General features: G+C 37.5%; 444 protein-coding genes, 10 pseudogenes and 4 riboswitches. Of the genes and pseudogenes, 341 read left to right on the top strand and 113 right to left on the bottom strand.

Annotated features, from left to right (window positions below; all coding sequences use genetic code 11):
- Positions 1–147 precede the first annotated feature (147 nt).
- The 4 genes from NV349_RS13990 (at position 148) to NV349_RS13975 (ending at position 5,486) form a co-directional block, all read left to right on the top strand.
- Positions 148–1,449 carry a hypothetical protein gene (locus NV349_RS13990; RefSeq protein ID WP_036122937.1) on the top strand — a complete coding sequence of 434 codons (1,302 nt, stop codon included), beginning with the start codon at positions 148–150 and terminating at the stop codon, positions 1,447–1,449.
- A 333-nt stretch (positions 1,450–1,782) separates the two neighbouring features.
- A complete protein-coding gene (locus NV349_RS13985) occupies positions 1,783–3,003 on the top strand; it encodes an MFS transporter (protein WP_271910275.1) in 1,221 nt (406 codons plus the stop codon).
- A 17-nt stretch (positions 3,004–3,020) separates the two neighbouring features.
- On the top strand, positions 3,021–4,436 hold the full coding sequence (locus NV349_RS13980) for a M20 family metallopeptidase (RefSeq protein WP_089934562.1): 1,416 nt from the start codon (positions 3,021–3,023) through the stop codon (positions 4,434–4,436).
- 84 nt (positions 4,437–4,520) lie between these two features.
- The gene (locus tag NV349_RS13975; RefSeq protein WP_271910273.1) at positions 4,521–5,486 is read left to right on the top strand and encodes a glutaminase; all 966 of its coding nucleotides are present in this window, start codon (positions 4,521–4,523) and stop codon (positions 5,484–5,486) included.
- Positions 5,487–5,519: 33 nt separating this feature from the next.
- Here the strand turns inward: NV349_RS13975 and NV349_RS13970 are convergent, their stop codons facing one another.
- Both NV349_RS13970 and NV349_RS13965 read right to left on the bottom strand, forming a co-directional pair.
- Complete coding sequence (locus NV349_RS13970) at positions 5,520–6,857, bottom strand: amino acid permease (protein ID WP_271910271.1); 1,338 nt, start codon at positions 6,855–6,857, stop codon at positions 5,520–5,522.
- Between the two features lie 164 nt (positions 6,858–7,021).
- A riboswitch (glycine riboswitch) is annotated at positions 7,022–7,098 on the bottom strand.
- A gap of 573 nt (positions 7,099–7,671) precedes the next feature.
- On the bottom strand, positions 7,672–8,058 hold the full coding sequence (locus NV349_RS13965) for a rhodanese-like domain-containing protein (RefSeq protein ID WP_036122960.1): 387 nt from the start codon (positions 8,056–8,058) through the stop codon (positions 7,672–7,674).
- Between the two features lie 212 nt (positions 8,059–8,270).
- Here NV349_RS13965 and NV349_RS13960 point away from each other — a divergent pair, with 212 nt between their 5' ends.
- The 12 genes and pseudogenes from NV349_RS13960 to NV349_RS13905 all read left to right on the top strand — a co-directional run bounded on the left by NV349_RS13960 (position 8,271) and on the right by NV349_RS13905 (position 20,615).
- Positions 8,271–9,101: a lipoate--protein ligase family protein gene (locus NV349_RS13960; RefSeq protein WP_271910270.1), complete on the top strand. Its 831-nt coding sequence runs from the start codon at positions 8,271–8,273 to the stop codon at positions 9,099–9,101.
- A 198-nt stretch (positions 9,102–9,299) separates the two neighbouring features.
- Positions 9,300–10,097 (top strand): annotated as a pseudogene (locus NV349_RS13955) (ribonucleotide reductase N-terminal alpha domain-containing protein); the annotation flags it as partial.
- 93 nt (positions 10,098–10,190) lie between these two features.
- Positions 10,191–11,072, top strand: coding sequence for an endonuclease domain-containing protein (locus tag NV349_RS13950; protein WP_101967013.1), 882 nt, complete (start codon positions 10,191–10,193; stop codon positions 11,070–11,072).
- Positions 11,073–11,279: 207 nt separating this feature from the next.
- Positions 11,280–11,954: pseudogene (locus NV349_RS13945) on the top strand (ribonucleoside-diphosphate reductase); the annotation flags it as partial.
- A gap of 597 nt (positions 11,955–12,551) precedes the next feature.
- Positions 12,552–12,986, top strand: a complete 435-nt coding sequence (locus NV349_RS13940) for a hypothetical protein (protein WP_271910268.1) — start codon at positions 12,552–12,554, stop codon at positions 12,984–12,986.
- Between the two features lie 61 nt (positions 12,987–13,047).
- Positions 13,048–14,175 (top strand): annotated as a pseudogene (locus tag NV349_RS13935) (vitamin B12-dependent ribonucleotide reductase); the annotation flags it as partial.
- A gap of 371 nt (positions 14,176–14,546) precedes the next feature.
- Positions 14,547–14,819 carry a hypothetical protein gene (locus NV349_RS13930; protein WP_271910266.1) on the top strand — a complete coding sequence of 91 codons (273 nt, stop codon included), beginning with the start codon at positions 14,547–14,549 and terminating at the stop codon, positions 14,817–14,819.
- A gap of 302 nt (positions 14,820–15,121) precedes the next feature.
- On the top strand, positions 15,122–16,069 hold the full coding sequence (gene trhO / locus NV349_RS13925) for an oxygen-dependent tRNA uridine(34) hydroxylase TrhO (RefSeq protein WP_271910265.1): 948 nt from the start codon (positions 15,122–15,124) through the stop codon (positions 16,067–16,069).
- Positions 16,070–16,733: 664 nt separating this feature from the next.
- Positions 16,734–18,290, top strand: coding sequence for an esterase/lipase family protein (locus NV349_RS13920; RefSeq protein ID WP_271910264.1), 1,557 nt, complete (start codon positions 16,734–16,736; stop codon positions 18,288–18,290).
- 329 nt (positions 18,291–18,619) lie between these two features.
- A complete protein-coding gene (locus NV349_RS13915; RefSeq protein WP_271910262.1) occupies positions 18,620–19,558 on the top strand; it encodes an alpha/beta hydrolase fold domain-containing protein in 939 nt (312 codons plus the stop codon).
- 380 nt (positions 19,559–19,938) lie between these two features.
- Entirely contained in the window at positions 19,939–20,145 is a 207-nt protein-coding gene (locus NV349_RS13910) for a helix-turn-helix transcriptional regulator (protein WP_271910260.1), read from the top strand.
- On the top strand, positions 20,145–20,615 hold the full coding sequence (locus NV349_RS13905) for a hypothetical protein (protein WP_036116802.1): 471 nt from the start codon (positions 20,145–20,147) through the stop codon (positions 20,613–20,615). Before NV349_RS13910 ends, NV349_RS13905 begins: the two co-directional genes overlap by 1 nt.
- Before the next feature lie 52 nt (positions 20,616–20,667).
- Here the strand turns inward: NV349_RS13905 and NV349_RS13900 are convergent, their stop codons facing one another.
- Positions 20,668–21,639, bottom strand: coding sequence for a DUF1385 domain-containing protein (locus tag NV349_RS13900; protein ID WP_051891552.1), 972 nt, complete (start codon positions 21,637–21,639; stop codon positions 20,668–20,670).
- Between the two features lie 108 nt (positions 21,640–21,747).
- Here NV349_RS13900 and NV349_RS13895 point away from each other — a divergent pair, with 108 nt between their 5' ends.
- The 17 genes from NV349_RS13895 (at position 21,748) to NV349_RS13820 (ending at position 34,429) form a co-directional block, all read left to right on the top strand.
- A complete protein-coding gene (locus tag NV349_RS13895; RefSeq protein WP_230593729.1) occupies positions 21,748–22,176 on the top strand; it encodes a hypothetical protein in 429 nt (142 codons plus the stop codon).
- 122 nt (positions 22,177–22,298) lie between these two features.
- Entirely contained in the window at positions 22,299–22,733 is a 435-nt protein-coding gene (aroQ, locus tag NV349_RS13890) for a type II 3-dehydroquinate dehydratase (RefSeq protein WP_036116808.1), read from the top strand.
- 2 nt (positions 22,734–22,735) lie between these two features.
- Positions 22,736–23,797, top strand: a complete 1,062-nt coding sequence (locus tag NV349_RS13885) for a M24 family metallopeptidase (protein ID WP_271910258.1) — start codon at positions 22,736–22,738, stop codon at positions 23,795–23,797.
- A gap of 17 nt (positions 23,798–23,814) precedes the next feature.
- Positions 23,815–24,372 carry an elongation factor P gene (efp, locus tag NV349_RS13880; protein ID WP_036116812.1) on the top strand — a complete coding sequence of 186 codons (558 nt, stop codon included), beginning with the start codon at positions 23,815–23,817 and terminating at the stop codon, positions 24,370–24,372.
- A 203-nt stretch (positions 24,373–24,575) separates the two neighbouring features.
- Positions 24,576–25,580, top strand: a complete 1,005-nt coding sequence (locus NV349_RS13875) for an NAD(P)H-dependent flavin oxidoreductase (protein WP_036116814.1) — start codon at positions 24,576–24,578, stop codon at positions 25,578–25,580.
- An 89-nt stretch (positions 25,581–25,669) separates the two neighbouring features.
- Entirely contained in the window at positions 25,670–25,879 is a 210-nt protein-coding gene (locus tag NV349_RS13870; RefSeq protein WP_012295089.1) for a hypothetical protein, read from the top strand.
- A 5-nt stretch (positions 25,880–25,884) separates the two neighbouring features.
- Positions 25,885–26,262: a hypothetical protein gene (locus NV349_RS13865; protein ID WP_036116820.1), complete on the top strand. Its 378-nt coding sequence runs from the start codon at positions 25,885–25,887 to the stop codon at positions 26,260–26,262.
- Between the two features lie 12 nt (positions 26,263–26,274).
- Positions 26,275–27,186, top strand: a complete 912-nt coding sequence (locus NV349_RS13860) for a stage III sporulation protein AE (RefSeq protein WP_036116822.1) — start codon at positions 26,275–26,277, stop codon at positions 27,184–27,186.
- A 267-nt stretch (positions 27,187–27,453) separates the two neighbouring features.
- Positions 27,454–27,813, top strand: a complete 360-nt coding sequence (locus tag NV349_RS13855; RefSeq protein WP_244504886.1) for a hypothetical protein — start codon at positions 27,454–27,456, stop codon at positions 27,811–27,813.
- Positions 27,814–28,368, top strand: a complete 555-nt coding sequence (locus NV349_RS13850) for a SpoIIIAH-like family protein (protein WP_036116826.1) — start codon at positions 27,814–27,816, stop codon at positions 28,366–28,368.
- Positions 28,369–28,568: 200 nt separating this feature from the next.
- The gene (gene accB, locus NV349_RS13845) at positions 28,569–29,072 is read left to right on the top strand and encodes an acetyl-CoA carboxylase biotin carboxyl carrier protein (protein WP_036116828.1); all 504 of its coding nucleotides are present in this window, start codon (positions 28,569–28,571) and stop codon (positions 29,070–29,072) included.
- Positions 29,073–29,086: 14 nt separating this feature from the next.
- A complete protein-coding gene (accC, locus tag NV349_RS13840) occupies positions 29,087–30,454 on the top strand; it encodes an acetyl-CoA carboxylase biotin carboxylase subunit (protein WP_089934541.1) in 1,368 nt (455 codons plus the stop codon).
- A 52-nt stretch (positions 30,455–30,506) separates the two neighbouring features.
- Positions 30,507–30,899 (top strand): hypothetical protein, encoded by a 393-nt coding sequence (locus NV349_RS13835; protein ID WP_271910254.1) that lies wholly within the window; start codon positions 30,507–30,509, stop codon positions 30,897–30,899.
- A 426-nt stretch (positions 30,900–31,325) separates the two neighbouring features.
- The gene (locus tag NV349_RS23240) at positions 31,326–31,544 is read left to right on the top strand and encodes a tyrosine-type recombinase/integrase (RefSeq protein ID WP_082673714.1); all 219 of its coding nucleotides are present in this window, start codon (positions 31,326–31,328) and stop codon (positions 31,542–31,544) included.
- Positions 31,545–32,120: 576 nt separating this feature from the next.
- A complete protein-coding gene (locus tag NV349_RS13830) occupies positions 32,121–32,621 on the top strand; it encodes a hypothetical protein (protein WP_058844025.1) in 501 nt (166 codons plus the stop codon).
- Between the two features lie 504 nt (positions 32,622–33,125).
- On the top strand, positions 33,126–33,395 hold the full coding sequence (locus NV349_RS13825; RefSeq protein WP_101967010.1) for a hypothetical protein: 270 nt from the start codon (positions 33,126–33,128) through the stop codon (positions 33,393–33,395).
- A 269-nt stretch (positions 33,396–33,664) separates the two neighbouring features.
- Complete coding sequence (locus NV349_RS13820) at positions 33,665–34,429, top strand: hypothetical protein (RefSeq protein ID WP_036122747.1); 765 nt, start codon at positions 33,665–33,667, stop codon at positions 34,427–34,429.
- Between the two features lie 833 nt (positions 34,430–35,262).
- Here NV349_RS13820 and NV349_RS13815 read toward each other — a convergent pair.
- Positions 35,263–35,571, bottom strand: coding sequence for a hypothetical protein (locus NV349_RS13815; protein WP_271910251.1), 309 nt, complete (start codon positions 35,569–35,571; stop codon positions 35,263–35,265).
- Positions 35,572–35,676: 105 nt separating this feature from the next.
- Between NV349_RS13815 and NV349_RS13810 the strand changes: the two genes are divergently transcribed.
- Entirely contained in the window at positions 35,677–36,003 is a 327-nt protein-coding gene (locus NV349_RS13810; protein ID WP_036122750.1) for a nucleoside triphosphate pyrophosphohydrolase, read from the top strand.
- 125 nt (positions 36,004–36,128) lie between these two features.
- Positions 36,129–36,539, top strand: coding sequence for an Asp23/Gls24 family envelope stress response protein (locus NV349_RS13805; RefSeq protein WP_036122753.1), 411 nt, complete (start codon positions 36,129–36,131; stop codon positions 36,537–36,539).
- A 99-nt stretch (positions 36,540–36,638) separates the two neighbouring features.
- Here the strand turns inward: NV349_RS13805 and NV349_RS13800 are convergent, their stop codons facing one another.
- Positions 36,639–37,808 carry an MFS transporter gene (locus NV349_RS13800; RefSeq protein ID WP_058844027.1) on the bottom strand — a complete coding sequence of 390 codons (1,170 nt, stop codon included), beginning with the start codon at positions 37,806–37,808 and terminating at the stop codon, positions 36,639–36,641.
- A 167-nt stretch (positions 37,809–37,975) separates the two neighbouring features.
- Positions 37,976–38,836, bottom strand: a complete 861-nt coding sequence (locus tag NV349_RS13795) for a MerR family transcriptional regulator (RefSeq protein WP_058844028.1) — start codon at positions 38,834–38,836, stop codon at positions 37,976–37,978.
- 422 nt (positions 38,837–39,258) lie between these two features.
- Here NV349_RS13795 and nusB point away from each other — a divergent pair, with 422 nt between their 5' ends.
- From nusB to NV349_RS13715, 15 genes are all read left to right on the top strand, one after another.
- Positions 39,259–39,642, top strand: coding sequence for a transcription antitermination factor NusB (gene nusB / locus NV349_RS13785; protein ID WP_036122758.1), 384 nt, complete (start codon positions 39,259–39,261; stop codon positions 39,640–39,642).
- A 31-nt stretch (positions 39,643–39,673) separates the two neighbouring features.
- The gene (gene folD / locus NV349_RS13780; RefSeq protein WP_058844029.1) at positions 39,674–40,528 is read left to right on the top strand and encodes a bifunctional methylenetetrahydrofolate dehydrogenase/methenyltetrahydrofolate cyclohydrolase FolD; all 855 of its coding nucleotides are present in this window, start codon (positions 39,674–39,676) and stop codon (positions 40,526–40,528) included.
- 133 nt (positions 40,529–40,661) lie between these two features.
- The gene (locus tag NV349_RS13775) at positions 40,662–41,477 is read left to right on the top strand and encodes an undecaprenyl-diphosphate phosphatase (protein ID WP_058844030.1); all 816 of its coding nucleotides are present in this window, start codon (positions 40,662–40,664) and stop codon (positions 41,475–41,477) included.
- A 232-nt stretch (positions 41,478–41,709) separates the two neighbouring features.
- On the top strand, positions 41,710–43,068 hold the full coding sequence (xseA, locus tag NV349_RS13770; protein WP_058844031.1) for an exodeoxyribonuclease VII large subunit: 1,359 nt from the start codon (positions 41,710–41,712) through the stop codon (positions 43,066–43,068).
- Positions 43,065–43,298: an exodeoxyribonuclease VII small subunit gene (xseB, locus tag NV349_RS13765; protein ID WP_008179899.1), complete on the top strand. Its 234-nt coding sequence runs from the start codon at positions 43,065–43,067 to the stop codon at positions 43,296–43,298. Before xseA ends, xseB begins: the two co-directional genes overlap by 4 nt.
- A 3-nt stretch (positions 43,299–43,301) precedes the next feature.
- Complete coding sequence (locus NV349_RS13760) at positions 43,302–44,183, top strand: polyprenyl synthetase family protein (protein WP_036122780.1); 882 nt, start codon at positions 43,302–43,304, stop codon at positions 44,181–44,183.
- Positions 44,184–44,346: 163 nt separating this feature from the next.
- Entirely contained in the window at positions 44,347–46,248 is a 1,902-nt protein-coding gene (gene dxs / locus NV349_RS13755; protein WP_036122781.1) for a 1-deoxy-D-xylulose-5-phosphate synthase, read from the top strand.
- Positions 46,248–47,066, top strand: coding sequence for a TlyA family RNA methyltransferase (locus tag NV349_RS13750; protein WP_271910248.1), 819 nt, complete (start codon positions 46,248–46,250; stop codon positions 47,064–47,066). The genes dxs and NV349_RS13750 overlap by 1 nt, the downstream gene beginning before the upstream one ends.
- 100 nt (positions 47,067–47,166) lie before the next feature.
- Positions 47,167–47,616 (top strand): transcriptional regulator AhrC/ArgR, encoded by a 450-nt coding sequence (ahrC, locus tag NV349_RS13745; protein WP_004231170.1) that lies wholly within the window; start codon positions 47,167–47,169, stop codon positions 47,614–47,616.
- 33 nt (positions 47,617–47,649) lie between these two features.
- A complete protein-coding gene (recN, locus tag NV349_RS13740; RefSeq protein WP_058844032.1) occupies positions 47,650–49,341 on the top strand; it encodes a DNA repair protein RecN in 1,692 nt (563 codons plus the stop codon).
- Positions 49,342–49,464: 123 nt separating this feature from the next.
- The gene (locus NV349_RS13735; protein WP_036122795.1) at positions 49,465–50,412 is read left to right on the top strand and encodes a SpoIVB peptidase S55 domain-containing protein; all 948 of its coding nucleotides are present in this window, start codon (positions 49,465–49,467) and stop codon (positions 50,410–50,412) included.
- A gap of 370 nt (positions 50,413–50,782) precedes the next feature.
- On the top strand, positions 50,783–51,574 hold the full coding sequence (gene spo0A, locus NV349_RS13730; RefSeq protein ID WP_036122798.1) for a sporulation transcription factor Spo0A: 792 nt from the start codon (positions 50,783–50,785) through the stop codon (positions 51,572–51,574).
- 430 nt (positions 51,575–52,004) lie between these two features.
- Positions 52,005–52,205: a hypothetical protein gene (locus NV349_RS13725; protein ID WP_058844033.1), complete on the top strand. Its 201-nt coding sequence runs from the start codon at positions 52,005–52,007 to the stop codon at positions 52,203–52,205.
- A 314-nt stretch (positions 52,206–52,519) separates the two neighbouring features.
- Positions 52,520–54,091 carry a flagellar assembly protein A gene (locus NV349_RS13720; RefSeq protein ID WP_058844034.1) on the top strand — a complete coding sequence of 524 codons (1,572 nt, stop codon included), beginning with the start codon at positions 52,520–52,522 and terminating at the stop codon, positions 54,089–54,091.
- A complete protein-coding gene (locus tag NV349_RS13715; protein ID WP_058844035.1) occupies positions 54,084–54,812 on the top strand; it encodes a glycerophosphodiester phosphodiesterase in 729 nt (242 codons plus the stop codon). Before NV349_RS13720 ends, NV349_RS13715 begins: the two co-directional genes overlap by 8 nt.
- 46 nt (positions 54,813–54,858) lie before the next feature.
- Here the strand turns inward: NV349_RS13715 and NV349_RS13710 are convergent, their stop codons facing one another.
- Positions 54,859–55,095, bottom strand: coding sequence for a DUF2627 domain-containing protein (locus NV349_RS13710; protein ID WP_004231186.1), 237 nt, complete (start codon positions 55,093–55,095; stop codon positions 54,859–54,861).
- A 386-nt stretch (positions 55,096–55,481) separates the two neighbouring features.
- Between NV349_RS13710 and NV349_RS13705 the strand changes: the two genes are divergently transcribed.
- The 10 genes from NV349_RS13705 (at position 55,482) to NV349_RS13660 (ending at position 68,606) form a co-directional block, all read left to right on the top strand.
- Complete coding sequence (locus tag NV349_RS13705; RefSeq protein WP_048392303.1) at positions 55,482–56,576, top strand: Leu/Phe/Val dehydrogenase; 1,095 nt, start codon at positions 55,482–55,484, stop codon at positions 56,574–56,576.
- Positions 56,577–56,761: 185 nt separating this feature from the next.
- A complete protein-coding gene (lpdA, locus tag NV349_RS13700; protein WP_036122819.1) occupies positions 56,762–58,189 on the top strand; it encodes a dihydrolipoyl dehydrogenase in 1,428 nt (475 codons plus the stop codon).
- Positions 58,190–58,275: 86 nt separating this feature from the next.
- Positions 58,276–59,292 carry a thiamine pyrophosphate-dependent dehydrogenase E1 component subunit alpha gene (locus NV349_RS13695; protein ID WP_036122822.1) on the top strand — a complete coding sequence of 339 codons (1,017 nt, stop codon included), beginning with the start codon at positions 58,276–58,278 and terminating at the stop codon, positions 59,290–59,292.
- Positions 59,292–60,275: an alpha-ketoacid dehydrogenase subunit beta gene (locus NV349_RS13690; protein ID WP_008179931.1), complete on the top strand. Its 984-nt coding sequence runs from the start codon at positions 59,292–59,294 to the stop codon at positions 60,273–60,275. The genes NV349_RS13695 and NV349_RS13690 overlap by 1 nt, the downstream gene beginning before the upstream one ends.
- 170 nt (positions 60,276–60,445) lie before the next feature.
- Positions 60,446–61,783 (top strand): dihydrolipoamide acetyltransferase family protein, encoded by a 1,338-nt coding sequence (locus NV349_RS13685; protein ID WP_058844037.1) that lies wholly within the window; start codon positions 60,446–60,448, stop codon positions 61,781–61,783.
- 121 nt (positions 61,784–61,904) lie between these two features.
- Entirely contained in the window at positions 61,905–63,608 is a 1,704-nt protein-coding gene (locus NV349_RS13680) for a methylmalonyl-CoA mutase family protein (RefSeq protein WP_271910236.1), read from the top strand.
- Entirely contained in the window at positions 63,605–65,758 is a 2,154-nt protein-coding gene (gene scpA / locus NV349_RS13675) for a methylmalonyl-CoA mutase (RefSeq protein ID WP_036122829.1), read from the top strand. Before NV349_RS13680 ends, scpA begins: the two co-directional genes overlap by 4 nt.
- Positions 65,758–66,855 carry a methylmalonyl Co-A mutase-associated GTPase MeaB gene (gene meaB / locus NV349_RS13670; RefSeq protein ID WP_036122834.1) on the top strand — a complete coding sequence of 366 codons (1,098 nt, stop codon included), beginning with the start codon at positions 65,758–65,760 and terminating at the stop codon, positions 66,853–66,855. The genes scpA and meaB overlap by 1 nt, the downstream gene beginning before the upstream one ends.
- 148 nt (positions 66,856–67,003) lie before the next feature.
- Positions 67,004–67,444, top strand: coding sequence for a BrxA/BrxB family bacilliredoxin (locus NV349_RS13665; RefSeq protein WP_036122837.1), 441 nt, complete (start codon positions 67,004–67,006; stop codon positions 67,442–67,444).
- Between the two features lie 184 nt (positions 67,445–67,628).
- Entirely contained in the window at positions 67,629–68,606 is a 978-nt protein-coding gene (locus NV349_RS13660) for an aromatic acid exporter family protein (RefSeq protein ID WP_036122840.1), read from the top strand.
- A gap of 22 nt (positions 68,607–68,628) precedes the next feature.
- On the opposite strand, the gene prli42 is transcribed toward NV349_RS13660, so the two are convergent.
- Positions 68,629–68,724: a stressosome-associated protein Prli42 gene (gene prli42 / locus NV349_RS13655; RefSeq protein WP_155273190.1), complete on the bottom strand. Its 96-nt coding sequence runs from the start codon at positions 68,722–68,724 to the stop codon at positions 68,629–68,631.
- Positions 68,725–68,849: 125 nt separating this feature from the next.
- On the opposite strand from prli42, the gene mce reads away from it, so the two are divergent.
- From mce to NV349_RS13630, 5 genes are all read left to right on the top strand, one after another.
- Positions 68,850–69,263 carry a methylmalonyl-CoA epimerase gene (gene mce, locus NV349_RS13650; protein ID WP_036122844.1) on the top strand — a complete coding sequence of 138 codons (414 nt, stop codon included), beginning with the start codon at positions 68,850–68,852 and terminating at the stop codon, positions 69,261–69,263.
- Between the two features lie 5 nt (positions 69,264–69,268).
- Positions 69,269–70,816 carry an acyl-CoA carboxylase subunit beta gene (locus NV349_RS13645; protein ID WP_036122848.1) on the top strand — a complete coding sequence of 516 codons (1,548 nt, stop codon included), beginning with the start codon at positions 69,269–69,271 and terminating at the stop codon, positions 70,814–70,816.
- Positions 70,817–70,923: 107 nt separating this feature from the next.
- Positions 70,924–71,877, top strand: a complete 954-nt coding sequence (locus tag NV349_RS13640) for a coiled-coil domain-containing protein (protein WP_141903615.1) — start codon at positions 70,924–70,926, stop codon at positions 71,875–71,877.
- 691 nt (positions 71,878–72,568) lie between these two features.
- Positions 72,569–73,684 carry a M20/M25/M40 family metallo-hydrolase gene (locus NV349_RS13635; protein WP_271910229.1) on the top strand — a complete coding sequence of 372 codons (1,116 nt, stop codon included), beginning with the start codon at positions 72,569–72,571 and terminating at the stop codon, positions 73,682–73,684.
- Positions 73,685–73,709: 25 nt separating this feature from the next.
- A complete protein-coding gene (locus tag NV349_RS13630) occupies positions 73,710–74,198 on the top strand; it encodes a chemotaxis protein CheW (RefSeq protein ID WP_036119903.1) in 489 nt (162 codons plus the stop codon).
- A 331-nt stretch (positions 74,199–74,529) separates the two neighbouring features.
- On the opposite strand, the gene nspC is transcribed toward NV349_RS13630, so the two are convergent.
- The 3 genes from nspC to NV349_RS13615 all read right to left on the bottom strand — a co-directional run bounded on the left by nspC (position 74,530) and on the right by NV349_RS13615 (position 77,495).
- On the bottom strand, positions 74,530–75,669 hold the full coding sequence (gene nspC, locus NV349_RS13625) for a carboxynorspermidine decarboxylase (RefSeq protein ID WP_036119906.1): 1,140 nt from the start codon (positions 75,667–75,669) through the stop codon (positions 74,530–74,532).
- Positions 75,666–76,895, bottom strand: a complete 1,230-nt coding sequence (locus NV349_RS13620) for a saccharopine dehydrogenase family protein (protein WP_036119909.1) — start codon at positions 76,893–76,895, stop codon at positions 75,666–75,668. Before NV349_RS13620 ends, nspC begins: the two co-directional genes overlap by 4 nt.
- Positions 76,896–77,288: 393 nt before the next feature.
- Positions 77,289–77,495, bottom strand: coding sequence for a hypothetical protein (locus tag NV349_RS13615; protein WP_036119912.1), 207 nt, complete (start codon positions 77,493–77,495; stop codon positions 77,289–77,291).
- A gap of 202 nt (positions 77,496–77,697) precedes the next feature.
- Between NV349_RS13615 and NV349_RS13610 the strand changes: the two genes are divergently transcribed.
- The 3 genes from NV349_RS13610 (at position 77,698) to NV349_RS13600 (ending at position 80,997) form a co-directional block, all read left to right on the top strand.
- A complete protein-coding gene (locus tag NV349_RS13610; RefSeq protein ID WP_230593774.1) occupies positions 77,698–79,416 on the top strand; it encodes a methyl-accepting chemotaxis protein in 1,719 nt (572 codons plus the stop codon).
- 87 nt (positions 79,417–79,503) lie between these two features.
- The gene (locus tag NV349_RS13605) at positions 79,504–80,247 is read left to right on the top strand and encodes a tetratricopeptide repeat protein (protein WP_036119916.1); all 744 of its coding nucleotides are present in this window, start codon (positions 79,504–79,506) and stop codon (positions 80,245–80,247) included.
- A gap of 117 nt (positions 80,248–80,364) precedes the next feature.
- Entirely contained in the window at positions 80,365–80,997 is a 633-nt protein-coding gene (locus NV349_RS13600) for a LysE family translocator (protein ID WP_036119920.1), read from the top strand.
- A 29-nt stretch (positions 80,998–81,026) separates the two neighbouring features.
- On the opposite strand, the gene NV349_RS13595 is transcribed toward NV349_RS13600, so the two are convergent.
- Positions 81,027–82,079 (bottom strand): Cj0069 family protein, encoded by a 1,053-nt coding sequence (locus NV349_RS13595; RefSeq protein WP_271910223.1) that lies wholly within the window; start codon positions 82,077–82,079, stop codon positions 81,027–81,029.
- Between the two features lie 154 nt (positions 82,080–82,233).
- Entirely contained in the window at positions 82,234–83,157 is a 924-nt protein-coding gene (locus NV349_RS13590) for a DMT family transporter (RefSeq protein ID WP_271910221.1), read from the bottom strand.
- 107 nt (positions 83,158–83,264) lie between these two features.
- On the opposite strand from NV349_RS13590, the gene NV349_RS13585 reads away from it, so the two are divergent.
- The 3 genes from NV349_RS13585 to NV349_RS13575 all read left to right on the top strand — a co-directional run bounded on the left by NV349_RS13585 (position 83,265) and on the right by NV349_RS13575 (position 90,903).
- Positions 83,265–84,158 carry an AraC family transcriptional regulator gene (locus NV349_RS13585; RefSeq protein ID WP_271910220.1) on the top strand — a complete coding sequence of 298 codons (894 nt, stop codon included), beginning with the start codon at positions 83,265–83,267 and terminating at the stop codon, positions 84,156–84,158.
- A 99-nt stretch (positions 84,159–84,257) separates the two neighbouring features.
- The gene (locus tag NV349_RS13580; protein WP_089934716.1) at positions 84,258–85,286 is read left to right on the top strand and encodes a beta-carotene 15,15'-monooxygenase; all 1,029 of its coding nucleotides are present in this window, start codon (positions 84,258–84,260) and stop codon (positions 85,284–85,286) included.
- Positions 85,287–85,767: 481 nt separating this feature from the next.
- Entirely contained in the window at positions 85,768–90,903 is a 5,136-nt protein-coding gene (locus tag NV349_RS13575) for an ATP-binding protein (protein ID WP_271910218.1), read from the top strand.
- Positions 90,904–90,933: 30 nt separating this feature from the next.
- Here NV349_RS13575 and NV349_RS13570 read toward each other — a convergent pair whose 3' ends face one another.
- Both NV349_RS13570 and NV349_RS13565 read right to left on the bottom strand, forming a co-directional pair.
- Entirely contained in the window at positions 90,934–91,623 is a 690-nt protein-coding gene (locus NV349_RS13570) for a response regulator transcription factor (RefSeq protein WP_271910216.1), read from the bottom strand.
- 305 nt (positions 91,624–91,928) lie between these two features.
- Positions 91,929–92,396 carry a hypothetical protein gene (locus tag NV349_RS13565; protein ID WP_271910215.1) on the bottom strand — a complete coding sequence of 156 codons (468 nt, stop codon included), beginning with the start codon at positions 92,394–92,396 and terminating at the stop codon, positions 91,929–91,931.
- A 264-nt stretch (positions 92,397–92,660) separates the two neighbouring features.
- Between NV349_RS13565 and bioD the strand changes: the two genes are divergently transcribed.
- The 5 genes from bioD to NV349_RS13540 all read left to right on the top strand — a co-directional run bounded on the left by bioD (position 92,661) and on the right by NV349_RS13540 (position 96,794).
- Complete coding sequence (gene bioD, locus NV349_RS13560; RefSeq protein WP_271910213.1) at positions 92,661–93,365, top strand: dethiobiotin synthase; 705 nt, start codon at positions 92,661–92,663, stop codon at positions 93,363–93,365.
- Positions 93,346–94,722 (top strand): adenosylmethionine--8-amino-7-oxononanoate transaminase, encoded by a 1,377-nt coding sequence (gene bioA, locus NV349_RS13555; RefSeq protein WP_271910211.1) that lies wholly within the window; start codon positions 93,346–93,348, stop codon positions 94,720–94,722. Before bioD ends, bioA begins: the two co-directional genes overlap by 20 nt.
- Before the next feature lie 25 nt (positions 94,723–94,747).
- Entirely contained in the window at positions 94,748–95,308 is a 561-nt protein-coding gene (locus tag NV349_RS13550; protein WP_369802783.1) for a biotin transporter BioY, read from the top strand.
- Positions 95,305–96,300 carry a biotin synthase BioB gene (bioB, locus tag NV349_RS13545; protein WP_036119950.1) on the top strand — a complete coding sequence of 332 codons (996 nt, stop codon included), beginning with the start codon at positions 95,305–95,307 and terminating at the stop codon, positions 96,298–96,300. Before NV349_RS13550 ends, bioB begins: the two co-directional genes overlap by 4 nt.
- 371 nt (positions 96,301–96,671) lie before the next feature.
- Complete coding sequence (locus tag NV349_RS13540; protein ID WP_255358819.1) at positions 96,672–96,794, top strand: hypothetical protein; 123 nt, start codon at positions 96,672–96,674, stop codon at positions 96,792–96,794.
- A 100-nt stretch (positions 96,795–96,894) separates the two neighbouring features.
- Here the strand turns inward: NV349_RS13540 and NV349_RS13535 are convergent, their stop codons facing one another.
- Positions 96,895–98,058 carry an aminotransferase-like domain-containing protein gene (locus NV349_RS13535; RefSeq protein WP_036119952.1) on the bottom strand — a complete coding sequence of 388 codons (1,164 nt, stop codon included), beginning with the start codon at positions 98,056–98,058 and terminating at the stop codon, positions 96,895–96,897.
- Between the two features lie 128 nt (positions 98,059–98,186).
- Between NV349_RS13535 and NV349_RS13530 the strand changes: the two genes are divergently transcribed.
- The 3 genes from NV349_RS13530 to NV349_RS13520 are packed head-to-tail and all read left to right on the top strand — an operon-like array spanning position 98,187 to position 101,644.
- Positions 98,187–99,584, top strand: a complete 1,398-nt coding sequence (locus NV349_RS13530; protein ID WP_271910208.1) for an aminotransferase-like domain-containing protein — start codon at positions 98,187–98,189, stop codon at positions 99,582–99,584.
- A 48-nt stretch (positions 99,585–99,632) separates the two neighbouring features.
- On the top strand, positions 99,633–100,871 hold the full coding sequence (locus NV349_RS13525; protein WP_036119957.1) for a DNA polymerase IV: 1,239 nt from the start codon (positions 99,633–99,635) through the stop codon (positions 100,869–100,871).
- A 20-nt stretch (positions 100,872–100,891) separates the two neighbouring features.
- Complete coding sequence (locus tag NV349_RS13520; protein WP_058844587.1) at positions 100,892–101,644, top strand: alpha/beta fold hydrolase; 753 nt, start codon at positions 100,892–100,894, stop codon at positions 101,642–101,644.
- A gap of 55 nt (positions 101,645–101,699) precedes the next feature.
- Here NV349_RS13520 and NV349_RS13515 read toward each other — a convergent pair whose 3' ends face one another.
- The 3 genes from NV349_RS13515 to NV349_RS13505 are packed head-to-tail and all read right to left on the bottom strand — an operon-like array spanning position 101,700 to position 104,212.
- On the bottom strand, positions 101,700–102,557 hold the full coding sequence (locus tag NV349_RS13515; protein ID WP_058844507.1) for an SDR family oxidoreductase: 858 nt from the start codon (positions 102,555–102,557) through the stop codon (positions 101,700–101,702).
- A complete protein-coding gene (locus NV349_RS13510; protein WP_058844588.1) occupies positions 102,554–103,582 on the bottom strand; it encodes a polysaccharide biosynthesis protein in 1,029 nt (342 codons plus the stop codon). Before NV349_RS13510 ends, NV349_RS13515 begins: the two co-directional genes overlap by 4 nt.
- A 30-nt stretch (positions 103,583–103,612) precedes the next feature.
- The gene (locus tag NV349_RS13505) at positions 103,613–104,212 is read right to left on the bottom strand and encodes a glycosyltransferase family 2 protein (RefSeq protein WP_036119976.1); all 600 of its coding nucleotides are present in this window, start codon (positions 104,210–104,212) and stop codon (positions 103,613–103,615) included.
- Positions 104,213–104,468: 256 nt separating this feature from the next.
- Between NV349_RS13505 and NV349_RS13500 the strand changes: the two genes are divergently transcribed.
- Both NV349_RS13500 and NV349_RS13495 read left to right on the top strand, forming a co-directional pair.
- Positions 104,469–105,557: a glycosyltransferase family 4 protein gene (locus tag NV349_RS13500; RefSeq protein WP_058844508.1), complete on the top strand. Its 1,089-nt coding sequence runs from the start codon at positions 104,469–104,471 to the stop codon at positions 105,555–105,557.
- Between the two features lie 115 nt (positions 105,558–105,672).
- A complete protein-coding gene (locus NV349_RS13495; protein WP_036119982.1) occupies positions 105,673–106,113 on the top strand; it encodes a GNAT family N-acetyltransferase in 441 nt (146 codons plus the stop codon).
- Between the two features lie 101 nt (positions 106,114–106,214).
- Here NV349_RS13495 and NV349_RS13490 read toward each other — a convergent pair whose 3' ends face one another.
- From NV349_RS13490 to NV349_RS13470, 5 genes are all read right to left on the bottom strand, one after another.
- Positions 106,215–109,715, bottom strand: a complete 3,501-nt coding sequence (locus tag NV349_RS13490) for a S8 family peptidase (protein WP_058844509.1) — start codon at positions 109,713–109,715, stop codon at positions 106,215–106,217.
- A gap of 372 nt (positions 109,716–110,087) precedes the next feature.
- A complete protein-coding gene (locus NV349_RS13485) occupies positions 110,088–110,924 on the bottom strand; it encodes an energy-coupling factor ABC transporter ATP-binding protein (RefSeq protein WP_036119998.1) in 837 nt (278 codons plus the stop codon).
- The gene (cbiQ, locus tag NV349_RS13480; RefSeq protein WP_036120002.1) at positions 110,921–111,694 is read right to left on the bottom strand and encodes a cobalt ECF transporter T component CbiQ; all 774 of its coding nucleotides are present in this window, start codon (positions 111,692–111,694) and stop codon (positions 110,921–110,923) included. Before cbiQ ends, NV349_RS13485 begins: the two co-directional genes overlap by 4 nt.
- A 6-nt stretch (positions 111,695–111,700) precedes the next feature.
- Complete coding sequence (locus NV349_RS13475) at positions 111,701–111,973, bottom strand: energy-coupling factor ABC transporter substrate-binding protein (RefSeq protein ID WP_058844510.1); 273 nt, start codon at positions 111,971–111,973, stop codon at positions 111,701–111,703.
- Positions 111,974–111,976: 3 nt separating this feature from the next.
- On the bottom strand, positions 111,977–112,723 hold the full coding sequence (locus NV349_RS13470; RefSeq protein WP_058844511.1) for an energy-coupling factor ABC transporter permease: 747 nt from the start codon (positions 112,721–112,723) through the stop codon (positions 111,977–111,979).
- A gap of 143 nt (positions 112,724–112,866) precedes the next feature.
- Positions 112,867–113,051: riboswitch (cobalamin riboswitch) on the bottom strand.
- A gap of 257 nt (positions 113,052–113,308) precedes the next feature.
- Positions 113,309–113,490: riboswitch (cobalamin riboswitch) on the top strand.
- 147 nt (positions 113,491–113,637) lie between these two features.
- On the opposite strand from NV349_RS13470, the gene NV349_RS13465 reads away from it, so the two are divergent.
- The 26 genes from NV349_RS13465 (at position 113,638) to NV349_RS13340 (ending at position 137,154) form a co-directional block, all read left to right on the top strand.
- Positions 113,638–114,009: a (2Fe-2S) ferredoxin domain-containing protein gene (locus tag NV349_RS13465; protein ID WP_036120017.1), complete on the top strand. Its 372-nt coding sequence runs from the start codon at positions 113,638–113,640 to the stop codon at positions 114,007–114,009.
- 4 nt (positions 114,010–114,013) lie between these two features.
- Entirely contained in the window at positions 114,014–115,681 is a 1,668-nt protein-coding gene (gene cobJ / locus NV349_RS13460; RefSeq protein ID WP_058844512.1) for a precorrin-3B C(17)-methyltransferase, read from the top strand.
- Positions 115,682–115,695: 14 nt separating this feature from the next.
- Complete coding sequence (locus NV349_RS13455; RefSeq protein ID WP_089934734.1) at positions 115,696–116,589, top strand: sirohydrochlorin chelatase; 894 nt, start codon at positions 115,696–115,698, stop codon at positions 116,587–116,589.
- Complete coding sequence (gene cobK / locus NV349_RS13450; protein WP_089934737.1) at positions 116,586–117,347, top strand: precorrin-6A reductase; 762 nt, start codon at positions 116,586–116,588, stop codon at positions 117,345–117,347. The genes NV349_RS13455 and cobK overlap by 4 nt, the downstream gene beginning before the upstream one ends.
- Before the next feature lie 12 nt (positions 117,348–117,359).
- Positions 117,360–118,019, top strand: coding sequence for a precorrin-8X methylmutase (locus NV349_RS13445; RefSeq protein ID WP_058844515.1), 660 nt, complete (start codon positions 117,360–117,362; stop codon positions 118,017–118,019).
- Complete coding sequence (locus NV349_RS13440) at positions 118,019–119,152, top strand: cobalt-precorrin-5B (C(1))-methyltransferase (protein ID WP_036120040.1); 1,134 nt, start codon at positions 118,019–118,021, stop codon at positions 119,150–119,152. Before NV349_RS13445 ends, NV349_RS13440 begins: the two co-directional genes overlap by 1 nt.
- Positions 119,109–120,329, top strand: a complete 1,221-nt coding sequence (gene cbiE, locus NV349_RS13435; RefSeq protein WP_089934739.1) for a precorrin-6y C5,15-methyltransferase (decarboxylating) subunit CbiE — start codon at positions 119,109–119,111, stop codon at positions 120,327–120,329. The genes NV349_RS13440 and cbiE overlap by 44 nt, the downstream gene beginning before the upstream one ends.
- Positions 120,322–121,029, top strand: a complete 708-nt coding sequence (gene cobI / locus NV349_RS13430) for a precorrin-2 C(20)-methyltransferase (protein ID WP_058844517.1) — start codon at positions 120,322–120,324, stop codon at positions 121,027–121,029. Before cbiE ends, cobI begins: the two co-directional genes overlap by 8 nt.
- Positions 121,029–121,814 (top strand): precorrin-4 C(11)-methyltransferase, encoded by a 786-nt coding sequence (cobM, locus tag NV349_RS13425; RefSeq protein WP_036120052.1) that lies wholly within the window; start codon positions 121,029–121,031, stop codon positions 121,812–121,814. The genes cobI and cobM overlap by 1 nt, the downstream gene beginning before the upstream one ends.
- Positions 121,807–122,928 (top strand): cobalt-precorrin 5A hydrolase, encoded by a 1,122-nt coding sequence (locus NV349_RS13420; protein WP_089934741.1) that lies wholly within the window; start codon positions 121,807–121,809, stop codon positions 122,926–122,928. The genes cobM and NV349_RS13420 overlap by 8 nt, the downstream gene beginning before the upstream one ends.
- 11 nt (positions 122,929–122,939) lie before the next feature.
- Complete coding sequence (locus NV349_RS13415) at positions 122,940–124,307, top strand: cobyrinic acid a,c-diamide synthase CobB (protein WP_089934743.1); 1,368 nt, start codon at positions 122,940–122,942, stop codon at positions 124,305–124,307.
- On the top strand, positions 124,300–124,938 hold the full coding sequence (locus tag NV349_RS13410) for a precorrin-2 dehydrogenase/sirohydrochlorin ferrochelatase family protein (RefSeq protein WP_058844589.1): 639 nt from the start codon (positions 124,300–124,302) through the stop codon (positions 124,936–124,938). Before NV349_RS13415 ends, NV349_RS13410 begins: the two co-directional genes overlap by 8 nt.
- Positions 124,935–125,702, top strand: coding sequence for a uroporphyrinogen-III C-methyltransferase (gene cobA / locus NV349_RS13405; protein WP_036120058.1), 768 nt, complete (start codon positions 124,935–124,937; stop codon positions 125,700–125,702). The genes NV349_RS13410 and cobA overlap by 4 nt, the downstream gene beginning before the upstream one ends.
- Before the next feature lie 34 nt (positions 125,703–125,736).
- Entirely contained in the window at positions 125,737–126,297 is a 561-nt protein-coding gene (locus NV349_RS13400; protein ID WP_036120059.1) for a nitroreductase family protein, read from the top strand.
- A 13-nt stretch (positions 126,298–126,310) separates the two neighbouring features.
- Positions 126,311–126,847, top strand: coding sequence for a cob(I)yrinic acid a,c-diamide adenosyltransferase (locus NV349_RS13395; RefSeq protein WP_058844520.1), 537 nt, complete (start codon positions 126,311–126,313; stop codon positions 126,845–126,847).
- Between the two features lie 352 nt (positions 126,848–127,199).
- A complete protein-coding gene (locus tag NV349_RS13390; RefSeq protein ID WP_271910198.1) occupies positions 127,200–128,699 on the top strand; it encodes a cobyric acid synthase in 1,500 nt (499 codons plus the stop codon).
- Entirely contained in the window at positions 128,696–129,532 is an 837-nt protein-coding gene (locus NV349_RS13385; RefSeq protein WP_089934751.1) for a class I SAM-dependent methyltransferase, read from the top strand. Before NV349_RS13390 ends, NV349_RS13385 begins: the two co-directional genes overlap by 4 nt.
- 98 nt (positions 129,533–129,630) lie before the next feature.
- Positions 129,631–130,563, top strand: a complete 933-nt coding sequence (gene rnz, locus NV349_RS13380; protein WP_036120075.1) for a ribonuclease Z — start codon at positions 129,631–129,633, stop codon at positions 130,561–130,563.
- A 305-nt stretch (positions 130,564–130,868) separates the two neighbouring features.
- A complete protein-coding gene (locus NV349_RS13375; protein ID WP_036120078.1) occupies positions 130,869–131,099 on the top strand; it encodes a hypothetical protein in 231 nt (76 codons plus the stop codon).
- Positions 131,100–131,213: 114 nt separating this feature from the next.
- Entirely contained in the window at positions 131,214–131,795 is a 582-nt protein-coding gene (locus NV349_RS13370; protein ID WP_036120081.1) for a TetR/AcrR family transcriptional regulator, read from the top strand.
- 83 nt (positions 131,796–131,878) lie between these two features.
- Positions 131,879–133,255 (top strand): MDR family MFS transporter, encoded by a 1,377-nt coding sequence (locus tag NV349_RS13365; RefSeq protein ID WP_271910197.1) that lies wholly within the window; start codon positions 131,879–131,881, stop codon positions 133,253–133,255.
- Positions 133,256–133,345: 90 nt separating this feature from the next.
- A complete protein-coding gene (gene cdaS, locus NV349_RS13360) occupies positions 133,346–133,966 on the top strand; it encodes a sporulation-specific diadenylate cyclase CdaS (protein WP_036120087.1) in 621 nt (206 codons plus the stop codon).
- A 98-nt stretch (positions 133,967–134,064) separates the two neighbouring features.
- A complete protein-coding gene (locus tag NV349_RS13355) occupies positions 134,065–134,508 on the top strand; it encodes a MarR family winged helix-turn-helix transcriptional regulator (RefSeq protein ID WP_036120090.1) in 444 nt (147 codons plus the stop codon).
- Positions 134,509–134,560: 52 nt separating this feature from the next.
- Positions 134,561–135,502, top strand: coding sequence for a ring-cleaving dioxygenase (locus tag NV349_RS13350; RefSeq protein WP_036120093.1), 942 nt, complete (start codon positions 134,561–134,563; stop codon positions 135,500–135,502).
- Positions 135,503–135,518: 16 nt separating this feature from the next.
- Positions 135,519–136,574: an LLM class flavin-dependent oxidoreductase gene (locus NV349_RS13345; RefSeq protein WP_271913587.1), complete on the top strand. Its 1,056-nt coding sequence runs from the start codon at positions 135,519–135,521 to the stop codon at positions 136,572–136,574.
- Between the two features lie 13 nt (positions 136,575–136,587).
- Positions 136,588–137,154: an NADPH-dependent FMN reductase gene (locus NV349_RS13340; RefSeq protein WP_058844525.1), complete on the top strand. Its 567-nt coding sequence runs from the start codon at positions 136,588–136,590 to the stop codon at positions 137,152–137,154.
- Positions 137,155–137,214: 60 nt separating this feature from the next.
- Here NV349_RS13340 and NV349_RS13335 read toward each other — a convergent pair.
- A pseudogene (locus NV349_RS13335) lies at positions 137,215–138,206 on the bottom strand (DUF2332 domain-containing protein).
- A 155-nt stretch (positions 138,207–138,361) separates the two neighbouring features.
- Here NV349_RS13335 and NV349_RS13330 point away from each other — a divergent pair.
- Positions 138,362–139,243 (top strand): annotated as a pseudogene (locus NV349_RS13330) (LysR family transcriptional regulator).
- A 112-nt stretch (positions 139,244–139,355) separates the two neighbouring features.
- The gene (locus tag NV349_RS13325; RefSeq protein WP_080717045.1) at positions 139,356–139,634 is read left to right on the top strand and encodes a YuzB family protein; all 279 of its coding nucleotides are present in this window, start codon (positions 139,356–139,358) and stop codon (positions 139,632–139,634) included.
- A gap of 50 nt (positions 139,635–139,684) precedes the next feature.
- Here NV349_RS13325 and namA read toward each other — a convergent pair whose 3' ends face one another.
- Positions 139,685–140,695, bottom strand: coding sequence for an NADPH dehydrogenase NamA (gene namA, locus NV349_RS13320; protein WP_058844528.1), 1,011 nt, complete (start codon positions 140,693–140,695; stop codon positions 139,685–139,687).
- A 48-nt stretch (positions 140,696–140,743) separates the two neighbouring features.
- Positions 140,744–141,547: a pyrroline-5-carboxylate reductase gene (gene proC, locus NV349_RS13315; protein ID WP_058844529.1), complete on the bottom strand. Its 804-nt coding sequence runs from the start codon at positions 141,545–141,547 to the stop codon at positions 140,744–140,746.
- A 347-nt stretch (positions 141,548–141,894) separates the two neighbouring features.
- On the opposite strand from proC, the gene NV349_RS13310 reads away from it, so the two are divergent.
- The 16 genes from NV349_RS13310 (at position 141,895) to NV349_RS13235 (ending at position 156,947) form a co-directional block, all read left to right on the top strand.
- Positions 141,895–142,884, top strand: coding sequence for an MBL fold metallo-hydrolase (locus NV349_RS13310; RefSeq protein ID WP_170829910.1), 990 nt, complete (start codon positions 141,895–141,897; stop codon positions 142,882–142,884).
- Positions 142,885–142,892: 8 nt separating this feature from the next.
- Positions 142,893–143,648, top strand: coding sequence for an SDR family NAD(P)-dependent oxidoreductase (locus NV349_RS13305; protein WP_058844530.1), 756 nt, complete (start codon positions 142,893–142,895; stop codon positions 143,646–143,648).
- Between the two features lie 108 nt (positions 143,649–143,756).
- Entirely contained in the window at positions 143,757–144,551 is a 795-nt protein-coding gene (locus NV349_RS13300) for a MerR family transcriptional regulator (RefSeq protein WP_058844531.1), read from the top strand.
- A 78-nt stretch (positions 144,552–144,629) separates the two neighbouring features.
- Positions 144,630–145,439, top strand: a complete 810-nt coding sequence (locus tag NV349_RS13295) for a CPBP family intramembrane glutamic endopeptidase (RefSeq protein ID WP_036120119.1) — start codon at positions 144,630–144,632, stop codon at positions 145,437–145,439.
- 278 nt (positions 145,440–145,717) lie between these two features.
- Positions 145,718–146,911 carry an argininosuccinate synthase gene (locus NV349_RS13290; RefSeq protein WP_058844532.1) on the top strand — a complete coding sequence of 398 codons (1,194 nt, stop codon included), beginning with the start codon at positions 145,718–145,720 and terminating at the stop codon, positions 146,909–146,911.
- 80 nt (positions 146,912–146,991) lie between these two features.
- Positions 146,992–148,371 (top strand): argininosuccinate lyase, encoded by a 1,380-nt coding sequence (gene argH, locus NV349_RS13285; RefSeq protein WP_058844533.1) that lies wholly within the window; start codon positions 146,992–146,994, stop codon positions 148,369–148,371.
- A gap of 204 nt (positions 148,372–148,575) precedes the next feature.
- The gene (locus NV349_RS13280; protein WP_036120128.1) at positions 148,576–148,953 is read left to right on the top strand and encodes a carboxymuconolactone decarboxylase family protein; all 378 of its coding nucleotides are present in this window, start codon (positions 148,576–148,578) and stop codon (positions 148,951–148,953) included.
- A 555-nt stretch (positions 148,954–149,508) separates the two neighbouring features.
- Complete coding sequence (locus tag NV349_RS13275) at positions 149,509–149,886, top strand: GntR family transcriptional regulator (RefSeq protein WP_036120131.1); 378 nt, start codon at positions 149,509–149,511, stop codon at positions 149,884–149,886.
- A 7-nt stretch (positions 149,887–149,893) separates the two neighbouring features.
- Positions 149,894–150,973: a DUF1648 domain-containing protein gene (locus NV349_RS13270; protein ID WP_036120134.1), complete on the top strand. Its 1,080-nt coding sequence runs from the start codon at positions 149,894–149,896 to the stop codon at positions 150,971–150,973.
- A gap of 13 nt (positions 150,974–150,986) precedes the next feature.
- Positions 150,987–152,267: an alpha/beta hydrolase gene (locus tag NV349_RS13265; protein ID WP_082673748.1), complete on the top strand. Its 1,281-nt coding sequence runs from the start codon at positions 150,987–150,989 to the stop codon at positions 152,265–152,267.
- Positions 152,268–152,278: 11 nt separating this feature from the next.
- Positions 152,279–152,596 carry a DUF3784 domain-containing protein gene (locus tag NV349_RS13260; RefSeq protein WP_036120141.1) on the top strand — a complete coding sequence of 106 codons (318 nt, stop codon included), beginning with the start codon at positions 152,279–152,281 and terminating at the stop codon, positions 152,594–152,596.
- Positions 152,597–152,758: 162 nt separating this feature from the next.
- The gene (locus tag NV349_RS13255) at positions 152,759–154,741 is read left to right on the top strand and encodes an AraC family transcriptional regulator (RefSeq protein ID WP_271910190.1); all 1,983 of its coding nucleotides are present in this window, start codon (positions 152,759–152,761) and stop codon (positions 154,739–154,741) included.
- A gap of 129 nt (positions 154,742–154,870) precedes the next feature.
- Entirely contained in the window at positions 154,871–155,023 is a 153-nt protein-coding gene (locus tag NV349_RS13250; protein WP_004231380.1) for a YpzG family protein, read from the top strand.
- Positions 155,024–155,141: 118 nt separating this feature from the next.
- Positions 155,142–155,678 (top strand): hypothetical protein, encoded by a 537-nt coding sequence (locus tag NV349_RS13245; RefSeq protein ID WP_058844535.1) that lies wholly within the window; start codon positions 155,142–155,144, stop codon positions 155,676–155,678.
- A 20-nt stretch (positions 155,679–155,698) separates the two neighbouring features.
- Positions 155,699–156,037 (top strand): cupin domain-containing protein, encoded by a 339-nt coding sequence (locus NV349_RS13240; protein ID WP_036123245.1) that lies wholly within the window; start codon positions 155,699–155,701, stop codon positions 156,035–156,037.
- A 31-nt stretch (positions 156,038–156,068) separates the two neighbouring features.
- Positions 156,069–156,947 (top strand): YwqG family protein, encoded by an 879-nt coding sequence (locus tag NV349_RS13235; protein WP_036123248.1) that lies wholly within the window; start codon positions 156,069–156,071, stop codon positions 156,945–156,947.
- A 34-nt stretch (positions 156,948–156,981) separates the two neighbouring features.
- Here NV349_RS13235 and NV349_RS13230 read toward each other — a convergent pair whose 3' ends face one another.
- Positions 156,982–157,476: a GNAT family N-acetyltransferase gene (locus NV349_RS13230; protein WP_082673749.1), complete on the bottom strand. Its 495-nt coding sequence runs from the start codon at positions 157,474–157,476 to the stop codon at positions 156,982–156,984.
- 67 nt (positions 157,477–157,543) lie between these two features.
- Here NV349_RS13230 and NV349_RS13225 point away from each other — a divergent pair, with 67 nt between their 5' ends.
- Positions 157,544–157,972 (top strand): NUDIX hydrolase, encoded by a 429-nt coding sequence (locus NV349_RS13225; RefSeq protein ID WP_036123251.1) that lies wholly within the window; start codon positions 157,544–157,546, stop codon positions 157,970–157,972.
- A gap of 137 nt (positions 157,973–158,109) precedes the next feature.
- Here the strand turns inward: NV349_RS13225 and NV349_RS13220 are convergent, their stop codons facing one another.
- The 3 genes from NV349_RS13220 to mscL all read right to left on the bottom strand — a co-directional run bounded on the left by NV349_RS13220 (position 158,110) and on the right by mscL (position 161,434).
- A complete protein-coding gene (locus tag NV349_RS13220; RefSeq protein ID WP_271910180.1) occupies positions 158,110–159,270 on the bottom strand; it encodes an aminotransferase class I/II-fold pyridoxal phosphate-dependent enzyme in 1,161 nt (386 codons plus the stop codon).
- A 3-nt stretch (positions 159,271–159,273) separates the two neighbouring features.
- Positions 159,274–160,389, bottom strand: a complete 1,116-nt coding sequence (locus NV349_RS13215; RefSeq protein WP_058844536.1) for a methionine biosynthesis PLP-dependent protein — start codon at positions 160,387–160,389, stop codon at positions 159,274–159,276.
- Between the two features lie 655 nt (positions 160,390–161,044).
- The gene (gene mscL, locus NV349_RS13210; RefSeq protein ID WP_036123266.1) at positions 161,045–161,434 is read right to left on the bottom strand and encodes a large conductance mechanosensitive channel protein MscL; all 390 of its coding nucleotides are present in this window, start codon (positions 161,432–161,434) and stop codon (positions 161,045–161,047) included.
- A 204-nt stretch (positions 161,435–161,638) separates the two neighbouring features.
- Here mscL and NV349_RS13205 point away from each other — a divergent pair, with 204 nt between their 5' ends.
- Complete coding sequence (locus tag NV349_RS13205; RefSeq protein ID WP_058844538.1) at positions 161,639–162,337, top strand: lytic transglycosylase domain-containing protein; 699 nt, start codon at positions 161,639–161,641, stop codon at positions 162,335–162,337.
- Positions 162,338–162,372: 35 nt separating this feature from the next.
- Here the strand turns inward: NV349_RS13205 and NV349_RS13200 are convergent, their stop codons facing one another.
- On the bottom strand, positions 162,373–162,630 hold the full coding sequence (locus tag NV349_RS13200) for a GlsB/YeaQ/YmgE family stress response membrane protein (RefSeq protein ID WP_036123271.1): 258 nt from the start codon (positions 162,628–162,630) through the stop codon (positions 162,373–162,375).
- A gap of 766 nt (positions 162,631–163,396) precedes the next feature.
- On the opposite strand from NV349_RS13200, the gene NV349_RS13195 reads away from it, so the two are divergent.
- The 10 genes from NV349_RS13195 to NV349_RS13150 all read left to right on the top strand — a co-directional run bounded on the left by NV349_RS13195 (position 163,397) and on the right by NV349_RS13150 (position 179,059).
- Positions 163,397–164,572 carry an amino acid deaminase/aldolase gene (locus NV349_RS13195; protein ID WP_271910176.1) on the top strand — a complete coding sequence of 392 codons (1,176 nt, stop codon included), beginning with the start codon at positions 163,397–163,399 and terminating at the stop codon, positions 164,570–164,572.
- Entirely contained in the window at positions 164,560–165,882 is a 1,323-nt protein-coding gene (locus tag NV349_RS13190; RefSeq protein WP_058844540.1) for a D-arabinono-1,4-lactone oxidase, read from the top strand. Before NV349_RS13195 ends, NV349_RS13190 begins: the two co-directional genes overlap by 13 nt.
- 372 nt (positions 165,883–166,254) lie before the next feature.
- Entirely contained in the window at positions 166,255–167,925 is a 1,671-nt protein-coding gene (gene ilvD, locus NV349_RS13185) for a dihydroxy-acid dehydratase (RefSeq protein ID WP_036123280.1), read from the top strand.
- Positions 167,926–168,408: 483 nt separating this feature from the next.
- Entirely contained in the window at positions 168,409–170,175 is a 1,767-nt protein-coding gene (ilvB, locus tag NV349_RS13180; protein ID WP_058844541.1) for a biosynthetic-type acetolactate synthase large subunit, read from the top strand.
- Positions 170,172–170,687 carry an acetolactate synthase small subunit gene (ilvN, locus tag NV349_RS13175; protein WP_036123293.1) on the top strand — a complete coding sequence of 172 codons (516 nt, stop codon included), beginning with the start codon at positions 170,172–170,174 and terminating at the stop codon, positions 170,685–170,687. Before ilvB ends, ilvN begins: the two co-directional genes overlap by 4 nt.
- A gap of 85 nt (positions 170,688–170,772) precedes the next feature.
- A complete protein-coding gene (gene ilvC, locus NV349_RS13170) occupies positions 170,773–171,807 on the top strand; it encodes a ketol-acid reductoisomerase (protein WP_036123296.1) in 1,035 nt (344 codons plus the stop codon).
- Positions 171,808–172,175: 368 nt separating this feature from the next.
- Entirely contained in the window at positions 172,176–173,276 is a 1,101-nt protein-coding gene (gene leuB, locus NV349_RS13165) for a 3-isopropylmalate dehydrogenase (protein ID WP_036123302.1), read from the top strand.
- A gap of 17 nt (positions 173,277–173,293) precedes the next feature.
- Positions 173,294–174,703 (top strand): 3-isopropylmalate dehydratase large subunit, encoded by a 1,410-nt coding sequence (leuC, locus tag NV349_RS13160; protein WP_271910172.1) that lies wholly within the window; start codon positions 173,294–173,296, stop codon positions 174,701–174,703.
- Between the two features lie 31 nt (positions 174,704–174,734).
- Positions 174,735–175,325, top strand: a complete 591-nt coding sequence (gene leuD / locus NV349_RS13155; RefSeq protein ID WP_058844543.1) for a 3-isopropylmalate dehydratase small subunit — start codon at positions 174,735–174,737, stop codon at positions 175,323–175,325.
- Between the two features lie 506 nt (positions 175,326–175,831).
- Positions 175,832–179,059 carry a collagenase gene (locus tag NV349_RS13150; RefSeq protein WP_271910170.1) on the top strand — a complete coding sequence of 1,076 codons (3,228 nt, stop codon included), beginning with the start codon at positions 175,832–175,834 and terminating at the stop codon, positions 179,057–179,059.
- Positions 179,060–179,197: 138 nt separating this feature from the next.
- Here the strand turns inward: NV349_RS13150 and NV349_RS13145 are convergent, their stop codons facing one another.
- Positions 179,198–180,910 (bottom strand): methyl-accepting chemotaxis protein, encoded by a 1,713-nt coding sequence (locus tag NV349_RS13145; RefSeq protein WP_058844545.1) that lies wholly within the window; start codon positions 180,908–180,910, stop codon positions 179,198–179,200.
- A 588-nt stretch (positions 180,911–181,498) separates the two neighbouring features.
- Between NV349_RS13145 and tnpA the strand changes: the two are divergent.
- Positions 181,499–181,974, top strand: a pseudogene (tnpA, locus tag NV349_RS13140) (IS200/IS605 family transposase).
- A 376-nt stretch (positions 181,975–182,350) separates the two neighbouring features.
- Here the strand turns inward: tnpA and NV349_RS13135 are convergent.
- The gene (locus NV349_RS13135; RefSeq protein WP_271910168.1) at positions 182,351–183,559 is read right to left on the bottom strand and encodes an MFS transporter; all 1,209 of its coding nucleotides are present in this window, start codon (positions 183,557–183,559) and stop codon (positions 182,351–182,353) included.
- Between the two features lie 226 nt (positions 183,560–183,785).
- Here NV349_RS13135 and NV349_RS13130 point away from each other — a divergent pair, with 226 nt between their 5' ends.
- The 8 genes from NV349_RS13130 (at position 183,786) to NV349_RS13095 (ending at position 193,865) form a co-directional block, all read left to right on the top strand.
- Complete coding sequence (locus tag NV349_RS13130; RefSeq protein ID WP_271910166.1) at positions 183,786–184,226, top strand: Lrp/AsnC family transcriptional regulator; 441 nt, start codon at positions 183,786–183,788, stop codon at positions 184,224–184,226.
- 244 nt (positions 184,227–184,470) lie between these two features.
- Complete coding sequence (gene rbsK, locus NV349_RS13125) at positions 184,471–185,355, top strand: ribokinase (protein WP_271910164.1); 885 nt, start codon at positions 184,471–184,473, stop codon at positions 185,353–185,355.
- 287 nt (positions 185,356–185,642) lie between these two features.
- Complete coding sequence (locus tag NV349_RS13120; RefSeq protein ID WP_271910163.1) at positions 185,643–187,493, top strand: dynamin family protein; 1,851 nt, start codon at positions 185,643–185,645, stop codon at positions 187,491–187,493.
- A 490-nt stretch (positions 187,494–187,983) separates the two neighbouring features.
- Positions 187,984–189,204, top strand: a complete 1,221-nt coding sequence (locus NV349_RS13115) for an RtcB family protein (protein WP_036128319.1) — start codon at positions 187,984–187,986, stop codon at positions 189,202–189,204.
- 71 nt (positions 189,205–189,275) lie between these two features.
- Positions 189,276–190,283, top strand: coding sequence for a LacI family DNA-binding transcriptional regulator (locus tag NV349_RS13110; protein ID WP_271910162.1), 1,008 nt, complete (start codon positions 189,276–189,278; stop codon positions 190,281–190,283).
- A gap of 94 nt (positions 190,284–190,377) precedes the next feature.
- Positions 190,378–191,799 carry an aldehyde dehydrogenase family protein gene (locus NV349_RS13105; protein ID WP_271910160.1) on the top strand — a complete coding sequence of 474 codons (1,422 nt, stop codon included), beginning with the start codon at positions 190,378–190,380 and terminating at the stop codon, positions 191,797–191,799.
- Positions 191,800–191,820: 21 nt separating this feature from the next.
- Complete coding sequence (gene ahlS / locus NV349_RS13100) at positions 191,821–192,666, top strand: AhlS family quorum-quenching N-acyl homoserine lactonase (protein ID WP_369802782.1); 846 nt, start codon at positions 191,821–191,823, stop codon at positions 192,664–192,666.
- A 17-nt stretch (positions 192,667–192,683) separates the two neighbouring features.
- Complete coding sequence (locus tag NV349_RS13095; RefSeq protein ID WP_058844550.1) at positions 192,684–193,865, top strand: iron-containing alcohol dehydrogenase; 1,182 nt, start codon at positions 192,684–192,686, stop codon at positions 193,863–193,865.
- A 180-nt stretch (positions 193,866–194,045) separates the two neighbouring features.
- Here NV349_RS13095 and NV349_RS13090 read toward each other — a convergent pair whose 3' ends face one another.
- Positions 194,046–194,555, bottom strand: coding sequence for a ferritin (locus tag NV349_RS13090; protein ID WP_036123519.1), 510 nt, complete (start codon positions 194,553–194,555; stop codon positions 194,046–194,048).
- Between the two features lie 201 nt (positions 194,556–194,756).
- On the bottom strand, positions 194,757–195,518 hold the full coding sequence (locus NV349_RS13085; protein ID WP_036123522.1) for a TerC family protein: 762 nt from the start codon (positions 195,516–195,518) through the stop codon (positions 194,757–194,759).
- 416 nt (positions 195,519–195,934) lie between these two features.
- Between NV349_RS13085 and NV349_RS13080 the strand changes: the two genes are divergently transcribed.
- The 3 genes from NV349_RS13080 to NV349_RS13070 all read left to right on the top strand — a co-directional run bounded on the left by NV349_RS13080 (position 195,935) and on the right by NV349_RS13070 (position 198,699).
- The gene (locus NV349_RS13080) at positions 195,935–197,695 is read left to right on the top strand and encodes an ABC transporter ATP-binding protein (RefSeq protein WP_271910157.1); all 1,761 of its coding nucleotides are present in this window, start codon (positions 195,935–195,937) and stop codon (positions 197,693–197,695) included.
- Between the two features lie 121 nt (positions 197,696–197,816).
- Positions 197,817–198,041 carry a PepSY domain-containing protein gene (locus tag NV349_RS13075; RefSeq protein WP_036123527.1) on the top strand — a complete coding sequence of 75 codons (225 nt, stop codon included), beginning with the start codon at positions 197,817–197,819 and terminating at the stop codon, positions 198,039–198,041.
- Positions 198,042–198,279: 238 nt separating this feature from the next.
- The gene (locus NV349_RS13070) at positions 198,280–198,699 is read left to right on the top strand and encodes an SRPBCC family protein (protein ID WP_036123529.1); all 420 of its coding nucleotides are present in this window, start codon (positions 198,280–198,282) and stop codon (positions 198,697–198,699) included.
- A 55-nt stretch (positions 198,700–198,754) separates the two neighbouring features.
- On the opposite strand, the gene NV349_RS13065 is transcribed toward NV349_RS13070, so the two are convergent.
- The 5 genes from NV349_RS13065 to NV349_RS13045 form a co-directional block, all read right to left on the bottom strand.
- A complete protein-coding gene (locus NV349_RS13065; protein WP_036123533.1) occupies positions 198,755–200,221 on the bottom strand; it encodes a spore germination protein in 1,467 nt (488 codons plus the stop codon).
- Positions 200,221–201,345 (bottom strand): endospore germination permease, encoded by a 1,125-nt coding sequence (locus tag NV349_RS13060; protein WP_036123536.1) that lies wholly within the window; start codon positions 201,343–201,345, stop codon positions 200,221–200,223. The genes NV349_RS13065 and NV349_RS13060 overlap by 1 nt, the downstream gene beginning before the upstream one ends.
- Positions 201,346–201,493: 148 nt before the next feature.
- Entirely contained in the window at positions 201,494–202,384 is an 891-nt protein-coding gene (locus NV349_RS13055) for an anti-sigma-V factor RsiV (RefSeq protein WP_271910155.1), read from the bottom strand.
- A complete protein-coding gene (locus tag NV349_RS13050; RefSeq protein WP_036123541.1) occupies positions 202,377–202,895 on the bottom strand; it encodes an RNA polymerase sigma factor SigV in 519 nt (172 codons plus the stop codon). The genes NV349_RS13055 and NV349_RS13050 overlap by 8 nt, the downstream gene beginning before the upstream one ends.
- A 153-nt stretch (positions 202,896–203,048) precedes the next feature.
- Complete coding sequence (locus NV349_RS13045; RefSeq protein WP_141903695.1) at positions 203,049–203,816, bottom strand: sulfite exporter TauE/SafE family protein; 768 nt, start codon at positions 203,814–203,816, stop codon at positions 203,049–203,051.
- A 215-nt stretch (positions 203,817–204,031) separates the two neighbouring features.
- On the opposite strand from NV349_RS13045, the gene NV349_RS13040 reads away from it, so the two are divergent.
- Complete coding sequence (locus NV349_RS13040; protein WP_271910152.1) at positions 204,032–204,457, top strand: hypothetical protein; 426 nt, start codon at positions 204,032–204,034, stop codon at positions 204,455–204,457.
- A gap of 75 nt (positions 204,458–204,532) precedes the next feature.
- On the top strand, positions 204,533–205,525 hold the full coding sequence (locus tag NV349_RS13035) for an LLM class flavin-dependent oxidoreductase (RefSeq protein ID WP_036123551.1): 993 nt from the start codon (positions 204,533–204,535) through the stop codon (positions 205,523–205,525).
- A 452-nt stretch (positions 205,526–205,977) separates the two neighbouring features.
- On the opposite strand, the gene yfkAB is transcribed toward NV349_RS13035, so the two are convergent.
- Complete coding sequence (gene yfkAB / locus NV349_RS13030; protein ID WP_036123554.1) at positions 205,978–207,090, bottom strand: radical SAM/CxCxxxxC motif protein YfkAB; 1,113 nt, start codon at positions 207,088–207,090, stop codon at positions 205,978–205,980.
- A gap of 276 nt (positions 207,091–207,366) precedes the next feature.
- Between yfkAB and NV349_RS13025 the strand changes: the two genes are divergently transcribed.
- Both NV349_RS13025 and NV349_RS13020 read left to right on the top strand, forming a co-directional pair.
- Positions 207,367–208,071: a YjjG family noncanonical pyrimidine nucleotidase gene (locus tag NV349_RS13025; RefSeq protein WP_271910151.1), complete on the top strand. Its 705-nt coding sequence runs from the start codon at positions 207,367–207,369 to the stop codon at positions 208,069–208,071.
- A gap of 147 nt (positions 208,072–208,218) precedes the next feature.
- A complete protein-coding gene (locus NV349_RS13020; RefSeq protein WP_036123560.1) occupies positions 208,219–208,854 on the top strand; it encodes a 50S ribosomal protein L25/general stress protein Ctc in 636 nt (211 codons plus the stop codon).
- Positions 208,855–208,902: 48 nt separating this feature from the next.
- Here the strand turns inward: NV349_RS13020 and NV349_RS13015 are convergent, their stop codons facing one another.
- The 3 genes from NV349_RS13015 to NV349_RS13005 all read right to left on the bottom strand — a co-directional run bounded on the left by NV349_RS13015 (position 208,903) and on the right by NV349_RS13005 (position 210,555).
- The gene (locus tag NV349_RS13015; RefSeq protein ID WP_271910150.1) at positions 208,903–209,508 is read right to left on the bottom strand and encodes a DUF2812 domain-containing protein; all 606 of its coding nucleotides are present in this window, start codon (positions 209,506–209,508) and stop codon (positions 208,903–208,905) included.
- Positions 209,495–209,818 (bottom strand): PadR family transcriptional regulator, encoded by a 324-nt coding sequence (locus tag NV349_RS13010; protein ID WP_089932593.1) that lies wholly within the window; start codon positions 209,816–209,818, stop codon positions 209,495–209,497. The genes NV349_RS13015 and NV349_RS13010 overlap by 14 nt, the downstream gene beginning before the upstream one ends.
- A 110-nt stretch (positions 209,819–209,928) precedes the next feature.
- The gene (locus NV349_RS13005) at positions 209,929–210,555 is read right to left on the bottom strand and encodes a YczE/YyaS/YitT family protein (RefSeq protein WP_036123571.1); all 627 of its coding nucleotides are present in this window, start codon (positions 210,553–210,555) and stop codon (positions 209,929–209,931) included.
- A 165-nt stretch (positions 210,556–210,720) separates the two neighbouring features.
- On the opposite strand from NV349_RS13005, the gene NV349_RS13000 reads away from it, so the two are divergent.
- Both NV349_RS13000 and ade read left to right on the top strand, forming a co-directional pair.
- The gene (locus NV349_RS13000; RefSeq protein WP_036123581.1) at positions 210,721–211,143 is read left to right on the top strand and encodes a pyridoxamine 5'-phosphate oxidase family protein; all 423 of its coding nucleotides are present in this window, start codon (positions 210,721–210,723) and stop codon (positions 211,141–211,143) included.
- A gap of 94 nt (positions 211,144–211,237) precedes the next feature.
- Positions 211,238–212,983 carry an adenine deaminase gene (ade, locus tag NV349_RS12995; RefSeq protein WP_271910147.1) on the top strand — a complete coding sequence of 582 codons (1,746 nt, stop codon included), beginning with the start codon at positions 211,238–211,240 and terminating at the stop codon, positions 212,981–212,983.
- Positions 212,984–213,147: 164 nt separating this feature from the next.
- On the opposite strand, the gene NV349_RS12990 is transcribed toward ade, so the two are convergent.
- Together NV349_RS12990 and NV349_RS12985 are read right to left on the bottom strand one after the other, a co-directional pair.
- A complete protein-coding gene (locus tag NV349_RS12990; RefSeq protein ID WP_271910146.1) occupies positions 213,148–213,591 on the bottom strand; it encodes a hypothetical protein in 444 nt (147 codons plus the stop codon).
- Positions 213,592–214,171: 580 nt separating this feature from the next.
- Positions 214,172–214,609: a MarR family winged helix-turn-helix transcriptional regulator gene (locus NV349_RS12985; protein WP_058844559.1), complete on the bottom strand. Its 438-nt coding sequence runs from the start codon at positions 214,607–214,609 to the stop codon at positions 214,172–214,174.
- 150 nt (positions 214,610–214,759) lie between these two features.
- On the opposite strand from NV349_RS12985, the gene NV349_RS12980 reads away from it, so the two are divergent.
- From NV349_RS12980 to NV349_RS12965, 4 genes are all read left to right on the top strand, one after another.
- Positions 214,760–215,164: an Ohr family peroxiredoxin gene (locus NV349_RS12980; RefSeq protein WP_036126965.1), complete on the top strand. Its 405-nt coding sequence runs from the start codon at positions 214,760–214,762 to the stop codon at positions 215,162–215,164.
- A gap of 26 nt (positions 215,165–215,190) precedes the next feature.
- Positions 215,191–215,817, top strand: a complete 627-nt coding sequence (locus NV349_RS12975) for a nitroreductase family protein (RefSeq protein WP_101966752.1) — start codon at positions 215,191–215,193, stop codon at positions 215,815–215,817.
- Positions 215,818–216,080: 263 nt separating this feature from the next.
- Positions 216,081–216,620: a flavodoxin family protein gene (locus NV349_RS12970; RefSeq protein ID WP_036126962.1), complete on the top strand. Its 540-nt coding sequence runs from the start codon at positions 216,081–216,083 to the stop codon at positions 216,618–216,620.
- Between the two features lie 483 nt (positions 216,621–217,103).
- Positions 217,104–218,003 (top strand): LysR family transcriptional regulator, encoded by a 900-nt coding sequence (locus NV349_RS12965; RefSeq protein WP_036126960.1) that lies wholly within the window; start codon positions 217,104–217,106, stop codon positions 218,001–218,003.
- Between the two features lie 22 nt (positions 218,004–218,025).
- Here the strand turns inward: NV349_RS12965 and NV349_RS12960 are convergent, their stop codons facing one another.
- Entirely contained in the window at positions 218,026–219,054 is a 1,029-nt protein-coding gene (locus NV349_RS12960; protein ID WP_036126958.1) for an S-layer homology domain-containing protein, read from the bottom strand.
- Between the two features lie 126 nt (positions 219,055–219,180).
- Positions 219,181–219,918: an SDR family NAD(P)-dependent oxidoreductase gene (locus NV349_RS12955; protein ID WP_089932596.1), complete on the bottom strand. Its 738-nt coding sequence runs from the start codon at positions 219,916–219,918 to the stop codon at positions 219,181–219,183.
- Between the two features lie 162 nt (positions 219,919–220,080).
- Here NV349_RS12955 and NV349_RS12950 point away from each other — a divergent pair, with 162 nt between their 5' ends.
- The 16 genes and pseudogenes from NV349_RS12950 (at position 220,081) to NV349_RS12875 (ending at position 239,027) form a co-directional block, all read left to right on the top strand.
- The gene (locus tag NV349_RS12950) at positions 220,081–220,689 is read left to right on the top strand and encodes a TetR/AcrR family transcriptional regulator (protein ID WP_089932598.1); all 609 of its coding nucleotides are present in this window, start codon (positions 220,081–220,083) and stop codon (positions 220,687–220,689) included.
- A 520-nt stretch (positions 220,690–221,209) separates the two neighbouring features.
- Complete coding sequence (locus tag NV349_RS12945) at positions 221,210–222,124, top strand: metal ABC transporter solute-binding protein, Zn/Mn family (RefSeq protein WP_036126954.1); 915 nt, start codon at positions 221,210–221,212, stop codon at positions 222,122–222,124.
- A gap of 9 nt (positions 222,125–222,133) precedes the next feature.
- Positions 222,134–222,862 (top strand): metal ABC transporter ATP-binding protein, encoded by a 729-nt coding sequence (locus NV349_RS12940; RefSeq protein WP_036126951.1) that lies wholly within the window; start codon positions 222,134–222,136, stop codon positions 222,860–222,862.
- Between the two features lie 11 nt (positions 222,863–222,873).
- Complete coding sequence (locus NV349_RS12935; protein WP_036126949.1) at positions 222,874–223,746, top strand: metal ABC transporter permease; 873 nt, start codon at positions 222,874–222,876, stop codon at positions 223,744–223,746.
- Complete coding sequence (locus NV349_RS12930) at positions 223,743–224,612, top strand: metal ABC transporter permease (RefSeq protein WP_036126947.1); 870 nt, start codon at positions 223,743–223,745, stop codon at positions 224,610–224,612. Before NV349_RS12935 ends, NV349_RS12930 begins: the two co-directional genes overlap by 4 nt.
- Positions 224,613–224,832: 220 nt before the next feature.
- Positions 224,833–226,020 (top strand): MFS transporter, encoded by a 1,188-nt coding sequence (locus NV349_RS12925; protein WP_036126945.1) that lies wholly within the window; start codon positions 224,833–224,835, stop codon positions 226,018–226,020.
- A 214-nt stretch (positions 226,021–226,234) separates the two neighbouring features.
- Positions 226,235–227,500, top strand: a complete 1,266-nt coding sequence (locus tag NV349_RS12920) for an MFS transporter (protein WP_271910145.1) — start codon at positions 226,235–226,237, stop codon at positions 227,498–227,500.
- A 704-nt stretch (positions 227,501–228,204) separates the two neighbouring features.
- Entirely contained in the window at positions 228,205–229,518 is a 1,314-nt protein-coding gene (gene hblC, locus NV349_RS12915; protein ID WP_271910144.1) for a hemolysin BL lytic component L2, read from the top strand.
- Between the two features lie 46 nt (positions 229,519–229,564).
- Complete coding sequence (hblD, locus tag NV349_RS12910) at positions 229,565–230,794, top strand: hemolysin BL lytic component L1 (RefSeq protein ID WP_271910143.1); 1,230 nt, start codon at positions 229,565–229,567, stop codon at positions 230,792–230,794.
- Between the two features lie 39 nt (positions 230,795–230,833).
- On the top strand, positions 230,834–231,958 hold the full coding sequence (locus NV349_RS12905; RefSeq protein WP_271910141.1) for a ClyA family alpha-helical pore-forming toxin: 1,125 nt from the start codon (positions 230,834–230,836) through the stop codon (positions 231,956–231,958).
- A 296-nt stretch (positions 231,959–232,254) separates the two neighbouring features.
- Positions 232,255–233,235: pseudogene (locus tag NV349_RS12900) on the top strand (phosphatidylinositol-specific phospholipase C domain-containing protein); the annotation flags it as partial.
- Positions 233,236–233,865: 630 nt separating this feature from the next.
- A complete protein-coding gene (locus tag NV349_RS12895) occupies positions 233,866–234,654 on the top strand; it encodes a lipid II flippase Amj family protein (protein WP_036126929.1) in 789 nt (262 codons plus the stop codon).
- Between the two features lie 157 nt (positions 234,655–234,811).
- Positions 234,812–235,486, top strand: coding sequence for a response regulator transcription factor (locus NV349_RS12890; RefSeq protein ID WP_058844595.1), 675 nt, complete (start codon positions 234,812–234,814; stop codon positions 235,484–235,486).
- Entirely contained in the window at positions 235,483–236,844 is a 1,362-nt protein-coding gene (locus tag NV349_RS12885) for a sensor histidine kinase (RefSeq protein ID WP_058844567.1), read from the top strand. Before NV349_RS12890 ends, NV349_RS12885 begins: the two co-directional genes overlap by 4 nt.
- A 166-nt stretch (positions 236,845–237,010) precedes the next feature.
- Entirely contained in the window at positions 237,011–237,946 is a 936-nt protein-coding gene (locus tag NV349_RS12880; protein ID WP_058844568.1) for an alpha/beta hydrolase, read from the top strand.
- Positions 237,947–238,160: 214 nt separating this feature from the next.
- Positions 238,161–239,027: a DMT family transporter gene (locus NV349_RS12875; protein WP_101966748.1), complete on the top strand. Its 867-nt coding sequence runs from the start codon at positions 238,161–238,163 to the stop codon at positions 239,025–239,027.
- A gap of 28 nt (positions 239,028–239,055) precedes the next feature.
- Here the strand turns inward: NV349_RS12875 and NV349_RS12870 are convergent, their stop codons facing one another.
- Positions 239,056–239,742 (bottom strand): ArsR/SmtB family transcription factor, encoded by a 687-nt coding sequence (locus NV349_RS12870; protein ID WP_089932610.1) that lies wholly within the window; start codon positions 239,740–239,742, stop codon positions 239,056–239,058.
- Between the two features lie 87 nt (positions 239,743–239,829).
- On the opposite strand from NV349_RS12870, the gene NV349_RS12865 reads away from it, so the two are divergent.
- From NV349_RS12865 to NV349_RS12850, 4 genes are all read left to right on the top strand, one after another.
- Complete coding sequence (locus NV349_RS12865) at positions 239,830–240,138, top strand: antibiotic biosynthesis monooxygenase family protein (RefSeq protein ID WP_089932612.1); 309 nt, start codon at positions 239,830–239,832, stop codon at positions 240,136–240,138.
- A gap of 30 nt (positions 240,139–240,168) precedes the next feature.
- On the top strand, positions 240,169–240,999 hold the full coding sequence (locus NV349_RS12860) for a CbrC family protein (RefSeq protein WP_089932615.1): 831 nt from the start codon (positions 240,169–240,171) through the stop codon (positions 240,997–240,999).
- Positions 241,000–241,022: 23 nt separating this feature from the next.
- Positions 241,023–242,129 (top strand): PA2928 family protein, encoded by a 1,107-nt coding sequence (locus NV349_RS12855; RefSeq protein WP_101966747.1) that lies wholly within the window; start codon positions 241,023–241,025, stop codon positions 242,127–242,129.
- 136 nt (positions 242,130–242,265) lie between these two features.
- Positions 242,266–242,556, top strand: coding sequence for a hypothetical protein (locus NV349_RS12850; RefSeq protein ID WP_036126901.1), 291 nt, complete (start codon positions 242,266–242,268; stop codon positions 242,554–242,556).
- A gap of 48 nt (positions 242,557–242,604) precedes the next feature.
- Here the strand turns inward: NV349_RS12850 and NV349_RS12845 are convergent, their stop codons facing one another.
- From NV349_RS12845 to fdhF, 3 genes are read right to left on the bottom strand one after another with little or no spacing between them, the layout of a single operon-like run.
- Positions 242,605–243,651 (bottom strand): Mrp/NBP35 family ATP-binding protein, encoded by a 1,047-nt coding sequence (locus NV349_RS12845; RefSeq protein WP_058844572.1) that lies wholly within the window; start codon positions 243,649–243,651, stop codon positions 242,605–242,607.
- Between the two features lie 12 nt (positions 243,652–243,663).
- On the bottom strand, positions 243,664–244,143 hold the full coding sequence (locus NV349_RS12840) for a helical membrane plugin domain-containing protein (RefSeq protein ID WP_036120656.1): 480 nt from the start codon (positions 244,141–244,143) through the stop codon (positions 243,664–243,666).
- Positions 244,144–244,147: 4 nt separating this feature from the next.
- Positions 244,148–247,084 carry a formate dehydrogenase subunit alpha gene (gene fdhF / locus NV349_RS12835; RefSeq protein ID WP_036120653.1) on the bottom strand — a complete coding sequence of 979 codons (2,937 nt, stop codon included), beginning with the start codon at positions 247,082–247,084 and terminating at the stop codon, positions 244,148–244,150.
- 575 nt (positions 247,085–247,659) lie between these two features.
- On the opposite strand from fdhF, the gene NV349_RS12830 reads away from it, so the two are divergent.
- The 3 genes from NV349_RS12830 to moaA are packed head-to-tail and all read left to right on the top strand — an operon-like array spanning position 247,660 to position 249,855.
- Positions 247,660–248,007, top strand: coding sequence for a Na-translocating system protein MpsC family protein (locus tag NV349_RS12830; RefSeq protein ID WP_036120650.1), 348 nt, complete (start codon positions 247,660–247,662; stop codon positions 248,005–248,007).
- Positions 248,008–248,019: 12 nt separating this feature from the next.
- On the top strand, positions 248,020–248,838 hold the full coding sequence (gene fdhD / locus NV349_RS12825; protein WP_036120647.1) for a formate dehydrogenase accessory sulfurtransferase FdhD: 819 nt from the start codon (positions 248,020–248,022) through the stop codon (positions 248,836–248,838).
- Entirely contained in the window at positions 248,839–249,855 is a 1,017-nt protein-coding gene (moaA, locus tag NV349_RS12820; protein WP_036120644.1) for a GTP 3',8-cyclase MoaA, read from the top strand.
- 49 nt (positions 249,856–249,904) lie between these two features.
- Here moaA and moaC read toward each other — a convergent pair whose 3' ends face one another.
- Genes moaC through NV349_RS12805 form a run of 3 tightly spaced genes read right to left on the bottom strand, consistent with a single transcriptional unit; the run spans position 249,905 to position 251,461 of the window.
- A complete protein-coding gene (moaC, locus tag NV349_RS12815; protein WP_036120641.1) occupies positions 249,905–250,387 on the bottom strand; it encodes a cyclic pyranopterin monophosphate synthase MoaC in 483 nt (160 codons plus the stop codon).
- Positions 250,380–250,970, bottom strand: coding sequence for a molybdenum cofactor guanylyltransferase (gene mobA / locus NV349_RS12810; protein WP_271910130.1), 591 nt, complete (start codon positions 250,968–250,970; stop codon positions 250,380–250,382). Before mobA ends, moaC begins: the two co-directional genes overlap by 8 nt.
- Complete coding sequence (locus NV349_RS12805; protein WP_036120634.1) at positions 250,967–251,461, bottom strand: MogA/MoaB family molybdenum cofactor biosynthesis protein; 495 nt, start codon at positions 251,459–251,461, stop codon at positions 250,967–250,969. Before NV349_RS12805 ends, mobA begins: the two co-directional genes overlap by 4 nt.
- Positions 251,462–251,569: 108 nt before the next feature.
- Between NV349_RS12805 and NV349_RS12800 the strand changes: the two genes are divergently transcribed.
- The 5 genes from NV349_RS12800 to moaD are packed head-to-tail and all read left to right on the top strand — an operon-like array spanning position 251,570 to position 255,079.
- A complete protein-coding gene (locus tag NV349_RS12800; protein WP_036120630.1) occupies positions 251,570–252,586 on the top strand; it encodes a thiazole biosynthesis adenylyltransferase ThiF in 1,017 nt (338 codons plus the stop codon).
- Between the two features lie 16 nt (positions 252,587–252,602).
- Positions 252,603–253,889, top strand: a complete 1,287-nt coding sequence (locus tag NV349_RS12795) for a molybdopterin molybdotransferase MoeA (RefSeq protein ID WP_271913585.1) — start codon at positions 252,603–252,605, stop codon at positions 253,887–253,889.
- Positions 253,859–254,377 carry a molybdopterin-guanine dinucleotide biosynthesis protein B gene (gene mobB, locus NV349_RS12790; RefSeq protein ID WP_036120624.1) on the top strand — a complete coding sequence of 173 codons (519 nt, stop codon included), beginning with the start codon at positions 253,859–253,861 and terminating at the stop codon, positions 254,375–254,377. The genes NV349_RS12795 and mobB overlap by 31 nt, the downstream gene beginning before the upstream one ends.
- On the top strand, positions 254,374–254,853 hold the full coding sequence (locus tag NV349_RS12785) for a molybdenum cofactor biosynthesis protein MoaE (protein ID WP_058844577.1): 480 nt from the start codon (positions 254,374–254,376) through the stop codon (positions 254,851–254,853). Before mobB ends, NV349_RS12785 begins: the two co-directional genes overlap by 4 nt.
- Entirely contained in the window at positions 254,846–255,079 is a 234-nt protein-coding gene (moaD, locus tag NV349_RS12780) for a molybdopterin converting factor subunit 1 (RefSeq protein ID WP_141903735.1), read from the top strand. The genes NV349_RS12785 and moaD overlap by 8 nt, the downstream gene beginning before the upstream one ends.
- 36 nt (positions 255,080–255,115) lie before the next feature.
- Here the strand turns inward: moaD and modB are convergent, their stop codons facing one another.
- Entirely contained in the window at positions 255,116–255,772 is a 657-nt protein-coding gene (gene modB, locus NV349_RS12775; RefSeq protein WP_036120602.1) for a molybdate ABC transporter permease subunit, read from the bottom strand.
- A gap of 3 nt (positions 255,773–255,775) precedes the next feature.
- A complete protein-coding gene (gene modA, locus NV349_RS12770; RefSeq protein WP_271910125.1) occupies positions 255,776–256,561 on the bottom strand; it encodes a molybdate ABC transporter substrate-binding protein in 786 nt (261 codons plus the stop codon).
- A gap of 162 nt (positions 256,562–256,723) precedes the next feature.
- Between modA and NV349_RS12765 the strand changes: the two genes are divergently transcribed.
- The 12 genes from NV349_RS12765 (at position 256,724) to NV349_RS12710 (ending at position 284,549) form a co-directional block, all read left to right on the top strand.
- Positions 256,724–257,644, top strand: a complete 921-nt coding sequence (locus tag NV349_RS12765; RefSeq protein ID WP_036120596.1) for a substrate-binding domain-containing protein — start codon at positions 256,724–256,726, stop codon at positions 257,642–257,644.
- A gap of 251 nt (positions 257,645–257,895) precedes the next feature.
- The gene (locus tag NV349_RS12760; protein ID WP_036120593.1) at positions 257,896–258,474 is read left to right on the top strand and encodes a trimeric intracellular cation channel family protein; all 579 of its coding nucleotides are present in this window, start codon (positions 257,896–257,898) and stop codon (positions 258,472–258,474) included.
- A 490-nt stretch (positions 258,475–258,964) separates the two neighbouring features.
- Positions 258,965–259,687: a 4'-phosphopantetheinyl transferase family protein gene (locus NV349_RS12755; protein ID WP_271910124.1), complete on the top strand. Its 723-nt coding sequence runs from the start codon at positions 258,965–258,967 to the stop codon at positions 259,685–259,687.
- On the top strand, positions 259,680–267,080 hold the full coding sequence (locus NV349_RS12750; protein ID WP_271910123.1) for a condensation domain-containing protein: 7,401 nt from the start codon (positions 259,680–259,682) through the stop codon (positions 267,078–267,080). Before NV349_RS12755 ends, NV349_RS12750 begins: the two co-directional genes overlap by 8 nt.
- Positions 267,077–268,390: an MFS transporter gene (locus NV349_RS12745; RefSeq protein ID WP_058844580.1), complete on the top strand. Its 1,314-nt coding sequence runs from the start codon at positions 267,077–267,079 to the stop codon at positions 268,388–268,390. Before NV349_RS12750 ends, NV349_RS12745 begins: the two co-directional genes overlap by 4 nt.
- Positions 268,368–272,216 carry a beta-ketoacyl synthase N-terminal-like domain-containing protein gene (locus tag NV349_RS12740; RefSeq protein WP_271910121.1) on the top strand — a complete coding sequence of 1,283 codons (3,849 nt, stop codon included), beginning with the start codon at positions 268,368–268,370 and terminating at the stop codon, positions 272,214–272,216. The genes NV349_RS12745 and NV349_RS12740 overlap by 23 nt, the downstream gene beginning before the upstream one ends.
- A gap of 41 nt (positions 272,217–272,257) precedes the next feature.
- Positions 272,258–273,511, top strand: coding sequence for an ACP S-malonyltransferase (gene fabD, locus NV349_RS12735; RefSeq protein WP_271910120.1), 1,254 nt, complete (start codon positions 272,258–272,260; stop codon positions 273,509–273,511).
- A gap of 22 nt (positions 273,512–273,533) precedes the next feature.
- Positions 273,534–278,390 (top strand): non-ribosomal peptide synthetase, encoded by a 4,857-nt coding sequence (locus tag NV349_RS12730; protein WP_249645919.1) that lies wholly within the window; start codon positions 273,534–273,536, stop codon positions 278,388–278,390.
- 22 nt (positions 278,391–278,412) lie between these two features.
- Positions 278,413–281,610 (top strand): condensation domain-containing protein, encoded by a 3,198-nt coding sequence (locus tag NV349_RS12725; protein ID WP_271910119.1) that lies wholly within the window; start codon positions 278,413–278,415, stop codon positions 281,608–281,610.
- A gap of 2 nt (positions 281,611–281,612) precedes the next feature.
- Complete coding sequence (locus NV349_RS12720; RefSeq protein ID WP_058844597.1) at positions 281,613–282,401, top strand: thioesterase II family protein; 789 nt, start codon at positions 281,613–281,615, stop codon at positions 282,399–282,401.
- Positions 282,391–283,779 carry a lysine 2,3-aminomutase gene (ablA, locus tag NV349_RS12715; protein WP_036120568.1) on the top strand — a complete coding sequence of 463 codons (1,389 nt, stop codon included), beginning with the start codon at positions 282,391–282,393 and terminating at the stop codon, positions 283,777–283,779. The genes NV349_RS12720 and ablA overlap by 11 nt, the downstream gene beginning before the upstream one ends.
- Before the next feature lie 14 nt (positions 283,780–283,793).
- The gene (locus NV349_RS12710) at positions 283,794–284,549 is read left to right on the top strand and encodes a class I SAM-dependent methyltransferase (protein ID WP_036120565.1); all 756 of its coding nucleotides are present in this window, start codon (positions 283,794–283,796) and stop codon (positions 284,547–284,549) included.
- Between the two features lie 327 nt (positions 284,550–284,876).
- On the opposite strand, the gene NV349_RS12705 is transcribed toward NV349_RS12710, so the two are convergent.
- From NV349_RS12705 to crcB (NV349_RS12695), 3 genes are read right to left on the bottom strand one after another with little or no spacing between them, the layout of a single operon-like run.
- Entirely contained in the window at positions 284,877–285,224 is a 348-nt protein-coding gene (locus NV349_RS12705; protein WP_036120563.1) for a hypothetical protein, read from the bottom strand.
- A gap of 14 nt (positions 285,225–285,238) precedes the next feature.
- Positions 285,239–285,568, bottom strand: coding sequence for a fluoride efflux transporter CrcB (crcB, locus tag NV349_RS12700; RefSeq protein ID WP_036120561.1), 330 nt, complete (start codon positions 285,566–285,568; stop codon positions 285,239–285,241).
- Positions 285,565–285,927: a fluoride efflux transporter CrcB gene (crcB, locus tag NV349_RS12695; protein ID WP_271910117.1), complete on the bottom strand. Its 363-nt coding sequence runs from the start codon at positions 285,925–285,927 to the stop codon at positions 285,565–285,567. Before crcB (NV349_RS12695) ends, crcB (NV349_RS12700) begins: the two co-directional genes overlap by 4 nt.
- Positions 285,928–286,646: 719 nt before the next feature.
- On the opposite strand from crcB (NV349_RS12695), the gene NV349_RS12690 reads away from it, so the two are divergent.
- The 5 genes from NV349_RS12690 to NV349_RS12670 all read left to right on the top strand — a co-directional run bounded on the left by NV349_RS12690 (position 286,647) and on the right by NV349_RS12670 (position 293,229).
- Positions 286,647–288,389 carry an ABC transporter ATP-binding protein gene (locus tag NV349_RS12690; RefSeq protein ID WP_036120555.1) on the top strand — a complete coding sequence of 581 codons (1,743 nt, stop codon included), beginning with the start codon at positions 286,647–286,649 and terminating at the stop codon, positions 288,387–288,389.
- The gene (locus NV349_RS12685) at positions 288,386–290,119 is read left to right on the top strand and encodes an ABC transporter ATP-binding protein (protein WP_271910116.1); all 1,734 of its coding nucleotides are present in this window, start codon (positions 288,386–288,388) and stop codon (positions 290,117–290,119) included. Before NV349_RS12690 ends, NV349_RS12685 begins: the two co-directional genes overlap by 4 nt.
- 373 nt (positions 290,120–290,492) lie before the next feature.
- A complete protein-coding gene (locus NV349_RS12680; RefSeq protein ID WP_036120550.1) occupies positions 290,493–291,248 on the top strand; it encodes an SDR family NAD(P)-dependent oxidoreductase in 756 nt (251 codons plus the stop codon).
- A 25-nt stretch (positions 291,249–291,273) separates the two neighbouring features.
- Positions 291,274–291,708 carry a MarR family winged helix-turn-helix transcriptional regulator gene (locus tag NV349_RS12675; RefSeq protein WP_036120548.1) on the top strand — a complete coding sequence of 145 codons (435 nt, stop codon included), beginning with the start codon at positions 291,274–291,276 and terminating at the stop codon, positions 291,706–291,708.
- Between the two features lie 747 nt (positions 291,709–292,455).
- On the top strand, positions 292,456–293,229 hold the full coding sequence (locus NV349_RS12670) for an IclR family transcriptional regulator (RefSeq protein WP_271910113.1): 774 nt from the start codon (positions 292,456–292,458) through the stop codon (positions 293,227–293,229).
- 23 nt (positions 293,230–293,252) lie between these two features.
- Here NV349_RS12670 and NV349_RS12665 read toward each other — a convergent pair whose 3' ends face one another.
- Positions 293,253–294,455: an aminotransferase class V-fold PLP-dependent enzyme gene (locus NV349_RS12665; RefSeq protein ID WP_271910112.1), complete on the bottom strand. Its 1,203-nt coding sequence runs from the start codon at positions 294,453–294,455 to the stop codon at positions 293,253–293,255.
- 14 nt (positions 294,456–294,469) lie between these two features.
- The gene (locus NV349_RS12660; RefSeq protein ID WP_271910111.1) at positions 294,470–295,558 is read right to left on the bottom strand and encodes a M24 family metallopeptidase; all 1,089 of its coding nucleotides are present in this window, start codon (positions 295,556–295,558) and stop codon (positions 294,470–294,472) included.
- Between the two features lie 296 nt (positions 295,559–295,854).
- Between NV349_RS12660 and NV349_RS12655 the strand changes: the two genes are divergently transcribed.
- From NV349_RS12655 to lepB, 3 genes are all read left to right on the top strand, one after another.
- Entirely contained in the window at positions 295,855–296,796 is a 942-nt protein-coding gene (locus NV349_RS12655) for an LCP family glycopolymer transferase (protein WP_271910110.1), read from the top strand.
- Positions 296,797–297,119: 323 nt separating this feature from the next.
- On the top strand, positions 297,120–297,230 hold the full coding sequence (locus NV349_RS12650; protein ID WP_036129103.1) for a hypothetical protein: 111 nt from the start codon (positions 297,120–297,122) through the stop codon (positions 297,228–297,230).
- A gap of 233 nt (positions 297,231–297,463) precedes the next feature.
- Positions 297,464–298,024: a signal peptidase I gene (gene lepB / locus NV349_RS12645; protein ID WP_036129105.1), complete on the top strand. Its 561-nt coding sequence runs from the start codon at positions 297,464–297,466 to the stop codon at positions 298,022–298,024.
- Positions 298,025–298,058: 34 nt separating this feature from the next.
- Here lepB and NV349_RS12640 read toward each other — a convergent pair whose 3' ends face one another.
- On the bottom strand, positions 298,059–298,262 hold the full coding sequence (locus NV349_RS12640) for a hypothetical protein (RefSeq protein WP_036129108.1): 204 nt from the start codon (positions 298,260–298,262) through the stop codon (positions 298,059–298,061).
- Between the two features lie 160 nt (positions 298,263–298,422).
- Positions 298,423–298,522, top strand: a riboswitch (purine riboswitch).
- 74 nt (positions 298,523–298,596) lie between these two features.
- On the opposite strand from NV349_RS12640, the gene NV349_RS12635 reads away from it, so the two are divergent.
- Both NV349_RS12635 and NV349_RS12630 read left to right on the top strand, forming a co-directional pair.
- Positions 298,597–299,787, top strand: a complete 1,191-nt coding sequence (locus NV349_RS12635; RefSeq protein ID WP_271910109.1) for an MFS transporter — start codon at positions 298,597–298,599, stop codon at positions 299,785–299,787.
- 231 nt (positions 299,788–300,018) lie between these two features.
- Positions 300,019–302,625 (top strand): cation-translocating P-type ATPase, encoded by a 2,607-nt coding sequence (locus NV349_RS12630; RefSeq protein WP_058844180.1) that lies wholly within the window; start codon positions 300,019–300,021, stop codon positions 302,623–302,625.
- A gap of 45 nt (positions 302,626–302,670) precedes the next feature.
- Here NV349_RS12630 and NV349_RS12625 read toward each other — a convergent pair whose 3' ends face one another.
- Both NV349_RS12625 and NV349_RS12620 read right to left on the bottom strand, forming a co-directional pair.
- The gene (locus tag NV349_RS12625) at positions 302,671–303,147 is read right to left on the bottom strand and encodes a DUF3231 family protein (RefSeq protein WP_058844181.1); all 477 of its coding nucleotides are present in this window, start codon (positions 303,145–303,147) and stop codon (positions 302,671–302,673) included.
- 95 nt (positions 303,148–303,242) lie between these two features.
- Positions 303,243–303,905 (bottom strand): cupin domain-containing protein, encoded by a 663-nt coding sequence (locus NV349_RS12620; RefSeq protein ID WP_271913582.1) that lies wholly within the window; start codon positions 303,903–303,905, stop codon positions 303,243–303,245.
- 1,038 nt (positions 303,906–304,943) lie between these two features.
- Here NV349_RS12620 and NV349_RS12615 point away from each other — a divergent pair.
- From NV349_RS12615 to NV349_RS12595, 5 genes are all read left to right on the top strand, one after another.
- Positions 304,944–308,837, top strand: a complete 3,894-nt coding sequence (locus tag NV349_RS12615; protein ID WP_271910108.1) for a S8 family serine peptidase — start codon at positions 304,944–304,946, stop codon at positions 308,835–308,837.
- 488 nt (positions 308,838–309,325) lie between these two features.
- Positions 309,326–309,547 carry a transcriptional regulator gene (locus NV349_RS12610; protein ID WP_036129126.1) on the top strand — a complete coding sequence of 74 codons (222 nt, stop codon included), beginning with the start codon at positions 309,326–309,328 and terminating at the stop codon, positions 309,545–309,547.
- Entirely contained in the window at positions 309,544–310,803 is a 1,260-nt protein-coding gene (locus tag NV349_RS12605; RefSeq protein ID WP_036129128.1) for a Y-family DNA polymerase, read from the top strand. Before NV349_RS12610 ends, NV349_RS12605 begins: the two co-directional genes overlap by 4 nt.
- A 13-nt stretch (positions 310,804–310,816) precedes the next feature.
- Positions 310,817–311,149: a YolD-like family protein gene (locus NV349_RS12600; RefSeq protein ID WP_058843639.1), complete on the top strand. Its 333-nt coding sequence runs from the start codon at positions 310,817–310,819 to the stop codon at positions 311,147–311,149.
- Complete coding sequence (locus tag NV349_RS12595) at positions 311,142–311,492, top strand: YhjD family protein (protein WP_036116956.1); 351 nt, start codon at positions 311,142–311,144, stop codon at positions 311,490–311,492. The genes NV349_RS12600 and NV349_RS12595 overlap by 8 nt, the downstream gene beginning before the upstream one ends.
- Positions 311,493–311,655: 163 nt before the next feature.
- Here the strand turns inward: NV349_RS12595 and NV349_RS12590 are convergent, their stop codons facing one another.
- Positions 311,656–312,594 carry a phosphotransferase enzyme family protein gene (locus NV349_RS12590; RefSeq protein ID WP_036116955.1) on the bottom strand — a complete coding sequence of 313 codons (939 nt, stop codon included), beginning with the start codon at positions 312,592–312,594 and terminating at the stop codon, positions 311,656–311,658.
- A gap of 387 nt (positions 312,595–312,981) precedes the next feature.
- On the opposite strand from NV349_RS12590, the gene NV349_RS12585 reads away from it, so the two are divergent.
- Positions 312,982–313,329, top strand: a complete 348-nt coding sequence (locus tag NV349_RS12585; protein WP_271910104.1) for an ATP-binding cassette domain-containing protein — start codon at positions 312,982–312,984, stop codon at positions 313,327–313,329.
- Positions 313,330–313,547: 218 nt separating this feature from the next.
- Here the strand turns inward: NV349_RS12585 and NV349_RS12580 are convergent, their stop codons facing one another.
- Both NV349_RS12580 and NV349_RS12575 read right to left on the bottom strand, forming a co-directional pair.
- Positions 313,548–314,024, bottom strand: a complete 477-nt coding sequence (locus NV349_RS12580) for a GNAT family N-acetyltransferase (RefSeq protein WP_271910103.1) — start codon at positions 314,022–314,024, stop codon at positions 313,548–313,550.
- A gap of 719 nt (positions 314,025–314,743) precedes the next feature.
- Entirely contained in the window at positions 314,744–314,962 is a 219-nt protein-coding gene (locus NV349_RS12575; RefSeq protein WP_271910102.1) for a hypothetical protein, read from the bottom strand.
- 760 nt (positions 314,963–315,722) lie between these two features.
- Here NV349_RS12575 and NV349_RS12570 point away from each other — a divergent pair.
- Both NV349_RS12570 and NV349_RS12565 read left to right on the top strand, forming a co-directional pair.
- Positions 315,723–316,196 carry a peptide-methionine (S)-S-oxide reductase gene (locus NV349_RS12570; protein ID WP_036116946.1) on the top strand — a complete coding sequence of 158 codons (474 nt, stop codon included), beginning with the start codon at positions 315,723–315,725 and terminating at the stop codon, positions 316,194–316,196.
- A gap of 1,138 nt (positions 316,197–317,334) precedes the next feature.
- A complete protein-coding gene (locus NV349_RS12565; protein ID WP_036116942.1) occupies positions 317,335–319,107 on the top strand; it encodes an oleate hydratase in 1,773 nt (590 codons plus the stop codon).
- Positions 319,108–319,444: 337 nt separating this feature from the next.
- Here the strand turns inward: NV349_RS12565 and NV349_RS12560 are convergent, their stop codons facing one another.
- Positions 319,445–320,626 (bottom strand): MFS transporter, encoded by a 1,182-nt coding sequence (locus NV349_RS12560; RefSeq protein WP_058843642.1) that lies wholly within the window; start codon positions 320,624–320,626, stop codon positions 319,445–319,447.
- Between the two features lie 21 nt (positions 320,627–320,647).
- A complete protein-coding gene (locus NV349_RS12555) occupies positions 320,648–321,109 on the bottom strand; it encodes a MarR family transcriptional regulator (RefSeq protein WP_058843643.1) in 462 nt (153 codons plus the stop codon).
- Positions 321,110–321,357: 248 nt separating this feature from the next.
- Between NV349_RS12555 and NV349_RS12550 the strand changes: the two genes are divergently transcribed.
- The 8 genes from NV349_RS12550 to NV349_RS12515 all read left to right on the top strand — a co-directional run bounded on the left by NV349_RS12550 (position 321,358) and on the right by NV349_RS12515 (position 328,926).
- Positions 321,358–321,807 (top strand): hypothetical protein, encoded by a 450-nt coding sequence (locus NV349_RS12550; protein WP_089932674.1) that lies wholly within the window; start codon positions 321,358–321,360, stop codon positions 321,805–321,807.
- Positions 321,808–322,596: 789 nt separating this feature from the next.
- Positions 322,597–323,145, top strand: a complete 549-nt coding sequence (locus NV349_RS12545; protein ID WP_036116978.1) for a hypothetical protein — start codon at positions 322,597–322,599, stop codon at positions 323,143–323,145.
- A gap of 277 nt (positions 323,146–323,422) precedes the next feature.
- Positions 323,423–324,484: a suppressor of fused domain protein gene (locus tag NV349_RS12540; protein WP_036116930.1), complete on the top strand. Its 1,062-nt coding sequence runs from the start codon at positions 323,423–323,425 to the stop codon at positions 324,482–324,484.
- Positions 324,485–324,552: 68 nt separating this feature from the next.
- Entirely contained in the window at positions 324,553–326,214 is a 1,662-nt protein-coding gene (locus NV349_RS12535; protein ID WP_036116928.1) for a DUF6138 family protein, read from the top strand.
- A 15-nt stretch (positions 326,215–326,229) separates the two neighbouring features.
- Positions 326,230–326,934, top strand: coding sequence for a DUF4274 domain-containing protein (locus NV349_RS12530; protein WP_036116926.1), 705 nt, complete (start codon positions 326,230–326,232; stop codon positions 326,932–326,934).
- Positions 326,935–326,947: 13 nt separating this feature from the next.
- A complete protein-coding gene (locus NV349_RS12525) occupies positions 326,948–327,748 on the top strand; it encodes a hypothetical protein (RefSeq protein ID WP_036116923.1) in 801 nt (266 codons plus the stop codon).
- Between the two features lie 223 nt (positions 327,749–327,971).
- The gene (locus tag NV349_RS12520; protein WP_036116920.1) at positions 327,972–328,439 is read left to right on the top strand and encodes a DUF4259 domain-containing protein; all 468 of its coding nucleotides are present in this window, start codon (positions 327,972–327,974) and stop codon (positions 328,437–328,439) included.
- Between the two features lie 19 nt (positions 328,440–328,458).
- Positions 328,459–328,926, top strand: a complete 468-nt coding sequence (locus NV349_RS12515) for a hypothetical protein (protein WP_036116918.1) — start codon at positions 328,459–328,461, stop codon at positions 328,924–328,926.
- Positions 328,927–328,987: 61 nt separating this feature from the next.
- On the opposite strand, the gene NV349_RS12510 is transcribed toward NV349_RS12515, so the two are convergent.
- Together NV349_RS12510 and NV349_RS12505 are read right to left on the bottom strand one after the other, a co-directional pair.
- Entirely contained in the window at positions 328,988–330,022 is a 1,035-nt protein-coding gene (locus NV349_RS12510) for a YdcF family protein (protein WP_058843645.1), read from the bottom strand.
- Positions 330,023–330,135: 113 nt separating this feature from the next.
- The gene (locus NV349_RS12505) at positions 330,136–331,302 is read right to left on the bottom strand and encodes an immunity 26/phosphotriesterase HocA family protein (RefSeq protein WP_058843646.1); all 1,167 of its coding nucleotides are present in this window, start codon (positions 331,300–331,302) and stop codon (positions 330,136–330,138) included.
- A 192-nt stretch (positions 331,303–331,494) separates the two neighbouring features.
- Here NV349_RS12505 and NV349_RS12500 point away from each other — a divergent pair, with 192 nt between their 5' ends.
- The 4 genes from NV349_RS12500 (at position 331,495) to NV349_RS12485 (ending at position 334,381) form a co-directional block, all read left to right on the top strand.
- Complete coding sequence (locus NV349_RS12500) at positions 331,495–331,929, top strand: GNAT family N-acetyltransferase (protein ID WP_058843647.1); 435 nt, start codon at positions 331,495–331,497, stop codon at positions 331,927–331,929.
- Between the two features lie 12 nt (positions 331,930–331,941).
- Positions 331,942–332,430 (top strand): nucleoside 2-deoxyribosyltransferase, encoded by a 489-nt coding sequence (locus NV349_RS12495; protein ID WP_058843648.1) that lies wholly within the window; start codon positions 331,942–331,944, stop codon positions 332,428–332,430.
- Positions 332,431–332,432: 2 nt separating this feature from the next.
- Positions 332,433–332,747, top strand: a complete 315-nt coding sequence (locus NV349_RS12490; RefSeq protein WP_036117142.1) for a YbjQ family protein — start codon at positions 332,433–332,435, stop codon at positions 332,745–332,747.
- A 707-nt stretch (positions 332,748–333,454) separates the two neighbouring features.
- On the top strand, positions 333,455–334,381 hold the full coding sequence (locus NV349_RS12485) for a helix-turn-helix transcriptional regulator (RefSeq protein ID WP_271910094.1): 927 nt from the start codon (positions 333,455–333,457) through the stop codon (positions 334,379–334,381).
- A gap of 33 nt (positions 334,382–334,414) precedes the next feature.
- Here the strand turns inward: NV349_RS12485 and NV349_RS12480 are convergent, their stop codons facing one another.
- Complete coding sequence (locus tag NV349_RS12480) at positions 334,415–334,846, bottom strand: hypothetical protein (protein ID WP_271910093.1); 432 nt, start codon at positions 334,844–334,846, stop codon at positions 334,415–334,417.
- Positions 334,847–334,939: 93 nt separating this feature from the next.
- On the opposite strand from NV349_RS12480, the gene NV349_RS12475 reads away from it, so the two are divergent.
- From NV349_RS12475 to NV349_RS12460, 4 genes and pseudogenes are all read left to right on the top strand, one after another.
- Complete coding sequence (locus NV349_RS12475; RefSeq protein ID WP_271910092.1) at positions 334,940–336,628, top strand: AAA family ATPase; 1,689 nt, start codon at positions 334,940–334,942, stop codon at positions 336,626–336,628.
- Positions 336,629–336,864: 236 nt separating this feature from the next.
- Positions 336,865–337,023 (top strand): annotated as a pseudogene (locus NV349_RS12470) (histidine phosphatase family protein); the annotation flags it as partial.
- 128 nt (positions 337,024–337,151) lie between these two features.
- The gene (locus NV349_RS12465; protein WP_271910091.1) at positions 337,152–337,988 is read left to right on the top strand and encodes a D-alanyl-D-alanine carboxypeptidase family protein; all 837 of its coding nucleotides are present in this window, start codon (positions 337,152–337,154) and stop codon (positions 337,986–337,988) included.
- A 474-nt stretch (positions 337,989–338,462) separates the two neighbouring features.
- Entirely contained in the window at positions 338,463–339,725 is a 1,263-nt protein-coding gene (locus tag NV349_RS12460; RefSeq protein WP_271910089.1) for a polysaccharide deacetylase family protein, read from the top strand.
- 51 nt (positions 339,726–339,776) lie between these two features.
- Here NV349_RS12460 and gltS read toward each other — a convergent pair whose 3' ends face one another.
- Complete coding sequence (gene gltS / locus NV349_RS12455; RefSeq protein ID WP_058843652.1) at positions 339,777–340,961, bottom strand: sodium/glutamate symporter; 1,185 nt, start codon at positions 340,959–340,961, stop codon at positions 339,777–339,779.
- Positions 340,958–341,923: a formimidoylglutamase gene (hutG, locus tag NV349_RS12450; protein ID WP_271910087.1), complete on the bottom strand. Its 966-nt coding sequence runs from the start codon at positions 341,921–341,923 to the stop codon at positions 340,958–340,960. Before hutG ends, gltS begins: the two co-directional genes overlap by 4 nt.
- A gap of 140 nt (positions 341,924–342,063) precedes the next feature.
- Between hutG and NV349_RS12445 the strand changes: the two genes are divergently transcribed.
- From NV349_RS12445 to NV349_RS12425, 5 genes are all read left to right on the top strand, one after another.
- Positions 342,064–342,957: a LysR family transcriptional regulator gene (locus tag NV349_RS12445; protein ID WP_101966727.1), complete on the top strand. Its 894-nt coding sequence runs from the start codon at positions 342,064–342,066 to the stop codon at positions 342,955–342,957.
- Positions 342,958–343,630: 673 nt separating this feature from the next.
- Positions 343,631–344,866: an acyl-CoA dehydrogenase family protein gene (locus NV349_RS12440; RefSeq protein WP_271910085.1), complete on the top strand. Its 1,236-nt coding sequence runs from the start codon at positions 343,631–343,633 to the stop codon at positions 344,864–344,866.
- Complete coding sequence (locus NV349_RS12435) at positions 344,863–345,639, top strand: SDR family oxidoreductase (protein ID WP_036117118.1); 777 nt, start codon at positions 344,863–344,865, stop codon at positions 345,637–345,639. Before NV349_RS12440 ends, NV349_RS12435 begins: the two co-directional genes overlap by 4 nt.
- A 12-nt stretch (positions 345,640–345,651) precedes the next feature.
- Positions 345,652–346,695, top strand: coding sequence for a phosphotransferase family protein (locus NV349_RS12430; RefSeq protein ID WP_271910083.1), 1,044 nt, complete (start codon positions 345,652–345,654; stop codon positions 346,693–346,695).
- A 350-nt stretch (positions 346,696–347,045) separates the two neighbouring features.
- Positions 347,046–347,264: a DUF3955 domain-containing protein gene (locus tag NV349_RS12425; protein ID WP_036117114.1), complete on the top strand. Its 219-nt coding sequence runs from the start codon at positions 347,046–347,048 to the stop codon at positions 347,262–347,264.
- A gap of 34 nt (positions 347,265–347,298) precedes the next feature.
- On the opposite strand, the gene NV349_RS12420 is transcribed toward NV349_RS12425, so the two are convergent.
- Positions 347,299–347,784: a tetratricopeptide repeat protein gene (locus NV349_RS12420; RefSeq protein ID WP_058843653.1), complete on the bottom strand. Its 486-nt coding sequence runs from the start codon at positions 347,782–347,784 to the stop codon at positions 347,299–347,301.
- Positions 347,785–348,375: 591 nt separating this feature from the next.
- Between NV349_RS12420 and NV349_RS12415 the strand changes: the two genes are divergently transcribed.
- Entirely contained in the window at positions 348,376–349,221 is an 846-nt protein-coding gene (locus NV349_RS12415; RefSeq protein ID WP_036117103.1) for an alpha/beta fold hydrolase, read from the top strand.
- 97 nt (positions 349,222–349,318) lie between these two features.
- Here the strand turns inward: NV349_RS12415 and NV349_RS12410 are convergent, their stop codons facing one another.
- From NV349_RS12410 to NV349_RS12395, 4 genes are all read right to left on the bottom strand, one after another.
- Positions 349,319–349,750 (bottom strand): hypothetical protein, encoded by a 432-nt coding sequence (locus NV349_RS12410; RefSeq protein ID WP_271910082.1) that lies wholly within the window; start codon positions 349,748–349,750, stop codon positions 349,319–349,321.
- 141 nt (positions 349,751–349,891) lie between these two features.
- The gene (locus tag NV349_RS12405; RefSeq protein ID WP_036117099.1) at positions 349,892–350,473 is read right to left on the bottom strand and encodes a GNAT family N-acetyltransferase; all 582 of its coding nucleotides are present in this window, start codon (positions 350,471–350,473) and stop codon (positions 349,892–349,894) included.
- 15 nt (positions 350,474–350,488) lie between these two features.
- Positions 350,489–351,355: an AraC family transcriptional regulator gene (locus NV349_RS12400; protein ID WP_089932693.1), complete on the bottom strand. Its 867-nt coding sequence runs from the start codon at positions 351,353–351,355 to the stop codon at positions 350,489–350,491.
- Positions 351,356–351,661: 306 nt separating this feature from the next.
- On the bottom strand, positions 351,662–352,855 hold the full coding sequence (locus NV349_RS12395; protein WP_089932925.1) for a Ger(x)C family spore germination protein: 1,194 nt from the start codon (positions 352,853–352,855) through the stop codon (positions 351,662–351,664).
- 282 nt (positions 352,856–353,137) lie between these two features.
- On the opposite strand from NV349_RS12395, the gene NV349_RS23165 reads away from it, so the two are divergent.
- Both NV349_RS23165 and NV349_RS12385 read left to right on the top strand, forming a co-directional pair.
- Positions 353,138–353,353, top strand: coding sequence for a hypothetical protein (locus NV349_RS23165; RefSeq protein ID WP_334312302.1), 216 nt, complete (start codon positions 353,138–353,140; stop codon positions 353,351–353,353).
- 287 nt (positions 353,354–353,640) lie between these two features.
- Positions 353,641–353,853, top strand: a complete 213-nt coding sequence (locus tag NV349_RS12385; protein ID WP_089932695.1) for a hypothetical protein — start codon at positions 353,641–353,643, stop codon at positions 353,851–353,853.
- A gap of 805 nt (positions 353,854–354,658) precedes the next feature.
- On the opposite strand, the gene NV349_RS12380 is transcribed toward NV349_RS12385, so the two are convergent.
- The 3 genes from NV349_RS12380 to NV349_RS12370 all read right to left on the bottom strand — a co-directional run bounded on the left by NV349_RS12380 (position 354,659) and on the right by NV349_RS12370 (position 358,748).
- Complete coding sequence (locus NV349_RS12380) at positions 354,659–355,825, bottom strand: Ger(x)C family spore germination protein (protein WP_080717011.1); 1,167 nt, start codon at positions 355,823–355,825, stop codon at positions 354,659–354,661.
- An 859-nt stretch (positions 355,826–356,684) separates the two neighbouring features.
- Positions 356,685–357,197: a hypothetical protein gene (locus tag NV349_RS12375; RefSeq protein WP_101966725.1), complete on the bottom strand. Its 513-nt coding sequence runs from the start codon at positions 357,195–357,197 to the stop codon at positions 356,685–356,687.
- A 129-nt stretch (positions 357,198–357,326) separates the two neighbouring features.
- On the bottom strand, positions 357,327–358,748 hold the full coding sequence (locus NV349_RS12370) for a VanZ family protein (RefSeq protein WP_101966724.1): 1,422 nt from the start codon (positions 358,746–358,748) through the stop codon (positions 357,327–357,329).
- Positions 358,749–359,044: 296 nt separating this feature from the next.
- Here NV349_RS12370 and NV349_RS12365 point away from each other — a divergent pair, with 296 nt between their 5' ends.
- The 6 genes and pseudogenes from NV349_RS12365 (at position 359,045) to NV349_RS12340 (ending at position 362,994) form a co-directional block, all read left to right on the top strand.
- Positions 359,045–359,767: an SDR family NAD(P)-dependent oxidoreductase gene (locus NV349_RS12365; protein WP_101966723.1), complete on the top strand. Its 723-nt coding sequence runs from the start codon at positions 359,045–359,047 to the stop codon at positions 359,765–359,767.
- A 40-nt stretch (positions 359,768–359,807) separates the two neighbouring features.
- Positions 359,808–359,921 (top strand): annotated as a pseudogene (locus NV349_RS12360) (short-chain dehydrogenase); the annotation flags it as partial.
- Between the two features lie 274 nt (positions 359,922–360,195).
- On the top strand, positions 360,196–360,396 hold the full coding sequence (locus tag NV349_RS12355; RefSeq protein ID WP_004225195.1) for a cold-shock protein: 201 nt from the start codon (positions 360,196–360,198) through the stop codon (positions 360,394–360,396).
- A gap of 579 nt (positions 360,397–360,975) precedes the next feature.
- On the top strand, positions 360,976–361,455 hold the full coding sequence (locus NV349_RS12350) for a GNAT family N-acetyltransferase (protein WP_036117084.1): 480 nt from the start codon (positions 360,976–360,978) through the stop codon (positions 361,453–361,455).
- Positions 361,456–361,712: 257 nt separating this feature from the next.
- Positions 361,713–362,081, top strand: coding sequence for a hypothetical protein (locus NV349_RS12345; RefSeq protein WP_036117082.1), 369 nt, complete (start codon positions 361,713–361,715; stop codon positions 362,079–362,081).
- A 292-nt stretch (positions 362,082–362,373) separates the two neighbouring features.
- Complete coding sequence (locus tag NV349_RS12340) at positions 362,374–362,994, top strand: DUF998 domain-containing protein (RefSeq protein WP_058843657.1); 621 nt, start codon at positions 362,374–362,376, stop codon at positions 362,992–362,994.
- Between the two features lie 194 nt (positions 362,995–363,188).
- Here the strand turns inward: NV349_RS12340 and NV349_RS12335 are convergent, their stop codons facing one another.
- Entirely contained in the window at positions 363,189–363,524 is a 336-nt protein-coding gene (locus NV349_RS12335; RefSeq protein ID WP_036117079.1) for a helix-turn-helix domain-containing protein, read from the bottom strand.
- 630 nt (positions 363,525–364,154) lie between these two features.
- On the opposite strand from NV349_RS12335, the gene NV349_RS12330 reads away from it, so the two are divergent.
- Positions 364,155–365,030, top strand: a complete 876-nt coding sequence (locus NV349_RS12330) for a phosphotransferase family protein (RefSeq protein WP_271910079.1) — start codon at positions 364,155–364,157, stop codon at positions 365,028–365,030.
- A gap of 548 nt (positions 365,031–365,578) precedes the next feature.
- On the opposite strand, the gene NV349_RS12325 is transcribed toward NV349_RS12330, so the two are convergent.
- The gene (locus NV349_RS12325) at positions 365,579–366,223 is read right to left on the bottom strand and encodes a methyltransferase family protein (RefSeq protein WP_271910078.1); all 645 of its coding nucleotides are present in this window, start codon (positions 366,221–366,223) and stop codon (positions 365,579–365,581) included.
- 17 nt (positions 366,224–366,240) lie between these two features.
- Positions 366,241–367,044, bottom strand: coding sequence for a MerR family transcriptional regulator (locus NV349_RS12320; RefSeq protein ID WP_271910077.1), 804 nt, complete (start codon positions 367,042–367,044; stop codon positions 366,241–366,243).
- A gap of 398 nt (positions 367,045–367,442) precedes the next feature.
- Between NV349_RS12320 and NV349_RS12315 the strand changes: the two genes are divergently transcribed.
- From NV349_RS12315 to NV349_RS12305, 4 genes are all read left to right on the top strand, one after another.
- Complete coding sequence (locus NV349_RS12315; RefSeq protein WP_271910075.1) at positions 367,443–368,162, top strand: hypothetical protein; 720 nt, start codon at positions 367,443–367,445, stop codon at positions 368,160–368,162.
- A gap of 207 nt (positions 368,163–368,369) precedes the next feature.
- Complete coding sequence (locus NV349_RS12310; protein ID WP_271910073.1) at positions 368,370–368,879, top strand: ClbS/DfsB family four-helix bundle protein; 510 nt, start codon at positions 368,370–368,372, stop codon at positions 368,877–368,879.
- Between the two features lie 365 nt (positions 368,880–369,244).
- Positions 369,245–369,448 carry a phage holin family protein gene (locus NV349_RS23235; RefSeq protein WP_442916452.1) on the top strand — a complete coding sequence of 68 codons (204 nt, stop codon included), beginning with the start codon at positions 369,245–369,247 and terminating at the stop codon, positions 369,446–369,448.
- 36 nt (positions 369,449–369,484) lie between these two features.
- Positions 369,485–369,829 (top strand): N-acetylmuramoyl-L-alanine amidase, encoded by a 345-nt coding sequence (locus NV349_RS12305; RefSeq protein ID WP_334312332.1) that lies wholly within the window; start codon positions 369,485–369,487, stop codon positions 369,827–369,829.
- Between the two features lie 312 nt (positions 369,830–370,141).
- Here the strand turns inward: NV349_RS12305 and NV349_RS12300 are convergent, their stop codons facing one another.
- Entirely contained in the window at positions 370,142–370,657 is a 516-nt protein-coding gene (locus NV349_RS12300; protein WP_036117068.1) for a hypothetical protein, read from the bottom strand.
- 452 nt (positions 370,658–371,109) lie between these two features.
- On the opposite strand from NV349_RS12300, the gene NV349_RS12295 reads away from it, so the two are divergent.
- A complete protein-coding gene (locus tag NV349_RS12295) occupies positions 371,110–371,343 on the top strand; it encodes a DUF3953 domain-containing protein (RefSeq protein WP_036117066.1) in 234 nt (77 codons plus the stop codon).
- A gap of 795 nt (positions 371,344–372,138) precedes the next feature.
- Here the strand turns inward: NV349_RS12295 and NV349_RS12290 are convergent.
- A complete protein-coding gene (locus NV349_RS12290) occupies positions 372,139–372,765 on the bottom strand; it encodes a DUF4352 domain-containing protein (protein WP_036117064.1) in 627 nt (208 codons plus the stop codon).
- A 1,557-nt stretch (positions 372,766–374,322) separates the two neighbouring features.
- Here NV349_RS12290 and NV349_RS12285 point away from each other — a divergent pair.
- The 8 genes from NV349_RS12285 (at position 374,323) to NV349_RS12250 (ending at position 381,461) form a co-directional block, all read left to right on the top strand.
- Positions 374,323–374,748 (top strand): acyl-CoA thioesterase, encoded by a 426-nt coding sequence (locus NV349_RS12285; protein WP_089932714.1) that lies wholly within the window; start codon positions 374,323–374,325, stop codon positions 374,746–374,748.
- Between the two features lie 11 nt (positions 374,749–374,759).
- Complete coding sequence (locus tag NV349_RS12280; RefSeq protein WP_089932718.1) at positions 374,760–375,134, top strand: DUF423 domain-containing protein; 375 nt, start codon at positions 374,760–374,762, stop codon at positions 375,132–375,134.
- A gap of 162 nt (positions 375,135–375,296) precedes the next feature.
- Entirely contained in the window at positions 375,297–376,613 is a 1,317-nt protein-coding gene (locus NV349_RS12275) for an SPFH domain-containing protein (RefSeq protein ID WP_271910065.1), read from the top strand.
- 14 nt (positions 376,614–376,627) lie between these two features.
- Complete coding sequence (locus tag NV349_RS12270; protein ID WP_058843669.1) at positions 376,628–377,731, top strand: TFIIB-type zinc ribbon-containing protein; 1,104 nt, start codon at positions 376,628–376,630, stop codon at positions 377,729–377,731.
- Between the two features lie 536 nt (positions 377,732–378,267).
- Complete coding sequence (locus NV349_RS12265) at positions 378,268–379,473, top strand: EAL-associated domain-containing protein (protein ID WP_334312331.1); 1,206 nt, start codon at positions 378,268–378,270, stop codon at positions 379,471–379,473.
- Between the two features lie 558 nt (positions 379,474–380,031).
- Entirely contained in the window at positions 380,032–380,217 is a 186-nt protein-coding gene (locus NV349_RS12260; RefSeq protein ID WP_271910062.1) for a hypothetical protein, read from the top strand.
- 237 nt (positions 380,218–380,454) lie between these two features.
- Positions 380,455–380,736 carry a hypothetical protein gene (locus NV349_RS12255; protein ID WP_271910060.1) on the top strand — a complete coding sequence of 94 codons (282 nt, stop codon included), beginning with the start codon at positions 380,455–380,457 and terminating at the stop codon, positions 380,734–380,736.
- Between the two features lie 155 nt (positions 380,737–380,891).
- Positions 380,892–381,461, top strand: coding sequence for a GNAT family N-acetyltransferase (locus NV349_RS12250; RefSeq protein WP_374703118.1), 570 nt, complete (start codon positions 380,892–380,894; stop codon positions 381,459–381,461).
- 192 nt (positions 381,462–381,653) lie between these two features.
- Here the strand turns inward: NV349_RS12250 and NV349_RS12245 are convergent, their stop codons facing one another.
- Entirely contained in the window at positions 381,654–382,538 is an 885-nt protein-coding gene (locus tag NV349_RS12245) for a LysR family transcriptional regulator (RefSeq protein WP_089932724.1), read from the bottom strand.
- 129 nt (positions 382,539–382,667) lie between these two features.
- On the opposite strand from NV349_RS12245, the gene NV349_RS12240 reads away from it, so the two are divergent.
- Together NV349_RS12240 and NV349_RS12235 are read left to right on the top strand one after the other, a co-directional pair.
- Entirely contained in the window at positions 382,668–383,681 is a 1,014-nt protein-coding gene (locus NV349_RS12240; RefSeq protein ID WP_089932729.1) for an alpha/beta fold hydrolase, read from the top strand.
- Positions 383,682–384,361: 680 nt separating this feature from the next.
- On the top strand, positions 384,362–384,754 hold the full coding sequence (locus NV349_RS12235; RefSeq protein ID WP_036117034.1) for a RidA family protein: 393 nt from the start codon (positions 384,362–384,364) through the stop codon (positions 384,752–384,754).
- 53 nt (positions 384,755–384,807) lie between these two features.
- On the opposite strand, the gene NV349_RS12230 is transcribed toward NV349_RS12235, so the two are convergent.
- The gene (locus NV349_RS12230) at positions 384,808–385,053 is read right to left on the bottom strand and encodes a hypothetical protein (protein WP_036117032.1); all 246 of its coding nucleotides are present in this window, start codon (positions 385,051–385,053) and stop codon (positions 384,808–384,810) included.
- A gap of 839 nt (positions 385,054–385,892) precedes the next feature.
- Here NV349_RS12230 and NV349_RS12220 point away from each other — a divergent pair.
- On the top strand, positions 385,893–386,747 hold the full coding sequence (locus NV349_RS12220; RefSeq protein WP_141905667.1) for a malate synthase: 855 nt from the start codon (positions 385,893–385,895) through the stop codon (positions 386,745–386,747).
- Positions 386,748–386,895: 148 nt separating this feature from the next.
- Here the strand turns inward: NV349_RS12220 and NV349_RS12215 are convergent, their stop codons facing one another.
- The 3 genes from NV349_RS12215 to NV349_RS12205 all read right to left on the bottom strand — a co-directional run bounded on the left by NV349_RS12215 (position 386,896) and on the right by NV349_RS12205 (position 390,289).
- The gene (locus NV349_RS12215; RefSeq protein ID WP_036117027.1) at positions 386,896–387,759 is read right to left on the bottom strand and encodes a PhzF family phenazine biosynthesis protein; all 864 of its coding nucleotides are present in this window, start codon (positions 387,757–387,759) and stop codon (positions 386,896–386,898) included.
- A gap of 441 nt (positions 387,760–388,200) precedes the next feature.
- Positions 388,201–389,241 (bottom strand): DUF418 domain-containing protein, encoded by a 1,041-nt coding sequence (locus NV349_RS12210; RefSeq protein ID WP_271910056.1) that lies wholly within the window; start codon positions 389,239–389,241, stop codon positions 388,201–388,203.
- A 97-nt stretch (positions 389,242–389,338) separates the two neighbouring features.
- Positions 389,339–390,289, bottom strand: a complete 951-nt coding sequence (locus NV349_RS12205; RefSeq protein WP_271910055.1) for a helix-turn-helix transcriptional regulator — start codon at positions 390,287–390,289, stop codon at positions 389,339–389,341.
- Positions 390,290–390,389: 100 nt separating this feature from the next.
- Here NV349_RS12205 and NV349_RS12200 point away from each other — a divergent pair, with 100 nt between their 5' ends.
- Together NV349_RS12200 and NV349_RS12195 are read left to right on the top strand one after the other, a co-directional pair.
- A complete protein-coding gene (locus NV349_RS12200) occupies positions 390,390–390,920 on the top strand; it encodes a dihydrofolate reductase family protein (RefSeq protein WP_036117023.1) in 531 nt (176 codons plus the stop codon).
- Between the two features lie 175 nt (positions 390,921–391,095).
- A complete protein-coding gene (locus tag NV349_RS12195; RefSeq protein WP_036117021.1) occupies positions 391,096–391,617 on the top strand; it encodes an AAA family ATPase in 522 nt (173 codons plus the stop codon).
- Positions 391,618–391,647: 30 nt separating this feature from the next.
- Here NV349_RS12195 and ku read toward each other — a convergent pair whose 3' ends face one another.
- Positions 391,648–392,469 (bottom strand): non-homologous end joining protein Ku, encoded by an 822-nt coding sequence (gene ku / locus NV349_RS12190; protein WP_058843681.1) that lies wholly within the window; start codon positions 392,467–392,469, stop codon positions 391,648–391,650.
- 107 nt (positions 392,470–392,576) lie between these two features.
- On the opposite strand from ku, the gene NV349_RS12185 reads away from it, so the two are divergent.
- A complete protein-coding gene (locus NV349_RS12185) occupies positions 392,577–394,394 on the top strand; it encodes a DNA ligase D (protein WP_271910052.1) in 1,818 nt (605 codons plus the stop codon).
- A 245-nt stretch (positions 394,395–394,639) separates the two neighbouring features.
- Here the strand turns inward: NV349_RS12185 and NV349_RS12180 are convergent, their stop codons facing one another.
- Positions 394,640–395,602: an MBL fold metallo-hydrolase gene (locus tag NV349_RS12180; RefSeq protein ID WP_271910051.1), complete on the bottom strand. Its 963-nt coding sequence runs from the start codon at positions 395,600–395,602 to the stop codon at positions 394,640–394,642.
- Between the two features lie 137 nt (positions 395,603–395,739).
- Between NV349_RS12180 and NV349_RS12175 the strand changes: the two genes are divergently transcribed.
- The 5 genes from NV349_RS12175 (at position 395,740) to NV349_RS12155 (ending at position 400,934) form a co-directional block, all read left to right on the top strand.
- Positions 395,740–397,215, top strand: coding sequence for a methyl-accepting chemotaxis protein (locus NV349_RS12175; protein WP_036117013.1), 1,476 nt, complete (start codon positions 395,740–395,742; stop codon positions 397,213–397,215).
- Between the two features lie 330 nt (positions 397,216–397,545).
- Positions 397,546–398,019: a GNAT family N-acetyltransferase gene (locus tag NV349_RS12170; protein WP_036117011.1), complete on the top strand. Its 474-nt coding sequence runs from the start codon at positions 397,546–397,548 to the stop codon at positions 398,017–398,019.
- A gap of 46 nt (positions 398,020–398,065) precedes the next feature.
- Entirely contained in the window at positions 398,066–398,722 is a 657-nt protein-coding gene (locus NV349_RS12165; protein ID WP_058843683.1) for a hypothetical protein, read from the top strand.
- A 235-nt stretch (positions 398,723–398,957) separates the two neighbouring features.
- The gene (locus NV349_RS12160; protein WP_442916350.1) at positions 398,958–399,704 is read left to right on the top strand and encodes an SDR family oxidoreductase; all 747 of its coding nucleotides are present in this window, start codon (positions 398,958–398,960) and stop codon (positions 399,702–399,704) included.
- Positions 399,705–400,058: 354 nt separating this feature from the next.
- A complete protein-coding gene (locus tag NV349_RS12155) occupies positions 400,059–400,934 on the top strand; it encodes a cation diffusion facilitator family transporter (RefSeq protein WP_101966709.1) in 876 nt (291 codons plus the stop codon).
- 1,015 nt (positions 400,935–401,949) lie between these two features.
- On the opposite strand, the gene NV349_RS12150 is transcribed toward NV349_RS12155, so the two are convergent.
- The 4 genes from NV349_RS12150 to NV349_RS12135 form a co-directional block, all read right to left on the bottom strand.
- Positions 401,950–402,066: a YjcZ family sporulation protein gene (locus NV349_RS12150; RefSeq protein WP_080717009.1), complete on the bottom strand. Its 117-nt coding sequence runs from the start codon at positions 402,064–402,066 to the stop codon at positions 401,950–401,952.
- Positions 402,067–402,204: 138 nt separating this feature from the next.
- Entirely contained in the window at positions 402,205–402,327 is a 123-nt protein-coding gene (locus NV349_RS12145) for a hypothetical protein (protein WP_256375530.1), read from the bottom strand.
- Positions 402,328–402,556: 229 nt separating this feature from the next.
- A complete protein-coding gene (locus tag NV349_RS12140; protein ID WP_080717008.1) occupies positions 402,557–402,691 on the bottom strand; it encodes a YrzO family protein in 135 nt (44 codons plus the stop codon).
- Positions 402,692–402,714: 23 nt separating this feature from the next.
- On the bottom strand, positions 402,715–403,632 hold the full coding sequence (locus NV349_RS12135) for a DMT family transporter (RefSeq protein WP_442916451.1): 918 nt from the start codon (positions 403,630–403,632) through the stop codon (positions 402,715–402,717).
- A 185-nt stretch (positions 403,633–403,817) separates the two neighbouring features.
- On the opposite strand from NV349_RS12135, the gene NV349_RS12130 reads away from it, so the two are divergent.
- From NV349_RS12130 to NV349_RS12100, 7 genes are all read left to right on the top strand, one after another.
- On the top strand, positions 403,818–404,669 hold the full coding sequence (locus NV349_RS12130; protein WP_271910046.1) for a LysR family transcriptional regulator: 852 nt from the start codon (positions 403,818–403,820) through the stop codon (positions 404,667–404,669).
- 1,160 nt (positions 404,670–405,829) lie between these two features.
- Positions 405,830–406,066, top strand: a complete 237-nt coding sequence (locus NV349_RS12125; RefSeq protein WP_036116996.1) for a hypothetical protein — start codon at positions 405,830–405,832, stop codon at positions 406,064–406,066.
- Between the two features lie 66 nt (positions 406,067–406,132).
- Positions 406,133–406,900: a hypothetical protein gene (locus NV349_RS12120; protein ID WP_271910045.1), complete on the top strand. Its 768-nt coding sequence runs from the start codon at positions 406,133–406,135 to the stop codon at positions 406,898–406,900.
- Positions 406,901–407,153: 253 nt separating this feature from the next.
- The gene (locus NV349_RS12115; RefSeq protein WP_170829827.1) at positions 407,154–407,519 is read left to right on the top strand and encodes a phage tail tube protein; all 366 of its coding nucleotides are present in this window, start codon (positions 407,154–407,156) and stop codon (positions 407,517–407,519) included.
- A gap of 2 nt (positions 407,520–407,521) precedes the next feature.
- Positions 407,522–408,076 carry a M15 family metallopeptidase gene (locus NV349_RS12110; protein ID WP_036116908.1) on the top strand — a complete coding sequence of 185 codons (555 nt, stop codon included), beginning with the start codon at positions 407,522–407,524 and terminating at the stop codon, positions 408,074–408,076.
- A gap of 399 nt (positions 408,077–408,475) precedes the next feature.
- Positions 408,476–409,129, top strand: coding sequence for a hypothetical protein (locus NV349_RS12105; RefSeq protein WP_271910043.1), 654 nt, complete (start codon positions 408,476–408,478; stop codon positions 409,127–409,129).
- A 9-nt stretch (positions 409,130–409,138) separates the two neighbouring features.
- Complete coding sequence (locus tag NV349_RS12100) at positions 409,139–409,561, top strand: hypothetical protein (protein ID WP_036116903.1); 423 nt, start codon at positions 409,139–409,141, stop codon at positions 409,559–409,561.
- 106 nt (positions 409,562–409,667) lie between these two features.
- Here the strand turns inward: NV349_RS12100 and NV349_RS12095 are convergent, their stop codons facing one another.
- The 5 genes from NV349_RS12095 to NV349_RS12075 form a co-directional block, all read right to left on the bottom strand.
- On the bottom strand, positions 409,668–409,871 hold the full coding sequence (locus NV349_RS12095; protein ID WP_058843690.1) for a hypothetical protein: 204 nt from the start codon (positions 409,869–409,871) through the stop codon (positions 409,668–409,670).
- A 633-nt stretch (positions 409,872–410,504) separates the two neighbouring features.
- Positions 410,505–411,674 carry a tyrosine-type recombinase/integrase gene (locus NV349_RS12090; RefSeq protein ID WP_271910042.1) on the bottom strand — a complete coding sequence of 390 codons (1,170 nt, stop codon included), beginning with the start codon at positions 411,672–411,674 and terminating at the stop codon, positions 410,505–410,507.
- Between the two features lie 136 nt (positions 411,675–411,810).
- The gene (locus NV349_RS12085) at positions 411,811–412,311 is read right to left on the bottom strand and encodes an ImmA/IrrE family metallo-endopeptidase (protein ID WP_271910041.1); all 501 of its coding nucleotides are present in this window, start codon (positions 412,309–412,311) and stop codon (positions 411,811–411,813) included.
- A gap of 91 nt (positions 412,312–412,402) precedes the next feature.
- The gene (locus tag NV349_RS12080) at positions 412,403–413,467 is read right to left on the bottom strand and encodes an ImmA/IrrE family metallo-endopeptidase (RefSeq protein ID WP_271910040.1); all 1,065 of its coding nucleotides are present in this window, start codon (positions 413,465–413,467) and stop codon (positions 412,403–412,405) included.
- Between the two features lie 16 nt (positions 413,468–413,483).
- Complete coding sequence (locus NV349_RS12075; protein WP_271910039.1) at positions 413,484–413,798, bottom strand: type II toxin-antitoxin system RelE/ParE family toxin; 315 nt, start codon at positions 413,796–413,798, stop codon at positions 413,484–413,486.
- 115 nt (positions 413,799–413,913) lie between these two features.
- On the opposite strand from NV349_RS12075, the gene NV349_RS12070 reads away from it, so the two are divergent.
- On the top strand, positions 413,914–414,717 hold the full coding sequence (locus NV349_RS12070; protein ID WP_271910038.1) for a sce7726 family protein: 804 nt from the start codon (positions 413,914–413,916) through the stop codon (positions 414,715–414,717).
- Positions 414,718–414,725: 8 nt separating this feature from the next.
- Here the strand turns inward: NV349_RS12070 and NV349_RS12065 are convergent, their stop codons facing one another.
- The 3 genes from NV349_RS12065 to NV349_RS12055 form a co-directional block, all read right to left on the bottom strand.
- Entirely contained in the window at positions 414,726–415,826 is a 1,101-nt protein-coding gene (locus NV349_RS12065) for a beta family protein (protein WP_271910037.1), read from the bottom strand.
- Between the two features lie 341 nt (positions 415,827–416,167).
- Entirely contained in the window at positions 416,168–416,290 is a 123-nt protein-coding gene (locus tag NV349_RS12060; protein ID WP_271910036.1) for a hypothetical protein, read from the bottom strand.
- A gap of 168 nt (positions 416,291–416,458) precedes the next feature.
- The gene (locus NV349_RS12055; RefSeq protein ID WP_271910035.1) at positions 416,459–416,821 is read right to left on the bottom strand and encodes a helix-turn-helix domain-containing protein; all 363 of its coding nucleotides are present in this window, start codon (positions 416,819–416,821) and stop codon (positions 416,459–416,461) included.
- Between the two features lie 158 nt (positions 416,822–416,979).
- On the opposite strand from NV349_RS12055, the gene NV349_RS12050 reads away from it, so the two are divergent.
- From NV349_RS12050 to NV349_RS11955, 20 genes and pseudogenes are all read left to right on the top strand, one after another.
- Positions 416,980–417,213 carry a helix-turn-helix transcriptional regulator gene (locus tag NV349_RS12050; RefSeq protein ID WP_271910034.1) on the top strand — a complete coding sequence of 78 codons (234 nt, stop codon included), beginning with the start codon at positions 416,980–416,982 and terminating at the stop codon, positions 417,211–417,213.
- A 71-nt stretch (positions 417,214–417,284) separates the two neighbouring features.
- Positions 417,285–417,551 (top strand): helix-turn-helix transcriptional regulator, encoded by a 267-nt coding sequence (locus tag NV349_RS12045; protein WP_271910033.1) that lies wholly within the window; start codon positions 417,285–417,287, stop codon positions 417,549–417,551.
- 187 nt (positions 417,552–417,738) lie between these two features.
- Complete coding sequence (locus NV349_RS12040; RefSeq protein ID WP_271910032.1) at positions 417,739–418,461, top strand: Rha family transcriptional regulator; 723 nt, start codon at positions 417,739–417,741, stop codon at positions 418,459–418,461.
- A 2-nt stretch (positions 418,462–418,463) separates the two neighbouring features.
- Positions 418,464–418,763, top strand: coding sequence for a hypothetical protein (locus tag NV349_RS12035; protein WP_271910031.1), 300 nt, complete (start codon positions 418,464–418,466; stop codon positions 418,761–418,763).
- A 135-nt stretch (positions 418,764–418,898) separates the two neighbouring features.
- Positions 418,899–419,174, top strand: a complete 276-nt coding sequence (locus NV349_RS12030; RefSeq protein ID WP_271910030.1) for a helix-turn-helix domain-containing protein — start codon at positions 418,899–418,901, stop codon at positions 419,172–419,174.
- Positions 419,162–419,431, top strand: coding sequence for a hypothetical protein (locus tag NV349_RS12025; protein ID WP_271910029.1), 270 nt, complete (start codon positions 419,162–419,164; stop codon positions 419,429–419,431). The genes NV349_RS12030 and NV349_RS12025 overlap by 13 nt, the downstream gene beginning before the upstream one ends.
- Before the next feature lie 66 nt (positions 419,432–419,497).
- Complete coding sequence (locus NV349_RS12020) at positions 419,498–419,632, top strand: hypothetical protein (RefSeq protein ID WP_271910028.1); 135 nt, start codon at positions 419,498–419,500, stop codon at positions 419,630–419,632.
- A gap of 193 nt (positions 419,633–419,825) precedes the next feature.
- Positions 419,826–419,984 (top strand): hypothetical protein, encoded by a 159-nt coding sequence (locus tag NV349_RS12015; protein ID WP_271910027.1) that lies wholly within the window; start codon positions 419,826–419,828, stop codon positions 419,982–419,984.
- Between the two features lie 105 nt (positions 419,985–420,089).
- Complete coding sequence (locus NV349_RS12010; protein ID WP_271910026.1) at positions 420,090–420,809, top strand: ERF family protein; 720 nt, start codon at positions 420,090–420,092, stop codon at positions 420,807–420,809.
- Positions 420,806–420,985, top strand: coding sequence for a hypothetical protein (locus tag NV349_RS12005; RefSeq protein WP_271910025.1), 180 nt, complete (start codon positions 420,806–420,808; stop codon positions 420,983–420,985). The genes NV349_RS12010 and NV349_RS12005 overlap by 4 nt, the downstream gene beginning before the upstream one ends.
- 12 nt (positions 420,986–420,997) lie before the next feature.
- Positions 420,998–422,008 (top strand): DnaD domain-containing protein, encoded by a 1,011-nt coding sequence (locus NV349_RS12000; protein WP_271910023.1) that lies wholly within the window; start codon positions 420,998–421,000, stop codon positions 422,006–422,008.
- 4 nt (positions 422,009–422,012) lie between these two features.
- Positions 422,013–422,321, top strand: a complete 309-nt coding sequence (locus NV349_RS11995) for a DUF6877 family protein (protein WP_271910022.1) — start codon at positions 422,013–422,015, stop codon at positions 422,319–422,321.
- Positions 422,318–422,932: a single-stranded DNA-binding protein gene (gene ssb, locus NV349_RS11990; RefSeq protein WP_271910020.1), complete on the top strand. Its 615-nt coding sequence runs from the start codon at positions 422,318–422,320 to the stop codon at positions 422,930–422,932. Before NV349_RS11995 ends, ssb begins: the two co-directional genes overlap by 4 nt.
- A gap of 18 nt (positions 422,933–422,950) precedes the next feature.
- The gene (locus tag NV349_RS11985) at positions 422,951–423,355 is read left to right on the top strand and encodes a hypothetical protein (RefSeq protein ID WP_271910019.1); all 405 of its coding nucleotides are present in this window, start codon (positions 422,951–422,953) and stop codon (positions 423,353–423,355) included.
- A 174-nt stretch (positions 423,356–423,529) separates the two neighbouring features.
- Positions 423,530–424,075 (top strand): Holliday junction resolvase RecU, encoded by a 546-nt coding sequence (locus NV349_RS11980; protein ID WP_271910018.1) that lies wholly within the window; start codon positions 423,530–423,532, stop codon positions 424,073–424,075.
- Positions 424,076–424,077: 2 nt separating this feature from the next.
- Positions 424,078–424,587 (top strand): hypothetical protein, encoded by a 510-nt coding sequence (locus NV349_RS11975; RefSeq protein ID WP_271910017.1) that lies wholly within the window; start codon positions 424,078–424,080, stop codon positions 424,585–424,587.
- Between the two features lie 11 nt (positions 424,588–424,598).
- The gene (locus tag NV349_RS11970; RefSeq protein ID WP_271910016.1) at positions 424,599–425,117 is read left to right on the top strand and encodes a hypothetical protein; all 519 of its coding nucleotides are present in this window, start codon (positions 424,599–424,601) and stop codon (positions 425,115–425,117) included.
- The gene (locus NV349_RS11965; protein WP_271910014.1) at positions 425,098–425,529 is read left to right on the top strand and encodes an ASCH domain-containing protein; all 432 of its coding nucleotides are present in this window, start codon (positions 425,098–425,100) and stop codon (positions 425,527–425,529) included. Before NV349_RS11970 ends, NV349_RS11965 begins: the two co-directional genes overlap by 20 nt.
- A complete protein-coding gene (locus NV349_RS11960; protein ID WP_271910012.1) occupies positions 425,513–425,830 on the top strand; it encodes a hypothetical protein in 318 nt (105 codons plus the stop codon). The genes NV349_RS11965 and NV349_RS11960 overlap by 17 nt, the downstream gene beginning before the upstream one ends.
- 51 nt (positions 425,831–425,881) lie before the next feature.
- Positions 425,882–426,016, top strand: a pseudogene (locus NV349_RS11955) (DNA adenine methylase); the annotation flags it as partial.
- Between the two features lie 312 nt (positions 426,017–426,328).
- On the opposite strand, the gene NV349_RS11950 reads toward NV349_RS11955, so the two are convergent.
- The gene (locus tag NV349_RS11950; protein ID WP_271910010.1) at positions 426,329–426,676 is read right to left on the bottom strand and encodes a hypothetical protein; all 348 of its coding nucleotides are present in this window, start codon (positions 426,674–426,676) and stop codon (positions 426,329–426,331) included.
- A gap of 171 nt (positions 426,677–426,847) precedes the next feature.
- Here NV349_RS11950 and NV349_RS11945 point away from each other — a divergent pair, with 171 nt between their 5' ends.
- The 34 genes from NV349_RS11945 (at position 426,848) to NV349_RS11780 (ending at position 449,926) form a co-directional block, all read left to right on the top strand.
- Positions 426,848–427,030, top strand: coding sequence for a DUF3954 domain-containing protein (locus NV349_RS11945; protein WP_271910009.1), 183 nt, complete (start codon positions 426,848–426,850; stop codon positions 427,028–427,030).
- 103 nt (positions 427,031–427,133) lie between these two features.
- Complete coding sequence (locus tag NV349_RS11940) at positions 427,134–427,643, top strand: sigma factor-like helix-turn-helix DNA-binding protein (RefSeq protein WP_271910008.1); 510 nt, start codon at positions 427,134–427,136, stop codon at positions 427,641–427,643.
- Positions 427,644–428,025: 382 nt separating this feature from the next.
- Positions 428,026–428,988, top strand: a complete 963-nt coding sequence (locus tag NV349_RS11935; RefSeq protein WP_271910007.1) for a terminase small subunit — start codon at positions 428,026–428,028, stop codon at positions 428,986–428,988.
- Positions 428,975–430,435 carry a phage terminase large subunit gene (gene terL, locus NV349_RS11930; RefSeq protein WP_442916450.1) on the top strand — a complete coding sequence of 487 codons (1,461 nt, stop codon included), beginning with the start codon at positions 428,975–428,977 and terminating at the stop codon, positions 430,433–430,435. Before NV349_RS11935 ends, terL begins: the two co-directional genes overlap by 14 nt.
- 6 nt (positions 430,436–430,441) lie before the next feature.
- Positions 430,442–431,782: a DUF1073 domain-containing protein gene (locus NV349_RS11925; RefSeq protein WP_271910006.1), complete on the top strand. Its 1,341-nt coding sequence runs from the start codon at positions 430,442–430,444 to the stop codon at positions 431,780–431,782.
- Positions 431,775–432,533 carry a minor capsid protein gene (locus NV349_RS11920; protein ID WP_271910005.1) on the top strand — a complete coding sequence of 253 codons (759 nt, stop codon included), beginning with the start codon at positions 431,775–431,777 and terminating at the stop codon, positions 432,531–432,533. Before NV349_RS11925 ends, NV349_RS11920 begins: the two co-directional genes overlap by 8 nt.
- A gap of 98 nt (positions 432,534–432,631) precedes the next feature.
- Complete coding sequence (locus NV349_RS11915) at positions 432,632–432,808, top strand: hypothetical protein (RefSeq protein WP_271910004.1); 177 nt, start codon at positions 432,632–432,634, stop codon at positions 432,806–432,808.
- Between the two features lie 18 nt (positions 432,809–432,826).
- The gene (locus NV349_RS11910; RefSeq protein WP_271910003.1) at positions 432,827–433,198 is read left to right on the top strand and encodes a hypothetical protein; all 372 of its coding nucleotides are present in this window, start codon (positions 432,827–432,829) and stop codon (positions 433,196–433,198) included.
- Between the two features lie 101 nt (positions 433,199–433,299).
- Positions 433,300–434,412: a DUF2213 domain-containing protein gene (locus NV349_RS11905; RefSeq protein WP_271910001.1), complete on the top strand. Its 1,113-nt coding sequence runs from the start codon at positions 433,300–433,302 to the stop codon at positions 434,410–434,412.
- Positions 434,413–434,438: 26 nt separating this feature from the next.
- Positions 434,439–434,885 carry a structural cement protein Gp24 gene (locus tag NV349_RS11900; protein ID WP_271910000.1) on the top strand — a complete coding sequence of 149 codons (447 nt, stop codon included), beginning with the start codon at positions 434,439–434,441 and terminating at the stop codon, positions 434,883–434,885.
- A gap of 16 nt (positions 434,886–434,901) precedes the next feature.
- Positions 434,902–435,801, top strand: a complete 900-nt coding sequence (locus NV349_RS11895; RefSeq protein WP_271909998.1) for a DUF2184 domain-containing protein — start codon at positions 434,902–434,904, stop codon at positions 435,799–435,801.
- The gene (locus NV349_RS11890) at positions 435,801–436,121 is read left to right on the top strand and encodes a hypothetical protein (RefSeq protein WP_271909997.1); all 321 of its coding nucleotides are present in this window, start codon (positions 435,801–435,803) and stop codon (positions 436,119–436,121) included. The genes NV349_RS11895 and NV349_RS11890 overlap by 1 nt, the downstream gene beginning before the upstream one ends.
- Before the next feature lie 21 nt (positions 436,122–436,142).
- Complete coding sequence (locus tag NV349_RS11885) at positions 436,143–436,505, top strand: DUF4054 domain-containing protein (protein WP_271909996.1); 363 nt, start codon at positions 436,143–436,145, stop codon at positions 436,503–436,505.
- A gap of 1 nt (position 436,506) precedes the next feature.
- The gene (locus tag NV349_RS11880; protein WP_271909995.1) at positions 436,507–436,971 is read left to right on the top strand and encodes a phage virion morphogenesis protein; all 465 of its coding nucleotides are present in this window, start codon (positions 436,507–436,509) and stop codon (positions 436,969–436,971) included.
- Positions 436,971–437,333: a hypothetical protein gene (locus tag NV349_RS11875; RefSeq protein WP_271909993.1), complete on the top strand. Its 363-nt coding sequence runs from the start codon at positions 436,971–436,973 to the stop codon at positions 437,331–437,333. Before NV349_RS11880 ends, NV349_RS11875 begins: the two co-directional genes overlap by 1 nt.
- Complete coding sequence (locus NV349_RS11870; RefSeq protein ID WP_271909992.1) at positions 437,326–437,802, top strand: phage neck terminator protein; 477 nt, start codon at positions 437,326–437,328, stop codon at positions 437,800–437,802. The genes NV349_RS11875 and NV349_RS11870 overlap by 8 nt, the downstream gene beginning before the upstream one ends.
- A complete protein-coding gene (locus NV349_RS11865; protein ID WP_271909990.1) occupies positions 437,802–438,812 on the top strand; it encodes a DUF3383 family protein in 1,011 nt (336 codons plus the stop codon). The genes NV349_RS11870 and NV349_RS11865 overlap by 1 nt, the downstream gene beginning before the upstream one ends.
- 12 nt (positions 438,813–438,824) lie before the next feature.
- On the top strand, positions 438,825–439,229 hold the full coding sequence (locus NV349_RS11860; protein WP_271909989.1) for a phage structural protein: 405 nt from the start codon (positions 438,825–438,827) through the stop codon (positions 439,227–439,229).
- Positions 439,230–439,329: 100 nt separating this feature from the next.
- Complete coding sequence (locus NV349_RS11855) at positions 439,330–439,599, top strand: hypothetical protein (protein ID WP_271909988.1); 270 nt, start codon at positions 439,330–439,332, stop codon at positions 439,597–439,599.
- Between the two features lie 178 nt (positions 439,600–439,777).
- Positions 439,778–441,982 carry a phage tail protein gene (locus NV349_RS11850; protein WP_271909987.1) on the top strand — a complete coding sequence of 735 codons (2,205 nt, stop codon included), beginning with the start codon at positions 439,778–439,780 and terminating at the stop codon, positions 441,980–441,982.
- Positions 441,983–441,984: 2 nt separating this feature from the next.
- Entirely contained in the window at positions 441,985–442,581 is a 597-nt protein-coding gene (locus tag NV349_RS11845) for a LysM peptidoglycan-binding domain-containing protein (protein ID WP_271909986.1), read from the top strand.
- Between the two features lie 3 nt (positions 442,582–442,584).
- Complete coding sequence (locus NV349_RS11840) at positions 442,585–442,908, top strand: phage baseplate plug family protein (RefSeq protein ID WP_271909985.1); 324 nt, start codon at positions 442,585–442,587, stop codon at positions 442,906–442,908.
- Entirely contained in the window at positions 442,901–443,701 is an 801-nt protein-coding gene (locus NV349_RS11835; protein WP_271909984.1) for a phage protein, read from the top strand. The genes NV349_RS11840 and NV349_RS11835 overlap by 8 nt, the downstream gene beginning before the upstream one ends.
- Positions 443,698–444,075 (top strand): Gp138 family membrane-puncturing spike protein, encoded by a 378-nt coding sequence (locus NV349_RS11830; protein ID WP_271909983.1) that lies wholly within the window; start codon positions 443,698–443,700, stop codon positions 444,073–444,075. The genes NV349_RS11835 and NV349_RS11830 overlap by 4 nt, the downstream gene beginning before the upstream one ends.
- On the top strand, positions 444,075–444,428 hold the full coding sequence (locus tag NV349_RS11825) for a contractile injection system sheath initiator (RefSeq protein ID WP_271909982.1): 354 nt from the start codon (positions 444,075–444,077) through the stop codon (positions 444,426–444,428). Before NV349_RS11830 ends, NV349_RS11825 begins: the two co-directional genes overlap by 1 nt.
- Positions 444,415–445,596, top strand: coding sequence for a baseplate J/gp47 family protein (locus tag NV349_RS11820; protein ID WP_271909981.1), 1,182 nt, complete (start codon positions 444,415–444,417; stop codon positions 445,594–445,596). The genes NV349_RS11825 and NV349_RS11820 overlap by 14 nt, the downstream gene beginning before the upstream one ends.
- Entirely contained in the window at positions 445,589–446,230 is a 642-nt protein-coding gene (locus tag NV349_RS11815) for a baseplate wedge 1 family protein (RefSeq protein ID WP_271909980.1), read from the top strand. Before NV349_RS11820 ends, NV349_RS11815 begins: the two co-directional genes overlap by 8 nt.
- Positions 446,231–446,241: 11 nt before the next feature.
- On the top strand, positions 446,242–447,615 hold the full coding sequence (locus NV349_RS11810; RefSeq protein WP_271909979.1) for a glycine-rich domain-containing protein: 1,374 nt from the start codon (positions 446,242–446,244) through the stop codon (positions 447,613–447,615).
- Positions 447,616–447,668: 53 nt separating this feature from the next.
- Positions 447,669–447,956 (top strand): hypothetical protein, encoded by a 288-nt coding sequence (locus tag NV349_RS11805; RefSeq protein WP_271909978.1) that lies wholly within the window; start codon positions 447,669–447,671, stop codon positions 447,954–447,956.
- Position 447,957: 1 nt separating this feature from the next.
- On the top strand, positions 447,958–448,107 hold the full coding sequence (locus tag NV349_RS11800; RefSeq protein WP_271909977.1) for a hypothetical protein: 150 nt from the start codon (positions 447,958–447,960) through the stop codon (positions 448,105–448,107).
- Between the two features lie 94 nt (positions 448,108–448,201).
- Positions 448,202–448,459 (top strand): hypothetical protein, encoded by a 258-nt coding sequence (locus NV349_RS11795; protein WP_271909976.1) that lies wholly within the window; start codon positions 448,202–448,204, stop codon positions 448,457–448,459.
- 150 nt (positions 448,460–448,609) lie between these two features.
- Entirely contained in the window at positions 448,610–448,909 is a 300-nt protein-coding gene (locus tag NV349_RS11790) for a hypothetical protein (RefSeq protein ID WP_237497350.1), read from the top strand.
- The gene (locus NV349_RS11785; protein WP_271909975.1) at positions 448,899–449,162 is read left to right on the top strand and encodes a phage holin; all 264 of its coding nucleotides are present in this window, start codon (positions 448,899–448,901) and stop codon (positions 449,160–449,162) included. The genes NV349_RS11790 and NV349_RS11785 overlap by 11 nt, the downstream gene beginning before the upstream one ends.
- Positions 449,159–449,926 (top strand): N-acetylmuramoyl-L-alanine amidase, encoded by a 768-nt coding sequence (locus NV349_RS11780; RefSeq protein WP_271909974.1) that lies wholly within the window; start codon positions 449,159–449,161, stop codon positions 449,924–449,926. The genes NV349_RS11785 and NV349_RS11780 overlap by 4 nt, the downstream gene beginning before the upstream one ends.
- Before the next feature lie 99 nt (positions 449,927–450,025).
- On the opposite strand, the gene NV349_RS11775 is transcribed toward NV349_RS11780, so the two are convergent.
- Positions 450,026–450,562, bottom strand: coding sequence for a hypothetical protein (locus NV349_RS11775; protein WP_271909973.1), 537 nt, complete (start codon positions 450,560–450,562; stop codon positions 450,026–450,028).
- Positions 450,559–451,293, bottom strand: coding sequence for a YpjP family protein (locus NV349_RS11770; protein ID WP_271909972.1), 735 nt, complete (start codon positions 451,291–451,293; stop codon positions 450,559–450,561). The genes NV349_RS11775 and NV349_RS11770 overlap by 4 nt, the downstream gene beginning before the upstream one ends.
- A gap of 174 nt (positions 451,294–451,467) precedes the next feature.
- On the opposite strand from NV349_RS11770, the gene NV349_RS11765 reads away from it, so the two are divergent.
- Positions 451,468–452,064, top strand: coding sequence for a DinB/UmuC family translesion DNA polymerase (locus tag NV349_RS11765; RefSeq protein ID WP_271909971.1), 597 nt, complete (start codon positions 451,468–451,470; stop codon positions 452,062–452,064).
- A 90-nt stretch (positions 452,065–452,154) separates the two neighbouring features.
- Here NV349_RS11765 and NV349_RS11760 read toward each other — a convergent pair whose 3' ends face one another.
- Complete coding sequence (locus tag NV349_RS11760) at positions 452,155–452,895, bottom strand: hypothetical protein (RefSeq protein WP_271909970.1); 741 nt, start codon at positions 452,893–452,895, stop codon at positions 452,155–452,157.
- A gap of 502 nt (positions 452,896–453,397) precedes the next feature.
- On the opposite strand from NV349_RS11760, the gene acnA reads away from it, so the two are divergent.
- Positions 453,398–456,103, top strand: coding sequence for an aconitate hydratase AcnA (gene acnA / locus NV349_RS11755; RefSeq protein WP_036120887.1), 2,706 nt, complete (start codon positions 453,398–453,400; stop codon positions 456,101–456,103).
- 191 nt (positions 456,104–456,294) lie between these two features.
- Entirely contained in the window at positions 456,295–457,785 is a 1,491-nt protein-coding gene (locus tag NV349_RS11750) for an S-layer homology domain-containing protein (RefSeq protein WP_271909969.1), read from the top strand.
- A gap of 280 nt (positions 457,786–458,065) precedes the next feature.
- Here NV349_RS11750 and NV349_RS11745 read toward each other — a convergent pair whose 3' ends face one another.
- Entirely contained in the window at positions 458,066–458,650 is a 585-nt protein-coding gene (locus NV349_RS11745; protein ID WP_036120893.1) for a DJ-1/PfpI family protein, read from the bottom strand.
- Between the two features lie 141 nt (positions 458,651–458,791).
- Here NV349_RS11745 and NV349_RS11740 point away from each other — a divergent pair, with 141 nt between their 5' ends.
- The 4 genes from NV349_RS11740 (at position 458,792) to NV349_RS11720 (ending at position 461,203) form a co-directional block, all read left to right on the top strand.
- Positions 458,792–459,235 carry an Lrp/AsnC family transcriptional regulator gene (locus NV349_RS11740; RefSeq protein WP_036120896.1) on the top strand — a complete coding sequence of 148 codons (444 nt, stop codon included), beginning with the start codon at positions 458,792–458,794 and terminating at the stop codon, positions 459,233–459,235.
- A 699-nt stretch (positions 459,236–459,934) separates the two neighbouring features.
- A complete protein-coding gene (locus NV349_RS11730; RefSeq protein ID WP_036120899.1) occupies positions 459,935–460,582 on the top strand; it encodes a hypothetical protein in 648 nt (215 codons plus the stop codon).
- 54 nt (positions 460,583–460,636) lie between these two features.
- Positions 460,637–460,768, top strand: a complete 132-nt coding sequence (locus tag NV349_RS11725) for a hypothetical protein (RefSeq protein ID WP_271909966.1) — start codon at positions 460,637–460,639, stop codon at positions 460,766–460,768.
- 258 nt (positions 460,769–461,026) lie between these two features.
- Positions 461,027–461,203: a DUF2785 domain-containing protein gene (locus NV349_RS11720; protein WP_231744999.1), complete on the top strand. Its 177-nt coding sequence runs from the start codon at positions 461,027–461,029 to the stop codon at positions 461,201–461,203.
- Positions 461,204–461,373 lie beyond the last annotated feature (170 nt).

The raw sequence follows: 461,373 nt of genomic DNA, 5'->3' as shown, positions 1-461,373 counted from the left end.
GGCCCCGACCTATTTTCGGGGCTTTTCTTTATACAGGAAGCCATTTTTATTTGTCTTGTCATTTAATTGTCCGCTATACTATGTACAACAGAGAAAGAAAATTTTTACATAACGATTGCAGTTGCACAAAGAAGGTAGGAACGAAAGATGTATAAAATAGGTGTTGTTGGTCCCGTTAAATCCGTTGAAAGAATTATTGCATTAGCACGGGAAATTGAACAGGATATGGAATTTATTCCGTATGTTTATGAAGTAGCAACTGAAACAAAGCATCTAGTAGAGAAACATAATCAGGACGTGGATTTCTGGCTATTTTCTGGCTATATCCCTTATAAGCTTGCTCGTCAAACGAATGTTTCTCAGGAGAAATTGGCTCATATTATTTTTTCAGAGGCTGCCATTTATCGTGGATTTTTAGAGCAGTCCTATCAACAAAAAAAGTTTATTGAAAATGTTAGTATCGATATCATCCCATCCCCTTCTCAAATGGCGTCAGAGAGTCTCGCGGAGATTCAGCACAATGTAAATCACATGTATTTAAAGGAATTCGATGTGGCCATTGATCCGCAGGAGTTATTTAATTTCCACTATAGTCTCTGGCAGGAAGGAAAGATTGATTTTGCCATTACTTGCTATCCTTCTGTTGATGAAGAGCTGAGGAAACAGGGTGTTCCATCTTATTGGGTTTCACCGACGAAAACGGAAATTTATCATACCGTTCAGCTTTTTACTGAAAAAATCAAAACATCCTACTATAAAGAAACACAAATTGGTGCAGTTATGCTTGAAATAAAGGACTTCGATTCATTGAAAGAGCGCATGAAGCAAGGTTATCGCATTCAATATTTAGAATTGCGCACGAAGGAATATTTGCTCCAGCTTTGTGAACAGATAGATGGCTCTCTTATTGAAGAGGGAAATGGAAAGTATACTATTTTTAGTACAAGGGGAGCCATCGAAGGACAAATAAAATTTTTACAAGAAAAAATGTACCAGCTGTCGATCGAAATGGAAGCAAAGGTGACAGCAGGCATTGGCTTTGCTCAAACGGTATTTAATGCCGAGTTACATGCACATCGAGGACTAAGACAGACAAAGGAAAATGAAGCGATTGATATTGTCATGATTCAGGATGATGGCACGATTATTGAATCGGTTGGGAATGTAGAAGAGCTTGCTTATTCCTATCGAGCAGAAGATCCTTATATTTTAGAAAAACTAAAAAAGGGTAATATTAGTATTAAAACGTATATGAAAATAAATGCACTCGTGCAGAAAATGCACTGGAAGCATTTCACAACAAAGGATTTAGCGACACAGCTTCAAATGAGCGAAAGAAATGCCCAACGGATCGTAGCTGATTTATGTAATGTAGATTTAGCGAGAATCTGTGGAGAAGAGTTACAGCATACACGTGGTAGACCAATAAAAATGTATCAGCTTGTTTAGAATCTTGCAAAAATGTCCCAAACCATTAAATGGTTTGGGGCTTTTTTTTGCTATTTTTAGAATTAGGCATTTTTTGAGCAACCCAGCTACATCAACGAATTGTACACCTTTTTAGTAAATCAAAGACGATTATCTATTAGAAATTTTCAAAAAAATATTGTCATTTCATAGAACTTTGATTATTATACGAATATATAACGAAAATGTCGGTATATAAAAGGGGTGTTGATTTTACTAGTTATGGCAAGGGGGCAAAGATCATCAAGAACAATAAGAGCAATGAAGCAAACATTGCAATCAAGAAAATGTTTCTGATCAATGGGAGGGATATGAATGACAGCAAATGAAGTAACGAAAAAATCTAGAAATGTCATCCTTGCACTATTATTTTTAGGTTGGTCTTTAGGTAATTTAGATCGCTACATTATGAACTATGCAGTTGTATCGATTACGGGTGATTTGCAACTGGATGCATCTTCTACGGGTATCATTTTAAGCGCTTTCTTTTTAGGCTATGCCATTATGCAAATACCAGGTGGCTGGCTGGCAGATAAATTTGGCGCTAAAAGAATTTTATTGATGGCTGTTATTATGTGGTCTATTTTTACGGGTCTAACAGCGATTGCTTGGTCATTAACAGCGATGATTGTGATTCGATTTTTATTTGGGATTGGCGAGGGTGGATTTCAGCCAGCAAGCTCTAAAATTATTGCCACAATCTTCCCAAAAGAGGAAAGAGGCAGAGCGATGTCCATCATGCTTACTTCTGGTGGCATTGTTTCACTCATCGTGCCGCTGCTAGCAGCTTATTTATTAGGGACGATTGGCTGGCGCATGATGTTTATCATTATTGGAGCTATTGGCGCTATTATTGCCTTTTTATATTGGAAATATATTAAACTTCCACAAAACGAAGCAGAAGATGCTAGTACAGAAAATTCTGCACACAAAGTGAGCTTTAAAGAACTATTGAAAACACCGTTGATGTGGAATTTAATTATTGCTTATTTCTGTATTTATGCCGTGAACTGGGGCTTGGTTTCCTGGATCCCGACTTATCTGCAAAAAAATCGCGGATTGGATCTAATGTCCATTGGCTGGGCACAAACAATTCCTGCCATTACAACGATTATTGGTGTGTACGGTAGTGGATATATCATTGATAAGCTACCAAAAGGAATGGAGAAAGTGTTAGGCTCCATCTCCTGTGCAGTTATTGGTCTTTTATTGTATTTAATGTTTACTGCAAAAACAGTGACGTTATTTATTGGTTATCAAACAGTTGTTTCTATCTTTATTGCGTTTGTCATTACATTACTACCTGTTATTGTACTGAAGAAATTACCCTCTTCTATTACAGGCTCGGCAATGGGGATTGCGAATACAGGGGGGCAATTAGCGGGCTTTGTCACGCCAATGGCGATTGGATTTATGGTCGATGCCTTTAATGGCTCCTTTGATGCAGCCTTTTGGATGTTAATTGGCTTTGCGCTTATCTGTATTGTGTCGCTTGTCACCCTAAATGACCAAAAAGGAATATTGTTGAAAGCATAAAAATTGGAGGGATAAAAATGAGTTTTCATGAAAAAATTTCTGCGTTAATTGAAGCCAAACAAGAGGCAAGTGTAGCATTAAGTGATGCTATTTGGGCTGTGCCTGAGCTTCATTTTCAAGAGAAAAAATCCATGCAATATATGAAAGAGGCGTTAGAGAAAGAGGGCTTTCAAACAGAGGTTGGCGTTGCTGGACTTGAAACGGCGCTTGTTGGGACTTTTGGTTGTGGAAAGCCTGTAATTGCCTTTTTAGGTGAATATGATGCACTTCCCGGTTTGAGTCAAAAAGGTGGGGCGACACAACATGAACCTCTTGAGAATGGTGGAAGCGGACATGGCTGTGGTCATAATTTATTAGGAACAGGTGCATTTGCAGCTGCTGTTGCAGTGAAGGATTACTTAGAGCAAAATCATCAATCAGCAACAATCCGTTTTTATGGCTGTCCTGCAGAGGAAAATGGATCTGGTAAAGCTTATATGGCGAAAGCTGGTCTTTTTGACGATGTGGATATTGCAATCTCTTGGCATCCAGGTACATTTTCAACGGTTATGACTTGTAGCTCTCTAGCAAACTATGCCGCAACTTTTAAGTTTACAGGCAAAAGTGCACATGCAGCAGCCGCACCGCACCTTGGAAGAAGCGCTTTAGATGCTGTTGAGCTTATGAATGTTGGGGTAAATTATTTACGAGAGCATATCATTCCAGAAGCTCGTGTCCATTACGCTATTACGAATTCAGGTGGAACTTCACCAAATGTAGTCCAACCATATGCAGAGGTAACGTACCTGATTAGAGCACCTAAAAAGCAGCAAGTGCAGGAAATTTATCAGCGCGTTGAAAATATTGCTAAGGGTGCTACATTGATGACAGGTACTTCAGTTGAAGTTGATTTTGAAGGTGCTGCTTCAAATCTGATTACAAATAAAACGCTTTATGATGTGATGTATCAACAAATACTTGAAATTGGCATGCCACACTATACAATAGAGGATGAGCAGTATGCACAGGCTATTTTCAATACGTTTACTCCTGAAGTACAAGCCGCCTCATTAATAGGCTTGCGTAAAGAAGACGTCAAACAATTACAGGGAAAAGTGATTGCTGATCACGTTCCAGGCATGCTACCCGAATTTATTATGGGTGGCTCAACAGATGTAGGAGATGTCAGCTGGAATGTACCAACTGTACAATGTACAACGGTATGTATGGCATTAGGAACACCACTACATACATGGCAGGTTGTCTCTCAAGGAGTTATGCCAATCGCGCATAAAGGGATGCTACAGGCGGCTAAAATCATGGCTTGTACGGCTATTGCGGTGCTTAATAATCCAGCCTATATCGAGGAAGCGAAAAAGGAATGGCAGGAACGTCTTGATGGAGAAACATATGTATCATTAATTCCAGAGGGAACACAGCCTCCTAAGCTATAAAAGGCTAGCGACATTGGATGGAGTCTTCATAGGAGAACTATGAAGGCTCTGTTTTTGCCTCATTTTTGAAAGGAGAACACAAACATGTCAATACAACCACATCAGCAGGATCACCTTATGGCACAATGGGTATCGCAGTTTCGCACTGCTGCTAAAGAAGGTCAATGTGCTAGCTATATCCCTGCTTTAGCCAAAAAAGATCCGAACCAATTAGCGATTGCGATAATCGGTTCAAATGGCAGCGAAATCAAAGCAGGAGATACTACAGAACTATTTACACTTCAAAGTGTTTCTAAAGTGATCACATTTATATTAGCCTGTATGGATCGAGGTTTACCTTATGTACTAGAAAGAGTAGATGTGGAACCAACAGGGGATACGTTCAACTCTATTATTCGCTTAGAAAGCCATCAACCAGGGAAACCGTTTAATCCAATGATAAACGCAGGGGCCATTACGGTGTCCTCGATGCTGGCTGGTCATTCACCGCAAGAAAAGGTCATAAAAATTCTACAATTTTTAGAACAAATCATTGGCAAGCAATTAAGTATTAATGAAGAGGTATTTCAATCAGAATGGCAAACCGCCAATCGTAATCGAGCATTGGCCTACTATTTAATGGATTCAGGCTTCCTAGATTGTCCAGTAGAGGCGGCACTTGAGGTGTATTTGAAGCAATGTGCAATTGAAGTCAATGTATCAGATTTAGCGATGATTGGCTTAGTCATTGCCAATGATGGCTACCATCCATTGTTAAAGAAACAGCTATTTCCTAAACAAGTGGCGAAATTAGCGAAGGCCTTGATGGTGACATGCGGTATGTACAATGCTTCAGGGAAGTTTGCAGCCTTTATTGGCCTGCCTGCTAAAAGTGGTGTTTCCGGTGCGATTCTTACAGCTGTTCCAGGTCATGCAGGCTTGAATTCCCCATTTCCTACTGGCTGTGGTATCGGTATTTATGGTCCAGCAATCGATCCAATAGGAAACAGTGTGGCTGGTGTGCAGTTACTAAAGCATTTAGCGACAGAATGGGATATGACTATTTTTTAATGCGTGAAGATGACTTCAGCACTTAGGCTGAGGTCATCTTTTTTTCATATTATAAAGAATGAATAAGGCGATAAACCAAATTGGTGTTAATAGTAGAGCTGTACGTGTAGCCTCAGAAATAAACATTATAAGTAAGAGAAAGGCAAAGAATGCTAGAATTACATAGTTGATAAAAGGTGTCAGTGGTGCTTTAAATTTCGATGCTTCATGTAAGGCACGGTTTTTTCGTTGATAAATAATGTGAGAAATAACGATAATGCTCCACACCCAAATAAAACAAATCGCACTAATCGTCGTCACAATACTAAAGGCATTTTCTGGCATCAGCTTACTTAGCAATGCACCTACTGATACAACAATAGCAGAAATAACGAGTGCATTACTTGGCACGCTGTTTTTGTTGAGCTTGGCAAATGTAGGTGATGCTTGTTTATTTTTTCCAAGATTAAAGAGCATCCGACTTGTTGAAAATAAACCACTGTTACCTGCTGAAGCGGCTGAAGTGAGTACAACAAAGTTTATAATACCCGCAGCAATCGGAATACCAGCCAGTGTAAATACTTGTACAAAAGGACTGCTTGAGGCAGACATTTCATACCATGGATTGATGCATAAAATCACAAACAATGCACCTACATAAAAGAGTAAAATACGAAATGGAATTTTATTAATGGCAGAGGGAATATTTTTTTGAGGATCTGCTGTCTCAGCTGCTGAAACCCCCACTAATTCCACGCCAACAAAAGCAAACACAACCATTTGGAAAGCCATTAAAAAGCCGTACATTCCATTTGGAAATAGACCACCGTGTGCCCAAAGATTTTCCACTGCTACCGTTCCTGAGCTAGTTTGAAAGCCTGTTACAATCATAATCAGTCCGATGAGGATAAGAACCACAATCGTAATCACTTTAATGATGGCAAACCAAAATTCCAATTCACCAAAAAGTTTAACGGTTAATAAATTGAGTAGTAATAACAAGATTAAGCAACCAATGGCTGGCATCCATTGGGGGATATCAAACCAATATTGTGTATAAACCCCCACCGCGATAATGTCCGCCATGGCTGTCATAATCCAACAGAACCAATATGTCCAACCTGTCACATAACCTGCCCAAGGACCTATGTATTCGGATGCAAAATCCGTAAATGATGTATAGCCTGCATTGGATAATAGCAGCTCACCTAATGCACGCATCACAAAAAATAAGGCGGTACCGACAATTAAGTAGGCAAGGATGATAGAAGGGCCTGCAAGGGCAATGGCTTTGCCAGAGCCTAAAAATAAACCCGTCCCAATTGTTCCACCAATGGCAATAAGCTGCACATGGCGATTTTTTAAATCTCGTTTTAATTGTTGCTGTTCCACGTTAATCCCCCTCAAAGATACATAAAAAACTATGACTGGAAAAACAAAAAGAGACTAGTTGTGACACTAGTCTCGGAAAAACGTCAGAATAACAAATACCATTTAGTCACGAATGTTACACGAAATAGATGTACTATTCGTGTGACATCGCTAATAAAAGCTGATATTACTCCTCTGTCCTTTTGCCTGAGATAGTGAACCCTTCGGCGACGCACATGGCGCTCTCTCCAGAACTGCTCCTGCTATAGTTTAATCCATAGCATTCATAGCTTATTAACTTCATAATCAATTATTATTGTAAGATATTATACATCCTATCAGTGCTCGTCCCATTATTCAATAATAAATTCTGACTATTTTCAGAAAAATAGCAGAATAGGACGCAATATGCTAAATCTCTAACGAAAAATAGTATTTTTGAACATACAAAATATTTGATGGGGTGCCATTTAAAATGAGGTGAAAATGAATCAGTGTCGTGGAGGATTTGCATAAAGATAGTGTTGGCGTGATTGATTTTGTAAGGGAGCTCACTACTAACGTGTAAAGGGGGGCTATGGGAGAACCGATTCCTAAGTGACATTAATTCGCTCAAAGAACGGATCATTTACAGTCAGGAATTGTTAGTAAGAATGAGCTATATATTTTGACTCTCGTCGCTATCCTTTTTTCTGTCCAATGCATGATTAGAGACTTGGTGAACAAAAAGCTAGTACTTAATCATTTGCAATAGATATAATATAGTAGAAACTCTGAATTTTTTAAAAAAGAAGCCGTCTCATAGTTCTTTGAGACGGCTTTTGTCATGTAGACATTAATATTTTTTTGCTTTTATTTTACCTGTCCAAGTTTTGAATCCACCTTGAAGTTGGTAAATTTGGTTGTACCCACGTTTTTTAAGAAATAGTGCAGCACGTGAGCTACGGCCTGTATTTTGACAGTATAGATATACTGGTAAATCTGGGCGGATTTCTTTATAACGTTGACGTAGTGTTGTGGAAGGAACATTTCGTGCACCAAGAATATGACCAGCATCAAATTCTTTTTGTTCACGTACATCGATTAGCTGGGCTTTACGATAGCCTTCTATGAATTGCTCTTGTGTTAAGTTGGTTACGGCTTTTTTGAGTCGTAGTGCATTAATACCGATATATGCAATTATGACTACTAAAACGACACCGATTGTGATAAGTATGTCCAAGATTTTCTTACCCCTTTCTATCTTCTCTATTATTATAAAAGATGCGCTAGCGATAGTCCAATGAGTTTGATAAAATTAACTAGGTTGTGGCGAATTCGGCTATATCATTACGAAAGTACATCGTTAGCAACTTACACTGTAGCTAATTTTTGAGAGGTTTGAACCACAGGTGGGGCCTGAGGGATCATTTTATATTTGTAGGAGATGAACATATGACAACTTGGTATTTTCTAAATTCAGGGAAATGTAGTCCTTCTTTTAATATGGCACTAGATGAAGCATTACTTGACTGGCATAGTGAGGGGTTAATTCCACCAGTGATTCGTTTTTACGAGTGGGAGCCTGCGACACTATCGATTGGTTATTTTCAACAGGCTAAAAGAGATATTAATTTAGACGCTGTACGTGAGCAAGGCTTAGGCTTTGTGCGTCGTCCAACGGGTGGACGAGCTGTCTTGCATGAGCATGAACTCACATATAGTGTCATCGTTACGGAAAGCTATCCGGATATGCCAGAGTCTGTGACAGAGGCATACCGTGTATTAAGTGAGGGAATCTTGCAAGGTTTCCATAATCTTGGGATGGATGCTTATTTTAGTGTACCTGATACAGAGGAGAAAAGAGCTGACCTCAAGAGTCCGAAAAGTGCTGTTTGCTTTGATGCGCCAAGTTGGTATGAGCTGGTCGTTGAAGGAAAAAAAATAGCGGGAAGTGCTCAAACACGTCAAAAGGGTGTTATTTTACAGCACGGCGCCATTTTATTAGATTTAGACCAGGAGAAACTATTATCCGTATTTAATTTCTCAAGCGAAGAAGCGAAGAATCGTATGCGCAGAAAGTTACCGGAAAAGGCGGTTGCCATCAACGGTCTTGTTAAAGAACCAGTAACAGTTGAACAATGTGTAACAGCTTTTCGTGATGGGTTTGCAAAATCGTTGCAAATTGAATTAAAACCATTTACACTTTCTGAGGAGCAGTTAGAATATGTTCGTGCATTAGAAGAAAAAAAATATGCAAATGATGAATGGAACTTTAAAAAGTAAAAAATGGTATGAAAAAAATTTTTTAACGTTCGACCCTAGTAATAACAAGTAGTTCGGATTCTATTTAAAAAAGCAAGAGTTGAATTAAAAAACTATATATAGTATCTTTTTTAAAGACATGTACACAATATGTAGTGTTTAACGGCACATGATATTGTGTATTTATTTTGTAATGAAGATAACAAGGGAGGCAAAACGATGGTAATCACAAATCATCAACCCGAAGTAAACAATCAATTTGAACAGTTAAACAAAGATATCGAACAATTCCCACAAGTACACCCAGTAACGCCTGATATGCATATTACGCATAAAGGCGTATCTAGACTTGTTATGATCGATCGCTACTCGTTTAAAGACACAGAAAAGAAAACACTGAAAGCCGGTGACTTTGTTGTTTTAACAGTAAAAGCTGATCCAAAATTCCCTGCACGTGGTTTAGGGACAATTCAAAAGCTGGACATGTCTACAAAAACAGCAGATATTCTGATTGAGGAAGATTACCGCAGTGCATTAGACGATCCGCAAGAGCAAGAAACGGGTGTAATTACGCGTTCAATTGACGTGCTAGAAAAGCCTCTTGAAATTTTTTATGAACAAATCGCAAAACGAAATGCAACAGGCCTTGCCGCTGTTGAAAAAACTCCAGAGAAACGCCAAGAGTGGTTTGAGAAGTTTTATAAGCAATTAGTTTCATTGAAATTTATTCCAGCAGGACGTGTCATTTATGGAGCTGGATCTGAAACAGATGTAACCTTCTTTAACTGTTACGTAATGCCGTTTGTCGCAGATTCACGTGAAGGCATCAGTGATCACCGTAAGCAAGTAATGGAAATTATGAGTCGTGGTGGTGGTGTAGGAACAAATGGTTCAACATTACGTCCACGCAACACGTTAGCACGTGGTGTAAATGGTAAATCATCTGGTTCTGTCTCATGGTTAGATGATATTGCGAAGCTGACTCATCTTGTCGAACAAGGTGGTAGCCGCAGAGGTAAGCATAATCTAGGTGCTTCTGCGTAAACAAACCTCGTGAATTGCTGGGAACTCTTTAACGGAAATATTGTCACTTTAATCGAGGTGGGAAATATGGATGTTTATGATGCGATACAACCACAAACTTGTTTAATATGTGGCTTTACAATAAATCATAATAAACAAGGATGGTTTACGTCTCATTTGAAAAATGAGCATAACTTAACATTAGATAATTATTTAATATCTTATTTTTATCCAATAGAAATGGTGATCTGCCAATATATTTTATGTAATAAAAAGGTTAAACTGAGGCGAGGTATTCCAAATCAATTTTGTAGTAGAAGCTGTCGAGGAAAAGGTGGGCCTTTAACTTGTGTAATTTGTGGAAAACTATTCGATGAAAAACATCGGCAGACTAAAACTTGTAGTAAAGAGTATGCGAGTAGACTTCGATCACAAAATACAGGTAAGTGGCATAATGACATGCCAAATGAACAAAAAAAGTTTCATTTTAAAAATATCATTTCAAAAACAGCTGAAACTAGAAAAATAAATGGAACGCCTTCATGGAATAGCGGTAAGACAGGGGTTTATAGTAAAGAAACCATTGAAAAGATTCGACAAGCTGCATTAAAGCAAATAGAGAGGGAAACGTTTAGAAAAACTAGTATTGAAACAGCTTTAGAGAATTTCTTAGTTGAACAATCAATCACCTACAAATATTCCTTTATATTTGAAGGTGCACAATTTGATTTCTTACTAGTTGGGACAAATATTCTAATTGAATGTGATGGTGATTTTTGGCATGGGAATCCAAAATTTTATTCCTCTTTTTATGAGGTACAAAAGAGAATAAAAGCTAGGGATATCGAAAAAAATCAAATTGCAGCAGCTAATGGATACACTTTACTCCGTTTTTGGGAAGATGAGATAAAAAATGATTTTGAAAATGTTAAAAAACGCATTATAAATGCACTGCTAGCTACAACGTAATCGGAAACGGTAAACGTGAATGCTTGAAAATAGCAGTGGGATAAAGACAATCAGCAGCCAAGCTCCTTTTAAAGGGGAAGGTTCAACGACCATCGAAAGCACGCTAAGTTAGCGGAAGTGAGTAGAGTAGGAGTGAAGCCACTCCGAAGTGCGAGGGCATCTAATTGGATGTAAGATATGGTCTCAACTTCTATGGTGACATAGAGAGTGGGTGTAGCGAACCCGCGTAAGAAATCGGCACAAATGATTATGCTAGCAGATTGGCATCCAGATATTGTGGAATTTATTATTTCTAAAATGCAAAATCCACGTATTCTGCGTTACCTGATCGAAAATACAACGGATGAAACAATCATTCGTCTAGCAAAAGAAAAATTAAACTTCAAGCCACTTTCTATGCAAGAAGAAGCGATGTATCAAGGCATCGTGAACTACAAAAACATTGAAGGCTTAGGTGGATTCGATACAGCGATCATTCGTGAGGCTGAAAATAAATTACGTGATGGTGGCACATACACAGTTCATAACCCAGAGTTTTTAACAGGTGCCAACATTTCCGTGACATTAACGAAGGAATTTATGGAAGCAGTAGAAAAGGACGCTGACTTTGAGCTTCGTTTCCCAGCTGTGGAAGAATATACAAAAGAAGAAATGAACGTGTACAATACGAAATGGCATGAAGTGGGCGATGTTCGCGAATGGGAAAAAATGGGCTATAAAGTCCGCACATACCGTACAATGAAAGCAAAAGAATTATGGAATTTAATAAACGTATGTGCAACATACTCAGCAGAGCCAGGTATTTTCTTCATCGACAACGCGAATGATATGACAAATGCAAAGGCATATGGTCAAAGTGTTGTAGCGACAAATCCGTGTGGTGGACTTCGCCTCACGTTAAAAATTGCGGGATAAAGCGGGAAGGCTGAGATGCTAATCCGAACCGAAGGCTAATGGTAAAGCTTTAGTCAGGGGCAACGCATACCCGGTGATCCTACTTAGTAGACTATAACCCGGGCACGAGACCGCAACATTACACATTCATAAAAATTCAAAATTGCCTAATGTAATTCTTGGGGCTATGAGGATAGAGTATTTAATATAGGATACAAATTTTATAAACCTGATTTTTTCCTTTATAACGATGCCGGCAATCTTATAAAGATTGTAGAGATTTAAGTCTCGCGATAATGAGGCAAAAGAGAAAGCTCTAAAGGCTCTAAATGTTATTAAAACAACTTATGGTATTGATTGCGAATTGATTTCTTATGAAGAATTGCTCGATATGTATAAACTTGTTCCATTTTCACTCACATCAACAATTACAGAATGGATAGAGTCGAATAACACAACAATAACAAAGCTGTATATGGTAAATATAATGGACATTTCAATCAAAAACATACTGACCAAACAAAAAGAAGAATTGGTCAGCATATTAACAAGTTGTGGGAATCCAGTAGTCCAGCAAAAGCCAGAATGATTGAAGGTTTAAGAAAATCTGGCTTGGTACAAAAAGGTAAGCATAAGAAGCCCAGAGAGCAAAGAATTTGCAAAAGTTGTGGGCGCGAATTTGAAGGTATTGTTACTTCATCCAAATTGTTTTGTACTCAAGTGTGCGCTGGAAATTCAAATATAAAAATCGACACACAAGTTTATGTTGAAAATCGAGCAAGTATACATCCAGAAATCAAACAAACTGTCATACAATGGGCAATCGACCATACTGAATTAATAACTACAACACCCTTGAATAAGATAAAATCAACGCTCAATCCTTTAATTGAGCAAATTTATCAAGAATTTGGTGTTAAAGATTTTAGAGTAATTTCAAAAGCAGTCTTTGGTGAAGATAGAGGAAGAAAAGAATTACTAAGGTTTATGAAAAAAATGTGTAATGAAAATGTATGCTGAACTTGCAGGAATTGAACTGTAAGAACTAAAGGATAAAAAGCCTTTAGGATAACAATTATTGGAACAACCACTTGCACCATACTCTGTGTGTAACTTAGCAGCTGTGAACCTTGCACAGTTTGCGAATAAAGAAAATCAATCAGTTGATTACGAAGCACTACGTGAAACAGTTCGTGTGGGTGTTCGCATGCAGGATAACGTTATTGATGCGACTCCTTACTTCCTAGAAGAGAACCGTGTACAAGCCCTTGGTGAGCGTCGTGTTGGTTTAGGGGTTATGGGCTTAGCAGACTTACTTATTTACTGTGAAAAGGAATACGGTTCAGAAGCAGGTAATGCTTTAGTCGATGAAATCTTTAAAACAATTGCGGAAACAGCCTATGAGGCGTCTACAGAGCTTGCAAAGGAACGTGGTAGCTTCCCATTCTTAGTAGGTGCTACTGACGAAGAAACAGCTCGTTTACGTAAAGCCTTTACAGAGACAGGCTTTATGCAAAAAATGCCTGCTCACATCAAAGAACAAATTCTAGCGACTGGTATTCGTAACTCGCACTTACTAACTGTTGCGCCAACGGGTTCGACAGGAACGATGGTAGGCGTAGCGACAGGTCTTGAACCATACTTCTCTTTTACGTACTACCGTTCTGGTCGTTTAGGTAAATTTATTGAGGTCAAGGCTGAAATTGTAAAAGAGTATTTAGATCGTCATCCTGAAGTAAATGAGCAAGAGCTTCCTGAATGGTTTGTCACAGCAATGGAGCTAAAACCAGAAGCACATGCCGATGTTCAATGTATTATTCAAAAATGGATTGATTCATCCATTTCTAAAACAGTGAATGCACCAAAAGGCTATACAGTACAGCAAGTAGAAAAAGTATACGAGCGACTATATAAAGGTGGCGCTAAAGGTGGCACGGTCTATGTGGATGGTAGCCGTGATTCACAAGTTCTTACACTAAAAGCGGAAGAAAATGATATGGATCAATTATCATTTGAAGAAGAATTAGTAGAAGAGCATACAAAACGTCCAGTCGTATTAGTAGACACAATTCAAGCATTAGAGTCTACAACGGTTATCGGCTCAGATGTAGGGAATACATGCCCTGTTTGTCGTAAAGGAACAGTCGAAGAAATGGGTGGCTGTAATACATGTACAAACTGTGGTGCACAGTTAAAATGTGGTCTGTAGATTTGAATTACAGTCACGATGTTTATCAAACAGATACAAAGTTTAAAATAAAGTCGCGACATTTATAAAAATGTTACGAAGCTACGCCCCTTTGGATATTCATATATCTAAAGGGGTGTTTTCATCGTGAAAAGGTTCTTCCGTTAAAGGGCCTTTTATTAGTATCGAGAAATGCTTGTGCATATTTTCTCTTTAGCATTTTCATCCCCAAAATTGAAAAGTAATTATCAAATTATAGCTGCCGAATTTTACTTGCTATAGAAAGAGTGGTTTAGTTTAAGTAGAAAAAGGCTCTACTACATTGCTTGAAGCAAAGCATCTAGATTCTGAAGGGGCAATTAAAAAATTCCTATAAGAAAGGACAAACTTTGATGAAAAAATATTTAAAAGGCTATGCTTTAGGGGCTTTATTAGGTTTATTATTCTTTTTGCCTGTATTTAACCCTGCGTTAAGAGTTAATTTTCAGCAACATTGGGTTGCAATAGTCATCTTTACACCAGCCATTCTCTATATGATATTAAGCTATGCCGAATACAGTGAAATTTCCTTCAAAAAGGAAAATATCATAAAATCGGGATTCTTTTTACTTGGTATAATTTTGAGTATATACGCGATGTATTTTATTTGGAGATTCCCTGAATAAAAGCACGAATTACTCAATTTCTCAGTTATTTAGTACTGAAGTTGGCTAACAATCCTCCGTTAACAGGTGCATTTCTTTCATAAGGAGTGTGTCTTTTTCCATTTAAGGACCAGATTGTGGAATAACACTTTTTTATAAAAAAAAGTCCACTGACCAATTCACAAATTCTTTAAAAATAATATTTATGCCCATTTCAGTCTAATTACCGATAGCATATTAAATGATTATCCTTTATGGTTAATAGGTCGTAAAAGACACTATCAGGAATATCCTGCAAATATTGAAATGATAGGTGGAAAACAATGAATTATCAAGTTTTATTATATTACCATTACACGAAGATTGAAGATCCAGCTGCGTTTTCAGCAACGCACTTAGCAATGTGTAAAGAAATCGGTTTAAAAGGTCGTATTTTAGTAGCCAACGAGGGCATTAACGGTACTGTTTCAGGTACGATTGAGCAGACAGAGCAATACATGGCAAACATGCAAGCTGACTCATTATTTGAAGGTATAGTCTTCAAAATTGATGCAGTAGAAGAGCATACATTCAAAAAAATGCACGTACGCCCACGACCTGAGTTAGTAAACTTAGGCTTAGAAGAAGACGTTAACCCACATGAATTAACAGGTCGCTACCTGTCACCAGAACAATTCCTTGCTGAAATGCAAGATGACAATACAGTAGTATTAGATGTGCGTAACACGTATGAGTACGATGTCGGCCATTTTCGTGGCGCGATTCGACCAGATGTACAAAACTTCCGTGATACACCGGAATGGGTACGTGCAAACCGCGAGCTGTTCGAAGGGAAAAATGTTTTAACCTATTGTACGGGCGGGATTCGCTGTGAGAAGTTTTCGGGCTGGATGAAACGTGAAGGCTTTGGGGATGTTGGTCAATTACATGGCGGTGTTGCAACATACGGAAAAGACCCTGTTGCGAAAGGCCAATTATGGGACGGTCAAATGTACGTATTTGATGAGCGTTTAACGGTGCCAATCAATCAAGTAGAGCATGTGATTATCGGTCGTGATCACTATGACGGTGAACCTTGTGAACGTTACATTAACTGTGCAAACCCTGAATGTAACAAACAAATCATTGCATCTGAAGAAAATGAAGCAAAGCATTTAGGTGGCTGTACAATCGAATGTACAAAGCATGCGCGCAACCGCTACATCGTGCGTCACAATTTAACAGAAGAGCAAGTAGCTCAAGCAATTGAGGCGTTACAAGAATTAGTATGAAAAGCTTTCTAAATTAAATAGCTTCCATAACCTCAACCAACTATTTAGAGGGACCTAAAGCACTCTATGTAAGTGTTCAAACTAGCCATTTCAAAATTGGACTAGTTTGCTTGCTTACATAGGGTGTTTATTCTTTGATGGAGGTTTATTATTAACTGGTACATATATGTTGAAATAATACAATCTAGTACCTTCTGACCCGTAAAAGCTAGACACAAAATCTAGCTTTTATGGGGTGTTTTTATGATCAATAAGAAAATAAAAACCGTACTACGTTATATAAATGGACAAGAAAGCATCCATCATATTGCGCGAGAAGAGGGTGTTAATAAATGAGAATTAAGGACTTAGGTTCGTTTATATGAACATATGGTGTTGAATATTGGCCATTTCGCTCTATGCTATTTTATTTGCTAACACAATCTATCTCGCTGCTTCTCTAAGTGAGGCTTAACCGAAGTAAGATAATGATATTTTTTTGTCTAAATTAGAAGGAAGTCTTTTCCTTTTTATAGAATATTAGTATAAAGGGAAGGTGGGGTTAGTTGGTTGCTGCTTGAAAATTAGCATTAATAGCTGTTATTCAACACCAGTTTTTTAGAATTATAAATTGCTTTTCTACAGCTTTACGCACTTGATCTATAATGATTAGGAGGAAAACAATTTGAAAAAAATACTTTCTTTATTAGTAATGGTTACAATTATGCTTTTTTCTACTCCAGATGTTTTTGCCTCAAACACGATTGAACCTTATGGATTGAAGCCACCAGGTGAAAGCTTTACACCTGGAGAGTGGTTTCTAGGAAATACTCCACCTAATGTTGATTTGAATAAGCCACCTCTTGTTTTCGTTCAAGGGAAAAACGGTAACTCTACAAGTTGGTATGGCAATACAGAATATCACGGTCTTAATGATATGTATACAAAAGCTTATGAAGCAGGGTATCAAACGGTATTTGTTCAATTATACGATTCGGCAGGTAAAGGTTCTTATAGTCAATACGATAATGGAAAATTATTAGCCTCTATGTTAAAAGAAATCAATCAACATTTTCACGGAAAAAAATTAAATATAATTGCCCATAGCAAGGGTGGGCCTGATACCCAAGCAGCATTAGTTCTTCATAATGCTCATCCGTACGTTGGGAGGGTGTTTACTTTAGGATCCCCTCATTATGGATCAGAGTTAGCTGATCTTGCATATAGCTGGTGGGCAGGTTGGCTAGCTACATTACTCGGTGAAAAAGATGATGGAACTTATTCACTTCAAGTTGGGGAAATGGAATATTTTCGCTCACTAATAGACAATCACCCCAATGTTAGCAAGAACAACTATTATACAATGGCTGGTACTAATACAGGACCATTTCTATCGGCACTCTGGATGGGTGGTCTATATCTTTCCGATCCAAATGATGGATTAGTCAAAGAGGCAAGCACTAAATTATCTTACGGAACACATTTATTTACCGATCCCTCACTTGACCATGACAATATTCGAATGGGATCTGCGGTATTTTCAAGATTGGAACAGTATCTACAGTCTGCTTCTACAGATCGTATCATGATGAACCAAGAATACTTTTCTCAATCTGATATGTTTCAAGAGTTGGATGTTTCTCATTATTTTTACGGAGGGAAGTTACAATCGTCAAATGATGTGACACATTCTTTTTATGTGGATACTGCGCTCGATAATGTTAAATTATGGACAGGGTTAACTAGCGATAAGATAGAGTTAGTATCTCCTTCAGAAAAAAAATATACCAACCAAACAATCCAATCATTGGATGAAGCCTCCTTCTTTAATGGCGTAGTACCTCATACATTTACTGGGGTTATTTCTGAGATTGGGGAATGGAAGATAAATATAAGCACGCAGGCAGAAGATAATGCGTTTTTACTGGCAGTTCAACATGGGGGCCCATCTTTGATTAAGGTAAGTATTCCAACAGTATCATTAGAAACGAATAATATCGTGACAATGCAAGCTAATGACCAATTACAAAAACTTACCTTCGATGTACGAGTACTGGATCCAACAGGGAAAGATATTGCTTCTTCTCTACAGACGCAAAAGGTTAATCAGCAAAACTTTATGGTGAATTTTCCAGAAAATAAAAAGTCAGGTGTATATAATATAACTTTAAATATTTCAGGTGAAACGTTACAAGGTGAGCCATACAAAAGGACTGTTGTTCGTTCTAAGTATATAAAATAAAAAACTTGAAAACATATCTTTAGCAACGGCTGGATGCCAAATTGATAATCAGACAGTTAAAAAGTTATTAATGAGTTACTTGTTTAAATAAAGATGAAAATACCATGTTGGCAATCAGCATGGTATTTTTTATTTTCATTTAAATACGATGGATGTTGAAGGAGTATACGACATACTGTGGAATTAACATAGAGTACGAAAAAAATATTTTATTTAACGGATGCAGGTTTGTCTCTATGATACGGTATAGATTATAGTACGTGTGAAAGCTTCTGATACATGGCTCTTATCAATCTATGTGCGTGATGAAACTTAAAGGGGAGAAAAAAATGACTGTAGAAATTTTTAGCGGAGATCGTTCTGAAGAAAGTGTTCAATTTGAAAAATGGCTATTTGCGCAAAGTAATAAAAAGAGTTTTTCTAGTATTGAAAATGCTAAACAGTTTATTGAGCAGAGGGGAACTGAAAATAGTCAGCTTTATGTTATAGGGGAAGATGTTCAATTTATAAGTGATATGGAGGAGCAAACCTTTGAGGCTATGCAGGTCTTCACTTTAAATGACCAAAAGTCCTTGAAGCAAAAAGTTATTCTCTATATACATGGTGGTGCTTGGACGAATCAGCCTTTAAGTTTACATTGGTTATTCATGGATAAGATGGCACAATCGTTAAATGCAAAAGTTATTGCGCCCATTTATCCGAAAGTACCTCATTTTAACCATCATGACACCTTCCAAAAAATGCTCAATTTCTATAAAGAAATTTTAAAAACGGTTGAAAGTTCTAATCAATTGACCATTATCGGAGATTCGGCAGGTGGAAATATAGCACTTGGTCTGGTCCAACTTTTGAAGCAGAACCATCTACCTCAACCCCAAGATATTATTTTACTATCAGCATGTGTTGATATGAGTTTAGAAAATCCTCAGATACTTGAATATGAAGAAAAGGACCCAATGTTAGCTAGTGAAGGAATGGAAGTCATTACAAAGATATGGGCTGCTGATAAAGATCTAAAGGACCCATTGATTAGTCCTATTTACGGTGATTTTCAAGGACTTGGGAAGATTACTCATTTTATTGGAACACATGAAAGTTTATATCCAGATGCCATAAAATTTGATGAACAACTAACCGAACAAGGCATTGACATCACTACCTTTGTTTATCCTCAAATGAATCATGTGTTTGTTGTGATGCCTATCCCTGAAGCTCTAGATGCTCAACAGAAAATTATAAATATAATTCATAGTAGAGTGTTGAAATAGGCGAGTTAACACTAAAGGAATAGGTGCGGAAGAATCCTATAAAAAAGCGTGTTTTGATTATCATTCAAAACACGCTTTTTATATTCCTTATTTTGGAATTTAACTTTATTTCACAGTGCAGATAGATACGATAGAGGTGGAACTATTAAATGGAGGTGGATGCTTTTCTTCACAAACTGACTACATTTTTCAAAATTAGCGTGTGGTGTCTTTTCTAATTATAGCCCTCACTATGTCTCCTGATCGTTCTTCATAAGAATTCCTGTATTGTTTAAACGAAAACTAAATTGTAAAGTCAACTTGACATATGAAATGGTGTAAAGTAAACTTTACTTATTAAAAAAATGTACAGTTTACTTTACATTTAACGAGGAGGCTTTATGAAAAATAGAATTCGTGAATTTCGGAAATCGAAAAAGATTACGCAGGAGGAGTTGTCTAAAGTAGTTGGCGTCTCGCGACAATCAATCATTGCAATTGAATCGGAGAAATTCAATCCATCTTTAGAACTCGCCTACAATATTTCAAAAGCTTTCAATTGCACAATTGAAGAAGTGTTTATATTCGAAGAGGAGGGGATGGAGTGATGGAGATTTCTATCGGGGGAATCATCGGGTTGTATGGAGGAATGACTTGTGGAATTTTAGGCTGGTGGTTAGGACGGAGTAAGGCGAAGAAAAACAGAGGTTTAGATGAGCTACACGACTATATTTGGCAAAAAGCGAAATCCTATTCGTGGTATGTGACATTAGCGGCGATTTATATTTTCTTTACACTCATTGTATTTGGCATTGAATTGAATGCAGCAATGGTTTTAGGTAGTATTCTTTTAGTGCACTTAGGGAGTTGGGGGATAATTGGGGGAGTTTTGACCATCAACATGTTTAGTCCCATCCCGTTTCAGCTTTCTCGAGTGAAGCTGGGCATAGGTATTATTGCTGCGTCCATTCTTATTTTTACAAGCATCTCCATCATGACGAATAATTGGCTGTTTTTAGTTTTCAGTATCTTACCAAATTTAATAGGGCTGTTTACTGCACTTATTTATACTAAATAGAGCAATAATATAAAACAGGCAGCCTCAACACTTGTTGGGACTGCCTGTTCTATTATTCATGGTTCAATGTTGCAGCAATTTCAGGTTGCTGCTCTACTTGACGTAGCATATTAAAGGAAGCAATTGCTACTTCTACTTGATCGTCCTTTGGTTCACGAGTTGTCAGTAATTGAAGCCATAAGCCAGGGTAGCCAAGGAAACGCAACACTGGGATATTGCGGCAAGCATTTGTCGCTTGTAATACTTCAAATGAAATACCGAGTACAACAGGAATTAATAGAATCCGATCTAAAATACGAAGCCACAGTGGGTCAGTTGGTACAAAGAAATATAAAAACATGCCGACAAACACTGTGAACAGAATGAAGCTACTGCCACAACGATAGTGCAGACGTGATTGAGCTTGAACGTTTTTTACTGTGATGTCTAAGCCAGCCTCATAACAGTTAATGACTTTATGCTCGGCACCATGATACTGAAATACTCGCTTAATCAGAGGGGTTAATGAGATAAAGTATAAGTAGGCTAGCAGTAAAAGGAGTTTAATACCACTCTCTAGTAGAATTTGTCCCGTTTTCCCTTCAATCCATTTTGAGAAAAAATCTGCTATAAAAACAGGAATTAATGTAAAGGCAAATTTTCCGAATAAAAAGGAAAGAATACCTACTACAGCAACTCCAAGTATCATCTGAAGTTTGGAACCTTCTTCTTTATGATCTTCTTCTTCGCCAGGTGTCACATCATAACGATCCCCTGCAAATTGCATGTGACGAGAGCCTAAGCCAGCCGACTCAATGAGCGCTACAACGCCTCGTACAAATGGAATTTTTTTGAGCTTTTGTAAAATAGGCTTTTGAACTTTTTTAAAATGATAATAATCAATGGAATCATCGTTACGACGAATGGCTGTAACAGTATGTTCCTTTCCTCCGAACATCACACCTTCTAATTGTGCTTGTCCCCCGTATACAGGTGAATTGCTCAAGGCTAACACCACTCTCTTTATATATTTCAACTGTACCATTGTACTAAATTTAGTGAAAAACCTCTACAGTTACGCATAGTAAATTTTCTATATGGCTACACTAATCGTACATTTCAGGAAAACATTAGTGTGCAAAAAGGAGGTTAGATGATGAAAGTAGCGACGATTACCGCACTTGTAAATGCGCTTGTTTTAGCGCTGTGCTTAAAGGGTTTACATTATTTCCATCTTATTAAATGGCATCCGATTGGGTTTTATAAAAAGTGGAATTGGTTTGAAGATAGCTCTAAATTATTTCAATGGACCTTCTTTATCTTTCTGCTGTTTATCATCGGCTTATTTTTATATATGACCATGCGCTATGTCTATATCATTCCAGCTTTCTTTTCATCACTGCTGCTAGGTCTTCTTGTGACTATTACATTGGAGTGGATTGCTTTAGATCTACCATTACAACTGACGTCCTTTAAAAAACTGTCCATTCCATTTATAGTGATTGTTGTCTGTCTATTACGTTTCTTGTTGGAAACGGCCAATTTTCATCAGAAGGAGCATACAGCACAAAAAGGCAGTTAATGGTACAAAATATCCCCTTTGTTTGAGGGGATATTTATGAAACCATCAATTGAAATTAGTTGCTGAATGCACGGTGTATGATAAAATAAATGGCAAGTACATAGAAAGAGGCGAATAGAAGCGTGAAGTTATTATGTTTGAATGGACCGAACTTAAATCGACTTGGCAAACGAGAGCCACATATTTATGGATATGAAACATTGGATGATGTTAGAGAAAATGTTCGAAATCTTGCGGCTTCTTTAGGTGCTACGGTTGAATTTCGTCAATCCAATCACGAAGGGGTACTAGTAGATTGGGTGCATGAAGCAGAGGACGAAAAATATGATGGTATTATCTTTAATCCCGGTGCGTATACCCATACGAGCATCGCGTTACATGATGCGATTGCAGGAATTTCTGTGCCGGTTATCGAAGTACATATTTCCAATATCCACAAACGTGAGGCTTTCCGTCATCATTCTTATCTTGCTCCGGCCTGCCTTGGTCAAATTTGTGGACTAGGTACGAAAGGCTATGAACTGGCACTACGTACATTTATCGAGAGGGAGAATTGATTATGTTGAAATTACAAAAGCTACGTAAAGCACTTCAAGAACAAAGCATCGATGGCATTTTAATCACAAATGGGTATAACCGACGTTATATGACTGGTTTTACAGGGACAGCAGGCGTAGCAATTGTGTCTCAAAATGATGCTGTGTTTATTACAGATTTCCGTTATACAGAGCAGGCTGCTGCACAAATTCAGGACTTCCGCATTGTCAAACATGAAGCAACAATCATTGAAGAAATTGCTACACAAGTAAGCAATATGGGCATCAAATTATTGGGCTTTGAGAGAGATACTGTAAGTTATGGCACATATGAACTGTATAAATCAAACATTCAAGCAGATTTAGTGCCGATTTCTGGGCTAATTGAAAAAATTCGCTTGATTAAGACGGAACAAGAGATTAATATTATTAAGGCTGCGTGTGAAATTGCAGATCACGCATTTACACATATTTTAGGCTTCATCAAGCCTGGTAAAACAGAGCTTGAGGTTTCGAATGAATTAGAATTTTTCATGCGTAAACAAGGAGCAACTCAGTCTTCATTTGACATAATTGTTGCGTCTGGTCTTCGTTCAGCATTACCACATGGCGTTGCAACGAATAAAGTGATTGAAAAAGGCGACTTTGTTACTTTAGACTTTGGTGCGCTATATAATGGCTATATTTCGGATATCACACGTACTGTGGCTGTTGGAGAACCATCTGAAAAATTAGTAGATATGTACAATGCAGTCCTTGCTTCTCAACTGTTAGCACTTGAAAAAGTGGGTCCTGGATTAACAGGTATTCAAGCGGATGCGATTGCACGTGACTACTTAAAAGAAAAAGGATATGGCGACGCATTTGGTCATTCTTTAGGACATGGTATTGGTCTTGAAGTACATGAAGGCCCTGGCTTATCGATGCGTTCAGAGACAGTGCTAGAGCCAGGTATGGCCGTGACGATTGAACCTGGTGTTTACTTACCAGGAATCGGTGGTGTCCGTATCGAGGATGATATTTTAATCACTGAAACGGGTAATGAACTACTAACACATTCGTCAAAAGAACTCATTATTTTATAAACTTTGGAGGAACACAAATGATTTCAGTAAACGATTTCCGTACAGGTCTAACAATTATTGTTGATGGCCAATTATACCGCGTGTTAGATTTCCAACACGTTAAACCAGGTAAAGGTGCTGCGTTCGTGCGTTCTAAATTACGTAACCTACGTAACGGCTCAGTGAATGAAAAAACATTCCGTGCTGGTGAAAAAGTAGAGAAAGCACAAATTGATAACCGTAAAATGCAATACCTATATGCACAAGGCGACGAGCATGTATTCATGGACTTAGAATCTTACGAGCAAACTGAACTTGCTTCAGCTGCTATTGAATATGAATTAAAATTCCTAAAAGAAAATATGGAAGTGCATATTCAATCTTACCAAGGTGAAATGTTAGGTATTGAATTACCAAATACTGTTCAATTAGAAGTTACAGAAACAGAACCAGGGATCAAAGGAGATACAGCTTCAGGCGGTACAAAACCTGCTACACTTGAAACAGGTCTAATCGTACAAGTACCTTTCTTCGTTAACCAAGGTGATGTTTTAATCGTTAACACAGAAGAAGGCTCTTACGTTTCTCGTGCTTAATAATTAATAATAGCCAACCTACTCTTTAAAAAAAGGGTAGGTTTTTATTTTTTTCTTATACATATCCTACCAAACATTTCATTTAATGTGATAATAGATAGAAGCACGTACTCTTTTTTACTAAGAGTCCATCAAGATTCTATCATCAGATAGATGGTCATTGCTGGGAGAATTGTTTACAATAATCGTAAGGAGTGAAAGGTATGCTACAAACATTTGATATGACATATCCCATTATTCAAGCACCAATGGCAGGCGTGACATCCCCAAAATTTGTGGCGGCTTGCGCTGAGGCTGGGCTATTAGGCTCAATAGGAGCGGGCTACTTAGATGGTGCACAAACAAAGCAATTTATTCAGGAAGTAAAGAAGTTAACAGCAAAGCCCTTTGCGGTCAATCTGTTTGTTCAAGAAGAACCAAAAATTGATATCGAGGTTTTACAACAAGCCCGTATGGCACTACAACCTTTTTACGATGAACTAGGATTATCACCTGTACAAAGTGTTGTTTCGAAGGAAGTGTTTGCAGGTCAAATTCAGGCGGTGATCGAGGAACAGGTAGCAATTTGTTCATTTACATTTGGGTTGCCCTCTCCAGAGGTTCTGCAGCAATTAAAAGACAATGGTATTTATACGGTTGGTACCGCTACGACAGTAGAGGAAGCTATACTAGTAGAACAAGCAGGAATGGATGCAGTTGTACTACAAGGAGGAGAGGCTGGCGGTCATCGAGGCTCCTTTTCGGCCCCACTGCAATTAATACCGTTATATGATTTACTACAACAAGTAGCTGGACAAATTGCGATTCCTATTATCGCAGCAGGTGGACTTGTGACGAAAGAGGATATTCAAAGGGCGTTAAAGGGCGGGGCACAGGCTGTTCAAATTGGTACAGCGTTACTAGTGGCAGATGAATGCGAAATTTCGCCACTTTATAAAAATGCTGTGTTAGCTTCGAAAGAACAGCAAACAACGATTACGCTCGCCTTTACGGGTAAACCAGCAAGAGGCTTAATGAATGATTTTACAAAACGTATGAAAGATGCGATAGTAGCTCCTTATCCATTACAAAACTATTTAACGACTACCATTCGTAAAGAAAGTGCCGAGCAAGGTAATGCGGAATATTTATCGATGTGGATGGGCGAAAAGAGTTATCTCGTACAGCAAACTGGCACTGTCAGAAGCATTGTAGAAAAGCTTCTATAAATTTTATCAATAAAGATCTCTATACATATGTATAGAGGTCTTTTTTTTGGTAGAGCGACATATATTGCTGTACACGAGGGGGCGTAGGAATGGAATTACAAGACGTATTAAGAGTTGCTGGAGTGGGACTAGTCGTTGCGCTTCTTCATGTTTTCTTTGATCAAACAGGGAAGAAGGAGTTTTCATTTTTCCTCTTTTTCATTGCCTACTTATATATGACAGCAGAATTACTTCGATTTTTACGTCTATTTTTTAATGAGATTTTAACATTCTTCCAATGGCTTACATCTTCCGGGTAATGTAAATGGAAATTGTGATTGTTGCTGTTGTCATGCTGCTTTTATTATTGCTGATAAAAGAAGTTATACAGCCACTCCATGCGCTAATAAGTGTGATGTTTTCGTTCTTGCTTTTTGGCATGTTGTTCTCGACACTTTTAATGCCTTTCGTCAAACAGCTGTTAGAAACACTTGCCTTTTTACCTTATGCGAAAGCTATTTTAATCAGTGCAAGTATGTTCTATGTCGGGCAGTGGATGTCTTTACTGCTGGCAGAACATAATTATAAGGTGCTCGGGAACATCGTTTTTGCTGCAGTAAAAATCGTGATTTTGTTGTATTGGTTCAAAGAATTTTTGGCTGTTTTACAGGAGGTGTCGGCCATTTTAAAAAGGCTAAACTAAGGAGCGAAGCCATTGCAGGAGCAAATACTATCGTTTTTAATCGACCCATTCTTTCTCTTGCTAAAGATGACGCTCATGCTTTGCAGCTACGTCATCATTGTTTTGATTGTGAACATGGTATTACCAGAATTTGAAAAAGGGACAAGGATACTCTTTTTTCTGATTGTTTTAGCAACGATTGGTCCAGTTGTAGTTAAGTCTTTTACATTAATTGATGAGATTGCACAAGGACTAGCCCATCTATTTACAGCATTTTATCCCATTTTAACTTCAAGCTTTCTTCTATCAAGTAGTATTACAGCGATTGCTTCCTGGCAGCCTTTTTTACTGTTTTTTGTACAAGTCCTGACCATTATTAGTAGTAAGTGGCTTATTCCAGGTGTGCTTTTAGCCATTGTCTTTGATGTGTGCAGTGTCATAGTCAAGGAAATTTCTTTTACACGAATCGCTGAGTTGATTCGTTTTACGATTATGAGTATCGTTTCTGCCTCCGTTATTTGCTATATTCTGTTGATGACTGCAGGCGGTGTGGCAGCATTTAGTGTCAATGCTGCTGTAGCGGAACCCGTCAAAAAATTAATTGAGGAAAATATTCCAGTTGTTGGGTCTTTTATTGTAGACAGCTTTTCAATGTTTCAGCATATGACACAATTTACATCTTCACTTACTAGTATTAGTGCCTTTATCGCCGTCATTACAGTGTCCTTTATCCCAACTGTACAGCTCGTTGTCAGTGCTTATTCATTAAAATTGTTGGCGGCTATTTTAGAACCAATCGCCTTTGATGATATTTGTAGACTACTAGAACAAATTAGTAAATCGCTATTTACATTATGTGCTGTATCATTTCTCATTGCTTTTTCATTTATGTTTTCTTGTTTTTTCCTCATTGTATTCGTACAAGTGATGGCAGGGGGGAGATAGATTGATTCTTTTATTGGCATTGCTCTTTGTATGTCAGATATTTGTGTTTCTAACGGATGATAAGGAAATAATTTCACTAACAAAATTGGTCATCACGTTAGTATTTTTGCAATTGCTATTAAAGATTCCATTTATCAATTCATAGGAAGAAACAAGCGTACATACACTTGAAAAAGAGAAGATGAAGGGAGGCAATGTACAAGTGATGTGGAAAAGACACGAAAAAAAACAACGTCATTGATGGTTTTAATTTTGATAGCTGCCTCCATGGGAATATTCATCATTTTACCTATGTATCAGACGAATTCAACAAGCGACAAAGGTTCACCACTCACCAATGAAGAAAAACTTGAACAAACTTTGAAGTCAATGCAAGGTGTTGGGGAGGTTAAAGTCTATTTTTATTATGGAGAGATGACAAATGACCAAGAGGCCAATAAACTATTCAGCCAATATTTTCGAGGGACAGAGCAAAGCGCGAAAAACGTAACAGGAATGCTAGTTGTTTCAGAAGGTGCATCCGATATCTTTGTGAAAAATGAAATTCGTGCAGTCGTCAGTCAAGTGATGCAGTTACCGATTCATCGAATCATAATCGTTCCGATGGAAAATAAGGAGGAAAAGTAAATGCGCGTACGTAGAAGAACAGTTTGGTTTATGACATTATTAAGTTTAGTAGCAGTCATTTCAGTGTATTATTTGGTTGATCCAGCAAAACAGTTCAATGGTCTAACTATTTTTACAGATGATACACTACAACAGACAGCTGTCACAGGCGTTACTGATAAAGAAGCGACAAATGATATCACACAAGAAGTATCTTCACCGAGTCACTTATTTGAAGAAATGCGTATGCAGGTAAGTGATGAGAGAAGTCAGCTACGTGAACAGTTAACGCAAAAAATTGCTGCAGAGGAATCCTCTGCTGAAGAAAAAAATGAGGCATTTAATGAAATGGATGGTCTGATTAAACGTGAATCAGCCGAAGCAATGCTTGAAATGCTTGTTAAATCATTAGGTTATTCAGATGCGTTTGTTCGCGCTGAAGGGGAAAAAGTTTCTGTTACAGTGATGGCTGAAGAATTGTCAAAAGCACAAGCAAACGAAATTATTTACTTGGTGAAAACAGAGATGGAAGGCGCAAATGATGTGCAAGTAAAGTTTAGTGCAAATAATTATTAAAAAATATAGAAAAAAATAAATATTTAGTTAATTTGAAAATAGTTGTTATATATCAGCGTTATGAAAAGGCTTTCGTTTAGTAAAGGAAAGCCTTTTATTTTGTTCATATTTACTTAATTTTCATTTAACTATTTCAAATTGATACGAAAAAATATAGAATAGTTATTGTAGTAGATTTTATTTCATAAGGAGAGTTAGAAATGTTCAAAATTCAAGAAATTCGTGAAATTATTAAATTAGTAGATTCTTCTTCAATTGACGAGTTTGTGTACGAAGTAGATGGCGCAAAAGTAAAACTAAAAAAGAATAATGTTATTGTTACAGAAACTGTAGCACCTAAAAAAGAAGTAGTAGCCCCTGTTGTACAACAATCTGCACCAGCAGAAGCTCCAGCAGTAACACCTGCACCAGCTAAAGTGGAAGAAGCTCCAGCTGCAGCTACATCAGCAACTAACGACCCTTCGTTACATAAAATTGTATCTCCGATGGTCGGTACTTTCTATCAAGCACCAAACCCAGATTCACCAGTTTACGTAAAACCAGGTGATAAAGTAGGAAATGAAACAATCGTATGTATCGTAGAAGCAATGAAATTATTCAACGAAATCGAAGCAGAAGTGCAAGGGGAAATCGTTGAAGTTCTTGTGAAAGATGGCGACTTAGTAGAATATGGCCAACCACTATTCCTTGTAAAAGCTGAGTAAGGAGTGCAAAACAAATGAAAAAAGTTTTAATTGCAAACCGCGGCGAAATCGCTGTGCGTATTATTCGTGCTTGTAAAGAGTTAGGCATTCAATCAGTTGCTGTCTACTCTGAAGCAGATGCGGACGCATTACATGTGAAATTAGCAGATGAAGCTTATTGCATCGGACCAAAGCTATCAAAAGATTCTTATCTTAGCTTCCCAGCGCTGCTTAGTGTTGCCGAAAAAACAGGTGCAGACGGTATCCACCCAGGATATGGCTTCGTATCGGAAAACGCTGATTTTGCTGAAGCTTGTGAAAACGCTGGCATTAAATTTATCGGTCCATCCTCTGATTCAATTAAAATTATGGGTATCAAGGACGTTGCACGTACAACAATGGAAGCTGCAGGCGTTCCACTTGTTCCTGGCACTGGTATTGTGCCAGATATCGAAACAGGTAAAGAATGGGCTGCTCAAATTGGTTATCCTGTCATCATCAAAGCAACTGCTGGTGGTGGTGGTAAAGGAATCCGTGTAGCTCGTACAGAAGAAGACCTTGTGAAAGGTATTGATATTACGCAAAAAGAGGCAGCTGCTGCATTCGGCAACCCTGGCGTATATTTAGAGAAATTCATCGAGTATTTCCGTCACTGTGAAATCCAAGTTTTAGCGGATGGCTATGGCAATGTAGTGCATTTAGGCGAACGTGACTGTACCGTTCAACGTCGTATGCAGAAACTAGTCGAGGAAGCTCCATCTCCAGCACTATCTTCTGAGCGTCGTGCTGAAATGGGTGCTGCGGCAGTAAAAGCGGCACAAGCATGTAACTACGAAGGTGCCGGTACAATCGAATTCATTTATGATTATCAAGAAGACAAGTTCTACTTCATGGAAATGAATACTCGTATTCAAGTGGAGCACCCAGTTACAGAAATGATTTCTGGTGTAGATCTTGTACAACAACAATTAAAAATCGCATCTGGTGAGAAGCTTCCATTCACACAAGATGATATTCAATTAAATGGTTGGGCTATTGAATGCCGTATTAACGCAGAAAATGCCTATAAAAACTTCATGCCATCAGCAGGAACGGTAGATACGTATGTAACGCCAGGCGGCTATGGTGTACGTATTGATTCTGCTGTCTATGCAGGCTATACAATCCCACCATATTATGATTCAATGGTAGCAAAACTCATTGTTCATGCGGATACACGTGAAGAAGCGATTGCGAAAATGAACCGCGCGCTAAGTGAATTCGAAGTATCTGGTCCTGGGATCAATACAACCATCCCATTCCACCAAGCACTAATGAACAATGACGTTTTCAAATCAGCACAATTCAATACGAAGTTCCTTGAAGAGAATGATGTATTGGGTGTAGCAGAAAAAGCAAAGTAAGCGTTCGCAATTTTAAAACCTTCTAACTTTTATTAGTTAGGAGGTTTTTTATTTGGCTAAAAAAGGTCAGCGTACAGGGATTTTTGATTTAGAAGATGTAACAGAAGCTATACAGCTACCAAGTTTTGAGGGTACGTTTAAAGAGAAAGATACGATACTGATTACTCCACCAAAGCTAATGATTGATGTAGCCGAATTACACGAGGGTAAGAAAGGTGTGGAAATTAATAGTGCTTTGTTAATTGTGAAAGAGCAGATGCGTCTGTGCGTTCGTAAAGCGACGATCAGTGAATATATTTATACTTTTAAACGTTTAGTAGATGCAATGAAAATTGAATATGTAGATGACATTAAATTGGAGTCTATATTTGGTTGGCTTGCGAGCTTAGGGATATTTCAGATGTATCGAAACAAAGCCGTCTACGTGTCATTAAAGCTGTTTTAAATCGGCTTTACGATAACGGATGTATAGAGAGAAACTTTTGGAAAGACGTTCGTATACGTGTTGATACCAAGATTAAACTTCCTGCTGACGAGAAGCAATTGTCAATTTTATTGTCATTACTTGATATGACGAATTTCATTCAGTTTCGTGATGCGGTAGCTATACTGACTATATACAAGACGGGCATTCGAATGAATACGTTAATACAGCTAGAAGAGAAACATATTAACTTTAAGACTAACTCATCGCTACTGACAGGTGACATTATGAAGAACCAGGATGTGATGTATTGAAATTGCCTTTCGATGAGGAATTAGCACTGTATTTGAAACGTTTGATAACTCAAAATAATATTATTCGTAAACATTATAAGAAACGAAATGAAGTTGTGTTTTTAAGTAAGTTTGGTGATTCTCTAGATGTTGAATAATTACTAAGAGGCTTTCTTACTATGCTAAGAAATACAAGTTAAACAATATCAGTGCTCATGCTATTAGAAGGTTGTATGCAATTAACTTAAGGAAGAAGGGGGCGGATGTTGTTTTAATTAGTAAGGCGCTTTCTCATAAATCATTATCAACCACAACGAGATACTTAGGGATAAGCTCTGATGATGTATTGAAGGGACTGAGGGATTACTTGTAGACTTACTACGGGTTATCCATGTAATCGAATCAAATTTAGGGGAGTACCTTTTCGCAATTCATTTAATAGTTAGTAATTATTTGTATGAGTTTAAAGGACTATTAATAGTATAAAAATAGACGGTTATAAGTTCTAAAGAACTATAAAAATGTTTGAGTGTTGTAATTTGTGTGATATAATTACTTTAATAACATTCTTATTTGATAAATGAATAAAAATAAAAATATCAACTAAGAGGAGAATGACAAATAAACCCTAATATAAGTGCAGGTTTTAACTTGCACTTATATTTTATTAATGGATAGTTTTGTCACATTTCTAAAACACAATATATTAATAAATTAATTGTATTTTTGAAATGTGACAAAGTGATTTAGTGAAGATATTTTCGCTTTCGAAGAGCAAGAGTGGAGTAACGAACTTGTTCGCTGCTTCATGATGCTTCTGGAAACCGATTGATGAATTACAATAGTGTTGCATTTGCAGTGACGAAGTGAAGCGTAGGCACTAAGTCAAGGCAATACTGTTTAATTCGTCAATCGGAATAAACAATGAAAGGATAGTGGCAACAGGAGTTTGCAAAAGAATTATTATGATATTAAAGAAGAAGCAATTAAGCTGTCAATAGAACTAGGGGAAAGTGGTTCTGAGTTTGATAGTGCTTCTTGGAAAAATCGTGGGTGTCTAAAGCCTGATAACACGCTGAAGTCATTAATAAGTACGTTAGAGCGTTACTTTGAAGAAGTGAAATCTAACGGGCATAGGGGGAAAAAACGCAGATATACATTAATTGGGCTTAGGGATACACCATTACCAAAAATAGATAATCGTAATGGACGCAAAATGGAAGAGGAAGCTATTTTATTGCCTTACGTGATTAAGCAATTGAATGAATTAGCTTCATGTGGAAAGTATGAGACTACCTATAAAGAGTTAGCAAAACAAAAATTCTTTTTAACAGAAAATAGTCAACAGAAACTTGTTTTCGTAAATGAGCTTTTTTCCACACTAAAAGATACAATTATTCCAAAGGAGAAGGTAAGGGGAATTGCTAACAAACTTTGGGAATCGTATTAATTAAATCTTGTCAGCACTCTTAAAAATCTTTTGGATTCTTTGAAAAAACAAAAGTATATCTCAATAACTTCAATATACAAAGCTAGATATGTTTCCGTAGGTAAAGAGAAAGATTATCCTTACTATACTTTAAGTCCCTTGGAAATAAAGGAGTTAAAAAGTCTAGAGGAGCAGGTAGTACAATCCTATGGAATGGAGTATAAAGCTTATCAAAAGTATTTTGTCTTATATCATGTACCTGATTAAATCTTAGCAGTTAGAGAAGAAGTTTCTGAAGCTGTTAAGGAAAAGTTAGGAATTGAGCGGTATTATAAAGCAATTGAGATTGAAATTCTTGGTGATTTCATTTCATGTGAGTCTCAAAGCGATAGTGAGATAGCAAGAGCATGTTTAGAGCGTTTCTCAAGGCTGTTAATCGATAAAGTGAAGAAACCGACTTATGAAAATGGACTTTCTTATGATAAAAAATTTCATTATCTAGCTCATTTGGTCTTTATGAAGGTAATGAATCCAACTATTGAGTATGATGAACTTTTAAACGATGAATGGAGTAAAGTTAATTCAAAGGTATCAGAGCTTAAGGAATATTATAAGGATTATCCTGATGAATACACACTTTTAGTAGCCGAGCATGAGGCTACTAAAAGTGCTAACCTAACAGATGAAGAATACGAAGCAATGGTTCGAAGAGCTTTTATTAGTGAGCTAATTCCTTCAGGTTTTGGTAACCATGGACAGGTAGAGTTTAATCAAGAACAGTTGGCACATCATTAATTGGTGTACTTTTTCTGTTGCCAACTTCTCAGAACTGCTCTTAGACGATTCGAGAAACAGCTAGATGGATACTTGGTTACATAGATTGCTTTAAGGTCGTTCGTCTTCTAGTAGCTAAATGATTTCGCATAGTTTTATACCGAAATATTCTGATGAACTTAGGTTATCGATATTAAAGATGGAACTATTTTGATATTTTAATACTTATATGGCAATAAGTGTAGTAAAATAGTCTTGTAGTCCATAGTATTAGTTTTGGGGGAATTAAATTGCGGAAAAACAAAGTAAATGTTGTGAAAGTAAGTAATCAATACAAAAAGCTTATAATGTTAACATTATGCCTATTAACTCTTGTTGGTTGTACTAATGAAGAAACTAAAAAAAAGTTAGAAGAAAATGAAGAATTAATTGAAACTAAGCAAACAGAAGAAATTTCAGTCGAAGACCAAAAGCGTCAAGAAAAAGCTGAAACAGTAGAAAAAAGCATTGTTAAGCTTATCGAAGAAGAAAATTACTTAGATGCAATTACTCATTATAAAAATACGTTTATTCAAACTGCTGATAGTGAAATCAAACCAACAGAAAAAACAATTGAACTATATAATCTTGCTGTTCAAAAATATTTTGAAAAAGCCGAAACGTTCGATTATTACGATTACATCCTTTTATCTTTAGATATGGAAAAGTTAAATGAAAATGTTACATCACTTATATATCAAAAGTTCTCAACAGATATAGAAGAAATTGAAGCATTTATACAAAAAGGGAAAGATGAAACTCGTGAAAGAATTGCAAACTATAAAGCTGAACGTGCTGAGCGAGAAGCAAAAGAACAAGCTAAGAGAATTGAAGAAAGCAAAAATCGAGTATACATAGGAATGACAAAAGAGCAGGTACTTGCTACAAATTGGGGTGAACCCGATGATATTAACAGAACAATTACTTCATATGGAACATCGGAACAATGGGTGTATTCAGCTTACGGGAAATATTTATATTTTGAAGATGGAATATTGGTGACAATACAAGATTGAGGTTTGGGAATTAGCATAGTATTAAAATGATTTGAAGGTAGAGCAAACAGCTCTATCTTTTTTATTTTTCCTGTTAGAAGTCCATAGTCACGCTACAAGATACTTTGATGAAGCAATGACATATTGGGGTTGACAGTTTCAATGGGACTTCATGAGAGCCATACTAGAGGTGGATAGGAGCAAAGGAAAACATTCCGCACGCACTTCGAAGCATGTCATGACGACATAGAATGAGCGTACATTGATTGAACAGATTTGATATATGATTTCTTATCAGCAAACCTAATTAATGGTTTGTTTGTTGATTGCGAGTGGTAAAAATAGTAACTTTGTATTATATGAGAAAAATATATTTTGAATTAATTTGATGTTAAAGGGGATTTGAAATGTCAAAGAAATGCAATAAATGCGGAGAAACAAAAGCCCTTGTAAGAATGGTCAAGTAAACAAAAGCAACTTATTCTACTATATGTAAGGATTGTTTAAACACTTCAAGACGAAAAAACCCTTACCATTGAAACCTAGAGATGGTTACAAGTATTGCGCTAAATGTAATAAAGAAAAAGTTTTAGAAGAATTTAATGTACGTTTCATTAACCATCATCGTACATTAATAAAGAAAGAGATTTTAGAGGAAAAAAAATCCTATGTATGGCAGGCGAAGATTTGGAGAAGAAAACCCGAACTACAAGCCATATAAAACGGAGGAAGAAAGAGAGAAAGGAAGATTAATAGAGGGATACGGAATTTGGAGAAAGTATGTTTATAGTCGTGACAATTACACATGCCAATGTTGTTTTGATAATAAGGGTGGAAATCCAGTTGCGCATCATTTAGACGGTTATCATTGGTATAATGAGGGAAGAACAAATGTAGCAAATGCGGTAACGTTGTGTAATGGTTGTCACACTAAATTTCATTCTCTTTATGGGAACTTTAAAATAAGGTCCATAAACTTGTGCTTTTTCCCAATCAAAAGTAGTCAATTGATTTAGTGAAACGATTTTTGAGCCACCATTAGCTTGCTCCATTATATTTTTTGCGAGCAAGGTATCTTCAGTAGCTCTATTTCCTAATAATAAAATAAGCATTGTAAAAATAATGACAGCCGCCCCAATACCCAACAACCATTTTCGTAACATCCTACACCTCTATTCTGAAACTATTTCTATATTATAGAAATGATACTATATAATAGAAGTTGGTGATAGTACAAAACTTTTGGATGAATGGGAGTTAATCAATAGATGCCTGTATACAATAAGCTTGTAAGAGATAAGATTTTAGACATTATTCAAGCGAAGGGTTTATCTTATCATGCGCGAGCCCTAGAATCTAATGAGCTATTGAATGCAATAAAAGCTAAGATGATAGAAGAAGCATCAGAATTTCATGACGCAAAAGATAGACAAGCAAATATGGAGGAGCTAGCGGATATACTTGAGCTTATTCATGCAGCCATAAGAGTGTTAGGTGTAAGCTATGAAGAGCTAGATGCAACTCGTGAGTATAAGAAAATAATACGTGGTGGATTTGAAAATGGGGTTTACCTAATAGATGTCGAGGATCAATAATTTCAATTCAACGATTCTATCGATAAATTAAAACGGCTTTCGACAGCCAAACCTTCCTTTTTATAGTATAATGAACGTAAGTACAGCACTTGTTTGTGATGTGTAAGGGAAAGGATGATATTTGTATGGCAGAGAAAGTAGGACAATCTTTCGTACAACCAACACCTTCTGGAAAAGAAGAGCTTGGAAAAATTGAGGTAGCAGCAGAGGTGATCGAAGTTGTAGCTGGGATTGCTGTCAATGAAGTTGAAGGCATTGCTGCAACTCGTGGAAATATTGCGACGGGTGTCGCTGAACGTTTCGGTAAAAAAGTACACAATAAAGGCATTAAATCAGGTGTAACGGAAACTGGTGAAATTGCTATTGATGTATTTTGCTCTGTGAAATATGGATATGCCATTCCTAAGGTAGCGAAGGAAGTTCAAACCCAAATACGACAAGCTATTTTGAATATGACAGCACTAGAAACAGCAGAAGTGAATGTGCATATTACAGGAATTCATTTCGAAAAAGAAGAAACTGTAGTACATGAATAAAAAGAAGGATTGCCCAACGATGATTTGTTCATCGCAAGGGCAATCCTTTTTTAGGAGGATTCTCTAGGATTCATTTGTATAGATGTGTATCGTTCATTTTTATAATTCAATATGCTTTGGCTTTCTCCAGAATAATGCAAGAATGACGCCAAGCACTAAGACGATTGTGGCAAAATAGTATGGATAGTTCAGATTCACATCGAACAATATACCACCTAAGATAGGGCCGAAAATATTACCAAGACTTGTAAACATAGAGTTCATTCCACCAACAAATCCTTGTTCATTTCCGGCGATTTTTGATAAATAGGAAGTAACTGCAGGACGAATTAAATCGAAGCCTACGAAAATAAAGAATGTAACAAATAAGATGGCAAAATAATGATTCACTATCGTCATGGCGAATGTTAAAACTGCTGAAAGGATTAGTGAGTAACGAATAACATTAATTTCGCCCATTTTCTTTGTCAGCCAATCAAATAGTATTAATTGAGCCAAGGCACCTACAATACCACTTCCTGTAATGATAATGGCGATATCAGATGGTGTGAACGCAAATTTGTGATCGACGAATAAGCTAAATAGCGATTCGAATGCAGCGAGGCCAAATGACAGAACGAAAATAAGAATGAATGGAATGAAGTAGAGCGGGCTAAAAACTCGCTTGACACTACCAACAATAGATGGTGCCGATTCTTCATTGTCTGTAGCACGTGTCGGTTCTTTTAAAAACATAAATGACAGGATAGCCGCGAACAGACCAAGTACTCCAGCTGCATAAAATGGTACACGTGTACCATATTCAGCTAAAAAACCACCGATGCCAGGACCGATTATAAACCCTGTGCTGATGGCTGCACTCATATAACCAAGTGCTTTTGGACGCTGTGCCAATGTTGTAATATCGGCAATATAGGCAGTTACGGCTGGCATAATGAAAGCTGCACTCACGCCACCTAGCATACGGGAGACAAAGAGTATTTCAACTGAACGACCAAAGCCGAATAAAAACTCTGAAAGTCCAAAAATAAAAAGACCTGCAACAATCATAATTTTGCGGCCAATATTATCGACAAGCTTACCAGCAATTGGTGATGCGATTAATTGTGTGATAGCAAAGGCTGCCACCATATAACCAACGACAGAGCCCGAAATATGAAGCTCATTCATAATCGTTGGTAAAACAGGGATGACTAAGCCAATCCCTAAAAAGGCAATGAAAAGATTAGACAGTAAAATGGCTAAAGTTATATTTTGTTTCTTGCTCATAAAGTACTCCTTCTATTTGTTCACGATACATTTGTATTAAATCTACTAGATTATTTCCATGTAATACGATAAACCCTATAGTAACTATAGGGTCAAAAGATTTGTTTTCATTTTTAAAAGTTTTTATTAGTTTGGAAGTTTTCATGAGGAGTTATACGAATCCGTAGCTACTTTTTCGCAGAAATCATTGTTTCTTGTTTTTGCCTAATCTTTAATTCTACAATAAATTTCTTTTCTTTCTCCATCGTTAGAGTTGCTGGCATATATAGCTCATACACTTGTGATTCAAAAATTTCTTGCTGTGCCAACACATAATTTCTCAATTTTTCATAGAACGAAAAATAAGTATCGGGGTCATAAATAAAGGCAATGCATACATACTTACCAGCAGGGATGATGGTTTGCTGTACATTGGGTGAAAGCTTCGAAAATGTGCGCTCCGTTAAAAGAGGAGTGAAGACAGCATCATAAATAATATCATTGACATCTTTATAGGGCACAAGAGGATATGTACAACCATATCGACTATTTAAGACACTGCCTTCCTTTTCGATGATTTTAGTTAATGTTGCATAATATGTACTCGTGCTCGATGTTGGTGTTAATTCAGTTGTTGTCACTTGCAGAACGGGCATAGCTTCTTCTATCTGCATATAGACCTCACCAAAAATCGGGATATCAATTTGCTCCTGTAATTGTTTTTTCGTTTTCAGTAACGTATTTTTGGCTTCGTTTAAACGTGAAATCTTTTCGTTTATACGTAGCTCTTGCTGTGCTAAAAAAGCAAGCAATTCTTCTGAAGTTAATGTCAGTGCTTTTTTTATATCTTCGAGCGTAACGCCGATATATTTAAGCGATTTGATAATGTCTAAATAGAAAAGCTGATTGCCTTTATAATAACGGTAATGGGTGTAGGGATCAGTATAAGCAGGCTTAAATAAATCAATTTGATCATAGTAACGTAACGTCTGAATCGATAAATTTGAAAGTTTGGCAACCTCACCAATGGTATAATAATGTTCCTTCATAAAATGGCCTCCACTAGTAATAGCTAAAGAAGTTCCGAATGGCATCAAATCGAATTTTATGCTTGCAATCCTCGCAGTAAAATAGGCGAGATTTTCGTTCCTTCATTTGTTTATATTGCTCCTCACCTTCCATCAATTTAAATGGTTTTTTACAGCTCGTGCATACAGCCTCATATTGCATTGTCAACACCTCTGAAGATTCTTTTTATTTTCTTCTTTAGTATACCATTATGGAAATGAAACCTTCATTTTTGAATAACCATATTTGATTAGAGGAGAGCTCCAATTGAATGAAAGGCTAAATGAAGCAAAAAGTTCCTTGGAAAAGGTTTCAGATTATTGAAAACTTGCTTGAAATCGTGTTTCTCGGGCGATTTTATGCTATTATAAACCTTAATGCCACTTAAGAAGGAGAGCTTTACATGAAACGACATGAAGCACGCGAAAAAGCGTTGCAAGTTTTGTTTCAGCTAGACAACACGGATCTAACAGTTGAAGAAGCAATGGGCCATATTAAAGGTCAACCTACCAATGCCTTCTATGAAAAGATTGTGAATGGAACAGCTGAACATTTGGAGGAAATCGATGCTACATTAGAACAGCATCTTGAAAAGTGGTCACTTGCCCGTCTACCCAAAATTGAAAGAACGGTATTACGCCTAGCTGTATACGAACTGTTATACATGCCTGAAACACCAAAAAGAGTAGTACTAAACGAAGCAATCGAGTTATGTAAAACATTTGGCGAAGATAGTTCATCTAAATTCGTCAATGGTGTACTTTCTAAATTTACAGAACAAGAATAATGTGTTGAATTGGAAGGAGTAACGAAGGTTTATGTCAAGTGCAATTATTAATGGTAAAGAGATTGGTCAAGAAATTCGTAATGCTGTGGCGGAGCGTGTCATTCGTTTAAAAGAACGAGGGTTAACACCTGGTTTAGCGGTTGTATTAGTTGGAGACAACCAAGCTTCAGCTACATATGTGAGAAATAAACAAAAATCTTGTGAAGCAATTGGTATGTTCTCAGAACTCATTAAATTACCAGAAGAAACAACGCAAGAGGAATTATTAGCGCAAATTCAACGTTTAAATCAACGTGAGGATATTCACGGTATTTTAGTACAATTACCACTCCCAAAACATATTGATGAGGATACAGTCATTGCAACGATAGCTGTCGAGAAAGATGTCGACGGTTTCTCACCTGTCAGTGTTGGGAAAATGATGCTTGGCCAAGAAACATTTTTACCTTGTACACCGTTTGGCGTGATGAAGCTTCTTGAGTATTCAGGAATTGAAATCGCTGGAAAACATGCAGTCATCGTAGGACGTAGTCATATCGTTGGTAAACCAATGGGACAACTATTATTGCAAAAGGATGCAACGGTGACCTATACGCATTCTAAAACGCCAGATTTGCCTTCATTTACAAAACAAGCAGATATTTTAATTGCCGCTGTTGGACGTGCGAACTTTATTACGAAAGAGCATGTAAAAGAAGGGGCTGTTGTCATTGATGTAGGGATTAATCGCGATGACAACAATAAATTATGCGGTGACGTAAACTTTGTAGAAGTGGATGGAATTGCGTCTCATATTACGCCTGTACCAGGCGGCGTAGGCCCAATGACCATCACTATGTTACTATTCAACACTGTGCAAGCAGCTGAAAATAAGCTTGCACAATAAATAACCTTACGAAAAAAGGCATCTCAACATTGTTTTGAGATGCCTTTTTTATGTGACGTAAATTCAGAACTTTTATGCTGTTTTTGACGTCTAATGTAACGTTTGGGACATACATACTTAGAAGGAGGTTTTTATGGAAAATATCGATATTGTGTTAATTGTCAAACATATCATCATTGGTCTTGTCCAAGGTTTCACAGAACCCATTCCTGTATCGTCGAGTGGACATGTGATGATCGCCAGTGAAATACTTGGACTTGGGGAGCAAGGATTTACGTTTGCCATTTTAACAAATACAGCTTCGCTACTTGCTATTATGTATATTTATCGTGAGGATATTGTTCGGCTTATTACCCATTTTTTTCTTTATCTGAAGACACGTGAAAAACGGTATCATGCAGATTTTCGCTTTGCTTTGTATATCGTGATTGGTTCGATCCCTGCTGGCGTTTTAGGGGTGTTATTAAGTGATGTCATAGCTGATAACGTCAGTATGACAACGATTGCGCTCATGTTATTTGTCACAGGGGCCGCATTATGGTTAATACGTAATATGCGTGGCAAGAAAAAAGATGCAGATTTACGTGCAAAAGATGCCATTATTGTAGGATTGGGGCAAGCGGTTGCTTTAACGCCAGGTATTAGCCGTTCAGGAGCAACAATTATTTCAGCAATAGCCGTAGGGATGAAGCAGGATACTGCCTTACGTTTCTCCTTTATGCTTTATATTCCTGTAAGTTTGGGTGGGGTTGTCCTAGGGATTACAGATTTTTTAGACGAACCGAATAAAGGTACATTAGCGTTGCCCTATGCAGCTACTTTCCTAGCAACACTCATTATGACTTATTTTGCGATGCGTTGGTTTATGGGCATTATGAAAAGTGGTAAACTTAGCTATTTTACGTACTATTGCTTTATTGTAGGGACCCTTTTATTACTATTCTATTAAAATATAAAGTCTCATAACGACTCATGTTATGGGACTTTGTTTTGTAATGTATTACAATATACGGTTTCTAATAGTGAGAACGTGTAGGAATGTGTTATAGTTATTTTTCGATAGAGGAAACATCGTCGTTTTTTCTAGCGAAACTGCATTTTAGTCACGTCAACGACCGTAAAAAATGTTATGATAGGTGTAGTTTTGTGAAAAACTTGATTTTAGTAAAGGAGCCGAAAACATGTCCTCTGCTTCTTATTTAACTGTAAAAGCGTTAACAAAATATATTAAACGAAAATTTGATGCCGATCCACATTTACGCGAAGTATATGTAAAGGGTGAATTATCGAATGTTAAAATTCATCAATCAGGTCATATTTACTTTACATTAAAGGACGATGGTGCCCGAATAGCGGCTACCATGTTTAAAACAGCGGCCGCGAAGTTAGCATTTGAGCCAAAGGAAGGTATGCAAGTATTTATTCGCGGTGATGTAAACGTTTACGAAGGCTATGGAACCTATCAGCTCTATGTGCAGGAAATGCAACCTGATGGCATTGGAAGCTTATTTGTAGCCTTTAATCAATTAAAAGAGCAATTGCAAAAAGAAGGGCTTTTTAAACCGGAGTGGAAGCAGCCTATTCCAAAGTTTCCTGAAAAAATTGGTGTGTTAACATCGACAACCGGTGCTGCCATTCGAGATATTTGTACGACGTTAAAGAGACGATACCCACTGGCTGAGATTTTAATTTATCCAACACTTGTTCAAGGAGCACAAGCAGCCCCGAATATTGTGCAAAATATTCAACGTGCTAATCAGGAGGCAAGCTGTGACGTGTTGATAGTCGGACGAGGGGGAGGCTCAATCGAGGATCTTTGGGCATTTAACGAAGAAATAGTCGCACGGGCTATTTTCGACAGTCGAATCCCTATTATTAGCGCAGTTGGTCACGAAACAGATACGACAATTGCTGATTATGTTGCTGATTTACGTGCACCTACACCAACAGCAGCCGCCGAAATGGCTGTACCAGATCAGGCGGAATTATTTCAACGTGTGCTTTCGCAAAAATCACAACTTCATCAGATGGTTAGGTCGCAACTTATGGCTGAACGTCAACGTCTAAATAAACTCCAACAGTCTTATCCATTGTCCATGCCCGAAAGACTTTATCGACCTTTTACGGAAAGATTAGCACAGCTTGAGTCCGGATTGCAGACAGCGATGCAAGTGGATTTGATGAAGAAAGGCGCCCAGCTTCAACAATTACATAGTACGGTGGAGCAACATTCACCAAAAAAAGCACTAGCCTTCCATCAACGGGAGCTTGAAGCACGCATCCAACAATTATCTCGTGCTACGACGTATTATGTGGCGAAGCAGCAACAACAATTCGAGGCAACTGTTAGAACATTAGAAGCTTTAAATCCACTATCCATTCTAACTAGAGGCTTTACAGTAGCATATAAAGATCAGCAAATGATTAAATCATCCACTGAGGTGCAAAAGCAGGATCAGCTTACGCTCACTTTCCATGATGGAAAGGTAGTGGCTGAAGTGACGAATATCTTGCCAAAGAATGAGGGGGAATCGTTGTGACAGAAAAACAACAAACATTTGCAGAAGCCATGACGGCATTAGAAGAAATCGTTCGCCAGCTAGAGCAAGGCGATGTGCCATTGGAAAATGCGATTGATTTATACAAGCAAGGAATGGAGCTATCAAAGTTTTGCCATAGTAAGCTGCAACATGCAGAAGAGCAGCTTGTATCGATTGTCCAAGAAACTGGTGAAACAACAGCATTTGATCCACTAAAGGGAGAGAATTAGGAAATGAATGAGCCATTAAAGTACTTTATCGAAAGCAATATACCACAAATTGAAGAAACCATGTATGCACTTGTTGAAAAAATTGATGCACCAGCGGATTTAAAGGAATCCATGCTTTATTCATTAAAGGCAGGCGGTAAACGTATTCGTCCACTTTTTGTCTTAGCTGTGCTTGAGCTTTACCGTAAAAATCTACAGGACGGTTTGATTATCGGTTCTGTAATTGAAATCATTCACACATATTCATTAATCCATGATGATTTACCGAGCATGGATAATGATGATTTCAGAAGAGGCAAGCCAACAAATCATAAGGTGTTTGGAGAAGCACTGGCTACATTAGCTGGAGATGCTCTAAATACATTGGCATTTGGCATTTTAGCACGTATGGAAGTGTCTGCTGAAAAACGCATTGAACTTGTCCAATTGCTTAGCGTAGCAGCAGGCGCAGAAGGCATGGTTGGTGGTCAAGTACTTGATATGGAAGGGGAGCAACGTCAGTTGAATTTAGCTGAACTGGAACAGGTCCATGTCAATAAAACAGGTGCTTTATTGCGCTTTAGTATTGAAGCGGGAGCTGTATTAGCAGATGTATCAGCGCAGGACCGTGCTACTTTGAAGGAATATGCGCATCATATCGGTCTTGCTTTCCAAATTCAAGACGATATTTTAGATATTGAAGGAACGACAGAAGAACTAGGAAAAACAGCTGGGAAAGATGTAGCTAGTGATAAAAGCACCTACCCAGCACTATTAACGTTAGAGGGAGCAAAAGAAAAGCTTGCTGAGCATTATCAACATGCCATTAATGCACTTGATCAATTACCAATAGATGTCAGCTTGTTACGTGACTTTGCTGCGTATATTGTTCATCGTAAAAACTAAGAGAAAATTAAGGCGTTGAAGGAAAAGAATATGCTAGAATAGGTGGGAACGTTTGCAATATGCAAACAATGGAGTGTTCGTACTTTTAGCATATTGATAACACTGTTATAATGGTGGAAACACAATTGCGGTGAATATTTTATTGAAAAGGTGTGTGAGAAAGGTGGATTTAAATAAAATAACTAGTCCATCCTTTTTAAAAAACTTAAATAGGAAGGAGCTTGAGCAACTTGCTCAAGAAATTCGTACCTTCTTAATCGAAAAATGTTCTGTCACAGGCGGGCATATCGGGCCGAATTTAGGCGTAGTTGAACTAACGATAATGCTGCATAAAATGTTTGACAGTCCAAAAGATAAGTTTTTGTGGGATGTTGGCCACCAAGCTTACGTGCATAAAATTTTAACAGGTCGTGCGAGTCAATTTGACACCCTGCGTCAGTTCAAAGGGCTTTGTGGATTTCCAAAGCGCGTGGAGAGTGAACATGATGAATGGGAAACAGGTCATAGCTCGACTTCCTTATCAGCAGCCATGGGTATGGCAGCAGCACGTGATATTAAAAAAGAACAAAGCTATGTTATCCCGATCATTGGTGATGGCGCTTTAACTGGTGGTATGGCACTGGAGGCTTTAAATCATATTGGGCATGCGAAAACGAATATGATTGTCATACTAAATGATAATGAAATGTCGATTGCACCAAATGTTGGTGCTTTACACAGTGTTTTAGGTCGTTTGCGTACAGCCAAGGAGTACTCCAAAGCGAAAGAAGAGCTAGAATCACTCATTAATAAAATTCCTGTATTAGGTGGTAAGCTTGCTTCTACAGCTGAACGTTTGAAGGACAGCTTAAAATATTTAGTGGTATCTGGAGTGTTTTTTGAGGAGCTAGGTTTTAAATATCTTGGTCCGATTGATGGACATGATTTCGAGGCTCTTGAAACGACTTTATCTTATGCGAAAAAAGTGAAAGGCCCAGTCCTTCTTCATGTGATTACGAAAAAAGGGAAAGGCTATAAACCTGCTGAGGACGATACTATTGGCAATTGGCATGGGACAGGTCCTTATAAAATTGAAAACGGTGCCTTTGTCAAGTCTGAGGCCAAGGGGCCAGCTTGGAGTAGTTTAGTTGCTGAGACGGTACGTAAAATTGCTCATGAGGATAAGCGTGTGGTGACTATTACACCCGCTATGCCTGTTGGCTCCAAGCTACAAGGCATACAAAAAGACTTCCCAAATCGTTTCTTTGATGTAGGAATTGCTGAACAACATGCAGCAACAATGGCAGCAGGTCTAGCCACACAGAAGATGAAGCCATTTCTAGCAATTTATTCTACATTCCTGCAACGTGCCTATGACCAAGTATTGCATGATATTGCTCGCCCAAATTTAAATGTCTTTATCGGTATTGATCGTGCTGGCTTAGTGGGAGCAGATGGAGAAACACATCAAGGTGTATTTGATATTGCGTTCCTTCGTCATATTCCAAACATGACGATTATGATGCCAAAGGATGAAAATGAAGGGCAGCATATGGTGAAAACAGCGATTGATTATGATGGTGGTCCTATTGCTCTTCGTTACCCACGAGGAAACGGTATAGGTGTGCCACTAGATGATGAGCTTGTCGCATTACCGATTGGTAGTTGGGAAGTATTGCGTGAGGGGAAAGATGCATCGATTTTGACATTTGGAACAACGATTCCAATGGCAATGGCAGCGGCTGACATGTTAGCACAGCAAGGGATCGACATTGAAGTAGTCAATGCTCGCTTTATCAAACCGATGGATGAAAATATGCTGCACCGTATATTAGCCGATCATAAACCGATTTTAACGATTGAAGAAGCAGTTCTACAAGGTGGGTTCGGTAGTGGTGTATTAGAATTTGCTCACGACCATGGTTATTTAAATGCGCTCATTGATCGTATGGGAATTCCAGATCAATATATCGAGCATGGTAACGTCGATCAGCTTCTTGCAGAAATTCATATGACTGCAGAGGATACGGTTGCACGTATGCATGTATTACTTCAACAAAAACAGCAAGTAGGTTTGAATAAATAATGACAAAACAACTAAAAGAACGAGTAGATATTTTACTTGTAGAGCGTGGATTATGTGAAACACGAGAAAAAGCAAAACGTTCCATTATGGCAGGACTTGTTTTTTCGAATGAAATACGTATTGATAAGGCAGGCGAGAAAATTGCCGTCGATGCACCGCTACAAGTAAAGGGCTCTGATTTAAAATATGTAAGTCGTGGTGGTCTGAAGCTAGAAAAGGCCCTGCAAATTTTTGATATGTCTGTAGAAGGGAAGCTAATGCTTGACATTGGCTCCTCTACAGGCGGCTTTACAGATTGTGCCTTACAACATGGCGCAAGACATTGCTATGCACTGGATGTTGGCTCGAACCAATTGGCTTGGAAAATTCGCTCGGATGAACGTGTCACGGTCATGGAAAAAACGAATTTTCGCTATACCACGGCAGCTGATTTATCAGAAGGCTTACCTGCTTTTGCCACAATTGATGTTAGCTTTATCTCGTTGTCACTGATTTTACCAGTCTTAAAAACATTATTGCTGCCAGGTGGTGATGTTATGGCATTGGTGAAACCTCAGTTTGAAGCGGGGAAAGATAAGGTTGGTAAAAAAGGGATTGTTCGTGATAAAAAAGTACATTTAGAAGTATTAGAAAAGACGGCCACTATGGCGACAACGCTTGGCTTTGTCGTGAAGGATGCCTCTTTCTCTCCAATCACAGGTGGAGAAGGAAATATTGAATTTTTATTCCATTTAGTGAATCCTATTGGAGAAGAAGTCATCCCTGCATATACAGCTTTTAATGCACTCGTTGAAGAAGCGCATAATTCTTTAAAATAACACGTGCTCGCTTATTGAGCCGTGTTTTTTCTTGTGCTTTTTTGTTGAAAATGGTAGGGTGATTATACACATATACTATTATTTATAAGAGGTGATTTCGTTGAATAAAGGACAACGACATATACGGATTCGGGATATTATCGCCAATCATGAAATTGAAACACAAGATGATTTAGTCGATTTTTTAAAAGAAGCAGGCTATAATGTGACACAAGCTACGGTATCACGCGATATAAAAGAGCTACATTTAGTAAAAGTACCATTACAGGATGGTCGCTATAAATATAGTCTGCCCGCAGATCAGCGTTTCAACCCAGTCCAAAAATTACATCGTGCATTAGCAGATGCATTTGTAAGTATTGATGGCGCATCTCACTTTTTAGTGATGAAAGCTCTCCCAGGGAATGCGAATGCGATTGCATCCTTACTTGATCATTTAGATTGGCCAGAAATTTTAGGTACAATTTCTGGAGATGATACCATTTTAATTATTTGTCGAAATGAAAATGAGCGTGAAAATACAAAAAATCGCTTATTAGACATGCTTTAAAAAATGGGGAATTTGATTCAGAGGTGACAATTTGTGTTAAGAGAGCTTAGTATTCGAAACTTTGCTATCATTGAGGATTTGACAGTGAGTTTTTCAGAAGGCTTAACTGTACTCACAGGGGAAACGGGTGCTGGAAAATCCATTATCATTGATGCTGTGCATTTACTTGCGGGGGGACGAGGCAATACTGAATTTATTCGTCATGGCGCAAGAAAGGCAGAATTGGGTGGCTTATTTCAAATTTCGAGTTCCATTCATCCCGTTCTGAAAAAATTAGAAGAAGCAGGCATTGAAATAGAAGAAGATACCGTTATTTTACGCCGTGATTTAAATGATTCTGGTAAAAGTATTTGCCGTGTAAATGGAAAGCTTGTGCCCTTATCCGTTTTAAGAGATATTGGGGCAAGTCTCATTGATATTCATGGTCAACATGAAAATCAAGAGTTGATGGATGAAAAACAGCATATTAATTTGCTTGACCAGTTTGCAGAGGAAGAGCTGTCACCTATTCAAAAAACGTATAGTACTCACTATGAGGAATACCGTTTACTCAAAAAAGACTTAGCCTCCATATCCATCGATGAACAATTGATGGCACAACGGATTGATTTGTATCAATTCCAAATAAAAGAGCTAGAGGAAGCTAATTTAAAGCTAGGTGAGGAAGACGAGCTCCTAGATGAACGTCGCCGTCTTATGAACTTCAATAAAATTTTTGAACGCTCTAGTGCAGCTTATGAGGCCATTCAAGGCGAATCGAAAGGACTCGATTGGATTGGTGCAGCTATGGGCGCGCTAGAAGATGCTGCAACAGTTGACGAACAATTTAAAGAAGCTTCTGAAGCGGTGACAACTGCGTTTTATGCCTTGCAGGATGCAGCCTATCAGGTCAAAAATGTATTAGATGAATTAGAATTTGATCCAGCTCGTTTAAATGAGGTTGAGCAACGTTTAGCGTTATTGCAAAATTTAAAGCGCAAATATGGTTCAACAGTGGAAGAAATTTTAGCGTATTACGAAAAAATTAAAACAGAGTTAAATGAGCTGTTGAATCGTGATGAAATATTGCAAGTGAAAGAACGACGTGTGTTAGAAATGGAAGCTGTGCTCAGTGATCTGGCGAGTGAACTTTCAACTGTACGTAAAGCTGCCGCCCAGCAATTAAGTGAAGCAATTATGGCAGAGTTACGTGAATTACATATGGAAAAAGCAAAATTTATTGTCAATTTCGATGAATTACCATATTTTGATGCTAACGGGAAAGATCAGATCATTTTCTATATCTCTACAAACGTTGGAGAACCGCCGAAGTCTTTACCAAAAATTGCATCAGGCGGAGAATTATCGCGCATGATGCTTGCATTAAAAACCATTTTTTCCTCTTCTAATGGCATTACATCCATTATTTTTGATGAGGTTGATACGGGTGTCAGTGGCCGTGTGGCGCAAGCCATTGCAGAAAAAATAGCCGCGATTTCCGTTAATTCTCAAGTTTTATGTATTTCACATTTACCGCAAGTTGCTGCTATGGCTGATCATCATTACTTTATAAAAAAAGAAGTGGAGCATGATCGAACATTTACATCTTTATCAGAGATTGATCAAGATGCTCGAATTGAAGAAGTAAGTCGCATGATGTCCGGAACAGAAATTACCGCCTTAACATTACAGCATGCAACGGAACTTTTAAAAATGGCGGATGAACGAAAAAAACAGATGCGTTAAATTTTTATGCCAGGAACAGTGTCTGCTGTTTCTGGCTTTTTTCATTTTGCACAAATATTTACCGCTTATAAGAATGGCACAACAACACATAGTAAAAAGACAAAAATGAAAAGGAGGTGTCGTATGAATCGTCATTGGCGTCAATTAGTCATTTTGCCTATGCTCATCTTTTTGTTAGTGTTGCCTATACAAGCTTTTGCCGCCAAAAAGCTTATACCAATGGGCGAAGCGATTGGAATTCAACTTCAATTATCACATGTATTTGTAGCACATGATGTACTGTTAGCTTCCAATCAGTGGATGAAGGGAGGTGCTGTGATTGAAAAAATAAATGATGTCCCAGTAAAATCTCTTGCTGATGCCAAACAAGCTGTGGCAAAGGATGGCCAACAGAAATGGACGATCAATAGTGGTGGCCAACAAATTACACTGGAGTTACAAGACCAAGAAGCAGAGCATGTCATTTCCTTTTTAAAAGATGAAACAGATGGAGTAGGAACACTGACTTATATTGATCCAGAGACAAAAAATTACGGTGCACTAGGTCATCAAATTGTCGATTCAACCCTACAAGAAGCCCCTGTTTTTAAAGCAGGCTCCATATTTTTAGCTTCCATCCAACAAATTCGCAAAAGCACACCGGGTCAACCAGGCTATAAAATTTCCTCCATTGAAAAGCACCAAGAACGACTAGGCAGTATAGATAAAAATACTATTTATGGTATTTTTGGCCGTTGGGAAGAGGGTTATCAACAAAGATTGCCCAAAGCCATAGAAATTATGCACGAAAAAGATATAAAAGCTGGGAAAGCTGAAATCTATACAGCCATTGAAGGCAGTAAGGTGGAATCCTTTACGATTGAAATTACAAAAGTTGAAAATGAACGCCTTGAATTTTTAGTATCTGACAAAAAGCTCATCGAAAAAACTGGTGGTATTTTGCAGGGAATGAGTGGCAGTCCTATCATTCAAGACGGACGTTTTGTCGGTGCTGTGACACATATGTTTGTGGAGGAGCCGAAAAAAGGAGCAGCACTAACTGTAGCAGAAATGTTAAGAAGATCTTCCTAAAAAAATGATGAATGGTAAAAATCCGCTTTTTTCCGTGAGCATAGCAAGAGCCGCAGGAAGCTACGCGGATTTTTACCTTTTCAACAAGTATTTCTGATAACTTCCTGAAGGAGTCATGATATTTAAAAAAACTGTAGTTTTATCTACATTTTTTATCTAAAATAAGTAATAAGAGCATTCGACAGGTTGCAGCTATTTAGCGTAACTTGTCGATATAAAAAGAAAGTATCGGACTACATACTCATTTTTGGAAATAGAAAAGGTTTTTAAAACAAAAATGTCGAAAATTCCACAGTGTGCCAAAAACGGCATTTAGGGGTTAGGTTAACGCTTTGAGGTGTTCAAAGCAAGTCCAGAAGGAGGAATTGAAATGACAAAGGTAAAAGTAGCGATTGCAGATGATAATCGTGAGTTATTAAAAACAATGGAGCAGTATTTTCAAGGACATGCCGAAATAGAAATTATTGCAACTGCTTCAAATGGGAAAGTTTGTCTACAAATGCTTGAGGAATTCACACCAGATATTTTACTTCTAGATATAATAATGCCTCATCTTGACGGTTTAGCTGTATTAGAGTCCATGTATCAAAATGAGAAAATGGCATCCATCCAAGTCATTATGCTAACAGCTTTTGGCCAGGAAGATGTCATGAAACAAGCGGTCGATTTAGGGGCTTCCTATTTCATGCTAAAACCATTTGAATTCGATCAATTGGTACAAAAAATTCTACATTGTGCTGGACAGAAGGCGACACTTCCGAAAAAGACAAGCGTGTTACAACCGACAGTACCTCAAAAATTAAATCAGCATCAATTAGACAGCACGATTACGGCCATCATTAAAGAAATCGGTGTACCTGCACATATTAAAGGGTATTCTTATTTACGTGAAGCCATTCAAATGGTCTTTGAGGATATTGAGCTACTAGGATCTGTGACAAAAATTTTATATCCGGAAATCGCGAAAAAATTCAATACGACACCATCTCGCGTGGAACGTGCCATCCGACATGCCATTGAGGTTGCGTGGAATCGTGGCAATTATGAATCCATTTCGTCGATGTTTGGCTACACTGTGCATCACTTAAAATCCAAACCAACAAATAGTGAATTCATTGCCATGATCGCAGACAAAATCCGCATTGATATGATGGCTAGCTAAACGCCTAGTCTTAGCGGACATTGACAGAAAAACTGATTATAGCAATTATACTGCATATTTTTATAACGCCTTTTTTAGACAGTTTAACCACTGTTTAGAAAGGCGTATTTTTATGTTTCTTATAATCGAAATGGACCGTTATATGTTGGATTGTTCCGCAAAAAAGCCTTGGTTTATTTTCTATAAAATGTACCCTCATGTACTTAAACTTTGTTACCTTAAGCCTTAATTTCAGCAAAAAAGCAAAAGATAATGCTACGCCTTTTCATAAACATCAAATAAAAATATAGGCAAATAAGGCAACAGTAGATTTTACTTATGACTTTGGTTATACTGCTTGGTAATAGTTTATTTTTTCTACCCCGTCTGTTTGGGGTATTTTTTTATTGCATTCATTGATTGAGAAGTAATTATAAAGTAGGTGTTCAAAATGAAAACTGTAAATTTCCAACTGGATGGAATGAATTCGCTAGAAATCACACAAATAGAGGAAAATTTATTTGAGGTGCGTGTCGCATTAGATGGTAAAATAAGTATGAATTATATGAATCGTGAGCAATTGAAACAAATTGGTTCCACTTACTATATTGAAAATAGCCAAATATGTATTGATGACCTATTGAAAAATTAAAAAAATGTAGTATAAAAGAACTAAAAAGAACTATGATTAAGTGCGATGCAACCCCTTACTACCTGTTCTAGGAATACGATTGTTCAATCTAATCTAATGGAATAACTTAGAAAATATCATCAATTATAATAAAAAAACACAAAAACAAGCAGAAAAATAGTGTTAAATAACTAATTTATTTTTTTAAAAATAAAATATTGTCGGATATATTAATGGTTTAGTAGTACTATTTTCTTTCTAGGTAGTGACAATGGTCTCTAAACAAATGGAAGGTGATTGTATATACTTACATGTAGAGGGAAGGAGGAGGTAGCTTGATTCTAGTTCGAAATGAAAACTTCGAAATTTCTGAAGAAAATGGCAAGGTATTTATGCTTACTTTTAATGCCGGTTTCCCATTAAAAGAATTTGATAGCATTCTACGTAGTCATCCACGACTTAAATTATCTAATTTTTCAATTTTAAAAACCGTGTTGTCAACCCAAAATACAAGCCTGGTTGAAATTGGTCGCTGGCTTCCGAATGTGGAAGCTGAAATAGCACGTGATAAAATGTCAGCCTCTATTTTTATATATGAAACGCTCGAATATATTCAAAATAATCACGAAAAATTGACACAACAAGTACATGAAACACTTGAAGAAAAAGGCATTGTACATGGAATATTAGATTTTGATATTTCGAAGGCTGAGCCAGGAAAAGCATTTTTAATTGCTCAAGGAGAACCACCTGTAGCAGGAATGGATGCACAAATTACATACTTACCTAAGCCAGAGAGAAAGCCGGTCATTCGTGACGACGGTAAAGCAGATTACTATGATATGAATTTCATTTCAGAAATTTCAGAAGGCTCATGGCTAGGTGAAAAGATTCCTGCTACATTAGGTAAAGCAGGGAAAAATGTGCTAGGTGAAGTAGTTGCTGCTGTACCGGGGCGAGATTTTCCTATAAAATACGATACAAAATCTGCCTATGAAGTGGAAGAGGACGGAAAAGTTGTAATCCGCTCGAAAATTGCCGGTGTTTTAGATGATGTTAAGGGGATGATTGGTGTAAACCGACACCTTCCTATAAACGGCGATGTTGGAGTGGAAACAGGCAATCTCGAATTTAATGGTTCACTTAGTATTAAAGGAACGGTGACAAGTGGCTATACAGTGATTGCGACTGGTGATATTTCCATCGATGGTGCAGAGGGTGTAAGCGGTGCCAAGCTTATTAAATCCATTGAGGGTGACGTTTATATTCGTGGGGGCATTTTTGGACTCGGTTCAACAATAGTGGAAGCAGGGGGCAATATATTTGTAAAGCATGTGAATGAAGCGAATTTATTTGCAGGTGATAGTATTCATATTGGTTTTTATGCGCTAGGCTCACAGCTTTCTGCCCATTCCATTTATGTGGACGAACGAAAAGGTAAAATTATTGGGGGACGTGCGGTAGCTAAAAATACTATTGTCACGGCCATTTCAGGCAATCGCTTAGAGCGCCGAACTGATTTGATAATTGAAAGCATCAATAAGCAAGAAAATAATTCTGTCATGCAAGAAAAAGCAGCACAGCTAAAAGAAATTCAAGCGGAAATTTCTGCCCATGAGATGAAAATGAAAAGCTTATTGCCATTTCTCAATCAAATGTCCAAAGAACAAACGGCTTCATTTGAAGAGACAAAGCAAGCTTTAACAAAATTAAAGGCTGAAGCCTTAACATTAGATCGTGAAGTTAAAATATTAATGGATGAAATGCGTCATGTCGGAAAAGAAGAAATTATTGTAACAAAAGAGGCACATCCTGGTACGTATATTCAAATTGGTAGAAAATCATCGTTATTAAGCAAAATGACGAATGGTAAATTCCTGCTCGAATTTGGTGAGTTAAATGTCTAATTCATCATGTATCCCTGTCTTTGCACATCGAGGTGCATCTGCTTATGCATTGGAGAATACCTTTCAGGCTTTTGAAAAAGCATTAGAGCTAGGGGCGGACGGGATTGAATTAGATATTCAATTTTCAAAAGAGGGATTACCTGTAATCTATCATGATCCACAGTTATCAAGACTCGTCGGCACCAATAAACTGGTGAGTGATTGTACGATAGAGGAGCTTCTGCGCTTTAAACTAGGAAAGCCTTGGAGACGTCTATTTTCATCGTATAAAATACCAGCATTTGATGCGGTTTTAGCATGGGCAAATCAACAGCAGCTACCATTGAATATTGAATTAAAATCAACGATCCTGGACAATAGAAGTGGTCTGATTAACTTCCTTCGAGGCTTAGTTCTGCCAACGGGAAGTCATTTTTCGTCCTTTCACTACGAGCTTCTAGAGATTGTGAAAGCGCATAGACCTGAATATGAAACAGCTCTTATTGCCACGAAAAAAATAAAATGGGATTTGCTAGCTGATTATCAAGGGGCTGACTGTGTCCATATGCATAAAAGATATTATAAACCAAGATACTTAGAGGCTTGTGTCACAAGTGAGAAAGCATGCCGTTTTTATGCAATAGATGGCTCAGAGCCTTTCTTAACAAATCCACATCATGCTGTGATTGGTTGGATTACAGATTATCCTGATAGAGTCATCGCAGCACAGCAGCGTCTATAAAAATAGCTATCCAGTAAGTCAGTGAGACTTATGTGGATAGCTATTTTTATTTTTTCTGAAAGCGTGGTGCTACTTTTCCATTTTTTCGGTCGCGATGTAGTAAAAATCCTGCGAAAAATCCAAAGCCTATTACAAAGAAAATAACACCTACTACAAATTGTAGCCATAAAAATGGGAATGGTGAAATGAGTTTACCAAATAATGTATCACGCATAAATTTAATGCCACCTGCAGCCATAAGACCTGGAATAAGCATTACAATAAATGCAGCTAAACGGGCCATGCATACCCCTCCTTATTCCTATGATTAATTGTACCTGTGGATGATGGAATGTCAAGGAAGGGAGAAATCAATATAATATTTTTAAATAAAAACGAGGAAGGACATAAAGTAGCGGCTGTAACAGAATGTTTAGAAAATTCTTACTTAAATAAGAATATGTAATAATAGTTGCGAAATTGTGAATTTGTCAGTATTGTAAAAATAAGTGGAGCAATATTATCCATTACTAAACAATTTTTTCTTCATACATTGGGGTCTAAACACCTACTGAATAAGAGGGGCTCAGTTTTACTGAGATGGCAACGCGATGGAGACAGGATTGTTAGATAAAACTTGATTGGATGGGCATTTGGGGATGCACTTTCCAAAGCAAAGGGGCGAGTTTCATGGAAATCTTCAAGTATATGGAAAAGTATGATTATGAACAATTGGTATTTTGCCAAGATGAAGCATCAGGGTTAAAAGCGGTTATCGCTATCCATGATACGACACTTGGACCAGCACTAGGTGGAGCACGTATGTGGACATATGCATCAGAAGAAAATGCAATTGAAGATGCGTTACGTTTAGCAAGGGGTATGACTTACAAAAATGCTGCAGCTGGTTTAAACCTTGGCGGTGGAAAAACGGTCATTATAGGTGACCCATTTAAAGATAAAAATGAAGAAATGTTTCGTGCATTAGGTCGTTTCATCCAAGGATTGAATGGCCGTTATATTACAGCCGAAGATGTAGGTACAACGGTATCGGATATGGATTTAATCCATGAAGAAACAAACTATGTAACAGGAATTTCTCCTGCATTTGGTTCTTCAGGTAACCCATCTCCAGTAACAGCGTATGGCGTTTACCGTGGTATGAAAGCGGCGGCAAAAGAAGCATTTGGTTCCGATTCATTAGAAGGATTAAAAGTTTCTGTACAGGGTCTAGGAAATGTAGCCTACAAGCTTTGCGAGTATTTACATAATGAAGGGGCAAAACTTGTTGTAACAGATATCAATCAGGCAGCCATTGATCGAGTTGTTAATGACTTCGACGCTATTGCAGTGGCACCCGATGAAATTTATGCGCAGGAAGTCGATATTTTCTCACCATGTGCATTAGGCGCTATTTTAAACGATGAAACAATTCCACAACTAAAAGCGAAAGTGATTGCTGGATCTGCTAATAACCAATTAAAAGATTCTCGCCATGGTGACTATTTGCATGAATTAGGTATCGTCTATGCACCAGACTATGTGATTAATGCTGGTGGCGTGATAAACGTTGCAGATGAATTATATGGTTATAATCGTGAACGTGCAATGAAACGCGTTGATGGTATTTATGATAGTATTGAAAAAATCTTTGCTATTTCTAAACGAGATGGCATTCCAACATATGTGGCAGCGAATCGCTTAGCTGAGGAACGTATCGCTCGTGTAGCGAAATCTCGCAGCCAATTCTTAAAAAATGAAAAAAATATTTTACACGGTCGCTAATCGACATGGTTGATACATTATGAGAAGTCGCATTGTCGACTTCTTCTATTTTCAACCAGAAATAAGGATCTCGATGAAGTGAAGCTAAGGCTCTTCTAAAGCAAGAACTAACCGTTGGAAAATTGGTAAGTTGGTTGTTTAATAGATAGATTACTTTAGCATTTTTCTCAAAAGGGGGAATAAACATGGCTCAAAATTATGATGTTGTCATCTTAGGTGGAGGTACAGGCGGATATGTTGCTGCCATTCGAGCTGCGCAGTTGGGCTTGAAAACAGCTATTGTAGAACGTGAACGCTTAGGCGGAACTTGCTTACATAAAGGTTGTATCCCAAGTAAAGCCTTACTTCGAAGTGCGGAAGTATATCGCATGGCTAATAAAACAGCTAGTGACTATGGTGTCGATATTGAAGGTGTGACATTGCAATTTGACAAAGTTCAGGCTAGAAAACAAGCCATCGTTGAGCAATTAAGTCAAGGTGTGAATACACTGATGAAAAAAGGCAAAATAGATGTTTATCAGGGTACAGGGCGAATTTTAGGGCCATCTATTTTCTCTCCTATGCCGGGCACGATTTCTGTAGAGATGTCCAATGGTGATGAAAATGAAATGCTTGTTCCTACAAACGTTGTCATTGCAACGGGTTCAAAGCCTCGTGGAATGGCAGGCTTAACGGTTGATGGGCAATATGTGCTGAATTCAGATCATGCCTTAGCGTTAGAAAAATTACCAAAATCATTATTAATCGTTGGTGGCGGTGTCATCGGAATTGAGTGGGCATCTATGCTATGCGATTTTGGTGTGTATGTAACGATCGTCGAATACGGTCCATCGATTTTACCAGCAGAAGATGCAGATATCGTCAAAGAAGTGACGAAACAGCTTGAAAAACGAGGTGTTCGCATTGTGACGAATGCTCGACTAGATGCGAGTACATTCAAAATTGAAAATGATAACGTTTTCATTTCAGCGACGGTGGATGATAAAGAAGAAATTTTTGAAGCAGATAAACTATTACTTTGTGTAGGACGTGAGGCGAATACGCAAGGTATTGGCTTAGAAAATACAGAAATCGAAGTTGAAAATGGCTTTATTAAGGTGAATGATTCCTATCAAACGAAGGAATCCCATATGTATGCTATAGGTGATGTGATTGGTGGCTTACAATTAGCACACGTTGCTTCTCATGAAGGAATGGCAGCTATTGAACATATTGCAACAGGTAAAACAGAGAAATTGGATGATTTGAAAGTACCAAAATGTGTTTACTCATATCCAGAGGTTGCCAGCATTGGCTTGACAGAGCGTGCTGCAAAAGAACGTGGATTTTCATTAAAGATTGGTAAATTCCCATTCAAGGCTATTGGGAAAGCATTAGTTAATGGTGAGGCAGAGGGCTTTGTCAAAATTATTGCGGATGAAGAAACAGATGATATTTTGGGTATTCATATGGTAGGGCCTCATGTGACCGATTTAATTGGGGAAGCATCATTAGCGAAAGTATTAGATGCAACGCCATGGGAAATTAGTCAGGCTATTCATCCACATCCATCGTTAAATGAGGTTTTAGTGGAATCTGCTTTAGCGGTTGATGATCGTGCTATCCATTTTTAATTTTCTGAATTTCATAACTAACGTATCCAAATGTGGGGATATAGGATAAGATAGTTATTTCTCTATAATACGAAAGGGGTGTTCGTATGCAAGATGTACAAATCAAACATGAAGATTTAGGTTTGTCAAATGAAGATGTACTTGCTATGTTCGAAACAATGTTAATGGCCAGAAGATTAGATGAGCGTATGTGGTTATTAAATCGCTCTGGTAAAATTCCGTTTGTTATTTCTTGTCAAGGCCAGGAGGCAGCACAAGTTGGAGCAGCCTTTGCACTTGATAATAATAAGGATTATATTGCACCGTATTATCGTGATATGGGTGTGGTTTTACATTTTGGTATGACACCAAGAGAACTGATGTTGTCTGCATTTGCAAAAGCAGAAGATCCAAACTCCGGTGGTCGTCAAATGCCAGGTCACTTTGGTCAAAAGAAAAATCGTATTCTAACAGGATCATCTCCTGTCACAACGCAAGTTCCGCACGCAGTTGGTGTTGCGCTTGCTGGACGTCTACAAAAAGAAGATTTTGTTTCTTTCGTTACGCTTGGGGAAGGTTCATCTAACCAAGGAGATTTCCATGAAGGAGCAAACTTTGCGGGTGTTCATAAGCTACCCGTTATTATTATGGTAGAAAACAATCAATATGCTATCTCTGTGCCAGTTGAACGTCAATTAGGCTGTGCCAAAGTATCTGATCGTGGTATTGGTTACGGTATGCCGGGTGTGACGGTAGATGGTAAATGTCCATTACAAGTGTATAAAGTGGTAAAAGAAGCAGCAGACCGTGCACGTAATGGAGAAGGTCCAAGCTTAATTGAAACGGTGACATATCGTTTAACAGCCCATTCTTCAGATGATGACGATCGTCAATATCGTACGGCTGAAGATATTGCAGAAGGTAAAGCAAAAGATCCGATTCTATTATTTGAAAAGTATCTGATGGATGCTGGCGTTATGACAGAAACAATTCGCACTGAAATGGAACAACGTGTGATGGCTGAAGTAAATGAAGCAACAGATTATGCAGAAGCGGCTCCATATGCACAACCAGAGCATGCACTTAAATATGTTTATGCACCAGTGGACGGAGGTGACATGTAATGGCAGTTATGTCTTATATTGATGCGATTACATTAGCAATGAAAGAAGAGATGGAACGTGATGAGCGTGTTTTCATTTTAGGAGAGGACGTTGGTCGTAAAGGTGGGGTATTTAAAGCCACAAATGGACTATACGATCAATTCGGCGAATATCGCGTGCTAGATACACCACTTGCAGAAAGTGCCATCGCAGGCGTTGGAATTGGTGCTGCAATGTATGGTATGCGTCCAATTGCAGAAATGCAATTTGCTGATTTCATTATGCCAGCTGTCAATCAAATCGTTTCGGAGGCAGCGAAAATTCGTTACCGTTCCAATAACGATTGGACTTGTCCAATGGTCATCCGTGCTCCTTTTGGTGGAGGCATCCACGGTGCGCTTTATCATTCACAATCCGTTGAAGCACTTTTTGCTGGGACACCAGGTTTGAAAATTGTCATACCATCAACACCATATGATGCAAAAGGTTTACTGAAAGCGGCGATTCGTGATGAAGATCCGGTATTATTTTTCGAACATAAACGCGCGTATCGCTTAATAAAAGGTGAAGTACCGCTAGATGATTACACATTACCAATTGGTAAAGCAGATGTGAAACGTGAAGGGGACGATGTAACAGTAATTACGTATGGTTTAGCAGTGCACTTTGCCCTCCAAGCGGCTGAACGTCTAGCTGCAGATGGTATTTCCGCTCATATCCTTGATTTGCGTACGGTGTATCCTCTTGATAAAGAAGCGATTATTGAGGCTGCAAGTAAAACAGGCAAAGTATTACTTGTCACAGAGGATAATAAAGAAGGCAGTATCATGAGTGAAGTTGCCGCGATTATTGCAGAACATTGTTTATTTGAGCTTGATGCTCCAATTCAACGTCTAGCAGGACCTGATGTGCCAGCCATGCCATATGCACCAACAATGGAGAAATATTTTATGATTAATCCTGATAAAGTTGAACGTGCAATGCGAGAACTTGCTGCGTTCTAACAGATCACAATAAGGCTGAATGAAAAAACGAAAAGCCTCAGACGGATGAACAGATTTTGACTTACGTGTAGGTAAGTCAAAATTTGTCTAATTGCCTATCTACGTTTAATGATTTTAGCGCTGCATCAGGTACAAGGACGCCTAGGCTTAATTGATGGGAGGAATAAAGGATGTCAGTTCAAAATATTACAATGCCACAGCTCGGCGAAAGTGTAACAGAAGGTACAATTGAAAAATGGCTTGTTAAGCCTGGAGATACAGTTAAAAAATATGATTCATTAGCAGAGGTTGTTACAGATAAAGTAAATGCTGAAATCCCATCATCATTTGAAGGGGTTATTACGGAGCTTCTTGCGCAAGAAGGTCAAACCTTGCCAGTTGGGGCAGTCGTATGCTCGATTGAAATAGCTGGAGAGGGCGAATTACCACCTCCACCAGCTGAAAAAAAATCAGCAGTAAGCACAGCTATTTTAAATGCTGGTGTTCAAAAGAAACAGGAGGCACCACAGCAGGTGGCAGCTCCAGCAGCTGCACCAAAAGAGGCGCGTAAAGATAAAGTACGCTACTCACCAGCCGTTCTTCGACTTGCACAGGAGCACGATATTGCACTCGATCAAGTGACGGGCACAGGTGAAGGTGGTCGTATCACAAGAAAAGACCTGATAAAGCTAATTGAAACTGGCAATATCCCTACAGCAAATGATGTCGCACCAACTTCATCAACGGTGCAACCTACAGTTGAGCCAGCACCGACAGCACCACAGCAACAAGTGGAAAAAGCAGTTGCACCTGTACCTGTTCATCCTGGAGATATTGAAATTCCAGTGACAAAAGTGCGTCGTGCGATTGCAAATAATATGGTAAAAAGTGTCCATGAAGCACCACATGCTTGGATGATGATGGAAGTGGATGTAACAGATTTAGTGTCTTATCGTGATAGCTTAAAGAATGAATTTAAGCAAAAAGAGGGCTTTAATCTTACATATTTCGCCTTCTTTGTAAAAGCAGTTGCTCAAGCATTAAAGGAATTCCCAATGCTGAATTCAATGTGGGCGGAAGATAAAATTATCCAAAAGCATGACATCAATATTTCGATTGCAGTAGCAACAGATGATGCCCTATTTGTGCCTGTTATAAAACACGCAGATGAAAAATCCATTAAAGGAATTGCTAAAGAAATCCATGAACTTGCCAATAAAGTTCGTACAGGTAAATTGGCAATGGGTGACATTACTGGTGGTACATTTACTGTTAATAATACGGGAGCATTTGGCTCTGTTCAATCGATGGGGATCATTAATTACCCACAAGCAGCGATTCTTCAAGTGGAAAGCATTGTAAAAAAACCGGTCGTTTTACCAGGTGGAATGTTTGCTGCACGTGATATTGTGAATTTATGTTTATCATTAGATCATCGTGTGTTGGATGGACTTGTATGTGGTAAATTCCTAAATAGAGTGAAAGAAATACTCGAAAATACAAATAAATCTTCAACGTCAGTCTACTGATGACTCGTCGGAAACCTGCTGTATAAGGGTTTCCGATTTTTTTTATGCTTTTCGAGTCGCAATTTGTCATGTAGAATAACAAATAGAAACTACTAAGGGGGGAAGCTGATTAAGCGTCCGCATGTCAAACAACATGAAAAATATTGAATTTGAAAAACCAGCCTATTCAGACTGGCAAGATGCAGCAATCAAAGCTTTAAAAGGGAAACCATTTGAGTCACTATTTTCCAAAACAAATGAAGGTGTTACATTACAGCCGCTTTACACGCAAGAAAGTTTAGTAGCTAAGCTTGGAGAAGAGCTTGATTTACAAGTTGCCACAATCCGTTCCCTACAAAATAGTCAAGCGTTTCAGGTGGCACAGCAAATTCACGCTGATACAAGTGAAGCATTTTTTGCACAGCTTGAAGATAGTTTAGCGCGAGGCAATGAAGTGATTACAGTGGATAGTCGTGTGAAGTTTGATTGGACAGAAGAAGTATTGGTCAAATTAGCATCATATTTCTCAGAATATTCATTTAAAATTACTATTAAAAATACAAAAGACCCATTATTAGCATTATTTGACAATATTGCAGAGGATCAACGTGAAGCAGTTAAAGGTTTCATTGTTTCTAAGGACCCGATCTCTTTCAACGCATTTCCGAACGTGCGCTCAGTCAGTGCTGACACGACCGTTTATCACAATGAAGGTGCCAACGCAGTACAAGAGCTAGCCTATGCACTTGCATTAGCAGCCAAGTTTGCAGAACAGGAAGAAAGCTTTGAAGCATTCTCGAAGAAGTTTTTTGTAATCTTTGCCATTGATACACAATTCTTTACGGAAATTGCCAAACTTCGTGCTTTTAAAGTACTTTGGAAAGCGTTCTCATCCGCTTATGGTGTGACAGACAGTGTAAAAATCCCAACGGTTGCTGAAACATCACTAAGAAGCTTTTCTAAATTAGATGTGTATGTCAATTTATTACGTTCTTCCAATGAAGCGCTTTCTGGTTTAATTGGTGGAGCTGATCTCTTTACTGTTCATCCGCATGATGTGTTAACGAAGCCTACGGAACAATCGATTCGTATCGCTCGGAATGTATCATTAATATTAAAAGAAGAAACAAATGTCTTGAAAGTGACAGATCCAGCAGGAGGCTCTTATTTTATTGAGTCGTTAACAGCAGACTTTGTAAAAGAAGCATGGGCATTATTTTTAGATATCGAGGCTGCTGGCGGGATGGATGAATATATAGCGTCTGGCAAGCTTGCGGAAGAAGTGGCAACCACTTATCATACTCGAATCAAAGCTGCATCAACACGTAAGCAATCATTAATTGGAACGAATATTTATGCAAATCCAGCAGATGTACTTGAGCAGGATACAAACCCATTATTTGCTGATATCAAACGTATTGCTGTTCCATTTGAGAAGTTGCGTGCAGAAATGACAGCAGCTAATGTGAGAACAGGTATTTTAGCATTAGGGTCATTAAAAAGCTCTAAGCCACGTGCAGATTTTGTAGCTGGTTTCTTAAATACAGTTGGTCTTGTTCCAGAAAAAAGTGAGCCAGTGGCAACTGCTGAAGAGGCGATTGCTTGGTTGCAGGCTACAGAGGCTAAGTATGTTGTAATTGCAGGCAGTGACGATGATACAAAGGCACTTGTACCGGCTATTTTAGCTGCACAACCAGCAAATGTGCTTATAGATGTTGCAGGTAAATTTAAAGATGAAGAAGAAGCATGGTTAGCAAATGGTTTAAACGGCTTTATTTTCGCAGGACAGAACATCATTGAAAAATTACAGTCCGTGTTTGCGAGCATGAAGGAGGTCCAACGATGAGCAAGCCTAATTTTAATGTAGTAGAAATAGAAAAAGTGTTAACAGCTGAAGCCCCACAAGCGTCTGACGACAAGTTTATGACAAATGAAGGGATTGAAATTAAAGATATTTACACGAAGGAAGATATTAAAGATGCGAAACATTTAAACGATGTAGCAGGTATTGCACCTAATACACGTGGACCATACCCTACTATGTATGTAGCACGTCCTTGGACCGTTCGCCAATACGCAGGTTTCTCAACGGCTGAGGAATCCAATGCCTTCTATAAACGAAATTTGGCAATGGGGCAAAAAGGTCTTTCTGTAGCGTTTGACTTAGCGACGCACCGAGGCTATGACTCAGATCATCCACGTGTAACAGGGGATGTAGGGAAAGCTGGTGTTGCTATTGACTCTGTTGAGGATATGAAAATCCTTTTCGATCAAATACCGTTAGATCAAATGTCCGTTTCTATGACAATGAATGGAGCAGTTTTACCAGTTCTTGCCTTCTATATTGTGGCAGCTGAAGAGCAAGGGGTAACACCAGACAAATTAGCAGGTACAATTCAAAATGATATTTTAAAAGAATATATGGTGCGTAATACATATATTTACCCACCAGCTATGTCAATGCAAATCATCGCAGATATTTTTGAATATACAGCGAAATATATGCCAAAATTTAACTCTATTTCAATTTCTGGTTACCATATTCAAGAAGCTGGCGCAACAAATGACATTGAGCTTGCCTATACGTTAGCAGATGGCTTGGAATATGTACGTACAGGATTGAAAGCAGGAATTGATATCGATGCCTTTGCACCTCGTCTATCGTTCTTCTGGGCAATCGGTATGAATTATTACATGGAAGTAGCTAAAATGCGTGCAGCACGTCGTATTTGGGCACAAATGATGTCAACATTTAATCCGAAAAATCCGAAAACATTAGCATTACGTACCCATTCTCAAACATCGGGCTGGTCTTTAACGGAGCAAGATCCATTTAACAATGTGGCTCGTACATTATTCGAAGCGAATGCATCTTCAATGGGACACACACAATCCCTCCATACCAACGCACTGGATGAAGCGATTGCACTTCCAACAGATTTCTCGGCACGTATCGCGCGTAATACACAGTTATTTTTACAAGAGGAAACAGCGATGACGAAAGTGATTGATCCATGGGGCGGTTCGTACTATGTGGAGAAACTAACAGAAGAAATTACGCAATCCGCTTGGGCATTGATCGAAGAAATTGAAGCACTTGGAGGGATGGCCAAAGCGATTGAAACAGGACTTCCGAAAATGAAGGTTGAAGAAGCCGCAGCCAAACGCCAAGCAAAAATTGACTCTAAAACAGAAACCATTGTAGGAGTGAATAAATATCGCTTAGCAAAAGAAGAGCCAATTGACATTTTGGATATTGATAATACAATTGTTCGTCAAAAACAAATTGAACGTTTAGAAGCGATGAAGGCAGCACGTGATGAAGCAGAAGTTCAAAAACATTTAGCTCGCTTAACAAAAGCTGCTCAAGATGGTGAGGAGAACTTACTAGCTGTGGCGGTGGATGCAGCACGTGCGCGTGCCTCTTTAGGTGAAATTTCTGATGCTATCGAGGCGATTTCTGGTCGTCATAAGGCCGTGATTCGTTCTATTTCAGGTGTTTACTCTGCCAATTTCTCAGATGAGGAGCAAATTGCGGAAGTGAAGCAAATGACAGAAGAATTCCTTGAAAATGAAGGACGTCGTCCACGTATTTTAGTAGCAAAAATGGGACAGGATGGACATGACCGCGGTGCCAAGGTGGTCGCAACGGGCTATGCTGATTTAGGCTTTGACGTAGATATTTCACCATTATTTATGACACCTGCTGAGGCTGCTCAAATGGCTGTTGAAAATGATGTCCATGTCATTGGTGTATCTTCACTAGCAGCAGGTCATAAAACATTAGTGCCTGAATTAATTGCGGAGCTTGAAAAGCTAGGTCGTGAAGATATTATCATTATTGTTGGTGGTGTTATTCCAGCGCAAGATTATGACTTCCTTTACGATGCTGGTGCAGTAGCCATTTTTGGACCAGGTACAGTGATTCCTGTATCTGCACAAAAAATTATTGAAGAAATCTACAAACGTTTAGGCTATGAGGAAGTGTCTGAATAATGGACAAAAACAAAGGAATGGAAGACAGTGCGCTATTTGTCATGGACGGAGTCGAGGCAACTCACGACGGTATGCAGTATGGCACACCTAAAAAATTCCGAAAGAAAAAGGCAGACAATATGAATGTAGGAGAGCTTGCTCAACAAGTACGTGTGGGCTCTCGCACACATTTATCAAAAGCCATTACCCTCATTGAAAGTGCCAACGCTACTCATAAAGTGCAAGCACAAGAATTATTACAGGAGCTTCTTCCGCATACAGGAAATAGTATTCGAATTGGCATTACCGGAGTTCCAGGAGCGGGGAAAAGTTCATTCATTGAGGCTTTCGGAACAATGCTTTGTGACATGGGGAAACGAGTAGCTGTTCTTGCGATTGATCCAAGTTCTTCCTTATCAGGTGGGAGTATTCTTGGCGATAAAACACGCATGGAAGAGCTCGTTAAGAAGCCTACTGCATTTGTTCGCCCATCTCCATCGGCAGGTACCCTTGGGGGTGTTCACAAAAAGACCCGTGAAACAATGTTAGTTTGTGAGGCGGCAGGCTATGATGTGATTTTAATTGAAACGGTTGGTGTAGGGCAAAGCGAAACCTACGTCCGTGGGATGGTTGATTTCTTTCTACTCCTTGTGTTAACAGGGGCAGGAGATGAATTGCAGGGCATGAAAAAAGGCATCATGGAATTAGCGGATGCCATTGTCGTGCATAAAGCAGATGGCGATAATGTTCGTTTAGCCAAAAAAACGGTTGCAGAGTATAAGCAAATTTTGCATTTTTTACAGCCCGCTACACTCGGTTGGATGTCTACAGCAATGCCTGTTAGTTCATTAGAAAAACGGGGACTTGATAAGGTTTGGGAGACAATTGGAGATTTCAAGCAAATTGTTGAAGCCAATCACTATTGGGCTACTCGTCGACAACAACAAACAAAAGAGTGGTTTCAATCGATGATTACCGACCATTTAATTGATCAATTTTATGGGAATCCACAGCGTAAAGCACAGGTACTGCTACTTGAACGTCAAATTTTAAGTGGACAACTGACTGTCACACAAGGTGTCGATCGTTTATTTAACGAAGAGCAGGAAGACAAGTAAACGAATCTTAGTATTCAACTGAATTGTGATGAGCAAGTAGGTGCACAAATTCGTTGCAAACTGCTATGATAAGAGATGGATGAGCGTCAAAAAATTTTTATAGGCAATCATGCTGAATGGACGCGAACTTGAAAGGAGCTATCGCTATATGAATATGGATTACGATTTATTTATGCAGGAAATTTTAAAAACAGCACGTGCTGAAATTGAGGCAGCGGGTTACGAACAACTACAAACACCAGAAGCTGTTGAAGAGGCGTTTACTCGCCCAGGTACAACATTAGTAATGGTGAACTCAGTATGTGGTTGTGCGGGCGGTATCGCTCGTCCAGCAGCGGCACAATGTGTTCATTATGATAAACGTCCCGATCATTTAGTTACAGTGTTTGCAGGGCAAGATAAAGAAGCGACTGCAGCGGCACGTTATCATTTTGGAGAAGATCACCTACCTTCTTCACCATCTTTCGTTCTATTAAAAGATGGACAAGTAGTTGCAGAAGTTGGTCGCTATGAAATTGAAGGGCATGATCCAATGTCCGTTGTGACAAACTTACAAGCAAACTTTGAAGAATATTGTGATGAGCTTTAATTCTATTCTTGCATAACAAAAATGAATTCAAATGAAGTAGAAAAGCCTCATAGATCACAGAATCTATGTAGGCTTCCTACTATCATCATGTATAGATAGTTTCATTATTACTAAAATTTTTGTAATATTGGCTAAATAATTAGCTAAAAGAGTGAAGAGTACTAAACGATAGGAGGCAGTCGGCCTGAAGAAATTTTCAATCGGCTATCGAACTTTAAAGACAGCAATTGGTGCGGCCATCGCTATTGCCATTGCTCAGTATTTTGATTTAGCCTCGTATGCATCTGCTGGTATTCTAACCATATTATGTGTGCAGCCAACGAAAAAAAAATCTATTCATGCAGCTTATACACGATTGGTCGCGAGTATTGTGGCAATGCTTTTTGCCTTTGTAAGCTTTGAATTTTTTACTTATCATCCGCTTACATTAGCAGGCATGCTCCTGTTATTCATTCCAACCATTGTATCATTAAAGGTAGCAGATGGATTTATTTCTAGTGTTGTAATTATAATGCATATTTATGCTGCTGAAGGTTTTTCATTAGCACTTGTTTATAATGAATTAGCGTTGATGGCAATCGGTTATGGCACAGGGATTGCCATTAATATGTATATGCCAGACATACAAAAGGAATTAAATTACTACAGAGTTAAAATTGAGGAGCTATACAGCAAGATTTTTTTAGAAATTGCCACCTATTTACGTCAAGGAGACACGCTATGGAATGGACATGAAATCATTGAAGCAATCCGAACGCTAGAAGAGGCAAAATCATTGGCGTTTAAAGATGTTGAAAACCATTTTATGAGACTTAAAAATGATTACTATGTGTATTTTGATATGCGTGAGCAGCAGCTAGAAATTATCGAACGAGTATTGCCAAAAGTGACGACACTACCTGTTATAGTACAAGAGGCTGAAATTGTGGCAGATTTTTTACAAGACCTCGGTGAGCATGTTCATTCGGGGAATACGGCAAGTCATTATCGAGAAAAATTAGAACATGTAAAACGTGATTTTTCTCAGCTGCCTTTACCGCAAAACCATGAACAATTTATCGCTCAAGCCGCTCTCTATCAGTTTATCGAGGAGATGGACAGGTATTTAGAAATAAAGCAGTCATTTAAGGGCTTAAAGGCTAAAAAAGAGCGCCCACAGTAACGTGGACGCCTCGGGCTTTGCCTTAAACTAACATGGATAATCCGAATGCTAGAGATGAGATTAGCATAATCGCGATCATGCTATAAACAACGATTTTTTGAAATTTTTTATTACTCATATGCTCGTTCGCTCCTTCTTTTCTTATAAATAGTTTAGCAAATCTGAAAAATTTCTCAAGTAGTAGAGTTTTGACAAAAAAATCTGTAAAATAGAGTATGTACCATAACAGAAGGAGATGTCACCATGGAGAAAGTAGACCATATTGGGATTGCAGTGCGCGATCTTGATGAACGCATTACATATTATACAGAAACTTTAGGCTTAAAGTTGATGAAAGTAGAAGAAGTAGAATCTCAACAGGTTCGTGTGGCATTTATCGACGCAGGTAACGTGAAATTAGAGCTATTAGAACCAATGAGTGATAAAAGTGCCATTTATGGATTTATTGAAAAACGTGGAGAGGGAATTCACCATGTTGCCTTCGGTGTAACAGGAATTCGTGAGCGTATGACAGAGCTTCGTGAAAAGGGTGTACGTCTATTATCGGAAGAGCCAGGACCTGGTGCTGGAGGTGCAGAGGTTGCATTTATGCATCCTAAATCCTCATTCGGGGTGTTATATGAATTATGTGATAAAAGTGGAAAAGGGGATAAGTGATCATTATGGATATGTTCGACAAAATCAATGACTTGTATGACCGTAAGACTGTAATTGAACTTGGTGGTGGCTATGAGCGCATCGAAAAACAGCATGAAAAAGGGAAATTAACAGCTCGTGAGCGTATTGATTTGCTACTAGATGAAGGGACATTTTTCGAAATCAACCCATTTATTACTCACCGTACAGTAGACTTTGGGATGGATAAAATGGAAGGCCCTGGTGATGGTGTAGTTACTGGTTTCGGTAAAATTAACGGACGTCCAGTATACTTATTCTCCCAAGATTTCACAGTGTTTGGTGGGGCGCTTGGTGAAATGCATGCCAAAAAAATGGCGACAGTGATGGATCTAGCTGCTAAAAACGGTACACCATTTATCGGTATTAATGATTCAGGTGGTGCACGTATCCAAGAAGGTGTTCTGTCTCTAGATGGCTACGGTCATATTTTCTACCGCAATGCGATTTATTCAGGCGTGATTCCGCAAATTTCTGTTATTATGGGACCTTGTGCTGGTGGAGCGGTTTATTCGCCAGCTATCACAGACTTTATCTTAATGGTGGATAAAACATCTCAAATGTTCATAACAGGACCTAAAGTCATCGAAACTGTAACAGGTGAGAAAATCTCTGCTGAAGATTTAGGTGGTTCAAAAGTAAATAATGCGGTAAGTGGGAATGCTCATTTCCGTGCGCCATCTGAAGAAGAGGCAATTGAAGAAATTAAAAAACTATTAAGCTATTTACCACAAAACAATAAAGAAAAGGCACCTCGACAAGCTCGACCTGAAGGGGATGACTACCGTCCAGAAATCGTGGATACAGTGCCAATCGAAACAACACGTCCATATGATGTTCGCAAAGTAGTTGAGCAGGTAGTGGATGAAGGTTCATTCATGGAAGTACATGCAGAGTTTGCGAAGAACGTAGTAGTTGGTTTTGCACGTATTGCTGGTGAATCAGTAGGGCTTGTTTGTAACCAACCAAAAGTACTTGCTGGTGGATTAGATATTGATTCTTCTGATAAAGCAGCTCGTTTCATCCGTACTTGTGATGCGTACAATATCCCAATTATCACATTTGAAGACGTATCTGGCTTCTTCCCAGGCGTTAAACAAGAGCATGGCGGTATTATTCGACATGGTGCAAAGATTCTTTATGCGTATTCAGAAGCTACAGTACCAAAAATTACAGTGATTTTACGTAAAGCTTATGGAGGCGCTTACGTTGCTTTAAACTCTAAATCAATCGGTGCTGACCTTGTATTTGCATGGCCAAATGCTGAAATTGCTGTTATGGGTGCTGCTGGCGCAGCGAACATCATCTTTGCCCGTGAAATTGCGAAATCAGATGACCCAGAAGCAACACGTGCAGCAAAAATTGAAGAATATAAAGAAAAATTCGCCAACCCGTATGTGGCAGCATCTCGCGGCATGGTAGACGATGTAATTGATCCACGAGATACACGTATGAAGCTGATTCAAGGACTGGATATGCTTTCAAATAAACACGAAACACGTCCTGAGAAAAAGCACGGGAATATTCCTCTATAAAATGAGTACAAGCCTAGTAGCTAATGAGTTGCTAGGTTTTTCATTGTTAAAAAGTGAAACATTTTTTCTTGCCATCCGTACTGATATAGTAAGAGGAGTTGAGATGAATGGAATGGAAGCAATTGCAAACAGAGCAAGAAAAGATTCATGCACAACTAAGAAAGGCATCAAGATTAAACGAGCAAAGCGAATTATTGCATAAGCAGATTCACTATACACAACAGGAAATAGACAAACATACGACAGCCCTCAACCAAATTCGATCAAAACTTGATAAATTGGATGGCTTCTCATTTATGAATATGATTCGTACGTGGACTGGACAACAAGATGAACTACGCGCTGAAAAAATTGATAAAGCAGCAGTTCTTGAATTAAAGATTAGTGAAGCGAAGAAAATGCAAGCGGATTTAACAGAAGATAGTGTTCAAGTAACCAATAAGCTAGCTCAATTTGATGAAATGGCGTTACAACAAGAACTTCAACAAATCTATGCGAAAAAGAAAAAGTACTTACAGCTTCATGATGTTGCTCAGGCAAAGAAGCTAGAGCATTTAGCACATGAGGAAATGGTAACAAAGCAACTCATAACAGAAATTCAAGAGGCTGAGGAAGCGGGGGAAGTAGCTCTAACAAAGCTAGGGCAAGCAGCAGCCTCTCTTCATTCGGCTAGTGGCTATTCCTCCTGGGATACTTTCTTTGGTGGCGGGCTGATTGCCACTCACTTAAAGCATGATGCACTCGATCAGTCAGAAAACTATTTACATCGGGCTCAAATCGCGTTGCAACGTTTTCATAATGAATTATTGGATGTTCATGAGATGTCAACGAAATCGCTGCATGTAGAAACAGATGGGTTTGTGAAGTTTGCTGACTACTTCTTTGATGATATTTTTTCTGCATGGTCTGTCCATTCTAAAATTTCAACAGCAAGAGAACAAGTTTCACGGGTTCAGGACGATGTACATAATACCATTTGGCGCTTACAGGATAAACAAAATAAAGCAAATAACTACCTACAAGCTATAGAAAAAGAAAAAGAGGCTATTGTCAATGCTTAAGGAAAGTCTGAGAATTTTTCATAGTTTTGGAAAATAAAACTACCACAGAACTTTTGTGAAAGATGAAAGTGGATTTCCGTTGCAGGCTGCTTGCTTTCCTGTGAGCGAGTACCAGGCCGCTTTCTTCGCTACCGCTCCGTTTAGAGGCTCGCCTGTCTCGCTATCCCACGGGAGTCAAGTAGCCCTCCACTCCAATCCATAAAAATATTTCTTTTTAGTAAAGGTTTTCAACTAAAGAGAAGGTATTCACTACTCTTTATGGAGGGGGGTTGTCACACATCACTTCTCCACATTGAAAATAGGAGCCTATCCTTGCTCTAATAAGACAAATAATGAGCTAAGGAAAAGACAATTTTGCACATGGTTGATTGGAGTGGAGCCAGCGTCACTCCTAGGGTATTTAGCGTCATAGAGGAGACCCTGGAGCGAACGCAGTGAGTGAAGCGGGGGCTCATCAGACGCCCCCTGGAAAGGACGCTGGCGGAACGGACATCAACCTCTCACCTTGCTAAAGGTTCTTTTTCTGCTATTGGCATCACCTTTTTTCAACAATATGGGAAAGTCTGAGAATTTTTCTCAGACTTTTTAGTTTGGTAGGATTGTTCAATGATTTCAACTCTTCTGACCTTGTGCTAAAATAGTACATATACTATAACGTGGCAAAACACGTAAACTAAGGGAGTTTTACAACATGACAAGTCGTTTAGTAGAAGAGTTTTTTGAGCTCGTTCAAATTGATTCGGAAACAAAACATGAACAAGTAATTGCACCAATTCTTGTAGAAAAATTAACTGCACTTGGTTTTACAGTTATCCAAGACGATGCTCATACGCGTAATGGACATGGAGCAGGTAATATTATTGCTACATTAAAAGGCACATTAGATGTGGAGCCAATTTACTTTACGTCTCATATGGATACAGTTGTTCCAGGGAAAGGTATTAAACCTTCTCTACGTGAAGATGGTTATATCGTATCAGATGGCACGACGATTTTAGGTGCTGACGATAAGGCTGGTCTAGCAGCACTTTTAGAGATGGTAAAATGTTTAAAAGAGCAAAATATTGCACATGGAGATATTGAATTTATTATTACGGCTGGTGAAGAAAGTGGGCTTGTTGGAGCAAAAGAGCTAGATCCAACCATGATTAAGGCGAAATATGGCTTTGCAGTAGACAGTGATGGGAAAGTGGGAGGCATCGTGACTGCAGCACCATTCCAAGCTAAAATTTTTGCGAAGATTATTGGCAAAACGGCACATGCAGGGGTGGCTCCTGAAAAGGGTATTTCCGCTATTACAGTGGCATCAAAATGTATCGCTCAAATGAAGCTAGGTCGTTTAGATGAAGAAACGACTGCAAATATTGGACGTTTTGAGGGTGGACAAGCGACGAATATTGTTTGTGATGAAGTGACAATTTTAGCAGAAGCGCGCTCTATTGACCAAGCTAAATTAGATGCACAAACAAAGCATATGAAGGAAACTTTTGAGCAAGTTTCGGCTTCACTAGGCGCACGTGCTGAAGTAGAAGTGAAGCTGATGTATCCAGGATTCCGTGTAACAGAAACAGATAAAGTAGTTCAAGTAGCCATCGCAGCTGCACGCAATATTGATCGTACACCAACATTAGGTATTTCAGGTGGCGGCTCGGATGCGAATGTGATTGCTGGCTTTGGCATTCCTACCGTTAATCTATCAGTTGGCTATGAAGACATTCATACAATAAATGAAAAAATACCAGTAGAAGAATTAGAAAAATTAGCAGATTTACTTGTAGAAATCGTCAAAGAATCGGCGAAAAACTAACAGTCAAATAGAAGGATGTGACCGCATGGAAAGTGTGAAAGCAGTCGTTTTTGCTTGTGGGACAGAGGAATACGCAGTGCCTGTGGAGCAAGCAATTTCAATTGAAAAATTAGAGCATGTAACACCTATCCCTCATTTACCTAATTATCTTTTAGGCTTTACAAGAATTCGTGGTGAGCTTGTACCTGTTCTTGATTTTGAACGAATATTGTACAACCGCTCATCTAATACAGCAACTGCTCGTATTATTGTTTTAAATACAGACGTGGTTAATTATGGATTACTGGTGACAGAAGCTCGAGAAATTCTTGATTTTGATGATTCAGTACTTCAACAATTGGGCCTTGTTAATTACAGTAAAACACGCTACTTTACGGCTGTAGCTAATCTTGAGAACCGTATGATTACTTATGTCGATCCAAAAATATTGGTCAATTCATTAGATGGCATTCGTGAGATTATCGATTATTTACACAAAATGCTTGAAAATGAAAAAGAAAACGTGGAGGCATAGGCACTCTAAGTTTTCTTAGTGTTGAAAAAACAACACAATCACTAGGATTTTGTGTACGGCGAAAAGGCTTGTCGCTGACGCATTGCTTTCGCGCAGAGCAAAACCTAGGGGCTAGCTATTCCACGGGACTCAAGTAGCCTTGTTGTGACTAATCCCTTCACATTTAAATAAAGGCATAAGATAAAGAAAAGACATCTTTGCAACATGGCGGAACGGCTATCAACCTCTCGTCTCACCAAATGTTTATGGACATCGTCTTTTTTCATAGGTTGACAATATGGTCATAATAAAAAGCCCTTCCAGCAAACTGGGAAGGGCTTTTCGTTTGTTATTAAGACAGTCGACCACTGTAGTCTTCAAATTTAAATTCACGAATGACTTTACTGCCTTCTTCATCGTTATAAGAAACGATAGAAGGTAAGTTGACACCATTAAACATATGGTTTTTAACCATAGAATAATGAGCCATATCTGTAAAGACAAGACGATCGCCTGGTTTTAATGGTTGATCAAATGAATAATCACCAATTACATCACCAGCAAGACATGTAAGTCCGCCTAAGCGATACGTATGCGCGAATTCATTTGCTTGACCAGAACCGATAATCATTGGACGGTACGGCATTTCAAGTACATCAGGCATATGACATGTTGCTGACGTATCTAAAATAGCAAGGTCCATGCCATTTTTTTGAATATCAAGTACTGTAGCGACTAAATAGCCTGTATTAAGTGCTACCGCTTCGCCTGGTTCTAAGTAAACAAGCAGGTTGTATTTTTCTTGAATATAGTTAATGATGTTAACAAGTTTTTCGACATCATAATCTGCACGCGTAATATGGTGGCCACCACCGAAGTTTAACCATTTCATTTGATGTAACACATCACCAAATTTTTCTTCTACTACTTCAATAATACGTTCTAACGTGTCGGAATTTTGTTCACACATCGCATGGAAATGTAAGCCATCAATGCCGTCAAGCTGTGATTTATCGAAGTTAGCCAAAGTTGTACCAAGGCGAGAGTTCGTGTAGCAAGGATCGTAAAGTGCTGTTTCAATTTCAGAGTACTCAGGATTCACACGAATACCACATTCAATTGTTTTTCCAGCAGATTTTACTTTCTCTTTGAACTGAGCCCATTGGTTAAATGAGTTAAACACGATGTGATCCACATAGCCTAGAAGCTCGTCCATTTCATGCTCAATATAAGCAGGAGCATAGACGTGTACTTCCTTGCCCATTTTTTCATAGCCTAGACGTGCTTCATGCAAGGAGCTAGCAGTAATACCTGCTAAATATTCCCCAACTAATGGGAATGTTGAATGCATGGAAAAGCCTTTTAGGGCTAGTAAAATGCGGCAGCCTGTACGATCTTGAATTGATTTTAAAAGCTCAAGATTTTTTGTTAATAATCGCTCATCCACTACATAAGAAGGGGATGGAACTTTTGAAAAATCAATTGGTTTCATCGGCTTAATTCCTTTGCATCTAAATCAAGGTCAAGTAATTCTGGGTTATGACTTTCTTGCCATGGTAGACCCCATTTATTTAGTGCATCCATGAATGGATCTGGATTGAAGTCTTCTACATTCCAAACACCTGGTTTACGCCATTCGCCATTCATCACAAGCATAGCACCGATCATAGCTGGTACACCTGTTGTGTAAGAAATCGCTTGAGAACCCACCTCGTTATAGCACTCTTCATGGTCACATACGTTGTAGACATAATACGTTTTTTCTTGCCCATCTTTTAGACCGCGGATGATACAACCGATATTTGTTTTACCTTTTGTACGTGGTCCAAGAGAAGCTGGATCTGGCAATACCGCTTTAAGGAAGTGGATTGGTTGAATCATTTGACCTTCAAATTCGATTGGTTCAATAGATGTCATACCAACGTTTTCTAATACTTTTAAGTGTGTTAAGTATTTTTCAGAGAACGTCATCCAGAAGCGGATTTGTTTTAAACCTTTGATATTTTTTGCAAGTGATTCAAGCTCTTCATGGTATAGAAGATAAATATCTTTTGGTCCGATTTCTGGAAGGTTATACACTTCTTTTTTCTCAAGTGGTGCTGTTTCAACCCACTTGCCTTCTTTCCAGTAACGACCATTCGCTGTAATTTCACGAATGTTAATTTCTGGGTTGAAGTTTGTTGCGAAATGGTAGCCATGATCTCCCGCATTCGCATCCACGATATCAATATAGTGAATTTCATCAAATTCATGTTTTTGAGCATGAGCTGTGAAAACGCCTGTTACACCTGGATCAAAACCGCTACCAAGTAATGCAGTTAAGCCAGCTTTTTCAAACTTCTCTTTATAAGCCCATTGCCATTTATATTCAAATTTTGCCGTTTCAGGTGGCTCGTAGTTTGCAGTATCCACATAGTGCACACCTGTCGCTAAGCAAGCATCCATAATCGTTAAGTCCTGATAAGGTAATGCCACGTTAATCACAACATCCGGTCCGAAAGCTTTAATAAGCTCAATAACCTCTTCTGTATTATCCGCGTCTACCTGTGCAGTATGAATTTTTGTTTTTCCGCCGTCTAGTTTTTCTTTTAGAGCGTCACATTTTGAAACAGTTCTACTTGCGATACAAATTTCCTCAAATACGTCCGAATTTTGAACACACTTGTGTACCACAACACTGGCAACTCCGCCAGCTCCGATAATCAATGCTTTACCCAATTGTCTACCCCCAAGTTCATATAAAGTATTGTCAAACAAGCTGATTATACAGAAAATTGATATACTACTCAATCATTGTTTTAAAAATTTCTACAAAAATTTTTATTTTACTACAATAATTAGACGTAATCAGAGGGGAATACCTCGAGAAAGTAGCTAATTGTGTATGAAAAAAACTAATTTATTGAGCTCATTTGTAGATTTTGTTAGATGAAGTTGTTCAAACTAATCTAGCCTCTCATCATAGAATTTCATGTGCTTTATTTTTCTCACCTTTTGAGCTGTACATAAAAAATCCCTTTCACCCTATAAGGTAAAAAGGGATGTACAGCATAATAAAATCAACTGCTTTCAATCGTTTTAGTGTGTCAAAACAGGCTAATTTTATGCTAATTATTTCAAAAAGCGATTGGGTATCTGTTGTTTTTCTTCTCCCCATATATAAAAGAAAACCACAAGTAATGTACTTAAAAACCCCATCACAAGAGCATACGTACTGAGGGCTACATGCACTTGACTTTGCATAGCATAAATAAAAATAGCTCCTATCGTTAACAAATTTCCTGTAACAAGCGATATAAAATGAAAGCGTTTATTCATAGCAAGCCCTCCTATTAGATGATAAGGTAATGCTCCATGATGAAGAGAGTTCGCTTCAATTATCGCATAATTCAGAACTTTTATCCATCGCTTTTATTATATTAGTAATATTAAAGATGCTTTTTAAATACATCTTTTTGTAGTATGATTGAGGAATAATAGGGAATATTCATAGATGATTATTAGAAAGGGGAGAGGATGAATGGTGAAATTACGCAATTCATTAACTTTTCAACTTGGGACGATTATTGCTGGTATTTTAGTGGTGATGCTAGGGATTACGTCGTTCGCTACATACATAACTGCTTACAATAAACTATATGATGCTGCTGGCGTGGAGGCCTATGGTTGTGCCAATATCACAACAGGTTTAATTGATCCAGCATTAATGGACAAGGCCATTCAGGGCGATCAAGATGCACAGGCGCGTATTGGACATGATTTAAACTGGACAACGGGCCATAAGGACATTTTTCAAACGCAATATATTTTAGCACTCGATGGCACATTATTAGCGCTGGATGAACATTTAGCTGAGGAAGGTCTCGCACCTGGCGATTCATTTTATTTAGATAAAGAAGCCATTGATATGTTGCTGACACATAAGCATCCAACATACTCACAGCCCTATAATTTTGCTGGTATGGATCGCTTATCAGGCTATGCACCTATTTTTAAAGACCATGATTCTAGTAAAGAAATCATTGCAATTAGTGTCATCGATTTTGATGCCAATATCGTAAAAGAACGAACGTGGGATGTCGTGCGAAATGGTATCTTAATAAGTATTTTCCCTATGCTTATTGCTTCGATCATTACAGGCTTTTTAATTCGTCGAAAAGTGAAACCGATTAGTGTGCTAATTCAGCAGGCTAAAGAAATTGCGAATGGGAATTTAGCTGTACCTGAAACAAAAATTCATAGTAAGGATGAAGTAGAGGATTTAGCAAATACCTTAAATCGAATGACCGCTAATTTGCAAAATATGATTATGACGATGCGCTCCACTTCTAATACTTTAGCTAATAACTCAGATGAAACCGCTTCCACGTTGCACGATATGAGTAATACGATTCAAGGTGTTGCGAACAATATCGAAGAGGTCACAAGTGCTGTGACGGAAGGGATGCATCATGCTGAAAATGCGACAGATGTTCTGACATCTTTAGCAGAGGACCTTCAAATGATACAGCACAATGCCAATGACAGTGCTGAGAATGCTCGACAAACGATGAAATTAGCAACAGAGGGTGAGCGACTAGCGAAGGATATAAGTAATGATATGGCATTGATTCATAACGGTTCAGGTGAAGTTCGACAAACAGTCGAAAACTTGGTCACATCAGCAACCAAAATACAAACGATTACTACCTCTATTGCTACTATAGCCTCCCAAACGAATTTACTAGCTTTGAATGCTTCCATCGAGGCGGCTAGAGCAGGGGAGCATGGGAAGGGTTTTGCCATTGTTGCTGAGGAAGTACGCAAGCTTGCCGAGCAGTCCAATCAAGAGGTTTTACAAGTCGAACAGCTAATTCAAGACATTATGAAACATGTTCAGCAAGTGATGACATCTACGAATGATAATACGCAATATATCGAAAAAGGCACAGAGACAGTGCGTTTAACCGCGCAATCTTTAGGCAATATTTCCACAGCAGTAGCCACAACGGTAGAAGAAATGATTATGCTTTCTCATGCTATGACCGCTGAAAATGAAAAATCAGCTCGTATTGTTCAAATGATTCAACAATTAACAGAATCCATTAGAGATATAGAAGAAACGATGAATATGATTACGGTAGCAGCACAGCAAACAACAGCAAGTATTGATGAGGTAGCACAAGGTTCTAATGAAACAAATCATATGGCTCATACACTTGAACAGCATGTAAAAGCGTTTAAATTAAAAGAATTGTAGAAAGATTAGGACAAGTTGTCTTTTGCTTCTATTGCGAAGATGGTACACTAGCTATAAGATTTGTCTTTTGTGAAGTGGAGGATTTAAATGGTGGTAAAACAACTGGATGAGCAAGTTCAACAAGTTAATGACTTATTTTTGAGTGGACAGGTAAAGGAAAGCTATCAACTGGCTAAAAGAATAATAATGAATCATGCAGTGGTTGAAGAGGAGGCCTATCAATTCATCCAACAGCATGTGGCCATGCTAGAGGCGAACGGGTATGCGAGTATGCCTCACCCCACTGATGAAAAGGTGAAACAAAGTGTAGAACGCACAGATGGTTCTTATCCAGAACGAGATGTTCTCACGGCTTATATTGGGAGTCAGGATGATGAGCAATTTGGAAAAGTAATCGATGAATTATTAGCAGGGTCTATTGAAGCACAGGCGAATGCTTATTATACAATGGCGGAATACTTTGTTCTTGCTGAAGAACGAGACAAGGCAACAGCACAGTATGCAGAGGCAATCAAATTGCAGCCCAATAAGGCGCTCTATTGGGGAGCTTTTGCCCAGTTTTTGAATCGTCAGGAGGGCAGCCCCTATCTGGCATTACGATTAATTGAAGAAGCTATTCTACTAGATGGGATGAATCCACGTTGGCACTATATTCAAGGCAATATTTTTTTACAGCTAGTAGCAGCGACGAAAAATTTAAGCTATTTACCTGCCTTAGAAGAGGCGTGGAACAAAGCTGAAAAACGGTGTAGCGCTAAGCAAGTTGCATTGAAAATGGATCTTGTAAAGTCACGTGATCTGTTAACACAATGGAAAAAGCAAATGCTATAACGATTAAAAACTGTCTAGCAAAGCATTAATAATTATTTGATTTTAAGTATATTTATGCTATCATAAAAAGATAAACGGACGTATGAAGCTTATCGATTACATGAAAGAAGTGTTTTTTTGAGTTTATATGTAGCGTATGTATTGGTAGGACTTGCCATTGCCATGCCTGTAGGAGCTATTACTGTAGAAATGACAAAGCAAGGACTCAAAAATGGTTTTATGCATGGCTGGGCTGTAGGGCTTGGTGGCATGACCATTGACATTGTATTAGTTTTTGCTTTATACATGGGACTAGCCTCTATTTTGGCTATGCCGATGGTCCAACTTCCTATGTGGATTATTGGAGCAGGCTTTTTATTCTTGTTAGGCTATGATTCTATCAAGAATGCAGACCATGATATTACATTAGCAGGAGAAAAAGTAACCAAATCGTTTTTTGCCTCTTATTTTAATGGCTTATTGGTCGCAATTTCGCCTGGTAATCTTGTATTTTGGGTCAATGTATTTGGTGTAGTGCTAGCTAAATCTTATGGACAAGGACAGCCGACAAACTTTTTAATTATTGCTGCTGGCGTTCTTAGCGGTATTTTACTCCACGACATCGGTTTGCTGACCATTGTGTCAGTCACTCGAAAAGCTATGAACCGTAAGATGATTAAGACATTTACAATTGTTGCAGGATTCTTATTGATTGGTTTTGCTGGTTATTTTATATATGAATTTATTCAAGCAATTAAGATTTATATATGAAAAGTGCGATCTTCTAGATCGCACTTTTTTTATGGTACCATCAGTGCTGCTTGATGCTCATGGATACAGGCGATAATTTCTTCCGCTACTTCATGCGCTAGCGATAGTTCTGAAGTAAAGCCCACACAGGAGCAATTCATTTCACCTAAAATATAACCATCTTCTCCAGCCTCATTCGTATCTAACATAAAGTCAGCCGTCCAAATCAATGGTAAATCATAATTGCCTAATAGGTTCGTCACTTGTGGGAGTTGTGCTAAAAAATTTTGTACGAGCTCTTGCCAATCTGCAGGCTGGTCATAGCGATATTGGGCACCTGAGAAAAGTGTGGCGCTAAAGGCATCCTCAGTATCTGCCGGTTTTTTATGTACTACATAAATAGGACGGTTTCTTAACATGAATAAGCGAATTTCACCTTCTGTAATTCGCGGAAGAAATCGCATATCGATTAACATACCATTCATCCCTGTAATATACTGCTTACAAAATGTCATGAACTCGCCAAGCTGCCAATATTCAACATGATTATCTTTCGCTTCTGTACATTTGATTTGTGCATTAAGTGGCACTTCAGTGATGCCCTTGGCAAGCGGATTCACCAATTGTACACGCCAAATACCTTCACCAGTTGAACCACGATTTTGCTTCAGAACACGTTCTGTCGAAGCTAAGGAGATAGGGAATTGCGTTTTGAATGCTTCTATAGTGTAGTAGGCATATGTATCATCAGGTACTAAATTCGTTGATGTAAGCTTTGATAGAGCATCTTTCGAGCCGTAGCTAATCATCGCATCAGGATGTGGCATTCCGATAATTCCAGCCTGGCACAGCTCTCGTAGCATGGTAAAATACGCTTCCTCATGCTGTAAGTTACCAGGGTTTATACGCGATACATAGGCAACACCATGTTCCTTCACATAGTCAAAGATTTGCTGTTTTTTTGTGACATCAAAAAATAGCACCTCTGCATCTTGCCCACGTTCCTTTAGGGCATCCACCATCGGTAGGGTGTCTGGGCGATAGCCGTCGGGTCCTTTATCTGTGCCACCCTCAACCTCGAAAAAAATAACTTTTTTATCCATAAAAATACCTCCTTTTGTCTGCTATTAAATTCAGTATAGTAGACAAATCAGGAAAAAAGATAGATGAAATATGTAAATTTTATGTATAAATTTATATATTACTAGTCCTGTTTTAGGAGGTATTTACTATTGTTTTCGGGACATTTTGAATAAGTTACGCTTCAACCTGTTTTTTCTGAAAGACTGTGAGGTATAAAATCATAAGAAGAATGAGTAATGTGCCTATAAACTGATAGCCCCCAAAGGTAATTTTTAACCACCAGACACTCGTAATAACAGCCATTAATGGTTCAAGGCTTCCTAGTAAGCTTGACTCCTTAGGGGAGAGATAGTGCAAACTAGCAATATAAAACCAAAAAGCGAGCATTGTGCCAAAAATAATGATAAAGAGAAAATAAGCAACAGTGGAAAAGGTCCAATTTGATACATCAATCGCCCAAGGTGGATGGAAAATACTCATTACTGCCCCACCGATAATCATTGACCAGCCAACAACTAGTAATGAATGAAATTGCTGCAAAAGTGGAATCGCATAGAGAGTATAAAAGGCAACTGAAAGCCCTGATAACACGCCCCACAGCACAGCCATAAAAGGAACTGATAAGGTTGAAACGGAGCCATTTGTTAATAATAAAAATGTTCCTACAAGTGTAAGTGTGACGGCAATCCCATCTTGTTTTGTCAATGGATTTTGCCTCGTTAGTAAAAAATAAGCCATGATAAACAGCGGTGCTAAATATTGTAATAAGGTGGCTACTGCAGAATTACCAATCGCGATAGACATCATATAGGTATATTGGACAGCGAGCATGCCGAGTAAACTAAATAAAATTTGTTTAAAAGCATTCTGTTTCGTGCGCCATATGACAAAAATTGAGTCATGACGGTAGGTTATTTTATAAATAGCTAGTAGCAGTAGGCCAGCCAAAAGTAGCCGACTAGATACAAGCCAGCCCACTTCTATATCGTCTTGTTGGAATAACTTTTGGGCAACGGTCCCACCTATTCCCCAAAAACTTGCCCCTAATATAACAAGTAGGAAGCCCATGGTACGATTTCTTTGGATGATTTGATTCATTTGTTCACATCTCCTAAACTATCAATATAAGGTGATTATAAAGGAGAGAATTGCAAATAAATATCGATTTAATCGTATAAAAATATCAATATATTGAGGTGTTAAGGATGCCGTTGACGCATATTAAAATAGCAAAGGATTTACAAGAATTAACGCTGCACGGGACAAAAGAATTTCCCGTTGCCTTGTATGAAACGGTCATGCAATTAGAGAGGTTGGATTTCCTACCACTCCATTGGCATAAGGAAATTCAATTTGTTTATTTAAAAAGTGGACGAGCTCAGTATCGAGTAGGGGGAGATGCATTTATTTTAGAACAAGGGGAGGGGCTCTTTATCAATGCCTCGGTATTGCATGAAGCGAAGCCTTATGAAATTGAACAAGCTTTGATTTATTGTGTCAATGTGGACCCAATGCTGATAGCTGGTCATGAGGGCAGTATCTTTGCCCCAAAATATGTTGAGCCTTATATCACAAAAAATCGAGTGCCTTATGTCAAGCTGACGGGGGAGTTAGCACAGAAAATAGCATCGATTGCAGCATTGATGCGGGAACAAGACGTATTTTTTGAATTAAAGTTTTGGAGAGAGCTCCTATTCATTTGGGAATCGATGCTAACTCAATCCTTGCTGACAGAAGAAATGATGGATCAATCCTCCATCGTACAGCATGAACGAGCAAAAGTAATGTTGGATTTTTTACATGCACATTATCAACAAAAAGTAACGTTAGAAGATTTAGCAAGTCATGTCTATATAAGTCGCGCCGAATGCAGTCGCTTTTTTAAGAAAATAGTGGGTATGACGCCGTTTAGCTATTTATTACAATACCGACTGCGCAAAAGCAAAGAATTATTGCGGAATGGTGAGCTATCTATAACCGAAATAGCTGGTGATACAGGTTTTAGTACGGTCAGTTACTATATCGAAAAATTTAAAGAATACACTGGCTACTCGCCACATGTTTACCGTAAAAAGTTTCTAAGTGTGAAAAATAATTGAACATGTTTGGAAAAAGATCATCTTTTATACTCAAAATATATACAAAATTAACCATTTGAAATAAAGTAAAATTAGCAATAAGGAGGGGGATAGGGAAGGATGGTTTTAAAAAGTAAGCAAAATATATGGCTAGGCTTGTTATTAATCGTGTTAGCCAGCAATTATACACTCTATAACACTGGATTGGGTGTATCCATTTTACCAATCGAAACGAATGGGGTTGTCATGGGGTCATTGATCGACTTTATTGTGGTGATGCCCGTATTATGGATGCTTTATAAAGGAAGGTTTTCGTTCAAGCACGCCATTTTATTAGCCGCATCAGGCTGTATTGCCGCACGCTTTATGATTCCCATGGAGCATCTTCAGCCATTTGTGGCTGTGACATGGGCAGGTTTTGTGATGGAATCAGTTATTATTTTATTAGAAATTGTCGTACTAGCAACACTCGTGCGATATTTGCCCCAAATCCTGATGGAAGTGCGTAGGAGTTCATTGCCAGATCTCTTTTCATTTTCAAAAGCTGTAGAAAATCATGTACCCAAGCATGCTATCATTCAGATGATTTGTGCGGATATGCTAGTGCTATATTATGGTTTTGCAAGTTGGAAAAGACAAGAACGTCAGGGCTTAACTTTACATAAAAATTCGAGCTACATCGCTTTTCAGCTCATGATTATTCATGGCATTGCCATTGAAACGATTGGTATTCACTGGTGGCTACACGAAAAATCAATAGTACTTTCCATTGTTTTGCTCCTTTTTAATATGTATTCAGTGATTTTCTTTTTAGCAGATATGCAGGCCATTCGTTTAAATCCTGTTTACGTAACAAATGATACATTGTATTTATCTCTTGGACTAATGAAACGAACTGCCATTCCATTTGCTCAAATTGCAGCAATCGTGGAAGATAAGGAGCAGCTAGAAGGAAAATTATCAAAAGATACGATTGATTTTATAGCCCGTGATTTTGCTGAAGCCTACCCACAATTCATTTTGAAAATGAAAGAGCCTGTAGAAGTGACATTTATGCTAGGAATAAAAAAGCGCTATAATCAAGTAGCCATCAAGGTTGATCAAGTACAAGAGTTTAGACAAATGCTTGAACAAGGAATAACAAAATAACTATCCTAAAACGGGTGCTCCTAATATGCGTGCACCCGTTTTATGAATCGCTCAAAGTAAGTCTGTAAAAGTAAGATGTTCCATTCTATAAAGATGGCTTATGTATAGCCTGTAAAAATAATAATATTATTTAACCAAATTTTAACCTTCGTTTTTTATAGTATTTCATATACAAAAGTAGGAGGAAAGGGAATGTAAAGGTCGTGTCCAAACTAGATAGAGCTTTGTGAAATTTTCTGAGTATTGAATAAAAGGTGAAGAACCTTCAATAGAAAAATAGTATAATAAGCTTATACACTAATATACAATTTCTGGATGTATCTTAAAGATTTACATTCTTGTATACCTCATTTTAATGTGCTTGAAAAACAACCTCGATTTTTGGCATAAATGTATATAAATATAAATAGTGATTTAGTTTCGTTGGATTTCTAATTAACAAATGAAGGTAGTATAACTAGATAGAAGAGGGGGTTCGTTTGTGAATGATTGTATCCTTTTGCAGTCTAATCAAGATTGGCACTTACAAAGAATGTATATGAAGAAATTTAACAATCTGGTACTCGTAAAAAGTATTCATCAAAATTCTGCTGAGACAAGAGCCAAACTGCAATATGAATTTACCTTGTTTTCCAATGAGCAAAATCCTTGGCTATTGAAGCCGATTGCTATGGATTATATAGATAAACAATATGCGATTATCTATGAAAATTTTAATGGTGTGCCCCTAAAGCAACTCGGAAATAACCTTATTTCTTTACATCAATTTCTACTAATAGCGATTGAGCTTGTGAATATTTGTATTAAAATGCAACAAAGTAATTTACTTTATTTGCACCTTCATCCTGATCAAATATTAATCAATCCAAATTCGTTCAAAATAAAATTATTAAGCTCCGAGTTTAGTTCGAAATATGATGCAGAATCGCCAGTTGTAATTGAAAATCCCTATGAAAGACGGGATCAGTTACCTTATTATGCACCTGAACAGACGGGCAGACTTCATTTAGATGTGGATTATCGTACGGATTTATATGCACTTGGTATGATTTTTTACGAAATATTGGGCGGTCAATTACCTTTTCAAGCAAAGGATGCTGTAGATTTAATTTACGAAATCTTAACCAAAAAGCCAGAATCCTTGATGAACCTTCAAAATAGTTGTCATCCTCTCCTTTGGAAGATTATTGACAAGCTTTTAGCTAAAAATCCGGTTGATCGTTATCAAAGTGCAATGGGTTTGAAAGAGGATTTGCTCTTTATCCAACATAGACTTACGGCAAATAAATCACTTGACGACTTCCCACTAGGTCAACAGGATTTACAGTTGAATTCGGGATTGTCTACTAAGCTTTACGGCAGAGAAGAGCAATTTGCAGAGCTTTCCTCTCACTTTTATCAGGTCACAAAAGGTGATAAAAAAATGGTCACTATTTCAGGGCAAGCAGGATATGGAAAATCCAAGCTAGTACAAGAGCTGAAGGGTGAAATTGCGGCGGCAAAGGGCTATTTTATTGCAACGAAGTATGAGCAATTACAATTAGAAAATGACTATACCATTGTGGTTCATCCGTTAAGAAATTTATTGAAATTGGTTTATATGGAAGGTGAAAAATCTGTACAATTATGGAAAAAATTATTCCAGGAAGTCAAATTAGTTGTGACAGATGAGCTTATTCATTTATTACCTGAACTCAAATGGTTTGTGAAGGAAGAAGTAGGCTTTCAAAAGGAGGTTCGTCAAAATACAAAACAGCTCCATTCCTATACGTTTATATCTATTCAAAAAATTTTATTAACATTTGCAATACAAAAGAAACCGGTTGTATGGTTTGTTGATGATTTGCACTGGGCCAATCAGAGTACGCTTGAAATTATGGCACAAATTTATGAGCAGCAACGAGCGGGGTACTTTATGATGATTGGGACATTCCGAGTGAATGAGGACAGCACAGAGGAAAAAAGTGAGCAAAGAACCACTGTTTTTTCCAATTGTCACCATATTCCTTTACCCCTTCTTCAGGAACAACATGTGCAGCAATGGCTTGAGGCATCTTTCAATGCTCAGCCGCAAACGATACAGGTCATTGCTAAACAATTATTTAATTTGACCAAAGGGAATCCACTCTTTGTAAAAGAAGTGTACCGTTCACTCCAGCAAGATAACACGATTTATTTTAATACGACAACAAAAGAGTGGCAGTTTAATCGTCAGAAATTCAATTTATCTCGTTTAAATAACGAGCTATTTGCTTTCATTGAGAATAGAATGGCTAATTTAACGACCGATGTCCATGCTATTTTACGACTTGTCGCATGTTTTGGTCAGCGTTTTGAATTTAGTGATGTCTTAAAGCTTGTCTCCCTACCTGCTCAAACATTATTGAAATATTTAGAAACACTTGTGGAAAATGGTTTTATTATTCCGTTAGATGCACATTATAAATGGGCGAGTACATTTGAACATGAAGGAATTTTGCATACATTTTCGACAAAATTCCAATTTGTCCATGATCGTATTCAGCAAGTAGCCTATCAAGAAATTCCGTTACAAAAGCGCATCAAGCTGCATTATCAAATTGGCCAATTACTAACTGAGAATTCTCCAACGATTGCAGACCATGATCGTTTAAACGAAATGGTTATGCATTTTAATTACAGCCGGCAATTATTGACGAGGGAAGAAAAACAGAAGTTGGCTCTCTGGAATTATCAACTAGGAATAGAGGCTAAAAGAATAGGGTTGTTTGATAATGCGCTTAAATTTTTTACAACTAGTAAAGAACTATTAACACCGGATCATTGGATAACTAGGAGAGAACTGTCTGTTAAATTATATGCGAACTTAGGAGAATGTGAATATATTGCAGGGCACTATGAACGCTCTGAAATACATTTAACAGAAGCTTTGCAGCATTCAGAGACAGTGTTAGAAAAGCTGATGATTAATAATTTAAAAACGATATTATATATTGAATCTGATAATCCTAGTATTGGTCTAGAAGCAGGCTTGGCGGGGTTACAAGTTGCAAATTTGAAAATTACGGCAGCTCCTAAAAAATCACAGCTTCTCAAAGAATATCTATTATTAAAATTAGCATTGCGACATATGTCTGACCAGGATTTATTGCAACAATCTGCAACAAATAGTAAGGAAATTGATCTATTAATTCATTTAATTATTAATATGACGGCAAGTGCTTTCCTGTTAAATCCTAACTTAACGGGCATTCTTTTAATGAAAGGCATGCGCCTACAGTTGAAGTATGGTACGACACCGAAAAGTGCCATGGTATTGATTAATTATGCCATGCTTTTAAATGCGGGATTTGGTAATATAAAAGAAGCTGCTCGCTTTGGAAAACTGGCCATCACCGTTGCCGATACGCAAGAGAGTATTTATATCAAAGGACATACTTATTATGTGTATGGGGTGTTTATCAGCCATTGGACAGAGCCGTATGAAGCCAGCATTCAATATATTAACGAGGCTCAACAAAAAAGCCAAGAGCTCGGCTTATATCATTTAGTATCCTCAGCCTCTTGTTTTATTGTCGTTATTCGACTTATTCAGGGGGCTTCCATTCAAGATTTACAGCAGGAAATTAGGCGACAACAAGATGAATTTTCCATACATGCAAGTACTTTATCGATTGATTTTTTAGCTGAAATGGGAGGATGGATGAATGCTCTGCACGATCCACATCATCCTGTACATTGGGGGTACTCCTTTACGATACAGGATCAACCTGCTATTAAAATCATGCATTATTCAGTACGTTTACAAATGTCCTTTTTATTAGGCGATGAAAAGCAAGGAAAAGCGATTTTGATAGACTTAAAGGAATTAAGTAAAGAAACCTATACATTACCGATTTCTACCGTTTATTATTTTTATCGGGCTATGTGGCAATTTCATTTTCTGCAGCGCCTCAATGGTGAAGCACAAGAGCGACACTTATATCTATCTGACATACAGCAAAGCATAAAAAAATTTAAAAAATGGGCCAGTTATTCTCCTGCCAATTACGAGCATCTCTATATCTTATTAATGGCAGAAAATTACCGTTCCAACAACAAAGAAAAAGATGCTGAGCTCTATTATGACCGAGCTATACAATTAGCAAAAATGAATGGCTTTATCCAAGATGTGGCACTTGCTTATGAACGAGCAGCAGACTATTATCGCGCCAAACAGCAAATGAAAACAGCAAGACACTATATATTAAATGGTATTCAAAGCATGCAAGCATGGGGAGCCGAAACGATTGCTAGAAGATGGGAAAGTGATTATCAAGTAAATCGCCAACCAGAAAGTCAGCGTAGACAATCACTCACGTTTGATATGATGACTGTATTTGAGACGACCCAATCTTTTGCAACAGCCATTCGCATGGAGGATCTCCTGCATAACATATTGTTTTCCCTGTTAAAGCATGTAGGGGCAGATAGTGGTTACTTTATTCATAAACAGCAGCAGCAACTACTGGTGTTGGCAAAGGCAGAAGCTGCGGAAAATGCCTTTACGCTGTATGAGCAACAAAAAATAGAGGACTTTAGTGCGAATATGCAGTCTATTATACGCTATGTTCTTAAAAGCAAAGAACATGTGATTATTCAAAATGCTCAAAAGACACAGCATCCTCTTTTATCTTATTCAACGGCGAAATCTATTCTTTGCTTACCGATTGTTCATCAAAATGAAATTATTTCGATTTTATATTTTGAGAATACGTTGCTGACAAATGCCTTCCATCCATCTCATGTCCAGCTTCTGAAAGTCATAGCTGCTCAAATTGCCGTATCTTTTGAAAATGCCAAAATATATGGGGATTTAGAAAAGCGAGTACAGCTACGTACAAAGGAATTGGATGAAACCAATCGGCACTTGAAAAAAATGAATGAACGTTTAGAAAAAAATGAACTGGAACGCAAAAAACTTTTGCATAGTATTTCTCATGAGCTACGTTCCCCACTAACCTCTACTTTAGGATATATAGAATTGATGCTTGAGGGCGTTATCGTGGAGGAAGCGGCTAAAGAGAAATACTTACTAAGAAGTAAGGAAAGGCTACTATCATTAAACAGCTTAATTCAAGACTTGTTTGATTTAGCGAATCTAGAAGCGGGTAGAGCAGAATTTTCTTATACAGAGGTAAAGGCAAAGGAATTATATCAACAAATGGCAAATCGATATAAGGATGACATCACACGGTCAGGATTAACCTATAGTGCTCACTTTTATGGTCATCAGGAAGCACAGCTACTGATTGATGAGACAAGAATCAACCAGGTGATTGAAAATATGATGACTAATGCGATGAAATATACATCAAGTGGTGGTATTCAATTGTCCATGCATGTGGAGGACAAGCATTTGATTTGTTCGATAGCCGATAGTGGTGTTGGTATTGCTGAGAGGGATTTACCTTTTATCTTTGATAGCTATTATCGAGCTACCCATATCCATGAACCCGATTCACATGGGATCGGATTAGCCATTTGTAAGCAAATTGTGCACCAGCATAATGGCGAAATTTTTGTTGAAAGCATTGAAAATGAAGGAAGCATATTTAGCTTTACATTACCATTAGCGAAAGTATTGGTAAATAGTTAACAAGAGTGATGAGCCTTATCTTAATGCTCATCACTCTCTTTTATAGACGAATTGATAGCCAAATCCTCTCACCGTTTGAATCCATTTTGGTTTAGAGGGGACATCTTCAATTTTGCGCCGAAGGGTACTAATATGGACAGAGACAGTTTTCAAATCGGTGACACCGTCATAGCCCCAAACATGGTCAATGAGCTGGTCAACACTAATCACTTGATTCGCATGCTCCATTAGAAAAAAGAGGAGCAGTTTTTCCTTTGTGAACAAGTTTAGAAGCTGACCATCTTTATAGACGTTTTTCTCGTCAAAATGAATAGATAAATTATCAATATGTACAATATGATTTTGCTTAGATGGGATTCTTCTTTTTAAATTGGCTTGAACACGTGCCAATAATTCTTTCGGAATAAATGGCTTTGTTATATAATCGTCTGCCCCAACCTCAAAGCCTTCAAGCTTTTGTTCAATTAAATGATTGACGGTCACAAAGATGATAATGGCATCCGATACTTCTCGGATTTTTTTGGCTAGCTCAAAGCCTGTACCATCCGGTAAATTAACATCTAACAAGATTAAATCGGGTTGTTGCGTGCCAACGAGATGCCAACCAGTGGATAGGGAGGGTGCCTTTAATACTGTATAGTTAGCATTCACTAGCGTTAGCGATAAAACTTCCATAATATCTATGTCATCTTCTACTATTAAAATCTTCTCGTTCACCATATCACTAAATCTCCTTCCTATTATAAAATATACCAACTTTTATCTCGGATGGGAAAGAGAAGGTTTAGCGCTTGTGTCATTTTAACACTGCCATATCCTATAGAGCAAAGCAATCAAGGAGGACTGTTTATGGCTAATAAACAGTAAGAGGCTGGGGCAGAACTCGATTATTTTGAAAAATAGTGAAAATAGATAATAATTTTTTTGCCTCATTGAGTTAAATATTTCTTCCTAAATCAAAAAAATGTCAGACCGATTGTATCTTGGTCTAACATTTTTTCTTTTTGCCCCAGCCTCCTCCAACATCATGAATCGAGGTGTGCGATTGCATTTAGCATGTCATCACGGACGGCCTCCCAAAATTGCTGTTGAACATCGTCACAATACGTGTAAAGCTCCTTATGTTGTATATGCTTATACAGAGCAGCAATAGCTTCTTGATGAAAATAAAGGCGATGATTTAATCCTGCTCGTTCTTCTTCGATACAAAATAGCTTATAGATATCAGCTAATCGCTCAAACTTTGCTAATTTTTGTGTGATGGTCTCATATTGTGTTTGATGAAAGCGTCCAACAGATGAGGTCATCGAAATCTTAGTTCGATGCTCCATCTGTAATGTGCGAAACTCCTCAAGACGTATCGCCACACGATACCAAAATTCATAACGGGTCGGTAATTCTTTTAGTTCATAGGTCAGTAAAGATTTTAAAATTGAATGCACTTGTTCATATGTATCGATGATCTTCTCGGATTCTTTAAAAATGCCAAACATACAACCACCCCCATACAGTGTAATACTACAAGATGAGATGAAACTCCTTTCAATATCAGCGTTATTTTCAATCCTTTTTATTTTATGAATAAGTAGCCTCGAGTAGGATTTAGGAGGTAATGATTTAGTTTTACATAAATTATCGCAAAATTCCCTTTTTAAAAACGAGTTTCTTAGAAAATGCAAATAGGCATTTACAAAATGAAATTAAATGTGTTAACTTTTATATTGTTATTAGTTAACACAAAGAGGGGGAGGTTAACAATGCGACATTTTTGGGTTGTAGGCACAGATACGGATGTTGGTAAAACGATGGTCACTACTATGTTGATGTGTCATTTGCAAAGGCAGGGTTTGCAAGTCATACCCTATAAGCCCGTGCAAACAGGTGAGGTATACGAAAATGGGCATGGCTATTATCATGATACAGCTATGTATGAAAAGCATTCTTTACAAAAGCTGCAAAAAGAGCATATTAATAGCTATTCATTGAAGGAAGCGGCATCACCGCATTATGCTGCCAAGCTAGAGGGACAGTCAATTGATGTCAAAGAGCTATTACAGCAAATTCAATTTTTACAAGATGCTTACGATATCGTGATATGCGAGGGGGCTGGTGGGCTCTTTGTTCCTTTCACTGCTCCAAATGGTACGACTCTGCTTGATGTTATTGTCAGTAGCAAGCTGCCAGTCGTGTTGGTCACAAGGACATCACTTGGGACGATCAATCACACATTGTTAACGATGGAGGCATTGCGCGCTCGTCAAATTGATATTCTTGGCATTGTCTTTAATGGAGACACGGGTAGCAGTATAGAACAAGACAATATACAAACAATTTTACAGTACTATCCTATACCTTATGCCATTATTCCACAGCTGAAGGACAAGTCACAGCTAATGGATTATGCCATGACACACACTACTTTGTTTGAAAGGCTCTTTCACTATGAATCAAGCATTAACTGACTTGCAGGCAAGAGATTTACGACATGTTTGGCATCCGTGCTCACAGATGAAGGATTACGAAGCATTTCCGCCAATCGTCATAAAAAAAGGGCAAGGTGTGTGGCTTTATGACGAACATAATCATCGTTATTTGGATGCTGTATCCTCTTGGTGGGTTAATTTATTTGGACATGCCAATCCGCGAATTAGCCAAGCTTTAAGTGAGCAAGCATTTACATTAGAGCATACAATTTTCGCTAATTTCACACATGAACCAGCCATAAATTTAGCTGAAAAATTAGCAGCTTTAGCACCTCAAGAATTACATAAAGTCTTTTTTGCAGATAATGGCTCATCTGCCATTGAGGTGGCATTGAAAATGAGCTTTCAATACCATATGCAGACAGGAAAACCAGCGAAACAGCGCTTCCTCGCTTTGACGGATGCCTATCATGGGGAAACCATTGGTGCTTTATCGGTAGGAGGGGTAGAGCTATACAATGAAGTATATCAACCTCTTTTATTAGATACTGTTCGTGCCAAAGGGCCAGATTGCTTCCGTTGCCCATTTCAGGAAGAGCCAACAAGCTGCCAAGCGCCATGTAGTCAATTTGTAGAGGAACAGCTTCAAGCACATCATGAGGAAATTACGGCCGTTATTATTGAACCGCTTATTCAGGCCGCAGCAGGTATGAAAATGTATCCACCTATCTATTTGCAGCGCTTGCGAGCATTATGTTCACACTATGAGGTCCATTTCATCGCGGATGAGATTGCTGTCGGTTTTGGTCGGACAGGTACGTTATTTGCCTGTGAGCAAGCGGACATCACCCCAGATTTTATGTGTTTATCAAAGGGATTAACAGGCGGTTATTTACCGTTATCTGTTGTCTTAACAACCGATCAAATCTATAACGCTTTTTATGACGACTATGGAACGATGAAGGCATTTTTACATTCACATAGTTATTCAGGCAATACCTTGGCCTGTCGTGTCGCACTTGAAGTGTTAACAATGTTTGAAGAGGAGCAAGTGATGGAGATGATTCAACACAAAGGACAACAAATGCGAGAATTAGCCATGGCAGCCTTTCATGATATTCCGTATGTGGGGGAGTATCGACAAGTTGGTTTAGTGGGAGCTATTGAACTTGTCGCCAATCGACAGACAAAGGAACCATTCGCTAGTGAGGAACGGATCGGCTATCACATTTATCAGCGAGCTTTAGCAAAAGGTCTACTCATCAGACCTCTTGGCAATGTTTTATATTTTATGCCACCCTATATTATTTCTGAAGAAGAAATGTCCTTCATGATTCAAACAACGAAAGAAACGATCGAACAGTTTTTCCAAGATAGGGGGGCTAAGGTTGGTTAAGCGACATCAGACATTAGCACTTGTCATGATCGCCATGTTTGCAGCACTAACAGCGATTGGGGCGTTTATTAAAATTCCATTGCCTGTTGTACCGTTTACATTACAAATTGTTGTTGTATTTTTAGCAGGGTGTTTGTTGGGTAGTCGGAATGGTTTTTATAGTCAGCTTGTCTATATCGGTGTGGGCTTAGTAGGCTTACCTGTTTTTACACAGGGCGGTGGCTTTACGTATGTCCTACAGCCAACATTTGGTTATCTAATTGGCTTTGCCCTAGCTGCCTATGTCATTGGGTTCATCATTGAAAGAATAGAGAACCCAACGAAAAAGCATTTTATTGGAGCAACGATTATAGGACTTATCATTATTTATATGGTGGCTATTCCTTATTTATATATAGCATTAAATTTCTGGTTAGATATGAAATCAAGCTGGTCACATGTTTTTGTCATCGGCTTTTTCAGTAGTATTATCGCTGATGTTTGCTTAGCAATAACATCAGCCCTATTGGCAGAAAGAATGTATAAAGTATTTCATTCGGCAAGAACTGTGAACATTTCACACGTGGAGGGGGAGAAGATAGGATGAATTATTACCAATTAGCACAAGAAGTAATTGCTGGCAAGATCATTAGCAATGAGGAGGCACTTGCTCTCTTAAATAGTGAGGATGATGAGCTATTACAGCTAATGGACGGTGCTTTTGTCATTCGGAAGCATTATTACGGTAAAAAAGTAAAACTGAATATGATTATGAATGCCAAAAGTGGCTATTGTCCTGAGGATTGTGGTTATTGCTCTCAATCTTCTAAATCAACTGCTCCTATTGAAAAATATCCTTTTATTACAAAAGAGGAAATTTTGGCTGGCGCTAAACGAGCGTTTGACAATAAAATTGGGACGTATTGTATTGTTGCAAGTGGTCGAGGGCCAACACGTAAGGATGTCAATGTAGTGAGCGAGGCAGTTGCGGAAATTAAAGAAAAGTATGGCTTGAAGGTTTGTGCTTGTCTAGGCTTATTAAAAGAAGAGCAGGCACAGCAATTAAAGGCAGCTGGAGTGGATCGCTACAATCATAATTTAAATACATCAGAGCGCCATCATGCCTTCATCACAACCTCCCACACGTATGAGGATCGTGTTAATACGGTGGAGATAGTGAAAAAGCATGGAATTTCACCTTGCTCTGGTGCCATTATTGGGATGAAGGAAACGAAGGAGGATGTTGTCCAGATTGCACGTGCCCTTCATCAATTAGATGCTGATTCTATTCCTGTAAACTTTTTGAACGCGATAGATGGTACAAAGCTGGAAGGAACAAAGGAATTAAATCCTCGCTACTGTTTAAAGGTTTTAGCATTATTCCGTTACATCAATCCGACAAAGGAAATTCGCATTTCTGGAGGGCGAGAAATCAATCTAGGCTCACTTCAGCCACTTGGTCTCTATGCAGCCAATAGTATTTTTGTAGGGGATTATTTAACAACAGCTGGTCAAGAAGCAAATAGTGATTATCGTATGTTGGAGGATCTAGGCTTCGAGATTGAATTAACGCAACAGCAAGAAAAAGCATTTTGTTAAGCTTATGAAAGAAAAATCTACTACTACAGCAAAACCGTGCTTCTGTGCGGTTTTTTTGCTTTAGGTGGATAGAAATCAAAAAGTGGTGGATAAACATCAAAAAACAGTGGATAGAAATAAAAAAATGATGGATAAATCTGATATCACTGGCTGTTTTTATACCTATAAAATGAAGGTTTTCACAAATTGTTCAATGAAAGCGTTTTGAAATTGAACAGTTTGTGAAGAACTTCACATAAAGCTTTCTTTTTGAAAAAAACAGCGTAAAATAAGAATCAAGTAAGGAATTGTTATAAAACAGTTGATAAGTAGTCTCACAAATTTTGGTGGTTGTTATATTACAAAAATAATGGGAGAAGGGAGCTTTTTATATGTGGGTTATTACAGTATTTGATAAAAAGGATGTCCGAATTTTTGAGTATACAAACAAAAATGAGGCAACAGAAGCTTTAGCAAAATTTAAGAAAAATGCAGTGTTAACATATACAAAATAAATTGCTTTTGAGACAGCCCTCTCCTGATAGAGGGCTGTTTTTTATGAACAACAAAAAACCGTATAAGCGCTTATGAAAAGCGTTTATACGGTTGCTATTTTTATAAAATACTTGCTAAACGTTTAATCCCCTCACGGATGACTTCAGGTGTTGCATTTGTATAGTTGAGACGCATTGTATTGACATTCGTTTTAGATGTATAGAATGGATCTCCAGGCACAAAGGCAACCTTTTGTTCCATCGCTTTCTGGAATACATCAAGGGCTGATGTACCATCCTTCATTGTTGCCCAGATGAACATGCCTCCCTCAGGTTTTGTATATTCTACATGGGCAGGGAAAAACTCTTGCATCGCATCAAGCATCGCTTCGGATTGATTTTTATATAATGTAATAATTTTTTTGACATGTTCCGAATAGTCATTACTTGCTAAATAATCGTAGATGATATATTGCGAGAAAATATTTGTATGCAGATCAGACGCTTGCTTAGCTGTTTCAATATGCTGTAAAAGCTCTTTATTTTTTGTAATGATAAAACCAAGTCGCATACCAGGTGTGACCGTTTTAGAGAAAGAACCTAGTAAAATACTATTATCTAATTTTCCAGCACCGATATATGGAAGCGGCTCTCCTTGGAAACGTAACTCTCCATATGGATCATCCTCAATTAAAGCAACATCGTATTTTGCCACTATTTCGCAAATTTGCTCACGCTTTTCTTTCGAGTATGTGAGCCCTGTTGGGTTTTGGAAGTTAGGCACCGTATAAATGAATTTTACATTTGGTTGTTGTAGCGCACGTTCTAACTCTTCTAAGTTAAGACCATCGTTTTCAAGTGTTACCCCATAGAAAGTAGGCTCACTTAATGTAAAGGCTTGAATGGCTCCTAAGTATCCAGGCTCTTCGATGATAATGCCATCGCCTTTATTGATGAGTACTTTACTAATCAGTTCAAGAGCTTGCTGTGAGCCTGTTGTAATAAAGACATCTTCAGCTTGTACATCAAGTCCATGCACGCGTTGGTACTTTGCGGCAATGTACTCACGTAATGGTGCATAACCTTGTGTGGAAGAATATTGAAATAGTCGGCTACCATTTTCCGTAATAGCATGATCTACGGATGCTCTTAACGCATCAATAGGGAAAGAAATGGGATTTGGAAGTCCGCCTGCAAAGGAAATAACATCCTCTGCATCTGTTACTTTCAAAATATTTCGAATAAATGAGGATGGTGTTTTTAAGATTCTTTCAGAATATTGCATAATGATCGGTCCTTTTTTTCTGATTTTTTAAAAATTATATCATTGTCATGGTGTGCATACAATATTATCATTGTATGCAAGACAATTAAACTATTGTATGCAAATTAAGAGAAAGAAGGGCTTAGTGAATGCCTATTAATTCATTTGACGAGTATCCAATGAGTTGGAAGCCAGATATTCGCAATATTTCTGCCCCATTATATATAGCTATTGCGCACCAACTGGAACAAGACATAAAAGATGGAAAGCTAATGCCAGGAACGAAACTTCCTCCACAACGCGAATTAGCTGATTTTTTAGATGTGAATTTAAGCACCATTACACGAGCTTTTAAGCTGTGTGGACAAAAAGGATTCATTTATGCCTCGATTGGCAGCGGGACATTTGTTTCCACAGATGCGGCTAGCAATAAAATGTTACTGCCAGCCAATCATGCAACATCTATGATTGAAATGGGTTCTGTTTTACCAGACAACCTGGTCAATGATGATATTGCACGCTTTATGAAAAAGATGTTGAACGAGCCTAGTTTTAGCAAGCTATTTCAGTATGGTCGGCCTGAGGGCAATGCTTGGCAAAATGAAGCCGTGATGAAGCTATTCGAATTGGTGAATTTTCAAACAGATCAGCCTATTTTGCTCGGTGCAGGGGGACAAAATGCCATTGTGGGCACACTGGCAGCTTTATTTCAGCCAGGCGACCGTATTGGGACAGATCCCATTACTTATGCTGGTATTAAAACAGCAGCCAATATGTTAGGTATACAGCTTGTAGCTATTCAACAATGTCAAGGAGAAATGACCAGAGAAGGATTGCTATATGCCTGTAAAAATGAGCATATTAAAGGAATCTATGTGATCCCTGATTTTCATAATCCAACGACACATACGATGTCGGTGGAGACACGAAAAATGATTGCTGAAGTGGCTAGGCAGAAGGATTTGCTTGTGATTGAGGATGCGATTTATAGCTTTCTTAAAGAACAGCCACTTGCACCCATTGCTTCTTTTGCACCCGATAAGGTTATTTATATCGCTAGCCTGTCCAAGACGCTCTCGCCAGGTTTACGCTTATCTTTCCTTGTGACACCTTCAGCATTAAGGAAAAAAATAATGGAAACGCTCTATAATATCAATATTTCAGTGTCACCGCTCATGCTGGAACTAGCAGCAAGATTGATTCATGAAGGCGTGGCACAAACGATTTTAGAAAAGCATCGAGCATATGCGAAGCAGCAAAATGCGCTTGTTAATAAATATTTAGGCGATTACGACATTTTAGGGGAGGAGGAATGTATTTTTAGGTGGTTATACTTGCCTGATAAATTTACGGGAGTTCAATTTGAATTGCTAGCCTCCAAAGCCGGCGTACAAGTCTATGCAGCGGAACGTTTTGCTGTAGGCAATACAAAGCCAGTGAATGCCGTACGTTTAGCGATTGCAGCGCCAGAAGCTCAACTGGAGCAAGCTTTAATTATTTTAAAGGATCTGCTAGAAAGTAATGGTGATTATGCATTTGTTGACTAAAGGTCATCAAGCGTATAATAAAGCTAAGAGAGAGAAGAGGTGATGGACATGACGCATAAAGGGCGTGTTATTTTTCATGTGGATATGAATAGTTTCTATGCTTCGGTAGAGCAAGCACATGATCCAAGCTTAAAAGGGAAGCCAATCGCCATTGCGGGCAACCCAAAAGAGCGACGTGGCATTTTAGTAACCTGTTCCTATGAAGCAAGAGCGCTTGGCATTTATACAACAATGACTGTCCATGAAGCGAAGCGTAAATGTCCTGAACTATTGTTATTGCCTCCAGATTTTAAAAAATATCGTCAAGCATCCAAAGAAATGTTTACCATTCTTCGTAGCTACACTCCTTTAGTGGAGCCTGTTTCGATTGATGAGGGCTATATGGATGTGACAGCGTTAAGTAAGGAGCAACATGCATTAAGTATTGCCCAGGAAATACAAGAGCGCATTTTAGCTGAGCTTGATTTACCTTGCTCTATCGGTATTGCACCAAATAAATTTTTAGCAAAAACAGCTTCTGATATGAAGAAACCGTTGGGAATTACTGTACTACGAATACGGGATATTGAACAGCAGCTTTGGCATCGAGAGGTTGTTGATATGCATGGAATTGGAGCTAGTACGGCCAAAAAATTAAATGTACATGGCATATTTACGATTGGTGATTTGGCGAAAACGGAAGAGTTTAGGATGAAGCAAATTTTAGGAAAGAATGGTGTGCGACTGCGGGCAAGAGCTAATGGGGTGGATCAACGTATGGTCGATCCTGAAGCGGTTTTTGATACGAAAAGCGTAGGAAATTCAACAACTTTACCTGAAGATGTAACAGATGTCCGTGCACTACATAAAACAATAGAAGGTCTGTGTAAAAAGGTGGTTGAACGACTTGAGGCAAAACGGTTAGCGGGCTCCACTGTAAGTATTCAAATACGGGATGCAAGTTGGCATAATCACACACGATCAAAAACAATGTCTAATGTTCTTTATCGTTTTGAAGATATCTATGACATTGCTTGTGCCTTGTTTGATAAGCATTGGGATGAGTCTCCAGTAAGGCTTTTAGGCGTGACGGTTTCTAATGTAGTGGATCGTAAGGATTACTCGCAACAATTATCGATATTTGATTTTCAAGAACATGTAAAAGATGAACCTATTCTCAAAATCGTGGATGAAATTGAGGGACGTTTTGGGAAGGGGGTTATAAAACGTGGTGTAGATTTAGGGAAACGTTCATCCTATCAATCACAAACAAGCTTTAGTAAGGATTTTTTAGATGACCATGATTGAAAATGAAGGCAGGTGTATACATGCGATACAAAACATATGGAGATGTCCATAATCCTCTAATGCTGTTTATTCATGGAGGTGGAGTCGGTGGCTGGATGTGGGAACAACAAGTTCAGCATTTTTCTAATTATCACTGTGTTGTTCCAGAGCTGTTGTCACAAGATGCATTCTCCATTGAGCAGAGTGCCAGAGAGCTTCTCCAACTTCTAGAAGAAAAGGCGACTGGAAAGCCCGTCATACTGATTGGATTCTCTTTAGGAGCACAAATCGCTATTCAAATGCTAAGTATAAAGCCTAGTTTAATCGATTTTACCATTATCAATAGTGCACTTGTAATACCTTCTCCAGCTATGGAATGGATGCTTCAACCGTTCATTCGGCTGACATTTCCACTTATAAAAAATAAAACATTTGCGAAACTTCAAGCTAAAGCCCTATACATCAATGATCTTGATTTTGAACGCTATTATCAAGAGAGTGCTACGATGAAAGTAGAGACATTGATTCAAATTTTGAGAGAAAATATGTTGTTTTCCATCCCGCATGATTTTCATAAAGCCCAAGGGAAAATTTTAATAACGGTAGGAGCTAAAGAGAAAAGCATTATGAAAAAATCAGCTAAAGCTCTTGTTCAAAGTCATCCAAATAGTCATGGTGTCATATTGCACAACATTGGTCATGGAGTATCATTAGCCCAACCTGCATTTTTCAACCATTTTGTAGAAAATTGGATTAAGAATGGTCAACTACCTGAGGGGACAGTGATTCAATAGGGAGGCTCCATTATGAATATTCAAACTCATAATGGAGTTGACAGGAAAAGTGTATTTAAGCTTGAAAATAATGAGGATATAAATCTTTATGCTGTAACATCCAGTCCTTCATCTCTACAATCATTTCCTCATAGCCAGGGACAACAAAGGAGAAGTCATTTCTAGTATTCATTAATGTTTTATTGACATTAACGAGCCGATGAGGAAGAATTTTTATGTTGCTGTCCATAAAGTGTTTATTCAATAGTTGAAGTAAGTCGTATTTTGAAATATTCGTAGTATTGACGAGATGATAGAGTCCTGTTAAATCTTCTTGGACAGCCCGTTCAATGGCTTTTGCTAATGTAAGTGTAGTTACTCCAGTCCAAATAGCCCCCGTATAACCGTGAATGGGACCTTTTTGTTGCATAAACCAATTGAATAGTCCGATGCCATCGTTTTTTAAATCAGGGCCAATAATCGAGTTACGAAATGTTAAATGCTTGTTGTGCTCAATCTCCCCCAAGCCTTTTGTGCGATCATAAAAAGTTTCACCGTCTCCTATGCTAGTTTCATAGTAGGGGGCATTTTTCCCTGAAAATACGCAATCAGTACTTAGATGAATCAGCTTAGTTTGTCGGTTTTCTAGGAGAGAGACAATGGCATGCGGTAAATAACTATTCAGCCAAATGCTTTGTGCAGGATATACCGTACAAGCTTCGTTTAAGACACCAATACAATTAATGACGACATCAAAATCATGATCTACTAACAACGACCGTAAAAATATAGCGTCCATCACATCGCCCATTATATGGTTCCCAGATGGGAAAGGGGTTCTAGCGTAAGTTGTCACATCATGCCCTTGTTCACATAAATAGATGGCAATGGTATGGCCAGCCATGCCAGTAGCGCCGAGCACTAAGAATTTCATGGCGTTCCTCCAGTCCAATAAAGAAGCTCTTCTTGAATAAGCGGTAATGTTAATAATTTTTCTTTGATGTCAGCCACACTTAATTGTTGTGTATTGTTGGAGTTATATTCATCGGTTAATGTAATTTTAGGAGAGCCCTCATCGAGGTATTTTCCATAATTTAAATCCCGATTATCTGCAGGGATTCGATAAAAATTGCCCATATCAACGGCTTTTGCCGATTCTTCTTTTGTACATAATACCTCATACATTTTTTCCCCATGCCGTGTCCCAATAATTTGGATGGCATTGTTTGCCTGAAAAATCTCAAGTAATGCTTGAGCTAAATTGGCTATTGTTGCTGCGGGAGATTTTTGTACCATAATATCTCCATTTTGTGCATGTGAGAAAGCGTACAATACTAATTCAACGGCCTCATCAAGAGTCATCATAAAACGTGTCATGTTTGGATCTGTAATCGTTAACGGCTTTCCAGCTTTTATTTGTTCAATAAATAAGGGAATGACAGAGCCCCGTGAAGCCATAACATTGCCATATCTAGTGCCACAAATGAGCGTATGATGAGGATCAACCATTCGGGATTTAGCGATAAACGTTTTTTCCATCATCGCTTTGGATATTCCCATGGCATTGACAGGGTAGGCTGCTTTATCTGTAGAGAGGCAGATCATTTTCTTGACACCAGCCTGAATGGCAGCTGTTAGGACATGATCGGTTCCTAAAATATTAGTTTTCACAGCTTCTAAAGGGAAAAATTCGCAGGAGGGAACTTGCTTAAGAGCAGCGGCATGGAACACATAGTCCACATTATACATAGCAGTATGGATGCTTTGAATATCACGGACATCTCCGATATAAAATTTGATTTTACTATGCTGATAGAGCTTGCGCATATCATCTTGCTTTTTTTCATCCCTTGAAAAAATACGAATTTCCTTAATATCCGTATTGAGGAAGCGCTTTAGTACAGCGTTACCAAAAGAGCCAGTGCCTCCCGTAATCAGTAATATTTTATTTGTAAACATTGTATGGTTCATTACACCTCCTGCATGCTTTTATTTCAATCCTCTTTGGTGTAGATCACATTCTGAGTTTTCTCTAGGATAGTTGTACCAGTAAGCAAATTCGTTTGTATATTTACTTGTCGGATTTTTATCCATGAGGGCACAATTAAAATCCCAATCTCCTGCTATATCTTTGCGTATTGTAAATTTTGCATCCCCAATTAAACTTCTTCGAATGATTTTAAATTGTCCGGGTAAGGAATAGCGATTCGATTCATCTTTAATAAAGGCGAAGCCATTTTTAATGATCATGTTGTAATAGTAAACATCAAATGTGCCATCCACTTGTGCTAATACATTGCGAATAGCTGGCAAGTAGTGGTCATCGCTATCGATGATGGCTATATAGTCTCCTGTCGCCTCTGCAATGCAGCGATTATAAGCAACACTAGCCCCAAGGTTCGTTGGATGCACGATGATTTTTAAAGCTGCACAGTTTTTTTGGTAGTCCTGTAAAATGGCTAATGTATTGTCAGTAGAACCATCATCCACAATGATAATTTCATAGGCATATTCTTTAGGAATACTGTCAAGCATTGTTAAGATCCATTCTTCGCTATTAAACGCAGGTGATAAAAAACTTATCTTCATTTTATCCCTCCATTCTTTATCTAGTAGTAGAGTTCTTCTATGTGACTGAGCAGATTCTTTAATACAATATGCGTGGACATAGAGCTATTGTAGGCAATTGCTTGTTTTAGGAAGTTTTTAAGAGAGACGCTTTTCTGTATACGATTTCTGTTTACTAGAGAACAAGCAGGATAGGGGCAAAAATTTACTAAGGTATGCACGTTTAGCAGGAAGGGTCATAAACTAGCTAGAGCGCTTTTTTAGAAAGAGGGATACAATGTCAAAAAGGATCGCATTTATTTGTAGCGTGGAATCTTATAAACTGTCTGATGCACATATTTTCAAAGATTTGTGTCTCGTGCCTATTTTGCTAGGGGAGGAATTAGGCTATGAAGTAAGTATTGTGACAACAGAGATGAATGAAGCCCTTCTTCAACAGGCCTTTCCAACTGTAAAATTTGAGTCCATACCATTTGAGAAGGATTATGTGGCGAATATGAATGCTTATTTAGCCAAGCATGCCAAGGACATTGACATTGCCTTTGCCATAGGGCCGTATCCATCTTATTTAGCCATTCTGAAAACCTATAAGCATTATAATCCGCAAGGAAAAATTTATATGAAGTTAGATGTAAATCGATTTTGGTTACATCGATTAAAATCCTATCCATACTTTTTAGAGCTACTGCAATTATGTGATCTGCTATCCTCCGAATGTGTGTCCATTCAAACCGCTATTCAAGTGTATTCGCAATTAGCGATTAAACATATCCCCAATGGCTTTTATGAGCATTTTCCCACAGCACCTGTGTCCTTTCATGACAAGGAAAATAGAATTTTAGCAGTGGGGCGCTTAGATGCACCAGAGAAGCAAACGATTTTGACAGTCAAAGCCTTTCTAGCTGCCCAGCTTCCAGACTGGGAGCTTCGTTTAGTAGGACCGATGTCTGCCTCCTATCAAGAGGAGCTAAGGCAGTTGCTAGATGGCCATCCAACTGCCGCTCAAGTAACGATGGTAGGGCCTATTTATGATAAGGTGCAATTAGAAGAAGAGTACCGTAAGGCTAAAATTTTTTGTTTAACATCTGTAGTAGAATGCTATGCCCATGTTTTTGCAGAGGCTGCTAAAAATGGCTGCTATATCGTGACTACTGATGTTGATGGGGCTGCTGATATTACAATGCAACAACGCTTCGGTACAATTCATCCGACACATGATTGGGAGGGGATTGGTCGGACATTGCAGCAAGTTGCCACACAGGAATCATTGCTGGCCGATACTTGTGTACAGCTTCAAGCATTTGCTAGAAAGGAATTAAATTGGTGCCATATTGTGAAAAGGGTTGCTGAATATTTAAATGAATAAACAATCCTCTCTCGATTTTGAAGACTATTCTTTTCTTTATACCATTATTTCCTATATAATAAAAACTAGATTCATCATGTTAGACAATCATGGGAAGACACAAGGGGAGACAGGAATGGAAATACAACAAGCGACAATGCATGAACTAGAGGATTTATCGAAACTGTTTGATGAATATCGTCAATTTTATGGGATCGAGCCAGATATAAGCAGCGCCAAGGCATTTTTACAATTACGATTGGCTTTAAAAGAGTCTGTCATTTTTGTAGCATTGGTAGATGGCAAGATGATTGGATTTACACAATTGTATCCAACATTTTCATCCATCGCTTTACAATGTGCCTATATTTTAAATGATATTTATGTAACAGAAGATGCTAGAGGCCTAGGGGTGGGCAAGGCATTGATGGAAAAGGTTTTTCGATATTGTGAGCAGCAAGGTGCTCGCTATGTCACACTGCAAACGGCGGCTGATAATGTAAATGCACGTAAACTCTATGAAAAGCTTCATATGAAGCAAGATGAATATTGTAATTATGTGAAATATTTTATGTAGGTGGAACTTGCCAGCATCTCGTCTTCGGATGAAGATGCTTTTTTTTATCAAAACATCCCCTAGATAGCAAATAGTATCTAGGGGATGTTGCTTGATGTTACTTATTTAATTTCAAGTGTATATGGTTGTGTGCTTGCTTTGCCATAATACTCACTGACTTCAATATAGTATTTACCAGCTTGTAGTTCAACTGTACCAACTTCAGTATCGCCAGCTCCGTAAAGATCGAAGGTTTTAACGGTTTTTCCGTTCGCATCAATCACTCGGATCACACCATCTAATGCTTTTTCCGTTTGAAGTGAAAAAACGACATCGCGTTTTTGGACATTATTAAACTCAAAATAGTCCTTATCACCGAAAGGAATACCTGCATTTAAATATTGAGTTGCAACCCATTTATCATCTTTTTTTGTCAGGGCAGATGGTTTTGTTGGTACACCATTCACTAATTCAGAATCTGCATCTTCATCTGCTTGCTGATGGTTGAACATCGTTAAAGTATACGGTTGTACAGACACTTGACCAAGACCCATGCTGTTGACAAGGATAAAATAACCGCGGTCTTTTTTGGCTTTGAAGGATGTATTTACATCTGTTGTTCCACCCATTCCAAGTAATAATTCAAGAATATTATCGCTTAGTCCAAATGGAATTTCTGTTTCCATTTCTTTCGGATCAATTTTCTTATTGCCGTTCGTATCTTCTATAATAGAGCCAGCAAATTTTAACTCTTTTTGAAGCTCTTTTGGTAGTTGAGCTAATTGTTCATTTGTAAATGGGGTAGAAGAAAGAAGCAGACTCATCACTTCATCATTGCCTTCTTGCTTATAGTAGTAATAATCTACATCATCTTGATAAATAAGATGGTCTTTATAAGTCGTACCTGGCTGAACTTTCAGCGCTTTTGCTTCCTCATGATTGTCTGGATTGTAATCTGCTGGAATATCACCGATTTTTTTTGTTTTCAACGTATAAGGTTCAGCAGATCGTTCTCCAGCATTGACAACAGCGACCACATAGGTTTTATCCTTTTTCAATGGGATGACCTTTGCATCATTTTCATTTCCAGTCGAACCAAGCAGTAGTGCTAGTAATCCAAGGTCATTTGTTAAGGAAGAAACAGGGATTAATTCCTTTGCTTCCTCATCATATTCAAATACGGTACCAGCAGGCTTTTGGTTCATCCCTTTGATAAAGCTGAAACTATAAAGGGCATCTTCCTTCGTTTTAAATAAGAAATAATCCTCATCATAGTCTGTTTGGAAATAAGCTTTCTTATTTTCACCAATTTCAAAACGTATAGCCTGTTTTATAATCGGCTCAACATTTTCTATATTCCCTGACGCCGTTGGATTCATTAGCATACCCATTAGGCTGTCAATTTCATTGCGTTTTTTAGTTTTACTTGGTGTAATCGGTAATTGTCCCTCTGGCATTCCTTCTTCTAACATGGCTTCATTTAGCGGTAGCCCATCTTCGTCTGGTGGAAGGGTAACCACTTCACCTTTTAATGTGTAAGGAATCATCGATTCACTAACCGTTTCTTCTTTTTCAATACCACCACTAAAGAACATTTCCATAGAAAACTCACTATTACTGTCATTAGAGACACTTAAAACATATTCCTGATCCGGTACAGCATCGATAATCATGCTAACTGCTTCACCTTTCGCTGTACCATTTGCTGTTTGCATAGGATAGGCTTGTTCTTCCTCGCTGTCATCAATTTTAGCTTGCTCAGCTTCTTCTGGTGGTATCGGCTGAAAGTCATCCTTAAGATAAAGCTCCATAGAGGCTGTGACACCTGGAATACCCGACAGGTCGAATTGTAATGTCGTTGGTTCTTTTACAGAGAATGTGAAATAATCTTGATCTCGTTGTTGATCTTTTGACAGAAGGGTATAGTTTTTGCCTGCCGTACTATAAGGGAACTTATTTATCGGCGCCATAGTAGATTTATCTAATGTATCAATTGGCAAGCTCTTCGTCGTTTGTGCTGTAAACGTGTAAGTAGATTTGCCTTTTAAGCTATAGCTACCATTATGATCTTTGACAGCAATTAAAAGCGTCCCTTTTTGATCTGCTTTAAATAAATAACCTTCTTTTTTTCCTACGCGAACATCATTGACATGAATCGGCTCTACTTCACCCTTATGATTATTTGGGTAGAAATATAAATCAAAGGCATAATCATATTTGTTTGCACCTTTTAATGTTAGCTGAGCATATTCATTTTCGTCTAAATCGACTTTATACCATTTCTTTTCATCTTGCTGCTCGAAAGCGCCGTGTTCGATATTTAACGTATTTTTAGCAAGAACTTTAGCGTTTTGTATGCGTTCTTCTTTCGACTCTGAATAGTGTTTAGGTAGTTTATTTAAATCGAATTGCAATGCTTTGACTGGATCGATTAGTCCATGACCGTAGGTAAGATCATAGCCTTTCGCTCCTAAATCTTGTGCCGTCATTTCCAAAATTGCCTCTATTTCATGCGGCTTTAAATGTGGATATTTTGATTTAAGAAGAGAGGCGACGCCTGCCACTACAGGTGATGCCATGGATGTACCACTGAATTTGACGAAGGATGATCCTTTTTTGTCATCATGAACGGTACTATAAATTTCTTCACCTGGTGCAACAACATCAACGGACGGTCCGTAATTTGAATAGCTTGATAGTTTGTTGCGCTCATTCGTTGAACCTACACTAATAACACCCTCATAAGAAGCAGGGAAGGAGTATTCATCTGTTGATTCATTGCCCGCGGCTGCCACAATTGTAATACCACTGTCAACGGCTTTCTGAACGGCTTCTTTCATCAGTGGAGATTCCCCGTAGCCTCCTAGACTCATATTAATGACGTCAACACCCTGTTCAATAGCATACAAAATGCCTTGTGCAATAATGAAATCATTTGCACCTTCTTTGCCATTAAATACGTCAATGGGTAGTAGCTTCGCTTTCGGATTCACACCGTGTCCGCCTATGCCATTATCTTTAGCTGCGGCGATAATACCAGCTACATGTGTTCCGTGATCACCTGGATAAGTAGTATTCGCTGGTGCTGCTGCATTATAGGGTGGGAGTACTTGAGATTTTAGATCGGGGTGTTTAAAATCTACACCAGAATCAATGACAGCGACTGTCACATCATGCTCACCCGCTAATTCTAGTGCCTTATCCATTTGCAGTAGGTTTAAATGATACATCTCTTGTTTCTTTGGATCGACTTCTGTTTGAAAAGAGCGATACACATAGCTAGGAGATACACTTGTAATGCCATCTTGCTTTAGATAGTAAGCAACTGCTTTTTCTATTGATACGCCTTTATTCAGTTGTACCACATCATAGCCTAATGAAGGAATGGAGCGGATGACTTTGGAGCCAATGTTTTTATGTACATTTTTATCAAGTCCTGAATGCTTGATAACAATTTTATCCTTACTCATCCATTTTTCTTCATTCTGCTCTGTTTGTTTCATACTACTTGCCAGTACATTCTTGGCTTTATGCTGAGGTACTTCAGCAAAGGCAGAAGCAGCTGGAACCATTAGTGTAGCGGATGCTACAATAGCGACTGATTTTTTAAACAAACTTTTCAATTGTTATCTCTCCTTGGTGTTATAAATTAAGTCTCGACTCTATTAATACGGATAAAGATTAGAAAAGTTTCGTAAAGGAGGAAAATTTTTCACTATTTTTTCCTTCGAATTGTCTAAAGTTTTTTGTTTTACAACTAATTAGTAGAAAGCCTCTATTCAGCTGATGGACTTCCAAGTATTGCACGCTTCGTTCTTTTACGTTTATCCAATATGTTTTTGGCATGCCAAACCATCAAAGACATCGCAACGAATTTGACGTATCGCTAACATAAATCGAATCTTTTGATTTCGTAGTAGTTTACTAATTTTTGAATATGAAAGAAAATAAAAAATGATAAAGCCATCGAGAGAGAATTTCTCGATGACTTTTGTCTACAATTGTTCTATTAATTGTTGTAATTCATACTTGGAGCGGGGGGGTGTAATGTTTTCCTGCAATAGCTTCTTTTTTTGTAATGTCATGAACATATCAAAAACCCATGGACGTTCGAGATGTGCACGTTGCAGCAATTCTTCTTCATAAAACAACTCGATCGGGTCTCCGTTATAAATGATATTCCCTGCCTCCATGACAATGATTTGATCCGCCCATTCATAAGCAAGGGGAATGTCATGGGTAGCAAGTAAAATGGTTCTTTCGCCGTCTTCTAATTTACCTAGGTACTGTAGAACTTGGGTAGCATAATAATTGTCAAGGCCTGCTGTTGGCTCATCTAATAAGAGGACAGAGGGCTCCATCGCTAAAACACCTGCCATCGCCACACGCTTTTTCTGACCTACGCTTAGAAAGTGAATAGGTTTTTCGAGTAAATCGCCTATTTCCGTTTGCGCAACAGCCCATGCTATTTTTTCTTCGATTTTTTCGGTAGACCAGCCAAGATTTAGTGGTCCAAATGCGATATCTTGCTTGACAGTACCTGAAAAAAGTTGATGATCCGCATCTTGAAAAACAATGCCAACTTGCTGGCGAAGTGCCTTTAAAGCTTTTCGACTATATTGAAGCTCGTTGCCATCAAAAACAATCGTCCCAGCTGACGGTTGTAAAATACCATTAAGATGCTGAAACAATGTTGATTTTCCAGCGCCATTATGACCAAGGATGGCAATTTTTTTTCCTTTTGGAATGTGTAAAGTAATGTCTGACAATGCCTTCGTACCATCTGCATAGGCATAGGACAAGCGGTTTAGTTCAAAATAGAATGCTGTCATGAGAAGTACCCTCCATATACAATGAGGAATAGGAATAGTGTCGCTATGCCTAGCCAATTTTTCTTGCTATAGGAGCCCATCTCTTGCCAGTAGACGGCTTCGCCACCCCGTGACTGCATGGCATTATTAAGCTCACGACTACGCTGAAACATTTCAGCAAATAGCGCCACAATAAGCATGGATACGGAGCGTAGCCATTGCATTGGAGAATGGTAGCCAAGACGCGCTTGCTGGGCAAGATGTATTCTGTACATGCTTTCTAAAAATATAAAAATAAAACGATAGGTTAGTTCAATAAGCTCAACCAATAAAGAGGGCAGTCGCCATTGTCGGAGCACATAGCAAATCCCTTGTACGGATGTGGTCAAAATTAAAAAGTATAAACAACTACTACTGCCAAGGACAATAAAGAACAATTGTTGGGCGGACAGGGCACTTGCTTTTCCGATGAAAATTGTCCAATTCATCCACGTAAAAGACCACAGATGGGCAGGTAATACATGAGTTGCTGGTGTGATTGACAGCAAGATGGATACAAGACTTGTTAGTAAGAAAAATCCAGGTAGCAATAATAACTTAACATAGTAGGTAAGCGGAATTTTTGCACCTAAAATGATAAAAGCACTCATTACAAAAAATGTAATGAGTGAAAGTCGTTCATCTCTCATGATGAGCGTTACGAGAAGTAGACCAATTGAAAATATCATTTTTTCTAGCGGATGAACGGACGCTAGCTTATTAAGATACGCATACTTATCAATGAGTAACATAACGGGTTAACCTTCTTTATGCTTGCCGCGCATATAGCCGATGAAGTAGCCAATAAAACCAGCTCCAATAGCTGCCTGTAGCACGAATAATAAGCTTTCAATTTCACCACTTGGTGGCTCCCATAAGCTTTCAAACCACGGTTCATATTCTGCATTGATTTCGCCAATGGCTGCTTCTGCCTCTCCATCAGCACCACCAAATTCTGCACCTTTTTGTATAAACAATGGGATGATAGCTAACAGCACAACAATCGCTAATAGTAATAAATTTCGTTTCATCTACTAATGTGCCTCCTTTGTTGAGAAAACACGCAACATTTTTAATTCGCTGACATTGTACTTTTTCAAGAAATTCATCACAATGACCGTTAAAATTCCTTCACTCACCGCTAACGGAATTTGAGTTAAGGCAAAAATACCTGCGAACTTTGTAAACGATGCCATAAAGCCGCCAACCTCTGAAGGGAAGGCTAATGCTAACTGTACAGAAGTCACAACATATGTACTTAAGTCACCAAGCATCGCAGCAAAAAAAACAGCTAGTGAAAATGACAACCCTATTTTTTGAGCCCCTTTAAAGACAAAGTAAGCAATAAATGGGCCTACAATCGCCATAGAGAAGGCGTTCGCTCCTAAAGTGGTAATCCCACCATGTGCTAATAATAAAGATTGGAATAATAAAACAATCGTTCCGATGACACTCATAGCGAGAGGTCCGAATAAAACCGTTCCAAGTCCAACACCAGTTGGGTGGGAGCAACTACCTGTAACCGAAGGGATTTTTAACGCCGACAGCACAAAAGCAAAGGCTCCTGAAAGACCTAAAAGCATTTTGGTTTCAGGGTTTTCTTCAATTGTTTTGCGAATGGAGCGCAATCCTAGAATAATAAATGGGATAGAGATGACCCACCAAAAAATAGCCCATTCGATTGGTAAAAAACCTTCCATGATATGCATAGCAAAGGCACGTTTTGGCACGAGTAAAAAGGCCAATAAAAAATAACTAAGTTTCCACCATGAAAATTTCAAAAGCTTTCCTCCTTACTAATAGATTTTTAGAATGTAGCGTGCGTAAATAAAAAAGCACTTCTCCGTTGTTGGAAAAGTGCATAGCTAAAAAAGCAAATAACATTCTCATCTGCTAAGCCGCACACCTATCCTCGTAGGCTGAAACGATCACATATTTTTCGGCAGGTCTCCTGGCTCTAGTTCAACACTTTATAGGTCTTCCCATCCGTTGGACAGTGACATGTTCTATAAAGCTCCCTAATACAGTGGCGGGACCGCGCCGGACTCAAACCGGCTTCCCTTTTAAGCAAAATGATAAGTATTTTACACCGAAAAAACATTAAGTTGTGAGATTTCACGACAAAGTGTAACATGATTTTCCATAAATATGCTATACTTTTTTTAAAAATATTTTCAATTGAAGGTCAATAGAGAAGATTCTGATAACTACTGAATTGTCATAAATAGGGAGATATTATAATTTTTATACCCGGTCTACACACAAAATTGATAAAATTGTCATAAATTTTTATAGAAATATTGAAATTTTAAAATAATGAGATATGATAGAGACAGTTTTCTATTCTATTAAGAAGATAATAAATTTCATATAAAACGTCGATAAGTGCTCGAATAACTCGAGATAATAGGGAAATTGGTGAAAATCCAATACAGCCCCCGCTACTGTAATAGCTGATGAAATCGCAAAGCCACTGGTGCAAACTTGGGAAGGTGCGATAGTAAAATGAAGCTTAAGTCAGGAAACCTGCTTATTTGATTGTGCATGCAAACTTTTCGGAGGGAGAAGTTGAAGCAAGAGCGAGTACCTGTATTTTATTTTATTCGTTTTTATTTGGCTTCTACAAAACCTTTACTCTTCGTAATTAGAGTAAAGGTTTTTCTTTTTCCAGAAAGCAAATGAGGGGAGACAGAAGATGACAACATGGAATTTAGAGGGGATGAAAACACATCTCTTTATTTGTAATGGTAGTAGTTGCATGAACAAAGGTGGGGAGGAAATTACCCTAGCTATTCGAGAAGAAATACAACAGCAAGCACTTGATCAAGAGATACATACAACAAGAACGCGCTGTAATGGACGATGCAAGGATGCTTGTGTGGTCATCGCCTATCCGCAAGGGAATTGGTATCGTGTACCATCAACAGAGCATGCTAGAACACTTGTACAAGATTTACATCATGAATCCTTATACAACGAACATGTCTTTACACTTCGTGAAGGTACATTACAGCGTACAGCACAAACGACAGCCATTAAAGGGATCGAAAAGGTGAAAGAGGGGTAACAACATGGCGCAAAAAGGAAAAATTTTCGTAGTGGGCTTTGGACCTGGAGACTTTAAGCATATTACGACACGGGCGGTAGAGGCATTACAACAAAGTGATATGATCATAGGCTACAAAACCTACGTGGAGTTGATTCAAGATTTAGTCAGTGCGAAGTCGATTGTCAGTACTGGAATGACCGAAGAGGTGTCCCGTGCGCAGGAAGCGGTGCGCCAAGCAGAGGCTGGAAGCATTGTCTCAGTCATTTCAAGTGGTGATGCGGGTGTCTATGGTATGGCGGGATTAGTGTATGAGGTATTGATTGAGCTAGGCTGGACAGAAGCAACGGGGATTGAGGTAGAAATTGTCCCTGGTATTTCTGCCATCAATTCATGTGCTAGCTTACTTGGTGCCCCGATTATGCATGATGCCTGTACGATTAGTTTAAGTGACCATCTAACACCATGGAATTTAATTGCCAAGCGCGTCGAGGCAGCCGCTATGGCGGATTTTGTAATCGCTTTATACAACCCAAAAAGCGGTCGCCGAACAAGACAAATTGTCGAAGCACAGCGCATTCTCTTAGAATATCGTTCGCCTGACACACCAGTAGGACTTGTGAAAAGTGCTTACCGCGATCGTCAAGAAGTGACGATGACAACATTAGCCGAAATGCTGGAGCATGACATTGGAATGCTGACGACAGTCATTATTGGTAATTCGTCGACATTTTTCTATGACAATAAAATGATTACACCACGTGGCTATCAACGTAAATATACATTGGGTGAAGAAAAACAACCCTTACGTCCACATCAACGTTTACGTGAAGAAAATGAACCTTGGGCAATGAACCAAGAGACAGGGACTGCACGACAAGACTTTACAGCAGATCCTAATGCAGGGCGTTTTAATAAACCCAGTGTAGCCGCTACGCCAAAGCCAAAAAAAACAGCACTTGAAATGGCTACAGCGGCACTCGCAATGGTGAAAGGAACAAGTGCAGTCAAAGTAACGCCGAAACTTGTACAGCAAAAAATAGAATCCATTTTTGAATTAGCTGTAAGCCCAGGAGTGGTGAATAAGTTTTTCACACCTCAGCAAATGATGACGTTAGCAGAGGTCGTTGGGGAAGAGGGGACGATGGAATATACACCAGACCATCAAATCCATTTGAAAATCCCAACGACTGCCCCTGAACGTATCACGGAGAAATTACAGGAAGTAGGCTTTTTATTAGCGCCGATTGGTGATGTGCTATCCTTGAAGGCTTGTGATTTTTGCTATGGTGAAAAGGCCGATTCGATTCCCTATGCAGAAGAAATACAACAAAAATTAGGTGGAATGTCTTTGCCGAAAACATTAAATATCGGTTTTAACGGCTGTGGTATGGCCTGTTACCGGGCTGTATTTGATGATATTGGTATTGTCTATCGCAAAAGTAAATTTGATGTCTTTATTGGGGCGAAGCCAGTTGGTCGTACGGCCCATGCAGCACAGCCTGTTGTAGAAGGGTTGGAGCCTGAACAACTGATTCCACTAATTACAGATATTATTGAAGAATATAAAGCAAATGCTCACCCAAATGAACGTTTATTTAAATATTTTAAACGTGTGAAAAAGATATTGCATTTTACGTATCAAGATATGTCTTCCAAAATAAAAGTAGAGCCAGCTCCGTGCGGCGACTAGTGAGGAGAAAAGAGATGAAAGCTATTTTATTTGTCGGCCATGGGAGCCGTTTAGCAGCAGGAAATGATGAGGTACGTACATTTATTGAACAAATGACACCGCGTATTGATGCACAATTTTTAGTGGAAACATGTTTCCTAGAATTTGCTTCACCGAACATCGAAGAAGGCATTACGAATTGTGTGAAGAAAGGGGCTACAGAGGTTCATGTAATTCCGATTATTTTACTTCATGCAGGCCATTCAAAGCTGCATATTCCAGCAGAGATCGAGCATGCGCGTGAGCATTATCCGAACATTACATTTACCTATGGTCAAACCATTGGCATTCATGATGAAATATTTGCGATTTTACAAGATCGTCTAGCGGAAATTGGTTTTCATTCAGAACAAGAGCAACAAGATACAGCCATTTTATTGATTGCACGAGGTGGCAGTGATCCATCTGCAAATGGTGATTTTTATAAAATTACACGACTTTTATGGGAAAAATTACCTGTTAAATATGTGGAAAGTGCATTTATGGGCGTAACAGATCCACGTGTTGAAGAAGGTATTGAACGCTGTGTTAAATTAGGTGCGAAAAAAATCATCATGCTCCCATACTTTTTATTCACAGGTATTTTAATGGAACGTATGAATGATATGTGTGTGAAGTTTAATGAACAATATCCAGATTGTACTGTTCAAATTGCCAATTATTTTGGCTACCATGAACGTTTACAAAATGTTTTATTAGAGCGTATTGAACAAACGATAAATGGTACATCTACAGGCATGCAAGATTTAGAAAATTATCGTGCCTATGCGGCAGTTCATGGACATGCCCATCATCACCATCATCATGATCACGGACACGACCACCATCATGACCATGACCACCACCATGAAGAGGAGCCAGTAAAATGATTTTCATGTTAGCAGGGACGAGTGATGCAAGGGATCTAGCCCTTGCCCTGCAAAGCGCAGGACATGCGGTAACAGCTACCGTCGTGACTGATTCGGCAGCCTCTAGTCTTGCTGACGTTGGCCTACCACATTTAATAGGTCGACTGACAGCTGAGGAAATGGCAGCCATCATAACAGAGCAAGGCTATCAAATGGTGGTTGATGCCTCTCATCCATTTGCTGAGGAAGCTTCTAAAAATGCAATGGCAGCGGCCGAACAGGCACAAGTTCCTTATATTCGCTATGAGCGTGCCCATGAACACTATGCGCATCCTCTCATTACGATAGTGAAGGATTATGAGGAGGCTGCCCAATTAGCGGCAAAAAAGCGAGGTGTCATCATGCTGACAACAGGCAGCAAAACACTTGCTACTTTTACAAAGGTTTTACAAGGCTTAGAAAATACGAGAGTAATTGCTCGCATGCTTCCACGACTGGACAATATGGAAAAATGTGAGGCACTTGGTGTGGCACAACGAGATATTGTAGCTATTCAAGGTCCGTTTTCAAAGGAATTAAATGAAGCATTGTTTCGTCAATATGGAGTAACTTTGATGATCACCAAAGAAAGCGGTAAAGTTGGCTCAGTTGATGAGAAGCTTGAGGCAGCTCTTGCCTGTCATATTGAAACGATTCTTATTGCAAGACCAACCATTCAATATGGCCAACAATATTCAACATTTGAAGAAATATTACAGGCTGTACAACATACACTTTAGGAGGCATTATCCATGGATTTTAAAACAGATTTCAAACCATTAACGGTAGACCCAGATAAAATTTACGATTATAGTTTCTCGATTATTGCAGAGGAAATGGGCGATCATGATTTTTCAGAGGACGAGTGGAAGATTGTGCGCCGTATTATCCATGCTTCGGCGGATTTTGAGCTAGGTCGCAGTGTCATCATTACACCTGGTGCAATTGAAGCAGGGATTGAGTCCATCCTTGCCGGACGACATGTCATTGCAGATGTTCAAATGATTGAAAGTGGCTCTGGTAAAAAACGCTTCCAAAAGCATGGTGGCGATTTACATTGTTATATAGCGGATGAAGATGTCGCAGTAGAAGCGAAAAAACAAAATACAACTCGTGCCATCATTTCCATGCAAAAGGCTACAAAATTACATGAAGGTGGGATTTATGCAATTGGTAATGCGCCAACTGCCTTACTAGAATTGATTCGTTTAATTAAAGAAGGCTTAGCAAAACCAGATTTAATTATCGGTATGCCTGTCGGTTTCGTGTCAGCAGCCGAGTCAAAAGAAGAATTGCTGAAACTCGAAGGGATTCCGTACATTACCAATGTTGGTCGTAAAGGCGGTAGTACAGTGACGGTTGCCGCGTTAAATGCCATTTCACTATTAGCGGATGAACAGGCGAAAAAATAATGGAGCGGAAGCCAAAAAAGGATCCCAAGGACATGCGTCACGGTTATACAACGGGAGCCTGTGCAACTGCGGTAACAAAGGCTGCATTGCTCGCTCTGATTACAAAGGAAGAGCAGGAGACGAGTACCATTCATTTACCGATTGGTCGGGATGCAACCTTTACAATTGAAAAATGCATATTTGAAGAAAATGCTGTCAGCTGTGAAACGATTAAGGATGCTGGTGATGATCCTGATGCGACCCATCAGGCGCTTATTGTTGGCACAGTGAGCTGGGCTGATACACCTGGAATTCATTTAGATGGAGGGATTGGGGTCGGGCGTGTTACAAAGCCTGGCTTACCAGTGCCTGTTGGCGAGGCAGCCATTAATCCTGTACCACGTAAAATGATTCATAGCACGGTTCAAGGGGTATTAGACGAATTTCACATTACACGAGGCGTGAACGTAGTGATTTCCGTACCTAAAGGAGAAGAAATCGCTAAAAAAACGTTAAATGGACGACTTGGTATACTTGGAGGCATCTCAATTTTAGGCACAAGGGGAACCGTCGTGCCTTTTTCGAGTTCTGCGTATATGGCAAGTATTGTACAAGCCATTAGTGTAGCTAAAGAAGCTGGTTGTGAGCATTTAGTGGTAACGACAGGCGGTCGCAGCGAAAAATTTGCGATGAAACAATACCCCGATTTACCAGAAGAGTCTTTTATTGAAATGGGCGACTTTGTCGGCTTTACTTTAAAACATTGTAAGCGACTCGGTATCAAACAAGTTTCTCTTGTCGGTATGATGGGGAAATTTTCTAAGGTGGCACAAGGTGTCATGATGGTTCATTCCAAAAGTGCACCAATCGATTTTAACTTTTTAGCACAACTTGCAGAGGATACAGGAGCAGATGGAGAAACAATAGCGCAAGTACGTGAGGCAAATACAGCGTCACAAGTAGGTGAAATCATGATGGAGAAGGGCTATGATGCATTCTTTCATCATTTATGTGAGGCGTGCTGTTATTCCTCTATCCATCATATAAAAGGTGGTTTAACACTTTCCACATCGATTTATTCGATGCAGGGACAATTATTAGGAAGGGCTGATGACATTGCATCGATCGATGAAATTGATTGGGATCGGGGATAACGGATTAGCAAGCTTATTTCCCCAATACCTCGAGTGGATTGAAGACTGTGAGGTACTTGTTGGTGGTGAGCGAGTACTGGATTTTTTCCCGAACTTTACAGGTGAAAAAATCAGCATTAAAGGGGGACTTTCAGCACTTGTTGAAAGATTATCTAAGGAAACAAGAAATACGGTAATCCTTGCCACTGGCGACCCATTATTTTATGGCATTGGGGGCTATCTAGCTAAAAAGCTAGATATTGAGGTTTATCCATATATGAGTTCTGTTCAGCTGGCCTTTGCGAAGATGGGAGAAAGCTGGCAGGATGCCTATGTCACAAGTATTCATGGACGACCAATGAAAGGCTTGGCACAGCGTATCGATGGGAAGAAGAAAGTAGCGCTTTTAACGGATGCTGATAATAGCCCCAATGCGCTCGCTCGTTATTTAAAGCATTTTGGTATGACAGAATACCGAGCGTTTGTTGCAGAAAATTTACAGGGCGAAAACGAAAAATGTGGCTGGTATTCGTTAGATGAAATGGAAAGCGCTCATTATTCGCCATTAAATGTCGTGATTTTACAACAAATAATGGAACCGAAACGTTACACGCTTGGGATTGATGATGAAGAGTTTTCACAACGCAAGCCAGATAAAGGACTGATCACGAAAAAGGAAATACGTGTTTTAAGCTTACAGGCCATGCAGCTTCAACAGAATAGCATTATTTGGGATATTGGTACTTGTACGGGTTCTATGGCGATTGAGGCAGGAAAACTTGCGTCAGAGGGTCAAGTATTTGCTGTAGAGAAAAATGCACCTGATTTAGACAACTGTCTTCAAAATCAGCAAAAGTTCCGTGTTGATATCACAGCGATTCATAGTAAAGCACCAGAGGGATTAGACAGCTTCCCAGATCCTAATGCCATTTTCATTGGTGGTACGGGTGGCGAAATGGTGGAGTTACTACAGTTATGTTGTAGTCGTTTGAAGCCAAACGGTCGTATTGTCTTAAATGCAGCGACCATTGAAAATTTATATAAAGCGGTGGAAGCGTTTAAGGCTTGTGGCTTTGCGGTTGATATTTTACAGGCACAGCTTGCGCGCAGCAAACCTATTTTAGATATGACACGCTTTGTACCATTAAATCCAATTTATATTATTTCGGCTTATCGAAAGGAAGAAAATAATGAGTAATCTAGGTGTACTATACGGCTTGGGCGTTGGTCCTGGCGATCCAGAATTAATTACAGTCAAGGCGTTTCGTGTGATTCAGGAATCACCTGTTATTGCCTATCCAAAAAAGCTAAGAGGTAGTAAAAGCTATGCCCATCGCATTGTCGATGTTTATATTAATCCAGACGAAAAAGATATGCTTGGCCTTGTATTCCCTATGACCAAAGATGAGGCTGTCCTTGAACGTGAATGGACAAAATCAGTAGAACTTGTCTACGAAAAACTACAAGCTGGTAAGGATGTAGCCTTTGTAACAGAGGGAGATCCGTTACTATATAGTACGTTTATTCATATGATGAAGTTGATGCAGGACATGCATCCAGATGTAGAAATCCGTACGGTGCCAGGGATTTCTTCGTTCAATGGCTCCGCGTCTCGATTAGGGATTGCTTTAGCTGATGGCGATGACCGAGTGGCCATTATTCCTGCCCATGATGATTATGAAGCAATGCGTGAAGCCATTGAAAGTCATGATGCCGTTGTCTTTATTAAAGTGGCAAAGGTGATCGATTTAATGCTTGAGGTGCTACGTGATCTAGATTTATTAGATAAAGCATCTGTCGTGACGAAGGTCACTTCTGATGAAGAAGTTATTTGGGATGTTCGTGAATTGGATGGTGTGGAATTAGAATATCTAACATTAATGGTGGTGCGTAAATAATGAAGAAAATCTATATAGTTGGCGCTGGTCCAGGTGATCCAGACTTAATTACAGTTAAAGGTTTACATATGCTGCAAACAGCAGACGTTGTCATGTACACAGATTCATTAGTGAGTGAAGAGCTTATTGCGAAAGCCAAACCTGATGCAGAGGTCATTCGAACTGCTGGCATGCATTTAGAGGAAATGGTGGCCGTTATGGTGGAGCGTGTTAATGCTGGGAAAACAGTAGCTCGTATGCATACAGGTGATCCAGCGATGTATGGTGCCATCATGGAGCAAGTGGCTCTATTGAAAAAGGAAGGCATTGGGTATGAAGTGATTCCAGGGGTTAGCTCTGTTTTTGCATCAGCAGCGGCAATTGGTGCAGAGCTCACAATTCCTGATTTAACACAAACCCTCATTTTAACACGTGCAGAAGGACGTACACCTGTCCCAGAATTTGAAAAGCTGCGTGACTTGGCGAGCCATCATTGTACAATTGCTTTATTCCTTAGTGCAACACTTACAAAAAAAATTGTTAAAGAATTACAAAGTGCTGGTTGGGCTGATGATACGCCAGTAGCAGTTATTCAACGTGCTTCATGGCCAGATCAAAAGATCGTGCGTACGACTTTAATCGAATTAGATGAAGCAATGCGTGTAAATGGTATTCGTAAGCATGCAATGATTCTAGCTGGTTGGGCATTAGACCCGAACATTCATGATAAGGATCAATATCGTTCGAAGTTATATGATGCAACCTTTACACATGGCTTTAGAAAAGGTGTGAAGACAAGTGATTGAGTTACAGGAAGGTGTATTACCAGAGGTTGATCAACGCAATCCTTATGCGGTTGTCGCCATTACGAAGCATGGTGTTCAAATTGGACGTCGCCTGCAACAAACCTTTGCAGCGAGTGATTTATATTATATGAGTAAATTTGAGCAAGGCGATGAAGCAGAAAAGCATATTCAATTATTTACAGGTACCGTGCGCTTGTTATTGCCAACGCTATTTAAACAATATAAAGGGTTGATTTTAATCATTTCGCTCGGTGCGGTCGTACGCATGATTGCGCCCATTTTAAAGGATAAAAAGACAGACCCTGGCGTTGTCGTAATTGATGATCGAGGCGACAATGTCATTAGCGTATTATCAGGGCATCTTGGCGGTGCCAATGAGCTAACGCATGAGGTGGCAGCGGCACTTGGTGCAAATCCAATTATTACAACAGCTTCTGATGTGCAAAAGACGATTCCTGTTGACTTATTTGGCGCCCGTTTTGGGTGGGTATGGGATAGTGCCGACAAATTGACACCAGTGAGTGCTTCCGTTGTAAATGAGGAGCGTGTGGCCATTGTGCAGGAAACGGGTGAGCGCGATTGGTGGATGCGTGATACTGCCATGCCAGAGCAAATCAAAATCTATCCATCCACACAGGCAGCCATCGAGGCTAAACCTCATGCCACGCTATTAATAACGGATCGAATCATAGAACAAGAGGAAGAGATTCTTCTAGAAAACGGTGTTATTTATCGACCAAAATCTATTGTGCTCGGTATGGGCTGTAATCGTGGGACATCTGTGGAAGAAATTGAACAAGTGATTGATGAAACCTTGGCAGAGCTAAAGCTTTCGAAAAAAAGTGTGAAGGCATTATGCACGATTGATTTAAAAAAAGATGAACAATGTTTTTTAGATATTACCAAGAAATATGATTGGGAGTTCGTCACTTATACCCCGGCGGAATTAAATCAAATCGAATTTCCTTCCCCTTCTGAAACAGTCTTTAAATATACAGGTGCCTATGGTGTGAGTGAACCAGCGGCTATGCGTTATGCACAGGTCAAGTCACTCCTATTAGAAAAGAAGAAATCGGGTAATGCTACGATCTCAGTTGCGAGATACCTATTTTAAGGAGGAAGTCCATGCAAACAAATCGTTTTGTACTAGCTGGTACGGGTAGTGGGGTAGGCAAAACTACTTTCACCATTGGACTGATGAAAGCACTACAAAATAAAGGAAAAGTAGTGCAGGGCTTTAAATGTGGCCCTGATTATATCGATCCAACGTATCATACGGCTGTAACAGGTAGAGTATCACGCAATATTGATAGCTGGATGTTCTCCCATGAAGCAGTACGTGATATTGTGGCACGCGCAAGTATGGATGCGGATGTGTCCATTATTGAAGGTGTGATGGGCTTCTATGATGGCAAAAGTCCTTTATCAGATGCTGGCTCTGCCGCAGATATTAGTGTAGTGACAGAGAGCCCTGTTATTTTAATTGTTAATTGTGCAAGTATGGCGCGTAGTGTAGCAGCTGTTGTAAGAGGCTTTCAAGTTTTGTCAGATAAACCGAGGATCGTTGGCGTTATTGCGAACCAAGTGGGCAGTGTCGGTCATTATGAAATCGCCAAGGCGGCTATTGAACAAGAATGTGGCATTCCTGTCATCGGCTATTTAAAACGTGAACAAGGCATCGATATTCCGAGTCGTCATTTAGGGTTAGTACCCGCCATTGAAAGGGGAGAACTAGATTCATTTTTTGATAAACTAGGTGACCTTATGGCAGAAACGATTGACTTGGATCAATTACTTGACTTAACAAAAGCCCCTATCCTACATGAATCAGGTCATTTATTTGCTGAGGAGCCTTCACAAAATATTTGTATAGCGGTTGCAAGGGATGCAGCATTTAATTTTTATTATGAAGAAAACTTAGCTTTGCTACGTGCGAAAGGCGCGACATTACAATTTTTCTCTCCACTTGCCAATGAGCCTGTACCATCAGAAGCAGATGGCCTCTATATTGGTGGTGGCTTTCCTGAAGAATTCGCAGAGACATTGGCTTCACATACAGTCGTGAAAGACTCTATTCAAGACGCTATTGCCAAAGGACTGCCAACATTAGCGGAATGTGGTGGCTTTATGTATTTAACAGAGGCTATTACAAATAGTCAGGGTGAACGCTATGAAATGGTAGGTGTGATTCCAGGGGAAGTGGCCATGCAGACAAAGCTTGCAGCACTAGGCTATCGTGAAATTTTTGGCACAGCAGATAATTTCTTAATTGGTGTGGAGCAAGAAGCGAAGGGCCATGAATTCCATTATTCTAAATATAGTGGTACCCACAACACACCAGCCTACGAGACGATTGGTCGTTTTGGCAAAAAGCAAGAAGGCTATAAAAAAGGGAATTTGGTGGCTGGTTATACACATTTCCATTTTGTATCAAACCCAAAGCTAGTTGACAATTGGTTAACAGCTTGTAAGAAGGTGAAAAATGATGACTAATTATTTTCCTATTCATATCAATCTAGAATATAAAACCGTAGTGATTGTAGGTGGCGGACACGTGGCAACGCAGAAGGTAGCCTCTCTATTACCCGCAAAGGCCCATATTGTCATAGTCAGTCCAACCCTACATGATACATTACAGCCACTTGCCGATTCGGGGCAAATTACTTGGAAGCAGAAGGAATTTGAACCACGTGATTTGGATGATGCGATTCTCATTATTGCTGCAACGAATGTGACGGCTGTAAACGAAGCTGTTCAAGAGGCGGCACAGCATTGGCAATTAATCAATCGAACGGATAGACAAAGTGAAAGTGATTTCATTACACCTGCTACTGTTCGTCGTGGCCCATTGGTGTTAACTGTTTCGACATCGGGAGCAAGCCCAAGTCTAGCGCGCAAGATCAAAGCAGATTTAGAAGATCAATTCGATGATGCTTATGATGACTATGTATGCTTTTTACAGCAAGCACGATTAATGATTGCTGCTAAGTATGATAAAGGTCCGCAAAGACGGGCGGCATTACAAGCATTGCTAGAGCCAAGCATTCTGGAATGGACACGTCATGGAGAGATTGATAGACGTGAAGCCTATTTACAACAACTTTTGATGGGAGCGAAGCAATGAAGGAAGGAATAGTATATATCGTTGGTGCAGGTCCTGGGGATCCGAAGCTCATCACTGTGTATGGTCTGGAATGTATTCAAAAAGCTGATGTGATTGCCTATGACCGTCTTGTGAATCCCACATTGCTCGACTTTGCAAAAAAGGATGCAGAGCTCGTTTATTGCGGTAAACTTCCAGGTAAGCACCACCTTATTCAAGATGAAATTAATGCCTTACTTGTTGAAAAAGCACAAGAAGGTAAAGTTGTGACACGTCTGAAGGGTGGCGATCCATTTGTATTTGGACGTGGTGCTGAGGAAGCAGAAATATTAAAAAATCATGGCATAACCTATGAAATCGTTCCTGGTATTACAGCCGGCATTGCTGCAGCTGCTTATGCAGGGATTCCAGTGACACATAGAGACTTCGCGACAAGCTTTGCCCTAGTGACGGGGCATGGTCGTGAAGAAAAAGGACAGGATTTTTTGAATTGGCCAGCATTGGCTACAGGTATTGATACCGTCGCATTTTACATGAGTGTTGGAAATATTGCCTACATTGCTCGCAAATTAATTGAAAACGGACGTCAGGCCACAACGCCAGTAGCGGTCATTGAGTGGGGAACAACTGCTCAACAACGCACGATTACAGGACAGCTAGATGAGATAGCGGCCATTATTGAACGTGAAGGGTATCATAATCCTTCGATGATTGTCGTGGGAGAGGTAGTCAATGTACGTGAGAAAATTCAATGGTTTGAAGAGCAGGGATTAACATTTTCATAATCATTTCTTAGAAGAGGCACAAGGAGGAAGCAACATGACCGTTATCGAAGCATTAAAAAAGCGTAGAGCCATTCGAAATTACACAACACAACCAGTAGAGAAAGAAAAAATTGAGCAAATTTTACAAGCAGCCACCTATGCTCCGAATGACCGTATGCGTGAGCCTTGGCATTTTTATGTTATTCAAGATGAGGCAATGAAGCGTTATGAAGAAATGGCGAGTGCCTATTTACAAGAGCGTTTCCCCACAAAGCCGAACTTAGTGGAAAGCTCTTTAAAGGTTGTGCAAACAACGCCTGTGGCCATTGTTGTTACTGCAGACATTGTTGAAGGTGATACTGATGCGACAGAGGATAATGTTTTTGCCGTATGTAGTGCCATTATGTCCATGTGGCTCACTGCAGATGAGCTAGGTCTTGGTTTTGTTTGGCGTACACGTGGTGTTGGGCTCGTGCATGATTCACGTATGCATGCATTTATTGGTGCAAGTGCCTCTCAAAAAGTAGTCGGTACGATATTTATTGGCTATCCACAAGAGCAGGAGCAAAGCGACAAAAAGCGTACACCATTTGCAGAAAAGACAACATGGCTGTAAGGGGGCTACTCACATGGCAAGAAAAGGCTTGTTTTTAGTATATACAGGTGAAGGAAAGGGCAAAACAACGGCGTCTCTAGGTGTCACATTACGTGCAGTTGGCCGTGGCTTAAATGTGCGCTATATGCAGTTTATTAAATCACCTGAGCGTACGTACGGTGAGCAAATTGCCCTTCGCAAGTTAGGTGTGGAAATGGAGCAAATGGGTATCGGCTTTACATGGACAAAGACACCTGAAGAGCATCGTGCTGCCTTAGCTAAAGCATGGAAAAAAACGAAGGCCGCCCTGCAAGACGACAGTATTGATTTATTGGTGCTAGATGAACTAAACAATGCATTGGCTATCACCAAGTTTCCTATCGATGATGTCCTTCCACTAACAGAAGTCATAGAGGCGATCCAGCAACGTCCATCGACGATGCATTTGGTGGTCACAGGTCGAAGCGCGAACCCTGCCTTAACGGCAATGGCTGATTTAGTGTCAACCATCGATGCAACAAAGCATTACTATGATGAAGGCATCCCAGCGGTGAAAGGGCTAGAATTTTAAAGCCCTTCACCATTGCTGGGTGAAAAATATACGCGCGGCGCGAAAGTCTCGATCAATCGGAGAATACTCGGAGCGAAGGGAAATACTCGCGCTTGCCCCGAGAATACTCGCGGAGCGAAGGGAAATACTCGCGCTTGCCCAAAGAATACTCGCGGAGCGAAGGGAAATACTCGCGCTTGCTCAAAGAATACTCGCGGAGCGAAGGGAAATACTCGCGCTTGCCCAAAGAATACTCGCGGAGCGGAGAGAAATACTCGTGCTTGCTCCGAGAATACTCCCGAAATGAAGGCAAACCCGCACAGCTCTAATACAATATACTGCGTTACACCAATAATGACGGAGGAAAGTGACTATGCCAGCTAAATCGATTATGATTCAAGGAACGGCTTCCGATGTTGGAAAAAGTATGATTTGTACGGCACTTTGTCGTATATTTTCGGATGATGGACTAAGTGTTGTCCCGTTTAAATCGCAAAATATGGCTCTTAATTCGTTTGTTACGAAGGATGGTGGCGAAATCGGCCGTGCACAAGGGGTGCAGGCAGAGGCAGCCCGTGTTATTGCGACGACTGATATGAATCCTATTCTGCTGAAACCGAAGCAAGATATGATGTCTGAGGTCATCGTCCATGGTAAGCATTTTTTAAATATGGATGCCAAAAGCTATCGCAATAATTTTGTGCAAGAGGCAATGCCAATCGTTGAAAAATCTGTCCGTACGCTACAAAATACATATGATGTCATTGTCCTAGAGGGGGCAGGTAGCCCAGCTGAAATTAACTTAAAGGATCGTGATATTGCTAATATGCGAATGGCACATTTAGCAGATGCAGCGGTAGTGCTTGTTGCTGATATAGATCGTGGTGGGGTCTTTGCCTCGATTGTTGGTACACTGGCGTTGCTAGATGATGATGAGCGCGCCCGTGTTAAGGGATTAATCATCAATAAATTTAGAGGCATGCGTGAATTATTAGATGATGGTCTTGAATGGGTGGAGAGAGAAACAGGTATCCCGGTGCTTGGTGTGATTCCTTATGTCAATATCAATATTGAAGCAGAGGATTCCCTTGCATTATCGTCATTACGCTTTAAAAAGCCAAAACCAGGCGAATTTACTGTCGATGTAGCGATGATTCGTTTACCCCGTATTTCAAACTTCACTGATATTGATCCCTTTTTCGATGAGCCAGAAGTAGGTGTACGTTTAATTAGCAATGTCCATGAGCTAGGCACACCGGATTTGCTTATACTGCCAGGAACAAAAAGTACAATGGATGACTTAGCTTGGTTAAAAGCACAGGGCTTCGATCAAGCTATTACCCATTTACGTGAGCGCTGCACAAAAATTATTGGCATTTGCGGTGGTTTCCAAATGCTTGGTGAAACATTACTAGACCCTGAAGCAGTGGAGGGAAATGGTGAAGCTGCAAATGGTCTTGGGCTATTGCCAATGGAAACGATTTTTGTAGGCACTAAAAAAACGGTACAAATGACAGGAACAAGAGGGCAGGATACATTGACGGGCTATGAAATACATCTAGGACGTACGAAAATTTTACGTGATGAAGTATCACCTTTTCTACTGCTAGAGGATGGTCGAGAAGATGGCGCAGTGAGTCATGATGAGCAAGTGATTGGTACGTATTTTCATGGCGTGTTCCATAATCGCACCTTTACTCGTCAGCTTGTCAATGAAATACGAGTGAAAAAAGGGTTAATGGCTTTACCGAATGATGTAAAAAGTGATGCAGAACGAAGAGAGGACGCCTATAATATGTTAGCCGACCATGTTCGAGCAAATCTGGATATGAAAAAAATATATGAAATTTTATCTTTAGAGGTATCTATATGACAAGAAAAGGACCATTAGCCATTAATTATGAGGCATTATGGCAGGAGGGCATGAAAGACTGGCATGGAATGATGCCGGAGCGCATGGTCAATGATCAGTTAGAGGAGCAATTTTGGGCTCAATCCGTTGCACGTAAAAAAATAGGACAAACTGATCCTTATGCCCAACGCATTTTTCAGGAGCTTCAAAAAAGTATTGAGCCACAGTATTCTGTATTAGAAATTGGGCCAGGATGGGGTAATTATACGTTTCCATTGGCTGAGCGAGTGGACAAGCTAACCTGTGTGGATAGCTCTGAAAGCATGCTGCATTACTTACAACAGTGTATGCCTCATCAGGAGCATGTTTCATATGTTCATGCGAAATGGGAAAGTCTAGAAAGTGATGAAATTGAGCCACATGATATCGTTTTGGGCGTGAATTGTTTTTATCGGATGTATGAAATTAAAGCCGCCTTATCCCATATGAATCGGCTTGCGAAAAAGCGTGCCATCATTGGCATGACGACAGGTCCTATTCAGCCTCACTATGAGCGATTATATGAAAAGTATGGCTATGAAATTAAGTTTCCTCGTAGAGATTATATAGAATTTTTAAATCTACTGTATGAGATGAATATTTATGCGGATTGTCAAATTATCCCTTTGGAACGTGTCTATGAATATGAAAGCTATGAACAGCTTGTTACAACGCAAAGTAAAAAAATTTTAACGGCAAATGTCCAGCAAGCACATGTGGAAGAAGCTCTCTCACCTTTTATTGAAGAAAAAGAGGGACGCTATTATTATCGTCATGACTTTCATGCAGCCCTTGTCTCATGGCAACCAAAATAAAAGAGAAACCTTTGGAGAAATCTGTTCACCAAGGGTTTTTCTTATTGGGTATGTTAAGGTACAATAAAACGATAGAAACAAGAAGTGAGGTGGCATATGTGCAACTACATTTTTTAGGGACAGGCGCAGGCATGCCTTCAAAAGAGCGAAATACGAGTGCATTGATGATCAAGTTATTAGATGAAGTGAGCGAAATGTGGCTATTTGACTGTGGGGAGGCTACACAACATCAAATCCTACACACATCGTTAAAGCCACGTAAAGTAACAAAAATTTTTATTACACATTTACATGGCGACCATATTTTTGGATTGCCAGGGTTTTTAAGCTCTCGTTCCTTTCAAGGAGGGGATGAGCCTTTAACGATCTTTGGTCCCCCAGGTTTACAGCAATGGATTGAACAAACATTAGCCTTATCTAAAACCCATTTAACGTATCCACTGTATTTTATAGAAGTGCAAGAAGGGATTATTTTTGAGGATACTCATTTTACAATTTATGCACAGGAATTGCGCCATGTTGTACCATGCTATGGGTATCGTATTGAACAAAAGGATTTACCTGGTGAATTATTAATCGACAAGGCACAGGCACTTGGTGTTCCTAAAGGCCCTTTGCTTGGTCAATTAAAAAATGGTTACGATGTCGTGCTTGAAAATGGGCATGTGATTCAAGCAAAAGACGTTGTTGCCCCCTCAAAAAAGGGCTTCACACTGACGATTTTGGGCGATACGAAATATTGCGAAGAGGCCATTCAATTATCAAGGGATGCTGACATCATTGTACATGAAGCGACCTTTGATGGGACACTGACTGCTTTAGCAGCCAGCTATGGTCATGCTACCAATGTGGAAGCAGCAAAAGTCGCACAGCAAGCTGGCGCAGACTACTTGCTTTTAAATCATTTAAGTGCCCGTTTTCTTCCACAGGATTTACCACAATTTTTGGCAGAAGCACAGGCAATTTTCCCCCAAACATTACTGACATCCGATCAAGCCATTTTTACTTGGCAAAATAATAAATTAATCTAAACTAATTTAAAAAACATCTATTGATTGACATGCAACTAATAGATGTTTTTTATATATAGTTCTTACTATCACTATTTTCAGTTCGACTCATGGAATGTTTGTTACTAGCCAAGGAGAAAGATATTTGCTCAGAAGGCTATACATCAAGCGGAAAATATGAAAAGCATAACTGCATTGATCAACCAATTAAATACAACAGTAGAAAAACGCCAACGATTTGCAGGTAAATATAGCGTTTAAAAGGAAAAATATAGTACAATCGATCCTTCACTTCCCGTATAATTGAAAAAAGGGGTGTGGTTTAATTGAATCAACAAAAGATGCCGCCAGCACTATTGCGATTAATTGTTATTTTTCCAAATGTGCTGAGCTATTTATTACTATTCGGATTAATTATTTTTGTCATCTCGAATTATGAAACGCTAAAAGCAACAAATAATTTAACCGTTTGGATTATTTTTATTATCGTATTAGCACCTGCTGCTGCCTACACGACTTTTAGTATTGTGAAGAAAATTCGGGCAGGTCATATGTAGCTCATCCGTGTTGTTATTAGAATGTATTCTAGTAACAACACATTTTTTTTGACAAACTGAGCTCTATCCTCTATATTTTTGTTAGTCATAACTAACATTTTGGAGGCGTGTACAATGAAAAAAGGCACAAAAGATAAAATTCTTGATGCAGCAACAAGTCTAATGACAGAAAGGGGCTATTCGAATGTTTCGGTAAAAGATATTGCTGCCACTGCTGGTGTTAGTGAAATGACTGTCTTCCGTCATTTTGAAACAAAACTAGGAATTCTTCATGCTGTCCTGCAAAGCCACTCATATATCCCATACTTTGAACATTTATTTGCACAAGATTTATCCGGAAACTTAGAGAATGATTTAAAGCAAATTGCTAACACATATCTAGCCTTTATGGAAAAAAATAAACCAATTTTTCTCATTACTACACAAGATAGAAGTATGCTACCAGGGTTAATGGATACAATTTCGGATAACCAAACTAAACAATTACTAAGCTTACTGGCCGTTTATTTTCAATCTCAAATTGAACAAGGAAAGATGAAGGAAATAGATACAAACGGACAAGCCATTGTTTTTTTAACGAGCCTGTTTGGTTTTTTTGTTTCCAATGCGCTATGGGACCAACATTTTCTAAAAGATCAACAAGAAATTTTTATTCAACATTTAGTTGCTACTTTTGTGAGTGGAGTCTGTGTTTAATGGTTCACTCACATAGTTTGCATATATTTTTTAAGTAAAATGTTAGTTATCACTAACTAACATACTATTTAGGGGGAAGTTTCATGAACGAAAAAAGAAATGTCATAGTAGCAATTCTACTATCTGCAGCATTTGTGTCTATTCTCAATCAAACATTATTACTCATAGCTATGCCACCAATTATGAACGATTTCAAGATTGATGCTAATTTAGCACAATGGCTCACGACAGTATATTTATTAACGAATGGTATTCTCATACCTATTACAGCTTTTCTGATTGGTCGTTTTTCCAATCGATTACTGTTAATAGTGGCTCTCACTTTATTTAGTATGGGTACATTTTTAGGCGCCTTTGCCCCAACCTTTACGGTTTTACTTATGGCTCGAGTTATTCAAGCGGCTGGAGCAGGGGTGATCATGCCCTTAATGCAAACGATTTTATTAACGATGTATCCAAAAGAAAAGCGAGGTTCCATTATGGGGCTAGCTGGCCTTGTAACAGGTTTTGCACCAGCAATAGGCCCAACATTATCAGGCTGGATTTTAGAACATTTTACATGGCGACATCTGTTTTTTACTGTCTTACCCGTTTCAGTTATTGTTTTGACTGTGGCCACGATTTTTATGAAAAATGTCACGACAAAAAAAGAGGGGCAGCTAGATGCTCTTTCTATCGTCTATTCTTCTTTAGGTTGGGGTGGCCTGTTATATGGTTTCAGCATCGCAGGAGCTGTTGGATTTCAATCAATGCCAGTACTTGCATCATTAATGGTAGGAGGAATTACGCTGTTTCTATTTATTAGACGTCAGCTTCAATTGCCTAAACCAATGCTTGAATTTCGTGTATTTCAATCCGCCATGTTCTCTATTACAACTTTTTTATCGAGTTTAGTTTATGCCCTCATGATTGGTACACAAATACTTATCACATTTTATATTCAAAATGTACGGCAGCTGTCGGCACTCGAAACAGGGCTGGTTTTATTGATAGGTGCGCTTGTAATGGGTATATTGTCGCCAGTGACAGGGAAGATTTTCGATAAAGTGGGTGGAAAAGGCTTAGCACTGGTAGGGTTCACCAGTATCTTAATTGGTTCAGGTGCTTTCCTAGCATTATCAATGCATACAAAACTTTGGCTACTGGCATGTCTCTTTACGATGATTTCCTTTGGGATTTCAATGATTATGATGCCGCTGACAACCGCTGGCATGAATGCCTTACCTACCCATTTGATGGCACATGCGACAGCGATGAATAGTACATTGCGTATGGTCGGTGGTGCATTAGTAACGGCATTACTTGTAACCATCATGAGTACGGTAACTACTTTACAGCAAGAAATGGGTGTTGCTGATGCTATGCTAAATGGCATTCGCACAGCGTTTATTGTCACAACGATTTTAAGTGCTGTGGGACTACTACTGTCTTTATATATGAAGAAGCCAAATGCCAAATAGCCACCATCTCCTTGACGCATAAAAATAGTTTATCGAGAGAAACTAATGGAAGAAGAAGCTTCACAATTTTAGAAAAGAGAGGTGCTTTTTATGAATCCAATAAATTGTGATTTTTCACCAATGAAAGAAACATTAAAAGATGAGCTTCTCCAAGTGATTATGTCCTTACAGCAAAGTGTGCAAGAAATGGATACAGATGCAAATTGTCTCCTTGGCAATTTTGAGAAAATTAAAGAGAGATTTATGACAATTGAAATGAAAGCCGCGACGTTTTATTTAAATTGTTATCTTTCCCCGTTTACAGAAAAGTATCCGGAATTATCACATAGTGTGCAAAATATGTCGTTGAGAAGACATGGTGGTTTAATTGTCATCCAACGACAGGATTCGTTAGTGAATTTGATGCAGCCTGGTATTCATATTGGGGCAGATTTAACGCATTCCTTATTAGAATCCATTTTCTTTCCAGGTAATCCATTACATGATGGAGCGGTACTCGTCAATCAAAATCAAATTGAATCGGCAGCGAATGTACTGCCATTATCAGACCGTCAAACTGGTGAAAAAAAATTAGGAACAAGACATCGTGCAGCGTTAGGATTAAGTGAAGTAAGTGATGCACTTGTGATGGTCGTCTCAGAAGAAACAGGTAGGATTTCTTTTGCTTTTCAGGGAAATTTATACCCGATTACATCACCTGGCATCATATAGGGACTCTCCTCTGTAAAACAATATCTCAAATTCGAGATATTATTCTTGCAATGTTATCACTTGCGTGGTAAAGTGATAACTGAAGGGAGGATGAAGTCATGAGAAATCATACATTAGGCACATTAACATGGATTCGTATGATGCGCTTTACAACGCAAAGTAACCAGTTATCGAATGAATTTTTAAAGCGTTTCGATTTAACAACGGCACAATTCGATGTGTTAATCCAAATCCAAACGTATGCACCGATCACTCAATCTCAATTAGCAGAGAAAGTAACAGTTACACAAGGTGGCATGTCTCGCATGCTTGCCCGACTTGAAAAAGAGGGACTAATCGAGCGTAAACAAAATTGGAAGACCAAAGCTATCTCATTGACGGCAAAAGGGGAGCAAATGATTGATGCAGCAACACCAAGTCAACTTCACTTCCAATCCTCATTTTTTGAAGAAGTATTATCAGATGAAGAAATAAAATCTTTATATAAAGTGATGACAAAGCTTGAAAAGCATAGCCGAGAAAAAAAATTGCCGCCCGTGTAATTTTTTTTACAACATCACTTGCTTAGTCAAGTGAAAAAGGAGGAACAGTAGGATGAATAAATTAAATGGACACCATCATATATCCATGCTAACGAAAAATGGCAAACAGAATAATCATTTTTATACAACTATTTTAGGGTTACGACGTGTGAAAAAAACAGTGAATCAAGACTCACCATCTATGTATCACTTATTTTATGGTGACTTAACTGGAGCAGCTGGTACAGAATTAACATTTTTTGAAATGCCCGTTGCAGGACGTACAGTGCGGGGCACGAATGCTATTACTCGTATTGGCTTACTTGTACCTAGCTCCGAAAGCTTACTATATTGGAAAGAACGCTTTCAACAGCTAGAGGTAGAACATAGCGATATCACTACTTATGCAGGCAAAGAGGCTTTGTTTTTTGAAGATCATGAGGGATTACGAATGGTGCTGTTAAATCATCAGGGGCATGATACGCCTGCACAATGGCAAGCATGGGATGGCAATGATATACCGGAGGAACATCGTATTTTAGGTATGGGGACTGTTGAAATCACTGTACGCTATTTACAAAGAACCGTGAATTTACTACAAGATTTATTTCACTATACAGTTGTTGCAGAAACGGACAAAGAAACGATTCTGCAATCGATAGAAGGAGAAGTGCTTGGAGAAATTGTCGTCAAAGAATTAGAAGGGCCAAGCGAGAAACCTGGTAAAGGCAGTATTCACCATCTTGCATTACGTGTAGCAACGGTCGAGGAATTACAGGAATGGGATACGAAAATTAAGGCACAGGGTTTGGATAGTACAGGTGTCGTCGATCGTTATTATTTCCAAAGTCTTTATTTCAGAGATCGCAACGGTATTTTATTTGAAATGGCGACAGAGGGTCCAGGGTTTACTGTGGATTCAGCAGTCGAAGATCTTGGAAAAGAGCTAGACCTTCCACCCTTTTTAGAAAAGAAACGTGCAGAAATTGAAGCCATTTTAGAACCACTAGAATAAGGAGAGATGAAACATGATGGAAAAATATCGTATCGATCAATCAAAAGGATTGGAATTTGGGCTGTACTCTTTAGGGGATCATATTCCAAACCCATTAACAGGCGAACGTATTTCTGCCCAGCAACGACTAAAAGAGCTAGTAGAGGCTAGTCAATTGGCTGAGCAAGCAGGCATTGATGTATTTGGTATTGGTGAGAGTCATCAATCGTACTTTACAACACAGGCACATACAGTCGTGTTAGGGGCTATTGCACAGGCAACGTCCACTCTTAAATTATCTAGCTCAGCAACTGTATTAAGTGTTTCAGATCCAGTACGTATCTATGAGGATTTTGCCACAATTGATTTAATATCAGATGGTCGAGCAGAAATTGTAGCGGGACGTGGGTCACGTGTAGGAGCTTACCAATTGCTGGGTATTGATTTACAGGACTATGAAGAAATTTTTGAGGAAAAATTAGAGCTACTTATGAAAATCAATGACGAGGAGCTGGTGACATGGGAAGGGCAATTTCGAGCACCACTTCACCATGCACAAATTTTACCACAGCCCAAAAACGGCTCCTTACCGATTTGGCGAGCAGTTGGTGGTCCACCTGCCAGCGCTATTAAAGCAGGATATATGGGAATTCCGATGATGCTTACAACATTAGGTGGACCTGCTATCAATTTTAAACCATCTGTTGATGCCTATCGAGAAGCGGCAGAACGCAAAGGTTTTGACCCAAATGAATTACCTATTGCCACAACAAGCTTGTTTTATGTAGCAGATACAACAAAAGAGGCATTGCAAGGCATGTATCCACATTTAAATGGTGGTTTCCAAGCCATTCGTGGCGGAGGTTATCCAAAGCAACAATTTGCTCAAGCACCCGATACACGTGATGCTTTAATGGTCGGCAGTAAAGAGCAAATTATTGAAAAACTACTTTATCAGTACGAGCTATATGGCATGCAACGCTTTATGGCACAAATCGATTTTGGTGGCGTACCATTTGATAAAATTATGAAAAATATTGAAATCATCGGTCAGGATATTATTCCAGCGATGAAAAAATATACAGCAAAATAAGGAGTGGCTCATCATGAAAATTGTCGCGCTTGCAGGTTCTATTGTCGGCTCTAAAACAAGAACAGCAACACAGAAAATAGTTGAGATGTTACAAGAAAAATATCCACAGCATGAAGTTACATTACTGGATCTTGCTGACTATCAACTAGTTTTTAGTGATGGACGTAATTACTTCGACTACGAAGGCGATACAAAATATGTGACAGAAACCATTATGGCTGCAGATGCAATTGTTATTGGGACGCCAACATTCCAAGCATCGATTCCAGCGACATTAAAAAATATCTTTGACCTTTTACCTGTCAATGCCTTCCGCGATAAAGTCATCAGTGTCATTGTGACAGCGGGTACATCCAAGCATTATTTAATGGTGGAACAGCAACTAAAGCCGATACTAGCTTATATGAAAGCGCACATCGTTCCGACCTATGTATTTATAGAAGAAAAGGATTTTTTACGCAAAGAAATTGTTAACGATGATGTCCTTTTCCGACTAGCACGGTTAGCAGAGGATACAGTCATGGTAGCAGATGCCTTTGCAGAAATTCGGGCAAAAAAAGATGCAGAATATGATTTTTAAAGATTAATAGATGAAACGCTGTGTAAGTAGTCTGACGCAGCGTTTCTTTTTGCGTCTAAGCTAACTATTTGACCATTCAAACCATCGTGCATGCCCATCTGGACGCGGCATTGTACGTATGGATATGATAGTACCTTGATCTATAAAATCTTGATGAAGTTTTGTATCAAATAAATTGTTATAGCAATGATAAAGAGGCCTCCCCATGCTAATTTCTTTTAATTGCTCTATTAATTTATGACGTAATTCAATGGGGATTTGATTTGCGACATGTGTATGATAAATCACTAACATCGCCTCTTGCTCAATTATTCGACTAAGCTTTTTAATCAGTTGAATCGCATCCCCTTTTATTAACTGAATATCTAATTGATTGATGATGGGGAGGGCCTGTTGGAATAATATTCTACGTTCATGATGTTCAGGCCAAATTAACGCTTGAAGCCATTGACTTTCTACTTTATTTCCAAGATTAATTGGGTTTAAATCGATCCTATTCTTTGACAAACAATAGGAGATTGGGAAAGGGAGGTAGGCAGTGTTTCACCACGATTTTCCGAGAATAACATATAATCATTTTCCGTATTGATAATGGATAATTGTTGATTGTAGCAATAATTGTAGTGATCCATACCAAGCTGAAGTCCTGCACTTGCGCCTATTTCAATGAAAGCCAATGGTTGTTGATGTTTGGCATAGATTTCAGTCATCATTGGGTAGAGATAGGCACAACGTCGAATTTCATTTGTTTGTACAAGCTTTTCTTGAAACAATGTCGTTAATTCATTTGTATGTGATAGTACGAATGCTTTAAAAATAGGGAACACCTCCTGTATTGGATGAGGGGAGGGTGTTAAAGATGCATAATAATTGGTCAAAGGATCATTGGATGTAGCTAATAAATAATGAACTGCTGCCAACAATAAATTGGGCGCAGGCTGATCCTGTGGGATTGAGGAGGCAATGTCTAACAAATCTTCATCATTGGCAATTTTAGTAGCTAAATGTTCATAAAGGGGGCTTGAGCCTTGACATTCCTGTTGAGCAAACATCTGAAATTGACGACTTAATATAGTGTGCGGCATATGATTCTCTCCTTTTTACATACATAATCAAGTTCATCATCAGTCTAATCTTATTGTATAATTTAGTAAATTAAATATATTTAATAAATTTAATTAATATTTTTAATCACTGAGGTGAGATTTTGGAATATAAATGGTTACAATCTTTTATCGTCGCAGCCCAGACTTGTAATTTTCGTACAGCAGCGGAACAACTTCATTTATCTCAACCAAGTATTACGGTTCATATTCAGCAGTTAGAAGAATTTCTGCATGTACAATTATTTAAGCGCGAAAAAAATCGTGTGCAATTAACAGACGCTGGAAAGCTTTTTCAAGTAGAGGCACAGCAAATGGTCAATCAGTGGGAACAAAGCATTGAACGTATTCGATTAGCAAGTAAAGGTATTCAAGAAAAAATCATTATGGCTATGACCCCGTTAATGGTTGAAACGATTCTGCCGCATGTGATCTATCAATTTATCAATGACAATCCTTCACTTGAGATATCAATTTTAGTAGAGGATTCAGCTAAAATAGAGGATTTAGTCAATCAAGATCAAGCTCATATTGGTATTTCATTATTACCAACACGTTATCGACATTGGCATCAAGAGCTGCTGATTGATAGTCCATTAGAGTTAGTAATCCCCCTAGATGCCTATGATGATGAAACAGGCACTTAAATTGATTATGAGGAGTTATTTCAAACGTATACTTTATTTACGCATCATCATCCAACAATTTGGGGAGAGCTATTACGTAAATTAAGAGAAACATATATTTTAACGAAGCAAGTATCCATTTCTCAATCTTATGTGGTAAAAAGGCTAATAAAGGATGGGTTGGGGATGTCGTTTTTACCTCGTATGATTGTGAGAAAAGAACGGATGGAGGGACGGTTTAATATAGTTCCTTTTGAAGATTTCCCATTACCGAGTGTACCCGTATACCTCTTTTATAAGGAATCTACACAAGTACCAGATGGATTATTAGATTTATTGCAAACAAGAAATTATTTATAATTCACAAGATGGTCAAAAATGATTTTGAAATGATGCTGTTCAGTGTAAGGGTTTTCATAGACTTTGTCGAATTGTGGTATGATCGTTTTTAAAGAGTAGGAGGTCAATAAACATGGTATTTTCTCTATTTAAAAAAAAGAAAGAACAACAGCAGCTAAAAAATAGAGTGGAGTTTTGTATCACTAATTTATCACTTGGTGCGGCAGATGCGTATGATGAATTAGTAGAACGGGATGATATTGAGATAGAGGAATCTGGTTGTACATCTCACTGTGAAATCTGTGAGCAAAGTATTTTTGCGCTAGTTAATGGAGAAGTCGTGACAGCAGAGGACGCAGAGACATTGGTGCAGGCTATTGATGAAGAATTAAAACAAAACCCACTTTTCTAATGAAAAAACAGCTTGCGGGATAACAAGCTGTTTTTTTACTGCAAATCAATTTACCAACCGCGCACGTATTGTACGGGAGGTTGTACTTCTTCGCCTAATTCTTTAGCCGCATGAAGTGGCCAATAAGGGTCTCGTAATAAAACGCGTGCTAAGAAAATTAAATCTGCGCGATTATTTTGGAGAATTTCTTCCGCTTGAACAGCTGTTGTAATAAGTCCAACTGCACCAGTAGGGATGTTTGCCCCATGCTTAATGGCCTCTGCATGCGATACTTGATAGCCTGGAAAGACATGAATAGCTGCTGGTACAACACCGCCTGTTGATACATCAACCAAATCAACACCTTGAGATTTCATCCAGCGACTAAAAACAATAAAATCTTCCATTGTTGTGCCATCCTCAGCGTAATCTTCTGCAGATACACGTACCAATAATGGCCCATCCCACACACTGCGAATCGCATCGATAACTTGACGAAGGATACGATAACGGTTTTCCTGTGAACCACCGTATTGATCTTGACGTTTATTTGTCGCAGGTGATAAAAACTCGCTAATTAAATAGCCGTGTGCCCCATGAATCTCGAGCACATCAAAGCCAGCCTTTGTGGCACGAACAGCTGCTTGTTTAAACGCTTCTATTACATAAAGAATGTCCTCTTCTGTCATTTCTATTGGTGTTTTATAGTCTGAGCTAAAGGCAATAGCTGATGGAGCAAAAATTTCGCCATCCACCGTTGCTTTGCGACCAGCATGTGCAAGCTGGATGCCTGTTTTAGCGCCGTAAGCCTTCATCCCTTCAACTAGTTGACTTAATCCCTCAATATGTGCATCATCCCAAATGCCTAAATCCTTATTGGAGATGCGGCCTTCTGGCACAACACCAGTAGCTTCCAAGATGATTAACCCAACTTGACCAGCTGCTCGTGTCGCATAATGGACTAAATGAAAAGGTGTCACCATGCCATCGTCTTGCGCTGAATACATGCACATAGGTGCCATAACAACGCGATTTTTTAAGGAAATGGATTGTAATGCATATGGTTCGAATAATTTACTCAAAATAAAGCCCCCTAATTCCTAGTGATACACTCTATTTTGCACATAATATTAACCATTTGCAAGTGAACGAGATCGAGCTTCCGCTTCTTTAATACATGCTTCGATGGCTTCATTAAATTGATATTGCTCTAGTGCCTGAATACCAGCCTCCGTCGTACCGCCAGGGCTCGTTACTTTTTTCCGCAAAACATCCGGCTCATCTACCGATTGCTTGAGCATTTCAGCAGTACCTGCCAGTGTTTGAGTCATTAGTAATCGTACAGTATCTTTAGAAAGACCAACTTTTGTTCCTACTCTTTCAAAGGCTTCCATTAAATAATAAATATACGCAGGACCACTACCAGAAAGGGCTGTAACTGCATGTAATTGATCCTCATCGACTTCAATAACGGAGCCGACAGCCTCTAATAACTGGAGGAAAAGAATACGCTGTGCCGCCGACACCTCATTATTGAATGCTATCCCACTTGCTGACATACCGATTGTGGCAGATGTGTTAGGCATCACCCGTGCAATTGGACGACTTCCTAAAAATTTAGTAATCGTCTCAATAGCAATACCGGCTAGAATCGACAGAACGGCAGAGTGCGTTGTAATTTTAGGTTTTAGATCGCGCATGGCTGCAACAGCATCCTTTGGCTTCATTGCTAAAATGATAAGATCTGCCTGTTGATAAATGGCTTGATCAAACAGGCACTGGACTCCATATGTTTCGTGTAAGAACTGTAAACGTTCTTTGTCAGAGCGATTGGTGACATAGATTTCCTGTGGTGTAAACACCTTTTGTTTTATCCAGCCCTGCATCAATGCTTCTGCCATTGAGCCTGCACCGATAAATACTATTTTTTTCATAAACAAAACCTCCAGTTCAAAATAAAAAAGCGCTCTCGTCCTTATCTTGAAGGACGAAAACGCTCTCGTTTCCGCGGTACCACCTTTGTTTGCCAATTGTTGGCACAACTCTTAGCCCTCTTATCGCAAGGGAAACGGTTATGTTTGCATAACTGCTCAGAAGTAGGTTCGGTAATGGGAGCGGGTGATGTTACTCTCAGCAAATGTAACACTCTCTAACACCTTCACCAGTTACGTACTCGGCTTCTTCAACGCACAAAAATAATTAGATTATTCAAAATTATAGTGAGGAATTAGCAAACTGTCAACAGGAGGATGACGAAAACAGAAAAAACTTGTAAAATAGAATGAATCAGTATTCACTAGCTCGTAAAAAGGGGGAGACAACTTTGTCTATAGTCAAAATAGAAATTCCAACACCCTATGAAGTAGGAGATGTCAATGCATTTATTGTAAAGGGCGATGCACTCAGCATTTTTGATGTTGGACCAAAAACGATGGAAGCCTATGATGCTTTGAAATGGGGAATTCGAGCAGCTGGCTTTGACATGCGAGATATTGAACAGGTTGTGTTAACCCACCATCATCCTGACCATGCAGGATGGGTCGATGCCTTTCCACATGCAGAAATTTTGGGGCATGCCTATAATGATAAATGGCTTCGTCATGATGAAGCGTTTTTAAGCTATCACGAGCAATTTTACAGTGAGCGTTTATTAGAGCATGGGGTACCACAAGAATATATTACAAAAAGTGTACATGTTCGTCGTGAATTAGAGCTTGTGGGTGAGCGCCCATTGACACAAATTTTGGTGGATGGAGACGAAGTGCCCGGTCATCCAGGATTAAAGGCAATAGAAACATTAGGTCATGCACAAAGCCATTTTATTTTCTGGGATGAAAAAACGCATCATGTTATTGGGGGCGATTTATTACTCGAAAAAATAACGCCCAATCCATTAATCGAGCCACCATTAGATCGTACATTAGGACGTCCAAAATCCTTACTGCAATACAATGAATCACTCGAAATTCTACGCCAATTACCCATCAAAATGATGCATACAGGGCATGGGGCCGATTTAGAGGATATTCCTTCTTTAATTGATAAACGATTAGAGCGCCAGCATCAGCAATCATTGAAAGTTAATGAGTTGCTAGGTGACGATCAATTAACGGTTGTACAAGTAACAAAACGCTTGTATCCAGCCATATTCCAGCATCAGCTAGGATTAACCTTGTCCAAAACACTAGGGCATTTAGATTATTTAGAAGCCAATGATTATATTAAATCAACGAAGACCGAAGCAGGTATCTATTTATTTCAAAGGAAGTAGGTTTACACATGAATAAATATAAAAAGACGATCTTCGTGACAGGTGCAACAAGTGGTGTAGGTTTAAAAACGACAGAATTACTTGTAGCTCAAGGGCATACAGTTTATGCCACGGGTCGTAATGCTGTTGCACTAAAGGTGCTAGAACGTTTAGGAGCTCACGTTATCCAAGCTGATTTAACCAATTTACATACACTCGATGATGTTTGTTCACAGCTCCCACCCATTGATGTGGCGATTCTTTCAGCAGGTGTAGGGAAATTTGCTGTAGCCCCCGCTTTAAAGGATGTGGATATTGCTCAAATGATTGAATTGAATGTAAGTGTACCGATTTACCTTGCCAAACGATTAGCTTCTGCAATGATGGCACAACAGCATGGTCATCTAATTTTTATTGGGTCACAGGCAGGAAAGGTAGCAACACCGAAAGCGAGTGTTTATGCTGCTACCAAGCATGCCATTGTCGGTTTCACGAATGGACTTCGTATGGAGTTAGCTCCATACAATGTGAAAGTAACCGCCATCCACCCAGGTCCCATTGATACACCATTTTTAGATAAGGCAAATGATGCAGGTGGCTACAGAGAGTCCTTAGGAAGATTTTTATTATCCGCAGAAGAAGTGGCACAAGCTACAGTTCAAACAATTGACCGTCCAGTTCGTGAGGTAAATTTACCAAGGATCATGGGATTATCGAGTAAATTATATGCACTCGCACCTGCAACCATTGAATTTCTAGGCAAATCATTTTTCAATAAAAAATAGCAATAATCAGACTGTCGCCATGCTCCCTATGTATGGCGACAGTTTTTTTCATACTTACCTGAAATTGTTGATATAGTAGGGAAGATGAAGCTAAAAAAGGAGAATACAATGTACACTATTGGACAAGTTGCTAAATTTTTAGGCATTTCTAGAGATACGATAAAATTTTACGAAGAAAAGGGATTGGTAAAGCCTCAGCAAAATAAAGGAAATGGCTACAGAAGCTATACCCATTTTGATATCTATGACCTAACAACGGTCAATTTTTATCGAGAAATTGATTTGGAAATCAAAATAATACAGGAATTAAGAAGAGGCAAGAGTATCGAGGGCATTCGCTCATTATTAGAAGAAAAAGAGCAGGGAATGTTGGAGGAGATTGCCTATAAAAAACGACAATTAAAAAAGTTACAAAGGGTCAAGGAAGATTGCGAAAAAATTAAGCAATGTTTAGGAACATACAGTATAAAAGAAATGAAACCACTAGAGATAATGGGAGAAATAGATCATTATACCGCTTATGATGAATATGACATTCTAAAAGAAAACACCGATAATTTTAAAAAAGCAGTGGTCCTTACATCATTAAGAAGAGTAATACGGTTTAATGATGAAGGGATACTAGAAGAACAATTTATAATTACCAGAAAAGTTGAAGATGATGACAAGGCAATAGCTGGGGAAATTCGAGCCTATCCAAAATGTCTTTATACAATCATTGAAGATGGTAGATGGTCTACAGGTGGTAAAAATACGGACGATCAAGTGGAAGCCAGTATGAGAAAAGTAGCCGAGGAAATGGGCTATGAGCTGTTAGGGCTTGTGTATATCAATCTACTGCTAGTTACGTATGAAGAAGGGCTGGAACGTATTTTTTTAGAAATGTATGTGCCAATAAAGTAAAAATAGAGATAGATGATTGACCTGTGAGCAACCCCCAGGTTTATGCTGAAGTTCAGTGCAATGAAATGGGGGATCAACATGAATAGAAATAAGAAGCTAAAAAGACCTGTAGCGAGTTTTATTGTCTTAACCAATGTCATTTTTTGGCCGCTTTTTTGTCTTGTAGGAGCTGTCAAGCTGTTAGGGTTTCCAACGTGGGTTTTCGATGTAATACGCTGTCTATCAGCATGGTCATCAACCTTTGCCTTCGCTATATTATTTCCGAAAATATATCCTGGACAGAGCTTTCTACACTTTGTGAAACAAAAATTTAAGAATAGGTTGAACGGATCGGTGATTTTTTCAGTGCTGACGATTCAAGTCGTCATTTTTATTATTATTTTGAGTCTAGTTATGAATAATCATCAAACAGATTCTATTTTTACAATCTCTTCTTGGGTTATACTGAGCTATTACTTTTTTAGAAATCTTTTATCAGGACCATTAGGTGAAGAATTGGGATGGAGGGGTTTTGCCCTGCTGGAGCTTCAAAAGAAGTATTCCGCATTAGTCGCCTCTATCATCATCGGGTTTTGGTGGGGGCTATGGCATTTACCGATATGGCTTACGACTGGCTTTATGGGCATGGATTTACTCCAATATAGTGGCTTCTTTATGATAGCCATCATAGCGACGAGTATTATTATGGCAGGATTTTATAACATCAATCAGAATTTAATCATCCCCATCATCATTCACCAATTCTTTAATTTTTTTATTGGTTTAGTGAACGGGCATCTCGTTGATTTAATGATGTATAATGCCATTTTATATTCAGTAGCCGCCCTGTTATTGATCATCATTAATCCAAAGAATGCATTGTACAAGACAAAATCAATTAAATCGTGAAAAAAAAATCCCGTTTTCTACGGGGTTCTTTTTTATTGATACATTTATATAGTATACATTTATGCCTTTAGTGAAAAAACGCTTATTCGAGTAAATATTCATACTTTCTCCAATGATTTGATGGATTGGTTGACGTTCGCTTAACTAGTAAAATAAATGTCTATGAATTTATAAAAATACACTTGTATTTATTTTTATAACATGATACTATTCGTGTATAAACTTTTAAATGAATGTATAAAAATACATATAGATAGAGCAATGGAGGCGCATTTTTAATGGCAAATAAAAAAGTTGTATTAGCTTACTCAGGCGGACTTGATACTTCGGTAGCAATTCCATGGTTAAAAGAACAGGGTTGGGATGTAATTGCGGTATGCCTTGACGTTGGTGAAGGGAAAGACCTTGAATTCGTAAAAAATAAAGCTCTTCAAGTAGGAGCTATTGAATCTTATATGGTAGATGCAAAGGATGAATTTGCTGAAAATTATGCATTAATTTCATTACAAGCCCATACTTGGTATGAACAAAAATATCCATTAGTATCAGCACTTTCTCGCCCACTAATCTCAAAAAAATTAGTAGAGATTGCGAACCAGGTCGGTGCGGATGCCGTTGCACATGGTTGCACAGGAAAAGGTAATGACCAAGTTCGTTTTGAAGTGTCTATTAAAGCATTAAATCCTGATCTAGAAGTATTAGCACCAGTACGTGAATGGGGCTGGAGTCGTGACGAGGAAATTGAATATGCGATGAAACATAATGTACCAATTCCAGCAACATTGGATTCACCATTTTCAATTGACCAAAATTTATGGGGACGTGCCAATGAAGCAGGAATTATGGAAGATCCATGGGTATCTCCACCAGAGGAAGCTTACGGCTTAACTGTTTCTGTTGAAAATGCACCAAATGAAGCAGAATATGTGGAGATCGAGTTTATAGCTGGTAAACCAGTAGCATTAAACGGAAAAGAAATGAAGCTAGCAGATTTAATTCAAGAATTAAACGCAGTAGCAGGTGCGCATGGTGTAGGACGTATCGACCATGTAGAAAATCGTCTCGTTGGTATTAAATCACGTGAGGTTTATGAAATCCCAGGAGCAAAAGTGCTGTTAACAGCGCATAAAGAGCTTGAAGATTTAACACTTGTAAAAGAATTAGCACACTTCAAGCCAGTGATTGAGAAAAAATTATCTGAATTAATTTACGATGGGTTATGGTTCTCGCCATTACGTGATGCACTTGAAGCATTCCTTGCGCAATCACAACAATATGTAAATGGTACAGTACGTGTGAAACTGTTCAAGGGGCATGCGATTGTAGAAGGACGTAAATCACCAAATTCACTATACAATGAAAAGCTAGCAACATACTCGAAGGAAGATCAATTCAATCACGCTTCCGCTGTAGGCTTTATCGAGTTATGGGGTCTACCAACCGTAGTGAACTCATCTGTTAATAAAAAATAATATTTAACAAGCGAGGTGTGGGAAGGCATTATGCTTTCACTACACCTTTCAATAAGAAATAAAGGAAAAGGTGAGCTGACATGACAAAACTTTGGGGTGGACGTTTCCAAAAATCAGCAGAAGCATGGGTAGACGAATTTGGGGCATCCATTGGCTTTGATCAGCAACTTGTGCTAGAGGACCTTGAAGGTAGTGTTGCACATGTCACAATGCTTGGTGCAACAGGAATTTTACCTGTAGCTGACGTAGAGGCCATACTAGGTGGTCTTGCCCAATTAAAAGAAAAGGCAATCGCAGGTGGGCTTGAATTTAGCGTTGCCAATGAAGATATACACTTAAATTTAGAAAAGATGCTGATTGATTTAATTGGTCCTGTTGGTGGCAAGCTACATACAGGTCGTAGCCGTAATGACCAGGTCGCGACGGATATGCATCTTTTCTTGAAAAAGCGTGTGCAGGAAGCAATTGATTTAATCGTGACGTTTCAACAAACATTAGTAGAGAAGGCTCAAGAACATATTGAAACGATTGCGCCTGGTTATACACATTTACAACGTGCCCAGCCAATATCCTTTGCGCATCATTTAATGGCGTACTTTTGGATGCTAGAGCGTGATAAACAACGCTTTACAGAATCCATCAAGCGCATTGATATTTTGCCATTAGGGGCAGGGGCTATGGCGGGAACGACTTTCCCAATCGACCGCTTAAAATCCGCAGAATTACTTGGCTTTAGTGAGGTATATGCCAACTCTATGGACGCTGTGAGTGATCGTGATTTTATTGTGGAATTTTTAAGTAATGCATCCTTGTTAATGGCGCATTTATCACGCTTTGCTGAGGAAATTATTATTTGGTCTACAGATGAATTTAAATTTATTGAATTGGATGATGCCTTCTCTACAGGTTCTTCCATTATGCCACAAAAGAAAAACCCTGATATGGCAGAGCTCATTCGTGGGAAAACAGGGCGCGTTTACGGGAATCTAATGGGCTTATTAACCGTGTTAAAGGGCACACCTTTAACGTATAACAAAGATATGCAGGAGGATAAAGAAGGCATGTTCGATACTGTGCATACCATTCTTGGTTCACTGAAAATCTTTGAAGGCATGATTCGTACAATGACCGTCAATACAGAACGTTTGCATCAAGCTGTCCATGCTGATTTTTCAAATGCAACAGAGCTAGCAGATTATCTTGCGACAAAAGGTATGCCATTCCGTGAGGCACATGAGGTGACAGGGAAGCTTGTCTTCACGTGTATTCAAAAGGGGATTTACTTATTAAATTTACCACTGGAAGAAATGCAGCAGGAAAGTGCACTAATTGAAGCAGATATTTATGATGTGTTAGCGCCAGAAGCGGCTGTTCGACGCCGTCATTCCTTAGGTGGAACCGGCTTCGAACAAGTGAAGATCCAAATTGACAAAGCAAAAGCCTGTCTTGTAAAACATTAATTGTTGCGTGCATGTCCTTGTGACTTTTGCATAGATATTCATTAAAGCTGTCCAGTGAGGCACTATGAAAACCTATATCCTTTTTCAACTAAGCCAGAGGGTGACGTGAAAAAGAGACCCTTACATACGTGAAGGACAATCCCCAATTCTGGAGACGCGGAATTGGGGTTTTTGTATAAGAAAATGGTGGGAGGAATCCAGTAAATGAATGAACGTTTTACAAAGGGGCTTGACACAATCAAACAATATATGACTGAGGAAGAAGTAACACAGATGATTACATCCGATCCATTAGCCGATGTGGCACCTGATTTACGCAAAATGATTATTGAATTTGCTTATGGTGATGTCTATGCACGACCAGGATTGGAGGCCAAAAATCGAGCACTTGTCGTGATAACAGCAGTTGTCACACAAGGTGCTGCGCCGCAAACAAAAACCCATATCCAACGAGGATACCATGCAGGCTTAACACAAACAGAAATTGTCGAGGCTCTGTTACAATTAGTGCCCTACATCGGTTTTCCAAAAGTGCAAAATGCCTTAACCATTGCACAGCAAGTCTTTGCAGAAAAAATTTGAAGCATGAATAAAAAATCAGGCAAAGGTTCATAATAAGTTCGGAAACACTTATTAATCTAATATGATGGGGAGGATGCAGAATGAGTAATAGTCAAACACCCAAAGACCAAGAATCTCAGGAAAGTCCGCCACAACTGGTTAAGGTTGAAGCTTCTTAAAACTTAAGCCTAAAGGTGAAACAGAATTGATCTGCTTCGCTGTAGATTAAGTTGAAGCGTAAACCTACTAGTAAAAAATCAAATAGAAGCAATAAGTGTCCATGGATCCAGAATTATTCTGGGTCCTTTTTGTGGTTCACTGTTAACAATCTAATTGAGGGTGAGAAGCAGAGAGAAAGGCGCTCCTACTAGGGTAATAAAATTCATAAGGAAGGCAAAATGCACTCACCCAAGCCAAGACTCCACCCCTTTCAAAGGTAAAACATCATATAAGACATTCACATAGGTGAGTTAGTCACCTTCATCATTACCTTCATTTGACATTTTGAGAAATCTGTATTACTCTATACATAACAGATTCTGTTTGGGTATTAACAATACAGATTGGAGGAGCGATATGCAAATACGGTTAGATCCAAATAGTGAATTGCAGCTTTATAAGCAATTAGCCAATCAATTAATTGAATTCATCGCAAAAGGTGAACTGAAAAATGGTGATACATTACCAGCGGTGCGTGCGATGGCTACGGATTTAGGTATCAATGTAAGCACAGTGAGTAAGAGCTACCATGAACTCGAGGAAAAAGGGTTAATCGAATTAAAACCGAAAGCGAAGGCAGTCATTATTGGTGGGCAAAAGCGAGAGCTGGAAGAAACAGAGGTTGAAAAAGTGGAAAATGCTTTAAAGCCAATTATGGCGGAAGCTTTTGCACGTGGGTTTGAAAAAGAACAAATAACAAGTTTGTTCCAGCGAATTTTAAAACAATGGAAGTAGGGGTAGTATGCTTATAATAGTAGGCATCTTTATCATTGTTGGTATTTTGGAAACCATGACACCACATTTAACAAGAAAAACGAATGTTTTTGGTGTTTCCATACCAGAACCTTATGTCAAGCATCCTCAATTACAGCTTTGGAAGAAGCGTTATAGTCAAATTATCGGAGGAATTGCAGGCTTATTTTTACTAGGTCAAATCGGATTCTCTTTGTCGCCTATGCAAGAGGAGAAAACGTCTTTAATCTCCTTTATCCTTTTGTATGTCATGCTCCTGCTATCATCTGGTCTTTACATGAGTTACCATGTTAAAACGAAAAATTTAAAGGGACAGGAACAATGGGAAACAAACATTAAAACGGTGCATGTAACAGACTTAACAATCCGCCAAAAAGATGAAACACTATCGCCCTTATTTTTTAGTTTACCTATCATCATGACACTGGCATTGATTGTTTTTACGTACATGAATTATGACACCATTCCAGCAATTTTTGCCACGCATTGGAATGGTGCAGGGGAGGCGGATGGTTGGACTGAAAAAACTAGGCTCTCCGTCATCAGTATGCCACTGATATTATTAGCGATACAAATTAGCTTTTTCATCATGGGCCAAGGGATGAAAAGTGCCAAAATTCAATTGAGTGCACAGGCTAGAGAAGCCTCAGTTCATCGGGAACTGACTCAACGCAAATATGGTAGCTGGTATTTAGCAGCGATTAATTTTAGTATGACGATTCTATTTATTGCTTTACATTATACAACCGTTATTTTACATGACCAAACAGCCCCATACTTTTTCCCTCTTTTTCTTGTCTTTAATATCGTTACATTAGGTGGCTTACTAGTATTAATTTGGAAGCTCAGTAAAAGCAATGAACGTTTTGATGAGGTACATACAAATGAAACAGCTGCGGCAGATGATCAATACTGGAAATGGGGGATTTTTTATTGTAACAAAAACGATCCATCCTTATTAGTGCCGAAAAAATTTGGAATCGGATGGACTGTCAATTTTGCGAATAAATGGAGCTACATCATAATCGGTATTACCTTATTGCCAATTTTATTGGTGATCTTCATATAGAGAGGAAGATTGGATGAAAAAATGGTTATTGTTATGTTGCACATTGTTACTTTTAAGTGCCTGTGGGCAAAAAGAGGTCACTGCGGACAATCAAGAGACAAAGGGGCAAAGTGCAATGAATGAACAGTTTATCGGAAAATGGGAGGGAAATATTGAAACGCCTAATGGAGCACTGCCAATTATCGTCGATTTACAGAAGGATAGTGGTACATTATCTGTTCCAGCACAAGGTTTATCTAATTTTCCATTTCAAAGTGTCAAGTATACAGATGACAATGTAAAAATATCTATTCATTTGAACGGCTCTGTTATTGCGATAAACGGCATATTAAAAAATGAACAAATAGAGGCTACATTTCAACAAAATGGTGGGAATTTCCCCCTAATTTTAACGGCTTATAAAGAGCAGCCCGTTACCTATGAAAAACTAAAAATTCCTGTTCAACAGGGAGACTTAACAGTTGCTTTACAAAAAGCGAGCACGTCGCCATCGCCTGTGGCTCTCATTATAGCAGGCTCTGGGCCAACTGATAAAGATGGTAATTCTGCTCTAGCTGGTAAAAATAATAGCTTAAAAATGCTGGCGGAAGGTTTAGCACAAGAGGGCATTACGACGGTTCGCTATGATAAGCGAGGACTTGGTGATAATCAAGCGCTCTTAACAAAGGAAGAAGATGGGACGTTTGATCAATACGTGGATGATGCAGTACAAATCCTACAAACATTGATGGCGGATAAAGCTTATACAAGTGTACACGTGATTGGTCATAGTGAAGGCTCACTCATTGGTTTGCTAGCAGCTCAAAAAACAGGGGTAGCGTCCTTCGTCTCTATCGCAGGTGCTGGAAGACCATTGGACGTAGTACTCTTAGAGCAATTAAAAGGTCAGTTAGCACCGAAGCTTTACAATGAATCAACGGATATTTTGACAGCTTTAAAGCAAGGCAAGCAGGTGACAACTGCTTCGCCAGAGCTGCAAGCCCTCTTCCGTCCATCTGTTCAGCCTTTCCTGATTTCCTTGCTAAAGTACCATCCTGCTGACGAGTTGGAGAAAGTAAAAAGCCGTGTATTAATCGTACAAGGAACAACGGATTTACAAGTAAAGGAAGTCGATGCCGAGGCATTAAAGAAAGGCAAACCAGAGGCGAAGCTACTTTATATGGAGGGTATGAACCATGTATTGAAAAAGGCTCCAGCAGATCGTGCAGGAAACTTAGCAACCTATTCAGACCCTTCATTGCCATTACATGAAAAATTACTACCAGCGATTCAGCAATTTATTAATGAAGAGTAGGATGATGAACGATGAGTATCTTTGTATATGGAATTATCATGCTGCTATTTCTGACCTTTGCCATTGTGCTGTCCCAAGGGAAAGGAGCGTTTTTAATCGCAGGATTTAATACGATGCCAGAAGAAGAAAAAAAGCAGTATGATGAGCAAGCATTGGCGAGATTTATGGGGAAAATGATGTATGGCTACTGCTTTTGTGTGCTTTTATGGATTCTTAATGAACTTTTTCATACACAGTGGTTATTTTTTAGTATCGGACTTGTTCTTTTCGTAGCATTGACGATCTTTTTAATGATCTATGTGAACACAGGCAATCGTTTCAAAAAATAAGAAGGATATAAAATGGACTTGGTCAATGCAATGACAAGTCCATTTTGTTTGGCTACATTTGAAGGAAATGCATTTTATCTATGAGAATTATTATCAATTAGTGGGATTTCTGTTAAACTAGAGACATGCTATTGGTTAAACTAGAAGGAGTGCTTGAGCTCGATGAAATTAAGTGATCATATACTTTTATGGAATCACGCATACATCAAAATTATGGATGTACGATTGACAATGATGGAGCAGGGAGAGGATTTTGGTCCCTATCGATTGCCGACCAGTGCCTTTCTCTATACAAAAAGAGGGAATGCTCAAATCTGGCTGGATAAAAACAGACATCTGGTACACCCGTTTCACGTCCTGCATGCAGGAAAAGGGGTGGATGTAGAGATTGTAGCGGAGAAAGAGTTTGAATACTTTATGATTTTCTATAAGGCAATACTTCCGTTACCTCATCGCCAAGAAATGGTAGCCTTGATGGAAAATCATAATCCTTTCCACTATCAATATGCTTTTGTGCCAGCTCATCCTCTTGCATTACTTGACAGAGCAGAGCAGATGAAGATAGTTTGGCAACAGGCCCATGACAAAGAGCTGAAAAATTTACATATAAAATCATTATTCTATCAATTTATCTATGAATTATTGCGGCAAATGCATGGACAGGGAATTCATCCCGTAAAGCCAGATATGGTGGCGCAGGCAGTTCGCTATATAGAGGAACATGCGCATATGCCTCTAACACTAGACATCATAGCGCAAGAGTTAGGCTGTAGCATTGGTTATTTATCAAAACTGTTTAAAGAAAAAATGCATACAAGCCCGATTCATTATTTAGGTGAAATGCGTGTCAATAAAGCAGCGGCATTACTCGTGCAAACAGATGCTACGTTGCAGGAAATTGCGGAGCATGTCGGTTATCCTGACGGTCATTCCTTGAGCCGAAGCTTTAAACGATACAAGGGTGTATCTCCAGCACAATTTAAAGTGGCATGGAGGCAAAAGCGGCAACTGGAAGATGAAGAATTGCCACTTTGGAAAAGAAGATATGCTATTCTCCCAAAACAATTCGAGTGTTATATTGATGATGAAATTGAAAATCATTATCAACGAAAGGGAGTAAATGAAATGTCGAAGTACAAAAATATGAAAGTAAAGGCTATGACGTTGTTTATGTGCCTATCATTGCTGCTAGCAGCATGCTCAAATACAAATGGAGCCTCATCATCGACAAATCAAGTGGAATCACAAGCGAATAGTGGACAAGAGGCTGTACAAGAAGGAAAGACAAGAATTGTTTCGACGCCTAGAGGTGATGTAGAAATTCCAGCTCAGCCACAGCGTGTAGCGGCTGATCAATATATGGGGCAGCTTTTAAAGTTAGGAATTATTCCAGTTGGTGTCCGCGAAGGCATGTTAACGGAAGGTTGGATTGAGAAAGCGGGGATTCCTCAAGAAACGCTCGCTAAAATCGAGAATTTAGGTGGCTTCCCAATGAATCCTGAAAAACTCATTATGCTAGAGCCCGATTTAATCATTGGGTCGATTGAGAAAAATATTGAACAATATGAAAAAATCGGCTCTACTGTTTTTATTCCTTACTGGGAAGAGCTTTCGACGGCAGGGCCGTTAGAAAAATTTAGAAGAATTGCTGAGGTATTTGGAAAAGAGCAAGAAGCTGAGTTATGGATAGAAGAATATGAACAGAGGGTAGAAGATGCTCGAAAACAAATCGATGGCATCATTAAAGAAGGTGAAACGGTATCAGTCGTGCAATTAAGCCCTACAGGTTTATTTGTGTTAGCTGCTGAGGGAGGGAATTATGGTAGTAACACCATTTATCAGATGTTGAAATTACCTCCAACAGAGCAAGCTTTAAACATGAAAGAGGGCTTTGAAAATATCTCATTAGAGGTATTGCCACAGTATTTAGGCGATCATGTATTTGTCTATGTCAATTCGCAAGAAGATGCAGAAGAAATTTTGAATAGTCCGATTTGGCAGGGAGCACCTGCTGTTAAAAATGGCAATGTTTATATGTATGGTGAGTTCGATGATGAGTTTGTCATGGAAGATCCTTACTCTTTAGACCTACAACTTGAGAAAATTGTCAAAGTTTTATTGGAGAAAAAAATAAAAAGCAAGTAAAACCTGCATTCATTTTGCAATAAAGTAGAGCTATTTTCTGATGAATGGCCGTTTGTATAAATTCATCCTAGCTGGTCATAATAAAGAAGATTTCACTTATGAAATCTATAATGATGAGGAGGATGAAAAATGAGTAGGTTCGAACAATTAGATCCAAAATCTCAAAAAATCCACCGCAACTGGTCAAGGATTAAGCGATCCAAATCGCAAGTAAATGGTGAAACGGAGATAACTCTCCATAATCGCCTCTTGCGAAGTGAAGCAAAGGCCCGTCAGTTTTAATCATGTTAGAAAAGTAAGTGTCATCAAGCCCAGAAAAAATTCTGGGTTTTTTTATGGATAAAAATAGAAGGCGGAATGTATTATAATACGTTATAAGGAAGAAAAGGGGAGGAAGGCTATGAATATTACTATTCCAACTTATTTACAGTCATATGCAGAAAATGTTGAACAGCTAGAGGCAGTTGAATCACAGTTACAGCTTTGTTCCAGCACAGGGAATAAACAGTTTGAAATTTGGTACTATGGAGATTTACTAACAATCGAAGGTGAGGCATTGCCTTTCATTACTGGAGCAACCGCTAGAATCGTTGCAAAAGACCCTTTAACGGCGGAGGAAATTTTGCTATTTGATGCAACCCTACATGGCTATAATGCGCTATTTTGTGATGAATTTACGGAGGAGCAGCGTATCCATCGTCCACTACGGAAATATCTTTTGCCCACAACAGAAGTTGTCCTATCATTTTTCTATAATATTGACTATGACGAAGAAGCAGAAGACTATGAGGTAGATGAACATGGCAATGTACAGCTACTCAACGGAGAAACAGCAGATTGGGAGACGATAAAAAGTATTGGCTATGATGCCTTTGCTTTTTATGGCAAATCAGAAGATGGTACACTGCTAGCATTTGCACAGGAAGAATTAGCCTAGCATGAAAGGAACATAGAAAAATGCAATTCATCTCATATACACAAGATTTAGCGAAGCAAATTCATCAATATCAATCAAACAATGCATTTTATCGGAACATTATGAAAACAGAAGAGCCAGTGAATATCGGTTTCATCTATATTGAGCCAAATGGGGTAGTTGGTATGCATGAAGCCCCTGTTCCTCAGCTTTTTATCGTGATGCATGGCGAAGGCTGGGTTCGTGGTGAAGATGATGAAAAAATCACCATAAAATCTGGACAGGGTGTACTTTGGCATCAAGGGCAGGCGCATGAATCTGGTAGTACGACAGGCTTGACAGCACTTGTGATCCAAGCTGAGCATATACATCTTACATAAAAAACGTGTGTAACGGTAGGAGGGGAAGGCATTGAGCAACACAGAAAAATGGAACAAATGGTTGAAAGACTATGGGTTAGCACATAAGGCTGAGCAAATAGCAGCTTATACTAGAAGCTCTATACGTATGGTAGCTAAGCAAAATGCTGATGAAGAAATTCCGATTGGCCATTCAAAAATAGGTGGCTGTCCGGATGTTCCCACAGATTTTGTGTGGCCATATACGAACGATAAGAGACCGTTGTATTTCCTTTGCCAACTACATGTAAAGGATATCAAACCTTACGATACCAACAATTTATTACCTACAGATGGATTATTGTCCTTTTTCTATGATGCAGCCGAGCAACCATGGGGATACGATCCGAAAGACTATGATGGCTTCAATGTTTTCTATTTCACAGAACCAGTTAGTAGCCTTACAAGAATAAAAATACCTGCTATCTTACTCAAACATGGCGACATTGCCAGTGCAAGTCTGCAGTTTAAAAATGAATGGACACTCCCGCCCTGGGAATCTCCATTTTGGGATGATTTAGAAGAAACTCTAACGGAAGAGGAAGCAGATAATTTGAGAGACCTTGCATATGAATCGATGGAAGAAGCTGATGCAAATGGAGCCGTTCATCGCATAGACGGTTTTCCAGATGCTATTCAAGGGGATATGTACTTACAATGTCAGCTTGTCTCCAATGGCTTATATTGTGGCGATTCAACTGGCTATAATGATCCCCTTCGAAGGGAATTAGAGGCTGGGGCAACAGACTGGCGATTATTGCTTCAACTTGATTCAGAAGAAGAGCTTGGATATATGTGGGGAGATAGCGGTAGATTGTATTTTTGGATTCGTGAGGATGATTGCCAAAAGACCCGCTTTGATCAGACATGGGTTGTCTTACAATGCTTTTAAAAACAAAGGGGGATAACGGTTGTCAAAGCAACCGTTATCCTTTTTCATGTTGTTTCACCATTTTCACTGTTTTAAGCGGATAACCATCGAAACACTCATCGAATTCTACTAGCTTTTCGAACCCCTTTGCCTGATAAAAATGCATACCAATTGTATTTTCTTTTGCTACACAAACAAATAATGACGATAGGCTGGGAAGCATGTTTAGCCCTCTTTGTAAAAGAGCTGAACCGATACCACTCCCCTGGCTATCAGGATGCAAGTAAATGGCAAGCAGCTCTGCCTCACCATGTGTAACATTTGAGAAATTAGCAAAGCCTACTAGCGATTCATCGACGATTGCGACTAAAAATAGGCTAGTAGTGAAGCGCTGTGTTAAACGGTTACTGCTATACGCCATTTGTAAAAAGCGATCTTGAATATCACGAGGGATGATTCCTTCATATGTATGGTGCCAGCTTGTTCTAGCAATTTCTTGTACAAAAGTAATGTCATTTTCTAGCATCTGTCGTATAATAAATGTCAACACTTTTCACCTGAAATTCCAATTTTTATCTTTATTGTAACATTCAATCAGTCAAAAGGGGGTCACTTTCATGCAAGTAGTGGAAAAAGCATTTGGCTATATTACGAGAGAGCATGAAGAACAATTACAAGTGCTCGTATTTGAACAGAATTCAGTTGGTGCAGGTATTCAAGTGCCCAAAGGTACAGTAGAAGAGGGCGAAACACCTTTAGAAGCTGTGAAGCGTGAAATGTTGGAGGAGACTGGTCTAACAACACTTGTCGTTCAGAGGTTAATTGCACAGGACTATTTTAATCATCCGTCAGGTATTTTACAGAAACGTTATTTTTATCATTTAACATCCGATGAAACACAAGATTCATGGCAACATCATCCAACGGGCTTAAATGAAGCGGATTTAATTTTTTCATTTTATTGGATTTCTGCTGAGCAAGAAGCGCTACTAGCAAAGGGGCATGGTGATTATTTATACCGTGTGTTAGGAAAGGTGAAAAATTGAACGTAGGATTATAAAGATGCGGTGGCATGACTACTTTAGCTATTAACAAATAGAAAACCCTAACTATGATAAAACACGCAATGAGTGTTTCGTAAAATAGTTAGGGTTTTTCAACGGTCTCTTTCAGGTTGGTTCAATCAAGCCTTGGCCACAATCTCTAAGGCTTGTGCAAAATCAGCGATTAAATCATCTACATGCTCAAGTCCCACTGAAAATCGTAAAAGTCCATCTGTGATGCCGCGTTTTGCACGCTCCTCAGGCTCCATAGCAGCATGACTCATCTTTGCTGGGTAGGAAAGAATTGATTCCACACCCCCAAGAGAGACCGCGAAAACAGGAATTGTCATTGCTTCGACTAATGCTTTTGCGGCTGCATAATTCGGTAAACGGAAAGACAAAACAGCCCCACCACTTGTACTTTGGCGCTGATGAATGTCATACCCTGGATGTGAGGCAAGTCCAGGATAGTAGACTTGCTCAACCAGTGGATTTGTAGTTAAAAATGTTGCAATTTTTTGTGCAGATTCAGCAGAGCGACTAAAGCGCACATCTGTTGTTTTGATATTTTGTAGCAGTGTGAAAGAATCTTGTACACCTAAAATATTGCCAAAAGAATTTTGGATAAAGTATAGCTCTTGTCCTAGCTTGTCATCTGCTGTAACTGTTAAGCCAGCAATAATATCAGAATGACCAGATAAGAACTTAGTTGCACTATGAATGACGACATCAACTCCAAGTTCTAGTGGACGTTGGTGTAACGGTGTCATAAAGGTATTATCTAAAAATGTCAGACATTGGTGTTGTTTCGCTAGTGCCACCACGCCACGAATATCTGTGATGCCTAATGTCGGATTTGATGGTGTTTCCATATAAAGCAGCTTCGTAGCTGGCGTTATTGCTGCTTCTACTGCTGCTAGATCCGTGAAATCTACAAATGTATGGGAAATCCCAAAGCGTGGTAACACCTTTGTCACAAAACGATAGGTTCCACCATAAACATCCTCGGTCATGACGATATGGTCCCCTTGGGATAACAGCATTAACGCTGCTGATACCGCTGCAATGCCCGAAGAAAAGGCATGAGCGCGAACACCACCTTCAAGTTCTGTCACAGCTTTTTCTAATGCGTCTCTCGTAGGGTTGCCTGAGCGAGCATAATCATATTCTCCAAACTCATCCATACTTTCTTGATGGAAGGTAGAGGACAGATACATGGGAACATTGACAGCCCCTTTTTTATTACCATAGCCATCACGAACACCTGCATGAATGAGGCTCGTTTCAATACGTTGCTTCATAAATTATGCCTCCTTTCTTAGGATATCGAATACTTGTTGTAAGTCTGCAATTAAATCTTCTGCTTCCTCAATACCGACAGAGAATCGAAGTAAACGATCACAAACGCCACGTTCAACACGCTCTTCATATGGCATATCTGCATGTGTTTGTGTGGCAGGATATGTAATAAAGCTTTCCACACCGCCAAGACTTTCAGCAAAAGTAATTAACTTTAAGTGACGAAGGAATGGGTCAATCCACTCAGGTTTTTGCAAGCGGAATGACAGCATGCCACCTTTTCCTGTATAAAGTACATCAGTCACTAATGCTTCTTCCTCTAAATAAGCAGCAATGGCTTTTGCATTTGCATCATGCTGTTTTAATCGGAGATGTAAAGTTTTTAAACCGCGAATAAGTAACCACGAATCCATAGCGCCTAGCACCATACCACTGCCATTATGAATAAAGCCAATGCGTTCAGATAATTCCTTACCTTTAGCCACAACTAAACCAGCTAAAACATCATTATGACCACCGATATATTTTGTAGCAGAGTGAAGGACAATGTCTGCCCCTAATTCGATAGGGCGTTGGAAGTATGGTGTATAGAAGGTATTATCTACAATTAACCAGGCTCCATGTTTATGGGCTAACTCTGCATACACTTGTAAATCGAATTCCTGCATAAGTGGATTTGTTGGGGTTTCAATGAATAACGCACGAGTATTTTCAGTTATTAATGCTTCCACCTGTTCAACCGATTCAAACTTTGAATAAACAGGCTTGATATTATAGGTTTCTTGGAAGAAGTTAAATAGTCTATAGGTACCGCCATATAAATCATCAGGCACGACTAACTCATCGCCTGGTTTAAATAAGGATAACACCAATTGAATAGCAGCCATCCCTGAACTACAGGCAAAGCCCATATCGCCCCCCTCTAAATCAGCAATCCCTTCTTCTAAAAGAGCACGTGTAGGATTTTTTGTACGTGTATAGTCAAAGCCAGTAGATTCCCCAATTCCAGCATGTTTATAAGCAGTCGATAAATGGATCGGCGGGCTCACAGCACCTGTTATGGGGTCACTTAAATTTCCTAGTTGTACAAGTTTTGTTTCAATACTTCTGTTTAATGTCATGACGTCACTCTTTTCTCCAATATTATTAAAAGCGACAATTTTCGCTTTCAATTTATTAGTATTCTCAATAATTGTTACCAATTTAACATGGATACTAAAGAAGAACAAGGGTGTTTTCTGAAAATTAGCTAGATTATTTATAGTTAATCACGTAGGAATAGTAGGAGATTGATTATTAAATTATGAGCAACAATGTGTGGGAGCTTCTAGTTAAGTTAACAGGATAGAGCAGAGAAAGTGGAGGATACGCATAAAGTTGGTGGATAGAATAAGAAAAGCAGCGGATAGAACGCGGAAAGAGATGGATAGAACAGAGAAAGAGAAGGATACGCATAAAGTTGGTGGATAGAGTAAGGAAAGTAGCGGATAGAACGCGGAAAGAGATGGATAGAGCAGAGAAAGAGAAGGATACGCATAAAACTGGTAGATAGAGTAAGGAAAGTAGCGGTTAAAACGCGGAAAGAGAGAAAGTGGAGGATACGCATAAAGTTGGTGGATAGAATAAGGAAAGCAGCGGATAGAACGCGGAAAGAGATGGATAGAGCAGAGAAAGTGGAGGATACGCATAAAGTAGCGGATAGAACATCCAAAGAGAAGGATACAAAACCAAAGGATCTGCCTCTTTCGAATAAGGCAGATCCTTTGGTGTCATATGTTAGGCTTGTTCTTTTTTGAGTAAATCACGAATTTCTTTGAGGAGCTCTTCTTTTGCATCTAATTCAGGAGCTGGCTCTTCAACGACTGCTTCTTCTTTTTTACGTGTAAGCTTCGTCATAATTCGGAGCGCCATAAAAATGGCAAATGCAATAATTAAAAAATCAATAATTGATTGTAGAAATACACCTAAATTGACTTGGGCTTCACCAGAGCCAAAAACAAAGCTCTTTGTTAAATCAACACCACCTGTTAAAATACCAACTAATGGCATAATGATATTTTCAACTAAGGAGGTAACAATTTTACCGAAAGCACCACCGATGACTACTGCTACTGCTAGATCGACAATATTGCCTTTCATTGCAAATTCTTTAAAGTCTTTCCACAAAATAAATGCCTCCCTATTATTATCCAATATAATGAATCAATCTGTATTTTACTATATTTTTAGCAAACCTTTCAACTGCTTTTATAGTGAAAATGAATAGCAACCTACAACTGGAAGTTTCTATCTTACAAAAATTAAAAGATTTACTACATATAACGAAAAATTTGGTAATATAGAAAAAGAATACTAGATTAGGTGTGACGTATGACAAAGAAAAAGAACAACAAAGCCATGTTATCACCCGCTACAAAATTGGGTATGATAGCATTATTGATTCCCGTTGCGATAACGGTGTATGTCCTGACATTTTTTGCGTGGAAGGAACTTCAAACATTACCGATTTTCGAAAAGCTTGCACAGCAAAAGGCAATCGAGGAGATTCAACAACATTTCGATATGGACATTCCAGAGAAATACATTCCGGTATATGTAGCAGCGGAGGAGAAATATGGTGTGCCATGGACATTGCTTGCTGCACATCATCGAATTGAAACGAGATTTTCTACAGTGAAATCAATGGTTTCATCTGCCGGGGCAGAAGGGCATATGCAATTTATGCCGTGCACGTTCGTTGGCTGGCAGCATCCTACTTGTTCAGGACTAGGAAAAGGAAACATCACGAAGGCTGAATTAATGAATCCAGAGACAATTGCTAAATATGGAGGATATGGCGTAGACGCGAATGGGGATGGTATAGCCGATCCCTATGATATTGAGGATGCGGTATTTAGTGCAGCTAATTATTTAGCTAAATACGGAGCTGCCAAAGGTAATATTAAGAAAGCTGTGTATCAATACAATCATAGTGAAGAATATGTAGAAAATGTATTGTATTACTACCAATTGTATAATAATTATCACGATGAACTCCGAGCAACCGTTTTACTAAATGAAGCAAAATAAAGAGCCATCACCATGGATGGCTCTTTATTACATATTTAAGTTGCTTTACGCATACCTTTTAAAATAAGGCTGACGATAAAGATCAACACAACGGCACCGATCAGTGCTGGGAACACGTAGAAATCACTTACTCTCCAACCCCAGTTCCCTAAAACCATACTACCGATCCAAGAACCAACAATCCCTGCAATAATATTCCCGATGATGCCACCAGGTACATCTTTACCTAAAATTACGCCAGCTAACCATCCAAGAATTCCTCCGATGATTAAATACCAAATGAAACTAATCATTATTTTCATCTCCTTAAAATTAAGATATAATGGCGATTACTTAGTTATACCCTGAATGGAGTAGATTAAACACTGCGATTTTGTTTAGTAATTATTACATGCTGTCATAATGGCTGTAGACAAATGAATGCAGCTCTTTCATCATGCCCACACTAACGTAACTCCAACTGCATAAATGATTGTGAAAATGTCCACATTAACTACAATTACTTCTATATTGTACATACACCGATTTTCGCTTACTTCTATAGTATGTTCACGCATTCAATTCGTACCAAAAATAGATGGAACGCTCCAAAATCAGCCGTTTGACTAAATATTTGCAAAAACCACCTTTTTATCCATGAAAAAATGCATTTTTTGTTGAAGCAGAATTTCAATCAATTATACGGTTGTTCATTTTTTATTTATATGAATGGAAAATGGTTAAATTTTCACCTTTTAATAGTTTGAAAATTCTGTTTAAAAGGATTATAATGAGAAAAAAGGAGCGTGTTGCATATGAATATGGCTGTTATGAAACGTTTAAATCGTCAAGGTTTTCTGATTGCTGGTCTGCATTTGTTAGTGCTGCTAAATCTTGCAGCCGATTTCTTATACGCATCGTAACCAATTGAATGGAAAGGTGAATGAAATGTTTGTCCCATTCTAAAACAACTGTGTCGACTTATTGAATAAAAAGCGCACGGTTGTTTTTATTTTGACTCATGAATAACAAAATTATTCTGTAAATTGTCAAATACATAGTATATACAGGAGGGATTAAATGACGACAAGATTGGATCGAGCGTTTAATGATTTGGAAAGACCATTTGCTTGGTTGGACTTAGATGCGCTGGATAAAAATATACGAACTGTGCAAGAGGCTTGTGGTGGCAAGCAAATTCGTATTGCGACAAAATCGATTCGTTCTGTTGAAGTGCTTCGTTATGTTCAGAAAAACCTTGCTAATGTTGTAGGCTTTATGACATTCACAGCGGCAGAGACCATTTTTTTACTACAGCAGCAATTTGATGATTTATTACTGGGCTATCCAGTAATGGAGGAAGCAGCTATTCGTCGCTTGCTACATTTCGTCAAAGACGGGAAGAGCGTTACTTTTATGGTGGATCGGCCAGAACATATCCAACTATTAGCGAAGCTGGGACTAGAAATAGGTGTACGTGTACAGGTTTGCATTGATATTAATGTTTCGAATGATTTTAAAGTACTGTATTTCGGGACTAAACGTTCATCGTTGTATTCTCTTGAGACGCTGACACCTTTTTTGCAAGAGATTCAAAAAACATCAGCGATTGAGGTTGTAGGTGCAATGGGCTATGAGGCTCAAATAGCAGGCGTTGGCAATCGTCCTGCGAATGCAATAAAAGGCAAAGTGATTGAGGCAATGCAAGTACAAGCTAAAAAACAAGTAACCCAATTTCGTCGCTTAGCGATAGCCCATATCAAGGCGTATTTTCCAAACTTACGCTTCGTCAATGGTGGAGGCTCAGGGAGCATGTTATATACCAATCAGCAGAAAGAAGTGACTGAAATTACAGTAGGCTCCGCTTTTTATGCACCTGCATTGTTCGATCAATTTACACATTTACAGCTAGAAAAGGCAGCTGGATTTGCTTTGAGTGTAACGAGAAAGCCTGAAAAAAATATTGTTGTTTGTCATGGTGGTGGTTATACGGCTTCTGGAGCAATTGGATTGGATCGCTTACCTGTATTCTATGAACCTAGCAATTTTGCATACCTTAGCTTAGAAGGAGCAGGAGAAGTACAAACGCCTATAAAGGTCAAAGGAAAACATATTAATATTGGTGATACGATCTATTTTAGACATGCAAAAGCGGGGGAGCTTTGTGAGCGTTTTCAAGTACTCCATGGGATTCGAGAGGACAAGTATATGGGGCCTTACACAACATATAGGGGGGATGGACAATGTTTTCTATAGAAAAATGGCGTAATGGTGAAAAGTGGACAAATTGGGCGGGGAATGTTATTTCTTATCCGAGTGAAATGTACTTACCACAATCGGTTGAAGAAGTTTCAACCATTGTCAAGCATGCACGTGAAACGGGAAAAACGATTCGGGTCACAGGGGCAGCTCACTCTTTTAGCGCTGTGGCTATGCCAGAGCATATCGCTATTTCCTTACATAATATGCGTGGATTAATCGCTGTGAATGAGGAAAAGCAGGAGGCAACATTATGGGCTGGTACCTACCTATATGAAATTGGACCAATGCTGGAGAAGCACGGCTTTGCTTTAATCAATATGGGGGATATTCAGGAGCAAACGATTGCAGGAGCAGTATCAACGGGTACACATGGTACAGGGATTACACTTGGTTCTCTGTCGTCTGCTGTCATGACATGGGGGTTTGTAGATGGCACTGGCACATATCAGGAGCACAGGAGGGGAATGGACGATTTATCTGAAGCACTACATGTATCGCTCGGTATGCTTGGTGTCCTTGTCAAAGTAACGATCAAAGTCATGCCACTTTATAGCTTGCATTATGTTGGGGCAAGAGAAACTTTGAGCAATGGTCTCACACTATTCGCAGAGGATATTCGCCAACATCGCCATGTGGAATGGTTTTATTTCCCTGGCAGTGAGACGATTCAAGTAAAACGGATGAATGCTGTAGCACCCATCTATCAAAGTGAATGGAATAAAAAAATAGAAACGTTAAAGCTTCAAATTGTAGAAAATGGTGCTTTCTTTGCCATGTCAGAACTTTGTAAGTGGAAACCAGCGTTAAGTGGTGCTATGAGTAAAATAGCAGCCGCAAATGTGGTGAAAAGTGAAAAAGTGGGCATAAGCTATGAAATTTATCCTTCTCCTCGTAGTGTGAAGTTCCAAGAAAGTGAATATGCCATTCCACTCGCTCAATTTGAAGCATGCTTGGAGGAAATTCATACAACCTTTAAAAAAGGGATTTTTAATGTTCATTTCCCATTAGAGTGTCGAACAACTGCAGGGGAAGCAGGCTTTTTAAGTCCAACACAGGGGCGCGAGTCTGCTTTTATAGCCTTTCATATGTATAAAGGGATGTCAGAAGAGCCTTATTTTAAATGGGTTCATACTTTGATGCAAAAATATGATGGCCGACCTCACTGGGGCAAACAACACCATTTAACAGCACAAACCGTCTACGAACTGTATCCAGAGATCGAAAAGTTTTTAAAAATACGACACCAATATGATCCCGATCAAGTATTTTTTACAGGCTACTTAAAAAAATTGTTTCTATTGTAAGCGTTATCTCTATAGATAAGATGATTCAACTTGTCCGAAAATATGGGAATCAATGGTCTCTTACATTGTTGGTTATTATTGAAAAATTAAAATTTGAACGAAATGTCAAAATTTTTATCAAAGCGAGATAAAACTGATGCTTAATCAGCATGTAAACGATTTCAATTTTGACAGATTTTTTTAATTGTTTGAACAATTCAAAAAATACTGTTGACGAGACCTTTTTTTCGTACTATGATAACAACAATTTAACACGTTCGTTACAGCAGTAGCCATCTAGTAGGCTGCTACTCTATAAACAAAAATTAAAAAGACAGAACATTTTGTCTATAGCAACGAACATAGTATGGATAGCAATGAGGGGCGTTTAAAATGAGAAGTGACATGATTAAAGTAGGCGTAGATCGAGCGCCACATCGAAGTCTTTTATATGCAACAGGCAAAGTAAAAGCAAAAGATTTAGGCAAACCATTTATTGGGGTTTGTAACTCATATATCGACATAATACCAGGTCACGTTCATTTACGTACGTTCGCTGATGTAGTGAAAGAAGCCATTATTGAAGCGGGTGGTATTCCATTCGAATTTAATACAATTGGTGTCGATGATGGTATTGCAATGGGGCATATTGGTATGCGTTATTCATTACCAAGTCGTGAAATTATAGCAGACTCAGCAGAGACAGTTATTAATGCACATTGGTTTGATGGTGTATTTTATATTCCTAACTGTGACAAAATTACACCAGGGATGCTGATGGCAGCAGTTCGCACAAACGTACCATCTATCTTTGTTTCTGGTGGTCCAATGGAGGCTGGTACTTCTGCTTCAGGCAAGCAGCTTTCTTTAACCTCTGTTTTTGAAGGCGTAGGAGCCCATAAATCAGGAAAGATGTCATCTGAAGAGCTGTTAGATATTGAAAATAATGCATGTCCAACATGTGGCTCATGCTCAGGGATGTTTACAGCCAACTCGATGAACTGTTTAATGGAAATGCTCGGTGTTGCTCTACCAGGGAATGGTACAATCGTTGCCACTTCTGAAGAGCGTCACAAGCTGATTAAAGAAGCAGCCAAACAATTAATTCGTATGGTCAAGGAAGACATTAAGCCACGCGACATTATTACAAAAGAGTCAATTGATGATGCTTTTGCTCTTGATATGGCAATGGGAGGCTCCACAAACACTGTTCTTCATACATTAGCCATTGCCAATGAAGCAGAAATAGATTACAACATTGAAGATATTAATAAAGTAGCAGAGCGAGTACCCTATTTAGCGAAAATTATGCCTGCATCCGATATTTCAATGGATGATATCAATAAAGCGGGTGGTGTTAGTGCCATTATTAATGAATTAACATCCATTCCGGGAGCTATTCATCCAGATCGCCCAACCGTTGCAGGTGTAACGATGGGTGAGCTTGTCAAAGATTATCACATCACGAATGATCAAGTCATTCGAACAAAAGACAATCCCTATAGTGCTGTAGGTGGGTTATCGGTGTTATTTGGTAACATTGCACCTGATGGCTCCGTTATTAAAGTAGGTGCAGTTGATCCTTCCATCAAAGTATTCAAGGGAGAGGCAATCGTCTTTGATTCCCAGGAAGCAGCGCAGGAAAATATTGATAATGGAATAGTGAAAGAGGGCCATGTAGTCGTCATTCGCTATGAAGGACCTAAGGGTGGCCCAGGGATGCCTGAAATGCTTGCACCAACATCTGCGATTCAAGGTCGTGGTCTTGGTACAAAGGTTGCATTAATTACAGATGGTCGTTTCTCAGGTGCATCTCGAGGTATTTCAATTGGTCATATTTCACCAGAAGCTGCTGAAGGCGGTCCAATCGCCTTAGTAGAAAACGGAGATATTATTGAAATTGATCTACCAAATCGTACGATTAATGTACAAGTTTCAGATGAAGTTTTAGCTGAACGTCGTGCAAAATTACCAGTCTTTGAGCCAAAAATCAAACGTGGTTGGTTAGCAAGATATTCAAAATTAGTGACGAACGCTTCCACTGGTGGCGTAATGAAAATTTAACAACTAGATAAATGAAAACGTTGATGAGGTTAAAGGTTCTAGAGCCTTGTATCTACCAGAGAGCCGGTCGTGCTGGAAGCCGGCGATACAACTAGATCCGACATCCCCTCGGAGTGGGCTATTAAACGTGTTTACACCATTAGATAGCTCCGGGCATAGTCGAAAGTGCTCGTTATTAATGAATAAATGTTTTATGACACCCTATTGGATGTGAAATTTTTTGCATAGGTGTATAAATGCAGTCATTTATTCGCGAGGTAGCAATTATTTGCTATAAAAAAGGGTGGTACCATGGAAAGTCTTTTTCATCCCTACGTAAGGTAGTTCTTTGCGTGTGGAGAAAAGGGCTTTTTTATTATTTTCACGACGTAATGAGCAAACTCTCAATGAAAAGGAAGAGAGGTAGACTTACCAGCTAGTGGCACTTTACTAATCTAGAACACTGATGTATGACTTTGAAAGAAATGAAGGAGGCATAAATTGATGAGTGCGAATGTTTCAATCAATGAACAAGAACAATTAGCAACAACAGCAACGGCTGAACAAACCTATCAAGCGAAGGACGGTGCAGATGTTTTAGTGCAGGCTTTGCATGATCAAGGTGTTGAAATCATCTTTGGCTATCCAGGTGGAGCCGTATTACAAATCTATGATGCGATGTATAAAAATCCGATTCGCCATATTTTAACAAGACATGAACAGGGGGCTATTCACGCGGCTGAAGGCTATGCACGTGTCTCAGGTAAAACAGGCGTTGTCATTGCCACAAGTGGACCTGGTGCAACAAACCTCGTAACAGGTATTGCGGATGCCATGATTGATTCCATCCCATTAGTTGTCTTCACAGGTCAGGTTGCTACATCTGTCATTGGAACAGATGCTTTCCAAGAAGCTGATATCATGGGGATTACGACACCAATCACAAAGCACAATTACCAAGTGCAGGATGTCAATGACATTCCACGTATTGTGAAGGAAGCATTCCATATTGCAAGCACTGGACGTAAGGGACCAGTGGTTGTGGACTTTCCAAAAAACGTTTCACAAATGTTGTTTGATGTAGAGAATCCACCACAAGCACCAGATGAAATTTATTTACCAGGCTATCAACCAACCTATAAACCAAACTATTTACAAATTCAAAAGGCGATCCAAGCAATTTCTTTGGCAAAAAATCCAGTTATTTTAGCTGGTGCAGGTGTTCTTTTTGCTGACGCACGTGAGGAATTAACGGCCTTTGCTGAAAAATACCGTATCCCCGTAACGAATACATTGCTAGGGCTAGGCTCCATTCATGGGGAACATGATTTATTCCTTGGAATGGCAGGAATGCACGGTACGGTTACAGCGAATACAGCCATCACAAAAACAGATTTACTACTCAATATCGGTGCACGTTTTGATGATCGCTTAACAGGAAATTTAGCCACATTTGCACCAAATGCAACGATTATCCATATCGATATTGACCCTGCTGAAATTGGTAAAAACGTACCGACAGATATTCCGATTGTTGCGGATGCAAAAGAGGCGTTAAAGGCATTGTTGAAAAAGGATTTCGAAGGTCCTGATACAGCAGACTGGCTAGCCTTTTTAAATAATCATGCGAATGAATACCCATTGTGGTATTGCAAAGATGCCAATACGCAAGAAATCTTACCACAAGAGGCATTGCAATTAGTGCACAAGATTACAGAGGGTGATGCCATTGTAACGACAGATGTAGGGCAGCATCAAATGTGGGCAGCACAATACTACCATTTAAATAATGATCATGCATGGGTAACGTCTGGTGGACTTGGTACGATGGGCTTCGGCTTCCCGGCCGCAATTGGGGCTCAGTTTGCGAAGCCAGACAAAAAAGTTATTTCGATTGTAGGAGATGCTGGATTCCAAATGACGGCACAGGAGCTATCTATTCTACAGGAATTTAACTTACCAGTAAAAATAGTGATTTTGAATAATAGTTGTCTTGGAATGGTGCGCCAATGGCAACAAACATTCTATGAAGAACGTTATTCATCGTCGCTGATGCCAATCCAACCAGATTTTGTTAAATTAGCGGATGCCTATAATATTAAAGGCTATCGTATTAACACAATCGATGAGGCGGAGAATATTTTCCGTGAGGCACTACTTTCTGATGAGCCAGTATTAATTGATTGTCGAGTGAAACAGCTTGAATGTGTTTACCCAATGGTAGCACCAGGCAAAGGCTTACATGAAATGATTGGGGTGAAAAAGAATTGAAACGAGTAATTACTGTAACTGTGATTAACCAAAGTGGTGTATTAAACCGATTGACAGGTTTGTTGATGAAGCGACAGTTCAATATTGAATCGATTACAGTAGGGCATACTGAACAACCAAATTTTTCTAAGATGACCTTTGTTGTCAATGTTGAGGATGAACGCAAAATCGAGCAGCTAGTAAAACAATTATCCAAGCAAATTGATGTGTTAAAAGTCAATGATATTACCGACAAATCAATTGTTCTGCGAGAGCTGGCGCTAGTAAAGGTTATTTCACCACCAAATCTACGCTTGGAAATGAATTCGATTGTTGAACCATTTCGTGCACAAATTATTGACACAGCCAAAAATGTTGTGACGTATCAAGTAGTAGGGCACCCAGAAAAGATTGATGCCTTTATCGAACTCATTCGACCATATGGCATTAAAGAACTGACACGTACAGGAGCCACTGCCTCTGTGCGTGAAACGCAAAAAATCTCAAACCCACAGCTCTCTATTTTAAAATAGTTTGCATATAAAATTGATAGCTTTATTGAAACAGCAAGTTGCTAAAGCTATGAAAACCAAACCAAATTCTAGGAGGAAATAAACTATGGCTACAATGTACTATGAACAAAACATCAACGAGGACGTATTAAAAGGAAAAAAAATCGCTATTATCGGTTACGGCTCACAAGGTCATGCACATGCACTAAACCTTAAAGAATCAGGCTTTGACGTAGTAGTTGGGGTTCGCCCAGGTGGATCATTCGATGCTGCGAAAGCTGATGGTATTGACGTGAAAACTGTGGCTGAGGCTGCACAAGAAGCAGATGTGATTCAAATTTTATTACCAGATGAGCGTCAAAAAGCCGTTTATGAAGCAGAAATTGCACCATATTTACAAGCTGGTAAAGCACTGATGTTTGCGCACGGCTTCAATATCCATTTTGGTCAAATTACACCACCAGCAGATGTTGACGTATTTTTAGTAGCACCAAAAGGACCAGGACATTTAGTTCGTCGTCAATTCCAAGAAGGTGCTGGTGTACCAGGTCTATTCGCTATCCATCAAGATGCTACTGGGCAAGCAAAAGATTTAGCACTTGCTTATGGGAAAGGAATTGGTGCTGCGCGAGGTGGTTTACTTGAAACAACATTCAAAGAAGAAACAGAGACAGATTTATTCGGTGAACAAGCAGTACTTTGTGGTGGTGCAACACAGCTAGTAAGAGCAGGTTTCGAAACGTTAGTAGAAGCTGGCTACCAACCAGAACTAGCTTACTTTGAAACGCTACATGAACTTAAATTAATTGTAGACCTAATGTTTGAAGGTGGTATGGCTACAATGCGCTACTCGGTATCTGATACAGCAGAGTGGGGAGATTATGTGGCAGGACCACGCATTATTGATGAAACTGTAAAGGCTCGTATGAAAGACGTGTTAACAGATATCCAAGATGGCACATTTGCACGTCGTTGGATTCAAGAAAATGAAAATGGTCGTCCAGAATATACAAAATTCAAGGAAGCTGGTGCGAACCACCAAATCGAAGAAGTTGGCGCGAAATTACGTGCTATGATGCCATTCATCAACGAAGGGAAAGAAAAAGTTGTGCGAGAAGTAGCGGCAAGTGCGAAAAATTAATATTTTCGATACTGCGCTTCACAATGGTGAACAATTGGCTGAGATCTACTTAACCGCAGCTGAAAATTTACTATGAGGATATATCGACTACCGGCCGTAACTCCTCTCAAGATGTTTAGAAGCTGCTATTAAATGCCATTAACCGTCATTTAATAGCATGCCTTCGGGAGCACATCCTGTATAGGTTTTAAAGGTAGTGAATCGTATGACATACCATTCACAAGTCGGATGCAATGATGATATGGCGTATTGTATCCATTCACAAAAAATTACGCGTAGACGTAATGAATGCGCCCACCTAATTCAATGGTAGGTGGGCGTCTTTACTAAATTAGCGAATGCGCTATACAAAGAAAGGTGTTTTGATGATGGAGAGAAAAATTACAGTACTTCCTGGTGATGGGATTGGCCCTGAGGTTGTTGCTTCTGCTGTACGTGTATTACAAGTGATTGGTAAACGATTTAATCATACTTTTCATTTAGGGTATGCAACAATTGGAGGTGCTGCTATCGACCAGCATAATAATCCACTACCAGAAGAAACAATCGAGATGTGTGAAAATAGTGATGCGATTTTATTAGGTGCTGTAGGTGGTCCAAAGTGGGATCAGAATCCACCTGAATTACGCCCGGAAAAAGGGTTATTGCGAATTCGCAAACACTTCGATCTTTTTGCAAATCTACGTCCAGTAAAGGCGTTCCCGAGTTTACTAGATGCTTCACCACTGAAACGTGAAGTAGCTGAAAACGTTGATTTAATGATTGTCCGTGAACTAACAGGCGGCGTATACTTCGGGGAACCACGTATGCGTACTGAAAATGGCGCAATTGATACAACGGTCTACTCAAAAGCAGAAGTGGAACGTATTGTTGAAAATGCCTTTGAGCTAGCACGTTTACGTGGCGGCAAATTATGCTCTGTTGATAAGGCGAATGTGCTTGAAACAAGTCGCTTATGGCGAGAAGTCGTAGAAGCTAAGAAAAAAGATTATCCAGATGTGATCGTAGAACATAATCTAGTAGACTCTGTGGCGATGAAACTTATTACAAACCCAGGACACTATGATGTTGTAGTCACTGAAAATATGTTCGGTGATATTTTAAGCGATGAAGCTTCTGTCATTACTGGCTCTTTAGGTGTATTACCATCAGCATCTATCCGTGGCGATAATTTTGGCTTATATGAACCAGTACATGGGTCAGCACCAGAAATTGCAGGGCAAGGAGTCGCAAACCCTGCAGCAACCATTCTTTCTGTCGCTATGATGCTGCAATATTCATTTGGTTTAACAGAAGAGGCAGCAGAAATTGAGCGTGCTGTTAGTGCGGTATTTGATGATGGTTACTTTACAGCAGATCTAGCCCGTGATGGCAATCGTATTCTTTCGACAAATGAATGGACAGATAAAGTAATTAATGAAATTGATACTAGCTTTGTTTCACAAAGCATTATGACAACATATATTTAAAGAAATAGGTGAAGACAATGGGTAAAAATATAATTGAAAAGATTTGGGATAAACATGTAGTTTATCAGGAAGAGGGCAAACCGGACCTGTTATATATTGATCTTCATTTAATTCATGAAGTAACATCTCCGCAAGCTTTTGAAGGGCTACGTTTGAATGGACGGAAAGTGCGTCGTCCTGATTTAAGCTTTGCGACAATGGATCATAATGTACCAACGAAAAATTTACCGACTATCCATGATCCCATTGCACGCAATCAAATCGAAACATTGGCTAAAAATGCTGAAGAATTTGGCGTTGAGCTAGCAGGGATGGGTCACCCTGACCAAGGCATTGTACATGTTATCGGGCCTGAGCTAGGGCTAACACAGCCAGGTAAAACAATTGTCTGCGGTGACTCACATACATCCACTCACGGTGCCTTTGGGGCAATTGCTTTTGGGATTGGTACATCAGAGGTAGAGCATGTATTATCGACGCAAACATTATGGCAAAATAAGCCGAAGACGATGGAAATTCGTGTTGAAGGGGAGCTACAAGTTGGCGTAGCAGCTAAAGATATTATTTTAGCCATTATTGCGAAGTTCGGCATTGGCGTTGGTACAGGACATATTGTGGAGTTCACTGGAGAGGCAATCCACAAATTATCAATGGAAGAACGTATGACGATTTGTAATATGTCGATTGAGGCAGGAGCAAAAGCAGGGCTCATCTCACCTGACCAAACAACCGTCGATTATATTCGTGGTCGCAAATATGCACCCCAAGGTGAAAAATTAGAGGAAGCAGCTGCTTATTGGCTAAGCCTTGCCTCAGACGAGGATGCTACGTACGATACAGTTCGTATCATACAAGCAGAAGAAATTGAACCTATCATTACATGGGGTACCAATCCCTCGATGGGTACGGGTGTTTCAGGATATGTGCCTACACAGGCAGATTACGAGGATGACTCTGATAAGGCGGCACTTCAAAAAGCGCTTGCTTATATGGGCTTAGAGGAAGGGCAATCCTTAACATCCATTGACATCCAGCATGTCTTTATTGGCTCCTGTACAAATTCACGAATTAGTGATTTACGTGCGGCAGCTAATATCATCAAAGGACGCAAGGTGCACGATAAGGTCACAGCGATCGTTGTGCCAGGGTCACATACTACGAAAAAGCAAGCGGAGGCAGAAGGTTTGGATAAAATCTTTATGGAAGCTGGCTTTGAATGGCGGGAGTCAGGTTGCTCCATGTGTTTAGCCATGAATGATGATGTCGTACCAGCTGGTGAACGCTGTGCTTCTACATCTAACCGCAACTTTGAAGGACGTCAGGGCGCGGGTTCTCGTACACATTTAGTATCACCACCAATGGCAGCAGCCGCTGCGATTGCAGGTCATTTTGTTGATGTGCGTGAATTTGTCAAGGAAACTGTGTAAATCTTGCTTTACACGGAAGGGATGAGTAAAAATGGAACCAATTAATATCGTCAATAGTGTCATCACACCACTTGATCGTAAAAATGTCGATACAGATCAAATTATTTCAAAGGAATTTCTAAAACGCATTGAGCGCACAGGTTTTGGGCAGTATTTATTTTATCACTGGCGCTATGATGCGCAAGGCAATGAAGTAACAGACTTCGTATTAAATAAACCTGAATTTAAAGCATCAAAAATTCTAGTAGCACAAGATAATTTCGGCTGTGGCTCATCTCGTGAGCATGCACCATGGGCCATTTTAGATTATGGTTTTAATGTAGTAATAGCACCTTCCTTTGCAGATATCTTCCATAATAATTGCTTTAAAAATGGAATTTTACCTATTAAGCTAACAGAAGCCGAATGCGATAATATTCTGGCTAAAGGTTTGGCAAAGCCGTACACAATGGAAGTAAATCTGGCAGAGCAAACTGTAACGGGTGAAGATGGTACAGTGTATCAATTCTCGATTGATCCGTATTATAAGGAAACGTTACTCAATGGCTGGGATGAAATCGCCTTAACCTTTAAATACGAAGACCATATTGCTGCCTATGAAGCAAAGCGGATAGCCTATTAACTTGATAGACTGAAGACAACTTTATGTTGTCTTCAGTTTTTTCTTTTACAGTGAAATAAAGTAAAGCTGTTGATTTCCACTACTGATGGATCAATTAGCACCCAAAGATCATTTAGTATGAAAACTAGAGACTGCTATTGATTTCGTTTATTTATCTAGTAGAAAACCTCTCTTCAGCCTAACATCCAAGTATTAATCCCTTCATTCTCATGTCGTAAATGTTCGGCTTCCTCCACAGACGATTCCCAAATATGATGTTGAATGAGTTTCTGGTGATTTGTCTATTAAAGAAATGTTTAGCTTCCCCATACTCATATATAAATGGAAGGTACTAAGTTCTATGGTCTAATTGTGTCTTAGTGTTCAAATTATAAAAGAAAAAATTCCTAAATATAACATTATCTATTGATATTTTTACATAATATGTTATTTTAAAATAGGTAATATAGTACCAAATAATAAATATATTACCAAATAAGTAATGTAGTACTATAGGAGGACTTATTATGAAGAAAAAATTTAAATTCAATCAAGTGTTAATTGGGATTAGCACAATGGCACTGTCGTTAGGAGGGTTACAAGCAGAAGCATCAGCAGCAGAAAAAACGCCCTATAATGTATTACAAATGAAACCAATTGGCATAGAAACGTCGAAAGATGAAATTGTACACTCTACAAAGGCTGATGAAACATTATCATTTGATGAACGTTTGGAAATTGGAGATTTTTCGCAACATCCAGCTCCAATTATAGAACAGGCTGATACGAAGCAATTGCAGGAAAAGTACTCGATGGCAGAGCTTAATAAAATGAACGATCGTGAGCTAATTGATACGCTAGGAAATATTCGGTGGTATCAAATAACAGACTTGTTCCAATTCAGTGAGGAAACAAAAGCTTTCTATCAAAATGAAGAACGCATGCAAGTGATTATTAATGAATTGGGGAAAAGAGGAAGTTCTTTTACGAAAGATGATTCAAAGGGGATTGAAACATTTGTTGAGCTATTGCGTTCGGCTTTTTATGTAGCATTTTATAATAATGAACTAGGTTATTTAAACGAGAGAAGTTTCCAAGATAAGTGTTTACCAGCATTAAAAGAAATAGCTAAGAATCCGAACTTTAAACTAGGTACAGCTGAACAAGATAAAGTAGTATCTGCCTATGGGAAATTAATAGGTAATGCTTCTAGTGATGCGGAAACAGTTCAACTTGCTACGAAGATTTTAAAGCAGTATAACGAAAATCTCTCTACATTTGAAGACGAGTCGTCAAAAGGACAAGCTATATACGATGTAATACATGGCATTGATTATGACTTACAGTCGTATTTATATGATACTCGTAAAGAAGCTAATACGACGATGTGGTATGGCAAAATTGATAGCTTCATAAATGAAGTTAATAAAATTGCTCTTATACATAATGTGACAGATAACAATAGTTGGTTAATCAATAATGGCATTTATTATGCAGGGAGTTTAGGAGGCTTCCATAGTAATCCGAATAAAGGTTTAGAAGTTGTTACACAAGCGATGCAAATGTATCCATATTTAAGTGAAGCTTATTTTGTAGCAGTAGAGCAAATTACTACAAATTATGGTGGAAAAGACTATAGTGGAAAGACAGTAGATTTACAGCAAGTACGTGAAGAAGGAAAGGAGCAGTATCTACCGAAAACATATACATTTGATGATGGATCCATTGTATTTAAAACGGGAGATCAAGTAACAGAAGACAAAATTCAAAGATTATACTGGGCTGCAAAAGAAGTAAAAGCACAATATCATCGTGTAATTGGGAATGATAAAGCATTAGAACCAGGTAATGCTGACGATGTCTTAACAGTAGTCATTTATAACTCTCCAGATCAATATCGATTAAACCGTCAATTGTATGGATATGAAACAAATAATGGTGGTATTTATATTGAAGAGAATGGAACGTTCTTTACATATGAACGGACGCCAGAGCAAAGTATTTATAGTTTAGAAGAGTTGTTCCGTCATGAATATACACACTATTTACAGGGTAGGTATGAGGTTCCAGGTTTATTCGGAACAGGTGATATGTACCAAAACGAGCGACTAACATGGTTCCAGGAAGGAAATGCAGAATTTTTCGCTGGATCAACGCGTACAAATGACATTGTTCCACGTAAGAGTATTATTAGTGGATTATCGGAGGATCCATCACAACGCTATACAGCTGAACAAACAATGTTTGCAAAATATGGATCATGGGATTTTTATAACTATTCATTTGCATTGCAGTCTTATATGTATAATCACCAATTTGATACATTTGATAGGATTCAAGATTTAATTCGAGCGAATGATGTGAAAAATTATGATGCGTATCGTGACACTTTAAGTAAAGATCCACAACTAAATGCGGAATACCAAGCCTATATGCAGCAATTGATTGATAATCAAGAAAAATACGAGGTACCACAAGTATCAGAAGATTATTTAGTGCAACATCAACCAAAAGCGTTAGACGAAGTGGAGCAAGAAATTGTCGATATTGCTAACATGAAAAATGGAAATATGACAAAACATAAATCTCAATTTTTTAATACATTTATACTCGAAGGCACGTATATAGGTAGTGAAACACAAGGTGAATCTCAAGATTGGAAAACGATGAGTAAGCAAGTGAACCAAGTATTGGAGCAACTGTCGCAAAAAGAATGGAGCGGCTATAAAACAGCGACAGCGTATTTTGTAAACTACCGTGTGAATGCGGCAAACCAGTTTGAATATGATGTTGTTTTCCATGGCATTGCGACGGATGAGGGAGAAAATCAAGTGCCTTTTGTAACTATAAATGGTCCATATACTGGAATCAAAAATGAAAAAATCCAGTTCAAAAGCGATGGTTCAAAAGATCACAATGGAGATATCGTTTCTTATCTTTGGGATTTTGGTGATGGAAAAACAAGTGAAGAGGCAAACCCTATTCATGTATACGAAGATGAAGGAACATACAATGTGATATTAACAGTGCAAAATGATAAGGGAATAGCAAGTAAAGCTAAAACAATTGTAACTGTACGGAGAGGGGAGCAGACAGAGAATAATCATCCCGAAGAAGCGACTATAATGCCATTTAATATGCCTCTAAAAGGTAGTTTGATTGATAAGGATACGAATGTATATCAATTCGATATTACGTCTCCAGAAGAAATAGATATTTCTGTTGTAAATGAAAATCAAATTGGCATGACATGGGTGCTTTATCATGAGTCTGATATGCAAAATTACACTTCCTATGGGCAGGAAGATGGAAATATTATAAAAGGAAAATTGAATGCAAAACCAGGAAAATATTATTTATATATTTATAAATTTGATAATGAAAACGGGACATATACAGTAAATGTACGGAATGGAGCGCAAACAGAGATAGAACCAAATAATCATCCCGAAGAAGCGACTATAATGCCATTTAATATGCCAATAAAAGGTAGCTTGCTTGATGATGATAATACGGATATATATCAATTCGATGTTACGTCTCCAAAAGAAATAGATATTTCTGTCGTAAATGAAAATCAAATTGGCATGACATGGGTACTTTATCATGAGTCTGATATGCAAAATTATACTTCCTATGGACAGGAAGATGGAAGTATTATAAAAGGAAAATTAAATGCAAAACCAGGAAAGTATTATTTATATATTTATAAATTTGATAATGAAAATGGAACATATACTGTTAATGTACACTAATACTATTTTTTAAGATAAACGAAAATTCTTGTTTTTAGTGTGACGAGTAGCATTGAAAACTAAATAGTGTACGTAAGACATTCCTAGTTTAAAAAGCCCAATTTCTCTGTAATTAAATAGAGAAATTGGGCTTTGTTCTTACAATCGAGTTGAGTTTGTTTGAATCGTAAATTTTGAGACATTTTCCTGCATTTTATTAGCTAACTTTGCTAATTCTTCACTGGAATTGGCAATTTCATAAATGGAGTTTGTTTGATTTTGTAAATATGCGGCTGCTTCTTCCGTACCAGCTGCATTTTCTTCCGATATGGCAGATAAGTTTTGTAGAATATCTATTACTTCGTCCTTCTTTTCACCCATATTATTGCCTAAGTTATATAATTCCTCAATGACCGTTTTTATTTTTTCAATAGAGTTTGCAACATCTTCAAACTTGCCATTCGTAGTTTTAACACTTGTAGCTTGAGAATTGACAATATGATTCACTTCTTGGATAGTCTGAACAGCTTGTCCAGTTTTTGCTGTTAAGTCTCCTATAACAGTGGCAATTTCCTTAGTGAATTGATTTGATTGCTCCGCCAATTTTCGTATTTCGTCCGCAACAACTGCAAACCCTTTTCCAGCTTCGCCAGCTCTAGATGCTTCAATAGCCGCATTTAAAGCTAATAAATTCGTTTGTTCCGAAATGGTTCTTATCATCTGGCTTGCATTTTGAATTTTCCCAGAGCTTTCGTTTGTCGTGAGAATGATGTCATAAATTTCTTTTGCTGCCTTATTATTTTCTTCTGTTTTAGCAACAAGCTCTTTTAATATGAGTAAGCTTTCATCTTTAATATGGCTTACTTCATCGACAAATAGATTCAGATTTTCTAAATGATCCTGATTACTTTCAATTAATTCTCCTAGCTCTCCAATACTTGCAGTCCCGTATTCGGTATCTTTTGCTTGTTCCACAGCTCCCTTAGCAATGTCTTCAACAGCAGATGATAAATCCTTTGAAGACTCTAAAGAAGTACTGGTTGCATCTCGCAGTTCTTCAGATGATGCAGTAACCTTATTCGAAGTTAGACTGATTTCATTAAGTAAATCAACAAAGTGATTTTGCATCTCATTTAAAGCATATGTAAGCTTACCTACTTCATCGTTTCTAGTTGTATATTTTGGGGGGATTAACTCAGTGAATTCTCCTTTTCCCATGTCATTGCATTTATCAACTGCTAACAGTAAAGGTTTGAACATTTTATTTAAAATAAAAATCATTAAAATAATGAATAAAATACAGCCAACAGCAACTGTAATAATTTCCTTTAGTAAAATGGCATTCGTAACTTTTGTGATGTCACCCTCGAAAATACCTACATCCATAGATCCGTAAAGCGTATTATTTATATAAATCGGTACCATTATATCGAACGTCCAACTTTTCTGAACATCCGCATAAAATCTACTAGTCATCGTTTTCCCATTTTTCGCTCCATCTACAGAGTAGGAATCATCTTCATAGTTTTTACCTATTTTCTCCTTATCACTATGGGCAATTGCCGTAACATTTTTATCAATGACAACTGCATAAGCAATTCCATTTTGTTGTACTTTGTTTTCAACGAAATTTTGCAGTTCCACTGTAGGATTAGAGTTAGAAACTAGAATATTCTCCACTTGACGTGCAATTTCATCGACCTGCTGTATACTCTTTTCTAATAAAGCATCTGAAACATTTTCTTTAACTGTCTTAATATTTAAATAGGAACTGATGCTGATAATCGAAATAAACAGTAAAAGTGATATTCCAATAATACGATTTTTTAAGCTTCCTTTTCTGACTCTACCATTTTTCTGCTGTTGACCCATAGACACTTACCACCTTCTTTTTATTATCTCTATTTTAAAATTAATTATAGTACTTTAGTTGTAGTTAATCAATATGATTTAGAACAAGGGTATTACTATAGCTTTTTCATTTTCATTGTTTTAAAAATATTACCTTAGTTGGTGAACTTCCTTATTTTCTAGGTTTTGTTAGCTGTTCATTTTCGTATTTGAAAAAGGCTTACCGCAAACCCTCTTATATCAACTATCTCTTGAAAATTTGACATATGGACAAATGAAGGAACGCTACTACAGGTGAGATGGTTTATGTTATACATGGCAGGCAGCTTAAAAGAATTTTTATGCTTAAAGAGTATGTTTAATATGTAGTGAATGACCATTTTTAAACATAATGAAAAATGACAAAAGGAAGCGAGTATGAACTTCTCGCTTCCTTTTGTCGACAGTCTGAACAGTCTCCGAGAAATCGAAGCTGTTTTATTGTATCTTTTGAAAACCCCTTGCTATGCGAGGGGTTCTAAAGAGCTTCTAGCTAGGGACAAGAAAAAAACCCCAATCGTACAATGAATTCAGGTCTGGTCAACCGACTTCGTACGAAAGGAGATCCAAATGGATAATAAAAGTTTAGCACACGCAACATGGAATTGTAAGTATCACATTGTCTTTGCGCCAAAATATAGAAGGCAGATTATTTATGGACAAATCAAAGCAGACATAGGTAAAATTTTACGCCAGTTATGTGAAAAAAAGGAGTAGAAATTATAGAAGCAACAGCCTGCCCTGATCATATTCATATGTTGGTGAGTATTTCACCCAAACTAAGTGTTTCATCGTTTGTGGGATATTTGAAAGGGAAAAGTAGTTTAATGATATTCGATCGACATGCGAACCTGAAATACAAATATGGAAATAGAAAGTTTTGGTGTTGAGGATATTATGTAGATATAGTGGGAAGAAACAGAAAAATCATTCAGGAATATATAAAAAATCAATTACAAGAGGATATTCTTGAGGATCAAATGACCATGAAAGAATTCATCGATCCTTTTACAGGAGAAGAAATAAAAGCAAACAAACGAAAATAATAAGACCACTTTAGTGGTAGCTTGAAAATGGAGTGCGGTTGGCAGACCATTCAGAATGTCTTTAGACATGGGCCAGTACCCCAGCGTTTCACGCGCAGAGCAAGAGGCTGGGACATAACTCATTTTATTGAGAAAAAGCAAAAAATGAATGTTATTTTTGTAATTTATTAAAGTTTATGTGTTCTAATAACGCAAAAAAATGTTAGACCAAACTTGTAAATGGTCTAACATTTTTTCTTTTGTCCCAGCCGCTCTGATTAAATAGCAATACAATATAGCTTTGAAATAAAGTTGCAGTGTTTACAAAAAAAGATAAGATGTTTGAAATAAAGCCGCAACGAAATGGCTATGTGTTTCAAGGAATATCCTGATTTAATCATTGTTTTGTTTGAGGAAACCCAGAAACATTTGCGCGAAACGCTACTAGAAATCCAAGAAGAATGAGGATAAACATTACCCATGGAAAAGATACTACATCAAATGATTCCATCAGGATTGCTCCAATTGCACTCCCTCCACCGATAGCGAGGTTCCAAACAGTAACTAGCATTGATTGGGCAATATCTGCACCTTTTTTAGCATTATCTGCTATTGCTGTTTGCGTAAGTGTTGCTGCTCCTCCAAAAGTTAAACCCCATAAAGCTACAGCAATGTAAATGATAGTAGGGTGACTAATTCCGATACCTAATAATAATGATGCCAATCCAAATCCGGCTAGACTCATTAACACTAAAGTACGTAGTATACGCTCAATGAATATACCAATAGCCCAAATTCCAACTAAAGATGCAATACCGAAAACGAGTAAAACCAAATCAACTCGTTGCGCAAGACCTGCTTCGGAGAGGTATGGTCCGATATAAGTATAAAGTATGTTATGAGAAAGTATCCAAACTAATACAACAAATAAAATCGGACGAACCCCAGGGGTAACGAAAACCTTGAGCAGGGTCATTCGCTTTTCAGATGTTTGCCCAGGAAAGTCAGGGATTTTCCAGATAATCCATAAAATCAATAATACTGCTAAGAGTGACATTATTCCGAAAACAGATCTCCAGCCAACAAGGGAACCGAGAAATGCCCCAGCAGGAACACCAAAAGCTAATGCAAGAGGAGTACCAATCATGGCCACTGCCATTGCCCTTCCCTTAAGTAACTCTGGCGCCATAAGTCGTGCATATCCCGCGCTCATTCCCCACAGGACGCCTGCCGTTACACCCGCAAAGAATCGAGCTATTATAGTTAAGGTAAAACTAGAAGAAAGGGCTGTAATAGTATTAAATACAAGGAACCCAATAATACATAAAAGCAGCAAGGGTTTCCTATGCCACCCTTGTGTTGCAGTGGTTATAGGAATAGCTGCAATTAGTGAGCCAAGAGCATAAGCTGTAATAAGTTGACCTGCAAGAGATTCGGACACAGCGAGTCCTTCACTTATCTGTATTAATAAACCAGCTGGTATAGTTTCGGTAAGGATACATATGAACCCTGCCATAGCTAGTGCAATTAAACCGGCCCAAGGGAGACGTTCTGAAGGTATTGCAACAGATTTTTCATTTTGTTTAGTTAAATCATTATTATTCATTTATAAAAGACCTCCTGATTAGTTGATAGAATTAATTATACTAATGTCATTTTTGATTTTACATTTGATAATAAAGGTATTATTATGTATTTAGCTATAAAATTAATGTATTTTGATGATATTGCATTTGAAGTATAATATAATAATGTAGGAGGCATAGACACCTTACAATAGGATAGCTATTAATTGTGAAATGTCAGTCTCGTATAAATGAAGGGGTGCTTAAATGGATAGTATTGATGCAGATATACTAATGCGTTTACAATCAGATGCTCGGTTGTCAATGACTTCCCTTGGAAAACTAATAGGATTATCTCAACCAGCAATAACAGAGAGGGTAAAAAGACTAGAAGAACAAGAAGTGATTAAGAGCTACAGAGCTATAGTTTCGAATGAAAAAGTTGGGAAAACCACTGTTGCGTTTGTCCTTTTCCGGACTACAAAGTGCAATAATTTCGTTGATTATTGTAAGCAGGCCTCACAAGTAGTAGAGTGTCACCGAATTAGCGGAGAATACAATTATTTGATTAAAGTAGTAGTTGAATCAACAAAGGAACTTGAATTATTTGAAAATGATAGTATGAAGTATGGCGATTCCACTACATTGATTTCCTTATCATCACCTATTGAAAACAAGTCATTGATACCAAATTTAAGTGTTGAGTAACAAGTAGAGAGGCTTTTCAATTTTTCCAGGGTGCTCCAATAGAAAACTTAATGAACATGCAGGATTTCAAATTACTGCTGTTTCTGCTTATCAAGTGATTTCATTGGATATATTAGAAAAGTATCTAGATGATTTTTCGGTTTTTGCAAATATATTACTATAAAATTAGCTACTGAAATGAATACAATATTGTGTTCATTTCAGCTTTTTTTGCTAATCAAAAAGAAGAAAGGTAGTGAAATTGATGATTACAGTGATCGGAAGTTTAAATATGGATTTAGTTGTACACATGGATACTTTTCCAAAACAAGGGGAAACCATTCTGGGCAATGCATTTCAAACGGTCCCTGGAGGAAAAGGGGCTAATCAAGCAGTTGCGGCAGCTCGTCTTGGCAGTGAAGTGGCAATGATTGGCTGTGTAGGTGAGGATTATTTTGGTAAGGCATTACAAGCCACTTTACAGCAGGAGCAGATTCAGACAGATGCGATTGTAACTAGTACTTCTTCTCCTACAGGCATTGCCAATATTCTTCTTTACAATGACGATAATCGAATCGTTGTTGTACCTGGAGCAAACTATGCGTTATCCCCATCTCACCTTGAAGCTTCTAAGGAATTGATACAAAAAAGTCAAATGGTAATCATACAGCTTGAAATCCCAAAAGAGACGACAGCCTACGCCATTCAATTATGTAAAGAAGCAGGTGTTTCTGTCCTATTAAATCCTGCACCAGCAGCCAATTTTGATGTGCAGTGGATGGAGGATATTAGCTATTTAACGCCAAATGAAACAGAATGTGCTGAAATTTTTAATGAGCCGTTCGAGCAACTTTTAGAAAAGTATCCTAATAAAATAATTTTGACACGAGGTAGTGATGGTGCATGTTATTTCGATGGCTCCTATCCAATCCATGTACCAGGCTATATGACGACAGCTGTGGATACAACTGGAGCAGGAGATACGTTTAATGGGGCATTAGCCTATGCTTTAGTAGAGGGACAATCGTTGGATGAGGCCGTATACTTCGCCAATATTGCTGCTTCCTTGTCTGTAGAAAAATTTGGTGCACAAGGCGGCATGCCAACACTTGGCGCTGTTTACGCTCGGATGGCTGGAGTAGAGGAATAGACTTCATTTAGGAGAAAGGTCATTGCAATAGAAAAACAGAGGTAAATAAAAATGATAATACCTCATACTTCTATTAAAATTAGTAGAATTCAGAGGGGTACGCTGTTCCCTTTAGTCCGAGTAACCGCTCATATATGGAGCAGACATCGAATAAGTATAAGGATGAATTCCTATTTACTATATAATCACATAAGTACATTGTCCTCTTTTCATCAATCCATGTATTAGAAAAGCCATGGTTTCCTTTATAATAGTTTTATAGATACATACGAAAAGAGGTTTTGAGGATGACGAACATTGACAACACGCCAATCGAATATACAACCTCAGCGAATAATATTTTGCCACAATTTGTTGATCACCTGCGACATTTGTATGGCATCATTGTGCAAAATACATATGTGAAAGATACAGCGAAACATTTAAATCGGATTATTCAAGATGCCAATAACCAAACGATGATCTTAGTAGTCGGAAAAGAGCGAGTGGGCAAAACGACACTTGTCAATGGGCTTCTTGGACGTGAAATATTATCAGTTGATGATCAGCATCCAACAGGTGTAAATACATTTATACGCTACGGTGAACAAGAAGAGATTAAAGCCTATTTTTTAGATGGCGTTGTAGCTATATTTGATATGAGTAAACTAGAGCTACTGACAACTGGTGATACGTTTGCCTCTCAGATTTTACGGGAACATTTAGATTATCTTGAAGTCTATTTGAAAAATGATTTATTAAAATCGGTAACTATTATCGATTCTGTCTCATTAGAAGCAGGTGGAGGCGAAATGGCTTATTTCTCAGAAGCGCTTATGAACCGTGTCGATGAAATTTTCTGGGTGCTGCGTGCGGGTTCTATGGCGATTGATGCCGAACTATTATTGATCGATGCATTAAAAAATAAAGGGGTAGAACCTTTATGTGTCATCAATGGCATTGATATCGATGAGCATGCTACAGCATTTATGAGCTCAGAACAACAACGTATTGGTCATTTAATGAGTGATTTTGTAGCGGTTTCAGCAACCGATGCACTAGAAGCCAAACAAACGGACAACCAGGAGCTTTGGCAAAAAAGCCAGTACGATCATTTAATTGCCCACATCCATCGTGTGGCTGAAAATAGTGATAAAAAAACCTACGCCATCTTAATCCGCTTCTTGCAATGGCTTGAACGATTCCGCTTCGAATTAACTGTAATTCCACAACGTGATCCTTTTCAATCTGCTGTAGAGAATATTGAGAAATATGCAGGCGATACCCAATATGAATTTTCTCGCTATCAACGGGATTTAGCAATTGTTAAAGAATATGAGCAAGAATACGAGCAGGTAGCGAATACATTTAAACAAGTTCAAACATTATATCAGCTGTTACAAACGATCTCGCAACATGATTATTTACAGGATGATAAGGTGGAAGAGTTTACTGAAATGGCTGTGTATTACCAACAAATGTTACGGGAATACCGCAACATGCATAGTGAATATTCCCGTGAATATGAGCGTTTGGATGCGCAGCATAAAAAAATTCATGGCAAAGGGCTTATGAAAGCTATTTTTGGTCAGCATACACAAAATGAATTTTTCAAAGAGCGAGTTCAAAAATTAAATGAGCAGCAATTGGATTGTGTCGCTCAATATGACAAAGTACAGCAAGCGGAAGCCACTGTATTACAAATGATGCAAGGTATACAATCCTATTTAGTGGATTTAGTGAAAGAGCGCTTGCATCGTATTGAACAAAAAGTACAAGAATTAAATCAACAACGTGCAAAAGAGAAGCGCCAATTAAAGCGTTATGCTGAAAAGTTAAACGAATTTTCTTGCTTAATTGAAGCGCAGGGTTATATTAAAGAGCAGCTTCTACCATTTTTAATGAACGAGCAAATGCCGCTGAAAACGAAGGATCTTGAAATGCTAGAGGAAACTGTTCAGGCTATTCTAGCTATTGATTTATCCAACAAAGGCTTACTTGCACGAAGTCAAATGCATAATAAAATGGAAAGTATTGCAATACCTTTTGATGTGCAAGAAAAGTACGCACTACAAAGGCTTACGTTAAAAGAAGAAGATGTAAAATCAAACGATATACCAGAAATACCAAAGAAATTAGCTGTTCAGTATGAAGAATAAGCCTTCGCAAAACGTTCTAAAAGTATAATCTTTTAGAACGTTTCATGTTGTTGAGAACAGGTGATGTCAATGGCAGCAGCAGCCATTTTGAAAGGCGAGGGATTGATGTCCGTTCTGCTTGCGTCCTTTTCAGGAAGCGTTCGATGAGCCGCTTCACTCACCATGTGTAAAAGTATCTGTTTCTTATCTTTTATCCAAGCCCTAGTAAACAAAATAGCCCATTATTTGTATGATTAGAGAAAGGATAGTCTCTTATTTTCAATATGGAAAAATGATGAATGACAACACCCCTCCATAAAGAGTAGTGAATACCCTTCACTTTATTTGAAAACCTTTGCTAAAAAGAAACATTTTTATGGAGTGGAAAGCAAGTAGCCTGTAACGGAAACCCATTTTCACCCTTCACAAAAATGCTATGGATGGTTTTGTTTTTCAACACTACGAAACATTTCATTCCATTTTTACGTATAAATAGGAAGGAGGGATAGACATGATTGACATTAAAGGTCGTTACACAGAGGCCAAAATTTATGCACAAACAGCATTGCAAACTGCCATCGAGCAAATTCAAGAGCTGACAGATCAGGCTTTCATGGCAGGTACTAAGGTACGGATTATGCCAGATTATCATGCGGGGAAAGGTTGTGTTATTGGCACAACCATTCAATTACAGGGTCGTGTTGTACCAAATCTTGTCGGTGTAGATGTAGGCTGTGGTGTATTAGTCGCTCAATTAAATGTATCGACAGTGGATTATGAAAAGCTCGATACCATTATTCGAACACATATACCAAGTGGGCAGGACATTCATCAAGAAGTATCACCCAATCGACATTTTTTAGAGTTTGAAGGTAAACAATTTCGAGCAAGCGGCTTGAAAGATGACTATACCAATCTATCATTAGGGACACTTGGTGGAGGCAATCATTTCATTGAATTGGCAAAGGATGAAGACAATCACTACTATTTATTGATCCATACAGGTTCACGCTATGTAGGGGCAAAGGTTGCCAATTGGCATCAAAAGAGAGCTTATGAAAATTTACGTAGACAAGATTTGACTGAAAAGATAGTAGAGCTTAAGCAGCAAGGACGGGAACAGGAGATTCAAACGATGATTCAAGCCTATAAGGAACAACACCCGCCAGTTCCGAAAGATTTAGCCTATTTAGAAGGTGAAGCTTTCCATGACTATATTCACGATATGAAGATTGCACAGCAGTTTGCACGTATGAATCGTTGGACGATTGCAGAAACGATTGCTAAACAGATGGATTGGCATTTTGTAGATACCTTTGATACGATCCATAACTATATTGAGACAGAAACAATGACCCTTCGTAAGGGGGCTGTTCGTGCTAATAAAGGAGAAAAGCTTGTCATCCCTATGAATATGCGAGACGGTTCTCTTATTTGTATTGGGAAGGGCAATGCAGAATGGAATTATTCAGCACCGCATGGAGCAGGGCGCATGTTCTCACGTCGAGCGGCTAAAAAAGCGTTGAATATGGAAGATTTTAAAGACACGATGAAAGGGGTTTGGACAACATCTGTTAACGAAGAAACATTGGATGAGGCACCAATGGCCTATAAGCCAATGGCAGAAATTACAGCTGCTATTGGGGAAACAGTGGATATTGTAAAAGTTATTCAACCCGTCTACAATTTTAAAGCGAGTGAAGCAGCTAAGCCCTATGAACGAAAGGGCTAAACCAATAATTGGTCTTCCCTATTACCATTATGCTATAAATGGTATAATATAGCTTTACAATGATGAAATGGGTGGTTTTTTTGGTATCTTCAAAAGATGTGGCAAAGCATGCTGGTGTCTCACAAACAACCGTGTCTAGGGTGTTGAATACGCCAGAGCTGGTAAAGCCAAAAACAATTGAAAAAGTAATGAAGGCGATTGAGGAACTAAACTATGTGCCAAATGATATAGCAAGATCGCTTGTTCAGAAAAAAACAGGCATTATAACATTGATTTCGGGGCCGTTACACAACCCTTTTTTTGTTGATACAACAACAGCAATCGTGAATTATGTTAATGCACGTGGCTATAAAGTCAATGTCTATTTTGGAACAGAGGATAATTTACATTCAATTTATAATGCGGTTTTGGAAACAAAAGCAGACGCGATCATTTTATCTTCTATGCTGTACCAAGATGATTTGTTTTTTAAACTAGAAAAACTAGGCATCCCGTTTATTATGTTTAATCGTAAGCATCAAGAAAATAGACATTTTGTAGAGATTGATAATGTGCATGCTGGTTATCTTGCAGCCAATCATGTTTTATCGTTAGGGCATCAATCCTTATGCTGGATAGGTGGGCCCCATCAAATGAGTACTTTTTATGGGCGCTATCAGGGATTTGAACGGGCCTTAAAGGAACATGGGATAGAGGCCAAAGCCGTGCCTACTTTTTTAACGAACACTAATAAAAAGGATATTGAACGTGCCTTTGAGGAACTTTTACAACTCGATAGTAGACCAACAGCTATTTGCGCAGCTACAGATGCTATCGCTATTGAAATATTAAATCTTTGTTTGGAAAGAGGCTTTCAGGTTCCGAAGGATTTTAATGTCATAGGTATTGATAATGTCGAGCTGAGTAAACATCATTCTATTGCTTTAACAACAGTTGGTTTAACCACAGAGGAAAACCTTGGTTTTATGGCCATCGAAAAATTATTTGAGATCATGGAAAAAAAAAGTACTTGCATCCAGCAAACAGAGTCTGTTAAACTTTTCCCAAGAAATACAACGTGTAAAAATGAACTGATGTAATGTCAGTTTGTTTTTTACACTAAAATGGTTACGTATTCATTTCTTTATTTTCTGAAATGAATACGTAACCATAAAGAAAGGAGTGACACAAGTTTTGAAAAAGGGCTTATGGATCAACGGGGAATGGAAGATGACCGCTGACTGGATGGAGGTGCAAGCTCCTTACTCACAGGAAGTGATTGCACAATTTGCGATGGCTACTGAACAGGATGTACAGGAGGCCATTGAAAGTGCGCAGGCTGCAGCTCCTCAAATGGCTGCTTTAACCGCTTTTCAACGCGCGGAGATATTGGAACATTTAGCCACGCTGTTTGCGGAACATCGGGAAGAAGCAGCAAGCATTATTTCATTGGAATCAGCGAAGCCGTTAAAGTATGCCTATGCAGAAATTGATCGCACCATTGAAACCTATAAATTTGCGGCTGAAGAAGCGAAGCGACTTACGGGTGAGATGATTCCGATGGATGCCTCGAAAAATGGAGAGGGGCGTTTTGCCTATACATTACGGGAACCAATAGGTGTAGTGGCAGCGATTACGCCATTTAACTTTCCGCAAAATCTAGTAGCCCATAAAGTAGGGCCAGCGTTAGCGGCAGGCAATACCATTGTGTTGAAGCCTGCCACACAAACAGCATTATCTGCTCATTTTTTAGCCAAGTTATTAGCCCAAACCAATTTACCAGCAGGAGCATTTAATCTTGTAACTGGACAAGGCAAATTAGTAGGGGATATGTTTTTAGCACATCCACACGTTAAAATGATAACGTTTACGGGAAGCCCTGCAGTAGGCATTTCCTTACGTAATCGAGCTGGTTTGAAAAAAGTAACATTAGAATTAGGCTCGAATGCAGGCGTTATTATTGATGAAGGAGTCCAACTCGACCGTATAATGGATCGCATTGTGATGGGAGCTTTTTCAAATCAAGGTCAAGTGTGTATTTCATTGCAGCGTATTTATGTTATGGAGAGTATGATTCACGAATTTTTATCGCTGCTGAAAGTAAAAATAGAACAGCTAATAATTGGTGATCCACTGGACAGCAAGACGGATTTAGCGACGATGATTTCACGAGCTGAACAACAGCGTGCCTATCAATGGATTAAAGAGGCGGTTGCGGAAGGGGCACAGATTATAACGGGTGGTCACATTGAGAATCATATTTTATTACCTACTGTTTTATATAATGCTCAACCACAGAGCCGTGTATCCTGTGAGGAAATCTTTGCACCTGTCGTTACGGTGAATACAGTCTCATCGATAGAGGATGCGATAGCAGCTATCAATGATTCCCATTATGGCTTACAGGCAGGGATTTTTACACCTTCTATTGAGATTGCTTTCCAAGCCACGAAATTATTACAAGTTGGCGGTGTCATTATTAATGATGTTCCGACGTATCGTGTAGATCATATGCCATACGGTGGTGTGAAGGAAAGTGGCACAGGTCGTGAGGGCATTAAATATGCAATAGAGGAAATGACGGAAATGAAGCTAGTAATTTGGAATAACCAATAATCACGAATGGAGATGGGAAACATGAAAATGATCAAACAACACCCAAAATTGTATGTAATGGACAATGGTACGATGCGAATGGATAAAAACTATATGATTGCCATGCATAATCCAGCAACGATCGATCATCCAAACCAACCAAATGAATTTGTGGAATTCCCTGTTTATACAGTGCTGATTGACCATCCAGAGGGTAAAATTCTCTTTGATACAGCGTGTAATCCAAATTCTATGGGGCCAGAAGGCCGTTGGGGTGAATTTACGCAAAAGGCATTTCCTATTAATATGCCAGAAGAATGCTATTTGCATCATCGCTTAGAAGAATTAAACGTTCGTCCAGAGGACATCAAATATGTTGTCGCATCCCATTTGCATCTCGACCATGCAGGCTGCTTAGAATTGTTCACAAATGCAACAATTATTGTGCAAGAAGACGAATTTAACGGTACATTACAAACCTATGCACGAAACGTCAAAGACGGTGCGTATGTTTGGGGTGACATTGATATGTGGATTAAAAACAATCTACAATGGCGCCTAATTAAGCGTGGCGAGGATCAAGTGAAGCTAGCAGAAGGAATCCAAGTATTGAATTTTGGTAGTGGCCATGCTTGGGGTATGCTCGGTTTGCATATACAGATGCCCGATACAGGAGGCATCATTTTAGCCTCGGATGCTATTTATACGGCTGAAAGCTTTGGTCCTCCCGTTAAGCCACCAGGCATTATCTATGACTCTGTAGGCTATAATGCGACGGTTGAACGGATTCGAAGATTAGCAAATGAAACGAATTCACAAGTATGGTTTGGCCATGATCCTGTCCAATTTAAATCATTTAGAAAATCAACAGAAGGTTATTATGAATAGATAGGAGTAGAGAAGCCATGCATAAATTAACCTTTACACCTACAAGCTATACCGGCTGGGGAAGCTTAAGTCAGCTCCTGATAGAGGTAGAGAAATTGAACGCGCGCAATATTTTGATTGTGACAGATCCATTATTAAAAGAAATAGGGTTAACAGATCATGTTGAAAAACCTTTAATTGAAAAGGGGTATACAACCACTATTTATACGGAGATTGCACCAGAGCCACCGCTTGCCATTGGCGAAAAGCTTGTAGATTTTACTCGAAATCATCAGTTCGATTTAGTCATTGGTGTAGGTGGGGGAAGTGCATTAGACTTAGCAAAGCTCGCTGCTGTATTAGCAACACATGAGGGACAAGTCGCAGATTATTTAAACCTAACAGGGACAAAAACATTGGACAATAAAGGGCTGCCCAAAATCTTAATTCCAACTACTTCTGGGACAGGCTCAGAGGTAACGAATATCTCTGTGCTATCACTCGACACAACGAAGGATGTCGTAACACATGATTATTTATTAGCAGATGTAGCAATTGTAGATCCAGCTTTAACGATTTCTTTACCACCAAAGGTAACGGCTGCTACAGGTGTGGATGCCCTCACACATGCCATTGAAGCCTATGTATCAGTGAATGCGAACGAGGTAACAGATGCCCTTGCCCTGCAAGCTATTCGATTAATTAGTCATTCGATTCGAACGGCTGTCCATGAGGGGCAAGATAAGCAGGCTCGAACAGATATGAGCTATGGCAGCTATTTAGCAGGCTTGGCATTCTTCAATGCTGGTGTAGCTGGTGTCCATGCGTTAGCTTATCCACTTGGCGGCCAATTCCATATTGCACATGGTGATTCCAATGCAGTGCTATTGCCATATGTTATGGGCTATATTCGTCAAAGCTGTGAAAAACGTCTGAAAGATATTTTAGATGCAATGGGTATAGCATCTGCCTATTTATCGCAAGAAGAGGCTTCCTATAAATGCGTCGACGCATTACAAAAACTCGTTCAAGATGTTAATATTCCTTCCACATTAAAAGGATTTAATATACCAGAACAAGCCTTAGAACAATTAACGGATGATGCAACGAAACAAACAAGAATTTTAGCACGAAGCCCGATGCTACTAGAACGAGAAGATATCTATGCTATTTATCGAGCTGCATTTGATGGAGAAGTTCGAGAGCCTAAACAATCATAATTAAGAAAAGAGAAACGTTGATTTTTGACGTTTCTTTTTTATGCAGATTATAATTTTTATTACGATCACCTACAGAATTAGCTGTAGTACAAAAATTAAGCTACGAAGCTTCTATGATGAAACTTCGTAGCTTTTGTCATTTCTTAGCTAATGATTCATGATTTTAAAAAAAACTATGTTTTATGCTTCAGCATCAGGTGTAAATGTACGCGAAGCTAATTCTGCATCTAGCATAAAGATAGCATTGGAGTCATTTTCAATACGCTCAATTTTGCGGATTAATGTATCGAATGTTGATTCTTCCTCTACCTGCTCATCGATAAACCACTTTAAGAATGCCATAGTCGCATGCTCACGTTCATCTAAAGCAATGTCTGATAAATTGTAAATGCGTCGTGTTACTTCTTTTTCGTGCGATAGAGCTGTTTTAAAGGCGTCTAAAATCGAATCAAAATGATTACCTGGGCTTTCAAAGCCTTGTATTGTTGCACGATAGCCCATATCACTTAAGAAATTATAAAATTTCATGGCATGGAAGCGTTCTTCTTCGGCTTGGACTAAAAAGAAGTTAGCGAAGCCATCATAATCTTGGTCTGTGCAATAGGCTGCCATTGCCATATAAGCATGGGCAGAGTAAAATTCAAAATTCATTTGTTCGTTAAGAGCTGTGTGTAATTTTTCAGATAACATAAAAGTTTTCCTCCTTTTGCAGTAAATGACTTCTTTACTAGTATACAGTGTAAAGGGGGTTACATACAAAAAATTTAATTTTCGAGGCAAATTGTGCAAAAGTTAATTGATATTAGTTCTCAATTAGAAAATTTGTACGTTTTCCTTTGAAGGAAATACGAAAACATCGCCTCGACATGAATCGAAGCGATGTTTTTTGTCTTATTGTTCTTGTTTCTTTTGGTTTTTGACACCGATTAAGTAGCCACCAAGTGCGATAGCAACTAAAACAATCCAGAAAATTGCTTTCCAAATAGTCGAGTGCGGGAATTCATGTGGAATCACGCCTAATTTCTCATGTGCCAGTGTTAACACAGCTAGTTTCACACCAACCCAACCAACAATTAGAAAGGCAGCTGTTTCAAGTGATGGGAATTTATCAAGAACTTTCACAAACCAACGAGCTGCGAAACGCATCATGATCACACCAATAATACCACCTAAGAACATAACAGCAAACTGACCTGCATTAATGCCACCGATATCAAAATCACCGATATGTGGTAGTGTGACAGCAATCGCTACCGCTGCTAAAATAGAGTCTACTGCGAATGCAATATCAGCAAGCTCTACTTTCACAACTGTCATCCAGAAGCCAGATTTCTTTTTAGGCTCTTGTACTTCCTCGGAGTTTTGCGAGGCTTTCCGGGAATCATAAATATGCTTTATTGACATAAACAATAAATAAGCAGCACCAATTGCCTGAATTTGCCAGAAATTAACGAGTGTTGTAATAAGGAATAGTGCGGCAAAGCGGAAAATAAATGCCCCAACTAATCCATATAATAAAGCTTTTTGTTGTTGAGCTTTTGGTAAATGCTTAACCATAACAGCCATTACGACAGCATTGTCAGCAGCTAACAAACCTTCTAGTACGATTAATACGACAAGTACCCATGCGTATTCTAAAATAATTGCCTCCAAATGTATTTCCTCCTTTAATTGTTGAACAGAAATGAATGGCTTGCTAACTTATTCTTTCCCTATTTTAAGCAAAAGAAAAAGACCTCTGCCTAAAAAACAGGCAAAGGTCTTGCTAAGCAATTAACTGTTCATTCCACAGAATAAATTCTGTGTGACAAAAAATGCCAACACACCCGATGGTAAGATACCATGTAATGACGAATGTGAAATCAGATGCATCGATCGCATCTGCTAGCTACTCCCCTTTGACAATAAAGTCAAAAGCTATTCAATTCTTACTTTTATAATAGCATGTGACAAAATGAAAGTAAATAAAAATATACTGCTATGGGGAAAAAATACTTTTCCGTTACCATTGCACAAATGGTACTATTAAAAGATAGGCGAAATTTTTACAACTTAGAAAGGAGACAAACATGTATAGAAAATTTTTTTCCTATTACAAGCCACATAAACGATTGTTTGTCATCGATTTTTCGAGTGCTATTATTGTAGCCATTTTAGAGCTTGCCTTTCCGTTAGCTGTACAGTGGTTTATTGATGAACTGTTGCCATCAGGCGATTGGGGCATGATTGTAAAAGTGAGTGTGTTATTGTTGCTTGTATATGCCATTAGTACTTTTTTGAACTTTATCGTCAACTATTTAGGCCATAAACTTGGCATTAATATTGAAACAGATATGCGACAGGAATTATTTACACATGTACAAAGACAATCATTCCGTTTCTTTGATAATACAAAAACAGGTCATATTATGAGTCGTATTACTAACGATTTATTTGATATAGGGGAGTTTGCTCATCACGGGCCAGAGGATTTATTTATAGCGATTATGACCTTTATTGGGGCCTTTGCTATTATGTTTAATGTGAACCCAACGCTCGCTTTGATTGCAGTGATTATGGTGCCGTTTTTAACATGGCTAGTGACCTTTAGTAATGTCAAAATGAATAATGCATGGAAAACGATGTACGGAAAAATTGCTGATGTCAATGGACGTGTGGAGGACAGTGTATCCGGTGTGCGCGTCGTAAAATCCTTTACTAATGAAGCTTTTGAAATTAGCCGATTTAAAGAACAGAATGGATTTTTCCGTGCGGCAAAATTATATGCCTATAAAATAATGGCAGGAACACACTCCAGTATCTACATGATGACACGCCTTTTAACATTAGTGGTACTTGTTGTCGGTGCTTGGTTAAGCTTTAATGGAAAGCTTTCTTACGGTGAACTAGTAAGCTTTGTCTTATATACGAATGTTTTGATTAAACCAATTGATAAAATTAGTGCATTATTAGAGCTTTATCCTAAAGGGATGGCTGGCTTTAAGCGCTTCCGTGAATTAATTGAGCAGGAGCCAGAAATTCAAGATCGTGAGGATGCCAAGGTTATCAAGCACTTAGCAGGTGATATCGCATTCAACAATGTTCATTTTAATTATGATGCATCGAAACAGGTTTTACGTGATCTATCATTTGATGTAAAAGCTGGACAAACCATTGCCTTTGTTGGACAATCAGGTGCGGGTAAAACAACGATTTGTTCGTTAATTCCTCGATTTTACGAGGTGACAGAAGGTGCTATTACGATAGATGGTATTGATATTCGCAATATGACGCAGGCTTCATTACGTGCTCAAATTGGTATCGTACAGCAGGATGTCTTTTTATTTACAGGGACGATTCGTGAAAACATTGCCTACGGAAAATTAGACGCAAGTGAAGCAGAAATTCGAGAGGCAGCGAAAAAGGCCCATTTACAATCATTTATCGCAGAGCTGCCAGATGGCTACGACACGCAAATTGGTGAACGTGGCTTGAAATTATCAGGGGGTCAAAAGCAACGATTAGCAATTGCTCGTATGTTCCTGAAAAACCCACCGATCTTAATTTTAGACGAGGCAACTTCTGCATTAGATACAGAAACAGAAATGATTATCCAGCAATCGTTAACAGAGCTAGCTGAAAATCGCACAACATTAGTTATTGCTCACCGATTGGCAACTATTCGGAATGCAGACCGCGTGCTAGTTGTGACATCGAACGGTATTGAAGAAGATGGTACATATGATGAGCTAGTGGCTCAAAATGGACTTTTTGCGAAGCTTCATCATATTCAATTTCGTAAGGGACAATCGGAACAAAACAAACAACAAGATTTTGTTGAACTAACGTAGAGAAATGGGGAGATTGTTTTAAAACAATCTCCCTTTTCTATTTGACACATATTCTCAAGCATTGTCATAAAAACACATACATGCATAGTATAGGTTTATGTAGCAAGGGGAGGATGATTGAATGGTTATGCCATCAAATAATCAAAGGATATCTCTTCAACAAGCCATGCAAATTGCTGTACAAAGAGTACCAGGTCAAATCATACATTATGGCATGGATATGGAAAACGGGACTTTGGTCTATGAAATATTTATTTTGACTGCTCAAAATAAGATTTATGAAGTTGAAGTAAATGCAAAGACAGGTGTCATTCGAAAAATAGAAGAAGAGAATGATTACGACTAATTCTTGTTTTAATAAGCATAGCTCAAGTACTCAAATGATTTTGAGCTTGGGTTTTTTTATTGATCATGAAAAGGCCTCAGCTCGTTGATTAAAAGCACACTTAGTATAGAAATAATTAGTAATGTTGAAGCGGGATTAGATAGGTTAGCAAAATTTTTGAATGGTGAAAGGAATAATACGCAAAAAAATCGAATAGAACAATCACTAGTAAAAATGATGAAATAGATGAGGTGAAGTAATGGATAACCAACAAATCATTGGTCAAACAAAAAGTGTAGGCTTTCAAGTAGGGGTTAGAAGGACATTTCCAATTTCACAGGAGCAAGCATGGGCGCTTATTACGACGGCAGAAGGAGTACATTCCTGGTTAGGAGAAGGTACTACGATTATTTTTGAAGCTGGGCATAAATACCATTCAAGGACAGGAACAGGAGAAATCAGGATTGTTAAACCATTAGAGCAGCTTCGACTCACGTGGCAAAAAGAAGCGTGGTCAAGACCATCCACTGTACAAATCCGTATTCTACCTAAAGAACGACATAAAACGACGATTAGCTTTCATCAAGAGCATCTTTCTGATCAGACTGTACGAGAAGAAATGAAACGTCATTGGGAAAGCGTGCTAGACAGTATCAAAGAAAGGGCACAAACTATTTGAGTGTACAAAGAATAGCATCCCTACCATTTTTGAAGGGATGCTATTTGCTTTGTTTTTAGGACTCTTTGTTTTCGTGACCTTTTGATGTTCGTGTATAATCCTGAGGAGCAAGTGCTTTGTTACGCTCTGTATAACCCTTAGGTGATAAACGAAAGATGGATTTTTTAATGGTAGCCCAATTTAAATCTGTTGCCAGATTCATGTAGGAGTAGCCATAAATGCGAATATTACATAGGTAAAGGAGTGTTAAATATAATGAAACAAAGAAGCCAAACAGTCCAAAAAAGGCACTGGCAAAAATAAAGGCAATCCTTAAAATACTAACGGATGTAACAAGCGATTGATTGACCAATGTAAAAGAGGCAATAGTAGAAATAGCAATCACAACAATCATTTCAGGACTTGTTACCCCTGCTCGAATGGCAGCATCTCCGATAATTAATCCGCCTACCACACTGATGGTCCCACCAATAACAGAGGGTAGACGTAAGCCTGCCTCACGAAACAATTCAAACATTAGCAACATCAAGAGCATTTCAAGCGAAGAGGGGAGCGGTAAGCCCGATTTAGCCTGCACAACGGTTGCGAGTAGCTGTAACGGTAATTGATTTTGATGATAGGTCGTTAAAGCTAGCCAAAATGCAGGCAGTAGTAAGCCGATTAAAATACCTGATATCCTTAATAATCGTTCGAGGGAACTGAAGATAATAGGATATTCATTATCCTCAGCCGATTTAAGTAATAAAAACAGATTGACTGGTGTAACGACAGCATAGGCAACACCATCAACAAAAATTATAAATCGACCTCTTGCTAAGGCTTGAACGGCATAATCAGGTCGCCCTGTGTAATCAAACTTTGGAAAAAGCTTAGAATTTTTATTGACCCGTTCCATCAATAAATCACCACTAAATACAATATCTGTATCTACGGCTGCTAGCTGCTTTTTAATCCCATGTAAAATATCCATATCCACAATATCATCAAAATAAAGTATAGCAACCGTTGTTTTTGAACGTTTCCCAAGCTCCATTTTTTCTACACAAAAGGAATTGGTTGGCAATCGTTTTCGTAACAGTGCGATATTGACGCGAATATCTTCAATGAAATTATCCCTCGGTCCTTTAACAAGAACCTCCATGCGCGTTTCTTCAGGTTGACGATTAGGTTTATGCGCAATATTACTAGCATATAAAAGATTATCTTCATCAAAATACAGCAACAGGAAACCACTATAAACAAATGTAATTAGCTGTTCCTTGTCTTCTATTTTTTGAATACTCGGAATATGAAGATGCCTAGCAATATTCTCTTCAAGGGGGACCTCATCCAAATGGTCAAATAAATATTGAATACGTTCAATAATCACTTCATTGAGCATTTGTTGATCAATCATCGCATCACATGTAATGAAGTGTACTTTTTGCTGATTAAAGGTGTATTCTTGAAATTGAATATCTGCCGATTTTTGAAATAATTTTCTGAGCGTACTAAGATCTAGCGCCTGCTCGTGCTGAGGCATTACGATTCACCACTTTTCATGTCTTGTTTTTCAGTTTTCCCCTTTTTAGAAGATTTATCCGACAAGAAAGCTACGATTACGAAAAAAATTGACAGGGCAAAGAAAAAGATAAACGTAGAAGTTAGGATATAATTTCCTTTTACCTTTAAAAATAAATTTTCATTTAACATAATGAGTGGCAAGCAAAGTATAAAGAAGGGAGGAGCAAGCATTTGCCATATTCGCTTCGGATTGCCGGTCATTTTTAATAAATCTGCCACGATATACAAAAGGAAGCTAACGCGAATAAAGGTCCCTGTTAGCCATTGGTAAATAGAGAAAAAGTCTAGATGTTCAATATAGCGCCCGATTGTCACTAAACCCCATTCTTCATAGGCAGGATAGCGTTGTTTAGCCGCTTCACTTGGTCCAAATTCGGTAATGGCTCCAATTAATGGCCCTAATGTGAGTCCCACTAAGATCGATAGCATAATGACAAAGTGATACCACCGAATTCGTTCTTTAAATTGATGTTGTAAAAATAGTAGCATTAAAAGCTCTATGAACCCTGATGCTGGGAAAATCATGCCTCGAAAAACGGGCTGGAAACCATGTTCAAAAAACGGTCGTAATAAATCATAGTCTTTTACTTGTAGGTTGGTAAAGGCAACAAAAAAGCCAAACACCACAACTCCGAATAACACAAAGACATTTAAAATCACAATTGTCTGCAAGCTCGTCGTCACCAGAAGAATACACAAAATGGTATAGATAAATAATAGGATGATAACGGGTGTTTGCGGTAAAAATGTTGTGTTAACCCATTGCAAGGTTTCAACCATCGTAAAAGCTGTAATAATCATTATAAAAATGACAATTGTATAAATGACAATAGAAGAGCCAATGTTTCCGATTTTTTCGTTTAACCAGTCTCGAATGGGTTCCTGTTTAGACTTCGATTGAATATATACTAATAGAAATAGCCAAAAGAAAATGACTCCTCCAGCAAGTAAAACCGATAGCCAACCATCTCTTTTGGCTACATCTAACAGCGGGGGAATAATCGTTACATGATTTTTTAAGCCAATAACAGTCATAGATAGGAAGATGACATGTAAAATACTGATTGATCCTACACCTTTCATGATGAAAACCCTCTAACATTGATTGATACATACTAGCTTAGACAAAAAAAGTCATTTTTATAAGCAAAAAATGGCATGACCTCATGAAAAAAAGAGGTATTTGATGATTCAATCGTCAAATACCTCGTCCTATGAATAGTAAGCTCAATTAGTGAATATATTTCGTGCTAACTAGATCTCCTTTTAGCACATCTGTTGGGATTTCAAATTCTACAACTCCCATATAACCTGGTGCTACTTCGTATTTATCGAAGGAAATCACTAGTTTCCCTTGATCTGAAATATAGAATGGTTGATCTGGTTTAATGGTTGTAAATGCTTCCATTAATTCTTCATCGGGAAGGCCTGCGCCTTTCACCCAGTAAATTTTTTCTTGATTAGATTCTGCAATTTGTGTACGCATTTGTTCCTTAATATTTTCACTAATTGTCTCAACATATTGTTGATCTTTAAAGAGCATTGGTAGTGTAATTAAAATTTCATTTTGCTTGTCGATTGTATCGTATTGCATGACCGTTGAAGAGGAAGCAACCGTATTCACCACATAACGGCCAATCGATAAAATTTGGTCATTATCTGTTTTGATTTCAAAGCCGCTATCAACACCTAAATGTCCACCACCACTAGCTTTTAAATCTCCAACCTCAGCAATAAAATTTTCATAAAGGGCTTTCCCCTCTGCACGATATTTTTCATTTAAAGCATTGGCAAGCTCTTGATTCTCTAAATTTTCAATGGAAGGAACTTGAATGTTGGCATCATAATTATCTTCTGCCACCTCATATTCAGTCCAAGTTAATACTTTCACCACACTACCAACAACAGGTATTTCAGAAAGTGTTCGTGCCATTGCAGGGCTAACATTTAAACTAGCTGTAAACAGCATAGCCGCAGCCGCTGATCCAAGTAGCCATTGTGGTGTGCGATTTTTTTTCTTTTTTCGACCTTGTTTTAGTGCACTTTCAACCACAAAGTCTAGCTCCTTTGGAATAGGAACCTCCATATATTGTTTTTCTAATTTTTGTAATTTTTTATCCATGTGCAGTTTCTCCCTTCACATCTTCCAATTGTATTTTCAATAGTTTTAACGCTTTATAAAGACGCGATTTGGCTGTACTCAACTTAATATCAAGGATGTTCGCTACGTCAGCGAGCTTTAAATCCTCAAAATAATGGAGAATGACAACCTCACGATACATTTGTGGGAGCTCATCCAACGCATGCTCCAAGTCTACATTCTCATAAACATCCTCTTGAGCTGGCGTTAAATATTGTAATGTATCATCATCTGTTACTTGTAAGCGTTTATGCTTACGCAAAAAATCAATGGCCGTACGGACAACTATTTTGTAAAACCAGCTTTTCATATAGGTCACATTTTCAAGTCGATCTAATGAGAGCATGGCTTTTTGGATACTGTCCTGTACAACATCTAGTGCGTCCTGTTCATTTTTTGTATAGCTATACGCGAGCATATAAAAACGCTCTTTTTGTTCACGAATGAATTGGACAAACACCTCTTCATGTTGAAATGCATTTCTTGTTTTCATGTCCAAAGAAGCTCCTTTTTTAACATTGTCAAATTGTATACACTATCTAGACGTGCGAGTAGAGGGAAAAAGTTTAATCCATGAAAAAAACTTACCTCGATTGAGATAAGTTTTATCCTTCAATAGTATCGGCATACATAAGCATAATGCTGATTATGAAAAATAGTCATATGTATTTTTCAAGAGTAATAGAATGGTCACAACGATAAATAATTTACGTACATAGCCACTGCCGCGTTTAATCGCAAATTTGGAGCCAACAATAGCACCTGCAATTTGTGCAAGTCCCATCGGTAGACCATAAGCATAATTTATTTGTCCTAAGTATATAAACATAAGAAGGGCAGCTATATTACTGCCAAAATTTAAAAATTTTGCATTTCCTGCTGATTGTAAAAAGTCAAAACCAACCATAAGAAAAGCAAAAAGTAAAAATGAGCCTGTTCCAGGACCTAAAAAGCCATCATAAAATCCAACTAGTGTGATCACCATAACAAAAATGAGATAACGTTTTGGTGTTAATGTTTTATAGCTCGATATACTTCCCCAGTCTTTTTTGAAAATGGTGTAGATAGCCACTGCTGCAAGCATTATCAGCATTAGTGGCTTGAGAACACTGGGGTCCATTAAGTGGACAATCCAAGCACCTAACATAGAGCCGAAAAAGACAAAGGGGAATAACTTATAGACGGCTTTAATATCTAGCTTACCAGAGCGATAAAATGTCACTGTGCTAGTCAGCGATCCCATCGTACCTGCTAATTTATTTGTTGCTACTGCAGCAGAGGGTGGAAGACCAACAAACATAAGAGCTGGTAAAGAAATAAGGCCACCGCCTCCCACCACTGAATCAATAAATGCTGCTAAAAAACCAAAAAGAAGTAAGATCATTAAAATATTTACATCTAAATCAAAAGGCACAACAGGTCATCTCTTTTCTATCATAATAATCTGATAGTAGCGAACTGAAGATAAGCTGTAAATATACTATCGATTATTTTTGGGCTTAAGTACATGGAGAGGTTTTATAGAAAATGAATGTAATTGCTACATTATTCAAATAATTTCTACTTGAAGTCATTATTTTGATGTATTATGTAAATGATGGTGTTTTTACGTAAAGGGGACGTGATGACATGAGTTTAGGAAATCATCTACGCGTATTTCTCTGTGTGGTTTTTATGGGAGTGCTTGTAGGATATGTCTTTAATGCAAAAAAAGATATAACAGACCATGATTATATTGATATCGTAAAAGAAGGCTATTTGGAGAATTTTTCAGATGTCACAGTTCGAAATGCGTTTAATTATGCTTTTTTTGAACCGTACTGGCGTTATTATCAAGCAAAAACAGGAGAGCAGGTTGTTGAATTATCGGGTGATATTACGTTTCAAGGTGTAAAAGGACATGCTATCTTACAATTTGTTGTCAACGAACAAACGCAGCAATTCTCACTTCAGGCGATGAAATTTAAAGATGTAGTATTGAACCAGCAGCAACAACAAAAGCTAGTCGGCATGGTCTATCAAATATGGGAAAAGAAACAACTAGCTTATGAGTAAGGTTTTTTATTTTGTAAATCATCCAAACTGTATTACAGTAAAAGGGGGAGCTTAGAGACAGAGAGGATGTTTTAAATGAGATTAAGTATGTTAGATCAAATGCCCATTCCAAAAGGTCATTCTGCAGAGGAAGCCTTCCAACGTACAGAACAACTGGCACTACTAGGTGAAGAACTTGGCTATCATCGTATGTGGCTAGCTGAACATCACAATAGTCAGTCACTAGCAAGTTCAGCTCCTGAAGTGACCGCCGCTTTTTTAGCTGCGAAAACAAAACGTCTTCGCATTGGCACAGGTGGCGTTATGATGATGCATTATTCGCCTTATAAGCTAGCAGAGGTATTTAAGACATTATCTGGTTTAGCACCGAATCGGATTGATTTTGGTGTGGGTAGAGCGCCAGGTGGCGACCATGCCGCTATTTATGCATTAGCAGAGGGAAGACGTCAACGCTTCACGGAACAGTATGATAAGCTCGAAATCGTTTTAAAGCTGATGAATAATCAAAAAACAGGTGAGCATGTCTATGATCAAGTCATCGCAGCCCCTGCTCATATTTCATTACCAGAGGCTTGGTTACTAGGATCGAGTGGACAAAGTGCTATGCAGGCTGGACAGCTTGGAGTAGGCTATTCATATGCACAATTCTTCACTGGCAATATGTCGAAGGATATTTTTGATGCCTATAAATCCTATTTTACGCCTTCTTATTATATGGAAAAGCCACAAATTATTGTGACATATGCAGCAACGGTTGCACCAACTTTAGAAGAAGCGGAATATTTGGCAAAACCAATTGATATCTCTCGTCTTCAACTGATGAAGGGGCAAATCATTCAAACGATGTCACCAGAAGAAGCAAAGGATTATCCGTTGTCGGAAATGGATAAAATGACAATTGATAATAACCGTAAGGCGAATCTTGTTGGGACACCAAAAGACATTGCTGCATTTTTAATTGCTGAGCAAGAGAAGTATGGTTTCGATGAAGTCATGCTGAATTGTAATCAATATGAACTAGAAAGTCGTTTGAATACCTACAAATTCCTAGCAAAGGAATTAATATAGAACAAATAAAGCTTGATAAAATCACCTCGTGTATGTAGTCGTCGAGGTGATTTTTTATTGGCCATGGGCTTGCACACAACATAGAAAAACCCGGAAATAAATTTCCGGGTCTGATTACCACTACATTTTTTTCTCCATGACACACTGCCTCGCTTCCGTATAGGATCTTAAGATATTCCTAAGAAAACTGTACTTTACTCAGCTTTGATGGTCCTTCTGAGTTATCGATCAATCGCACTCATCGGGTTAACCCTCCCAGTCATTGGATTTGAAGTGAAATCTTTAATAGTATAGACCATTCATTATTTTTTATACCTTGTTGAACAAATTATAAAAAATATAAATTAAGTAAAGCTTAAAAAATAAGCAATTTAGTGAAACTCTTCTTGGATCAAACTTTGGTCAATATGGAGGTTATCTATTTAAAGTTATTTGTACTTACTGGAAAACATTTATACGCGAGCAGAGCCACTCACAAATGCGGCATCTTGATAATACATATTTTTCACAAGAACATTGGGCCCTAAGCATTTGACTGCTGGACAGTGGCAGTTGAGTGATTTTGCTAAGTCAGTTGTCATCCATTTATCAAAAATGGCTGGTAGCTCGTCATGCACAATATTGCCAAGTGCTGGTGTATCACCAAAATCTGTAACGATCACATCGCCTGTGAAAATATTGATGTTTAATCGAGAACGACCGTCTGGGTCATTTCGCATTGTGACATTCTTCGCTGTGCGCAGACGGTGCAGCAACTTTTGATCCTCTTCATTCCTACTGCAAGGGTAGAATGGGAGTGTGCCAAATAGCATCCATGTATTTTCATCACGAATATCAAGTAGATGGTGAATGGCTTCACGCGTTTCTTCTAATGATAAAGAACTAAGTGCACTTGCGAAGTCTGATGGGTACATTGGGTGTACCTCATGTCTCGCACACTTCATTTCCTCAATGATTTGATGATGGATATGCTCTAAATAAGGCAATGTTTTTTTATTTAACATCGTTTCTGCAGATACCATAACACCATGCTCAGCTAGCATTTTAGCATTATCAATCATGCGTTGGAATAAAGCTGCACGTTGGTCATAAGTTGGTTTGCGCTCCATCATGGCAAAGCCGGTTTCTACAAATTCATCAATCGTTCCCCAGTTATGAGAAATATGAAGGACATCTAGATAAGGGGCAATCAATACATAACGAGCTGGCTCTAATGTTAAGTTGGAGTTAATTTGTGTCCGTACGCCTCGTTCGTGTGCATATTTTAAAAGCGGCAATACATAGTTTTGGACAGACTTTTTACTCATCATCGGTTCTCCACCTGTAATGCTGAGTGTTTTTAAATGAGGTATCTCGTCTAAGCGCTGTAAAATTAAGTTTATAGGTAGTGCCTCAGGGTCTTTATTTTGTAATGTATAGCCTACTGCACAGTGAGCGCAGCGCATGTTGCAAAGATTAGTAGTTGTAAATTCAATATTTGATAGTGTCATTTGTCCATGCTGTTCCACATCTAAATACGCTTCCCATGGATCAAAGACAGGTGTTATTTTTTGTAAGGTCGTCATCTTTCGTACATCTTCCTTTCTAGCATTCTATTGTCTCATATTCATCGAAAATTTCAAATATGAAATTACCGAATGGACTATTTTAGGACTAGACGAACATTTTTTTACCCAATATAGGAAAATGTTCACCGTTCCATTTGGCTAGCAATTGAAGAGTTAAAGCGCATTGATGTCCTAATATTCTGTTATAGGACATTTTACTGTTATTTCTTATAAAAAACGTTATCATGGTAGAGAGTAAATAGTCACAATGCATCGAAGAAAGTGGGAACAGATATGACGAAATATGAGACACTATTGTTTGACGTGGATGATACGTTACTAGATTTTGATTTAGCTGAAAATGCGGCGCTGGACCGCATGTTTAAAGAGGAAAACATAGCTACTACGCCAGAGATGATTGCCCGTTACAAGGAGATAAATGAGACGATGTGGCGAGCTTTTGAGCGTGGGGAAGTAACAAAAAATACACTACATAATACACGATTTGCAATTGCTTTAAAAGAATTTGGGATAGAGGTTGATGGCGTCTACTTTGAATCGCTGTTCCAAAAATATTTACAGGAGGCACATCATTATGTGGATGGGGCTTATGAAGTCATTGCTCAATTAGCCGAAAGTCATCATTTATATGTTGTGTCAAATGGCATCACGATGACACAAAATAAACGATTAGTGGATGCCAATTTAGCACAATATTTTAAGGGTATCTTTATTTCGGAGCAAACGGGCTATCAAAAGCCGATGCCAGCCTTTTTTGATTATGTATTTGAACGGATTGATCATTTTGATAAAGCTAAAACGCTTATTATCGGTGATTCTTTGACGTCAGACATAAAAGGTGGTTTACTATCAGGGATCGATACATGCTGGTTTAACATCCATAATGTTGAAAACACGAGCGACATTGAACCGCATTATGAAATTAAAAAATTGCATGAATTACATGGGTTATTAAATAAAAAAATAGCTCTGTATTAAGAAATACGGCACTTCCTTTGCTATCTGGACAAAGGAGGTGTTTTTTAGTTTATCATCCGTTTTTTCATCAAACAATGTAGGTATAAAATACAACAGAAAAGGCAAAACCTTTTATGAGACTAGTTTCCATGAAAGGGGAAATATTCGATGAATATGGTTTTAACTGCCAGTAAACGTCAAAAAGGACGACAATCTTCATTAACACAGCTTCGACAAAATGGGGACATTCCTGGTGTTGTCTACGGCTTTCAAATGGAATCAACAGCTATTACGTTAGATGCTAGAACCTTTGCAAAAATGTTAGCAGCACATGGTACGAAAAGTGTTTTTCAACTAGATGTAGAAGGAAAACGAATTAATGCTGTATTAACAGAAGTACAACGTTGTGCATTAAAGGGCAATGTTAAACACGTTGATTTTAAGTCCATCAATATGTCAGAGGAGCTAGAAGTGGACATTCCAGTAACAGTGACTGGTCATGCTGTCGGTGTTGCGGATGGCGGTTTCCTGCTACAGCCAAATCGTGAGGTACGCATCAAAGTGAAGCCAACTGAAATTCCAGAAACTATAGAAATTGATGTTACGAATGTAGCAATCGGCACGTCTCTTTATGTAGGAGATATACGTCGGCAGTTTTCATTTGAAATTTTACAAGAGGATGACTTTACATTAGCAACGATTACACCACCACCTGCTGAAAATGTACAAGAAGATGATACTGTGGATGGTACACCAGAAGTGATAGAAGCAACAGGACAAAACGGTGCTGAACCAGAAGCATAGAGGAAAGAGGAGCCATTTTACGCTATGTAAGTGGCTCCTTGGTATTTTCTATAACAGCTGCTGTATAGATTTCCGATAACGATAATAAACGACTACATACATCCCACATATTGCTAAAAATAGCCAAGGTGGAATAAAGCGCATAAGGGCAAAGGGTGTTTCAAATAAAAAAGCCAAAAGGAATGCTAAACCTTCTTTCTCCCATAAGCCAGGTGTATAATAGGCAGCTTTTATACTGAAAAAGGAATCGAAGCCATCATTGGCATACAAAATCATTAACAAAAGAAAAGAGAGTAACGCCCAATGGCTCGCATGCTGCATTAAACGTTTATATTTAGCAATATACGAATCATTATCCGAAAATAATTCATCGTTGCCATCTTTTCTTTTTAACCAATAGTAGGTTCCATCATACGACTTTTCTTTTAAAGGGCGCCACCCAAAATCCTCATGTAATTGCTTATAGTTGGGTTGCTCTTTTTTTCGAAGATCTTGCTGATAATCAATTCGGATAACTTGTTCAAGATCTGTAGTATGTTTAAATGTATAAAAGCCTGCTGAATTTATGTTTGTGCAAACTAAGCCTTGGGATAACATTTGATTTAACCATTGTTCTTCCTTTTCAATATCAAAAAAGATTTTAAACTTGATCATGTTCATCAGCTCCCTCATATAAAGATAAAATTCGTTGCAATCGCTGTTGCTCGGCAGCTAATATATTTAGCCCTTCAGCGGTTGTTTGATACACCTTGCGTCTAGAATCCTCAGTTGCAACAGGAGTAATCCAATGATATTTCAACAAATTTTCTATTGCCCCATACATGGTGCCAGCAGCAATTCTCACACTGCCAGCGCTCATTTCCTCGATTTTTTGCATCATGGCATAGCCATGTAACGGTTCACGTAGAGCAAGTAAAATATAATGCATGGTTTCTGATAAAGGCAGTAATTTATGTTTTTTCATTAGGTCACCTCAACTATACAGTTTAACTATATAGTTTGATTATATATAGTTGGACTGTATATTGCAACTGTATAAAAAAAGACAATGCATTTTTGCATTGTCTTGTAAGCTTATACGACAGCGCTTTTCACGCCAGTCCATCTCATAAATAATTTTTCATTATAGGTTAAGGCAAATTGTACAATGGGTCCAAGCCCAAATGCCATAATGACTGTACCAATTCCAATAGGGCCACCTAGTAAAAAGCCAATAACAGCGACAGTCACTTCCATTGTTGTACGAGAACGTGTAACACTCCAGCCAAGCTTATGGACCATCATTAACATTAACGTATCACGTGGACCGATTCCCAAATTGGCTACCATGTACATACCGCAACCCCAGCCTAATAAAACTAACCCTGTAAGATAGGAGACAAGTTGCATCCAAAATCCATCGATATCTGGCAACCAATAATTAAATATATCAATAAAAATGCCTGCTAAAAACATATCAATAAAGGTCCCTGGTAATGGAAATTTTTTTGTGATCAGCATATCAAATGCTAAAATGGCAAGTCCCAATATAATGGACCAAGTGCCGATTGTTAAACCCACTGTTTTTGTTAAGCCAATATGTAGTACATCCCAAGAGCCAACGCCAAAAAGCTGCCCTTTAATTGTTAATGTGATGCCAAAAGATAGCACGATAATGCCTGTTATGAAAAACAAACAGCGCGTAAAGAAAGCTTGTTTCATTTTTTAACCCTCATTTATCCGAAAATTCCTATTATCCATCCAATTAGTATAACAAATAAATTTTCAATATGGCCGAAAATTGTCATTTCACATTTTTCAAAAAAAGGCGGTTTAGCTTTTTGAGGAGAGGGCAAAATAGATATGTAGATGAAAGGATGGGATGAAATGACTTCTGTACGTGATGAAATTTTAGAAGTTTTAAATCGAGAAAAGATTGGAACAATGGCGACTGTAGAAAATGGAAAACCGTACTCTCGTTACATGACGTTTCAACATGAGGACTTTGTATTATATACGGTAACGAATAAACATTCAGAGAAAATGGAAGAACTTCGTAAAAATCCCTATACCCATATTTTATATGGCTATGAAAATGAAGGCTTTGGGGATACGTATGTTGAAATAGAGGGCCGGCTTACGGAAGTCCATGAAGAGGGGTTAAAAAATAAACTAGCTGAATTTTTTACGAGTATCTTCGTTGGTAATCAGGACGAAATGGTGACCTTGAAAATTGAACCTATTCGCATGCGCTTGATGAATAAAAAGGGGCAACCACCAAAAGAGCTAGAATTTTCGAACGACCATTGATGGATGGTCGTTTTTTACTGTACTACTATAAATACTTGCAATGATCGGTATTTTTCAGGCATGATAGTTCTTAAAAGAAAAAGGAGTATAGGCTATGACAACAAAATTACAGAAGTTAACGCAAAATATCTTATCATCTCAAGGGAAATTAGAGGCAGATTTCATACTGAGAAATGCTCAAGTGGCCGATGTTTATACGTTAACGTGGAAAAAGGCAGACATTGTTGTGAACAATGGTACGATTGTGGCACTGGATCACAACCACAAATTTCAGGCAAAAGAGGAACAGGATGCAGCAGGAAGCTACGTCATTCCTGGATTAATTGATGGTCATATACATATAGAATCTTCCATGCTAACGCCGGGGGAATTTAGTCGAGTTTTACTACCTCATGGTATTACCACAGTCATCACAGATCCACATGAAATCGCCAATGTCGCAGGAGCGGAAGGCATCCAATTTATGCTCGATGATGCACAAAAAGCGGATATGGATATTTTTGTGATGCTGCCATCAAGCGTACCTGGTACACAGTTTGAAAATGCAGGTGCAACACTAACAGCTCAGGATTTGGCGTCATTTCTAAAACATGAACAAGTTCGTGGCTTGGCAGAAGTCATGGATTTTCCAGCCGTATTAAATGGGGAAGAGGGCATGCTTCAGAAAATTTTATTATCACAGCAAGCAAACCTAGTAATTGATGGGCATTGTGCTGGCTTACAGAGCGAACAAATTACAGGCTATCGCGCTGCAGGCATACTGACAGATCATGAATGTGTGACAGCCGAAGAAGCCATTGATCGTGTGGAGCAAGGGATGTATGTACTGATTCGAGAAGGCTCAGCAGCTAAAAATTTACGTGATTTATTACCGGCTGTTCAGCCACATAATGCTCGTCGCTTTGGTTTTTGTACAGACGATAAATATGTGGATGAGTTAATCGATGAAGGCAGCATCAATTATGATATAGCTATGGCAATAGCCGAAGGGATGACACCATTACAGGCAATCCAGTTAGCAACTGTGAACACAGCAGAATGCTATCGTTTATTTGATCGAGGGGTACTTGCCCCAGGCTATAAGGCAGATTTTGTGTTAGTCGAGAATTTGTCGACGATGCAGGCAAAGGCTGTATGGAAAAATGGTCGAAAGGTTGCTGAAAATGGGGAAATGCTGACAAGTCGTCAAGAGCTAATTGTTCCTGCTCATATCCACCAATCAGTGCATTTACCAGCCATTACAAAGGATAGGCTACAACTAGCTTTCACAAAGGGTACGAAGGCTAATGTTATGGAGATTGTTCCAAATCAGCTCATTACCAATCATGTAGTAATGGATGTACCTGTGAAAGAAGGCGTTTTTGAACCATCTGTAGAACAAGATTTACTGAAATTGGCCGTAATTGAACGACACCATCATTTACACACGACAGGCCTAGGCATTGTCAAAGGCTTTGGTTTACAAAAAGGGGCAGTAGCCACAACCGTAGCACATGATTCACATAATGCCCTTGTCGTAGGGACAAACGATGAGGATATGATACTTGCGCTTGCACGCATTCAAGAAATCCAAGGGGGCTTTGTGATTGTAGCAGATGGCAAAATTCTAGCGGAGATGCCATTAACCATTGGCGGCTTGATGACAGATGCCCCTGCTCAGCAAGCAAAGGAACAGCTAGCAGGCTTGCATAGTGCATTAAAGACGCTCAACCCAACATTAGATTTCCATTTTCTACTGACGTTTTCTTTTGTGGCATTACCAGTCATTCCTGCACTAAAACTAACAGATACAGGATTATTTGATGTGACAACCTTCCAGCACATCTCTGTAGAAGCATAGACGAAAACGACCTAATAGCTTAAAGCTTTAGGTCGTTTTTGTATTTCGTGTTGATCTAAGTAGCTCTGAGACATCTTTTATACTTCCGATAATTATATATTTAGTAATCTTTTTGATAAAAATAAAAAACAGACAACATATTTCATTGACTGTTTTAGGATCTATTATTCTTTTAAAACACTAGGTTTATCGAAAGAAACAATATCTATTATATGGTCAAGACAAACAATTTGGTAATGAATTAGGTCTTTGTAGGAGTATATTTCCTGAGCAATTGTTCCATTACTTACAAAATCTAAATAGGTAGACTTTGAGAATAAACGTACTGAATGACCAATAAATTTATCTTCTGAATTTACAAAATGAAATGACTCATCGAAAACAGAATAGGCTACATACGAATCAAATTCTATATGTATCACTGGTAATGTTTTATCAATTTCAATTGGGTTGACATCATATAATGTATATTCACCAACATTTACATCCTCGCTTTTAGAACTGATAGAAGCTCTTTTAATAGAAATTCTCAATGAATTCGTACCAGGCTCTACTATATTATCTAAAAAAACAAAACCTTTTTGCTGCATCAAATCCTCATAGTTCATCAAATCACCCTTCCATATTTATATATAAGGTTTTGGTCATTTTATAATTTGAAATTTAAAATGTCAATAATAAAATAGTTGTTAAAGGATAAAAAAATATTGTTTTTCGATAAAAAATAATTGTCTTAGAATATATTTTAAGCTTCTGATTGTAGGTGGCAGGATCTGAATTTTGCACATTAAAAATAGTTAAATGAAGGAATAAGGTAATGACGAAATATATGATTGCTTCAACACCAATTAGATTAGGTGTACTTAGTTTTTGATTTTATGGTGATAGGGAGTAATGTAGCTCTGGAAGGTATTCTAATAGGATTTTTATTGTTATTTATTGGATTTGTTTGTGTAATTGGCGTAGGGATAAATTCTTAAAAAAGGGGGATTGCGGGAAATGGTAGTTAAGCGGTGATTTTATAAATTGTTAATGGCATCTGATAAAATGCCTAGGTTTGAAGAGCCGTATTTGGAAGATAAGCAAATTCCAAATACGGTTCTTTATGTTGATTATATAAAATTATTGTTACGTGATACCGCCGCTATAGCATGAATCAAAAGTTTTAGGTTTACAATATTCATTACTTTATTTTTTATCTTTCATTGTCCAGTCGTTGTGCATAATATCTTGAAGAACATTTTTCAGTTGTATAAATTGCTGCTCTGAGATATTTGATTGTTGCATTACTTGTCGTGACACTTCTGGTAGCATACAACGGACATTACTGCCTTCTTTTGATAAATAAATTTGCATTTGTCGTTCGTCATCCTTGGAACGCTCACGACAAATATAGCCCTTCGCCTCTAACTTTTTGAGCAACGGTGTTAATGTACCTGAATCTAAAAATAAACGTTGTCCCAATTCTTTCACTGTTATTTGTTCGTTTTCCTCCAAGGCTAATAAAGTGATATAGCCTGTATAAGTTAGATCATATGGCTTCAATAATAATGTGTATTGTCGAATGATTTCCTTTGATGTGGCATACAAAAGAAAGCACAGTTGATTATCTAAATGATTAGGCATAAAAATCCCCTCTTAAAGTTCTTCTCATTACATTTATATTAAAAATAAAGTTCCTACTTGTCAAACGCAATTAAATTGTATACAATTCGATTTGTGAAAATTAAATTGTGCGCAATTTAAAATACTAATATAGATATGGGGTTTTCGGTTATGAAAGAATTATACTCAACTACAATGATTAATGATGGTGGGCGTAGTGGCACATCATATGCAGAGGATCAATCACTCTCTTTAAAAATTGCACCACCAGGCTCAAAATTAGCTAATGTGACAAACCCAGAGCAATTATTTGCGGCAGGTTATAGTGCCTGCTTTAATAGTGCACTAGATTTAATTAAACGCCAAAAAAAACTAAACAACGCATCAACAATTAAAGTAACAGTCAAATTAATGGAACAAGCTACTTTTGACTATGTGCTTGCTGTTGACATCGAAGGACATATTGAAGGATTAGCATTGGAAGAAGCACAGGAATTATTAGAGTTAACACATACAGTGTGCCCATATTCAAAGGCAACGATGGGAAATATCAATGTAATAATTAAAGCAGTTTAAATTTTTTTGAAAAAGAGGGAAATGACATGTTATCAACTACACCATTAAAACAAATTATGCAGGAGCGAAAATCAGTTCGTAAATACAATGCTAATATTAAAATTTCTCGTGAAACAATAGTGCAGCTGTTGCAAGATGCTACTTCAGCGCCTTCTTCAAGTAACATGCAACCATGGCGATTTATTGTCATTGATGATAGGGAAATTCAAAAGAATATTAATTTCTTTTCGTTTAATCAAGAGCAAATCGAAACAGCCTCTGCCATTATTGCTGTCATTGGTGATACTGAAATGTATTTAAATGCAAAGGAAATCTATGCAAAAAATGTGGAATTAGGCTATATGCCAGAAGAAATTGCCAATAAGCTTGCTCAAGACGCATTAACAATGTATGGCTCAGCTTCGACAAAAACATTAGAAAATATCGTACACTTTGATGCTGGCTTAGTTTCTATGCAAATAATGCTATTAGCGAAAGAAATGGGTTATGATACAGTTCCAATGGGTGGGTTTGATAAAGCTAAATTTGCTGAGTACATGGAATTACCTGCGAATGAAGTACCTATACTATTATTAGCAATTGGTGAAGCAGCTGCACCAGCTTATGGCTCTTCACGTCTTTCAATTGATCACATTGTAAGGTTCAATAAATAATGTTAGAGAACGACTCACATTAAAAAATAGCCAAAACAAAGGCTTCATAATATGATTTGACTTTAAAAGGGGAGGGTGAAAGCTCTCCTTTTAGCGTGCTTGAAAGTAATACTTGTTTCTTTTCCATTTAGCAACCTCTTTATAATCAATTTTTTCGATCTATTTTATCGAAATAATCATCTTTATCGATTTGTAAAATCATAATAAGATATAAGCATTCGGAAACAATAGTAGGGAATTTTAAGGAAGAGGGGATAATCAATATGTCAATAGCAGTTATTTACGGTGGAAATCGTCCGAATGGGAATGTAGAGACACTGACAAAATTAATCACGCAAGGCTTAAATGTTGAAGAAGTTTATCTAAAGGATTATGTCATTCAACCAATAATAGATAAGCGGCATGCAGAGGGGGGATTTTCCGAAGTAAACGATGATTATAACACCATCATAGATCGTATACTCCCGCATGATATTCTTGTTTTTTCGACCCCTATTTATTGGTATAGCATGACAGGGGCGATGAAAAACTTTATTGATCGGTGGTCCCAAACTTTAAGGGACCCAAATTATCCCAATTTCAAAGCGATGATGTCTTCTAAAAAAGCCTATGTAATTGCAGTTGGTGGAGATCAACCTTATATGAAAGGTTTACCAATGATTCAGCAGTTTCAACATATCTTTGACTTTATTGGCACAACCTTTGAAGGGTATATTTTAGGAGAAGGAAACAAACCAGGAGATATCCTTCAAGATTTAACAGCGTTGTCTGCAGCTGAATGTCTTCGAAAAGAATTACAATAGCATTTTGTTTCTGATGTATGTTAGCTACTAAAAAAGATCATTTATGCTCTTATGTTAAAGACATATAAAGAATAGAACAAAATTTTCTCCCGCGATTTAAAAACGGATTTGGACGATATGTAGCTTCCAAATCCGTTTCTTTTTATTTGATTAAAGGTTCTTTTGTTGTCGCTCGGTTTGGCAAAATCGATTACCATGTTTTTTAAAATTCTCTCGAGCATCAGAAAGTCATAACGTCGTGACGTAAATCATAGATAGGTTCAATGTTAAATCCTTGGCTATATAAATTGTCGTGTGGTACACCTGCTAACATGATATCTGTTCATTATTCGACATTGCTTTGTTGTCCAGAATTTGCGATGAATCATGAGACGCAACTTCTTTCTTTCAACTACTAACTAGTGTAAACTGAATTTTACTATCGATTTTTATGAATGTTTCGGTAAAATCTATCGGAAAATCCGAATGAAGGGGATTAAGTGAATGGATATGAAGCAGCTCCAAACGTTTTTAACGGCATCTGAAACATTAAGCTTTACCCAGACAGCACAGCGTCTCGACTATGCCCAGTCCAGTATTACAGCCCAAATTAAAACATTAGAACAAGAATTGGGTGTTATTCTTTTTGAGCGGCTAGGAAAACGCATTGTCCTGACAGAGGAGGGGAAACATCTCCAACAGTATGCAAAAAAAATGCTAGAGCTAGATCATGATATGAAAAAAGCGATGTCCAATGAACAGGCGCAAGTTGTCTTAAAAGTGGGGGCACAGGAGAGCCAATGTGTCTATCGACTGCCAACTATTTTACAACAATTTCAACAGGCGCACCCGCATGTGAAAATCATTTTTAAGCCAGTGCATACGACAGACATTGCGAAGGAATTATTACAAGAAGGCAAACTCGACGTTGCATTTATAACAGATACATATCAGGAAACCGCCATGCTACAGCGAGAACGATTGATTCAAGAACAGCTTGTTTTTGTCAGTGCCTCTAAAGAAATCAGGCAGCCTTTATCTGCTCAACAACTATCAATTGAAACTATGCTGTTAACAGAAACGGGTTGCTCTTATCGGAACCATTTAGAAGCACAGCTACAGCAAGAAGGTGTCTTGCCTTCACAAATGATTGAGTTTGCCAGTATTGAGGCGATAAAGCAATGTGTGATGGCAGGCTTAGGTATCACGTTTTTGCCTAAAATGGTTGTAGAAAAAGAGTTGGAAAGTGGAAATTTAGTGGAGCTACCGTCCTCAATCGACCTAGCGCCCATTTATACAGATATTGCATGGCATAAAGATAAGCATATGCATGCCTATTTACAGGATTTTATTGCTATAGCCAAGCTTAGCTATGAAGCATTTGGCAATGAAAAAAGAGCCTGAATGAATCAGACTCTGTTGCAAGCTATTGCTTCTTTAATGTACCAGAGAAATTAGTGCTTTCATTACGCTCTGCACGGCAATCAATCTCGGACACTTTCAGGGCGTTATTAGATAAACGCTCTACCTCGACGACACAACGATTGCCATTAGAGGATTTATTCATGATGGCTTTTGTACTGCTTGTGATTGTGGCGGTACCATTGACACTACCTGAAGCGGTGCCATCATTCGCCGTTAAAGCAAGAGAAAAGCTGTTGTTTGTGGCATTGGAAATGATGGCATCGCGGCGATTAAAATCATTTGTTCCTTTTCCCCATTTATAATAATACGTATAAACGCCTTCCCAGGCACTCTTACTAGGGGTATTTTGCTGTAATGATTTATCGAGCTGGTTTTGAGCATTTTTCGCTCTTGTACTTAAAGATACATTGTTGGCATTATCATGAATGGACTGTGCGTCCGCTGAAATTTCATAAAAATTTCGTTCATCCATGCGATAGAGCATCGTGACAACTTGTGCACGTGTCATATTGTTCATTACGCCATAAAACTTCTGTAAATTTCGATCTTCATACTGTGGATTTTGCCCTGAAGAAATATAGGTATCAAGTAAAAATTGAATAGATTGATCTAACCCTTTCTTCCCGCTAGCTAAATGAGCAATTGCTTGTGCCACGACACCGCGCTTCACAGTAGCCGCTCGAATTCGGTTATCAAAATAACCATTTAAAGGTACACCATAGCTAGCGAGTTGGTTATAAAATTCATCCGACCAGTTTGCCGTAGGGGTCTGTTTCTTTAACTCATCGATGGGTGATTCAAGCTCATAAAAATTAGCTAGCAATTTGGCCAACTGCTGTTCAGTAATCGTGGCATTTGGTTTAAATGTACCATCTGTAAAGCCGTTGACAATATCATACTCTTCTGCCCATACAATCGCTTCATAGGCATAATGATCCTCTGATACATCTCGAAAGCCAGAAGCTTGTACATTGCCTGCACTGGCTACAATCAGAATGGAAAATAATAAGGTACATACTAATTTTTTCATTCGTCGTTTTCATCCTTTCTTGCTCGCTTTAGTAATAGTTTGCAGGAAATGGATAAAAACTGCAAATTTTTCTAGCACAAAAAATAATCGCTGTCCCTTGTGGGGAAGCGATTATTTACGATGTAATTATTGGGCTGTGTAGCCACCATCTACAGTTAATGTGTTACCTGTCATAAAGGTTGAATCATCACAAGCCATGAATAAAACAGCTTTTGCCATTTCTTCTGGTTGTCCTAAGCGTTGCATAGGTGTTACTTGACGTAGTGGCTCCTTGCTTTCTTCTGGAATAATCGGTGTATCAATAAAACCCGGGCATAGGGCATTGACACGAATACCACGAGTAGCAAACTCCAATGCTAATGAACGCGTTAAATTAATAACGCCCCCTTTTGCTGCATTATAGGCGGCTGATCCTGGTGAGCCAACCCAACCATACATCGAAGCCGTATTAACGATTGTACCGCTATTCACTTTCAGCATTTCTTTAATGGCAGCCTGCGCCATTAAAAATACACCATCTAAATCTACATTGACAGTTTGACGCCATTCCGCATAAGGAAGCTCCTCAGTTGGTGTGACACGACCAATTCCAGCATTATTAAAAAGGACATCGATTTTGCCAAATGTCTCAATTGTTGTTTGATAAATAGCTGCTACTTCATTTTCATCTGTTACATTTGCTTTGATAAATATAGCCTTTGCACCAGCTGCCTGTAATTCGGCAGCAAAGGCTTGGCCTTTTTCCTCGTTTAAGTCCACAAGTACTACTTTTGCGCCTTCTGCTACAAATAATTGAGCGGTTGCGGCACCAATACCAGAAGCACCACCTGTAATGATTGCGACTTTATCTTGTAATTTCCCCATATATGACACTCCCTTAAATTATAATTTTTTCTTGCACACTGCGTAAATGACGGTGTACTTTTATTGTAAAACGCTTGAAATTGGAAACAATCATTAATGTCGTAGCAAGTGTCTAACTAGTAGACATATTTGCCCGAAATGTCTAAAAGGGAGGAAGTAAAATTGCCAAAATGGACACAAAGACAGGAAAGAACCCGTCGTCATTTTTATGAGGCGTTTGTCGAATTAATTAAAAAGCATGGGTTTCAAGCCTTGACAGTGAAGGATATTGTGGAACGAGCTGGCTATAACCGTAGTACTTTTTATGTGCATTTTCAAGATAAATTTGAGTTAGCGGAAAATTTGCTCGAACAGATGTTGAATGGTCTGGAAGTCGCAGTAGGTGAACCTTATTTATATGGGGAAAAGGTGTATACGACGAAATTGAAAGCACCGTCCTTTAATATTATTCATTATATTTACAAGCATCGACTATTTTTCGAGCTGCTGAATGTTGAAGATACAATTCCTGGATTGCATACACGTATGCCCCTAACCATTACAAAAATATATCAAGAGCAATTTAAATTTGAAACGATCAATCAGCAGCCAGTCAATATGGACATGTTCAAGCATTATACTTCATACGGTTTTTATGGATTGATGATGCAATGGATTGCAAGTGGTTATGAAAAATCGGAAGACGCTTTAATTAAGGATATTATCGAACTAACTAAAACTCATATTTATGCATTTGAATTTATAGGGAAGCCACTGGAAAAAGAAGAGTGAAAGGTTTGTATAATATATTTTGCATTTTTATAAAAAATCTCTAATGAAATAATTAGGGATTTTTTTGTTTGGGCGAAATTATATTTTCTTAATGAAAAAAAATTTTCAAAAGAAATTTTCATAAAAAGGTTGAATTATTTTTGTTTTAAGCATATATTTTTCCTAAGGGAAACAAAATATCTGCAGAGAAAGAAGAGTGCGTGTATGAAAGATTTAGGTGATATCAAACTGACAATTTTTCCAATGGTCATTTTAATCCTTCTGGCAATACTATGGAAACTCACAGATTCTGTAGGGGCAGGCATAGTGTTAATACTTTTCTGGATGAGCTGGCGCCAGCTTATTAGGAAAATGAATATAAATTAAGCGATTGTATGAGAAAAATCGGTGATGTGAACGACAGCAGTTGCTAAAAGGCGGGCATGACAGGAAAGGTATGGCTTGTCCGCTAACTCACTACTTCGTACATATTAGCTATTTTTCAAGCAATCACTAAAAAAGAGAAAGATGAGGTAAAAAAATGAAACAATGGTTAGGTGTAATGGTACTATCACTCTCCCTTCTATTATTCGGTTGTTCAACTGAAACAGAGGGAAAGAAAGAAGGCATTGTTGTCGCAACAACTGGACAAATAGCCGATGCAATCAAAGAAATTAGTGGCGATCATTTACAAGTATCAGCATTGATGGGCCCAGGGGTAGATCCCCATTTATACAAGGCGACACAAAGTGATTTATCGAAATTGGATAAAGCAGAAGTCATTTTTTACAATGGCTTACATTTAGAAGGCCAAATGCTCGATATTTTTGAACAAATGGCGAAGGACAAAACGGTTTTAGCAGTAGGCGAGACATTAGATGAAAAGCAGCTCCTTGCAAGTGACGATGATTCGATGCTACATGATCCGCATATATGGTTTGATATTGAGCTATGGAAAGGCGTTGTCAAAGCAATCAGTACACAACTTCAGGAAGAATACCCTGAATTTAAAGATGATTTTCAAACGAATGAAGCATCTTATCTAAAGAAGCTGGATGATTTACAAAGCTATGCTCAAAACCGTGTGAACGAAATACCACAACAGCAACGAATCTTAGTAACTGCTCATGATGCGTTCAATTATTTTGGTAGAAGCCAAGGGTTTGAAGTACGTGGTTTACAAGGGCTTAGTACAGATTCAGAGTATGGTGTTAAGGATGTTCAGGAAATGGTTGATTTTTTAGTAGAAAATAAGATTAAAGCTCTCTTTATAGAATCGAGTGTATCCGATAAAGCGATGAAGGCTGTTATTGAAGGGGCTAAAGAAAAAGGTCACGACATTGTCATCGGTGGGGAATTATTCTCAGATGCCATGGGTGCTGAAGGAACAACGGAAGGTACATATATTGGTATGTATCAACATAACATCGACACAATCGTCGATGCATTAAAGTAGGTGAATGGTATGGATGCATTAACAGTAGAAAATCTATCAGTAGCATATGATAAAAAAACAGTATTAGAGAATGCCTGTGTGACGGTACCTAAAGGTCATCTAGCGGCCATTATTGGTCCGAATGGTGCAGGGAAATCAACCTTTTTAAAGGCCATTTTAAATCAACTTCCTAATAAAGTAGGAAAGGTTGAAATTTTAGGGAAGGTGTTTGAGCCGAAAAGTTTAGTTGTTGGCTATGTCCCTCAGCGTAATGCTGTGGATTGGGATTTTCCTACAAATGCGCTGGATGTAGTGCTCATGGGACGTTATGGCCATACGGGTTTATTTAAAAGACCATCCAAGCAAGATAAAATTGTTGCGCGACAAGCGTTAGCAAGCGTTGGGATGCTGGACTTTGCAGAGCGCTCCATCGGACAATTGTCAGGAGGTCAGCAGCAGCGTGTATTCCTAGCTAGAGCACTTGCTCAAAATGCAGATATTTATTTTTTAGATGAACCATTTGCAGGTGTAGATGCTGCGACTGAAAAAACCATTATTGATATTTTAAAAGATTTAAAGGCACAGGGAAAAAGTATTTTTGTCGTCCATCATGATCTTCAAACCGTCAAAGAATACTTTGATTATACGATTCTATTAAACAAAACGATTTTAGCATCAGGTGCAACAGAAGATGTTTTTACACCAGAACAATTACAAAAAACGTATGGTGGTAAACTATTCATGATGCAGCATGCGTAAGGAGGGACACAATGTTAAGTGGTAATTTATTGTGGGTACTTAGTGGAACAATGCTATTGGGCATTGCAGCTGGTATAACAGGCACCTTCTCCTTCTTGCAAAAACAAAGCTTAGTTGGTGACGCTGCGGCACATGCAGCATTACCAGGTATTGCGCTCGCATTCCTGCTAACAGGTCAAAAGGAATTGCCGGTTTTAATGCTAGGAGCGGGCATCACATCTGCATTATCTGTGTATTGTATACAATGGATTGTATCGTTTTCAAAAATGAAGGCTGACGCTGCCATTGGTTTAGTCCTCACTGTATTTTTTGGTGTTGGTGTAGTATTTTTAACAGTTGTCAACCGTAGTCCACTTGGTAATCAAAGCGGTCTGAATAATTTTATTTTTGGCAAGGCAGCGACGATGACCAAAGCGGATTTAATGTGGCTGTTTATTAGTGCAACCATTATTATAATGGTTAGCCTCTTACTCTATAAGGAATGGAAGCTACTCATCTTTGATCCTGTATATGCAAAAGGGATTGGCTTACCGATTGAGGCTTTAAAGGCAACCTTAACAGTTTTAATTGTGATGACAATTGTCACAGGTATACAAGCTGTCGGCGTCATATTAATGTCTGCTTTATTAATTATTCCTGCTGCAAGTGCCAAGCTATGGACACAAAAATTAAGCACGATGCTTATTTTGAGTGCCGCGATTGGAGGAATTGCGGGCATAACAGGAACTTTTATTAGTGCGATTCGAACAGGGTTATCGACTGGTCCGATTATCGTCTTAGTAGCAGCAGGAATATTCTTTATATCGTATTTTATTAGTCCTGCAGGTCAAATTAGTAAATATCGTAGAAAAATGCAATTTCGAAAGCAGGGTGATGTAGGATGATCGAATTTTGGGTTGTATTCACAGGATTATTAGTTGGTGTGACATGTGGGATTGCAGGTGTCTTCCTCATCTTGCGTAGAATGTCCATGATCGCAGATGCCATCAGTCATACGGTGCTCTTTGGTATTGTGATGGCCTATCTTGTTACCCAGACATTAAATGGCTTTTGGATGCTTGTAGGTGCTGCGTTTGCAGGAATTTTAACAGCCTACCTTGTGCAACTATTGCATTCTTCTGGCATTCAAGAAGATGCCGCAATAGGGGTGGTCTTTACCTCCTTGTTTGCGGCAGGTGTCCTTCTGATCACCTTATATGCCGGCAATGTCCATTTAGACGTTGAACATGTTCTAATGGGGGAAATTGCTTTTGTACCTTGGGATAAATGGTCACTGCTTGGGCTAGCGATGCCTAAGGCCGTGTGGATGTTGTTACTCGTCCTAGTAATTAATATTGCCTTCTTGCTGTTATTCTTTAAAGAAATGAAGCTTGCCACTTTTGATCCTGTGTATGCGGCTACTATTGGGATTCCCGTTGTATTTCTTCATTATGGCTTTATGACATCCATTTCGTTCACGACTGTTGCGGCATTTGATAGTGTAGGGGCCATTTTAGTAGTGGCCATGTTGATTGGGCCAGCCGCCACTTCCTATTTAATTAGTAAGACGATTAAGCAAATGTTTGTCTATAGTATGCTCTTTGGTGCTGCTGCTTCTGTTATCGGCTATTATTTAGCGAAGTTTTGGGATACTTCTATAGCTGGTATGATGGCGACAACGGTAGGGTTAATATTTATTGTGACGTTCATCAGCCAAAAAATAATCGAACGCAGAAAAAAAGCACTTGTTCATAAGCTAGAAATGTCTTAACGAAAAACACTGTTTGATGCGCTCATCAAACGGTGTTTTTTCTTTTAGATGGAAGTTCAACCTTTTGGATGAGTATTTCAGTTAGGAAAAATAGTATACTCATTAAGAAATGCTAGAAAGAGAAGGCTTAGATTCTAACAAATTTTTCTATATTTTTATGTACGAATATTTAATAGTTTGTTACGATAAATTTTATTGAAGAAACAACAAGGAGAACAGCATGTGGAGAAATCGAAACGTATGGATTATTTTATTAGGTGAATTTGTCGTCGGACTTGGCCTATGGGCTGGCATTATTGGAAATCTAGCCTTTATGCAAGAGGTAGTACCTTCAGACTTTCACAAATCATTAATTATTTCCTGTGGTATTTTAGCAGGCTTGGTCGTCGGTCCAATGGCAGGGCGCATCATTGACCAATCGAAGAAAAAAACGGTTGTCCAAATGGCAAGTATCGGACGAATCATTAGTGTTTTATTTATGTTTATCGCACTTTATACCAATTCGGTTATTTGGATGATTCTTTTTTTAATTACGTTGCAAATAGCAGCCGCATTTTATATGCCTGCCTTGCAATCGATTATTCCAATGATTGCGAAGGAACAAGATTTAATTACGCTTAATGCTTGGCAAATGAATGCCAGAACCATTTCAAGAATTGTTGGCACAGCCGCAGCAGGGTTTATGTTAAGCTTCTTTGACTTAAAATGGCTATATATTATTTCATTTATTGTCTATGTGATCATGTTTGTTATTACAAGCTTACTGCAATTAGATGAAACGACAAATGCAACACTGACACACAAAGATAAAGGAAACTTTAAAGAAGTATGGCCTATGGTGAAGGAGCATCCGGTCGTCCTGATGACACTCGTCTTAATGTTAATTCCCACATTATTTTTAGGCTCTTTCAATTTAGTCATTATGAAAATTTCTGAAATCCATCAATCAACAACCATCTCAGGATTGCTATATACAGTCGAAGGCATTGGCTTTATGTTAGGTGCTGCAGGCTTAAAAATAATTGCTGAACGTGTACACATGGGTACACTGCTCTTTTCATTAGCCTTTATTATCGGCTCAATGGAGCTATTATTATTACTGGCGGAAATTCCTTTTTTTGCTTTAGTGGCATTTGGGGTCTTTGGCTTTTCAGTCGGCTGTTTTTTCCCGACAACGATGGTTATTTTCCAGAAACAAGTACCGAAACAGTTCCACGGACGTTTTTTCTCATTCCGTAATATGATTGATTCGGTCGTCTTCCAAGTCGTGCTCTTATCTACAGGGATGATGCTAGATTTAATCGGTTTAAGTGGCATGGGGCTTATTTTCGGGATTATTAGCTTAGGTTTAACAACTACTTTCTTACTCTATTCTAAAAAGAAGAAAGTGGTTATGCATGCGTATTAATTCAATGTAACCCATGCTCTACACCAATACCTATAGCGATATAAGGGTGGTGGCAGATGAAAGGAACTGTCTATGAAATGAGGACGGTTCCTTCTTTATTTTATAGATTCAATTAATCTTGATTGGTATGCATAGAATACCTTGAAGATGATGGCACTTTAAAAGGGATATTTACATAGAGAATACATTATATTTAGAGAAGGAAGGTTGAAAAATGGTTGTAAAAGATCAAGATTCAATAGAATCCTATATAGCGTCCCCAGAGAAACTAAAAACCTTATATAGGCGTGTGTTGGTCGTTGTCAGTCTATCTCAAATTTTTGGTGGGGCTGGGCTTGCAGCAGGTATTACAGTAGGTGCTCTGTTAGCCCAACAAATGCTAGGAACAGATGCTTATGCAGGTGTACCGTCTGCATTATTTACGTTAGGCTCTGCAGGAGCAGCTTTCATTGTAGGGAAACTGTCGCAGCGATATGGTCGTCGCACAGGCTTAGCAACAGGTTTTATAGTCGGTGGAATAGGGGCTGTAGGTGTCGTTTTGGCCGCTATAATGAATAGTGTGATCGTTTTGTTCGCTTCTCTATTAATCTATGGTGCTGGCACTGCGGCGAATTTACAGGCTCGCTATGCTGGGACGGATTTAGCCAATGATAAGCAACGTGCCACGGCGATTAGTACGACTATGCTGATGACAACGTTCGGTGCTGTTTTAGGTCCGAATTTAGTAGAAATGATGGGGAGAGTGGCGCTATCCATTGGTGTTCCAGCTCTTGCAGGTCCTTTTCTATTATCTGCGGTTGCCTTTATTGTCGCAGGGCTTGTGTTATTTATTATGTTGCGTCCTGATCCTTTAGAAATAGCTAAGGCCATTGAGGCACATCAGCAAAAAATGAACAAAGATTATAAAGCACCATCCTTGCATACAGCTGGCAATAAAAGAGGGCTAGCAGTAGGGGCAACGGTGATGGTTCTGACACAGATTGTCATGGTCGCAATCATGACGATGACACCAGTACATATGAAACATCATGGACATGGATTATCGGAAGTAGGCATTGTTATTGGATTTCATGTAGGGGCTATGTATCTGCCATCGCTTGTAACAGGTATTCTTGTTGATAAAGTTGGACGAACAGCCATGAGTATCGCCGCCGGTGTTACCTTGCTACTAGCGGGTTTATTAGCGGCATTCGCTCCAAGCGATTCGATGGTTTTATTAATAGTAGCACTTTCTTTACTGGGGTTAGGCTGGAACTTCGGTTTAATTAGTGGTACCGCACAAATTGTTGATGCGACCGAGCCGTCTACACGTGCAAAAACACAAGGGAAAATGGATGTTTTAGTTGCACTAGCGGGGGCATCTGGTGGTGCACTATCAGGAATGGTCGTAGCGAATGCTAGTTATGCGGCATTGTCCTTAGCAGGAGGGCTATTGTCTTTACTGCTCATTCCCGTAGTGATTTGGTCTAAAAGAGCTTGAGCATAGTATAAACTACATTGGTTACGAAACAATCTTGTTTGGGGATAGTTTCAAAGTTTAAAGAGTTGCTTCAAAGAAAAGTGAACCATTTCCTATAGTTATTTTCTTTCTCGATAAATAGTATTTTAATAAGAAAAAATGGCTGTTAATGGTGAAAAAGCAGACGAAAGCTGTACCTCTCATTTTTCAAAGTAAAAATCTAACAAGACAGATAAAAACACCTTTCGTTGATAAACTTATCAACGAAAGGTGTTTTTCTATGGGCTATGGGGACAAAAGTTTTTATCCAGTGTGAAAATGGAAGAAGTTGAAATGTGAATAGCGTGAACTCTATAAAATAAGCGGGAAAATTAGAATTTCTAAGTTTATCTATTCATACAAAATATAGTTTTTTAGTAAAAAATATGTCAATATTGATCCCTAAATACACTCATTATTAGGAAAATGTAACAAATATAGACTTATTTAGTTTGTTTTAGTGGTTTTTCAAAAAAATAAACGACATAAAAATCTATTTTCATCATTAAATAGCCTATTTATGTTGTTTTTTGCCAAAATATGTGTCTTTCTCTAAAATTTATGTTATTAGGGATGTCTATTCTTATTAAGAACTTTCCTAATATCAATAGTAGATTAGAGGTGTACAAATGTAGAACAAATTGTAATAAAAATATTGTGGCAATCTATGTAGGGAGGTACAAACAATGAAAAAGAAAATAATTACAGGGTTGATAATAACATCGATTGTTGCTACTGGAGTGAGTCCTATCCATTCTTTTGCAACGCCTATAGTGCAAGTAGAAATGCAAGAGGAGAACGTAGCTCTGTCCTCATCATTAAGAAAATTAGGTGCACAATCAAAGTTGATTCAAATGTATATAGACAAAGCTTTAATGAACCCTAATGTACAGTTAGAGGAAGTACCAGCTTTAAATACAGAGCAATTTCTAATAAAACAAGATATGAAAGAGTGGGCAGTGGAACTTTATCCAAAGTTAATTTTACTCAATTCAAAAAGTAAAGGCTTTGTAACAAAATTTCAGGCCTATTATCCTACATTAAAAGAATTTGTAGACACTAAGGAAAATAAGGAAGGCTTTTTGGATAGATTGGAAGTTCTTCAAGAAATGGTTCTGACAAACGAAGAAAGTGTTCAATACCAAATGAATGAGCTAACAGATCTTAAATTACAGCTTGATAAAAAACTAAAAAATCTCGATACTGATGTGATAAAAGCGCAGGAGGTACTAAGCGCAGAGGGAACAGGGAAAATAGACAAGCTAAAGGCTGAATTACTAAATACAAAAAAATCAATTCACAATGATTTACAGCAAATCGCATTGATACCAGGAGCTTTAAATGAACAGGGACTCAATATTTTCCAAGAGATTTATAGTCTTTCGAAAGATATCATTGAACCAGCAGCTCAAATAGCGGTGGCAGCCTATAACAAAGGTAAGGAAATTAACAACGCTATTCTAGAAGCAGAGAAAAAAGCAGAGCAAGAAGCAAAAGAACAGGGGAAATCTATTCTAGAGATTGAAGCAGCTAAAAAAGAGGCTCGTGAAAAAATTGAGAAAGATAAACAAGCTGAAATTGCTGCAGCCGCTGCTACAAAATCAAAAGAGTATGACCTTATGAAAACAATTGACCCAGAAAAAATCAAAAAAACATATAATACCTTCGCTGAAGTTAACAAACTAATGGCTGAACAAAGAGCATATTTAGATGATTTAGAGATCCAAAATCAAAAACTATATGATTTAACAAAGAAACTAACAATAGCAGATTTACAACAATCCATGCTTCTTCTTATGCAGCATGATTTGCATACATTTGCTAGTCAAGTAGATGTAGAAATTGACCTATTGAAACGCTATAAAGCAGATTTGAAGCTAATAAAAAATAATATAACAAAATTATCAACTGATGCGGCAAATCAACTGTCTCAACAAGATACATTAAGAAGATTAAAAAATATAATCAATCAACTTGAGGAACAGGTTAATAAATTTTGATGCTTAAAATTTGTAAAAACCTATCGAAAAGTAGGGAGGAAAAAATATGAAGAAATTTTCGTATAAGGTGTTAACCTTGGCTGCATTGACAACGCTTTTAACTGCTAATAATAGTACATCTATTCATGCGTTTGCACAAGAATGGAGCGCTCAAAAAGAGGTCGTTCAAAAACAGGATAATTATGAATTAGGACCTGAGGGACTGAAGAAGGCGTTAGCGGAAACGGGATCTCATATTCTTGTAATGGATTTGTACGCAAAAACAATGATTAAGCAACCGAATGTAAATCTCTCCAATATTGATCTAGGGTCAGAAGGGGGAGAATTAATCAAAAATATTCACCTTAATCAGGATCTGTCTCGAATCAATGCAAATTATTGGTTAGATACAGCGAAGCCAAAAATTCAAAAGACAGCACGTAATATCGTGAATTACGATGAACAATTTAATAATTATTACGACACATTAATAGACATTGTCCAAAAAAAAGATAGGGAGGGGCTAAAAGAAGGCATTGGTGATCTAATCAGTTCAATTCATACAAATTCAAAAGAAGTGACAGAAGTAATTAACATATTAGAAAATTTCAAAACGAAACTCTATACAAATTCAATTGATTTTAAAAATAATGTCGGTGGTCCAGATGGGAAGGGTGGATTAACAGCCTTATTAGCTGGAAAAGAAGCATTGATTCCACAACTTCATGCTGAAATTCAGCAGCTATCTTCCACTCAGAAAGACCATTTTAACAATGTATTGGCATGGTCAATTGGAGGAGGATTGGGAGCAGCTATTTTAGTTATTGGGACGATTGCAGGAGGGGTAGTAATTGTTGTGACTGGTGGAACAGCAACGCCGGTTGTTGTTGGTGGCCTTACAGCACTCGGTGCAGCTGGTATTGGTTTAGGGACAGCATCCGGTATTATGGCATCTAATCATATGAATGCCTATAACGAAATTTCCCATAAAATAGGGGAATTAAGCACGAAAGCTGATCTTGCTAACCAAGCCGTTATTGCACTTAATAACACAAAAGACACGTTGACATATTTGTATCAAACAGTGGATCAAGCAATCATGTCTCTAACAAACATCCAAAAGCAATGGAATACAATGGGGGCAAATTATAAAGACTTATATGATAATATCGATCAAATGCAAGATCATAAGCTCTCTTTAATACCTGATGATTTAAAAGCAGCTAAACAAAGTTGGAATGATATTCATAAAGATGCGGAATTTATTGCAAAAGACATTGCTTTTACACAAGACTAATGCACAAAAACTTAAAAAGTATATAGGGAGGAATATAAAATGAATAATAAGTTTCTTTACAATCTACTTGCTGTATCAGCCGCTTTAACCCTGACATCCACTTCTATAGTATCACCAGTAACCGCTTATGCAACTACAAGCAAAATGGAGCAAACGAACTATGATGATACGTCTCTTTCAGCAAATGAAGTCAAAATGAGAGAAACCTTGCAAAAGGCTGGGCTTTTCGCAAAATCTATGAATGCTTATTCGTATATGTTGATCAAAAATCCAGATGTGAACTTTGAAGGAATAAATATTAATGGATACGAGGATTTACCAGGTAAAATTGTACAAGACCAAAAGGATGCAAGAGCACACGCCCTTACATGGGATACGAAAGTAAAAAAACAGCTGATTGATACATTGACGGGGATTATTGAATACGATACTAAATTTGAAAATTATTATGACGTTATTGTATATGCAATAAATGCAAATGATGGAGAAACATTAATAGAAGGAATTACAGATTTACGAGAAGAAATTCAAGAAAATCAAAAATGTGCACAACAATTAATAGAAGCGTTAACGGAATTAAGAGACAATATTGGAAAAGATGTCAGAGCATTTGGAAGTAACAAAGAGCTCTTACAGTCAATTTTAAAAAACCAAGGGGCAGCAGTTGAGGATGATCAAAAACGCTTAAATGAAGTTTTAGAATCAGTAAACTATTATAAAAAATTAGAATCTGATGGAATAATAACAATAGCGGTGCCTACTATTCCTACACTAATTGCCGGCGGTATTATGTTGGGGATTGCAAAAGAGAATTTAAGTCAATTAGAACCGTTATTAAAACAATTACAACAGACAGTTGATTATAAATTAACATTAAATCGCGTAGTTGGAGTTGCGCATAATAGTATTAGTGAGATGTATAATGCACTTGATGATGCGGTTAATGCTCTCACTTTTATGTCTGCACAATGGAATGACTTAGATTCTCAATATACAGGAGTACTCAGACATATTGAGAATGCAGCTGATAAGGCCGAACAAAATAAATTTAAATTTTTACTTCCTAACTTGAATGCAGCTAAAGACAGCTGGAAAACATTAAAAATAGATGCAGTCACATTAAAAGAGGGAATAAAAGAATTAAATCTAGAATCTTCAAAGTAGATTACTTTACTTTTTGCTATGGATAATTGGTATGAATTTCTATTGCATCGTTTTTTATGATATAAAAAACGATGCAATGCACCTGTTAATTTCATCTAATAAGACTTGTATTTTAAAAGAAGTAGATTGGGAAAAACGTTTTTTGAAGCTACTCTTTATAGCTTGTTTATCCATTTTTTAAAAACATTGGATATTGGAGTATAATAGAATGCTTTTGTTAGATCTGACATACTCACCTCAACTAAAATTGGATAAATGGTAGTTTTTAGTGAGTGAAAGAGAAGGAGATAGTATTTATGGTGATATTAAAAAGTAAGAAAGTAATCGCAAGTATATGTTTTTTCTTTACAATGCTTTTTTCTTTAGGTGGTGTCCACTTAACTTCTCTGGCAGCTTCCGAACAAAATAATCTAAATTTATCAGAGTGGATGAGAGAAATACCTAACTCTCGCGCATTAGCAGAAATTTCTATTCCAGGAACCCATGATAGTGGTACATTCAGACTGGAGGATCCTATAAAATCCGTATGGGCAAAAACGCAAGAAAATGACTTTCGCTCTCAAATGGATCAAGGTGTCAGATTTTTTGACATCAGAGGACGTGTAACGGATGATAATACAATTGTTCTACATCATGGACCTGTTTATCTTTATGTAACACTCCAGCAATTTATTAATGAAGCCAAAGAATTTTTAAAAAGTCATCCAAGTGAAACCATTATAATGTCTCTAAAAGAAGAGTATGAATCCATGCCAGGAGCAAAAGAGTCATTTGCTAGAACCTTTGAAAATAAGTATTTTGGAGATTCTATTTTCTTGAAGACAGAAGGGAATATAACTTTAGGGGATTCTCGTGGAAAAATCGTACTCTTAAGAAGATATTCTGGTAGTACGATGACTGGTGGATATAAAAATTTTGCGTGGAAAGATAACGCAACATTTACTTCTATGACAAATGGTAATGTGAAAATAACGGTACAAGATAAATATAATGTGAACTATGAGGAAAAGAAAGCAGCAATTGATAGTATGCTAAAAGAGACAGCATTAAATAAAGATAACCCAAATCACATTCATATCAATTTCACAAGTTTGTCTTCGGGTGGTACGGCTTGGAGTAGTCCGTATTACTATGCTTCCTACTTGAATAGCATTACTGCGGCTAAAGTGAGATTAGAGCATCTAAAGAATCTTGAAACAAAAGCTGGATGGATCATTATGGACTATATAGGTGATAGATGGAATCCGAAATTACATGAAGAGATAATACGTTCTAATTTTCGCAATCTACCAACTGATGAGCCACACTTATTTGAGCATATAGATGGAGAGGGAATAGATTTGACTTATCTTCCACATTCTCAATGGAATGATCAAGTGTCATCCATTTTATTAAAACCTTATACAGAAATAACTATCTATGAGCATAGTAATTTTACAGGGAATAGTGTAACGATAGCAAACACAACTGGTTCAGCACAATTATTCAATTTAACGTCTTATAACTTCAATGACAAAATGTCAGCCTATACGTGGAAACTAATTCGTTAAGATTATCATACGAACAGTATTTATAAGCGTATAATCTTAGACCTGCACTCTTACTAGCGTTGATGTCACGCTGTGCATGACAAAAAGGACAAGTTCATTATCCCTTATAAGGTGATTTCTCCACCTAGAAAATTAAGTGGCGTCATCTTTGAACAAAGATAAATGTTCCAGCTGTGATTTGGTTTAGAAGTGCAGCGTAGCACAATTGTATAGAAGCGCTTTTTAGATCTTACCCATATCTTTTTAGGGTAAGATCTTTTCAATCGGAACTATTTTGCGGGAGAAGCGTCACAATGTTAAATTGTAGGAAAGCGAAGAGTAGGTATAGAAGTGGAGTTAATCACAGATAAATTAATCATGATTGCTTTATTCATTTTAATCATTCATGCTATTGAAACACTTGCTTATGCCGTACGTTTATCAGGGGCACGTGTTAAATTACTAGCATCGGCTTTATCTCTTTTTAATGTGATGGTCATGGTGTCGAGGCTGGCGAATATGATGCAGCAACCATTTACAGGAAGTCTTGTTGATACAGCACCAGCCGATCAGGCTTTGATACATGTAGAAAACCAATTTCGACTGATTATTGGAGCGGCATCACTTGGAACATTACTAGGGATCTTACTAATCCCAACCTTCATAGCTATTTTTTCAAGGGCTATCGTCCATTTGGCAGAGGAAAGAGGCTCAATCCCCGCTTTATTGAAAAAGGGCTTTACGTTTGAATATGTAAGACGAGGTATGAAGCACATTCATAAACCTCATTTTACTTATTTAAAAGGTATTAGCTTACGGGATATACCAATGAAATTATTTGTTATCAATATTGTCATAACAGCGATTTATACCATTGGCGTTTTATCTGCTTTGTATGCCACTTTGTTAGTACCAGAACTAAAGACTACTGCGGTTATGGCATCTGGATTAATCAATGGCATAGCGACGATACTTTTGATTCTATTTATTGATCCTAAAATATCCATACTGGCCGATGATGTTATCAATAAGAGAGGAAGTTATCTTGAATTAAAAAAAGCTTCCGTTATGATGATGTTCTCTAGATTTTTAGGAACGATTGTGGCACAGCTATTATTGATTCCTGGCGCCCATTATGTAGCGTGGTTTGCACAGCTGATTGCTTGAATAGAATCCTCTTCCTTTATCGTTTTTTCGTATAGAGGAAGGGGGTTTTTTATTTTTGGGACGTCAGCTATTGATAACAGTGTGTGGTAAAAGGGAAGTGAAGCAGATATATAGTATAATGTATGTGAATAATACATTGGAAAAGGGGAACGAACGTATGCCGACTATACTTGTTGCGGATGATGATGCGAATATTCGTGAACTTGTTTGCCTTTTTCTGCGCAAAGACGGGTTCACAACAGTGGAGGCCGAGGATGGCAAAGAAGCTCTAGCCATCTATCACTCAATGCCTGTCGATCTTGTTGTGCTGGATATTATGATGCCGACGATGGATGGCTGGACATTATGTAAGGAGCTGCGCAAAGTAAATGCTGAGCTTCCCTTACTGATGCTAACAGCAAGGGGGGAAACATGGGAAAAAGTGAAGGGCTTTGAGCTCGGAACAGATGATTATTTGACAAAGCCTTTTGACCCACTAGAGTTGACGGTACGAGTAAGGGCTCTTCTAAAGCGCTACAGGATTGGCTACTCACAGATCATTCAACTTGGTCAAATCATGCTGGATCGTCAGACCTATAAAATTAAAAATGGAACAGAGTCTATTTCGCTGCCGCTAAAGGAGTTTGAATTATTATATAAGCTTGCGGAAACACCTGGGCAGGTCTACACACGAGAGCAGCTGATCGATCAAATTTGGGGAATGGATTATGCTGGCGATAATCGAACGATCGATGTACATATTAAGCGTCTGCGCGAGCGCTTCACTGCAACAACTGAATTTCAGATTGAGACAGTACGAGGTCTTGGCTACCGACTTGAGGTTAACGAATGATTCAATCATTATATACGCGTGTCGTTTTAACATTTCTAGTTGCCGTAATTGGTGGCACAACTATATCCTTTTTTATGGCAACATGGGTATTTGAAGATAAATTGAATGAAAACTTACAAATCCCCCTAGTGAATTTTGGTCAGGACATTGTCCATATATTTGAGACATTGCCATTTAATGAAGCAGAACAATTTATTCGTGAAATGCATCAGCTTGAATCCTACTATATCCGCATTTATGAAGAAAAGGGGCAGTTCAAATCCTACGGAGAGCAAAAGGGTGTTCCACTGGCCAATGTAACAATGACACAAGTTCAAAGTGTACTGGATGGGGAAGTCATTCAAGTTAATCCGGGTGGTGTTTCGTCTATTTTTGTAGGAATGCCACTACAAACTGCAATGGGGACTAAGGCGATGTTTATCGAACCCATCTCCCTCCCTTCTACTTCCTTTGCTATAAAATTGATATTGAATTTTGCTACTTATGCTCTTGTTATTGGCAGTGTCGTGTTTATAGTGGCTGCTAGGTTTCTCGTCAAGCCAATAAAAAAATTGACAACAGCAACAAAGCATATTGCAGGTGGAGATTTCAATGTCGAGTTAAATATTAAACAATCAGGGGAGCTAGGTACCTTGGCCAAAAGTTTTGAGGACATGGCGGAGGGGTTACAGCAATTGGAGCAAATGCGGAGAGAGTTTGTATCGAACGTCTCACACGAGGTTCAGTCACCACTTACTTCCATATCAGGCTATGCAGCAGCATTGAAGCAAGTAGATATTACAGACGAGGAGAAAAGTCGCTATCTTGATATTATCATGTCGGAAGCAAAGCGAATGTCTAAGATGAGTGATAGCCTGTTAAAGCTAAGTTTGCTCGAGTCGAAGACACAGCAAATGCAATGTGCGACGTTTAGTCTGGATGAGCAAATTAGGCGAGTAATTATTGCCATTCAGCCGCAATGGTCTGCTCGCAACATCCAGTTTAATCTTCATTTACAGGCTGTTCATATAATGGCTGATTATGACCAATTAAATCAGGTATGGACCAATCTTCTTACTAATAGTATTAAATTTTCCAATGAAGGTAGTATGATTGAGGTCAGTATGAAGCAGGACGCTCATCATGTGATAGTACGAGTAAGTGATTCGGGCATTGGGATTTCTTTAGAGGATCAGAAGCGTATTTTTGAGCGGTTTTTTAAGGCGGATCGTTCACATAGTCGTAAATATGATGGGAGTGGAATGGGTCTCGCAATCGTTAAGCAAATCGTATCATTGCATCAAGGAGACATTCAAGTAGAGAGTAAGCTTGGACAAGGAACGACCATTATTATCCAATTACCTCTTATCACACAATAAATGCGTGAGATAGCGAAATTTTTTTGTTGTTCATATTGCGTTCATATTACCGTCATATAGTAGACATCTTCGTCCTTTACACTGATCAATAACAGCTAAGTAAGCTAGCTGGAATAACGGTTGTAAGGGAGGAAAGCACGAGCAAAGATGAACCTCGTGCATAAAAATGAAAAAATTTTTTCGAATCTTACTTAAAACAATAGCTGTTATCGGTTTAACGATAGTGCTGCTACTTGCTATTGTGTTTATTGTAAACATTATTTGCAACAAAATAGAGCAAGGGAAAATAGAACACTATGGTCAGCTCATTACTGTGAATGAGGGAAAAATGAATGTTACCATCCAAGGGAAGGGGGCAGAAACAATCGTCCTACTACCAGGCTTCGGAACAGCAGCACCAACACTTGATTTTAAGCCACTTATCGAAGAACTGACTCCTCATTACAGAGTCGTTTCAATAGAGCCTTTTGGCTATGGTTTAAGTGATGATACCGATAAAGAACGAAGCACCGACAACATAGTGAGTGAGATTCATGAAGCTTTACAGGCGTTGAAAATTGACCGCTATATGCTCATGGGACACTCTATAGCAGGTATTTATGGACTCGATTATGTCAATCAATATCCGAATGAGGTGACTGCATTTGTCGGGATTGATAGCAGTGTGCCTACTCAAGACGGTATGGATACGAAATTCCCAATTAAGTCGTTACAACTTCTCAAAAAAACCGGGATCGCTAGAGTTCTTATAAAATTTTCAGATGATCCATATGCTGGCCTATCGTATGATGATGACACAAAAGAACAAATACGGATGATTACAAACAAAAACTTTTATAATACGAGCACTTCCAATGAATTAACAAATATAGAAATGAATTTTACAGCAGCCAAAAACGTAACTTTCCCTAAAGATTTACCTCTTTTGTTATTTGTTCAGGCGAAAAGTGAAGGCATTGAAAAAAATTGGATACCATTGCATGAAGAGCAAGTCAAAAATTCAGTTCATGGAAAAGTAATCACATTGGACGGTGACCATTACTTACACCATACAAGATCACAAGAAATTGTTGAAAACCTAAAAGAATTTATGGATAACTGATAGTTATAGCATCTTACCTCTTTGTTGTTAGAGGTAAGATTTTTTATTGAAATTCATGAAAATAAAATACCTCCCCCAATGAAGTCGCTTTAAGTAGCAATCTAATTGTCCCATTCTTTTACATGGATGTAATCCATACTTCGATAAGCGTTGAATAGCTTCCTGTTTATAATCAGATAGTAGTGATTAATGAAACAGGTTAGGAGTATCTTGTATGAAAAACTATCAATTTATTGCTTTACTAGTAGTAACAACCTTTTTAATGGGTTCATCGTTTGCTATCGTAAAATTAGGATTACCGTATTCATCACCATTATTATTGGCTGCCCTTCGATTTATGCTGGCAGGGATTCTAATGGTCATTGTTGTCATGATTTTCAAAAGACCTCATCCGACCTCAAAGAGAGAATGGCTCAAGCTATGCATCATCGGAGCATTTCAAACGGCTGGTGTAATGGGGTGTATTTTTTTAAGTCTACGCACCATTACAGCAAGTGAATCATCTATTTTAACATTTACAAACCCTTTACTCGTTGTCATATTTGCCACCATTTTTACCAAAGTACGCTATCGTTTCTATCAGTGGATCGGGGTTGTGCTTGGCTTAATCGGAGTGATCATTACAATGGGGGCACAAGTTGAATTGAAAATAGGTCTTCTATTTGGACTTTTATCCGCTGTATTTTGGGCGATTGCAACACTTTTAGTGAAAACATGGGGAATGTTCTTTGATACATGGGTTTTATCAGCCTATCAAATGCTGTTTGGGGGCTTACTCCTTTTGCTAGGAAGTGTCGTGTTAGAGCAACCATACTTTATTGTCAATCCACAGTCATTATTGATTTTGTTATGGCTTAGTATTTTTTCTTCCATCATTCAATTTGCAGGCTGGTACTATCTTCTTCAAAATAGTGATCCAGGAAAAACAAGTGCCTATTTATTTTTAGCACCTTTTTTTGGGGTGCTAACAGGATGGGTAGTATTAGACGAAACGTTACATGAATCGTTAGTGGTTGGTGGGTTATTTATCATTAGTGGGATTTATTTAGTAAATCGTACTTTTAGTAGAATAAAGGGCTAGTGGGGCAATCCAAAAGCCCTCTATTCTTCTAGCTGTCTAAATGAAATACCTCTTTAAAACCTCTTTTACCTTTCTCAGTCACTTTAATGGCGCGAATAGATGGTACACGTGTAAGCCAGCCGAGGTTTAATAATTGGTTTAATAGACCATTGCCTAGTGCACCTGCTAAATGGTAACGTCGTTCACTCCAATCTAAACAAGCAGGTGAAAAGGAGCGTCGTTTTCTTTTTAAAGCAGCTAGATCCATCCCGAATGTAGTAAAAAATAAAGTGCCTTCATCTGTCAGGATAAATTGTTTGTCCTCTAATTTTAGATAGCCTGCATCCACCATTGACTCTGTTAATTGGACACCTAATTTACCAGCTAGATGGTCATAGCAAGTTCTAGCATCCTGCAATAATTTCATTTGGCTAGATTGTTTTAAAGAACGTACTTCAGGTGGCGGTGAGATGACGAGAAAAGACTCAAGAAATTGAGCAATGTCCTCACCAGCTAATTGAAAATAACGGTGCCGCCCTTGTTTTTCAACTTTAATCAGCTTTCCTTCTACTAATTTAGCAAGATGAAAGCTAGCAGTTTGTGGTTTAATGGCAGCCATATACGCCAGTTCACTAGCTGTATGAAAACGCCCGTCCATCATGCTAGCAAGAATGGTTGCTCTTGACCTTTCGCCAAGAAGTGCCGCTACCTCCGCCATGTTTGGATTAATTCCCATATGTCACAATCCTTTCAGTTTTCTATATTTTGATTTTAGTTAATTTCATTATCGTTTACAATAAAAGTAATAGAGGAGGAGAAATAAATGGAAACCTATTATGCAGTGATTTTTACATCTCAAAGAACTAAACAGGATGGGGAGGGCTATGGCAAAATGGCTGACCTCATCGATGCCCTAGCACAGCAACAGCCTGGTTTTCTGCGTGTTGAAAGTGTCAGGAACGAGGAAGGAAAAGGCATTACGGTGTCCTATTGGGAATCGCTAGAGGCTATTCAAGCATGGAAAGATAATGCCAAACATTTAACCGCACAGCAATTGGGACAAGATAAATGGTACGCGAACTATAAGGTGGAAATTTGCCAAATGATAAAAGATTACTCTTTTGTGAAATAAAATGACGAGTGAGAAGGAGGTCTATTTTTTATGACAATTGCTGAGGAATGGCATGAGCTAAGACAAAAATTTCATCCTTCAGATCCGATAACGATTAATCAGATGCATGTTTTCAAAGAGCGATTAAAGCAGGAGCAGCAAACGGAAGAAACGTTAAGGCTACTAGTAGAAGTCTATTGCTTGCTTAGGATGTACCTAGAGGCTTATCGGCTTTTTACGACCATTATGAATAAAGCTGATAAAAAAGATCGAAAAAAATATGGTGTTCTGCAAACCTACATAAATCAACCAAATTTGGTGAATCCTCTGCTACCACGAAAAATAAGGGACCAACAGCCAACTCAAACAATCATTCCAACCTTTAAATATGTTCCTAAACCGCTAGAGGCGAAAATTTTTGAAACAGGTGAAATCGTTGTCTGTGACTGCTGTCAACAGCAAGTGGATGTCTATTACACAGGAGGTATTTACGCTATTGAGGATGTAGATTATCTTTGTCCTTCTTGCATCCACAGTGGAGAGGCTGCCCAAAAATATGATGGCTCTTTCCAGCAAGATTTAATGGATGATGAACAGGTTACTAACCCTGCCTTTGTACAAGAAATTCTCTATCGAACGCCCGGCTACGTAAGCTGGCAGGGCAATAATTGGGTAGCTCATTGTTCGGACTATTGTGCGTTTATCGGCTATGTTGGCTGGAGTGATATAGTGGAGCTAGGTATCGAGGATCAATTTGATAATTATACAGGCTTTCCGAAAGATGAACTTTCAGCATCGTTAATGAACAATGGTCATCATCAAGGCTATTTATTTCAGTGCTTGGAATGTGACCGTTATGTGCTCTATTCAGATTTTAGTTAATCGCTGTTAGAGGAGGTAGAGAGGTGGAACAATTTCTTCAACGATATACGTATTCATGGCGTTTGAATGGCTGGCTGATGCATGATATTTTTTTATGTATCGTGTTAGGATTAGGATTTTTACTGTTATTGTTTATCGTCATTAAACGTAAAAGCCTTGTTATTTCTAGCATTTTACTAGTTGTATTTATAGTGGTTAGCAATCTAGTCATGATTGTTTTTGGCTTAGCGGGGAGAAGCTTTCCTATAAAATCTGATTCGCCCATTTATACAGATGATTCACAACACATTGCTGTCCAAATGGTGCAAGGCTCTGAAAATAATGGAACATCGAACGGCATTACGCATTTGATTGCTCATTATCTCATTGTGGCTGTGAATTTAGAGACAGGTGAAAAGCAATGGACAAAATCAGCTTCCCATAAAGATACATTGATTGGGAATTTTATGGGTGGTCTTCTTGTTCATCATCGTGATGATGAGTTTGGTCAATTGTCACTGTTAGATATAGCAACAGGAAAGGAAATACTTTCTGAGCAAGAATTTCGTCAGCAATATCAGCCATTAATAGATAAATTAAGTAATGGTGCACATCAGATGGTTATTTTACAAAATAATTTATATTTGGAGGGTGTCGATGGCAAATTCTATCACTTTGATGGTGAAACTTTAAGTGAGAACCCAAAAGCTCAAGATTTCCTAACAGCTCGTTTCTTCATTGAGACAGGGTTGCCTGGATATTTTGCCACACACCCACAGTCTGTAGAGGACTATCAGGTAATTCAAGATTTTAGTCAGGCTGTTCTAACAGAGCCTGCCATTCAAGCCTACCAAAATTTAGAACCTAAAGTGATTGATGTGGATATCGCAAAAAAAACAGCTCTCGTGTCTTATCGTCAAACACAGCGGGAAAGTGCTGACCATATGGTTTTGTTTTATGATATGAATAATCATCAAGTATTGTGGGAAGAAAATATAGGTGTTATCAATCCTGACCAACAACAACCTGGTATACGTACATTAGAGGAGACCTATGTTATTCAAGCAGGTGACAGATTATTAGTATTGGATAAAGAAACGAAAAATAGGAATGTTCAATATCATCTGCGGTGGAATCGACCTATTGATTAGTGGCGAATGCCAATGTTTATCCTTTTGACAACAAGTTAAAACCATCTATTTGAAAAAACTGTTCATTTTTCGATTCTGTAAAAAAGGAGTATAATTTAATAGGAAGAAACTCTATGTAAAAGGATGACGTACAAACATGAATGAGCAATTAGTGGATTGGATTATACGCTTTCAAAGGGATAAAGATATTGAAGCACTCGCCCATTTAAAAGACTATTGTTATGAGATGATTGAGCCTTTGATTGAGGAATTTACTATGAAATATGGTGAAGAGGCAGGGGAGCTCCTGCATTTAAAATGGGATAAACGGTTTTATTTTATTTTTACGAAATATCAGGTCAATGTTGGACTACCTTTAGATACCTTTGTTCAAAATACGTACCGTTTTTATTTCATGCAAGTGTTAAAAAAGGCAGGCTATTTGTGACAGAAAAATCCCTTGATTTGTGTAAAAGCAAATCAAGGGATTTTTGTTTTATTGGTAAAGCAAATCTTCTGCTAGGTTAGTAAATATCTCACCGATAATCGTTTCTTCCTCATATACTGATGAGCCTGTATTTTCTTCAGGTTGAGCAAAAGGAACATGGGCGATTACTTGTGTTTGCAGTAAATCTGCTAACTGATCGGCTCCACCTTGTCCAAACAGATAGTTTTTTTGACCATCTGCTCCTTCAAAATAAGCCATGTTTTCAACAACACCAAGAATAGTATGTTTCGTATGTTGAGCCATCAAGCCTGCACGGGATGCGACGTGAGAAGCAGCAAGATGTGGTGTTGTTACAATGATTTCCTGTGCCTGAGGAATCATGGCTGCCATATCAATGGCCACATCGCCTGTCCCTGGTGGTAAATCTATCAGAAGATAGTCCAAGTCTCCCCATAATGTGTTGACAAGGAAATTGCGAATCCATTTGTTGAGCATGGGGCCACGCCACATAACAGGCTGGTTGTCATTGGTAAAAAAGCCCATCGACATTAATTTAACCCCATGACTTTCTACTGGAATAGCTGTTTGGTCAAGCATAGTAGGTTTTTGGTCAATATTCATCATAGCAGGAATACTAAAGCCATAGATATCCGCATCAAGTATTCCTACCCGTTTGCCGAGACGGGCAAGGGCGACTGCTAAATTAATGGTCACAGTCGATTTCCCAACACCGCCCTTACCACTTGTGATGGCAATGAATTGCACACCAGAATTAAGCAGTAGCATATTCGGCATTCCTTGCTCTGTCACATTTTTCGCTTGTAGAGACGCAGTTAATGTGCGACGTTCCTGATCTGTCATAGCCCCAAAGGTAATGGCAACACTGGAGGCACCAATCGCTTGTAATGCTTTTTCCACATCATGCTGGATCTTCGCTTTTAAAGGACAACCTGGAATGGTTAAAATAATATCCAGCGATAGATGGGTGCCGTTTATTTGAATATTACGCACCATATTCAATTTGACGATACTCTGATGAAGCTCTGGATCTTCTACTTGTTGTAATGCGTTGATAACATCTTCTTTTACTAACATGTCGGAACCACCTTATTCTTTTAAGCCTTTGCCAAGTCCCTTTAAGAAATGGACTCCAAAATTGAGCGCACGATTGACATCTGGATCATTTAACATTTTCATAAGCTTAAAGGCACTTACTTTTTCATTGGATTCAAGTGCTTTGCTCGCTTCATCTACACCTGAATTTAAGCCGTCAATTAGCTTAGTCGTTGTTTCTGGATTGAGCTCCGTCAATGCTCCTGCAACGCCCATTAAATTATTAATAATATTGGTTACAGGCTTACGAGTTAATTGTCCAAGTGCAATATGGGCCACATTCTCTTTCGCTTCTAGTAGCTTCATTGCTGCTTCTAGTGCACCTATATCATTCAATTCAGCCATAATACTAAACACTTGATTAACGGCTTCTTCATTATCAGAAAGCAGTTCTTTTAGATTGTCTAATTTTTGTTCCTTTAGTTGTTCTTCCGTCAATTGTTGTTTTTTAATGCTTGTAATAGGTACAGCCATGCTCTCACTCTCTTTCGTTAATAGTTGTTAAGTGAACGTAGCCAGGACGATTCCATTTCCGATGAACCTCAACACCATTTTGAGGATGACGTTTTTTATAGCGTGGGTTCGTACGAGGAAGTGGTGATTTTCCTTTTGCTTTTAGCACTTCAACTCGTACTTTTGTTTGTTTATAAGCTGGTGTTGATGTATTCACATCTGCTGCAGGGCCCGTTAAGAAGTTGATAGCTGAATCTTTATTAACGGAGTTCATCGGTAAAAATAATTCGTTTCCTTGCACGCGATCTGTGACAAGAGCATTTAGCTTTAATGCACCATAAGGAGATACTAAACGAAGTAAGGCTCCATCTGCAATACCTCGTTCCTTCGCCAGTTCCGGTGATACTTCAACGAAAATATCAGGTACTTTCGATTGAATACCTTTTGATTTATTTGTTAGATTTCCTTCATGGAAGTGTTCAAGCATACGACCATTATTAATAAGACAATCGTACTGTGCCTCATATTCCACAGGTTGCACCCAATCATTTAAAGCAAAACGAGCTTTTTTATCAGGGAAATTGAAACCATCTTCATATAGTAAAGGTGTATCTTTACCATCATGGCTACCCCAGCAGAAGCTACCCCAGCCTTCTAAGACATCATAGTTAGCTTGTGAGAAGAGGGGGGACAGGCTGGTCATTTCATCAAAGATGTCACTTGGATGATCATAATGCCAATCTGCTCCTAAACGACGAGCAACCGCTTGCAAGATTTCCCAATCTGCTTTCGATTCACCAAGTGTTGGTAATACTTGATAGAGGCGTTGAACACGACGTTCTGTATTCGTGAATGTACCTTCTTTTTCAAGGGAAGGCGCAGCAGGTAAAATCACATCTGCATATTGTGCTGTACGTGATAGGAAACAATCTTGGACAACAAAAAAGTCTAGTTGTGAAAGCACCTCATCTACATGGTTGGCATTACAATCAACAAGCGCCATATCTTCGCCCACTAAATACATGGCTTTCATTTTACCTTCCATAATCGCATCTAACATTTGCATATTAGTTCGACCTGGTTGCGACTGAATTGGGACACCGTAAGCTTTTTCGAATTTTGCACGCGCTGCCTCATCTGTTACCTTTTGATAACCTGGCAAGAGAGTTGGTAGTGTACCCATATCACAGGCACCTTGCACATTGTTATGACCACGAAGAGGGTAGGCACCCGCACCTGGACGACGATAGTTCCCAGTTGCTAAAAGTAAATTTGAAATCGCTGCGGATGTATAAGAGCCACCAGTATTTTGTGTTACACCCATGCCCCAAAGCACACATGTACCATCTGCATCACGAATCATTTCAGCCACTTCGATCAATGTTTCTTTACTAATACCCGTCATTTCTTGCGCATAATCAAGTGTATATGTTTCAAGTACTTGTTTAAAATCATCATAATGAAGGACGTTTTCTTGAATAAAGGCTTCATCGTGCCAACCTTGGTCAATGATATATTTGGTAACGGCCATTAACCAAACTTGGTCAGTACCTTGCTTCGGACGCATAAAGATGTCAGAACGCTCAGCCATTTCATGTTTACGAATATCCGCAACAATTAATTTCTGACCATGTAATTTATGTGCACGTTTCACACGTGTTGCTAAAACAGGGTGTCCTTCAGCTGGGTTAGCCCCAACAATGATGACAAGACCAGCCTTGGCAATATCTTTGATCGTACCCGCGTCACCACCTAAACCTACTGTACGTAATAAACCATCAGTAGCAGGGGATTGACAATAACGGGAACAATTATCGACATCATTTGTTCCAAATAACTGACGTGCCATTTTTTGAATTAAGTAATTCTCTTCATTTGTAATTTTAGAAGATGAGATAAAGCCGACAGAACCAGGACCAAATTGCTGCTGAATACCACCAAGCTTTGTGGCAATTAAATCGAGTGCCTCATCCCATGATGATTCAACAAATTCATTATTTTTACGAATAAGAGGTTTAGTAATTCGTTCCTCAGAATTAACGAAGTCCCAACCAAATTTCCCTTTGACACAAGTAGAAATTGCGTTAACGGGACCTTCGGAAGGTTGTACTTTTAAAATTTTACGGTCTTTTGTCCAAACTTCGAATGAACAACCTACACCACAGAAAGTACATACTGTTTTTGTTTTTCTAGTACGTTTACTACGCATAGCTGCTTCCACTTCAGAAACGGCAAAAATACCGCTATAGCCCGGTTCAACTTCCTTAATTAAACTGATCATTGGATCTAACATATCCTGTTTCAGACCAGTCATAAATCCAGCCTCTCCAAGCATGGATTTTTCCATTAAGGCATTACATGGACAAACGGTTACACATTGACCGCAACTTACACAGGAAGAATCATTAATTGCTACGCCAGTATCCCATATGACGCGTGGTCTTTCGGCTTCCCAATCGAGGGATAATGTTTCATTCACCTGTAAATTTTGACAAACCTCTACACATTGACCACAAGCGATACATTGGTTAGGGTCATATCGATAAAACGGGTGTGACATGTCCACTTCATGAGGTTCCACTTTCGGTTGGTAAGGATATTTTTGATGCTCGATTTCCATCATTTCAGCCGTGTTGTGTAATGCACAATTTCCATTGTTATTATCACAAACTGTACAGTACAGTAAATGATTTTCGAGTAGACGATCCATCGCTTCTGTTTGTGCTGCTTTTGCTTTGTCAGAAGTTAATAAAACATTCATGCCGTCTACTGCCTTTGTGGAGCAGGAACGAACTAATTGACCGTTCACCTCCACGATACATGTATCACATGTTTCGATTGGATCAACAGCAGGCACATGACAGATCTGTGGATGCGGAATGTCATGCTGATTAATGGTATCAAGGATTGTAGCTCCTTCTTTTACATCATACGATACGCCATTAATATTAATTTGAGTCAAGATAACTTCCTCCTTTTGCACTTTGAGACTAATCGGACAACATGTTGCAGCTTAAGACAAAAAGGGAATAACAAATCGAGTTGGTTATTTTTGAAAAGATTGTCTTGTTATCATTGTAATTCCCAATTGTTCTTGAAGCTACCTCAAAATAGGCAAATTGCTAGATCATAACAAGTTATCCATGTCTCGGTTTTTAAAAAAATAAAAAATCCACCATGAAATAACATGTCCAAGACATGCTAATGATTCATGGTGGATAAAATTCTTAGCAGGCCTTGCTAAAAACTCAATCTACTTTTATTTTTTAATAACAATAGAATTTAAATATTAAAAACACTATGCAACATCGTGACATAGGGATCAAAATAAATCAATTCCATTTGTGATATGAATATTATAGCTCTTTCCTTCAAAATGAACAATATTTATCATAAAATTTATTAAATGAGAATTATTATCAAAAAGTATTTTCTCTTTTATTTTTTTAAAAGTTGCTATATCATTAACAAACTGTAAGGGTGACCCTCATAACCATTTACCTAAAAAAGTTTAATTACGATGGGAGAATCGTTGCTATGTCTAAAAAAATACACGAATTTAATGACATGATTCGAAAGTTACGCAAGGAAGTATTTGGTAAAGGACCTGAACGTATTCATACCGTTTTTGTCGAGAATATGGCTGTATCTACTTTATACGGTAATATCACACCGACAGAAAAATTTATTGCCAGTACACCAGAAGGGTTAAAAATGGTGCATGCTGCAAGGACGAGTATGATTCAGGATTTATATACGCAATCACCACCAGAGGGTATGGAAGAATTGATGGGTAGCAAACTACTCCACCTATTTTCAGATATTAAAATTGAAGAGGATTTTGCGATTTCCGTCTTTGTTTTTGAAAAGAATATCAGTGAATAAAGGGGATGCCTTATGGAGCGAGCAATAACAAGGAAAATTGTGCGAGTTGAAGGACAGCAAGTGAAAGAAATGGATGATTTAATCGTCTCAGAATACGCGGTGACCGTAAAAATTAATCAGCAAGAATTTGTCACGATGGTATGTACACCAGAGTATGTAGAAGATATGGTCATCGGCTATTTAGCTTCTGAACGAGTGATTCGTAGCTTTGAGGATATTGAGGAAATTTGGCACCAAGAAAAAGAAGGCTTTGTGCATATTAAAACAAAGCATGTCAATCCTTATTATCAGCAGACGCAAAACAAACGCTATATTACCTCTTGCTGTGGGATGAGTCGACAAGGATTTGTTTTTACGAATGATGCATTAGCAGCAAAAAAAATGGAAGACGTTCAGGTGCAAATGTCGACTGAGGATTGCTTCCGTTTAATGCATGCGATGCAGGATGGTGCCGACATTTTTAAGAAAACGGGTGGTGTGCATAATGCTGCACTATGTGATGTCAATGGCATTGTGTTAAGTCGTATGGATATTGGACGCCACAATGCTTTAGATAAAATTTACGGCTATTGCTTACGCAATAACATCCGTATGCAAGATAAAATAATTGTTTTTAGCGGACGAATATCGTCGGAGATTTTACTCAAAGTCTCCAAAATAGGCTGTGCCATTGTGCTGTCTAAATCAGCTCCAACTGAATTAGCCTTGCAATTGGCTGAGCAGCTTGGCATTACGACGGTAGGCTTTATCCGACAGCATTCATTGAATATTTATACACATCCACACCGCATCCTATTACCAGCTCAGAATGTACTGAAAGAAGGAGATTAAATGACGAATCTACAAGACCAATTACACAGACCGTTAAGAGATTTAAGAATATCCGTAACAGATCGCTGTAATTTTCGTTGCCGCTATTGTATGCCAGCTGAGGTATTTGGTCCAGATTATGCATTTTTACCGTCTGATAAAATATTAAATTTTGATGAGATAGAACGATTAGTAAAAATCTTTGTTTCATTAGGCGTGAAAAAGGTGCGAATTACGGGCGGCGAGCCATTGCTACGTCGTGATTTGCCCGAATTAATTGCCCGTATTCACCATATAGAGGGTGTAGAAGATATTGCTTTAACAACCAATGGCTCTTTATTAAAAAAATATGCACAGCCATTGGCACAAGCAGGCTTATCTCGAGTCTCAGTTAGTCTAGATTCACTTGATGAAGAACGTTTTTTCGAGATGAATGGTCATCGGGGCAAGGTATTGCCGGTGTTAGAGGGAATTGAAAAGGCAGCAGAAGCGGGTTTACAAGTAAAAATTAATATGGTTGTTCAAAAAGGCAAGAATGACCAAGACATTGTTACAATGGCTCAATTTTTTAAAGAAAAACAGCATATTTTACGCTTTATTGAATATATGGATGTAGGGAATTCGAACGGTTGGCGTTTAGATGATGTGGTGTCCAAAAAAGATATCATTGAGCATATCCATCAGTTTTCTCCATTACAGCCAGTGGCTCCAAATTACAGGGGGGAAGTGGCAACGCGCTTTCAATATCAAGATGCACAAGGTGAGGTTGGTGTGATTTCGTCTGTGACAGATTCTTTCTGCTCCAATTGCTCCCGTGCTCGTCTCTCAGCAGAAGGATCATTATACACTTGTTTATTTGCAACTGAAGGCACTGATTTAAGAGAACTGTTACGATCAGGGCAAGATGATGCAGCCATCATCAAATGTATTACGAACGTTTGGGAAACAAGAAATGATCGTTATTCAGATGAACGCAATGAACAAACAATGGCAAAAAGGAAAAATTCAAAAATTGAAATGTCTCACATTGGGGGGTAGTGTGTAAAAAAACAGAAAAAATCGGCAAAACGATGCCGAATTTTTCTGTTTATTTATGCACAAAGGTGCCACTTTTTCCACCTGTTTTTTCAACAAGATAGGTTTCTTTAATGACCATTGTTTTATCAACGGCTTTGCACATATCATAAAAAGTTAAGGCAGCAATCGACACAGCAGTAAGGGCTTCCATTTCAACACCAGTTTTCCCACTACATTTGACAGTGGCTTGAATATGGAGCTCATAGCCATTCTCCGCCTTTTCATAGTCAAACTGGAAATCTGTGCCCTGTAGCATGATAGGGTGGCACATAGGAATGATATCGGCCGTTTTTTTAGCACCCATAATCCCTGCAATTTGAGCAACTTGCGTCGGATCACCTTTTTTAATGCCACCTTGTTGGATGGCTTCATAGACTGCATCCGATAAAATAATCGTACTGCGAGCAATAGCTGTACGTGTCGTGATTTCTTTTGCAGATATATCGACCATTTTAGGACGACCTTCTTCGTTCCAATGTGTAAAATTATTCATCGTTAAACTCCTTTTTAGTCGTTTGTGACCAATCTTGTTGTGCGTTGATATTGACAAATGTTGGGCTATTGTCATCAAAAGGAACGTAGCAAACACGAATTTGCTCTAACAGCACTTTCATACTTCGCTTGTTTTGTTCCGTTAATTGCTTTGCCCTTGGTAAAGCTGTACGTCGATATAATGCCGCCAATGGTTGATCCCGTAGCGCTTGCGTAGGAACAATAGCATCATAGGCGTCATCAATCAGCCCTACTATTTTTTTGATAAAATTGGCATTCATATAAGGCATATCGCTCGCTACGACAAAAAACCATTCCACATCAGGGTAGGCTGTCATGATAGAATGCAAAGCAAAAAGTGGGCCTTGATGTGGCTGCTTTTCGATGATCCATTGGACGTTTTCCTGCCCAAATTGATGTTGTAAGTGCGCGTTCGTAGCAATAATGATAGGATCTAGCCGATTTTTTTGCAAGGCTGTGAGACTATGTTTATATAAAGCCTGCCCAGCAAACAGCTCAAACATTTTAGGCTGACCATAGCGAGAGGATTGACCACCAGCTAATACAACTCCAGCAATTTTCATAGGCGATTCAACTCACCGACAAAATGTTGGACAGTAGGAAGAATGAGCTTCATCATAGCCAATGTCACCGCATTTGTAGAACCTGGTAAAACATAAATAGCGGTTTGCTGACGGCTTCCAGCAGTGGCTCGACTAAACATTGCTTTTGGGCCAATTTCTTCATAGCTGAGAGTTCGAAATAATTCACCAAACCCCATCATTTCTTTTTCAAAAAGAGGCAGAATGGTGTCGTAGGTTTGGTCTCTTGGTGTAAATCCTGTTCCACCCGTGACGATAATGGTATTGATTGTGTGATCACTGCACCATTTCTTGATATGATTGGCAATATCCAGTGGTTCATCCTTTGTTAGCTGGTAGTCGACTACTTCAAATGTAGCTTCTTGAAGTAAGGATTGAATGCGCTGACCAGCATGATCATCTGCTTTAGTGCGTGTATCACTGACCGTTAAAACAGCTACTTGGATTAGTTGCTGTTGATGTGTGGGATGCACAGTAAAAGACCTCCTTCAAACGTATTTTGCTGAAAAACATTGCTTTTATTATAATGCTATAAATGAAAAGGTCAAACGAAAATTCAAAGAAAGAAAGGCCTCATACTTATGCAAAATAGATATTCTAGACAACAATTATTTCATCCCATCGGACAAACAGGGCAGCAGTCCATTCAACAAAAACACGTCCTAATCATTGGTGTAGGTGCATTAGGGAGTGCTAGCGCAGAAGCACTTGTGCGCGCTGGTATTGGCAAGCTGACCCTCATTGATCGTGATTACGTAGAGTGGAGTAATTTACAAAGACAGCAATTATATACAGAGCTAGATGCACAAGAAAAAATGCCAAAAGTCATCGCAGCTAAAACAAGACTTCACAGCATCAACTCAGAGATAGAAATCAATACTGCTATTATGGACGCTTGTACAGAGTCCTTGCTGCCATTATTAGAAGATGTCGATGTGATGGTCGATGCAACCGATAATTTTGATGTCCGTTTTCTCATGAATGACCTTGCACAAAAGTCTCGTATTCCCTGGGTATATGGTTCTTGCGTTGGTAGTTATGGTGCGACCTATACGATTGTACCAGGCAAAACACCATGTTTGCATTGCTTGTTACATGTCATGCCACATACAGGAATGACTTGTGATACGGTAGGTATTATTAGCCCAACAGTTCAAATCGTTGCAGCTTATCAAGTGGCAGAGGTTTTAAAATTGCTCGTTGGTGATGAGAAAGCCTTGCGAAAAAGCTATTTAACGTTTGATGTTTGGCAAAATCAACACTATGAAATCAATGTGGAAAAAATACGGCAAGCTGATTGTCCATCTTGTGGCAATCAACCAACATACCCTTATTTATCCTATGAAAATCAAACTAAATTACAGATACTTTGTGGACGAGACGCAGTACAAATACGCCCTCCGAAGCCAATTCACTATTCGTTCGAGCAGTTGGCAAATCAGCTTCGTCCCTATGGTGAAATTCAGGTAAATCCTTATTTGCTTTCCTGCCAAGCTGATGATTACCGAATTGTGATTTTCCAGGATGGGCGCGTAGTGATACATGGTATACAAAATATAGAAAAAGCGAAAAGCATTTATTATCGTTTATTAGGATAAAGGAGTGTGCCAAATGATAGAAAAAAGACAACCAATCCCTGTGGCAGAAGCGGTTCATCGTGTAATGGACTATGCCTTCCCAGCAAAAAAAGAGCTTGTACCATTAACACAGGCCCATGGACGTTTTATAGCAGAAGCTGTTCGAGCTGATCATGATGTGCCCGCATTTGATCGTTCTCCTTATGATGGTTACGCTATTCGCTCCATTGATAGTAAAGAAGCCTCCTCAGAACATCCAGTCCGCTTTCAGGTTGTGGGGGAAATTGGCGCAGGCTATGTCTATGACGAAGTAGTTGGTCATAGACAAGCTGTCCGCATTATGACAGGTGCGCCAATCCCACAAGGGTGTGATGCAGTAGTCATGCTAGAATTAACCCATACTTTCGAAGAAAATCAACAAATGTGTATGTCGATTAAACGGAATTTTGAAGCGGGGACCAATATTTCGTATAAAGGGGAAGATGTGCAGCAAGGCGCTGTTCTCATTGAAAAAGGTCAATATATTAATCCAGGGGTGATGGCCTTACTCGCTACTTTTGGTTATGAACAAGTACCTGTTTTTCGTAAAACAGTCATTGGTGTGATGGCCACTGGTAGCGAATTACTAGATCCCGGTGAACCTTTACAGCCAGGCAAAATTCGCAATAGTAATGCGTATATGATGATGGCTCAAATTGAGCGCGCTGGAGCAGAAGTTAAATATTTTGGCAAGTTTAGCGATGATCTTGAATTATGTATTGAGAATGTTGAAAAAGCTTTACAGGAAGTTGATATGTTAATTACAACGGGTGGCGTTTCCGTAGGGGATTACGATTACTTACCAGCCATTTACGAAGCGATAAATGCAAAGGTATTGTTTAACAAAGTGGCAATGCGCCCAGGTAGTGTGACTACAGTAGCTGCTCGAGAGGGACAATTATTATTTGGACTTTCTGGAAATCCTTCAGCTTGCTATGTTGGCTTTGAGCTTTTTGTACGTCCGATTATTCGCACTGCCTACAGTAATTCACAGCCCCATTTACGTAGAGAGCAAGCTATTTTAGGTAAGGATTTCACAAAGGCTAATCCATTTACACGCTTTGTAAGAGCACATGCTTATTATGAAAAAGGTCAGTTAGTGGCTGTGCCATCTGGTTTTGATAAGTCGAGTGCAGTTTCCTCTTTAGCATCAGCTAATGCGTTCATCGTCTTACCAGGTGGCTCGCGTGGCTATGAAAAAGGCATGTCAGTAACGGTCTTATTGTTAGAAGATTTGCAAGGAAGTGAGTGGCCTTGGGACAACATCGAAAAATCTTACAGATAGTTGGCTATCAAAATAGTGGTAAGACGACATTGATGGAGCAATTGATTAAGAGAGCGACAACGGAAGGGTTAAGAGTAGGAACCATCAAACATCATGGTCACGGTGGTGTGCCGATGATAGAAGCTTCGAAGGATAGTAGTCGACATGAGCTGGCAGGTGCGAGTGTCACAGCAGTGGAGGGGGAGGGTACTTTACGTATGAGTATTCAGCAAAATAGCTGGCAACTGTCTCAAATACTTGCGCTTTATGCGTCCCTTCCAATGGATATCATTCTGGTTGAAGGGTATAAAAATGAACATTATCCGAAGGTTGTGCTTGTACGAACTGCACAGGATCAAGCTTTATTACAGCAAGTATCTCAGATCATTTGTGTGCTCTATTGGCCAAGTTATCCACTGGATTCCTCACCCACTGTCCCAGCCTTTTCGATACATGAAGAAGCGCAATATATGGAGTTTTTATGGAAGGAAATGAGGAGAGAATCATGACGACAGCGTTATTTGAAATTATCAATAAACCCATTGATGTAGAGGAAGTTAGACAAAAGGTTCTGAGTCGAAATGCTGGAGCCATTACACTGTTCATTGGCACCGTGCGTGAAATCACAAATGGTAAAAAAACATTGCACTTGGAATATCAAGCTTATCCTGCGATGGCCATTAAAATGTTTGAACAAATTGCGCAGGAAATACAAGAGCAGTGGCCAGAAGCGAAAGTAGCCATTACCCATCGTGTAGGTCATTTAGATATTGCTGATATTGCTGTAGTCATTGCCGTATCATCACCACATCGTAAAGTCGCTTACATGGCGAATGAGTATGCGATTGACCGTATTAAGCAAATTGTGCCAATATGGAAAAAAGAGCATTGGGAGGACGGTACGGAATGGATTGGCGATCAATTAGAAAATGTCCCCTATCCGCAAGGGGAACCAGGCATTCAGAAGGAGGAAAATCGTGATTAATATCTTATTATTTGCTCACTTGCAGGAAGCAGTTGGTGCGCCTAAGCTAACTGTAGAGCTGTCAGATGTGACAGTGGCTGAATTGAAAGAGTGGATGGAACAGCACTATCCACAGCTATCATTACAGCAAATGATGACAGCGATTAATGAGGAATTTGCAACGGATACAACGATCATTAAGTCTGGTGACACAATCGCTTTTATTCCACCTATCAGTGGGGGATGAGAAAAAGAGGTAGTTGGATTGAACCAACTACCTCTTTTATACTTTTAGAAGATGAATGCTAAGTAGCAAAAGGAAGGAAATAGCCATCATGCACAAAACCCATGTCCAGGCAAGGGTCATGTTACCCGCATCAATCGCCATATAAATAGCGAGCGGTGTTGTTTGTGTTTTCCCTGGAATATTCCCCGCAAACATTAAGGTAGCCCCAAATTCACCTAAAGCTCGAGTGAAGCTTAAAATCCCGCCAGACACGAGTGCCTTTAATGCAAGAGGAATTGATACAAAAAGAAAGACCTGCCGTTCATTAGCCCCATCCACACGTGCCGCATGTTCAATATCGCGATCAACAGAGGCAAAGCCTGTTTTAGCCGATTGATACATTAATGGAAAGGCAACAATGGTAGAAGCGATAACCGCCGCCCACCATGTGAACATGACGGGCTGATCGAATAGCCAAATAATAAAATTTCCTAATAGACTATTTTTCCCGAAAATGACGATGAGCAGGAAGCCTACTACAGTAGGAGGTAATACTAAGGGTAACAATAATACGGTTTCTAGTACTAGCTTGCCTTTAAAATGGTGGGTTGCCATCCATTTGCCCATGAAAATACCTGCTATGATCGCGATAATGCCTGCGACGAAGGCAATCTCAATGGAAAGTCTAAGTGGAGACCAGAAATCGGTACTCATTTTTTATTGAGCTCCTTTAAACCCATACTTTTTAAAGACATTCATAGCCTCATCACTTTGTAAAAAGTGATAAAAATCTTCTGCTTCTTGCGCATGCTTACTCGCTTTTAGCACACCTACAGGATAAATAATTGGTGCGTGTGTAGCATCATCTGCAGTTGCAATGACATCGACTTTATCAGATACTAGGGCATCCGTTTTATAGACGATTCCTGCATCCACATTTTCTGTTTCTGTGTACGTAAGTACTTGACGTACGTCTTTTGTATACACCACTTTAGATTCAAGTGAATCCCAAAGTTGCATATGCTTTAATGTGTCCACACCATACTGTCCAGCAGGAACCGTTTCAGGTGTACCGAGCGCGATTTTCCCTGCTTGTTGTAAATCTTCGAAGGATTGGATTTGTTTTTCATTGTCTTTTGGAACGATTAAGACTAATTCATTCGCTAAAAGATCCATTCCTTGCTTTTGATCAATCATTTCTTTCTCTACAAGTGCATCGAATTTATCTTCCGCTGCAGAAAAGAAAAGATCTGCAGGAGCACCCTGTAAAATTTGCTGTTGCAATGCACCTGAACCACCAAAGTTATAGAGGATTTTAATCGTATCATGCTCTTTTTCATAAGTTGTTTTAAGCTCTTCTAAGGCATCCTGTAAACTTGCTGCCGCAGAAATTGTTAATTCAACGGGTTTGTTTGCTGCCACCTCTTTTTCTTGGTTACCACAGCCTACTAATAGACCAACTAGTAATAATAGTGTCGCAAATAAACTATAAAATTTTTTCACTATGATTGTACTCCTTTTATAACTCGTTATAACAAGACATAAATAATTATAATCAGTTATAAGTAAAAAAGAAAGATAGTATTGGAAGAAAATTTCAAGATGTTCATCAAGCTATAAATGCGTTACCATGTAAAGAGAGGTTTATAGGAGGAGAATGTTTATATGTCACAAGATCAATCCTATACGATTGAAGAGGTTGCACAATTATTAAAGGTTTCGAAATTAACCATTTATGATTTGGTGAAAAAGGGAGATTTGCCAGTTTTCCGTGTGGGGCGGCAAATGCGAGTAGATCGTGCGGACTTGCAAGCCTATATACAAAAACGTAAAACAGGTACCACTCCAGCTATGTCCCCTGTAGCTACTTCACCTAAAAATCAGTCGAAAATTATTATTAGTGGGCAAGATTTAGTGTTGGATATAGTAGCAAAATATCTTGAGAAAAGACAAACAATGAAAGTATTACGTTCACATGAAGGTAGTTTTAATGGTGTCATGGCGATGTATCATGGCGACTGTAATATTGCGAGTTTACATATGTTTGATGGAGATACAGGAGATTATAATACGCCTTATGTAAAAAAAATCTTTGTGAGTCATGCCTTTGTCCTCATCAATGTTGTATCACGTAGAGCAGGTTTTTATGTTCAAAAAGGGAATCCATTGCAAATCCACACATTTGAAGATTTTAAAACAAAGTCATTTACATTTATTAATCGTGAGAAAGGCTCAGGTGCTCGCACTTTACTAGACGAGCAATTGCGTATTCATGAAATCGCACCATCCATGATTAAAGGGTATACCCATGAAGAAATGAGCCACCTCGACGTTGCCTCTGCTGTAGCAAATGGATATGCAGACGTTGGAATTGGGATTGAAAAAATCGCCAAGCTCATCCCTGTCGATTTTATACCCGCTGTCAGAGAGCGTTACGACATTGTGTTATTAAAAACGCCTGAAAATCAACAACTAATTGAGGCGGTGAAGGAAATTTTAAACGCACCAGATTTCCAAGCTGAGGTGGCTGCATTAGGTGATTATGACATTTCCCAAATGGGCCAAATTATGTATGAAACACTGTAATCAAAATTTTATATTGAGTTTAACAACGAAATCGATTATAATTTTACTGGGAAATTTTATGGTCGTTATGTCATAGTAATATTGCATAGCTTCTATGGAATTTTGAACGTATATATGGTGAGATGGATAAATTAGTAGGTAAAACTGCTAGAATATTAGCCCATCATAAAATAGCTTGCGTAGTAACCACGCAACTATTTTATGATGGGCTTTTTTATGTATATAGGTATAAAAAAGAGGAGTTGAATCATGTGACCTGGTCAGTATTACATGTCATTGGTATTATTGCTTATGCGATAAGTGGCGCATTTGTTGCGTTACAGGCCAAATATTCTTTTATTGGTATATTTGTGCTTGGACTTACTACATCTTATGGAGGTTCCATTATTCGCAACGTCGTACTGGATATACCAGTATCAGATATATGGGAGCGGCAATCCTTATTAGTTGTTTTAGTCACGCTGACGACTATTTTATTTGTCAAAAGGAATTGGATTCATCACTGGAACCGCTGGGGCTATTTCTTTGATTCGATTGGCCTTGCTTCCTTTGCAATACAAGGAGGATTGTTAGCGCAAAGCCTCCATCATGATCTAGGTATTATTATTCTAGCTTCTATGTTTACTGGTGTTGGCGGTGGCATGATCCGAGATTTGTTAGCGGGGAGAACGCCGCTCGCACTAAGAGAAGAAATCCATGCTGTCTTAACATTTTTGTGTGGGCTTTGCATCTGGGCAGGGTGGAGCAGCCCACTTCAATTGTCAGTCATTGTTATTTTGATTGTGATCATCCGTATGTTATCTGTGAATAATAAATTGAAGCTTCCTTAAAAATTGTTGGACTTGTCCAAGTTTTTTAGCAGGACACTGAAAGTAGGTGATTGAAGGAATGTTTTAAGCTGTTCAATTTAATATGTTGTGTTTCTTTATGAAGAATATTCTTCTGCTGATTTGTATTTGGAAATTAATCTGAGTGATTGAATGTGTTGGGTATAGAAAACTTCCTAATAAACATACATATCAACATAGTATAATTTTGTTTTAAAAGGACTTCTATAGGGAAGAATCCTTTTTTTTTGTGATTTTTAGTAGTTCTAACAAAACTCTATGTAAATACTCATAGACTAAGAACAACGAATGGTAAATATAACATAATTGGTATTTTTTATAAAATAAGGCAGGTTATTTATTGACTATTTATTCCAGGGTGTTTAATATTGTAATTGGAAAATAGATTTGTTTTTATAAGTAAATATCCTTTAATGTAATTTTAAGGAATTTTTACTCTGGGGTTGTGGAGAACATTTTGGGGGCGTGATATGTGATAGAAATTTGTTTAATTAAAGTACCTGTACATATTTCAAATTATTCTGAACTAATGAATTTTGTATGTACAAAAAAAGCAAGAAGAATAGAAGCTTACTTAAATAAAATAGATGCATATAGATCCTTAATAGCTGAATTGTTGATGAAATACTTATTGATGAAGCATTTAAAATGTCATCCTTCTGAAATAAATATCCAAACGAATACATATGGGAAGCCATACTGTATCAATGGAGATTATGAATTTAACATTTCTCATTCAGGTGAATGGGTCATATGTGTCATTGGCAATTGTGATGTAGGAATTGATATTGAAGAGATGAAAGCTAATTATGATGATGAAATAATTAAAAATTATTTTTCACGTATAGAATACGCTTCGTACAATCAAACGCCAACTGAAAGGAAAAAAGAACATTTTTATGATTTATGGACTTTGAAGGAAGCTTTTGTGAAAAATATTGGATTAGGTTTAAGCATTCCTTTAGATTCTTTCTCCATAGAGACTAGTAATAATGAAATTTCAATTGAACAAAATATTAGTCCTTATCCTTATTATTTCAAGCAATATAACTTGATTAATGGTTATAAAATTTCCGTATGCAGTAAAATGAATGAATTTCCTTCAGAGCAACAACTAAAGATAAAAGAGTTTTCGGCTTTAGAAAAATATTTTTTGAATAATCTGATAATAGAGGAGGATAAATATTATGAGTAAATTAATACCTCAAGTTTTAAATCTTCTTAAAAATAAAGAACTAACAAAAAATGCAGCGAAACAAATCATTGAATCGGTGAATGAAATTAAAAGTGAGTCTAAACCGAAAGTAGATAAAAAGATCGCAATTATCGGAATTTCTGCGGAATTACCTGGTGCTAAAAATTTTGATGAATTTTGGAATGTTTTAAGCAATGAACAGGACAAAATAACAGAATTAAGTGATAGTAGGAAAGCGTTGTGTGAGGGATTCCTTGTTAATAATATGGAAAAACTTAAAATTTCAAAGGAGAAGCCGTTTTGGGATGCAGCATGGCTAGATGAAATTGATAAATTTGATGCTGGATTTTTTAATATTTCAGCTGCTGAAGCAAAAGTGATGGATCCACAACAGCGTAGATTCCTTCAAATTGCATACCAATGTTTTGAAGATGCTGGTTATGCAGGGAGTCGTATAAAAAATTCAAATACAGGTGTTTACATTTCAGCAGCTATGACCAATTACTCTGAAGGATTGGCTGAATTCACACCATTAAGTGTTCCAGGTAATATTCCTGCTTTTACGGCCTCAAGAATTTCTTATATTTTTAATTTAAAAGGACCGTCTTATGTTGTGAATGCTACCTGTGCCTCTTCAATGTTGGCAATTCACGAAGCCTGTGTGGGTTTAATGAATAATGATTGTGAAACGGCATTAGTCGGTGGTGTTAATATTTTTCCTTATCCAATAAATAGTGAAAAACTTTTTATGAATGCTGCGGGTATTATGTCTGAGCAACAAAAGTGTAAGCCATTTGACGACTCAGCAAGTGGGATAGGAAGAGGAGAAGGGGCAGTAGCGCTGTTATTAAAACCTTTAGATCAAGCAATAGAAGATAATGATAATATCCACGCTGTTATAATTGCCTCTAAAGTAAATAATGATGGTACTTCAGCAGGTATTACTGCACCAAATCCTAAAGCACATGCAGATTTATTAGCCGAAACTTGGGATTTAGCTGGCATTAAGCCTGAGCAAATTGACTATATTGAAGCGCATGGGACAGGTACTCATTTAGGTGACCCTATTGAAATACGAGGCCTTCAAGAAGCAGTTGAACGAAGTAATAATGATAAACAATTTTTGCCAATTGGTTCTGTGAAGGGAAATATTGGCCACTTACTTGATGGAGCTGCAGGTTTATCGGGTGTAATCAAAGCGCTACATGTAATAAAAAAAGGAATAGTTCCACCTACAATAAATTTAGTTGAACCAAATACACATATTGATTTTGTCAATTCTCCAGTTTTTATTCCGACATTACCATTTAATATTAAAAAAAATAAAAAAGAAAATGAACCTATTGTAGCTGGTGTAAGTTGTTTTGGCTTTAATGGTACAAATGTACATTTACTATTAGAGGAAGCTCCAACGAAGACTGAAATCCATAAGAAAGATCATAATAAAAAAGTATATGTTATTCCTTTTTCTGCTAAATCTGAATTATCTTTGCGAGGCACTATTGAACATTTCTCCAATTTAACTGGGGATATGATTAATATAAGTGATTTAGCATATACGATGTGTACAGGTAGGGAGCATCATGAAATAAGAGTAGCCATTATTGCTGAGACAATAGACGATCTAATAGCCGCATGTAAAAATTTAATCAATCTTGATATGGCTAATTGGGAAAAAATTATTGATATGACAACCCATGACGATCACAATATCAAAAAATTGGCAGAAGATTTTATTACAGGTGAAAAATGTAGTTGGCATAAACAATTCCAAGATGAGAAGAATTATAAAATTTCTTTACCTACATACTACTTTGATGAGAAATCTTATTGGTTACAGAGTGAGGCTGGCGTAAAGGCTATAGAGGTAAAAGGAAAAACAAATCTTGAAGAAATCATTCGTTTAGCAGAAATAATCCTAGAAACAGAGAATATTAAGCAGACGGATAGTTTTATATCAGTAGGTGGAAATTCTCTTTCAGGGCTACAATTTATTACTCGTTTGAAAAAACAATTTAAGAGAGACTTTGTATTAGATGATGTATTCCTTACATTTGAACAACTAAGTAAACAATTAAACAATGATCATTCAAAATCAACAGAGGAAATACCTCAAATTAGTGTTGAAAATCATGAATATCCATTATCATACGGTCAAAACAGATTAAGCATTATAGAACAATTAACAGATCAAAAAATGGTTTACAATACTCCGTTTATTTTTAAAGTTAACGGGTTAGTTGACATTGAGAGATTACGCCAAACATTCGATTTACTTTCACAGAGACATGAATCGTTAAGAACAGTTTTTGTAAAGCATGAGAATGGAAATAAACAGAAAATACTGCAAAAACCAAACTATTTATTTGAATACAAAGATTTTCATTTAGAAGATAATGCTGAAGCAAAAGCTATGGATCAAATAAATCGTTGGAAAGAAACTCCGTATGATTTGGAAACGGGACCCCTTTTAAGAGTATTTGTATATAAAACAGGAAAAGATAAAAGTCTGTTTGCTTTAATGATGCACCATATTATAGTAGATGGCTGGTCATTATCGCTATTATCGGATGAACTTTTCACTTTGTACAATAGTAATAATATACATGAAACATTGCCACAAATAGAAAATACGTATGTAGATTTTGCTGCATGGCAACGTGAAAATATAGAAAGTGGTAGATTTAAACAACATGAAGATTACTGGCTTCATACATTAAGCGGAAGTCTTCCGATTACCGAAATCACAGGCGATAAATTAAGACCAAGTACTTTCCGCTATACAGGAAAGCTAAAAAGGTTTGATATTAGTGCTACATTAGCAGATCAATTAAGAACTTTTGCTAATACACATGAAAGTACATTATACATGGTTTTAGTTTCAAGTGTATTTAAACTTATTAATCAGATGACTGGAGATACGGATATGGTGATCGGAACACCAGTATCTGGAAGATTGAATGAAGAATTAGAGAAAATTATTGGTTTATTCACAAATACTATCCCATTAAGGATTAATTATGAAGAACAGGATGATTTCCTTACATTATTAAGAAATGTCAAGACCATGTTATTGGATAGCTTTAAGCATCAAGAATATCCTTTCGATTTATTAGTGGAGAAATTAGATTTACCTCGAGATACTAGTCGTTCACCTTTATTTAATATAAACGTGGCACTTCAAAATTTTAAATTTAAAAATACGACATCAGCTTTTGACGATGCAGAATTAACACCTATTGTTTCTGAACACAAAACTAGTAAATGGGATCTTGAATTCGAATTCGTTGAATTACCAAGTGGAGAGTTATTCTGCAACCTTGAGTATTATGACGGTGTATATTCATCTAAGTTTATTGATTCATTAATTGAAACGTATTTACAAATACTGGAAATGGTTTTACATGAGCATGAATTAAATAACACCGATGTAGAAAATAGTAAAAGTGTTATAAATGGTCAATTTGTCGAAGACGGCAGAAACTTTTTAAAGACCATTTTAATGATGGCAGAAAAGAACCCACAAAAAACAGCATTAGAAGATAACGAAGGTTCATTAACATATCAAGAGTTGGTAGATAGAAGTAAATCAATAGCAAGAAAATTATTGAACAGCAACAGTGAAATCAAAAATATTGTCATTATTTCTGACAATAATAGAACAGCCATTTTAGGTATTTTATCTTGTTTAATGAGTAATGTCACATTTATACCTGTATCACCTAAAAATCCAAAAGCAAGAATTGAATCTATTATCAAACAAAGTCAAGCTAACGTTATTATTTCAGAAAAGAAATTCTATTCATTGTGTAATAGGCTGTTATTTGAAAATGACAATATTCAAACGGTTATGGTGTTAGGAGAAACAGATTTAGATCAGTGTGCTGTTGTTGATTCAAGTGAATTAATGAACGAATCTTTGTGGAACTATTTTGCAGAAGGGCAGAAAACAGAAATAGAGGCTAGTGGTTGGAATAGTAGTTATACAGGTGAAGCTTTCAGTTCCTTAGAAATGCAAGAGTATGCGGAAAATGCAGTAAACAAAATAAGAAAGTATTTACCTCAAGATTCAAATGTATTAGAGCTTGGATGTGGCTCAGGTTTGACAACTTTTGCTCTTGCTCCATATACGAAAACATATACAGCTATGGATTTATCTTCCTCCATTATCGAGAGGAATAAACAGATTGCTCAAAAATCTAACTTTAACAATATTCAATTTGACATTTCCAAGGCTCATGCCTTTAAGAAGTTTGAAACAGCATTAGATGCGGTTGTCATTAATAGTGTTATTCATTGTTTCCCGAGCTATGGCTATTTAAAGGTGGTACTTCAAAAAGCTATTGACTCTTTAAAAGAGGGCGGAATCATCTTCTTGGGAGATTTATTAAATATCGATAAAAAAGATGAATTTGTCTCTTCTTTACAAGCATTTAAAGAAGAAAATATGGATAAGAATACTAAATTAGATTGGGATACAGATTTATTTATTAATGAAGAAATTTTAAAAGAGCTTCTCAGTGATATCGGTGCTGATATACAAATTGAATGTTCTGAGAAGACATACACTGTAAGCAATGAGCTAAATCAATATAGATTTGATGCTGTCATCATTGTTAAAGAGAAGAGCGCAAAATATAAACAAAGCAGCTCTAAAAATATGCTAAGTGAAGCAATTCATCTAGACGAGCATGTAGAGATTGAGTTAAATTCTTTTGCTAAAACTTCTCCTGCATATATTCTCTTTACATCCGGTAGTACTGGAAAACCAAAAGGTGTAGTTGTTTCAGGTAAAAACCTTAATAATTATTTGAACTGGGCTACTGCATACTATTCACCTACTGGAAGATCGTTAAATATGCCATTTTTCACTTCAATATCTGTCGATTTAACGATTACTTCCATGTTTATTCCGTTAATAACGGGTGGAAAAATAATATGCTGTGAAGGAGAAATCGATCAGGCTTTTGAAAGTGTAGCCAAAATAAAAGAAACAATAACGATAAAAGGCACACCTAAACAGATCCAGTATTTAATTGAGGATGAGAGATTTGCACCAAATGTAGAGTGCTTCATCCTAGGGGGAGAAGCTTTAGATATATCATTATGTAAAACGTTGAGAGATCAATTCCCTTATGCTCGTATCATTAATGAATATGGGCCAACTGAAGCTACTGTTGGAACGATTTATCATGAAGTAACAGAAGAAGATTTACATTCAGATTATATCCATGCGCCAATCGGATTACCGATTCATAACACTTCTGTTTACATTTTGAACAATCAGAATCAGCTAGTCCCTTCATATGGTGTTGGTGAAATCGTATTAAGTGGTGAGAGTGTTGCCCTAGGCTATTTGGGAGAGTCTAATTTAACTAGAACTAAGTTTATAGCTAATTATATTAATCATTTACACTCAGGCTATTTATATAAGACAGGGGATTTGGGGCAAGTATTGCCTAACGGAAAAATCGTTTGTTATGGACGTAAAGATAATATGGTTAAAATTCGTGGCCATAGAGTGGAGCTAGAAGAAATCGAAAGATATTTGCGAGAAATCCCAAGTATTAAAGATGCTGTGGTTAAATTATATAAAAATGAATCTGGTGAACAGCTGTGTGCTTACTTAGTCAGTCAGCAAGAGATTAATCAAAGAGATATTGAAAAGTACCTTTTACGATATTTACCAGAATCTTTAATTCCTACGTATTATCAAAAAATAGAACAAATTCCAATGGCTAATAGTGGAAAAGTAGATAGACTTTCACTGCCAAGCCCTGAATTATACGACGACAGAATAGTTCAGACAGATGATATTAGTAGTTTGACAGAGGTTGAAAGAGAGTTGCTGTCTATACTAAAAGGGATTTTAAGTGACCGTCAATTTAACATTGATTCTGATTTCTTTAAAATTGGAGGAGACTCCATCAAGGCATTAAAGTTTATCTCAAAGGCAAAGGAAAAAAATATTAATTTGAAAATTGACCATATCTTTAATTGTAGAAGTATTCGAAAAATCGCTATGAACACTACTAAAGAAATGGACATTCAAAAAGAATGGCAGGAATTAAGTTCTAAGGAGATTCCACTTGCTCCAATGCAAAGATGGTTCTTCCAACAAACATTTAAACATGCCCACTATTGGAACTTATTAATGTCAGTAGAATTGCCTGAGAAAGTGGATGTGGCTGCTTTAGAAAAGTCTTTCCAATCAATTATTTCGGTTAATGAGAGCTTGCTGACATGGTTTGATGTGAACGAGAGCAAACCAAAGGCTTTTGTTGAACCAAGCTTAGTCAACACATTTAAGCTAATTGTGAAAGATCTAAAATTAACACCTCCAAGTAGGCTAAAAGAAGAAATTGAAAAGATTCAATTCCAATTACAAAATAACTTTAATTTTGGAAAGGTATTACCAATAGGAGCAGTAGTGTTCCTAACATCTAAGAAGCCTATTTTAACATTCTTTATTCACCATCTAGTCGTTGACGGAGTTTCATGGAGGGTTCTATTAGAGGAATTAGAAAATAATTATGTAGCTATTGTAAATGGTGAAGATAAGATCAGCTTCCCTATGACGCAATTTTCGGATTGGATAGGAGAATTGTATAAAAAAGAATTACACACGAATTATTCTTATTGGGAAAATATAGATGTGGAAAATGTACATCCATTATGCATTCAGCCTGTCAGAAAAGATTATTTATTTAAGGATCGATATCATGTAACGAAAACGCTAAGTGAAGAAAGTACAAAGCAATTTTTAAATGCTAGAAAACATTCAGAAATTTATAAACCTGATGTTCTTATTGCCGTAACATTTGCTCAAGCGTTTAGTCAACTATTCGGTCAAAAAGATGTGTTATTTAACTTTGAAGGGCATGGACGAGATAGTCGCCAATCAGCATTAGATCTTAGTAGAACAATAGGTTGGTTTACTACGATGTATCCGCTACAGGTGACAATAAATACTGTCGAAGAAATGCTTTACACAGTTGGACAAGCATTGAGCGAAATTGGCAGTGGACTGGACTTTATGATAGCAAGGTGGATCAAAGAAAATAACAACATTACGCATATTCAACCATCAATATTGGTCAATTATTTAGGGGATTTTGATAACGATATTAGTACTTCCACAAATAGTAAAAATGGAGGGAACGGAGTGCTACAGTACTCCTCAAATCTTCCTCAGGCCCCTGCTATTCATCCTGATAATGAACTTTCTAATATTTTGGAAATAAACATTTTTATTTTGGATGGAAAACTTAATCTAAGCTTAGAGGTAGATACACAAGTGATTAGTAATGAAAAAGCTCAACATCTCTTATCTAAGTTTGAAGAAGCTTTGGTTGAATGTAGTGGAAATGCAAAGGAGCCCCAAAGTACATGATAACTTATTTTAGCAAACCAACAAACAGAGGATTTACAATCTTTTTAATGGTTGTAGCTACTCATTTTATATCTTTATTAGGTTCTTCTGTTGCAAGGTTTGGGCTTGGTGTCTGGGCTTACCAAAGTACAGGTCAAGTATCTAGTTTTGCGGTCGTTTTAGTTGCGGGATTTCTACCAGCAATTGTGTTATCGCCTTTTATAGGAATTTGGATAGATAGGAAAGGTCCACGATTATTAATATTACTAGGAGATATTATTGGACTAATTATTTCTTCAATAATTTTCTCCTCCCTTTTACTAGGGAATATAAGTATGGTTCATGTAATTGCTGGTGCTATATCTCTTTCTATAGTTAGCTCTATGCAAACACCAGCATTACAAACATTAGCACCTAACCTAGTGCCAAAGGAAAAGTTATCTAGAGCTAATGGTGTATTTTCCATGGCATCATCGACTAGTGATGTTCTGGGTCCTGTTATTGGTGGTGTAATAATGGGATTTGGAAGTATTATCTATATCATTGGGGCAGAGCTAGTTACTTATTGTATTGCCATTCCTATTCTCTTAATACTTTGGACAAAATTAAGCGTGAAAGAGAACAGTGACAATGAAGATAGCAATGAAAATAACTCCATTTTAGGTGATCTAAAAGATGGTTTCAATTATTTAATCAAGCATAAATCACTTCTTACGTTAGTGTTACTATTTACGGTTTTAAATTTTGCACTAGGGTTCAATCAAGTAGTTGGACAGCCGTATATATTGAGCTTTGGAACCGTTGAACAATTTGGTTTACTAAGCTCTATATATGGAGGAGGGATGGTATTAGGCGGAATACTAATGTCATTCATCAAATTGAAGAAACACATCATATGGTTAGTACTAATTTCGAATTTTGGTATTGGTGTTTTTATAACGTTAACAGGGTTATTCAATAATATGCTATTAATTGCCGTTTTTTGGGGTGGTTTAGGGTTATTACTGCCAGTGGTTAATACAGGTACACTAACTTTAATTCAACTTCATACGGAGCCCAATTTATTAGGAAGAGTTTTTTCAATTGCTAGAACATTCGCTTGGATTTCATTACCCGTCGCTTACATTTTAGGAGGAATACTTGCTGATAAATTAGTTGCCTCAAACGTAAATATTATCCCTTATTTAGGTAGTGGAGAACGAGGAGTGTATGGGACACTACTCCTACTAGCTGGAGGCTTAATTATATTAACTGTGGCAATTTTCGCTCAACTAAAATACATTAAAGACTTTGATAGGAGAGAAGAAAATGATGTACAGCACAATGTCTAAAAAAATATTAAGTTTAGTAGAAGAAAATAAGTTGGATACAAATTTAGCATTAAATTTACTAGATGAAATGGAAAAAGAAACAAGTGAACCACTCGCAATTGTTGGTATGTCTTTAAGATTTCCTAATGTCTCAAACCTGGATGATCTATGGACAGGTCTCATAAATAAAAAGGATTTTGTGACTGAATTTTCAAAAGAGCGTTTTGATTTAATTGTTAATTCTAACCCTAAATTGCATGACATGTATAACCATTTGAAAAATAATTTAACGAATGATCCAAGATCGTATGGCTCATGGCTAACGAACATTGAACAGTTTGACCCTGAACAATTCGGATTGAATGAACATGAAGCTCAATTTATGGGGCCAGCGGAGCGTTTGTTTTTACAGGTTGCATTAGAGTCCTTGTACATGGCAGGATACAAGGAAAATCATCTAAAGGATTCAAATACTGGCGTATTTATAGCGCATACTCCTCATCCTGCATTTGATTATTTAAATTTATTTGAAGAAAAAGATGAGCGGGCTTTTATTTCAAATATACCTGCTAATCTGGGCTATCATTTATCATATGCATTCGATCTTAAAGGTCCAGTTATGACAATTAATACGAGTTGTTCCTCTTCTTTAGCCGCTGTTCATGTTGCTAAAAATGCGCTTAAGCAGGGGGATTGTAACTTAGCGGTAGTCGCTGGAGTGAATTTGAATTTATTTCCTTATTGGGAAGAGGAAGCGCCTGATTATGTTGTAAGAAGCACAAAATATAGATGTTCACCATTTGATGAAAGTGCAGATGGAATTATCGGAGGTGAAGGGGTTGCTGCTATTGTTCTAAAGAGATTATCTGATGCCATAAACGACAATAATCACATTCATGCTGTTCTAAAGGGTTCAAGTATAAGTAGCGATGGTGCATCAAATGGGATGCAAGTTCCGAATCCTGACGCTCAATCTAAAGCAATCATGGATGCTCTGGACGATGCAAAGTTATCATTTAATGATATTGATTTTGTTGAGGCGCATGGCGCAGGTACTCAAGTAGGTGATTTACTCGAAGTAGAGGGACTTAAAAAGGCCTATCTACAAAAATCAAATAAGACTGTTGAATGTCAATTAGGTTCAATTAAGTCGAATTTTGGCCATATGGGTGATGCTGCAGGTATTGCAGGATTAATAAAAGCTGTACTATCCATCGAAAAAAGAACAGTTCCAGGTCTTAATCATTTTGTAGCAGAAAATCCTAAAATAAGCTTCAAAGAAACACCGTTCAAAGTCAGCTCAGAAAATAAAACGTTTGATGAGCATAAAATTTTAAGAGCAGGTGTTAATTCAATAGGCATAAGTGGCACGAATGTTCATGTGGTACTAGAGGAGTATCGACATCATAAACAGGAGCAAGTAACTGAAAAACTGACACCGTTGTTTATTTCAAGTAAAACTCGTAGAGCGCTTTGGGATCAAATAAAAACCTTAGCTAGTCATCTTAAAAATAATGAAAATTACAGTATTCAAGATTTAGCCTATACATTAAATAATAGAAGAAGCCATGAACAGTCTAGAGTATGTATTTTTGCAAGCGATTGTCATGAACTACTTCGAAAAGTCGAAAGATTATTAAATGTAAGAACATTTGAAAAGGTCCCGAAGAATTTTTATACACAAGGCATATTTTTAGCTGATGAACATGAAACACAAGTTGATAGTATTAAAAATCTAGATGAATTTACCGCTTCATCATCAGCAGATAAAGCGCTAATGCAGCGATACTTAGAAGGTAACAATGTTACAGAGGAATGTCGCGAATTATTTAAAGATGGGCAATTACTTCCGTTGCCAGTCAGTATTTTTAATACAAGAAGAATATGGCCATCTAGTAAAGAGGCATTCCAAAATCAGACGAAAGAGCTATTTTTCGAAAAGAAATGGTTATATTATCCTTATGATAAGACGACTACTGATGTAGCATTAAAAGCAGGATCAACTTGGCTTTTCTTTGTGAATAAAGATGATGAAAATATAGTTGAGCTAAAAAATAGAATGGCTGCTTTAGGTATAAAAATAATTGAAGTACTTGAATCAGACAAATTTGTAAAATATACAACGGAACAATATGGTATTGACATAAATTCCGAAAAAGATATGTATAAGCTGTTTGAAAATATAGGTGTGGATGAATTAAGGAATTTAAAAGGGATTATCCATTCTTACACATTCAAGCACTTAGATGAAACAATGGAAACAAAAGAAAATATGGAGAAATCCCAAGAAGAAGGTATTTTCTCACTATTCAATATAACAAAGATGTTATTAGAGTTTGAAGTTACACATCCAATTCAATTAAATGTCATGTCGTCATTAACAGAGCAAGTTCAGGACAATGAAAAAATAATTCCTGCTAGGGTAACAACTTTTGGCTTAGCGAAAGTTATCTCACAGGAACAGCCGACTATTTCATCCTATTCGATCGATCATGATTTAGACGGAAGTTCTCAAGACATTGCTACACAATTATTAAAAGAGTTACAACAAGATAAAGATCATCGCCCAGAATTAGTGGCATTTAGAAAATCAAAAAGATATACAAAAGTTATTGAAAGACAAAGCGATGATTTTAATGGTAATGAAATTATAGTAAGAGAGAATGGAAACTATGTTATTGCAGGTGGTACAGGATATTTAGGTGTTCAATTAGGGAAGTTTTTAAGTGAAAAGCAAAATGTCAATATAATTTTATTAGCTAGAAATTTATTACCAGACCGAATGGAATGGGCAAAGATTATTGAGAATAATCAACCAGAAGATGAAATGTTGATTTATAAACTGACGTCAATTATGGAGATTGAAAGTCGAGGTTCTACAGTTACAATCTTGCAGTGTGATGTGACAGATGAACACGCTGTTAAAGAAACATTTGCGAAAATTAGACAAGATTTTGGTGAAATCAATGGAGCGTTCATGTTAGTCAAACAACTTTACCATCTATGGATAAAAGAATTAACGCTTAGTCAATTCAAAAAAGGTATTCATAACCGAGTAATCGGCACTTATTTAGTGGAAAAAGAATTAAATCCAGAGCCATTAGATTTCTTTATCCTATTTTCTTCAATCTCTTCTTTAATGGGTACAAAATCTGCAAGTGAATGCTGCGCTGTGAATCAATATTTAGACTCAATGGCTGGGTATTTGAATCAAAAAGGAATCAACGGCAAAACGATGAACTTTACGTTAATACTAGACGATAAAAAAGATTTTGGGAGTGATACGGCCATACCTCCAATTGATTTTGTAGATTTCCAAAATTCATTGAACTTATTTTTCACTAAAGGCTATGAATGGAGTCTGATTTCACGTTTTGATTTAGAGCAAGTCCATTATCTTAAACCAGTTATTAAAATTCCATTTGGCGAGCGTTTTTGGAACGAAGTAGAGCGCTTTAATCAGTCAAAAAATAATCAAAACGAAAGTATTTCAACGGAAGAAGTAGTAGTGAAAAGTGAGTTTACACTATCTGAGATTGAAGCGAGTATACGTGAAATTTGGAAAACAGTTTTAGGTATTTCAACGATTAAAGAAATTGATAATTTCTTTAGTTTAGGAGGAAGTTCTTTAAGTGCTTTAAGATTTGTTCATTTATTTAAAAATAAATTCATTGATTTAAAATTTGAAATCTCTGATTTATATAGTAATCCTACATTCCAAGACCAAATTGTATACTGCGATCATTTTTATAATGCCAAAGATGAATTAAGCGATATTCTTGAGGCATTTGAAAGTGATGACATTTCATCAGAAGAGGCACTATCTCTACTATTGAATAAGCATTGAGTTGAAAGGAAAATGACTATTAACATTGGGAGGGATATCGTTTGAACACTGCAATTGTATTTCCGGGTCAAGGTTCACAATACGATTCTATGGGACAAGAATTATACAAAAATTATCAAATAGCTCGTGATCTGTATAATGAGGCTAGCGATATATTAGGCTATGATTTATTGAAAGCATGTGAAAATAAAAATGGAGAACTTCGTAATACGGTAATAGTTCAGCCTGCAATTCTAGTTTATAGCATTGCCTGCTGGGATATATTTAAAAAAAATAATGATGTAAAAAAACTCTATTTAACTGGACATAGTCTAGGTGAACTGTCGGCAGTAGTTGCTGCCGACGGAATCCCTTTTGCCAAGGCAGTTGAATTAGTAAAGCTTCGTGCAACTGCTATGAGTGAATGTACTCAAGATGGCGGTATGGTTGTTTGTTTTGGACTTATTGGAGAAGAAGTGGAGGCAGTATGTCAAAGAATAGATACTGACAATAATCATGTAACTGTTGCAAACTTTAATTCGACAAATCAAATCGTACTAAGTGGTCATAAAAATGCATTGGAGCAGGCCTCCATTGAGTTACAGAAAAAGGGAGCGGTTACAAAGATATTACCTGTTAGTGTTCCTGCTCATAGTAGACTCATGAAGCCAGCAGAAAAAAGATTTCAAGCAGCTCTGCAACAAACACAGATGAATGATTGTCGATATCCTATATTTTCCTGTGCTTCAGGTCAACTATATAGTAGGGCTGACGAAATAGCAGATCAATTAAGTAGACAACTTACGGAAAGTGTGAGATGGCCAAAAGTTATGGACGTGCTCATTAATAAAGACGTTGGCACATTTATTGAGATGGGTCCTAAAACGATTCTAACGGATATTATGAAGATGGAATATCCTGACTATCGGGCAATACCTGTTAACGAGAAAAATGGCATCCATTCTATTTTAAATAATCTTAATGAAAATACATTCAAAGTAGAAGAAACTATCCACTTTTTACAAGCGTGTTTAAGAGTTATTATTGGGACTCCTTTTAAAGAAAAAATCGATAAGCAGGACTTTGAGAAAGAAATCCATTCTCCCTATCAGATCATTAAACAGGAATTAAAAGAGATGAAAGAGAGCAAACACATGACAGTGGAATCTCATCGAGTTGCAAGTTTATCTCAACAATTTTTTTCCATTTTAATGCATAAAGGGTTTCCTAAAAATGAAACACTGGAATTTCTAAAATTATCAATCGCAAATCCAAATTTATATTCTAAATATCTAAAAATTAATGCTTCTAAATAATTTGTTAGATTGGGGTAATAGAATGTCAAATTTCTATGAAAGTTTTTTTAGTGAAGAAATCAATTACTATGACGAACAAAGCTTATGGTTCAATCAAAATAAATACAGTTTAAAACAACTGGCTAATAAAGCGTTTAAATTAGCAACCGCAATGCAAGAGAAGGGGATTAAACCGGGTGCTGAACAAAATGTTTTGATTGTTCTTAGAAGGTCACCAGCTCTTCTTGTTGCACATTTATCCACATTTATTGCTGGTGGAGTTATTGTTTGTATCGATCCAGAGACACCAAAGGACAGAATCGACAACATCATTGACGATATCAAACCTAGCATAATAATTACGCATCAGGATATTTATAAGGCAAATGCTTTTCAAGATCAGATCACTTTTAAGCTTGATGATGCTCTTCAACATTTTAACTTGGATCATAAGGAAATTAACATAAATATTCATTTTTCTGTAAAATCAGCTGCTTATATTATCTTTACATCAGGTACTACAGGCAAACCGAAGGGTGTAGTCGTTGAGTGGCAATCTTTAAATCGATTAATCGATTGGCATACAAAAACGTTTGATGTGACAAAAGATTCAATAGTATCTTTAACCTCTTCACCTGGATTCGACGCTTCCATATGGGAGATTTGGGGGGCAATAGCTTCAAGAGCATCTATTTATATGACGACAAAAGATGAAAGACTGAACCCAGAGCTATTAAAAAATACTTGGATAAAGCATCAAGTAACGCATTCATTTGTATCTACGCCAATTGCAGAGCGACTAATGGAACTCGACTGGGATCATAGTCATGTAGCTTTAAAATATCTTTTGGTAGGGGGAGATAAACTAACAAAGTACCCTTCAAAAGATTTACCTTTTCATGTAGTAAACAATTATGGACCAAGTGAAGGGACTGTTGTAAGTACTTCTGGAATTGTGGAGAGAGCGGATGGTAAGGCGAAAAAGCTACCTCATATAGGCTCTGCTTTACCTTATGTAAAGTGTTTTATTTTAGATCGAAATTTACAAATCATTCATGAAGTTGATAGAAAAGGAACATTATGGATATCTGGTGAGGGATTAGCAAGAGAATATATTAATTTGCCGCATGAGACAAATGAAAAATTTAAACAGTTAGACATTGACGGTGAAAATGTAAGAGCCTACAACACTGGGGATGTCGTCAGCAGAGATCTTCAAGGGAAGTTCCATTTCCATGGTAGGGAAGATTTCCAATTAAGCATTAATGGAGTGAGAATTGAATTAGGGGATATAGAGAGTACTCTTCAAAAACATAATAGAGTAAGTCAAGCTATAGCATTACCAATACATATAGCTTCAAATACGCTATTGACAGCATCCATTGTATTAGAAGAGGAATCCTCTATTTCAGAACTTGAATTATTTAGCTATTTAAAAGACAAGCTGCCTAACAATATGATACCAGTTCAACTTATTTTTCATAAACATTTACCGTTGACTAGAAACGGGAAAATAGATCGAGAATTGTTGAACAAACAGCATATTGACTATTTCAACAGAAAACAATTAAGTGAATCCTCAACGAATATAAGTGAGTCTTTGCAGAAGATTATTGATATTTTTTCTTCTACCTTAGACTTAAAATGCTCATCACAAACAGATTTGTTTGAAGTTGGAGGAAATTCCTTAGATGCGGCAGAAATTGCTGTGAAAGTGTCAAAAGCGTTTCATGTTGATTGTTTACCATGGCAAGTACAGCAACAGAGAAAACCATGTAATTTATTGGATATTCTTTCTACTTTACCAGCCCTATCAACAAACAATGAACCTACTGTATATAATAAAAACGAGTGGTTCCCTGCAACGAGTATGCAGAAAGGGCTTTGGTATTTATGGAAAACAAATGAAGGAAATCCGTTTTATAATGTAGGTGCTACTTTTCATATTAACGGACTTTTCGATGAACGTAAGTTTTATAGTGCCTTTGTGCAAAACATTAAGAAAAATGCTGCCTTTTTTGTGAATTTTAGAGAAAATGCCTCCTATGGAATTGAACAAAAAATTAGAAATATAGATGATATAGCAGAGCACGTGGATTATCACATTCAAATCTTACAGGTGAAAAATATGGAGGAGGCACGCTCACTTGCAAAGACAATTTATAATCAACCTTTCCAGTTAGAGAGCGATGTATTGTTTAGAGGGGCAGTCATTCATACAGAGAATGCTGGAGCCGTTTTTGTACTTGTCTCTCATCATATTGTATGTGATGGCTTATCTTTAAAAAATATACTTCAAAATATAGCTAAAGTTTATAATGAGGAAATTACTAGAGATGACATCAAATCAAGTAGTTCTGAAAATTTATATAATAATATAAATAAATTGGTTAATAAATCAAAGGATCAAAATTTAAAGGATTTTTGGGTTGAGCAATCTAAGACATTTAAACTCGCTCAACTGCCTATTCGAGAGAAATCCGAAGAATATATAAGAATTGGAAAGATTTTTGAGATTGAAAGCACTAGAGAGCTAGGTAAAAAAATTGATCAATTTTCGCAGGAGATGAAATTGAGTCAGTTTACAATATTACTAACTGCTTGGGCACTAAATTTAGCAAAATATTGTATGCAGGACACAATAACGATAGGAGTTCCTTATCATGGTAGGACAAATGAAAATTTAAATGATGTTGGCATGTTTGTTAATTTAGTTCCTTTAACGCTTTCATTAAATAAAAATGCCTCCTTTAAAGAGCTTCTGCATGAAATCAGTAACACTGTACATGAAAATATTGCTCATGGAGATTTCTCTATTGTTGATATTGCGGCTAACATTGATAAAAGAGAGTATTTTGATGTAGTAAATAATACATTCAGTCTTAAAGTGAATCTTGAAATGGATTTAAAGAATATCAACACAAGTTTTATCGAGCAAGATACTGGTGGATCAAGATTTCCTTTAAGTTGTTTCTTCAATGTGGAGAACGGAGAAGTAAAAGGACATATAGAATATTCATTTGCTCATTTCACAGAAGTAGAGATTCAATTGTTGGTGAAGAATTATTTTAGATTACTTGCTTCATTAATTAATGAACCAGATAATTTGTGGAGTTCTGCATTTACAAAAGGTTCCATTATATCCGCTAACGATAATGGAGGACTAATACAAAAGGCTAAGCCACTACACTGTCAATTTGAAGAGGCAGCGAGAAAATATAAGGATTATATTGCCATTCAAGAGCTGGATAGAGCTTTAACATATGAACAACTCAATGAAGAAGCAGAAAAATATGCTTCATTACTGCTATCAATGGGTATTGCAAAAGGCGATTATGTGCCTATTTATATGGACAGGGGAATTGATGTCATCGCGGTAATACTAGGTGTTCTGAAGGCAGGCGCAGTATACGTTCCTTTAGATACGGAGCATCCTATAGCAAGAACACAGAAATTATTAGCGAGATTAAATCCAAAAGTTTTAATGGTAAATACAATAGATGAAATACCCTATGGAGAATGGGAAATTGTAAATACTTTAGAAAAAAATAGCTTTAAAAATAATGTAAAAGCAATGAGGAGTGTCTCTGTCCATGATCCAGCATATCTTATGTTTACTTCTGGATCGACGGGTGAGCCGAAAGGTGTAGTATGTCCACATTTAGGGGCTTCTTTACGCATTGAATGGCAAAAAAACCAAAATAAGATTAAACCTGGTAATAAAACATTGTTTAAAACGCCATATACATTTGATGTATCTGTTTGGGAAATATTTTATACCCTTTGTACAGGTGCTACGTTAGTTGTTGCTCCTAAAGACTTGCATCGGGATCCTTTAGGTTTATTGAATTTTATTAGTGATAAGTCAATTGACTTGTGTCATTTTGTCCCTTCTGTGTTGCAATTAATGCTCAATGAAATGGACTCTCAAAAAGATTACAATTTACCATTAAAATATCTTCATTTAAGTGGGGAAGCTCTGCCAGCTCCATTAGCTAAAAAAATAAATGAGTTGTTACCACAAGTCGAAGCATTCAATTTATATGGTCCAACTGAGGCAGGGATTGAAGTTACTGTTCAACAGGTAACAAAAGATCACTATAATATTGGTTTTCCATTACCTTATGTAGAAATAGAAGTTGTCGATGAAGCTGGGCTACCAGTTCCAAAAGGTTTTCCAGGTGAATTAATGATTGGAGGGCCTTCTTTAGCAAAAGGTTATTTCAAGGATGAAATAGAAACGAGCAAAGCTTTTGTAGAGCGAAATGGTAAAACCTTTTACAAATCTGGTGATTTGGTAAAAATTTCAGCGAATGGCAGTTTAGATTTTCTAGGAAGAAAGGATTCACAAGTTAAGGTAAACGGTGTAAGGATTGAGATAGAAGAAATTGAAGCATGTGTAATACAGCAACCACAAGTTAATGATGCAGCGGTAGTATTAGGGAATGATCAAAATAACAAACCATGTTTAGTTTGCTTCTACACTTTAAATTTAAAAGATAGTCTAAGTAGAAATGACTTGAAAAAAGCTGTCTCTAAAGATTTACCGGCAACGTATATCCCATCAATGTTCGTTGAGTTAGATAGATTACCATTAACATCTAGCGGAAAAAGAGACAGAAAACTACTTAGCTTAGAAGCTTCACAATACCTTTCCGATGGTGCTCAAAATAATTTCAGGGAGCCAACAACTGAACTGGAAAAATCAATTGTAGAAATATGGGCTGAAGTACTAAAGGTTAATGAAATAGGTATTGATGATAACTTTTTTGAAATCGGTGGAGATTCCATTAAATCTCTTCAAATAGTATCTAAATTGCGTACCAATGGTATTGACATTACTCCGAAAGACTTTTTGAAGCACCCGACGGTATCAGAAATGTCTCTCATACTTAAATAATATGGAAGGAGGTTAGTATAGAATGCTACAAAATGATAAGAAACTCGCGTTAACACCATTGCAGCTAGTTATGTTAATGGAAACGTTAAAGGACCCAACATCAGATGCATATTGGCAAATTTTATCTTATGAAATTCCTAATTCATTTACATTCGAAGAGATTCAAGATGCTTGGTTAAATACTGCCAAAGCCAACCCAGCATTAAGAACAAAATTTGAGTGGCAGCAAGAGATAGAACCAATCCAAATTATTCAAAACAATGTAGAAGACATCAATGTAGTCGAGGTTAATTATTTAAGGATTCAAGATGAATTTATGAATATAGAGAATTGGTTTAAAAGTGAGATTGGTAGGCTACAGCAAACGATGCTGAATAAGACGCAACAATTTTATCTTATTCAAAATTGGAAACCATCTAAAAACTTATTAGTATGGGTGCATCATCATATCATTATGGATGGTTGGTCAATTGCTCAAACACTTGAAGATTTCTTTAAGCTGTTAAATAAGGATGTCACTTCATTAGCCATTCGTCCAGATATAGAACCTTATTTACATTATATTAGTGATCCAATGTATCAAAAAGGACTGGAAAAATATTGGGGAAATGTATTAAGTGATTTAGCTGAAGCCGAAACATTAGCTATAGAAAAGTCACAACATATTACTCAAAAGCCATTATTCATGTATATCGATAAAGAGTTAAGCAAGAGAGCGGCAGAAAATCTTCATGCCTATAGCATAAAGAATAGAGTTACAACTTCAAGTATTGCTTTAACAATATGGGGCGTGTTAATCAATCGATATCAACATACGAATAAGCTATACGTAGGATCGACTTTTGCATTAAGACCATATCAATTAATAGAGTCGAGTGATATGAATGGAATGCTTATAAACACATTACCCGTCAAAATAGATATAGAAGATGAACTAACATTAAAAGAAGTATGTCTACAGACAATGGATCATCTGCAAGATGTTTCTGAAAACAGCGGAGTTCCGTATTCTAAATTATTACAGTTTGGTGGGGTGTCTGGAGATACAGAAATCTTTAAAACCTCTGTTATTTTCCAAAATTTCAAGGGAACTTTAAATAATAAAAAGAATGGTGATTTGGTTCACCAATATGGAACAAGCTCTGATCCATTATCGGTAACATTTGATATTACGCAAGACTCCATATGCTTACGATTAGGTTGGGATCAACAACGTTATGAGAAAACGGAGCTTCTAAGACTTCTAGATTCACTTGAGTATATATTTGAAAATATAGATAACTATAATAATATGTTGGTCCAAAATATTAACTTAACACAAGGCGAAGAGCTATATTTAAAAAATGTTTTGACGACAGAATTTTCTACTACGTCTGAAAATTTTTCAATTCAATCCATTTTAGGAGACCATAGGGATGATTCCTTAGCCATTTCAGATGGTCAAAGAAATTTAAGTTATCGTGATGTGAAAAGATATAGCAATATTGTGGCAAATCAACTGCTCGAAGAAGGAGTACAGAGCGGGGATACAGTTGCACTGGTAGGAAAGAAAAGTATTGAAACAGCAATCGGTATTTTTGCTGCTTGGACAATAGGTGCGGCATGGTGTGCTATTGATACGAGTATACCTGAAGCAAGAACTAAACGTACATTAGACATATTGCAGCCAAAAACATCATTATTCCTAGATAACATTCCAACCATTATTGAACGTAGTATGGATGAAAAAGAAATGATAAGCGAGGCTTACAGATTTAAATCGGAAGATGTGGCATATTATATTTCTACTTCTGGTAGTACAGGGGAACCTAAAATCGTTTCATTAAAAACAGAAGGGTTGTCACAACTAATCCAAAGCTGGAAACAATTTTATGACCTTTCTAGTGAACAACATGTTCTTCAACTAGGGAGTTGGACATCCGATGTTTTTTTAGGTGATTTGCTGAAGGCATGGTCAACGAATGGCTGCTTGTTCGTTTGCGAGGAAGATAAAAAAATTGATATGGCATATTTAGCAGAAATGGCAGCTAAATATAAAATTTCGTTTTTGGAGTCAACACCTGTTTTAGTAAGGGAATTTATTCACTATTTAAATGAGGTAAATATTATCTTAAAAGATTTAAAAACGATAGTGGTAGGTGCTGATACGTTCAGACTTGAAGAAAAGAATGAAATATGTGACATGCTTTGGGACGGCGTCAATTTTTACAATGGTTATGGTCTAAGTGAATGTACAATTGAGTCTCTAGTTTATACGTGTAATAACAATCATGACAGTTCTAAATCCGGACTTTGTCCAATAGGTAAACCATTACCAGGAACAATGGTGAGAATTGTTGATAAATCAGGTAATTCGGTAGCCCCTGGCATGATAGGTGAACTACACATTGGAGGGAAACAAGTAACAAAAGGCTATGTAACCGAGGAGGGTTTAGTTACCTCAAATAGTTATACTCTGAATGATGTTAACTACTTCCGGACTGGTGATTTAGTTAGGTTGAACGCTAATGGAGTGATTGAATTTTATGGGCGCAGTGATCAGCAAGTAAAAATTCGAGGCTATCGATTAGAATTAGGAGAAGTAGAGAACGCGTTATTATCCCTTCAACCAGGTATGGAATGTTTTGTTATCTGTCTTCCAAGTAATAACGGTGAAAATACTTTAATTGCCTTTATAAGTGGAACAGACCAAAGTATTGAGACCATTAATAGTAGTATCTCTAAGATACTTCCGGATTTCGCTATTCCGAATATTATTGTTCCTTTAGAAAGGCTACCCCGCAATACGAATGGCAAGATTGATAGAGTTTTGCTAAGGAAACAAGCTGAAGAATTACTTAATCAGTTAACCGATACATCGACTATCTCAATGTCAGGAGATATGGTTGATATTGTAAGAGAGACATGGGAAGTAGTTTTAGGAAAAAAGGTACAGTTGAATCGTAGCCTATTCGATCAAGGTGGCCATTCTTTAATTGTACTGAAATTATATAACTTACTTAGAAAAGTGTTGCCTTCGTATGAGTTTGTAGTTGGTGATCTTTTCAGATATCCAACGATTAATCGGTTTGTAGAAGAAATTACGGCTAGAAAAGAAGCTGTGCCTATCCAAGAAAGTACTGTTCCATCTTACAGCAAAATTGAAGTACTTGAAAAAGTGAAACAAGGCGAGCTTTCAGTGGAGGAAGCTATGAAAATAATAGGTGGTCATAGATTGTGAAGATGAAACAAGAAAAAGGATATCTAGTATATAACCCAAATCCACATGCAAAATTAAAATTGCTATGTTTTCATCATGCTGGAGGTTCGGCACTTTCGATGGTTCCTTTAGTGAGAGATTTATCTGAAGATATAGAAGTATGTTTGTTCGAATTACCTGGTAGAGGAATGACTAATGATTTACCGTTTCTATCAACATTTTGTGAGGCAAAAGAATATCTTTTTAAAACAGTATTTCATTATATTGATCGCCCAGCCGTTTTATTTGGTCATAGTTTAGGTGGACTATTTGTCTATGCTTTATCAAGTTTACTGGATGATAAAAGTCAATATATTCAAAAATTAATCATTTCAGCTGCTAGGTCCCCTATAACTGTATCTAATAATGCGACGCATCCTGAAGCTCCGTTTACGAGGCGAACGAGGGAAAGTGTCATAGCAGATATTAGAAGGCTAGGTGGAGTGCCAAATGAGCTTGAGTCTGACTCGAAGCTGTTTAATTCAATCGTTGATGTTACAGGCAGAGATTTTCATTTACTTGATACATTTAAATTCGATGACAAAGCATTTATCAACTATCCAATGGAACTTTGGCTAGGTGCACAAGATTCAGCAGTTCCTGATGAGGAAGTGAAGCTATGGGAGAAAATGACGCTCAATGACTATAAGTGTAAGTATTTTAATGGTGGTCATTTTTACTTAAGTGAGAATGAGGAGCCTGCGAAAGAATTGACAAAGGAACTCATGACTATTTATACCAACATCAAAGGAGAGGTGATTCATGCAGACTAAACTTAAACCAGGTGAAAGAAGACATTATAGGGAAATTGAACTTTGGAAAGATATTACCCAAGAGCAATGGGATGACTGGCATTGGCAATTAACGAACACTATTAAAACGTTAGATGATTTAAAGAAAGTTGTAAACTTAACTGCTGAAGAAGAAGAAGGAGTGAAAATTTCTCTACAAACAATACCTTTGAATATAACTCCTTATTATGCATCTTTAATGAATCCAGATGATGTACGATGTCCAATACGCATGCAATCTGTTCCATTATCTGCTGAAATTATGAAGAGTCACTATGATCTAGAAGATCCGTTGGATGAAGATGAAGATTCTCCTGTACCAGGTATAACTCATAGGTATCCTGATAGAGTATTGTTCTTGGTAACCAATCAATGCTCCATGTATTGTAGATATTGTACAAGAAGAAGGTTTTCTGGACAGGTGGGGATGGCAGTACCTAAAAAGCAGCTTGATAGAGCTATTGATTATATTAGGAATAATAAAGAAGTCAGAGATGTTTTATTATCGGGCGGAGATGCCTTATTAATTAATGACAAAATTCTCGAATATATTTTAAGCAGTTTAAGAGACATACCGCATGTTGAAATCATTCGAATTGGTACTAGAGCACCAGTAGTATTTCCTCAAAGAATAACGGATGATTTGTGTACGATTTTAAAGAAATATCATCCTGTATGGCTAAATACACACTTCAATACATCGATAGAATTAACCGATGAAGCGAAAGAAGCCTGTGAGAAATTGGTCAATGCGGGGGTTCCAGTTGGGAATCAATCTGTTATTCTGACAGGCATAAATGATAGCGTGCCAATAATGAAAAAATTAGTACATGATTTAGTTAAAATCCGGGTTAGACCATACTATATTTATCAGTGTGATCTGTCTGAAGGGATTAGCCATTTTAGAGCGCCTATTTCTAAAGGATTGGAAATAATTGAATCTTTAAGAGGACATACTTCTGGTTATGCTGTACCAACATTCGTAGTAGACGCACCAAACGGAGGTGGGAAGATAGCTTTACAGCCAAATTATATACTTTCTCACAGTCCTGAGAAAGTCGTTTTAAGAAATTATGAAGGCGTTATTTCTTCTTATCCAGAGATAAAGCACTATGAGTCAGGTACAGCCGATAGTTATTTCTCTGAAGTGTATGATTTAAAATCATACGAATCAACAGGCGTTTCAAAGCTTTTAGAGGCTGAACCTTCGAAAAGCTTAGTACCTACAAATCTTCCGCGATATAAATTAAGAGAAAGATATAAAGAAGAGGGGGCGGAGACATTAAAGGATAAAAGAGAAAATAGAGATCTTTTAAAACAAAAGAAAATAGTACAAGCACAGAAAATAAATAAATGCTAGATAGGAGACTAGAGATGGTAAGTTTTTATGGTAGTTTATCTACAGAATTATATGATATAGATAAATATATTGGTAAAACATTTGGCGATGTAGAGTATTATTCAGAAAGGTTAGAAGGCGTTAAGGGAAAGATATTAGAGCCTGCCGTTGGTAATGGACGTATCTTAATACCTCTATTGCATAAAGGGCTAAATATTGAAGGTTTTGACCTTTCTGATGACATGTTACGATTATGCAAAAAAAATTGTGCAGAAAGAGAGCTTTCACCAAATCTATATTCATTAAATATGTGCAATTTTTCTTTGGAACAAAAATATGAGGCGATTATTATTCCGACTGGCTCGTTCCTATTATTGCATCAAAGAGAAGATTCTTTAAAAGCCTTAAAGTGTTTTTATGATCACCTAGAGGATGGAGGCCGCTTAATAGTAGATACTTTTCTTCCTGAGTCGTTTGAGAAGGGTTATGTTTCAACTAGAATATTAAAAAATCAAGACGGTGACTCTATAACGTTGGAAGAAGTATTGGTAGATGTGGACTACATTAATCAATTTACTATTACTCACAATAAATATCAGAAATGGCAAAATACGAAACTAATTGACACTGAGTTAGAAGTTTTCCCATTAAAGTGGTATGGAGTAGAAGAGTTTCGAGCAATTTTACAAGATATTGGATTTAAAGATGTTACGATTTCTGCGGATTATGAGTATAATAAATATCCAACAAATGGTTCAGAGGTATTTACGTATGAAGCTATAAAAAAATAGCAGTTAATAACGACTTTAAATTATAGAACCTCAACATAAAAAAAGGTTGTTCTTAAAGCCCTTAAAAGTTCGATTGGAGAACGATTCGTTTTCCAAATCGAACTTTTTCCTTTTCTGCTGAAAGTAGTAGGGACTTCCTATTTTCAGTAGGTTAAGGGCAACAGCATGCGATGGGGCGAGCCTTGAGGTATATCCCGTCAACCAAAACTGCCCATGATGATAGAAGGAAAAACATCTATATTAATTTAGATATTTTACAACAGACAACTTTATTTGGAAAAGAACGTATACATTTAAAAGAGGCGCCCTTATAAAACTAGAAGGCGCCTAAAACATTTGAGGTAAAAATTCCCTCATGAATCGTTGATTTTTACGTAACCATATTTTTAAAATCATACGGTGTGTTAATAATCTATGCCTTTTATTTGTCCTCGTCTTGGCCTCAATTAAGCTTTGTAGCAGAATACAAGTTTCCGTTGTATAAGCTTGAGGTTCTACGAGAACATCCAGCTTGTAATCAATTAGCCGTGCTGCCTGAATCTTTGCTAGTAAATAGGCAAATTGTGTATTCATTGCGGCATAATTTTCTTCTAATTCTAGCTCAATAAGTGAATAGAGTGTTTGTTCTATTTCAGCTTCAAGTTCTTGGAGTTGCTCATTTGATGGTTGTGTCAATACATATCACCTCTTTACACAACAAGATAACCGATAGCAGCAAATAGAATTCCAACTAGCAAGGTACTGGCAATATAGCTAATGGCTTGTCTCCATTTTTGTTGCTCTATAAGCTGTAGTGTTTCAAACCCAAACGTAGAGAATGTCGTGTAGGCTCCTAAAAAGCCTATGCCTATCAATTGCCACAACCAGTCACCGACATGCAGGGCGAATAAAAAACCAAGTGCAAAGGAGCCTGTACAATTAATGATAAAAGTTGCCCATGGATATGGATGTACAAGTAATTTTCCTAAATAGAATCTTGACAAAGCGCCAAAAATTCCCCCAATCCCGACCAAAATCATACCATGCGCCCCCTTGCAAGTCGTATCCCCAGCCATGCACCTGCTAGTCCTCCTAAAACACTTACGACAACATAAAGTACAGCCTGTAGCCACTCATTATTTTCAAGGAGTAGCAGTGTCTCTAAGGAAAATGTCGAAAAAGTAGTAAAAGCACCACAAAAGCCAGTCCCAAGTCCTACTACAATCGGTGTGCGTTTTATAAAAGTGGTGAAAAGCCATGCTAAGCAAAAGCATCCAACTATATTTATACAAAGTGTTGTATAAGGGAAACCGTTCGTGCTTGGCCAAATCAGATTAAGACCATATCGACTGATTGCGCCAAAAAATCCGCCGATCCCAACTACTAAAAATGTCTTCAACGTAAAGACCCCTTACTAAAAATGACTATATTGAAAGTGTATCATGAGATGAAAATTTTAGAAATATTTCTTCTGTTAGCCTTCCTATAAAATGATTTTGTGTAATAATCATTTTGTTATGATCAATAGCTTTGTTAAAGAAACGAGCCTTGAGTGCTTGAATCTTGTGAAGGAGCTTTCTTTCTCTTTACCCTTTTTGTTCATTTCATCCTTTTGGTCAATATAAGCGACTTAACATTTACTGTAATGTTAAAGTCAATCAACCACTTATGCCTATGCTTTCCTTTTGGTTCTTTTCAATAATTCAACGCTTTAAAGCACTAACTATTTCCTGAAAATGATAAAAAAATAACAGGGTGATAGTTGACAAATATTTCTATAGTGTGATAATCTTCAAGAACACTATAACAAATAAACCAAGGGAGGGCATGGCAATGTTAATTTTATCAGTATCAAATTCAATTACAGTTACATACATTGTCCATGCCTAACGCTTATTTAAGATTGCATAAAAAGGTATGGGTTCAATCCTGCCTTTTATAAGAGACACATGCTCTTTTTAGGGTATGTGTCTTTTTTCGTGCCAAAAAGGTTGTAGTGAATACTAAAAGGGAGTGTATGTATATGAGAAACACAGTACAACGAATGATTTTCAAAAAGGAATTTCTAGAAAGTGGGTAGTCATCCACAACAGCACGGAAGAAAGAAGGTTATAATGTATGTTTGATGTGTTAAGTAAATTAGGCTGGTTCTTTAAAAAATACTGGAAGCAATATACGGTTGCCATTGTGGTACTCATGATTGCCAGTGGATTAGAGGTCATTCCTCCATATTTATTAGGCTCCATTATCGATTTATTGACTGCAGGAGAAATGACACCAGCTATTTTAACAAAATATGTATTCATTTTTATTGGGATTATTATTGGGGGCTATCTATTAAATTTTGTGTGGCAATTCCGACTATTTGAAGGAGCTATAAACCTTGAGAAAATATTACGTCGAAATTTAATGCAGCATTTTTTACGCATGACCCCAACGTTTTATGAGAAAAACCGTACAGGGGATTTAATGGCACGAGCAACAAATGACTTAAATGCCGTATCCATGACAGCTGGTTTTGGCATTATGACGTTGATTGATTCAACGATTTATATGGGCTTTATCATTTTTGCGATGGGCTATATGATTTCATGGAAGCTCACATTTTTTGCGATGTTACCAGTTCCTATTATGGCCATCCTCATACAATATTTAGGTAAAATTGTTCATGAACGCTATATGAAGGCTCAAGACGCTTTTGGTGAGCTGAACGATAGTGTACTGGAATCTGTTGCTGGAGTTCGAGTGGTGCGCGCCTATGTGCAGGAAAAAAAGGATGAGGCTAATTTTGCGGATATGAGTGAGATTGTGTATGCCAAAAATATTCATACAGCTAAAATTAATGCATTATTCGGCCCGATTACGAAAGTCGGAACAGGTATTAGCTATGTTGTAGCACTCGGTTACGGGGCTCATTTAGTGGCGATAGAGGCAATGACGGTTGGGCAACTGGTCACATTTAATGTGTATTTAGGATTAGCGGTTTGGCCAATCTTTGCGATTGGAGAGCTCATCAATGTTATGCAGCAAGGGAATGCCTCACTGGATCGTGTGCAGGAAACATTGAACTATGATGCGGATGTTCAAAATATTCCGAATCCACAAATGATTGCGACACCTAATGCAATTGGTTTTGATGCTTTAACATTCCAATATCCAATGAGTCAGGTGAAAAACTTACAGCAAATTTCACTTGCCCTGAAAAAAGGTCAAACGCTGGGCATTGTCGGCAAGACGGGTGCGGGAAAAACAACCTTCCTTCGCCAATTATTGCGAGAGTATCCAATCGGACAGGGGCAGCTTTCCATTGACGGTATCGACATCACCTCTCAAACCAAGGAGCAGATTCTTGATTGGATAGGCTATGTGCCGCAAGATCATGTGCTATTCTCACGTACTATTCGTGAAAATATATTATTTGGGAAAGAAGATGCGACACAAGCTGAATTACAGCAGGCGATTCGTGCCGCATATTTTGAAAAAGATTTAGAAAATTTACCAATGGGCCTTGAAACACTTGTTGGGGAAAAAGGTGTATCTCTTTCAGGCGGTCAAAAACAACGTGTATCTATTGCTCGTGCACTGATTAAAGATCCTGAAATTTTAATGCTTGATGATTCGCTTTCGGCTGTCGATGCCAAGACAGAGGCAAGAATTATTGAAAATATTCAGCGTGAACGTCATGGGAAAACGACGATTATTACTACGCATCGCCTATCTGGTATTCAGCATGCGGATGTTATCATCGTGTTGGATGATGGACAAATCGTAGAGCAGGGAACACATGAGGAACTTCTTTCGCAACAAGGATGGTATAAAGAGCAATTTGACCGTCAGCAGCTAGAAGGGGGTGCCTCATGAGTACGAGTCAACGTTTAACACGCTATGCGATGCATTTTAAAAAGCCGATATTACTAGGCTTATTCTTCCTTACAATCGCCGTATTTACGGAGCTTGTTGGGCCATTTATTGCCAAGCATATTATTGATAATTACATGACAATTGGTCATATTGAAATCAAACCGATTACATGGCTACTACTCGTTTATTTACTGTTAGCCATTGCAACGGCTATATTACGCTATTTTATGTATATCTATTTACAAATTGGTGCAAACCGCGTCATTCAAAAATTACGTAAGGATGTTTTTGAGCATATTCAAACTTTACCAATTCAGTATTTCGATAATTTACCAGCAGGTAAAATTGTTGCGCGTGTAACAAATGATACAGAAGCGGTGCGTAATTTATATGTACAGGTGCTATCCAATTTTGTTACGAGCTTTATTTCCATCATTGGTGTATATATCGCACTCTTTATTTTAAATTGGAAAATGGCAATGCTAGCTTTAACGATGATTCCTATTGTTTACGTATGGATGATTTTGTATCGAAAATTTGCCTCAAAGTATAATGATGTCATTCGTACAAAAATCGCTGACATTAATGCCATGATTAATGAATCCATTCAAGGCATGACCATTATTCAGGCATTCCGTCGTGAGCAGCAAATGACGAAGGAATTTGATGACATGAATAATGAGCATTATGCATACGAACGTAAGCTATTAGTGCTCGATTCAGCCACATCCTTTAACCTTGTGAATACGTTAAGACTAATTATGTTTACGGTCTTTATTTTCTATTTTGGTACGCAATCATTTACAGCAACCCAAGTGGTTTCAGCGGGTACTTTGTATGCGTTTGTCGATTATTTAACAAAGCTATTTAATCCAATTACGAATATCGTGAACCAATTTTCTCAGCTTGAGCGTTCTCTAATTGCTGGGAAACGTGTTTTCGAGGTGCTAGATACAGACGGTGAGCCTGTCTCTGAAAAAAGCCTCCCACGATATAAAGGCAATGTCGTTTTCGAGGATGTTTCCTTTGCTTATAAAGACAATGAATACGTGCTGAAAAACCTATCATTTGAGGCACATCAAGGTGAAACGATTGCCTTAGTTGGTCATACGGGCTCTGGAAAAAGTTCCATTATGAACTTGTTATTCCGCTTCTATGACCCATCAAAAGGCAAAATTACCATTGATGGCATTGATATCACCTCTGTTCCTCGTCAAACGATGCGTGAACATATGGGAATAGTGCTACAGGATCCTTACTTATTTACAGGTACGATTGCTTCAAATGTCGGCTTAAACAACCCTAATATATCATCCGAAAAAATAGAAGCTTCTTTAAATGCTGTAGGAGGCGAACGGGTTTTATCGAACTTACCTAATGGTTATGATGAGCCAGTGATTGAGAAGGGTAGTACGTTATCCTCAGGGCAACGTCAGCTGATTTCGTTTGCGCGGGCACTTGCCTTCGATCCAGCGATTTTAATTTTAGATGAAGCGACATCGAATATTGATACGGAAACGGAAGAAATTATTCAGCATGCAATGGATGTCCTGAAAAAAGGACGAACAACATTTATTATTGCCCATCGACTGTCTACGATTAAAAATGCCGATCGTATCCTTGTACTTGATCGAGGACAAATTATAGAGAATGGCACGCATGATGAACTGCTAGCACTTGGCGGTATTTATAACAAAATGTATCAAATGCAAGCGAATTCCTTACAATAAAACCTATGGAAAGCCCCACTTCATAAAAGTGGGGCTTTGTCATTACAAGGATATACATACATTAAAAGTGTCGTAATATCTGATTGAAAATAGATAACTTAAAAAGCATTTAAATGGTTTTACAATAAAAATTTTATTGGATAGTCGGCGTTGAATGCAGACAGGGTTAATTGAATTTTGAAAAGCCTATTTTGGATTAACCTTTCTCCAAAATAGGCTTTTCTTTTTATGCGTTTAACAAAAAATAATAGCTAGTTGAATGATTATTAAGCGATAGTAGTGACGGATTAATAAAGGTAAAACAATTTAGTTTAAAATTAAATAGTTTAATGTTAAACTATTTGGGAATGAAAGAAAAGGAGATGTGTTAGCGATGGGTAAACTACAAGACAAAGTGGTTATCATTACTGGGGGAGCAGGCGGTATCGGTAGTGGGATGGCAAAAGCAATGGCAAAGGAAGGGGCTGTCGTTACAATTGTTGATTTAAATGCAGAGGCGGGTGAGGTAATGGCAAAAGAATTGCAAGAAATCTCACCAAAATCTATGTTTTTGCAGGCAAATTTAATGGAACGCGATCAATTACCAAAAATTATTGATACAGTCGTAGAAAAATACGGTAAACTAGATGTGCTAGTTAATAACGCTCATGCTGCGAAACAAGTTACAATAGAAGAAACAACACAAGCAGATCTTGATTTATCGTTTGGGACAGGTTTTTATCCAACCTTCTATTTAATGCAAGCAGCACTCCCACATTTAAAAGAAACGAAGGGCAATATTATTAACTTTGCATCTGGGGCAGGTATTCAAGGCCATGAGACACAGGCAGCTTATGCCGCAGCTAAGGAAGCAATCCGCGGTATTTCTCGTGTTGCCGCAAATGAATGGGGACGTTTTGGTATCAATGTCAATATCATTAGTCCACTTGCGGATTCACCAGGTGTACAGGCATGGGCAAAAGCACAACCAGAATATTATGAAGCGGTTAGAAGTAAAATTCCACTTGGTCGTTTTGGTGATATTGAGCAAGATATCGGTCGAGTAGCTGTTTTCTTAGCTTCTGACGATTCCCAATACATCACGGGTCAAACGATTATGGTGGATGGAGGTTCACTAATGCTTCATTAGTTCTCGGCGTTCGAGGAGGATTTTTTTGAAACAGACAAATATTTTTAAACTCATTCATATGATTGAACAGGTGAATAATGCCAATATTATACGCTTTACAAAAGCGTTTCCATATCCTTTAGGAATTTCACCGATTTTAGTGTTAAACGAGCTACATGTTAAAGGCCCTCAAAAACAAGCAGAATTAGCTGAAACCATTGGCTATACGAAAGGTGCTATGACAAGCATTGCAGAAAAATTGGTTAAGCTTGGATTAGCGGAAAGACTTTATGATCCATCTGACCGTCGCACCATTCGCTTGCAAATTACGGAAGAGGGGAAAGTAGCTTTGGCGAAGGCTCAATCCATCGGGAAAGAGGTCTTTGTACAGCTTTTTGAAGTATTAGATGACAAGGAAATTGCCCAATATTTGCTGATTCAAGAGAAATTAGTACAGGGAATTCAACAGAAAAATGACTAGCTAATTATCAACTCGCCTCTAAGAAATTTTATAGAGGTGAGTTGATTTTTTGCTGGATATTTATATTAATGTCATAGGTGGTGGAAGTCTATGGCTTTGAACGGATAGGATACTCAAACTGAAGGATAGAACTCAATATGTGAAGGATAAAACGGGAAAACTAGTGGATAGAGCGCACCTTTTGCCCGATAGAATGGCTTTGAACGGATAGAATTACTCAAAGTGAAGGATAGAACTCAATATGTGAAGGATAGAACAGGAAAACTAGTGGATAGAGCGCACCTTTTGCCTGATAGAATGGCTTTGAACGGATAGGATATCCAAACCGAAGGATAGAATTCAATATGTGAAGGATAAAACGGGAAAACTAGTGGATAGAGCGCACCTTTTGCCCGATAGAATGGCTTTGAACGGATAGGATACTCAAAGTGAAGGATAGAACTCAATATGTGAAGGATAGAACAGGAAAACTAGTGGATAGAGCGCACCTTTTGCCCGATAGAATGGCTTTGAACGGATAGAATACTCAAAGTGAAGGATAGAACTCAATATGTGAAGGATAGAACAGGAAAACTAGTGGATAGAGCGCACCTTTTACCCGAATAGAATCACTCTAAACAGATAGGGCCCCCGAACTCAATATTTTGTTTAAAATCTAATTGTAAAATAGTTGAATTTATTGAAAATTGTCCAGCTTCATTTTATAATCAAGATACGGTTCTATTATAGAGACAATCGAGGTGTGAAATGACATTAAAAACATTGGATAACTCATTAGAGGTTTTAAAATATTTTAATAAAGAAAATCCTACATGGGGTGTGCGTGAATTAGCAAAGGAGATGAATATTAGTCATTCTATTATTTATCGAATTTTAGTTACATTCGAGAGTCATGGATTTCTGATTCAAAATCCTGAGACAAAAAAATATGAATTAGGGCTTCGTTTTTTAGAGTATGGTCAGATGGTGAAAGATAAATTAAATCTTTCTGATTTTGTTTTGCCAATTATGAAAAATCTTGCAGAAACCATTAAAGAGTCGGTATTTCTAACTTGGCTAGATGGCAAAGATGGCGTCACCGTGGAAATAGCTGAAGGCTCTCAAACAATTAAGTTTTCGGTATCAATGGGCACACGAACACCACTACATATTGGGGCTTCTTGTAAAGTCATCATGGCCTATCTACCTGAGGATCGGAAGAAGGAGATTATGGAGCATGGTATGAAAAGATTAACCCCAGAAACGATTACTGACCCCGAAGAAATGATAGCCGATTTAGAAAAAATTCAACAACAAGGCTGGTGCTTCTCGACGGGGGAATATGCTCATTCTGTTTTTGGGCTTGGTGTACCTCTTTTTAACAGCAAAAAAGAAGTAATTGCTTCTTTAACGATTGCAGGACCTATTTATCGTAAACCAACAGAGGAAAAGTTACCTGAAATGGTGAATGTTCTTCAATATGGAGCGATGAATATTCAACGTTATTTCGATCAGTATAGCTTTAAGCTGTATCATGAATAAGCTTGAAACAAGGCTCAAGATAGTTAATATCTATCTTGGGCCTTTGCTCTGATTTCCTTCATGAACGATACAGCCGTGTCTATTTCTTCAAACGTATTAAAATAATGTGGGGAAAAACGAGCCATTTGACTAATCTGATTACGTTCCATAATGGTATTGGCCATAAATGTGCCAGCCTCAATAATGACCCCACGTTCTGCTAATTCATTCGTTAGCTCATCTGGAGAAATCCCTTCTATATTAAACGGCGTAATGGATAATCGATGTGCACTATTTTGTGGACCATATAACACAATACCTGGGATGGTTGAGAGCTGTTCTACTAAATAGTTTGTTAATTGTTGTACTCTTTCATAAATAGAGTGAATACCAATAGCGTTGGCATAGTCAATCGCTGCTCCCAATCCCAAAATACTTGGGATGATTGGACAGCCTGGCTCAAAACGTTTCGCTGTTTCTAAAAAAGAATACTCATCGTTTTGATAATCCCACTGGGTACTACCCCAGCCAATCATAATAGGTGTGAGTGCTGGGATAAGCGCTTGGCGCACATATAAAATACCTGAACCCTCAGGGCCGCGCAACCATTTTCGGCCACAGGCAACTAAAAAGTCACAGCCAAGCTCTGCAACATGTATCGGTGTTAAACCAACAGTTTGATTGGCATTAATCAATGTTAATACATGGTGTTGCTGTGCCAGCTGACAAATTTCCTTGGCGGGCTGGAGTGCACCAGCAGCATTGGACATATGGGCAAAGGCAATCAATCTTGTGTGTGGCGTGATGAGTTGCTCCAGCTCTTGTAAATCTACTAGATACTCCGCATTAGTTTTCAAAACTTTTAACTGAACACCTTGTTGCTGAAGGGCAAGCCAAGGCACATAGTTACTTAACATTTCTGTATCGAGCACAATGACCTCATCACCTTGTTCCCATTGCAAGCCCCCTGCTATATAATTAATAGCCATTGAACCGTTTGGCACAAAGGCAATTTCTTCTTTTTTGGCGCCGATAAATAATGCGCTTTTCTCTCGTATACGCTCTACCTGTGCATATATTTCTTGACGAAAAGAGGGTAAGTAGGGACCAATACTCGCTTGTTTTTGAAGATAGCTAGTCATTACATCCACTACTGGCTGGGGCATGGCAGAAGCAGCAGCCGTGTTTAAATAAATATAGTGCTCTAGTAGCGGCATATCTTTTTGTATTTTCATCATATTTAACATTGTGCGCACCAGCCTTATAAAATGATTAATTCTTTCGAATAGGTCATTAAATTCTTATAACCATTTTCTGTAACAATTAAATTATCCTCGATACGAACACCGCCGACATCCTGAACGTAGATACCTGGCTCCACTGTAAATGCCATACCAGGTTTTAATACTAGCTGATTATGCTGCATGATATAAGGTTCCTCATGTGCACTTAAACCAATACCATGGCCAAGTCGGTGTGTGAAATTGTCACCATAGCCTGCGGCGTGAATAATGCCTCTTGCTATAGCATCGATGTCATGTGCTGTCATGCCTGGTTTGATCGCTTCTATTGCCGTTTCATTGGCTTGTTTAACAATGCTGTAAATCGTTTTTAAAGTTGGAGAAATCTCCCCTAAAGCTACCGTTCTAGTCATATCTGCCACATAGCCCTTATAAATGGCCCCAAAGTCGATGACGATCAATTCGCCTGTCTCTATTTTTTTCATGCTTGCTCTGCCGTGGGGAAGCGCTCCTCGGTAACCTGATGCCACAATGGTTCCAAAAGGTGTTCCCTCTGAACCACGTCGTCTCATTTCATATTCTAATTGTGCAGCGACTTCCATTTCTGAAACACCAGCTCGTATCGTTGGCAATGTTGCTTCAAGACTTTCTTCTGCAATTTGTACAGCCTGTCGCATCAAGGCTATTTCATGATGCTCTTTTTTCATACGGAGTTCACGAATGGATTCACCGATGTCACATAAATTGTTATATGTAAGGTGTTCGATTGCTTTTTGTTCCTTTACGTGCATCGTGTCAAATTCCACACCAAGTGTTTGCGACGCTCCCAGCTCTTTTTTTAATTGCCAGATGGCCTGTGTCGGTCCCTCTTCATCTGAATAAGATACGATAGCATTCGCACACTCCGTATCAACTTTTGTTAGTTCTACTTGTGGTACTAGAAAATATAATTGATTGTTAGCCGTGATAGCCACTAACGTTAAGCGTTCACTTTGCTTTAACTGGAGACCTGTAAAATAAGACATATTCGACCCAGGTACAAGGATCGCCACATCAATTTGCTGTTGCTGCATATAGGAAACTAGTTTCTCTCTTCTATTTTGAAACATAGGGTCATTCCTCCTAAAATAAGTTATATTAATTGTTTCTATTATAGATACAGTGTATCTTAAAATTATATATTAATAATAATGAATTTTCAATAAATAAAGTGAATGTCAGCCTAATAGGTGGCTCTAATAGGAAGGGAATTTACAAATGAGGGAATAGTATGCTGTTAATTTAGTAAATACTAGTGTACGTCTTTTTTTCGTCCATTATGCATATAAGTAGACTAGATAAACTTTTTTCCAACTTAATACGTCAAAAAGAGGGGCAAAATTGTTAAGCAAGAAAGGACTAATGTATGGAAAAAAATATGAAACGCTCAAAAGAGAAAAAGAGCAAGAAAAAATTATGGCTGTGGATAGTCGGTAGCCTACTAGCAATATTTTTAATTTTTATAGGTGCTGCTTACTTTACCATCCAAAAAACTATGAATAAAATAAATACACCACTTATTCAAACAACGGATGCTGCACAACTCGAAGAAAAAACAGTGATCAAAAAAGAACCATTCTCGGTTCTCATGCTTGGGGTCGATGAACGAAAAGATGATAGCGGCCGTTCCGATACTATGATTGTGATTACTGTGAATCCTGAAAAACAGACAATGAAAATGCTTAGTATTCCCCGTGATACACGTACAGAAATTATTGGTCATGATACCATTGATAAAATTAATCATGCCTATGCCTTTGGTGGCGTTCCGATGGCTGTAGATACAGTGGAAAATTTTCTAAATATACCTATTGATTATTATGTGTTTATTAATATGGAGGGTTTTCTACAAATTATTGACACGCTTGGGGGCGTAACCATCAATAATGATATGGATTTAACTTTTGATGAATATCATTTCCCAGAGGGAGAAATTACGTTAGACGGTAATGAGGCACTGATTTTTTCACGTATTCGTTACGAAGATCCGCGCGGTGATTTTGGTCGCCAAATTCGTCAGCGCCAAATTATTGAAGCTGTAATGAAAAAAGCTTCTACACCATCTACGTTATTAAAAGCAACAGATATGCTGAATGTTCTAGGTGATAATGTGCGTATGAACTTTTCTGTCAAGGATCTTATTCAGCTGCAAGGTCTTTATAAAAAGATGGATGCAGATATTGAACAGTTGTCATTTGACGAGGGGGATGGTCAAAGGATTAACCATATTTGGTACTACATTCCGAATGAGACAGAGCTTGAAGAAATACAAACGGATTTAAAAAATCATTTACAAAAAAGTAAGTAAGTTAGCTACAACTTTGGGCCATGAAGGGAGGGAGATGAATGAATGGGAGGACCCAGGTGCTTAGGTATACAGCACTGAATCATTGCATGCAAAGCTATGTACCTAAACGTAAAGTGCGAAAAAATCCAGTCCAATCAGCGATAAGAGGCCTACAAGTATTGTGTTTAAAATTGTTTATGTAAGAGATAAAAAATCATTCAGGTAGGGCGCATGCCTAGTTGAATGATTTTTTTATGGCTTCATCAATCATTTTCCAATATTTCTTGAAATATCAGAAAATTAAGTGTATACTGACATTAGAAATGGTTAAAGGAGTGATTGTGATGATTATAGGCACAATTTTATTAGCATTTGCATTACCAGTGGGTATCGTATTAGCAGCAGATTTATTAAACGAGCAGCGTCACTCTACTACACTATCTAACCATTCATAATGACCAAACAACTAAAACGTTCATTTTTAGACAATGCTACCTTGTAGCCTTGTCTATTTTTTATGTTATTTCAGCAGGTATCACAGGTTCATTTTTACTCGTCAGCATGAAAAAATCTGGACGCAATTATACGAAAGCTTAGTCGATAAATTGGAAACTATTTATGTGATTCATTCGTCAATAGTATAGAGAAAATGTTATACTATATAAAAAAACAGTATCGGGGAATGAGCATGCAAGAGGAAAAAACATCTAATTTTAAAAAAGAAATACTATCCTACATTAAAATTATTGTCATTACAGCAGTTGTCGTTTTTGGCTGTAAGCAATTTTTATTTGCGCCGATCAAAGTGCAGGGAGCATCGATGTATCCGACGTATCATGATAAGGATATTATTATTGTAAGTAAAACAAGTAAAATCGAACGTTTCGATCAAATTGTTTTCCAATCACCTGTAGAGGATGAGTTATATATTAAACGTGTAATTGGTCTTCCAGGAGATAAAGTCGAAATGAAAGATGATGTATTGTATGTCAATGGCAAAGCGTACAAAGAAGATTATGTCAATCGCCAAACAGAGGATCCTAATCAATTACGCATTACGGAAAACTTTACGTTGGAACAATTAGTGAATGAACAAGAAGTGCCAAAGGGAATGTTTTTTGTGCTTGGTGACAATCGCCTAAAAAGTAGTGATAGTCGCCATTATGGTTTAATTTCCGAGGATGCAGTTTACGGTGAATCAAAATTAATACTATATCCATTTAGCCATTTTCATATTGGTTCAAAATGATGAAAAAGAGGTCACTCCCTTGAGTAGCCTCTTTTTAATTTTGGGGTAAATCTGTACAGCTTTTATACGTGGGATAATAGACACAAATTCTTGAGTTTTCAACGGTTTCTTTAATGGGCGACGGCCTACTTTTTGCTGGAGAATGGATTGCTGGTTCTTCAATCGTGAACTCTTCTACTACTAATTCTACGCCATAAAATAGTATTAAAAAATAGCAAACAAATCCTACTATGCGCAAACAATCACCTCTTAAAATAGTTATTGTATGTTAATATGTATGGTCAAATTCGTCGAAATATAAGCAGAAATTCAAAATTTTCTCTCGATTCCACGGTTTTATGATGGCGTTCATTCTATGAAAAAAATCTATTGTCAATGAAATTTTGATGTGCTACTATAGCTAAAGTAAATATTTGATCTGTATAACCTCAATAATATGGATTGAGGGTCTCTACCAGGAACCATAAAATCCTGACTACAAAACTTTGCTTCATTTTTGTAGTCAGGATTTTTTTATTATGTTTTAAAAGAATCTCCTATAAAAATGGAAGTGTAATGAAAGGGAGATTACGATGAATTGGAGAGTTTATATTCTTGCAGTGACAACCTTCGCAGTAGGGTTAGTTGAATTAATTGTTGGTGGAATCCTGCCAAATATTGCAGAGGATTTACATGTATCATTAGCAACAGCAGGACAATTAATCACAATTTTTGCACTGGTTTATGCGATTTCTGCGCCAGTCCTACTATCCTTGACAGCCAAGGTGGAACGGAAGCGCTTATTCCTTATTTCTTTATTTATTTTCACGTTAGGGAATCTAATGACCTTCTTTAGTACAACGTTCATCATTGTGCTAATTGCTCGTATTTTCACAGCGATGAGTACAGCGTTAGTCATCGTATTATCATTAACGATTACTACTAAAATCGTAGAGCCCCGCCACCGTGCCAAAGCATTAGGGCTTGTTTTTATGGGCGTAAGTTCCGCGCTTGTAATCGGTGTGCCAATGGGTATTTTTATTACAGAAGCGTTTGGCTGGCGTGCTGTATTTTTAGGTATTAGTATCCTGTCAACGATTTCAATGGTTTTAATTGCCTTATTGCTTGAAAAAATGCCAATCGGAGAAGTAGTGCCACTGAAGGCACAAATCAAATCATTGGCGAATTTGAAAATCCTAACAGCACAGTTAACTACGCTGTTTATGTTAGCGGGTCATTACATGCTCTACGCTTATTTAACACCATTCTTAGTAGAAGCATTTGATCTGAGTGCCTCATGGATTAGTATTTGCTACTTAATTTTCGGTATTGCCTCTGTTAGCGGGAACGCTATAGGAGGCTGGGTGAGTGATAAAATTGGCACAAGCAAGGCTATTATTTTAATCGTCTCTGCCTTTGCCATTGTGTTATTTACTATTCCTTATACAGTTATTGCCCTGCCACTGTTTTTAGTATTTACGGTTTTATGGGGGGCGTTGAGCTGGGCTTTGACACCACCATTACAAAATTATTTAATTCAGGCAGATCCTCAATCATCTGATATTCAGCAAAGCTTAAATACAGCTGCCCTGCAAATCGGGATCTCCATCGGATCAGCAGTAGGAGGCGCTATGTTTGCTTGGACAGGGTCCGTTATGCACTTAGCAAGCTTTGGTACGATTCTAGTTCTCGGTGCATTAGCTTGTGCCATCTTCTCTATTAAAAGAGCACCTCTTGGTCAGGAGCAGCACGTAGATTATTCATCAGCACATCATAACTCGTAATAGAACAACTGCCTGTAAGGTATTGGGAAAGCCGTCCCAATACCTTTTTTTGAATCTATTTTCGAATCGTTTCAAAAATTAAATTCTCTATGGTTTCTTAGCATACTCCAATTCTCTATGGAATAGATTGTTGTAGTTAATGAATTTACAGACTTGAGGAGTTTGAGATTTAAGTGTAAATACTACTTTTTAAAGGAAACCTTCAAATCTTGTAAATGGAAGGAGAACCCAATGACTGAATATCATCAACAATCATCTGCTGAAGTCATGAAAATATTGAACGTCACCACACAAGGCTTGACCGATGATGACGTCAAAAAAAGACAACAAATCTATGGCTATAATGTATTAGAGGAAGGGAAAAGAACAAGTACATGGGCTGTTTTCATGGGTCAATTTAAAGATTTATTGGTCATTATTTTACTCGTTGCGGCCTTCGTTTCCTTTCTACTAGGAGAAGTGGGAAGCACCATTGTGATTATGATCGTGGTCATTTTAAATGCTATTTTAGGCACGGTGCAGCATGTGAAGGCAGAGCAGTCACTAGATAATCTGAAAGCATTGACCTCTCCGATTGCCAAAGTCATGCGTAATCATCAACTAGTGGAGATTTCTTCTGAAGAAATTGTGGTAGGCGATCTTCTGATGTTGGAGGCAGGCGACTACATCAATGCGGATGGCAGGCTACTGGAAAGCCATAATTTACACATCAATGAAAGCTCGCTCACAGGCGAATCGATTGCTGTAGCAAAAAGTACGGACCCTATTCGGAAAAATAATGTAACGATTGCGGATAAGAAAAATATGGTGTATTCAGGAAGCTTTGTGACTAATGGACGTGGCATCGTGATGGTTACTGCGATCGGGATGCAGACCGAAATCGGAAAAATTGCGAATTTACTCGATACGGCCAAGGAGAAGAAAACACCATTACAAATTAGTCTTGATCAATTCGGTGAAAAATTAGCACTAGGCATTACCCTAATTTGTTTAGCTATTTTTACGATTGACCTTATTCGAGGAAGGGCCTTAGTGGAATCCTTTATGTTTGCTGTATCCCTTGCTGTTGCAGCGATCCCAGAGGCATTGAGCTCCATTGTGACCATTGTATTAGCTTTTGGCACCCAGAAAATGGCGAAGGAAAATGCGATCATCCGCAAGCTTTATGCTGTTGAAAGCTTAGGAAGTGTATCGGTTATTTGCTCTGATAAAACGGGTACCTTAACCGAAAATAAAATGGTCGTACAGGAAGTTTTCGTCGACCAGAAAAAGATTCCACACGATTGGCTGAATCCAACGAACCCAGTGGAAAAAGAGCTGATGGTAAAAGCGCTTCTATGTAGTGACGCTGTCGAGCGTGAGCAAAAAGAAATTGGTGACCCTACAGAAATTGCCCTCGTGAAATTAGGGAAACAATATGGTTTAGATGAATTGACAGTTCGCGAGCAATATCCTCGACTGGCTGAAATTCCATTTGATTCAGCGAGAAAGCTCATGAGTACTGTTAATCAGATGGACAAGCAACCTATCATGATTACTAAAGGGGCTTTAGATGTACTTTTACCAAAAGTGACACGAATCAAAACAACAACTGGTATTTTTGAGATGACTGCGCAGCATCGCCAGAAAATTGAAGCAGTGAATCGTGATTTTTCTATGAATGGTTTAAGGGTGTTAGCTATTGCTTATAAGGAGGTATTGCCTCTACAAAAAGTCGATACAAGAGCTGAACGAGATTTAATCTTTGTTGGCTTAGTAGCGATGATGGACCCTCCAAGAAAAGAGTCGAAAGAGGCTGTGGAAAGCTGTATAAAAGCAGGTATTAAGCCCGTCATGATTACAGGGGACCATAAAATTACAGCAACAGCTATCGCTCAACAAATTGGTATTTTACAAAATCCAGCAGAAGCTATAGAAGGACATGCACTCGAAGGTTTAACCGATCAAGAGCTACAAGAAAAAATACATGATTATTCTGTGTATGCTCGTGTTACACCAGCACAAAAAATTCGAATTGTCAAAGCCTGGCAGGATAAAGGGCATGTTGTCGCCATGACAGGGGATGGTGTCAATGATGGGCCAGCCCTGAAACAAGCCGATATTGGTGTAGCAATGGGCGTGACAGGCACAGAGGTTGCGAAAGATGCCTCGTCCATGATTTTAACTGATGATAATTTTTCGACGATTGTCAAGGCAATTGCCAATGGTCGTAGCATCTATACGAATATTAAAAATGCGATTCTGTTTTTATTATCAGGAAATGCGGGTGCTATTTTTGTCGTGTTATATGCCACTGTTTTAGGCTTACCTGTTCCTTTTGCACCTGTGCATCTATTATTCATTAACCTATTGACAGATAGTCTACCAGCAATCGCAATCGGTTTAGAGCCAAATAATAAGAAAACAATGAAGGACAAGCCTAGAAATATCCATACTCCTTTATTAAATAAAGCCTTTACAACACAAGTAGTGCTTGAAGGTATATTAATCGCCATTTCCACCATTATTGCGTTTCAAATCGGTTTATCGACAGGTGATACGTTAACAGCCAGCACAATGGCCTTTACCACATTATGCCTATCAAGATTAGTGCATGGCTTTAACTCCAGATCCAAACAATCAATCTTTGCTATTGGCGTATTTTCGAATAAATATACTTGGCTTGCCTTTATCATCGGTGTATTTAGCTTACACATTGTCTTGTTTATGCCAATGCTCACAACAGTTTTTGAGGTAGCTCCATTAACGACAGCTCAGCTAGGCTTTATTTATAGCTTATCGGTATTACCATTCCTAGTGAACCAATGGTATAAGCTACTGTTCGTGAGAAATCGATAGTAGGTCAAAAAAGAAGCTTCCGTTAGATAAAACGGATGCTTCTTTTTAGCTTTGAGGTGCTACTATCCAACCTTTACGCTTACTGAGGTCAATCAATTTTGCCCCTAATAGTGCATAACGCATATGAAGTTCACCATATTTAGTTAAGTGGAGCTTTTTTACTGACAAATCCAGTGCTTGGCTTACAGCAATTAAAGATGAGGCAATATTCATGGATAAAATAGCACTAATTTCGCCATCATTAATAGCCGATTTTCCACGAAGATCCGTTAGTTTCATCTTACTGTACTCGATTGCTGTAGTGGGTGCCAACATGCCATTTTCCTTTAATAATAATGTCAACTGCTTATTTTCCTCTTTTAAACATTGAATAAACTCCAAGATCATGATTTTTAAATGTTTATCACGTGTATGCTTAAAAAAGGCATGGCTTGAAGCAATATAGCTTTGATTGACACCAAGCTGTGACCAAAGCTTGAAAATTTCCTTAAATTGTAACGATGCTAGATTGTCCTTTATCATTATGGCACTTCCTAACTCTTAGTTTATCTAAGATTAGGATGGACAGGAAATGACATTCTATTCATCTTTTACAATAAAAGTTTACTAACGAGCCTTTAATAATAGGTGCCATAAGGAGACATGTGAGGATTAGGGTAGCGATATGGATAAGGGTATGGACATGGCTTCATGTAGTGCTGCGGCATTGTTTGTTTTGACGGAGTTTGATCGGTTGCTGACTGGACACGATGACAGCCTTTTGGTGGTCCGATATAAGTGGATGGAACAATCGGTGCAATTGTTTTCTTCCATTGTTCTTCATCTAAACAATACGTATGCGCCATAATATTTGCTGGTGTAAATTTCAAGATATCGGAACCTAAAATGACCTCTGGCGTTGGTGCATCAAAAATCGCAAGTAAATGAGTATTATCTTCTGTTGCTATTTCATAATGCCACCAGCCCTGCGGTATATTGGCAACTTGCCCAGGTCTAATGGGATAGTTTTGTATTTTCTTTGTAAAGGGATTCAAGATGGAAACCGTCGCTGCCCCAGCGATACAATAGACGAGCTCAGCGGCATTTTGATGGTAGTGTGGCTCAACGATATTTTCTTTACTCAAAAAAATATCGAGTAAAGATGTATTTTCTACTGTATTTAATTGTTCCACACTAAGAATATTAATGTAATTTTGTGAATCCTTTTTAAAAAGCGTACTTTTATTAACATCAAAAGTGAATTCTGTAGAGGGAGAGGTATAGTCGATATTTGAGCTAATACTTACATCCTTTCTCATGAAAGTGGGATATTCATCATCATAGATTATGTTTCAACAGCATATAGGCTTACACAGATGCCTAGAGAGCAGCTACGGAACGTATCTTTTTAAAAATTAGCTAAAATTACCACCTCTAATTAAGAATGTATGTACGTGTAAAGAAAAGTAGATATTTGTTCTTTTTATATAAAGTATTGTAAATGTGTAAAAGGCATATGCAGAGCTGTAAAGGGGCGTTCAACAGGAAAGAATCGGTAGCGTCACCAAATCGTCCATATGATGTAGATAGAGAAATCAGGTGCCATTACAAAAAGGTGTGTAAAAATCATCAACATAACAGGTGAATCTTTTACTTTACAAGGCAAGAGGGGTGTACGTTTCCTATAAACAATATTTTAGCCATGCTGCCCATTTTACAGCGAGAGTCTAAGGTCATAAAAGATATTTTTTATATTGATGTGGAATGTTTTTATATGGAGTAGTTATAGTATTCTATGGATATTATAACTGCTCTTTTTTTACCTATACACCTCTTCTATGATTCACCTATCCAATCATGAAATTTACACTGCTCTTATAGGGCATAGAAGGAATCTAGATAAACAAAATACCGTTCTTATTACTGTAAAACTGATGCACTTGATCCACAATCTATTAGCAGGCGGCCTTTTTAAAACAGTCGCTGGCTATTTTAATTTCCTAGATTACATATAAACCGACCCTTCCAATCCCTCCTTTTACAGCCCTCCTAATTTTCTATAAGCAACTACATCACTGACTGTATCTGCCACTGATGCCTTGATGGGGTTAATTGGAAATATTATGAATTACTGTGAGTTATTTATGGTTTGAAAGTTCTGTTTTTTATACAATTACTAGGAAAATAGATTTAATCTATTTTTCATAAATTGATACAAATTATCAATATTTCAGAATATTTAAATATTCCGATTCTCGAATTAGTTCCATTGTGATAAATTGGAAATATCACACTAAACTGAAAAGTGTGACAATTAAAGGAAGAGGAGGAAATGAGATTTGAAAAATTTTAAGTTTATGAAGTTTTTAAGTAGTATTCTAGTTTTCGTTATGGTGCTTTCTCTATTAGTTCCATTGTCGAGTGCTAGTGCTGAAGAATCGAAACCATTCAAGCAAGATAGTCAAAGTGAAAGTATAATTCAACTAAAGGCGGCTATTGCTGAACAGCTAAGCTTGTCTAAAGATGGTCCAACCCTCCATGAAAGCTTAGAAAATGTATCAGGCAATCAAAAGGTTGCAGTCATCGTTCATTTATCCGAAAAGCCTGTTGCATTAGAGCAAGGAATAAGTGAAGTCAAAGGCCGAAAATTCTCTAATGCCCAAGCAAAAGAAGTTCGTTCCAATGTAAAAGTACAACAAGCAGAAGTTAAAAAAGAGTTAGCTATTAAAAATGTGGAGATGACTCAAGGTTACACATTTGATACTGTTTTAAACGGTTTTGCAGCAACTGTGAAGGCAAAGGATCTCCCAAAACTGCTTACAGTTGATGGAATTACATTAATTGAACCTGATGCAATTGTTTACGCATCAGAAGATAATACGATGAAATCATCGGAACTTATGAAGAAAGATTCAGTAGAAGCTCAAATGAATACAAGTAATTCTTTCCTTGGTATCGAACAGCTTTGGAAGGAAGGAATTGAAGGACAAGGAATAAAAGTAGCAGTATTAGATACTGGTATTGATGCAGATCACCCGGAGTTTGCTGGAATTTATAAAGGCGGAAAAAACTTTATTCCAAATTCTTCTACTTACACGAAGCCTCGAGCAGATAACGATGCATCGGAAACATTACCTTCAGAGCGTCCAGTCGGGACACCTGAATTTAATGAAAAAGGAAGCTCGTTCTATACTTCTCATGGTACACATGTTGCTGGAACAATTGCAGCAATCGGCGCTAACGAATTTGGTATTAAAGGAATTGCGCCAAAAGTAGACCTTTATGCTTACCGTGTTCTTGGAGCATACGGAAGTGGAGCTACATCTGGTATTGTTAAAGCAATTGAAACTGCTGTAAAAGAAAAAATGGACGTTATCAACCTTTCACTTGGCGGGGGAGCCAATTCTGAAACGGATGCTGGTTCTTTTGCTATTAATAATGCAATGATGGCTGGAACAATCGGAGTAGTTGCAACAGGAAACTCTGGTCCAAATCGCGGAACAATGGGTACTCCTGCAACAGCTCGTTTAGGCATTGCTGTTGGTAACACAACAAATCCTGAAACAATGTATAACGGGGAAGTGAATGTTACAGTTGGCAATTACAACTTAACAAAACAGCTTCCATTAATGGGAACGACTTTTGGGAAAGATGTAGCAAAACAGCTTCAAGGAGAATTTGACCTAGTTGCTGTTCCTGGAAACGGAGAAGTAAAAGACTTTGAAGGAATTGATGTAGAAGGGAAAGTGGCATTGATTTCCCGTGGCGGTATCGCATTTGTTGATAAAATTGCGAATGCAAAGGCAAATGGAGCTGTCGCAACAATAATTCATAACTTTGCTGGCGGAACAAATGCACCGGACATTTCAGGCACATTCCTTGGTGATTCATTTGAATTTCTGCCAACATTCGACATGTCTCAAACGGATGGTAATGCAATTCGCGCTGCATTAGCAGGCGGAACTGGAAAAGTAAGTTTTAGTAAATTCGCTTCCACAAAGACACTTGGGGATGAGGTAAACTCTTCCAGTTCGCGCGGACCATCTACACCAAACTTTGATATTAAACCAGATGTAAGTGCACCTGGAACAAATATTATGTCAACGATTCCAATGTATAAAAAAGATTTCCCTGATGCAGATTATGGGGAAGCTTATGGTCGTAAAACAGGAACATCTATGGCAACACCGCATATTGCAGGTATTGTTGCATTAGTTAAACAAGCAAATCCTAGTTGGAACGCGTTCGATGTAAAAGTGGCGCTTTCTAATACAGCACAGGTTTTAGATACAACAAAATACGATGTGTTTTCTCAGGGTGCAGGGCGTGTAAATGCTTATGCAGCGGCTCATCCAGAAATTCTTGCCTATGCACTTGATAGCGCAATTTTGGATGGTACGGGTGCAGTTACAGAAAACTTGAAAGGGACAGTTACTTTCGGTCCACAATCATTGAAAGATCAGGATATTTCTGTAACGAAACAAGTTTTAGTAAAAGATATTAAAGGGAACGGCGGCAATTATAACGTATCGATTGATGTGACAAAAACATTTGGTGATGCAACTGTTACAGTAGATCAGCCGACATTTAATCTAGTTGGTGAGCAAGTGTTAAATATTACATTAACTGCTTCACAAGCTACGGCACCAAATGGCTCTGAAATATTAGGGTATATTTATATCAATGGAGGATCTACAGAAATTTCATTACCATTTGCAGCTGACTTAGGTGGCGAGGCAGTAACGGAAATTAAAGATTATAAGATTACAGAAACAGACCTATCCTTTAACGGCGATGGAGTGAAAGATTCAGCTGTACTTTCATTCACATTAACTGGAGACGTAACAACTAACTATATCGAGCTTTGGGATATTATGAATCCTGAAGGTGGAGAATACGAAGACGGCTACATTGGTTATCTACATGCAGGTACTGCGCTAGGAAAAGGCTCTTATACGCTAAATGTTGGTGGGCAGTACAAACCATGGGGATCAGAACCTGCCACAACGATTCCAGATGGCCTGTATACAATTGACTTCACTGGTCTTGCAGCATCAGGAGCAGTTTCCGATTATGTTGGGCCAATTGTTGTGAAAACAACTAAACCAGAAATTACAGGTTCAGTAGCTAATGGTGTCGCTACAGGACAGGTAACAGATAAGTATATCGACTACAATGAAGAGTTAGATTTATATGATTTAAATTATAATTTAAATGATAAATTAAAAGCTTCCTATATTTCGACGATAAATGGTGAAGTACAAGCACCAGTTCCTTTTGAATTAAATCAAGACGGTAGCTTTACATTCCCAGTAACAGCAGAAACTAATGCTGTATCAGTAAAAATTACTGACGCTGCCGGAAATGTTGGTGAAGCAAAGATATATGAAAATGAAGTAGTAACAGCACTTTCTGTAAATCCAACTGAGCTAGACCTAAAAGCTGGAGAAACTGCACAACTGACGGTAACAGAAACGTCAACGCCTGCAAAAGGTGATGCAACAGAGGAAGATGTAACTACAAAAGCTACTTATGTGGTTGGAGATGAAAACATTGCAACAGTAGCAAATGGATTAGTCACTGCAGTAGGTGAGGGCACGACTACTATTACTATTTCATATGGTGATAATAAAGTTACTGTAAATGTTACAGTTAAAGCACCTGTTGTAGAAGTAGTAACACTAGAAATTGACCAATCTCAGGTTGAAACTAGTATAGGTAAGGAAGTTGCCGTGAAGATTACTGAAGTAACTACTTTTGATGGGAAAACAACAGAAAAAGATGTTACAAAGCTTGCAACCTATGAAGTAGCGAATGATAAAATAGCTACTGTAAAAGCAGGGGTGGTAAAAGGAAAAGGTCAAGGTAATACGACGATTACGGTAACGTATGGTGAGCATACACTAACATTTGGTGTGTTTGTAAAGCAAGGTGATGACAACGGAAACGGTAATGGAAACGGTAATGGAAACGGTAATGGAAACGGAAACGGAAATGGAAACGGAAACGGAAACGGAAACGGAAACGGAAACGGAAATGGAAACGGAAACGGAAATGGAAACGGAAATGGAAACGGAAACGGAAATGGAAATGGAAATGGAAACGGAAACGGAAACGGAAACGGAAATGGAAATGGAAATGGAAATGGAAATGGAAACGGAAACGGAAATGGAAACGGAAACGGAAATGGCAATCATATAATAATGAAGTCACCGTGGATGATTTATAGTTAATTTCAGTTCAAGTAAAAAGAGAAATTGCACCTCGCAATTTCTCTTTTTACTATTTATAAAGAAGTTCCTTTAAAAAAATTATCTCCTACTAAACTAACTGTGACATATTCTTTCGAATTTTCTTGCCATATTTGATATAAATCAGTTCCTCTTTATTTCTCCCATTCATAGTTCACTTCTTGATCAAGATTTTTTTACCTATTCCCTAATCACAGATGATACAACATTTCCAAAAAGGGCTCACTGGCACTGATAGAATATCAATGCTAAATGGCTGCTTAGTTTTTTACAACTTTCTACTTGACAGGGATAAATTTGAGTACTTGGTCTTTTTCCAAAAATTGAACATTGCCAAGATAAGAACATTCGTTCTATTATGTATACAAACAAATGTTCTTACGTAATATAGGTAAAAGGGAAAATCATTGTGCTAATAATAAATAACAATCATTTCAAAAAATTACGAGAGGCAATGGGAGGAAACTAAGATGAGAGAACAACTGATTAAAGCTATGCAGCATAAACAATTAGTGAATATGATGTATATAGCAAAAGATGGCTCCATAACAAAAAGGCGTGTAAAAGTCATTAAAATTGTTGGTGATTCATTCCAGGCGTTTTGTTTTACAAGACATGCAAAACGTACTTTTTTGATTAGGAATGTTCTAGCTGTTATTCCTTTTGTTAGTAAGGGACGTGAAGTTATATGAATTATGAGGGTATGCCCAATAGACCAATTATGTGTATCGATATGAGATGCTTTTATGCCAGTATCGTGGCGATGTTACATGGGCTAGATGTTTTAAAAACGCCAGTTGCCGTAGTAGCAAATTTTGACCAACCAGGTAGCGTAGTGCTTGCGGCATCACCATTGATGAAAGAGAAATTTAAAATCAAAACTGGAAGTAGACGTTATGAGATACCAAAACATCCTGACATTAGATTGTTTGAGCCTAAAATGAGTTTCTTTATTCAAATGTCGATGACGATTACTAAATTAATCTCTAATTATGTACCAGTTGATGCGATACATGTGTATAGTGTGGACGAAAGTTTTGTTGATTTAACTGGCACTGAAAAGCTTTGGGGTTCACCTGAGGAAACGGCTAAGGAAATACAAAGAGCTATTCTTGACCAATTTAATATACCTAGTGCAGTAGGTATGGGACCAAATATGTTAATAGCCAAATTAGCTTTAGACCTTGAAGCAAAGAAAACAGGTTTCGCTAAATGGACATATGAAGATATTCCAAAAAAATTATGGCCAGTTCAACCCCTTTCTGAAATGTGGGGGATCGGTAAACAGATGGAAGCAAATCTAAATGCTATGGGGATACAAACAGTCGGTGGTTTGGCTAATACAGATTTAAAAGAATTAGAAAAGCGCTTTGGTGTAATGGGCAATCAACTCTATTACCATGCATGGGGAATAGATCTATCCAAATTAGGGGAGCCGTTAATAACAAACGGAGCGTTAAGTTTTGGGAAGGGCCAAATGTTGATGAGGGATTACCATACACGTAAAGAAATCTCTGTAGTACTTCTTGAAATGTGTGAGGACGTAATGAAGCGAACGCGGGATGCAGGTTATGTTGGTCGTACAATTAGTATTGGTCTTTCTTATAGTCGAAACGCTATGACCAAAGGATTCCATCGATCTAAAACAATTGCAGTACCGACAAGCGAAACACTTGTGATGTATAAAACTTGTATTGAATTACTGGATAAATATTTTACAGGTGAACCAACTCGGCAAATAGCTGTCCGAATCTCCAACCTGGAAAGAGAGCATAGTATCCAATTAGATTTATTCGATGATCGTAAGCCACAGCGTCAAATAATCGGTCCTACAATGGATGCAATACGCAACAGGTTTGGAGCTACTTCAATATTAAGAGCAGTTTCTTTCACAAAAGCTGGGACGGCTATTAAGCGCGATCGCTTAGTTGGTGGTCATTTGGCATAGGAGTGATTTATTAATGATACAAGACAGAGGTCATATTAAATGGGCGTCGATGATGTTGCCGGAGCATTTAGAGCTTCTTAGAGAGTATAAACAAGAGCATCCAGAACAGCCAAGAGAATTGACTGAGTGGGAACTGGAAGAACTACAAAAAGCAATTGATCAAGCTTTTAATCAGCAATTGCACATAAAATTAGAAGTGTGGGAGGACTACAAAATCACACAATGGACTGGAATAATTAAATCGATTAATACTAATGAACTCATACTTGAAACACTACTTATAACGAAACGTATTCCAATTCAAAGTATTCAATCAGCTCAACTGGATGCTGATTATTATGATTAAAGCCAACGAAAGACAGTTACTGCATAAATATCTTTTGTTAGAGCTAGCAGTTAAATCATTACAGGTTGACTACTGTAGATTGGAGCAGTTTAAAATGAAAACGGTATTTCTTCCAATGATGGATTCATTGCTAAAGGATCTAAGACAGGAATATTTTCACCTCAAAGGAGAACTTGCACAAAAACGTATACGAGTAGTAGGCTGGCAACTAGTAGATGAATACTTTAGTGACGTACAAGTTGCCACTGCAGGTAATGATGTAGTACTTCGTTATGCAAATCAAGCTCTGAAATCACAGGTGGAAAAATTGTTGATGCATCATATACATGTAGCTTTAAAATAAAGATTGATTAAAGAAAATTTTTCCTTCATTTATCAGCAAACGTAAAAACACTCCATTTTGAAAAAATATTGATCAAAATGGAGTTAAGTATGAGATTTTTATTTGATTAATTAAATGAGCCTTATTCAACTAAAGCTCTGTTAGTTGAATAGACAAAATTCACCTAAATTTTCAGAAGGGAGTGTTTATGCTCAATTCTTATCCTGAAATGGTTCATTATTCGTATTTGTTCTTCAGTTAATTTTTCTATGTCCCAATACATATGCATTAAACTGTATTCAAAAATTTCCTTTAATTTTATAAATAGAGGGAGTTTTTCTAACATCTCTGATGATATAGAATTTTCTTCCTGATACCCTTCAATTATTGCGTTAGATATAGAACGACCATAGTCAACAATATTACTGTTTCCTACAAATGAATATTCCATCGCACTATAGATTGGAACAGCTAAATCAAATATATAGAAGTTTTTTTCGCAATCTTGAAAATCAATCATCGTAAAATTATTATGACTATCTACCAATATGTTTTCTAACCATAAATCACCGTGTATCAAACCATAATCTGACTGTTTTTTCGGAATATCCTTTATTGAGGATAAAACCTCATCTGCAATTTCTCTAATTATATTTTCTTCTTTAGGGATATATTTCAGAAAAGCATATTCTTCATTCTCATACCAATCGTTAATGTATTTAACGGTCTCTATATTTTCAAATGTTTTTGATAGGCGATGTAAACGACCAATTTGTCGACCTAATTCTTTTAAAACCTTTGCATTCCATTGACTTCTATGCAAGTGTGCACCTGAAGCACCCTTATATAGAACAGTTAGAACTTCACTTTTTAATGTCATTTTTTCAATTAATTTTCCGTTTAATGATTGTATTATGGGGGATACTCCAAATCCTTCGCTATACAAAAAATTAGTATATTTAATTTCTTCTAACTGTTCATCATATGTTTTATAGTTTGTTATTCTTGCAAAATAGTCCCCATGTTCTGTAATACATCGAAACATTTCATTAGTCACTGATTCGACTGCCATAATATTAACTGGATAAATTTTGTTAAGTGATTCAAGTATCCTTTGTTCCATAATCTTTTACTCCTCCTTTTATCTTTAATCCCATTAGACATTGTCAAACTTGTCATTAGGATAAAAAACACTGTATATTCCCTGATTATACCATATGAAAAAATCCCTGTTATTTAACTGAATTGCAAAAATATGTAAGTCAATTTAAATACAATGGGCATCCAAACAGTTGGTGGAATAGCCCATGCAGATGTAACGGAATTAGCAAAACGCTTTAGGGAATCAATACTATTATCATGCATAAGGCATTATTTTCTACATTGGGTGAGCCAGTAGTGAGCAATGCGCTGGATGGGAGCTTGAAAAATTACAACAGACGATCACACATGCATTCGTACAACATAACGATATTATGTTAACTATATGGGAGCAGGCTAATTATGAACAATGGAGAGACACCATTCAAATGGGGCAGGGAAAACCACGCTTTGTAAGGTATTAGTGAGGCTATACAGACAGCAAAAAGGACAAATTCTTTTAAAGGATAAAGTGTTATCACCATCAAAGCGAAGTAAGCTAACCTATTTTGTCATGCAGGACCCAGACTATCCACTTTATGCGGCAAGTGTTGGGAATGAAATCATGTTAGGTCGGCAAGTAACAGAGACTCTAAGAAACAAGGCAATCGAAGCACTGGAAAATTTTTTGCTTGTCCCACTAAAGGACAGACACCCTGCATCACTATCAGGTGGAGAAAAACAGCGTGAAACACTAGCAGCAAGCAGTATTCTGTAGCTGATGCACAAATTGTACCACTGGATGAGCCTACTAGCGGGTTAGATGGGGCAAAAATGGGTGTAGCACATGGCAAATCAAAATAAATTTGTTTTTGTCATTACACATGATTAGGCTTTTATAGACATTATTTGTGATGAAGTGTTAGTTCTATAAGGAAAGGACCGTAAAAATAGCAACGTCACTCATTTGAACAATGCAAATGAGTGACGTTTACTTCAAAGCGGCAAGTTCATAACGATTTGCTCACCAATAGGGCCTATTCTTCTTTCTCCGTGGTCCACAAAGCCAACTTTGGCATATAGATGCTGGGCAGCCGTGTTTTTATGATTGACAACTAACACCACTTCGTTACATTCTTTAAATTCCTGTTTGACAAAATCAGCTAGTGCAAACATGGCCTTTTTAGCATAACCTTTACCTTGCTGTTGATAATCGATAGACAAAGCGGTTAGTAACATTGCTTGGGGATTACTGGAATATTCTTTTACTCTATCCGTTGCATGAAGAACAAAAAAACCAACTGGCACATGATTACTTAAAATGACAATAGGATATTGTCCAACCTTTTCGATCGTAATTTCTTTTGGAAGGGCTGTAAACTGGTGTTGTTCTTCAGGTAGTTCAAAGCTGTTTAATTGCTCCACATAGTCTTCAGAGAAATGTACTAATTCAATGCTCGTTGTTGTTTGCATAAAAAAGCCTCCTTTTTTATTATTTTAACTACAGAACAAATGTTCGTCAAGGAGGCTTGTATAAAAATAACGCAAGTTGGGACTTTTTAACTTAATAAGTGACCGAAAAATAAAATGAAAGAAATACTAATAATCAAAATAAGTGTGATAACCATTGTCAATATTCCCCGAAGCAAGGTCGTTAAATTTCTTACATCTTTCATGCCCATAAGGCTAAGATAGAAACAGACAATGGACAAAAGTAGTGTCAATGTCAATGGATGAACATGAAGGTAGGTGTCAAAAAAGTTTTTCAATGTGCCTGATAGAAAAAATAGTAGGGTACAACCTAAAGAAAAAATAAATGACCAAAAGTTTAAATTAATTCCCATTGTTTCCCTCCTTCCTACAAAAACGAATTTGTCGTATCGATGTGCCAATGATTCCGTTTGATAGGGTAAAAGGATGAAACAAACAAAAGGGTAGGTGTAAAAGGAGGTCACTTGGACGAAAGTGACCTCAAGTACCATAAAGGAGTATAACGTAAAGTTGAAAGAACTTTACATTACTATTAGTATGCCTGAGCTAGTTGTTGAAGATAGTTATCTATCTCAGACACTAGCTTTTAATTATAAGTCCATATAAAAAAGCTAGAAAAACCTAAGAGAAGGCTGCGGGAGTTGTTTCCTTAGCCTTCTATAAAGGAATAGAAGCTAAAAAACATCCTAGACGGATGTTTTTTAGTATAACGGCTGCTGACAAGGGGGAAAGCCGTTGACATCTTGAATCACATGAAAATCATATTGCTTTAAGGCGAATTGACTTTGATACAAATATTCAAGGACAAGTAGTTTCCCATCTGAAACACCACAGAGGACACCTGAAGTACCTTGACCATTTGTCAAAGAAACACCGACAGGCTGACCGATTAAGTAAGCAATTTTATGTTGCCAAGGCACAATAGCCACTCCTTTCATTATAATATATGAAGGTGGTGGCTAGAGGTTCTTGCCTATAAAGTGACTTTCATTAAATCGTAGCCTCTGTTATTTGTTAAATTGCCATTATCCTAAAGGAATAGGAGTTATAATTGGGTTTCTGATTTTCAGTGGGAATATTGATTTACATAAAAAAGCAAGAGGGGGTTCTTTTAAGTAAAGATAAAAACTATTCACAGAAGAAAACAAAGCAGCAAGGAAGTTACTGATAAAATTCAACTTTATAAGAAGAAGGCTATTTAAGACAATATGAATGCAACCATGTTACTGAAGAATGTAGTGATATGTTGATCTATTCTTTATTGCATACAAAAGGGATAGCATTGTACAAAAACATCTTGGGGGCGATGTTAAAGGTGCTATCCCGCCATTAATGTATGTGTAAACGGTTATAAACATTACCACTGTGTGTAAATTAGAAAAAACGAAAAATTTTCTTTAAAGTAATGATGTCTTTTGATGATTACTGTAAGTAAAAAAGGTTAATCGCGACCAGCCTCCTACCATAGCTGGTCTAATAATCTCCCACCATACACAGAGACGCTTTTTTACTAACGACGCAGTTAGTTAAAGAGCGTTGCTTGACTTGTGTTCAACAATCGGACCATAATGTGACATAATAAAATTTGTCATTATTTTAATGTGTAATAGACTTAGTAATTACATTTGTTCTTCCTATATTACTTGAAATGAATTTTTTTAAATAAAAAGGAGAGTCAGTATGGAGATAGTATATTTTGCAGGTGGATGTTTATGGGGAGTACAAGCTTTTATAAAAACTTTACCTGGAGTTACGTTTACAGAAGCAGGAAGAGCTAATGGCACAGGTCATACACTGGAGGGCGATTATGATGGGTACGCCGAATGTGTAAAAACGGAATTTGATCCGACCATTGTCACAATCAGGGAATTAATGGGATATTTTTTTGAAATCATTGATCCATACAGTTTGAATCAACAAGGACAGGATATTGGCGAGAAATACAGAACGGGAGTATATAGTGAAAAGCCTGAACACTTACAAGAGGCGAAGGCGTTTCTTGATGAGAGAAATGATTACGATCTTATAGTTGTTGAAGTATTACCTCTTACAAACTATGTAAGAAGTGCAGAAGAACATCAAGATAGGTTAGCTAGATGTCCAAATGATTATTGTCATATTCCAAAAGAAATATTAAATAAGTATAAGTATTGAAGAACATTGAGTTGCATCGGCAGCTCTTTTTTTCTTTTAAACTAATAGTGCACGTTATATGCCCGTTTTATAAAAGAATATAATTTTAGCATGATTAGTTCTATTATTATTTTTGGTATTGCAGGCATACTTTATGCTTTGGTGGAAAATTCTTTCAAGAGAAATATAAAATTTGCTTAAACTAACGGGTAGCAATTGTTCAATTTAGTACACTCGCTTCCTGTGCTAAAGGGGCAGATTAGAAGTACTTAATTTGGATATTAACAATATACACTTGTTTTTGAACATCGTCCTCCAAACAAATTTAGAAAAACGTTTTCAAGATTTATCATTTATTCAATGTGCTTCTTGGAGTTATCCATCTAGATAGATTTATCAAAAAATCACTCATGCCAATATCATGAGTGATTTTTAATGGGTAACCTATTAAATAACGCCATCAGCTTTGGTTTTTTGTGTCATTTTTTTTATTTCTAAGTATAAATGATGTCAGGAATAAGAAGCTTGCCACCCATAACGAATAGAAAAGATTTTCAAGCAACGCCCAATGCCCATTTTTAAAATAATCCCATCCTGTTGATAATAAAAATACAACGATAATGAATGTGATATATATAGATTTTCCGAATGTAGTCAATTTAAACACCTCTATTTGTAATGTATGTAAATTGTAGCGTCAGTGAAAGTAGCAGGCTAAAATCAAAGAAGTCCCATTATTATTAGCTATTACAGGTCATTTTAAACGAGATAATGAGAGATCCGAAAAAAGAATGATCAGTGAATAGGTGTTTTTAGTTATAAAAAGATTTTTTAATATAATAATTATGCAAATTTAACAACCGGAAAATTGTATAATTATCCCACTGGTATAGCATAATGAATGAGCATGGAACAGTGTATAAATGCTTTATCGAGATGGAGCTATGTAATTTGTAGATACTGTATAATTCCTTTTTAAAAAAGGGTTTTTTGAAATGATTTATAAAAATACAAGAAGATGTGATGTCAAATGATACGAGCATCCATTTAGGAGACATGCTATCGAATTTGAATTTTTTGTTAATTTATCTTTCTTTTTCCCATTTAGGTGCCAATGAGTGTTATTCTATATTGGAATAATAATTATGGAGGCGATATTATGTATTACAGTAATGGTAATTATGAAGCTTTCGCACGTCCGAAAAAACCCGAGGGTGTCGATGAAAAATCAGCCTATCTGATTGGTTCGGGGCTTGCCTCACTTTCAGCCGCATGTTTTTTAATTCGTGATGGCCAAATGAAAGGTGAGAATATTCATATTCTTGAAGAGTTAGATATTTCAGGCGGTAGTCTTGACGGAATTTTAAATCCGACAAGAGGGTTTATTATTCGTGGTGGTCGAGAAATGGAAGATCACTTTGAATGCTTATGGGATTTATTCCGTTCCATTCCATCATTAGAAATAGAAAATGCTTCGGTTTTAGATGAATTTTATTGGTTAAATAAAGAAGATCCTAATTATTCAAAATGTAGATTAATGGAGAATCGAGGACAAAGATTAGAGGATGACGGAAAGTTCACATTATCCGATCAATCGTCTGAAGAAATGATTAAATTATTCTTTACGCCTGAAGAGAAGCTAGAGGATAAAAAAATTACAGATGTTTTCTCTGATGAATTTTTTGAATCGAATTTTTGGCTGTATTGGTCCACGATGTTTGCCTTTGAAAAATGGCATTCTGCTATGGAAATGCGTCGTTACATTATGCGCTTTATCCATCATATTGGTGGATTACCAGATTTATCTGCACTGAAATTTACAAAGTATAACCAGTATGAATCCCTAGTACTTCCGATGATCAACTATTTAGAAAAACATAATGTTGATTTCCAATATAATACGGTTGTCGAAAATGTTCTAATTGACAATGTTGGAGATAAAAAGGTAGCTCATACATTAGTGTTAAAGCAAAATGGTGAGAAAAAAAATATAGAGCTAACCGAAAATGAATTGGTTTTTGTGACAAATGGTAGTATTACGGAAAGTACAACGTATGGAGACAATAACACACCAGCCCCTGAAACAACTGACTTAGGAGGAAGCTGGTCTCTTTGGAAAAACATCGCTGCCCAAGATGCTGCGTTTGGAAGACCAGAAAAATTCTGTGATAATTTGCCGAAAGAAAGTTGGTTTGTTTCAGCAACACTCACTACATTAGATGATCGAGTAGCACCTTATATTGAAAAGATTAGTAAAAGAGATCCATATGCGGGGAAGGTCGTTACGGGTGGTATTGTAACAGCAAAAGATTCGAATTGGATGCTAAGCTATACATTGAATCGACAACCTCATTTTAAAAATCAACCAAAAGATCAATTAGTTGTTTGGATTTATGGTTTACTATCTAATAAGCCAGGGGATTTTATTAAAAAAAGTATTACGGAATGTAGTGGCAGTGAGATAGCACAAGAGTGGTTGTACCATATGGGTGTACCTGTTGAGGATATTCCAGATTTAGCGCAAAATTCTTGTCAGACAATCCCATGCTATATGCCATATATCACATCTTACTTTATGCCGAGAGCAATAGGCGATCGTCCGTTAGTTGTCCCAAAAGGATCTGTAAACCTAGCCTTTATAGGGAATTTTAGTGAAACTGAAAGAGATACCGTATTCACAACAGAATATTCAGTAAGAACAGCAATGGAGGCGGTTTATCAATTATTAGCAATTGACCGAGGGGTTCCTGAAGTATTTGCTTCTGCCTTTGATATTCGTACGTTATTAGCGTCAACGGCTCGCTTACTAGATGGTAAAAAATTGACAGATATAGATGCGCCATTTATCTTAAAACAAATCGGTAAATTAGGTATTCATAAAACAAAGGATACAATCATTTATGATTTACTAAAAGAAAGTAAATTGATATAAAAAATAGCTCATCCTAACAATTTGAATCAGCACAAAAAAATAATAGACAAAGTCGAAATTCGGACTTTGTCTATTATTTTTTTAATTATTTAGCTTATCGGAAATATTTCTTAATATTTCAGTTTGTTCCTTTTGTAAGTTAATAAATTTAAGTAAGAACCAAACAATGAAAACAACTGGGACAAGATAAAAAAATAATAGCAGAAAAACAGGGATAATGCCGAGTAATAATTCCATAATTGTATGAAAACCTCCTTATTGGTTTATTATACCATAATAATTATGGGGGAAGCGGCCAATTTTTGAAGATAGCTCAACCTACTAGCAACCATATTTATTACATAGTACAATGCTTTAAACTAGAATACTGAAATAGCGAAATAAGAAAAAATAAAACACCCAAAAAAACAAAGAGGAGGGTACTTGGCAGAACAAGACTTAATCCAGAAAACATACCACCGATTGCCATACCTGAATAGCGAATAAAATTAAACAGTCCTAAGGCAGCTCCTCTATATTCGCTATATTCATTACTTATAATCGTTGAAAATAGTGGAGGGGCAAATCCAATTGCTAAGCCATACACAAATAACAGGGTACTTAATACGATAATTGATTGAGTATGTAGGAAACCAAAAGCTATAATTAACAACGGGAGGAAAAATAAAACAGTGATAAATAGCTTTTTCAACGTCACTTTCTTCTGTATTTTTTTAAAGATAACACTCCCCAAAATCATACTAACAGTTAAAGGTAAGTATAATAATCCAATGTTTTGTAACGATATATGATAATGATCGTGGAGCAAGATCGGTAAAAATACTAGAATGACAAAGTAAATAAAGAAGACAAAAAAGCTTACCGTCATCGTCATTAAACCGACACGATTCAAAAAAATGGCTCGATAGATTTGGATAAAGCTACTAGCATTTTCTTGACCGTTATTTCTTTTTCCGTTGTTAGGAAATGCCAGCATAATAAACACAAGTAATAGGGTTGCAATAAGAAATAGACATAAAAAAATACCTTGGTAGCCATAATATTCGCCTAATATTCCACCTACTATTGGAGAAACTGCTGGGGCCAGGGAAAGTAGTATTTGATACGTCCCCATTGCGCTCCCCCTTGCTTCACCATCAAATAAGTGTGAAATCATATTTATCGTAACCAAGGGAATAACACCAGCTCCAATGGCTTGAACAACCCTAAAGACCATAAATACTAAAAAGTTGGTTGTAAATGCACAGACGATGGTTGAGATACTAATTAACAAGAAACTAAAGATCAACAACCGTTTTTGATTTTGGGTATCTATTACTGCACCTAAAAAAATTTGAACCATGGCTATGATAAAAATAAAGCTACTGACAGTGAAATTCACCCAATTAATAGATACGCTAAATGAATCCCGAATGAGTGGAATGACAGGCGTATAAATATTTTGATTTAAAGAAGCGAAGAAACTGCTTATACTTAACAAATACAATGCAAGTATTTTCGTTTGAGCTAGTCGAGACATATACATTCTCCTTTTACAGCTTTAATGTGACTTCATGTTTTCGGTAATAGCGTTTAAAAATCGAATAATTGTCTCTAATTCCGAAGTGTTAAAATCATTAAGGATACTTAAGTAACGATTTTTTGCCTGCTCATGTAATTGATGGTGGATAAGCGCAAGCATCTCCCCTGATTTTGTTAGCATATAATATACTTCCTTTTTATTATCTTCTTGCTGCATTTTTTCAAGGATATTATGCTCTAATAGCTTTTTTACTGCTTTTGTAATCGCTGGTTTCGAAACATTTAAAGTTTCTGAGAGTGTGATGTTATTCGCCTTTCCTTTCTCTTTAATTGCTGCAACAATGTGTAATTGTGTCAATGTCCAATCTGAAACAATTGCTTCCTCCTGACTGACTTTCATTCCTTTTCTTCTTCTGTCAGCCGATTCTCTTTCTGTAATTAATCGTTGCAAAGCTTCTATAACATCATTTTTTTTCTCCATTTGTGTCACCTAGCCTTATTTTATTTTAGTTAACTGGTTAACAATTTCAATTTTATATTTTATTTTTATTTATGTCAACAGGTGTATTTAACGAGGTTATTTAATAGTTAATCAGTTAATAATAAGGTTGATATTAGCGATTTGACCGTAGCTATGCCTAGTGAAACTTGGATGTAGTGCAGTCAACTAAAATAAAATGAAGAAATTCATTGTAGTTATAGTTCAACTTTATGGTTCACTGCATCTGAGTGACTTTAGAATTAGTTAGTGAAAATGGTCTACTTTGGTTAATTCCTACATATCAAAATTCAATATTAAGTAAGGTTGAATACTTTTCTTTTATTATTAATGATCAATTTTGGGTTTGTGATCCTAACTGCTATCGTATTCATGTTATTGATGAGATGAATTTTTCGTATATTGAAGACTTATTAACCCAGCCAATAAATAAAGTGGTTGTAAACAATTCGAGTACAGGAAAAGATTTGAATAATAACACTTTTGAAGTAATAAATAAAACAAAAGTATTTTCAACCTTAGATTCAGCAATTTGTTATACGGCAAACTTAAAAAATATAACCGAGGACTCTGCGGTTATTTTTCAAATAATTAACCCAGAAGGAAAATTGCATTTTGTGGACTGTGAGTGCTTAATGAGGAATAAAAAAATGGTGAACGAATTTATTATGCAGGATTAAAAATTACGCCTAATTTATTAGAAGGTACCTGGACCTTTCAACTGATTCATCAAAATAAAATAATAGATTCAAAAGCCGTTTTATACAAAATCTATAAAATTAACTATGGAAAAGATAAGAATAGTCATTTTACGAAAAAAAATTTCAATTTTAATTTAGAAATTTGAACGATATTAATTTTAGGAAGTGATTTTTATGAGTACTGGTAGGCAAATAGCTTCAATTTTTATATTACTATATTTTGTAGTTTTTTTTATAGTTTCAAAAACCTTTTCATTATCATCTACATTCAATTACATAGTTTGCGGAGCAGGATTAATAATTTCTGTTATTCTACATATGTATTTTAAATTTAAATATGAAAATATTAAAAAACCAGGTTCTCGTTAAATTGAGTACCTGGTTTAATTAATTCCATAAATTTTATCTTGCTAATACATATTCTATCGTATGTGCGAACGAACATTCTATGTAAGGGAGATGAACTCAACTTAGAGGAAATCGCAACCGCATTAAGTCTCCAGATTCCAAATATACCCCACATAAGAATACAATTAAATTCATATAAATAAAGGTAGTAAAAAAATCATAGAAATCTTGATTTCAACGTACCTATTCAATTCTAAATACACCCCCATAAAACTAAATCTTAAGAAAAACTTCAGGTTCTACTAAGGAAATATTTAAGATTCGTTGTGTATACTTATTAAAAAAAGGAAATTCACGAAACCATTTGAAGATTTAAAACGTATTGGTAGTAGGAGAGAGAATATTGGAGTAGGTGAAGATATGGCACATACGATTTACATAGTATTAACTAAAACAGGGACATTACTATCGAAAGCGATAGGCATGTATACGGGCAAAGAGATGAATCATGCATCCATAGCCTTTGATGAGGGGCTTTCTGAGATGTATAGCTTTGGTCGAAGGCAATTAAACAATCCGTTAAGTGGGGGCTTTTTACGAGAGGATGCAGAAAGAGGCCTATTTGAGTCTGCCGATTGTGTCATTTATCGTTGTCGGATATCCCATTATCAATATTTAGAGATGATGAAAATTGTGCGCTATATGTATTGGAATCGGGATCGCTATAAATATAATTTTATCGGTCTTTTTGGTGTGGTGATGCAAAAGGAAGTGAGACGTGAGCGTGCTTATTTTTGTTCCCAATTTGTAGCGACGCTATTAAAAGTGGGTGGTCTAAAAATCTATCAAAATCCAGCATTAATGACGCCTCATTGCCTAGCACAATTACCATATTTAGAAAAAGTGTTTGCTGGAAAACTAGCAGACTATTTACAAGCTACTCGTGAGCCAGTTATGCTGTATGGCTAACGAAGACATACTCCAATCTATAAATGCCTTTCATTACGTATTAATATCAATATATTGAATCAGGTAGGCAATCTTCCATTTTATTTTTTCGTAAAATAGAAGATTGCCTGCTGATTTTTTATTAGTAATATTTACCTCATATAGGATGACCATACACCTAATTGCTGGAAAGCTGAAAATAAGTCCTATTCCTGTTAAAGTACTACCATAAAATTGCTATCATAAATACGAGGTACGTATGTGTAACGATTGAATCATCAGCAAGGAGGATATATAGATGAGTGAAGAACTAACAGCAGTTGGTTGGGATGCGATTGATCAGGCATTAAGACAGGTGTATAGTGAGCAGGAGCCAATGCATTACGGAACCATGATTCCCTACTCGCTAGGAGGACAAGATCCTTTAGATGGGATAAGTGCCTATAAAAGTGAAACCCCGATTCCGCATTGGCATTTTGTTACATATGGTTTCTCGGAATTATATGAAAAAGAATTTGACAATCAAGAATATAGTGGGTATGGATTTGAGCTGACATTTCGCTTAGTACGCAACGAGAATGAAGAGGAGCCACCTGCTTGGGCTTTAAATTTACTGCAAAATATGGGCAGATATGTCTTTAATAGTGGCAATGTTTTTAGAGCAGGGGATTATTTAGATGCAAATGGACCCATCTGTCTTGATGCTGACACGCAATTAACCGCACTCGCCTTCACATATGATCCACAGCTTGCTGAAATAAATACACCAAATGGAAAAATGGAGTTTATTCAAATGGTTGGTATTTCAGAGGATGAGCTAGAAGCGATGCAGACGTGGAATACACTTGGGGTGCTAGAGGCTGGTATTGAGCAAATACCAAGCTATATTACGGATTTAACACGTAATTCTCTCCTGCAAAATCAAGAAGTTGTCGCAGCAGTTGAGCACGGAATGGAGGAAGATGGCTCCAATACGGGTTTTCTTTTTGTAGACCAGCTCGCTTGGGAGATTGGGAAAAAAGGTTGGTTTAACAAACAGTCCAATGTTATTCAACTCGGGGCGAAACAGGCAGAGGTCATTAGTAAATTACTACGTGGGCGTATTTTAAAAGATAAAAACCTAAGCTTAGTCGGACAACAAATAACAATCCAATTTAAAGCGGATTCCCAAGTTGGCTATCGTGAGGATGGACAGGAAATTACCATTTCATTGAACAGGGCAGCGGTAGAAGAATTAAGTCAAAAGCTAGTGCCACAAGAAAGCCAATTCACTGTGTCTTCTTTAGCAGGTGTAAGCTTTCAAATTTTGAAAACACATATTAAAAATCAAGAAGGAGCGGTTGTGAAAACAATCGGATAAGATTGATCTCTCGCTAAGGCTTTTTAGCGGGAGATTTTTCTCTAAAAGTAGAAAGGGAGGGTGAGACATTGCAACAGTGTGTAGAACATTTTCTAGCAGCTGTGTGGGAACAACTCACAGCTGTTTATCAACAAGAAAGTAAACGGATAATGGACTTAAAAGAACAAAGTAAATTACAAGCAGGTGTCTTTCATTATTTAAAAGTTGCCTGGAAAAAAGGGAAAAGTCCTAATGGCAATATCTTTATTGATGTCTATGAGCCATTTAGTTGGAGTGATAGTGCCTATAGGGTAGAAGCAGGTCCATACATACAGGAGTTTACCAAAGTAAATCAGATAGAGGAGCTTTTTTCGGCTCTCTGTACAAAAATGGAGACGTTGTTTCAATCCGAGCAATATGGTTTCCGATTTTTTGATTACCATTTTCAAGTAGTCCTTGAATTTGAGCATGACGGGACGATGCTTAGCTATCAGAAAAAGCTTCTCCATGATCATAAGCTAGCGTTAGTGAAAGAGCAGCTGGCCACATTTATTGAAACAAAGGTAATGGCTGAGCTACCTATACGACCAAGTGATCATGATGAATTTTTCTTTGCACAGTATTTAGTCAATCCGCATTTTTTTCATCAGTCAGCCAGTGAAATCGAACCACTTATTTGTCAACTAGAAGTAAAACATCGTGCCAATAAAGAGCGTCTAGACCAATGGGTTTATTATTATACAATGGCGTTTAAGCACTGGGCAGAGAAACAATTTTTACCGTACTATTTTGAACAAACAGGGGATTATATCCAAGAGTGGGTGCTGAAAACTGAGGATATGGTACAGCAACTGGAGCAGGAAAAGCTAAATTTCTTTCTTTATGTAGCATTGAAAATTGGTCAAAAAGAGCCAGCTACCCGTTTAGAGTATCTTGAGCTTGCCAAACAGCTGGGCTCACAGCAAGCTGTTGATTATTTGCAAAAAGGAAGCGGTCGTTTTGAAAGTATGCGGAAGCGTGAGATGTTCCAAGGGCAAGCAAATGATGTTTTACAAACAATTGATATACGAGTAATAGTTGAAGAGGAAGCGGCTTATCGTGAAGCGCTTCATTATATCATTCAACTGTTGCAGGAAGGTTTTCCAAAGGGCTATAAGCTAACCTTCAAGAGTAAAGTGAAAAATTACCTTCCTGTTAAAAAGTTAGCCAAGTCAAAGCTCCATCAGTTTTTTGCCAATTGCCTTGAATATCCTAGCCTTTTTCCGTTAGTAGCGAATTATGCACAGATTGCTATGGAGGAATTTGCATGGTATCAAGATGTCGAGCCGAGCGAAAAATCAGCGATGCCTGGCACCTATGGGGTCTTTGGCTTAGGTCTTTATAGTAAGGCTTATTTCCCGCTCGTTGAACATTATATGGCACTAGTGGATACAGAGCATCAATCTGTACAGGATGCTTATGCGGAGGCTTTTCAGGAGGTACACGGCCTATCAGTGGAGGGGATGCCTGTGTTCGTAGCTATTCTATTAGGTGGGAGTGAATCGGCTAAGCCATTAAAGGGCATGGACATCAAGGGATTAGACTTACTTACGGCACTTGTGCAAGAACTGGAGAAAAAAGAAGACTACCAGCGTGCATTTGTTTTATATCGAATATTTGGTAGTTCCAAGAAGATCGCACAACGTCTAAAGCAAGAAGAAGCACCGATGAAAAATGAGCTGCAGAAATTATTGCAATGGATGGATTTATGAAAGGAGGGCAGTTAAATGGAATGGGCGAAGGTGTGTAAAACTAAGGATATTGAGCGCGTGCGAGAGGCGGTAAGCAAGCTGGATGTCAATGAGCGGGATGTACGTGGGAGAACGCCGTTAATGCTTTTCCTAACAAATCGAATGCCACTTGAAGCAATCAAGCTGCTATTGGCACAAAATATTGATTTAGAGGTACGAGATAAGCTAGGTGATACGGCGCTTAAAAAGGCTGTAAAATTTAAGCAAGCAGAGGTACTTTCATTACTACTTGCTGAGGGTGTAGATTTACAGGCGCCTGAGGGGATTACCGCTACAGCTTGGTATGCAGCAAGAGACCATAGAGGGATTGCGGATTTATTGCTGGATACGCCTGGAGCCATTCGACTGACCTTGCAGGCAGCAGAACAGCTGCAAGTGGAGTCCATTTTATATGAGGAATCCCTTGATACAATGTGCCATGAAATAAGTAAGGTGTCATCAGCTGTCATTTTGCATGCCATTGTGAATGGCTATAATTGGGATGATGGACCAGAGCCCATGCTTGCAGCGTTAGCCAATCCAGTATGTGCACCTATAACCATGATGGACATGTTTGAACTGATGGAAGGCGAGTATTGGCTAGAACAAACAGAAGAAGAACTAGCGAGCTCCTATTGGAAACGACCATGGAAAGAGATGGCAGAAATACTACAGGAAAAGTTGAAATTCTGTGATAGATAGTGAGGAATGTGCAATGGATCAGAAAGCAAAAAAAATTTTAATGCAAACCTATTGGCAATCAGGTAGATGGCGGTCAGGCGGATATACTTATACAGAAGAAGATTTTCAGTATGCCAAAAGTAAGGGCTTGATGTTTGACCGATTAACCATTACTCATGATGAATGTGTACAGAGGTTACGACATCTTCATGAAGAAGGTGTAACAAAGGAGCTTGTGGTGACAGCATTTTTGCATAGCTTATCGACGCGTAAAGTATATTTGCGCAGTGCCTTATCCAGCTGGGCTCTTACCCATGACCTACTAATCCACACGTATCATGAGCGACCTGTTACATTAGTATCCTATAGTGGCTGTGGGTACTGTAATGAGCAGAAAATCATGTCAAATGAAGAATATGTAAATGAAGATTTAAATGTGCTTAATTTTGAACGAATGAAGTGGGGAGGTGTTCGTCTCAATTGGCTCTTATATTGTTTGCTAGATTTAGAATGTTTAGTGAAAGAACAAGAGACGTTTACGGTGTGTGAGGAAGATATAATGATAGTAAAACAGATGATAGCGGCAATAGAATCCTGTAATGAGACGGATGCAGCTAGACAGCTTGAGAAGCGCTGGAAGGATGTATTTAAGTCCAATCAATATGAACGAGATGCTGTGATGGAAATCTGGGGCTATGCTGGTTTACTAGTATCACAGGATGATTATCGCAAGGAGCGTGGACGTGGAACGGATTTTATGTCAATGGCTACCTGGAGAGGACAAGATGGCTATTCGCAAGATAAGATGCAGTTTTACTTTGGCTCCTATCTGTAAATTTGGACTAGCTACGCCAACTCATAAGACAATATTCTGTTAGACAATCCTGATAGCGCAACCATATGGAACGAGCTCTAGCATGCTTCTAATTTGATCGTTTGCTGTTGACATGTTCATTGGGAGACGCCCCCTAGTAATGTGCGCTGATGGTGTGCTAATTTTAAATACAAATGGTTGCGAAAAGCTTTAATTAGATAGATGAAGGGAGAAGTGTAGGGAAATGGGTGCATGGGGATACAAAGCATTGGAAAGTGACGAAGGTTTGGATGTAGTGGGCTTTTTACAAGATTTTATGAAGCATCACAAAGAATCGAGTCAGATTACCTTGTGGAGCATTGTCCAGATGATGAAAAATAAAGGCTTTTTTGGAGACAACTTTGAGGATATCGATTTTTTCTACGATATTAGCGCTATGGCACTGGCAGAGCTTTATTGCCAATATCTTGATACAGGTCAAATCTATGGTTACGAAAGTAAGAATGTACAAGTGCACTGGACAGCAAATGAAGACTCTTTGACATTTATTTTACAGTATCTAAAGGACATTCAAGATGAAAAGCCTGATCAGCATGGAGGGAGAGAAATGACAGAACTATGGAGAGAGTCCGAGAGTTGGCTAGAATGGCAGTCGAATCTAGCCTATCTTATACAAAGGATTGAACAAGAAATCAGCTGTTTGCAGCAATAAAAAAGGGAGGTCATTGGAAGTGACCTATGATTTTTGGATAATGGCTTCCATCATGGAATTGCTTGACTATCCAGATGAGGAAAATGATCATTATATTCCTCAGCCAACGTTGCAAGCCATTATGGATGTGCTTAATATCCAAGTGCCAATAAAAGAAATTTACGAACGTTTTTTTGATCAGTCCATTCATACAGGGCATGTTTTAGTATTTGCTAATAAGCATCTGCCGCATGCCTGTATTGTACTTGATACTTATCGTGATCCACTAGATCAGCAGGATTTAATTCGATTTGGCTGGAGGGTGGCAGCGAAGGATGTTTGTCTAGTAAGACAGTTATCTCGGAAACTATTTGACAATTGTGATGAGGGCATTCGCTACGAGGAAGGTCAATCTATTCTCTATCAGGTACTGCAGGAACAAAGCTATCCTCGTAAATACTACTACGAGACGGTATTTGAGCAAAAAATGAAGAACTATATGGTGTGACCAATCATAAAAGGATTCGTGACACTTCCTATAGAGAGTGCGCGAATCCATATGAAAGACATTATACAAAGAAAAAACTAAATAAAGATAAGATGATGGAAATGCCAACAATAGGTCCAATCATTTTCATATGTCGTTTTCGTCCCATCACAACAATCGCCACATACTCACGAATCATGGCATTTGGCCAATAATAAAAGGCTGTCTTTGATCCTATGCCTTGACTATTCAAGCCCGCAAGTCTTGCATAAATACCAGCGCGAAATAGGTGGAAGTTATTCGTCGTAAAAATACTGTTATAGTCCTTACCTTGTTTCCGATCATCCATCAGTTGTTTAGAAAATAACATATTTTGATAGGTATTGACAGAGCTGTTCTCCTGTAAAGTATGCTCAATTGGAATGCCTTTTTCAATCGCATATCGTTGCATTGCTTCAGCTTCAGGTAGATTCTCGTCAGGACCTTGTCCACCAGAGAAAATAATGGTTGGTGGCGTAGTAACAGCCGCTTGCTTATGGTAGAAATCCATTGCTTTTTGAATTCTACTAGCTAACAGCGGCGGTACTTTGTCATTGATCAAGCCACTTCCTAGCACGATGATAAAATCTTGATTCAGCTTTGGTCGATTGAATTGATAAAGAAAATAGGCGGACAAAAAATTAGATAAATGGATAAAGAAATAAAACGTGATCAGCGAGATCCCACCAAAGATCGGTTGGAGGTGGATTGAAAACACACTCGCTGGATAGATAATCGGTAAGAGGATAAATAGCAATATGCCTATGGCGACCAGTAATGTTAAAGAATTGGCCAAACGTCGACCTTCTCGCTTCATCAATACTCTCGCATTTAAAAATAAACCAAACATTAAGGCAAGAATGCCAAAAGGAATCAAGATAAATAGGGCAATAAAAGGGATAATAACAATGAGCCTTAAAAAGTAATGGTCAGATGCTAAAGATGCGATGACGCAGAATAACAGAAAAGAACAAATAAATAGATTAAATAATAGTCCATTGATCATTTTTCTTGGGTCTTTTAAATAAGAAATGAGAAAAATGACAAAAAGAATGAGTGGAATAATGCCAAAATACATACAAAATGCACCTCTAGTGATGGAGTGGTTGATGATATCTTTATATTATAAGTCATAATTGGGCGAAATCAACCATCGACAAAATGACAAGAGGGAGCCTGACGATACTCCCTCTATTTTTTGTGTGAGCGATTTTCGGATTTATGGAGATAATGAAGATATTCATGACGCGTTAATCCGCCAGTTTGACGATTAAATTCATCATAAGTAATATCTGCTGGTAAGCCAAATTCAGCGAATGCCTGTTGATGTTCTTTATGATAGTACGGATGAGCCAGTGATCTAGATACATTTTCTTCCTCTGATTTCAACCAATCAGTTGCAACGCCTGCAGAGACACCGTGGTTTGTAAAACGATTGCCTGTTTGAAATGTAGTGATAGATGCTGGCTTGCTAATCGTTCCTGTGCCCCATGAAAGACGGTAACGAGGCTCCTTCCCATAGTGGAGAGTCTGTCCGTAACCTAGAGGGAATAAAATATCGTCTTCTGTTAACGTTTTATGACCAAGTTTTTCATAGCAGCCCCTCATAAAATAGTCGTCCATGACGATTTGTGTTTGGGAAGCTAATGGAGCAGCGGTAATTTCCTCAAGAGAAGGCAAACGCTCTGTCGTGGTCAACAGATAGGGACGAATAAATAAAGGCATAGTCATCACATTATGCCAAATACTATCTTCTGCAAATAACTGATCTTTTTGCATTTGCCGTAAATCGCCAATAACCAGCACATAGCCGTTGACGAATAGATCAATCTCTACACGAAAAATATCGCCTGGTACAGCCTTATAACGTAAACTTTTCATCTTTGTCAGCTTTTTTAGCTTGTCTGCGTAATCTGTAGGAAGCTGAGTCGGAAATTGCAGTAGCCAATCCATGATCGCCGACTTAGTCGTTAAATGCTCAAAACCTGTAAGCGGAAGCTGATAATATGTTTTTGCATTGCGAGCTGTAATATAGCTTGATGGCTGGTGTTCATTGCCTAGACCAGCAGAAAAAATAACACCTGTTGCTTTCACGGCAGAAATCGTTGTGTAATTTAATTTCTTTTCCTTTCCACGTGCGGTTTGTGGGACAATCATTTCACGATTACGTGTTAAAATGTCCACATCAGCTTCCTGGTAGCTATGCTCATTAACGAAAATTCTTTTTTTAATCACATCCCCCTCGAAGCAAATAAAGTAATCTTCTCGAATTTGATGTGTGTCCCAATGATTTTCTAGCATATGTAGACCGAAATAAGGGCGTAGTGAATTTGTTAGCCAACTAGTAAATAATGTCAATAAGACTTCCTCCTTACGTATGTTTGTTATGTGGGTCAAGTATACTGAATTTGACGGATGACGAAAATAGGATGGGTGAAAAATGGTTAAAATAGTTGCTTTTATGTGATAGCAACGATTGCTTTCGGAGCAGAAGGCCGCCTTTTTCATCAGGCTATAGAACTGTTATAATGACAGACAGAGGTGATGAACATGCATATTTTGACGATTGAAGGCATACCCTATGCTTGGCTTGAGCCATTACAGGAAATTCATGCTCACGTCTTTGACGGTGCCAAACTGCCAGTCGAAAAGCTAGAAAAGAAAGAAGGTCTTCTTTGTTTATTGGCAGTTGAAGATGAGGCGCTATTCGGCTTTAAACTGGGCTATCCACATCCAGATGGTGTTTTTTATAGTTGGTTGGGTGGTGTTCATGTGACAATGCGGGGGCGAGGTATTGCTAGTCAATTAATGAAGGCGCAGCATGCGGCTATTCAGGAAGTAGGATTTCAAAAAGTTCGTACATATGGTAGAAATACACGCAAAGCCATGCTCATTACCAATCTCAAACATGGCTTTGATATCGTTTCAACATTTCTTGATGAAAAAGGAAGACATAAAATTATATTTGAAAAAACATTCGATTAAGGAGTTTTAAACATGAAAGCATATTTAGCAAACGGATTATTTTCTTTAGGAGATCGCTTCGTCAATGAGCAATTGGCAGCAGCTATTCGGGAGGCCGTGCCAGACATCGCTTTATACGTACCACAGGAAAACGATGCTATCAATGATAAATCAGCCTATGCAGATAGCTTAGCCATTGCTCAAGCAGATTTAGAAATGCTGCAAAATAGTGATGTATTGATAGCTGTATTGGATGGGGTTGAAATTGATTCAGGTGTGGCCGCTGAAATTGGTGCGTTCTCTATGCTGAATCGTCCTATTATTGGTGTACTGACAGATGTTCGTCAGCAAGGACGAGACAATATGCAAAAAATAGAGGCGCTAATTCGAGATGGGCTAGAGAATCAGTTCGTTTATCGTAATCTATTTGTTGTGGGGTTAATTAAACGTAATGGCGTTATAACGTCTTCCATTGAAGAGGCTGTGGAAGCCGTACAAAAATTGAACAACGAGGAGGCATAATCATGCTGTTAGCTACATCAGACGTGATAGCAGGAAAAGACATTATCGACACTTTAGGACTAGTGCGAGGAAATTCTGTTCAATCAAGAAACATCGGTCGAGACATGATAGCTGGTCTTCGTAATATTGTGGGTGGTGAGATGAAAGAGTATGCTGAGATGCTTGTGCGTTCTCGCGAAATCGCCACACAGGCAATGATAGAGGAAGCCCAACAAATGGGAGCAGATGCCATTGTAGGTGTCCGTTATGCGACTTCATCTGTAATGGATGGCACATCAGAAGTGTTGGTATATGGAACGGCTGTGAGATTTAAATAACAGTTTCAGACCAGGGGATAGAAGCCATCGAGAAGTTTGATATGCTCTCGATGGCTTTTGTCATTTTTTTCTCTCTTTCATATTCAACATTTGGTAAACTATTACCAAAAGAGCGCTTGCATGGACATTTTTTTAGACCTCTTAAAGTTACCCATCGCATCCGTAAAACCATGCTCAATGGTTTCTTTGATTTGTTTGATGTTATAGAACTATCGTAAATATAAAGCTTCCTTCACATAGAATCCCCAAATAGGAAGTTGAATGAGTTCTTACTTTCTGTACATTTTGGTAGGCTTGGTCACCTCAAATGCTTGCTTTTCATCAACATATGTAGTTGGAGTTCTTTATGTAGCAGCTGATGGAATGAAGAGCGCTGACTCCTGCGGGAGAAGCGGAAGTTGAGATTCTGGACTGAGAGGACGTTTTCTGTGTGAAAGCGAAGCGGAGGGAAATAGCTTGACTGCGCCTGTAGCGGAAATCAACGGCTTTACTTTATTTTATTGCGAAAATGCTGCGTTTATCGAATTTATTGTAAAATTTTAGTTAATTATGTTAGAAATACAGTCTATTGTGCTGCTTTAATGATGTTTTATCATAAGATGCGTATAATACCTATTATGCAGATAAGGTATAATGGTTATGGTAGTAAAGGTTAATGATGCCCAACTTAGAATCTGTTGGGCATGATAGAAGAAAGAGTGGGATATATGGTAGATTCACAACAAAGCAAAGGCTATCGTGTTCTTTCGATATTTGATCGATTGATGGATGGCCAAGGAATCAACAAGAAGCAGGAAGCATTGACACATCAGGTTGGTGAAAAAACCATACAACGGGATATCGACGAAATTCGTACATATCTGAGAAAGGCTAAACTCAATTGCCGCTTACAATATGTTCGTACAGAAAAAGTATATAAACTAATACAAACAGATCATAATCGTTTATCTAAAGAACAAGTATTAGTTATTATTAAAATACTAATTCAATCAAGAGCATTTAGTAAGACTGAGATGAATGAACTGTTGGAGAAGCTTATTTCTATTGTGGCAGCAGATCAGGATGCTCAAATACTATTAAAGGAAAAATCGGTAGAGGTAGATGTACAATATAACCAATCCTTAGTACCATTCATTTGGAGCATTTCAGAAGCCATTCAAAAGAACAAGGTCATGACAATTGATTATGTAGCTGAGGGAGAAAGTATCTCCACCGAAAAGATGGTGAAGCCTCTAGCTGTGATCTTTTCAGCACCCTATTTTTATGTTCTAGCAGATAATCAAGATAGTCCAACTGTTTACCGAATGGATCGTATTCAGCATCTTCGTGAACAGGATAAAACATTTCAAATAGGTGAGCTCCACAAGGATCAGCCATTGATTGATGTTAGTGAGCCTATACGATTTCTCTATAGAGGAAAGTACCCCCAAACTGTTTTCAATCGATTTCCGACAGCCAAGCTCGTATCGCAAAATGATCATGCCTACTTATTTGAAGCAAATGTGTTTGGACACGACATCAATAGGTGGTTTTTAAGTCAGGGAGCAGATCTAGAGATATTGGAGCCAATCGAGCTGAGAGAAGAGATGATAGAAACTATACAGGCAATGCAGCAAAATTATCATTGTATTTAAAAACCCGCGCAATTTTAAGCACGGGTTTTACTATTACTGAAAAAGTTGTTCAATGAATGTCAAATCGACATCATGATTGAGCTTGTAATCTTTCATATAATTTTCTTCATATAAATAAACGAATAAATGGTGATTATCATCTATACGTAAGCCGATTTCCCTGTCATCATTGATCGATAACGTCAGCCAATAAGCTTCTTTAAAATCGGATTTAGCAAACCATACTTTTTTTAATGGCAGGTCTTTTAAAGGCTGCATTATTTGGTCGATTTCTGCTTTATTTGTAAGCATGATCGTTTTTTCATCCGAAGAACGAATGACTTCAATTTTATGAATTTCCTTCAAATCGAGACGCTCTGTTACCTCTGTTGTAAAATCGGTGTCTCTTGTTAGTAGCATCGTTGAGATATACAGAATAAGTAATGGTAGTAAAATGCCTAGAAGTAGTTTGTATCTTTTTTTCATACTCGTCTCCTTAAATTCTAAAAATTCGCACATATGTATTCTTTTCCACGCTATAATTGAGCATATACTGAAATGATAAAGGAAGGCAATAAAATGACATATAATTATGCAGAAAAAGAACTATTTTATCCAGATAGAACAATTATGTATCGAGGCGGCGTCAAAAAAAATGATTTTGGCCATGATATCTATGATGGGAAAGGCATGCTTTTTGATCAAGATGGCGAGCTCTTATTCGAGGGGGAATTCGTCAATCATATGAAGCAAGGCAATGGCATCATGTATTTAAAAGGGCAACTTATTTATCAGGGAGAATTCATTCAAAATAAAAAACAGGGTCACGGCATTTTATATAAGGATGGCCATAAGCATTATGAGGGTCATTTTCGCAATGATTTAATGGATGGCTATGGCATCTTATATTATGAAGAGGATGTGACGTCTCCTTATCAAGCATTGCGAGCACAATATCCTCATTTAAATCAGCCACAGTATGAGGGTGATTTTGTACATGGCATGAAAAAAGGAAAAGGCAAGCAATATTATCCAAATGGGTTTTTACAATATGAGGGTGATTTTATTTGGCATCATATGCAAGGGGCTGGTAAGCTCTATTATCCGACAGAATCACCAACGGCTGAAGAGCTTGCCCGTGGTGTCACAACATGCCACTATGAGGGTCATTTCTTTGAAGATCTGAAACATGGCAAAGGGAAAGTTTTTTCTAGGCAGGGTATGCTGGAAGCGGAAGGACAGTTTAAAGAAGATAAGATGACAGGGCATGGAACGCTTTATTATGCCAATGGACAGGCTTCCTATAGAGGGGAATTGGTTCATGGCAAAAAACATGGACGAGGCGATTATTTTAATGAAGATGGCAAAATCATTTACAGTGGTGAATTTATCAATGATGAACGATTGCGCATTACACCTGAAATCGAACAGGAGATTACTAAACTACAAAAGCAATTGGACAGTCTTGTAGGATTGCCGAACGTAAAAAAAGAAATACATAATTTAATAAACTTCATTAAAATCCAAAGCCTGCGTGTCGATCATGGATTAACAAGCTTTCCAATTACGTATCATCTTGTTTTCTCAGGCAATCCAGGGACAGGTAAAACAACAGTGGCACGCATTATTGGCCAAATCTACAAGCATCTTGGCGTGTTATCAAGCGGACATTTTGTTGAAACAGATCGCGCAGGATTGGTCGCTGGATATGTAGGGCAAACAGCACTCAAGGTTCAGGAAGTTGTTAACAAAGCAAAGGGTGGGGTTCTCTTTATTGATGAAGCCTACTCATTAATTCATGATAAACAGGATGCATTTGGTAAGGAAGCGATTGACAGTTTATTAAAAGCAATGGAGGATCTACGTGATGACTTAGTAATTATCGTTGCTGGGTATACAGAGCTTATGGAGGAGTTTTTACAAGCGAATCCAGGCTTTAAATCTCGCTTTAATCAATTTGTTCAGTTCGATAATTTTAGCACCGATGAACTCTTTGCTATTTTTGCTATGCTTTGTCAAACGAATGATTATCAATTCGGAGAAGCATTTGCCCAACATATGAAAGTGCAGCTACGCCAAATGCCAATTGAAACAATTCCTAATTTCTCGAATGGTCGCTATATTCGAAACCTGTTTGAAAAATTGGTGACGATCCAATCAAACCGATTGATTCAACAGGCAACAATCTCGAAAGAAGAATTGATGACTTTTGAGGAGCAAGATATTTTACAGGGCCTATCAGAAAAGCTATTTGATAACACTTTTTAAGATAAGGAGTAGACGAATGAAAAAATGGTTTGCCATTATTTTAGTGTGTGCTTGTATTTTACCACGGATAATAACGATTCATGTTACAGTAAATAATCATATAAATGTCCATAAAAACAATAAAAGTTAATGAGTTATGCTTGATATGGTAATATAATACAAAATATACGCTATCGTTAACGAACACGGATGCCTTTAATTGGTATTTTCGTGCACCGGATGGAGAAAGTTATGAGACTGTTGTGCGCAGACTAACATCTTGGCTTGACGGGATTCAACAATTCCCAAAAGTGATTATTGTCTCGCATGGTCTGACTGGGCGAATTTTACAGGGTGTCTATGCAGGACTTAATAAAAAAAGGCACTCAAGATGTATTATTCAAGTCAACCAATAAAGAAATCTCAAGAATTTGTTCTAATATCGAAGATGATTAGTACATATAAAGATATTTGAGTTCATCACATTGTTCTCAAGGAATATTCAGAAATGCCACCTATTATAATGTGTAGGAGGCGTTTTTTTATGAAAAAATGGATGTTATGTTGTTGTATTTGTATCGTGGTTTTCTTATTTTATTATACAAACAAAATATATGAACGCGCTCAGCTAGAACTGCCATCATTACATAGTCATAATGCTTTATTGCTCAATGAACAAGGCGAAGTATTATACGAAAAAAATGCAGATGCTATTATTTATCCAGCTTCCTTAACCAAGATTATGACAGCCATCGTTGCCATAGAGATGACAGAGGATTTACAAAGACAAACAATTGTAGAACCACAAACGATTGCCAACTATACGGCCCAAAATGCTTCGATGGCAGGCTTTCAAGCAGGAGACTTTGTTACAATGGAGGATTTATTATATGGCACACTCCTTGCCTCAGGTGCCGATGCAACAGGAACTCTTGCAGATGCTATCGCAGGCAGTGAGGACAAATTCGTCACTTTGATGAATAACAAGGCGCAGGAATTAGGCATGCATGATACATATTTTGTTAATACCAGTGGCCTACATGATGAGGCACATGTATCTAGCGTGCGGGATATCAGTAAGCTTCTACGCTATGCGTTAGAAAACCCTATCTTTTATCAAATATTTACCTCGAAAAGCTATACAACCTATGTGCCTAATGAATTAATTATCACAAACTCGTTGTTTACAAAAGTGCCTAGTGTAGATGGCCCCATACTAGGAGGGAAAACAGGGTATACACCAGAAGCAGGGCTCTGTCTGGCGTCCATTATCGAAAAAGAAGGAAAATCATTTCTTTTCATTACAACCAATGCCCCGACCTATGTTTGGACGCCACCCCCTCATATCGAAGATGCTTTAACTGCCTATGATGCCCTGTAAGTGGAAAAAAGATGAAAACATCTCAACTTTTTCATCGTTTCCAACGTCTTATTTGAAAGGGAGACATTTCTTGTTTTGTGATGGTGCTAGGTAATCCATTTTTGAGGGAAGTCTCTCCTGGATCAAGCAAAACGATTACTTTTTGTAGCCCTTTGCTTATTGATGCGGGGAAGATGCTCTCATGGTTGGGGAAGCTCTGGGGAATTCGCTCCAAAATAGGAGCGAACCACTCAATCACTCCACAAAAAGGAGGGCTCAACATGTCATTATCATAATCTACGCATAGTTTTATAGAAAAAAGGGAAGGAGAAATGTAGTAAGGTTAATATTATACAGATGTGAAGGGTCTTGGAAGATGGAATCTAGTCGATTACTACTATTTTCTGGTCTGAATGGTTACTCTATAATGATAGTTAATTCTTAGCATTTTTTTAGCAAACGACATGGGAAGACATCTAAGGACGGTGAAGAACAATGACAAAATTTTTACCCTATGCAATCGTGTTGACATTGATGATGTGTTTATTTGCTGGGCAATTATCAGCAAGTGCTGAAGGGCCAGTGGTAATTCAAAAAGTGATGAAGGATACGGTCATTTATGAAAAGCCTTCCACAACTAGCAATGAGATGGGGGAACTGGCGAAGGGACACTTTGTCACAGTGACGCAAGCAAGCAAAGGGTGGACACATATTCAAACGCCAGAGCAGGCAGGCTTTGTGCCATCTGATGTTTTAGTCAAGTTGAAGTCTGTCGGCTATTTAGTCATTCAAAAGGGTGGTGCGACGCTATTTACTGCGCCAAGCCAAAATGCACAGCAGGCAGGATCGCTTTATGAAGGACGCATGATTTATGTGTATGGCACAGCACCTGGAGGCTGGTCTTTCGTCCAATATGGGCAGGATATAGGATATGTGGCAACAAATGCTTTAAAAAAACCTGTTCCAACGAAGAAACGAATCAACGCTGTGGCTGGTGCTGAATTACGTTTAACTGCTAGCCCGCATGGAGAAGTTCTTGGTACACTTGCCAATAATACAGCTGTCCAGTATTACATAACGCTTGCAGGCTGGGCCTATGTAGAAGCGGGCGACCAAAAAGGGTATGTCAAAGCTTCTGAGCTAGCCAATATTCAGCTAACCGATAATAAAGTGTATAATAAAGGTGTGCCAGTAGTGAAGGGTGCTAAAAAACGTGTAGCTTTAACATTTGATGATGGGCCTAACGCCAAGGTAACACCGCAAATATTGGCGACTTTAAATAAATACGATGCGAAGGCTACATTCTTTATGGTAGGAAAAAATGTGTCAAGAAATGCTGCTATCGTCAAGCAAGTCTATGAGGCTGGGCATGAAATTGGCAACCATACCTTGAATCACAAAAAATTAACGGCTTTATCCATAGCGGAGGTTAAACAAGAAGTCAATGGCACAAGTAATGCGATTTATACAGCCATTGGCCAATACCCAACCGTTTTCCGTCCACCGTATGGGGCGACAAATGATCAAGTGCGCTCGTTCATGACGATCCCTTCGATTTTATGGTCGATTGATACACTAGATTGGAAACATCATAATGCGGATAAAATTTTAGCGTATGTGAAAGCCTCTGTAAAAGATGGCAGTATCATTTTAATGCATGATATTCATCAAACGACAGCGAATGGTTTAGAAAATGTCATTCTTTATTTACAGAAACAAGGCTATGAATTTGTTACAGTGAGTGAGATATTACAATAAATAATAGAAAAGCTGTGCAATTGTCTTCTAGAGACCACTGCACAGCTCCTTTTATTTAAATAAATTAATGGTTGTAATAATAATAGGAATCCCAAACACGTCGATTAAAAAGGCGCCGACAATTGGTACAACAAGAAAGGCTTTTTGAGAAGGTCCGAAGCGTTGCACAACAGCTGACATATTTGCCATAGCATTTGGCGTTGCCCCTAAACCATGTCCTGCAAAACCAGCTACCATCACAGCTGCATCGTAGTTTTTGCCGAGTAGCTTAAACAAAACGAAGATACTAAATACGACAATAAAGAATACTTGCACAAAAACGATGATGAATAATGGTAGCGCTAAATCAGCAATTTCCCATAATTTGATACTCATTAATGCCATTGAAAGGAACACGCCTAATGTTACATCCCCAATTAATGAAATGCTTTTCATATTAATTGCTTGAGGTTTAACTTTATCCATAATATTACGTACTAATACAGCCACAAACATTGCGCCTACATAGCCTGGTAGGACGAAGCCTGTTGCTTCTGAGAATAATGTCCCAACATATGTGCCGACAGCCATGCTGAACGTAATCAATAAGACTTGTGTAAAGAACGAGTCAGATGTAATTTGTTCGTGTTTATTTTCATATTCGACTGCTTCAGCTTCTTGTTCATCAGGTGTTAAATTGTATTTACCGACTAAATATTTGACAATCGGACCACCAATTAATCCACCAGCAACTAGACCACAAGTTGCGGCAGCAGCCCCAATCGTCATGGCTGAGGAAATGCCCAAATCTTCTAATGTTTGTCCAAATGCGGCAGCAGCCCCATGACCACCTTCCATGGAAACAGCACCAGCCATCATTCCGATTAAAGGATGAATCCCCATGAGGGAGGCAAGTGATACCCCAATGACATTTTGCATTAAAGCAAGGAAGCCACAGGCTAGCCAATAAATAACTAATAATTTTCCTCCGAGTCTCACTAATTTAAAGCTTGCCCCTAAGCCTATCGTTGTGAAGAACGTAATCATAAATAAGCTTTGCAAGGACGTATCGAGCGATATTTCTAGAACACCAGTTGTTTTTAAGATGGTAGCGAGAGCAGCGAACAATAAACCACCTACCACTGGAGCTGGAATACAAAATCGCTTTAAAAATCCAATTTTATTAATAAGAAAGCTTCCCAATGCAAAGAGTGCGACGGCTAAAAACACCGTTGTTATTTGATTAATTTCGATCATGAGCCTTGCCCCCTAAGTAAGTTGTTCAGTGCTTCATACACAAAATAAGCACCTAATTTAACCGTTCGTCCATTTTCATCTAATAACGGATTGACCTCACAAACATCAAATGAATGTGTATGAGGATGTGCAGTGACTTTTTGTAGGATCGTGCGTACAGTTGATGGGTCAAGTCCAAACGGTGAAGGTGCACTTACACCTGGAGCAAACGCTGCATTCAAGACATCCATACATAAGGTTAAAAGAACATAATCATGTTGATCCATATAGTGTTGTAGCTCATCCAATAATTGCTGTTGGTTGGCTACTGTCATGTGATCTTCAAACACATACTTTACCTGTAATTCATCCGCTTTTTCGAACAGTTCTCTTGTATTGCCATAGCGTTGAATACCGACAACAAAATAATCAGCATATGGATCCTGTTCTAAAATTTGACGGAACATAGTACCAGAAGAAGGTTGTTCATCGTATGGTCGTAAATCAAAATGAGCATCTATATTAATAATGCCGATTTTAGCATCCTTTGATAATGCCGAACGAACACCTAAATAATGGCCATAAAGTGTTTCATGACCGCCCCCAAGCACAATACATTGACATTTTTTTTGCAATACTGTTCCGACAATTTCACCAAGCTCACGCTGCGCTTCCTCTAAATCATGATTAAGACAAACGATGTTGCCAACATCAATGATTTGTTGATCATCCTCAAATGTCCACGGTAAACTAGCTAGTCCTTCCCGTAGTGCGTTCGGTCCATTGGCTGCTCCTAAACGACCCTGATTTCGACGTACCCCTTCATCGCAAATAAAACCAACGAGTGCAGCCCTTTTCTTATCTGAAGCGCTTACATCATTAATCGCCAATCTTTTTACTTGTTGATGTAAACGAAAACTGCTTGTATTTGTCGTTGAATCTATACGGCCTTTCCATTGTTTTTGATCTGTCAGTGTGTACATAATCCTATTCACCCCATTGTTAAAATTATTGTAGAAAAAGTATTGTTGTAATTCATTATATATTCACATAATTATAATTACTAATATATAATTAATATTAACTTATAGCTTTTAACTATAAATGAAGGAGGATTATATAAGTGGATATTAAACAACTACACTATTTTATTGCTGTTTCAGAACAAAGAAATTTCTCGAAAGCCGCAGAAAGACTGCATATTTCGCAGCCTTCCTTAAGTAATGCTATCAAAAAATTAGAACAAGAGATTGGTTCCCCCTTATTGGAGAGAAATACTAGAAATCTGCAATTAACAGAAGCTGGAGAGCTACTTTTTGAACGGGCAAAAGTTATTGTGAAAAATATGGAAGTATTGAAAATTGAAATGGATGAAGTCATTGTTCATGGCACGAGGGACATCACCATTGGTGTTATGGAATCGATCAAGCATTGGTTGCCTAAAGTAATCGCTAACTATAAAAAGGATTATCCACAAATGAAGATTCATTTAGTCGATATTTTAGGCAGTAAACGTGTGAAGAAATCGTTAAAAAGCTATAAAACCCATTTAATCATAACGAATCAGTTAATGGATGATCCAGAGTTGGAAGTCCAAACCTTATATGAAGAGAGGTTGGTTGCAGTGTTACCCTTACACCATCCGTTAGCCAGGAAAGAGACTTTAACCATCTCGGATATTAGTGAAGAGCCATTTATTATTAGTACCGAGGGCTTTCAAACAAGACACGATATTTTAACGATGTTTGAAAAGGCTGGGAAAAACATCAACATACAATTTGAAATCGAACGTTTTGAAACGGCTGTCTCACTAGTGCGTGAACAGTTAGGGATAACGATATTACCTGAAAACTATTTGCAAGGACCAACAGCCAAAACCATTGTAAAAAAAGAGATTGAAGGTGCAAATTTAAGTCGCAATGTTTATTTAGTATCTTTAAAAAATCGTCATTTACCATTGGCTATCCGACAATTATTGAAAGATATTTTGCATTCTTTTGAAAATAAGATGCTATAACATGCAAGCAATCCTTAAGACATATTTTTTCTGTTTTATTAGAAAATTCATAATAGAACATTGCTTTACTAGAAAAATAGCGGTAACATTTAATGTAAGAATGAAAATGAATATTCATTCATTTTATGTTGTTGAAATAAGATTATGGCAATAGCAGAAAAAGACTTTTTGGCAAGGCGAAGGGTTGATTTCCGTTCCGCCAGCGTCCTTTCCAGCGTGCGTCCGATGAGCCGCTTCACTCACTGCATTCTCTCTAGGGTCTCACCTGTGACGTTAGTGACGCTAGCTCCACTCCAATCAACCATGTGGTAAAAGTGTCTTTTCCTTCTCTTTCATACGAGCCGTAGTGAACAAAATAGCCCTTTATTTTCAATGTGAAGAAGTGGTAAGTGACAACACATCTCCATAAAGGGTAGTGAATAACTTCACTTTAGTTGAAAACCTTGCTAAAAAGAAACATTTATATGAATTGGAGTGGAAGGGGGATAGTGAGACAGGCGAGCCTCTAAACGGAGCGGAAGCGGCTCGTCGCTCGCCGACAGGAAAGCAAGTAGCCTGCAACGGAAATCCATTTTCACCTTTCACAAAAATGCTATGGATGGTTTTGTTTTTCAACACGATGAAAATGAATTTTCATTCATTTTTAAAGTTCAAGCAAAGGGGGTATCTTCCAATGAATTTTTCTTATAGTGAAAAAGTTGTGAAGTTACAGGACAAGCTAACGAATTTTATGGAGCAATACATTTATCCAAATGAGGCTGTTTATGCAGCGCAGGTAGAGGCTATGGAGGATCGTTGGGGAGCGATTCCACCCATTATGGAGGAATTGAAACAGAAGGCACAACAGGCGGGATTGTGGAATTTATTTTTGCCAGATAGTGAATATGGAGCAGGATTAAGCAATTTAGAATACGCCCCTTTATGTGAAATTATGGGACGTTCACTACTGGCACCAGAAGTGTTTAATTGTAATGCACCAGATACTGGAAATATGGAAGTGCTTGTACGTTATGGCTCAGCACAACAAAAAAAGCAATGGCTTGAACCATTGTTACGAGGAGAAATACGGTCATGCTTTGCGATGACGGAGCCCGCTGTTGCATCTAGTGATGCTACCAATATAGAGGCGAGCATTGAGCGAGATGGCGATGAATACATTTTAAATGGCCATAAATGGTGGACGACAGGTGCTGGGGATCCTCGCTGTAAAGTGGCCATTTTTATGGGTAAACATAAGGATACAAATGCCCCTATCCATGAGCAACAGTCTATGATTCTCGTACCGATGGATACACCAGGGGTAAAAGTAGAGCGTATGCTGACTGCTTTTGGCTACGATCATGCACCAGAAGGACATGGTGAAGTTACCTTTACCAATGTACGTGTACCAGTGGACAATATTTTATGGGGAGAAGGAAAAGGGTTTGCCATTGCTCAAGGTCGACTAGGACCGGGAAGAATTCATCACTGTATGCGTCTCATCGGTGCTGCGGAGCGCGCATTGGAGGAAATGTGTGTGCGTGTTCAGGAGCGACAGGCGTTTCATCGACCGTTGGCAGATCAAGGAGTAATGCGTGAGCGTATTGCTGAATCTCGTATGGATATTGAGCAAGCAAGACTTTTAACATTGAAAGCGGCCTATATGATGGACACAGTAGGCAATAAAGAGGCTAAAGCTGAAATTGCTATGATTAAGGTAGTGGCACCAAATATGGCACTAAGGGTTATTGACCGAGCCATCCAAGCATTTGGTGCGGCTGGTGTTGGGCCAGATACGACGCTTGCTGCACAATGGGCAAACTCACGAACATTACGTTTAGCAGATGGTCCTGATGAAGTACATCGTAATACCATTGCTAAATTAGAATTGAAAAAGCATGCGAAAAAACAAGAGGAGCTGATGAAATGACGGTCCTAGAGTTATTTAGCTTAAAAGGTAAAACAGCGATAGTGACAGGTGGGGGACGGGGACTCGGAGCGCAAATTGCTCAAGGATTTGCAGAGGCTGGGGCCAATGTCGTCTTATGCTCAAGAAAAGTGGAAGCGTGTGAGGAGATTGCCATAGCACTTGAAAAGCTAGGTGTTCAAACATTAGCACTAGCCTGTGATGTCACAAAACCAGAGGATATTGCTAATGTGGTGGCTAAAACGATTACTACATTCGGTAAAATAGATATTTTAGTCAATAATAGTGGTGCTTCATGGGGGACACCTGCCATTGATATGCCCTACGAAGCCTGGCAAAAAGTATTTGATGTCAATGTCAACGGGACCTTTTTGATGAGCCAAGCAGTGGGCAAAATTATGCTGGAGCAGAAAAGCGGCAAAATTATTAATATTGCTTCCATCGCAGGACTTGGGGGCACACTTCCCGCCTTTATGGATACCATTGCCTATAATGCGAGTAAAGGGGCCGTTATAACCTTAACGAAGGATTTAGCTGTTAAATGGGGACCACACGGTGTCAATGTCAATGCGATAGCACCTGGATTTTTCCCAACGAAAATGTCCAATGTTTTAATTGAACGAGGACAGGACTATTTGATGGACGTTACACCGTTAAAACGTTTAGGCTCAGAAAATGATTTGAAAGGTGTGGCGTTATTTTTAGCAGCACCAGCTTCAGACTATGTAACAGGTGATGTCATTGTTGTAGATGGGGGCATGAGCTCTATCATTTAGGGAGGGAATAAAATGGATACGATGCAAGTAAGGGCAAGTGAGCGTTTAGATGTGGACAAATTACATGCCTTTTTGGCAAGCTATTTTCCTGAGCTACCACAGGGTGAACTTGAAATTTCGCAATTTAGTGCAGGGCATTCCAATTTAACGTATTGTTTAAAAATAGCTGATTTCGAAGTCGTTCTTCGTCGTCCACCGCTTGGACCAGTAGCCAAGAAAGCACATGATATGAAGCGTGAATTTACAATTTTATCAGCATTGCATCTGTTTTTAACAGCGGTTCCAAAGCCATATGTCTATGTAGAGGATCGAGATGTTATTGGTAGCGACTTCTTTTTAATGGAGCGCAAAAAAGGTATTGTTCTCGATACGCATTTTCCAAATGGGACAGAGCCAACAGAGGAGCTAGCCCGTCAGTTGTCCGAAATGATGGTAGACTCTTTAGTGGCGCTTCATGCCATTCCCTACCAAGACACAGCGTTAAAGGATATGGTGAAGCCTGATGGATTTATGGAACGACAAGTTCATGGCTGGATAGAGCGCTATGAAAAGGCCAAAACAGCAGAGCATGCGGAAGTAGCTATTTTGACAGAGTGGTTAAAAAATCATATTCCTTCCAATAATGAGGCAACCATTATTCATTATGACTATAAATTAAATAATGCGATGTTTTCTGAGGACTATGCCGAAATGATTGGCCTTTTTGATTGGGAAATGACGACGGTAGGGGACCCATTAGCCGATGTCGGTGTAGCAATGAGCTACTGGATGCATGCGGATGACCCGAAAATGTTGTTATATGCACTGGGAGAACCACCAGTAACCATTTTACCAGGCTTTTATACGCGACAACAGTTTATTGAACGATATGCGGAGAAAAGTGGGCGAGATGTTTCGACTATTCATTATTACTGTACATTTGCTTATTTCAAATTAGCCGTTATTTGTCAGCAAATTTATTATCGTTATGCTAAGGGGCAAACACAGGACGACCGCTTTGCTCAGTTGGATAAAATGGTCGCTGCACTCATACAACAGGCTTCTAAATCGATATAAATTCTAAAAAACGGTTACTTTTTACTAAGTAACTGTTTTTTTATTGCTCTCAATAACAGATTATCCGACATTATAAAATATAATTATTTATAGCTACTCGCACCAACCCTTCTTAATAGCCAAAACAACACACGTAAAAAAATTAAGAGAGATGGAATGTATGTTCTTATTTTATCACATATGCCTTCTTTTTGCGAAAAAAAGGATTTTATATAAAACAACAATATTTTATTGTTTATCGATAAATAATTGTTGACTTAGAATGTGTATAAAGCTATTATAACAATAGTGAATAGGTGTTTGATAATTGATCAAATACAAATTTAAACAAATAGATGGAGGAAGCAACAATGAAAAAATATTTACTAGCTACAATTCCAATGGTACTTGGGGTTTTATGTTTATTTATAAAGGGGATTATTGGTGATGAAATATTAGCGGATGGAACGATCGTGGAGAAGAATTTCTTTTTCATTCCATTAAGCTATCTATTTTTCTTTAGTGGCATACTGACATTCTTATTTATGGCCCTTTTTTCAAAAATAAAAAATATGAATGTCGCAAAATAATGCTAAAACAGGCCCTAAATAGGAGCCTGTTTTTTTACGACCATATTTGATCAAGTTTATCGCTGTAATAGTGAATAGCTTTTTTATAATCTTGAATGCCCTGATGATTGGTTGTACGTAATAATGTCTGAAGTAATGTCTCCATCGATTTTACATGGTTGCCAAGATTGTAAAGTGTCATGGCATAGAAGACCTTGACATGCTCGGCTTCAGGGAATTCGTGAATGGCTTGTATAAAGATTTGTTCGGCTTGCTCATATTGCCCTAATGTCCGATAAGTGCTACCTAAACCAAGATAAGCATCTATTAAAACATCTGGTTCCAGTCCTAATTTAATCGCTTTTTCATAATGGGGGACTGCCTCCTTTTCTTTTCCTAAAGAATCAAAGGTCCAGGCACATTGAAATTGATAGTAAGCATTTTCAGGATGTTCCTTGACTAGTCCCACCATCAATTGATTTGCTTCCTCAAGCTGTCCGTTTTTTCTCAATGTGATAAGATGTGCTATTTGTTTATCCATATTATTAACCCTCTCGTTATATTTTATAATAAATTACCATTCGCGAAAATAATCTTCAATCAACAATTCGAATGAATCTACTAATAGCCTCATTTCTCCCGAATCATGATAACAAATGAAAACCTTACCTGATGAATCGATAAAAATGGGATTGCCCTCACCATCCATTGAAAAGACATAGCTAGTGTCTAGAATGTTTGGAGATAGAACATCTTTGTATTGGTGACGAAAATCCAGGGTTAGTTAAATCGACAAAGGTTTTGTTTCCAATACTAGAGCCATTAGAAAAAGCATGAACTGCTATTCCAGCATAGGCACCCCCAAATATTTCAATGAATGTTACATAATCAGCATGAAATTGTACATGAGGTTGCTGCTGATCTTCTTGGCTAGCTGGAGTGCCTACTAAGGAATGCTGATCCTTTTGTTTATTATACATGATCTCGAATTGCTAGAAACCTGTAGGAATGGTATTGTTTATGTCATAGTAACATTCATGAGGTGATAGAATGCTAGAGCGTTCAATGGAAAAGACACGGGAACATCAAGAGGAAAGGGAGTGATTAAACAAAACAAGAAAAGAGGATTAAGATGATGACTTATCAAAAAATAATTTGTGATGGATTTGAATTAAATTATTGTATAAAAGGGCAAGGTCAGCCGATTTTGGTGGTGGGTAGCAGTGTTTATTATCCGCGTTTGTTCTCTGAAAACTTTTCCCAACATTTTCAGCTTATTTTTTTAGATCATCGAGGATTTGGCAAGCCAACTCGTGCATTTAAACAAGCTGATTATACATTGGATAAAATAGTGGAGGATATAGAGCATGCAAGACAAATCCTAAAGCTAGATGACTTAATTATTGCAGGGCATTCGGGGCATGCATTTATGGCGGTGGCGTATGCCAAAGCCTACCCTCAGCATGTTCAAAAAATGATCCTATTAAATACAGCAACAACGAACAGCCAAAAGAGACAGCAACAAAGTTTGTCTTATTTTGAGGCATATGCAAGTGCGAAGCGTAAACATCAATTTCAGCAGGATATTGCTTTATTGGAACAGGATCTAAAGAGAGAACCTGAACGACGTTTTGTTCATATGTGTATTCGGATGGGTGCACATAGCTTTTATGATTACACATTCAACGCTACCTCTACATGGGATGGCGTGTATCCGAATATGGAAATCATTGATTATCTTTGGGGTGTAGCTTTTGCTGAGCAGAACCTTTTACAGCAAATACATCACTTAAACATGCCGATTTTTGTCGGTCTAGGTAGGTATGATTATTTAGTTGCGCCTGTATCATTATGGGATGCAATGGAGTGTACTCCTCATGTAAAGAAAGTTATTTTTGAAAAAAGTGGTCATAATCCTATGCTGGAAGAACCTGAATATTTTGATGAACAATTAATTGCATGGATAAACGAAGGATAGTTATTTTTGGCTGGTGATGCTTTTATAGCAAATAACCAGCCTTTTTCCTTTCTTTAACCATAAAAAAGGCTACTCCCAAAAGGGAAGAGCCAAAGTATTAGCTTGCAGAACAAGCTTTGCGTATCGCATCAATTTGTCGACAGTCAATCATCACAGGAACGGCTTGATCATCTATTTGAAGGAAATACCCACAGCAACTTTGCGAATCAAGATAGATAAAGTAAATACTTAAAAATTGACAGCCGTTCGAGAGGTATACATCGACTAAAGTTCCAGGTTTAAAATATTCTAAATGATGGCAAATACAACTGTCACACTGCTTTTTGGCTTGCTCCTTCTTCTTATATGTTTTTTCATATTGGGGGCTATTATAGTATTTGATTGTATATGACTCTTCCTCATCCACATGATGATCGATGTCAGAATAGTAACCTGAGCAAAAATTCTTTGAGGCACAATAGCATTTAGCAAACTTATGATAATTATTAAACTCCCAATTCATTCGTGTTAAAGATCTGTTTTCATCCATTCCTTAAACGCTCCTTTATGGTTTGAATGTCTTGCTAGCACGAGGCACCTATTTCTAATCTATGTCAAAGAGCATTTGGGAGATGGTAAAATGTCCAATTGTTTGTAGAATAAAAGAAAAGACTAGACTCACAAGTAGAGTCTAGCTTTGCAGATCATGTTTGCAATCGCCTTGCAATAAACTATATATTTCTAAATCGACAACTCCTTTACCAGACCATAATGAAGCTTGTCTCAATAGACCCTCTTTTAAAAAGCCATTTTTTAGCAGGACTTTTTTCGAAGGCTCATTTAACGGCATGACCTCAGCTTGAATTCGATTAACATTTACATCCTCTAATAAAAATTTCACAATGATTTCGACTGCCTCTGTAGCGATGCCTTTGCCCCAAGATGTCTCAGCTAAATAGTAACCAATTGTTACCATATCTACTTTTTGATTAAAGTCCATTGCTTCGATAATACCTACTAGTTTTTCACTTTGTGATTTTTCGAAAATACCCCATTTAATTCTGCTTTTCTTCGAATAATCTCGTTCAAAATGAGCAATCATTTTTTGAACAGTTTGTAAGTTGTGTTTTGGGATGATTCCGCAGTACTCAAATACTTTGTCATTATCATAAATGGCAAATAATTCTTGTAAATGGGATTCTTCTATTTTTTTTAATTCCAAAGTTGTTGAATGTAAGATTGGGAATTGTTTAAATACTTTTTCAATAATCATTGATGTTGCTCCTTTTTATTCTTTAATGGGAATGTATATTGTCATCTTCATATCATGTGGATAGATAGATTGCATGACATCGGTTATTTCAAAATCAGGGCCTGCATCTCGCTCATAATTAGAGTTTGGTAGCCATACTCCGTAAATGTAACGTCTTGTATTTTGAATTCCTTCCGCAGTGCTATTCAATGTGAATTCCGCATATTTACCAGCAGGAATTTCAAGGTGAACGAAGCCTTTCTCTAATTGCTCCTCAAAGCAATGAACTTCCTCTCCTACAATAAAGGAAAATTGACCATCCTCTTGAAAACCTGTAGAAATGCCATATGCCATATTAGGGGCTACCTTATGTGAGATTCGCTCATAATACTGCTGTTGGCCAAAATCTAAATAAAAGCTTGGGATGTCTGCATAATACTGATCGTTTTGTAAGGACGTTTTGTATTCATAGCCAGTGATACATTTTTTAGGTAATTGAAGTATTTCTGGTCGCTGCATAGGGAGTTCTCCTTCCAGTTTATAATCCAAAAAGTTCATTTTGGTTAGAAGTGGTATGGAGTTGGCTCCTTTTCGGTACTTAGCAGGTGTGACGCCAAAATATTGAACGAATGCTCGTGTAAACGCCTCTTGAGAACCATATTGAAAGTTGATCGCAATTTCCAGTATGTTCTTGGGAGTAGTTACTAATAGAGAGGCCGCTTCAGAAAGCCTTCTGTTGCGAATATACTGCTGTACCGAAAATCCTGTAATAGCTTGAAAAAGTCGTTGGAAATGAAATGCAGAAAAGTAAGATTGGGAAGAAATAGCTGTGATCGTTAACTTTTCCTGTAGATTGTCCTCAATAAACTCTATGGCGTTTTGTATTCTTTCAAAATAATCCATACCATCATCCTTTCTCGACTTAATAGTACTGTTTCAGCGAAAGTATTTTTTGATAATTTGTGCTAATTTGTACATTAAATGGTCATCAACATGAAATCAATAGAAATATTGAATTAAACGTTCAATTCAAATTTACAAGATAATGATAGTTAGCTCTATGTTCCCATTTTTCTTTGGCATAATATGTTCAGCGAATTACACGTATCTTAAAACAACCTAATCAAGAAACGTCACTCATTACATTTGAAGCGGCTGTTAATGGAAATGACCAGCACTCTGAAAAAGAGTCTGGTCATTTTTGGTTGCTTAATTTAGTTTTAATTTTGTAGCAGTCCCGATTCCTTTTGTATGAACATCGACCTTAATACGAACGATTAGCTCGGGATAAAGGGTTGGCCAGTCTTTTTTTATTCGATTCCATGCATGGTAGTCCTCTCGGTGTAGCACTTCACTAAATTTTAAAATGTCGGCTTGATAGGTTTGTTGGATCGTATGAAGCGTGCGTTCTAAGCTCTCTTTAATTTGTCTACTCGTCTCTTTATTTAATGCATCGATAGTTTCAGGTTTCGTTAAATCCAGATGACAACCTACCTCAGCTATGTTTTGGTCAATATCAAGTTGAATCGTAATGGAAGGGCTGTCATTTTGAAAATGGCCCGTCACTTTTGTTGAAGAATTGATAATTTCTGTCGATATTTTTCCTTGCTCAGGGCAGGCAATATTTTCAAACGTGCTTTTTATATGATTGTTTAAAAAATTATAATCTCTGCTTTCTTGTTCGGTTAAAAAGCCAATTAGCTTATAATTTTTAAAAACGGCCATTCCACCATATTGTAATTGTACAGGGCTCTCAATTTTTTCTATATTGCTAATAGATTTTCCAATATCCGCATCTCCGAGTATTTGAATAGAAGGTAATACGGCACTATGATCAATACCACCTAAAGATTGGACTAAATCATCTAAAATTACAGATTCTGTCGTTCCCCATGCAGCTTCTGAAACCTTTAAGGATTTAAACATTTTACTGGCAGGAACATCCTCTAGCGGTGTTAAAACACTTAAAATTTCTTGTGCAGTCGATTCTTGGGTAACGATAATGTTAAATTCGCTCCGACCCTCAGCATCTCTTTGAAATAAATCCAAAATGCTATTCATTCCTTCTTTAGCCATTTCCTCTCCAATAATAATGATCTGAGCATGTGCATAATAAGGCTTCCTTGGCGTTAGCGTTGTTAATTTTCGAATGGCATCAAATAAGGATTTTCCCTTTGCGTGATAGGTGAAAACAGGAACTTGAAAGCTGGTTGCTTTGTTCGAGGCTACTTGACTAGGGTTAACGATTTGAACGGAGATTTCAACAAGCTCGTCTGATTTATCGACCCCAACAGCCGTAACAATGGCTAATTCGTTTAACTCTCGTTTATTCCAACAGCCACCTAGCAAGAGAATCACGCTAAGCAGTAGGATGAAAAATAGTGTGTGTTTGATGATGGGCACCTCCTCTAGGAAAAGGGCTAAGTCATTTCCGATACTATTAAGGATAAGCAAAAGCCATGCAAAATAATCGATATCGACGAGATTCTTTTTGGAGGAAAGTAAAGTATGGAAAGGGAACCTGTATGTATAAAAGCGGGGAAATGGAGGAAATGGCAATCAAGGAAGTAGAAATAGGTGTAGAAATCATTTTTATCCTAATAAAAGAACCCAAATTATCGGCAAAATGGTATGAGGACATATGGTCATTTAAGCTTCTATATAATAGAAGACGGGGCAGCTATCATGAAAAACACCGTCATTTGTTTAGTAAAAGCGAAGGAACACCAGCCATTACGTTTTCCAGAGATACATTTTGGGGTCGGTAAATATTTTAATTTCATGTTGCACAAAATCGAAGAGACCTATCAATTTTTAGTGGACCCTGATGTGAAAGTCAATGCTCTAGGAGGGGAGGGAAAAACAAAAGATGGAAATCCTTTAGGGGTTTATCAATCATAAGCGGGTCACTGCATGAACAGTGACCCTAGTAACAAGTCTTGGAGGTGTAAGGCTAATTAGCTTTACACTACTATAGTATACTGCTTCTCTATATGGCAGTAGTTAATTGCCTGGGAAATAGAAAGAAAATTGAGAATTATGAAAAATGCTGTTCAACCCCAAAAAAAGGAAGTAGCAGTGTACCATAGGCTTTCTATAAATTATGTGATGGAACAACTGGAAATGGTGAGTTTCATGACACCTTTTATAGTAACCATTCACCAGACAAGCTAGGCATTCAATACAGTGTGAAAAATAAAGGCACACAACAATTTAGTTGGAAAATGATTGACTCAGATGGCAAGCTATGGGCTCAAGGGACATTAGCAGCTGGAAAAGCACATACGGCAATACTGGAAAAAGGAAGCTATACTATGCCAGAAGGAATGTATTCTATGTCCATTATTACGATAGATGGTGCGGAGGGCATGTTTGATTTTGTTGTAAAATTGGTGGAATAAAAACTTTTTAAAATAGATGTAACTTTTTTAAAACATCACTCGTCTAACTCATTAGTAGAATACAAAAACTAAAGCAAACTAGTAACATTCACTTTTCACAAAGGGACCAGGAGCACATTTTTCGTGTTTTCCTGGTCTTTTTGTGTAGCATTATCGATTTTTAACGAAAAAATGAAACCTTTATGGAATTTAGACGTATTCTTAATTGAATCAAAAGCTAAGCAAAATTAGTAAGATTCACTTTCACTAAAAAGGCTAGGACCCACATGAGGATGTAGGGATCTAGTCCTTTTTGTATATTTGTATAGTGATCAAGAAGATTTTCATAGTGTTGAAAAACAAAACAAGCAATAGAATTTTAGTAAAATAGCATCTTTTTCAACAATATGAGAGGACCAGCGCTCATGGAGAGTGACTGGTCCTTTTGTTTACTTGCTCTGCAAAGTATTTTATAGAATAAACACTATAAAATTTGAAAGGGCAATTTATTTTCTCGAAAAACCATTAAATCCCCTTAAAAGTTTATTGGAAAATATTTTAACTTGTTCAGTGCTCCAACTTATCGTAGTATTATAACGAATCAAAACTAAGCAAATTAGTAAGATTCACTTTCACAATAAAACCAGATGCTCCTCAAAGATGAGCACCTGGTTTTTTGTTTTAGCGGTCAACTATTCATATTAGCTGATATTTTTAATTTGTAGTAGCATACAGACAACAAATCAATCCGTCAGAAAATATGATGCCTCCGATCATTCTAAAGCAGGCTATACAGCTTTCCATCATGCTGGCAGCTATAGGGGTCTTATTCTTCAATGGTCTCTTCATACGTTTTACGACCCGGGTTTATTTTTGTTACTTGGATCGTTATGTCCCCAATGGAATCCTTTGTTAAAGGGATTTTTCCATCTTTCTCTAACTTTTTCCACGTCTTGACGTTGGAGCGATAGAGATACTCTGAAAAACGATAAATATCAACGTCCAACTTTAAACCTTCCTCATAGGTTGTCAATATTTGTTTTTTTACTTCTTTTATAATATTGGCTCTCACCTCATCAGAGTTTATTTTTCCTTTAAATCCATTCAAGGTAGCACGCAAATGAATCGTAATATCAAATGTCACTTGATTATTCTTAATGACAGGCTTCACTTTGACATCTAATTTATCTAAATCAGCGGTTAGATAATCTCTTTCGCCACCTTCTAATTTAAAGGTGACCTCTCCGCGACTAGTTTCATTATGCATCCATTGATTGCCTTTTGCTGCAGAATTCTTAATAAAGCCTTTAAAGCCATCCTTTGAGAGAATTCCTACACCTGAGAACGTTGTTTCTTCAACTTCTTCATCCATCGTTTCCCAATCTTTCATGATGGACACGTAGGGGATACTGACCTCATGGCTCGGTTCATTTAAACCAATAATTAAATTTCTTAAGTTTTGAGGCTCAATAAAGGATTCTTGTTGCGTTGTATTGACAGGATTACTTAATTTTGAAGAAGTCAGAGAATTTCTTAAAATCGGTGTGATAAGCATGACATCTTTAATGGGGTCCGTTGTACTGTAGACCCAAATATGATAACGAGTCTCTCGAAAACGAATGAACGTATCAATCACAGGGATACTTCGTTCATTTTCCATGGCTCGTTCTGTAAAGAGCAAATACCTCATATGCCCCCAAAAAATCTCCTGGTCAGAGGAACGATACAATTTATAAATTGCTTCTTCCACGGTTTTACCTTCAGCAAAGCCTACTTCAGCAGGTGCAACATTGCCACTAGGCTGATCGGATTTCGCTACATCAGCAAAATTAATAATTTGTAAATAAACCTTGTACTGATTATCCTCATAATCTACTCCAACGGCATTGACATAATACATTCTTTGAGGCTCCGTCACATCCCAACAACCAGTCATAAAAAAGGCAGACGTTAAAATGAATAGGAGAAATACGATATGTTTTTTTGTCATCATGTCCCTACTTTTATATTTGGTTAGTTATCAAATAGTTTTGACAAAAATATAAGGATTTATAAGTATGAATGTTGAATAGAGAATAGGCTATGACGGATGTGAATATTCGCGGAGAGAAGTGAAATACTCGCGGAGAGGAGTGAAATACTCGCGAAGAGGAGTGAAATACTCGCGGAGAGGAGTGAAATACTCGCGAAGAGGGGTGAAATACTCGCGAAGAGGGGTGAAATACTCGCGAAGAGGGGTGAAATACTCGCGAAGAGGGGTGAAATACTCGCGAAGAGGGGTGAAATACTCGCGAAGAGGGGTGAAATACTCGCGAAGAGGAGTGAAATACTCGCGAAGAGGGGTGAAATACTCGCGAAGAGGAGTGGATTCTCACGAACGGAGTAAATAACTTATAGCGCGGTACAATATAAGAGAATGTGTTAATGTAAGTCGCATTAACACACATCGTTTACTTATTTATTCTCTACTAATATGATTAAAAACATGGGTCTCCATTAGTTTATCCTACATTGCAAGAATATATTAGTATGTCCTCTGGTTCTTCCATGAAACTGATTATTAATACTGTCTGAAGTAAGCAGTGGAATGCATGGACAGTGTAAGATGATATTTTCGGTAACTTCACGACACATTATCACAGAGGAACATTCGTTTTTCCTGAACCTTTTGCAGCATTTTTCAGAAAGATCCTCAGCTAGTACAAATTTTTTATACACTACAAACCCAGTAAAATAGCTCCCATCTCTAAAAAGGTAGATATGAGAGCTAAATTCCTATGGTATCGCAGCAGTTGTAACCCAGTTAAGTTATGGCTATTTGAAAAATTCAAGAGATATTATGAACGCTCCAACTAACTCAATTGAATAATGGACAAGGAACGATTCGCGTAGTTAGCGATTGGATTGGCCGATGAGGCACTTACTCCTACTAGATCGCCTGCGGATAATGAAGCTTGAACAACATAGGTAGAACTGCTTCTATTTAACACATTAAAAATAGCGAGACCATCTAGAAAAATGGGTTGTCCGTTGACGGTAATACTAACTGTAAAATAGGATTGTAATGGATCAGGTTCTACTGTCGTTTGAGCATTTATCGATATCGCAATTTGATAGACGCCATTGCTTTGCACTACTAATTCATTTCCAGATGGACTTACTGTTACATTAGATAAAGGGCCCACTTGCTGAAATGGAATAGGTGCCGCAATAGGGGATATAATTTCTAAGGTGTCACCTCTTATGGATCCATAACTTAAGACACCAATATTGGGTGTGGGAACAGGACCAGGAATAGCAATAATTTTGGGGAAAGAGTTTGTTTCTTTTTGACAACAGCCCATATTTATATGTTTATAAGACATTAACTACCCTCCTTTTTATTTACTAAAGGTAGTATATTCGACACTTAATTCAGTAATTGGACGAACACCTAAAGCCCAGTTACTCATATTCGAGCCTGGGCTTTTCTCATGTTTGGAGAATATAAAAAGCTATTTTCTTGCCTGAATCAAGGTGAACCAGCTTTTGCCATTCAATGTTCCGGAAACATTGTAAACAGGCTGATAGAAGCCTTTTGTATCATACATATGCGTAAGCTCTATTAATTCTATAGACAGTTGATCGCCTTTTTTTATTGTAAGTTCTTCGTCTGTTACGAGTGCATTATATTTTATTTGCGGAAATTCGCCATTCTTAATACGTTCATACACTTCTGTAGGGGACAAAATGTTTACTTCCGTTATAAATTGATGGTTACGTAGATTAGATGATAAGGAATATACATCGCCATCTGGTTTCAGCCCAAGACTTACTTCCCCAAGCCAATAATCTTTGTTGATATTAGCGCGATCTGGAAGTGTCCATTCTAATTCACCATTCTCCCATACAGTAAACTCTGCCTCTTGAGGGAGGAGAGCAAGTTCGTCCATTATTGCCTTCGCCTTGTTAACAGAATCTTGTCCTGCTGCTGTAGTTTGGTCAGGTGTATACAGATTCTCTGTTAATGACCAATTGCCCTGTGAACTGATAAATAATGTATAAGGATTACCTGTGTTGTCTGCCAATAAAATTTCGCGATCCCCTCTATTTTCCGTTGTACTCGTTACGGATAAACCTAGTTTTTTTTGCAGCAAGGTTTCAACTTCGTCATTCTTCATTATTTTCTTATACACGGGGGCAACTGTGGGTGCTGTACTTAAGTCCAATGAAGTGGAGACATCAACACCTGACATATTCGATTTTGTATAGGCATTTATTGCAAGATGACCAAACTCTTGTTGGTTGTAGACAATCATCATCCCAACAAAAATCAAACCCATTATGAGTGGGATGGCCAGATTGCCAATTAGACTTTTTATTTTTACTTTTTTATGCTGAACAATGGAAGCCACAAGTCTATATAACTGGTATCCGATAATCCCACCAATTGAGTTGTTGATTAAGTCATCAAGCTCGAAAATTCCCGCTCCTGTAAGTGTTTGATATGTTTCAATGGATAATGTAGCACTGACGACTACGAGAAAAAGCCACTTGAATAGTTTAAATTTAGGGAAAAGCAGGGGCAAGAAAACGCCTAATGGTACAAACATTAAAATATTAAAAATACAATTTTGAAGATCTCGTAACGAATATTTTTTCCATGCATCGATATAACCACTAAATGGTTGGAGATTCATCTGCAGAAAATGAGAAGAGCCTCGGCCAATAATTGTTAACTCACAAACAAAAACAATATAGCCGATGAAGAGTGCTCCAAGCATAAGTTTTTTTACGTGGTTTCGTTTCCGAACGGATGGTTCCTTTTTATTATAAAAGAAATAATAGAATGCAATGAGTAAAAACTCAACACCAATAATAATCATTACTGGCAGCATTAAAGATTGAATGTTATTGATAATTTCTGTTACGCCCAATTTAAAACGCTCCTAACTGATGATTTAGCTTTTCTTGATGTAATATTGTCGACTTTCCTTATTGTAAATGGAAATTATTAATAATTATTGAGAATATTTATGAAGATTTCTTAAGATTTTGCATCAGCTATACAGGCTTAGGGTGCTGATTTTAATCCCCTAGTGTGGCGTCGTTAATATAAGAGCAAAAAAGGCAGAAGTCAAATTACGTTTGTCATAGCAATAAACCACTTTCATTGCTGTATAACTCTGTAATTATTATAATGAATAGCAATAACTGGTAAGGAGATGGTGGAATGAGTAAGAATTTCATTATATTTGGAGCGAGTCAAGGACTGGGTGATGCATTTGTCAAAGGTTTACCCGTCATGGGAGACTCTGTATGGATCGTGTCACGTTCTCGACCTAAAAGCTTAAATCTCAACGATGGTGTCAATCGTCATTGGCTCGCTATTGATTTGTCCAATCAGCAATCAATTCCAACTTTAAAAGAGAAGGTAAAAGACATTCCTTTCGATGTATTAATTTACAATGTTGGCGTATGGGAAAAGCGTGGATTCGAGGATGACTATACATTTGATTTGGATGAGGTCGTAGATATTTCAAACATAATCAATATAAATTTAACTTCTACAATTACATATATCCAAGCGCTTTTACCAAATTTAAGACAAGCGGAAAATGGAAAAGTGATTTTAATTGGCTCAACAGCGGGCTTAGATCACACGAACAATGCACAAGTTTCATTTGTTACATCTAAATTCGGCTTACGTGGCATTACCAATGCCCTTCGTGAACATTTAAGAAAGGATAAAATTTCTGTCACATGTATTAACCCAGGGGAGCTAGCAGCAGAAGTACCTTATGAAGAAGGGGCAGAGAAAGCAATTCATTTATATGAAGGGACTCGTATTCCTGTACAAGATATTGTATCAATTGTGCAATGTGTCATCCATTTATCACCTGTTTCATGTGTAAAGGAAATTACTATTCCTGCAATAACGGATTTGAATGCTTGATGATCGCCTGTTGCTCAGAAAGCATTGTAGCGGGAGTTAATCTTCTATTTGCAATCGAATAGGGCGAATAGAGGATATTGCCGATGCAGTAACGTTTCTGGCTTCCACTGATAGCAACTGGATAATAAATGTTTCTGATGATTTTCGTTTATAAAACGCAATAATACTGTGAAGTTCCGATAAGGGGAAAAAACATTGCTTTTCATGCCTAACCTCAAGAAAAAATGGATATTCCAAAATTTAAACAGTTTAGGACTAGACAAAGGTGATTTTACATGGTATATTGTATTCAATAGAATCATCCGAAAAAAAAGATGCAATGAATTCACATATTACAAAAAGTAATCGTGTTTTGATAGATGCTTTTTGTGATATGTGTTTTTTTATGAATGTGATTTTATTTAATTTGATTAATGGAGGTCATTTACATGACACAAGGTACAGTAAAATGGTTTAACGCAGAAAAAGGTTTTGGTTTCATCGAAGTTGAAGGCGGACAAGACGTATTCGCTCACTTCTCAGCTATTCAAGGTGAAGGTTTCAAATCACTTGAAGAAGGTCAAAAAGTTGAATTCACAGTAGAAGAAGGTCAACGCGGACCACAAGCTGCTAACATCGTAAAACTTTAATTTTTAATGAAACATACCACTCTTAATTGAGTAGTATCAGACTGCTGACAAACTCAAATTTGATGTTTGTCAGCAGTCTTTTTTATAAACGAAACTAAAATCGTGAAGCAGCTATCTTTTATCAACTATCTTACCTCTGCTAAATACTCCTCTTCAATCAAAAATCCCTTTTTATGTAATTTCGTTATTTCTTCTAAAGTTGAAACACACAAATTCTTAAAAGTTTATGAATTCAGGACAATTAACAAAAGAATAAAATAAATAATTAATGAAATAAAAATGGAAAATCGTCTTTTTTTCAGGTTGAATAGATATCTTGAATTAGTACTCATATCTCGTACAATGCCGTTTTCTTTAAACATGTTACAATACTCGCATTTCTCCAGTACTGAACCTTCTCTAAATTAAGCAATATCATATTCTGAGACGTGTCCCATCACAGAATCCAGCAGGCGAAACAATCCACTGTTAAATAAGAAAATTTTTACGTCGTTATTATATTTCGGAAATTTCAAATAAATGAATGACCAAAACCTAATTAAGTGGTAAAGTATAGAAAAATGAATGGAGAATGATCTTATGGAAAAATGGAAAAGGGTTGAATTAAAGCATTTTTCAAGTGAATATATGAAAGAATTGAACTCTTTTGTACTTACAGAAGAACAAAAACAATTTTCTGCCCTTCCAAGCAAATTTGGAGAAATTAATGAAGGACAGTATCGTATTGTCATTTTAAGTGATAATACACCAGTGGGTTTCTTCCTTCTCAATACAAATGAAAGAGTAAAGAAATACTCTACTAATTTGAATGCAATGTTATTAACTGCATTATCAATTAACCATACAGAGCAAGGAAAAGGTTACGCAAAACAGGGAATGACCTTACTAGTTGAGTTTGTGAAAGCAGAATTCCCTAATTGCGATGAAATTGTTTTAGTTGTAGACAAAGATAATATACCAGCACAAAAACTATATTTTAAAGTAGGATTTGAAGATACAAATGAGAGACTAATAGGACGAATCGGCGAAGAAATCATCATGAGACAATTCATAAAATAAAGTTAGATCACAAATAAAATCGTCACCAGAGCTAATTTTATATTTGAGGCTTAAATTTTTTAAAGTTTGCGAAAAGATTTCCCTCCCTTGATATTTTTTATGACTTTAATAGTAGGGAAAGACAGACGATTGTCTACATAGGTAAACTTTCAGCGAAGAAATGACAACATGGCCGACCCAGAGTTGCTGTGTTTCTGGGATTACGGAAAAATATTGAAATGTACCGATTTGCTGCTTATGATGGAGGTGAGTATGAGATGTATAGTAATACGGCAAATATGCTTAAACAGACTACAAATCTTATCAATGCATTGAATAAAATAAAACAAAACCTATCTTTTGTAAAATTGTATATTAATAGCGATAGAACACTGGCAATTTATTTTTTAAGTAATGCATATAGTGACTTTAATCTATTCAAAACTATCTACTTATCTGTAACACCTGGTGATCAAACAATTGATGAGTTTTTAGAGAAATATGAAAAATTCTTTGTAGAAGTAAATAAATATTTAGAGGTTTTTACTGATAATAGCGTGGTTGAAGATAGACTTCATAAGGAAGTATTGTTTGCAATCAATGAATTAGAAAGATATCTGTTAAATCTGTTGGATTTGTATAGATAAATACTTAGACATTCCTTACTTAGAGGGATGTCCTTTTATTTTGCAAAGCAATTAGTATATTGGCGTAGGGAGATAAAGCAAAATATAATTTTATTATTAAGCAATCACATGTCTATGCTTTATCTACCCAGTAACATTGAGCAGCAAATGCAGGAGCTAAATATGAGAAATGAATAGAAAGATTTGCTTTTGGAATAATGATACATGGAGATTTTGCAGGATTAGAACTCATTATCGTTTAACGAAGTAATTTATTTTGAAATCAAATATATAAATAGAGAAAGGAGGAAAAATATTGTTACATATATCTAAAAAAATAGGAATAGTAAGTTGGGTTGTGACCATTTTATATTTTGTGATAGAGCCTATTTTTATTATGACTGCACTTGTACCCTATAATTTTATGCAACAAGCTATGAGTGATCTAGGAGTAACATCATGTGGAAAGTATACATATTCAATTGCACCTCATGAAATTTGTTCACCTTATCATTTTTGGATGAATGTATTGTTTATAGTAAACGGTTTAACATTTTCGGTTGGAGTGTTGTATCTTTCTCAGTATCTAGAAAGGAATGGAATAAATAAATTAGGAACAGTATTTATTCTTATATTTGCTATAGGAAATATTGTATCTGGTTTTATACCTGCAGATGTTCATTTATTTTGGCATTCCATATTATCACAAATAGGTATGTTTACTGTTTTGTTTGGACTGTGGATTTATGCAAAATCATTGACTAAAGGTAAGAGGTGGACCTATTTAAATGTAATTGTTCTTATAACTCTTCTTTTCTTTATCATTCTTTTGTTTTTCTTTCCATTGCCAGCAGGTCTATTACAAAGACTTTATTATGGTGTGATTTTCTTGTGGGGTACTGTGCTCACAATTTTATTAAGTTCATCAGAATAAATTATAAAGCCCAGATATTCAGTTAACGTACCGTAATTGTTAGGTAGTGTCTAGCAATTGAGGATAGTTTAAATGAGTACCTGGGCATGTTTAATGATGTATTGATTTTATAAGGAATAATGGTAATCAGTAAAATTGCAACCTTTCTGTAAGGGACTTGCGGAGTGCTCACTATTTAAAAGGTTAACATTAACTCACTTTTCCATTATCGATTTATTTTTTGTATTCCACATTTTATAAAGCTCTCTATCAACAAGGACTAATTCCATACCTAATTCACTTGCATATTTAGTTAAGGTTAAAGAGGATGGAATAGAGCTAAAGGTTTCCATTCTCGAAATAACACTTTTGGATAGACCAGTTCTCTCAGCCATTTCATCTTGACTAATATTTTTTTCTATTCTTTTATTTAATAAAGTAAAAGCCAATTTAATTAGCTGTTTTTCATCTTGAGAAATCATTTCATCTTCTATTAATTCATAATAGCGAAGAAAAATTCTTGGTATTATTCTCATTGAGTAATTTTCCAATTGCTACACCTCTTTATTAATCTCTACTATTTATAGAGTGGTTAATATTAGACATTTTAGCTCGTCTAATAAATAAATTTTAGTAATTCTTTATAGTAAAAGGATTACTAAAAAAATTATATCCATTCATTTATAATATTTCTATATATTGTTTTGTAAAGATTGGATTAAAAAGTATTTATACCTAAATCGTAAATTCGATAATAGGTTATTAGTAGGGATCTGTATCTATGGTAGTAATTCTATATAATTATATTAATACAGGTAGGAATTATAAGTATTATATAAAAAATTAATTAAGGCTTTCGAAATAAAGCCGATAAAATCATCTCGTTAGTTTTTCTTAGAGGTGATCTTGTTGTTGAGTATGTATGCTAAATTGGCTTTGTGTAAAAATTAAAAACCTGGTAAAATAAACCATATAAATTATGATGAAAAATCGATTGATAGGGGGGAATTGTGTGATTGATAAGTAAAAATGAAGAATATATTTATTTAAAAAATCATAAAAACAATGAGTATTGGTAATTACATTTAGGAACGCTTCATGTACTTAAACAAACGGGTAATTAGTTCAACAAGCATTTGGGGATCAACACAATAGAAAGTGATCGAAAGGGGGATTACTAAATGAATAATAACTTTATTGAAACCATTCAGTCGCTTTATTCTGACCTTTCCATTGAAGACTTTTATCCTAATGAAATTGGACAGAATAATGATGTGTTCATTGTAAACAAATCTTTGGTTTTTAGATTTCCAAAATATAAAAATGGAATCAATCAATTAAGAAGAGAGACGGAAATTTTAAAATACATTAAAGGTATCATCTCAACCCCTATTCCGAATCCAATTTATCAGTCTTTTGAAGAGTTAAAACCAGGTAAAGTCTTCACCGGCTATAACCTAATAGATGGTGTTCCTTTGTGGAAGGAGAGCTTAACAGGTGTTAATAGTGTTGAATTGGTTAAGGGGTTGGCCAAACAACTTGTTTCTTTTCTTGTAGAACTCCACTCTATTTCAGGGGAAAAAGCAAGTCGAGATTTGAAACTAAAGGTTCGTAACCCACTTGAAGAGATGTATAGCCTGTATGATAAGATTCAAAATAATGTATTTCCTTTTATCAGAAGCGACGCTCAAAAGGAAATTTCACAATCTTTTGAAACGTTTCTAAAAGGGAAGGCATTCTCAAATTTAGATATAACACTTATACACGGAGATTTTGGAGCATCTAACATATTATGGAATCCAGAAACAAGTATGATTTCAGGGATAATAGACTTTGGTGGTTCGGGTTTAGGAGATCCAGCGTATGACTTTGCTGGAATACTCTCTAGCTATGGCGAGGATTTTTTGGATATGTGTATTAACCTATATCCTAACGGTGATGAAATATTTGAACGAGTTAAATTTTATAAAAGTACATTTGCTTTACAAGAGGCATTGCATGGGATTGAGAATGGAGATAGACAGGCTTTTGAAGATGGCATTAAAGATTATAGATAAATTACTTGCTCAACTAATAGGTGCTTTAGTACAACAAGGGCTTCAAACTTCTACATATAGTAAGAGCGTGTTTTGGACAGTTTTTATTTTCAAAACACGCTCTTTATTGTTCTCATATTAAGGTTTATTACAAATTTATAGCACGAGAAGTTAATGCTAAGTTTGTGATCAAGCCATTTATTTTATCGCTCAACCACATGTTCGAAATGTACGCCCTTTTCCTATGACATCCAATAAAAAAACGATTAAGCGTATCTTTGTGGATGCAAAGGAAAAGTGTGGAATATGATGGACAACCTTAAGAGGTCTTAATAAATTGTCCAGGTAGGCGATGCTTATTTTTGCTGCCATGAATTTAAAGAAATTGGCTAGGCAAGTTGTTTAAAAGAGTTTTGCTTGAAGAGTCTATTTTATTGGGTAGTACATTATCATATTTAAACATAATGAAAGAAGAAAAAAAGATAAAAGGAATCGAGAGTGAACTTTTCGATTCCTTAAGTCGACAGTCTGGGATCATTCTATAATAGGTGAACCTGATGTTTTTTTATTTACCAAATGAAAGGGATTAGCTTTTTAGTTTTCTGTTTATATATTGTAAATTGTTCTCCGTACTTATTTTGTAAGTAATCATCTGATTTTGGAATATAGCCAAAAACAAACACGAAGAATAAACTAAGAGGGATAAGTAAACTATAAATATTGTTAGAGATTAATGCTAAGCCTAGTACCCAAAGGCAGTCTCCGAGGTAATTAATATGAATCGCATATTTAAATAAACCTCCCGTATAGAGCTTACCTTTGTTTTCAGGATTGTCTTTGAAAGGTTTTCTAAGTAATTCTGAAACTGTGTTTAATATACTTCCTCCTAAAAATAATAGCCAGCCTACAATTAGCATTGTTATGTTTGGATCCTGTTTGCTCGTAATCATTAAAATGGGAAAGCCCAAATAATAAATCCCAAAGGCTATACTGTTCATGATAGCTTCTTGCATTGCAATACCTCTAGGTAACCAAATAAACATCATAGCTGTTAATCGCAAAGCTGTAATAATTAAAGCAATATAAAGCCCTAGAGAAATGGCAGATTTTCCATATGTATTGAAAAGTAAATAATATGCAATAACTAAATAGATAATCTCAGCAACTAAAATGAAGATTTTTTCTTTTATTGTAGAATTATTTATACCGTACAAAGTAAGGCACTCCTTTGTTATTTATATTTAATAGGAAAAAATACGTCTGTGATATTATTATCCTCTTGTGTACTATAGGGATCTGTTTGATAAACTTCGAACGGTGCACCATTTAGTTTATAGTTATGTTCGGTTATCCAAACATGTAGTTTTGTATGGATGGAAGGTAGTTTATCATAAGAACCAATAAGCGTAGCCATTGCACAAAGACCAGGATTAAATAATCTTGTTTCATTCGTGGCGGTTGTAAGTGGTATGGCCATTTCTACATCATAATTATCAGGTTCATATTCGGCACTATGGAAAATAGCAAGTGGTTTTGCACTAGGTAATAAATTATTGAACATAATTTTACTAAACAACTCATTAAAGTGTTTTAGAAAATCATCGGTATTTATTGTCTTTCGCTGAGATAAGATATCATATTGTAAGTGATCCACAAGTTTAATCTCAATCTCATTTAAATAGCCCATGATACTTCCCTTTTTATCAAGCTCATGAATATCAAGTTTTAATTCATTTAACAATGAAGCATAAAATGTAAGTTGTTGTGTAAGAATTTCTTGTTTTGTTTTCAATTTAGAACTAAGAAGTTCGGTATCATCCCAATTAGTTAAAATAAATTTGATTTCTTCTAAAGAAAATAAATAGTTTTTCAATCGCGAGATGGATAAAGCAGTTTCTAATTGAGGAACATTGTAATAACGATAGTTATTTCTAGCATCAACAAAAGCAGGCTTTAAAAGTCCGATTTCATCGTAGTAGCGAAGCGTTTTCAGTGTAAGATGAGATATTTTCGAAAATTCACCAATGGTCAGCATAACAATCACCTCCTTATAAATTACTTTAAATATAAAGCATCCTGTAAGGGGAGGGTCAAATCAATAAACTAAGCTTTCTTAAAGTTTTTGGCATTCAACATGGGCAACATGACTGCATCGAAAAAATATTTTAGAAGTTAATAAGAGATCTAAGGGCCTAGCCAGGTTGGCCTAAGCATTCTAGTATTAAATAGTTTGAACCTAAGATGAGTTTCTTTATTAAAATATCTATGATTCTCACACCACCACATACCACAAGTTTATAGTCAAAAGCTATTGGCACTGAAAAGCTTTAGCCATGATAATACGGTGCATGAGTCGATAAAAGTAGCAATTTAAAAATTGTAATAGAATCCCATTCATTATATATGTATATTTATATAGGAGGAGGGATATTGGTGAAAAAAGTTCTTCATCTAATAGCTATTGCATTAGTTGGATTTTATTTCTTGTACGGCTTAACTAACATGTTTTTAAATAGCAAAGGATATGAAGGTGCTGACTATCTAGTTTCTATCATTTTATTGGTACTTATTGTTTTATTTGAGGGATTTCTAATTAAACTTTATAAACGAGCCTATAGCGCTGAAGCTATAGAAGTACGTAAACAAAGAGAAGCTGCGAAAAAGAAACAACAGTTCGAGGCAGAGAGTAAAGTACTTGGTTCTAAATCTCGACAACAGCTATTCAATGCAGATCTATGTATTAAAGTAAAACATATGGCTGGATTACCAGTTGCCGAAGGTGCTGAGATATTTGTTTACAGATGCAAAGATAAAATCGTGTTTGAAAGAAGTCAAGCCACAATTGAATTAAATATAAATAAAGTGATTGATATTCTAATAAAAACAGATGTTGAAATTCAAAAAAGTTGGGTAAGTGATGCTGGTAAAGCTATAGCAGGGAATAATCTTTTTGGTTCATTAGGTGCTATAATTGGTGGAGAGGCAAAGGAAAAAACGAGCACGATCATAGAGAAGTATTTAATTTTTGCTTATGAAAAGAATGGTGAAATAAAATATATATCTATGGAAGTCACGAATGAACCTAATGCAAATTTATTTAATTCAAATTATTACAATCTCTCCAATAACGAAAGAAGATTTACAAGTCTTTAAAGAGCGAATTAGCAATTATAGATTGTAGACAAATGATCACTAATTTTGTGAATATAGTGAGGCTATCATTGAATAAACACAACATAATTGAGTGTACTGTCATTATCTGCCACTCAAACAGATAGGTAAGCATTATTTTAAATTTCATTTTTTAGAAGGAAATCATTCAATTTTGCTGAACTAATAAATGGAAGAGAGGGGAGTAAAGTGAGGCAGTATGCAAACAAGGAAGAATTGATTAGTATGATTAACGACAAGTATAAAAAATATATTGCAGAATTTAATGATATACCAGAAGTCTTGAAAAACAAACGGATTGAGGAAGTGGATAAAACTCCATCTGAAAACCTTTCTTATCAACTTGGATGGATAAATCTTTTGCTTCACTGGGAGCAAAAAGAACAACAGGGAGAAGAAGTACACACGCCAGCAGAAGGCTATAAGTGGAATAATCTAGGTGGATTGTACAATTCTTTTTATGAACAATATGGAGCGTACTCTTTGAAAGAACAACAATCAATGCTTGATGAAGCGGTCACTAATTTATGTGAGTGGTTAAATATTCTATCTGAGAAGGAATTATTTGAAGTTGATCAAAGGCGATGGGCAAAAACACAAGCTAATTGGCCTGTTTGGAAATGGGTTCACATTAATTCAGTTGCCCCATTTACAAACTTTAGAACCAAAATTCGTAAATGGAAGAAGATTAACCTTTAAATATTTTTGAAAAAGAAGTGATGTTTTTTGTACATATTGATTAGTAACAAGCAGTATGGATATTCTTTAGCCTTCCACAAACGTGGAGGGCTTTTATTATGCGCTATGATTATTAATGGAGATGGGCAACGGTACACAATATTCTCGATTTGCCTCATGGCTTTTTACTTTCAAAAAGGGCAAAGATTGTAGATAAATGGAACAAACATTTAAGTTTACTTAGCACAGTAGGCGGCTGAGGTTTATGACAGTACATTTTATTTTAAATGCAATCGATTTTATCTGGAATGGCAGCTAACTGGGGAACGATTAACAGTAAGCGTCGGTATCAAGGCATCATCAAAAAAAGCATGATGTTGGTTTGAATCGTAGCTAATCTCATCTATTTAGTACTGCAAGATCAAGGATTTACAATTGGACAGATTATTCCAGATGCTGTTGTAGTAATGTTTATCTTAAACGAACTAGTTAGCTTAGGCGAAACTTCAGCAAAACTCGGTGTGAATATGTATGTACCAGTTAAGAGGGCATTAGAGATATTCAATACAAAGAAGAAAAAAGCGAAATGACATATGCTTTAAGCAGTCCTTGCTACCAATAAACAAATATCCAATCAAGGCACCATACACAATGGCGCCTCAATTTATCACTATACGCAACAAGGCCACACAGCTAATGAGATTTCATATAGGATTAGCAACAACAATCAGGTGTCTTATCATGTTACTGTGGATGATAAAGAAAGCATTCAGGCTATACCTTTTAATCGAAATGTTTGGCATTGTGGGGGTAGTACTGATCCTAATGCGATAAAGAAAGGAAACTGGCTTTCTATTGATATCAAAATTTGTCACAGCAAAAGTGGTGGGGTACGTTATCGAGTTGCAGAGGAAAACGCTGTTCAACACATTGCGAAGCATTTAAAACAATTCGGTTGGGGTATTAAGTAAGTGAAGAAGCACCAGGGTTGGAACGGCACGTATTGTCCGCAATGAATTTTAAATGAAGATCGTTGGAATCGTTTTTTGAAATGAATTAAGGCATCGATGAAGCCAGCAGAAATCTGAAATACCAACAGAAAAGGATGAAGACATAATGCAATTCACAAACAAGCTAACTAAAATCGCAGTAGATAAAAAGCCCAACGATAAATCACATCTAGATAAATTCGCTGTTGGTACACTTACCAGCAGTGATTTTGAAGGGAATTAACATTGCACATCGTAGTGTTTAACAGCAAAGGTCAATTACCTTAATGTTTTTTAACCACCTATTTGAATAACGGTTAAAGAACGACTGGCGTAACCAGCGACTAGAGAATCCGACGAGGCACTTACTCCTACTAAGTCTCCGGCAGATAAAGTAGCTTGGACAATGTAGCTTGAACTACTTCTATTTAGTACATTAAAAATAGCTATTCCTTCTAAAAAAATAGGTAGTCCATTTACGGTAATGCTGACAGTGAAATACGGTTGATCTGGATCGGGTAATGCTGTTGCTTGTGCATTTATTGAAATAGTAATTTGATATACGCCATTGTTTTGCACTACTAATTCATTTCCAGATGGGCTGACAGTTACATTAGATAAAGGGCCCACTTGCTCAAATGTAACGGGTGTCGATACAGGCGATAAAAAATCTAATGTATCTCCTCGCAGGGACCCATAACCTAATACGCCAGGAGTGACTGGTGCAACGGGGCCAGGAGTAGCAACAATTTTAGGGAAGTAGTTCGCTTCACTTTGACAACAGCTCGTTTGTGTATGCCTACTAAACATTTCTAGATTCCTCCTTTATAGTTTGTTTAGTATTATATTCTAATCTCTTAAAATGATTTGAATTAATACCCATCAAATAACCAACATAATTATCAACAGCAAGTTATTAATCAAGTTCAGGCGCTCACATGAGTACCTAGTCTTTTTTTATTTCCATAAATCTCCTCGACATTAGGGGAGTTGAAAATAATAATGTACAATCGGAGGTAGGTCAGTGAGGTAAGGTTTTCCTCCTTTGGTATTTATCAAAACCTAAATATTAGGGAAAAACAGATAGAGGACCGATCAGCGCTGAGCAAACTTGTAGGGGCATGACATACACGGTCGATCTATATTTTTAAGAGATTAGGTTTATTAATTAATATAAAAGGTAATTAATTTACATTTATTTGCATTTACTCTTTTTTGTAGTATGATAAATAAATATGAAATTTAAAGAGGTGTAGAAGGTTATGCTGAAAATTTTACCAATTGCCTTTGCTATCATAGCAATATCTCTTTCAACTTATGGACTTATTACACGTGATTACCAGCTGAATTTCCTAATGATATTCTTTTTGGGTTTATCTATGTTAACCTTAGGAATTAGAGAATTTCAAAGTAAGAGAAAAGCTTATGGTTTGTTTCTAATAGGAGTATTTTTCTTTTCAACATATGCATCAATTCAAAGTTTCATATGGAGATAAATAAAGGAATGGTTTATAAATGAACTTCCTCCACTTTCCATTTATTTCAGTTAAACTTACTACAGCAACAAAATGCCCAGAAAAGCACCCAATACAATTTGCTACAAAATAATGTGGTGTGTTCTACCACGAGTCACAAATGAGCTCTCGACAATAGGGTTATCACAATGTCAAAGCTTTCATCTTAGGATGGAGGCTTTTTATTATGTATTCGAAAGGATGAGGAAAGATGGCATTAAACAACATACAAGAGCTAGAACAATACGCCGATGTGTGGTTAGCCAATAATCAATGATTGGTAGCAGGTATTTTTTATCAACTTATGAACCCACCAATATCCAATATGTTATGCTCTGCTCTTTAACTATGTCTGCAATTATTTTTATAGTATTACAGATATAATTAATGGACTATTTAATGTTAACTGAATTTCAGAAGTAAACAAAAAATATTGTAAGGGTAATCGCGTAATAATATCAAAAGATATTCTATAATTTTTATAGAAAAGCACTCTTGTTTGAGGGTTAAGGAGAGAGATTCTGGAGCTATTCAGTTTACTAAAATTGACCTAGAACCTGTTTGAACGAAATTAGAAGCTACTAAAATATTAAATTTAAATGATGCTCCTGTTACACTTGGTTTTAATAAAGTCGAGAGTTTAGATATAGTAATTGAAGAATTATTAAAATTACGACATATAATGTCTGGTGAAGGTGAGTACGAATGGACTGCTAGTGGAAGAATTGTAGATAAAAGCTAAATATGAACTAAAAAAAGCCACTCATTTGAGTGACTTTAATAATGTCTTAGATTAATCATACCTGTTTCAGTACCGAAAATACCCGTTTGTACTTGCAGTTGTAAATCAGTTGCTTCTGCTACTTCTGGAGCAAGGTCAAATACAACTTTACCTTTAATCTCCATGTCAGGGTTTACTTCTTGTAAGAAGAAGCTATTTTGAATGTTACCATCTTCACCTTGGTTTGCTGACATGCTAGCAACACTATCGGATTCATATGTTTTTTCACCACGTTTTAATTTGAAGAAACTAGCATCAATTGTTACAGCTTTATTTCCATTGTTTTTGTAAGTAACATCTAACACAACATATGTACCACTTGCTTTTGTAGGTAATACAGAAGGCCCTACTTGATCTGTTAAACTAACTCCATTTAGAGTAAACACTGCATCTCCAACTTCTAAAGGAGTATCAATTACGGCAATCTCTTCTTTTTCTTTAGCTTTTTCATCATCTTTTGATGAATCTTTATTTTCTGGCGCTTTTGCAGAAGTCTCAACTTTATCTTTAGAATCCTTCTCCTTTGTTGTATCATTGCCTCCTGCCATATTACCAATGGCGCCGATTACAATGATGGCAACAATTAAAATAAACCACCATTTTTTGTAGAAAGGTTTTTTCATGTAAAATAGTCTCCTTTGTATATGTTGTTAGTACTATTAAATTATATCAATATTACCATGTTATGTAAACTTATTATACTAGAATATGGTTCAAGCTTAGTAAATCACTCAAAGAAATAGCCAGGTGCTCAACAGAGTACCTGGTTTTTTATTTGTTTATATAGAGTTTTGATAGATATTAACTAGAATAATTATGTATATTTTACATAATTTTGAACATTGTGGGAAGTCTATTATTAAGATGTACCAATTAAACAACACAAGGAGGAAATTATTTATGGCAATTAATAAAGGAAATACTGATTTTAATTTAACTGTTTCACAAACAGGGGATAAGAGTTTAAAAGTATCATGGAACTGAAACTAAAGTAGCCAAGAACAGAACAGTTTTATATAAACAAGATAAGAAGTCACCCATTTAAAATAATGAGTGACTTTCTTTTGTTATTTATCACAAGCTAATCCATCACCATCTCTAAAGGCACTTTCTCTCCGTTTTCTCGTTTTAAAAATAGGGTAGCTACCGATTTATCTTTCCCGATATTAGCTCCCATTGCTCCAGCTATAGCTCCCGCATTACCGAATTTACTTCCGATTACTGTCCAGCCAACTATACTTGAAGTACTCTTTTGGACATTTTCTACACGTTCCCATTTAATTAACTTGAAGGTTTCTGGTTCTTTGTAGTCGACAGCAATATTTACATAGCCTTGTTTGGTTTGTATTAAAACAACTTTCTTTTATCTGTTCTTTTCCATTCAGGATGGTCATGTTTAGTTTGATTGCTTTAGGTGCTTTTTCTTTCTTTTGAGGTATTGTTTTTTCTGGAATGCCGAAGATATTTTCAAGTTCATTCGCGAAAGGTTTGGTTGCATTATCATTAGTTAGTTTGAGTTTAATCTCATTCTTTAAATAGGTGAAATCAACTTCTACAGCAAAAATCTTTCTGTTAACGACTAGTTACTAATAGCATTTACATCATAAGAAATAAAAGATTTTACTTTTTTATCTTTTTCCAATGTAAGCAATCTTTTAGTAGTTAACAAGAATAAAAAATAAGTTAACTTTTTTGAACCTGTTGTTGCAGATATTATCTGTTCATCATGCTCAATATGAGCTGACAAAATATCTATATCTTCTTCAACAAACGAAATAACCTGTTTACCAGCTGGCTATAAATAAACTCTTATTTGTTCTTGTATATTCAAATTAACTTCGTCTTTCCATATAGAATGTTGGTAATAAAAGAAAACTATATCAATCCTGTTTGATGTTGTCAGTACGTTATAAATAATAAATAGGTCACTTATTTGAATGAAATGAGTAACCTACTGTGTGTAAATACAGATTAGTGTAACTGCTCGTGCATGTTTATTTATTAATCATAAAGAGGTACCCCAGTGTTTATATGAATTATATTTCATATTAGAAAAATCCATATATATTTTAGATATTTAAGAAATGCTTCCCTCTATTTTTCAACGTTCCAATTTCCATAGAGCAAAAACCCCACCAAATCAATACTTTTACGCTATAATGTAGGACGAGGTGAAGAAAATGTTTGTGAGTGAAAAACAGATTGAGATTCGATATGCGGAGACCGACCAAATGGGCGTGGTGTACCATGCAAACTATATCATTTGGTTGGAGATTGGGCGTTCGCAGCTGGTAAATGATGTAGGTTTTGAGTATGCTGCTTTAGAAAAAGATGGCTATGTTTCGCCAGTAATGGATTTATCGATTTCGTATAAGGCAGCCATGCATTATGGACAAGTAGCGACAGTGCGTACTTGGTTGGAGAAGCATGATCGTTTACGAACAACCTATGGCTATGAAATTTTACATGAGGATGGCACGGTGGCAGCCACAGCTCAATCCGTACATATTCTTGCGCATAAGGATACATTGCGCCCGGTCTCTTTAAGTAAAATTGATCCTGCTTGGGATGCCAAATATAAAGAAATTGCTGTTGAGGCAAAATAGGAGAGCAACAGATGGAAATGTTTTTAGTGTTAGGTGCGATTTTGGCAGGTCTTGGTGTTATTTTAGGTGCTTTCGGGGCACATGCACTGAAGGATAAGTTTGCTTCACCGCATTATGCAGCGATTTGGGAAACGGCTGTGCAATATCAGATGTATCATGCTTTAGGGATTATGGGGCTAGGTATTCTCTCTAATGAGGCACTTTTAGGAAGCTCTAGTCTGCTTTCTTGGGCAGTATATTTGATGTTTACAGGGATTGTTTTCTTTTCTGGTAGCTTATATGTGCTTGCCGTGACAGGTGTGAAAAAGCTAGGGGCGATTACACCAATTGGCGGAATGTTATTTATCGTCGCATGGGTGCTTGTTATAATAGCTGCCTTATCCTAATAAAGAAAATGTAACGAGACAGCTCTTATGATTCATTTCATAGAGGCTGCTCGTTTTTTTAATTATACGAAGAAAATGAAACAATTTGTCTGATTTTGCGTATTACATAGTATTGATAGATGATAAAATAAGCTAAACATTAATATGAAGGTGGGAAAAATTATGGGTTTATTAAAAGCAGGAGTTGGGGCATTAACAGGCGTCTTAGAGGATCAATGGCGTGAGTATTTCTATTGTGAGGCATTATCTGCAGATGTTCTTGTAACAAAGGGTGTGAAACGTACTTCTAAACGAGGTTCAAATAAAGGCAATGACAATATCATTAGCAATGGCTCGATTATTGCCATCAATGAAGGGCAATGTATGATGATTGTTGAGCAGGGGAAAGTTGTTGAATTTTCTTCAGAGGCTGGAGAATATGTTTATGATACATCAACAGAACCATCGATAATGTTTGATTCAGATTTGTCGCAAGGTATTCTGGAAACGTTTAAGCAAATAGGCAAGCGTTTCACTTTTGGAGGAGAGCCTGCGAAGGATCAGCGAGTTTACTATTTTAATAAGAAGGAAATTGTAGGGAACAAATATGGAACACCTGCACCCATTCCATTCCGTGTCATCGATCACAATATTGGTTTAGATATTGACATTGCAATTCGCTGTCACGGGGAATATTCATATAAAATTATTGATCCATTATTATTCTATACAAATGTTTGTGGCAATGTAGAGCATGAATTCACAAGAGTAGCAATTGATAGCCAGTTAAAATCGGAATTAATGACAGCATTACAGCCTGCTTTCGCGCAAATTTCAGCAAGTGGCGTTCGTTATAGTGAAATACCTGCTCATACAGTTGCTTTAGCAGATGCACTCAATAAGGTATTATCAGAAAAATGGCTTGCAACACGTGGCTTGGCTGTTGTGTCATTTGGTATCAGTACGCTCAAGGCTTCTGATGAAGATGAAGCCATGATTAAACAGCTACAACGTAGTGCCGTTATGCGTGATCCAGGCATGGCAGCTGCCCATTTAACGGGTGCGCAGGCAGAGGCTATGATTGCAGCTGCTAACAATGAGGGCGGTGCGATGGCAGGATTTATGGGCATGAATATGGCCGCACAAGCTGGTGGCGTCAATGCTAGTCAGCTTTATCAAATAAATGAGCAAAATAAGCAAGCTGCGATGCAAAATCAAGCAACGAAAGCAACTGATACATGGACTTGTGCATGTGGTCATGAAAACACGGGGAAATTCTGTTCAGAGTGTGGTGCGGCAAAACCAGCGGAAGAAGGCTGGGCATGTACTTGTGGTGCGGTCAATAAAGGTAAATTCTGTAGTGAGTGTGGGGCAAAAAAACCAGCTGGCGCTTTACTTTATGTATGTGATAAATGTGGATGGACACCAGAGGACCCAGTGAATCCGCCTAAATTCTGTCCAGAATGTGGCGATGTTTTTGATGAGAATGACGTCAAGTAAGGAGATGAAGACTGATGTCAACGCAAGATGTTGAAAATGTCAAACAAGTGCAGCTTGACTTTGATGCGGAATGTCCGTCATGTAGCGCATCAATTGAATTTAATCCTTCCACGGGTAAACTGACTTGTCCGTATTGTGGCTTTGAGACTGAAATAGCAACGCCTGATCAGGAGGAACAAAAAGTTGCCCAGGAAATGGACTTCTTCAACGCAGAAGAACGTGGAAATTTCAATTGGGGCGTGGAGAAAAAAACGGTCATTTGTAAAGCCTGTGCTGCTGAAACGATATATGATGCTCTACAGGTTGCAGATAGTTGCCCTTACTGTGGTTCCAATCAGGTTATGGAGGCTAGCGCTGAAAATACACTTGCACCAAATGGGGTATGTGCTTTTGAAGTAACAGATAAGCAAGCAGGAGAACATTTTCAAAAATGGATTAAAGGCAGATGGTTTACACCGAAAGCTGCTAAAACTAGTGCAAGACCCGATGCTTTTAAAGGAGTATATCTTCCATATTGGACATTTGACTCCAAAACAAGCTCTAGATATTCTGCTAGATATGGACGTCATCGAACGGTTACTGATAAAGATGGGAAAACGCACACGGAAACCGATTGGTATTCAACAAGTGGCTTTTATCAGGAGTTTATCGATGATCACTTAGTCAGTGCAACGACCCGATATGATCGCGACATGATGCGCAAGATTGAACCTTTTAACCTTTTAAATAATAAAGCCTATAAACCAGAATATGTAGCTGGATTTTTATCAGAGCGTTACAGTATCGGCTTGCAGGATGGATGGAGCCAAGCAAAAAATGAAATCCATGATCATCTCCATGCACAAATTACGTCCAAAATTCGTTGGGAAAATCGTGCGGATGTAGTATCAAATTTACGCTTTTCCACAAATCATGATGATATTACATACAAATATTTAATGTTACCGATTTGGCTATCCTCCTTCCGCTATAAGGAAAAGATTTATCGCTTTATGGTGAACGGACAAACGGGGCGAGTAGGCGGCAATGCGCCAATTTCACCACTTCGCGTAACCATAGCTGTTCTGTTATCGTTAATGGTACTAGCAATCATTTGGTATTTCTTCCTGTCTGAATAATGATGAGCAGCACTCCAATTTGGAATGCTGCTTTTTTTCATCCCTGACTTCTGGGCGACAGACTGTTTAGATTTTTCGAGCAGATGGGCTATTGGACATAGATTTTTTTACAATAAGTATTGAAGGTTGAAATAACATAAAATTGTCCTGAATTGCTGGGTAAATGACTGATTTATTTAGTATAGATAGGGTTATTATCATGTATTGTCATGGCTGTTTCCGCGGTATGCTGCATACGTTATAGTGAGAGTACAGCCTTGAAAAAATGTTTTACTGGTTTAAAAATGATCAGATAGTAGAGAAAGCAACCTATTCTGTCTGAAAGTCGTTAGAAATGGTGAAAATCAAACACTGGTTAAAGCGAAGAAAAGGCAAAAATTTAGGTTAGATTTTCCATTAATTATGATAAGTGAAGTTGCGATTTTACTTTAAACCACTTATTATACAGTCAGAGAGCATTTTTTAAGCTATTAATGCACTATATAATGTTATTTTTGAATAACAATAAAAAGTTATTCATAATGGAGGTTTCGATGATGGACGCAATTGAAGTGTTAACAAATTTAGATCAAATACATGGGTATTATCAACCGATATTTAGCGCAGACGCGCATACGGTGATTGCCTACGAAATTTCCGGACATCTCCAAATTGAAGGGCAACAAATTAATTTAAAGGATTTCGTCAATAATGAAGATATTCCAGAAGAATATCGAATTGATATGGAGCATAAAATTTTACATGCGGCATTAGCCCAAATTGATGAGATTGCATCTGATATAGATATTTACATTCCAAGTAATCCAAATTTACTAATGCAAGATTTTGGTGAAAGTCATTTTAATATTATCCAACAATATATAGCTGAAGAGGATTTACGCCGTATCGTACTGGTTGTATCAGAGCACCGTTTTTTAGGAGATATAAATAAATTACACCACGCCCTGCGTTATTTTACGACTTTTGGGGTGAAAACCGCTGTGCAGGAAGTTGGAGCAGAAAGTCATTTAGAGCATATTGCTTTATTGGCACCTCATATTTTAAAGGTTAATACACGTGATTTAAATTATGATTCTTGGTCAGCTCAATCGGACATGATTTCCGCTATTGGTAGCCTTGCCTATAAAATTGGTGCCAATCTTTTATTTGAAGATATCGAAACGGTGTACCAGCTACAATTTGCCTGGAAAAACGGCGGTAGATTTTATCAAGGTCCGTACCTAGCGAATCCAGCAATGACCTTTGTCGATAAAGATGTGTTAAAGGAACGCTTTAAAAAGGAATGCCAGCAATTCATTACTTCTGAAAAGAAAATGCTAGAGGCGCAATATGTGCAGTTGAAAAAATTAAGAGAGGAATTAGAGGCAATTGTTCACCGTGTGAAACCAACGAGCGACAATGTATCCCAGCTAGAATATCTTGCCGAGTTATTGGATAATTACTCTTTCCGACTCTATATATGTAATGAGGATGGTTTCCAATTAACACCTAATATTATGCGAATTGATGGTAACTGGGAAGTACAGCCAAGAGCCATTAATAAGAACTGGAGCTGGCGCCCATACTTCCTCCAAACAATTATTAAAATGCGGAATGATCAAAGTGGGGAAATCTCAGAATTATACCGTGATATTGAAACAGGGGAAATTACTAGAACATTCTCCATCGCCATCAACGAACATGAATATTTGTTTGTTGACCTTTCCTATGACTATCTTTATGAGCACAGTATTTTTAGGTAAGCCTAGAAATGCTTACCTATCAAGGGTTATGAGGTGTAACTTATGATTGTACCTCAAAGTTGAAGATTAAAGTGATTTATCCGAATTGAACTTAACCTTTACGAATAGTTCTCTTAAAGAAGGTTTTCATGAATTTATGCCATAGACTTTTGTTAACTTACAAAGCTTTCATCTTAGGATGGAGGCTTTTTATATGGAAATATATCCTATGTCATTTTAAATGGTCAAATCAAGTGAAAATAGGGGTAGATTAATGGGAAGTGTAGAAAATGAAGTATTCGTGATAAAGTAATGTTGTACTAAAGTATCTGTTGCATCTTTAAAGTTGTTCTTGCGATTATGAGTGATAATGGTGTAATATAGCTTCAACAAATAACCCGAGCTTTGACATGAAAAAATTTAAAACGTTTATTGATAAAGCATTTAAATGGCCAGATATACGTCAAAAAATAATAGAACTTCATCAGATGCCCGAGGATTTTGCAGTTCCACATAATTCCCCTGAATTTAACTATTTTAAAGTTATTATTCAAGTTATAAACAAAAAGGACGGATGTAATGAAATATAATAAAACAACAATGCTAAAGCTTATCAATGAACATCGAGCGTTGCATGATGAATTAAAAAAGCTAAAATCTGAAATTGGTTTAGAGAAAAACTTCGCAGTAAAGGCATTGTATCATTCATTTGTTGCAGAGGAAGGTCCTTACATGAAAGAATACCAGGATTTAGAGCGATTATAATAAATCATAGTACCACTAACAAGTGGTTGGGAAAATAAGGGGAGATCCTTAGTTTAATTTAGTGGAGCATCATTCAAATAAGGAATGATGCTCTTTAATTTTAGAAAGAGATATTAAGTGTGTCAGAGAGAGCTTCCTTTGCTTTTTTTAGAGATTAGGCATCAAAAATGTTTTAATTTGCTATTCATAACCATATAATACTATTAAAGCTATTATTAGTATGAATGGAGGAATTAAATGGAAATAAAAACACAAAATAAATTTATTGATTTAGTGAAAAATACCATTAGTAATAACGGACAAACTATCGGAAAGCGTCTTGAAGAAAAGCACAAAGGCTTTGAGAGCGGCTGGAAGGTTGATGGAAATGAAGTTGTGTTTTGGGTTAGTCCTACACTAAGTCTTAGTGATTATACAGGAAGCTTAATGAATGAATTTAGTTTCACTATAGCTTTTGACGAAGAAACAGATAAATTTATTGTATCTGGCAATAGTGCCAAGTCTCGAACTTTGTTATAAATAATCAATTATTGAGTCACATCCAATAGATGTGGCTTTTGTTTTTGTAATGATAAAAAGAGTTGCATGTACAAATTGAATAGTTATGATAATTTTCTGAATATAATGTGTTACTATTTATTTATGAATAATGCTAATGATGGTGAAAAGGAGTTATGATGAGTATAAATTTCGAATTTAAAGATTTTCCTAAATTGGAAACGGAACGCTTTATCTTACGAAAAGGTATAGTTGATGATTGCAAAGATATTTTTGCACTTTATTCTGATGAAAAAGTGGTCAAGTATTTGCCATTAACATTATTTGCTTCAGTTGATGATGCATTACATGAATTAAACTGGTATGATAAAATTTTCAAAGAACAAACTGGCTTAAGATGGGTAATTGAAGAAGCTAAGACCAAAAAAGTGATTGGCACTTGTGGTTATTTGAATTATGAAAAAGAACATAACCGCATAGAAATTGGCTATGATTTAAACCCTGAACATTGGGGAAAGGGTATTATGCAAGAGGCTTTAAGTAAGATTATACATTTTGCTTTTACGTCGATGGGAATAAATAAAATCGAAGCGAAAATAGAGCCAGAAAACAATTCATCTATAAGATTGTTGGAAAAATTAAATTTTAGTCAAGAGGGTGTTTTGAGACAACACGAACTTGAAAAAGGGAAGTATGTTGATCTTGCCATTTTTTCAATATTGAAAAGTGAATATCAAGAGATTTAGGAAGAAGTCATGTCCCGTAATGGGAGGTGGCTTTTTCTATTGCTTTGAACATAGCCTCAAGCAGCCTTAATTTGATGTTGTAGTCACATTTTTTAAGTCCTTTGTGCACTAATTTGAGTCTGTTTCCTTTCTTTAGAAAAAGGTCGATTCAGTATCATTAACTTCTGAATCCGCCCCTTCCTCCTAAGAATATTACTGTAGTAAATTTCTTGCTAAATCTGTAAAGGCTTTTATCGATGGAGAAATCCATTTTTCTTGATGCCACAACATTTGAGTGGCAAATTGTATTTCAGATAAATCCCAAGGTAGAGGGATCAGCTCACCTCGCTCCATTTCTCCCTTTAGCGCCATTTTTGGTAATAAGGCAATACCGAGTCCCGCCATTGTACATTGTTTAATGGCTTCTACACTATTAAACTCAAGTTCAGTCAAGCTGTCTGCCCCATTCTTTACCAAAGTACGATAAAAGAAAGTCCGATAAGAGCAACCTTTTTCACTTAATAGAATATGCTCTCTATTAAAATCTTCTATGCTTAATGTAGCACGAGAAGCTAATGGATGGTCGGGGGAAACAACCATAAGAAACGGTTCGTCCAATAAAATTTCTGTATGAAGATCTGATGATACGATCGGTTCATCTAGCATAAAGACCACATCAACATCTCCTTCTCTTAGACTTTGTTTCAAATTTTGACCAGACAAAGGCTTAAAAAGCAGACGAACATGGGGATATTGTTGACGATAATCTCTGAGTAATGCTGGTAAACGGTATGTACAGAGTACTTCGTCTGCACCAATGATAATTGTGCCAGTTAATTCTCCGTTCTGACTGGAGACACAACGGGCTTCCTCTATATCGTTTAATATTTTGGTAGCATAGGGCAATAACTGGTGGCCAGCATCTGTTAATACGACACTCTTGCCCAAGCGATCCAATAACCTGACGCCCAATTCTTCTTCTAACGCCTTGATTTGCATGGTTACAGTAGACGGAACATAGTTCAACACTTCGGCAGTGCGACTAAAACTGCGAGTGGAAGCAAGCGTCCAAAATGTTTTAAGCTGACGGATTTCCATTGATACAGCACCTCTTAATTCAAAAAAAATGAACGTTATATTCAAAAACGTTTCGTTGATTTGATGGTAACAGTATCGTAGAGTAAAAATCAAGCTACACGCAAAATTTTATAAAAGGGGATTTGAATTATGAAAGATTACGAAATTTATTCACTTGGAGATGTCTTGCTACAATCGGGACAAAAATTGCCTCAAGCTTTTCTTGCTTATAAAACCTATGGAACTTTAAATACTGCAAAATCAAATGTGATTGTTTATCCTACTTGGTTTGCTGGCCAGCATACGGATAATGAGTGGTTGATTGGTTCTGGCAAAGCACTTGATCCAGACAAATATTTTATAATCGTGCCTAATATGTTTGGGAATGGATTATCCTCCTCTCCAAGCAATACACAGGCTCCTATGGATAAAGGTAATTTTCCACTTGTAACGATCTATGATAATGTTCGGTTACAACATCGACTCATAACTGAAAAATTTGGTATTAAGAAAATTGCTCTAGTCGTTGGATGGTCACTCGGTGCGCTGCAAACCTTTCAATGGGGAAGAAGTTATCCTGAGATGGTCGAACGGATTGCACCGTTTGGCGGAACAGCAAAGACCAGACCACATGCACAAGTTGTTTTTGAGAGCCTTATCGCAGCATTGCAAGCAGACGCCAACTGGAAGCGAGGCTTCTACACTAATCAGCCTACAGCAGGACTTGCTGCGATGGGACGCGCCTATGCGCCATGGGGATTTTCTCAAGCCTACTATTTAGAACAGCTCTATCAAGAAGAAGGGTACACAACATTAAAGGCATATCTAGAAGATTATTGGGATAAAGTGTTTCTTTCCTTTGATGCAAACGACTTGATTGCCATGCTACGAACAGGTATTAACGGAGATATAAGTGCTAATCCTCAAGACAACAGAAATTTTGAAAAAGCGTTAAACTGTATCACTGCTCAAGCCCTTGTTATGCCAGGGTCGACCGATCTTTTTTTTCCGCCAGAGGATAATACTTATGAAGTAAAGCACATGCCTAATGCAGTTTATCGACCAATCGAATCTAAGTGGGGACATTGCTTCGGAATTGGACAAAACGAACAGGATTCTCTTGAGATAGACAACCAATTGAAACAGTTTTTACAATTGGTATAGCAAATTTATGTATGGAGTAAAAGTGAATTTTTATTTGGCATTCATATTGCGAAGAGGGCTAAACGTATAAAATCAATTCACCTTTAATAGAACCTAATTCGAAAAACACCCTCCAAAAAAGAAGTGACTATCTATGCCTATCCAGTAATGAGTAAGTTAAAAATTGAATGAAGTGCAGTATAGAACCATTATGGCATTTATGAATATAACAATTTTAGATAGTCTGTTCAGAATTTGTTGAGGATGCTATGCTATTTTAGTAATGAACATGCATAGGAACAAAAAAACTAGGTGCTCCGATTAGGAGAGCCTAGTTTTTTAAGATGAGAAGAGTCACTTGGGATGGTGTGACCCTGGTAACAATTTCGGAGGTGTAAGGCTAATTTCGCTTTACACTATTATTTATATGCTGTATTCGTTATAGTTATATAGTTAATTGCCTGAGAAATAATAATAAAGAAACTCATAAATCGTCTCTACGCTTCCTTGATTAGCTAGGATAGAAATGGTAAAGTGAAAATAACTTTAGGGAACAGGAGGAGAATTTACATGAAAAAAAGATCTATTCGTTTTTTAAGCATGGGTATAGGGTTCTCCACGGCTGTTTTTTTCTAAAATCGTTGAACAAGGGATAAGTTTGCCCTTTTTTAGAAAAATAAGAACCTAAAGGAGTATGGAAGATGACAGTAAAAATAGTGCGTAAAAATCCAATGCAGGTGCCTTACCCAGTCGGAAAATATAGCCATGTAACAATCATCCCGAAAGATGCAACAATGTATGCATTTTCAGGACAAATAGGTATTGGTCAAGATGATCAATTGCCTCAAGGATTCGAGGAACAAATAACCAATACATTTAATAATATAGAAACGATTTTAGCAGCTGAGGAATTGGATGCTAGTCATGTAGTCAAGGCTAACATTTGGGCAACAGAGGAGATTGATTGGGCTTATTTCGATCAGCAATGGGAAGCCATGTTTGGTGATTCCTATCCCTCTATGACTGTTGCTTATGTTACGGCTTTAGGGCTACCAGATATTAAAATAGAGATTGATCTTTGGGCTGCTAAATAGCCTAAAAACGACAATATCCAAAAGATATTGTCGTTTTTTGTATAAATACTGTTCTAACGTAACATCCTTTTTAATTGCTTCAATTCATAATTTAATTCGTCAATTTGCTTTTGTAGTTTGTCAATATCATTGCTATTGCTTTCATTTTCCTTCAACTCATCCTCTAAAGCAAGACCAGCCGCAATAGTCGCTATTGCGTCACCGAGTGTTGTAATGGCTCCTGCAATGACCGCCAGCTTAGCTGCTTGGCTAACTGATTCGATCCCCTCGCTATTCCTATAGCCCTTGTTATTTTTCATAAAATCCTCCCTACAAAAAAGGGTATTATTTGCATTATATGTTTAGGATAAGTGACAGGTGAAAAATCATTTGGCATACATAGCCTAAAAGGTTACTGATGTTGGCAAAGAGGCAATAGAAAACCACCTACAACAATATAACACTGGACTCGTTTTTAGCTCTGATTGGAGTGGTTGTTGATTCTGCAAGCAAATAGGCGTATAAAATGCATTTTTTTTAAATGACAGGTTTTGAATAATAGTGGTGAGTGAAGGGCAACGGTTATTAACAAAGAGAAATTCACTGGAGCGAAAGCAGACCGACCACAATTAAATAAGCTGCTATCTAAAGCAGAGGAAGGTGAGAAGCTTGTTAGAACCAAACCCCTAACTTGATTTTCTTACAAAAAACTTTTGCAACAGGGGAGTCTCTTTATAGGGAACATCATTGATTTCATGAAGCCCTCCTATGTTTAGCACCAATAATCAAGTGGTTATTTAAAGAGGTGTTTTCCAGAAATTTTGCGATTTTTGGAGGCTTTTATTACATAGCTATTTCAAGGTAATTCAAAGAATAAATAATCATTTTACCTTATGGTAAAATATGATGTCAATAATAAATTTGTAATTTTTTTAAAAAATGTTATAATAGTCTTACAATTACTTTTTTAAAATCGTATTTCGAATTCAGATGTCCTTTTTTACAGATAGAATTTGGGTACGTTTTTTTAATATCCTTTTTTAAGCCGAAGAAAAAATCAAAACAGTTATGTGTGCTTTAAAGGAAGTTAGTTGAATAAAATGATTAATTTACTATCTAATAGTAACCGAGTTTTTATTCCTTAAGGAGGACTAGAATAATGAATCTAATCAATAAGAAAGTTACACACAAGCGTTTTGGCATAGGTAGTATAGTTAAGCATAATGATTCTAGTATTGAAATACATTTCGGATCGGAAAATAAAAGGTTTGTTTTCCCTGATGTATTTGGAAAGCACCTAAAAATACATGATAAAAGTGATGCTAAGTTACTTGAAGAAATTATACAAAAAAAGGAAATTGAGCGAAAAGAGGAAGAATGGAAGAAGGAAGAGGAAAAAATACTACAAAGAAAAAAACTGGTACTTCGTTTGGAACACGAAAAACTTATGCATAACCATAAACTTCATCCTGCATCACAAATGGTTTTTTGGTGTGACACAGAAGAACAGGATAGTTCTTTTTCAGAGTGGAAAGTTTTTTCGGGCATATTAAAAAGTGGTAATAACAAAGGAAAGCCAAACAAACCGAGCCGTTTGCACCAAAATAGCGCTGTCCTCTTAACAGCAAAAGATTCCAGCATGCTTGAAAAAGACAGACGTATCTTAGGTGTCTATATGGTGAATGAAAACTTTGTCGGCAAGCTTTGTGAAGATGGATATATTCCAGCTCATTCAAAATACAGAATTCAACTTACAGAACAGGAATCGGATCAGCTGCTTTTCTGGCACTATTATATCAATGAAAAATTCCCTGAAAAAATGACATGGAATACAGGTAAATATCGTTATTTTGAAAATTTATGGATGGCTCAAATTTTGCTTGATATAGTTTCATTAAAAAGTGACACAAATGAACGAGAGCTGGCACAACAATTTTTTAAACATTTTTGCAAAATGAATCAAATAACAGCCCAAGAGTTACCAAAGCCTAATGGCGCATTAACGCGTATATAGATGTTAGTCCAAGGATTATAAGAGTGACGAACAACTATTTTTTTAGCGGTATATTTGATTGCATTTTACCAAGAAGAAAAGACAAAGCATCGAATAATCAGATACTTTGTCTACAGTCTGAGGTTGAGAAATTATTTTCTCAACCTTTTTATTTACACTCAATATTTTCTACATTTAAACACTTAGTTTCACAATAATAGCCTTTGCCGCCAACATAAACTTTTTCTATTTCATTCTTGCTATTGGTTGCTAATTTAACTAATATTTCGGAAGGTGAGTGTAAAGAATACCCTTGTTCAAATACATAGACTTCTTTTTGCAAGTAGTGCTTTTCATAAAGGTAGCAAGCTAATGCACCGTTTGAAGTTCCAGTCGCTGCTTCTTCATTGATGTCGTATAGTGGAGCAAAATTTCTGCATATAATTCGATTGTCATTAAAAGTATATAGATGCATCCCGACAACATTATAATACTTGCTGATTGTTTTAATTTTTTCAAAATTAGGTTGCAGTGCATGTAATCGTGTTTCGCTTTTTATAGGAATTAAAATATCTTTTAAGCCTGTGGAGACAATTTGAATTGGGTATTTATTGTCTATATCTTTAATGTCAAAACAGTCGATGAACTCGTTTGGAGATACAATATCATAGAATTTCGGTTTGTTTTGTTCCATGAATATGATGTCATCTTTTATGGTAATAGTAAGGACACCGCTGTTCGTTTCAATCGTATAGCTATTCCTGAAAAGTTTATTTAAATGCATCAGTATCGCGAAAGAGCCAATTGTGGCATGACCACATAAATCAACTTCTTCTTTTGGTGTAAAATACTCAAATTTATAATCAGCAATTTCAGATTCTGATATAAATGCGGTTTCCGCATAGCCCAGTTGTTTGGCTATTGCCATTTTTTGAGTAGTGGTCAATGTATTCTCAATAAATACCACTCCTGCTTTATTTCCGCCTTTATGATCCTTGCTAAATGCACTTGCAACATAAACAGATATTTTCATAAGACACCCTTCTTTCCTCACTTATAGTAAATTGTAGCATAGAAAGCACTAGGTATAAATGATGTTGGATAAATTTGCTATAAAGCAAGAGACAAACTATTTTTAGCATCTGAACTCTCCAGAAATAGTTTATCTACAGTTTGAGTCACTAGATTTATTTTCTTTTGTTTCCTATAAAGTGTCCCAAATGTTTACTTTCGGTTCTTATAGCTATTTTATAAAAATAAAAAAACAGCGTCAGCACTGGGCTTACGCTGTTTTTAAATTAGTCACATCTGCATATTTCTGACCGTAATCGTATGTATGCAATAAGTGACCAAATAAAATGGGGATGTGTTTCTTGCTGAAGATATGAGCAAAGATGGAAAGCGAGTAGGGTACATTACCAATATATGACGTTTAATCCAATACTGATAGGTGTTTATCATTGACGATAAATAATTAGTGCCCTTTTTTGCTTTGGCGTAGGGGAGGGGCTGTCCAATAGGTGCCCATTCGCCACAGCCATTCCATAGGACCAAAGCGGAAAAAATGTAACCATAGCTTGCTAAAGAGCAATTGACAAACATAAATACCTAGACAAATCCACAAAGACTCAATGTAACGAAGCTGTCCAATGAGCTGGAAGGCATGACCGATTACTAGAATAAGCGCGGTTTGCCCCAAGTAATTGGTTAAGGCCATTCGTCCATATGCCTTTAATGGTGATAACAGTTGTTGAAATAAAGAGCTTTGTAGTAATAGAATGATTGTCCCCATGTAAAATGCCGAAGCGAATGGGCTAAACTGTAATCCGATTAATGCAAATTGCTCGATATTTGTAATATGGACGTCTAGCTGATCCTTGGACAGTTGATCCATCGTATCGATTGCATCAGGGACATACTGCCATTGATAAATCCAGCTAGCAATACTTATACAGCCCATAACAATCGTTACTAGTATGATTTTATTTCGATGAATTGAGATATTTTCAAATAAGCGATATTGACCAGCAGTTAGACCTAGCAAAATCAGTGGAAAGGGCATCAAAATTTTAAGGCCCCAATAAGCAGTAATAGCTAATAGGATTAATCCAATGATTAGATTGAATTGTTTGCGTATTTTATAAAATGGCAAGGCTACAAAGCCAAAAATGGCATAGACCGTTAAGGCTTCACCTGGTTGGAAATAGAAATGGACAATCCCCATAAGTAATAACATCAAAAGTCTGCGACTAAATAAGGAATAAGCTTTTTCATTTCTTGCAAGGGCACGAGAAATAAAAAGATAGAATCCTATACCAAATAAAAATGAAAAAATGATGAAAAATTTACCCTCTATAAAAAGAGTTAAAAAGCGACTATAGGCAATATCGCTCGTTAATGTAGGGGGTTCAATCCACATTAATGCGGGAATATTAACTAAAATAATGCCAAGTAGAGCGAATCCTCTTAAATAATCTAATGTATCAATTCGTTTGTTGTTGTCGGTTGGTTGCAACGGTCATCTCCTCCTTCAAAGCCAAGTATAAGATAGTTTACTAAAAAGTAGTAACGATGAAGGTTACACGAATCTGACGAAATTGTCATCTAACAGATTAGCTTTCATTTGGCTCTGGATATATCTCTAATAGCTCGTGTGCATGCTGACGCAATAGTTGAATTAATGCTTGGGGTTCTTTGACAATCGCATGTGGACCGAGGCGAAAGAAAAGGGAGCTATTAAATTGAAGTTCACCTTGATCGATTATCGTATCAATATAGCCTGTACCATCACTAAGTAGGACAACAGCTTTTTCAAGATGTGGCTCACTTAAACATTGACGAACCCCTTCACTTGATAATTCTACATATAAGCGAATAGGATGTTGAGGTTCATAGGCACTTTCGAGCCATTGCTGCAAATTCATAGTCGTCTTATGGCTTTCATCGCTGGCTTCAATGGCATGGATACGATCAACACGAAAGAGTAAAATTTTTTCGTTTGATAATAGTAACGCAGGCATATACCATAAGCCATCATGAGCGTACACACCAATAGGCTGGACATGCTTCGAAGTGATACCAGACTTTGATTCATATTGGATATGCAATTGTGATTGGTTGATGATTGCCTCTAAAACGTCTGTTAAGAGTGGTGTTGTAATGGCTCTTTTAGGATTCCAAAAGGCCATATAGGATTGCAGCGTATCCACCTTTTTCTTGGCCTCCTTCTGTAAGGAATCATAAAGCTTTTGAGAAACAGACTTCATTTGAGTATTAAAAGGTAAGTCACGATAATAATGCAAAGATTGGAACGCAAAGAAAATAGAGACCGCTTCTTCCTCGGTAAATAAGATAGGGGGGGGAATCGCATTTGACAATACTGTATAGCCGCCATGTCTGCCTTGCTCCGCATAGATAGGTAGCCCCATGTCACTTAAATCTAAAAGGTAACGATGCACCGTTCGCACCGAAATATCGAATGTGTCGGCAATTTCCTGCGCTGTAAATTTCTTTTTAGCACTGACAAATAACAAAATATCAATTAATCGTTTGGCTTTGGACATATTTTTTCACCTTTTTATTTAATCATGCCAATAGTTGTCATGTTTTATATCTAGTATAGAGATTGTGCAAGAGATTTTCAAAAGAACAGGAGTTGACGAGATGTCACGAGAAATAGTGGTATTTATCGGATTAAGTGTAGATGGATTTATTGCTAAGGAAAATGATGATTTACAGTGGCTTGAAGAAACAGAAGGGGAAGGAGATAATGGCTACTCCGATATGTATCAAACTATTGATACTGTTATTATGGGCAAACGAACATACGATTATATTTTAGCGCATAGCGATACGTTCCCATATCCTGATAAAAGGTGCTATGTGTTTACAACATCTCAATCTGGGAAAGATAAACATGTGACGTTTGTTCAAGAGGATGTTGTCGCATTTACTAAGCAATTAAAAGAACAACAAGGTGCAAAAATTTGGATGGTTGGTGGTGCGGGGATTCTAGACGCCTTTTTACAGGAACAGTTAATTGATGAATGGATTATTACCATTACTCCCCATTTGCTAGGTGCAGGGATATCTTTGTTTAAATCTCCACGTCCGTTCGAAAATTTAAGGCTACTGGAGACAAAGCGATATGGTCAAATGGTGCAAATGCATTATCAGGTGAGAAAAGAGGCTTAAATCGAGCCTCTTTATCCGAAGATGCGAGAATTTACATTCGACTGTATCAAATATGATGATAAAGTCTCTTTCTAAATGGAGGTAAGAAATAGGAACCTCCTCTTTACCATTGTTGAAATTATTGTATAATAAAGGGAATATTTCTACAAAGATACATAAGATGGGAGATGATTCGGTGACGATAGGATTTCCACAAAGAATACATATTATTGGATCTGTTGGCAGTGGGAAAACGACATTAGCGAGGGAATTATCTAAAACCTATCAGATTCCTTTTTATGAATTAGATAATGTGGCATGGATTCGAAAGGATTCAGGGGATATTAGGCGAACAGATGAAGAAAAAAAGGAGCACTTACAAAGCATTCTCCAAACGAACATTTGGATTATTGAAGGAATTCATCAAGAGGAGTGGGTTGTTGAAAGCTTCCAACAAGCTGATTGCATCATCTTTCTCAATACGCCTTATCCTATTCGTGTCTTCCGTATTATGAAGCGGTTTATGAAACAAAAAATCGGTATCGAAAAAGCCCATTATCAGCCAACATTTTCGATTTTCTTTAAAATGTTTCGTTGGAATAAACGCTTTGAGCAGAAGGGGAAACCTAAATTTTTTAAACAACAAAGCGATCTGTTAAATAAAATTTTAGTAGTTCAGCATAAAAAGGATTTGGATCACTTCCTTCAACAATTCTAAAGCGTATCCCGATAAAAGGATACGCTTTTTTTAAGCATTTTTCTTTGTGCGTGTAGTACGCTTTCTTGTAGCTGGCTTTTTTGTTTTATCTAAGGAAGCCTGTAGTGCTGTCATTAAATCTGTGACATTATCAGGAATTGGACGTTGTTTATCACTGGTCGCTATCGTATTCGTACCTTTCTTTTCCTCGATTAATTCTAGTAAAGCATTGCGGTAATCGTCCGTATATTTTTCAGGGTTGAATGTAGTCGTCAATTGGTCTACCAGCAATAGAGCTGTTTCAAGCTCCTTTGGTACAACATCCTGTTCACTTGGAATATTTGGAACATCCCCAACACTTCTCACTTCATCTGGATAGTGAATGGTTTCCATCACGAGTGCATTTTGATAAACGCGCACGATGGCAAGCTGTTCCTTAGATCGAATAATAATTTTAGCAATGCCAATTTTTCCTGATTGCTCTAATGTTTTAAGTAATAAGGAATAGGCCTTAGCTCCGGTTGCATCAGGAGAGAGGAAATAAGTGCGCTCAAAATAAATGGGGTCAATTTCAGTTAATTGCACAAAATCAATAATTTCCACAGCTTTATCTTCATTTTCCTTACGCAAGTTTTCTAAATCCTCTTGATCCAACACGACAAATTTATTTTTGGCATATTCATAAGCTTTGACGATCTCTTCATCTTTTACTTCTTGGTTACAGCCCTCGCAAACCTTTTTGTAGCTAATCGGCGTATGGCACTCCTTGTGAAGCTGTCGCAATTTAACATCTTTATTTTCAGTAGCGGCATGTAGTTTCACAGGGATATTAACCAGTCCAAAGGAAATACTGCCTTTCCACACTGTATGCATTGTTTGTCACCTCGTTTTTCTTACTATGATATATTTTGATGCTTTTTATGTATCTTAAATTGAAATCATCAAACACTGAAAATAAAAAGCAAAGTAGGTATGGTGAAATGAAACCAATGCTTTTAACGGAAACAAATGATATTCCTAGTGGTGGTGAATGGTTATTTGAAACGAAATATGACGGTTTTCGCTGTATATTAGTTTGGGCTGAAGAGCCGCTGCTCATTAGCCGTAATGGTCGAAATTTAAACCACTTGTTTCCTGAAATTTTGGCTTTTTGTCAGCAAATACATGCGTCCATTCAAGCATTTTTACCACTAACCTTAGATGGGGAGTTAGTTTATTTACGCAATCAATACAAAAGCGAATTTGCCATTGTTCAAAAAAGAGGGAGAATGCAAAATCAAGATGCCATTGAGACACATGCAAAAGCTTTTCCTTTTCGCTATCTTGTGTTTGACGTGCTAGTTTTCAAAGGGGTGTCACTGCAAAACCGCTATTTAAAAACACGTAAAGAGCAATTGTCCAAGCTTGCAACAAGATTAAAACTGCCAAGCGTCGACTATGAGGATCCAAGGTCTATACAAATGATCCAAGGTGATGAGGACAGAGAGAATGTATGGCAAGCCATCAAGGTTTACAATGGTGAGGGCATGGTGGCGAAGAAGAAAACAAGTAAATGGCTGGATAACACCCGTTCTAGTCATTGGTTAAAAATTAAAAATTGGCGTTATGTGACGGTCATAGTAACGCAGTATGATCAGGTCAATGGCTATTTTCATGGCTCAATTTATGATGAGGGACAAATACGAGAAGTCGTTACATTTAAGCATGGCATGGCTGAAGAAGAACAGCAAACACTTGTCGCATTCTTTCAGGCAAATGGGCAGCGCCATAAAGGACTATGGCAGTTAGAGCCTTCTATTTGTGTCGATATCGCATGTATAGATTTCGACGGCAGTAAGCTTCGAGAGCCTAGATTTCATGCTTTCCGATTAGAGCTATCACCAGAAGATTGTCAATGGCAGCATATGCAGCGGCAGCTTTTTCCAATCCCCGAATCAGTACCCATTACCCATCCAGAGAAACCAGTGTGGCCTGCAATGGGTATAACAAAGGATTATTATTTATCCTATTTACAAAGCATCGCGCCCTATTTATTACCTTTTCTAAAGGATCGTCCACTAACATTAATACGATTTCCACATGGTGTTCCAGGAGAAAGCTTTTATCAAAAAAGTAGACCAGAAAAACTGCCTGATTTTGTGGCAACGACGGCGATGGATCATATTGATACTATAATATGTAACAATATGGAAACCCTTTTGTGGTTAGGAAATCAACTGGCTGTAGAGCTGCACATTCCATTTCAGACACAGCATTCCATTTATCCAACAGAAATTGTTTTCGATTTGGATCCTCCCTCAGCACAGCATTTTTCATTAGCTATTACAGGTGCACTTGATTTAAAGGACATTATTGACTTTTTTAATCTACAATCTTTTGTCAAAACATCGGGCGGGAAAGGCTTACAGCTTTATATTCCATTACCCGAAAATACTTTTAGCTATGAAGAGGTGCGTGTGTTTACTGAATTTGTTTGTCGTTTTTTATGTCAGCAAAAACCGAATTTATATACAATGGAGCGTTTAAAAAAGAATCGTCATGAAAAATTATATTTAGATTATTTACAGCATGCTGAGGGTAAAACCATTATTGCTCCCTATTCCACTCGTGGCAATGTACAGGGCTTAGTCGCAACACCTCTGCATTGGGGGGAAGTTCATGAGAGTCTATCACCAGAGTTCTTCACGATTCCTGCTGTCATGGAACGTATGAAAAAAGGGAGTAACCCCTTTCAATCATTTCGTGAGGTGGGGGAGCAACAGGATTTTCAAGCTGCTTTGGATCGTTTAAAAGAATGATTCCTTTTCAAATTTATCTAGGTGAATACATGGCCCTTCTAAACCTAGTAAAAAGAATAAGCAAGCATCAGCTAGTAGGAAAAAAGCAGTCCTACTGAAAAACAGGCTAGTTTTGACTACATTAGCAGCAGTCCCCTTTATAGGGATACAAGAGGAGAGCCTTTACTTGAAGCTGAGCATTTCGCACCCACTAACTTGCAGAAAAGAGGTGTCTCCCAAATCACTAGAGGCACCTCTTTTTACTGTTAGCGTGACGCCTGGGTATTTACTTTTTCTAAGTAGTCCAGTATGCCCATTGATGACACAATCGTATCGAACGGGATTGTTTGATAGACTGGATGATCTGTGGGAATGTCGTTTTCCTGTAAATAGCTGAATAAAAGCGTCTTTAAGCGATCATCTAGATAGCGAACTTGCTGCTGGAAGTCACTTGATGCCGCTTGTGCGTTTCTGCCCTCTGCTAGAAAGAGAGGTGTCCAATAGCGCACCTGACGATAAGCCTCTGTTGGATTTTTATACGCACCGTAATGGCCGAAATATAGTTCACTTGCATGGAGCTTTTCATACAATTGAAGAGATAGCTCCATTGTTTCTGGGTCGTACTGGTTTGGAGAAGTCGACGGAATGATTAAATCAATCGCTTCACCATCCATTTCTGGGTAACGAACGCCTGTTGTATCCCCGACAAACAAGCCATTTGTAGCAGAATAAAGCATTGAAACATGATGTTTAGCATGACCTTCTGTATGAAAGAACGTTAAATGATGTTGTCCTAAAGATAGACGCTGTTCATGGCTAACCTCAATAATTCGCGTAGCATCGATAGGCACAATTGGATCAAAGAGTTTATCAAATTCAGCACCATAAACGCTCTTTGCACTGGAAATAAGGCGACTTGGATCAATCATGTGAGCCACCCCTCGTGGATGGACTACTAATTTGGCATTAGGACAGCTTTGTAAAAATAAACCTGCGCCGCCAGCATGATCTAAATGGATATGTGTCACGATTACATAGTGAATATCCTCTAATGCAATATTTAGTTCCTTTAATCCTGCCATAATATAAGGAACGGAAGGGCTTGCAGAAGTTTCGATCAAGGCAATTTTTTCATCCATTAATAAATAGGAGCTCGTTCGCTGCTCACGATTTAAATCATGTGTGTCAATACAATAGAAATTTGGTGCGATTTGTTGGACATTAGTCAAATGTATTTCCCCCTTTTATTTCAAAAATGACTAAAATATGCTTTCGAATGCAATATTTAGCTACAAAAAGTAGTAGTTATACTATATAATAATAGAAAATTAAACTGAATGTCCATTCATTTTTTAGGGGGATAAAAATGGAGAATAAAATTCGTTATGACACACGGAAAGTCCACCGTGTCAATTTGGCTATCATCTCAATATTAGCCATTTTAATTTGCGGACCAATGATTCTATCGAAAGGAATACATTTTTTATTTATTGGGCTTGCTGTCATTTCATTGGCAGTTTGTAATTATTTATTACCCATCAAAACGTATGTCAAAGGTTTTATCTTTGGCTTAATTCCATCAAGTGTTGTTTTTACACTATTTTTGCTTGATAGCTTTTCATTAAATAAGCACTATATTTTACTATGCACGGTGGCCATTATTGCCTTGTATTTTAAAAAAGAATTAATTGTCTTCTTTGGTATTCTAACAAATCTTAGCTTTTTCATTTTATATATGGTCAACTCGTCATCCTTGTTGGGCCCATTTGATGATATCATCGTCTTTGTAACACTTCTAGCGATTATGAATGGCGTGATTATTGTCTTTTATTTGCTGGCCAAATGGGGGAATGAGCTGATTGAACATGCAAAGGCGCAGCAAAATGAGGTACAAGCATCCTTCAATCAGTTACAAAATACCTTTCTTGAAATCGAAAAAAGCAGTCAGGCCTTGGATGAGCATGTCACGCAATTCCAGCAAACGATGCAAAGGATTTCAGGCTCTAGTAAACAAATATTGCTAGCGACAGAGGCTATTTCGGCAAGTATTCAGCAGGAAGCCTCTAGTCTGCAAGTGATTCATGGCACAATGGGCGATTCCGTCCATTTCGTGAATGAAACTTTGACCATATCAAAGGATACCGTAGGAAAATCAACTGAGCTGCAGCAGGAGGTTTTGGCAGGTTGGAACAAAATGCAGGAGGCGATGGCCCAGATGAGCGTGATGAGTGATGCGATGAGCTCAACTGCAGAAACTGTAAATGAGCTACAGCACAGCTTGCAAACGGTAGATAGCCTATTAAAGGGAATTACACATATTGCAGAGCAGACCAATTTATTGGCATTGAACGCGGCCATAGAGGCGGCCAGAGCAGGGGAGCATGGTAAAGGATTTGCCGTAGTGGCAGATGAGGTACGCAAGCTAGCAGAGGAAAGCGCGGCGATTACCGTAAGTATTACAAATGTGACGAAAACCTTGTTTGAAAAATCAACAGCAGCACATCAACGTTCTGACGATGGTGAGAAAGCGTTACAGCATGGGGAACAATTGTTGCAGGAAGTCAGTCATTTCTTAAATGTCTTGAAGGATTCATTTGCTCAAACCAATACAGATTTAACTAGGGGAATGCATGAATTAAGCAGTGCGATTTCACAGTTCGAGACAATCCAAGTGCAAATTGAAAGACTTAATAAAATGACCGAGCAAAATGCTGAGTCCACTGGCGATATTTTACATTCAGTGGAAGATGAAAATCAGCTACTGGTGAGGATGACCGATACGACCAATCGCATTCAGACGTTAAGTGATACGTTAAAATCATTAGTGATGGCAAAGGTTTGATTGAATCATTGAAATTGAAATAAATGGTAGGGTAAAATGAGAATATGATTTAACATTGTAGATGGAGGGTATATAGATGTTATTCATCAGCATTGTTTTATCCATACCTGTTTATGGTTATTGTATATGGTGCTTATATGATCCAGAAGAAAGTTTTATTTTTTGAACGTTGGCGCTACAAAGAAACGCCAACGTTATCTGATTTGTAAATCAAATTCATACGTATTGGTAGCGTGTTTGCCAGGGTGATTGTAACGTTTTATTTAATTGTAGTAGCACCTGATCCGTTACCAATGTTACAGGATGAGTTGAAAATAGAGGAGGGATTCCATGAACATTCGTAGCTTAAAAAGTTCAGATTACTATATTTTATCTCCATTGATTAATGAGTGGTGGGGAGATAGGAATATGTCAGATAAGCTGCCCAAATTATTTTTTGATCATTTTACGAATACTAGCCTAATCATGGAAAAGGATGGCGAAATTATTGGCTTTCTTGTAGGGTTTTTATCGCAGGCCAACTCAAATGAAGCATTTATCCATTTTGTTGGGGTCCATCCTGATTACAGAAAACAGAATATTGCAAAAAGGTTATACGACGTATTCTTTCATGTAGTGAAGCAATATCATCGAAATATTGTGAAATGTGTCACGTCACCTATAAATGAAATTTCGATAGCCTTTCATACGAATATGGGCTTTAGAATGGAAAAGGGTGACAAAGAGATGGATAAGGTGTCCGTCCACAGCAATTACGGTGGCGAAAATCAAGATCGTGTGTTGTTTTATAAGATTCTACCGTAATTAGCTTTACAGAACTTGCATATAGTCCCGAATAAGGGGGCTATAAATGTTTATCAAAAAGGTATTTACGTTATGGTTTCTACTAGCTGTTATTGTTTGTAGTGGATTTTTCCTTTTGGCGAATGCACCTATTCAATATGCTGAAAAATCCAATGTTTCAGTGCCACAGCCCAGCAATAATGAATTATTGGGTTATATTCAGCAATATCAATTTTTAATCAGTGAGATTTCCCATGCCCTGCGCAAAGAAAATTATAGCTTTCAATTAGATTACGGGGTTCTGCCTAATGACAAAATCGAACTTCTCGTGTCATTACCAGACAAGGCTGATACTAGCACCAAACAAAAAATAGAAGAAATTATGTTGAATGTGTTGAAAGAAAATAATTTAAATCCTGTTTTTTTTCAATTAACGTTAAAAAATCTTTACGAACCAGCAGAGCCTAGCTCAACGCGACTAAGCTATAATGATGTCCTCGCCAATCTATTTGAAGAAATGATTGACCAAAATTATGGCATCTTCAGTATCGATCATAGTATTACATCTGAGGAAATTCAGATAAGGATTAATTTAACACAAGAGAAAAATAACATGATACAAAAGCAGGTTTATCAGCTAGCGGAAGACATGATTAAGAAACATCATTATGATGTAGAGCAATTTTCTATCGATGTTCAAAATAATATCAAAATTTTAGATTAAAGGGTTATGACAAAAGTTTTTTAAATGCAGATCATTGATTAGGAAAGAGCTGTATAGAAAAACTCTGGCATAAACAATCTATGAAATAAATAGTAGCACATCCCTCTTATATAGAGAGGAGAGCCTATTTAGGGTGAGGTTGTACGTTAATACTAAAGACTGAGCAAACCAGTTTGGTTATGCTCCTTTTTTATATCAATGAACACCTCTATATCCTATAAAATGGAGGTTAAGAATGATGAATAAAATAGCTATCGTTACAGGTGCAAGTCATCCAAGAGATATTGGTACAGCTATTTGCAGAAGATTGGCTGCGGATGAGGTAAATATTTTTTTCACACACTGGCAAGCTGATCCTGCTTGGATTGATGAATTCCAAATGGAGATAGAGAGTATGAGGGTCTCTTGTGAAGATATGACGATTGATTTATCAAATCCACTGGCAGCACAAACGATATGTCAGAAGGTTGTTGAAAAACTAGGCGTACCTTCCATTCTAGTAAATAATGCAGCTCATTCAGCACAAGATGGCTATTTAAAGTTAGATGTGCTAACACTCGACCAACATTACGCAGTCAATATGAGGTCAACCTTTCTTCTTTCTGTTGAATTTGCCCGACTATGGAAAAAGGCCAATTTAAAAGCAGGCAGAATTATTAATATGACATCAGGTCAGGATTTAGGTCCGATGGTTGGGGAATTAGCCTATGTCTCGACGAAAGGAGCTATTTCAGCGTTTACAAGGTCCTTAGCTCAAGAACTCGCTCCCTTAGATATTACCGTAAATGCTGTCAATCCAGGGCCAACAGATTCTACTTGGATGAATGACGGCATTAGAACCCATCTGTTACCGAAATTTCCACTGGGTCGGATTGGTACGCCGGATGACGTGGCGAAAACCATTAGCTTTCTTGCAAGTGAAGAGGCTACCTGGATAACTGGACAAATCATTCATTCAGAAGGTGGGTTTTTGCGAGGATAGAAAAGTTGAGATTAAGAGTCTTGCTAGGCATTGGGGCAGGCTCTTTGTATGTCAACAAATGACCTAACATAAAAAGGGTCACTCCCAAATATGGAAATGACCAAGTTTTGTAAGGTGTGTTCGTTGGAGGAAAAAATCTTAAAGAACAGATTCTATATTATTTTATTCGTTTAAAATAATAATTTCTAGGTTTTTAACCAGTGACTAAGCTTCTTCCTCAAGGCTGTATTTTTTCCCATAATCAACACTTTTATACTCCTCCTACTTATGTATCGTAAGGCAAAAAGGTTGCTGTAGACCCACTCGATGTTGAGTTGTTATTATAAAAATGTACGTAAGTGGGAGGTAAGTGAATTGGAAGCAGAAAGATATAATAATCTTAAATTAGGTGAGCGTGGTGCAATCATCAGTATTATTGCCTATATAGTTTTGTCCATTATAAAAGTTGTAATGGGATACATGACGGGTTCAGAAGCTTTGAAGGCAGATGGGCTAAATAATACGACCGATATTATTGCCTCTATTGCAGTACTTATAGGGCTAAAGCTTTCTCAAAAACCTGCAGACCATGATCATCGATACGGTCATTGGAAAAGTGAAACCATTGCATCGATGGTAGCTTCATTTATTATGATGGCCGTTGGTATTCAAGTATTAGTGGGTGCTTTTACGTCCATTTTTCAAGGTGGAAAAGAATCTCCAGATATGATCGCAGCCTATGTTGGGTTAGGATCAGCAGTGGTTATGTATGCTGTCTATCGTTACAATAAAAAATTGGCTGACAAGATAAACAGTAAAGCAGTCATGGCTGCCGCTAAAGATAATTTGTCAGACGCTTGGGTAAGTATTGGCACTGCTGTAGGGATTTTAGGATCACAACTACATATGCCTTGGTTGGATACAGTAACTGCTATAGTGGTAGGTTTCATCATTTGTAAAACAGCTTGGGACATCTTTAAAGAAGCTTCTCATGAACTTTCTGATGGATTTGATGAGAAAATTCTTCAAACATACAAAGATATTATTTTAAAAATAGAGGGAGTCAAAGGGCTAAAAGAAATCAGAGGAAGAAATTATGGTAACAACGAGGTGATAGACGTCGTCATTCTTGTAGATGCAAACTTAGATATAACGGAAGCTCACGATGTCGCGTCTGTTGTTGAAAAAAATATGGTTGAAGAACAAGGCGTTTATGAAGTGCATGTACATGTTGAACCCAAGGAAGCATAGTCGGGTATAGCAGTTACGATGAACATTCATCAAGTTTGAGGAGTTTTGGTACATTCCTGTCCAATTCAATAATAATTAAATTTGTAAGGATAAAATTTTATAATAGCACCTACAATTCAATTCGGGGCTTTTAGACTGTGGCAAATACAATGTTTGTCACAGTTTTTTCTTTTGATATCTTACTCTTCATTCTTTTGCGTAGTAGCATGTTGTTTTGGAGACAGTCTAAATGATATTCATAAGCTAATGGATATCTTTTAAATAAAAGACTGTCGAAATGATGAAGGTTAATGTAGTGTAAAGAGCTGTTAGAACACTTTGGAGTAGCAGAAGTAGTTGTTCGTTCTGCTTGAAATGGTAGAAACAGTGCATAGCATGTTGGAGACATACCTGTCAAAAAATATATGAGCAGTTGAGCTTGCTTTAGAAGGGGATTGTCTGATGAAGGCTACCACAATTAAGCAACCTTGAGTGAGCTTAATCACTCTTGGTGAGAAAAAATTGAAACATGTAGTAGGGCAACACCTTGATCCAATTGCTATCCAAGCTGGTAAAACAATGGACATAGGATATTGTGAATGTCCCTCCAATTAAAAAAGCGCTTCAAAAGCATGGAATTGGAAATGTAAATTTACCAATGGGTGTTGTCATTTAACTTCTAAATCAGTTAAATGGTCATTGAATTCAGAAGTAATTAGAGGTCGATGAACTGCACTTTGGTGATTTGAGGAGTGGTTGTTATGCATGGAAGCTGAATGCAGTGAAAGTATTATCTAAGCCAGTGCTGACAAAAGGGAAGTTAAGCCTATAGGAATGAGATAAGGAAATAGTTGAAAGAAGTGTTCAGTAAACGAGTTGTGACAATATATGCAGATGAAGAAAAGAAATTAATAAAAGGGTCACTGGGGTGGGGGAAGACCCTTTGATCATAATAAGTGTGTAGAAGGATGTTAGATAGCATTAGATTATGGTAGCTTAAAGAAGGCGTTTATGGATGTAGCCAATAATAAAGGTGTTACTTATGCATAAAACGAGCGCCAACAATAATTAAAAGAATAAATAGGACAACGATTAGTGCAAATGATAAATTATCATGTTTGCCATAGTCTGTATGATAAACTTCATTTCCCATATTAAATCTCCCCCTTTCTATAATCTAGAATATGTAGAGTTATAGATAGGAGAGATGCTATTCATCTAATTAATCATTCCTTCCTTTCGTAAAAAAATAATTTAATCACTCTATTAACCTATTTATGTATTAAAGTAATTACTTGTGTTTTTCAAGTTCTTCGATACGTTTTTCTAGCTTTTTAATCTTAGCATCAGCTGATGAAGCAAAAGCAAAAGAAGCTGCTGCAAATAGAAAAGCTATTAAAGCAAAAGTATTCATCGGAAACCTCCTAATAATGATAAAGGAAAACTGTCTGCATTAATTTACGGATGAAACTGGCAAAGGTTTCAAATAGTTTAAAGGCGATGAATAAAGAAAAAGCCGCAGCGTTTGTATACGCCACAGCTCGAATTGGTTTATGCCCGTCGATGGCTTAGTCAGATACGCACTATAACACATTGAAGATACATAGTAATCACATTCCTAATAATGCCTTTATTAAACTTAATTATTTTCTAAGTACATCTTTTAATAGCTGTATCATTTCAGCCTGCTGTTCTATTTTTTTTCGACCATTTCGATTAATTGCAGCAAGCTCTAAGCCAATTGCAGCAGCAAAGAAGAATAATAAACTTTCATACATATAAAAACCTCCAAACGTTTAAATCAAATAACCTTACTCAACTGTTCCTTTAGTAAATTCTTCTGATGCTCGTTTTCTTCTTTACGCTGATATACATTGTTTCGCATGAGGGCGATAATAACAAGCAATGTCCCTGCAACATCAAAAATTGTTATTTTATATCCTTGGATCATCATAATGACTAATGTTGTGATTGGGACGAAGTTAATGAATAAAATTGCATTTACGGACGATAAAATTTTTACGCCATAGTTCCAACTAAGTAATGCCACAAAACCTGGTAATATCATCATGAATAATAAATCATACTTAACTACAGAAATCGTTCCTATGTTTGGCATAGACACATGCCCTTGGATTGTAAATAACACTGTTAAGAAACCTGTTACAATTGTTCCAAAAACACATGTCAATGTTGAATAGCGAAGTGTAGACCAATCACTAAATGATGCTCCACCCATCGTATAAATCACCCATCCAACAACACCAATGAGGATAAATGCGAGTGAAAACAGATTATGCTTAAGTGTAAGTAAGAAGCTTATATCACCTTTTGTAATGACAAAAATTGCACCAATAAAAGCAATAGCCATACTGATCATCATGTATTTCTTCGGTTTCACATGTTTAAATCCCCATAAAACGCCAATTGAAATCATCGGCATGAGCGCCTCCATAATAGAAGCTACCATAATACCTGATTTTCCCATTAACATTTGGCCATAGAAAATTAGCACATTATATACAGTAAAAGCCATCGTTCCGTAGAAGACTAGCAGCTTTCCTTTTCCTTCAAAATGAAATGCCTGTCTTCCTTCTTTTATCCATAAGAAAATGACTAGTATAATAGCTACTGCTCCATATCGTATAGTTGAAAAATAGAATGGATCTATGTAGGCCAAAGCATGATCCGCGACTGGAAACATTGCTCCCCATGACATACTTGCTATTAAACATGCCACTGCGCCTTTTAATAATTGAACATTTTTCACATTTATCACTCCGTATATCCCAATTCTTTTTAAATTCCGCAATAGCCATTATAAAAAAGAATATGCATCATGTATAATGATTGAAAACGATTAATAACATCATTTAAAATGATATTTTACAAGAGGAGCACTTAATGGAACTACGAGACTTGTTGATTTTTAAGAGCGTCGCAAATCACGGAAGTGTGAGCCATGCAGCAAAGGAATTAAATTATGTTCAATCTAATGTAACAGCGCGTATAAAGCTATTAGAAAAGGAGCTCAAAACATCGCTTTTTTACCGCCATAAAAAGGGGATGACATTAAATGCAGAAGGAAGAAAAATGCTAGTATATGTTAATAAAATTTTGCAGGATGTCGAAGAATTGAAACAAGTATTTTTAGATAGTGATTCACCAGCAGGTACTTTAAAAATTGGTACAGTTGAAACGGTGAATATATTGCCAAATATTCTTGCTTCTTATTACAAAGAGTGTCCCAATGTCGATTTAACACTGCAAGCTGGTTTAACTGAAGAACTTATTAAAGAAGTAACAGATCACCAATTAGACGGGGCTTTTATTACCGGGCCCATTAAACATCCACTTTTAGAACAATATGATGTATGTAATGAAGAACTCGTTCTTATAACCCCCAAAAAAACTTTTCATATAGAGGAATTTATGACTACACCAATTCTTATGTCAAATCAAGGTTGCGGTTATCGAGCGAAGCTAGAGCAGTGGCTTAAAGACGAGGGCTTACTCCCTAAAAGGATCATTGAATTTAACATATTAGAAACCATTTTAAAAAGTGTTGCAATTGGTCTAGGAGTTACGATTGTTCCGCGATCAACTGTTGAACATCTTTCTACTACAGGCAAGGTTTATTGTCATCCAATCCCAGATAAATACGGCATTATTTCAACCGTCTTTATACGACGGAAAGATGCATATATGACAAAATCGATGGAATATTTTTTGAAAAAAATTGTTAAGCACCAATAACTTTCACGGTTTGTTTTGACGTCCCGATACTGATTTAAATAGTGTCCTTCGAGTATCAGGGATTTTAAGGGCATTGAATCCAAAATGAATGGCAAGATTTAAAAGATACAGGAACAATTGGGAAAGAATAAACACAAAGAGCGCGTATATCCTATTCGCCAGTATTAATATTGCTGAAATAATGGTCCTTTGAAAGAATATTTTATTGCGTTAAAAGTACATTAAGGTTTTTCTATTTAAATCTAGTCTCATTTTGTGGATATAACTCTAATTGAATTGTATTTTTATAAAAGTCAATAGACCTTTTCAAATTTTGTACAAACAATTCTAAACGCATATAAATTTCCATTTTCAAGCCCCCGTAGATAAAAAATAGTTATATCAACGTGATAACGAGTTGAAATGATTGGTGTTACGAATGTTAATGTTACAAAATTTTTTATTATTCATCCCAAAGGACTGAATATATTCTCCAATTTAAGAGCTTTTATGTTACTTCACATTTTGAGGATAAAACAGGGCTTTAGCGGGATACTTGAAGAGGACTGGTATTACTGAAGATGACAAGAAAGGAAAACAGGCTATGTGAATGAAAATTAATAATGAAATCGAATTATTGCATGAACGGCATCGTTTTTGAAAGAAATTGTGCATTAAGGGGGGTTTCATGGTGGGCTTAGATAATAATAAAGGGTCACGCTGCGAGTAGTGACCCTTTACTAGCATAGTTCTAGTGCAAACTTCAAAAGTACTAATTATATTTTAGTGAAACTACCTGTGTAGAGACGTATAATCAAACGCGTACCTTATGACCAATGTATTGGGCTCTTTCCAATTTAATTGATATGCCCCTTTTGAAAAGGGTCTATAGCCATCATCGGTATGTGTATTTATTAAATATTTACTCTATGATATCAAAGGGGTGGGGGAGGTTCAGCTCAATTCGTAGTCTTACAAAATGTATTACATGAAGGGTTACCTTTGTTGAATGAGTATGTCCCCATTTGAATTAAAAATGCATAAATGAATAACTAATTGCAAATCCACGGGGTGAAGCTTTTCTACAAGAATCCAAGTACTAAGAAACAAATGAAAGAGGGATTTTTTCCCTAATTGGAGAATATAATACTAATAAGAAAATTTAAAGGGGTGACGAAAAAATGAATAACAATATTAAAGATGTGGAAAAAAAGCATAAATATAAAATCTATCCAAAATCAGAAAGACTAACAGTAGTCTTTTTATTTACATCCGTCCTAGTTTGGGGGTTTTATGATAGATTTACGACAGGTCATTGGGGAGTTCCAGCATATTTGATAATCATGACTTTTGTCTTTAATTTAATTGTTAGAAGTTATTATAGTAGAAAGGAAAAAAAAGGAGACGGAAAATTATAACTTTACATAAATACCTAATTAAGTTAGTGTAAAATAGTACCAAAAATACTATTATAAGGTGATGAAATGTTAAATTCAAAAAAAATAATTGCTAGTGCTCTTTGTTCAACTATGTTATTTGCAAGTAGCAGTGTATGTATTCCTAATGCATATGCCTCAGAAATTGCTCCAACAGAGTATAGGGTAGTAGATTCTGTAACTACGGATAGTTCGCTTAATTTTAATCTAGTTAATTCTTTAAATAATATTGATATTAATGTTGAATATACTGACGATGGTTTTGTAGTAAACTCACTCAATAACGGAAATGAAAAAAGTACTTTGATTTATAATAGTTCTACTGGTATTGCTACTTTAAATGGTAAAGATATTAATCTTGAGATAACTGAACCTGACTTTAATGCAGATACAAATTCAGATATGTCAGTTTATGCTACTGATTATGTTTATGTAGCTCCAGCCAGTCTTTCTTTTAAAGGTGTAGCTACATCATTTAGTGATGTAGCCACTTTAATGACAGGTGTAATTGTTATAGGTGCATGGTTAGGAGTAAAGCTTCCTAATAAATTAGTATCTGATAAAGTATCAAAAGCATTAGGCGCAATTGGTGTTACAGCTCTAATAGTAGAAAGACAGGTGAGCGGCACATGGAAAGCGGATTTGGTCAGAACAAAAGATAAATTTAATACTGGGTACCCAGGTTCTATAAATCAATATCAATACAAGTTTCGTTATCAAGATATTAATTCATCGCTAACAATTGGACCTTGGAAAATAGATTTTGCTGTTGATAGTGTTGGCGATTGGTGGTTCCAAGATAAACCTATGAGATAAGAAACATTTATTTTTAAGAGCTCTGCACTAACTGAATATGACTGTTTAATGTATCATCTTATCGTAAAAAACCAGGCGCTCGAATGAGTACCTGGTTATTTTTCTATTTTAATACAGAATCATTTAACAAAACATTAAATTCGTCAACTTTACTGTTGTCTGAAATCTGTTGTTACGAGCGAAGTTGTAAACGTAACAGGGCTATATCTCAGCTCTATATCACAACGGTAGTAGCAGAGGGGAGGGCAATAAATTGGAACAAAAGAAACCAGTGATTCCGTTGAATCTTCAGTACTTTGCAGACACAACCATGCATGCTCGTGATGCTATTCATGGTGCACAAGGGAAAGCGTATGTGAGGGTTGAAGGAAAACGTTATTTATTTGCACAGCTAATCAACCTAGAGGCACGTATGGACAAAACCAAAACACAAGTCCCTATTATGGGTCGTGTAGCTAAAGGGAATAGATCAACAGGTGCAGAGTATCCAGAAAGTGCCACATTCTATTTCAATACATCTATTTTCCGTAAATTATTGAAGCGTTATAAAGACACTGGAGAAGATGGCACAAACAGCCTGCCGACTACTCTTTCAAGAGTGCTACAAGGCAGGTATTGACTTTGTTTTCATCACAGAAATATCGTAGCCAAGCTCGCCAAAACTATCTATATGAGCAAGGTAGAACAAGACCAGGGCAAGTAGTTACCTGGACACGAAATAGTAATCATACATCGCGTAGAGCTTGGGATATTGCTGTAGCACCGCCAAGAAATTTATATGATATTTCTACTCTTTCAAAGGTTGGGGCAATAGCTAAAAAACTAGGAATCACTAGGGGAGGCTATTGGCCTGTAGGTCAGTATGATGCACCTCATTTTGAAATTCCTACAACATGGAAGATGCCTGCAGGTTATAAATTTGAAGGACAAGTAATCGTGCCCTCAAGTAGTGCCATAAAGGTACAACTCATTGTAGAGGATACACAAAAACAAAAGGAGGATGATACTATGAAATTCACAAGCACAACCGCAAAAGCTGCAGTACGTGATTACATTCAACAAGCCGTAGACAAAAAGGTGATTGATAAGTCATGGCTTGAAAAATTCGATAATGGAACTATGACAAGTGGTGATTTTGAAGGATTGAAGATTATCATTGCACAACGTAGCGTTTAACAGCAAATGCCTGTTACCTTAATCGGTAATGGGCATTTCATAAAAATATTATAAGAATAGTAATGTAAATGATATGCCAATAGTCAAATTAGTGAACTTGTTATTAGCAATATTTTTTGTTTTTATTGAAAATATCAAGCATAAAATGGAGTTAACGCTATAAATGTATATATAGCACTAAAAAAATATCGATACCACTAAAAAAAGATGGGAATAAGTGGCGTGATTTGGCGGACTTGACGAATTTCCTTTGAGTAGCGCCAAATTAATGGCGTTCACACCGTCAAAAAAGTGGCGTGAACATAATATTGAATTGGGGAAGTTACCAATGATAGGATAATAATTAACTCGAGGTAAGGATTTGCTAGTGAATCAAATACAAGTTTGAAGGGATAAATCATGAAACATACAAAAATTATTAGTATTTTACTAACATTTACTTTATTAATTAGCATTGTATTTCCATCAGCTGCCTCAGCAATGGAATTCACAGATAATGATCAAAATGAAAGTTTATATTCGGAAACTGAATTATTAGTTCCTCAACTAGATACAGAGGAATATAATAAATACATTTTAGATACTGAAAATTATATAAATGAGCATCCAGAATTTAAGGAACTATATGAATCATTTACCGATGTTGAAAGACAATATTTTTGGGATTCTATTAACATTGCACGAACTCCTTTTATGAATTCACTGGAATCTGAACAATTTATTGTTGCTCCGAGGGTCGCTCCGATTGTATGGTTCGTTGCAGCTACATGTGTTAAACTAGTTGTAAAACAAATTCCAAAAGCAACAGTGAAATTTTCTTCACACGCAGTTATACAGGCTAATGCACGTCAACTTTCTTCCAAACAAGTTGCTGATGCAATTGTAAATGGAAAAAAATTCATGGATAAACATACACGTGCTAGAGCTATTTATGATAAAGATCAAAATATTAATGTAGTGTTTATAGGGAATTCAAAAGAGGTTGTAACGGTTTACAAACCTGATAGTGGGGAAATCGCTAAGAAATTTATTAGTAGTAACTGGGGATGGTAAGATTTAATTATGGCAACCTTATACGATAGATCATTTGATGCATCAAAGACAAGTTTAGAAGTGGTTAATATAGAGAGTGATACTGTTTCCAGTAATATTTTGATTAAATTTAATTGTGGTGAACATCATTTAGATTTTAAGTTTTTGGTTTTACGAAGTGATCTTATAATGCTGCATACGCTGATATTAAATAATTGGGACGAATTATTGGAAGCAGAAGTATGGGACTCAACGGATCCATCTTTTTCATTTGCTATTTTAGCGAATAATAGTGACCTAATTGATGAACAGATTTATCAATTCCAATTTTGGATTGATGCAGGAGAATATAACTCTCATAGAGCTACTCGTTCCGGTATTGGTATTACAATTTATCAAGATAGAAAATCTATTGAACAATTTGCATTACAGATAAAAAAAGAATTTGATTAGGATTTAAAGCAAAGGCCAGGCGCTCATTCAACAATGAGTACCTGGTTTTTTTTATTTCCACAAATTAATTACTTAATAAAATACAAAAATAAATAAACCAAGACAGCTACATGCCATCTTGGTTTATTTTCATTTCTAATAATACTTGTTTACGTTCTAATATTAATTCCATGAGCTCGTCTAAATCTTCCTCTAAGGCGTGGTCTCTTATAAAGCTACGTGCTCCAGATCGTGCACTAAGATATTTAGCACGTTCTTTATTCTTCGCTTGCCAACGTTTATTCGCCTCAGTCTGCGGATTTTTCTTCATTAAATCCTCCTCTTTAATATAGTACGATGTCTTTAAAAAGAAGTACCTAAATTTTTCCCCAATTTACATTTAAAAAACACAAGTTGAAAAACTGTTGGTTAATCATATGAATGGTACCAGACGCTCAAATGTGCACCTGGTTTGTTTTTTATTAAAGCAGAACTGATTATCCAAAAAGAAACAAATTGTAAGGTATTGTCATATGTGTATATGTATATTATATAGTTATTAAAATAGTTGCATCATTTCTTTAATGTTTAATTATAAAGAAGTTAATAATCTAAAAGTAAAAGTTGTTGTATTGATTTTTTCTACTACTCATACGTGTCCGGATGAATTTTTATTTACTATTTATTCCTGCGGTACACTTTTTACAAAAAGTTCGTGTACCGCAATCTGTACCACAGTTAAATACATTTAGCTATGCTTCGTTAGATAGGTATAGAAACCCACATTAATACAAACCCTTGATATTATGCACATCAAAAAATTAAAAACATCAGGATAGAAATCAAGGTCATAAGTTATGCTTATAGTTATTTTTTTATAAACCCTTTGATTATCAAGGGTTGGGGAGGGGCTAACCACATTGGTGCCCCAAAAAGTGCCCCATTTTAAATGAAAAATAGTGTTTTAATCGAAATTGACTATTTCACTTAGAACTTGCATTGCTCTTTTCTCTCGATCTGCAAACGAATGAGCGTAGGTTTTTAAAAGAGTAGAAGTAGTCATACCAAGGATTTTGGCAATCGTTGTTGGCGGTGTACCAGATGCAATTGAGATGGTAGCAAATGTATGTCGTAAACCATGAGGAGAGATGAGTTTAACGTCATATAATTCATGCATTAAGATTAGCGTTAATCTAGCTGCATTTTGATTAAGAGGCTTGCATGTTTTACTAATAAAGACAAGGTCATCCTCACTATGTTGAATCCCGAAAATTAATTTTCTTTCGATACACCATTTTCTATAACGAACTAATTGTTTACTTAGTACCTCGGTCATATCAATACAACGGATACTATTTAGTGTTTTGGCAGAGCGCTCCCCATAAAAATCACGAGTACGATTGATGTAAATTAGATTATTCTTAAAATCTATATCGGACCAACGTAAACCTCCAGCTTCGCCACGTCTCATACCAGTAGCTGCTAGAATAGAAATTAAAGTATATCTTGAAATATCACAAGATTGCTTTACACATTTAAGTAAGTATTCTAGCTCAGTCGGAGTTAAATAATTGCCCTCGACTTCATCATTATTAATTTTTTCTATCCTAGGTAATTCAGCTTTCGCAATGCGGTTTTTATCCAAAATATCATCTTCTACAGCAGCATTAATACATCCAATGAAAAAATTATGATACATTTGAATGCTTTTTGGAGCAGCTATTAAAGATAATTTATCAATAAAATCAGATTGGTATAAACTTTTGGACAGTCGAGATAGCTTATATCTACCGATATAAGGTTTAATGTAAATTTCAATTACATTACGATAAGTTTTAGGGGAGGTACCTTTCCATTTTGATTTTTTACGATCAAAATAAATATCTACCCATTGAGCAATTGTCATGTTTTCATTAAATATTATTTTTTCTCCACCATTTAAAACAGTAGCTTTTAATGCTGTTAATGCTTTTTCAGCTTCGATACTAGAGTTAAAGTTTTGTCTCGTTTTTTCTCTACGTACTCCAGTATGGTCATAAAATTTGTAACGGTAGGCAAATTTCTTCTTCTTGTTTGAATCATAATACCAATAAATATTTTCCTTTTTAGTACTATTAAGTTTCTTTCTAACCATATCGTCCACTTCCTATCTAACTGACCCGGACAGGTACATTGATTAGAGTTTAAGGACAATTAGAACATCACTCCTTTCACAGTAATTTGAAGCAGATAACCTATATTAAACTCACTTATGAACTGTCCTATATTCATCATCTCATATTTAGAAAGGTCATATTATGCAACCTCTGCATAATCTGCTTATTGTTATATTGTGTTAATCTCCTGAAAGCAAAATCGTATTCTACGTTAAAGATTTGCATTACTTTCATAATTGTTTGTGGTGTATGATCGTCTATTGACAAAGCCTCCAACATAAAAGTAGGAATACAAGAGTGGTACATAAAATTATTGGCCTTGAATTCCTGATATTCACGAAATAGGGGATACATATGAAATTGATCACCTGTATGTAATAGGGCATGTGATAGCTCATGGCAAAAGTCTTGCCATTGTAGCTGTGGCGATTGATTTTCATTAAGAAAAATATAATGCCGTCCATTAATAAATAAGGCCTGACTTTTTTCTTCCCAATAAAAAACTTTCAAGCCCATTCTATAGGCTATTTCTTCCACATTTAGTAGGGTAGGGTCTATAATACCCAAACGAGAAAAAAACTGTTGGACATAATCTTCAAGGTGAGTATAGTGCATGGATATCAACCCCTAAAACGACAATAAGGAACGTATGTTCTGTTTTAATATACAATAAAACCCCACTTTTGAAAAGTGGGGTTAAATCGAATTATCTATCTTTTAGGTAGTTTAGCTTGTCAAAACTTATATATCCATCATGTTGAAGTCTTGCAAGAACTATTCCAGGCAGAACATTTTGAGATTGTGCAAATTCTCTAATGGAGAGCTCATCAAAATACATATTTGAAACATACTGGGTGTAAGCATCTTCATCTATGAAGAAGTTTCTTGCAAATTCGTTGGCCTCATTTTCTTTTTTATCAATATTATATTCTATAACTTCATTTTCCATAGTAATTATTTGTTCTCCAGGTACGTAATGTAGAATTAGATGGCCAATTTCATGCATTAGTGCAAACCAAGTATGATCATGAGTTTTAAATCTTCCACTAATAAAAATTGCAGGATTATCTTTATAAGTTGTAACGGCTCCGCGAACTTTACTATTTTCTATAGCATTATAAAAAACCAAATAAATTCCTAAGCGATTTAGCAATTTTTTTGCACTTTTTAAAGATTTTTTATAATCATTATTTAGGGCCAATAACTTGAACTTATCTAAAGAGTTAATTAATTTTTCTTTACTATAATCAATATTTGATAAGTCTTTATTTTGTAGATCAATTTCTTCTTTAGCTAAATTTAACCAAATTGCAATAGCTTCCTTTTCACCTCCATCTTCCATAAAATCAACATTTAAATTTGTATATATTTCATCAAATTGTTCGAATTGGTGCAGTCCTAATAACTTTAGCATTTCATTTGCTTGTTTATTTAAGTCCCAACCCAATCCACTGAAAATCTCATTAAACTTAAATCTTTTGGCAAACGAATTCAATTGATCTAAATTATAGTGGTTTAAAGTTAGATTTTGATTCGCTATAAACTCACGATACTTATTTTCATAGTTAGTCCAATAAGATGATGGAATCTCTGGAAAAACACTAGTTAAATTTTCTGCAATTTCATCTGTTAAAAAGGATTTTCCATCTAGTAAATTTTTTAATTCTTTTTCATTAATACCTAAAATTTCAGCGCATTTTTGTTCATCTATCTTTGATGCTTCTAAATATTCTCTGATTATTGAGCCTATATGTACAATGAATTCAGTCATTAAAATTCCTCCTTTCTTAGTGATAGTCGCTTATTGTTAAAATTTCAATTGACGTTATTGTTTTTAAATCCAATTCATTCCAATCCCCAGTAGGCTTCAATATAATTCTAAAATTTTTAGAAACATCTACACCCCAACAATCATCATAATCTCCATTTAGCTTATGTCTACGTGGAGGAGGGATATGAGGAATTTCTTCTAAATTATTTGCTGTACGTAATTCGGACAATCTGTTCATTACGTTTTTATAAATTTGTGTATATTCTCTTTTTATTAAACGTTCATTAGTTAAAATTTTTTCTAATTTTCCTGTAGTATAAGAAATATTCATTTGGAACCTCCTTATTTGATAATGGTTTAAACATTCATAATACTCTATTCATCTAAGGTTTATAGACTGACATTGATCGTATGTAATATAATTGTTTTAGATAGGAGTATTTATAATGCTAAAAAAAAATAATTATTTTGAATATGCCCAGTCACTATCTAATCAGTACTCTACAATTCTTAGTGATGCTTCAATTGAAGAAAAACTGTTAGAAGTATTCAATGGGCAGCTACAAATCGATAAAGAAAATATGACAGCAAGGGAATATCTGAACGCATTTTTGTTACAAAATTACCCTAATGAAATCGCAGTAAAATCAACATTTATTAAAAATATTCTTTTTAAAACTAAAAATCATGTATCCATTTTTGAATTAAACGTAGGGCAAAGTAGGCTTGATTTATGTAAGATTAGCACGTTAAGCACCGCTTTTGAAATAAAAACAGATTTAGATACACCCCAACGATTAAAGCAGCAAATGGATGATTATTTTCAAGTTTTTGAAAAAGTGTATATTATATGTTCAATAAATAATATTGAGAATATGATTAATTATACTCCAAAAGAATGTGGAATTTTCACATACCGTATCACAAAAAACGGAAGGTATATCTTTAAAAAAATTAGAACAGCCCAAAAATCGAATTCTATTTCATCATTTGCCCAATTATCGATTTTAACTAAAAAAGATTTAACCTCATATTTTTCTTGTCCTTATTTAGAAAATAAGGAGGAGATGATTAATAAAATTATTGAAAATGTAACTGAAGAAGAAATTAATAAACAATTTAAAAATTGTTTAAAAAATAAATTTCAATTCAAGTGGGATTATCTTGTAGAGCATAGTACCGATATTTTAGAAATAGACTATCAGTGGTTCTACAAGAACAATATAACTCCAAAAATAGTATACCTATAATAGGTATACTATTTTGTTGCCTGTTCTTCTATATACCTAGTTAATGTTATGTTATTCCAAGTTTTCCAAGTCCCGAATTTGTCTTCCATACATTCGATTTTTTGTATTGCACTACATGACCTAGTTGGATCAAAGTACGAAATCCTTAGTAATACATCATTTCTCACAAATCTATACCCTCTTACACCAGCACTTGAATCATTATGTTTAATGGAATAGAAAGCATTGACTTCTTTACAGTAGATTAAGGCTAATGCTGTTCCCATAGGTCCTCCTCCAGCATTAACTGGTAAATCATCCTTTAAACCGCCGAAATCACCAAAACCATCTAGTTTATAGTGCTTATATAGAATAGAAGCTTTATTATTGATTTTTTTTGTAAATTCTAGATGTTCATAATCACCGTTTTTTATTTTCCTTGATCTAGGGGAGTTAAGCAGTATTTTTTTTGCGTCTGTTTCAAAATCACGAAACTCCTCTAACTCAATAAATTTTGAATCAATATTTTGGTTTCTAATATCTAACATTAAGTAATCATTCTCTGTCAAATGCTGTTCAAAAACTTCCTCAAATTCATCAAAGAAGCTGTCAGTGATTCTTATTGAGATACTTGAATTTGATTCTTTCAATTGATTAATAAGTCGTATCAAATCAAATTCACTGATGCTAAACCCTTCTTTGATTGAAATAACTGGTATTAAATTTTCGTAATTTCCTATATCTAGCATTCTAGTTTTATAATAGGCAAAATCTCTACTTAAATGAATAGAGAGTTCGACATTATTAAATGATCTACTATCATCATATTCATTTGCACTAAATCTAAAGAAATCAATAAATGCTTTTTTACCTTTTAGGATTTTTTCTATATGTTTTAAAGTGATAATATCAGCTTCAGTTGGTGGTAATTTGATTCTATTTCTTTTTTTACTATTGGGCTTTTTTTCATATAAAAAATTACCTGCTTCATCTTTTTTGTACTGGGTTAAATAAAAATCTTTATAAATTTCTATTAGCGGAATAATAGAGTCACTGAAATATTCATTCATTGTCTGAATTACTCTTATTTCTTCATCACGATTTTTCATAATAGGTATATACATATCCATCTAACCTCCAATTAAAGAATGTATTATAGCTTGGTTATTGATATAGTCAATATTACTCGCGTAAATATACCTATAACTAACCTAAAAAAAATAAAAAACAAAAATGTTGAATATTTACAATGTGAGGTGCTTTTAAAGGACATGAATCTATCATGTCCTTTTTTTAGATTAAAATATTAGGGTGCTGGGCGCTCGTGGGTATATTATTGTTTCCTTACTCAATACCTATGCGTTGCACCTTCTGACTACATAAAAGGATTCGTCAGCTTGGCTCAAAGTTGCCATAGTAAAAATTACCTTAGGTTTCCTCTGAATTCACCCAGTACTTCCTCTATAATTACTTATAGAGTGGGCATTGTCATACCAATTTCGCTGTTATCAAATGCAGATGCAACTCGACTTGCTGCTCCATATAACTCTGTGTTTGCAAGAGATGACTTATGGTTTCCTAAGAAGTTATCCATAGCGTCACCCTCTTTTGTGAAGTTACTTACAGCACCGAAAATTGTTGTTCTATCAGCTAATGCTTTAGAAGTAATCAAATTGTTATCAAGATCGCCTTTAAGCGATCTTTTCTTTATGTTTCCATAAAGTTCAGCATATGTGTTCACCCTAAGTAGTAATTGTATTAATTACAATTCTCCTTTGTCCCTCAAAATCTCCCACATCTTACGCAACTTCTCCAAATCTTCTTCCTTCGACTTCGGCAATTCCTTGTACCATTTTTCAAGGGTAGGGTTGTTGGCGAAAGCCTGGAACTCAGCTTCGTCTTTTTCTTGTTGAGAAAGGGGGGCAGGATTATTTGTATTACCTAGTAGGTAATCAGTTGTCGTATTTAATGTATTTGCTAAAAGTACAAGCATTTCATTAGAAGGAGTACTGTGCCCATTCTCATAATTACTGATGGTACCTTTAGTTGTTTGAACTTTAATTGCTAATTGTTCTTGTGTCATTTTTTTGGCTTTTCTGGCTATTTTCAAACGATGGTCCAACATGAAATCACTCCTTGTACAAGTAAATTGTACTATTTATTTATGATATGTGCACAATGAAAATAAAAAGTACAAAAAAGTCATACAATAAATATTGACGTATGAGAATCTTGTTGTTATTATTTAAGTACAAGTTATTCATACAAAGGAGGTTGTACTGAATGAAAAACTTGAATTTGATTACTGCTAGAAAAAAGAAACAACTTACTCAAGCCGAATTAGCAAATTTGCTTAAAACTGTTAGTAAAGCTGCGATTTCTAATTGGGAAACTGGATACTCAAAACCTAGGTTGGAAGTAGCTTTGGCTGTTTCGAGAATTCTAGAAGAAGATGTAGCCTTTTTATTTGGTTATAATGTACAAGATACTTGTACAAAAAGACCTGCTATTTCCTGAGAAATTTTATCCGTCCTCATAGCTCACGAAGCGGTAGCAACGCTAATCCAACAACGAAAGGGGGTGTGAGCATGACTAAATCAAAGCGTAAAAAGAAACGCAAAGAGCAGTTTCCTTCACAGCAATTTCGAAATCTTAAAGGTTCTAAACGCGAACGAATGATTGCTGAACGAAAAGCCAAGGGCCTTTCACAGGGACAACTCGGAAAATTAATTGGTTGTTCAACTGCTCTGATTAGTCATTTAGAGGTTGGACGAGCTAATCCAAATATAGAGCTTTCAATGCAGCTAGAACAGGTTCTAGAAACACCATTTTTTGAATTATTCCCAGACTTATAAAAAAGTTCTTGACTTGAGGTTGTCTCCTTTTTTCCAATTTTAAAGTTAAATATACTTCGTTGGATAGGTCAAACTCGTAAATGAAGTTAAATACATCAGAATACATCAGGATAATAAGCAAGTTAATTCTAAAAATGTAAAAACGCCAATTTCTATAATAAATAGTATTAGAGAAGGAGGTCTCAAAATGAATCAATTATCAAGGAATATCCCGAGTACAGAAGTTGCAGAAATGGTCGGGCGTGACCATAACGAAGTCTTGAAAGATCTGAGACGCATTATTGCTCAATTAGGAGAGGGGAATTTACCCCAGTCCTATTTCATCGAATCTACTTATACAAATAGTCAAAACAAGCAGCAACCTTGCTTCTTGTTAACTAAGAAGGGGTGCGAATTATATGGCACTCGCATGACTGGCGAAAAGGGTACACATTTCGCTGTTAAATACATCGAACGCTTCAATGAAATGGAGCAACAGATTGAAAAGCAACTATCACAAGATCCTATTACATTAGCGCTTGAATCAGTGTTAAATACGCGAAAGCAATTACAGAGCATCCAAATGGAAGTTGTTGAAGTTAAAGAAACTGTACAAAACCTTGTTGTCACAATGCGTATTGATGGCAATCAAGAAGCGCAAATAAGTAAGCGTGGTCGAGAAGTTGTAGTAGCCGCGTTAGGTGGTAAAGAATCGAATGCATACAAAAAAATAAGCCGTCAAGTATTTTCAGCTTTTTGGAGAGATTTCAAGAATCATTTTGAAGTCCCGAGGTATGGAGAAATTCCTAAAACACGTTTTGCTGAAAGTATCAAATTTATCTCCATGTGGCAGCCATCTACTACGCTGAGAATGGAGATTAACGCATACAACCAACAAGTGTTAAAACTTGTTGAAGGTGGTGCCAAATAACTGTGATTAAGAATGCTACAGACATTACTCAATTAGTTCTGGAGAACGCTGGCCTTTCTAGAAAGGAACTATTAGAAAGGTACGACCAAATAGTACAAGCAACCGTTAGGCAACGAACACTTTATTGGGATATCGATGATCTAGTTCGAGAAACTAGATTTAGTAAAGCGTCATTAGAAAAATATATTCTTTGTGATCCTCGAATTAGGGAGCACCAAAGACAAATAGGTTCAAGATATAAGCGAGTTTGGTTAGCAGAGCCAACAGCAAAAGTAATTGATGAAATTCTCAACAATAATTAAAAATACAACTACCCGGACAGGTATGTATAAGAGATTGGGGCAAACAATCTCATATCTCAACTATAAAGATAACTTAATAGAGAAACCATGCGTGGTAAGCATAATATGCACTTTCTGCATAAGGAGGTGATTTCATTGCATGTAGATGTTGGAGAATTAATCAGAAAGTGCCGTAAGAAAGCAAAATTATCGCAGGAAGCATTTGCGGAACTAATGCATACTACGCAATCAACTATCAGTCGTATCGAGCAAAACATCATCGCTTGCGAAGTTAATTTTTTAGCCAGAACTGCCGCAATTACAAATTCACAGGACACAGTAGTAGCAGCGTTATTTAGTGCAGATGCAGCTATGCAGTTTTTACAGACAGTACCCATGTTTATAGGAGGGATTTTCAATTGGATTATATAAAGAAATTGGAGCTAGAGATAGCGGCAAAGAAAGCATGCATTGAGGATTTACAAGTAGCCATGGCATTTCATAAACAACACGGTACATACAACTTAGCAGCTGAATGCGCGTGGCGAATTAAAAAGGCCGAACATGCCATTAAACGTTTAGAAGTACAGCTACTAGATAACAAAAATTTTGGTGGCTTAATACAGGATTTAGCTCAGCAAGGCATTTTTTCAAGGACGGTGAAGAAGCTTGCTAATGAAAATATTTAATGCTAATAAGTGGGGGAAATTAACATTGCAAGAACGCTTAGTGTCAGTTGGGAAGTGGTGGTCAGCATGGTGAAATGGTTAGTGAATTATTTGTATATGCCAGATGACGGACGGGATCAAAAACATAAGGAGTTCTGTGTGAGATGCGGAATTGTCATGATTGCCATCGGAGTACCAGTCATTATGATTTGCTGGCAATAAAAAAGCTGCTTAATCGTTGGAGCGATTAAACAGCAGAACTATATTAGTCTCAATAATTATATCACAAAACTAGATGATTGCGAGTACAATACTCGCTCTCGTCAAGCAGTCTATAACCCGTTCCTCCCCTTGACGGATTGCTTTGCAGTTATAGGCTGCTTGATGGGATGCCATCAGGAAGTAGGTGATTGAAATGCGTATTGTTTTTTTCAAGCGTTTATCAGATCAAAAAGAATTTCGATTTTTACAAGTTAAGAACACAGGACTTGAAGGAATCGCTAAAGATGGTGAGGTTGTAACATTGAAATTTAATGAACGTTCAACTCTCTATTCACAGACCAGTACAAAATAAAAAACCACTGTTCGCACCAGTGGTCTAAGAAAATCATTTAAAAAAATAGTTACTTTATATTTTATGCCCTAGACTTTAAAAAATCAACTAGCTAGGAGGAAGATCATGCTTTTTTCCGAGAGTAATGTAAATATTTCGGCAGCCTTAGCTAAAGCATGGGCTACTATTCAAACACCAAAACATAACGCAAAAGTAAATGTTCGCACCAAAAATGGTGGTTCATATACGTTTGAATACACTGATCTCAATGGCATTTTGGATGCTGTCAGACCTATATTTGTTCAAAATCATTTATCCATCATTCAGAACAGCTATACAACTGTTGAAGGCAATTTAACAATGGCTTGTGTAGAAACCATATTCCTTCATGAATCAGGAGAGTATGTGAAATCTTATCCACTCAAATTTCCAGCAGCCAACAGCATGCAGGATTTTGGGGGACAAATCACTTACATGAAACGCTATAGCTTGTCAGCTATGTTAGGACTGGCTACAGAGAAGGATGACGATGCAAATGGAGCGAGCGGAAACGATTATCAATATATGAATCAAGCTCCTCCAAAACCACCAAATAACAATGGTCAGCCACAGCAGCAAAAAAATCAACCAAATCACACAGGTTTAAGGACTCAGGAACAGTTCAATGAAATAGCAAAATTGTTGAGTGAAGTTGCCACAGCATATGGTTCAGACCCTAACACTGTTTATAACGGTGCTATGCAGAGAAGCAAAATTCCTGATAAGAATTCTAATTTATTAACAATGAAAGAAGCAGATAGCTTAATTCAATATTTACGTGCTATCAAGATGCAAGTGGCCCAATGAATTCTGTACCACACAGAGTGTTGTTGCCACAATGGATTTTTGAACAGGCGGCAGGCGATGAAAAGGAATTATATCGCCTTGTACGCCGCTACATGTGGCAGAGCTACAAAGGCTACAAAATTATACGAATTGAGGGTAGCTTCGCCATTTGTGAACGAACTGATAGATTTTTATAGGAGGATCAGCTGATGGAGAGTAAAAACATCGTCAGAGTAGTCAAAAACAAAGATTATACAGTCATTAACAATACATCGCTTTATGATACGAAATTAAGTTGGAAAGCAAAAGCTATCCATGTCTTTATGCTCTCTAAACCTGATGATTGGACATTCCATAATAGTGAGCTTACACAGTGGGCAACGGATGGTGATACATCATTTGATACAGGTTTGAAAGAATTAAAGAAATACGGCTATGTCAAAAAGGAAAGGCGTCGTGGTAAAAACGGTAAATTTGAATGGGTCACGGTGGTATATGAAGTTCCACAGTTCGATGGAGAACAAAAGGACCAACTAGCGGAACAGCCATCACCTGAAAAACCATTAGTGGAAAATCACCCTATGGTAGAACCATACCATGAAAAACCATCCATGGAAAAACCACGAGTGGAAAAACCATTAGTGGAAAATCAAGGACTACTAAGTACTGATATACCAAGTACTGATTTACTAAGTACTAATAGATTAATTAATAATGATGATGATAAGGGGTCACCTGCATATGCAACACCACCAAAAAAGCAAACCGCTCCTTCAATCCAGAATGCATTTGCATTTTATGAGCGCAATCACTTTGGAGCATTGGGGTCTCTAATCATATTCAAAATTGACCAATGGATAAATGATTTGTCAGAGCCTTTGGTCATCCATGCGATGGAAAAGGCTGTGCTGAATGGAAAAACTAACTGGGGTTATGTAGAAACCATCTTAAAGGACTGGTTTAACAAGAGGCTTTTCACGGTTGAAGCGGTAGAAGCGGCTGACTTGCAGTGGAAGAATCAACAGATCCAAGCGAAACAGCAACGTAATCAGCCGCAAAAGTATTATCCGCCAAAAAATAGACGTGAAGAGGTTGTTCCAGGTTGGTTTAATAATCGTCATGACGCTGTTCCCAATGACGTAACCGAAACCGAATCAACATCAACCATGGATTTTGAAGCGGAGCGTCAAAAAATACTAGAAATGCTAGGGAAGGGGTAACGATATGAGCAGACATGAAGAACACATGAAAATGCGTGAACATTTTTCCAAGGCTGCACTAGCTAAGGGGACTTTTACTAGCGGCACAGACAAAGCACTGGTACAAGCAGTTACAAAGATGACGCATGAGGAAGTAGCAAGTCGCATTAACCAACTCATCAATGAGTACCAGTTCCCACTTACAGTGCTACAAGACGTACAGAAACGGTTAAGTGACAGCTACTGTCCACACTATGCAATGCAGCAACTTAGATACTTAGAAAACAACGTACATGCTGGCATCGCCACAAAAAGGGAGGATTCAAACAAATGATTAATCGTGTCGTATTAGTTGGCCGTCTTACAAAAGACCCTGAATTGCGTTACACACCTAACGGTATTGCATCATGTCGATTCACAGTAGCGGTTAACCGTACATTTGCTAATGAACAAGGAGAACGTGATGCTGATTTTATCAGTTGTGTTGCGTGGCGCAAGCAAGCTGAAAATCTAGCAAACTATCAGCGTAAAGGGGCTTTGATTGGTTTGGAGGGGCGTATCCAAACAGGAAGCTACGAGGGGCAAAATGGTCAAAAAGTGTATACCACTGACGTTGTTGCCGATAGTATTCAATTTTTAGAACCATCACGAAACGGTGGAGGAGGATCACAAAACACTCCTAATCAAAATCAACCAAATCAATATCCGCAACAACAGCCTCAATATGGCGGACAAGCATACGGAAATAATCAACCATCCTATGGTGGTGGACAACCACAACAACAGTTTGGAGGTACAATGCCTAGCCAAAACACTTTTGGGAACAGTGCTTATCAGCAAAATCATCCTCCTATGAACCAACCAAACAATACTCGAGTAGATGAAGATCCATTTGCAAATAATAGAGGGTTAATCGAGGTATCTGAGGATGATTTGCCATTTTAAAAATAGGGGGATTTCACCATGTTCAAAATGTTTAAAGCTATATTACGAACTGCTGGCAAAACGCCAGAGGATATTAAAAAAATGTATGATGGCTCCGTTGGTCCTGAACCTAGTGAGGAAGAAGTACAGGGATATATCGACGTCTATAGCAAACTAGATGGTATAGAGGTTGTTGTATACGATTGCAGTAAAACGGGTGTAGCCGACTATGGATTATACGTATGGCAAAAAGAGGATGACGAAAGAATTAGGGAATTATTTTACCAAGCAGAACAAGATCCTTACTTTGGCACTTATGTTAATGAGCGTGATGAATTTATTAAAGAGTGGGAAGCGGAAGAATATGAATTTGGTCCTTCTCCTACATTTAGAGCTGATGATGTAGAAATCATCGAAGAAATTCAGCTAAAGAGTACATCATGAGTCGTTGTAAAAGGTGTAACAGACCTTTAAAAAGCGGTGAATCCATAGTACGACAATATGGGTTTATATGCTGGCAAAGGCATTTGGATGACCTCGAGGAGGAATTTTTGAAAAATCAGCTCACCATATATGACGTGCTAGAAATGGAGAATCAAGAAGGAGTTGGGACTCAGGATGTTTCATAATCAATCAACTAAACAACGTACCAAATCAGTAACGCATGCGAACAGAGGAAAATTTTTGGAACGTATCATTGATATGGCCAATACAAAATATCGTAATGCGGGATTAGCGGATATTCGTAAAATACCGACACCTATCCAAGTGACAAAAGATAAAGGCCAGCAAGTTGAGGGACGGAAAGAAAAGCCTGAATGGGTGGACTATGCAGGTGTATGTAATGGACGAGCAGTAGTATTTGATGCAAAGGAAACGAAGGGGAAAAGCTTTCCACTCCAAAATTTACATGAGCATCAATATGAACTACTTCGCTCCTGGTATGAGAAAGAGGCCATAGCGTTTTTACTGGTTTATTTTAGTGAACTGGATAAATACTACCGTTTGCCGTTTCCACCTCTTCAAGCAGCTTGGACTGTAGCTAAAAACGGAGGACGTAAATCGATACCACTTGATACTTTTGAAAACCATGCAAGCGAAGTCGTATCAAAGGATGGGTACACATTGCATTATTTATTGCCATTTATCGAAAGCAGGTGGTGAGGATGCTACAAGGCAAATGCATTAATGCGAATGCTAGCACCAATTTAAAAGTGGGAGAGATTTACTATCTTTTCCCACATGGTGGCTTGGCATATGAAGTGAGTCGCTTTCCTCATGTTGGTTCCCATTTCGGAGCTTATCAAAAAAGCCAGTTTGAGTTGGTAGTGGCTGCTAAGCCTTTATCAACACCAGCTGTAAATAAATATCTGGCACGTGTGGTTAAGCCACCTTCACATTTTTATCGAGTATCAGAGGAATATGTTATCACTGAACCAAGTGAAAATGGTTATTACAGTGTTTTTTTCAAACACCGTCCAGATGGTCCTCCTATTGGAGCTTATAAAAATGCTGCTTATTTTGAGCGCATAGAACCCTTTAGAGCATCAGAAGCGGTTGTGGTGAACGATATACCTGAAATGGTGCAAAAATCGGTAGAAACGGTGGGTGATATGCCAGAAATAAAGGGGGCGCCTATCAAAAACCAAAAGTATGAGCAGTTGACCTTATTTTAGGAGTGATAGAAATGAATGAGCAATTAAGTTTTCGTGATGAATTGCGAAAACAAGAACTAGAACGTCCGTGGTTTTTACAAGCAAGTTCTGCACCAGTTGTCCGATTTGAAGGAAATAAGTCAGAGAGAAATCTACCAAAAGGAGCATTATGTTTTGTTAATGGGTGTAGATCAGGAGATTTTGATACCCATGTTTGGTCCAGAAGTAAAAGTTCATTTGTTGATTACCTAGATCTAGTACCCATGAAAGTAATTGACTTTACAGAGGAAGAATTAACAAGAAAATATCCAAAAAGGTGGGAGCATGTACGAATTATTTCAAATGCCACACTACAAGTCGTAGATGAAGGACTACTTACTGCCATTGGTCCACAATGGTGTAAGTTAACAGAGAAACTTCCTAAAGGTGGCTATGCCCCAAATCGGAAAGTGGATATGTTGACGAGTCATTTCGAAGGTTACCAACCCAAACGGCTATTAGTCTACAAAGATGAGGTAAAGGTGAGAACAAATGAAAGCAATCACAATTAAACAACCTTGGGCTACTCTTATTGCTTTGGGTGAGAAGCGGTTCGAGACACGCAGTTGGCAGACGAAATACCGTGGGCCTATTGCCATTCACGCTAGTAAAACAATGGATAAGGAATATTGCGAATATCTACCAATTAAGAGAGCACTTCAAAGACATGGAATTGAAAATGAAGATTTACCATTGGGTGTTGTCATTGCTACCGCACAATTAGTTGAATGTCATTTGATACCTAATGAGTTAAGTGATGCAAGCATTGACTTCGGAAAAAAATTAGAGGGTGATGAACTATACTTTGGTGATTTTATGGATGATCGTTACGCATGGGAGCTGAATACAGTGAAAGTTTTACTTGAGCCAGTGCCAGCTAAAGGACAATTGAGCTTGTGGAATTGGGATGATGGGAGCAAGTGAAAGATTTTATGCAGTAAGGGAGTTGGTAAATTTGGATTTCAAAATTATAAATGAACGTCAGATAATCTTACAATTAGCTATGCAAGAGGCGTATAAAAAGCGTGATGAATGCCAACGAGGTTTTGATAATTTGGACAATAAACTAAATACTATGACCGCTGATGGTTGTTCATTTACTGATAAAGATAAAGTTGTTGAATCTATGCTTTATTTTAAAGAATGTCGAGATGGCTGGCAAGAAACAATTGACCATATAAGACAATGGCAGGATGAATTAGACCAAGGGCAGGAGGATTGTTAGGTAAGAAGAAAGTGGTTAGTTGAAAGATATTGTAAGGGAGGGGGTTACACAATGGGCGTGCCACGAATTTTACATTACCCTGGTTCAAAATGGAGCTTAGCCGAGTGGATAGTAAGCCACATGCCAGAGCATTCAACATACTTAGAACCATACTTCGGATCTGGCGCTGTCCTTTTTAATGCAGAGTATGGTTACAAGCAGCAATCATTATTTTAACTGAACAATATGAGGAAAAAAGTTTGGTAGGAACATACCTGCCAAACTTTAAGGGTTAGTTAATTCGAGACTTTCTAAAATAAAACTTCGCCAGAATTGCTACAACTAAAACTATCCAAATTGGCTTATACGGTAAAACCAGTGCATTCCAAGTATTTGAAATGAAATTAGCCACACTTTCTATGAAAAACGCTAAATCAAACATAATTCTTCTACTTCCTTTTTAACCAAATTATAGCATATTAGTAGAGTTGAATTTCATAATAATTAGTTTTCCTGTAATTAAGAGAAAATATTATTAAAAAATTCTAAAATACAATCTTCAAGGGTTTCTCTATTTCTGTAAATAATGAATGAAACAATTGATAGTAAAAATAAAACAGAATTTATTATATGAGATGTAGTGCCTACAGTAAGGTCATATATCGGTTTACCAGCACTCATAAGTTCTTTTTCAAAAGAGTCTGAACCATTATGATTTTCAATAACATTAGTCATTTGTGGTATAGCTTCAGAAAAAGCAGCTTCAAATTTACTAGGAGTTACCCTTGAAAGACCATCGTCTTTTATCCAATTAAATCCAATCAATAATACTAAAAGTGCTAAAACAGTATACAGTAATCCTTTCACAAATATCATCCTCCTTGTTTTTCCTTTTTATACGAAAAATAGAGAATGAAAGTTTCAAAAATTTTTAAAATATAAAAAAGCCGCAATGTTTGCAGACGCTGCAGCTAGAATTGGTTACTGCTCTTTTATAAGTTCAGCCAGATAATTGATTATATCATAGGGGGCAAAACTATGACACAAAAGACATCTATAGAACAAATCAACACATCTGAAAACGGTGTATACATCGTACAAGATGGAATAATTACACCACTAAAACCAAAATCATTTGGACAAGATACCATCGTTTGGCACAATGGACAAGTACTTGATGTAGAGAGGGCTGAGCGTATACGTATTAAAAAAACAAAATAACCGTCCTTACGGAAAAACCGATGGACACTAATAGTTGTTGGCAATTATGTCAGCTCTATTAGTGTCCTTTTTATTTTTACATAGAATAGAAAGGAAGATGGTCATGTACTTTCCAGATTTAATTAATGAATATAAACAAACTCTTAAAGATTTAAAGGTAGCAGGTGGATGTCTAAGTATGGTGAAAGATATGCAAGAAGCTATTAAGTGGATGGAAACAGGCTATGATCCAGCAGAATATAGAGCCGCTACACGTACAGATGTTTATGTTATGGACCATCACTTAATGCAAGACCTTATTACGTATGTTGACAGTGTGAAAATGACCCCTGATGTGCTTGCAGAGGTAATTGACTATAGTTATGACAATTCTGCGGTTAAAGAAATTGAAAGAATGTTTAATGTTAAAGATACGGCTAATCAAGCTATGGCCGGTTTAACGGAAAATGAACGTACTGCTTTTATAATGATACGAGCCGAGCATATGACTTTTAGTAAGGTTGCTAAAATACTAGGTGTTAATCGTGGTACCGTACAAAATTATGTAAAGCGAGCAGAATCCAAAATTCAAAATAACATTAGTAAAGACAAACTTTTTTTATATGCTGTATAAAGTTTGTCGTACAAATGCCTATATAGTAGAGGAATAAATTACTCCTCCAGTGAGAACAATTGCATATTTGAAGATATTTTTATGTATTTAGTTATTTAAGTCATAGGTTCAATACCTCATTTCAGAGATATTGTACCGTTTATCCAATATCCATTTGCTGTATTACTTAAAGAAAATAAGAACAATGATTAAAGCCACTTGTATATCAAGTGTTACATTGATAATCATAATTATCACCTCTCTTTTCATTTATAGTATGCAGCACGTATCTCTCAGTGTGATTAAAAAGATTGACTTTTTTATCACAAACTTATATAAAAAAGAATTACTTTTATGTATTTTTTATAATAATTTTCCATGGAGGTGGTGGTGATTATGAGATATGGCTAGAGCAAGAGATCCAAGGCGTGACCAAGCATATGACATTTACAAAGCCCATAATGGTGATATAAAGCTTAAGGATATAGCAGAGCAACTAGGTGTATCCGAGGGAACTGTACGTGGGTGGAAAAACAAAGATAGCTGGGATGATCGTCTTGAAGCGGAATCGAATGGAACGTTCCAATCAAAACAGCCGAAAAATACGGAACGTTCCGTAAAAAAGAAAACGAAAAAAATGCAACGGAGCAAAGCGATCCCAGAAGCGGAATCGCAAGCAACTGTACAGTTTGAAATCGTCCCCAGTGACGGTCTCAACAGTCAACAGTTGCTTTTTTGTTTGTACTACACAAAGTATTGGAATGCCACGAAAGCATATCAAAAAGTATATGGATGTGACTACGCTTCAGCGATGAGCAATGGCTCTCGATTGATAAGAAATGATAAGGTTCGAAAGGAGATTCATCGATTGAAGGCAGAATTAGCAAACGGTATTATGCTGGATGCACGCCAGGTTTTACAAAAGTACATTGACATTGCATTTGCTGATATCACCGATTTTGTGGACTTCGGCATGCATGAAGTGGAGGAGCCTATGTTAGATGGCATGGGGGGCGTAATCTTAGATGAAGATGGAAACCCAAGAATGCAGACATACAAGGTAAATACAGTACACTTCCACGATGCCACAGAGGTTGACGGCACGATCATAACCGAAGTCAAAAAAGGCAAGGATGGCGTCAGTGTGAAGCTTGCTGATAAGATGGCAGCACTTGCAATGCTATCAAAGTACACAGATTTATTAAGTGATGAACAGCTAAAACGGTTACGTGAAGAAAAATTAAAAGTAGACATTGCAAAAGTACGATCTGAAACAAAAGGTGCTGGTGGTGGTAACACCACAGGTGTTGATCTAAGTAATTTAACACCAGAGGAGTTGAGAGCCATTGCTAATTCTAAGCGATGAGGAAATGAGCGCATTGGAAAACGAAGCGGACAAAGAACTAGCACGCCGCTTCTACCGTGATTATGTTGAATACGTACATCATGGCCATTATGAACATTATCAACATACCGAATTAATTTGTGATGTGCTCCAACGTGTGGCCGATGGTGAACAGTTATCCATATTAATAGAGATGCCACCACGACATGGTAAAAGTATGACGGTAACAGAATCGTTTCCGTCATTTTATTTGGGCAAAAATCCAGATAAGCGGGTAATTGCTGCTGCTTATTCAGATGGGTTAGCAACCAAGTTTGGTCGTTTAAATCGTAATAAGTTCAATGAGTTTTCGCATGATCTATTCAATGTGCAATTATCAGAGTCCAATGCAGCTACAAAGGATTGGGGAATCCAAGACAGACGAGGGGGCATGATTTCCACTGGTATAGGTGGATCTATCACAGGGCAAGGCGCAGATTTAATGATTATCGATGACCCAATCAAAAACATGAAAGAAGCTATGTCACAAACTATACGAGACAGCATTTGGGATGAATGGGAAGCCACTTTGTCTACACGATTACACGATGGTGCGTCTGTAATCGTTATCATGACCCGATGGCATGAGGATGATCTGATTGGCCGTTTACTTGCTCGTAGCCCTCGTAAGTGGGTACGATTGCGATTACCTGCTATTGCAGAAGATGAAAATGATTTGTTAAACCGTGAAATAGGTGAGCCATTATGTCCAGAGCTCGGTTTTGATGAGAAATGGGCTGAGGATAAAAAGGCAGAGGTTGGATCACGAACATGGGCGTCTCTTTATCAACAAAGACCCGCTCCTGCGGGTGGTAATATCTTTAAACGTGGCTGGGTTAAATTCTATGTGCGTGATGAGCAAATGAAGCGGGACTGGGGGTTAAGTGATGATGTCATTGTATTACCGATTCACTTTGACAAAATGGCTCAATCTTGGGATTGTACATTTAAGAAAACAGAAAGTAGTGACTTTGTTGCAGGCCAAGTATGGTCACGTAAAAAGGCGCAGTATTTCTTATTAGATCAGGACCACAAACGTATGAACTTCCCAGATACAGTTAAAGCCATTCGTGCAATGACTGACAAATGGCCAAAAGCTACAAGTAAATATATTGAGGATAAAGCTAATGGTTCTGCTGTCATAGATACATTAAAAGATGAAATTAGCGGTATTATTCCAGTTGATCCCGATGGTGGTAAGGAAGCACGTGCAAATGCGGTGTCTCCTTTATTTGAAGCGGGAAATGTATATTTCCCACACCCGAATATGTGTCCTTGGGTAAATGATGTCATTGAGGAAATGGTGAGCTTCCCTAACGGGGCTCATGATGACATGGTAGATGCGATGACACAAGCATTGAATCAATTGTATACGAACAATTCTAGCTTGTTAGATAGAACGAAAAAACTGTTAGGCATGGGTAGGTGATGAAGATTGAGTGTTCTTGAAGTAGCCAAACAGTACAAAGAGGATTTTATGCAAGGGCATGGAAAAGCGAATACTAAGGATAAGCTTACTCGTCAAGCACCTGGTATTCGTAGAAAGTTAACACATGCTGAAATATCCGCTTTATATGCTGATAATCCAATTGTACAAAACATTGTTGATATTCCAGCGGAGGATATGACAAGACATTGGTTCACACTTCGGATGAAGGATGAACAACTTGCTCGGGATATTATGGGGCGCTTAGCGGACCTTAAAGCAAAAGATGCATTAAAAAAAATGAGGATGTACGAACGTATGCGTGGAGATGGATTTATTTCCTTGGGTGTCACTCAGCGAAGTAAGTTTGAGTTAAATGATCCACTAAAGTTAGATAGTCTAATTTCTATAGATTATCTGCATCCATTCTCATCGATGAAAGTAAACGAGTTATTAATTAATGATGACGTGTTTGATAAGAACTATGGAAAATTGGAAAATTTGCGGATTAATCGTGCATCTAGGAGCGGTATACAAGCAGTAGAAACAGAATCACTTGTACATTATTCTCGTGTATTGCATGACCAAACGAGACGCTTGGAGGACGAGGAGCAGGGTATGTCCCTGTTGGAATCGCTATATGATGCTATTACGGTACTAGATACATCATTATGGTCCGTTGGTCAGATTTTACACGATTTCACATTCAAGGTGTATGAATCTGCTGACATAGATGACATGTCGAAAGAAGATAAAAAAGAGCTCTCGATGATACTGGACTTTATGTTTAGAACCGAGGCGCTCGCTCTTATCGCTAAGGGAGAGTCACTAACAAAGCAAACGACACCTGTATCTGGAATGAAAGACTTGCTCGACTTTGTATGGGAATATATATCCGCTTCTGCTCGAATGCCTAAAAGCGTCATAAAAGGACAAGAGGCAGGCACGCTTACAGGTGCACAGTACGATGTTATGAATTACTATGCACGTATTACTTCTGCACAGGAAAATGAAATGAAGCCGCTTCTTGAACATCTTATCCGAATGCTTTTATGGGCTGAAAAAGAACCAGGAGGCCGCATTGATCCAGGTACAGTTGAATGGGAAATTAAATTTAATCCACTTTGGTCCGTAGATTCTAAAACTGATGCAGAAATCCGTAAAATCGTTGCAGAAACTGACCAAATTTATGTCTCTAACGGTGTTATCGGTGCTGATGAAATTAGAGAGACCCGCTTTGGGCAGTTTGGTGTGTCTGATGACTTCAAATTTAGTGGTGATGATGCACAATGGCAGCGTCTGGCGAGCGAAGTATATAATGCATGGAAGGAAAATGGACAACATGGCTAAGCGTGTGCCACCTACTCGTTTTCCTGACGTTGTAGCTGCATCATATTTCCGCTCCATCGATAAATTAGTTCAAGAAGCGGGCAAGGCAACTCTTTCATTGTTTGATGCAGCTGTAAATGGTGAAATGCAGAAAGATAGCCGAGATTTTGTTCAAGATGGACCATTTGATTTTTTAAAAAAATTGACAAGTCATATCAAAAAAGCTGTTTCAATTGTGTTTTCACAGCGAAAGGTGAATATAGCTGCATCTTCTTTTATTAAGAATTTAAATCAAGTGAATAAAACGAATATGGAGCAGCAAGGAAGGGTACGAGGCATAGACCTAACATCTACCGAAGAATGGGTTGCTCCTTTCATGAAAGAGAATATCCAGAAAAATGTGGACTACATTACAAATATCCGTGATGAGTATACTCAAAAAATTGAATCTATTATTTATGATGGTATAAGGGATGGCAGTTGTTACAAATCAATTCGTGAGCAATTGGAAGAACAAATAGGAATGTCAAAAAGCCGCGCTAAATTTATTGCAGTAGACCAATCAGGCACATTATTTGGACAGATGACTGCTCAACGTCATCAGAATATGGGTGTTATGAAATTCAAATGGCGAACATCGAAGGATGAACGTGTCCGTGATTCTCATAAAATTCTTGAAGATAAGATATTTTCATACGATGATCCACCTTCTGTTGGGTTACCTGGTGAAGATTTTCATTGCCGATGTATTGCACTACCAGTTTTCGGGTAAAGGTTATAAAGAAAGAATGTTAAAGTAATTGGCACATCATTTATTTTGCTTTATTATTATAATGAAGAATTGTTTTATTAAACAAAGGAGCGATTTAATTGAAATTTAAAATTACCCTACAGAATGGTGATAAGGTTGAAGTATCAACTCCTGATTTTGAATCTGCTAGTGAATTTGCAGACCTTGTTGGAAGATTGGAATCAGGTAAATTTGTGATTATTGGAAAAAATGCAATTAGTAAAGATCATGTTGTAATGATTCAGGAGATTGATTGAAATTAAAGGGGAAAAGTTATGGAGAAGATTACTAAAACTAATTTAATTCTCTGTTTTATTATATTTGATCTAGTAGCTGTCCTTATTACCATAGCTACTTGGCGTGCAAAAGACTCTCAACAAATTATTAATGAGGTTTCGTTGTGGTCAGGATTAGCATCTATTGTTTTAGCTATTGTTGCTATAGGATTTGCCTTTCTTCAATCATATCAATCTACTAAACAAAGTATTGAAGTATCTGCTGCACTAGAAAAAATAAATGAAAAAGTAAAGGGAATTAGTGATATACAAAACCAGGTAAGTGAAATAAAAAATAATTTGACTCTTAATGCGACAATGGATAGCAAACCATCGTCTAATTTTACAATACATGGCGAAAATCAGAAATAGTGACTATTAACCTAGTAACAAAAACGCATCAATTTTAAGAGAAAATTGAATGGTACTTCATAAGAAGTGCCTTTTTATATTTGGTAAAAGGAGGTGAAAACTTGAAATTACAAAGATATGACAAGAGTTTAATATACGACTATGCAGAGACACCAGAAGGGTATTTAACGGTACGTGTGCCGATTACTCGTCCTGGTGTTTTTCCTTATGCACGTCAGGATGGTACAGTGCAAATGGAAGCTAAGTTGCCTGATGAAATCTTTAGTGATCGCACAATGCATTCAGCCCGCTCCAAACCCATTACAGATGAACATCCGAACGAACCAGTGACTTTGGACAACTACCAAACTTATGCCAAAGGAATGAGTCATACAGACGCCCACGTGGAAGATTTGAAGCTTTATGTAACCATGACTATCACAGACAAGAATCTAATTCAAAAGGTTTATGATGGCAAGCGAGAAATCAGCATCGGTTTTATGAGTGATGTCGTGGCAGAAGCGGGTACCTATAATGGGCAACCGTATGAATATGTACAGCGAAACATTGAGATTAATCACATTGCTATTGTAGATCAAGGACGAGCGGGTCCAGAGGTAGCAATCCGCTCCGATTCAGATGCGTGGCAAATAGATTCAGATGATAAAGGAGGAACTACTTTGGTTAAGTACAAGATTAATGGGAAAGAATACGAAATCGATCCAGCAGTAAAGGCTCATATTGAAAGCTTAGCAGCTTCAAAAGAGGATGAGGAAGAAGAGGAAGAGGACAAATCAAAAAATAACAAGAATAAAGCAGATACCTTGGATGTTTTACAAGGTCGTTTTGATGCTTTAGAAGTGAAATTACTTAATACTCAACAAGAGCTTGCTAAAGAAAAGGCAAAGCGTGTGTCAGAAGATGAACTTGAAAAAAAAGTGGAAGAACGAGTGCAGCTAATTAGCTCAACAAAGCCGCTTCTTGGTGATTCTTTTGATTTCACTGGCAAAACAGAACGTGAAATTAAAGAAGCGGTTATTACAACAACTAAACAAGATTTTAAAGGCGATGGGAAGTCAGATGACTATATCAACGCCTTTTTTGATGCAACAATTGAACAAGTCACTTCACAAGGATTTTCTTCTACTGGTGTTAATTCCATTATTACTGGCGATGCAAGACAAAATAAAGATGTAAATACAATGCGTGAACAGCGTTTAAACATGCGTTCTTAACTACTAATTAAAAGGAGGGCTATTTCATGCCTATTACAGAATACGGACAGTACATGCCACTAGCAGGCAGTCCAGGACAATTAGCAAACTATCAAGAGTATGCAGCAGACAGCTATCCAGCAAAAGAAATTATTCCATTTGGTGCGGCTGTTCAATTAAGCACAGATGGAACAGGGGTTGTGCCAGTAAAAACAGAGGGCAAACCGATTGGTATCGCATTATCACGTGGCATCCATGATTACACGGCAAATGCTGATGACCAAAAATATTTAGTTGGTCAACCAGTACCAGTAGTTAAGCGTGGCAATATCTTTGTTGTTGCGGGTGGCGATATTAAAAATGGCGTTGCGGTACAAGTGGATGCAACGACAGGTAAGTTTGTTGAAAGTGGTGGAATTGATTTTTCTCGTGCCGTATTCAGAGGAAATGCTACTGCTGATTCGTTAGTTCAAATTGAAATCAATTTACCTTAAAGGAGGAACATAATTTATGTCACAATTCCGTGAAGATGCACTATTACGCCCACAAGATTTAGAGGCAGTAGACAAGAAGATTTATGAGCCGAAAAAAGAAGAATTAAAGGCTCGTACCATTTTAAATGTCAAAACAGACGTACCAGCAGGTGCTGAAACTTATTCGTATGATGTCATGACACGTTCAGGAGCGGCTAAAATTTTAGCACCGGGAGCAACAGACATCCCACTAGTTGATGCCGATTTAACACGCCATACAGTCAATATTTATTCCATTGCTACAGCATTTAATCTATCCGTACAAGAAATTCGTAATGCACAAATGGCACGCCGCCCTGTTGAGGTAACAAAGGCTGATACAGCACGCAAAGCAATTGCGGAAAAAGAAAATAAACTCGTTTGGATGGGTGACAAAAACCACAATATTTTAGGTGTGGTCAATGCAACTGGTATTCAAGTGCTAGCAGTGTCAAATAATGAAGCGGGCACATCAACAAAATGGAAGGACAAAAAAGGTATCGATATTGTAGAGGACATCAAAAAGGCGAAAAACTTAATTAATAAGTTGCCTGGTCATGAAGCTGATACGCTTTTAGTAGCAGCTGAACAATATGAACATTTAGAAAAAGTCTACAATGAACATACAATGCAGACTTGTTTGCAGTACATTCAATCGCAAAATTGGTTCAAGCGTATTGACTATACATCCGATCTTAATGAACAAGGCACTGGGGGAACAGATTGCTTTTTAGTATTCGATTCTTCACCAGATGTTGTTGAAATGCTTGTATCGATGGACATTACACGTCATCCGCAGGAGTACAAGTTCCCAAATTATAAGATTCCATTAGAAGAACGTTGCGGTGGTGCCATTGTCCGTTATCCAATGGCAATCGTACGTGGGGAGGGTATTTAATGTTAGTACACAACAAAGGCAATTACACACGTATTGCAAATGATGTAAAGGTTATTCCAGGTGCAAATACATTACTAGAAGCTGAATATACAGCATTTGTTGCACATCCAATCATTAAAGGTTTGATTAAAAGTGGCGAAATTGTTGTGCCAGAAGGACAGAATGCCGCTTCTTTAAAGGATTTAGATGCAGATGAAGCAATTAAACTTGTAAAAGATACGTTTTCTATCGAATTTTTAGAAAAATTTAAAGAAGATGAGAAACGTAAAACGGTTTTATCAGCTATTGATGCTCAAATTGCTGAAATTCAAGGGAACTAATATGAAAGTGAGGTATGTATCATGCCTACTTTAACAACAATTGAACGTGTACGTTTGCTTGGTAGCGAATTTGACGCCATACCTGATGCAAGGTTAGAGATGTGTATTGAGGATGCTTCGTTAGAGGTGTCTTCTTTGTCTGTCCCAGAGATCTATCAAGAGCGTCTTGAACGCTATTTAGCTGCACACTTAGCCATTTTAAGTGTAACAAAAGGCCAAGCAGTAATTCGCGAGAAAGTTGACATTATTGAACGTCAATACAGCGATCCAAGCAAGTATATTGGACTTCTAGCTTCAAAATTTGGTCAAGAATATCAACGAATTCTAGTTGAGCTAGAGGAACAGTTAAAACCACAAAAGTCAATTAACTTGATGGTACTTTAAAATGGCGAGAATAGACGTTAGGGTTACAGATGCGAATAACATTAGTCGTTTGAGAGATGTGTTGAAAGAATTAAAAAACTACTCTGTCGAAGTTGGGATATTCGGTAGTGATGAATATGTTATGATTGCAAGCGTTCATGAGTTCGGAGCAACGATTCAACGAGGGAGGGGTTCCGTTTCCATTCCGGAACGTTCTTTCCTACGAACTACTTTTGACGAAAAAAATGAGGAATGGATAAGTTTTTTTAAAAGCCAGCTTAAGCACGTTCTTGCACTACAAATGGATGTACAAATGCTTTTTAATCGTTTAGGCGCTCGAATGGTTGGTGATATTCAAGAAAATATCACTGATTTAGATGCTCCGCCGAACGCTCCTGCTACTATTGCTAAAAAAGGTTCCAGCAATCCACTGATTGATACAGGAGGCTTGCGTATGCGAATAACTTATAGGGTGGTGCGTAAATAATGCCTGATTTAATGATTTTTAAAGAAGTTATTGAGCAAAATAGTGTTCCTTTCACTGCTTTAATAGATCAAGAGGGAAAATATATTAATGGGAAATGGGTTCCAGGTAAATCTAAAGAAGTTCCAATGACAGGTATTGTATTGCCACTGAATAATGATGATTTAAAGTACATTGAAAGTGGTTTGTATACAGTTAAAGAAAAGAAATTATACGTTGTAGAGCCTATTAAAATAGACACCAAAGTGAGTTATAAAGGTGCTACTTACACAATTCAGGCGTTTAAGGACCTGACTGAGTATACAGATGTTCACATATATCTCATGAGGCATAAAGAAAATGCACAAGGAGAGACCAATGTATAGATACGATGATATATGGATACCTACACAAAACGGACTCTCTAATTACACGAAAATCGAAGTAATTCAAGCGGAAGGAATGGGGAAACAACCTCCGTACCCCTTTTTCTCTATAAAAAGTATTTCACCTGCAATCAGTGTGGGGAATGTAACTGAATCAGTCGATGATAACCTAATGACTATTGAACAAGATATAGAGATTGTTTTATCAATCACATGTAATGCTGAGAAAATTGAAGATGCAGAGAATTACTCAAATAAGGCTAGAGGTTACTTTTTAGGTAAAGCCACAATTGATCTATCAGACGCAAACATCACAGTTGTTGAAGTGCTTAATGCAAACAACCGTGATGTTTTTTTAACGGTCGATTATGAACGTCGTGTAGGATTTGATGTTCGTTTGCGAGTAAGAGGTCGAGAAACATTTGAAATCGATGTAATTGAAAGTGTTGAATTGAAGGAGGAGATTTAATGCCATTACAAGACGTCACAGTAACGATTGACATTAGTAAGCCGTCATCGCTTACTGGATTAGGCACTGCGTTAATTTTAGTAAAAAAAGACGGAGCAAGTTCTTACAAAGAATTTGATGATTTAGAAGATATCAAAACAGCAATTAGTGAAGAATCAGATGGGTATAAAATCGCCAAACAAATTTTCAATCAGGGTGATAGTAGACCTGACAAAGTTGCTATCGCGACTTATAACCCTTCAGCAGAGCCCCCTGTCACAGCTGTCTCTGTACTAGAAAACTATTTTTATAATGATTGGTATTTCGTGATGTTAGATACAGGAGCAGTTACAGACTATAAAGAAATTAGCGATTTAGTTGAGGAAAAAGAATTAAAGATTGCTACTCATATCGTTGATAGTGCAACCGATTTAGAAGCATTAAAAGTAGGTAAGTATGATCGTACATTTGTTATTCAACACAATAAAATTTCTGAGTTTCTTCATGCTGCTCTTATTGGACAAGTTGGTTCAAAACCTGTTGGTTCTGTAACTTGGAAGTTTAAAACTTTAAAATTTGCCACACCTCAAGATCTTACTCCTGTTCAACTAGATGAAATCCATCGTAACGGAGGCATTGCATATGTCACTAAGGCTGGTATAGATCAAACGTCAGAAGGCAAGGTAATCAGTGGGGAATATATCGATGTCATGCATGGTAAGGATTGGGTGAAAATTAATATTGAACAGCAGGTACAACGCTTGTTTGCAACAAATCCTAAAATTGCCTATTCAGACAGTGGTATTGCACAAATAGAGGGTGCCGTCCGCACAGTGTTAGAAGTGGCGGGTCAGAATGGTATTATTGCCACAGATGAAGCTAATCAGTATTTATATACAATCAATACTAAAAAAAGAACAGAAGTTTCAGCGTCAGATCGTGCAGCTCGTAAATATGATGGTTTGTCATTTAGTTTCGAACTAGAAGGAGCCATTCATGAAGCGAAAATCAAAGGTGAAATTTCTGCATAAGGAGGTTCTTAGATGACTGGACATATTGGCACTTATGATGCACGAAAGGTTACAACAACAGTAAATGGCATGTTTATCACAGGTTACGGAGATGGAACCATGGTTAAGTGTTCAAAGGATAATGACAACTTTGAATCAAGTTCCTCAGCTCAAGGTGATGCAGTTGTATCAATTAATGGAGATCAATTGGGTACCATTGAAATCACATTGAATCAAACATCACCCTCTATAACAACATTAAACAAACTTGCGAACGAACGTACAATGTTCCCTATCTGGGTGAATAGTAACAACGAAATCAAAGAGGTTGTTGGTGGAACAAAGGCGATGGTTACAAAGGTACCTGACATTGAACACGGTAAGTCTGTAGCTAACCGTGTTTACACAATCAGAGTATTTGACTACTCAGTTAAATAAAACGAAAGGAGAGTGGGCCATGAACTCACTCTTTTAATTTGCAATGAAAAAAGGACATATCACAAATCAATTAAAACGAAAAGAAATGGAGCGAAAAGCTATGGCTAAAAAAGGCGAACAAATGGAGTTCACTACTCAAAAAGGACAAAAATATGTATTTCAACATCCTGGATTACGTGAATCGTTTCGAATGCGTGATCGTGCAAAAACTGAAACAGGGACATCATCAGAACTACTTTACAGCGAGTTCATGGAACATGTTGTTTTTACCAGTGATGGCGGTCGTGTAAGTTGGGACCACTTCGAGGAAAATGGTGGATTGTCCGAAGTTATGAAGGCCGCAGCGCAGTTCCTCTTTCAAGACGTGTAAACCTTATGAATTCTATAAAGAACAAGTTGAAGGAAATTGGTTCTTCTGGCGCCCCGTTATGGAGCGCTTTTTAAGTTTTGAGCGAGCTGAAACTATGACGCCAGATGAACTACATGAATTTAACGCTGCAATGGATGTATATATCGAACGAAAAAATGCACAGAAAGGGGGCTAAATTGTGAGTATACGTGATCTATTCGTTGAAATTATCATGGATATTGAAGATGGCCCTTTAGCTGATTTAGACAGAAGAATCAACCAGGTTATATCATCCATAACGCACATGGATTTCAGTGGGTTTAATAGCATGGAAGACGATGTAGACGGTTTAATAGATGATTTTGATGATTTAGGAGATCACATCGATGATGTCGACCGTGAGTTAAACAATATTGATGGAGATAGCTTAAATGATGTCGAAAGAAGTGCCAATGAGGCAGATGGTGCTTTTGGTAAATTAAAAGGCACAATAATTGGATTAGGTGCTGCAATTGGTGCCTATATAGCAGTGGACAAAATAGTTGAAATAGGGGTTAGTGCTTTAGAAAGTGCAGCAACTGCCAAAGCAATGGCCTCACAATTTGAACAAGTGTTTGCAGGCATGGAAGATGCTGCAACAAAAGCACTTGATAAAATCGCTACAGAAACAGGTATCCTTCCTAACCGTTTGAAAGGCAGCTACATTCAAATGGCAGCCTTTGCTAAAACTACCGGTGTAGATACAGCCGAAGCGTTGAAATTAACTGAGCGAGCCACTTTAGCAGCAGCAGATAGTGCAGCCTTTTACGACCGTTCTATCGAAGATGTTACCGAGAACCTTCAATCGTTCTTGAAAGGTAACTTTGAAAACGATGCCGCGCTCGGTATCTCAGCAACAGAAACCACTCGTAATGCTAAAGCTACTGAATTATATGGAAAGTCGTTTATTAAGTTATCTGAGGCACAAAAGCAATTGACCTTGCTAGCCATGGTTGAGGATGGGAATAAACTTTCTGGTGCTATAGGGCAGGCAGCAAGGGAATCCGACAGTTGGGAAAACCAACTCGGAAATTTAAAGTCTGCATGGGATGGCTTCTTGATAAAGCTTGGTTCTCCGATACTTGACCAAGCAGTTGCTGTAATGACCAAAGCAGGCGATGTTATCAGCAATATAGATCCAGGTCCATTCATGGAATTTGTTTCAGCTGGTTTCGATAAGTTGGCAAGTTTAAAGGATGTAATTCTAACTGTATATAACACGATTATGTCTTTAGTATACGATACCGGTGAAGTATCAGACTTGTGGCAAAAACTTGGAGTGCCTGCTTGGGTGGCTGACGGTATTGAAGCGTATGTCACTAACATTTTTATGATTAAAGACGTGATTATGGCGGTTTACAACAGTATTATGTCTGTTTTCTACGATACTGGAGAAGTTGCTGATATATGGGAGAACTTAGGTGTTCCGTCGGATGTAGCAGATGCTATAGAGCGATTTATGCAAAGCTTTAGAGAAGGTTTTGATTTAGCTAAGTCTGTTTTAACGAATTTCATTGAAAATGTTATAGTCCCATTAATGCCAAAAGCTCAAGAGTTTGTAGGCACAGCTATGGAGTACATTGGAAGGATTGTTAAGGGTGCCATAAATATTTTCGAGACATTGAAAGGGATTGTAACAGGTTTAATAGAAAACGTGATTGTTCCTCTGTTTCCAGTTGCGCAAGAAGTAATTAGTGTTGCAATGGATATCATTTCTCCAATTTTAAGAGTTGCGGGTTCATTATTCGAAGGGATAACAGCTGTTATTAAATTTTTGGTAAATGAAGTGATTGTTCCTTTGTTCCCTCTTGCTGTTAGTTCAATTGAAAAAGCGTGGGGGACATTAAAACCAATTCTTAGTGCTATTTCTAAAGCCTTTAATGCGATTGCTGATGCAGTAGAATGGGTGATAAAGAAACTTGGTTCAGTTGGAGAGGCAATCCAAAACTTCAATGTTGGTGAAAAAATTAGTGGAGTAGTTTCAAAAGTTACAAGTTTATTGCCTGGGTTTGAAATCGGCTTGGGTCGAGTACCATTTGATGAAATGCCAGCTTTGCTACACAAGGACGAGGCTGTTTTGCCAGCAGATGAAGCAGATAAATTACGTGACAGAGGAATTTTACAAGGCAATGGTACAGACCCTGAAATAAATTTAGACCAGGCTACTCAGTTTGAGCCTGCGAGGGATTACTCAGCGACTGAGACAGTTAACAATACATCTAATAGCTCCAAGGTGTCAGCACCTATCCAAATCATCGTGCAAGGCAGCGAAAGCCCTCATGAGACTGCATACAGCGTTAAAGATGCACTAGAAGAGTTATTCGGTGATTTATTAAGTGTTATGCCTGTACCAAGGGAGGGGTAATATTGGCAGAAGAATTAGTTGGTAAAGCGAGGTTAAGTGGTTACTTAATACATGTAACTAGTGAAGATGCTGATTTTGATGTTGATATCCCCACTCATAAGGTTGAGAAAGGGATAGATTTATCAGATCACGTTGAGCGAAAACCAGTGGTTGTAAAGTTATCAGGTCTCTTGATACGTCCTACTAACGAGCGAGTTGAAACATTAGTCAACAAATTAAAGAGCTTTGAGTATAAAGGTCAATTACTTACTTATGAAGGGCGCCGCATATACAAAAATATGCTCATGCATGGTTTGTCTATAAAGGCCAGTTCTAAAGTGATGAATGGCTATAATTTCAGTTGTACATTGACAGAAGTTCGCATTGCCCAATCATCTTTTGTGGACCCGAAAGTAAAAGCTGTAACTGCTCCTTCCAAAGAGGCAGGGCGTAAACAGACTACAAACAAAAAACAATCCCCTATATATCATGTAGTAAAAAAAGGTGATACCTATGGTTCGCTTGGTCAAAGGTATGGTACTAAGTGGCAGGATATCCAGAAATGGAATGGTTATGATCCAAAGAAAATCCCTCTTGGTGCAAAATTAAGGGTGGTGTAAAAGATGTTAGACTTTGAATATATAGAAATTGAAAAAGCGCTCATTCCCTATCGTTTTGAAATGGAATTGGGCGCTGAATTGTTTTTAATTGAGATTAGATATAACGAGCTGCATGATTATTTTACGTTGGATTTACAAAAGGGTGATGAAGTATTGGTGAATGGTGAAAAGCTTGTATATGCTACACCTTTATTTAGAGAGGTGTTTGATGGCCGTTTTCCAGCACCTACAATTATCCCTCTAGATACATCTGGAAAAGAGACCCGAGTATCCTTTGAGAACCTAAATGAAACAGTATTTTTAAAGTTGGTGAATGGCAATGAGTAAACTATTTAAGCGCTACGTTGAGGTTGTAACAGGAAATCTAAAGTTTAATAATACCGATTTAGACATTGAATTTGAGGTACCTTTTGATGATGATCTTGAGCCGAATATCAGTGAGATCACGATTTATAATTTGTCTGAATCAACAAGGAACAAATTAAAACGTGGAGAGGTTATAACGATTAACGCTGGATACATTGAAGATAAGGGATTAATACTTAGTGGGCGTATCAATAGCATTAGTACAACACCATTAGGAGCTGACCGTGCTACGGTAATTAAGGTTTTGGACACTTATCCATTCAACAGTAAAAAGACTCTCAAACGCTCATATAAAGGAAAAATAAAAGCCGATGTAATTATAAGAGATTTAACAAAAGCATTAGGCTTAAAAGTAGCTGTTTTGAAATTACCTAAAAATAAAGTGTATGAAAAAGGATTCTCAGTTAGTGGAGAAATTTTTAAAAAGATACAAGACATTGCTAACGATTGCGGAGCTTCTGCTTATATCTCAAGGCAACAGACTTATATCAGACCAATTACTGAAGGTGATAATCATCGATTTATCCTCAGTCCGGATACAGGCCTAATTGGATCACCAGAATACTTTGAGAATGAACGTAAAGGTAAAGTGATGAAAGGATACAAAGCTAAATCTCTACTACAACACAGGATGAATACAGGAGCAATTATTCAACTACAATCAATTGTTACCAAAAGTACTGTTCGTGTCCAAAAAGGTAAACACATTTGTAAAGGGAGCTCGTTCTACACAGAAGTGGAGGCGTTATTATGACGAACACTACTGAATTCTTCCGTACGTTACAACAAGGTGTATTAGTAAACTTAAATACTGCCATGCCTTGCAAAGTGTTGGCGTATGATGAAGAAAAACGAATGGCAAAAATCGAACCGTTGTTTATGATTAAAGAAACTGGTGAAGAACCGGCGAAGTTATCTCCTATTGAAAATGTGCCTGTTTTATTTCAGAAATACCGTGTTAATGGTAGCGAACCGCAAAATTATGAGCCGTTTATAGAGCCTACAGATACGGTTCTAGTTGTATTTTGTCAACGGGCAATAGATGAGGCCATGAAAGGTAACATTATTTATCCTGGTACAGCCAGAATGTTTGATATTCATGACGCTGTAATTGTGGGGGTGTTTTAGTGAAAACACTGGCATTATTAAATGGCGATTTAGTTTTTGAAAATGGAGATTTTAAGTTATTTGAAGGAGAAAAAGAGATATCTCAATGTATTTCGATATCACTCGGCACTAACTTGAAAGAATGGTTTTTAAACGAAGAATTCGGACTAGATTTCAGTCGGGTTTTAGAGAAGTCAACCAAAGATGAAGCTAGGGCTGAGATTATGCGTGTTTTTTCGCAAGAAGAACGGATTAAAGATATTGAAAGTGTTGAAATAAAGGATGTTAATAGAGTTAGGATCGTTGTTTTTGTTGTAACTCTTTTAGACGGCACTATTATTAATGAGGAGGTGGCTGTTGGTGGCATTGGATAAAAACGGTTTTAAACGCAAATCGTACAGCGACCTTGTTGATAGTATGTCAGCAAAGGCTAAAGAGAAATTTGGTGCTGATGCTAATACTACAGAACGTTCATTTTTGGGTATTATTATTCGCATTATGGCATGGTTTTTCTCGCTGTTATGGCAAGATACAGAAGATGTATATCATAGTACTTATCGTAAGACAGCCGAAGGCGTACAATTAGATATGTTGTTACCTTATGCAGGCATTAGCCGTAACCTTGCAGATTTCGCTTATGGACAAATCCATATATCAGGCACCCCCAACCACTTCATTGAAAGTGGTTTTTTAGTGTCTACAAATAATGATATTTTCTTTGAAACACTTTATGATCTAACTCTTGATTCCGAAGGTAAAGGTACTGTTGAAATCGTAGCACTAGATGTTGGAGCTATCGGGAATGTAGGAGCAAATACTATTACAGAAATTGTGAATCCAGATGCGGACGTTATTAGTGTAAATAATCCATTAAAAACTAACGGTGGCCGTGAAAAAGAAACAGATGCCGAAGCCAGAGAAAGGGCTGATATAACAGTTGATGGGATTGGTTCAGCTACCACGGCAGCAATAAGAACTAATCTTTTAAAGATTTCAAGCATTCGCGCTGCTAAAGTGATTGAAAACTACAGTGATGCTGTAGATCAATATGGGACGCCTCCTAGATCCATTCAGGCATTCGTTTTAGGTGGTGATGACGAGGAAATTGCTAAAGCGATACACGAAAAAAAGGCTGGAGGCATTCAACCTTATGGAACGACCTATGTAAATGTTATCGACTTAGGTGGTGACATAAAACAAATAGGCTTCACTAGAGCCAACGAAGTAAATGTATTTATTAAAGTAAATGCTAAAACGAATACCTCATTTACATCTAATGGCGTTGAGCTACTCAAAACGGCCATCATCAAATATATCGGTGGTACAGATTATGACAACAATACTTATGCTGGCTTAAACATGGGAGAAGATGTAGTTATTTCTCGATTAATTGCCAAGGCATACAGTGTTGATGGAATAGACGATGTAATGATAGAAGTATCGAAAGACGGAGTAATTTACAATGATTCGAATATCATTGTTGCCCTGCAAGAAGTGGCTCAAACGCACTTTAACAACATAGAGGTGATACTCAATGTTTAGTACTCAATCAATTGTCAAACGATTATCAGATTACTTTGATAAAACACCAGATTCGAATATATCCAAACTAATGAGTATATTCGCTGCTGAAGCACAGGAAGTCAAAGCAACAAATGACCGTATTAGGCAGTGGCGGAACATAGATGATGCGGAAGGTGTAGGCCTTGATTTGATTGGTCAAAATGTAAATCAGCCTCGCGGTGTTGCAAATGATGAAGTATATAGAATCTTATTAAAGTCGAAGATTGCAAGAAATCTGAGCGACGGAACGATAGATATGATAATTCAGGTCCTCGCCATCGCATTATCTGTTGAACCTAAAATGATAAAAATTAAAGAAAAGTGGAATGATCCAGAAGAACCAGAACCAGCAGCAATCAAGGTAATAGAACTACCATTAACAAAGTTAAATGAGGCAGGCTTAGATCCAACGAATTTTGTGCGAATTGTACAACGAACAGTGGCGGCTGGTGTAAAAGTGGGTGTAATTGAGCTTACAGGCACTTTTGAGTTTAGTGATATTACCAATTCAATTGATAACACAGCTGGTTTCGGTGACATATACGATGAAACTATTGGAGGATATCTAGGCGCAGCTTATACACCTAGTCAAGATAACGAACTACCGATTTAGGAGGAATGAAAATGCCAGAACAATTACCACAATGGAATGCAGTAGGTGTCGAGCCTCCGCAGTCATTAAAGGACAGTGGGTGGCAACCAGGTATGAAGCCATCTGCACAGCATATGAACTGGTTATTAAACAGAGCTTATAAATGTATTGAGGAATTACAGCAAGCTGGTGGAAATGTTGATGATTTAACTCAAACTGTAGAAAATATAGAAGAAACAGTTGATTCTTTAAAGCAAACTGTTAATTCGAATTCCTTAAAAATAGATACCCATATCAAAGATGATGAAGGGCATACTAGATGGTTCGGTAACGCAACCGGAACAAACGCCAAAACAATAATAACTACAAAGCCATTACCTATTGACTCCAATGGAGATCCGATAAATGGAGCTTCGTTTCGTTTTATGAATAGTACAGCTAATACCGGCGCAGTAACTATGTTCGTTACGCACGCGAACGGAACGACAAAAACCTATCCAGTTTACAATAATGGAATTCAATTAAAAGCAGGTGATTTACCTTCTACAACCGTTCATACCGTAACTTTTGCAGGTGGTTCTTTTCACTTACAGGGTAAAGGAGGTGTTATGACATCAGGAACACAAAACTATATACCTTATACTGCCCCTGGTACCTATTCTTTCACCGTACCAGAAGGGGTCACTAGAATAACAGCGTTTATGCGGGGGTCTGGTGGCGGTGGCGGTGGAGCTAATACCACTTACGGTTACGGCGGTGGCGGTGGGGGTTCAGGAGCGTCCAAACGCGTATTACTTCAAGTTACGCCTGGTATGAAGTTAGTTTTGACAGTCGCTAAAGGTGGGACAGGCGGAGAGTTTGGGACAGCAGGCGGTGGTCAATACGGAGAAAACGGGGCTGTTTCTAGCATCACAGGAGCGCAAAATGGAGCGTTTTACGCTCATGGTGGCGGTGGCGGAATGGGCGGACAACAAAGCTTTGGTGGGTACGGTGGAGCTGGAGGGCAAGATGTAAACAATGGACCTTCTGGAACCATATCACCTACGTTCACTCGTTCTGACGGCGGACCTGTAGCTCAAGTTGACGCCAGCATGTCAAAAGTATTATCCAGTCTTACGGGCGGTCATGGTATCTATGGAAGGATAATGTGGGGCGGTGGTGGCGGTGGGTCACCCTCAGATTCTAATGGTGGACTAATGGCAGGTGCAGGGGAAACATATTATGGAGGTTTAGCTCAAAACCAAAAATTTTATTTCGCTGGTTCAGCAGGTGGTTATGGAGCTGGTACGGGAGAAGGTCAACAACACGGAATTAATGGTTCTGGCGGAGCTGGTGGAAACTCTTCTTATCCTAACGCAAAGAACGGAGGGAACGGGGGCGACGGCTTGATTTGCTTGATGTGGTAACTTTACCCATAAAATAATTAATTGTATGGCTGACACAAAAGGAGATGAAACATTTGATTATCATTGAAAATTCAGAGGAAACAAAAGTCAAAGTATCGGCAGTGTTTTCATTCGGCGAAATCGCGGTAGCGTATGACATGAGCACTTTTCCACAACCAGAAAACATACCAGGTAAAACACACGAATTATTTTACGACAAAGAAACAAAGTCGTTATATTATGAGTATACTGATATTCCTAAAACAGAGATTGAGATGTTACAAGCTGAGAATGAGGCATTTAAACAATCTCAAGCAGATCAAGATGAAAATATCATGCTTTTATTGTTAGGAGGAGATTAATTTGAGTGCTGTTTATAATTTATTCTTACGCAATTGGTGTAATTGCAGAGCAACGGAGGAACAAATTGACTTAGCTGTTACAAAAGAGTTAATAACCGAAGAAGAGGCTATCAAAATAAAAGCGACTGAACAGAATAACGAAAACAAGTAGACGCAGCATTAAGCTAGCGTTATTTTTTATGCTTGAATTGGCAGGAAATACTTTCCTTTTTGTCGAAATGAGTAGATAGAAAGGAGAGATCTATTTGGTTTTCTATATAACTTTTATTATTAAAGGATGGAAAATTCTTGTATATTCTTTTTTAGGTATTATTTTGGCACTTAACCTTTATGGGATTGAAACGGTTTTCAGCTTTTTTGTTCCGGATATTTCAATACCTTCAGAAAAAGAGGGTGAGTTAAAATTTATTATTGATGAAAATATTTTAAAACTAACTTTTGCTGCTGTTGTACTAGAGGCATTAGATAATTTATTCTCTCTAAGAGTACATTCGAGTAAATAAAAAAACAATAAGGAAAGAGTGAGCATCCTCAAGTTGAGGGTGCTTTTTATATTGTCTTCTACAGAGAATTGTGGGGGCTATTTTTTATACAACAAGACCTAGGCAATGCGCTGTGCCGAGCAGTGCTATTTTTATTTGTGAGGTGTTGACATGGACAGTCAAACAGTAGCTTTAATAGGAATTTTATGTACGGTATTAGGTGCTTTTATTGGGGTGCTCACTTACAACCGTAATCGAGATAAGGATGTAAAAAATGATGCATCTGATTCAGCTGTAATACGTACTAAATTAGACAATATAAACGCTGGGGTAGAATCAATACGGATTGATATTAAAGCCCAAGAGATGCGTGTTACAGGGTTATCAGAGCGTGTGATTCGTGTAGAGGAATCAAGTAAACAAGCACATAAACGTTTAGATAAAATGGAGGGAATTACACATGAAAATTAATTGGAAAGTACGTCTACAACATAAGCAATTTTGGGTTTCATTAATCGCATTACTACTAGTGCTCGCTAATCAAACAGCGGGCATTTTTAATGTCGATATTACGATTTACAATGCACAAATCACAGCCATTTCAGAGACTGTATTAAGCATTTTAGGATTACTTGGTATTATTATCGACCCAACAACTGCAGGTGCATCTGACAGCTCGCGAGCGCTCAATTATGATGTGCCACGAAAGGATGATTTTAAATGAAACCAGTTGAAATAGAAATTCATCCAGGACATTGGATTAATCCTGGTAGTGGCGCAACAGGAATCTTAAATGAAGTTACAGAGGCTCGTAAGGTAGCTAAACGCGTTTATGAGATTTTAAAAGCTTCAAGTGTTCCGTGCACATATTACGAGGACAACACATCGACAAACCAACGTCAAAATATTAATTATCTGGTTAGCCAACATAACAAGGATCAGGACGGTTTAATTGTCTCTATACATTTCAATTCAGGAGGGGATAGCTCAAAGCCGATTGGTACAGAGGTACTTTATTATGACCAACAAGCGTTAGCAGCAAGTATTTCTAAAGCTATATCAGGTGCTACAGGTGGAGGATTAATAAATAGAGGTGCAAAACAGCGTAAAGATTTAGGTGTTCTCGCTAGCACTTATGAGCCAGCCATTTTAATCGAGGTCTGCTTTGTCAATTCAATTGTGGACACTGCTATTTATCGACGTGATTTCGAAAAGATATGTATGGCTATTGCAAAAGAATTAGCAGCATATTTGGGTAAAGCAGTACCTTCCACACCGTCAATTGTGAAAGATAAACCAACAGAAAAGGATGATGATAAAATGAAATTTACAAACTCAACAACTAAAGCCGCAGTACGTGATTATATTCAACAAGCGGTAGATAAAAAGCTTATTGATAAGTCACACCTAGAAAAATTTGACGATGGCACATTGACAGGTGGAGATTTTGAAGGATTGAAGATTATCATTGCTCAACGAAGTAATTAATAGCAAAAGCCCAGGTACTCATTAATTTGAGCCTGGGCTAATGTGTCCAATTTACAGTAAACTATTAAAGTTTAGACTTTGAACAATTTTATTGCTTTTTTAATTAATTTCGTTAATTATGCGATTTATCCAATTAGTAACTAACAGATCTCTCTCTTCGAAAGTTATATTACTTTGCATCTTTAGACAGTGTAAATCTTTTTGTAGTTTGGGCAACTTTTCTCTTAAAGTGAAATTATTTTCAGATTCCTCGTCTATAAAAATTAATTTTTGGTCATTCACTAATGTTTTGTATACTCGGCCAGTATACTCTAGGTCATCAATATAAACATTAACATGCCCTCTAACCTTAGGGTGAACATAAACATGATTTCCTTTAAGTTTAGAGAGTGAATACATGAAAGCCTCTAATCTCATTTTATTAATATAAAATTTGTGGCCGTAATAGAGTTGTTTGTGTTTCTTTGGGTTAATATCAAATACCTCATATCTAACACAAATATCTGTTTTCTTAGGTCGTTTCTTATTAGTCCAATGAGAAAAAGGTAACAGCCGTTCTTTTACTAAATAATCGATATTACTATGATCTAAATCACACCCATAGCTTAATATAAAAACTTCTTCATGTTCATTCACTTAATCGGAGTCCCCCATGCAGGTAAGCTATTATGTCTTAATAGTGTTTGTTCATGATGATATTCAAAACCATCATATTTAAGATGGTAGTGCCAGTTAGTTACAGTTTTATTTTGTTCAAGGCCTACATGTCCTCTCATGATAGGATTTCCATTTTTACCGTAAATTTCAAAAACATGATCACCTTGTCTAATTCCATTTGCCCCAGAACCTTCTGGTCCTACGAATTTAGAATAGCCATGTTGACCAATTTCTTTTTCAGCTGCAGCTATCCATTTATCCTCAATTTGATCTTTTACTTCTTTACCAATCTCTTTTTTTATTTTATCACCCATTTTCTTTTTAAGTGCATCTTTAATCAATACTCTGATTAATACATTTGCTAAACGGGGTTGAATGTTATCATTGTTAGTTACATTCTGTGAAACAGCAAAGGCATTTAAAGTTACCGATGGATAATTAATATCATAAAAATATTTTAGTAATGCAATATTTTGATCTTCAAGACCATATGAATTAAGGACAGTAATATCAGCATTTTCAAGAAATAAACTGCTGTGTTCAGAAATAATATCAAAACTTAATTGTATATCATCTTCTGTTAAACTTGTTTCTTGTCTAATTAAATCTAACCCATTTTGAGTGTTGGCAGAGCTAGTAAAAGGTAAAGTTAATTGTAGAATTAATGTAAATATTATTATTATAGATAATTTGTTAAATATTTTCTTCATTTTTGGCTCCTTGTGTTTCAAATTTATTAATATTCCGGAATATTAAGGAAATTATCTCATTTTAAATAATATTTTTCAATAATTTCCTTAAAAAATAATAATTCCTAATATTAACAATATTCTTTGTGGATAATTATCTTCTTACCTAAATTTGTGGAAGCAAATCTAAATGCTATGGGGGTACAAACAGTCGGTGGTTTGGCTAATACAGATTTAAAAGAATTAGAAAAGCGCTTTGGTGTAATGGGCAATCAACTCTATTACCACGCATGGGGAATAGATCTATCCAAATTAGGGGAGCCGTTAATAGCGAACGGAACTTTAAGTTTTGGGAAGGTCCAAATACTTCTAGAAATGTGTGGAAATGTCATGAAACGTGCGCGTGATGCAGGCTTTGTTGGTCGTACTATCAGTTTGGGTCTATCGTACAGTCATAATGCGATGACTAAAGGGTTTCATCGGTCTAAAACAATTGCAATGCCAACAAGTGAAACTCTTGTGATGTATAAAACTTGTATTGAATTACTTGATGAACACTTTGCCGGAGAGCCAGCCAGACAGCTAACTGTTCGTATATCGAACTTAGATCGTGAGCGTAGTATCCAATTGGATCTATTTGATGAGCGAAAACCACAGAGACAACTTATTGGACCAACGATGGACGCCATTAGAAACAAATTTGGAGCAACATCTTTATTACGAGCTGTTTCATTTACTGCTGCTGGTACAGCTATCAGTCGTGATCGCTTAGTTGGAGGTCATTTGGCATAGGAGTGATTTGATGATAAAAGAAAGAGCAATGAAAAGCTAAATAGAACTAAAAAATTCACTCAATTAAAATAATGAGTAAATTTTTTAGTTCTATTTTAATACGGCATCATTTAACAATACATTAAAATCGTCAACTTTACTTTCGTCCGAGTAGTCTTTTCTTAAAAAGTAATTAGCAATTGTACCTTCAACTGTTATCTGCTGCCCAACTGTTAAATCAGCTTCTTGATCCAAATCAATTATTGCAAAGTTTGTTATTTCTTCAGGATAAGCACCTAAGAAAAACTCTTCTTTATTTCTATCTTTATGAATAAGTTCATCATATTCAATGTACTCATAGTTCTCTATATCCTTGTTTCCCATATAGATAGTGAATTTATCTGTACGAACAGCTGTAGTTGAACCTTCTCTTCTTCTTTTTTGTCCGATGTTAGAACTTTCAAAAGCGAATTCAGTAATTACACCAGAGGCAGTTGCTTTTCTTCCAAGTAAATCAAAGTCATCTTCAAATTGCTTTCCGTTTTTATGACCAAGAATAATCATATCAACTAATTCCTCATTTTCTACAGTCAATAATTTATTAGTAAAATCCACTATTGTTCTACCTTCTAAATTCTCATCTATAAATTTTTTGCTTTGTTCCTCTAATGTACGATTTTTTGGCTTTTCTTCTAATTTAGCCGGTTCTTCTTTTTTAGGATCATTATTTTTATCAGAAGATTGCTTCTCATGATCTCCAATAGCATTGTTAATAGTGCCAATTATAAATAAGGCTACAATTAACCAAAACCACCACTTTTTATAAAAAGGCTTCTTTAAAGTTTTTTTCATTAGTAGAATATTGTCTCCTTTATATTTTTATAATTAAAATTGTATCAATACTGTATACTGATGTCAGTACATAAAAAGTTTGGAGAAAAAAAGCCACAAAATGTGGCAAGGGAATTAACTCTTTTTTTGTAGTTTCTTCTATAATAACTAATGTACCTGTCCAAACATTATTATATTTCTTCTTTTCGAACTGGGGCACTTTTTTTACAAAAAAACGCAAGTACCCCAGCAAGTGCCCCAAAAAGTGCCCCAGTTAAATACATTTAGATATGCTTCGTTAGATAGGTATAGAAACCCACATTAATACAAACCCTTGATATTATGCACATCAAAAAATTAAAAACATCAGGATAGAAATCAAGGTCATAAGTTATGCTTATCAAAAAAGATAATATTAATGTAATTTACTTATGAATATAAATGCGCTATCATGGGTATTGGAGAAAAGATGCTACACATTTTTAAAGCCTTTTCAAAAAGATATATTTAGGGGGATCCGCAAATGGCACAAGGTAATTTACACAACAGCCGTGCATCATTCGAAGTGAATGGTAAAACTTACAATTACTATGACTTAGCTGCGATTGAAAAAGCTGGCGTTGCAAAAGTTTCAAACCTTCCTTACTCAATTAAAGTGTTATTAGAATCTGTTTTACGTCAATATGATGCGTATGTAATTAAAGAAGAACATGTAAACGAATTAGCAAAATGGGGCAATGGTGCTGACCCTGAAGCAGAAGTACCATTCAAACCATCTCGCGTTGTATTACAAGACTTTACTGGTGTACCAGTAGTTGTTGACCTTGCATCACTTCGTTCTGCAATGAAGGAAATGGGCGGTGACCCAAGCAAAATCAACCCTGCTATTCCAGTTGACCTTGTAATTGACCACTCAGTACAAGTTGACAAATACGGTAATGCATCTGCACTGCAAGCAAACATGGACCTTGAGTTTGAACGTAACGCTGAGCGTTATAACTTCTTAAAATGGGCTCAAACTGCTTACAATAACTTCCGTGCTGTACCACCAGCAACAGGTATCGTTCACCAAGTAAACCTAGAGTACTTAGCTCCAGTTGTACACGTAAACGAAAATGCTGACGGCACATTCGAAACTTTCCCAGATTCAGTAGTAGGTACTGACTCTCATACAACAATGATCAACGGTATCGGCGTTCTTGGATGGGGCGTAGGTGGTATTGAAGCTGAAGCAGGTATGCTTGGTCAGCCTTCATACTTCCCAATTCCAGAAGTTATCGGTGTTAAATTAGTTGGCGATCTTCCAAACGGAACAACTGCCACTGACTTAGCATTAAAAGTAACACAAGTATTACGTCAACGTGGCGTAGTTGGTAAATTCGTTGAGTTCTTCGGACCTGGCGTATCTAAATTACCACTAGCTGACCGTGCGACAATCTCAAACATGGCTCCTGAATATGGTGCTACATGTGGTTACTTCGCAATCGACGAAGAATCATTAAACTACATGCGTTTAACTGGTCGTGACGAAGAGCACATCGCGGTTGTTGAAGCTTACCTTAAAGCAAACCACATGTTCTTCGATCCAGCATTAGAGCCAGTTTACACTGATGTTTTAGAAGTAAACTTAGCTGAAATCGAACCAAACCTTTCTGGTCCAAAACGTCCACAAGACTTAATTCCACTATCTCAAATGCGTTCTCGTTACAAAGAAGCAGTGGTGGCACCACAAGGTACACAAGGTTTCGGTTTAACAGAAGATGAATTCGCAAAAACTTCTGTAGCGAAATTCGCTGAAGGCGATGTAGAAATTCCAACAGGTGCTGTTGCAATTGCAGCGATCACTTCTTGTACAAATACATCTAACCCATACGTATTAATTGCTGCGGGCTTAGTGGCGAAAAAAGCTGTAGAAAAAGGTCTAACAGTGCCTAAATGGGTAAAAACTTCTTTAGCACCAGGTTCTAAAGTTGTAACTGGTTACCTTGAAGATTCAGGTTTACAAACGTACCTTGATACAATCGGCTTCAACACTGTAGGTTATGGTTGTACAACATGTATCGGTAACTCAGGTCCATTACTTCCTGAAATCGAAGATGCAATTAAAGCAAATGACTTATTCGTAACTTCTGTACTTTCTGGTAACCGTAACTTTGAAGGTCGTGTACACCCACTTGTAAAAGCTAACTACTTAGCTTCTCCACCACTTGTTGTTGCTTATGCACTTGCTGGTACAGTGGATATCGATCTACAAAAAGATTCATTCGGTAAAGACAAAGATGGGAATGAAGTATTCTTCGCGGATATTTGGCCATCAACAGAAGAAGTTAATGCAGTATTAAGTACTGTTGTTAACCGTGAGTTATTCCAAAAAGAATACGAAACAGTATTCACAGCGAACGAAAAATGGAATGCAATTGAAACATCAACTGAGTCTCTATACACATTTGATGATAAATCAACTTACATCCAAAACCCACCATTCTTCCAAGGTCTTGCAAAAGAGCCAGAAGCAATCCAAGGCTTAGACGGCTTACGCATTATGGCGAAGTTCGGTGACTCAATCACAACTGACCATATTTCTCCAGCTGGTGCAATCGGTAAAGATACACCTGCAGGTAAATATTTAATTGAAAACGGTGTTGCAATCCGTGACTTCAACTCTTACGGTTCTCGTCGTGGTAACCACGAAGTAATGATGCGTGGTACATTTGCAAACATCCGTATCCGTAACCAAGTGGCTCCTGGTACAGAAGGTGGATTCACTACTTACTGGCCAACAGGCGAAGTAGAGTATATCTATGACGCATGTATGAAATACCAAGAGCAAGGTACTGGCTTAGTCGTACTTGCTGGTAATGACTACGGTATGGGTTCTTCTCGTGACTGGGCTGCGAAAGGTACATTCCTACTTGGCGTGAAAACTGTTATCGCACAATCTTACGAGCGTATCCACCGTTCTAACTTAGTAATGATGGGTGTTCTTCCACTTCAATTTATGCCAGGTGAATCTGCTGAGACACTAGGCTTAACTGGTAAAGAAGAAATCTCTGTTAACATTACTGACAACGTAAAACCACGTGAAATCTTAACAGTAACTGCTAAATCTGAAGACGGCACAGTTAAAACTTTCCAAGCTTTAGCTCGTTTCGACTCAGAAGTAGAAGTAGACTACTACCGTCACGGTGGTATCCTACAAATGGTTCTACGCGCAAAAGCTGCTGAGTAATCATCATCATAAAAACCGATCTCTTAGGAGGTCGGTTTTTTTATATGGAGGATAAAAATTAGATCGAACCAAATGACGGATATATTGGATAATTATATTTTAATTTCCAACTAACCTAGCATTTTCCCAAATCTTTAGATAAAATTAATATGTAAGCATTACATTTTACATAAATGGGGGGACGATTAATTATGACAAAGAAAAAACATAAGCTTTATACGGCGGCAACAGCTGCAATGGCGGTTACAGCTGTTGCAGTAGTACCTGTTTCGGCTGCTAGTCCATTTTCAGATGTGAGCGAAGATCATGCATATTTTAACGGTATTTCCACATTACATGCAGCAGATATTATTCATGGTTTTCCAGATGGTACATTTAAGCCCTCACAGGACGTAACACGTGGACAGGCGGCAAAGATGATAGCAAGTGCTTTTCAATTAACAACAACGGATTTGACTGTAGAAAATCCGAATTTCAAGGATGTTGACTCATCTAGCCCATACTATAAGGCGATAGTTACACTAGTAAATCTTGGGGTTGTACAAGGCTATGAGGATGATACATTCCGTCCAGATGACACGATTACACGTGGTCAAATGGCGATAATGGTAGCAGAGGCAGCAGGTTTAACAGCGAAAGGCAAAAGCCCATTTACTGATGTACAGCAAAATAGTCCATTTGCAGATGCAGTAACAGCACTGTATGAGGCAGGCGTTGCGAAGGGGGTTTCTGCCACAGAATTTGGTGTAGATAAAAATGTTACGCGTGGTCAGTTAGCAACATTTATCGTCAACGCATTAGACTTACCTGTGGATACACAGCCTATACCGGAAGAAAAAGGGGAAGACCCTAAAGAGGAGCAGGTAAAGGAAGAACAGTCTACTACAACAAAAAATAGTGCTTTGTTAGAGGAAGTATTTACTAAAACAGTAGCCAAGCAAAAAGAGGTAAAAAGCATGAAGGCTACCATGACCATCTCTCAGTCAGTGGAGGCAAACGATGGCAAGGAAACCATGAAAATGGATTCTAAAGGCAACATGAAGATGGAAATTGTTACAGAGCCGATGCAATTCTTTGCTGATGGTACAATGTCGCTAACAGATCCAACAAGTGGTGAAGCGATTAATTTGCCGATTAAAATGTATATGACGGCTAAAGATGGTATGTATATGTATGAGGCAGAGCAAAAGGCTTGGATAAAGTTCCCGAAACAATTATTTGAGGATGTACTTAGCCAAACAGGGATACAGCCAGATGCAACGGAACAATTGGAGATGCTACAAGCATTTGCTGAAGATTTCACATTAGTTGAAACAGCAAACCGTTATGAATTAACACTAAAGGGTGCTGGGGATAAATTCACAGAGCTAGTGAAGCAGCAGCTTGGCGCAATGAATTTAGGAACGGATGCTGATCTAGAGGCACAATTAGGTAACATGTCCTTTGATAGTCTCACATATAAATTATTGATTAATAAAGAAACATTTGATGTAGAAGAAATTGCTATGGATATGACCTTAAAGATGAAAGTGGAAGGCAATTCGATCAAAACAAGACAGCAAACTACAATTAAATATCATGATTTCAATGCGGTAACAACGATTACGATTCCAAAAGATGTGCTAGACAACGCGAAGGAAATGGATTTTAACACATCAGAAACAGCACCATTAGAAAAATAATAGCAATAAAGTAAAAAGCAGGCTTACACCATAATATTTGGTGTAAGCCTGCTTTTTAACCTGCTGTAAATCATGTTTAAACGATGTTTACTAACTCAAAACTGGTAGTCAGTGCCTTAGCGGTTCGTGATTGACACCTATATATTGATCCTTAATCAGAACTATATCATTAGTTTCAAGAAGTAAAGAGTTAGGAGTGAAGTTATTACAATCAATATCAGAAAACAAATGAACATAATGAAGCTGTCCAAAATGAACTCTTTTGGACAGCTTTATAAAATTATTTAAAGCCCATTAAATCCTTTACTTTCAATGTATTATCAGGTGATGTTAGCATTTCAAGTAAGCCAAATGCGACATCGAATGCAGTGCCTGGGTTCGAAGATGTAATAATGTGCTCTGTGTAGACAATTCGTTCATTAGCAACATTTGCACCATAGGATTGAAGCTGCTCTAATCGTTTACTTGTTGGATGATTATAAGTTGTCGCCTTCTTATTTTGTAGAATACCGCTATGCCCTAATATTAGGGAGGCTACACAGATTGTTGCAATAGGCTTTTTCTGTTCATCAAAATGACGCACAACTGTTTGAAATTCCTCGCTAAAGGCATCTTCGTAAAAGCCTGCTTCCTCAAAGCCCCCTGGGATTGCTAAAGCATCAAAATCCTTTAAATCAATTTCATGCAGCAATTTTTCAGGAATGACGCTAAAATTCCATGTACATTGCAATTGTTTATGTAACCCGACTGTAATGACTTCTGTTGATTCATCGCCTTCCCATTTATTCCAGCCAAGCACATCTGTAAAAACACTGGCTTCCACGGCCTCGAAGCCATTTGCTAAAAGTAATAATATTTTTTTCATATTGATTCTGCCTCCTTTATTGCTTTTATTGTAATCAAAAGAGCTGAATGTTAACAGAAGCTGTATAATGTATTTTGGATAAAAAACTTTATTTGAAAAGGTATTATAGAAAAAATAATTGATTTAGAAAGGTGAAGGACCATGGATCAAATTGATATACAAATATTACAGCAATTACAGCACAATGCAAAAATCTCGATGAAGGAATTAGCAGCAATTGTTCATTTATCTTCTCCCGCTGTTATTGAACGGGTCAAAAAGCTGGAGGAACAAGGTGTGATTGAAGGGTATCATGCAAGGGTGAATTTGAAAAAGATGGAGCGCACTATTGAGGCCATTATTTTATTTAAATCCATTGATTGTAAAAGCCTCTCTGCATTTTGTAAGGCTCATCCTGATGTCTTGGCGTGCTATCGAGTGGCGGGGGAAATTAGCTATATTGTCAAACTAGCGACTTATTCAGTAGAAACATTAGAGCAGTTTATTGATGCAGCTATGCCCTATGGTACACCTTCTACCAATATCGTGTTATCTTCAACGGAAAAAAAGGTTATTAGCCCGTTTGCTGACAATGATTTAGAATAAATGACAAAAAAAGCAAACCTCGAAGCTATGAGCACCGTTTATAGGAAAGAGAGGGCTCATTTACGAACTAGAAAGAATAATGGAACAGCATACAGAGAGGCTTATTCGTCTTGCCTTTTACTATGGAAGAGATTGACAAAGTGCAGAAGATATCGTGCAGGATGTCTTAATTAAATTTTATGATAACCAACAAAACTATGAGGAACGTGGCGAGCTAAAGGCTTATTTATCGAAGCATCGAGGCAAAGATTTACGCAGTTGGGCCTATTGCAAAATTCAAGTACAACAGAAGCTTTTTGCAAAGCAAACTACCACTAGAAGGATATACTTGTACAGCAAGACGAACTCATTTTGATTGAAAATATGATTCTAGCACTCCTATTCAAGCAGCGTGAGGTCATTTTTGAAACAATGTCTGTGGTGGATATAATTATCTGTAGATGAATTGGTGCAAAAACATAGCAATGGTACATGGTTTCCTCTAGTGGATGTCCCGAAAACGCTATCGAAGTACAATATAGCCAGGTGATTGGGAACAATGCCTCTCAACCTCTCATCGATTTTCGTAGAGATGAAAATAGTGGAGGAACTTCAATAAAAGGAAGCTAGATATTCAACGTTTTAGAATGTCTAGCCTTTTCTGTACAATTGGATTAAAATACAATAGTTGTAACATTTTTCTATGCAGGAGGTGTTGAATTGGTATTTGCTCTATTAGATAATGCGACAGCCTTTTTCCTAAGCTTACCTCTTCTACTGATTTATTTAAAAAGTATACCGCAGGAAGAATCCCTATGGCGGTGGTCGATGCCTTTATGGTTGTTGAATTACAATGTCATTCGATATTTTGTCTCGGATGGCGAGATTTTTTGGGTTGTTCTTTGTTGGCAGTTATTATTTTTGTGGCCAATAAGTCTAGCAATATATATTCATTTATACAACAAGGAAAAGCAGTGGGCGTTTTACATAGGATTGAAGAAAAAGCATGTACTCATTGTGGCTTCATTGATGGTGCTATTTGGGGGAGCTCTCGTCTATTCACTTTATCAGGCAAATAAGCAAGTGATTGTTTTTCATCAGGAGGTCATGGAAGAACTCGAGATCAGTTCAGATCGACAGCATTATTTAATGTATAATGCGAATGCACCTTCTACACTTCTTGGTGTAGCGGATGACATAGCTGAGGTACGCAGAGGTCAGGTTTATGCAGCTACTTTACCCTGGAGCAGCAAGGTGATTGTGCACCTAGATAATTGGCAAAAGGAATTGACCTATGTCCGTTTTTATAATGGATGGAAGCTGGATGGGCTATACCGAGAAAGTAGTACGGAGTATCACAATGAATAAGCAAAGTGGAATTAGCCAGTTGTATTGAAGGAAGATGAATTAAAGGCTAGATTAATGGCATTGAAAAAGGGTCAGGCTACTTGGCAGCAAGAGCATCAACAGCAGCTTTTACTAGCACATATCGGTTCTACTGAAGTGAGCTACGAGATACATGGATTTAGGGCAGCTTTTATGAATGGATTTTAGAAAAAATTTGCTGAATCATCGTTGCTTCATTGAACTTTGGGATTAAAGCTTAAACCATTTATTATTCAAAGGAATCTGATTGGGTTTTTTACTCACTCGTTTACAATCTTATTGCTCGTACTTATTTTAGCTAGGGATCTACACAGATATTTTTTTATCTAAGGATAGCATGAGGCTTGTCAAACGAAGTTATGAACTTACATATCATCTGAAAAGGATGTAAGAAGCTATGTACCTGGCAAAGGATGGGCACATAGTGTGGCACATGTATCGGATGCTATTGATGAACTAGTGAAAAATCCTAAAATGAATGGATCAGCCTATGTCGCTATGTTACATGCACTTTGGTTTTTCTATTTACAACCTGCTTATGTATTTATTCATGATGAGGAGGAAAGGTTGTTAGTCCTGATTTTCGCTATGTTGGAAAAATGAAATCATCCAAATATTGCAGCAAACACTGTCAACAGTAGCCACATTAAAGGGGCAATTGGATGAAGTAAACTTTTATATCGGGCTATTTAATGTCAAAATATTGCTGAAGAGCTTTATTCAAACCAATCCGCAATCTTAATATATGACTCTCCATCAAAGTATTGTCACTT

The organism is Lysinibacillus sp. OF-1 (genome assembly GCF_028356935.1).
In the GTDB taxonomy this organism is placed as follows: Bacteria; Bacillota; Bacilli; order Bacillales_A; family Planococcaceae; genus Lysinibacillus; species Lysinibacillus fusiformis_D.
The sequence above is the reverse complement of the archived record's forward strand: the minus strand, read 5'-3'. Positions and strand labels throughout refer to the sequence as shown.

Bases quoted from the DNA above. Each gene is read 5' to 3' on its own strand.
- NV349_RS13990 (WP_036122937.1), top strand. From the start codon at position 148: ATGTATAAAATAGGTGTTGTTGGTCCCGTTAAATCCGTTGAAAGAATT.
- NV349_RS13985 (WP_271910275.1), top strand. From the start codon at position 1,783: ATGACAGCAAATGAAGTAACGAAAAAATCTAGAAATGTCATCCTTGCA.
- NV349_RS13980 (WP_089934562.1), top strand. From the start codon at position 3,021: ATGAGTTTTCATGAAAAAATTTCTGCGTTAATTGAAGCCAAACAAGAG.
- NV349_RS13975 (WP_271910273.1), top strand. From the start codon at position 4,521: ATGTCAATACAACCACATCAGCAGGATCACCTTATGGCACAATGGGTA.
- NV349_RS13960 (WP_271910270.1), top strand. From the start codon at position 8,271: ATGACAACTTGGTATTTTCTAAATTCAGGGAAATGTAGTCCTTCTTTT.
- NV349_RS13950 (WP_101967013.1), top strand. From the start codon at position 10,191: ATGGATGTTTATGATGCGATACAACCACAAACTTGTTTAATATGTGGC.
- NV349_RS13940 (WP_271910268.1), top strand. From the start codon at position 12,552: ATGATTGAAGGTTTAAGAAAATCTGGCTTGGTACAAAAAGGTAAGCAT.
- NV349_RS13930 (WP_271910266.1), top strand. From the start codon at position 14,547: ATGAAAAAATATTTAAAAGGCTATGCTTTAGGGGCTTTATTAGGTTTA.
- trhO (WP_271910265.1), top strand. From the start codon at position 15,122: ATGAATTATCAAGTTTTATTATATTACCATTACACGAAGATTGAAGAT.
- NV349_RS13915 (WP_271910262.1), top strand. From the start codon at position 18,620: ATGACTGTAGAAATTTTTAGCGGAGATCGTTCTGAAGAAAGTGTTCAA.
- NV349_RS13910 (WP_271910260.1), top strand. From the start codon at position 19,939: ATGAAAAATAGAATTCGTGAATTTCGGAAATCGAAAAAGATTACGCAG.
- NV349_RS13905 (WP_036116802.1), top strand. From the start codon at position 20,145: ATGGAGATTTCTATCGGGGGAATCATCGGGTTGTATGGAGGAATGACT.
- NV349_RS13900 (WP_051891552.1), bottom strand. From the start codon at position 21,639: ATGGTACAGTTGAAATATATAAAGAGAGTGGTGTTAGCCTTGAGCAAT.
- NV349_RS13895 (WP_230593729.1), top strand. From the start codon at position 21,748: ATGATGAAAGTAGCGACGATTACCGCACTTGTAAATGCGCTTGTTTTA.
- NV349_RS13885 (WP_271910258.1), top strand. From the start codon at position 22,736: ATGTTGAAATTACAAAAGCTACGTAAAGCACTTCAAGAACAAAGCATC.
- efp (WP_036116812.1), top strand. From the start codon at position 23,815: ATGATTTCAGTAAACGATTTCCGTACAGGTCTAACAATTATTGTTGAT.
- NV349_RS13875 (WP_036116814.1), top strand. From the start codon at position 24,576: ATGCTACAAACATTTGATATGACATATCCCATTATTCAAGCACCAATG.
- NV349_RS13870 (WP_012295089.1), top strand. From the start codon at position 25,670: ATGGAATTACAAGACGTATTAAGAGTTGCTGGAGTGGGACTAGTCGTT.
- NV349_RS13865 (WP_036116820.1), top strand. From the start codon at position 25,885: ATGGAAATTGTGATTGTTGCTGTTGTCATGCTGCTTTTATTATTGCTG.
- NV349_RS13855 (WP_244504886.1), top strand. From the start codon at position 27,454: ATGGGAATATTCATCATTTTACCTATGTATCAGACGAATTCAACAAGC.
- NV349_RS13850 (WP_036116826.1), top strand. From the start codon at position 27,814: ATGCGCGTACGTAGAAGAACAGTTTGGTTTATGACATTATTAAGTTTA.
- accB (WP_036116828.1), top strand. From the start codon at position 28,569: ATGTTCAAAATTCAAGAAATTCGTGAAATTATTAAATTAGTAGATTCT.
- accC (WP_089934541.1), top strand. From the start codon at position 29,087: ATGAAAAAAGTTTTAATTGCAAACCGCGGCGAAATCGCTGTGCGTATT.
- NV349_RS13825 (WP_101967010.1), top strand. From the start codon at position 33,126: ATGAATCCAACTATTGAGTATGATGAACTTTTAAACGATGAATGGAGT.
- NV349_RS13815 (WP_271910251.1), bottom strand. From the start codon at position 35,571: ATGTTACGAAAATGGTTGTTGGGTATTGGGGCGGCTGTCATTATTTTT.
- NV349_RS13810 (WP_036122750.1), top strand. From the start codon at position 35,677: ATGCCTGTATACAATAAGCTTGTAAGAGATAAGATTTTAGACATTATT.
- NV349_RS13805 (WP_036122753.1), top strand. From the start codon at position 36,129: ATGGCAGAGAAAGTAGGACAATCTTTCGTACAACCAACACCTTCTGGA.
- NV349_RS13800 (WP_058844027.1), bottom strand. From the start codon at position 37,808: ATGAGCAAGAAACAAAATATAACTTTAGCCATTTTACTGTCTAATCTT.
- NV349_RS13795 (WP_058844028.1), bottom strand. From the start codon at position 38,836: ATGAAGGAACATTATTATACCATTGGTGAGGTTGCCAAACTTTCAAAT.
- nusB (WP_036122758.1), top strand. From the start codon at position 39,259: ATGAAACGACATGAAGCACGCGAAAAAGCGTTGCAAGTTTTGTTTCAG.
- folD (WP_058844029.1), top strand. From the start codon at position 39,674: ATGTCAAGTGCAATTATTAATGGTAAAGAGATTGGTCAAGAAATTCGT.
- NV349_RS13775 (WP_058844030.1), top strand. From the start codon at position 40,662: ATGGAAAATATCGATATTGTGTTAATTGTCAAACATATCATCATTGGT.
- xseA (WP_058844031.1), top strand. From the start codon at position 41,710: ATGTCCTCTGCTTCTTATTTAACTGTAAAAGCGTTAACAAAATATATT.
- NV349_RS13760 (WP_036122780.1), top strand. From the start codon at position 43,302: ATGAATGAGCCATTAAAGTACTTTATCGAAAGCAATATACCACAAATT.
- NV349_RS13750 (WP_271910248.1), top strand. From the start codon at position 46,248: ATGACAAAACAACTAAAAGAACGAGTAGATATTTTACTTGTAGAGCGT.
- NV349_RS13735 (WP_036122795.1), top strand. From the start codon at position 49,465: ATGAATCGTCATTGGCGTCAATTAGTCATTTTGCCTATGCTCATCTTT.
- spo0A (WP_036122798.1), top strand. From the start codon at position 50,783: ATGACAAAGGTAAAAGTAGCGATTGCAGATGATAATCGTGAGTTATTA.
- NV349_RS13725 (WP_058844033.1), top strand. From the start codon at position 52,005: ATGAAAACTGTAAATTTCCAACTGGATGGAATGAATTCGCTAGAAATC.
- NV349_RS13715 (WP_058844035.1), top strand. From the start codon at position 54,084: ATGTCTAATTCATCATGTATCCCTGTCTTTGCACATCGAGGTGCATCT.
- NV349_RS13710 (WP_004231186.1), bottom strand. From the start codon at position 55,095: ATGGCCCGTTTAGCTGCATTTATTGTAATGCTTATTCCAGGTCTTATG.
- NV349_RS13705 (WP_048392303.1), top strand. From the start codon at position 55,482: ATGGAAATCTTCAAGTATATGGAAAAGTATGATTATGAACAATTGGTA.
- lpdA (WP_036122819.1), top strand. From the start codon at position 56,762: ATGGCTCAAAATTATGATGTTGTCATCTTAGGTGGAGGTACAGGCGGA.
- NV349_RS13695 (WP_036122822.1), top strand. From the start codon at position 58,276: ATGCAAGATGTACAAATCAAACATGAAGATTTAGGTTTGTCAAATGAA.
- NV349_RS13690 (WP_008179931.1), top strand. From the start codon at position 59,292: ATGGCAGTTATGTCTTATATTGATGCGATTACATTAGCAATGAAAGAA.
- NV349_RS13685 (WP_058844037.1), top strand. From the start codon at position 60,446: ATGTCAGTTCAAAATATTACAATGCCACAGCTCGGCGAAAGTGTAACA.
- NV349_RS13680 (WP_271910236.1), top strand. From the start codon at position 61,905: ATGTCAAACAACATGAAAAATATTGAATTTGAAAAACCAGCCTATTCA.
- scpA (WP_036122829.1), top strand. From the start codon at position 63,605: ATGAGCAAGCCTAATTTTAATGTAGTAGAAATAGAAAAAGTGTTAACA.
- meaB (WP_036122834.1), top strand. From the start codon at position 65,758: ATGGACAAAAACAAAGGAATGGAAGACAGTGCGCTATTTGTCATGGAC.
- NV349_RS13665 (WP_036122837.1), top strand. From the start codon at position 67,004: ATGAATATGGATTACGATTTATTTATGCAGGAAATTTTAAAAACAGCA.
- prli42 (WP_155273190.1), bottom strand. From the start codon at position 68,724: ATGAGTAATAAAAAATTTCAAAAAATCGTTGTTTATAGCATGATCGCG.
- mce (WP_036122844.1), top strand. From the start codon at position 68,850: ATGGAGAAAGTAGACCATATTGGGATTGCAGTGCGCGATCTTGATGAA.
- NV349_RS13645 (WP_036122848.1), top strand. From the start codon at position 69,269: ATGGATATGTTCGACAAAATCAATGACTTGTATGACCGTAAGACTGTA.
- NV349_RS13640 (WP_141903615.1), top strand. From the start codon at position 70,924: ATGGAATGGAAGCAATTGCAAACAGAGCAAGAAAAGATTCATGCACAA.
- NV349_RS13635 (WP_271910229.1), top strand. From the start codon at position 72,569: ATGACAAGTCGTTTAGTAGAAGAGTTTTTTGAGCTCGTTCAAATTGAT.
- NV349_RS13630 (WP_036119903.1), top strand. From the start codon at position 73,710: ATGGAAAGTGTGAAAGCAGTCGTTTTTGCTTGTGGGACAGAGGAATAC.
- nspC (WP_036119906.1), bottom strand. From the start codon at position 75,669: ATGAAACCAATTGATTTTTCAAAAGTTCCATCCCCTTCTTATGTAGTG.
- NV349_RS13615 (WP_036119912.1), bottom strand. From the start codon at position 77,495: ATGAATAAACGCTTTCATTTTATATCGCTTGTTACAGGAAATTTGTTA.
- NV349_RS13610 (WP_230593774.1), top strand. From the start codon at position 77,698: ATGGTGAAATTACGCAATTCATTAACTTTTCAACTTGGGACGATTATT.
- NV349_RS13605 (WP_036119916.1), top strand. From the start codon at position 79,504: ATGGTGGTAAAACAACTGGATGAGCAAGTTCAACAAGTTAATGACTTA.
- NV349_RS13595 (WP_271910223.1), bottom strand. From the start codon at position 82,079: ATGGATAAAAAAGTTATTTTTTTCGAGGTTGAGGGTGGCACAGATAAA.
- NV349_RS13590 (WP_271910221.1), bottom strand. From the start codon at position 83,157: ATGAATCAAATCATCCAAAGAAATCGTACCATGGGCTTCCTACTTGTT.
- NV349_RS13585 (WP_271910220.1), top strand. From the start codon at position 83,265: ATGCCGTTGACGCATATTAAAATAGCAAAGGATTTACAAGAATTAACG.
- NV349_RS13580 (WP_089934716.1), top strand. From the start codon at position 84,258: ATGGTTTTAAAAAGTAAGCAAAATATATGGCTAGGCTTGTTATTAATC.
- NV349_RS13570 (WP_271910216.1), bottom strand. From the start codon at position 91,623: ATGGTGAACGAGAAGATTTTAATAGTAGAAGATGACATAGATATTATG.
- NV349_RS13565 (WP_271910215.1), bottom strand. From the start codon at position 92,396: ATGTTTGGCATTTTTAAAGAATCCGAGAAGATCATCGATACATATGAA.
- bioD (WP_271910213.1), top strand. From the start codon at position 92,661: ATGCGACATTTTTGGGTTGTAGGCACAGATACGGATGTTGGTAAAACG.
- bioA (WP_271910211.1), top strand. From the start codon at position 93,346: ATGAATCAAGCATTAACTGACTTGCAGGCAAGAGATTTACGACATGTT.
- NV349_RS13550 (WP_369802783.1), top strand. From the start codon at position 94,748: ATGATCGCCATGTTTGCAGCACTAACAGCGATTGGGGCGTTTATTAAA.
- bioB (WP_036119950.1), top strand. From the start codon at position 95,305: ATGAATTATTACCAATTAGCACAAGAAGTAATTGCTGGCAAGATCATT.
- NV349_RS13540 (WP_255358819.1), top strand. From the start codon at position 96,672: ATGTGGGTTATTACAGTATTTGATAAAAAGGATGTCCGAATTTTTGAG.
- NV349_RS13535 (WP_036119952.1), bottom strand. From the start codon at position 98,058: ATGCAATATTCTGAAAGAATCTTAAAAACACCATCCTCATTTATTCGA.
- NV349_RS13530 (WP_271910208.1), top strand. From the start codon at position 98,187: ATGCCTATTAATTCATTTGACGAGTATCCAATGAGTTGGAAGCCAGAT.
- NV349_RS13525 (WP_036119957.1), top strand. From the start codon at position 99,633: ATGACGCATAAAGGGCGTGTTATTTTTCATGTGGATATGAATAGTTTC.
- NV349_RS13520 (WP_058844587.1), top strand. From the start codon at position 100,892: ATGCGATACAAAACATATGGAGATGTCCATAATCCTCTAATGCTGTTT.
- NV349_RS13515 (WP_058844507.1), bottom strand. From the start codon at position 102,557: ATGAAATTCTTAGTGCTCGGCGCTACTGGCATGGCTGGCCATACCATT.
- NV349_RS13510 (WP_058844588.1), bottom strand. From the start codon at position 103,582: ATGTTTACAAATAAAATATTACTGATTACGGGAGGCACTGGCTCTTTT.
- NV349_RS13505 (WP_036119976.1), bottom strand. From the start codon at position 104,212: ATGAAGATAAGTTTTTTATCACCTGCGTTTAATAGCGAAGAATGGATC.
- NV349_RS13500 (WP_058844508.1), top strand. From the start codon at position 104,469: ATGTCAAAAAGGATCGCATTTATTTGTAGCGTGGAATCTTATAAACTG.
- NV349_RS13495 (WP_036119982.1), top strand. From the start codon at position 105,673: ATGGAAATACAACAAGCGACAATGCATGAACTAGAGGATTTATCGAAA.
- NV349_RS13485 (WP_036119998.1), bottom strand. From the start codon at position 110,924: ATGACAGCATTCTATTTTGAACTAAACCGCTTGTCCTATGCCTATGCA.
- cbiQ (WP_036120002.1), bottom strand. From the start codon at position 111,694: ATGTTACTCATTGATAAGTATGCGTATCTTAATAAGCTAGCGTCCGTT.
- NV349_RS13475 (WP_058844510.1), bottom strand. From the start codon at position 111,973: ATGAAACGAAATTTATTACTATTAGCGATTGTTGTGCTGTTAGCTATC.
- NV349_RS13465 (WP_036120017.1), top strand. From the start codon at position 113,638: ATGACAACATGGAATTTAGAGGGGATGAAAACACATCTCTTTATTTGT.
- cobJ (WP_058844512.1), top strand. From the start codon at position 114,014: ATGGCGCAAAAAGGAAAAATTTTCGTAGTGGGCTTTGGACCTGGAGAC.
- NV349_RS13455 (WP_089934734.1), top strand. From the start codon at position 115,696: ATGAAAGCTATTTTATTTGTCGGCCATGGGAGCCGTTTAGCAGCAGGA.
- cobK (WP_089934737.1), top strand. From the start codon at position 116,586: ATGATTTTCATGTTAGCAGGGACGAGTGATGCAAGGGATCTAGCCCTT.
- NV349_RS13445 (WP_058844515.1), top strand. From the start codon at position 117,360: ATGGATTTTAAAACAGATTTCAAACCATTAACGGTAGACCCAGATAAA.
- NV349_RS13440 (WP_036120040.1), top strand. From the start codon at position 118,019: ATGGAGCGGAAGCCAAAAAAGGATCCCAAGGACATGCGTCACGGTTAT.
- cbiE (WP_089934739.1), top strand. From the start codon at position 119,109: ATGACATTGCATCGATCGATGAAATTGATTGGGATCGGGGATAACGGA.
- cobI (WP_058844517.1), top strand. From the start codon at position 120,322: ATGAGTAATCTAGGTGTACTATACGGCTTGGGCGTTGGTCCTGGCGAT.
- cobM (WP_036120052.1), top strand. From the start codon at position 121,029: ATGAAGAAAATCTATATAGTTGGCGCTGGTCCAGGTGATCCAGACTTA.
- NV349_RS13415 (WP_089934743.1), top strand. From the start codon at position 122,940: ATGCAAACAAATCGTTTTGTACTAGCTGGTACGGGTAGTGGGGTAGGC.
- NV349_RS13410 (WP_058844589.1), top strand. From the start codon at position 124,300: ATGACTAATTATTTTCCTATTCATATCAATCTAGAATATAAAACCGTA.
- cobA (WP_036120058.1), top strand. From the start codon at position 124,935: ATGAAGGAAGGAATAGTATATATCGTTGGTGCAGGTCCTGGGGATCCG.
- NV349_RS13400 (WP_036120059.1), top strand. From the start codon at position 125,737: ATGACCGTTATCGAAGCATTAAAAAAGCGTAGAGCCATTCGAAATTAC.
- NV349_RS13395 (WP_058844520.1), top strand. From the start codon at position 126,311: ATGGCAAGAAAAGGCTTGTTTTTAGTATATACAGGTGAAGGAAAGGGC.
- NV349_RS13390 (WP_271910198.1), top strand. From the start codon at position 127,200: ATGCCAGCTAAATCGATTATGATTCAAGGAACGGCTTCCGATGTTGGA.
- NV349_RS13385 (WP_089934751.1), top strand. From the start codon at position 128,696: ATGACAAGAAAAGGACCATTAGCCATTAATTATGAGGCATTATGGCAG.
- NV349_RS13370 (WP_036120081.1), top strand. From the start codon at position 131,214: ATGAAAAAAGGCACAAAAGATAAAATTCTTGATGCAGCAACAAGTCTA.
- NV349_RS13365 (WP_271910197.1), top strand. From the start codon at position 131,879: ATGAACGAAAAAAGAAATGTCATAGTAGCAATTCTACTATCTGCAGCA.
- cdaS (WP_036120087.1), top strand. From the start codon at position 133,346: ATGAATCCAATAAATTGTGATTTTTCACCAATGAAAGAAACATTAAAA.
- NV349_RS13355 (WP_036120090.1), top strand. From the start codon at position 134,065: ATGAGAAATCATACATTAGGCACATTAACATGGATTCGTATGATGCGC.
- NV349_RS13350 (WP_036120093.1), top strand. From the start codon at position 134,561: ATGAATAAATTAAATGGACACCATCATATATCCATGCTAACGAAAAAT.
- NV349_RS13345 (WP_271913587.1), top strand. From the start codon at position 135,519: ATGGAAAAATATCGTATCGATCAATCAAAAGGATTGGAATTTGGGCTG.
- NV349_RS13340 (WP_058844525.1), top strand. From the start codon at position 136,588: ATGAAAATTGTCGCGCTTGCAGGTTCTATTGTCGGCTCTAAAACAAGA.
- NV349_RS13325 (WP_080717045.1), top strand. From the start codon at position 139,356: ATGGTATTTTCTCTATTTAAAAAAAAGAAAGAACAACAGCAGCTAAAA.
- proC (WP_058844529.1), bottom strand. From the start codon at position 141,547: ATGAAAAAAATAGTATTTATCGGTGCAGGCTCAATGGCAGAAGCATTG.
- NV349_RS13310 (WP_170829910.1), top strand. From the start codon at position 141,895: ATGAATCAGTATTCACTAGCTCGTAAAAAGGGGGAGACAACTTTGTCT.
- NV349_RS13305 (WP_058844530.1), top strand. From the start codon at position 142,893: ATGAATAAATATAAAAAGACGATCTTCGTGACAGGTGCAACAAGTGGT.
- NV349_RS13300 (WP_058844531.1), top strand. From the start codon at position 143,757: ATGTACACTATTGGACAAGTTGCTAAATTTTTAGGCATTTCTAGAGAT.
- NV349_RS13295 (WP_036120119.1), top strand. From the start codon at position 144,630: ATGAATAGAAATAAGAAGCTAAAAAGACCTGTAGCGAGTTTTATTGTC.
- NV349_RS13290 (WP_058844532.1), top strand. From the start codon at position 145,718: ATGGCAAATAAAAAAGTTGTATTAGCTTACTCAGGCGGACTTGATACT.
- argH (WP_058844533.1), top strand. From the start codon at position 146,992: ATGACAAAACTTTGGGGTGGACGTTTCCAAAAATCAGCAGAAGCATGG.
- NV349_RS13280 (WP_036120128.1), top strand. From the start codon at position 148,576: ATGAATGAACGTTTTACAAAGGGGCTTGACACAATCAAACAATATATG.
- NV349_RS13275 (WP_036120131.1), top strand. From the start codon at position 149,509: ATGCAAATACGGTTAGATCCAAATAGTGAATTGCAGCTTTATAAGCAA.
- NV349_RS13270 (WP_036120134.1), top strand. From the start codon at position 149,894: ATGCTTATAATAGTAGGCATCTTTATCATTGTTGGTATTTTGGAAACC.
- NV349_RS13265 (WP_082673748.1), top strand. From the start codon at position 150,987: ATGAAAAAATGGTTATTGTTATGTTGCACATTGTTACTTTTAAGTGCC.
- NV349_RS13260 (WP_036120141.1), top strand. From the start codon at position 152,279: ATGAGTATCTTTGTATATGGAATTATCATGCTGCTATTTCTGACCTTT.
- NV349_RS13255 (WP_271910190.1), top strand. From the start codon at position 152,759: ATGAAATTAAGTGATCATATACTTTTATGGAATCACGCATACATCAAA.
- NV349_RS13250 (WP_004231380.1), top strand. From the start codon at position 154,871: ATGAGTAGGTTCGAACAATTAGATCCAAAATCTCAAAAAATCCACCGC.
- NV349_RS13245 (WP_058844535.1), top strand. From the start codon at position 155,142: ATGAATATTACTATTCCAACTTATTTACAGTCATATGCAGAAAATGTT.
- NV349_RS13240 (WP_036123245.1), top strand. From the start codon at position 155,699: ATGCAATTCATCTCATATACACAAGATTTAGCGAAGCAAATTCATCAA.
- NV349_RS13225 (WP_036123251.1), top strand. From the start codon at position 157,544: ATGCAAGTAGTGGAAAAAGCATTTGGCTATATTACGAGAGAGCATGAA.
- NV349_RS13220 (WP_271910180.1), bottom strand. From the start codon at position 159,270: ATGAAGCAACGTATTGAAACGAGCCTCATTCATGCAGGTGTTCGTGAT.
- NV349_RS13215 (WP_058844536.1), bottom strand. From the start codon at position 160,389: ATGACATTAAACAGAAGTATTGAAACAAAACTTGTACAACTAGGAAAT.
- NV349_RS13205 (WP_058844538.1), top strand. From the start codon at position 161,639: ATGACAAAGAAAAAGAACAACAAAGCCATGTTATCACCCGCTACAAAA.
- NV349_RS13200 (WP_036123271.1), bottom strand. From the start codon at position 162,630: ATGATTAGTTTCATTTGGTATTTAATCATCGGAGGAATTCTTGGATGG.
- NV349_RS13195 (WP_271910176.1), top strand. From the start codon at position 163,397: ATGACGACAAGATTGGATCGAGCGTTTAATGATTTGGAAAGACCATTT.
- NV349_RS13190 (WP_058844540.1), top strand. From the start codon at position 164,560: ATGTTTTCTATAGAAAAATGGCGTAATGGTGAAAAGTGGACAAATTGG.
- ilvD (WP_036123280.1), top strand. From the start codon at position 166,255: ATGAGAAGTGACATGATTAAAGTAGGCGTAGATCGAGCGCCACATCGA.
- ilvB (WP_058844541.1), top strand. From the start codon at position 168,409: ATGAGTGCGAATGTTTCAATCAATGAACAAGAACAATTAGCAACAACA.
- ilvC (WP_036123296.1), top strand. From the start codon at position 170,773: ATGGCTACAATGTACTATGAACAAAACATCAACGAGGACGTATTAAAA.
- leuB (WP_036123302.1), top strand. From the start codon at position 172,176: ATGGAGAGAAAAATTACAGTACTTCCTGGTGATGGGATTGGCCCTGAG.
- leuC (WP_271910172.1), top strand. From the start codon at position 173,294: ATGGGTAAAAATATAATTGAAAAGATTTGGGATAAACATGTAGTTTAT.
- leuD (WP_058844543.1), top strand. From the start codon at position 174,735: ATGGAACCAATTAATATCGTCAATAGTGTCATCACACCACTTGATCGT.
- NV349_RS13150 (WP_271910170.1), top strand. From the start codon at position 175,832: ATGAAGAAAAAATTTAAATTCAATCAAGTGTTAATTGGGATTAGCACA.
- NV349_RS13145 (WP_058844545.1), bottom strand. From the start codon at position 180,910: ATGGGTCAACAGCAGAAAAATGGTAGAGTCAGAAAAGGAAGCTTAAAA.
- NV349_RS13135 (WP_271910168.1), bottom strand. From the start codon at position 183,559: ATGAATAATAATGATTTAACTAAACAAAATGAAAAATCTGTTGCAATA.
- NV349_RS13130 (WP_271910166.1), top strand. From the start codon at position 183,786: ATGGATAGTATTGATGCAGATATACTAATGCGTTTACAATCAGATGCT.
- rbsK (WP_271910164.1), top strand. From the start codon at position 184,471: ATGATTACAGTGATCGGAAGTTTAAATATGGATTTAGTTGTACACATG.
- NV349_RS13120 (WP_271910163.1), top strand. From the start codon at position 185,643: ATGACGAACATTGACAACACGCCAATCGAATATACAACCTCAGCGAAT.
- NV349_RS13115 (WP_036128319.1), top strand. From the start codon at position 187,984: ATGATTGACATTAAAGGTCGTTACACAGAGGCCAAAATTTATGCACAA.
- ahlS (WP_369802782.1), top strand. From the start codon at position 191,821: ATGAAAATGATCAAACAACACCCAAAATTGTATGTAATGGACAATGGT.
- NV349_RS13095 (WP_058844550.1), top strand. From the start codon at position 192,684: ATGCATAAATTAACCTTTACACCTACAAGCTATACCGGCTGGGGAAGC.
- NV349_RS13090 (WP_036123519.1), bottom strand. From the start codon at position 194,555: ATGTTATCTGAAAAATTACACACAGCTCTTAACGAACAAATGAATTTT.
- NV349_RS13080 (WP_271910157.1), top strand. From the start codon at position 195,935: ATGTATAGAAAATTTTTTTCCTATTACAAGCCACATAAACGATTGTTT.
- NV349_RS13075 (WP_036123527.1), top strand. From the start codon at position 197,817: ATGGTTATGCCATCAAATAATCAAAGGATATCTCTTCAACAAGCCATG.
- NV349_RS13070 (WP_036123529.1), top strand. From the start codon at position 198,280: ATGGATAACCAACAAATCATTGGTCAAACAAAAAGTGTAGGCTTTCAA.
- NV349_RS13065 (WP_036123533.1), bottom strand. From the start codon at position 200,221: ATGCCTCAGCACGAGCAGGCGCTAGATCTTAGTACGCTCAGAAAATTA.
- NV349_RS13060 (WP_036123536.1), bottom strand. From the start codon at position 201,345: ATGAAAGGTGTAGGATCAATCAGTATTTTACATGTCATCTTCCTATCT.
- NV349_RS13055 (WP_271910155.1), bottom strand. From the start codon at position 202,384: ATGGATAAAAAATTACAAAAATTAGAAAAACAATATATGGAGGTTCCT.
- NV349_RS13050 (WP_036123541.1), bottom strand. From the start codon at position 202,895: ATGAAAACAAGAAATGCATTTCAACATGAAGAGGTGTTTGTCCAATTC.
- NV349_RS13040 (WP_271910152.1), top strand. From the start codon at position 204,032: ATGAGTTTAGGAAATCATCTACGCGTATTTCTCTGTGTGGTTTTTATG.
- NV349_RS13035 (WP_036123551.1), top strand. From the start codon at position 204,533: ATGAGATTAAGTATGTTAGATCAAATGCCCATTCCAAAAGGTCATTCT.
- yfkAB (WP_036123554.1), bottom strand. From the start codon at position 207,090: ATGACGACCTTACAAAAAATAACACCTGTCTTTGATCCATGGGAAGCG.
- NV349_RS13025 (WP_271910151.1), top strand. From the start codon at position 207,367: ATGACGAAATATGAGACACTATTGTTTGACGTGGATGATACGTTACTA.
- NV349_RS13020 (WP_036123560.1), top strand. From the start codon at position 208,219: ATGAATATGGTTTTAACTGCCAGTAAACGTCAAAAAGGACGACAATCT.
- NV349_RS13015 (WP_271910150.1), bottom strand. From the start codon at position 209,508: ATGATCAAGTTTAAAATCTTTTTTGATATTGAAAAGGAAGAACAATGG.
- NV349_RS13010 (WP_089932593.1), bottom strand. From the start codon at position 209,818: ATGAAAAAACATAAATTACTGCCTTTATCAGAAACCATGCATTATATT.
- NV349_RS13005 (WP_036123571.1), bottom strand. From the start codon at position 210,555: ATGAAACAAGCTTTCTTTACGCGCTGTTTGTTTTTCATAACAGGCATT.
- NV349_RS13000 (WP_036123581.1), top strand. From the start codon at position 210,721: ATGACTTCTGTACGTGATGAAATTTTAGAAGTTTTAAATCGAGAAAAG.
- ade (WP_271910147.1), top strand. From the start codon at position 211,238: ATGACAACAAAATTACAGAAGTTAACGCAAAATATCTTATCATCTCAA.
- NV349_RS12990 (WP_271910146.1), bottom strand. From the start codon at position 213,591: ATGAACTATGAGGATTTGATGCAGCAAAAAGGTTTTGTTTTTTTAGAT.
- NV349_RS12985 (WP_058844559.1), bottom strand. From the start codon at position 214,609: ATGCCTAATCATTTAGATAATCAACTGTGCTTTCTTTTGTATGCCACA.
- NV349_RS12980 (WP_036126965.1), top strand. From the start codon at position 214,760: ATGAAAGAATTATACTCAACTACAATGATTAATGATGGTGGGCGTAGT.
- NV349_RS12975 (WP_101966752.1), top strand. From the start codon at position 215,191: ATGTTATCAACTACACCATTAAAACAAATTATGCAGGAGCGAAAATCA.
- NV349_RS12970 (WP_036126962.1), top strand. From the start codon at position 216,081: ATGTCAATAGCAGTTATTTACGGTGGAAATCGTCCGAATGGGAATGTA.
- NV349_RS12965 (WP_036126960.1), top strand. From the start codon at position 217,104: ATGGATATGAAGCAGCTCCAAACGTTTTTAACGGCATCTGAAACATTA.
- NV349_RS12960 (WP_036126958.1), bottom strand. From the start codon at position 219,054: ATGAAAAAATTAGTATGTACCTTATTATTTTCCATTCTGATTGTAGCC.
- NV349_RS12955 (WP_089932596.1), bottom strand. From the start codon at position 219,918: ATGGGGAAATTACAAGATAAAGTCGCAATCATTACAGGTGGTGCTTCT.
- NV349_RS12945 (WP_036126954.1), top strand. From the start codon at position 221,210: ATGAAACAATGGTTAGGTGTAATGGTACTATCACTCTCCCTTCTATTA.
- NV349_RS12940 (WP_036126951.1), top strand. From the start codon at position 222,134: ATGGATGCATTAACAGTAGAAAATCTATCAGTAGCATATGATAAAAAA.
- NV349_RS12935 (WP_036126949.1), top strand. From the start codon at position 222,874: ATGTTAAGTGGTAATTTATTGTGGGTACTTAGTGGAACAATGCTATTG.
- NV349_RS12930 (WP_036126947.1), top strand. From the start codon at position 223,743: ATGATCGAATTTTGGGTTGTATTCACAGGATTATTAGTTGGTGTGACA.
- NV349_RS12925 (WP_036126945.1), top strand. From the start codon at position 224,833: ATGTGGAGAAATCGAAACGTATGGATTATTTTATTAGGTGAATTTGTC.
- NV349_RS12920 (WP_271910145.1), top strand. From the start codon at position 226,235: ATGGTTGTAAAAGATCAAGATTCAATAGAATCCTATATAGCGTCCCCA.
- hblC (WP_271910144.1), top strand. From the start codon at position 228,205: ATGAAAAAGAAAATAATTACAGGGTTGATAATAACATCGATTGTTGCT.
- hblD (WP_271910143.1), top strand. From the start codon at position 229,565: ATGAAGAAATTTTCGTATAAGGTGTTAACCTTGGCTGCATTGACAACG.
- NV349_RS12905 (WP_271910141.1), top strand. From the start codon at position 230,834: ATGAATAATAAGTTTCTTTACAATCTACTTGCTGTATCAGCCGCTTTA.
- NV349_RS12895 (WP_036126929.1), top strand. From the start codon at position 233,866: ATGATTGCTTTATTCATTTTAATCATTCATGCTATTGAAACACTTGCT.
- NV349_RS12890 (WP_058844595.1), top strand. From the start codon at position 234,812: ATGCCGACTATACTTGTTGCGGATGATGATGCGAATATTCGTGAACTT.
- NV349_RS12885 (WP_058844567.1), top strand. From the start codon at position 235,483: ATGATTCAATCATTATATACGCGTGTCGTTTTAACATTTCTAGTTGCC.
- NV349_RS12880 (WP_058844568.1), top strand. From the start codon at position 237,011: ATGAAAAAATTTTTTCGAATCTTACTTAAAACAATAGCTGTTATCGGT.
- NV349_RS12875 (WP_101966748.1), top strand. From the start codon at position 238,161: ATGAAAAACTATCAATTTATTGCTTTACTAGTAGTAACAACCTTTTTA.
- NV349_RS12870 (WP_089932610.1), bottom strand. From the start codon at position 239,742: ATGGGAATTAATCCAAACATGGCGGAGGTAGCGGCACTTCTTGGCGAA.
- NV349_RS12865 (WP_089932612.1), top strand. From the start codon at position 239,830: ATGGAAACCTATTATGCAGTGATTTTTACATCTCAAAGAACTAAACAG.
- NV349_RS12860 (WP_089932615.1), top strand. From the start codon at position 240,169: ATGACAATTGCTGAGGAATGGCATGAGCTAAGACAAAAATTTCATCCT.
- NV349_RS12850 (WP_036126901.1), top strand. From the start codon at position 242,266: ATGAATGAGCAATTAGTGGATTGGATTATACGCTTTCAAAGGGATAAA.
- NV349_RS12845 (WP_058844572.1), bottom strand. From the start codon at position 243,651: ATGTTAGTAAAAGAAGATGTTATCAACGCATTACAACAAGTAGAAGAT.
- NV349_RS12840 (WP_036120656.1), bottom strand. From the start codon at position 244,143: ATGGCTGTACCTATTACAAGCATTAAAAAACAACAATTGACGGAAGAA.
- NV349_RS12830 (WP_036120650.1), top strand. From the start codon at position 247,660: ATGTCTAAAAAAATACACGAATTTAATGACATGATTCGAAAGTTACGC.
- fdhD (WP_036120647.1), top strand. From the start codon at position 248,020: ATGGAGCGAGCAATAACAAGGAAAATTGTGCGAGTTGAAGGACAGCAA.
- moaA (WP_036120644.1), top strand. From the start codon at position 248,839: ATGACGAATCTACAAGACCAATTACACAGACCGTTAAGAGATTTAAGA.
- moaC (WP_036120641.1), bottom strand. From the start codon at position 250,387: ATGAATAATTTTACACATTGGAACGAAGAAGGTCGTCCTAAAATGGTC.
- mobA (WP_271910130.1), bottom strand. From the start codon at position 250,970: ATGAAAATTGCTGGAGTTGTATTAGCTGGTGGTCAATCCTCTCGCTAT.
- NV349_RS12800 (WP_036120630.1), top strand. From the start codon at position 251,570: ATGCAAAATAGATATTCTAGACAACAATTATTTCATCCCATCGGACAA.
- NV349_RS12785 (WP_058844577.1), top strand. From the start codon at position 254,374: ATGACGACAGCGTTATTTGAAATTATCAATAAACCCATTGATGTAGAG.
- modB (WP_036120602.1), bottom strand. From the start codon at position 255,772: ATGAGTACCGATTTCTGGTCTCCACTTAGACTTTCCATTGAGATTGCC.
- NV349_RS12765 (WP_036120596.1), top strand. From the start codon at position 256,724: ATGTCACAAGATCAATCCTATACGATTGAAGAGGTTGCACAATTATTA.
- NV349_RS12750 (WP_271910123.1), top strand. From the start codon at position 259,680: ATGAGTAAATTAATACCTCAAGTTTTAAATCTTCTTAAAAATAAAGAA.
- NV349_RS12745 (WP_058844580.1), top strand. From the start codon at position 267,077: ATGATAACTTATTTTAGCAAACCAACAAACAGAGGATTTACAATCTTT.
- NV349_RS12740 (WP_271910121.1), top strand. From the start codon at position 268,368: ATGATGTACAGCACAATGTCTAAAAAAATATTAAGTTTAGTAGAAGAA.
- NV349_RS12730 (WP_249645919.1), top strand. From the start codon at position 273,534: ATGTCAAATTTCTATGAAAGTTTTTTTAGTGAAGAAATCAATTACTAT.
- NV349_RS12725 (WP_271910119.1), top strand. From the start codon at position 278,413: ATGCTACAAAATGATAAGAAACTCGCGTTAACACCATTGCAGCTAGTT.
- NV349_RS12720 (WP_058844597.1), top strand. From the start codon at position 281,613: ATGAAACAAGAAAAAGGATATCTAGTATATAACCCAAATCCACATGCA.
- ablA (WP_036120568.1), top strand. From the start codon at position 282,391: ATGCAGACTAAACTTAAACCAGGTGAAAGAAGACATTATAGGGAAATT.
- NV349_RS12710 (WP_036120565.1), top strand. From the start codon at position 283,794: ATGGTAAGTTTTTATGGTAGTTTATCTACAGAATTATATGATATAGAT.
- crcB (WP_036120561.1), bottom strand. From the start codon at position 285,568: ATGATTTTGGTCGGGATTGGGGGAATTTTTGGCGCTTTGTCAAGATTC.
- NV349_RS12690 (WP_036120555.1), top strand. From the start codon at position 286,647: ATGTTTGATGTGTTAAGTAAATTAGGCTGGTTCTTTAAAAAATACTGG.
- NV349_RS12685 (WP_271910116.1), top strand. From the start codon at position 288,386: ATGAGTACGAGTCAACGTTTAACACGCTATGCGATGCATTTTAAAAAG.
- NV349_RS12680 (WP_036120550.1), top strand. From the start codon at position 290,493: ATGGGTAAACTACAAGACAAAGTGGTTATCATTACTGGGGGAGCAGGC.
- NV349_RS12670 (WP_271910113.1), top strand. From the start codon at position 292,456: ATGACATTAAAAACATTGGATAACTCATTAGAGGTTTTAAAATATTTT.
- NV349_RS12665 (WP_271910112.1), bottom strand. From the start codon at position 294,455: ATGTTAAATATGATGAAAATACAAAAAGATATGCCGCTACTAGAGCAC.
- NV349_RS12660 (WP_271910111.1), bottom strand. From the start codon at position 295,558: ATGTTTCAAAATAGAAGAGAGAAACTAGTTTCCTATATGCAGCAACAG.
- NV349_RS12655 (WP_271910110.1), top strand. From the start codon at position 295,855: ATGGAAAAAAATATGAAACGCTCAAAAGAGAAAAAGAGCAAGAAAAAA.
- NV349_RS12650 (WP_036129103.1), top strand. From the start codon at position 297,120: ATGATTATAGGCACAATTTTATTAGCATTTGCATTACCAGTGGGTATC.
- lepB (WP_036129105.1), top strand. From the start codon at position 297,464: ATGCAAGAGGAAAAAACATCTAATTTTAAAAAAGAAATACTATCCTAC.
- NV349_RS12635 (WP_271910109.1), top strand. From the start codon at position 298,597: ATGAATTGGAGAGTTTATATTCTTGCAGTGACAACCTTCGCAGTAGGG.
- NV349_RS12630 (WP_058844180.1), top strand. From the start codon at position 300,019: ATGACTGAATATCATCAACAATCATCTGCTGAAGTCATGAAAATATTG.
- NV349_RS12625 (WP_058844181.1), bottom strand. From the start codon at position 303,147: ATGATAAAGGACAATCTAGCATCGTTACAATTTAAGGAAATTTTCAAG.
- NV349_RS12610 (WP_036129126.1), top strand. From the start codon at position 309,326: ATGAGAGAACAACTGATTAAAGCTATGCAGCATAAACAATTAGTGAAT.
- NV349_RS12605 (WP_036129128.1), top strand. From the start codon at position 309,544: ATGAATTATGAGGGTATGCCCAATAGACCAATTATGTGTATCGATATG.
- NV349_RS12600 (WP_058843639.1), top strand. From the start codon at position 310,817: ATGATACAAGACAGAGGTCATATTAAATGGGCGTCGATGATGTTGCCG.
- NV349_RS12595 (WP_036116956.1), top strand. From the start codon at position 311,142: ATGATTAAAGCCAACGAAAGACAGTTACTGCATAAATATCTTTTGTTA.
- NV349_RS12590 (WP_036116955.1), bottom strand. From the start codon at position 312,594: ATGGAACAAAGGATACTTGAATCACTTAACAAAATTTATCCAGTTAAT.
- NV349_RS12585 (WP_271910104.1), top strand. From the start codon at position 312,982: ATGGAGAGACACCATTCAAATGGGGCAGGGAAAACCACGCTTTGTAAG.
- NV349_RS12580 (WP_271910103.1), bottom strand. From the start codon at position 314,024: ATGCAAACAACAACGAGCATTGAATTAGTACATTTCTCTGAAGACTAT.
- NV349_RS12570 (WP_036116946.1), top strand. From the start codon at position 315,723: ATGGAGATAGTATATTTTGCAGGTGGATGTTTATGGGGAGTACAAGCT.
- NV349_RS12565 (WP_036116942.1), top strand. From the start codon at position 317,335: ATGTATTACAGTAATGGTAATTATGAAGCTTTCGCACGTCCGAAAAAA.
- NV349_RS12560 (WP_058843642.1), bottom strand. From the start codon at position 320,626: ATGTCTCGACTAGCTCAAACGAAAATACTTGCATTGTATTTGTTAAGT.
- NV349_RS12555 (WP_058843643.1), bottom strand. From the start codon at position 321,109: ATGGAGAAAAAAAATGATGTTATAGAAGCTTTGCAACGATTAATTACA.
- NV349_RS12545 (WP_036116978.1), top strand. From the start codon at position 322,597: ATGGCACATACGATTTACATAGTATTAACTAAAACAGGGACATTACTA.
- NV349_RS12540 (WP_036116930.1), top strand. From the start codon at position 323,423: ATGAGTGAAGAACTAACAGCAGTTGGTTGGGATGCGATTGATCAGGCA.
- NV349_RS12530 (WP_036116926.1), top strand. From the start codon at position 326,230: ATGGAATGGGCGAAGGTGTGTAAAACTAAGGATATTGAGCGCGTGCGA.
- NV349_RS12525 (WP_036116923.1), top strand. From the start codon at position 326,948: ATGGATCAGAAAGCAAAAAAAATTTTAATGCAAACCTATTGGCAATCA.
- NV349_RS12520 (WP_036116920.1), top strand. From the start codon at position 327,972: ATGGGTGCATGGGGATACAAAGCATTGGAAAGTGACGAAGGTTTGGAT.
- NV349_RS12510 (WP_058843645.1), bottom strand. From the start codon at position 330,022: ATGTATTTTGGCATTATTCCACTCATTCTTTTTGTCATTTTTCTCATT.
- NV349_RS12500 (WP_058843647.1), top strand. From the start codon at position 331,495: ATGCATATTTTGACGATTGAAGGCATACCCTATGCTTGGCTTGAGCCA.
- NV349_RS12495 (WP_058843648.1), top strand. From the start codon at position 331,942: ATGAAAGCATATTTAGCAAACGGATTATTTTCTTTAGGAGATCGCTTC.
- NV349_RS12490 (WP_036117142.1), top strand. From the start codon at position 332,433: ATGCTGTTAGCTACATCAGACGTGATAGCAGGAAAAGACATTATCGAC.
- NV349_RS12485 (WP_271910094.1), top strand. From the start codon at position 333,455: ATGGTAGATTCACAACAAAGCAAAGGCTATCGTGTTCTTTCGATATTT.
- NV349_RS12480 (WP_271910093.1), bottom strand. From the start codon at position 334,846: ATGAAAAAAAGATACAAACTACTTCTAGGCATTTTACTACCATTACTT.
- NV349_RS12475 (WP_271910092.1), top strand. From the start codon at position 334,940: ATGACATATAATTATGCAGAAAAAGAACTATTTTATCCAGATAGAACA.
- NV349_RS12465 (WP_271910091.1), top strand. From the start codon at position 337,152: ATGAAAAAATGGATGTTATGTTGTTGTATTTGTATCGTGGTTTTCTTA.
- NV349_RS12460 (WP_271910089.1), top strand. From the start codon at position 338,463: ATGACAAAATTTTTACCCTATGCAATCGTGTTGACATTGATGATGTGT.
- gltS (WP_058843652.1), bottom strand. From the start codon at position 340,961: ATGATCGAAATTAATCAAATAACAACGGTGTTTTTAGCCGTCGCACTC.
- hutG (WP_271910087.1), bottom strand. From the start codon at position 341,923: ATGTACACACTGACAGATCAAAAACAATGGAAAGGCCGTATAGATTCA.
- NV349_RS12440 (WP_271910085.1), top strand. From the start codon at position 343,631: ATGAATTTTTCTTATAGTGAAAAAGTTGTGAAGTTACAGGACAAGCTA.
- NV349_RS12435 (WP_036117118.1), top strand. From the start codon at position 344,863: ATGACGGTCCTAGAGTTATTTAGCTTAAAAGGTAAAACAGCGATAGTG.
- NV349_RS12430 (WP_271910083.1), top strand. From the start codon at position 345,652: ATGGATACGATGCAAGTAAGGGCAAGTGAGCGTTTAGATGTGGACAAA.
- NV349_RS12425 (WP_036117114.1), top strand. From the start codon at position 347,046: ATGAAAAAATATTTACTAGCTACAATTCCAATGGTACTTGGGGTTTTA.
- NV349_RS12420 (WP_058843653.1), bottom strand. From the start codon at position 347,784: ATGGATAAACAAATAGCACATCTTATCACATTGAGAAAAAACGGACAG.
- NV349_RS12415 (WP_036117103.1), top strand. From the start codon at position 348,376: ATGATGACTTATCAAAAAATAATTTGTGATGGATTTGAATTAAATTAT.
- NV349_RS12410 (WP_271910082.1), bottom strand. From the start codon at position 349,750: ATGGATGAAAACAGATCTTTAACACGAATGAATTGGGAGTTTAATAAT.
- NV349_RS12405 (WP_036117099.1), bottom strand. From the start codon at position 350,473: ATGATTATTGAAAAAGTATTTAAACAATTCCCAATCTTACATTCAACA.
- NV349_RS12400 (WP_089932693.1), bottom strand. From the start codon at position 351,355: ATGGATTATTTTGAAAGAATACAAAACGCCATAGAGTTTATTGAGGAC.
- NV349_RS23165 (WP_334312302.1), top strand. From the start codon at position 353,138: ATGAAAAACACCGTCATTTGTTTAGTAAAAGCGAAGGAACACCAGCCA.
- NV349_RS12380 (WP_080717011.1), bottom strand. From the start codon at position 355,825: ATGATGACAAAAAAACATATCGTATTTCTCCTATTCATTTTAACGTCT.
- NV349_RS12375 (WP_101966725.1), bottom strand. From the start codon at position 357,197: ATGTCTTATAAACATATAAATATGGGCTGTTGTCAAAAAGAAACAAAC.
- NV349_RS12365 (WP_101966723.1), top strand. From the start codon at position 359,045: ATGAGTAAGAATTTCATTATATTTGGAGCGAGTCAAGGACTGGGTGAT.
- NV349_RS12355 (WP_004225195.1), top strand. From the start codon at position 360,196: ATGACACAAGGTACAGTAAAATGGTTTAACGCAGAAAAAGGTTTTGGT.
- NV349_RS12350 (WP_036117084.1), top strand. From the start codon at position 360,976: ATGGAAAAATGGAAAAGGGTTGAATTAAAGCATTTTTCAAGTGAATAT.
- NV349_RS12345 (WP_036117082.1), top strand. From the start codon at position 361,713: ATGTATAGTAATACGGCAAATATGCTTAAACAGACTACAAATCTTATC.
- NV349_RS12330 (WP_271910079.1), top strand. From the start codon at position 364,155: ATGAATAATAACTTTATTGAAACCATTCAGTCGCTTTATTCTGACCTT.
- NV349_RS12320 (WP_271910077.1), bottom strand. From the start codon at position 367,044: ATGCTGACCATTGGTGAATTTTCGAAAATATCTCATCTTACACTGAAA.
- NV349_RS12300 (WP_036117068.1), bottom strand. From the start codon at position 370,657: ATGTTTAGTAGGCATACACAAACGAGCTGTTGTCAAAGTGAAGCGAAC.
- NV349_RS12295 (WP_036117066.1), top strand. From the start codon at position 371,110: ATGCTGAAAATTTTACCAATTGCCTTTGCTATCATAGCAATATCTCTT.
- NV349_RS12290 (WP_036117064.1), bottom strand. From the start codon at position 372,765: ATGAAAAAACCTTTCTACAAAAAATGGTGGTTTATTTTAATTGTTGCC.
- NV349_RS12285 (WP_089932714.1), top strand. From the start codon at position 374,323: ATGTTTGTGAGTGAAAAACAGATTGAGATTCGATATGCGGAGACCGAC.
- NV349_RS12280 (WP_089932718.1), top strand. From the start codon at position 374,760: ATGGAAATGTTTTTAGTGTTAGGTGCGATTTTGGCAGGTCTTGGTGTT.
- NV349_RS12275 (WP_271910065.1), top strand. From the start codon at position 375,297: ATGGGTTTATTAAAAGCAGGAGTTGGGGCATTAACAGGCGTCTTAGAG.
- NV349_RS12270 (WP_058843669.1), top strand. From the start codon at position 376,628: ATGTCAACGCAAGATGTTGAAAATGTCAAACAAGTGCAGCTTGACTTT.
- NV349_RS12265 (WP_334312331.1), top strand. From the start codon at position 378,268: ATGGACGCAATTGAAGTGTTAACAAATTTAGATCAAATACATGGGTAT.
- NV349_RS12260 (WP_271910062.1), top strand. From the start codon at position 380,032: ATGAAATATAATAAAACAACAATGCTAAAGCTTATCAATGAACATCGA.
- NV349_RS12255 (WP_271910060.1), top strand. From the start codon at position 380,455: ATGGAAATAAAAACACAAAATAAATTTATTGATTTAGTGAAAAATACC.
- NV349_RS12250 (WP_374703118.1), top strand. From the start codon at position 380,892: ATGATGAGTATAAATTTCGAATTTAAAGATTTTCCTAAATTGGAAACG.
- NV349_RS12245 (WP_089932724.1), bottom strand. From the start codon at position 382,538: ATGGAAATCCGTCAGCTTAAAACATTTTGGACGCTTGCTTCCACTCGC.
- NV349_RS12240 (WP_089932729.1), top strand. From the start codon at position 382,668: ATGAAAGATTACGAAATTTATTCACTTGGAGATGTCTTGCTACAATCG.
- NV349_RS12235 (WP_036117034.1), top strand. From the start codon at position 384,362: ATGACAGTAAAAATAGTGCGTAAAAATCCAATGCAGGTGCCTTACCCA.
- NV349_RS12230 (WP_036117032.1), bottom strand. From the start codon at position 385,053: ATGAAAAATAACAAGGGCTATAGGAATAGCGAGGGGATCGAATCAGTT.
- NV349_RS12220 (WP_141905667.1), top strand. From the start codon at position 385,893: ATGAATCTAATCAATAAGAAAGTTACACACAAGCGTTTTGGCATAGGT.
- NV349_RS12215 (WP_036117027.1), bottom strand. From the start codon at position 387,759: ATGAAAATATCTGTTTATGTTGCAAGTGCATTTAGCAAGGATCATAAA.
- NV349_RS12205 (WP_271910055.1), bottom strand. From the start codon at position 390,289: ATGTCCAAAGCCAAACGATTAATTGATATTTTGTTATTTGTCAGTGCT.
- NV349_RS12200 (WP_036117023.1), top strand. From the start codon at position 390,390: ATGTCACGAGAAATAGTGGTATTTATCGGATTAAGTGTAGATGGATTT.
- ku (WP_058843681.1), bottom strand. From the start codon at position 392,469: ATGCATACAGTGTGGAAAGGCAGTATTTCCTTTGGACTGGTTAATATC.
- NV349_RS12185 (WP_271910052.1), top strand. From the start codon at position 392,577: ATGAAACCAATGCTTTTAACGGAAACAAATGATATTCCTAGTGGTGGT.
- NV349_RS12175 (WP_036117013.1), top strand. From the start codon at position 395,740: ATGGAGAATAAAATTCGTTATGACACACGGAAAGTCCACCGTGTCAAT.
- NV349_RS12170 (WP_036117011.1), top strand. From the start codon at position 397,546: ATGAACATTCGTAGCTTAAAAAGTTCAGATTACTATATTTTATCTCCA.
- NV349_RS12165 (WP_058843683.1), top strand. From the start codon at position 398,066: ATGTTTATCAAAAAGGTATTTACGTTATGGTTTCTACTAGCTGTTATT.
- NV349_RS12160 (WP_442916350.1), top strand. From the start codon at position 398,958: ATGATGAATAAAATAGCTATCGTTACAGGTGCAAGTCATCCAAGAGAT.
- NV349_RS12150 (WP_080717009.1), bottom strand. From the start codon at position 402,066: ATGGGAAATGAAGTTTATCATACAGACTATGGCAAACATGATAATTTA.
- NV349_RS12145 (WP_256375530.1), bottom strand. From the start codon at position 402,327: ATGAATACTTTTGCTTTAATAGCTTTTCTATTTGCAGCAGCTTCTTTT.
- NV349_RS12140 (WP_080717008.1), bottom strand. From the start codon at position 402,691: ATGTATGAAAGTTTATTATTCTTCTTTGCTGCTGCAATTGGCTTAGAG.
- NV349_RS12135 (WP_442916451.1), bottom strand. From the start codon at position 403,632: ATGTCATGGGGAGCAATGTTTCCAGTCGCGGATCATGCTTTGGCCTAC.
- NV349_RS12130 (WP_271910046.1), top strand. From the start codon at position 403,818: ATGGAACTACGAGACTTGTTGATTTTTAAGAGCGTCGCAAATCACGGA.
- NV349_RS12125 (WP_036116996.1), top strand. From the start codon at position 405,830: ATGAATAACAATATTAAAGATGTGGAAAAAAAGCATAAATATAAAATC.
- NV349_RS12120 (WP_271910045.1), top strand. From the start codon at position 406,133: ATGTTAAATTCAAAAAAAATAATTGCTAGTGCTCTTTGTTCAACTATG.
- NV349_RS12105 (WP_271910043.1), top strand. From the start codon at position 408,476: ATGAAACATACAAAAATTATTAGTATTTTACTAACATTTACTTTATTA.
- NV349_RS12100 (WP_036116903.1), top strand. From the start codon at position 409,139: ATGGCAACCTTATACGATAGATCATTTGATGCATCAAAGACAAGTTTA.
- NV349_RS12095 (WP_058843690.1), bottom strand. From the start codon at position 409,871: ATGAAGAAAAATCCGCAGACTGAGGCGAATAAACGTTGGCAAGCGAAG.
- NV349_RS12090 (WP_271910042.1), bottom strand. From the start codon at position 411,674: ATGGTTAGAAAGAAACTTAATAGTACTAAAAAGGAAAATATTTATTGG.
- NV349_RS12085 (WP_271910041.1), bottom strand. From the start codon at position 412,311: ATGCACTATACTCACCTTGAAGATTATGTCCAACAGTTTTTTTCTCGT.
- NV349_RS12080 (WP_271910040.1), bottom strand. From the start codon at position 413,467: ATGACTGAATTCATTGTACATATAGGCTCAATAATCAGAGAATATTTA.
- NV349_RS12075 (WP_271910039.1), bottom strand. From the start codon at position 413,798: ATGAATATTTCTTATACTACAGGAAAATTAGAAAAAATTTTAACTAAT.
- NV349_RS12070 (WP_271910038.1), top strand. From the start codon at position 413,914: ATGCTAAAAAAAAATAATTATTTTGAATATGCCCAGTCACTATCTAAT.
- NV349_RS12065 (WP_271910037.1), bottom strand. From the start codon at position 415,826: ATGGATATGTATATACCTATTATGAAAAATCGTGATGAAGAAATAAGA.
- NV349_RS12060 (WP_271910036.1), bottom strand. From the start codon at position 416,290: ATGGATAACTTCTTAGGAAACCATAAGTCATCTCTTGCAAACACAGAG.
- NV349_RS12055 (WP_271910035.1), bottom strand. From the start codon at position 416,821: ATGTTGGACCATCGTTTGAAAATAGCCAGAAAAGCCAAAAAAATGACA.
- NV349_RS12050 (WP_271910034.1), top strand. From the start codon at position 416,980: ATGAAAAACTTGAATTTGATTACTGCTAGAAAAAAGAAACAACTTACT.
- NV349_RS12045 (WP_271910033.1), top strand. From the start codon at position 417,285: ATGACTAAATCAAAGCGTAAAAAGAAACGCAAAGAGCAGTTTCCTTCA.
- NV349_RS12040 (WP_271910032.1), top strand. From the start codon at position 417,739: ATGAATCAATTATCAAGGAATATCCCGAGTACAGAAGTTGCAGAAATG.
- NV349_RS12020 (WP_271910028.1), top strand. From the start codon at position 419,498: ATGGTGAAATGGTTAGTGAATTATTTGTATATGCCAGATGACGGACGG.
- NV349_RS12015 (WP_271910027.1), top strand. From the start codon at position 419,826: ATGCGTATTGTTTTTTTCAAGCGTTTATCAGATCAAAAAGAATTTCGA.
- NV349_RS12010 (WP_271910026.1), top strand. From the start codon at position 420,090: ATGCTTTTTTCCGAGAGTAATGTAAATATTTCGGCAGCCTTAGCTAAA.
- NV349_RS12005 (WP_271910025.1), top strand. From the start codon at position 420,806: ATGAATTCTGTACCACACAGAGTGTTGTTGCCACAATGGATTTTTGAA.
- NV349_RS12000 (WP_271910023.1), top strand. From the start codon at position 420,998: ATGGAGAGTAAAAACATCGTCAGAGTAGTCAAAAACAAAGATTATACA.
- NV349_RS11995 (WP_271910022.1), top strand. From the start codon at position 422,013: ATGAGCAGACATGAAGAACACATGAAAATGCGTGAACATTTTTCCAAG.
- ssb (WP_271910020.1), top strand. From the start codon at position 422,318: ATGATTAATCGTGTCGTATTAGTTGGCCGTCTTACAAAAGACCCTGAA.
- NV349_RS11985 (WP_271910019.1), top strand. From the start codon at position 422,951: ATGTTCAAAATGTTTAAAGCTATATTACGAACTGCTGGCAAAACGCCA.
- NV349_RS11980 (WP_271910018.1), top strand. From the start codon at position 423,530: ATGTTTCATAATCAATCAACTAAACAACGTACCAAATCAGTAACGCAT.
- NV349_RS11975 (WP_271910017.1), top strand. From the start codon at position 424,078: ATGCTACAAGGCAAATGCATTAATGCGAATGCTAGCACCAATTTAAAA.
- NV349_RS11970 (WP_271910016.1), top strand. From the start codon at position 424,599: ATGAATGAGCAATTAAGTTTTCGTGATGAATTGCGAAAACAAGAACTA.
- NV349_RS11965 (WP_271910014.1), top strand. From the start codon at position 425,098: ATGAAAGCAATCACAATTAAACAACCTTGGGCTACTCTTATTGCTTTG.
- NV349_RS11960 (WP_271910012.1), top strand. From the start codon at position 425,513: ATGATGGGAGCAAGTGAAAGATTTTATGCAGTAAGGGAGTTGGTAAAT.
- NV349_RS11945 (WP_271910009.1), top strand. From the start codon at position 426,848: ATGACACAAAAGACATCTATAGAACAAATCAACACATCTGAAAACGGT.
- NV349_RS11940 (WP_271910008.1), top strand. From the start codon at position 427,134: ATGTACTTTCCAGATTTAATTAATGAATATAAACAAACTCTTAAAGAT.
- NV349_RS11935 (WP_271910007.1), top strand. From the start codon at position 428,026: ATGGCTAGAGCAAGAGATCCAAGGCGTGACCAAGCATATGACATTTAC.
- NV349_RS11920 (WP_271910005.1), top strand. From the start codon at position 431,775: ATGGCTAAGCGTGTGCCACCTACTCGTTTTCCTGACGTTGTAGCTGCA.
- NV349_RS11910 (WP_271910003.1), top strand. From the start codon at position 432,827: ATGGAGAAGATTACTAAAACTAATTTAATTCTCTGTTTTATTATATTT.
- NV349_RS11900 (WP_271910000.1), top strand. From the start codon at position 434,439: ATGCCTATTACAGAATACGGACAGTACATGCCACTAGCAGGCAGTCCA.
- NV349_RS11895 (WP_271909998.1), top strand. From the start codon at position 434,902: ATGTCACAATTCCGTGAAGATGCACTATTACGCCCACAAGATTTAGAG.
- NV349_RS11890 (WP_271909997.1), top strand. From the start codon at position 435,801: ATGTTAGTACACAACAAAGGCAATTACACACGTATTGCAAATGATGTA.
- NV349_RS11885 (WP_271909996.1), top strand. From the start codon at position 436,143: ATGCCTACTTTAACAACAATTGAACGTGTACGTTTGCTTGGTAGCGAA.
- NV349_RS11880 (WP_271909995.1), top strand. From the start codon at position 436,507: ATGGCGAGAATAGACGTTAGGGTTACAGATGCGAATAACATTAGTCGT.
- NV349_RS11875 (WP_271909993.1), top strand. From the start codon at position 436,971: ATGCCTGATTTAATGATTTTTAAAGAAGTTATTGAGCAAAATAGTGTT.
- NV349_RS11870 (WP_271909992.1), top strand. From the start codon at position 437,326: ATGTATAGATACGATGATATATGGATACCTACACAAAACGGACTCTCT.
- NV349_RS11865 (WP_271909990.1), top strand. From the start codon at position 437,802: ATGCCATTACAAGACGTCACAGTAACGATTGACATTAGTAAGCCGTCA.
- NV349_RS11860 (WP_271909989.1), top strand. From the start codon at position 438,825: ATGACTGGACATATTGGCACTTATGATGCACGAAAGGTTACAACAACA.
- NV349_RS11855 (WP_271909988.1), top strand. From the start codon at position 439,330: ATGGCTAAAAAAGGCGAACAAATGGAGTTCACTACTCAAAAAGGACAA.
- NV349_RS11840 (WP_271909985.1), top strand. From the start codon at position 442,585: ATGTTAGACTTTGAATATATAGAAATTGAAAAAGCGCTCATTCCCTAT.
- NV349_RS11835 (WP_271909984.1), top strand. From the start codon at position 442,901: ATGAGTAAACTATTTAAGCGCTACGTTGAGGTTGTAACAGGAAATCTA.
- NV349_RS11830 (WP_271909983.1), top strand. From the start codon at position 443,698: ATGACGAACACTACTGAATTCTTCCGTACGTTACAACAAGGTGTATTA.
- NV349_RS11815 (WP_271909980.1), top strand. From the start codon at position 445,589: ATGTTTAGTACTCAATCAATTGTCAAACGATTATCAGATTACTTTGAT.
- NV349_RS11810 (WP_271909979.1), top strand. From the start codon at position 446,242: ATGCCAGAACAATTACCACAATGGAATGCAGTAGGTGTCGAGCCTCCG.
- NV349_RS11790 (WP_237497350.1), top strand. From the start codon at position 448,610: ATGGACAGTCAAACAGTAGCTTTAATAGGAATTTTATGTACGGTATTA.
- NV349_RS11785 (WP_271909975.1), top strand. From the start codon at position 448,899: ATGAAAATTAATTGGAAAGTACGTCTACAACATAAGCAATTTTGGGTT.
- NV349_RS11780 (WP_271909974.1), top strand. From the start codon at position 449,159: ATGAAACCAGTTGAAATAGAAATTCATCCAGGACATTGGATTAATCCT.
- NV349_RS11770 (WP_271909972.1), bottom strand. From the start codon at position 451,293: ATGAAGAAAATATTTAACAAATTATCTATAATAATAATATTTACATTA.
- NV349_RS11765 (WP_271909971.1), top strand. From the start codon at position 451,468: ATGGGGGTACAAACAGTCGGTGGTTTGGCTAATACAGATTTAAAAGAA.
- NV349_RS11760 (WP_271909970.1), bottom strand. From the start codon at position 452,895: ATGAAAAAAACTTTAAAGAAGCCTTTTTATAAAAAGTGGTGGTTTTGG.
- acnA (WP_036120887.1), top strand. From the start codon at position 453,398: ATGGCACAAGGTAATTTACACAACAGCCGTGCATCATTCGAAGTGAAT.
- NV349_RS11750 (WP_271909969.1), top strand. From the start codon at position 456,295: ATGACAAAGAAAAAACATAAGCTTTATACGGCGGCAACAGCTGCAATG.
- NV349_RS11745 (WP_036120893.1), bottom strand. From the start codon at position 458,650: ATGAAAAAAATATTATTACTTTTAGCAAATGGCTTCGAGGCCGTGGAA.
- NV349_RS11740 (WP_036120896.1), top strand. From the start codon at position 458,792: ATGGATCAAATTGATATACAAATATTACAGCAATTACAGCACAATGCA.
- NV349_RS11725 (WP_271909966.1), top strand. From the start codon at position 460,637: ATGGCATTGAAAAAGGGTCAGGCTACTTGGCAGCAAGAGCATCAACAG.